Origin of the sequence: Arthrobacter globiformis, from assembly GCF_030817195.1 — a bacterium.
GTDB classification, from domain to species: Bacteria; Actinomycetota; Actinomycetes; order Actinomycetales; family Micrococcaceae; genus Arthrobacter; species Arthrobacter globiformis_D.
The window spans coordinates 2,060,915-2,522,287 of record NZ_JAUSYZ010000001.1; the positions used below are offsets into that span (position 1 = coordinate 2,060,915).

Annotated in this window: 388 protein-coding genes, 8 tRNA genes, 19 pseudogenes and 1 riboswitch (2 of these 416 only partly in view); of the genes and pseudogenes, 221 read left to right on the forward strand and 194 right to left on the reverse strand. The window is 64.3% G+C overall.

The window, feature by feature from the left end; all coding sequences use genetic code 11:
* The 9 genes from QF036_RS09315 to QF036_RS09355 all read left to right on the forward strand — a co-directional run.
* A protein-coding gene (locus QF036_RS09315) for a TlyA family RNA methyltransferase (RefSeq protein ID WP_307101192.1) crosses the window boundary here: on the forward strand, nt 1–751 show its 3' portion. Its footprint begins 62 nt before the window's first position; 751 of the gene's 813 nt are visible here — the last part of the coding sequence; the start codon falls outside the window, past its left edge; it ends in the stop codon at nt 749–751.
* Between the two features lie 13 nt (nt 752–764).
* Nucleotides 765–1,790 (forward strand): NAD kinase, encoded by a 1,026-nt coding sequence (locus QF036_RS09320; RefSeq protein WP_003801861.1) that lies wholly within the window; start codon nt 765–767, stop codon nt 1,788–1,790.
* A 3-nt stretch (nt 1,791–1,793) separates the two neighbouring features.
* A complete protein-coding gene (gene recN / locus QF036_RS09325) occupies nt 1,794–3,533 on the forward strand; it encodes a DNA repair protein RecN (protein ID WP_307101195.1) in 1,740 nt (579 codons plus the stop codon).
* A 96-nt stretch (nt 3,534–3,629) separates the two neighbouring features.
* A complete protein-coding gene (locus QF036_RS09330; RefSeq protein WP_307101197.1) occupies nt 3,630–5,387 on the forward strand; it encodes a CTP synthase in 1,758 nt (585 codons plus the stop codon).
* Nucleotides 5,388–5,419: 32 nt separating this feature from the next.
* Nucleotides 5,420–6,082: an NUDIX domain-containing protein gene (locus QF036_RS09335; RefSeq protein WP_307101199.1), complete on the forward strand. Its 663-nt coding sequence runs from the start codon at nt 5,420–5,422 to the stop codon at nt 6,080–6,082.
* Complete coding sequence (gene xerD / locus QF036_RS09340) at nt 6,082–7,110, forward strand: site-specific tyrosine recombinase XerD (protein ID WP_307101201.1); 1,029 nt, start codon at nt 6,082–6,084, stop codon at nt 7,108–7,110. The genes QF036_RS09335 and xerD overlap by 1 nt, the downstream gene beginning before the upstream one ends.
* Nucleotides 7,111–7,163: 53 nt before the next feature.
* Nucleotides 7,164–7,655 carry an 8-oxo-dGTP diphosphatase gene (locus tag QF036_RS09345; protein WP_307101204.1) on the forward strand — a complete coding sequence of 164 codons (492 nt, stop codon included), beginning with the start codon at nt 7,164–7,166 and terminating at the stop codon, nt 7,653–7,655.
* A 75-nt stretch (nt 7,656–7,730) separates the two neighbouring features.
* A complete protein-coding gene (locus tag QF036_RS09350; protein ID WP_307101206.1) occupies nt 7,731–8,255 on the forward strand; it encodes an RNA polymerase sigma factor in 525 nt (174 codons plus the stop codon).
* A gap of 1 nt (nt 8,256) precedes the next feature.
* Nucleotides 8,257–9,771: a hypothetical protein gene (locus tag QF036_RS09355; RefSeq protein WP_307101208.1), complete on the forward strand. Its 1,515-nt coding sequence runs from the start codon at nt 8,257–8,259 to the stop codon at nt 9,769–9,771.
* Nucleotides 9,772–9,878: 107 nt separating this feature from the next.
* On the opposite strand, the gene QF036_RS09360 is transcribed toward QF036_RS09355, so the two are convergent.
* The 4 genes from QF036_RS09360 to QF036_RS09375 all read right to left on the reverse strand — a co-directional run bounded on the left by QF036_RS09360 (nt 9,879) and on the right by QF036_RS09375 (nt 14,164).
* Nucleotides 9,879–11,018, reverse strand: a complete 1,140-nt coding sequence (locus tag QF036_RS09360; RefSeq protein ID WP_307101210.1) for a bifunctional 2-methylcitrate synthase/citrate synthase — start codon at nt 11,016–11,018, stop codon at nt 9,879–9,881.
* 70 nt (nt 11,019–11,088) lie between these two features.
* Nucleotides 11,089–11,994, reverse strand: coding sequence for a methylisocitrate lyase (prpB, locus tag QF036_RS09365; protein WP_307101212.1), 906 nt, complete (start codon nt 11,992–11,994; stop codon nt 11,089–11,091).
* Nucleotides 11,995–13,515, reverse strand: a complete 1,521-nt coding sequence (locus tag QF036_RS09370; protein WP_307101214.1) for an MmgE/PrpD family protein — start codon at nt 13,513–13,515, stop codon at nt 11,995–11,997.
* Nucleotides 13,508–14,164 (reverse strand): GntR family transcriptional regulator, encoded by a 657-nt coding sequence (locus tag QF036_RS09375; RefSeq protein WP_307101215.1) that lies wholly within the window; start codon nt 14,162–14,164, stop codon nt 13,508–13,510. The genes QF036_RS09370 and QF036_RS09375 overlap by 8 nt, the downstream gene beginning before the upstream one ends.
* Nucleotides 14,165–14,415: 251 nt before the next feature.
* Here QF036_RS09375 and QF036_RS09380 point away from each other — a divergent pair, with 251 nt between their 5' ends.
* Nucleotides 14,416–16,038, forward strand: coding sequence for an HNH endonuclease signature motif containing protein (locus QF036_RS09380; protein ID WP_307101216.1), 1,623 nt, complete (start codon nt 14,416–14,418; stop codon nt 16,036–16,038).
* 148 nt (nt 16,039–16,186) lie between these two features.
* Here QF036_RS09380 and QF036_RS09385 read toward each other — a convergent pair whose 3' ends face one another.
* Nucleotides 16,187–16,900 (reverse strand): response regulator, encoded by a 714-nt coding sequence (locus QF036_RS09385; protein WP_307101218.1) that lies wholly within the window; start codon nt 16,898–16,900, stop codon nt 16,187–16,189.
* The gene (locus QF036_RS09390; protein ID WP_307101220.1) at nt 16,897–18,633 is read right to left on the reverse strand and encodes a sensor histidine kinase; all 1,737 of its coding nucleotides are present in this window, start codon (nt 18,631–18,633) and stop codon (nt 16,897–16,899) included. Before QF036_RS09390 ends, QF036_RS09385 begins: the two co-directional genes overlap by 4 nt.
* A 139-nt stretch (nt 18,634–18,772) precedes the next feature.
* On the opposite strand from QF036_RS09390, the gene QF036_RS09395 reads away from it, so the two are divergent.
* From QF036_RS09395 to QF036_RS09440, 10 genes are all read left to right on the forward strand, one after another.
* Nucleotides 18,773–20,113 carry a cation:dicarboxylate symporter family transporter gene (locus QF036_RS09395; protein WP_307101221.1) on the forward strand — a complete coding sequence of 447 codons (1,341 nt, stop codon included), beginning with the start codon at nt 18,773–18,775 and terminating at the stop codon, nt 20,111–20,113.
* Nucleotides 20,114–20,349: 236 nt separating this feature from the next.
* Nucleotides 20,350–21,249 (forward strand): ParA family protein, encoded by a 900-nt coding sequence (locus tag QF036_RS09400; protein WP_003801831.1) that lies wholly within the window; start codon nt 20,350–20,352, stop codon nt 21,247–21,249.
* A 5-nt stretch (nt 21,250–21,254) separates the two neighbouring features.
* Nucleotides 21,255–22,094, forward strand: a complete 840-nt coding sequence (locus tag QF036_RS09405) for a segregation and condensation protein A (RefSeq protein ID WP_307101224.1) — start codon at nt 21,255–21,257, stop codon at nt 22,092–22,094.
* Entirely contained in the window at nt 22,091–22,720 is a 630-nt protein-coding gene (scpB, locus tag QF036_RS09410) for an SMC-Scp complex subunit ScpB (RefSeq protein WP_307101226.1), read from the forward strand. Before QF036_RS09405 ends, scpB begins: the two co-directional genes overlap by 4 nt.
* Nucleotides 22,721–22,826: 106 nt before the next feature.
* Entirely contained in the window at nt 22,827–24,050 is a 1,224-nt protein-coding gene (locus tag QF036_RS09415; protein WP_307101228.1) for a pseudouridine synthase, read from the forward strand.
* Nucleotides 24,051–24,053: 3 nt separating this feature from the next.
* On the forward strand, nt 24,054–25,163 hold the full coding sequence (locus QF036_RS09420) for a prephenate dehydrogenase (protein WP_307101230.1): 1,110 nt from the start codon (nt 24,054–24,056) through the stop codon (nt 25,161–25,163).
* Nucleotides 25,163–25,876 carry a (d)CMP kinase gene (cmk, locus tag QF036_RS09425; RefSeq protein ID WP_307101232.1) on the forward strand — a complete coding sequence of 238 codons (714 nt, stop codon included), beginning with the start codon at nt 25,163–25,165 and terminating at the stop codon, nt 25,874–25,876. Before QF036_RS09420 ends, cmk begins: the two co-directional genes overlap by 1 nt.
* A gap of 43 nt (nt 25,877–25,919) precedes the next feature.
* Nucleotides 25,920–26,603 (forward strand): lysophospholipid acyltransferase family protein, encoded by a 684-nt coding sequence (locus QF036_RS09430; protein ID WP_307105872.1) that lies wholly within the window; start codon nt 25,920–25,922, stop codon nt 26,601–26,603.
* 10 nt (nt 26,604–26,613) lie between these two features.
* Nucleotides 26,614–28,164, forward strand: a complete 1,551-nt coding sequence (der, locus tag QF036_RS09435; protein ID WP_307101234.1) for a ribosome biogenesis GTPase Der — start codon at nt 26,614–26,616, stop codon at nt 28,162–28,164.
* Between the two features lie 140 nt (nt 28,165–28,304).
* Nucleotides 28,305–28,381 (forward strand) — tRNA-Pro (locus QF036_RS09440).
* Nucleotides 28,382–28,462: 81 nt separating this feature from the next.
* Here the strand turns inward: QF036_RS09440 and QF036_RS09445 are convergent.
* Nucleotides 28,463–29,335 (reverse strand): Fpg/Nei family DNA glycosylase, encoded by an 873-nt coding sequence (locus QF036_RS09445; RefSeq protein WP_307101235.1) that lies wholly within the window; start codon nt 29,333–29,335, stop codon nt 28,463–28,465.
* Nucleotides 29,336–29,489: 154 nt separating this feature from the next.
* On the opposite strand from QF036_RS09445, the gene gcvH reads away from it, so the two are divergent.
* The 5 genes from gcvH (at nt 29,490) to QF036_RS09470 (ending at nt 32,590) form a co-directional block, all read left to right on the forward strand.
* Nucleotides 29,490–29,876 carry a glycine cleavage system protein GcvH gene (gene gcvH / locus QF036_RS09450; protein WP_003801813.1) on the forward strand — a complete coding sequence of 129 codons (387 nt, stop codon included), beginning with the start codon at nt 29,490–29,492 and terminating at the stop codon, nt 29,874–29,876.
* A gap of 146 nt (nt 29,877–30,022) precedes the next feature.
* Nucleotides 30,023–30,499 (forward strand): FHA domain-containing protein, encoded by a 477-nt coding sequence (locus tag QF036_RS09455; RefSeq protein WP_307101238.1) that lies wholly within the window; start codon nt 30,023–30,025, stop codon nt 30,497–30,499.
* A gap of 22 nt (nt 30,500–30,521) precedes the next feature.
* Nucleotides 30,522–31,238 (forward strand): transcriptional regulator FtsR, encoded by a 717-nt coding sequence (ftsR, locus tag QF036_RS09460; RefSeq protein WP_043418625.1) that lies wholly within the window; start codon nt 30,522–30,524, stop codon nt 31,236–31,238.
* Entirely contained in the window at nt 31,238–31,741 is a 504-nt protein-coding gene (locus QF036_RS09465) for a bifunctional nuclease family protein (protein WP_076798054.1), read from the forward strand. Before ftsR ends, QF036_RS09465 begins: the two co-directional genes overlap by 1 nt.
* 252 nt (nt 31,742–31,993) lie before the next feature.
* Entirely contained in the window at nt 31,994–32,590 is a 597-nt protein-coding gene (locus tag QF036_RS09470) for a MerR family transcriptional regulator (protein WP_236807959.1), read from the forward strand.
* Nucleotides 32,591–32,688: 98 nt separating this feature from the next.
* Here the strand turns inward: QF036_RS09470 and QF036_RS09475 are convergent, their stop codons facing one another.
* Complete coding sequence (locus QF036_RS09475; RefSeq protein ID WP_307101241.1) at nt 32,689–33,510, reverse strand: ParA family protein; 822 nt, start codon at nt 33,508–33,510, stop codon at nt 32,689–32,691.
* 304 nt (nt 33,511–33,814) lie between these two features.
* On the opposite strand from QF036_RS09475, the gene QF036_RS09480 reads away from it, so the two are divergent.
* Entirely contained in the window at nt 33,815–37,210 is a 3,396-nt protein-coding gene (locus QF036_RS09480) for a pyruvate carboxylase (protein WP_307101243.1), read from the forward strand.
* 462 nt (nt 37,211–37,672) lie between these two features.
* Nucleotides 37,673–38,869, forward strand: a complete 1,197-nt coding sequence (locus tag QF036_RS09485) for a nucleotide-binding protein (protein ID WP_307101244.1) — start codon at nt 37,673–37,675, stop codon at nt 38,867–38,869.
* A gap of 9 nt (nt 38,870–38,878) precedes the next feature.
* Here QF036_RS09485 and QF036_RS09490 read toward each other — a convergent pair whose 3' ends face one another.
* Entirely contained in the window at nt 38,879–40,699 is a 1,821-nt protein-coding gene (locus QF036_RS09490; RefSeq protein WP_307101246.1) for an AMP-dependent synthetase/ligase, read from the reverse strand.
* A gap of 317 nt (nt 40,700–41,016) precedes the next feature.
* Here QF036_RS09490 and QF036_RS09495 point away from each other — a divergent pair.
* Nucleotides 41,017–42,058 (forward strand): annotated as a pseudogene (locus QF036_RS09495) (ROK family glucokinase).
* 25 nt (nt 42,059–42,083) lie between these two features.
* Here QF036_RS09495 and QF036_RS09500 read toward each other — a convergent pair.
* From QF036_RS09500 to QF036_RS09510, 3 genes are read right to left on the reverse strand one after another with little or no spacing between them, the layout of a single operon-like run.
* Nucleotides 42,084–42,800: a hypothetical protein gene (locus QF036_RS09500; protein WP_307101248.1), complete on the reverse strand. Its 717-nt coding sequence runs from the start codon at nt 42,798–42,800 to the stop codon at nt 42,084–42,086.
* The gene (locus QF036_RS09505) at nt 42,793–43,605 is read right to left on the reverse strand and encodes an alpha/beta hydrolase (RefSeq protein WP_307101250.1); all 813 of its coding nucleotides are present in this window, start codon (nt 43,603–43,605) and stop codon (nt 42,793–42,795) included. The genes QF036_RS09500 and QF036_RS09505 overlap by 8 nt, the downstream gene beginning before the upstream one ends.
* Entirely contained in the window at nt 43,602–44,390 is a 789-nt protein-coding gene (locus QF036_RS09510; RefSeq protein WP_307101252.1) for an alpha/beta hydrolase, read from the reverse strand. Before QF036_RS09510 ends, QF036_RS09505 begins: the two co-directional genes overlap by 4 nt.
* A gap of 110 nt (nt 44,391–44,500) precedes the next feature.
* Between QF036_RS09510 and QF036_RS09515 the strand changes: the two genes are divergently transcribed.
* Both QF036_RS09515 and QF036_RS09520 read left to right on the forward strand, forming a co-directional pair.
* Nucleotides 44,501–45,268 carry a lysophospholipid acyltransferase family protein gene (locus tag QF036_RS09515; RefSeq protein ID WP_307101254.1) on the forward strand — a complete coding sequence of 256 codons (768 nt, stop codon included), beginning with the start codon at nt 44,501–44,503 and terminating at the stop codon, nt 45,266–45,268.
* A 148-nt stretch (nt 45,269–45,416) separates the two neighbouring features.
* Nucleotides 45,417–46,808 carry a class II 3-deoxy-7-phosphoheptulonate synthase gene (locus tag QF036_RS09520; protein ID WP_307101257.1) on the forward strand — a complete coding sequence of 464 codons (1,392 nt, stop codon included), beginning with the start codon at nt 45,417–45,419 and terminating at the stop codon, nt 46,806–46,808.
* Between the two features lie 66 nt (nt 46,809–46,874).
* On the opposite strand, the gene QF036_RS09525 is transcribed toward QF036_RS09520, so the two are convergent.
* Both QF036_RS09525 and QF036_RS09530 read right to left on the reverse strand, forming a co-directional pair.
* A complete protein-coding gene (locus QF036_RS09525; protein ID WP_307101259.1) occupies nt 46,875–49,085 on the reverse strand; it encodes a Stk1 family PASTA domain-containing Ser/Thr kinase in 2,211 nt (736 codons plus the stop codon).
* A gap of 113 nt (nt 49,086–49,198) precedes the next feature.
* Nucleotides 49,199–50,509, reverse strand: coding sequence for a lytic transglycosylase domain-containing protein (locus QF036_RS09530; RefSeq protein ID WP_307101261.1), 1,311 nt, complete (start codon nt 50,507–50,509; stop codon nt 49,199–49,201).
* A gap of 250 nt (nt 50,510–50,759) precedes the next feature.
* Between QF036_RS09530 and QF036_RS09535 the strand changes: the two genes are divergently transcribed.
* Nucleotides 50,760–51,113 (forward strand): Rv2175c family DNA-binding protein, encoded by a 354-nt coding sequence (locus QF036_RS09535; RefSeq protein WP_306922283.1) that lies wholly within the window; start codon nt 50,760–50,762, stop codon nt 51,111–51,113.
* Between the two features lie 90 nt (nt 51,114–51,203).
* On the opposite strand, the gene QF036_RS09540 is transcribed toward QF036_RS09535, so the two are convergent.
* Together QF036_RS09540 and QF036_RS09545 are read right to left on the reverse strand one after the other, a co-directional pair.
* Nucleotides 51,204–52,298: a polyprenyl synthetase family protein gene (locus QF036_RS09540; RefSeq protein WP_373460125.1), complete on the reverse strand. Its 1,095-nt coding sequence runs from the start codon at nt 52,296–52,298 to the stop codon at nt 51,204–51,206.
* Complete coding sequence (locus QF036_RS09545) at nt 52,295–52,840, reverse strand: hypothetical protein (protein ID WP_307101263.1); 546 nt, start codon at nt 52,838–52,840, stop codon at nt 52,295–52,297. Before QF036_RS09545 ends, QF036_RS09540 begins: the two co-directional genes overlap by 4 nt.
* A gap of 141 nt (nt 52,841–52,981) precedes the next feature.
* On the opposite strand from QF036_RS09545, the gene dinB reads away from it, so the two are divergent.
* The 23 genes and pseudogenes from dinB (at nt 52,982) to dnaE (ending at nt 80,127) form a co-directional block, all read left to right on the forward strand.
* Nucleotides 52,982–54,142: a DNA polymerase IV gene (gene dinB, locus QF036_RS09550; protein ID WP_373460281.1), complete on the forward strand. Its 1,161-nt coding sequence runs from the start codon at nt 52,982–52,984 to the stop codon at nt 54,140–54,142.
* Between the two features lie 333 nt (nt 54,143–54,475).
* Nucleotides 54,476–54,847, forward strand: coding sequence for a DUF3040 domain-containing protein (locus QF036_RS09555; RefSeq protein WP_003801771.1), 372 nt, complete (start codon nt 54,476–54,478; stop codon nt 54,845–54,847).
* 399 nt (nt 54,848–55,246) lie between these two features.
* Complete coding sequence (mraZ, locus tag QF036_RS09560) at nt 55,247–55,675, forward strand: division/cell wall cluster transcriptional repressor MraZ (protein ID WP_003801769.1); 429 nt, start codon at nt 55,247–55,249, stop codon at nt 55,673–55,675.
* 153 nt (nt 55,676–55,828) lie between these two features.
* The gene (gene rsmH, locus QF036_RS09565; RefSeq protein WP_307101267.1) at nt 55,829–56,827 is read left to right on the forward strand and encodes a 16S rRNA (cytosine(1402)-N(4))-methyltransferase RsmH; all 999 of its coding nucleotides are present in this window, start codon (nt 55,829–55,831) and stop codon (nt 56,825–56,827) included.
* A complete protein-coding gene (locus QF036_RS09570; protein ID WP_307101269.1) occupies nt 56,824–57,477 on the forward strand; it encodes a hypothetical protein in 654 nt (217 codons plus the stop codon). Before rsmH ends, QF036_RS09570 begins: the two co-directional genes overlap by 4 nt.
* A 44-nt stretch (nt 57,478–57,521) precedes the next feature.
* Nucleotides 57,522–59,330, forward strand: a complete 1,809-nt coding sequence (locus QF036_RS09575) for a peptidoglycan D,D-transpeptidase FtsI family protein (protein WP_307101270.1) — start codon at nt 57,522–57,524, stop codon at nt 59,328–59,330.
* Between the two features lie 117 nt (nt 59,331–59,447).
* Nucleotides 59,448–61,109 (forward strand): UDP-N-acetylmuramoyl-L-alanyl-D-glutamate--2,6-diaminopimelate ligase, encoded by a 1,662-nt coding sequence (locus QF036_RS09580; protein WP_307101272.1) that lies wholly within the window; start codon nt 59,448–59,450, stop codon nt 61,107–61,109.
* 6 nt (nt 61,110–61,115) lie between these two features.
* Complete coding sequence (locus QF036_RS09585) at nt 61,116–62,588, forward strand: UDP-N-acetylmuramoyl-tripeptide--D-alanyl-D-alanine ligase (RefSeq protein ID WP_307101274.1); 1,473 nt, start codon at nt 61,116–61,118, stop codon at nt 62,586–62,588.
* A pseudogene (mraY, locus tag QF036_RS09590) lies at nt 62,585–63,695 on the forward strand (phospho-N-acetylmuramoyl-pentapeptide-transferase). The gene QF036_RS09585 and the pseudogene mraY overlap by 4 nt, the downstream one beginning before the upstream one ends.
* A complete protein-coding gene (gene murD / locus QF036_RS09595) occupies nt 63,677–65,296 on the forward strand; it encodes a UDP-N-acetylmuramoyl-L-alanine--D-glutamate ligase (protein ID WP_307101276.1) in 1,620 nt (539 codons plus the stop codon). Before mraY ends, murD begins: the two are co-directional and overlap by 19 nt.
* A gap of 2 nt (nt 65,297–65,298) precedes the next feature.
* Nucleotides 65,299–66,579: a putative lipid II flippase FtsW gene (gene ftsW, locus QF036_RS09600; RefSeq protein ID WP_003801750.1), complete on the forward strand. Its 1,281-nt coding sequence runs from the start codon at nt 65,299–65,301 to the stop codon at nt 66,577–66,579.
* A 10-nt stretch (nt 66,580–66,589) separates the two neighbouring features.
* On the forward strand, nt 66,590–67,690 hold the full coding sequence (gene murG / locus QF036_RS09605; RefSeq protein WP_307101278.1) for an undecaprenyldiphospho-muramoylpentapeptide beta-N-acetylglucosaminyltransferase: 1,101 nt from the start codon (nt 66,590–66,592) through the stop codon (nt 67,688–67,690).
* A complete protein-coding gene (gene murC, locus QF036_RS09610; protein WP_307101280.1) occupies nt 67,687–69,066 on the forward strand; it encodes a UDP-N-acetylmuramate--L-alanine ligase in 1,380 nt (459 codons plus the stop codon). The genes murG and murC overlap by 4 nt, the downstream gene beginning before the upstream one ends.
* A complete protein-coding gene (locus QF036_RS09615; RefSeq protein ID WP_307101282.1) occupies nt 69,059–70,117 on the forward strand; it encodes a cell division protein FtsQ/DivIB in 1,059 nt (352 codons plus the stop codon). Before murC ends, QF036_RS09615 begins: the two co-directional genes overlap by 8 nt.
* 189 nt (nt 70,118–70,306) lie before the next feature.
* Nucleotides 70,307–71,539 (forward strand): cell division protein FtsZ, encoded by a 1,233-nt coding sequence (gene ftsZ / locus QF036_RS09620; RefSeq protein ID WP_307101284.1) that lies wholly within the window; start codon nt 70,307–70,309, stop codon nt 71,537–71,539.
* Between the two features lie 66 nt (nt 71,540–71,605).
* Complete coding sequence (gene pgeF / locus QF036_RS09625) at nt 71,606–72,307, forward strand: peptidoglycan editing factor PgeF (protein WP_307101285.1); 702 nt, start codon at nt 71,606–71,608, stop codon at nt 72,305–72,307.
* On the forward strand, nt 72,300–73,037 hold the full coding sequence (locus tag QF036_RS09630) for a YggS family pyridoxal phosphate-dependent enzyme (RefSeq protein ID WP_307101288.1): 738 nt from the start codon (nt 72,300–72,302) through the stop codon (nt 73,035–73,037). The genes pgeF and QF036_RS09630 overlap by 8 nt, the downstream gene beginning before the upstream one ends.
* 90 nt (nt 73,038–73,127) lie before the next feature.
* Complete coding sequence (locus tag QF036_RS09635; protein WP_307101290.1) at nt 73,128–73,658, forward strand: cell division protein SepF; 531 nt, start codon at nt 73,128–73,130, stop codon at nt 73,656–73,658.
* A gap of 133 nt (nt 73,659–73,791) precedes the next feature.
* Nucleotides 73,792–74,079, forward strand: coding sequence for a YggT family protein (locus QF036_RS09640; protein ID WP_003801741.1), 288 nt, complete (start codon nt 73,792–73,794; stop codon nt 74,077–74,079).
* Nucleotides 74,080–74,247: 168 nt separating this feature from the next.
* Complete coding sequence (locus tag QF036_RS09645) at nt 74,248–74,943, forward strand: DivIVA domain-containing protein (RefSeq protein WP_307101292.1); 696 nt, start codon at nt 74,248–74,250, stop codon at nt 74,941–74,943.
* An 82-nt stretch (nt 74,944–75,025) separates the two neighbouring features.
* Nucleotides 75,026–75,598 carry a signal peptidase II gene (lspA, locus tag QF036_RS09650; RefSeq protein WP_307101294.1) on the forward strand — a complete coding sequence of 191 codons (573 nt, stop codon included), beginning with the start codon at nt 75,026–75,028 and terminating at the stop codon, nt 75,596–75,598.
* Nucleotides 75,591–76,517, forward strand: a complete 927-nt coding sequence (locus tag QF036_RS09655; protein ID WP_307101296.1) for an RluA family pseudouridine synthase — start codon at nt 75,591–75,593, stop codon at nt 76,515–76,517. Before lspA ends, QF036_RS09655 begins: the two co-directional genes overlap by 8 nt.
* A gap of 52 nt (nt 76,518–76,569) precedes the next feature.
* A complete protein-coding gene (dnaE, locus tag QF036_RS09660; RefSeq protein ID WP_307101298.1) occupies nt 76,570–80,127 on the forward strand; it encodes a DNA polymerase III subunit alpha in 3,558 nt (1,185 codons plus the stop codon).
* A 46-nt stretch (nt 80,128–80,173) separates the two neighbouring features.
* Here dnaE and QF036_RS09665 read toward each other — a convergent pair whose 3' ends face one another.
* Nucleotides 80,174–80,632, reverse strand: a complete 459-nt coding sequence (locus tag QF036_RS09665; RefSeq protein ID WP_175304981.1) for a flavin reductase family protein — start codon at nt 80,630–80,632, stop codon at nt 80,174–80,176.
* 181 nt (nt 80,633–80,813) lie between these two features.
* On the opposite strand from QF036_RS09665, the gene QF036_RS09670 reads away from it, so the two are divergent.
* From QF036_RS09670 to nrdR, 3 genes are all read left to right on the forward strand, one after another.
* On the forward strand, nt 80,814–81,386 hold the full coding sequence (locus QF036_RS09670) for a hypothetical protein (protein WP_307101300.1): 573 nt from the start codon (nt 80,814–80,816) through the stop codon (nt 81,384–81,386).
* 88 nt (nt 81,387–81,474) lie between these two features.
* Nucleotides 81,475–82,851, forward strand: coding sequence for a histidinol dehydrogenase (hisD, locus tag QF036_RS09675; protein ID WP_307105876.1), 1,377 nt, complete (start codon nt 81,475–81,477; stop codon nt 82,849–82,851).
* 121 nt (nt 82,852–82,972) lie between these two features.
* Nucleotides 82,973–83,509 carry a transcriptional regulator NrdR gene (gene nrdR / locus QF036_RS09680; RefSeq protein ID WP_307101302.1) on the forward strand — a complete coding sequence of 179 codons (537 nt, stop codon included), beginning with the start codon at nt 82,973–82,975 and terminating at the stop codon, nt 83,507–83,509.
* Nucleotides 83,510–83,642: 133 nt separating this feature from the next.
* Here the strand turns inward: nrdR and ppgK are convergent, their stop codons facing one another.
* Both ppgK and map read right to left on the reverse strand, forming a co-directional pair.
* Nucleotides 83,643–84,446, reverse strand: a complete 804-nt coding sequence (ppgK, locus tag QF036_RS09685; RefSeq protein WP_307101303.1) for a polyphosphate--glucose phosphotransferase — start codon at nt 84,444–84,446, stop codon at nt 83,643–83,645.
* A gap of 80 nt (nt 84,447–84,526) precedes the next feature.
* A complete protein-coding gene (gene map / locus QF036_RS09690; RefSeq protein ID WP_307101305.1) occupies nt 84,527–85,405 on the reverse strand; it encodes a type I methionyl aminopeptidase in 879 nt (292 codons plus the stop codon).
* Between the two features lie 124 nt (nt 85,406–85,529).
* On the opposite strand from map, the gene QF036_RS09695 reads away from it, so the two are divergent.
* Nucleotides 85,530–85,694 carry an SPOR domain-containing protein gene (locus QF036_RS09695; RefSeq protein WP_003801719.1) on the forward strand — a complete coding sequence of 55 codons (165 nt, stop codon included), beginning with the start codon at nt 85,530–85,532 and terminating at the stop codon, nt 85,692–85,694.
* A gap of 63 nt (nt 85,695–85,757) precedes the next feature.
* Here the strand turns inward: QF036_RS09695 and panB are convergent, their stop codons facing one another.
* Nucleotides 85,758–86,663, reverse strand: a complete 906-nt coding sequence (panB, locus tag QF036_RS09700) for a 3-methyl-2-oxobutanoate hydroxymethyltransferase (protein WP_307101308.1) — start codon at nt 86,661–86,663, stop codon at nt 85,758–85,760.
* Between the two features lie 244 nt (nt 86,664–86,907).
* On the opposite strand from panB, the gene glnA (QF036_RS09705) reads away from it, so the two are divergent.
* The 5 genes and pseudogenes from glnA (QF036_RS09705) (at nt 86,908) to QF036_RS09725 (ending at nt 93,008) form a co-directional block, all read left to right on the forward strand.
* Nucleotides 86,908–88,248: a type I glutamate--ammonia ligase gene (gene glnA, locus QF036_RS09705; RefSeq protein ID WP_307101310.1), complete on the forward strand. Its 1,341-nt coding sequence runs from the start codon at nt 86,908–86,910 to the stop codon at nt 88,246–88,248.
* 9 nt (nt 88,249–88,257) lie between these two features.
* A pseudogene (locus tag QF036_RS09710) lies at nt 88,258–91,270 on the forward strand (bifunctional [glutamine synthetase] adenylyltransferase/[glutamine synthetase]-adenylyl-L-tyrosine phosphorylase).
* A 21-nt stretch (nt 91,271–91,291) separates the two neighbouring features.
* Complete coding sequence (locus QF036_RS09715; RefSeq protein WP_307101312.1) at nt 91,292–91,717, forward strand: VOC family protein; 426 nt, start codon at nt 91,292–91,294, stop codon at nt 91,715–91,717.
* Between the two features lie 6 nt (nt 91,718–91,723).
* Nucleotides 91,724–92,239, forward strand: a complete 516-nt coding sequence (locus QF036_RS09720; protein ID WP_307101314.1) for a GNAT family N-acetyltransferase — start codon at nt 91,724–91,726, stop codon at nt 92,237–92,239.
* A gap of 217 nt (nt 92,240–92,456) precedes the next feature.
* Entirely contained in the window at nt 92,457–93,008 is a 552-nt protein-coding gene (locus QF036_RS09725) for a hypothetical protein (RefSeq protein WP_307101316.1), read from the forward strand.
* A 606-nt stretch (nt 93,009–93,614) separates the two neighbouring features.
* Here QF036_RS09725 and glnA (QF036_RS09730) read toward each other — a convergent pair.
* Nucleotides 93,615–95,039, reverse strand: a complete 1,425-nt coding sequence (glnA, locus tag QF036_RS09730) for a type I glutamate--ammonia ligase (protein WP_307101317.1) — start codon at nt 95,037–95,039, stop codon at nt 93,615–93,617.
* Nucleotides 95,040–95,310: 271 nt separating this feature from the next.
* On the opposite strand from glnA (QF036_RS09730), the gene QF036_RS09735 reads away from it, so the two are divergent.
* On the forward strand, nt 95,311–95,748 hold the full coding sequence (locus QF036_RS09735; RefSeq protein ID WP_307101319.1) for an RDD family protein: 438 nt from the start codon (nt 95,311–95,313) through the stop codon (nt 95,746–95,748).
* A gap of 6 nt (nt 95,749–95,754) precedes the next feature.
* Here QF036_RS09735 and QF036_RS09740 read toward each other — a convergent pair.
* The 4 genes and pseudogenes from QF036_RS09740 to lipB form a co-directional block, all read right to left on the reverse strand.
* A pseudogene (locus QF036_RS09740) lies at nt 95,755–96,066 on the reverse strand (DUF3817 domain-containing protein); the annotation flags it as partial.
* Between the two features lie 112 nt (nt 96,067–96,178).
* Nucleotides 96,179–96,931, reverse strand: a complete 753-nt coding sequence (locus QF036_RS09745) for a DUF4191 domain-containing protein (protein WP_307101321.1) — start codon at nt 96,929–96,931, stop codon at nt 96,179–96,181.
* A gap of 88 nt (nt 96,932–97,019) precedes the next feature.
* Entirely contained in the window at nt 97,020–98,027 is a 1,008-nt protein-coding gene (lipA, locus tag QF036_RS09750; RefSeq protein WP_307101323.1) for a lipoyl synthase, read from the reverse strand.
* The gene (gene lipB / locus QF036_RS09755; protein WP_307101325.1) at nt 98,024–98,692 is read right to left on the reverse strand and encodes a lipoyl(octanoyl) transferase LipB; all 669 of its coding nucleotides are present in this window, start codon (nt 98,690–98,692) and stop codon (nt 98,024–98,026) included. Before lipB ends, lipA (QF036_RS09750) begins: the two co-directional genes overlap by 4 nt.
* 162 nt (nt 98,693–98,854) lie before the next feature.
* On the opposite strand from lipB, the gene QF036_RS09760 reads away from it, so the two are divergent.
* The gene (locus QF036_RS09760; protein ID WP_307101326.1) at nt 98,855–100,699 is read left to right on the forward strand and encodes a protein kinase domain-containing protein; all 1,845 of its coding nucleotides are present in this window, start codon (nt 98,855–98,857) and stop codon (nt 100,697–100,699) included.
* A 23-nt stretch (nt 100,700–100,722) separates the two neighbouring features.
* Here QF036_RS09760 and QF036_RS09765 read toward each other — a convergent pair whose 3' ends face one another.
* A complete protein-coding gene (locus QF036_RS09765; RefSeq protein WP_307101328.1) occupies nt 100,723–101,616 on the reverse strand; it encodes a TIGR01777 family oxidoreductase in 894 nt (297 codons plus the stop codon).
* Between the two features lie 73 nt (nt 101,617–101,689).
* Between QF036_RS09765 and QF036_RS09770 the strand changes: the two genes are divergently transcribed.
* Nucleotides 101,690–105,322 (forward strand): S41 family peptidase, encoded by a 3,633-nt coding sequence (locus QF036_RS09770; RefSeq protein WP_307101330.1) that lies wholly within the window; start codon nt 101,690–101,692, stop codon nt 105,320–105,322.
* A gap of 116 nt (nt 105,323–105,438) precedes the next feature.
* Here the strand turns inward: QF036_RS09770 and QF036_RS09775 are convergent, their stop codons facing one another.
* From QF036_RS09775 to QF036_RS09795, 5 genes are all read right to left on the reverse strand, one after another.
* Nucleotides 105,439–105,870: an OsmC family protein gene (locus QF036_RS09775; RefSeq protein WP_306922358.1), complete on the reverse strand. Its 432-nt coding sequence runs from the start codon at nt 105,868–105,870 to the stop codon at nt 105,439–105,441.
* Between the two features lie 193 nt (nt 105,871–106,063).
* Complete coding sequence (locus QF036_RS09780; RefSeq protein ID WP_307101332.1) at nt 106,064–106,414, reverse strand: hypothetical protein; 351 nt, start codon at nt 106,412–106,414, stop codon at nt 106,064–106,066.
* Nucleotides 106,415–106,562: 148 nt separating this feature from the next.
* Nucleotides 106,563–108,323, reverse strand: a complete 1,761-nt coding sequence (gene sucB, locus QF036_RS09785) for a 2-oxoglutarate dehydrogenase, E2 component, dihydrolipoamide succinyltransferase (protein WP_307101334.1) — start codon at nt 108,321–108,323, stop codon at nt 106,563–106,565.
* Between the two features lie 130 nt (nt 108,324–108,453).
* On the reverse strand, nt 108,454–109,836 hold the full coding sequence (lpdA, locus tag QF036_RS09790) for a dihydrolipoyl dehydrogenase (RefSeq protein ID WP_307101335.1): 1,383 nt from the start codon (nt 109,834–109,836) through the stop codon (nt 108,454–108,456).
* Nucleotides 109,837–110,077: 241 nt separating this feature from the next.
* A complete protein-coding gene (locus QF036_RS09795; RefSeq protein ID WP_307101337.1) occupies nt 110,078–111,595 on the reverse strand; it encodes a leucyl aminopeptidase in 1,518 nt (505 codons plus the stop codon).
* Between the two features lie 261 nt (nt 111,596–111,856).
* Here QF036_RS09795 and QF036_RS09800 point away from each other — a divergent pair, with 261 nt between their 5' ends.
* The 3 genes from QF036_RS09800 (at nt 111,857) to QF036_RS09810 (ending at nt 115,850) form a co-directional block, all read left to right on the forward strand.
* A complete protein-coding gene (locus tag QF036_RS09800; RefSeq protein WP_003801667.1) occupies nt 111,857–112,795 on the forward strand; it encodes a proteasome assembly chaperone family protein in 939 nt (312 codons plus the stop codon).
* Between the two features lie 93 nt (nt 112,796–112,888).
* Nucleotides 112,889–114,229, forward strand: coding sequence for an MFS transporter (locus tag QF036_RS09805; RefSeq protein WP_307101340.1), 1,341 nt, complete (start codon nt 112,889–112,891; stop codon nt 114,227–114,229).
* A gap of 133 nt (nt 114,230–114,362) precedes the next feature.
* Nucleotides 114,363–115,850 (forward strand): DUF4192 family protein, encoded by a 1,488-nt coding sequence (locus QF036_RS09810; RefSeq protein WP_307101342.1) that lies wholly within the window; start codon nt 114,363–114,365, stop codon nt 115,848–115,850.
* On the opposite strand, the gene QF036_RS09815 is transcribed toward QF036_RS09810, so the two are convergent.
* Nucleotides 115,847–116,056 carry a hypothetical protein gene (locus QF036_RS09815; protein WP_307101344.1) on the reverse strand — a complete coding sequence of 70 codons (210 nt, stop codon included), beginning with the start codon at nt 116,054–116,056 and terminating at the stop codon, nt 115,847–115,849. The genes QF036_RS09810 and QF036_RS09815 overlap by 4 nt on opposite strands.
* A gap of 254 nt (nt 116,057–116,310) precedes the next feature.
* Between QF036_RS09815 and QF036_RS09820 the strand changes: the two genes are divergently transcribed.
* A complete protein-coding gene (locus tag QF036_RS09820) occupies nt 116,311–117,585 on the forward strand; it encodes an RNA polymerase sigma factor (RefSeq protein ID WP_307101346.1) in 1,275 nt (424 codons plus the stop codon).
* 245 nt (nt 117,586–117,830) lie between these two features.
* Here QF036_RS09820 and QF036_RS09825 read toward each other — a convergent pair whose 3' ends face one another.
* A complete protein-coding gene (locus QF036_RS09825) occupies nt 117,831–119,576 on the reverse strand; it encodes an HNH endonuclease (RefSeq protein WP_307101349.1) in 1,746 nt (581 codons plus the stop codon).
* Between the two features lie 134 nt (nt 119,577–119,710).
* A complete protein-coding gene (locus QF036_RS09830; RefSeq protein ID WP_102973018.1) occupies nt 119,711–119,932 on the reverse strand; it encodes a DUF7455 domain-containing protein in 222 nt (73 codons plus the stop codon).
* 225 nt (nt 119,933–120,157) lie between these two features.
* Here QF036_RS09830 and QF036_RS09835 point away from each other — a divergent pair, with 225 nt between their 5' ends.
* Nucleotides 120,158–122,263, forward strand: a complete 2,106-nt coding sequence (locus QF036_RS09835) for a DNA gyrase/topoisomerase IV subunit B (RefSeq protein WP_307101352.1) — start codon at nt 120,158–120,160, stop codon at nt 122,261–122,263.
* 19 nt (nt 122,264–122,282) lie between these two features.
* Here QF036_RS09835 and QF036_RS09840 read toward each other — a convergent pair whose 3' ends face one another.
* Both QF036_RS09840 and QF036_RS09845 read right to left on the reverse strand, forming a co-directional pair.
* Nucleotides 122,283–123,269: a M56 family metallopeptidase gene (locus QF036_RS09840; protein WP_307101354.1), complete on the reverse strand. Its 987-nt coding sequence runs from the start codon at nt 123,267–123,269 to the stop codon at nt 122,283–122,285.
* 6 nt (nt 123,270–123,275) lie between these two features.
* A complete protein-coding gene (locus tag QF036_RS09845; RefSeq protein ID WP_190603345.1) occupies nt 123,276–123,662 on the reverse strand; it encodes a BlaI/MecI/CopY family transcriptional regulator in 387 nt (128 codons plus the stop codon).
* Nucleotides 123,663–123,934: 272 nt separating this feature from the next.
* On the opposite strand from QF036_RS09845, the gene QF036_RS09850 reads away from it, so the two are divergent.
* Genes QF036_RS09850 through cydD form a run of 3 tightly spaced genes read left to right on the forward strand, consistent with a single transcriptional unit; the run spans nt 123,935 to nt 130,207 of the window.
* Nucleotides 123,935–125,536, forward strand: coding sequence for a cytochrome ubiquinol oxidase subunit I (locus QF036_RS09850; RefSeq protein WP_307101356.1), 1,602 nt, complete (start codon nt 123,935–123,937; stop codon nt 125,534–125,536).
* 18 nt (nt 125,537–125,554) lie between these two features.
* Nucleotides 125,555–126,604, forward strand: a complete 1,050-nt coding sequence (cydB, locus tag QF036_RS09855; RefSeq protein WP_307101358.1) for a cytochrome d ubiquinol oxidase subunit II — start codon at nt 125,555–125,557, stop codon at nt 126,602–126,604.
* 6 nt (nt 126,605–126,610) lie between these two features.
* A complete protein-coding gene (cydD, locus tag QF036_RS09860; protein ID WP_307101359.1) occupies nt 126,611–130,207 on the forward strand; it encodes a thiol reductant ABC exporter subunit CydD in 3,597 nt (1,198 codons plus the stop codon).
* Here the strand turns inward: cydD and QF036_RS09865 are convergent.
* Nucleotides 130,204–130,434 (reverse strand): zinc-ribbon domain-containing protein, encoded by a 231-nt coding sequence (locus QF036_RS09865; RefSeq protein WP_043418617.1) that lies wholly within the window; start codon nt 130,432–130,434, stop codon nt 130,204–130,206. The two genes, cydD and QF036_RS09865, sit on opposite strands and share 4 nt — an antisense overlap.
* Nucleotides 130,435–130,592: 158 nt before the next feature.
* Between QF036_RS09865 and QF036_RS09870 the strand changes: the two genes are divergently transcribed.
* The gene (locus tag QF036_RS09870) at nt 130,593–131,672 is read left to right on the forward strand and encodes a GNAT family N-acetyltransferase (RefSeq protein WP_307101362.1); all 1,080 of its coding nucleotides are present in this window, start codon (nt 130,593–130,595) and stop codon (nt 131,670–131,672) included.
* A gap of 13 nt (nt 131,673–131,685) precedes the next feature.
* On the opposite strand, the gene QF036_RS09875 is transcribed toward QF036_RS09870, so the two are convergent.
* Entirely contained in the window at nt 131,686–132,204 is a 519-nt protein-coding gene (locus QF036_RS09875) for a DinB family protein (protein ID WP_307101364.1), read from the reverse strand.
* Nucleotides 132,205–132,213: 9 nt separating this feature from the next.
* On the reverse strand, nt 132,214–134,730 hold the full coding sequence (locus QF036_RS09880; RefSeq protein ID WP_307101365.1) for a DNA gyrase/topoisomerase IV subunit A: 2,517 nt from the start codon (nt 134,728–134,730) through the stop codon (nt 132,214–132,216).
* Nucleotides 134,731–134,786: 56 nt separating this feature from the next.
* Here QF036_RS09880 and QF036_RS09885 point away from each other — a divergent pair, with 56 nt between their 5' ends.
* Genes QF036_RS09885 through QF036_RS09900 form a run of 4 tightly spaced genes read left to right on the forward strand, consistent with a single transcriptional unit; the run spans nt 134,787 to nt 140,349 of the window.
* Nucleotides 134,787–137,477, forward strand: a complete 2,691-nt coding sequence (locus tag QF036_RS09885; protein ID WP_307101367.1) for a bifunctional acetate--CoA ligase family protein/GNAT family N-acetyltransferase — start codon at nt 134,787–134,789, stop codon at nt 137,475–137,477.
* Between the two features lie 44 nt (nt 137,478–137,521).
* Nucleotides 137,522–138,262, forward strand: a complete 741-nt coding sequence (locus QF036_RS09890) for a DUF5998 family protein (RefSeq protein ID WP_003801630.1) — start codon at nt 137,522–137,524, stop codon at nt 138,260–138,262.
* A 1-nt stretch (nt 138,263) separates the two neighbouring features.
* Nucleotides 138,264–139,547: an alkaline phosphatase family protein gene (locus QF036_RS09895; RefSeq protein ID WP_307101371.1), complete on the forward strand. Its 1,284-nt coding sequence runs from the start codon at nt 138,264–138,266 to the stop codon at nt 139,545–139,547.
* The gene (locus tag QF036_RS09900) at nt 139,540–140,349 is read left to right on the forward strand and encodes a thymidine kinase (protein ID WP_307101373.1); all 810 of its coding nucleotides are present in this window, start codon (nt 139,540–139,542) and stop codon (nt 140,347–140,349) included. Before QF036_RS09895 ends, QF036_RS09900 begins: the two co-directional genes overlap by 8 nt.
* A 3-nt stretch (nt 140,350–140,352) precedes the next feature.
* Here the strand turns inward: QF036_RS09900 and sepH are convergent, their stop codons facing one another.
* On the reverse strand, nt 140,353–141,876 hold the full coding sequence (gene sepH / locus QF036_RS09905) for a septation protein SepH (RefSeq protein WP_307101375.1): 1,524 nt from the start codon (nt 141,874–141,876) through the stop codon (nt 140,353–140,355).
* A 259-nt stretch (nt 141,877–142,135) separates the two neighbouring features.
* Here sepH and QF036_RS09910 point away from each other — a divergent pair, with 259 nt between their 5' ends.
* Nucleotides 142,136–142,435 carry a DUF4193 domain-containing protein gene (locus tag QF036_RS09910; protein WP_043418614.1) on the forward strand — a complete coding sequence of 100 codons (300 nt, stop codon included), beginning with the start codon at nt 142,136–142,138 and terminating at the stop codon, nt 142,433–142,435.
* A gap of 6 nt (nt 142,436–142,441) precedes the next feature.
* Here QF036_RS09910 and QF036_RS09915 read toward each other — a convergent pair whose 3' ends face one another.
* On the reverse strand, nt 142,442–142,930 hold the full coding sequence (locus QF036_RS09915; protein WP_307101379.1) for a DUF3093 domain-containing protein: 489 nt from the start codon (nt 142,928–142,930) through the stop codon (nt 142,442–142,444).
* Nucleotides 142,931–142,989: 59 nt separating this feature from the next.
* On the opposite strand from QF036_RS09915, the gene dut reads away from it, so the two are divergent.
* The 4 genes from dut (at nt 142,990) to QF036_RS09935 (ending at nt 145,414) form a co-directional block, all read left to right on the forward strand.
* A complete protein-coding gene (gene dut / locus QF036_RS09920; protein WP_307101381.1) occupies nt 142,990–143,553 on the forward strand; it encodes a dUTP diphosphatase in 564 nt (187 codons plus the stop codon).
* 73 nt (nt 143,554–143,626) lie between these two features.
* Complete coding sequence (locus tag QF036_RS09925) at nt 143,627–144,340, forward strand: DUF3710 domain-containing protein (RefSeq protein WP_307101383.1); 714 nt, start codon at nt 143,627–143,629, stop codon at nt 144,338–144,340.
* Nucleotides 144,333–144,662 (forward strand): hypothetical protein, encoded by a 330-nt coding sequence (locus QF036_RS09930; protein ID WP_307101386.1) that lies wholly within the window; start codon nt 144,333–144,335, stop codon nt 144,660–144,662. The genes QF036_RS09925 and QF036_RS09930 overlap by 8 nt, the downstream gene beginning before the upstream one ends.
* A complete protein-coding gene (locus QF036_RS09935; protein ID WP_307101387.1) occupies nt 144,659–145,414 on the forward strand; it encodes a DUF3159 domain-containing protein in 756 nt (251 codons plus the stop codon). Before QF036_RS09930 ends, QF036_RS09935 begins: the two co-directional genes overlap by 4 nt.
* Here QF036_RS09935 and QF036_RS09940 read toward each other — a convergent pair.
* Both QF036_RS09940 and QF036_RS09945 read right to left on the reverse strand, forming a co-directional pair.
* Nucleotides 145,384–146,166 (reverse strand): potassium channel family protein, encoded by a 783-nt coding sequence (locus QF036_RS09940; protein WP_307101388.1) that lies wholly within the window; start codon nt 146,164–146,166, stop codon nt 145,384–145,386. The genes QF036_RS09935 and QF036_RS09940 overlap by 31 nt on opposite strands.
* Entirely contained in the window at nt 146,167–146,835 is a 669-nt protein-coding gene (locus QF036_RS09945) for a potassium channel family protein (protein ID WP_307101390.1), read from the reverse strand.
* A 94-nt stretch (nt 146,836–146,929) separates the two neighbouring features.
* On the opposite strand from QF036_RS09945, the gene QF036_RS09950 reads away from it, so the two are divergent.
* The 12 genes from QF036_RS09950 to QF036_RS10005 all read left to right on the forward strand — a co-directional run bounded on the left by QF036_RS09950 (nt 146,930) and on the right by QF036_RS10005 (nt 162,145).
* On the forward strand, nt 146,930–148,906 hold the full coding sequence (locus QF036_RS09950) for an APC family permease (protein ID WP_307101392.1): 1,977 nt from the start codon (nt 146,930–146,932) through the stop codon (nt 148,904–148,906).
* Nucleotides 148,903–150,264 (forward strand): class I SAM-dependent RNA methyltransferase, encoded by a 1,362-nt coding sequence (locus tag QF036_RS09955; protein WP_307101394.1) that lies wholly within the window; start codon nt 148,903–148,905, stop codon nt 150,262–150,264. Before QF036_RS09950 ends, QF036_RS09955 begins: the two co-directional genes overlap by 4 nt.
* Nucleotides 150,265–150,413: 149 nt before the next feature.
* Entirely contained in the window at nt 150,414–153,239 is a 2,826-nt protein-coding gene (locus QF036_RS09960) for an aconitate hydratase (RefSeq protein WP_307101396.1), read from the forward strand.
* A 139-nt stretch (nt 153,240–153,378) separates the two neighbouring features.
* On the forward strand, nt 153,379–155,352 hold the full coding sequence (gene dxs / locus QF036_RS09965; RefSeq protein WP_307101398.1) for a 1-deoxy-D-xylulose-5-phosphate synthase: 1,974 nt from the start codon (nt 153,379–153,381) through the stop codon (nt 155,350–155,352).
* Complete coding sequence (locus tag QF036_RS09970; RefSeq protein WP_307101401.1) at nt 155,349–155,894, forward strand: DUF402 domain-containing protein; 546 nt, start codon at nt 155,349–155,351, stop codon at nt 155,892–155,894. The genes dxs and QF036_RS09970 overlap by 4 nt, the downstream gene beginning before the upstream one ends.
* Nucleotides 155,891–156,451, forward strand: a complete 561-nt coding sequence (locus QF036_RS09975; RefSeq protein ID WP_307101404.1) for a hypothetical protein — start codon at nt 155,891–155,893, stop codon at nt 156,449–156,451. Before QF036_RS09970 ends, QF036_RS09975 begins: the two co-directional genes overlap by 4 nt.
* Before the next feature lie 40 nt (nt 156,452–156,491).
* Nucleotides 156,492–156,710 (forward strand): hypothetical protein, encoded by a 219-nt coding sequence (locus QF036_RS09980; RefSeq protein ID WP_307101406.1) that lies wholly within the window; start codon nt 156,492–156,494, stop codon nt 156,708–156,710.
* 104 nt (nt 156,711–156,814) lie between these two features.
* Nucleotides 156,815–157,792: an aldo/keto reductase gene (locus QF036_RS09985; protein WP_307101408.1), complete on the forward strand. Its 978-nt coding sequence runs from the start codon at nt 156,815–156,817 to the stop codon at nt 157,790–157,792.
* Complete coding sequence (locus QF036_RS09990; protein ID WP_307101410.1) at nt 157,792–158,823, forward strand: nucleoside hydrolase; 1,032 nt, start codon at nt 157,792–157,794, stop codon at nt 158,821–158,823. The genes QF036_RS09985 and QF036_RS09990 overlap by 1 nt, the downstream gene beginning before the upstream one ends.
* 124 nt (nt 158,824–158,947) lie before the next feature.
* Nucleotides 158,948–159,769, forward strand: coding sequence for an ECF transporter S component (locus tag QF036_RS09995; protein WP_307101412.1), 822 nt, complete (start codon nt 158,948–158,950; stop codon nt 159,767–159,769).
* A 19-nt stretch (nt 159,770–159,788) separates the two neighbouring features.
* A complete protein-coding gene (locus QF036_RS10000) occupies nt 159,789–160,577 on the forward strand; it encodes an energy-coupling factor transporter transmembrane component T family protein (protein WP_307101414.1) in 789 nt (262 codons plus the stop codon).
* Nucleotides 160,574–162,145, forward strand: coding sequence for an ABC transporter ATP-binding protein (locus tag QF036_RS10005; protein ID WP_307101416.1), 1,572 nt, complete (start codon nt 160,574–160,576; stop codon nt 162,143–162,145). The genes QF036_RS10000 and QF036_RS10005 overlap by 4 nt, the downstream gene beginning before the upstream one ends.
* A gap of 58 nt (nt 162,146–162,203) precedes the next feature.
* Here the strand turns inward: QF036_RS10005 and QF036_RS10010 are convergent, their stop codons facing one another.
* The 11 genes and pseudogenes from QF036_RS10010 to QF036_RS10060 form a co-directional block, all read right to left on the reverse strand.
* Entirely contained in the window at nt 162,204–164,357 is a 2,154-nt protein-coding gene (locus tag QF036_RS10010) for a 3-hydroxyacyl-CoA dehydrogenase NAD-binding domain-containing protein (protein ID WP_307101418.1), read from the reverse strand.
* 139 nt (nt 164,358–164,496) lie between these two features.
* On the reverse strand, nt 164,497–165,828 hold the full coding sequence (locus tag QF036_RS10015; protein WP_307101420.1) for an HRDC domain-containing protein: 1,332 nt from the start codon (nt 165,826–165,828) through the stop codon (nt 164,497–164,499).
* 172 nt (nt 165,829–166,000) lie between these two features.
* Complete coding sequence (efeB, locus tag QF036_RS10020; RefSeq protein ID WP_307101422.1) at nt 166,001–167,368, reverse strand: iron uptake transporter deferrochelatase/peroxidase subunit; 1,368 nt, start codon at nt 167,366–167,368, stop codon at nt 166,001–166,003.
* Complete coding sequence (gene efeO, locus QF036_RS10025; RefSeq protein ID WP_307101424.1) at nt 167,365–168,561, reverse strand: iron uptake system protein EfeO; 1,197 nt, start codon at nt 168,559–168,561, stop codon at nt 167,365–167,367. Before efeO ends, efeB begins: the two co-directional genes overlap by 4 nt.
* 81 nt (nt 168,562–168,642) lie before the next feature.
* Nucleotides 168,643–169,494, reverse strand: coding sequence for an iron uptake transporter permease EfeU (gene efeU, locus QF036_RS10030; protein ID WP_307101426.1), 852 nt, complete (start codon nt 169,492–169,494; stop codon nt 168,643–168,645).
* 138 nt (nt 169,495–169,632) lie between these two features.
* Nucleotides 169,633–170,304, reverse strand: coding sequence for a DUF3000 domain-containing protein (locus QF036_RS10035; RefSeq protein ID WP_307105878.1), 672 nt, complete (start codon nt 170,302–170,304; stop codon nt 169,633–169,635).
* 68 nt (nt 170,305–170,372) lie between these two features.
* On the reverse strand, nt 170,373–171,485 hold the full coding sequence (locus QF036_RS10040; RefSeq protein ID WP_307105880.1) for a threonine aldolase family protein: 1,113 nt from the start codon (nt 171,483–171,485) through the stop codon (nt 170,373–170,375).
* A 21-nt stretch (nt 171,486–171,506) separates the two neighbouring features.
* Nucleotides 171,507–172,295 carry an SDR family oxidoreductase gene (locus QF036_RS10045; RefSeq protein ID WP_307101428.1) on the reverse strand — a complete coding sequence of 263 codons (789 nt, stop codon included), beginning with the start codon at nt 172,293–172,295 and terminating at the stop codon, nt 171,507–171,509.
* Nucleotides 172,292–173,695, reverse strand: a complete 1,404-nt coding sequence (locus tag QF036_RS10050) for a DUF6421 family protein (RefSeq protein WP_307101430.1) — start codon at nt 173,693–173,695, stop codon at nt 172,292–172,294. Before QF036_RS10050 ends, QF036_RS10045 begins: the two co-directional genes overlap by 4 nt.
* Nucleotides 173,696–173,840: 145 nt before the next feature.
* Entirely contained in the window at nt 173,841–174,299 is a 459-nt protein-coding gene (msrB, locus tag QF036_RS10055) for a peptide-methionine (R)-S-oxide reductase MsrB (protein ID WP_307101432.1), read from the reverse strand.
* A 14-nt stretch (nt 174,300–174,313) separates the two neighbouring features.
* Nucleotides 174,314–174,806 (reverse strand): annotated as a pseudogene (locus QF036_RS10060) (hypothetical protein).
* A 133-nt stretch (nt 174,807–174,939) separates the two neighbouring features.
* On the opposite strand from QF036_RS10060, the gene QF036_RS10065 reads away from it, so the two are divergent.
* Nucleotides 174,940–176,241 (forward strand): alpha/beta hydrolase family protein, encoded by a 1,302-nt coding sequence (locus tag QF036_RS10065; protein ID WP_307101434.1) that lies wholly within the window; start codon nt 174,940–174,942, stop codon nt 176,239–176,241.
* On the opposite strand, the gene ybaK is transcribed toward QF036_RS10065, so the two are convergent.
* The 3 genes from ybaK to QF036_RS10080 are packed head-to-tail and all read right to left on the reverse strand — an operon-like array spanning nt 176,229 to nt 178,180.
* The gene (ybaK, locus tag QF036_RS10070) at nt 176,229–176,732 is read right to left on the reverse strand and encodes a Cys-tRNA(Pro) deacylase (RefSeq protein ID WP_307101435.1); all 504 of its coding nucleotides are present in this window, start codon (nt 176,730–176,732) and stop codon (nt 176,229–176,231) included. The two genes, QF036_RS10065 and ybaK, sit on opposite strands and share 13 nt — an antisense overlap.
* Before the next feature lie 14 nt (nt 176,733–176,746).
* Nucleotides 176,747–177,205, reverse strand: a complete 459-nt coding sequence (locus tag QF036_RS10075) for a SufE family protein (RefSeq protein WP_307101437.1) — start codon at nt 177,203–177,205, stop codon at nt 176,747–176,749.
* Nucleotides 177,206–177,256: 51 nt separating this feature from the next.
* A complete protein-coding gene (locus tag QF036_RS10080; RefSeq protein ID WP_307101439.1) occupies nt 177,257–178,180 on the reverse strand; it encodes a sulfurtransferase in 924 nt (307 codons plus the stop codon).
* A 218-nt stretch (nt 178,181–178,398) separates the two neighbouring features.
* Between QF036_RS10080 and zapE the strand changes: the two genes are divergently transcribed.
* Nucleotides 178,399–179,436 carry a cell division protein ZapE gene (gene zapE, locus QF036_RS10085; RefSeq protein ID WP_307101441.1) on the forward strand — a complete coding sequence of 346 codons (1,038 nt, stop codon included), beginning with the start codon at nt 178,399–178,401 and terminating at the stop codon, nt 179,434–179,436.
* A gap of 149 nt (nt 179,437–179,585) precedes the next feature.
* Here the strand turns inward: zapE and QF036_RS10090 are convergent, their stop codons facing one another.
* From QF036_RS10090 to QF036_RS10115, 6 genes are all read right to left on the reverse strand, one after another.
* Nucleotides 179,586–179,822, reverse strand: coding sequence for an antitoxin (locus QF036_RS10090; protein WP_307101442.1), 237 nt, complete (start codon nt 179,820–179,822; stop codon nt 179,586–179,588).
* Between the two features lie 148 nt (nt 179,823–179,970).
* Nucleotides 179,971–180,042: transfer RNA gene (locus QF036_RS10095), tRNA-Val, on the reverse strand.
* Between the two features lie 53 nt (nt 180,043–180,095).
* Nucleotides 180,096–180,168, reverse strand: a tRNA-Gly gene (locus tag QF036_RS10100).
* 57 nt (nt 180,169–180,225) lie between these two features.
* Nucleotides 180,226–180,300: transfer RNA gene (locus QF036_RS10105), tRNA-Val, on the reverse strand.
* Between the two features lie 38 nt (nt 180,301–180,338).
* A tRNA-Cys gene (locus tag QF036_RS10110) sits at nt 180,339–180,409 on the reverse strand.
* A 48-nt stretch (nt 180,410–180,457) separates the two neighbouring features.
* Nucleotides 180,458–180,530, reverse strand: a tRNA-Gly gene (locus QF036_RS10115).
* 308 nt (nt 180,531–180,838) lie between these two features.
* Here QF036_RS10115 and QF036_RS10120 point away from each other — a divergent pair.
* From QF036_RS10120 to hisF, 15 genes are all read left to right on the forward strand, one after another.
* Nucleotides 180,839–180,910: transfer RNA gene (locus QF036_RS10120), tRNA-Val, on the forward strand.
* Between the two features lie 96 nt (nt 180,911–181,006).
* A complete protein-coding gene (locus QF036_RS10125) occupies nt 181,007–181,852 on the forward strand; it encodes a hypothetical protein (RefSeq protein ID WP_003801547.1) in 846 nt (281 codons plus the stop codon).
* Nucleotides 181,853–181,970: 118 nt separating this feature from the next.
* A complete protein-coding gene (gene def / locus QF036_RS10130) occupies nt 181,971–182,573 on the forward strand; it encodes a peptide deformylase (RefSeq protein WP_307101445.1) in 603 nt (200 codons plus the stop codon).
* Complete coding sequence (fmt, locus tag QF036_RS10135; RefSeq protein ID WP_307101447.1) at nt 182,570–183,490, forward strand: methionyl-tRNA formyltransferase; 921 nt, start codon at nt 182,570–182,572, stop codon at nt 183,488–183,490. Before def ends, fmt begins: the two co-directional genes overlap by 4 nt.
* On the forward strand, nt 183,487–185,112 hold the full coding sequence (locus QF036_RS10140; RefSeq protein ID WP_307101449.1) for an RsmB/NOP family class I SAM-dependent RNA methyltransferase: 1,626 nt from the start codon (nt 183,487–183,489) through the stop codon (nt 185,110–185,112). Before fmt ends, QF036_RS10140 begins: the two co-directional genes overlap by 4 nt.
* A 69-nt stretch (nt 185,113–185,181) precedes the next feature.
* Entirely contained in the window at nt 185,182–185,844 is a 663-nt protein-coding gene (rpe, locus tag QF036_RS10145) for a ribulose-phosphate 3-epimerase (protein ID WP_003801541.1), read from the forward strand.
* A 114-nt stretch (nt 185,845–185,958) separates the two neighbouring features.
* Nucleotides 185,959–186,107: riboswitch (FMN riboswitch) on the forward strand.
* A gap of 95 nt (nt 186,108–186,202) precedes the next feature.
* The gene (gene pnuC, locus QF036_RS10150) at nt 186,203–186,913 is read left to right on the forward strand and encodes a nicotinamide riboside transporter PnuC (protein WP_307101452.1); all 711 of its coding nucleotides are present in this window, start codon (nt 186,203–186,205) and stop codon (nt 186,911–186,913) included.
* A gap of 47 nt (nt 186,914–186,960) precedes the next feature.
* Nucleotides 186,961–188,118 (forward strand): bifunctional diaminohydroxyphosphoribosylaminopyrimidine deaminase/5-amino-6-(5-phosphoribosylamino)uracil reductase RibD, encoded by a 1,158-nt coding sequence (gene ribD / locus QF036_RS10155; protein WP_307105882.1) that lies wholly within the window; start codon nt 186,961–186,963, stop codon nt 188,116–188,118.
* A complete protein-coding gene (locus QF036_RS10160; RefSeq protein WP_307101454.1) occupies nt 188,118–188,786 on the forward strand; it encodes a riboflavin synthase in 669 nt (222 codons plus the stop codon). Before ribD ends, QF036_RS10160 begins: the two co-directional genes overlap by 1 nt.
* 38 nt (nt 188,787–188,824) lie before the next feature.
* Nucleotides 188,825–189,511, forward strand: coding sequence for a 3,4-dihydroxy-2-butanone-4-phosphate synthase (gene ribB / locus QF036_RS10165; RefSeq protein WP_307105883.1), 687 nt, complete (start codon nt 188,825–188,827; stop codon nt 189,509–189,511).
* Nucleotides 189,508–190,209 carry a GTP cyclohydrolase II gene (gene ribA, locus QF036_RS10170; protein WP_307101456.1) on the forward strand — a complete coding sequence of 234 codons (702 nt, stop codon included), beginning with the start codon at nt 189,508–189,510 and terminating at the stop codon, nt 190,207–190,209. Before ribB ends, ribA begins: the two co-directional genes overlap by 4 nt.
* Before the next feature lie 18 nt (nt 190,210–190,227).
* Nucleotides 190,228–190,710, forward strand: coding sequence for a 6,7-dimethyl-8-ribityllumazine synthase (gene ribH / locus QF036_RS10175; RefSeq protein ID WP_003801528.1), 483 nt, complete (start codon nt 190,228–190,230; stop codon nt 190,708–190,710).
* A 152-nt stretch (nt 190,711–190,862) separates the two neighbouring features.
* Nucleotides 190,863–191,126, forward strand: coding sequence for a phosphoribosyl-ATP diphosphatase (locus QF036_RS10180; protein WP_003801526.1), 264 nt, complete (start codon nt 190,863–190,865; stop codon nt 191,124–191,126).
* Between the two features lie 58 nt (nt 191,127–191,184).
* The gene (hisG, locus tag QF036_RS10185; RefSeq protein WP_003801524.1) at nt 191,185–192,045 is read left to right on the forward strand and encodes an ATP phosphoribosyltransferase; all 861 of its coding nucleotides are present in this window, start codon (nt 191,185–191,187) and stop codon (nt 192,043–192,045) included.
* A 48-nt stretch (nt 192,046–192,093) separates the two neighbouring features.
* Nucleotides 192,094–192,870: an imidazole glycerol phosphate synthase subunit HisF gene (hisF, locus tag QF036_RS10190; protein ID WP_307101458.1), complete on the forward strand. Its 777-nt coding sequence runs from the start codon at nt 192,094–192,096 to the stop codon at nt 192,868–192,870.
* 18 nt (nt 192,871–192,888) lie between these two features.
* Here hisF and QF036_RS10195 read toward each other — a convergent pair whose 3' ends face one another.
* Nucleotides 192,889–193,533, reverse strand: a complete 645-nt coding sequence (locus tag QF036_RS10195; RefSeq protein ID WP_307105885.1) for a TIGR03085 family metal-binding protein — start codon at nt 193,531–193,533, stop codon at nt 192,889–192,891.
* Nucleotides 193,534–193,813: 280 nt separating this feature from the next.
* Here QF036_RS10195 and QF036_RS10200 point away from each other — a divergent pair, with 280 nt between their 5' ends.
* The 12 genes from QF036_RS10200 to pyk all read left to right on the forward strand — a co-directional run bounded on the left by QF036_RS10200 (nt 193,814) and on the right by pyk (nt 210,158).
* Entirely contained in the window at nt 193,814–194,554 is a 741-nt protein-coding gene (locus QF036_RS10200) for a hypothetical protein (RefSeq protein ID WP_307101460.1), read from the forward strand.
* Nucleotides 194,555–194,715: 161 nt separating this feature from the next.
* A complete protein-coding gene (gene hisI, locus QF036_RS10205; RefSeq protein WP_307101462.1) occupies nt 194,716–195,159 on the forward strand; it encodes a phosphoribosyl-AMP cyclohydrolase in 444 nt (147 codons plus the stop codon).
* A 108-nt stretch (nt 195,160–195,267) separates the two neighbouring features.
* Nucleotides 195,268–196,863: an anthranilate synthase component I gene (locus tag QF036_RS10210; RefSeq protein WP_307101464.1), complete on the forward strand. Its 1,596-nt coding sequence runs from the start codon at nt 195,268–195,270 to the stop codon at nt 196,861–196,863.
* Nucleotides 196,863–197,498 (forward strand): Trp biosynthesis-associated membrane protein, encoded by a 636-nt coding sequence (locus QF036_RS10215; protein WP_307101466.1) that lies wholly within the window; start codon nt 196,863–196,865, stop codon nt 197,496–197,498. The genes QF036_RS10210 and QF036_RS10215 overlap by 1 nt, the downstream gene beginning before the upstream one ends.
* 96 nt (nt 197,499–197,594) lie before the next feature.
* Nucleotides 197,595–197,879: an HGxxPAAW family protein gene (locus tag QF036_RS10220; protein ID WP_307101467.1), complete on the forward strand. Its 285-nt coding sequence runs from the start codon at nt 197,595–197,597 to the stop codon at nt 197,877–197,879.
* Nucleotides 197,880–197,881: 2 nt separating this feature from the next.
* A complete protein-coding gene (trpC, locus tag QF036_RS10225) occupies nt 197,882–198,700 on the forward strand; it encodes an indole-3-glycerol phosphate synthase TrpC (RefSeq protein WP_307101469.1) in 819 nt (272 codons plus the stop codon).
* Between the two features lie 93 nt (nt 198,701–198,793).
* Nucleotides 198,794–200,119, forward strand: coding sequence for a tryptophan synthase subunit beta (gene trpB, locus QF036_RS10230; RefSeq protein WP_307101470.1), 1,326 nt, complete (start codon nt 198,794–198,796; stop codon nt 200,117–200,119).
* On the forward strand, nt 200,116–200,934 hold the full coding sequence (gene trpA / locus QF036_RS10235; protein ID WP_307101472.1) for a tryptophan synthase subunit alpha: 819 nt from the start codon (nt 200,116–200,118) through the stop codon (nt 200,932–200,934). The genes trpB and trpA overlap by 4 nt, the downstream gene beginning before the upstream one ends.
* 8 nt (nt 200,935–200,942) lie before the next feature.
* Nucleotides 200,943–202,220, forward strand: a complete 1,278-nt coding sequence (lgt, locus tag QF036_RS10240; protein WP_307101474.1) for a prolipoprotein diacylglyceryl transferase — start codon at nt 200,943–200,945, stop codon at nt 202,218–202,220.
* Nucleotides 202,221–202,486: 266 nt separating this feature from the next.
* The gene (gene gltB, locus QF036_RS10245; RefSeq protein ID WP_307101476.1) at nt 202,487–207,103 is read left to right on the forward strand and encodes a glutamate synthase large subunit; all 4,617 of its coding nucleotides are present in this window, start codon (nt 202,487–202,489) and stop codon (nt 207,101–207,103) included.
* Nucleotides 207,096–208,553 carry a glutamate synthase subunit beta gene (locus QF036_RS10250; RefSeq protein WP_307101477.1) on the forward strand — a complete coding sequence of 486 codons (1,458 nt, stop codon included), beginning with the start codon at nt 207,096–207,098 and terminating at the stop codon, nt 208,551–208,553. The genes gltB and QF036_RS10250 overlap by 8 nt, the downstream gene beginning before the upstream one ends.
* A gap of 84 nt (nt 208,554–208,637) precedes the next feature.
* Nucleotides 208,638–210,158, forward strand: a complete 1,521-nt coding sequence (gene pyk, locus QF036_RS10255) for a pyruvate kinase (RefSeq protein ID WP_307101479.1) — start codon at nt 208,638–208,640, stop codon at nt 210,156–210,158.
* Nucleotides 210,159–210,306: 148 nt separating this feature from the next.
* Here the strand turns inward: pyk and QF036_RS10260 are convergent, their stop codons facing one another.
* The gene (locus QF036_RS10260; RefSeq protein WP_003800911.1) at nt 210,307–210,912 is read right to left on the reverse strand and encodes an ANTAR domain-containing response regulator; all 606 of its coding nucleotides are present in this window, start codon (nt 210,910–210,912) and stop codon (nt 210,307–210,309) included.
* A gap of 205 nt (nt 210,913–211,117) precedes the next feature.
* Between QF036_RS10260 and QF036_RS10265 the strand changes: the two genes are divergently transcribed.
* Nucleotides 211,118–211,199 (forward strand) — tRNA-Leu (locus QF036_RS10265).
* Between the two features lie 882 nt (nt 211,200–212,081).
* On the opposite strand, the gene QF036_RS10270 is transcribed toward QF036_RS10265, so the two are convergent.
* The 6 genes from QF036_RS10270 to QF036_RS10295 all read right to left on the reverse strand — a co-directional run bounded on the left by QF036_RS10270 (nt 212,082) and on the right by QF036_RS10295 (nt 221,018).
* Complete coding sequence (locus tag QF036_RS10270) at nt 212,082–213,155, reverse strand: LacI family DNA-binding transcriptional regulator (protein WP_307101482.1); 1,074 nt, start codon at nt 213,153–213,155, stop codon at nt 212,082–212,084.
* A gap of 301 nt (nt 213,156–213,456) precedes the next feature.
* Nucleotides 213,457–214,635: an NAD(P)/FAD-dependent oxidoreductase gene (locus QF036_RS10275; protein ID WP_307101484.1), complete on the reverse strand. Its 1,179-nt coding sequence runs from the start codon at nt 214,633–214,635 to the stop codon at nt 213,457–213,459.
* Nucleotides 214,636–214,687: 52 nt separating this feature from the next.
* The gene (locus tag QF036_RS10280) at nt 214,688–215,734 is read right to left on the reverse strand and encodes a Gfo/Idh/MocA family protein (protein WP_307101485.1); all 1,047 of its coding nucleotides are present in this window, start codon (nt 215,732–215,734) and stop codon (nt 214,688–214,690) included.
* Nucleotides 215,735–215,915: 181 nt separating this feature from the next.
* Complete coding sequence (locus QF036_RS10285) at nt 215,916–217,256, reverse strand: MFS transporter (RefSeq protein WP_307101487.1); 1,341 nt, start codon at nt 217,254–217,256, stop codon at nt 215,916–215,918.
* Nucleotides 217,257–217,282: 26 nt separating this feature from the next.
* Nucleotides 217,283–218,959 carry a hydantoinase B/oxoprolinase family protein gene (locus tag QF036_RS10290; protein WP_307101490.1) on the reverse strand — a complete coding sequence of 559 codons (1,677 nt, stop codon included), beginning with the start codon at nt 218,957–218,959 and terminating at the stop codon, nt 217,283–217,285.
* Complete coding sequence (locus QF036_RS10295; protein ID WP_307101491.1) at nt 218,952–221,018, reverse strand: hydantoinase/oxoprolinase family protein; 2,067 nt, start codon at nt 221,016–221,018, stop codon at nt 218,952–218,954. Before QF036_RS10295 ends, QF036_RS10290 begins: the two co-directional genes overlap by 8 nt.
* Nucleotides 221,019–222,110: 1,092 nt before the next feature.
* Between QF036_RS10295 and QF036_RS10300 the strand changes: the two genes are divergently transcribed.
* Together QF036_RS10300 and QF036_RS10305 are read left to right on the forward strand one after the other, a co-directional pair.
* Nucleotides 222,111–223,070 (forward strand): hypothetical protein, encoded by a 960-nt coding sequence (locus QF036_RS10300; RefSeq protein WP_307101493.1) that lies wholly within the window; start codon nt 222,111–222,113, stop codon nt 223,068–223,070.
* Between the two features lie 157 nt (nt 223,071–223,227).
* Complete coding sequence (locus QF036_RS10305) at nt 223,228–223,989, forward strand: hypothetical protein (protein WP_307101494.1); 762 nt, start codon at nt 223,228–223,230, stop codon at nt 223,987–223,989.
* 75 nt (nt 223,990–224,064) lie between these two features.
* Here the strand turns inward: QF036_RS10305 and QF036_RS10310 are convergent, their stop codons facing one another.
* From QF036_RS10310 to QF036_RS10320, 3 genes and pseudogenes are all read right to left on the reverse strand, one after another.
* Nucleotides 224,065–225,870: a hypothetical protein gene (locus QF036_RS10310; RefSeq protein ID WP_307101497.1), complete on the reverse strand. Its 1,806-nt coding sequence runs from the start codon at nt 225,868–225,870 to the stop codon at nt 224,065–224,067.
* A gap of 211 nt (nt 225,871–226,081) precedes the next feature.
* Nucleotides 226,082–226,647 (reverse strand): annotated as a pseudogene (locus QF036_RS10315) (recombinase family protein).
* Nucleotides 226,648–226,792: 145 nt separating this feature from the next.
* Nucleotides 226,793–227,356: a WxL domain-containing protein gene (locus tag QF036_RS10320; RefSeq protein ID WP_307101499.1), complete on the reverse strand. Its 564-nt coding sequence runs from the start codon at nt 227,354–227,356 to the stop codon at nt 226,793–226,795.
* 666 nt (nt 227,357–228,022) lie between these two features.
* Here QF036_RS10320 and QF036_RS10325 point away from each other — a divergent pair.
* Together QF036_RS10325 and QF036_RS10330 are read left to right on the forward strand one after the other, a co-directional pair.
* Entirely contained in the window at nt 228,023–228,547 is a 525-nt protein-coding gene (locus QF036_RS10325; RefSeq protein ID WP_307101500.1) for a hypothetical protein, read from the forward strand.
* A 130-nt stretch (nt 228,548–228,677) separates the two neighbouring features.
* Entirely contained in the window at nt 228,678–229,751 is a 1,074-nt protein-coding gene (locus QF036_RS10330) for a hypothetical protein (protein ID WP_307101502.1), read from the forward strand.
* Nucleotides 229,752–230,240: 489 nt separating this feature from the next.
* On the opposite strand, the gene QF036_RS25435 is transcribed toward QF036_RS10330, so the two are convergent.
* The 4 genes from QF036_RS25435 to QF036_RS10345 form a co-directional block, all read right to left on the reverse strand.
* On the reverse strand, nt 230,241–230,546 hold the full coding sequence (locus QF036_RS25435) for a DUF7793 family protein (RefSeq protein ID WP_444875978.1): 306 nt from the start codon (nt 230,544–230,546) through the stop codon (nt 230,241–230,243).
* Nucleotides 230,547–231,548: 1,002 nt separating this feature from the next.
* Nucleotides 231,549–231,671: a hypothetical protein gene (locus tag QF036_RS10335; RefSeq protein ID WP_307101503.1), complete on the reverse strand. Its 123-nt coding sequence runs from the start codon at nt 231,669–231,671 to the stop codon at nt 231,549–231,551.
* Between the two features lie 1,126 nt (nt 231,672–232,797).
* The gene (locus QF036_RS10340) at nt 232,798–233,262 is read right to left on the reverse strand and encodes a sensor histidine kinase (protein ID WP_307101505.1); all 465 of its coding nucleotides are present in this window, start codon (nt 233,260–233,262) and stop codon (nt 232,798–232,800) included.
* A gap of 642 nt (nt 233,263–233,904) precedes the next feature.
* Nucleotides 233,905–234,246 carry an Hpt domain-containing protein gene (locus tag QF036_RS10345; protein WP_307101507.1) on the reverse strand — a complete coding sequence of 114 codons (342 nt, stop codon included), beginning with the start codon at nt 234,244–234,246 and terminating at the stop codon, nt 233,905–233,907.
* 343 nt (nt 234,247–234,589) lie between these two features.
* On the opposite strand from QF036_RS10345, the gene QF036_RS10350 reads away from it, so the two are divergent.
* Entirely contained in the window at nt 234,590–234,964 is a 375-nt protein-coding gene (locus tag QF036_RS10350; protein ID WP_307101509.1) for a response regulator transcription factor, read from the forward strand.
* A 325-nt stretch (nt 234,965–235,289) separates the two neighbouring features.
* Here QF036_RS10350 and QF036_RS10355 read toward each other — a convergent pair whose 3' ends face one another.
* From QF036_RS10355 to QF036_RS10410, 12 genes are all read right to left on the reverse strand, one after another.
* Nucleotides 235,290–235,847 (reverse strand): putative immunity protein, encoded by a 558-nt coding sequence (locus QF036_RS10355; RefSeq protein ID WP_307101511.1) that lies wholly within the window; start codon nt 235,845–235,847, stop codon nt 235,290–235,292.
* Nucleotides 235,848–237,900: 2,053 nt separating this feature from the next.
* Nucleotides 237,901–238,296, reverse strand: a complete 396-nt coding sequence (locus QF036_RS10360) for a GlcG/HbpS family heme-binding protein (protein ID WP_306926192.1) — start codon at nt 238,294–238,296, stop codon at nt 237,901–237,903.
* A complete protein-coding gene (locus QF036_RS10365) occupies nt 238,233–239,357 on the reverse strand; it encodes an aldo/keto reductase (RefSeq protein ID WP_307101513.1) in 1,125 nt (374 codons plus the stop codon). Before QF036_RS10365 ends, QF036_RS10360 begins: the two co-directional genes overlap by 64 nt.
* A gap of 127 nt (nt 239,358–239,484) precedes the next feature.
* Complete coding sequence (locus QF036_RS10370) at nt 239,485–240,255, reverse strand: cysteine hydrolase family protein (RefSeq protein ID WP_307101515.1); 771 nt, start codon at nt 240,253–240,255, stop codon at nt 239,485–239,487.
* An 86-nt stretch (nt 240,256–240,341) separates the two neighbouring features.
* Nucleotides 240,342–241,073, reverse strand: coding sequence for a gluconate 2-dehydrogenase subunit 3 family protein (locus tag QF036_RS10375; protein WP_306926186.1), 732 nt, complete (start codon nt 241,071–241,073; stop codon nt 240,342–240,344).
* A gap of 14 nt (nt 241,074–241,087) precedes the next feature.
* A complete protein-coding gene (locus QF036_RS10380) occupies nt 241,088–242,770 on the reverse strand; it encodes a GMC oxidoreductase (RefSeq protein ID WP_307101517.1) in 1,683 nt (560 codons plus the stop codon).
* 80 nt (nt 242,771–242,850) lie between these two features.
* A complete protein-coding gene (locus tag QF036_RS10385; RefSeq protein WP_306926181.1) occupies nt 242,851–244,023 on the reverse strand; it encodes a sugar ABC transporter substrate-binding protein in 1,173 nt (390 codons plus the stop codon).
* An 84-nt stretch (nt 244,024–244,107) separates the two neighbouring features.
* Entirely contained in the window at nt 244,108–245,139 is a 1,032-nt protein-coding gene (locus QF036_RS10390; RefSeq protein WP_307101519.1) for an ABC transporter permease, read from the reverse strand.
* 2 nt (nt 245,140–245,141) lie between these two features.
* Nucleotides 245,142–246,197: an ABC transporter permease gene (locus tag QF036_RS10395; protein WP_306926179.1), complete on the reverse strand. Its 1,056-nt coding sequence runs from the start codon at nt 246,195–246,197 to the stop codon at nt 245,142–245,144.
* The gene (locus QF036_RS10400; RefSeq protein ID WP_306926177.1) at nt 246,194–247,780 is read right to left on the reverse strand and encodes a sugar ABC transporter ATP-binding protein; all 1,587 of its coding nucleotides are present in this window, start codon (nt 247,778–247,780) and stop codon (nt 246,194–246,196) included. Before QF036_RS10400 ends, QF036_RS10395 begins: the two co-directional genes overlap by 4 nt.
* A 383-nt stretch (nt 247,781–248,163) precedes the next feature.
* Complete coding sequence (locus tag QF036_RS10405; protein WP_307101521.1) at nt 248,164–249,174, reverse strand: aldose epimerase family protein; 1,011 nt, start codon at nt 249,172–249,174, stop codon at nt 248,164–248,166.
* A 19-nt stretch (nt 249,175–249,193) separates the two neighbouring features.
* Nucleotides 249,194–250,390 carry an ROK family protein gene (locus QF036_RS10410; RefSeq protein ID WP_306926173.1) on the reverse strand — a complete coding sequence of 399 codons (1,197 nt, stop codon included), beginning with the start codon at nt 250,388–250,390 and terminating at the stop codon, nt 249,194–249,196.
* A gap of 216 nt (nt 250,391–250,606) precedes the next feature.
* Between QF036_RS10410 and QF036_RS10415 the strand changes: the two genes are divergently transcribed.
* From QF036_RS10415 to QF036_RS10425, 3 genes are all read left to right on the forward strand, one after another.
* Nucleotides 250,607–251,683 carry a Gfo/Idh/MocA family protein gene (locus QF036_RS10415; RefSeq protein ID WP_307101523.1) on the forward strand — a complete coding sequence of 359 codons (1,077 nt, stop codon included), beginning with the start codon at nt 250,607–250,609 and terminating at the stop codon, nt 251,681–251,683.
* Between the two features lie 136 nt (nt 251,684–251,819).
* A complete protein-coding gene (xylA, locus tag QF036_RS10420) occupies nt 251,820–253,007 on the forward strand; it encodes a xylose isomerase (RefSeq protein WP_307101525.1) in 1,188 nt (395 codons plus the stop codon).
* A 73-nt stretch (nt 253,008–253,080) separates the two neighbouring features.
* A complete protein-coding gene (locus QF036_RS10425; protein ID WP_307101527.1) occupies nt 253,081–254,493 on the forward strand; it encodes a xylulokinase in 1,413 nt (470 codons plus the stop codon).
* A 14-nt stretch (nt 254,494–254,507) separates the two neighbouring features.
* On the opposite strand, the pseudogene QF036_RS10430 reads toward QF036_RS10425, so the two are convergent.
* A pseudogene (locus QF036_RS10430) lies at nt 254,508–255,001 on the reverse strand (FBP domain-containing protein); the annotation flags it as partial.
* Nucleotides 255,002–255,270: 269 nt separating this feature from the next.
* Complete coding sequence (locus tag QF036_RS10435) at nt 255,271–256,230, reverse strand: plastocyanin/azurin family copper-binding protein (RefSeq protein WP_307101529.1); 960 nt, start codon at nt 256,228–256,230, stop codon at nt 255,271–255,273.
* 901 nt (nt 256,231–257,131) lie between these two features.
* Between QF036_RS10435 and cspE the strand changes: the two genes are divergently transcribed.
* Nucleotides 257,132–257,335 carry a transcription antiterminator/RNA stability regulator CspE gene (gene cspE, locus QF036_RS10440; RefSeq protein WP_104046164.1) on the forward strand — a complete coding sequence of 68 codons (204 nt, stop codon included), beginning with the start codon at nt 257,132–257,134 and terminating at the stop codon, nt 257,333–257,335.
* Nucleotides 257,336–257,758: 423 nt separating this feature from the next.
* Here cspE and QF036_RS10445 read toward each other — a convergent pair whose 3' ends face one another.
* From QF036_RS10445 to QF036_RS10470, 6 genes are all read right to left on the reverse strand, one after another.
* Nucleotides 257,759–258,106 (reverse strand): DUF202 domain-containing protein, encoded by a 348-nt coding sequence (locus tag QF036_RS10445; RefSeq protein WP_307101530.1) that lies wholly within the window; start codon nt 258,104–258,106, stop codon nt 257,759–257,761.
* Nucleotides 258,107–258,109: 3 nt separating this feature from the next.
* Nucleotides 258,110–258,508, reverse strand: coding sequence for a YidH family protein (locus QF036_RS10450; protein ID WP_307101532.1), 399 nt, complete (start codon nt 258,506–258,508; stop codon nt 258,110–258,112).
* Nucleotides 258,509–258,598: 90 nt separating this feature from the next.
* On the reverse strand, nt 258,599–260,005 hold the full coding sequence (locus tag QF036_RS10455; RefSeq protein ID WP_307101534.1) for an MFS transporter: 1,407 nt from the start codon (nt 260,003–260,005) through the stop codon (nt 258,599–258,601).
* A gap of 54 nt (nt 260,006–260,059) precedes the next feature.
* Nucleotides 260,060–261,388 (reverse strand): MFS transporter, encoded by a 1,329-nt coding sequence (locus tag QF036_RS10460; protein ID WP_307101536.1) that lies wholly within the window; start codon nt 261,386–261,388, stop codon nt 260,060–260,062.
* A 53-nt stretch (nt 261,389–261,441) separates the two neighbouring features.
* Complete coding sequence (locus QF036_RS10465) at nt 261,442–262,368, reverse strand: MBL fold metallo-hydrolase (RefSeq protein ID WP_307101538.1); 927 nt, start codon at nt 262,366–262,368, stop codon at nt 261,442–261,444.
* Between the two features lie 27 nt (nt 262,369–262,395).
* Nucleotides 262,396–263,775 carry an aldehyde dehydrogenase family protein gene (locus QF036_RS10470; protein ID WP_307101540.1) on the reverse strand — a complete coding sequence of 460 codons (1,380 nt, stop codon included), beginning with the start codon at nt 263,773–263,775 and terminating at the stop codon, nt 262,396–262,398.
* Between the two features lie 156 nt (nt 263,776–263,931).
* On the opposite strand from QF036_RS10470, the gene QF036_RS10475 reads away from it, so the two are divergent.
* The 4 genes from QF036_RS10475 to QF036_RS10490 all read left to right on the forward strand — a co-directional run bounded on the left by QF036_RS10475 (nt 263,932) and on the right by QF036_RS10490 (nt 268,102).
* Entirely contained in the window at nt 263,932–264,732 is an 801-nt protein-coding gene (locus QF036_RS10475; protein WP_307101543.1) for an SDR family oxidoreductase, read from the forward strand.
* Between the two features lie 263 nt (nt 264,733–264,995).
* Nucleotides 264,996–265,727, forward strand: coding sequence for an IclR family transcriptional regulator (locus QF036_RS10480; RefSeq protein ID WP_307101544.1), 732 nt, complete (start codon nt 264,996–264,998; stop codon nt 265,725–265,727).
* 164 nt (nt 265,728–265,891) lie between these two features.
* Complete coding sequence (locus tag QF036_RS10485) at nt 265,892–266,857, forward strand: PDR/VanB family oxidoreductase (RefSeq protein WP_307101546.1); 966 nt, start codon at nt 265,892–265,894, stop codon at nt 266,855–266,857.
* A 45-nt stretch (nt 266,858–266,902) separates the two neighbouring features.
* Nucleotides 266,903–268,102: a cytochrome P450 gene (locus QF036_RS10490; protein WP_307101548.1), complete on the forward strand. Its 1,200-nt coding sequence runs from the start codon at nt 266,903–266,905 to the stop codon at nt 268,100–268,102.
* A gap of 1,564 nt (nt 268,103–269,666) precedes the next feature.
* Here QF036_RS10490 and QF036_RS10495 read toward each other — a convergent pair.
* From QF036_RS10495 to QF036_RS10615, 28 genes and pseudogenes are all read right to left on the reverse strand, one after another.
* Nucleotides 269,667–269,882: pseudogene (locus QF036_RS10495) on the reverse strand (cyclase family protein); the annotation flags it as partial.
* Nucleotides 269,879–270,841, reverse strand: a complete 963-nt coding sequence (locus tag QF036_RS10500) for a fumarylacetoacetate hydrolase family protein (RefSeq protein ID WP_307101550.1) — start codon at nt 270,839–270,841, stop codon at nt 269,879–269,881. The pseudogene QF036_RS10495 and the gene QF036_RS10500, both read right to left, overlap by 4 nt.
* Before the next feature lie 37 nt (nt 270,842–270,878).
* Nucleotides 270,879–270,953, reverse strand: a pseudogene (locus QF036_RS25250) (GntR family transcriptional regulator); the annotation flags it as partial.
* Between the two features lie 260 nt (nt 270,954–271,213).
* Nucleotides 271,214–271,863 (reverse strand): annotated as a pseudogene (locus tag QF036_RS10505) (ISL3 family transposase); the annotation flags it as partial.
* Between the two features lie 403 nt (nt 271,864–272,266).
* On the reverse strand, nt 272,267–273,721 hold the full coding sequence (locus QF036_RS10510) for an APC family permease (protein ID WP_307101552.1): 1,455 nt from the start codon (nt 273,719–273,721) through the stop codon (nt 272,267–272,269).
* 80 nt (nt 273,722–273,801) lie between these two features.
* The gene (locus QF036_RS10515; protein ID WP_307101554.1) at nt 273,802–274,593 is read right to left on the reverse strand and encodes an SDR family NAD(P)-dependent oxidoreductase; all 792 of its coding nucleotides are present in this window, start codon (nt 274,591–274,593) and stop codon (nt 273,802–273,804) included.
* 829 nt (nt 274,594–275,422) lie between these two features.
* A complete protein-coding gene (locus tag QF036_RS10520; RefSeq protein ID WP_307101556.1) occupies nt 275,423–277,387 on the reverse strand; it encodes a primary-amine oxidase in 1,965 nt (654 codons plus the stop codon).
* Nucleotides 277,388–277,578: 191 nt separating this feature from the next.
* Nucleotides 277,579–279,120, reverse strand: a complete 1,542-nt coding sequence (locus tag QF036_RS10525; protein WP_307101558.1) for an aldehyde dehydrogenase family protein — start codon at nt 279,118–279,120, stop codon at nt 277,579–277,581.
* A gap of 621 nt (nt 279,121–279,741) precedes the next feature.
* Nucleotides 279,742–280,086 carry a histidine kinase dimerization/phospho-acceptor domain-containing protein gene (locus QF036_RS25255; RefSeq protein WP_373460285.1) on the reverse strand — a complete coding sequence of 115 codons (345 nt, stop codon included), beginning with the start codon at nt 280,084–280,086 and terminating at the stop codon, nt 279,742–279,744.
* A 17-nt stretch (nt 280,087–280,103) separates the two neighbouring features.
* Nucleotides 280,104–280,715: a GAF domain-containing protein gene (locus tag QF036_RS25440; RefSeq protein ID WP_444875979.1), complete on the reverse strand. Its 612-nt coding sequence runs from the start codon at nt 280,713–280,715 to the stop codon at nt 280,104–280,106.
* 706 nt (nt 280,716–281,421) lie between these two features.
* A complete protein-coding gene (locus QF036_RS10535; RefSeq protein WP_307101560.1) occupies nt 281,422–281,829 on the reverse strand; it encodes an MFS transporter in 408 nt (135 codons plus the stop codon).
* 378 nt (nt 281,830–282,207) lie between these two features.
* On the reverse strand, nt 282,208–283,086 hold the full coding sequence (locus QF036_RS10540; RefSeq protein ID WP_307101562.1) for an NAD(P)-dependent oxidoreductase: 879 nt from the start codon (nt 283,084–283,086) through the stop codon (nt 282,208–282,210).
* Nucleotides 283,083–284,093, reverse strand: coding sequence for an alpha-ketoacid dehydrogenase subunit beta (locus QF036_RS10545; RefSeq protein ID WP_307101564.1), 1,011 nt, complete (start codon nt 284,091–284,093; stop codon nt 283,083–283,085). Before QF036_RS10545 ends, QF036_RS10540 begins: the two co-directional genes overlap by 4 nt.
* The gene (locus tag QF036_RS10550) at nt 284,090–285,088 is read right to left on the reverse strand and encodes a thiamine pyrophosphate-dependent dehydrogenase E1 component subunit alpha (RefSeq protein ID WP_307101565.1); all 999 of its coding nucleotides are present in this window, start codon (nt 285,086–285,088) and stop codon (nt 284,090–284,092) included. The genes QF036_RS10545 and QF036_RS10550 overlap by 4 nt, the downstream gene beginning before the upstream one ends.
* Before the next feature lie 5 nt (nt 285,089–285,093).
* Nucleotides 285,094–285,321, reverse strand: a complete 228-nt coding sequence (locus QF036_RS10555; protein ID WP_307101567.1) for a lipoyl domain-containing protein — start codon at nt 285,319–285,321, stop codon at nt 285,094–285,096.
* Nucleotides 285,322–285,446: 125 nt separating this feature from the next.
* Complete coding sequence (locus QF036_RS25265) at nt 285,447–285,821, reverse strand: MFS transporter (protein ID WP_373460127.1); 375 nt, start codon at nt 285,819–285,821, stop codon at nt 285,447–285,449.
* Nucleotides 285,822–285,976: 155 nt separating this feature from the next.
* Nucleotides 285,977–286,660 carry a FadR/GntR family transcriptional regulator gene (locus QF036_RS10560; RefSeq protein WP_307101569.1) on the reverse strand — a complete coding sequence of 228 codons (684 nt, stop codon included), beginning with the start codon at nt 286,658–286,660 and terminating at the stop codon, nt 285,977–285,979.
* Nucleotides 286,661–286,927: 267 nt separating this feature from the next.
* On the reverse strand, nt 286,928–288,355 hold the full coding sequence (locus QF036_RS10565; protein ID WP_307101572.1) for an MFS transporter: 1,428 nt from the start codon (nt 288,353–288,355) through the stop codon (nt 286,928–286,930).
* Nucleotides 288,356–288,740: 385 nt separating this feature from the next.
* The gene (locus QF036_RS10570) at nt 288,741–289,430 is read right to left on the reverse strand and encodes a 2-oxo acid dehydrogenase subunit E2 (RefSeq protein ID WP_307101574.1); all 690 of its coding nucleotides are present in this window, start codon (nt 289,428–289,430) and stop codon (nt 288,741–288,743) included.
* Nucleotides 289,431–289,812: 382 nt separating this feature from the next.
* Nucleotides 289,813–290,184 carry a hypothetical protein gene (locus tag QF036_RS10575; RefSeq protein WP_307101576.1) on the reverse strand — a complete coding sequence of 124 codons (372 nt, stop codon included), beginning with the start codon at nt 290,182–290,184 and terminating at the stop codon, nt 289,813–289,815.
* A gap of 340 nt (nt 290,185–290,524) precedes the next feature.
* Nucleotides 290,525–291,021: pseudogene (locus QF036_RS10580) on the reverse strand (recombinase family protein).
* 282 nt (nt 291,022–291,303) lie between these two features.
* Nucleotides 291,304–291,870 (reverse strand): recombinase family protein, encoded by a 567-nt coding sequence (locus tag QF036_RS10585; protein ID WP_307105886.1) that lies wholly within the window; start codon nt 291,868–291,870, stop codon nt 291,304–291,306.
* A gap of 307 nt (nt 291,871–292,177) precedes the next feature.
* Complete coding sequence (locus QF036_RS10590) at nt 292,178–292,735, reverse strand: hypothetical protein (RefSeq protein ID WP_373460287.1); 558 nt, start codon at nt 292,733–292,735, stop codon at nt 292,178–292,180.
* A gap of 156 nt (nt 292,736–292,891) precedes the next feature.
* Nucleotides 292,892–293,314 carry a RidA family protein gene (locus QF036_RS10595; RefSeq protein ID WP_307101579.1) on the reverse strand — a complete coding sequence of 141 codons (423 nt, stop codon included), beginning with the start codon at nt 293,312–293,314 and terminating at the stop codon, nt 292,892–292,894.
* A gap of 21 nt (nt 293,315–293,335) precedes the next feature.
* Nucleotides 293,336–294,538, reverse strand: a complete 1,203-nt coding sequence (gene solA / locus QF036_RS10600) for an N-methyl-L-tryptophan oxidase (RefSeq protein ID WP_307101581.1) — start codon at nt 294,536–294,538, stop codon at nt 293,336–293,338.
* Nucleotides 294,539–294,548: 10 nt separating this feature from the next.
* Nucleotides 294,549–295,691, reverse strand: a complete 1,143-nt coding sequence (locus QF036_RS10605; RefSeq protein WP_307101583.1) for a tyramine oxidase subunit B — start codon at nt 295,689–295,691, stop codon at nt 294,549–294,551.
* 576 nt (nt 295,692–296,267) lie between these two features.
* Nucleotides 296,268–298,562, reverse strand: a complete 2,295-nt coding sequence (locus tag QF036_RS10610) for a penicillin acylase family protein (protein WP_307101585.1) — start codon at nt 298,560–298,562, stop codon at nt 296,268–296,270.
* A complete protein-coding gene (locus QF036_RS10615) occupies nt 298,559–299,929 on the reverse strand; it encodes an MFS transporter (protein WP_307101587.1) in 1,371 nt (456 codons plus the stop codon). Before QF036_RS10615 ends, QF036_RS10610 begins: the two co-directional genes overlap by 4 nt.
* 103 nt (nt 299,930–300,032) lie before the next feature.
* Between QF036_RS10615 and QF036_RS25270 the strand changes: the two are divergent.
* Both QF036_RS25270 and QF036_RS10620 read left to right on the forward strand, forming a co-directional pair.
* Nucleotides 300,033–300,206 (forward strand): annotated as a pseudogene (locus tag QF036_RS25270) (LysR family transcriptional regulator); the annotation flags it as partial.
* Between the two features lie 138 nt (nt 300,207–300,344).
* Nucleotides 300,345–300,920, forward strand: coding sequence for a hypothetical protein (locus QF036_RS10620; protein WP_307101589.1), 576 nt, complete (start codon nt 300,345–300,347; stop codon nt 300,918–300,920).
* A gap of 69 nt (nt 300,921–300,989) precedes the next feature.
* Here the strand turns inward: QF036_RS10620 and QF036_RS10625 are convergent, their stop codons facing one another.
* Nucleotides 300,990–301,202 (reverse strand): hypothetical protein, encoded by a 213-nt coding sequence (locus QF036_RS10625; protein ID WP_307101591.1) that lies wholly within the window; start codon nt 301,200–301,202, stop codon nt 300,990–300,992.
* A gap of 384 nt (nt 301,203–301,586) precedes the next feature.
* Here QF036_RS10625 and QF036_RS10630 point away from each other — a divergent pair, with 384 nt between their 5' ends.
* The gene (locus QF036_RS10630; protein ID WP_307101593.1) at nt 301,587–301,838 is read left to right on the forward strand and encodes a hypothetical protein; all 252 of its coding nucleotides are present in this window, start codon (nt 301,587–301,589) and stop codon (nt 301,836–301,838) included.
* A 1,111-nt stretch (nt 301,839–302,949) separates the two neighbouring features.
* Here QF036_RS10630 and QF036_RS10635 read toward each other — a convergent pair.
* A complete protein-coding gene (locus tag QF036_RS10635) occupies nt 302,950–303,273 on the reverse strand; it encodes a histone-like nucleoid-structuring protein Lsr2 (RefSeq protein WP_307101594.1) in 324 nt (107 codons plus the stop codon).
* A gap of 322 nt (nt 303,274–303,595) precedes the next feature.
* A complete protein-coding gene (arfB, locus tag QF036_RS10640; RefSeq protein WP_307101596.1) occupies nt 303,596–304,018 on the reverse strand; it encodes an alternative ribosome rescue aminoacyl-tRNA hydrolase ArfB in 423 nt (140 codons plus the stop codon).
* A gap of 581 nt (nt 304,019–304,599) precedes the next feature.
* On the opposite strand from arfB, the pseudogene QF036_RS25275 reads away from it, so the two are divergent.
* Nucleotides 304,600–304,730, forward strand: a pseudogene (locus tag QF036_RS25275) (trehalase-like domain-containing protein); the annotation flags it as partial.
* A 388-nt stretch (nt 304,731–305,118) separates the two neighbouring features.
* Here the strand turns inward: QF036_RS25275 and QF036_RS10650 are convergent.
* The gene (locus QF036_RS10650; protein WP_307101598.1) at nt 305,119–305,532 is read right to left on the reverse strand and encodes a VOC family protein; all 414 of its coding nucleotides are present in this window, start codon (nt 305,530–305,532) and stop codon (nt 305,119–305,121) included.
* Between the two features lie 211 nt (nt 305,533–305,743).
* On the opposite strand from QF036_RS10650, the pseudogene QF036_RS10655 reads away from it, so the two are divergent.
* A pseudogene (locus tag QF036_RS10655) lies at nt 305,744–306,028 on the forward strand (NADPH-dependent FMN reductase); the annotation flags it as partial.
* Nucleotides 306,029–306,290: 262 nt separating this feature from the next.
* On the opposite strand, the gene QF036_RS10660 reads toward QF036_RS10655, so the two are convergent.
* Complete coding sequence (locus tag QF036_RS10660) at nt 306,291–307,328, reverse strand: LLM class flavin-dependent oxidoreductase (protein ID WP_444875980.1); 1,038 nt, start codon at nt 307,326–307,328, stop codon at nt 306,291–306,293.
* 870 nt (nt 307,329–308,198) lie between these two features.
* On the opposite strand from QF036_RS10660, the gene QF036_RS10665 reads away from it, so the two are divergent.
* Nucleotides 308,199–308,711 carry an AMIN-like domain-containing (lipo)protein gene (locus QF036_RS10665; protein WP_307101600.1) on the forward strand — a complete coding sequence of 171 codons (513 nt, stop codon included), beginning with the start codon at nt 308,199–308,201 and terminating at the stop codon, nt 308,709–308,711.
* 1,188 nt (nt 308,712–309,899) lie between these two features.
* Here QF036_RS10665 and QF036_RS10670 read toward each other — a convergent pair.
* The 4 genes from QF036_RS10670 to QF036_RS10685 form a co-directional block, all read right to left on the reverse strand.
* Nucleotides 309,900–310,586, reverse strand: coding sequence for a dihydrolipoamide acetyltransferase family protein (locus QF036_RS10670; protein ID WP_307101605.1), 687 nt, complete (start codon nt 310,584–310,586; stop codon nt 309,900–309,902).
* Nucleotides 310,587–310,611: 25 nt separating this feature from the next.
* Nucleotides 310,612–312,015, reverse strand: a complete 1,404-nt coding sequence (gene lpdA, locus QF036_RS10675; RefSeq protein WP_307101607.1) for a dihydrolipoyl dehydrogenase — start codon at nt 312,013–312,015, stop codon at nt 310,612–310,614.
* Between the two features lie 109 nt (nt 312,016–312,124).
* A complete protein-coding gene (gene lipA / locus QF036_RS10680; RefSeq protein WP_307101609.1) occupies nt 312,125–313,084 on the reverse strand; it encodes a lipoyl synthase in 960 nt (319 codons plus the stop codon).
* A 64-nt stretch (nt 313,085–313,148) separates the two neighbouring features.
* Nucleotides 313,149–314,036, reverse strand: coding sequence for a serine hydrolase domain-containing protein (locus tag QF036_RS10685; RefSeq protein WP_307101611.1), 888 nt, complete (start codon nt 314,034–314,036; stop codon nt 313,149–313,151).
* A 102-nt stretch (nt 314,037–314,138) separates the two neighbouring features.
* Here QF036_RS10685 and QF036_RS10690 point away from each other — a divergent pair, with 102 nt between their 5' ends.
* The 12 genes from QF036_RS10690 (at nt 314,139) to QF036_RS10745 (ending at nt 329,275) form a co-directional block, all read left to right on the forward strand.
* Nucleotides 314,139–315,884: a glycerol-3-phosphate dehydrogenase/oxidase gene (locus tag QF036_RS10690; protein WP_307101612.1), complete on the forward strand. Its 1,746-nt coding sequence runs from the start codon at nt 314,139–314,141 to the stop codon at nt 315,882–315,884.
* A gap of 3 nt (nt 315,885–315,887) precedes the next feature.
* Nucleotides 315,888–316,784 (forward strand): class II fructose-bisphosphate aldolase, encoded by an 897-nt coding sequence (locus QF036_RS10695; protein ID WP_307101614.1) that lies wholly within the window; start codon nt 315,888–315,890, stop codon nt 316,782–316,784.
* Nucleotides 316,784–318,871, forward strand: coding sequence for an alpha-ketoacid dehydrogenase subunit alpha/beta (locus QF036_RS10700; protein ID WP_307101616.1), 2,088 nt, complete (start codon nt 316,784–316,786; stop codon nt 318,869–318,871). Before QF036_RS10695 ends, QF036_RS10700 begins: the two co-directional genes overlap by 1 nt.
* A 4-nt stretch (nt 318,872–318,875) precedes the next feature.
* A complete protein-coding gene (locus QF036_RS10705; protein WP_307101618.1) occupies nt 318,876–319,133 on the forward strand; it encodes a biotin/lipoyl-containing protein in 258 nt (85 codons plus the stop codon).
* Between the two features lie 80 nt (nt 319,134–319,213).
* Nucleotides 319,214–320,677, forward strand: coding sequence for an FGGY family carbohydrate kinase (locus QF036_RS10710; RefSeq protein ID WP_307101620.1), 1,464 nt, complete (start codon nt 319,214–319,216; stop codon nt 320,675–320,677).
* Between the two features lie 85 nt (nt 320,678–320,762).
* Nucleotides 320,763–321,725 carry a sugar-binding transcriptional regulator gene (locus QF036_RS10715; protein WP_307101623.1) on the forward strand — a complete coding sequence of 321 codons (963 nt, stop codon included), beginning with the start codon at nt 320,763–320,765 and terminating at the stop codon, nt 321,723–321,725.
* Between the two features lie 550 nt (nt 321,726–322,275).
* Nucleotides 322,276–323,658, forward strand: coding sequence for a sugar ABC transporter substrate-binding protein (locus tag QF036_RS10720; protein ID WP_307101625.1), 1,383 nt, complete (start codon nt 322,276–322,278; stop codon nt 323,656–323,658).
* Nucleotides 323,659–323,660: 2 nt separating this feature from the next.
* Nucleotides 323,661–325,181 carry a sugar ABC transporter ATP-binding protein gene (locus QF036_RS10725; RefSeq protein WP_307101627.1) on the forward strand — a complete coding sequence of 507 codons (1,521 nt, stop codon included), beginning with the start codon at nt 323,661–323,663 and terminating at the stop codon, nt 325,179–325,181.
* Nucleotides 325,182–325,304: 123 nt separating this feature from the next.
* Nucleotides 325,305–326,240: an ABC transporter permease gene (locus tag QF036_RS10730; protein WP_307101629.1), complete on the forward strand. Its 936-nt coding sequence runs from the start codon at nt 325,305–325,307 to the stop codon at nt 326,238–326,240.
* Between the two features lie 78 nt (nt 326,241–326,318).
* Nucleotides 326,319–327,881: an FGGY-family carbohydrate kinase gene (locus tag QF036_RS10735; protein WP_307101631.1), complete on the forward strand. Its 1,563-nt coding sequence runs from the start codon at nt 326,319–326,321 to the stop codon at nt 327,879–327,881.
* A gap of 117 nt (nt 327,882–327,998) precedes the next feature.
* Entirely contained in the window at nt 327,999–328,766 is a 768-nt protein-coding gene (locus tag QF036_RS10740; RefSeq protein WP_307101632.1) for an SDR family oxidoreductase, read from the forward strand.
* 56 nt (nt 328,767–328,822) lie between these two features.
* Nucleotides 328,823–329,275 (forward strand): 6,7-dimethyl-8-ribityllumazine synthase, encoded by a 453-nt coding sequence (locus QF036_RS10745; RefSeq protein ID WP_307101635.1) that lies wholly within the window; start codon nt 328,823–328,825, stop codon nt 329,273–329,275.
* Between the two features lie 449 nt (nt 329,276–329,724).
* Here the strand turns inward: QF036_RS10745 and QF036_RS10750 are convergent.
* Nucleotides 329,725–329,975 (reverse strand): annotated as a pseudogene (locus QF036_RS10750) (LLM class flavin-dependent oxidoreductase); the annotation flags it as partial.
* A gap of 193 nt (nt 329,976–330,168) precedes the next feature.
* Between QF036_RS10750 and QF036_RS10755 the strand changes: the two are divergent.
* From QF036_RS10755 to QF036_RS25280, 5 genes are all read left to right on the forward strand, one after another.
* Complete coding sequence (locus QF036_RS10755) at nt 330,169–331,494, forward strand: serine hydrolase domain-containing protein (RefSeq protein WP_307101636.1); 1,326 nt, start codon at nt 330,169–330,171, stop codon at nt 331,492–331,494.
* A gap of 434 nt (nt 331,495–331,928) precedes the next feature.
* A complete protein-coding gene (locus tag QF036_RS10760) occupies nt 331,929–332,618 on the forward strand; it encodes a FadR/GntR family transcriptional regulator (RefSeq protein ID WP_307101638.1) in 690 nt (229 codons plus the stop codon).
* A 551-nt stretch (nt 332,619–333,169) separates the two neighbouring features.
* On the forward strand, nt 333,170–333,967 hold the full coding sequence (locus tag QF036_RS10765; protein ID WP_307101640.1) for a gamma-glutamyl-gamma-aminobutyrate hydrolase family protein: 798 nt from the start codon (nt 333,170–333,172) through the stop codon (nt 333,965–333,967).
* A 228-nt stretch (nt 333,968–334,195) separates the two neighbouring features.
* On the forward strand, nt 334,196–335,845 hold the full coding sequence (locus QF036_RS10770; protein ID WP_307101642.1) for an APC family permease: 1,650 nt from the start codon (nt 334,196–334,198) through the stop codon (nt 335,843–335,845).
* A 348-nt stretch (nt 335,846–336,193) separates the two neighbouring features.
* A complete protein-coding gene (locus tag QF036_RS25280) occupies nt 336,194–336,337 on the forward strand; it encodes a hypothetical protein (RefSeq protein ID WP_373460288.1) in 144 nt (47 codons plus the stop codon).
* 446 nt (nt 336,338–336,783) lie between these two features.
* Here QF036_RS25280 and QF036_RS10775 read toward each other — a convergent pair whose 3' ends face one another.
* From QF036_RS10775 to QF036_RS10785, 3 genes are all read right to left on the reverse strand, one after another.
* A complete protein-coding gene (locus QF036_RS10775; protein ID WP_307101644.1) occupies nt 336,784–338,952 on the reverse strand; it encodes an amylo-alpha-1,6-glucosidase in 2,169 nt (722 codons plus the stop codon).
* 572 nt (nt 338,953–339,524) lie between these two features.
* A complete protein-coding gene (locus QF036_RS10780) occupies nt 339,525–339,977 on the reverse strand; it encodes an NAD(P)-binding domain-containing protein (RefSeq protein ID WP_307101646.1) in 453 nt (150 codons plus the stop codon).
* 466 nt (nt 339,978–340,443) lie between these two features.
* On the reverse strand, nt 340,444–341,031 hold the full coding sequence (locus QF036_RS10785) for an N-acyl homoserine lactonase family protein (RefSeq protein ID WP_307101648.1): 588 nt from the start codon (nt 341,029–341,031) through the stop codon (nt 340,444–340,446).
* Between the two features lie 478 nt (nt 341,032–341,509).
* Here QF036_RS10785 and QF036_RS10790 point away from each other — a divergent pair, with 478 nt between their 5' ends.
* From QF036_RS10790 to QF036_RS10800, 3 genes are all read left to right on the forward strand, one after another.
* Nucleotides 341,510–342,769, forward strand: a complete 1,260-nt coding sequence (locus tag QF036_RS10790; RefSeq protein WP_307101651.1) for an ABC transporter substrate-binding protein — start codon at nt 341,510–341,512, stop codon at nt 342,767–342,769.
* A gap of 218 nt (nt 342,770–342,987) precedes the next feature.
* Nucleotides 342,988–344,547: an FAD-binding protein gene (locus QF036_RS10795; protein WP_307101653.1), complete on the forward strand. Its 1,560-nt coding sequence runs from the start codon at nt 342,988–342,990 to the stop codon at nt 344,545–344,547.
* Between the two features lie 151 nt (nt 344,548–344,698).
* Complete coding sequence (locus QF036_RS10800) at nt 344,699–345,838, forward strand: iron-containing alcohol dehydrogenase (protein WP_307101656.1); 1,140 nt, start codon at nt 344,699–344,701, stop codon at nt 345,836–345,838.
* A 267-nt stretch (nt 345,839–346,105) separates the two neighbouring features.
* On the opposite strand, the gene QF036_RS10805 is transcribed toward QF036_RS10800, so the two are convergent.
* From QF036_RS10805 to QF036_RS10820, 4 genes are all read right to left on the reverse strand, one after another.
* Nucleotides 346,106–346,552: a carboxymuconolactone decarboxylase family protein gene (locus QF036_RS10805; protein ID WP_307101658.1), complete on the reverse strand. Its 447-nt coding sequence runs from the start codon at nt 346,550–346,552 to the stop codon at nt 346,106–346,108.
* A gap of 88 nt (nt 346,553–346,640) precedes the next feature.
* A complete protein-coding gene (locus QF036_RS10810) occupies nt 346,641–347,660 on the reverse strand; it encodes an ABC transporter permease (protein WP_307101660.1) in 1,020 nt (339 codons plus the stop codon).
* The gene (locus QF036_RS10815) at nt 347,657–348,649 is read right to left on the reverse strand and encodes an ABC transporter permease (protein ID WP_307101663.1); all 993 of its coding nucleotides are present in this window, start codon (nt 348,647–348,649) and stop codon (nt 347,657–347,659) included. Before QF036_RS10815 ends, QF036_RS10810 begins: the two co-directional genes overlap by 4 nt.
* Nucleotides 348,649–350,172 carry a sugar ABC transporter ATP-binding protein gene (locus QF036_RS10820; protein WP_307101664.1) on the reverse strand — a complete coding sequence of 508 codons (1,524 nt, stop codon included), beginning with the start codon at nt 350,170–350,172 and terminating at the stop codon, nt 348,649–348,651. The genes QF036_RS10815 and QF036_RS10820 overlap by 1 nt, the downstream gene beginning before the upstream one ends.
* Nucleotides 350,173–350,561: 389 nt before the next feature.
* On the opposite strand from QF036_RS10820, the gene QF036_RS10825 reads away from it, so the two are divergent.
* Nucleotides 350,562–351,281: a GntR family transcriptional regulator gene (locus QF036_RS10825; RefSeq protein WP_307101666.1), complete on the forward strand. Its 720-nt coding sequence runs from the start codon at nt 350,562–350,564 to the stop codon at nt 351,279–351,281.
* Between the two features lie 180 nt (nt 351,282–351,461).
* On the opposite strand, the gene QF036_RS10830 is transcribed toward QF036_RS10825, so the two are convergent.
* Nucleotides 351,462–351,806: an ArsR/SmtB family transcription factor gene (locus QF036_RS10830; RefSeq protein WP_307101667.1), complete on the reverse strand. Its 345-nt coding sequence runs from the start codon at nt 351,804–351,806 to the stop codon at nt 351,462–351,464.
* 150 nt (nt 351,807–351,956) lie between these two features.
* Here QF036_RS10830 and QF036_RS10835 point away from each other — a divergent pair, with 150 nt between their 5' ends.
* The 3 genes from QF036_RS10835 (at nt 351,957) to QF036_RS10845 (ending at nt 354,926) form a co-directional block, all read left to right on the forward strand.
* A complete protein-coding gene (locus tag QF036_RS10835) occupies nt 351,957–353,066 on the forward strand; it encodes an NADH:flavin oxidoreductase/NADH oxidase (RefSeq protein WP_307101669.1) in 1,110 nt (369 codons plus the stop codon).
* Nucleotides 353,067–353,075: 9 nt separating this feature from the next.
* Nucleotides 353,076–353,819 carry an SDR family oxidoreductase gene (locus QF036_RS10840; RefSeq protein ID WP_307101671.1) on the forward strand — a complete coding sequence of 248 codons (744 nt, stop codon included), beginning with the start codon at nt 353,076–353,078 and terminating at the stop codon, nt 353,817–353,819.
* A 66-nt stretch (nt 353,820–353,885) separates the two neighbouring features.
* Entirely contained in the window at nt 353,886–354,926 is a 1,041-nt protein-coding gene (locus tag QF036_RS10845; protein ID WP_307101673.1) for an NAD(P)-dependent alcohol dehydrogenase, read from the forward strand.
* A gap of 330 nt (nt 354,927–355,256) precedes the next feature.
* On the opposite strand, the gene QF036_RS10850 is transcribed toward QF036_RS10845, so the two are convergent.
* The gene (locus tag QF036_RS10850) at nt 355,257–355,862 is read right to left on the reverse strand and encodes a TetR/AcrR family transcriptional regulator (protein ID WP_307101675.1); all 606 of its coding nucleotides are present in this window, start codon (nt 355,860–355,862) and stop codon (nt 355,257–355,259) included.
* Between the two features lie 503 nt (nt 355,863–356,365).
* Here QF036_RS10850 and QF036_RS10855 point away from each other — a divergent pair.
* The 3 genes and pseudogenes from QF036_RS10855 to QF036_RS25445 all read left to right on the forward strand — a co-directional run.
* Nucleotides 356,366–357,895, forward strand: a complete 1,530-nt coding sequence (locus QF036_RS10855; protein WP_307101676.1) for an APC family permease — start codon at nt 356,366–356,368, stop codon at nt 357,893–357,895.
* A gap of 836 nt (nt 357,896–358,731) precedes the next feature.
* Complete coding sequence (locus tag QF036_RS10860) at nt 358,732–358,956, forward strand: hypothetical protein (RefSeq protein ID WP_307101679.1); 225 nt, start codon at nt 358,732–358,734, stop codon at nt 358,954–358,956.
* Between the two features lie 101 nt (nt 358,957–359,057).
* Nucleotides 359,058–359,413, forward strand: a pseudogene (locus QF036_RS25445) (transposase); the annotation flags it as partial.
* Between the two features lie 494 nt (nt 359,414–359,907).
* Here the strand turns inward: QF036_RS25445 and QF036_RS10870 are convergent.
* Genes QF036_RS10870 through QF036_RS10900 form a run of 7 tightly spaced genes read right to left on the reverse strand, consistent with a single transcriptional unit; the run spans nt 359,908 to nt 364,507 of the window.
* Entirely contained in the window at nt 359,908–360,144 is a 237-nt protein-coding gene (locus QF036_RS10870) for a hypothetical protein (RefSeq protein WP_307101681.1), read from the reverse strand.
* The gene (locus QF036_RS10875; RefSeq protein WP_307101684.1) at nt 360,141–360,455 is read right to left on the reverse strand and encodes a putative quinol monooxygenase; all 315 of its coding nucleotides are present in this window, start codon (nt 360,453–360,455) and stop codon (nt 360,141–360,143) included. The genes QF036_RS10870 and QF036_RS10875 overlap by 4 nt, the downstream gene beginning before the upstream one ends.
* The gene (locus QF036_RS10880; protein ID WP_307101686.1) at nt 360,452–361,285 is read right to left on the reverse strand and encodes an N-acyl homoserine lactonase family protein; all 834 of its coding nucleotides are present in this window, start codon (nt 361,283–361,285) and stop codon (nt 360,452–360,454) included. Before QF036_RS10880 ends, QF036_RS10875 begins: the two co-directional genes overlap by 4 nt.
* Nucleotides 361,272–361,706 carry a carboxymuconolactone decarboxylase family protein gene (locus tag QF036_RS10885; protein ID WP_307101688.1) on the reverse strand — a complete coding sequence of 145 codons (435 nt, stop codon included), beginning with the start codon at nt 361,704–361,706 and terminating at the stop codon, nt 361,272–361,274. The genes QF036_RS10880 and QF036_RS10885 overlap by 14 nt, the downstream gene beginning before the upstream one ends.
* Before the next feature lie 28 nt (nt 361,707–361,734).
* Complete coding sequence (locus QF036_RS10890) at nt 361,735–362,646, reverse strand: NAD(P)-dependent oxidoreductase (RefSeq protein WP_307101690.1); 912 nt, start codon at nt 362,644–362,646, stop codon at nt 361,735–361,737.
* Nucleotides 362,640–363,392 carry an SDR family oxidoreductase gene (locus QF036_RS10895; RefSeq protein WP_307101692.1) on the reverse strand — a complete coding sequence of 251 codons (753 nt, stop codon included), beginning with the start codon at nt 363,390–363,392 and terminating at the stop codon, nt 362,640–362,642. Before QF036_RS10895 ends, QF036_RS10890 begins: the two co-directional genes overlap by 7 nt.
* Nucleotides 363,389–364,507, reverse strand: coding sequence for an alcohol dehydrogenase catalytic domain-containing protein (locus tag QF036_RS10900; protein ID WP_307101693.1), 1,119 nt, complete (start codon nt 364,505–364,507; stop codon nt 363,389–363,391). The genes QF036_RS10895 and QF036_RS10900 overlap by 4 nt, the downstream gene beginning before the upstream one ends.
* 152 nt (nt 364,508–364,659) lie before the next feature.
* Here QF036_RS10900 and QF036_RS10905 point away from each other — a divergent pair, with 152 nt between their 5' ends.
* From QF036_RS10905 to QF036_RS10930, 6 genes are all read left to right on the forward strand, one after another.
* Nucleotides 364,660–365,337: a GntR family transcriptional regulator gene (locus tag QF036_RS10905; RefSeq protein ID WP_307101696.1), complete on the forward strand. Its 678-nt coding sequence runs from the start codon at nt 364,660–364,662 to the stop codon at nt 365,335–365,337.
* A 209-nt stretch (nt 365,338–365,546) separates the two neighbouring features.
* Entirely contained in the window at nt 365,547–366,872 is a 1,326-nt protein-coding gene (locus QF036_RS10910) for an MFS transporter (protein ID WP_307101697.1), read from the forward strand.
* A gap of 80 nt (nt 366,873–366,952) precedes the next feature.
* Entirely contained in the window at nt 366,953–367,363 is a 411-nt protein-coding gene (locus tag QF036_RS10915; protein ID WP_307101699.1) for a hypothetical protein, read from the forward strand.
* Nucleotides 367,350–368,267: an alpha/beta fold hydrolase gene (locus tag QF036_RS10920; protein ID WP_307101700.1), complete on the forward strand. Its 918-nt coding sequence runs from the start codon at nt 367,350–367,352 to the stop codon at nt 368,265–368,267. The genes QF036_RS10915 and QF036_RS10920 overlap by 14 nt, the downstream gene beginning before the upstream one ends.
* Complete coding sequence (locus tag QF036_RS10925; RefSeq protein WP_307101702.1) at nt 368,260–369,753, forward strand: NAD-dependent succinate-semialdehyde dehydrogenase; 1,494 nt, start codon at nt 368,260–368,262, stop codon at nt 369,751–369,753. Before QF036_RS10920 ends, QF036_RS10925 begins: the two co-directional genes overlap by 8 nt.
* 115 nt (nt 369,754–369,868) lie before the next feature.
* Nucleotides 369,869–371,182 (forward strand): MFS transporter, encoded by a 1,314-nt coding sequence (locus QF036_RS10930; RefSeq protein WP_307101704.1) that lies wholly within the window; start codon nt 369,869–369,871, stop codon nt 371,180–371,182.
* A gap of 83 nt (nt 371,183–371,265) precedes the next feature.
* On the opposite strand, the gene QF036_RS10935 is transcribed toward QF036_RS10930, so the two are convergent.
* Complete coding sequence (locus QF036_RS10935; protein ID WP_307101705.1) at nt 371,266–371,952, reverse strand: response regulator transcription factor; 687 nt, start codon at nt 371,950–371,952, stop codon at nt 371,266–371,268.
* 237 nt (nt 371,953–372,189) lie between these two features.
* Between QF036_RS10935 and QF036_RS10940 the strand changes: the two genes are divergently transcribed.
* The 4 genes from QF036_RS10940 to QF036_RS10955 all read left to right on the forward strand — a co-directional run bounded on the left by QF036_RS10940 (nt 372,190) and on the right by QF036_RS10955 (nt 377,274).
* Nucleotides 372,190–373,185: a sugar ABC transporter substrate-binding protein gene (locus tag QF036_RS10940; RefSeq protein WP_307101707.1), complete on the forward strand. Its 996-nt coding sequence runs from the start codon at nt 372,190–372,192 to the stop codon at nt 373,183–373,185.
* A 5-nt stretch (nt 373,186–373,190) separates the two neighbouring features.
* Nucleotides 373,191–374,735: a sugar ABC transporter ATP-binding protein gene (locus tag QF036_RS10945; RefSeq protein WP_307101709.1), complete on the forward strand. Its 1,545-nt coding sequence runs from the start codon at nt 373,191–373,193 to the stop codon at nt 374,733–374,735.
* Nucleotides 374,732–375,745: an ABC transporter permease gene (locus tag QF036_RS10950; protein ID WP_307101711.1), complete on the forward strand. Its 1,014-nt coding sequence runs from the start codon at nt 374,732–374,734 to the stop codon at nt 375,743–375,745. Before QF036_RS10945 ends, QF036_RS10950 begins: the two co-directional genes overlap by 4 nt.
* 65 nt (nt 375,746–375,810) lie before the next feature.
* Entirely contained in the window at nt 375,811–377,274 is a 1,464-nt protein-coding gene (locus QF036_RS10955) for an amidase (RefSeq protein ID WP_307101713.1), read from the forward strand.
* Nucleotides 377,275–377,467: 193 nt separating this feature from the next.
* Here the strand turns inward: QF036_RS10955 and QF036_RS10960 are convergent, their stop codons facing one another.
* Nucleotides 377,468–377,815, reverse strand: a complete 348-nt coding sequence (locus QF036_RS10960; protein ID WP_307101715.1) for a hypothetical protein — start codon at nt 377,813–377,815, stop codon at nt 377,468–377,470.
* A gap of 1,068 nt (nt 377,816–378,883) precedes the next feature.
* Nucleotides 378,884–379,162: an MFS transporter gene (locus tag QF036_RS10965; RefSeq protein ID WP_307101717.1), complete on the reverse strand. Its 279-nt coding sequence runs from the start codon at nt 379,160–379,162 to the stop codon at nt 378,884–378,886.
* A gap of 178 nt (nt 379,163–379,340) precedes the next feature.
* Between QF036_RS10965 and QF036_RS10970 the strand changes: the two genes are divergently transcribed.
* Nucleotides 379,341–379,520, forward strand: a complete 180-nt coding sequence (locus QF036_RS10970) for a hypothetical protein (RefSeq protein ID WP_307101719.1) — start codon at nt 379,341–379,343, stop codon at nt 379,518–379,520.
* A 284-nt stretch (nt 379,521–379,804) separates the two neighbouring features.
* Here QF036_RS10970 and QF036_RS25285 read toward each other — a convergent pair whose 3' ends face one another.
* From QF036_RS25285 to QF036_RS10985, 4 genes are all read right to left on the reverse strand, one after another.
* Complete coding sequence (locus tag QF036_RS25285) at nt 379,805–380,017, reverse strand: MFS transporter (protein WP_373460129.1); 213 nt, start codon at nt 380,015–380,017, stop codon at nt 379,805–379,807.
* The gene (locus QF036_RS10975; protein WP_307101720.1) at nt 380,018–380,200 is read right to left on the reverse strand and encodes a hypothetical protein; all 183 of its coding nucleotides are present in this window, start codon (nt 380,198–380,200) and stop codon (nt 380,018–380,020) included. It abuts the gene before it with no gap.
* A gap of 111 nt (nt 380,201–380,311) precedes the next feature.
* Nucleotides 380,312–380,698, reverse strand: a complete 387-nt coding sequence (locus QF036_RS10980; RefSeq protein ID WP_307101722.1) for a nuclear transport factor 2 family protein — start codon at nt 380,696–380,698, stop codon at nt 380,312–380,314.
* Nucleotides 380,699–380,766: 68 nt separating this feature from the next.
* On the reverse strand, nt 380,767–382,233 hold the full coding sequence (locus tag QF036_RS10985; RefSeq protein WP_307101724.1) for an aldehyde dehydrogenase family protein: 1,467 nt from the start codon (nt 382,231–382,233) through the stop codon (nt 380,767–380,769).
* A 218-nt stretch (nt 382,234–382,451) separates the two neighbouring features.
* Between QF036_RS10985 and QF036_RS10990 the strand changes: the two genes are divergently transcribed.
* Together QF036_RS10990 and QF036_RS10995 are read left to right on the forward strand one after the other, a co-directional pair.
* The gene (locus QF036_RS10990; RefSeq protein WP_307101726.1) at nt 382,452–382,865 is read left to right on the forward strand and encodes a GFA family protein; all 414 of its coding nucleotides are present in this window, start codon (nt 382,452–382,454) and stop codon (nt 382,863–382,865) included.
* Nucleotides 382,866–382,964: 99 nt separating this feature from the next.
* Nucleotides 382,965–384,257: a glutamate-cysteine ligase family protein gene (locus QF036_RS10995; RefSeq protein ID WP_307101728.1), complete on the forward strand. Its 1,293-nt coding sequence runs from the start codon at nt 382,965–382,967 to the stop codon at nt 384,255–384,257.
* A 666-nt stretch (nt 384,258–384,923) separates the two neighbouring features.
* Here QF036_RS10995 and QF036_RS11000 read toward each other — a convergent pair.
* The 7 genes from QF036_RS11000 to QF036_RS11030 form a co-directional block, all read right to left on the reverse strand.
* Nucleotides 384,924–385,706 (reverse strand): HpcH/HpaI aldolase family protein, encoded by a 783-nt coding sequence (locus QF036_RS11000; protein WP_307101730.1) that lies wholly within the window; start codon nt 385,704–385,706, stop codon nt 384,924–384,926.
* 285 nt (nt 385,707–385,991) lie between these two features.
* Entirely contained in the window at nt 385,992–387,065 is a 1,074-nt protein-coding gene (locus tag QF036_RS11005; RefSeq protein WP_307101733.1) for a homoserine dehydrogenase, read from the reverse strand.
* A 610-nt stretch (nt 387,066–387,675) separates the two neighbouring features.
* Complete coding sequence (locus tag QF036_RS11010) at nt 387,676–387,894, reverse strand: hypothetical protein (protein ID WP_307101735.1); 219 nt, start codon at nt 387,892–387,894, stop codon at nt 387,676–387,678.
* Between the two features lie 107 nt (nt 387,895–388,001).
* On the reverse strand, nt 388,002–389,480 hold the full coding sequence (locus QF036_RS11015) for an NAD-dependent succinate-semialdehyde dehydrogenase (protein ID WP_307101737.1): 1,479 nt from the start codon (nt 389,478–389,480) through the stop codon (nt 388,002–388,004).
* A 67-nt stretch (nt 389,481–389,547) separates the two neighbouring features.
* Complete coding sequence (locus QF036_RS11020; protein WP_307101739.1) at nt 389,548–390,132, reverse strand: thiamine pyrophosphate-dependent enzyme; 585 nt, start codon at nt 390,130–390,132, stop codon at nt 389,548–389,550.
* On the reverse strand, nt 390,129–390,680 hold the full coding sequence (locus tag QF036_RS11025; protein WP_307101740.1) for a thiamine pyrophosphate-binding protein: 552 nt from the start codon (nt 390,678–390,680) through the stop codon (nt 390,129–390,131). The genes QF036_RS11020 and QF036_RS11025 overlap by 4 nt, the downstream gene beginning before the upstream one ends.
* A gap of 3 nt (nt 390,681–390,683) precedes the next feature.
* Entirely contained in the window at nt 390,684–391,898 is a 1,215-nt protein-coding gene (locus QF036_RS11030) for a pyridoxal phosphate-dependent aminotransferase (RefSeq protein ID WP_307101742.1), read from the reverse strand.
* Nucleotides 391,899–392,076: 178 nt separating this feature from the next.
* On the opposite strand from QF036_RS11030, the gene QF036_RS11035 reads away from it, so the two are divergent.
* The 5 genes from QF036_RS11035 (at nt 392,077) to QF036_RS11055 (ending at nt 396,350) form a co-directional block, all read left to right on the forward strand.
* Nucleotides 392,077–392,796: a GntR family transcriptional regulator gene (locus tag QF036_RS11035; RefSeq protein WP_307101744.1), complete on the forward strand. Its 720-nt coding sequence runs from the start codon at nt 392,077–392,079 to the stop codon at nt 392,794–392,796.
* 368 nt (nt 392,797–393,164) lie between these two features.
* Nucleotides 393,165–393,893: an amino acid ABC transporter ATP-binding protein gene (locus QF036_RS11040; RefSeq protein WP_307105892.1), complete on the forward strand. Its 729-nt coding sequence runs from the start codon at nt 393,165–393,167 to the stop codon at nt 393,891–393,893.
* Between the two features lie 33 nt (nt 393,894–393,926).
* The gene (locus QF036_RS11045) at nt 393,927–394,763 is read left to right on the forward strand and encodes a glutamate ABC transporter substrate-binding protein (RefSeq protein ID WP_307101746.1); all 837 of its coding nucleotides are present in this window, start codon (nt 393,927–393,929) and stop codon (nt 394,761–394,763) included.
* A gap of 34 nt (nt 394,764–394,797) precedes the next feature.
* Nucleotides 394,798–395,478, forward strand: a complete 681-nt coding sequence (locus QF036_RS11050) for an amino acid ABC transporter permease (protein ID WP_307101748.1) — start codon at nt 394,798–394,800, stop codon at nt 395,476–395,478.
* Nucleotides 395,475–396,350 (forward strand): amino acid ABC transporter permease, encoded by an 876-nt coding sequence (locus tag QF036_RS11055; protein ID WP_307101750.1) that lies wholly within the window; start codon nt 395,475–395,477, stop codon nt 396,348–396,350. The genes QF036_RS11050 and QF036_RS11055 overlap by 4 nt, the downstream gene beginning before the upstream one ends.
* Nucleotides 396,351–396,425: 75 nt before the next feature.
* Here the strand turns inward: QF036_RS11055 and QF036_RS11060 are convergent, their stop codons facing one another.
* Nucleotides 396,426–396,788, reverse strand: a complete 363-nt coding sequence (locus tag QF036_RS11060) for an ArsR/SmtB family transcription factor (protein WP_307101751.1) — start codon at nt 396,786–396,788, stop codon at nt 396,426–396,428.
* 127 nt (nt 396,789–396,915) lie between these two features.
* On the opposite strand from QF036_RS11060, the gene QF036_RS11065 reads away from it, so the two are divergent.
* Nucleotides 396,916–397,587 carry an SDR family oxidoreductase gene (locus QF036_RS11065; protein ID WP_307101753.1) on the forward strand — a complete coding sequence of 224 codons (672 nt, stop codon included), beginning with the start codon at nt 396,916–396,918 and terminating at the stop codon, nt 397,585–397,587.
* Nucleotides 397,588–399,480: 1,893 nt separating this feature from the next.
* Here the strand turns inward: QF036_RS11065 and QF036_RS11070 are convergent.
* Entirely contained in the window at nt 399,481–399,969 is a 489-nt protein-coding gene (locus QF036_RS11070; protein WP_307101755.1) for a DUF6804 family protein, read from the reverse strand.
* A 31-nt stretch (nt 399,970–400,000) separates the two neighbouring features.
* Nucleotides 400,001–400,144, reverse strand: a complete 144-nt coding sequence (locus QF036_RS11075) for a hypothetical protein (protein ID WP_307101757.1) — start codon at nt 400,142–400,144, stop codon at nt 400,001–400,003.
* A gap of 101 nt (nt 400,145–400,245) precedes the next feature.
* On the opposite strand from QF036_RS11075, the pseudogene QF036_RS11080 reads away from it, so the two are divergent.
* A pseudogene (locus QF036_RS11080) lies at nt 400,246–400,845 on the forward strand (serine hydrolase); the annotation flags it as partial.
* Between the two features lie 676 nt (nt 400,846–401,521).
* A complete protein-coding gene (locus QF036_RS11085; RefSeq protein WP_307101759.1) occupies nt 401,522–404,644 on the forward strand; it encodes a CBM96 family carbohydrate-binding protein in 3,123 nt (1,040 codons plus the stop codon).
* 150 nt (nt 404,645–404,794) lie between these two features.
* On the opposite strand, the gene QF036_RS11090 is transcribed toward QF036_RS11085, so the two are convergent.
* Nucleotides 404,795–404,992 carry a hypothetical protein gene (locus tag QF036_RS11090; RefSeq protein ID WP_307101761.1) on the reverse strand — a complete coding sequence of 66 codons (198 nt, stop codon included), beginning with the start codon at nt 404,990–404,992 and terminating at the stop codon, nt 404,795–404,797.
* 259 nt (nt 404,993–405,251) lie between these two features.
* Nucleotides 405,252–406,070 (reverse strand): helix-turn-helix transcriptional regulator, encoded by an 819-nt coding sequence (locus QF036_RS11095; RefSeq protein ID WP_307101762.1) that lies wholly within the window; start codon nt 406,068–406,070, stop codon nt 405,252–405,254.
* Between the two features lie 646 nt (nt 406,071–406,716).
* On the opposite strand from QF036_RS11095, the pseudogene QF036_RS11100 reads away from it, so the two are divergent.
* Together QF036_RS11100 and QF036_RS11105 are read left to right on the forward strand one after the other, a co-directional pair.
* A pseudogene (locus tag QF036_RS11100) lies at nt 406,717–406,974 on the forward strand (IS21 family transposase); the annotation flags it as partial.
* A gap of 14 nt (nt 406,975–406,988) precedes the next feature.
* Nucleotides 406,989–407,183, forward strand: a complete 195-nt coding sequence (locus tag QF036_RS11105; protein ID WP_307101763.1) for a hypothetical protein — start codon at nt 406,989–406,991, stop codon at nt 407,181–407,183.
* A gap of 174 nt (nt 407,184–407,357) precedes the next feature.
* Here the strand turns inward: QF036_RS11105 and QF036_RS11110 are convergent, their stop codons facing one another.
* From QF036_RS11110 to QF036_RS11120, 3 genes are all read right to left on the reverse strand, one after another.
* A complete protein-coding gene (locus QF036_RS11110; protein WP_307101764.1) occupies nt 407,358–407,501 on the reverse strand; it encodes a hypothetical protein in 144 nt (47 codons plus the stop codon).
* A gap of 1,333 nt (nt 407,502–408,834) precedes the next feature.
* Nucleotides 408,835–410,202 carry a formimidoylglutamate deiminase gene (locus tag QF036_RS11115; RefSeq protein ID WP_307101765.1) on the reverse strand — a complete coding sequence of 456 codons (1,368 nt, stop codon included), beginning with the start codon at nt 410,200–410,202 and terminating at the stop codon, nt 408,835–408,837.
* Entirely contained in the window at nt 410,199–411,398 is a 1,200-nt protein-coding gene (locus tag QF036_RS11120; protein WP_307101767.1) for an allantoate amidohydrolase, read from the reverse strand. The genes QF036_RS11115 and QF036_RS11120 overlap by 4 nt, the downstream gene beginning before the upstream one ends.
* Nucleotides 411,399–411,612: 214 nt before the next feature.
* Here QF036_RS11120 and QF036_RS11125 point away from each other — a divergent pair, with 214 nt between their 5' ends.
* From QF036_RS11125 to QF036_RS11155, 7 genes are all read left to right on the forward strand, one after another.
* Entirely contained in the window at nt 411,613–412,344 is a 732-nt protein-coding gene (locus QF036_RS11125; RefSeq protein ID WP_307101769.1) for an IclR family transcriptional regulator, read from the forward strand.
* Nucleotides 412,341–413,447 carry an ABC transporter ATP-binding protein gene (locus QF036_RS11130; RefSeq protein ID WP_307101771.1) on the forward strand — a complete coding sequence of 369 codons (1,107 nt, stop codon included), beginning with the start codon at nt 412,341–412,343 and terminating at the stop codon, nt 413,445–413,447. Before QF036_RS11125 ends, QF036_RS11130 begins: the two co-directional genes overlap by 4 nt.
* Complete coding sequence (locus QF036_RS11135; protein WP_307101773.1) at nt 413,444–414,094, forward strand: ABC transporter permease; 651 nt, start codon at nt 413,444–413,446, stop codon at nt 414,092–414,094. Before QF036_RS11130 ends, QF036_RS11135 begins: the two co-directional genes overlap by 4 nt.
* On the forward strand, nt 414,091–414,807 hold the full coding sequence (locus tag QF036_RS11140) for an ABC transporter permease (RefSeq protein WP_307101775.1): 717 nt from the start codon (nt 414,091–414,093) through the stop codon (nt 414,805–414,807). Before QF036_RS11135 ends, QF036_RS11140 begins: the two co-directional genes overlap by 4 nt.
* 100 nt (nt 414,808–414,907) lie before the next feature.
* Nucleotides 414,908–415,816 (forward strand): ABC transporter substrate-binding protein, encoded by a 909-nt coding sequence (locus QF036_RS11145; protein WP_307101777.1) that lies wholly within the window; start codon nt 414,908–414,910, stop codon nt 415,814–415,816.
* 27 nt (nt 415,817–415,843) lie between these two features.
* Nucleotides 415,844–417,529 (forward strand): urocanate hydratase, encoded by a 1,686-nt coding sequence (locus tag QF036_RS11150; RefSeq protein WP_307101779.1) that lies wholly within the window; start codon nt 415,844–415,846, stop codon nt 417,527–417,529.
* A gap of 88 nt (nt 417,530–417,617) precedes the next feature.
* Entirely contained in the window at nt 417,618–419,072 is a 1,455-nt protein-coding gene (locus QF036_RS11155) for an aromatic amino acid lyase (protein WP_307101781.1), read from the forward strand.
* A 641-nt stretch (nt 419,073–419,713) separates the two neighbouring features.
* Here QF036_RS11155 and QF036_RS11160 read toward each other — a convergent pair.
* Nucleotides 419,714–420,310, reverse strand: coding sequence for a TetR/AcrR family transcriptional regulator (locus tag QF036_RS11160; RefSeq protein WP_307101783.1), 597 nt, complete (start codon nt 420,308–420,310; stop codon nt 419,714–419,716).
* A 105-nt stretch (nt 420,311–420,415) separates the two neighbouring features.
* Between QF036_RS11160 and QF036_RS11165 the strand changes: the two genes are divergently transcribed.
* On the forward strand, nt 420,416–421,669 hold the full coding sequence (locus tag QF036_RS11165; RefSeq protein ID WP_307101785.1) for an MFS transporter: 1,254 nt from the start codon (nt 420,416–420,418) through the stop codon (nt 421,667–421,669).
* A 447-nt stretch (nt 421,670–422,116) separates the two neighbouring features.
* Here the strand turns inward: QF036_RS11165 and QF036_RS11170 are convergent, their stop codons facing one another.
* The 5 genes from QF036_RS11170 to QF036_RS11190 form a co-directional block, all read right to left on the reverse strand.
* The gene (locus tag QF036_RS11170; RefSeq protein ID WP_307101787.1) at nt 422,117–422,317 is read right to left on the reverse strand and encodes a hypothetical protein; all 201 of its coding nucleotides are present in this window, start codon (nt 422,315–422,317) and stop codon (nt 422,117–422,119) included.
* A 1,199-nt stretch (nt 422,318–423,516) separates the two neighbouring features.
* Nucleotides 423,517–424,032, reverse strand: a complete 516-nt coding sequence (locus QF036_RS11175) for an OsmC family protein (RefSeq protein ID WP_307027465.1) — start codon at nt 424,030–424,032, stop codon at nt 423,517–423,519.
* Between the two features lie 70 nt (nt 424,033–424,102).
* Nucleotides 424,103–424,435 carry a DUF2199 domain-containing protein gene (locus QF036_RS11180; RefSeq protein WP_307101789.1) on the reverse strand — a complete coding sequence of 111 codons (333 nt, stop codon included), beginning with the start codon at nt 424,433–424,435 and terminating at the stop codon, nt 424,103–424,105.
* A gap of 758 nt (nt 424,436–425,193) precedes the next feature.
* Nucleotides 425,194–425,391, reverse strand: coding sequence for a hypothetical protein (locus QF036_RS11185; protein ID WP_307101791.1), 198 nt, complete (start codon nt 425,389–425,391; stop codon nt 425,194–425,196).
* A gap of 636 nt (nt 425,392–426,027) precedes the next feature.
* The gene (locus QF036_RS11190) at nt 426,028–427,053 is read right to left on the reverse strand and encodes a LacI family DNA-binding transcriptional regulator (RefSeq protein WP_307101793.1); all 1,026 of its coding nucleotides are present in this window, start codon (nt 427,051–427,053) and stop codon (nt 426,028–426,030) included.
* 240 nt (nt 427,054–427,293) lie between these two features.
* Here QF036_RS11190 and QF036_RS11195 point away from each other — a divergent pair, with 240 nt between their 5' ends.
* From QF036_RS11195 to QF036_RS11260, 14 genes are all read left to right on the forward strand, one after another.
* A complete protein-coding gene (locus QF036_RS11195) occupies nt 427,294–428,139 on the forward strand; it encodes a sugar phosphate isomerase/epimerase family protein (RefSeq protein WP_307101795.1) in 846 nt (281 codons plus the stop codon).
* Nucleotides 428,136–429,146, forward strand: a complete 1,011-nt coding sequence (locus tag QF036_RS11200; protein ID WP_307101797.1) for a Gfo/Idh/MocA family protein — start codon at nt 428,136–428,138, stop codon at nt 429,144–429,146. Before QF036_RS11195 ends, QF036_RS11200 begins: the two co-directional genes overlap by 4 nt.
* A gap of 211 nt (nt 429,147–429,357) precedes the next feature.
* Complete coding sequence (locus tag QF036_RS11205) at nt 429,358–430,881, forward strand: ABC transporter substrate-binding protein (RefSeq protein WP_307101799.1); 1,524 nt, start codon at nt 429,358–429,360, stop codon at nt 430,879–430,881.
* 6 nt (nt 430,882–430,887) lie between these two features.
* On the forward strand, nt 430,888–431,829 hold the full coding sequence (locus QF036_RS11210) for an ABC transporter permease (RefSeq protein ID WP_307101801.1): 942 nt from the start codon (nt 430,888–430,890) through the stop codon (nt 431,827–431,829).
* Entirely contained in the window at nt 431,826–434,552 is a 2,727-nt protein-coding gene (locus QF036_RS11215; protein ID WP_307101803.1) for an ABC transporter ATP-binding protein/permease, read from the forward strand. The genes QF036_RS11210 and QF036_RS11215 overlap by 4 nt, the downstream gene beginning before the upstream one ends.
* A gap of 68 nt (nt 434,553–434,620) precedes the next feature.
* Nucleotides 434,621–435,481 (forward strand): sugar phosphate isomerase/epimerase family protein, encoded by an 861-nt coding sequence (locus QF036_RS11220; RefSeq protein ID WP_307101805.1) that lies wholly within the window; start codon nt 434,621–434,623, stop codon nt 435,479–435,481.
* 60 nt (nt 435,482–435,541) lie between these two features.
* A complete protein-coding gene (locus QF036_RS11225; protein WP_307101806.1) occupies nt 435,542–436,708 on the forward strand; it encodes a Gfo/Idh/MocA family protein in 1,167 nt (388 codons plus the stop codon).
* A 133-nt stretch (nt 436,709–436,841) separates the two neighbouring features.
* The gene (locus QF036_RS11230) at nt 436,842–437,903 is read left to right on the forward strand and encodes a LacI family DNA-binding transcriptional regulator (RefSeq protein WP_307101808.1); all 1,062 of its coding nucleotides are present in this window, start codon (nt 436,842–436,844) and stop codon (nt 437,901–437,903) included.
* Nucleotides 437,904–437,989: 86 nt separating this feature from the next.
* Nucleotides 437,990–439,396, forward strand: coding sequence for a glucuronate isomerase (gene uxaC, locus QF036_RS11235; protein ID WP_307101810.1), 1,407 nt, complete (start codon nt 437,990–437,992; stop codon nt 439,394–439,396).
* Nucleotides 439,393–440,811, forward strand: a complete 1,419-nt coding sequence (locus QF036_RS11240) for a mannitol dehydrogenase family protein (RefSeq protein WP_307101812.1) — start codon at nt 439,393–439,395, stop codon at nt 440,809–440,811. The genes uxaC and QF036_RS11240 overlap by 4 nt, the downstream gene beginning before the upstream one ends.
* Nucleotides 440,812–441,023: 212 nt before the next feature.
* The gene (gene uidA, locus QF036_RS11245; protein ID WP_307101814.1) at nt 441,024–442,847 is read left to right on the forward strand and encodes a beta-glucuronidase; all 1,824 of its coding nucleotides are present in this window, start codon (nt 441,024–441,026) and stop codon (nt 442,845–442,847) included.
* Nucleotides 442,848–442,906: 59 nt separating this feature from the next.
* Nucleotides 442,907–444,346, forward strand: a complete 1,440-nt coding sequence (gene uidB, locus QF036_RS11250) for a glucuronide transporter (RefSeq protein ID WP_307101816.1) — start codon at nt 442,907–442,909, stop codon at nt 444,344–444,346.
* Between the two features lie 32 nt (nt 444,347–444,378).
* Entirely contained in the window at nt 444,379–445,608 is a 1,230-nt protein-coding gene (gene manD / locus QF036_RS11255) for a D-mannonate dehydratase ManD (protein ID WP_307101817.1), read from the forward strand.
* Complete coding sequence (locus QF036_RS11260) at nt 445,598–446,167, forward strand: gluconokinase (RefSeq protein ID WP_307101819.1); 570 nt, start codon at nt 445,598–445,600, stop codon at nt 446,165–446,167. The genes manD and QF036_RS11260 overlap by 11 nt, the downstream gene beginning before the upstream one ends.
* Nucleotides 446,168–446,396: 229 nt before the next feature.
* Here the strand turns inward: QF036_RS11260 and QF036_RS11265 are convergent, their stop codons facing one another.
* Both QF036_RS11265 and QF036_RS11270 read right to left on the reverse strand, forming a co-directional pair.
* The gene (locus tag QF036_RS11265) at nt 446,397–446,702 is read right to left on the reverse strand and encodes a hypothetical protein (protein ID WP_307101821.1); all 306 of its coding nucleotides are present in this window, start codon (nt 446,700–446,702) and stop codon (nt 446,397–446,399) included.
* Nucleotides 446,703–447,095: 393 nt separating this feature from the next.
* Nucleotides 447,096–447,650, reverse strand: a complete 555-nt coding sequence (locus QF036_RS11270; protein ID WP_307101823.1) for a DUF3090 domain-containing protein — start codon at nt 447,648–447,650, stop codon at nt 447,096–447,098.
* Nucleotides 447,651–448,571: 921 nt separating this feature from the next.
* Between QF036_RS11270 and QF036_RS11275 the strand changes: the two genes are divergently transcribed.
* Nucleotides 448,572–448,889, forward strand: a complete 318-nt coding sequence (locus QF036_RS11275) for a hypothetical protein (protein ID WP_307101825.1) — start codon at nt 448,572–448,574, stop codon at nt 448,887–448,889.
* A 492-nt stretch (nt 448,890–449,381) separates the two neighbouring features.
* Here the strand turns inward: QF036_RS11275 and QF036_RS11280 are convergent, their stop codons facing one another.
* A complete protein-coding gene (locus QF036_RS11280) occupies nt 449,382–450,086 on the reverse strand; it encodes a class F sortase (protein ID WP_307101827.1) in 705 nt (234 codons plus the stop codon).
* 39 nt (nt 450,087–450,125) lie between these two features.
* A complete protein-coding gene (locus tag QF036_RS25295; protein ID WP_373427866.1) occupies nt 450,126–450,539 on the reverse strand; it encodes an excalibur calcium-binding domain-containing protein in 414 nt (137 codons plus the stop codon).
* Between the two features lie 985 nt (nt 450,540–451,524).
* On the opposite strand from QF036_RS25295, the gene QF036_RS11285 reads away from it, so the two are divergent.
* On the forward strand, nt 451,525–451,701 hold the full coding sequence (locus tag QF036_RS11285; protein ID WP_307101830.1) for a hypothetical protein: 177 nt from the start codon (nt 451,525–451,527) through the stop codon (nt 451,699–451,701).
* A gap of 761 nt (nt 451,702–452,462) precedes the next feature.
* Here QF036_RS11285 and QF036_RS11290 read toward each other — a convergent pair.
* From QF036_RS11290 to QF036_RS11320, 8 genes and pseudogenes are all read right to left on the reverse strand, one after another.
* Nucleotides 452,463–453,476 (reverse strand): DUF4236 domain-containing protein, encoded by a 1,014-nt coding sequence (locus QF036_RS11290; protein WP_307101832.1) that lies wholly within the window; start codon nt 453,474–453,476, stop codon nt 452,463–452,465.
* Between the two features lie 451 nt (nt 453,477–453,927).
* The gene (locus QF036_RS11295) at nt 453,928–454,479 is read right to left on the reverse strand and encodes a M15 family metallopeptidase (RefSeq protein ID WP_307101834.1); all 552 of its coding nucleotides are present in this window, start codon (nt 454,477–454,479) and stop codon (nt 453,928–453,930) included.
* Nucleotides 454,480–454,821: 342 nt separating this feature from the next.
* Nucleotides 454,822–454,905 (reverse strand): annotated as a pseudogene (locus QF036_RS25300) (DUF4031 domain-containing protein); the annotation flags it as partial.
* A gap of 112 nt (nt 454,906–455,017) precedes the next feature.
* Nucleotides 455,018–455,641 (reverse strand): hypothetical protein, encoded by a 624-nt coding sequence (locus tag QF036_RS11300; RefSeq protein WP_444875981.1) that lies wholly within the window; start codon nt 455,639–455,641, stop codon nt 455,018–455,020.
* Nucleotides 455,642–455,863: 222 nt separating this feature from the next.
* Entirely contained in the window at nt 455,864–456,340 is a 477-nt protein-coding gene (locus QF036_RS11305; RefSeq protein ID WP_307101836.1) for a hypothetical protein, read from the reverse strand.
* A 9-nt stretch (nt 456,341–456,349) separates the two neighbouring features.
* The gene (locus QF036_RS11310) at nt 456,350–456,898 is read right to left on the reverse strand and encodes a hypothetical protein (protein WP_307101838.1); all 549 of its coding nucleotides are present in this window, start codon (nt 456,896–456,898) and stop codon (nt 456,350–456,352) included.
* A gap of 290 nt (nt 456,899–457,188) precedes the next feature.
* Nucleotides 457,189–457,740 carry an AMIN-like domain-containing (lipo)protein gene (locus QF036_RS11315; protein ID WP_307101841.1) on the reverse strand — a complete coding sequence of 184 codons (552 nt, stop codon included), beginning with the start codon at nt 457,738–457,740 and terminating at the stop codon, nt 457,189–457,191.
* A 516-nt stretch (nt 457,741–458,256) separates the two neighbouring features.
* A complete protein-coding gene (locus QF036_RS11320) occupies nt 458,257–458,823 on the reverse strand; it encodes a hypothetical protein (RefSeq protein ID WP_307101843.1) in 567 nt (188 codons plus the stop codon).
* A 494-nt stretch (nt 458,824–459,317) separates the two neighbouring features.
* Between QF036_RS11320 and QF036_RS11325 the strand changes: the two genes are divergently transcribed.
* Nucleotides 459,318–459,656 (forward strand): hypothetical protein, encoded by a 339-nt coding sequence (locus QF036_RS11325; protein WP_307101844.1) that lies wholly within the window; start codon nt 459,318–459,320, stop codon nt 459,654–459,656.
* Between the two features lie 253 nt (nt 459,657–459,909).
* On the opposite strand, the gene QF036_RS11330 is transcribed toward QF036_RS11325, so the two are convergent.
* Both QF036_RS11330 and QF036_RS11335 read right to left on the reverse strand, forming a co-directional pair.
* Nucleotides 459,910–460,098, reverse strand: a complete 189-nt coding sequence (locus tag QF036_RS11330; RefSeq protein ID WP_306922513.1) for a hypothetical protein — start codon at nt 460,096–460,098, stop codon at nt 459,910–459,912.
* A gap of 104 nt (nt 460,099–460,202) precedes the next feature.
* Nucleotides 460,203–460,628 carry a hypothetical protein gene (locus QF036_RS11335; RefSeq protein WP_307101846.1) on the reverse strand — a complete coding sequence of 142 codons (426 nt, stop codon included), beginning with the start codon at nt 460,626–460,628 and terminating at the stop codon, nt 460,203–460,205.
* A gap of 730 nt (nt 460,629–461,358) precedes the next feature.
* On the opposite strand from QF036_RS11335, the gene QF036_RS11340 reads away from it, so the two are divergent.
* A protein-coding gene (locus tag QF036_RS11340) for an SRPBCC family protein (protein ID WP_307101848.1) crosses the window boundary here: on the forward strand, nt 461,359–461,373 show its 5' portion. The gene runs 417 nt beyond the window's last position; only the first 15 of its 432 coding nucleotides appear in the window; its start codon is at nt 461,359–461,361; its stop codon lies off the right edge, out of view.

The following is a 461,373-nucleotide window of genomic DNA, read 5'->3' on the forward strand; positions in this document are numbered from 1 at the left end:
CCGACTTATCGCCGAAGGCAAGGTGTCCTCGGAGGGCGACGTCCTCGCCAAAGCGTCACTGCAGGTGGGCGACGACCGTGAACTGAGCGTCGCCGAAGACGCGACGGACGCATACGCCAGCAGGGCCGGCCACAAACTGGCCGGCGCGCTGGACGCCTTCCCCGAGGTCGCCGTCGGCGGCAAACGATGCCTTGACGCCGGAGCCTCCACGGGCGGCTTTACCGACGTCCTGCTGCGGCGGGGAGCCGCGCACGTGGTGGCGGTCGACGTCGGGCACGGCCAGCTGGTGCCCCAGCTCCGCAGCGATTCGCGCGTGAGCGTGCATGAAGGGCTGAACGTCCGCTACATGGATCCCGGCCAGATCGGCGGCCCGGCGGAGCTCACGGTTGCCGACCTGTCCTTCATCTCGCTGACGCTGGTGCTGGTCCCGCTGGCGGCCTGCACCGCTCCGGGCGGAGACTTGGTCCTCATGGTCAAGCCGCAGTTCGAGATCGGCAAGGAGCGGCTCGCCCGCACGGGAGTGGTCACCTCGGAGCGCGAACGGCGCCTGGCTGTCGGTAAAGTGGCGGGGGCGGCGCTCGATGCCGGCCTGGAACTGCGGGGGCTGGCTACCAGCCCGTTGCCTGGCCAGGACGGAAATGTCGAATACTTCCTGTGGATAACGCAAAGAATGTCCGAAGACTTGCCTAAGATCGAAGAGCGGGACGCAGCCGTGGCTGCGTTGTTGGGAAAGATCTGGCCGAACCACTAGAGAGCGGAACCCGATGAGCAGGCGTGTACTGGTACTTGCCCATACCGGCCGCGAGGAATCCCTAAAGGCGGCCTGGGAGGCATGCGCCCAGCTCCACGCCTCCGGCATCATCCCCGTCATGCAGAAGTCCGAACTGGGCGACATGGAGGGCTTCTTCGGCGCCATGGACCAGCCGGTCGAAATCCTCCACGACCATATCCAGCTTCCGGACGTCGAACTGGTCATGGTGCTGGGCGGGGACGGGACCATCCTGCGGGCAGCCGAACTGGTCCGCGAAGTGGACGTGCCGCTGCTGGGCGTGAACCTCGGCCATGTCGGCTTCCTCGCCGAGAGCGAGCGTGCGGACCTCGCCCAGACCGTCGAATGGATCGCCAGCCGTGAATACACGGTGGAGGAGCGCATGACCATCGATGTCCAGGTCTGGGTCCGCGGCCAAAAGATCTGGCACACCTGGGCCCTGAACGAGGCCGCCATCGAGAAAGGTGACCGGGAGCGCATGCTCGAACTGGTCACAGAGGTGGACGAGCGCCCGCTGACCTCCTTCGGCTGCGACGGCGTGGTGCTGGCCACGCCCACCGGATCCACCGCCTACGCGTTCTCGGCCGGCGGCCCCGTCGTATGGCCCGAGGTGGAGGCACTTCTCATTGTTCCCATCAGCGCGCATGCCCTTTTCGCCAAGCCGCTGGTGGTTTCGCCCCGGTCCCGGCTGGCCGTCGAAGTGCTCAACCGCACGGACGCACTGGGCGTGCTGTGGTGTGATGGCAGGCGCTCCGTGGACCTGCCTCCCGGCGCCCGCGTGGAGGTCACCAGGTCCACCACCCCCGTCCGCCTGGCCCGCACGCACCAGACGCCGTTTTCGGCGCGGCTGGTCCGCAAGTTCGAACTTCCCATCCATGGCTGGCGCGGCCCCGTGCCCCAGTCCGAGCAGGTCCATACCGGTCCCGTGCCGATCGTGCGCACGCCCCGGACCATGGCGCCTCCCTCGGGCCTCCGGCCGTACGAACCCGGTTCAGAATCCGATCCTCCGACTGAAAAGTGAACCATGCTTGAAGAACTGAGAATCCGCGATCTCGGCGTCATCTCCGACGCCACGCTGCCGCTGGGCCCTGGGCTCAGCGTGGTGACGGGCGAGACCGGTGCCGGCAAGACCATGGTGGTCACCGCCGTCGGGCTGCTGCTGGGAGCCCGGTCGGACGCCGGCGCCGTGCGCAGTGGCGCGAAGAGCGCCTCTGCGGAAGCTGTGGTGCAGTTGCAATCCGGCCACTTCGCCCTGGAACGCGCCAGGGATGCCGGTGCTGAGATCGAGGAGTTCGACGGCGGCGCGGAACTGCTGCTGTCGCGGCGCCTGGGTGCCGACGGACGCAGCCGGGCCTTCCTCGGCGGCCGGGCCGCCCCGGTGGGGGTGCTGGCCGAAATCGGCGAGTCGCTGGTGGTGGTGCACGGGCAGACGGACCAGATCCGGCTCAAGGGCGCCGCCGCACAGCGCGAAGCCCTCGACAAGTTCGCGGGGGACGGGCTGGCCTCGGCGCTCGGCGGATTCCAGGACCTCTACAGCTCCTGGAAGTCCAGCCAAGCCGAGCTGGACTCGCTCCGAAGCGCAGAGCGCGAGCGGCTCCGCGAGGCCGAGTCCCTGGAAGCCGCGCTGGCCGAGATCGACGCCGTGGACCCGCAGCCGGGGGAGGACGAGGCCCTGAAGGCCGAGGCCGTGAAGCTGGCCAACGTCGAGGAACTCCGGATCGCAGCCACCACCGCGCACCAGGCCCTCATCGCCGAGGACTTCGGCGAGGCCGGCGACGCCACGTCGCTCGTGGATGCGGCTAAGCGGACCTTGGAACACGTGGCCGAGCATGACGAGGAACTCGGATCAGCAGCCGCCCGTCTGGCCGAAGTCGGGTTCCTGCTCAACGACATTGCCACCGAGCTGGCCAGTTACCAGGCCGGGCTGGACTCGGAGGGGCCGGAGCGCCTGGCCGAGATCGAAGAACGCCGGGCCTCTCTGGCCAAGCTGGTCCGGAAGTACGCGCCGAGCATCGACGAGGTCCTCGAATGGGCGGAAAACGCCCGCGCGCGCTTTGACGAACTGCAGGGCGACTCCACCCGGATCGAGAACCTGGAAGCCGAGGTGGCCAGGGCCGGTGCGGAGCTGAAAAAGCAGGCTGCGGCCATCAGCAAGGTCCGCGCCAAGGCCGCCAAGGACCTCTCCGCCCGGGTCAGCGCGGAGCTGAAGGCCCTCGCCATGGCCGACGCCACGCTGGTGATCACCATCGAAGCCGCAGCCCAGCTGGGGCCCCACGGCGCGGACGAGATCTCCTTCCTGCTCCGGCCGCATTCCGGCGCCCCCGCCCGGCCGCTGGGCAAGGGCGCGTCCGGCGGTGAGCTCTCCAGGGTCATGCTGGCCATCGAGGTGGTGCTGGCAGCCGTGGACCCCGTGCCCACGTTCGTCTTCGACGAGGTGGACGCCGGCGTGGGCGGCCGCGCCGCAGTGGAGATCGGCCGGCGGCTGGCCATGCTGGCCCGCCATGTCCAGGTCCTGGTGGTCACGCACCTGCCGCAGGTGGCAGCGTTTGCCGACCAGCACATCCGTGTGACCAAAACCTCGGTGCGCGGCGCCGATGGCTCCACCGCCAAGGGCTTCACTTCCAGCGACGTCCAGCTCCTGGACGAGGCCGAACGCGTCAGGGAACTCGCCCGGATGCTGGCAGGGCAGGAGGACTCCGAAACCGCCCAGGCGCACGCCCAGGAGCTTCTGGACGACGCCAAGCTCCTGCCACAGCAAGCCTGATCCGGTGATGGCCCTGGCAGCCCTTGCCGGGAGCGCACGGACAGGGAAAACTGAAGCCTTTGGGGACGCATACCCGATCCGTGGAAGGCTCAATTGATGATAGGCTCGAATTCCGTGGTGCAGCGATCAAATTCCCGTGTAAATTCCCGGTTCCCGGGCTCGTCCAAGACGACCAAACACATCTTCGTCACCGGCGGTGTGGCGTCCTCGCTAGGCAAGGGACTGACGGCCTCCAGCCTCGGCCACCTGCTGCGGGCACGCGGCTTGTCAGTAACTATGCAGAAGCTCGATCCCTATCTGAACGTGGATCCGGGCACGATGAACCCCTTCCAGCACGGCGAGGTATTCGTCACAGACGACGGTGCTGAAACCGACCTCGACATCGGACACTACGAGCGCTTCCTCGACGAAAACCTCGAGGGCTCGGCCAACGTGACCACCGGCCAGGTTTACTCCACCGTCATCGCCAAGGAACGCCGCGGCGAGTATCTCGGTGACACCGTCCAGGTCATCCCGCACATCACCGATGAGATCAAGCGCCGGATGCGGCTTCCCTCCGAGGGCAAGAACGCGCCGGACGTCATCATCACGGAGATCGGCGGCACCGTCGGCGACATCGAGTCGCAGCCCTTCCTCGAATCCGCCCGCCAGGTCCGCCAGGACATCGGCCGGACCAACGTCTTCTTCCTCCACGTTTCGCTGGTCCCGTACATTGGTCCTTCGCAGGAACTGAAGACCAAGCCCACGCAGCACTCCGTGGCTGCCCTCCGCTCCATCGGCATCCAGCCGGAGGCCATCGTGATCCGTTCAGACCGCGAAGTCCCCGACGCCATGCGTGAGAAGATCGGCCGCATGTGCGACGTCGACATCGACGCCGTGGTCAACGCCGCCGACGCTCCGAGCATCTACGACATCCCCAAGACCCTGCACACCCAGGGCCTGGATTCGTACATCGTCCGGGCGCTGGACCTGCCGTTCAAGGACGTGGACTGGACCAGCTGGGACAAGCTCCTCGAAGCTGTGCACAACCCCAAGCATGAGGTCGAGATTGCCCTGGTGGGCAAGTACATCGACCTCCCGGACGCCTACCTCTCCGTCACCGAGGCCCTGCGCGCCGGCGGATTCGCCAACGACGCCAAGGTCAAGATCCGCTGGGTGCCGTCCGACGAATGCGAAAGCCACGAGGGCGCAGTGCGGTCCCTGGAGGGCGTGGACGCCATCTGCGTCCCGGGTGGCTTCGGCATCCGCGGCCTGGAAGGCAAGCTGGGCGCCCTGAAGTTTGCGCGCGAATCGCGGCTGCCCGTGCTGGGCCTGTGCCTGGGCCTGCAGTGCATGGTCATCGAGTATGCCCGCAACGTCGTCGGCCTGGAGGGTGCCTCCTCCAGCGAGTTCGAGCCGGACTCCAAGTACCCGGTCATCGCCACGATGGAGGAGCAGCTGGAATTCGTCGAGGGCCGCGGCGACCTCGGCGGCACCATGCGCCTTGGCCTGTACGAGGCCAAGCTGGACGAGGGCTCGGTTATCGCCGAGACCTACGGCAAGACCACTGTCAGCGAACGCCACCGCCACCGGTACGAGGTGAACAACAAGTACCGCGAGCAGATCGCTGCCGAGGGCCTGGTGTTCTCCGGTACGTCGCCGGACGGCAAGCTGGTGGAATACGTGGAGCTGCCCCGCGAAGTCCACCCCTACTACGTGGCCACCCAGGCGCACCCGGAACTGAGCTCACGGCCCACCCGGCCGCACCCGCTCTTTGCCGGTCTGGTGAAGGCCGCCCTGGACCACCAGAGGGGCAGCGACGGATCCGGTTTCGAGCCCGCCGCGGCCGGCTCCGGCGAAGCCACCGCCGAGTAATTTCACAGCACCCATAGAGTAAGGACGGCGCGATGCCCGGTAAGTCTGAAAACACCCCTGCTGGCCGGCAGGTTTCGGATGCGCCGAGCCCGCGCCGTCTGCTCTCCCGGGAGCGGGTCTACAACGGCCGGATCTGGGACGTTGTCAGCGACAGCTTCAAGCTCACCTCCGAGGGCGACCCCATTGTCCGGGACTACATCGAGCACCCGGGTGCCGTCGCTGTGCTCCCCATGAACGACGACGGCGAGGTGCTGCTGATCAAGCAGTACCGCCACCCGGTGGGCATGGACCTGTGGGAGATTCCCGCAGGCCTGCTCGACATCGAGGGCGAGGACTTCGTGGTGGGCGCCGGGCGGGAGCTCGCCGAGGAAGCGGACCTGATCGCCAGCGACTGGAACGTCCTGGTGGACTTCTTCAATTCACCCGGATCCTCCAGCGAGGCGATCCGCATCTACCTGGCCCGCGGCCTCACCGAGGTCCCGCATCACGAACTGCACGTCCGCACGGACGAAGAAGCGGAAATCGAGCTGCATTGGATCCCGCTGGAGGATGCCGTTGCCGCCGTGCTGGAGGGACACCTGCACAACCCGTCCGCCGTCGTCGGAATTCTTGCTGCCGCCGCCGCGAAAGCGGACGGCTTCAGGGGACTACGGCCGGGCGACGCCCCCTGGCCGGCGCACCCCAGCCAGCGCTGATGTCCGCTAATACGGCGGCACCGGAGGAATCTCCGGACACGGCGGCACCCAAGCCGGTAGATGGCGCGGAACCGGCGCCGCCGGAACGGCCCCGCACCGCGATTGACCGCGGCGTGACCGACTACCTCCAGCACATGGGTGTCGAACGGGGCCTCGCAGCAAACACACTGTCCGCCTACCGCGGCGACCTCGCCCGTTATTCGGCCTACCTCGCCGGGCAGGGCCTCAGCAGCCCGGCTGACATCACCCGCCACCACGTGACGGGCTTTGCCCAGGCACTCTCCGACGGCGCCGACGGCGGCACTCCTCTGGGCGTGCGGTCCGCGGCGCGGACCGTGGTGGCCGTCCGGGGACTGCACCGCTTTTGGGCGCTGGAAGGGACGACGACGGCGGACCCCGCCAGCGATGTCCACCCGCCAATGCCCGGCAAACGGCTGCCCAAGGCGATCACCGTCGAGGAAGTCACCAGGATCCTGGAAGCCGCCGGTACTGACACCGCTACCGGCCTCCGGGACCGGGCGCTGCTCGAATTCCTGTACTCCACCGGTGCCCGGATCAGTGAAGCCGTAGGCCTGGACGTCGACGATCTCTCGGTGCAGGGAGCCGAATCCGGCCCCGCCATTGTTCGGCTGTTTGGAAAGGGCTCCAAGGAACGCCTCGTGCCGCTGGGCTCTTTCGCGGCCCGAGCCCTCGATGCGTACCTGGTGCGGGGCCGCCCCTTGCTCGCGGGGAAGGGCAAGGGCACCCCTGCGCTGTTCCTCAACGCCAGGGGCGGGCGCATCAGCCGGCAGAGCGCCTGGACCATCCTGAAGGCTGCGGCGGACAAGGCGAACATCACCAAGGACGTCTCCCCGCACACGCTGCGGCACTCCTTCGCCACCCACCTGCTCGAAGGCGGAGCGGATGTCCGCGTGGTCCAGGAACTGCTCGGGCATGCCTCGGTGACCACCACGCAGGTGTACACCCTCGTCACCGCCGACACGCTGCGGGAAGTCTACGCCGCCGCGCATCCCCGGGCACTCGGATAATCCCAGCCCGGGACAGACATGCGGACAGCGCCGGCACCGCTAGGCTGGTCTGCATGACTTCCGTGCCCGTCACCCTCTGCTTCCTGCTACGGGAACGCCCGGAGTTCGGGCCTGAGGTGCTCCTGGGCCTGAAGAGGACAGGCTTCGGAACGGGCAAGATCGTCGGACTGGGCGGACATGTGGAGGCCGGCGAAACCGACGCGCAGGCGGCATGCCGGGAGGTGCTGGAGGAGGCCGGCGTCGTCGTCCTGGAGCAGGACCTGTTCGACGCGGGAAAAGTGGAGTTCGTCTTTCCCGCACGCCCTGACTGGAACATGTCCACCCGCCTGTTCACGTCCAGCCGGTGGGTCGGTGAGCCGGTCGAGAGCCCCGAGATCATTCCGGAGTGGTTCCTGATTTCCGCCCTTCCACTGGAACGCATGTGGCAGGATGCGGAGCATTGGCTGCCGCTGGCGCTGGCCGGGAACGTCGTCGATGCCGTCATCACCCTGAACGACGACAACGAGACCGTGGCGTCCGCCGAATATTCCTTCCGGGCCGTGTAACCGCCCGTTCCCTGCCGGAAACTTAACGGTTAGCCTGCCTGGTCAGGGACATTACTTCTTACGTTTGGGGGATACGTGGAGTCGGAACGCGAACTGGCGTTCATCGCCGTTCACAGGGACAGCTATCCGCGGGTTTACAGATACGTGCGCCGGCGGGTGGAATCGCCCGAGCTCGCAGAAGAGCTCGCAGCGGACGTGTTCCGCGTCGTATGGCAAAAATGGCACGACCAGCCGCACGCGGACATCGCCTGGCTGCTGACAGTGGCGCGGAACCTGATCGGAAACGCCTACCGGAGCCGTGACCGGCTCGTGGCCCTGCAGGCAAAACTCCGGGCGTCCGCCGAGCTCCGCTCCGGTGCGGAGTCCGAGGACCTGGTAGTCCACGACGCCATGGCCGCGCTGCGCGACAGTGAGCGAGACATCCTGCAATTGGCCTACTGGGACGAGCTGAGCATGGCGGAGATCGCCGGCGTTCTGCAGTGCAGCGAAGCTGCTGCCAAGGTCCGCCTGCACCGGGCCAGGGCCGCGTTCCGCAAGCAAATGCCGGTGACCCCAGGGGCGAGCGGGCAGAATTCCGTCACACAGAAGATGGGTGCATGAGATGGATCCGATCAAGAACCTGATTTCCGGGTCAGACCCGCTCCGCAACGATCATGCCGAGATGCCCGACGCCGATGCGGCCCTTCGGCGGGTAACCTCCGAGGCCCCGATGTTCACGGACAGCCTGCCGGCGAACGTACTGCGGTTCGAGGACCGGAAACGGCGGCGGGCGCGCGTTGCCGGTGTGCTGACCTTGGCTGCGGCGGCGGTGACCGCCGGTGTGCTGGTGGCAACGAACTTCGGCGCCCTGACATCCGCCCCGGCTCCTGCCGGCCCCGTCGCACCCACCTCATCGGAAACGACGGCGGCAGCACCAGCGAAGCCGGCGGCAACACCAAAGCCGACGGCAACACGGACGGCCGCAGCTACTGCGCCTGCTGCGCCGAAACCGGCGCCAGTTACCTGGACCACCTTCACCGACGCCACCGGTCAGGCAACCTTCGAACACCCCCTGGGCTGGAGGGTGTCGCAGACCCCGCAAACAATCGATGGCGGTGCCTACAACATCGTCGAGGTGAAGAATGCCGCCGGAAGGACCATGGCCACCCTGCGGTTGGTCTACGACGTCACGGGTGGCCCGGTGTGCCCGGCACCGAAGCCGTACCAGACCCTCGACTCCGTGGTTGTCGACATTCCGCAGAAACCCGCCAAGCTTAGGGAACACCCTCAGGGTCCGTCGGCCTTTGTCTTCCGTGTGATCCAGGGAGACAAGGTCTATGGGTCCCTCGCCCTGGCTGATGGAGATTTGGCTCCGCAGCCCACGACGTGCGGTTTATACAACGGGATCCTCGGCCCGGACAATGTCCCGTTCGCGCATTTTGGCGATACCGTTTGGCTCACGTCCGACGGTCAGGGCGCCCCGCTGACGTTTGACTCGGTTGCCGAGGCCAAAACCTACATGGCGACGCAAGAGTACCGGGACGTCAAGCGCATGCTGATCTCCCTGGCACTAAAGCCGGCCAACACGGCCACCAGCCCGCGCTTCGTCAGCCAGGACGGGAAAGCCAGCTTCGTTCTCCCTGAGGGCTGGACCGCGAAGGACGTCCAGGTTGGAACGCCTGAGAACCCGGGCTCGGGAATCACGGTGTCCGACGAAGCGGGTAAGACCGTAGCCAGTTTCCAGCATGTTGCTGCCGGCGGCCTCGGGGGTGCCTGCACTGACGGAAACTACAAGATCACTGAACTCGATAGCGGTGCGTCATCCCTCACTGCCAATTGGGCTGTGGCGCGCGGGGTGCGGTTCTCTTACCGGGTGATGGACAACTCCCCGCTCGGCAAGGGATTCAGCTACCAGTTGGGACTGGTGGACAAGGACAGCGGTTCCGTCAGCGATAGCTGCCTCATGTACACGCTGGTCACCGGAACCCCGCGGGGGATCCTGTCCTTCGCGGACCGGGCTGTGCAGGAGGCCGCCGAGCCGACCTTCACCACCGTGGCAGAGGCCAGGGCCTACATGGAGACTTCGGAGTACAAAAAACTGAAGGCCATGATCCAGAGCCTGGAGGTCACCTCCTGACGGTGCCGTAAACGGACGCGGCATTAAGCAACACCGGGCCGGCCACCCCAAAGGTGACCGGCCCGGCGTCGTGCTTTCCCGGCGTCGTACGCGCTACAGGCGAACCATTACGGCACGTGCCGTTCGTCCGGACCGTTGTAAGCACTCAGCGGGCGGATGAGCGAGTTGGCGTTCAGCTGCTCCATGAAGTGGGCGGTCCAGCCAGTGATCCGGCTGGCGACGAAGAGCGGCGTGAACATGTTCGTGTCGAAGCCCATGAGGTGGTATGTGGGGCCGGCCGGGTAGTCGAGGTTCGGCTTGATGCCCTTGGCCTCGTCCATGGCCGATTCGAGACCGTTGTACAGGCCCAGCAGTTCGGGCCGGCCGTAGTGGGCGATCATCTTGTCGAGGGCCGCCTTCATGGTGGGCACGCGGGAATCGCCGTGCTTGTAGACCCGGTGGCCGAAGCCCATGACCTTCTTCTTCTGGGCCAGGGCATTCTCCATCCAGGCCTTGGCGCGGTCGGCGGCTTCCTCGAGTGACTCCTCGGGCCGGATTCCGATCTCGTCGAAGGTGTGCATGACGGCTTCGTTGGCTCCGCCGTGCAGTGGTCCCTTGAGTGCACCGATGGCGCCGGTCACCGCCGAATGGAGGTCCGAAAGCGTGGACATGATGACGCGCCCGGCGAAGGTGGAGGCGTTGAAGGAGTGCTCCGCGTAGAGAATCATGGAGACGTTGAAGGCCTCCACCACCTCGGCAACGGACTCCTCGCCGAACGTCATCCACAGGAAGTTGGCCGAGTAGCCGAGGTCCTTCCTGGACTCCACGGGGTCCTGCCCGCGCCGGCGCCGCTGGTCGTACGCCACCACCGCCGGCATTGCGGCAAACAGGTCCAGGGCCTTGGCCATGTTGGCCTCACGGGAGGAATCCTCCGCGAGCTCGTGGCGCGCGCCCATCACCGATGCTGCGGTGCGGCAGACATCCATGGGGTGCGCCGTCGTCGGGAGGGCATCAATCACCTGCTTGACCACGGGATCCAGCGGCCGTCCGGCGCGCTCGCGGGCCGTAAAGTCAGCCAGCTCGCCGGAGGACGGCAGCTCGCCGTTCCATAGGAGGTAAGCGACTTCTTCGAAGCTGCGCGTGGCGGCGAGCTCCTGGACGGGGTAGCCGCGGTACAGCAGTGAGTTCGTGTCGGGATTGACCTTTGAGACCGCGGTGTAGTCCACCACCACGCCGTCGAGGCCTTTCTTGATCTCTTCTTCAGCCATGCTGAACTCCTTCGTTCCTTGCGTCCGATTACCGGCCGGACCGGCCGGTGGTCCTGCGGGGGATTGGGCGTCAGTCGGTTCCGGGGATCCGGAAGTTGAAGACGCCGGTGTCAAAGCGGTTGTAGGCCTCGTAATCCACCAGGTCGTACAGCCGCGCGCGCGTCAGCATGCTCCCTACCTGTGCCTCCTGCGTTCCGTCAGCCTTAATTGAGTCCAGCGTACGCTCAGCAGCCCCCATGGCACTACGGAGCAGGGTCACCGGATAGATCACCATGTTCACGCCCACTTCCTGGAGCTGGTCGACGGTGAAGAGGTCGCTCTTGCCGAACTCGGTCATGTTGGCCAGGATCGGCACGTCCACGGCGTCCCGGATGGCCTGGAACTCGCTCAGGTCCTTCATGGCTTCCGGGAAGATGGCGTCGGCGCCGGCTTCGACGAGGGCCTTTGCCCGGTCCTTCGCCGCGTCCAGCCCTTCCACCGCGCGGATGTCGGTGCGGGCCATGATCAGGAAGTTCGGGTCGCGCCGCGCATCCGCTGCGGCGCGGATTCGTTTGGTGGCGGTGTCCAGGTCCACGACGTTTTTGCCGTCCAGGTGGCCGCATCGTTTGGGGTTGAACTGGTCCTCGATGTGGCAGCCGGCGAGCCCGGCGTTTTCCAGTTCCTGGACGGACCGGGCCACGTTCATGGGTTCGCCGAAGCCGGTGTCGGCGTCGACGATGCAGGGGAGGTCGGTCATGCGGGCGATCTGTCCTGCCCGGGTGGCGACCTCGGTGAGCGTGGTGAGGCCGATGTCCGGCAGGCCGAGGTCGTTGGCCAGGACGGCGCCGGAGATGTAGACCCCGGCGAAGCCCTTCTCCTCGATCAGCCGGGCGGAGAGCGGGTTGAACGCTCCGGGGAACTGCTGGATGGTTCCGGAAGCCAGCTGTTCACGGAAGCGGAGCCGCTTCTGCTCCGGGGTTGTTTTGGCGTACAGCATCTAGAACAGCCCCTTGGGCGCGGCGCTGAAATCGATGACGCCGGGCGCCGCTGCGATGTTGAGCTGGTCCAGCTCGCCCGCTGCCAGTTCCGGGAGGCGTTCGACGGCGGATAGGAACCTTTCGATTTCATCCTCCGTCACCAGCCCGGAAGCCAGCGTGCGGAACTTGTTGACGTACTGCTCGCGGGTGAACGGGCGGGCGCCGAGGGGGTGAGCGTCGGCCACCGCGATCTGGTCCCGGATGACGGTGCCGTCGGTGAGCGTGATTTCCACGGAACCGCCGAAGGCCTTCTCGGAGATGTCCAGCGAGTGGTAGCGGCGGGTCCATTCGGGGTCCTCCACCGTGGACACCTTCTGCCACAGCTCCACCGTGTCGGGCCTTGCTGCGCGGTCGGGGGAGTAGGAATCCACGTGGTGCCAGGCCCCGTCCTGCAAGGCGACGGTGAAGATGTAGGGGATGGAGTGGTCCAGGGTTTCCCGGCTGGCGGTGGGGCTGTACTTCTGCGGATCGTTGGCGCCGGAGCCGATCACGTTGTGGGTGTGGTGGCTCGTCTTGATCAGGACGGACTTCACGTTCGCCGGATCGGTGGCCTCGGGGTGTTCCCGGTTCAGCTTGCGGGCGAGGTCGATCCAGGCCTGGGCCTGGTACTCGGCCGAATGTTCCTTGGTGTAGGTGTCCAGGATGGCCCGCTTGGCCTCGCCGGCTTCGGGCAGCGGGACCTGGTAGGAGGCGTCGGGGCCGTCCAGCATCCAGGCGATCACGCCGTCCTCGCCTTCATAGATCGGCACGGGGGATGTCTGGCCGCGCATCGCCCGGTCGGCGGCTTCGACGGCCATCTTCCCGGCGAAGGCGGGGGCGTGCGCCTTCCAGGTGGAGATCTCGCCCTTGCGGGACTGGCGGGTCGCCGTAGTGGTGTGCAGGGCCTGGCCCACGGACTGGAAGATGGTTTCGACGTCGAGCCCCAGCAGGGTTCCGATGCCGGCAGCTGCGGAGGGGCCGAGGTGGGCGACGTGGTCGATCTTGTGCTTGTGCAGGCAGATCGCCTTCACCAGGTTCACCTGGATCTCGTAGCCGGTGGTGATGCCGCGGATCAGATCCTTGCCGCTGGAGCCCACATGCTGGGCGACGGCCAGGATCGGCGGAATGTTGTCGCCCGGATGGGAGTAGTCCGCGGCGAGGAAGGTGTCGTGGTAGTCCAGTTCGCGGACAGCCACGCCGTTGGCCCAGGCAGCCCATTCCGGGGAGACGCGCTCACCGATGCCGAAGACCTTGGCCCCTTTGCCGCCGTTGGAAGGACCGTGAGTGAGGGCCTGGGCGCGGGCTGCAACGATCGGGGCCCGGTTGAGTGAGGCGATGGCCACGGAGGCGTTGTCGATGATCCGGTTGATGACCATGTCCGTGACCTCGTCGGAAACGGCCACCGGGTCTGCTGCCACAACGGCAATCTTGTGGGCGAGCTGTTGTTCGCGCGGGAGGTTTTCCTCGCTCTTGTATACGCGGACGTGGTGTTCCTTAACCATGGGGCTCCTTCTGGGCGGATGCGTGGACGGCTTTGACGTGGGAAAGACTGCGGTGCAGGTGGACGGTGGTGGCTGCCTCGGCTAGCCGGGGGTTGCCGGCCGCTATCGCTTCGGCGATTGCAGCATGTTCTGCCGCGGCCGCCGTGAGCCGGCCCTGGTCGTCAGCGGCCAGCCTGCGGACCCGGACCAGGTGGACGCGCAGGCTCCGCATAGCCTGGGCCAGGTACGAGTTGGAAATGGCAGCATCGATGGCAGCATCCAGGCGGCCGACGAGCTCGTAGTAGTCGTGCCGGGCCGGGTCCGGGGAGTTGAGCAGGGCGGGCGCGCCCAACAGTTCTTCCTGCAGTGCGCGGAAGACGGCCGCATCGCCGCGCTGCGCCGCCAGCGCGGCAGCCCTCCCTTCGAGGGTTTCCCGGAGTTCGAACAGCTCGTCGATGTCGTCCAGCGAAATATCGGTGACGACGACGCCGCGGCCGCCCGCCGTCGTCAGCCCCTCCGCCGTCAGCCGACTCAAGGCCTCGCGCAGCGGCGTCCGGGAGACGCCAAGCCGTTCCGATTGTTCCACTTCGGCAAGAACCGTTCCCGGTAGAAGACGCCACTCGACGATGTCATCGCGGAGTGCCGCGTAGGCCCTGTCGCTCGCCCGCATGCCGCCTCCTTGCCGCTTCACTTTTACTCGAGTGTATACATAAGCGAGCAGTTTGCCTAGCTTTCGTCGGTATTTAGTCACTACTCAGGATCCATATGTATACATATGGCGGGGCAGAAGCTAAATGCGAGTTGCCCAGGCCAGGAAGGCGTCCTTCGCTGACCGGCTGATTTGGATACTGGCTGGAGAAGCGGGAAGGATGCCCCGACCGCTGAGGCGTTTTTGTCACAGGCTGCTGTCATGCTGTGGGTATGCATAACGGTGCGGCTGCTGCTGAGGTGTTGGAGGCTATTAGTGCCTCTGCCTTAGCGCTGGCTGCCGAGCTCCGCAGGACTGCTGACCCGGTCCCGGCGGGCGCTGGATTGCGGCTGGATCAGGCGGACCGGTTGCAGGAGCGGGCGGATACGTTCCTGGACGGCCTGACCAAGGTTTCCGGGATGGAAGCCCGGGTTGCGGCCGTGAAGGTGCACCTCGCGGCCGGGTTCGCTGCCACGGAGGCGGCGATGGCGCCGCCGGAGGCGTCGCCCCAGGAGCGATCTGTCCTGCAGATGTCCGTGACTGCGTCGGTGGCGTGTGCGCTGACCGTGAGCGAAGGGTCGGCTACGCGGTTTCTGGCCGAATCCGGCAAGCTGAGTACCAACTTGCCGTTGACACTGGACGGGATGGGGTCAGGAACGCTGTCCTGGCAGCACGGGCGCATTATGTTCGATGAAACCGATGGGCTGGATCCAGAAGCCGCCGCGGCGTTGGAAGCCCACTTCCTGGACCCCGACGCCCCCAACCCGGCGCGCGGCTGCCCCGCCGGGGAGCTGACTCCGGCAAGGTTCCGGGCCAAGGCCCGCTACTGGCGGGAACGGCACCACCCGGTCAGCATCGAAACCCGCCACCGCAACAGTTCTAAAGACCGGCGGCTGGAGTACACCCCGGACCGGGACGGCATGGCCTGGCTGTCGGCGTATCTGCCCGCGGACCAGGCCGCCGGGATCTGGGACCGGGCCACCGCCACCGCCCGCGCGCTGCAGGGCCCTACCGAGTCACGGACCCTGACCCAGTTGCGCGTCGATGCCGCCGCCACCTGGCTGCTCACCGCAGGCCACCCGGTTTACGCCGCGGTTGACGGCCCGCCCCCGGAAGCCGTGCCCGCAGGTACAGCGCCGGCAGGTTTGGTGCCGGCAGGTTCAGCGCCTCCCGGTGTTGTGCCGTCTCCACGGGCGCAGGTCCTGGTCACGGTTCCGGTGTTTTCGCTGCTTGGACAGACGGAGGAGCCGGCGGTGCTGGACGGGTACGGGCCGATCCCGCCGTCCATGGCCCGCCGCCTGGTTGCCGATGGGGCGACGTCCTTCCTGCGCGTCCTCACCGACCCGCGTGACGGGGCGCCGCTGGAGATCGGACGCACCAGCTACCGGCTCACTAAACCGATGCGCCAATGGCTCCGGCTGCGTGACGCCCGATGCACGTTCCCCAACTGCAACAACCACTCCCTGGACAACGACGCCGACCACATACTGGCCTGGGCCGACGGCGGCGGCACCGGCGTCGCCAATCTTGGCCAGCCATGCCCTAAGCATCACCGCCTGAAACACACCACAGCGTGGAGACCGGTCGGCGCCACCCGCGAGAGCCCGCCGGGCTGGATTTCACCCGCGGGACGGTCCTACCCAGCGGAACAGCAGGACTGGGAACCACCCATCTGGCCGGAACCGCCGCCCGGCCAAGAATGGCAGTGGCTGCCGGACTGGTTTGACCAGGATCCCGAACCTTCGGAACCTCCCGACGCCCTCGACGGTGTTGAGAGCGCGATGGCTTTCGACAGCGTTGAACCACCGCTGCCTTTGGATCCCTGGCCCAACTGGTCTTCACCCGCAGCCGCCTAAGGGTGCGTCTCCCATTCCGGTGCCCGCTCATCGGCATGCCTGAGAGTTTCCCGAGCAGGGGGCCTGGATGATCATGAGCGGTCAGGGGCTGGGTGATCATGCGAGCTCGGGATTTACGGGTTCCCTTTAAATGGATCCCCGGTAGTGATCAGGCGCGGGACCAGCGGTATTCGTTCTCGGGACGGCCCGGAGCCCCGTACCGCGCCGTCCGGGACACCGTTCCGGCGTCGGCGAGGTACTCGAGGTACCGCCGTGCGGTCACCCTTGACATGCCCAGGGCAGTCATGACTTCGGTGGCCGAGACGGCACCGGGCTGTTCCTTGATAAAGTCGCGGACGGCGTCGAGCGTTGACGGGGCCAGACCTTTCGGCAACGGAAGCTCGGATGGCGCCCGCAGGCTGGCGAAGGCCTGGTCCACATCGCTCTGCGACGCCGCTGCCTTCGCCGATCCCGCCTCCGGTCCCGCCAGCTGTTCGCGGAACTGCCGGTAGCTCTCCAGCTTGTCCGCGAACGTTGCGTAGGTGAACGGTTTAATGAGGTACTGCACGACGCCGATGGAGACGGCGCTGCGGACAATCGCCACTTCCCGAACAGCTGTGATGGCAATGATGTCGGCGAAGTGCCCGGCCGAGCGCATCCGCCGGGCGATGTCGAGGCCATGCAGGTCCGGCAGGTTCATGTCCAGCAGAACCAGCTCCACCGGGGTGCTGGCTGCGGAGAACTCGGTGAGCATCCGGAGCGCCGACTGGCCGTCCGGAGCCGTACCTGCCAGCGTGAAGCCGTCCACCCGGCCCACGTAGGCGGCGTGTGCCGCAGCTGCGACGGGCTCGTCCTCGACGACGAGGACTCGGATGTCTGTCACGTGTGGTCCTCCGGGAGGCTCGATGTGGGCGTGCATGACGGCAATGTGCTGGGCGGCGGTGTGCTTGACGGCGATGTGCCGGGCGAAAAGGTGTCTGGGGGCAATGAGCTGGAAGCTGCGCTGGCCGGGAGTGCGATGTGGAAGCGCGCCCCGCCGGTGCTGGAGTTGCTGATGGTCATGGTACCGGCCAGGCGCTGGACGGCCTGTTTCACCAGTGCAAGGCCAAGGCCCCGTCCGAACGGCCCGGCCGTCTTGGTGCTGAAACCGTAGCGGAACACGTCGTCCACGGCTGACGGGTCAATGCCCTTGCCAGAGTCCTGCACCGTTATTTCCAGGCCGCCGCTGGACGTGTCCACCAGCAGCTCCACCCGCCTGGGTGCGGGGGCGTCGGCCGCGGCGTCGATGGCATTGTCCAGCAGATTGCCGAGCACCGTGACGAGGTCCTGTACTGCCAGTTCTCCGCTAAGGGCCGGTCCGGACGCCTCGACCACGAGCTCCACGCCGCGTTCGTGGGCCTCCGCCGCCTTGCCCATGACGAGGGCGCTCAGCACCGGCTCCTGGACCGACCCGATCACGTCGTCCGCCAGCTGCTGGCTCAGCTCCAGGTCCTTCGTGGCAAAGTCCAGGGCCTCGTCCGTCCTGCCCAGCTCCAGCAGGGAGACCATCGTGTGAAGCCGGTTTGCATGCTCGTGGGTCTGGGCACGGAGGGCATCGGACAGTGTCCGCATGCTCTCCAGCTCGGTGCCCAGGGATTCGATCTCCGTGCGGTCGCGGATGGTGGCAACGGTGCCGAACACCGGGCCGCGCTGGCGTTCGGCGGAGGATCCCGGCCCCACTGCAGGGCGCTGGTTAACCACCAGGACGCCGTCATTGGTGAGGTGGATTTCGTCGTGGGCCGTGCGCCCGGATTCAAAAAGCTCCTTCAGGCTGGGCGCCAGGGGCAGGTCGGCGAGCTGCGGCGTGGCCGCGTGGTCGTCCTCCGCTTCCCGCGGTTCCAGGCCCAGCAGTTCGGCCGCCTGGTCGTTGTAGATCACCACCCTTCCGGCCCGGTCAATCAGGACAACACCTTCCCGGACCGAATGGAGCACCGATTCGTAGTAGGCGAAGAGCTGGGCCAGCTGCTCGGGTCCCCACCCCCTGGTCACGCGCCGCAGGTAGCGGCCAAGAAACCATGACGCGAGCGATCCGCCTGCCAGCAGGGACCCGGACACAGCCAGCAACGCCGGCAGCCTGCCGGACACGGCCACGTCCACCGTGTTGACAGTCACGCCGGCCGCCACTAGCGCGCGGACCCCACCGCGGGCGTCCTTCACCGGAGCGATCGTCCGCACCGACGGCCCGAGCGTTCCGGCGGTGATCTCGGTGAACACGCGGCCCTCGAGAGCCTCCTGGATCGAGCCGATGTACGGGCGGCCCAGCTCCTCGTCCAAAGGGTGCGTCCACCGCGTCCGGTCCGGCGACATGATGGTGATGAAGTCGGCCCCGGAGTCGGCCATGACCCTCAGCGCGTAGGGCTGGAGCTGCGCCGACGGGTTCCCGGTACCGGCGGCCTGCAGAATAAGAGGGTTATCGGCGATGGACGTCGCCAAAGCCCCCATCCGGCGGCCGGCCTCCTCGTAGGCATGGTCCCGGGCGTCAACGAAGACGGCCGTCCCGACGATGGCCGTCAGGGCCAGCATGAACAGCAGGTTCGCCACGAACAGCCGCCTCGCAATGCTCCAGCGGTGGATCATCAACACCTCCCATGACCAATATGAACGCAACGGTGAGCCAAGTCACTCCGTGGCGAATGATGGAAATCACAAAGGACCGACGCGCGGAGCCCAGAGATTGTGCCGAAGCGTCTTCCAGATTATCCATAAGGAGAGAAAGATGGCTTCTCAACGAGGAGAGTCGGCAGTGCCGGCCAAAGCCGAGCGCAAGGGACTCGACAAGTCCCACTATCTGTACATGGCGGTTATCGCCGCTGTCATTCTCGGCGCTCTGGTGGGACTGCTGTTCCCCGAGGTCGGAAAATCACTCAAGCCCCTCGGTGACGGCTTCATCAAGCTGATCAAGATGATGATCGCCCCGATCATCTTCTGCACCATCGTGTTGGGCATCGGCTCCATCGCCAAGGCGGCCACCGTCGGCAAGGTCGGCGGACTGGCTCTGGGCTACTTTGTGGTCATGTCCACCTTCGCCCTGGCGATCGGCCTCGTTGTCGGCAACCTCATCCACCCGGGTGAAGGGCTGCAGCTTGCGCCGTACGACCCCAACAAAAAGGCAGCCACGGATAGCACGGTTGACTTCCTGCTGGGCATCATTCCCGGGGACATTCCGGTGCTTCCCACCCTGCTCGCTGCCATCCTCGTCGGCTTCGCACTGCAGAAGATGGGCCCGCAGGGCGCGCCGATCCTGAAGGCCATCGGCCACGGCCAGGCCCTGGTCTTCCGCATCCTGATCATGATCATGTGGCTCGCCCCCGTGGGTGCCTTCGGTGCCATCGCCGCAGTGGTCGGCGCCACCGGCTTCCAGGCCATCGTGAGCATGTTCACCCTGATGATCGCGTTCTACATCACCTGTGCCGTGTTCATCGTCGTCATCCTCGGCGGCCTGCTGCAGGTTGTCACCGGTGTGAACATCTTCAAGCTGATGAAGTACCTGGCCCGCGAGTACCTGCTGATCTTCTCGACGTCGTCCTCTGAGGCCGCCCTGCCGCGCCTCATCGCCAAGATGGAGCACCTGGGCGTCTCCAAGCCGGTGGTCGGCGTAACCGTGCCGACCGGCTACTCCTTCAACCTGGACGGCACGGCCATCTACCTGACCATGGCGTCGCTCTTCGTGGCCAACGCCATGGGAACGCCGCTGGACCTCGGCGCCCAGATCTCCCTGCTGATCTTCATGATCATCGCGTCCAAGGGCGCAGCCGGCGTCACCGGTGCCGGACTGGCCACCCTCGCTGCCGGCCTGCAGGCCCACAAGCCTGAACTCCTGGGCGGCGTCGGCATGATCGTGGGCATCGACCGCTTCATGTCCGAGGCCCGTGCGCTGACGAACTTCACCGGCAACGCCGTTGCCACCCTGCTGATCGGCACCTGGGTCAAGGAGGTCGACGGCGAGCAGGTCAACCGCGTGCTGTCCGGCCAGGAACCGTTCGACGAGCAGACGATGGTGGCGCACCACCACGGTGTGGCGGAAACGCCCGAGCAGGCCGTACCGGCCAAGGCCTAAGGCCCGGCGCCATACAACTACAGCGATACCGCCCGCACAGGCCCAGCCTGTGCGGGCGGTTTCTTTGCTGTCGGCCAGCAACCTTCGACTTCAGGTACAAGGTAAAGGCTCAAACGCCATCAAAAGTCAAGGTCCATGGAATGCCGTGTCGGGCGCTGTAACCTTGGGGTGGAAGTAGCAGGGGCGCTGGCAGACAGCGGCAGAAAATCACCGTCATCGAAAGTGTGGATTGATACGTGAGCAGCGAACAGGGTTCAGCAACTCTGGAAGGCACGGAACTCGACCTGGAAGACGCCGTCATGGGTCCCACGGGCCGCCCCCACCGCGATTTTCCGGAGCCCGCGCCGCTGTCCTCCCATGGACCGGCCCGCGTCATAGCCATGGTCAACCAGAAGGGCGGGGTGGGCAAGACCACCTCCACCATCAACCTTGCCGCGGCGCTGGCCGAATACGGCCGACGCGTGCTCCTGGTGGACTTCGACCCCCAGGGCGCACTGTCCGCCGGGCTCGGCGTCAACCCCCACGAACTGGATCTGACCGTCTACAACGTCCTGATGGACCGCAAGATCGACATCCGCGAAGCCATCCACCAGACCGGCGTGGAGAACGTGGACCTGCTGCCCGCCAACATCGACCTCTCGGCGGCTGAAGTGCAGCTGGTGAACGAGGTGGCACGCGAGCAGGTCCTCGACCGGGCGCTGAAGAAGGTCGAGGACGAGTACGACGTCGTGCTCATCGACTGCCAGCCTTCCCTCGGCCTCCTCACCGTCAACGCCCTGACCGCGGCCCACGGCGTGATCATTCCGCTGATCTGCGAATTCTTTGCCCTGCGCGCGGTGGCCCTGCTTGTCGAAACCATCGACAAGGTCCAGGACCGACTCAACCCGCGGCTGCAGGTGGACGGCGTGCTGGCCACGATGTACGACGCCCGCACGCTGCACAGCCGCGAGGTCATCAGCCGCTTGGTGGAAGCCTTCGGGGACAAGGTCTTCGAAACCGTCATCAAACGCTCCATCAAGTTCGCCGACGCCACCGTGGCCGCCGAGCCCATCACGAGCTACGCCGGAAACCATGTGGGTGCCGATGCCTACCGCCGCCTCGCCAAGGAACTGATTTCGCGCGGCGGCGCGCCCTAGCCCGCATGACCGCAGAGCCGGCAACGCCCCCCGCCGAGGCCAGGCGGTCCGGCTTCGAAGTTCGCCTTGCCAACTTCAGCGGTCCCTTTGACCTCCTGCTGGGGCTGATCTCCAAACATCAGCTGGACATCACCGAGGTGGCGCTGGCCACGGTCACCGACGAGTTCATCCGGTACATCCGGAACCTCCAGGAGCTGGGGGAGGAGTGGGCCCTTGATGAGGCGAGTGAGTTCCTCGTCATCGCGGCCACGCTGCTGGACCTTAAGGCAGCGCGCCTGCTGCCCGCAGGCGAGGTGGAGGACGACGACGACATCGCCCTCCTCGAGGCACGTGACCTGCTCTTTGCCCGGCTGCTGCAGTACAAGGCCTTCAAACAGGTCGCCGCGCTGATGGACGCAACACTGGAACTGGAGTCCCTTCGCTATCCGCGGCAAGTCGCCCTCGAGGAACATTTCGCGGCGATGCTGCCGGAGCTCGTCTGGAAGCACAGCCCCGCACAGTTCGCGGCGCTGGCCGAGGCGGCGCTCAAGCCCAAGGCCCCGGCTCCGACGGAGGTCGGTGTGGCCCACCTGCACGGCGGCACGGTGAGCGTTCGCGAGCAGGCGGAGCTGATCGGCCTGCGGCTGCAGGACGGCCGGCCCCTGACATTCCGGGCCCTGATAGCCGACGCCGAATCCACCCTGGTGGTGGTGGCGCGCTTCCTGGCTCTCCTGGAGCTGTTCAGGGACCAGGTGGTTGCCTTCGACCAGGTGGCGCCGCTTGGCGACCTGACCGTGCGCTGGACGGCGGCCGGCACCGGATGGACCGGGGAGCACCTGAGCGAGGAATATGAGGAGCAGCAATGACGGATCCAGTCGCGGGCCGGGAACGCGCCGCGCTTGAGGCGGTACTGATGGTGCTGGACGAGCCAACCTCCGCCACCGACCTCGCGGCAGGACTCAACCTGACGGTGGCCGCCGTCGAGGCGCTGCTGCTGGACCTGCAGCGTGATTATGACGGCTATACTGTTAAAGCCCCGGATAGGGAAACTGGCAGCAATGGACCTGAGCATGAAGTCGCTTCCAGCCCCCGGGGTTTTGAATTGCGGAGTGTCGCCGGCGGCTGGCGCATCTACTCCCGGGCTGAATTTGCCGACGTCGTCGGTACTTTCGTCCTGGAAGGGCAGACGGCCAGGCTGACCCAGGCGGCGCTCGAGACACTCGCCGTCATCGCTTACAGGCAGCCGGTGTCCAGGGCAAGGGTGTCTGCAATTCGCGGAGTCAACGTTGACTCTGTTGTGCGGACGCTGACCCAGCGCGGGCTGATCGAGGATGCCGGAACAGATCCGGAATCGGGCGCTGTCCTGTACCGCACGACGTCGTATTTCCTTGAGCGCATGGGAATCGGCTCGGTGGCTGAGTTGCCTCAGCTTTCACCGCACCTTCCGGGGCTTGAAGGAATTGAAGAGTTCTACGACGCCGGAAGAATGTAGGCGGCACGCCTGCGAAGCAGTTTTTACCAGGGCAGATTTAATCTGCACGGCTGGCTAGTGTTGTCTTTGGACAACCTTTGCCGGTCAAAATCACAGAGGACGGGTCATGACACAGGCGGGACGCCAGGGTTCACCACGTAACAGCTCCGGACGTAAAGGTCCGGACCGCAACGCGCCACGCGGCGCAGCAGCACAGGGCCGCGGCGCGGGCGCCGGGAAGCGGGACTTCCCCAAGGGCGGCGACCGCCCCTTCGGCGACCGCACCTACAAAGCCAAGCCACGCGAGGAGCGCTTCGTCGATCCGGACGAGGCACCCGCAGGCCGCCGGCCGGCCGGCGACTGGAAGCCGGGCTCCAAGCCCCCCGCGTCCAGGACCGGGGCACCCAGGGCCAGCGCGCGCAAGGCCGCCGCTGCCCGGAAGCCCGGAGCGAACAAGGCCCCCGGCACCCCGGGCGCGCTGAAGCCCAAGTCGGGCGCCCCCAAGGCGGCGGGTTCGCGCGCCTTCGGCAGCGAACGCTTCGGCCAGAGCCTGGGGCCGGTCCGCCGGCCCTCCCGCACGCGCGGTCCCCGCGCCGAGGTGCCGCAGTCGGAAGTCCACGACGCTGACGGCGTCCGCCTGCAGAAGGTCATGGCCTCCGCCGGCGTCGCCTCGCGCCGCGTCTGTGAAGAGATGATCGCCGAGGGCCGCGTGGAGGTCGACGGCAAGGTCGTGACCGAGCTCGGCGTCCGCGTCGACCCCAAGACCGCCGTTATCCACGTGGACGGCCTGCGCATTCAGCTCGATGACACGCTGGTCTACATGGTGTTCAACAAGCCCAAGGGCGTCGTGTCCACCATGGAGGACCCCGAAGGCCGCCCGTGCATCAGCGACTACATCCGCAACAACCAGGGTGAACGGCTCTTCCATGTCGGGCGCCTGGACGTTGCTACCGAAGGCCTGCTGCTGCTGACCAACGACGGCGAGCTGGCCAACCGGCTGACCCACCCGTCGTACGAGGTCCCCAAGACCTACCTCGTGCAGGTCCGCGGGCCGTTCCCGCAGGGCATCGGCGCGCAGCTCAAGGACGGCATCGAACTCGAGGATGGCTTCGCGTCGGTCGACTCCTTCCGGCTGGTCGACTCAACCCCGGGCCACGTGCTGATCGAAGTGGTGCTGCACTCCGGCAAGAATCGCATTGTCCGGCGCCTGTTCGACGCCGTCGGTTTCCCGGTGCTGCGCCTGGTGCGCGTCAAGGTGGGCCCCATCGGTCTGGGCGACCAGCGCCAGGGAAGCATCCGCAACCTGGGCAAGCAGGAAGTCGGCCACCTGCTGGCATCCGTGGGGCTGTAAGGGATGTCGGCTTTCCGTACGCACGGCCGCGGACACCTGAACGGCCCGGTCGTCGTTATTGGCACTGGCCTGCTCGGCACCAGCATCGGCCTCGGCCTGCGCGGCCGTGGCGTTGCGGTCTACCTGTCCGATCCCTCGCCCACCAACCAGGCGGTCGCCGTTGACATCGGCGCCGGCCTCCCGCTGGCCGCCATGGGGGACGAAAGTCCTGAACTCGTGGTTGTCGCATCGCCGCCGGACGTAACCGCCGACGTTGTGGAAGGTGCGCTGGCAGACTACCCGGACGCCACCGTCGTCGACATCGCCAGCGTCAAGGCGGCGATCCTGCATGACCTGCGCACCCGCGGCGCCGACCTCAGCCGTTACGTCGGTACCCATCCCATGGCCGGGCGCGAGAAATCCGGGCCCGTCGCCGCCCGGGGCGAGCTTTTCACCTCCATGCCGTGGGTTGTATGCCCGACCGAGGAATCCTCGGCCGGGGCCGTCCAGGCTGCGCGGGCGCTGGCCACCGATCTCGGTGCTGTCGTTTCGCAGTTCACGGCAGAGGAACATGACGGGGCGGTGGCCCTGGTGTCCCATCTGCCGCAGGTGATGTCCTCGCTGCTGGCGACCCGTCTGCAGGACACCCCGCTGAACGCTCTTTCCCTCGCGGGGAACGGGCTCCGCGACACCACCCGAATCGCAGCCAGCGATCCTACGATGTGGGTCCAGATTCTGGGTGCGAACGCCGGCAAGGTGGTGGAGATCCTTTACGGTGTGCGCGACGACCTTAACCGGCTGATCGGAACTCTGGAAGACCCCGCGGCCGCCGGAGCCCGTCTCGACCTGGCCCAGCTGATGAGCGAAGGCAACGCCGGGCAGGCACGGATTCCGGGTAAGCACGGCGGACCGCCGCAGGCATATTCCTGGCTCACGGTGCTCGTGGACGACCGGCCCGGCCAGATCGCCAGGCTGCTGACCGAGATCGGTGAGATTGGCGTCAACCTCGAAGATCTCCGCCTGGACCACTCCTCAGGGCAGAATGTGGGCATGGTGGAGATCTCCGTGCTGCCGAGCGCGCATGACCTCCTTGTAGAAGCACTAAGCGACCGTGGATGGCGGGTACTGCAGTAATGACACAGGAACTGACCGAAACTCTGCCTGCCCTCCGGCTGGGCCGCCCGCTTGTGGTGGCCATCGACGGGCCGTCCGGCTCCGGAAAGTCCAGCGTCAGCAAGGAAGTGGCCCGCCGCCTCAGCCTTGCCTATCTGGACACGGGCGCCATGTACCGGGCCCTCACCTGGTACTGCCTCGACCGCGGAACAGACCTCACTGATGCCTCCGCCGTCGAGCTGGCTGCCGAAGAACTGCCGCTGGACATCAGCACCAGCCCGCACACCGAGTATGTGCGGGTCGACGGCACCGACGTCACCGACGCCATCAGGGAACCGGCCATCTCCTCGGCCGTCAGTGCCGTCGCCACCACGCTCGGTGCCCGGACGGAACTCATCCGCCGCCAGCGCGCCCTGATCGAAAAGCACAACCGCCGCATGGTGGTGGAGGGCCGGGACATCACCACCGTCGTCGCCCCCGCTGCCCAGGTCCGCATGCTTCTGACCGCCAGCGAGGAGGCGCGGCTCCGCCGCCGCGGCATCCAGCTCGGCGGAACGCAAAGCGCCGAGCAGCTGGCCGCCCAGGTGACCCAGCGGGACGCGAAGGACTCCACGGTGGTGAATTTCACCCAGGCGGCGGACGGTGTGGTGACTCTGGATTCATCGGAGCTGGATTTCGAGGAAACCGTGTCCGCCGCGCTGCGCATCGTCACCAAGGTCATCAACCATGAGTGATTCCGCCAGGTTGCCGGGGTCTGGAGTTCCCGGCAGCTGGACCATGGCCTGGAGCCGGCCCGTCGGCCGGTTCCTGAACAACATCGTCTACCGCACATCCGTGACCGGGCGCTCCAACGTTCCGGCCGCGGGGCCTGTGATCTTCGCAGGAAACCACATCAGCTTCCTCGACGGACCCGTCATGTTCGGTGCCTCGCCCCGGCCCATGCACATCCTCGTTAAAAAGGAGATGTTCAAGGGCTTCCTTGGCCGCGTGCTGAAGGCGTCGGGCCAGCTTCCGGTTGACCGGGCGGGGGACCGCTCGGTCCTGCAGCTGAGCAAGGGCGTGCTCGACGCCGGCCGCTGCGTCGGCATCCTGCCCGAGGGAACCCGGGGGAGCGGCACCGCTGCCGGCATCAGCAACGGGGTGGCGTGGCTCGCCCTGAATTCCGGCGCCGTCGTGGTGCCCGTGGCCATCCTGGGCACGCGGCAGGGCGGCGAACACCTGGACAGCATCCCGAAACCGGGCCGCAGGCTGCACGTCAGCTTTGGCCAGCCCCTCGCGATCGGCCGGAAACCGGAAGAAACCGGGCGTGCTTCAATGGACAGGGCGGCTACGGAAATCCGTAACACTCTGGCCGCGCACATCCGCGACACTGTCCGGCTCAGCGGGCTGTCATTGCCCTCCGCGGATCATCCGCACCAACGTACACCAGCAGTAGCCGGGCCGCCGGCAGACCACCATTAAGGAAAGTGCAATGAGCGATACGACTCAAACTTCCGGCCACTCCGGTGCCGGCGAAGACGAATACACGCCCACCGGCACGGACCAGGTGGCTGAACATCTGGCAGCCCTGGACGACGACGAGGCCGAGCTTCGCGCCGCCTCCCTCCGCGCCGGACTGGACGACTACGAACTCGACGAGGAAGACGCCGCGCTCCTCAGCGGCCTGCACGACGAGGACGAGCTTGAGGGCCCGCTCAAGCTGGACCCCGTGCTCGCCATCATCGGTCGCCCGAACGTTGGCAAGTCCACCCTCGTCAACCGTATCCTCGGCCGCCGCGAGGCAGTCGTGGAGGACACCCCCGGCGTGACGCGCGACCGCGTGATGTACTCGGCGAACTGGAACGGCCGGAACTTCACCCTGGTGGACACCGGCGGCTGGGAGCACGATGCCCGCGGCATCCACGCCCGGGTGGCGGAACAGGCCGAAATGGCAGTGGAGCTGGCTGATGCCGTGCTGTTCGTCGTTGACTCGGCCGTAGGCGCAACCGCCACCGACGAAGCTGTCGTGAAGATGCTCCGGCGGAGCAAGAAGCCGGTCATCCTCGTGGCCAACAAGGTGGACGACTTTGCCCAGGAAGCCGACTCGGCAGTCCTGTGGGGCCTGGGCTTCGGCGAGCCGTACCCCGTCTCCGCGCTGCACGGCCGCGGCGTCGCCGACCTGCTGGACCACGTCATGGACACCCTGCCGGAATTCTCCACCGTCGAGGGCGTTGAACGCTCCGGTGGCCCCCGCCGGATCGCCCTGATCGGACGCCCCAACGTCGGCAAGTCCTCCCTGCTGAACAAGCTGGCCGGCTCCGAGCGTGTGGTGGTGGACAACACCGCCGGCACCACGCGCGACCCGGTTGACGAATTCATCGAGCTCGGCGGCCAGACCTGGCGCTTCGTGGACACCGCCGGCATCCGCCGGCGCCAGCACATGGCACAGGGCGCCGATTTCTATGCCTCCCTCCGGACCCAGAGCGCGCTGGAAAAGGCGGAGGTCGCCGTCGTTCTTCTGGCTGTTGACGAGGTGCTCAGCGAACAGGACGTCCGCATCCTGCAACTGGCCATCGAATCGGGGCGTGCCCTGGTGCTCGCGTTCAACAAGTGGGACCTGCTGGACGACGAGCGCCGCCGGTACCTGGAACGCGAAATCGAGCAGGACCTGGCGCACGTGGAGTGGGCGCCGCGCGTCAACATCTCCGCCAAGACCGGCTGGCACAAGGACCGCCTGGTGCCGGCGCTGGAACTGGCGCTGGAAAACTGGGACAGGCGCATTCCGACCGGACGGCTCAATGCCTTCCTGGGCGAGCTGGTGGCGGCGCACCCGCACCCGGTCCGCGGCGGCAAGCAGCCCCGCATCCTCTTCGGCACGCAGGCCTCGAGCCGGCCCCCGAAGTTCGTCCTGTTCACCACGGGATTCCTGGACCCGGGCTACCGCCGGTTCATCACCCGCCGCCTGCGGGAAACCTTTGGCTTCGAGGGAACGCCCATCGAAGTCAGCATGCGTGTGCGTGAAAAGCGTGGCAAGAAGCGTTAATTAGGACACACCGGGCGGCGAATGCCGGAAAGTGTCACTGGCACCCTCCGGAATCGTGTAAGCTCTTCTAGGTGGTTCGGCCGGACTGCTTAGGTGAAATTCTTCGGAATAATCACCGAAGCGGAGAACGGCGGAACTGACGGGCTGTAGCGCAGCTTGGTAGCGCACTTGACTGGGGGTCAAGGGGTCGCAGGTTCAAATCCTGTCAGCCCGACCACAACAAAACCCCGCCAACCCAACTGGGTTGGCGGGGTTTTTTGTTGTCCGTTTTTTGTTGCCCGCTCGACGGCGGAACGCGCTACTTGAGGAAGCGGGACGTTCTGCGGTCGGCCAGGATCTTGCCGTTGGTCTGACAGGTGGGGCAGTACTGCAGCGCGGTGTCCGCGAAGGACACCTCCCGGACCGTGTCCCCGCATACCGGGCAGGGCTGGCCGGCGCGGCCATGCACATTCATGCCGCTCCGTTTCGCGTCCTTGAGGTCGGCGGGCGCCTTCCCCTGGGCCTGGGCCACTGCGGCTCCCAGGACGGTGTGGATGGCGTCGAACAGGATCCCGACCTTCGCCGGTTCCAGGGAATTGGCCATGGCGAACGGGGAGATTTTCGCTGCGTGCAGGATTTCGTCGCTGTACGCATTACCGATGCCGGCGATGACACTCTGGCTCCGCAGGACACCCTTGATCTGGTGCGGGTGCCCGGCGAGGATCTCGGCGAACATTTCCCGGCTGAAGGCCGGCGCCAGTGGATCCGGGCCGAGCTCGGCGATGCCGGGAACGTCGCCCGGCTTTGACACCACGTAGATTGCCAGGCCCTTCTTGGTGCCGGCCTCGGTCAGGTCGATGCCCATCTTCCCGCCGTCCGCACCGGTAAGGTGCAGGCGTGCCGCGATGGGACCCTTGCCGGGCCTGAGCGGATCGGGCGACGGTTTTTCCGTGTAGCGGACCCAGCCCGCCCTGGCGAGATGGAAGACGAAATGGAGCCCGTCGGCGTTGATGCTGACGAACTTCCCGAACCGCTCCACGCCGCTGATGGTCCGGCCCGTCAGCGCCGTGTAGGGCGGGTCGGCCGTCTTGAGGACGGCCACGGACAGGATCTGCAGCTTTTCCAGCACCGCGCCGCGCAGCCGCGTGTCGAGGAACGTGCTCAGTGCGGCCACCTCGGGTAGTTCCGGCATGGCACCACTTTGCCATACGGGATGCCGGATTGGGCGGTTCCCACGGGGCATGATGGCACATCCGGCGGCCAGGGAGTTGTGCATATACTTTCAACCGGTGGCTGTTCCCTACGCCTCCGTTGACATTGGTGATTGACCCGATGAAAGGCCCCTGATGAGCAACATTCCCTCTGATCTGTCCTACACCGCCGAACACGAATGGGTGACCGCACCGAATGCCGATGGCGTGGTCCGCGTGGGGATCACCGACTTCGCCCAGGACGCCCTCGGGGATGTCGTCTACGCCCAGATGCCTGAAGTTGGTACCACTGTTAAGGCAAACGACGTCGTGGGTGAGGTTGAATCCACCAAGAGCGTCAGCGACATTTACGCGCCTGTCTCCGGCGAGATCGTAGCCCGCAACGAGGCACTCGACAGCGATTCCGCGCTCATCAACTCCGATCCGTACGGCGACGGCTGGCTCATCGAAGTCAAGCTCGCCGAACCTGACGCAGTGGATTCCCTGCTCAGTGCATCGGAGTACGAACAACAGGTAGGCTAAAGCTAACCAGTCCCGCAGCCCGGCCACCGGAGTCCAGCAATGGACTTCAACGGCCGGACGGCGGGCGGCACACCGGAGCTGCCAGGCAGCTCCGGACGGTACGCGTTGATTGCAGGGGGACATCTGCAACGAAGGAGGAGGAATCCATGGTTGGCGGCGAACAGAACCACACCAACGGCGATTACGGCACGGGTGCGGGCGGGGCCTCGGAGACCACCTCGATCAACCTCACTCCGGTTCATGACGAGCCAACGATCGTGCCCAAGCTCTCCCCGGAGGAACGCTCTGCCGTCGAGGCGCTGCCCTCCGGCTCCGCCCTGCTCGTGGCCCACAGCGGGCCGAACTCGGGTGCCCGATTCCTCCTTGACTCCGATGTCACCACGGCCGGGCGGCACCCGGATGCTGACATTTTCCTCGACGACGTGACGGTCTCCCGCCGCCACGTCGAGTTCCGGCGCACACCGCGGAGCTTCGAGGTGGTGGACACCGGAAGCCTGAACGGCACCTATGTCAACCATGACCGCGTGGACAGCGTGGAACTGAGGTCCGGAAACGAAGTCCAGATTGGCAAGTTCCGTCTCACCTTCTACCTGAGCCCTGCCCGCGCAGCAGGACGCGTCTGATTCGGAGCGGCTGCCTGTGGCAATGGCACAACCGGAGCGCCGGGGACCACTGGTCCTGAACATCGGGGAAGTGCTCGCTCAGCTGAGCGATGACTTTCCGAGCATGACGGCGTCGAAAATCAGGTTCCTTGAGGAAAAAGGACTCATCAATCCCCGGCGTACACCCGCGGGCTACCGGCAGTACTCCGACAGCGACGTCGAACGGCTCCGCTTCGTCCTGTCCCTTCAGCGCGACCAGTACCTGCCGCTGAAGGTCATCAAGGACTACCTTGACGCCATCGACAGGGGCGAACGGCCCGAGAACCTTCCGCCCGGGGTTACCGTCTCCCCGCGGATCGTCTCGGACGAGCTGGCCGCGGAACTGCAGAACAAAGCACGCAGGCTCAGCGAGGAACAGCTGCGCGCGGAGTCGGGGGCCAGCGTGCCGCTCCTGCAGTCCCTGCTCAGCTTCGGCCTCATCGGGCACACCGACGGCAAATTTGACGAGCACGCCCTCCAGGTGGCTCGCGCCTGCGTCCAGCTGGAGAGCCACGGCCTGGAGCCACGGCACCTCCGGCCCTTCCAGGCCGCCGCGGAGCGCGAATTCGGACTCGTTGAACGGGCCGTGGCCACCCTGACCTCGCGCAGGGACGCTGCGTCGCAGGCCCGCGCGGCGGAAGCCGCCCGGGAAATCAGCGACCTTTGCCTCACCCTGCACCGGGCCCTTGTGCAGGACCGTATCTCGCGGATGGAAATCTGATGATCGAAGTCGAGATTGTGGGCGTCCGCATCGAACTGCCTTCAAACCAGCCCCTGGTTCTGCTCCGCGAGATGCACGGAGAACGGCACGTTCCCATCTGGATCGGGACACCCGAGGCAAGTGCCATCGCGCTGGCCCAGCAGGGCGTGGTGCCGCCGCGGCCCATGACCCACGACCTCCTGGTTGACGTCGTGGAGACGCTCGGCCATTCCGTGGTCAGCGTGAACATCGTGGCCGTGGAGGACAACATCTTCTACGGCCAGCTCCAGTTCGACAACGGGGCCACGGTGAGCTCAAGGGCATCCGACGCGCTGGCCATCGCGCTGCGCGCCAAGTGCCGGATCTGGTGCGCCGACTCTGTCATGGACGAGGCCGGCGTGCGCATCACCGAGCATGACGAGGGCGAGGACACCGAGCCCGGGCCCACAGTGGAGGAAGAGCGCGAGCTGCGCCGGTTCCGGGAGTTTCTTGACGACGTCGAGCCCGAGGATTTCGACGGCTAAGGTCACGTTAAGGTTAAAGTTAAGGCTGAAACTTTCGACACGCCCCGATAATCATGCGAACGTCTTTGACCTTGGGCCGTGGCAGGCCTAACGTCGAAGATACCAAGTTCCCATTGCATACGACAGCGGCGCAAGTCACACTGGAAAGTGCTACTCCGGCCGAATTACAAGCATGAATTTCTTCCGGACTTCATGGGCGTAGCAGCTGTTGCGGCAACTTCCTCAGGGGAGCTCATGACAAGGAGGATCCACGTGAGTCCGAAAGGCGAAGCAGGCGAGCTGAAGCAACCCTCGACGGCCGGCGTTGCCGTGCCCGCGAGTGGTGCTCAGGGCCTTCTCTTCACTGAGGATCTCCCCGTTCTGGACGAGGACGCCGGCTACCGCGGGCCCACGGCCTGCAAGGCTGCCGGGATCACCTACCGGCAGCTCGACTACTGGGCCCGCACCGGCCTGGTGGAGCCTGCAGTCCGCGGCGCAGCGGGTTCCGGTTCCCAGCGGCTCTACGGTTTCCGCGACATCCTGGTCCTGAAGGTGGTCAAGCGGCTGCTGGATACCGGCGTATCGCTGCAGCAGATCCGCAGCGCCGTGGAGCACCTCCGTGAACGCGGTGTCGAGGACCTGGCCCAGATCACGCTCATGAGCGATGGCGCCAGCGTCTACGAATGTACCTCCGCGGACGAGGTCATCGACCTCGTGCAGGGCGGCCAGGGCGTGTTCGGCATCGCCGTGGGCCGCGTGTGGCGCGAAGTCGAGGGAAGCCTCGCCTCGCTGCCCAGCGAGCACGCCGGCGACCAGACGTTCCCGGACGACGAACTCAGCAAGCGCCGCGCCGCCCGCAAGATCGGCTAGCGGCGCCGGCCACGAGATTTTACGCAGAAGGCCGCCTCCCGTCGGGGAGGCGGCCTTCATGCGTTCAGCGGGACCCTGGCTGGGAACAAAGCGTGCTGCTAGCGTGCGCTCCGGCTACGGCTGGTCTTGTTGGTGGCCATGAGATTTCCCAGCAGCGTGTCGTAGAGCCCGGCCGCGGTCTTGGCGGAGTCACCGGGCCAGTGGTGGACGGAATGCGCCGCGCCCTGGATCTGCTGCCAGTTGGCCTGCTCCGGGATGTGCGGAGCCAGCAGGAGGTCGCCGAACATGGACTGCATCTCGGCAAGCCGGAAAGCGTGCTCGGAGGATCCGGAGCGCACCCGGTTGGCCACAATGCCGGCGGGGGCGAGGTTCGGTGCGAATTCCTGCCGGAACAGCTGGATGGCCCGCATGGTGCGTTCGGTGCCGGCCACGGAGAAGAGCCCGGGCTCGGCCACCAGGGCCACCTTGTTACTGGCGGACCAGGCCATGCGGGTGAGCCCGTTCAGGGACGGCGGGCAGTCCACCAGGATGAGTTCATAGGCATCCGCACCGGCGAGCACCGCGGACAGCCTGCGCAGATCGCGCTTGCCAAGGTCGGGCCGGTCGTAGATCCCGGTGTACGCGGACCCGACGGCGACATCGAGCACCGCTGGGCCGGAACCATTAACGATTACCCGGCTAATCCAGCCGCTGGGCACGACGTTCTCAGCGATCTTGGCCTTGCGCGGATTTTTCAGCATCCTGCCGATGTCCAGCTTGTCGCTGGGCTGCACCCCGAGGGCTGTGCTGGCGTCGGCATGGGGATCGAGGTCAACTACGAGGGTTGGGATGCCTGCGGCCAGTGCCGCAGACGCCAGTCCGGTTGTCACGGATGTCTTGCCGACACCGCCCTTGAGGCTGCTGATGCTGACTACTTGCACTTGATAAACCAATACCTAACGCCGGTTGCCGTGTTGGGGTACGTTCCGTTCCGGTGCTGCCGGATGGTGCTGCAGGAACAGGGGCAGGCTTCCGCCGCCCCATTCATCATATGTTGACCTCGGCCCGAATCCCTTCTTATCGGGATCCGGGCATGCCTCGCAGTAAATACAGGCCCGGCAGTGAATATGGCCCGGACATGACGGATAATTCTGTGATGGTAGACACAATGATTTGTGTTTCGTCCGGCCCGTCTTACACACTGTGACCACTTACCGATACCACCCGCAATGATGCAGGAGAAGTATGTTTTCCAAGATTCTGGTGGCCAACCGCGGAGAAATCGCAATCCGTGCTTTCCGCGCTGGCTACGAACTGGGCGCCAAGACAGTCGCTGTGTTCCCCAATGAGGACCGTAACTCGATCCACCGCCAGAAGGCCGATGAGGCGTATCTGATTGGCGAAGAGGGACACCCCGTCCGCGCCTACCTGGACGTTGACGAGGTGGTTCGCGTTGCCAAGGAGTCCGGCGCGGACGCCATCTACCCCGGTTACGGCTTCCTCTCCGAGAATCCGGACCTTGCGCGTGCCGCGAAGGCCGCAGGCATCACCTTCGTGGGCCCGCCCGCGGAGGTCCTGGAACTCGCCGGCAACAAGGTGGCCGCCCTGGAGGCCGCCCGCAAGGCTGGCGTCCCCGTGCTGAAGTCGAGCGCGCCGTCGAAGGATCTCGACGAACTGATCGCTGCTGCGGATGAGATCGGCTTCCCCATCTTCGCCAAGGCTGTGGCAGGCGGCGGCGGGCGCGGCATGCGCCGCGTCGACACCCGCCAGGCCTTGCCGGAGGCGCTGCAGTCCGCCATGCGCGAGGCCGACGCGGCCTTCGGTGACCCCACCATGTTCCTTGAGCAGGCCGTGCTCCGCCCTCGCCACATCGAGGTGCAGATCCTGGCCGACGCTGAGGGCAACGTCATGCACCTCTTCGAACGCGACTGTTCCATCCAGCGCCGCCACCAGAAGGTCATCGAGATCGCCCCGGCCCCCAACCTGGACGAAGGCATCCGCCAGGCCCTCTACCGGGATGCCGTGAAGTTCGCCAAGGCCCTGAACTACGTCAACGCCGGCACGGTCGAGTTCCTTGTGGACACCGTCGGCGAACGCGCCGGCCAGCACGTCTTCATCGAAATGAACCCCCGCATCCAGGTGGAGCACACCGTCACCGAAGAGGTCACCGACGTCGACCTCGTCCAGGCCCAGATGCGCATCGCCGCCGGCGAGACCCTGGCTGACCTGGGCCTGTCCCAGGAGACCGTCTTCCTCAAGGGCGCCGCGCTGCAGAGCCGCATTACCACCGAGGACCCGGCCAACGGCTTCCGGCCCGACGTCGGAAAGATCACCGGGTACCGATCCGCCGGCGGCGCCGGCGTCAGGCTCGACGGCGGCACCGTCTACTCGGGTGCCGAGATCAGCCCGCACTTCGACTCCATGCTCGTGAAGCTCACCTGCCGCGGCCGGGATTACCCCGCCGCTGTTGCCAGGGCGCGCCGGGCACTGGCGGAGTTCCGCATCCGTGGTGTCTCCACCAACATCTCTTTCCTCCAGGCCGTGCTGGACGATCCGGACTTCATCGCCGGCAACGTGGCCACGTCCTTCATCGACGAACGGCCCGAACTGCTGAAGGCGCGCGTCTCCGCCGACCGCGGCACCAAGCTGCTGACGTGGCTCGCCGAGGTCACTGTGAACAAGCCGAATGGCGAACTTCCGGTCCACAGCGACCCGGCGGACAAGCTCCCCTCGGTCAAGGGCATCGCGGCCCGCCCCGGCTCCCGCCAGCGGCTGCTGGAACTCGGACCGGAGGGCTTCGCCAAGGCGCTGCGCGAGCAGAAGGCGGTCGCCGTCACGGACACCACGTTCCGCGACGCCCACCAGTCCCTGCTGGCCACCCGCGTCCGCACCAGGGACCTGCTGGCCGCCGCACCCGCGGTCTCCACCCTCCTGCCGGATCTGCTGTCCGTTGAGGCCTGGGGCGGCGCTACCTACGACGTCGCCCTGCGCTTCCTCGGCGAGGATCCCTGGGACCGGCTCGCCGCGCTGCGCAAGGCCCTGCCGAACGTCTGCCTGCAGATGCTGCTCCGCGGCCGGAACACCGTGGGCTACACCCCGTACCCAGAGGAAGTGACCGAGGCCTTCGTCAACGAGGCAGCGGCCACGGGCATCGACATCTTCCGCATCTTCGATGCACTGAACGACGTCAGCCAGATGGCACCTGCCATCCGCGCCGTGCGGGCCACCGGCACCGCCGTCGCCGAGGTGGCGCTGTGCTACACGGGCGACATGCTGGACCCGGACGAGAAGCTCTACACGCTGGACTACTACCTGGGCCTGGCGGACAAGATCGTCGAAGCGGGCGCCCACATCCTGGCCATCAAGGACATGGCGGGCCTGCTGCGTCCGGCAGCTGCCGCGAAGCTCGTCTCGGCACTGCGGGAACGCTTTGACCTCCCGGTCCACCTGCACACCCACGACACCGCAGGCGGCCAGCTCGCCACCCTGCTCTCGGCAGTCGAGGCCGGCGTCGACGCTGTGGATGTCGCCTCGGCATCCCTCGCCGGCACCACGAGCCAGCCGTCGGCGTCGGCCCTGGTTGCTGCCCTGGCCCACACGGAACGTGACACCGGGCTCAGCCTGGCAGCGGTCAGCTCGCTCGAGCCGTACTGGGAGGCCGTGCGCAGGGTTTACGCCCCCTTCGAATCGGGCCTGCCGGGTCCGACCGGACGCGTGTACCAGCACGAAATCCCGGGCGGGCAGCTGTCCAACCTTCGCCAGCAGGCCATCGCGCTGGGCCTGGGCGAGCGCTTCGAGGCGATCGAGGACATGTACACGGCCGCCGACCGGATCCTGGGCCACCTGGTCAAGGTCACCCCGTCGTCGAAGGTGGTGGGCGACCTCGCCCTGCACCTTGTGGGCCTGAACGCAGACCCGGCCGACTTCAACGAGAATCCGCAGAACTACGACATCCCGGACTCCGTCATCGGCTTCCTGTCCGGCGAACTGGGCGATCCTCCGGGAGGCTGGCCGGAACCGTTCCGCACCAAGGCCCTCCAGGGCCGGAGCATCAAGGTCCGCGACGCCGAACTGAGCGCCGAGGACAGTGCGGCTCTCCGCGGCGACTCGAAGACCCGCCAGCAGACGCTGAACCGGCTGCTGTTCGCCGGGCCGACCAAGGACTACCTCAAGAGCCGGGAGACGTACGGCGACGTTTCGGTCCTGGACACCCGCGACTACCTTTATGGTCTGCAGCGCGGCGAGGAGCACGTGATCCAGCTCGAAAAGGGTGTGCGCCTCATCGCGTCCCTGGAAGCTGTGTCGGAGCCGGACGAGAAGGGCATGCGCACGGTCATGTGCACGCTGAACGGGCAGTCCCGCCCGGTCTCGGTGCGCGACAAGTCCGTGGTCAGCAATGTGAAGACGGCAGAGAGGGCGGACGCGTCCGTGCCGGGTCACGTCGCAGCTCCCTTCGCAGGCGCAGTGACGGTCACCGTCAAGGCGGGCGACACCGTCAAGGCAGGCGACACCGTTGCCACCATCGAAGCGATGAAGATGGAGGCATCCATCACGACGCCGGTGGGCGGCAAGGTGACGCGGCTGGCCATTTCCGCTGTGGAACAGGTGCAGGGCGGTGACCTGCTGATCGTCGTCGACTAGGCGACTGTTGAGCAGGTGCCCGGCGGGCAGAATGACCGCTGACTAGCCTGCAGGGTGGCCAGCGGCCGCCCTGCAGGTAGGGTGGAAAACAGAAAAAAAGTTGTGGGGACGGCGCCAAGCCGCCCCCACAGCCATTTCCGAACCACACCGGCAGCCCGGAACTCCACCGGCAGCCAGTACAAGACAGAGCGGAAGCCATGACGCAGACCAATACGCCCAAGCCCGGGCCGCGCCCCGACAGGCCCCCCGTCATCGATGTTGCGGGGGAGGCTGGAACCCGTCCCGGCGGCGTAACTCTGGCGGACGCTGCGGACGCGTCGCCGTCCGCCGCCGGCGTGGCCCCGTCCGACGCCACCGGCGTGGCGCCGACAGGGGACATCAGCGTGGTGACTGTTTCCGACGCCCAAGGACCGCACGTCAGCCGGGTCGCTTTCGGCAGTGGGTGGCGTGGTGCAGCAGGGAATGGCGCCGGCAGCCATACCCGTCGTGACGGCGGGTCCAGACAGCGTCAGCACGGCGGGCGTCAGCACGGCGGGCTTCAACGCTGCGGATGTCGCTATTGCGGATGTCAACGCAGTGGATGTCAGCGCCGGGGACCAGGATCAAGCAGTCACAGCCGCAAAGGGCACGGAGCCGGCCGGCGCGGATTCGGCAGCCGATTTCGCCGCCGCCGAACCGGCGCCGGCGGACCAAGCCAGGGAGCTCCCCGGGCGCCGCGAACGCCCCGAGGGACCTGAGCCCGCTGCCGCCCTGACCGCCGACCGTCTCCTCACCAGGTCCGCAGCCGCACCGGTCTCGGGCTGGCGCCGGTGGCTGTACCAGGTCACCCTGGGCTACGTGAACCTGGGCGACTCGGACCAGGTCCGTATCCAGCGGGCCATGGAGCACCGCATCGCCCTGCGGCTGGGGGAGCGGACCCGGTATGTGCCGGTGCTCTCGCGCAAGGGCGGAGTGGGCAAGACCACCGTCACCACGCTCCTCGGCATGGTGCTGGCGGAGCTGCGTGAGGACCGGGTCATCGCGATGGACGCGAATCCGGACCGGGGCACGCTCTCGGACCGTTCCCCGGGCAGGGCTGATTTCACGGCGCGCCAGCTGGTTAAGGACAGGTTCACGGTGAACTCGTTCGCACAGCTGTCCAATTACACCGCGCGCGACGGTTCGCGCCTCGATGTTCTCGCGTCCGACACAGACCCCATGGTGGCGCACGCCTTCGACGACGCCGACTACCGTGCAGTCACCGACATCCTGGGCCGGTACTACTCCATCGTGCTGACTGACTCAGGCACCGGCATGGTGCACTCGGTCATGAAGGGCACGCTGGAAAAGGCCGACGCCGTGGTGCTCGTTTCGGGCGGCAGCGTGGATGAGGCCCGGCTGGCGTCCGAAACGCTGTCCTGGCTTGAAGCCCATGGCCGCCAGGATCTCGTCGCCAAAGCCACCGTGGCCATTAATATGGCCGCCGGTGACCGCACCCTGGTCAACATCGACGAAATCGAGCAGCACTTCCTGTCCCGGGTCAAGAATGTGGTGCGGATTCCGCACGACCGGCACCTGGCGGAAGGTTCGCGGATCCGCCTCGGCCAGCTGAAGCCGGCCACCCGCGCCGCGGCCGTGGAGCTGGCAGCGCTGGTTGTGGACGAACTGCAGCAGGCCTGAGCCCCCCGCCTAGGCGCGGGTGGGCTTCGGCGACGTGTACATTTCGTCGATCACCGCTTCGAAGTCCTTCATGACCTGGGCGCGCTTGACCTTCATGGATGGGGTCAGGTGGCCGGAGGCTTCGGTGAAGTCGCTCGGCACGATCCGGAAGGACTTGATCGCCTCCGCCTGCGACACCGACTGGTTGGCCTGGTTGATAAGCTCCTGCACGGCGGCCTTGACCTCGGCATGGCCAGCGGCGTCGCCCAGGGGCGTGTCCGCCGGCAGGCCGTGGCGCTGCAGCCAGCCCGGGAGGGCTTCCTCATCGAGAGTCACGAGGGCGCCGATGAACGGGCGGTTGTCACCCACCACGAGTACCTGTGACACCAGCGCATCAGCCCGGATCTGGTCCTCAAGCAGTGCGGGAACCACATTCTTGCCGCCGGCGGTGACGATGATTTCCTTCTTCCGGCCGGTAATCAGCAGGTAGCCGTCCTCGTCGAGCTGGCCGATGTCCCCGGTGCGGAACCAGCCATCAGCGAACGACTCCTCCGTCAGGTCGGGGCGCTGGTAATACCCCTGCATGACGCAGATGCCCTTGACCAGGATCTCGCCGTCGTCGGCAATCCGGACGCTGTTGCCGGGAATCGGGGCGCCGACGGTGCCGATCTTGATCCGCTCGGGCGTGTTGACGCTGACAGGTGCCGTGGTTTCGGTGAGGCCGTAGCCCTCCAGGATCTGCAGGCCGATGCCTTGGAAGAAGTGGCCCAGCCGCTCGCCCAGCGGGCCTCCGCCGGACACCGCATGGGCCACCTCGCCGCCCATGGCGGCCCGAAGCTTGCCGTAGACGAGCTTGTCGAAGACCGCGTGCCGGAGCTTCAGGCCCAGGCCGGCGCCGCCTGCCTGCCGTGCACGCGAGTAGGCGATCGCGGTTTCGGCGGCCTTGTGGAAGATCGCACCCTTGCCGCCGTCCTCGGCCTTGGTGAGCGCCGAGTTGTACACCTTTTCGAACACGCGCGGAACGGCGAGGATAAACGTCGGCTTGTAGCTCTGCAGATCGGGCAGCAGATGCTTGATGTCGGGGGTATGTGCCACGGTGACGCCGGCAGCCACGGCCAGGACCGAGATGAAGCGCGCGAAGACATGCGCCAGCGGCAGGAACATGATGGTTCGGGACTGCTCGTTGACAACGCCGCTCAGGGAGGTGGCCAACGCGTTCTCGGACAGCTCCACGAAGTTTCCGTGGGTGAGTTCGCAGCCCTTGGGCCGGCCGGTGGTGCCGGAGGTGTAGATGATGGTGGCGAGGTCGCGGAGCCCGGCGGAGCGCCGTCGGGCGTCGAGCTCGTCATCGCTGACCGCGGCCCCGGCCGCACGAAGGGTGTCGAGGCCGTCCCCCTCCAGTTGCCATACGTGGGTCAGCGCCGTGAGTCCTTCGGTGGCAGCGGCCTGCCGGATGACGTTTTCGTGGTGGTCCGATTCGCCGAACGCGGCGACGGCACCGGAGTCACCCAGGTTCCAGGCGACCTGGGAAGGTGACGACGTTTCGTAGATGGGAACAGAAACGCCACCTGCGAACCAGATGGCGAAGTCGATGAGTGCCCACTCATAACGGGTCCGGGACATGATGCCCACACGGTCGCCCGCGCCCACGCCGCTGGCGATGAGCCCCTTGGCGAGGGCTGACACGTCAGCCAAAAACTCCTTGGCCCGAATGTCCTGCCATTGGCCGGCGGAACCGAGGCGCGAAAACAGGGCAGGATCAGATGCCTTTGCCGCTTGGCGCAGCACAAGGTCCGTGATATTGCTGTCCAGAGGGACGTTCGCCAAGGGCGGAACGCTGAATTCGCGCACGTTAGCTCCTTTGATATCCGTTGGCCGCAGCGGGTAACCCCAACCTTAGTACCTCACGCGGCGATGGCCGGCAGATCTTGGTTACCCGCCGGTAACTTTACGGCGCAGAACTGCGGGGCGCCAGTGTGCCGGACGTGTCGTGGGTGTGTCGTACCTGCGAAGAGGCTCTGCGGCGACACCTAGAATGGGGGACTATGCAGCCCTCCCCGCCCCACGAGCAGCCCTCCCCGCCACTAGACTCCGGCCGGGGCGGCCTGCCAGTGGAATGGGCGTCCGGGCGCGGGGTATCCTCCGGGCGCGGGGTATTACGGCGGCCAATGGCACGGCGCCCGGTATCGGGGTACGGTGGCCAGTTGGCCGGCCACCGCCTGTTCCGGCAGCAGTTGCGGCTGGGCCGGCGGGGACTTGCCATCGGCATTGATATTGGCGGCACCAAGGTTGCCGCCGGCGTGGTGGACGCCGAGGGCCACATCCTGCGCGAGACGCGCCGGTCCACGCCGGGCAGCGATCCGCGTGCGGTGGAGCGCGTCATCGTCGAACTCGTCGAGGAACTGAGCTCCAGTGCCCGGATCAGATCGGTGGGCATTGGAGCCGCCGGGTGGATGGATCTCGACGGCGGTACGGTGCTGTTCAGCCCGCACCTCGCCTGGCGGAACGAACCGCTGCGGGAAAATCTGCAGCACCTGCTGCGGCGCCCCGTCATGCTGGTTAACGACGCCGACGCTGCGGCCTGGGCCGAGTGGCGCTTTGGCGCCGGGCAGGGGCAGGACCGGCTGGTCTGCATCACCCTTGGCACCGGCATCGGCGGAGCCATGGTGATGGACGGGCACGTTGAACGCGGCAGGTTCGGCGTGGCGGGGGAGTTCGGCCACCAGATCATCATGCCCGGCGGGCACCGGTGCGAGTGCGGCAACCGTGGGCTGCTGGGAACAGTACGCATCAGGCAACGCCCTTGGCCGGGAGGCCCGGGAACTGGCCTTGGCCAACTCGCCGGTGGCTCAGGAACTTCTCAAGGCCGTGGACGGAAGGGCCGAGCTCATCACCGGAGCCACGGTGACTGAACTGGCCATCGCCGGCGACGCCGCCTCCCGGGAACTTTTGGAGGACGTCGGGAACTGGCTCGGGCTGGGGCTGGCGAACCTTGCGGCTGCCCTCGATCCCGGGAAGTTCGTCATCGGCGGCGGTCTTTGCGCAGCCGGCGAACTGCTGGTGGCCCCGGCGCGCAAGGCCTTCGCACGCAACCTGACCGGCCGCGGATTCCGTCCGGCCGCAGAAATCGAGCTGGCGGCCCTTGGGCCCAACGCCGGCCTGATCGGCGCCGCCGATCTGTCGCGGGTCAGCAGCCGCACGCACCGCTGACCCCGATCCGCCGCTGACGGGAGCGTCAGACCCGGGCGCCGTCGTCGTTCTCGTCTTTCTCCTGCGGCAGCTTCATGATCAGATACACCACAGACCCGATGAAGACGGCCACCATGCCGAGAATTGCCAGCAGCGGCGCGGAGCGCCAGAACATGGACGACAGGACCAGGGCAACCGGAGCGCCCACGGCGCCCAGCCACGCCAGCATCGTCAGCGGATCCGTCGCCGATAGCTTGGGGGGCTCCTCCGGGACGAACCCGCCGTCGTCGTCCTCGACGCTGTAGTCGCGCGGATCTCCCGCGCCGGCCGGAACGTCGCCCTGTCCGGACCGGGCGGCCTGTCCGGACCGGGCGCCCTCCTGCTGCCCGGGTGCTTTCTCCCGGTCGGCAGCCTGCTGCCGCTCGGCGGCCGACAGTTCGCGTGGCGCCCTGGGGGCCAGGCCCAGGGGATCGAAGTCGGTAAAGTGCTTTGCAGCGCCGTCCGGACCCGAACCGTCCGGTTGTTTTGCCGGTGCAGGGCCTTCTTCCGGCGCAGGGCTGGCGTCATCGCTGGTAGCCGTGCTGTGCCGGGGTCCGCTGTGATGGCGCGGAGACCCGGGGACCGGAGAGTCCCCGTCGCCGGGGGCGATGTCCGCATCGGGAACCGGGGTGTCGCCCTCCTGGAGCCTGGCCACCAGGTCGAGCCAGACGGCGTCGTCCTGGTTGGCACTCGGATCGGACGAATTCGAATCGGGCCTATTCATCTGTCGCGCCCTTCTGGCTGGCTGTCGCGGAGTTGGCGGGTCCCTGGCGGATGTCCGCCACCACGGAGCGGATGAAGTCCACCGAGCCGCTGAAGATCTGGCCGGCGTCGTGGTCCAGCGTGGCCACGTGGTAACTGTTGTCCAGCCGGGTGAGCTGCAGCGGGGCGTGGGTAAGTCCGCGCCGCAGGGCCGTGATGCTGGAATCGGACACAACGTGATCCACGGTGGAGCGGAACACGCGCACGGGTGCTGTGATGCGTGGCAGCAGCCGGACCGTGTCCTTGAACATCTTATTCAGCTCGTGGGCGGCTGCCACGGGGGTCCGGGAATATGCGCCCTCGTCGACGCCCTGCTTCCGGATGTCGTTGGCGATGGCCGGCGTGCTCTTGAGGACCAGCTTGAGGATGCCGGCCAGCGGGGCCCTGCGGTCATCGATGACAAGCCCGGGGTTGACCACGATGGCTCCGGCCACAGGCCTGGTCGCGGCGATGCGCAGTGCCAGGGCGCCGCCCATGGACAGACCTGCGGCGAACACGAGGTCGCACTCGGACTCGAGCTCCAGGTAGGCGGCGTCCATGGCCTCATGCCACTGCATCCAGCGGCTGCGGGAAAGCTCCTGCCAAGTGGTGCCGTGGCCAGGCAACAGGGGCATCCTGACGGCAAAGCCGGCATCGGCAAAGGACTGGGCCCACGTACGCAGGCTATGCGGGCTGCCCGTGAACCCATGGGACAGCGCAATGCCGATGGACGGCCCGTCGCCGGAGAAGGCGCTGCTGAACGGGCTGTGATCGGGAACTGTGGTCATGACTTCTCCGAGGGTATGTGGCTTCGGGAACGCAGCTGGAAAAACCGCGCCGAGGACTCGAAGATTTCCTGGGCGTCCGCGTCCAGCGTAGCCACGTGACCGCTGTTCCTGAGCGGCACCACGTCGAGGGCTGCCGAGGTGAGCCGCTTCCGGATCAGGCTGAGCGAGCTCGGGGGGACTACTGCGTCATTGACCGATTTGAAGACCAGTACCGGGGCGGTGATCCGCGGCAGCCCGCGGGCGGCGGCAGCGAAGAGCCTCTTCAACTGGTGAACCGCAGCCAGCGGCGTTAGGGAGTAGTCGCCGTCGTCGGTGGTGGCCGCCGTCGGATTTTCCTCCGCAATGGGCACGGTGGTTCTTTGGATGTACTTCAGCAGGCCAATGATCCGGACACGCCGGTCGTAGAAACTCAGGCCGGGATTCACGACGGCGACACCCGCCACCCTGTGGCGGGATGCGGTGAGCAGGGCGATCGCACCGCCCATTGAGAGGCCGGCCACGTAGCATTCGTCCGTCCTGGCGGCCAAGTCCAGATATGCCTGTTCAAAGGCGCCGTGCCACTCGCGCCATCCTGTGCCGGCCAGATCCTGCCAGGCGGTGCCGTGCCCGGGGAGCAGCGGAACGGTGACGGCGAAGCCGCACCCGGCCAGGTATTCGGCCCACGGCAGTATGCTCAGCGGGCTGCCGGTGAAGCCGTGGGAAATCGCGATTCCGATCCGCGCATTGGGTCCGTGTCCCGCGTAGCTGAAAGCGGCGGGCCTTGTGCGGTCGCTGCTTTCTGTCATGGATCCATCGTGTCACTGTTCCGGACAATTCTCACTAGAGTAGGGTTGCATTGCAGTGCCGCCGGGCCCTCTGAACGCGCCGGCGGTAGCCTTCCGGAGAGGTAAGACACGTGTTCTATTGGGTCATGAAGCGGATCTTCCTGGGGCCGGTGGTCCGCACTCTTTTCCGGCCGTGGGTCAAAGGACTGGACAACATCCCGTCCGAGGGCGCAGCCATTATTGCCTCCAACCACCTCTCATTTTCGGACTCGATCTTCATGCCGCTGATGGTGCCGCGGCCTGTCGTCTTCCTGGCCAAATCCGAGTACTTCACGGGCACCGGACTCAAGGGCTGGCTGACCGCCATGTTCTTCCGGCTGACCAACCAGCTGCCCATGGACCGTTCCGGCGGGGCGGCCTCGGCGGCCTCACTCGAGGCGGGCATGGACGTGCTGACGCACGGCGGGCTGCTGGGCATCTACCCGGAGGGCACCCGCAGCCCCGACTCGCGGCTTTACCGCGGAAAGGTGGGGGTGGCGCGGCTGGCGCTCCAGGCCGGCGTTCCGGTCATCCCGGTGGCGATGATCGGAACGGACAAGGTCCAGCCCATCGGCAAGCGGCTGCCGAACATCCGCCGGATCGGCATGATCTTCGGAAAGCCACTGGACTTCAGCCGGTATGAAGGCTTGGCTGATGACCGGCTGATCCAGCGGTCCGTCACGGACGAGATCATGTACGAGCTCATGCGGCTCTCCGGGCAGGAATACGTGGACGAGTACGCCTCGGTCGTCAAGCTCAGGCTGGCGGGGAAGTCGGGCCAAGAGTCGGGGAAGTCGGGCGAAGAGCCCGGGAAGGGCGGCGAGGAGCCCGGGGAGGCCGGTTCGTCCCGGTCAGCTTAGCTGGCCATGACCCTTTGACCCTGTAACGCTTTGGCGCCCTGCATCTGTGACGGCCTGCGCATCTGTGACGCCTGCATCTGTGACGCCATGCCCGGGCGCATGACAGTCCGGGTGTCCCGAGCCGGTCCGGCCAACTACTCTTAGTAATGTGACTGAGCTATCTGCAAAACCTGCCTCTTCCCTGACCAGCACTTCACAGAGCGGTGCGGCCAACTATCCGGGGCTCGACAACTGGCGGGACCTTCCCATCTCCCAGCAGCCGAGCTGGCAGGACTCCGAGGTCTTCAACACGTCCGTCAAGGAACTGTCGGTGCTCCCGCCGCTCGTTTTCGCCGGCGAGGTGGACATCCTGCGCGAGCGTCTCGCCGCCGCAGCCCAGGGCAAGGCTTTCCTGCTCCAGGGCGGTGACTGCGCCGAGACCTTTGAAGGTGCCACGGCGGACAAGATCAGCGCACGCGTGAAGACGATCCTGCAGATGGCGGTGGTCCTGACGTATGGTGCGGCGATGCCCGTCATCAAGATGGGGCGCATGGCGGGCCAGTTCGCCAAGCCGCGTTCCTCCAACGACGAGACCCGGGACGGTGTGACGCTGCCGGCATACCGCGGCGACATCGTGAACGGATACGACTTCACCCCCGAGTCGCGGGCCCACGACGCCAGCCGCATGCTGCGTGCCTACCACACCTCCGCTTCCACGCTGAACCTCATCCGCGCCTTCACCCAGGGCGGCTTCGCGGACCTCCGCCTGGTGCACACCTGGAACAAGGGGTTCACCGAGAACCCTGCCCATGCCCGCTACGAGTCGCTCGCGCGCGACATCGACCGCGCCATCAAGTTCATGGCGTCCTGCGGTGCGGACTTCGAAGCCCTCAAGCGGGTTGAATTCTTTGCCAGCCATGAGGCGCTGCTGCTCGACTACGAGCGTGCGCTGACCCGCATCGACTCCCGGACCGGCCTGCCTTACGGCACCTCCGGCCACTTCCTGTGGATCGGTGAGCGTACCCGCGAGCTGGACCACGCCCACGTGGACTTCCTGTCCCGGGTCCGCAACCCGATCGGCGTTAAGCTGGGCCCGTCTACGTCCGGTGACGATGCCCTGCGCCTCATCGACAAGCTGGATCCGGAGCGCGAACCCGGCAGGCTCACGTTCATTACCCGCATGGGTGCCGGCAACATCCGCGAGAAGCTCCCGTCCCTCGTGGAGAAGGTCACTGCCTCCGGTGCCCAGGTCCTGTGGGTCACGGACCCGATGCACGGCAACACCGTCACCTCGCCCAACGGCTACAAGACCCGCAATTTCGACGACGTCATTGACGAGGTGCGCGGGTTCTTCGAAGTGCACCATGCCCTGGGGACGGTTCCGGGCGGCCTGCACGTCGAGATGACCGGGGATGACGTGGCCGAATGCCTCGGCGGTGCCGACCCCATCGACCAGGAAGCGTTCATTGACCGCTATGAGTCGGTCTGCGATCCCCGGCTGAACCACATGCAGTCGCTGGAGATGGCCTTCCTCGTGGCGGGCGCGCTCACCCGCCGCTAACACCGCTGGCGAAGAAAGACCGGCGCCGGGGGGTCCCCGGCGCCGGTCTTTCGTTTGCCGTCCTGGCTACACCACGGTGAGGGTGATGACGGAGCCTTCAGGGACCTCGGTGTCCACGGGATCCTGGTCCCGCACTGTGCCGAAGAACCCGCCAAGGACTTCGTTGACGCGGACTTGGAAACCACGCTTCCTCAGCGCTTCAGTCGCGTCTTCCACCTGTTTGCCGATGTAGTTGGGCACCTTCACAAGCTTGGGCCCCTCGGAAATCGTCAGGGTGACCGTCTGGCCCCTTGTCAGGGTTCCTGAAGCAGGCTCCTGGCTGACCACGGCGCCCTTCGGAACGTTCCGGTCATGCACCGTTTCGTCGGCGAAGACGGCTTTCAGCCCTGCAGATTCGATGGCACGGAACGCCGCGTCCTGGTCCTGTCCGCGCACGTCCGGCACTGGAATGGGCTGCGGGCCCTTCGAAACAGTGAGGCTTACCGGTGTCCCATGCCGCACGGCGGTTCCCGCGGCCGGAGCCTGGCCCAGCACCGTGCCCGCAGGCACCTCCTCATCGAACTTTTCGGTGACCTTGCCCAGCGCCATCTCGGCCCCGTTGAGTGCTTCCTTGGAAGCATCGAGGGTCTTGCCCGTCAGTTGCGGCAGGGGAAACAGCTGCGGACCCTTGGACACGAACAGCGAGACCTGCTGGAATTTGCGGATTTTCGTTCCGGCATCCGGCTCCGATCCCACCACGAGTCCGGCCTTGACGTCGTCGTCGAAGACGTCCTTGGTACTGGATTGGAAACCGGCGTCCCGGAGCAGCTGCTGGGCCTCCGCCACGGTCCTGTTCGCCACGGCCGGCACCGTACCGGGGGAGCCGGGTCCCATGCCGAAGAACCAGCCCGCGCCCGTGGCCAGAAGGGCCAGGATCACCAGGACCACAATCCAGAGCGCGCCCCGGCGCCGGGCATTCCCTTCCCGGAGCGTCCGGACGGGAGTGGCCGCGGCGCGCGACCGTTCCTTTTGTTCGTGGCGGTCCAGCTTCCGCTGTTCCCGCTTGCTCAGGGGGAGCGGGGCAGCCTCCCTGTCGTCGTCGTCGAATCCGTAGGGCGGGAGGACCCGTCGGGGAGTTGAAGAGGCAGGCTTTGAAGAGGCGGGAGTTGAGGAAACGGGGTTTGAAGAGACGGGGGCGGAAAACACGGTGGTCGGGTTGCTGGTGCGGGAAATGACTTCCGTGGGCCGCCCTGGAGGGACATCATCGCCGTGAATGGGGGACAGCAGCTCGGTGTGGTTTCCCTGGGTTCCCTGGGCGGGCGGGCTTTGCGGCATTCGGGACGGCATCCGGGCAGGTGCCGGGGGAGCGCCCATGCCGCGCGGGCCGGCACCGGGGGCCGTGCCCGCCGCCGCGGCCGCTTGGATGGCGGCGGGGGGTTGCAGATCAAGTTCGGAGTCGGTGAGGTTGGTCCGGATATGACGGAGTTCCGCGAGCAGGGCGTTGCCGTCCACCGGCCGCTGCTCGGGGTCGCTGGCCGTACACCACTGCACGAGTTCGTCCACTTCCCCCGCGAGGCCTGGAACCAGGCCTGAGGGGGCACCCACAGCGGAATTCACGTGCTGGTAGGCCACCTGGATGGGGACCTCGCCGTCGAACGGCTGGCGTCCGGTGAGCATCTCGAACAGCATGATGCCCGTGGAATAGATGTCGCTTCGTGCGTCGGCCGGCTTGCCAAGGACCAGTTCCGGCGAGAGGTACGCGACGGTGCCGATCAGGGCACCTGTGCTGGTTGTCGTCGTCACGGCGCGCGCGAGGCCGAAGTCGCCGATCTTGATCCGGCCGTCGTCGGCGATCAGGACGTTCTCCGGCTTGACGTCGCGGTGGATCAGGCCGGCGGCATGCGCAGCCCCGAGGCCTTCCACCACCGGATCGATGAGTGCCAGGGCCAGCCGGGGGGACAAGGCGCCCTTGCTGTGGATGACGTCGCGGAGGGTGTGCCCCTTGATGTACTCCATCACGAGGTAGGCGGTGTCGCCATCGTGCCCCTGGTCGAGGACGCCCACCACGTGCGGGTGTGAGAGCTTGGCGGCTGCCCGTGCTTCGCGGGCCAGGCGGTCCAGGAAATTGGCGTCGTTGACCAGGTGGGGATGCAGGACTTTCAGGGCAACATCACGGTCCAGCCTCTGGTCCGTGGCCACATACACGGTGGACATCCCGCCCCGCGCCAACCGGGACTTCACCTGGTAGCGGTTGTCCACCAGGGACCCAACGAGACTGCCTAAAGCGTTTTCCTGCACTCTTCGATACTAAGTGCTGCACGGAAACGGGTCCGAATCAACATGCGATCCGGACCCGTATCGTTATGCTCCCGGGAGCGGGGGTTTCCCGGCCCCGGGGTCAGTTGAGGGCGTCAGCTGAAGTTCTTGCGGTGTGCCTTGATGGCTGCGACGTAGTGCTTGGTGTCAGTGAACATTCCGTGCTTGTTGACCGAGTACTGCCCCTGGTAGTAGCCGGCGATGGCGTAGTCCAGGTTCTTGCTGGTCCGGATCAGCTGGCGGATGATTGCGATTCCGGCGGTGGCGTTGTCATACGGATCCAGCAGGTTCAGCTTCCGGCCCACAAGGTCGGATGCCCATTCGCCCGAGGAGGGGATGACCTGCATGGTGCCGATGGCGTTGGCCGGAGACACTGCCCGCTGGTTGAACCCGGATTCCTGGTATGCGAAGGCCTGTGCCAGCGCCGGGTCCACGCCCATCCGCCGTGCCGTGTCGGCCACGATGGACTGCATCTGGGCTAGCGACGGAACCGGCGAGGCGTTGAGCAGCGCCTTGTTCTTGTTGGCCGAGCTGACCACGGCTGCCGGGTAGGTGTAGCCGAGGAACGAACTGGGCACGAGCGGCGTGACGCTGGATGCCGGCTGGACGGCGGCGGCCTTCCCGGGAATCGCGAGCTTCTGGCCGGGGTAGATGATGCTGGTGACTTTCAGCCGGTTCGCAGACAGGATGTCCGCGAGCTTGACGCCGTGCCTGGCCGCGATGCCGGACAGCGTGTCCCCGGACTTGATGACGTAGGAGGCTGAGCGGGTGGCGGCCGGTGCTGCCGATCTGGCCGGTGCCGCCGCGACAGCCGTGCCGGCACCGAGGCGGATCTTCTGGCCGGGGTAGATGATCGACGTCACCTTGAGCCCGTTCCAGCTGAGTACCTGGGAGAGCCTGACGCCGTGCCGCCCGGCGATGCCGCCCAGGGTGTCGCCGGACTTGACCGTGTATGTCCTGGCGGCGGTGCTGGCAGGCGCCGCAGCAGTCCGAGCCGCGGCTGCCTTCAGCTTGATCCGCTGCCCCGGGTAGATCACGGAGTTCGACTTGAGGTTGTTGAGCTTTAGCACGGCAGTGGTGCTTAGCCCGTACCGGCCGGCGATGCCGCTGACCGTGTCCCCGCGGGCCACCGTGTGGGCCGACGGGGTGACGCGGGTGGGCTGCAGGGCCGACGGGAGCGCGGCGGACACGGAGGCTGCGGGGATGATGCCTGCTTTGACTGCTGCTGCCTGGGCCTCAATGGCGGCGGCGAGTGTCGCGGGCACGGTTTGGGGCCGGGCGTCGGCATCGGCGGGCTGGGCGACCGCAAGGGAGGAAAGCATGACGGCCGGGAGCGTGGCCGTCGTGGCCGCGATCAGGGGCAGGCCCGGCCGGGGTGACTGCTTGGTGGAGCGGGTCGTCGTCATGGGAAAGATCCTCTTCTCAGCGGCGAATGCTGTCGGTCATGCCAGTTGCTCGTGGTACCAATGTTACTGATGTTAATTGTGTTGCGAATGTTATCTATGTGAATCTCTCACGATTTTTCGTTTAGCACAAGAACGGGCTCTCACGCGGGAAATCTGTCCGGCTGGGAGTGTCGCGCGCGAAAATGGAGCGGCCGCACACGTGAGCTGTTTCGACTAGGCTTGCGGGTGCCCGCCATGGCAACCTTGACCCGTGAGTACTGTAGAAACCCTTGTAGGCGACTGGCTGCCCCTGCCCGACGTCGCCCAGTTGCTGGATGTGTCCATTACCAAAGTCCACGGGCTCCTTGACGAGCGCGCGCTGGCGGCCCTGCGGATTGGGGAACGGCGGATCCGTTCGGTGCCCGCGGCTTTCCTCCAGGACGGCCACGTCGTGGACAGCCTCAAGGGCACGATTGTGGTGCTGTCAGACGCCGGCTTCTCGGACGAAGAGCTTATCGGCTGGCTTTTTACCCCTGACGAGTCGCTGCGCGGGAGGCCCATCGATGCCCTCCGTGAGGGCCGCAAGACGGAAATCCGACGCCGGGCGCAGTCCCTGGCCTGGTAATAAAAACCAGCCTGGTAATAGAAACGCAATCAGGTAACGAACCCAGGCGAGGCAACTGACCCAGCCTGATGGACGGGCCGGGCCAGCCGATCAGGCGGCCCGGCTCACTGTCGCCTCAGCCAGCCGCCGCAGCGCGGTCTTGGGGAGGTCGTCCAGCGGCAGGACCTCCAGTGCCGCGTACGCCGCCGCACCGAATTCCTCGATCAGCACTTCCGTAGCCTGCAGCGCCCCGCAGTCCGCGATGATCCGGCGGATCTCCGCCACGTCTTCCTCGCTCAGTTCGGGGCTGCCAAGCTTTGAGTCGATGAACGCGGACTCCTCGGGGGTGGCCAGGTCCAGGGCGAAGGCCACGAGAACCGTCCGCTTGCCTTCCCGGAGGTCGTCTCCCGCGGGCTTTCCGGTGGTGACGGGGTCCCCGAAAACGCCCAGGACGTCGTCGCGAAGCTGGAAGGCCTCGCCCAAGGGGAGGGCGAAGGCGGAGTAGCCGCGAAGCAGTTCGTCCGAGGCTCCGCCGAGCGCGCCGCCCAGGGCGAGCGGATGTTCCGTCGAGTACTTGGCCGACTTGAAGCGGATGATCGACTGGGCGCGGCTGACGGCCCCGGCGCGGTCCCGGACCGGCCCGGCCACCTCTTCGAGGATGTCCAGGTACTGGCCGGCCATGACCTCCGAACGCATCAGGTTGAAGATCAGCCTTGCCCTGCTTCCGGAGGCTGCCGTTTCGCCGATGTCGGTGAAGGCTTCCTCGCTGAAGGACAGGCAGAGGTCTCCGGCCAGAATGGCCGCGGCGTGGCCGAAGCGTTCGCTGTCGAGGGCCCAGCCCTGGGACTCGTGGAGCTGGCTGAACCGGCGGTGCACGCTGGGTCCGCCGCGGCGGGTGTCCGACCGGTCGATGATGTCGTCGTGGATCAGGGCTGCCGCCTGGAACAGCTCAAGCGCGGCGCCTGCTGTGACGATGTCCTCGGCCGAGGCGGGGCCCCCCGCTCCGCGCCAGCCCCAATAGCACATGAGGGCACGAAGCCGTTTTCCGCCGGTGACCAGGTTGGAAATGGACCCCATGATGGGATCGATGTCCGGCGAGATTGCCGTCATGATCGACTGCCGGGTTGTCAAAAAGTCTGTGAGCTTTCCCGCTACGGCGGCGACGAAGTCCGCCTGTTCCACGCGAAGCTGCTCGGCCACCATCACTTGACGGACTCGGGCGGCACGTTGGCGCCGATGGTGAAGGTGGAAACTCCGCCGGATGCGGGGACGGCGATGTTAACCGTCTCGTTGCCCGCCCGCACGAAGTCCTTGGACGCCACGCTGCCCACCGTGTTGCCGGGAACGGCCTTGAAGCCCTGTGCCTCCAGGGCTTTGGTGTAATAGGCGACGACGGCGGCCGGCTTGGCGGCGGTTGAGCCCACCAGTGCGGCGGTGGCCGGGGATGTTGACTTATCGAAGCTGCTGGCCACCACCTTCGTCCCGGGCATCACGGGAAGAAGCTTTGACGGGAAGCCCGCGACGAGCGCTCCCACGGTGGCCGACGTGCCGGGGGAAGCACTCGGGCTGGCGGTTGCGGTCGCGGACGCCGTGGCAGTCGCCACTGCGGACGAGGATGCCGGTGCCGCTGCCGCGGACGTTGCGGAACCGGGTTCCTGTGGTGTGCACGCTGACGCCGCCGCCACTACGGCCGCTCCAGCGGCGAGCAGCCCAAGGCGGGCAGGCATGAGCGTTCGAATGACCTTCACAGGTGCGGTCCTCCTGGGTGTTGATGCCGGATTCAGCCTCCAGTTTAGTCAGGTGCAGGGCATAGGATTGCAGTTGTGGGGCCGGACGAAGACAGAGAGCAGGCGGAAGCGCGGCTGCGGGACCTTCGGCGGGCGAGCATTATGCACGTCGACATGGATGCGTTTTTTGTCTCGGTTGAACTGCGGGCCCGCCCTGACCTGCGCGGCCGGCCGGTCATCGTGGGCTTTCCTGCGGAGCGCTCCGTGGTGCTGTCTGCCTCGTACGAGGCACGCAGGTTCGGAGTGAAATCGGCCATGCCCATGGCTGTCGCATACCGGCTGTGTCCGCAGGCCACCATCATCGAGCCCAGGCACAAGCTGTACTACGAAGTGTCTGGCCAGCTGATGGCGATATTTGAGTCCATCACGGAGCTCGTTGAGCCACTCAGTGTTGACGAGGCATTCCTGGACGTCGGAGGCGCGATCCGCAGGCTCGGCCCGCCGCTGGAAATCGGGCAGTTGATCCGGCGGAGGGTGGCGGGCGAACTGGGCATCACAGCGTCAGTGGGGATCGCCGCCAGCAAGTTCGTGGCCAAGATCGCCTCAACCCGGTGCAAGCCGGACGGCATCCTGCTCATCCGGCCGGAGCAGACCGTACCGTATCTTCACAGCCTTCCGGTCAATGCCCTGTGGGGTGTCGGGGGCAAGACGGCGGAGGTGCTGGCGCGTATGGGAATCCGTACCGTGGCGGACGTCGCCGCGACGCCGGTCTCCTCGCTCAAGAAGGTGCTGGGCGCCACCGGTGAGCACGTCCACCGGCTCTCCTGGGGTATCGACAGCCGGACGGTCACCCCGGTGCGGGTTGAGAAAAGCATCGGAGCGGAGGAAACGTTCGCTGCGGACACGGCGGACGATGTCCTGCTGCACAGGGAGCTGCTGCGGCTGTCCCACCGCACCGCCGAGCGGCTTCGCGCTTCGGGGCTGGTGGCCCGGACGGTGGCGCTCAAGCTGCGGTACGCCGATTTCTCCACTGTGACCCGAAGCCGCACCGTCCACACGCCACTGGACAGCGCGCAGCTCATCTATGCCGTGGCCATCCAGCTGCTGGAGTCACTGGGCAGCCGGCCCCTGAGGGTCCGGCTGGTGGGCGTCCGTGCGGAGCAGCTGGAAGCGGCCGCCCAGACATCCCTCCAGCTGAGCCTGGATAGGCGCGATGACAACTGGCGGGCCGCCGAACAGGCGCTGGACAAGGTGGCCGAGAAATTCGGCAGCAAGTCCGTGCTTCCGGCCCGGCTGCTTGAGCCGGGAAGTGGCAACTCCTGATGGGGGTTCCGGCTGACGTGATTCCCGCGACATCCGCGGGCGTGGGAAACCGTGTTCATGGGCCGAAGATCCGGGCCAGTTCGGGGCCTCGGGAGTGTTGCCGCCCGTGAACAGCGTCTTTCAGAACAGCGCCCAACAAACTATCCTTATAGATACAAAGATTTCGAACGTCTGGACATGTGTGGATCACCCGACCCGCCGCGTCAGTATGCTTGAATCCCTGGATCTGCCGAGGTTGGCAGGCCGGGAACCTGGATGGCATGCCGGTCGTTGACGGGGCAGGAACAACCGGTTCCGACCTGTCTGGACGTTGGCCTACTTAAGGAGGTCGTGATGCCGCTCTCGGAGCACGAACAGAAGCTGCTCGAGCAACTCGAGAGGCAACTGCATGAGGACGATCCCAAGTTCGCCAATTCCATGGGCTCGGATCCCGGCCGCAGCTGGTCCACCCGGCACATTGTGATTGGCGTACTGGCCACGCTGGCCGGGGTGCTGCTCCTCCTGGTGGGGGTTTCCCTCCAGAACATATTTGTAGGGGTCCTCGGGTTCGTCGTCATGGGTGCCGGAGTTTACTTTGCCACAATGCGCAGCGTTGCGGCCGGCAAAGCAAAGGCCGGCGGGCATGGCCGTAAGTCGAAGAACAAGAGCTCGTTCATGAACAGCCTCGAAGAACGATGGGATGAAAGGCGCCGCGGGGAGTCCTGAGCCGATTCTCCACTTCACACCGGCTCCACTTCCCGCCACCTCCACTTCGTACCACCCTCCACATCGCACCACCGGGGCAATCCCGGGTGGGCGCCCATAGGCCAGGAATGACCCGCTGCGGCGGGTCATTTCGCTTTAAGCAAGCGGATCTGATGCCGTGAGCCGGTGCTCCGGAGCCTGATGTCACCGCGGCTGCCGGCTGCGGACCGGTGCAATTCCCCTCCACTTTCCACCCCCGGCAAAAATCCCCGCCATTCCGCGGAAAATTGTTTGTCCAAACCGGTGAGAAATGTCTGCGCCGCGTTGACTGTGGGGAGAAGTGGAGTAAAGTGGAGCGCGTAAGAGGGTAGTGGCAGCGCGGGGGTTGTTCGGCTTCTGACGGCAGACGGGCGGTGGGACGTGTTCCTTGGGACACACTCGCCGCGTCTTGACGAAAAGGGCAGGATCATTCTTCCCGCCAAGTTCCGTGAGGAGCTTGCCGGCGGACTTGTTCTCACCAGAGGCCAGGAGCGCTGCATCTACGTCTTCAGCGAGCAGGAATTCGCGAGGGTTCACGAGCAGATCCGGGAGGCTCCGATCTCCAACAAGCAGGCTCGTGACTACATCCGGGTTTTTCTCTCTGGAGCCTCGGACGAGGTGCCTGACAAGCAGGGGCGCGTGACCATACCTCCCGCGCTCCGGGAGTATGCAGGGCTCGGCAGGGAGTTGGCCGTTATTGGGGCCGGCACCCGGGCTGAGATCTGGGACGCCCAGGCTTGGAATACGTACCTGGCAGAGAAGGAAACCTCCTTCGCTGAAACCGACAACCCCATCGCCGGCATCCTTTAGGCCGGCCCGAATCCGTTTCTTGGACGAGATCTCCAGCCGCCCATCCTTGACGACTACCTGGCTCACTTCCCCGGAGCCAGGCAGCCACGGGGATAGGCGCGGATGGGGATCTGGCCCAAGAAGCACCCGAGGCGCTCAAGGAAGGACGAAGGCGTGACAGAACCCGACGAGCCGAAGCCTACGTCCGAACGGCATGTGCCGGTCCTGAAGGACCGGTGCATCAATCTTTTGGCGCCCGGATTCGAGGCGGCTCGCCTGCGCGGAGAGACGCCGGTGGCCATCGACGCCACGCTCGGCATGGGCGGGCACTCCGAAGCCATGCTCCAGCGTTTTCCTGACCTGCACCTGGTGGGCATCGACCGTGACGAGGAAGCCCTGGCTCTCGCGGGTGAGCGGCTCAAGCCCTTCGCGGCGCGCACGGACCTGGTCCACGCTGTTTACGACGAAATCGCCGAGGTGCTTGAGGACCTCGGCATTCCCGAAGTCCACGGCATCCTGATGGACCTCGGGGTCTCGTCCCTGCAGCTCGACGAGCGGGAACGTGGTTTCGCCTATTCCTTTGACGCACCCCTGGACATGCGGATGGACACCAGCCGCGGCCAGACGGCGGCGGACGTCGTTAACACTTACAGCGAAGAGGAACTGGTCAGGATCATCCGCAAGTGGGGTGAGGAGAAGTTCGCGGGGCGCATCGCCAACAGGATCGTTAACGCCCGGGTCGCGAAGCCGTTCACCACCACCGGGGAACTCGTCGAACAGATCCGGGCGGTGGTTCCGGCCGCCGCGGCCAAGTCCGGCGGGCACCCGGCCAAACGCACGTTCCAGGCGCTGCGCATCGAAGTCAACGAGGAACTCGAAGTCCTCGAGCGTGCCGTTCCGGCAGCGGTGGATGCCATCGCGCTTGGCGGCCGGATCGTCGTGATGTCCTACCACTCGCTGGAAGACAAGATCGTCAAGGGCGTCTTCCAGACCCGCTCCAAATCGTCAGCTCCGCTCGGATTCCCGGTGGAGCTCGAAGAACACAAGGCCGAACTCAAAACCCTGACCAAAGGCACCGAGGTGCCCACCGCCGTCGAAATCGCAGAGAATTCGCGTGCAGCATCAGCCCGGCTGCGCGCAGTGGAACGTATCAGAGCCAGGAGAGCAACATGAGCGCAGCAGCTGCCAAGAACCTCGCCCTTCCGTCCGGCCCGAGCGTCCAGGATGTAGAGGCCGGCCTTCCGGGTTCGGCCCGCAAGGCGCGCACCCCGCTGTCCCTGGTCCGCTCCGCACCGAGGAAGCGCCGCGCGCCCTTTGTTGTTCTCTGCTTCGGTATGCTGGCGGCGGCGCTGATCGCGGTGCTGGTGCTCAATATCACTGTGTCCACGGCCCAGTACCAGCTGGTCAAGCTCCGTGCCGAACAGACCGCGCTCACCAAGCAGAACCAGGACCTGACACAGCAGGTGCAAAACTTCGAGGCTCCCCAGAATCTGGCTGCCAAGGCCGCAGAATTGGGAATGGTTGCTTCCACTGGCAAGGGACAGATTGATCTTTCCACGCTGACCGTGAGCGGGGATGCCAAGCCGGCGGTCAAGGGAGACTCGGCAGGAGCGGTGATCGCTGCCCCCGCCGTCCCGGGTCAGCTGAATGTGGTTCCGCCCGCCAGTTCGGGCGAGCCGCTGGCAAGCAGGGCCCCGGCTGCCGGTGAAACGGCAGCCGCCCAGCCGGAGACTCCGGCGGCTGCCAAGCCGGCGGAGGCGGCCGCGGCCGCCCTCAACGGGGGCACCATTCCGGCGCCGGAGCAAAGGACGCCGGGGCAGTAGGAAAGGAACAGGCGGCTGGTAGCCCGCACGGCAAGCAGTAGGGGATGAGCGTGGCGCAAGGCAAGAGCAGGGCAAGCAAGAAGAAGGCTGCTAACGCCACGAAGAGGCTCCGCCTCGGACTCAGCATCATGCTTGCGCTGCTGGTGGTTGTCGGCGGAAAGCTGTTCCTGGTGCAGGGACTGGACGTTGGCGGCATGGCTGAAGCTGCCCTTGACAACCGCCTGCGCCCCACTGTGCTGCCGGCCGAACGCGGCAGCATCCTGGACGCGAATGGCACCGTGCTTGCCAACAGTGTTATCCGCTACAACATCACCGTTGACCAGTCTGTAAATACCAAGACCGAATCCTTCAAGCGGCTTGAAAAGGTGAACGGCAAGGACGAGCTGGTCACCGTGTCCCGTGACCAGGGGATCGCTGAACTTGCTGCGGTCCTGGGCATGGATGCCGAGGACGTGCGCAAATCCGTCACCGGGACCAGGACGTACTACATCGTGGCCAAGGACCTCCGGCCAGACGTCGAAAACCGGGTTTCGGAACTGCAGATCCCGGGTATCTTCTCCGAAGGCAACAGCAAGCGCGTCTACCCGAACGGCTCCGTGGCCGGCGGCATTGTGGGCTTCCTGGAGAACGGAACCACCGGCCAGGCCGGCCTCGAACAGACCCAGGACGGGATCCTGCGTGGCACTGCGGGCAAGCGCGTGTTCGAAATCGGCGCCGACGGCCTCCGCATTCCCGTGGGCATCGACGAACTGACGCCCGCGCAGGACGGCAAGGACGTCAAGCTCACCCTGAACTCCGATCTCCAGTACTTCGCCCAGCAGGCCATCCAAACACAGGCGGACAAGCTCAGCGCTGAGTGGGGGGTCATCATCGTTTCGGACGTGAAAACCGGCAACATCATCGCCATGGCCGACACCAACACGCCCGACCCTAACGACCCCGGCAAGGTGGCAGCCAAGGACCGCGGCGTCCGCTCCGTCACCGCGGCGTACGAGCCCGGGTCCGTGGAAAAGATGATCACCGCCGCCGCGGTCATCGAAGAAGGCAAGGCCAAACCGCTGGACACCTTCGTCATCCCGCCGTCCCTGGTGGTGGACGGCCAGCAGTTCGACGATTCCTTTTCCCACGGAACCGAGAAGCGGACCCTGGCGGGCATCCTGGGCTGGTCCATGAACACCGGCACCGTGATGGCGGGCCAGCGCCTCACCAAGGATCAGCGCCACGACTGGCTGCAGAAATTCGGCATCGGCGAGGCGCCGGAGATCGGGTTGCCGGCGGAGGCGAAGGGCATCCTGACCCCGGCCGACCAGTGGGACGGCCGCCAGCAGTACACAGTGCTGTTCGGGCAGGGTGTATCGCAGTCGACACTCCAGACGGTCCGGGCCTACCAGTCCATCGCCAATGACGGCGTGATGCTGCAGCCGCGGCTCATCGACAGCTACATCAGCCCGGACGGGACCGAGGAAAAGGTGGCGGCCAAGCCGTCGCGCAGGGTGGTCTCTGAGGAGACAGCGCAGCAGGTGAGGGACATCCTCGAAAGTGCCGTCACGGAAGGCCAGATCAAGGAGGCCGCCATCGACGGCTACCGGGTCGGGGCCAAGACGGGTACCTCGCAATCGCCCTGCGACGACGGGACCGCAGGCTTCTGCGGCTACACCGCCTCGATGGTGGGGATGGCGCCAATGGACGATCCGCGGTTTATTGTGGAGGTGGTCCTGCAGCGTCCCAAGGGGTCGATTTACGGGATCACCAATGGGCCCGTGTTCCGCTCGGTCATGAGCCAGGCGCTGCGGACGTACAACGTTCCGCCGTCCAAGGGCACGCCCGTCAGGCTGCCGCAGTTCGCCAAATAACCCAGTTCGCCAAATAACGCAGTACACCCAAGTAACGCCCGCCAAGAAAGGCCGCGGTACACCTGAACAAACAGTTCGGTCGTGTCAGCCGGTCCACCAGCACCAACGGAGATTCAGTTGCCACAGCACCATGACCCCGGCACTGCCGACGCCCCGGAGGGGCAGGCATCCAAGAGCGGCTTCCGGCCCACCGCCGTCGCCGCCGTCGAACTGGGTGTCATAGGCCAGTCAGTGGGCGTCACCGTGCCCGGGGCCTCCGAATCGGTTCAGGTCACCGGCATCTCTCTCGACTCCCGGTCCGTGGAGCGCGGGGACCTGTATGTTGCCCTGCCGGGAGCGGCGCGGCACGGCGCGGACTTCGCGAGGACGGCGCTCGAGTCCGGTGCGGTGGCGGTGCTGACGGACGACGCGGGCGGGAAGCTTCTTGCCCTGGGGTCGGACATCGCCGTGCCCGTGCTGGTGGTGGCGGAGCCCCGCAGCGTAGTGGGCCGGCTGTCCAGGCTGATCTACCGGAGCCAGGACGCCGACCTTCCGGGCCCCTCGATGTTCGGCGTGACGGGCACCAACGGAAAAACCACCACCACGTACTTCATCAACGCCCTGCTGCAGGCGATGGGCAAGAAGACCGGACTCATCGGCACCATCGAGATCCTGGCAGGCGGAGACCCGATCCCCAGCCTCCTGACCACCCCGGAATCCACCGATGTCCACGCCCTGCTGGCCCTCATGCGGGAACGCGGGCTCGACGCCGCATCCATGGAGGTCTCCTCGCATGCGGTTTCCTTCCGCCGGGTGGACGGTGTGGTCTTCGACGTCGTCGGTTTCACCAACCTCACCCAGGACCACCTGGACCTGCACGGCACCATGGAGGAGTACTACCGGACCAAAGCGGAGCTGTTCACCGCCGAACGCGCCCGTGCCGCCGTCGTGACGGTCGACGACGAGTGGGGACGGCGGCTTGCCGCCCAGACTGGGCTTCCGGTCACCACGCTGGCAACGCTCCAGCCCGGCAGCGCGCCGGAAGCGGACCCGGCAGGGGCCGACTGGACGGTCACCGACCCGAAGCCCCGCGGCCTTGGTACGGAATTCACCCTCCGCGGCCGGAACGGCACGGAACTCCACGTGCACACCGGGCTGCCCGGGGCCTTCAATGTCTCCAACGCGGCACTGGCCCTGGCCATGGTGCTCGCCGGCGGCGCAGACCCCGCCGACGTGCAGGCAGCACTCGATGCCAAAGATCCGTTCACTGTGGCGGTGCCGGGCCGCATGCAGCTCGTCTCCACCCGGCCGGCAGCCGTCGTCGACTTCGCGCACAACACCGATGCACTGGCACGCGCCCTGGCGGCCGTCCGGTCCCCGGAGCCCGCGTCCAAGGTCATCGTGGTCTTCGGCGCCACGGGCCAGCGCGACCAGGGCAAGCGCCCGTCCATGGGTGCGACCGCGGCCCGGCTTGCCGACGTCGTGATCGTCAGCGATGACGACCCCCACGATGAGGACGCCGCGGCAATCCGCGCCGAGGTGCTGGTAGGTGCCACGGACGCCAAGGAAGCCGAGCAGCTGGACTGCAAAATCATGGAGGTTTTTCCGCGGGACGCTGCCATCCGGGAGGCCGTCAACCTGGCGGCACCGGAGGACACCATCCTCATTGCGGGGCGCGGGCACGAAGTGTGGCAGGAGGTCAAGGGAGTGAACCTTGCCCTCGACGACAGGGTGGAACTACGGAACGCCTTGACGGCACGAGGATTCACCGTTCTCCAAGACGACGGGATAGAGTCCTAGACCGACATGATTGAACTAACTGCGGCGGAAATCGCCGAAATCACCAACGGCCGGCTGCTTGCGGACCCCGACGTCACCCCGGGATCCGTGGTGACCGATTCACGGGAGGCCGTTGCCGGCTCCCTCTATGTCGCCAAACCGGGCGAAAGCGCGGACGGGCACAGCTTCGTGGGGGCGGCCTTTGACCGCGGCGCGGTGCTGGCCCTCACCGAACGCGAAATCAAGGACGACGCCGGCCGGACCTACCCGTCCGTCGTCGTCGGGGACGCGGTGCTGGCCATGGGCGCCCTTGCGGCAGAGGCTGTCCGGCGGATCAGGCACCACCGCGAGGCCGCCGGCGAGGAATTGACCGTCATCGGCATCACCGGTTCGGCCGGTAAGACCACCACCAAGGACCTCCTCGCGGGCATCCTGTCGGCTGAAGCGCCGACCGTTGCACCCCAGGGTTCCTACAACGGCGAGGTCGGCGTGCCCCTCACCGTCTTCCAGGCGGGCTTTGACACCCGGTTCCTGGTCATCGAAATGGGCGCCACAGGCATAGGACACATCCGCTACCTGGCCGACATGGTCCGGCCCGAAATCGGCGTGGTGCTCGGCGTGGGAACAGCCCACGCCGGCGAATTCGGCGGCGTGGAAAACATCGCCGCCGCCAAGGGCGAACTCGCCGAGGCGCTCCCGGCCGAAGGCACCGCCGTGCTGAACCTTGACGATGTGCGCGTTGCTCCCATGGCCGCGCGGACCCAGGCAACTGTTCTGGGTTTCTCCTCCCGTGATGCTGAGCCGGACGCTCCTGCCGTCCGGGCCGCCAACCTGGACACCAACGCCGCGGGCAACCCGGAGTTCGACCTCGAAGTGCCGGGGGAGCCCACGGTGAGGGTCACCAGCAAACTCATCGGCGAACACCATGTTGCGAACCTCCTCGCCGCAGCAGCGGCCGCGCACGCGGCAGGCGTTCCGGCTGACCGGATCAGCGCATCACTGAGTTCCCAGTCCGCGGCCAGCCGCTGGCGCATGGAGCGGACCGAACGGCCCGACGGCGTCACGGTCATCAACGACGCCTACAACGCCAACCCGGAATCCATGCGGGCTGCCCTGCGCACGCTGGCCGACCTGGGCCGGGGCCGCCGCACCTGGGCCGTTCTCGGGGCCATGCTGGAGCTGGGCGACGATTTCATCCGCGAGCACACCGCCGTCGGCACGCAGGTGGTACGGCTGAACATCTCCCGCCTCCTGGTGGTGGGCCGGGAAGCGCGTTCGCTGTACGTTTCCGCCGTGCAGGAAGGGTCCTGGGGCGATGAATGCATCTTCGCCGAGACCGTTGACGAAGCCTACGAACTGCTCCAGGAGCAGCTCGAACCCGGCGACCTGGTGCTCTTCAAGTCCTCCAACAGCGTGGGACTGCGCCATTTGGGCGATCGGATAGCATTACCCCCACGTGCCACCCCCACAACTGCCACCGAAGGGAGCGAGCTGCTGTGATTGCACTCCTGATCGGCGCTGGCCTGGCCCCTGCTGCTGGCACTGGTGGGTACGCCGCTGTTCATCCGGCTGTTGGTCCGCAAGAGCTATGGCCAGTTCATCCGCGATGACGGGCCGACGTCGCACCACACCAAACGTGGCACGCCCACGATGGGCGGCACCGTGGTGGTGGGCGCGGTCCTGCTGAGCTACGGACTGACCCACCTGATCATGTGGCTCATGAACCCGCGGTCGGCCGGGCCGTCCGCGTCGGCGCTGCTCCTGCTGTTCCTGATGGTGGGGATGGGCCTGGTGGGCTTCCTCGACGACTTCATCAAGATTTCCCGGCAGCGCAGCCTCGGCCTGAACGCCAAGGCCAAGCTCATCCTCCAGGCGGCCGTGGGCATCATCTTCGCCGTCATGGCCCTCTACTTCCCGGACGCCGACGGCCTCACCCCGGCGTCCACCAAGATCTCGCTGGTCCGTGACATCCCGTGGCTGGACCTCGCGTTCGGCGGCACCGTGCTTGGTGCGATCCTCTTTGTGCTGTGGTCAAACCTGATCGTCACGGCGGCGACGAACGGCGTCAACCTCACCGACGGCCTGGACGGGCTGGCCGCCGGCGCCGCTGTCATGGTGTTTGGCGCCTACACGCTGATGGGCATCTGGCAGAGCAACCAGGCCTGTGGCTCACCCCGCCAGGCGGGCAGCGGCTGCTATTCCGTCCGGGATCCCCTGGACCTCGCGCTTCTTGCGGCCATCATGAGCGCCGCGCTGGTGGGCTTCCTGTGGTGGAACACCTCACCGGCCAAGATCTTCATGGGTGACACCGGCTCCCTCGCAATCGGCGGCGCCATCGCCGGGTTCGCCATCCTCTCCCGCACCGAACTGCTGCTGGCTTTCATCGGCGGCCTGTTCGTCCTCATCACGCTCTCCGTCATCATCCAGGTGGGGTACTTCAAGGTGACCAAGGGCAAGCGCTTCTTCAAGATGGCACCCCTGCAGCACCACTTCGAACTCAAGGGCTGGGCGGAGGTCACCGTGGTGGTCCGGTTCTGGATCCTCGCCGGCCTGTTCGTCGCCGCGGGTCTTGGCATCTTCTACGCGGAATGGGTGGTCCTGCTGTGAACGGCTCCGAATCCCACAACAAAGCGGCGGGTCCGGCGGTAACTGGTCCGGCGCGGCTCAGCGGCCTGGTCAGCTGGGACTCCGACTGGGCCGGGCTGCGCGTCGTAGTCACCGGGATCGGCGTCTCGGGCTTCGCGGCTGCGGACACGCTGATCGAACTCGGCGCCCGCGTGGTGGTGGTTGACGGCGCCACCACGGAAACAGCCCAGGCCAAGGCGGACACACTGCGGATCGTGGGCGCGGCCGACGTTCTCCTGGGTGAGGAGGCCGTCCGCACGCTGCCCAAGATCGACGGCCTGAAGCCGGACCTCGTGGTCACCTCGCCGGGCTGGCGCCCGGACCAGGCTTTGCTCGCGGCGGCCTCCCGCGCCCACATCCCGGTCTGGGGCGACGTCGAACTCGCCTGGCGCCTGCGCGTCCGCGAAGGCCGGAAAACAGCTGACTGGCTCACCATCACCGGCACGAACGGCAAAACGACGACGGTCGGCCTGACCGAATCCATGCTGCGCGCCGCAGGCCTGAAGGCGATCGCGGTGGGCAACGTCGGCGCCCCCATCCTCGATGCCCTGCGTGACCCGGTGGAGTACGACGTCTTCGCAGTGGAACTCTCCAGCTTCCAGCTGCACTGGTCCGAGTCCGTCTCGGCAGTCGCCAGCGTCTGCCTCAACGTCGCTGAAGACCACGTGGACTGGCACGGCTCCTACGAGTCCTACCTCGCCGACAAGGCCAAGATCTACGAAAACACGCAGAAGGCCTGCATCTACAACGACGAGCAGATCGAAACCGAACGCATGGTGGAGGACGCGGACGTGGTGGAAGGCTGCCGCGCGGTGGCCTTTACCACCCTCACGCCCGCCATCAGCATGCTCGGCGTGGTGGAGGGCCTGCTCGTGGACCGGGCCTTCATCGCCGAACGCAAGGACAGTGCCGTGGAACTGGCGTCCATGTCCGACCTCGGCCCGGTGGCACCCCGCCACATGGTGGCCAACGCCCTGGCCGCCGCAGGCCTGGTGCGGGCCTATGGCGTCAGCCCTGAGCACGTGCGCGAAGGACTGCAGACCTACATCCCCGGAAGCCACCGCATCCAGCCGGTCGCCAAGCAGAACGGCGTTCTCTGGATCAACGACTCCAAAGCCACCAACCCGCACGCAGCCTCCGCCTCCCTGGCCGCCTTCGACCCTGTGGTGTGGATTGCCGGCGGCCTGTCCAAGGGCGTCAGCTACGACGACCTGGTCCGCGACCATGCGCGCCGACTGAAGGCCGTGGTACTGATCGGCAAAGACACGGCATCGCTTGAAGAGTCCCTGCAGCGACACGCACCGGATGTCCCCGTCATCCGGCAGGCGGCAGGCCACACTGAAATTGTGCAGTCAGCCGGAACCGGACATGACGCCGCACCGGAGTCAGCAGAATCCGGGGAGGCAGTGATGGCACGGGCCGTCGCATCGGCGGCACAGCTCGCCGCCTCGGGTGACACTGTGCTGATGGCCCCGGCTGCTGCATCCATGGATCAGTTCTCTTCCTATGCTCACCGTGGCGACGCCTTCATAGCAGCGGTCCGCGGGCTCGTGGAAGGGGAGGCCCGGACCGGCAAGGAGTAAGAATGGTCAGCACACCCACACGTCCCGCGGCCACCCGGCAGCGGGCGGGGGAGAGCGGCCGGCTGCTCCGGTGGTACCGGCGCTTCTGGTCAGCCCTCGAGGGAAACGGCAAGTCGCGCAACGGCTCCACCTACTACCTCATCCTGGGCACCACGCTGGCCCTGACCGCCATCGGCATCATGATGGTGCTCTCCGCGTCCAGCGTGGAGGCCATCGCGGCGGGCGAGTCGCCTTACACGGCGGCCCTCAAGCAGGGGCTGTTCGCCGGAATCGGCACCTTCTGCATGTTCATGCTGTCGCGGATCAACGTCGTATGGCTGAAGCGCCTCGCGTGGCCGGGCATCATCATCGCCTATGCCCTGCTGGGGCTCGTGCTGGTCATCGGCACCAGCGTCAACGGCAACAAGAACTGGATCGACATCGGCGGGTTCTTCACCCTGCAGCCGTCCGAGGCGGCCAAGCTTGCCCTGGCACTGTGGATGGCCACCGTGCTGGCCAAGAAGGCCTCCCTGCTGCACCAGTGGGGACACGCTGTGGTCCCCGTGGTTCCCATCGCCGGCGGGATCATCGGACTGGTGCTGATCGGAAACGACCTCGGCACCGGCATGATCATCATGCTCATCACGGCCGCCGCCCTGTTCTTCGCCGGCGTGCGCCTGTACCTGTTCGGGTTCGCGGCCGTGGGCCTCGGTGCCGTCATAGCGTTCATGGCCATGACCAGCTCCAACCGCGTCTGCCGCATCACCTCGTGGTGGACCGGCCAGAGCTGCGGCGACGGCATCGACGCCAACTACCAGTCCACGAACGGCCTCTACGGACTGGCATCGGGCGGCTGGTTCGGCGTGGGGCTCGGGCAGAGCCGGCAGAAATACAGCTGGATCCCCGAAGCCCACAACGACTTCATTTTCGCCATCATCGGTGAGGAACTCGGGCTGGTGGGGACCGTCGTCGTACTTGTCCTTTTCGCCATCCTGGGTGCCGCCATCTACCGCGTGGTGGTGGCACAGGAGGACCTGTTCCACCGGGTCCTGGCCGGAACCATCATGGTGTGGCTGCTGGGCCAGGGAACGGTCAACATGGCCGTGGTCACCGGCCTGATGCCGGTGATCGGCGTTCCCCTGCCGTTCATCTCCTACGGCGGCTCGGCACTGCTGATGTCGCTCTGCGCGATCGGCGTAGTGTTGTCACTGGCCCGCGAACAGATGGCGCCCAACATCCGGCCCCGCAAACTCCTCGGCCCGTGGCGGTTGCCCGGGCGCAAGAAATCCCGTACGAAAGCGTAACCAGCACCTGATGAAAACCGAGTCATTGTCCGTGGTCCTCGCCGGCGGTGGAACAGCAGGCCATATCAACCCGTTGCTGGCCATCGCCGCCGCCATCCGCGATGCCCGCCCCGACGCCCGGCTGCTCGCCGTCGGAACGGCCGCCGGCATGGAAACCAGGCTGGTCCCGGCCGCCGGGCTGGAACTGGCCACCATCGACCGCGTCCCGTTCCCGCGGAAGCCCTCCGCAGACCTGCTCCGCCTTCCGGGACGGCTCGCCGGCGCCGTGCGGCAGGCAGGACGCATCCTCGACGACGCCGGTGCGGACGTCCTCGTGGGCGTGGGCGGCTACGTCTGCACGCCTATGTACCTCGCAGCCTGGCGGCGGAAGATCCCCATCGTCATCCACGAGGCCAACACCCGCCCGGGCCTGGCCAACCGGGTCGGGGCACGGCTGAGCCGGCACGTGGCCGTGGCCTTCGCCGGCACCCCGCTGCCCCACGCCCGCCACGTGGGCATGCCCATGCGCCGCGAAGTTTCGGCCATGGTCAGGGCAACGGCGCGGAACGGCGCCCTGCGCAGCCTGGACCTGCAGCCCGGGAAGCCGGTGCTCATCGTCACCGGAGGCTCGTCCGGGGCGCAAAGCATCAACCGCACAGTTGCGGCCTCCCTCGAAGCGCTGTCCCGGGCCGGCGTCCAGACCATCCACATCACCGGCCGCGGCAAGTCCGTGGCGGACCAGGACGGCAACGCGCTGAGCGCCGACGGCTACCGGCAGCTTGAGTACGTGGACGGCATGGAGACCGTCTACGCCGCGGCTGACCTGCTGCTCGCCCGGGCCGGCGCGGCCACGGTGAGCGAGGTCGCCGCCGTCGGCGTTCCCGCGGTCTTCGTGCCGCTGCCGATCGGCAACGGCGAGCAGGCGCTGAACGCCCGCGGACTTGTGGATGCGGGTGGCGCCCTCCTGGTGGCGGACCGGGACTTCACCCCCGAATGGGTCCGCGCCAACCTCATCCCGCTGCTGGCTGACCGTTCCCGCCTCGATGCGATGGCGGCTAACGCGGAAAACCTTGGCATCCGAAATGCCGACCAGCTCATGGCCGACCTCGTACTGGAAGCGGTATCCAAATGATCACCAACGCAGCACCCAGCCAGGAAGCACTCGGCCGCGTGCACTTCATCGGGATCGGGGGCGTCGGCATGTCTGCCGTCGCCAGGATCATGGTGGCGCGCGGGGTTCCCGTCAGCGGTTCGGATGCGAAGGACCTGCCGGTCATGACGGAGCTCGGCGCGGCCGGCGCCCGGATCTGCGTGGGTTATGACGCAGCCAACCTCGGCGACGCCCAGACCGTCGTGGCAGGATCGGCCATCCGCGCCGACAATCCCGAACTCGAGGCCGCGCGGGCCGCCGGCCTGCCCGTGCTGCACCGCTCCGAAGCCCTGGCCGCCACCATGGCCGACGACCTCGTGGTGACCGTGGCCGGCACCCACGGGAAGTCCACCACCACCTCCATGATCACCGTGCTGCTGCAGGGCGCCGGCCTGGACCCGTCGTTCGCGATCGGGGCCAATGTTCCGGCGCTCGGCGTCAACGCGGCGAACGGCAGCTCCAAGGTGTTTGTCGCGGAGGCGGATGAGTCCGACGGTTCGTTCCTGAACTACCGGCCGCAGATCGCCGTCGTCACCAACGTGGAGCCGGACCACCTCGATCACTACGGCACCGCCGAAGCTGTGTACGAATCCTTCGACCGGTTCACGGAACTGCTGCCCGCCGACGGCGTGCTGGTGGCCTGTGCGGACGACGCCGGCGCACACGCGCTGGCGCTGCGAACCCGCGAGCGGGGCAATACCCGTGTTGTTCTGTACGGCACCTCCGAGGCTGCAGACCTGCGGCTCGACGACGGCGGCCCGGGCAGGGTGGCCATCACGACGGCGGGCGGCCGGTTCCCGCTGGCACTGCAGGTCCCCGGACGGCACAATGCGCTGAACGCTGCCGCCGCCATGGCGGTGGCACTCGAGCTCGGCGTGGACGCCCAGGCCGCCGCCTCCGCCCTGGCGGGCTTCTCCGGCGCGTCCCGGCGGTTCGAGTACAAGGGGGAGGGCCGGGGCGTGCGGGTCTACGACGACTACGCGCACCACCCCACGGAGGTGCGGGCCGCCCTGGCGGCGGCCCGGTCCGTGGCCGGCGGCCACAAGGTTCACGTCCTCTTCCAGCCACACCTGTTCTCCCGGACCCGGGAGTTTGCCTCCGAGTTCGCCGACGCGCTCAAGGCCGCGGACACTGCCCTCGTGCTCGACATCTACCCGGCCCGCGAGGATCCCATCCCGGGCGTCACCAGCGCGCTCATCACCGAGCACCTCGGTTCCGGCGGCAGCCTGGTCGGAGCCGGGGATGAGGCCGTCGCCGCCCTGGCCGCAGCCGCGCAGCCGGGGGACATCATCCTCACTGCCGGCGCCGGGGACGTCACCGCTTACGGGCCGCTCATCGTGGAGACCCTCGGTGGCTAGCACCCGGCGCCCGACTTACAGGCCGGCCAAGCCCGCCAGCCGGGATGGTGCTGCCGGGGATGCTGGCGCCGGCCGGGACGCTGGCGCTGGCCGGGACACAGGTGCTGCCAGGGGCGCGGGCGCCGCTCGGCCCGACGGCGGCAAGCCGGCCGTGATCACCGCCTCCAAGGGCGTCCCGGAAGTTAACGCGCAGGAGAAGACGCAGGCCAGCATGCCGAAAGGCAGCACGCCAAAGGCCAGCACGCCGAAGGCCAGCACGCCGAAGGGGAAAGCCTGGAAGCCCGGAATGCAGAAGCCGGAGACCACACGTCCGGATAAGCCAGGGCCGGACAATGTGCTGGCGTTTCCCGAACCGCGGGGCCGGCGCATCAGGCGCAACCTCATCGTGGCGGCGTGTGTCACGGCTGCCCTCGTGGCGGGTCTCATCGTCGCTGCCGTCTATTCCCCGGTGCTGGCGGTGCACAGCGTGAGCGTCAGCGGCACGAAGCTCCTCAAACCTGCCCAGGTCCAGGCGGCCCTCAAGCCGCTTCTGGGCACGCCGCTGCCGCAGGTCAGCGACGACGAGGTCACCTCACTGCTCAAGCCGCTTGTCCAGATCAAATCCGTCACCACCCAGGCCCACCCGCCGTCCGTGCTCGTGGTGCAGGTCCAGGAACGCGTGCCCGTTGCCCTCGTGAAGCGCGGCAACGAGTACATGCTTGTGGACGTCGACGGCGTGCGGCTCAGCACCACGGCGGACCCCACCTCCGTGAAGCTGCCGGTGATTGACGGCGGTGCCGGCACGGTCGGCAAGGACCTGTTCCAGGCCACGGCCGAGGTCCTCGGCGCACTGCCAGCCAATGTGCTGGCCAAGCTCTCCAACGCCTCCGCCAAATCCGTGGACGCGGTGGAACTGAAGCTGCTGGACGGCCAGACCGTCATCTGGGGCAATGCGGGGGAGAAGGAGCTCAAGGCCCGGGTACTGGAGGCGCTGCTCAAGGTGCCGGCCGATCCCGCGAACCCGGTCAACACCTACGACGTGAGCGTGCCGCGGCATCCGGTGACGCGGTGAGCCGCTGTATTTCTCGGGGATTAGGACGACACGCGGTGGCGGTTATTGAATGTAGCCAGCAGAGGAAATAGCGTCACAGACGTGAGTTACTTGACATAACTATAACCTTCAACTGGAACGTTAAGGTTCAGGGCTTCAAGCTCGACTCCATCAGTTTTCGCAATAGGACACTAACAAGGGACACGTAACGTGGCAGCTCCGCAGAATTACTTGGCCGTCATCAAGGTCGTCGGCATCGGCGGCGGTGGCGTGAACGCAGTCAACCGCATGATCGAGGTGGGTCTCCGCGGTGTCGAATTCATCGCTATCAACACCGATGCCCAGGCTCTGCTGATGAGTGATGCCGACGTTAAGCTCGACGTCGGACGGGAACTGACCCGCGGGCTGGGTGCCGGGGCCAACCCGGAGGTCGGCAAGCAGGCTGCCGAGGACCACGCCGACGAGATCGAGGAAGTCCTCCGCGGTGCCGACATGGTCTTCGTGACCGCAGGTGAGGGCGGTGGCACCGGAACCGGCGGCGCACCGGTTGTTGCCCGCATTGCGCGCTCCCTTGGCGCCCTGACTATCGGTGTGGTCACTCGTCCGTTCACCTTCGAAGGCCGGCGCCGCGCAGGTTCCGCCGAGGCGGGCATCGACGCCCTCCGCGACGAGGTGGACACGCTGATCGTGATCCCCAACGACCGCCTGCTGTCTATCAGCGACCGCAACGTCTCCGTCCTGGACGCTTTCCGCTCCGCTGATCAGGTCCTGCTGTCCGGTGTCCAGGGCATTACGGACCTCATCACCACGCCGGGCCTGATCAACCTTGACTTCGCCGACGTGAAATCCGTCATGCAGGGCGCGGGCTCGGCCCTGATGGGCATCGGCTCTGCCCGCGGCGAGGACCGCGCGGTCAAGGCAGCCGAGCTTGCCATCGCGTCCCCGCTGCTGGAAGCCAGCATCGACGGCGCCCACGGTGTCCTGCTGTCCATCCAGGGCGGCTCCGACCTCGGCCTGTTCGAGATCAACGAGGCTGCGCGCCTGGTGCAGGAAGTTGCCCACCCGGAGGCCAACATCATCTTCGGCGCGGTCATCGACGACGCCCTGGGCGACGAAGCCCGCGTCACCGTCATCGCGGCAGGCTTCGACGACGTCAAGGCCACCTCGCCGTCCATGGACCAGTCGCAGCCGCAGGCTGCCCCGCAGCGTCCCGCCGTGCCGGCGGCTGCCCCGCAGAGCCAGCCGTCCGCGGGCAGCCAGCAGGTCCACGTCCAGCCCGTGCACGCCGGCGTGGGTGCCGCGGGCCTCAGCAGCTGGGGGCAGCAGCGCCCGTCAGCTGTCCCCGCTGACTCGGGGTTCGACGTCGACCTTCCGTCTGTAGTTGAGCCCGACCTCACCGGCAGCCGGTCTGACGACCTGGACGTTCCCGATTTCCTGAAGTAGGAGGTTGCCGGGCGGATATCCGCCCGGCCGCTGTCCCGTTTCCTCACCTGATAGCCGGAGTTCCGATTGTTTTTGTGGCGAGCTGAAGTGCAGCCTGGCGTGTCCGTGGCGTTCACCGACACGAATGCCGGCAACCTCGCCCTGCACGTGGGCGACGACGCCGCCGCGGTGCTTCACCGCAGGGCGCAGTTGGAGCACGCCGCCGGCGTCGCGCCCCGCAGGTTCCAGTACATGAACCAGGTTCACGGCAACGAAGTGTCCCTTGTCGTTGAATCTGGAGCAGGTGCTCCGCAGGCGCCGACAGCGGATGCGCTGGTGTCCCTCGGCGGGCCACTGGCGGTGATGGTGGCGGACTGCATCCCGCTGGTCCTGGTGGGCGCCGGGGCTTCCGGTCCGGTGCTGGCTGCCGTTCATGCCGGGCGCCCCGGCCTGTTCTCCGGGGTCATCCCAGCTGCGGTGGAACAGATGCGCGCCTCCGGCGCCGAGGACATCCGCGCCTGGCTGGGCCCTTCGGTCTGCGGGAACTGCTACGAGGTGCCCGCAGAACTCCGCAACGAAGTCGCCGCCCTCCTGCCGTCCGCATGGTCAACCACAACATGGGGAACGCCGGCGCTCGACCTGCCCGCCGGTGCCGCCAGCCAGCTCGCCGCCCTCGGCGTTCCCATCGAATACCGGGGGCCCTGCACGCGTGAAAACGAATCCTTGTTTTCCTACCGCCGCGACTCCCGGTCCGGCAGATTCGCCGGACTGGTGTGGACCCATGACTGACAGTCCGGCATCCGGGGACGCCCGGACGGTACAGCTGCGGGAGCGCCTCAACGCCGTCCGACAGCGCATCGACCGCGCCGCCGCGGCGGCCGGCCGCGAAGAAAACCCGCCGCGCCTGATAGTGGTCAGCAAGTTCCATCCGGCCGAGGACGTCCGCCGGCTGGCAGCGCTTGGCGTCAAGGATTTCGGCGAGAACCGGGACCAGGAGGCTTCCGCAAAAGCGGAGCAACTCGAGGGCCTGGACCTCACATGGCACTTCGTGGGCCAGCTCCAGAGCAAGAAGTCCAAGACCGTGGTCCGGTACGCCTCCGCCGTGCACTCGGTGGACCGCTCCCAGCTCGTGGCGGCCCTGGAACGGGCCATGGCCGGCCAGCAGGAGGTGACCGGCCGTGCCGACCTGGACTGCTTCATCCAGGTGAGCCTGGAAGATGACGCCGGTGCACATCGTGGCGGGGCAGCGCCCGAGGAGGTGCCGCAGCTCGCGGAGCAACTCGAAGCCGCGGACGGCCTTCGCCTGGCGGGTGTGATGGCGGTGGCGCCGCTCGGGGCGGATCCTGATCGGGCCTTTGAAAAACTGCTGGGCATTTCAACCGGCCTGCAACGCGATTTCCCCGACGCCACGGGGATTTCCGCCGGTATGAGCCTGGACCTGGAAGCGGCTGTCCGATTCGGTGCGACACACCTCCGAATTGGCTCAGATATTCTCGGTTCGCGCCCGGCTGTGCGGTAGCGTCTGTCGTATTGGAAGTGAATGGCGGGGATTTCCGATGCTGTCTTGATCTTTGGGCGACCCGCTTCCGGACACGATTAGGAGTCGACCATGGCTGGCGCTCTGCGCAAGACAATGATCTATCTTGGGCTCGCCGACGGCGATGAACACTACGAGTCTGAGCTTTCCACCCAGCAAAAGGATGAGGACAACTCAATGGAGCATGACCGTGAAGAGCGCCGCGCGCCGGCGCCGCTCCGAGAGGTCACCCGTGAAGCGCCACCAGTTGCCGAAGAGGAATACCGCGCACCCGTGACACCCATCAAGCGTGCGGCGTCGAGCCGCGAAGAGACCACCGGACTGCGGCAGATCACCACGATCCACCCTCGCTCCTACAACGACGCCAAGCTCATCGGCGAAAGCTTCCGTGACGGTATCCCCGTCATCATGAACGTGACGGACATGGGGGAGGCGGACGCAAAGCGGCTTGTCGACTTTTCCGCCGGCCTCGTCTTCGGTCTGCGCGGAAGCATCGAGCGCGTGACGAACAAGGTTTTCCTGCTGTCGCCGTCGTATGTCGAAGTCATCGGAGACGACAAGAAAGCCAGCGAGGCCACCGCCAGCTTCTTCAACCAAAGCTAAAAAACGGCTCTTCGGATGCCAGGCAGGGACGCACCTGCCTGGCATCCGTGCTGAAATAGGGGAGCAGCACAATCTGGCACGATCCCAGGACATGGAAGTGTCCGCGACGAACATGGAGACAATGGGTTAGCTCATGGGAATACTATTCGGGCTCGTCTACATCGTTCTGCTGTTCATTTTTGTCGCTTTGATTGTCCGCCTCGTCTATGACTGGGTTCAGATGTTCGCCCGGGAGTGGCGTCCCCGAGGGGTAGCATTGGTGGCGGCTCACGCGGTCTACTCGGTAACCGATCCGCCGCTTAAGGTTCTGCGGCGCCTCATCCCGCCGCTGCGGCTGGGCGGCGTCTCGCTGGACCTCGGGTTTCTGGTGCTGTTCATCGGCCTGAGCATTGCCATGGCGATCACCAAGTCATTTGCATAACTTCATATCAGCTTGCCCGTGCCGGGGCCGATCCCCACGGATCCCCGGGCGCAGAAAACCTTTTGTTTGACGCCACAGTGTTGAATTAGAGGAACCAGACCATATTTAGGTACCGTAGTTTTGACGGCCGGAAGGCCTCCTGACGAACTAGACCAACGAGGTGACCAGATGGCTTTGACGCCAGAAGACGTTGTCAACAAGCGCTTTCAGCCGACCAAGTTCCGCGAAGGCTATGACCAGGATGAAGTTGACGACTTCCTGGACGAGATCGTCGTTGAACTGCGGCGCCTGAACCAGGAGAACGAAGAACTTCGCAAGAAGCTGGCCGAAGGCGGCTCCGGATCGCCGGCTGCCACCTCCGCCGTCGCCCCTGTCGTTGAGAAGGTTCCCGCACCGTCCAAGTCCGAGAAGGATGAAGCGCGTGCGAAGGCCGAAGCTGAGGCCAAGGCCGCCGAAGCTGCCAAGAAGAAGGAAGCCGAGCAGGCCGCACCGGTTGCAGCCCCGGCACCCGCCGTCACCAGCAGCAACGTCTCCGAGTCCGCTGCCGGCCTGCTGGCCATGGCACAGCAGATGCACGACCGCCACGTGGCCGAGGGCCAGCAGCAGCGCGACAAGATCATCGCAGAAGCACAGATCGAAGCCAGCAGCCTGGTCAACGACGCGCAGGAGAAGTCCCGCAAGATCCTGGGCGCCCTTGAGCAGCAGCGTTCTGTCCTCGAGCGCAAGGTGGAGCAGCTGCGCGGCTTCGAACGCGACTACCGCTCACGCCTGAAGGCCTACATCGAGGGCCAGCTGCGCGACCTGGACGCCCGTGGTTCCGTTGCCGCCCCTGAGGTTGGCGAAAGCAGCAGCGCCGCCGTTTAGCACGTATTCTGAAGGCCGGTGGCTGAGGATTCCTCGGCCACCGGCTTTTGCCATTAACGACGGTTCCCCGAATGAAAGCACCATGACTGACGACCTTGCCGCTGACGCAGCGCACCCAGCTTCATCATCACCGCGGCCACGGCGCGCCGTCCTGTTGTCCGTGTTCGCCGGACTGGCAGTTTTCGCTTACGTCTTTGACCAGCTCACCAAACTGTGGGTCACCAGCACCATGGTGGAGGGCGAACGGATTCCCGTGCTGCCCCCGCTGCTGCACTGGTACTACATCCGGAACTCCGGCGCGGCGTTCTCCATCGGGGAGAACGTGACCTGGGTGTTCACGATCATCATGGTGGTGGTCGCCGCCGCCATCCTGTTCCAGCTGCGCAAGCTCGGTTCCGCGTGGTGGGCGCTGGCGCTGGGGCTGCTGTTTGGCGGCGCCCTGGGGAACCTGACCGACCGGCTGTTCCGTGACCCGTCCTTCGGAATGGGGCACGTTGTGGACTTCATCCAGCTGCCCAACTTTGCGATCTTCAACATCGCCGACTCCGCCGTCGTGTCATCCGTGGCCATCATCTGCCTGCTGACCCTGCGGGGGATTGCCCTCGACGGATCGCACCACAGCGTCGAAAAGCGGAACGGGACCGGCGATGTCTGAGCGGGTGGTGGTGCCCGAGGAGCTGGACGGGACCCGCGTGGACGCCGGCCTGGCCAAACTGATGGGCATGTCCCGATCGTTCGCCGCAACGCTGATAGCCGAAGGCAACGTCGTCAGCGGCGGCAAACCGGTGGGCAAGTCCGCCAAACTCGCGTCCGGCGCCGTGCTGCACGTGACGGTCCCCGAGCGCCGGGATCCCCTTGAAGTCGTGGAGGAAGTTGTGGAAGGCCTGAAGATCCTGCTGGATGACGACGACTTTGTGGTGGTCGACAAGCCGGTGGGGGTCGCGGCGCACCCGTCCCCGGGCTGGGTTGGACCCACCGTCGTCGGCGGACTCGCCGGGGCCGGCTACCGCATCTCCACCTCCGGCTCCGCCGAGCGCGCCGGCATCGTCCACCGCCTCGACGTCGGGACCTCCGGGGTGATGGTGGTGGCCAAGACAGAACCTGCCTACACCGCCCTCAAGCGGGCGTTCAAGGAACGCACCGTGGACAAGGTCTACCACGCGGTGGTCCAGGGCCTGCCGGACCCCCTGGAGGGCACCATCGACGCCCCGATCGGCCGGCATCCCGGCCACGACTGGCGCTTCGCCGTCATCGAGGACGGCCGGCCATCGGTGACGCACTACGAGGTCCTCGAGGCGTTCGGCAAGGCCACCCTGGTGGAGGTGCACCTGGAGACCGGCCGGACCCACCAGATCAGGGTCCATTTCGCCGCGCTCCGGCATCCCTGTGCCGGAGACCTCACCTACGGGGCCGACCCGCGGCTCGCTGCCACCCTAGGGCTCACCCGCCAGTGGCTGCACGCCCGTGAACTGGGCTTTGACCACCCGCGCACCGGGGAACGCGTCACCGTGACCAGCGAGTACCCCGAGGACCTCGCCTACGCATTGGAAGTCCTGGGCACCGGCAAGGCCTGAGCCTGCGGCACGCCGGCATTAATTGTCAGGGGGTCGGCACTAGAATGGTCCGGTGACTTCCAGCAATGACTCGTTCGTACATCTCCACACCCACACCGAGTACTCGATGCTGGACGGCGCCGCGAGGCTCGGGGAGCTGTTCGATGAAACGGAGCGGCTGGGGATGCCCGCCCTGGCGACCACCGACCACGGCTACCTCTTCGGTGCCTTTGACTTCTGGCGGAAGGCCACCGACAAGGGCATCAAGCCCATCATCGGCGTGGAAGCGTATGTGACTCCCGGGACTGCGCGCGGCGACAAGTCCCGCGTCCGCTGGGGTGACGAGAGCCAGCGAAAGGACGACGTCTCCGGCGGCGGCTCCTACACCCACATGACCCTGCTGAGCTACAACAATGTGGGCATGCGGAACCTGTTCCGCGCCTCCTCGATCGCCTCCCTGGATTCGGTCTTCGGCAAGTGGCCCCGGCTGGACCGGGAGCTGCTGAACACCTACTCCGAAGGGCTCATCGCCACCACCGGCTGCCCCTCGGGCGAGGTCCAGACCCGGCTGCGGCTAGGCCAGTACCGCGAAGCCCTGGAAGCCGCTGCGGAGTTCCGGGACATCTTCGGTGCGGAGAACTACTTCTGCGAACTCATGGACCACGGGCTGGACATTGAACGCCGGGTCACCGGTGACCTCCTGCGGCTGGCCAAGGAGCTGAACCTCCCGCTCGTTGCCACCAACGACCTCCACTACACCCACGAGCATGATGCCAAGGCGCACGAGGCACTGCTGGCCATCCAGTCCGGCTCCACGCTGCTCGAACCCACGTACGACAACGGCGGCTCCCGGTTCGCGTTCTCCGGCAGCGGATACTACCTGAAGTCGCCGCGGGAAATGCGCGAGCTGTTCCGCGACCACCCCGAGGCGTGCGACAACACTCTCCTGATCGCCGAGCGGTGCGAGGTGTCCTTCAACACCGGTGCCAACTACATGCCCCGGTTCCCCTGCCCCGAGGGCGAGGACGAAACGTCCTGGCTGGTCAAGGAGGTCGACAAGGGCCTCCATTACCGCTACCCCCAGGGCATCCCGGACAAGGTCCGCAAGCAGGCCGACTACGAGCTCGAAGTCATCACCTCGATGGGCTTCCCGGGCTATTTCCTCGTGGTGGCGGACTTCATCAACTGGGCCAAGAACAACGGCATCCGGGTGGGTCCCGGACGTGGCTCCGGTGCAGGCTCCATGGTGGCCTACGCCATGCGCATCACCGACCTTGACCCACTGCACCACGGCTTGATCTTCGAGCGGTTCCTGAACCCTGACCGCGTCTCCATGCCTGACTTCGACGTCGACTTCGATGACCGGCGCCGTCCCGAGGTCATCGACTATGTGACCCGGAAATACGGCGACGAGCGCGTAGCCATGATCGTCACGTACGGCACCATCAAGACCAAGCAGGCGCTGAAGGACTCCTCCCGCGTGCTCGGCTACCCCTTCAGCATGGGTGAACAGCTGACCAAGGCACTGCCGCCGGCCGTGATGGCGAAGGATATTCCGCTTGCCGACATTCAGAACAAGGACGCCAAGCGCTACAGCGAGGCGGGGGATTTCCGGCAGCTGATCAGCACGGACCCCGAGGCTGCCAAGGTTTTCGAGACCGCACTGGGCATTGAGGGCCTGAAGCGGCAATGGGGCGTGCACGCGGCCGGCGTGATCATGTCCTCGGACCCCATCATCGACGTCATTCCGATCATGCGCCGCTTCCAGGACGGCCAGGTCATCACCCAGTTCGACTATCCGACGTCCGAAGGCCTCGGCCTGATCAAGATGGACTTCCTTGGGCTGCGAAACCTGACGATCATTTCCGATGCACTGGAAAACATCAAGATGAACCGCGGCGTCGATCTGGACCTCGAAACCCTGGAGTTGGACGACGCGGCGTCCTACGAGTTGCTGGCCCGCGGTGACACGCTGGGCGTTTTCCAGCTCGATGGCGGCCCCATGCGGTCCCTGCTCAAACTCATGAAGCCTGACAACTTCGAAGACATCTCCGCCGTGCTCGCGCTGTACCGCCCGGGACCCATGGGCGCCAACGCACACACCGACTACGCGCTGCGCAAGAACGGGATCCAGGAAGTCATCCCCATCCACCCGGAACTCGAGGAACCCCTCAAGGAGATCCTCGGCGGCACGTTCGGCCTCATCGTGTACCAGGAGCAGGTTATGGCCGTGGCGCAGAAGCTCGCCGGCTATTCCCTCGGCCAGGCAGACATCCTGCGCCGCGCCATGGGTAAGAAGAAGAAGTCCGAGCTGGACAAGCAGTTTGCCGGCTTCTCCCAGGGCATGCAGGACAACGGCTACTCCATGGAGGCCGTCAAGACCCTGTGGGACATCCTGCTGCCCTTCTCCGACTACGCCTTCAACAAGGCCCACTCGGCCGCGTACGGCGTGATCTCGTACTGGACGGCGTACCTGAAGGCGCACTACGCGCCGGAGTACATGGCCGCGCTGCTGACCTCGGTCGGCGACGACAAGGACAAGTCCGCGATCTACCTCAACGAATGCCGGCGCATGGGCATCACGGTGCTGCCGCCGGACGTCAACGAGTCCGCCCTGAACTTCACCCCAGTGGGGGAGGACATCCGCTTCGGCATGGGCGCCATCCGCAACGTCGGCGTCAACGTGGTCGAGGCCATGGTGGCCGCGCGCGAAAAAGAAGGCGCCTACAGTTCCTTCAAGGACTACCTCATGAAGGTCCCGGCAGTGGTGTGCAACAAGCGCACCATCGAATCGCTGATCAAGGCCGGAGCCTTTGACTCGCTGGGCCACCACCGCCGCGCTCTGGCGATGATCCACGAAGAAGCCATCGACTCGGTCATTACCCTCAAGCGCAACGAGGCCATCGGCCAGTTCGATCTCTTTGCCGGCTTCGACGAGGCCGAGTCCGAGTCGTCGCTCAGCATCGAGATCCCCGACCTGCCGGAATGGGAAAAGAAGGACAAGCTCGCATTCGAGCGGGACATGCTGGGCCTGTACGTCTCAGACCACCCGCTGCAGGGCCTGGAAGGCGTCCTGAGCCAGCACGCCGACCAGTCCATCACCTCGATCATCGCGGAGGACGGGCCACAGGACGGCGCCATCGTCACGATCGCGGGCATGATCACCTCACTGAGCCGCCGGATCGCCAAGGCCAGCGGCAACGCCTATGCCCGGGCGGAGATCGAGGACCTCGGCGGTTCCATGGAGGTCATGTTCTTCGGCCAGGTCTACGGGCCGATTGCCTCGGTTCTCGCCGAGGACCTGATCGTAGTGGTGAAGGGCCGGCTGCAGCGGCGTGACGACGGTGCCGTGACCCTGAACTGCATGGAGCTCTCCGTCCCGGACCTGAGCCAGGGCACCAATGGACCGCTGGTGATCACCATGCCCACGCACAAGGCCACCGAGGCCGTGGTCACAGAACTGGGGGACGTGCTGCGCAACCACCGCGGCAACTCCGAGGTCCGGGTGAACCTGCAGGGCGACAGCCGGATCGAGGTCATGGCGCTTCCCGTGCACCTGCGCGTGAATCCGAACCCGTCACTGTTCGGGGACCTGAAGGTGCTGCTGGGCCCGGCCTGCCTGGACGCCTAGACTTTCCTGCGTCCAGGTCCCGCAGCCGTTCGGTTCCCGCAGCCGTTCAGATTTCGTAGTCCAGCGGAACGGGCTGCCCGTAGGTTCCGGAGTGATAGAGCAGCGGTGAGCCGTCCTCGCCAACCTGCCCTTCCACCACTTCGACCACCACTACGGCGTTGTTCTCGAAGGACAGGCGCATCTGGATCTTGCCGATCAGCCAGCCGGAAACGTCCTTGAGTACCGGCACGTCATAGGGTCCATGAGCCCAGTGGTCGCCGGAGAAGCGTTCCTTGGTGCGGGCGAACCGGTCGGCCAGCTCCTGGTTCTCGAGCCCCAGCATGTGCACGCCGATATACGCGGTGTTGGCCACCGCCGGCCACGAGCTGGAACTGCGCGCCATGTTGAAAGTGAATCGCGGCGGTTTGGCGGAAAGGGAGGCAACGGAGGTTGCCGTGAAGCCGTAGGGAACCCCGTCATAGTTCACGGTGATGATGGCCACGCCCGCTGCGTGCCGGCGGAACATCTCTTTGAACGTGCCCTCGAAGGCGTCATCATCTGAGGTCACTGGAATCGATCTCCCTACTGCATCCGTGCCGATTGAGTCTCTAAGTACAAGACTATGGGGCTTCCGGGCGGATAGGACATTCACTTGGCCCGCAGGCACGTGGTGCGGAATGCCCGCCAACATTTGTTAACGTTTCTTCATGACCCAGCCTGCACCCCTCCCTCCGGTCCGCCCCTCTGACGGGGCCCAGGGCGCCCGGCGGCGGCCCGGCAAGGGCTGGGCGTGGGCGGCTGGAATCATCGCTGCCGGCATCCCGGCCGGGCTCCTCTGGTGGCTCCTGGCCCCGGGCGGGCAAAACCTCATTTCGGGAAACTCCGCGCTCTCCTCCGGGACAAACACCGAGGGCTGGTTGCCCCGGGACCTGGTGCTGGCAGGACTGTTTGTCTTTGCGGGCTGCCTGGTGGCTGTGCTGTTGTCCGGCCGCCGGGACGGCGGGACCCGGCGGATGCTGCTGCTCTCCGTCGCGGCAAGCGCAGCGGCGGCGGCCCTGGCATGGCAGACCGGCGTGCTGGCGGGCCTCTGGCTGGGAGGCCCGCAGGACACGTCGGCGAACGCGAGCGTGGCCTTCTCGCTGCGGTCCCTGACCGTCCTTGTCCTGTGGCCGGCGGCTGTTGCCGCCGGCTTCTTCGTCCTGCGCATCATCAGCCTCCTGCGTGCCTCCGTGGACCACGAGCCGGAAGGTAACAGCGGCGACGGCCGCGCGTGGCAGTAGGGTGGCGGTAACAGACGTCGGGGTGTGCGGCCGCGGCGCGTAAAATGTACGGGTGACCACTTCTCCGGACAGCGCTGAGCCCACGAATATCCAGGCGCCCTCGAATTCCCAGGTACGCCCGAGCACCCCCGCCGTCGACTTCCGCACCGTTGACCTGCGGGGCCGCAGTCTCAGCCTGGCCGAACTCCGCGGGGCGGTGCCCCGGGCACAGCAGCAGACAGTTGCCGACGCCGAGCAGAAGGTGGGCGACATCATCACGGCCGTCCGCCAGCGCGGCTTCGCCGCCCTGTCAGACTTCGCCCTGACGTTCGACGGGGTTGAACAGGCGCATCCGCGCGTTCCGGCAGAGGCACTCCGGTCAGCGCTGGACGGCCTGGACCCTGCCGTTCGTTCGGCGCTTGAAGAGTCCATCAGCCGTGCGCGCCGGTTCGCCGACGGGCAGCGCCCGGCCGACGTCGACATCTCCCTGGGCGACGGCGCAGTGGTGAGCCAGAAGTGGGTACCCGTGGCACGCGTGGGCCTGTACGTCCCGGGCGGCCTGGCGGTCTACCCGTCCTCGGTGATCATGAACGTGGTTCCGGCGCTGGCCGCCGGGGTGGAGTCGATCGCACTCGCCTCGCCGCCGCAGAAGGACTTTGGCGGCCTCCCGCACCCCACCATCCTGGCCGCCGCGGCGCTGCTGGGAATTGACGAGGTGTATGCCATCGGCGGAGCCCAGGCCATCGCCGCCTTCGCCTACGGCGTGCCGGGTCAAGCGGGGACTCCCGCACTGGAACCCGTCGACGTGGTGACGGGGCCGGGCAATATCTTCGTGGCCACGGCCAAGCGTCTCGTCAAGGGCGTCGTGGGGATCGACTCCGAGGCGGGCACCACGGAGATTGCCATCCTCGCGGACTCCACGGCCCGCCCGGCGTTCGTTGCCGCCGACCTGATCAGCCAGGCCGAACACGATCCGAAGGCCGCCTCTGTCCTGATCACGGATTCCGTCCAGCTCGCCGCGGACGTCCGTGAGGAACTGGAACTGCAGGCTGCATCCACCAAGCACAGCCAGCGTGTCCGCGAGGCACTGTCCGGCCCGCAGTCCGGCGTCGTGCTCGTTGACGACCTCGACCAGGGCATCGCGGCGTGTGATGCCTACGCCGCCGAACACCTGGAGATCATGACCGCGGACGCCCCTGCTGTGGCAGCGCGGATCCGGAACGCCGGCGCCATTTTCGTCGGCGACTACAGCCCCGTAAGCCTCGGCGACTACTGCGCCGGTTCCAACCACGTGCTTCCCACGAGCGGAACGGCGGCCTTTTCGTCCGGGCTGAACGTGACCACGTTCCTGCGCGCCATCCAGGTGATCAACTACTCAGAGGCGGCGCTGGGGCAGGTCAGCGGCCACATCGTCAGCCTGTCCGGTGCGGAGGACCTCCCGGCGCACGGCGACGCGGTCACGGTCCGGTTCCAAGGCGGCCGCTGACCACTACATGTAGTAGCCACGCACTACATGTAGTAATTACAGGGTTGTTATTCGGCTACATGTAGCCGTAAACTGGAGCCGAAGGAAGCTTCGGCCAAAGTACGGAAGGGTAGGGAAAAACGTGTACTGTCCGTTTTGCCGCAACCCTGATTCACGCGTGGTGGACAGCCGGATGGCCGACGACGGCTCCGCCATCCGCCGCCGCCGGCAGTGCCCCGAGTGCGGCCGCCGCTTCACCACCGTGGAAACCACCAGCCTGTCCGTGATCAAGCGCTCCGGCGTGGGCGAGCCCTTCAGCCGCAGCAAGGTCATCAACGGCGTCCGCAAGGCATGCCAGGGCCGGCCCGTCAGTGAGGACGACCTCGCGATGCTGGCGCAGGAAGTCGAGGAGAACATCCGGGCTTCCGGTGCGGCGGAAATCGACGCCCACGAGGTTGGCCTGATCATCCTGGGGCCGCTGCAGAAGCTGGACAAGGTGGCCTACCTCCGGTTCGCCAGCGTCTACCAGGCCTTTGAATCACTCGAGGATTTCGAATCCGCCATTGCGCTGCTCCGGCACGAGTCCGACGTCGACGCCAAAGAGGCGGCGGCCCCCGGAACCGACGGTAAGGGCTCTGACGGTAAGGGCTCTAAGAACACCGCGAAGAGCACGCTCTAAAGTCTCCGGTGGCGGCAGCGGAGGGGAAGCCGCAGCCGCCACCGGCTCCAGTGCAAAATACCGAAGGCGGCAGACTTTGTGTCTGCCGCCTTCGGCGTTTCTGCGGGCCGCGGTGACCGCGGCCCGCTCGGGTTCACTTGGCCAGTTCGTGCTTGACGGCGATCTCCAGGGCAGCGCCCACGATGCCGGCCTCGTTCTTCAGCTCAGCGGGAACAATTGGGGTGCGCAGCTTCAGGTGCGGCAGGTACTCGTCGGCGCGCTTGGAGATGCCGCCGCCGACGATGAAGAGCTCGGGGGAGAAAAGGAACTCGACGTGGGAGAAGTAACGCTGCAGCAGGACGCTGTACTCCTCCCAGCTGAGGCCGTCCCGTTCGCGGGCCACTGCAGAGGCCTTGCTTTCGGCGTCGAAGCCGTCGATCTCCAGGTGGCCGAGTTCGGCGTTGGGCACCAGGTGGCCGTTGAAGATGAATGCGGACCCGATGCCGGTGCCGAGGGTGATGACCAGGACGGTGCCGCCGATTCCGGCGCCCGCACCGTACCGGGCTTCGGCCAGGCCGGCTGCGTCGGCGTCGTTGATGACCTCCACGGGGCGGCCCAGGCGGGCCGTGAGCAGTGCATCAATGTCGGTGTTGAGCCAGCTCTTGTCCACGTTGGCGGCCGAGTGGACCACGCCGTGCTGGATGATGCCGGGGAACGTCACGCCGATGGGGCTGTCAGCCTCGGGGGCGTCGGGACGTGCCGAGAGTTCCTCCACGACCTTGGCCACCACCTCGATCACCGCTTCCGGTGTGGCCGGCTGCGGGGTTGCCAGGCGGAAGCGGTCGCCGATCAGCTTGCCCTTCTTCAGGTCGACGATGCCGCCCTTGATTCCGGTTCCGCCGATGTCGATGCCGATCAGCGGGGCGTTCTTGCGGGTCTTTTCGTCCTTCTTGGCCAATGGGATTCCGTTCGTGGCAGGGTAGGGGCTCGGGCTGGGCAAGGGTGACTTGCCGGAATGACGCGGGCGGTTGGCTGGCGTCAGGGAAGGGTCAGGATCTCGGCGCCGGATTCGGTGACGAGGAGCGTGTGTTCGAACTGCGCGGTGCGCTTGCGGTCCTTGGTGACCACAGTCCAGTCGTCGGCCCACATGTCCCACTCGATGGCGCCGAGGGTCAGCATGGGCTCGATGGTGAACACCATGCCAGGCTCAATCACGGTGTTGTACGCCGGCGCGGCATCGTAATGCGGGATGATCAGTCCGGTGTGGAAGGCCTCGCCCACGCCGTGTCCGGTGAAGTCGCGGACGACGCCGTAGCCGAAGCGCCTGGCGTAGGACTCGATGGCGCGGCCGATCACGTTGATCTCGCGTCCGGGGGCGACGGCCTTGATGGCACGGTTGAGGGACTCCTGGGTCCGCTCAACCAGCAGCCGTGACTGTTCGTCGACGCTGCCCACCAGGAAGGTGTAATTGGTGTCGCCGTGGACCCCGCCGATGAAGGCGGTGATGTCGATGTTGAGGATGTCGCCGTCCTGCACCACCGTGCTGTCCGGGATGCCGTGGCAGATGACCTCATTCAGCGACGAGCACAGGGACTTGGGGAAGCCGCGGTACCCCAGTGTGGACGGGTAGGCGTTATGGTCCAGCAGGAACTCGTGGCCGATGCGGTCCAGTTCGTCGGTGGTGATGCCCGGCCGGATGTGCTTGCCCACCTCCACGATGGCCTGCGCGGCGATCCTGCTGGCCACGCGGATTTTCTCGATGGTTTCCGGTGACTTGACCTCTGACCCGGTGAATTTGGCCGGACCTGGCTTGCCGACATACTCCGGCCGCTGAATCGACGCGGGAACGGGCCGCTGCGGGCTGATGGTCCCCGGGGTAAGCGTGCCGGTGGGTGCAGTCGAGGCTAAGGAAGGCATAGATTGATCATATAAGGCAGCACAGAACGCCATGTAAATTAATGCGCCCGGCGGCTGCCGTTGCGGGTTACGTTACGTGGATCACGGCGGCTGTGTGCCGTTAACCGGAAAGCGAGGAAGACCGATGCCCGAGTACTGGTACAACGTCAAGACCCACATGGTGGAGGAAGACGCGATGTCGGACTGGACCCAGCTGATCGGTCCCTACAAGACCCGGGAAGAGGCGGAACACGCACTCGAGAAGGTCAAGGCGCGCAACGAAACCTGGGAAAAGGGCGACGACGACTGATCCTCCGTCCCCAAAGGTCATGTAGCGCCTCGGGAAAGAAAGTTCCGGTTTAGAACGAATGGTTTAGAACGAATGCTCCGGACCCGGGAACTGTCCCGACCGGACGTCATCGCCATACGCCTTGGCCGCGTCGCTGAGGGCGGTCCGGAGGTCCGCGTACTGCTTGACGAATTTGGCCATCCTGCCGCCGCGGAGGCCGGCCATGTCCTGCCAGACCAGAACCTGCCCCGTGGTGGCATTCCCTGCACCGATGCCGATGGTGGGCACCGAAACGGCAGCGTCCACGGCCTTTGCCGTCTCCGCGGGAACCATTTCCATGAGCACGCAGAACGCGCCGGCCTCGGCCAGCGCAGCGGCGTCCTCGACAAGCCGAGCGGCGTCCTCGCCCCGGCCCTGCACGCGGTAGCCGCCCAGGGAATGCTCACTCTGGGGCGTGAAGCCGATGTGGCCCATGACCGGAATGCCGGCCTGGACCATCGCCCTTACGGTTTCGGCGTAGAACTTTCCGCCCTCGAGCTTCACTGCGTGCGCCAGGCCCTCCTTGAGGAAGCGGACGCCGGTGGCCACCGCCTGCTGCGGTGAAACCTCGTAGCTGCCGAAGGGGAGGTCCGCCACCACCAGGGCGCGCTTCGCGGAGCGTGTGACCGCCCGGCACAGCGGCAGCAGCTCATCGACGGTGACGGGCAGGCTGGTTTCGTTGCCAAAGACGTTGTTGGATGCGGAGTCGCCCACCAGCAGGACTTCGATGCCTGCCTCGTCGAAGATCTCTGCCGTGTACTGGTCATAGGCCGTCAGCATGGCGAAGTGTTCGCCGCTGGTCTTGGCCTGCTGCAGGTGGTGCGTGCGGATCCGGGGGAGCGGCTTCCGGGCGGATTCCGACGCCGGCGCTGCTGCTGCCGTGGGGCCGTTCCCATAGGGTGCAGGTACTTCAGCGGACGTGCGTGGATCGGGACTGCTGCTTGAGGCCATGGCAAGAGCGTAGTCCGGGACCCGCCGTGCTAGCCACCGGCCGCCAGGGGATGCCGGGTGATTCGCGTCATAGCGGGTTTGCCCCGGCGGGGGCTGCCCGGCCTCCGTTTGAGTGTTAACGCTGTGTTACGCGCCGCAGCCGCGCCAGCAGCACGCGTAAATGCTTAGTAAAGTGATCGGTGAGCTGCCGCTGCTCCGTCGTCGACGGACCGGGGCATGAACGTAGACCGGAGAAGAGGCCTTCATGGACCGCCAGCAAGAGTTTGTCCTGCGCACGATCGAAGAGCGCGACGTACGTTTTGTGCGCCTGTGGTTCACCGACGTCGTGGGCTCACTCAAATCGGTGGCGCTGGCACCCGCGGAAGTCGAAGGCGCCTTCGAAGAGGGCCTCGGCTTCGATGGCTCGGCCATCGAAGGCCTTGCGCGAGTCTTCGAGTCGGACATGCTGGCCCAGCCGGACCCGTCCACCTTCCAGATCCTTCCGTGGCGTGGTGAGACCGAACAGACGTCCCGCATGTTCTGCGACATCCTGACTCCCGACGGCGAGCCCTCGGCAGCGGATCCGCGAAACGTCCTCAAGCGCACCCTGGCCAAGGCCGCCGACATGGGGTTCACGTGCTACACACACCCCGAGATCGAGTTCTACCTGCTCAAGTCGCAGGAGCCCGGACCCGACGGTTCACCCGTTCCGGTGGACGAGGGCGGCTACTTTGACCATGTCCCCGGCGGCGTGGCCCAGGACTTCCGCCGCACCGCCGTGACCATGCTCGAGTCCGTGGGTATCTCCGTGGAGTTCAGCCACCACGAGGCCGGCCCGGGCCAGAACGAAATCGACCTGCGCTACGCGGACGCCCTGCAGACTGCGGACAACATCATGACCTTCCGGACGGTCATCAAGGAGGTGGCGCTGCAGCAGGGCACGTACGCCACCTTCATGCCCAAGCCCTTCACGGCCCACCCGGGTTCGGGCATGCACACGCACTTCTCGCTCTTCGAAGGTGACACCAACGCCTTCTTCGAGGCAGGTGCGGAGTTCCAGCTCTCCAAGACGGCGCGCCAGTTCATTGCCGGTATTCTCAAGCACGCCCCCGAATTCACCGCGGTCACCAACCAGTTCGTCAACTCCTACAAGCGCCTCTGGGGCGGCGGCGAGGCGCCCAGCTACCTGAGCTGGGGGCACAACAACCGCTCCGCCCTTGTCCGCGTCCCGCTGTACAAGCCGGGCAAGGGACAGTCGGCCCGGATCGAGTACCGCGGCATCGACTCGGCCGCCAACCCCTACCTTGCCTACGCCGTGCTCCTGGGCGCCGGGCTGAAGGGCATCGAAGAGGGCTACGAGCTGCCCGCAGCGGCGGAGGACGACATCTGGTCGCTGAGCTCCGCGGAGCGCCGGGCGATGGGCCACGACCCCCTTCCCGCCAGCCTGCACGACGCCATCCGGGCCATGGAGGACTCGGAACTGATGCCGCAGATCCTGGGCGAGCAGGTCTTCGAGCACTTCCTGCGCAACAAGCGGGCGGAGTGGCAGGACTACCGACTGCAGGTGACCCCCTATGAGCTGCAGCGCAACCTCGCCATCCTTTAGGCGGCTGCGGTGAGCTTGGCCCGCCGGCTCATTACCGCCGGCTTCAGCGACCTCGAGAAGGGCGAACGGTTCCTCGCTGCCCCCGAGCTGGAAGGCATTGACCAGGACATCCTGTTTGCCGGCCTGCAGCTGGCCGCGAACCCGGATGCCGCGCTGCAGTCCCTGGTCCGGCTGATCGAGAAGCACCCGGATCTGCGGAAGCTGGCCGCGGCGGACACCGAGGTGAGCGAACCGCTCTACCGGGTCCTGGGCGCCAGCGAGGCACTAGGTGAATTCCTGATCCGGCATCCGGAGCACCTTGACGCCTTTAACGTGACCGCCAGCCCGGAACCGCTCCAGGCCGATCCGGCCGAGCTGCGTGCACAGCTGCTCAGGTCGGTGCGTGCAGACCCCACCGCAGCCCGGCCGGTGGCGGGCATTTCGGGCCCCGAGGCCTACGAGGCGCTCCGCACCGCCTACCGCCGGGGCGTGGTGGACCTCGCCGTCAAGGATCTCTGCGCTGCTGACCCGCTGGACTTCATGCCCGCCGTCGGCGCCGAACTGGCGGACCTGGCCGGGGCGGCCATCGAGGCCGCCCTTGCGGTCTCCCGCGCCGAAGCGGCGGGAAAGTTCGACGCCGGGGAGGTCGCCGACGTCGCACTGTCAGTGATCGGGATGGGCAAGTGCGGAGCCCGCGAACTGAACTACATCTCCGACGTCGATGTCATCTACGTGGTGGAGGCAGGCGAGCTGGACGACGCCCGGGCCAACACCATCGGCACCGCGCTGGCGTCCGGCATCTCCCGTGCCATTTCCTCGCCGGCGCGCGAGCCCGGCCTGTGGGAGGTTGACGCCAACCTTCGTCCGGAGGGAAAGTCCGGCCCGCTGGTCCCGGACGCTGGCTTCGCACCAGAGCTACTACGCCCGGTGGGCGGAAAGCTGGGAGTTCCAGGCGCTCCTGAAGGCGCGCACCATTGCGGGCGACGCCGAGCTGGGCGCGCGCTACGAGGAGGCCGTCTCTCCGCTCGTGTGGACCTCGGCGAACCGCGACGGATTCGTTGAGTCCGTGCAGGCCATGCGCCGCCGGGTGACCGAACACATCCCGCCGGCCGAGGAACAGCGGCAGATCAAGCTGGGCCGGGGCGGGCTGCGCGACGTCGAATTCACCGTCCAGCTCCTCCAGCTCGTGCACGGCAAATCGGACGAATCCCTCCGCCGGCGCGACACGACGTCGGCCATTGCCGCACTGTCCACCGGCGGCTACATCGGCCGGGCAGACGCGGCCGCGTTCGACCAGGCCTACCGGTACCTGCGGCTGCTCGAGCACCGCATCCAGCTTTTCCAAATGCGCCGCACGCACCTCATGCCGGTCAAGGAGGAGCCCCTCCGCACCCTGGCCAAGGCAGTGCTGGGCCCCTTTTCAACGGACCGGCCGCACCCCGACGCCCTCCTGGCCGCGTGGCAGCGGACAAAACGTTCCGTCCGCGAACTCCACGACCGGATCTTCTACCGTCCGCTCCTGAACACGGCCGCCAAGCTGAGCAGCGAGGATGCGCGACTGACTCCGGAAGCCGCGCAGGGCCGGCTCGCGGCACTCGGTTACCGGGATCCGCAGGGCGCACTCCGCCACATCGAGGCGCTGACAGCTGGGGTCAGCCGGCGTGCTGCCCTGCAGCGGCAGCTGCTGCCCATCCTCCTGGGCTGGCTGGCTGAGGGCGTGGACCCCGATGCCGGGCTGCTCGCCTTCCGCAGGATCAGTGAGGCCCTTGGCACCACGCACTGGTACCTCGGCATGCTGCGCGATTCCGCTGCGGCGGCCGAGCGGCTGTGCCACATGCTGTCCAACTCCCGCCTCATCGCCGACCTCCTCGAGGTGTCGCCGGAATCGGTGTCCTGGCTGGGGACGGACAAGGAATTGGCGCCGCTCAGCTTTGAGGCGCAGTGGCAGGAGATCGCCTCCAAGATGTCCCGGCACGCGGACCCGGAAAGCGCCATGCGCCTCATCCGGCTCATCCGCCGCCGTGAAATCCTTCGGATCGCCGTCGCGGACAGCGCCGGCCTGCTTCGGCAGGACCAGGTGGGGGAGGCGCTGGCCGAGACGGACCGCGCCGCCATCCTTGGCGCCCTGCGGGTGGCGGAAAACATTGTCTCCGCCGCCGGCCCGCTGAAGACCTCGGTGCTGGTGGTGGCCATGGGCCGGCAGGGCGGGCTGGAGATCGGCTACGGGTCCGACGCCGATGTCCTGTACGTGCACCGTGCGCTGCCCGGTGCCTCTGACGATGAAGCCCAGCAGCAGGCCGCGAAGATCGTGGGCCATCTGTCAACCCTTCTGACGCAGCCGCTCAAGCCGGCGATCATGGCCGAGCGGGTTCTTGCCGTGGACGCTGACCTTCGCCCGGAAGGCAAGAATGGGGCGATGGTGCGGTCGCTGGAGTCCTACGGCGAGTACTACCGCCGCTGGTCGCTCATCTGGGAGGCGCAGGCATTGCTCCGTGCCCGGCCGATCGCGGGTGACGACGGCCTTGCGGCGGACTTCGTGAAGCTGATCGATCCCATCCGCTACCCGGACGCCGTCTCTGACGCGGACGTCCGGGAGATCCGCCGCATCAAGGCGCGGGTGGAGTCCGAGCGGCTGCCCCGCGGCGCCGACCCTGCCAGGCATCTCAAGCTGGGACGCGGCGGCCTGAGCGATGTGGAATGGCTCGTGCAGCTGCTGCAGCTCCAGCACGCCGGAAGCCACCCGGAACTGCGCACCACGTCCACCCTGAAAGCTCTTCACGCTTCGGCCTCGCTGGGGCTTCTGGAAGACGACGACGCCCGCCTGCTGGCCGACGCCTGGCGGCTCGCCAGCCGGATCCGTTCCGCGAACGTGATCTGGACGGGCCGCGCCTCGGACCTGCTGCCCTCGTCCCGGCGCGACCTGGAGGCCGTGGCCAGATGGTGCGGCTACGAGGAAGGGATGGCCACAGCGTTCGAGGAGGACTATCTGAGGGTGAGCAGACGGGCCCGTGCCGTGTTCGAGAAGATCTTCTACGGCCACTGAACCGGTGCTAGGTTTGGGCGCATGGCTACCCAAATCTTCATGAACCTGCCCGTCAGGGACCTCGACAGATCCGTGCAGTTCTTCACGGCGCTGGGCTTTACGTTCAACCAGGACTACACGGATGAGAATGCCACCTGCATGGTGATCAACGATGACGCCTTCGTGATGCTGCTCGTGGAGAAGTTCTTCAAGACGTTCACCGCCAAGGAGATCGTGGACGCGACTTCGGCCACCGAGGCCATCATGGCTTTTTCTGTGGATAGCCGGGAGGCCGTGGACCAGATGGTGGGCAAGGCCCTGGCCGCCGGCGGAGCCGAATCGCAGCCGGTGCAGGATTACGGCTTCATGTACAGCCACAGCTTCCAGGATCCGGACGGGCACCTGTGGGAAGTCATGTGGATGGATCCGGCGGGTCCGCCTGCCGACGGGCAGGCACCTGCTTCCTGACGGATCATGAGTCCGGACGTATGGCTCATTCCGTTGCGGGACCTGGATGCCGATGCCCGGGCCATCCATTTGGGTGCCGTGGCGGAACTGGAACTCGCACCGGGGCAGCAGGAGTTTGTGGGCGACCCGCTGCGCATGATGCTGGCAGGGCTCGAGGACGGGTCCCGCAGGCCCTATGTCATCGAGGCGGGCGGCAGGGCTGCCGGGGTGCTGACACTGCAGTCGGGGGCGGCCCGGTTGGCCGGCTGGCCCGACGACGACTCCGCCTGGCTGCTCCGCGGGTTCCTGATCGACAGGCGGCGGCAGGGGCAGGGGCTGGGCCAGGCGGCAGCCTCCGCGGCAGTGGCGGCGGCCGCCAAACTGACGGCAAGGCTGGGAGGCGGCCAGGCCGGCGTCGTGCTTTCAGTCAGCGAGCGCAACCCCGCCGGGCAGGGAGCCTACCTGAAGGCGGGTTTTGCGGACAAAGGCCTCTATCTGGGCAGCGAGGCCGGTCCGCAGCGGACCATGTACGCCCCCTTCTGACCGCTCATCCAGTGCGGAAATACCGCCGGACCGTTGCGCCGGCACGGGGGCGTGCCTACGCTGTGTCTTGGCAGTGCACTTCAAACCTTGTTGGGGGGAAGGCTTGAAAAGGTCTTCGTCTCGGAGGCACTCGCCGGAACAGGCTGGCTCCCGGTCTCAGCACGCCTGGAGCCAGCTTTCGGCACCGGAGCCTCCGTATCGCCCGAGGCGGCAGGATTTGGCACGCCGGGACGCTGAGCACGCCCGCGCGCAGGCGAAGGGCGGCCGCGCCAGGAGGCTCAGGAGGGCCGAGCTTCTGCTCATCGGGGCGGGTGTTGCCGCCACGCTCATCGGGGCGGCCTATCAGTACGCCGGGATCAGGAGCACGTTGGAAAGCAGCACCGCTTCCTCCCTGTATGCCCAGCAGCAGGAGATCGACAGGATCTTCGTGGACAACGTCGACCTGCAGCCGTACTTTTGGCAACGCCGGGAACTGCCCGACGCATCGGCGGTCCGGGATCCTGCGGCGAAGCTGAAGGCACAGCAGCTGGCTGCCCGGGCTGAAGCGACGGCTCACCGCATCCTGGATCACTTCGCCCACCTCAAATACCAGATGGGAACGCAGGCGTTCACCTCCGAACGGGCCGACTGGGAGGCCTACATGCGGCGGAGTTTCGTGGACTCCCTCATCCTGTGCCGGGCTTTGCGGGGAGACCAGGAAGCTTTTGGCGGCACCGGTGCAGACTCCCTTTGGGGGCGCTACGCGGAGGAACCCTGCCGGGGCACATAAATCGGGGTCTTCGGGCCGTGTCCTAATCGTGAGAAATTTCCCCGGCGATCCTCCGCCAATGCCCCGCTGGGGCGAGTAGTTTCAGGGCACCACTAAAGGGAAGGTGCGCGGCCATGACTATCACTGAATACATCTCAGGCATTGCGATTATGACCGGATCGTTGGTAGGCGTCTTGGGCCTTTCTTTCGCGATCCTCCGTGCCCGGTCACACCACTAACCCGGTCCCGCCACTAACCCGGCCCCACCGCTAACCCGGTGGGCGGACGTGTGCAATCCCTCGACGGGGGTCTTTCGAAGAACCGGCAGTTGTTCTACCGTTGCGGCTATGAAACTGCATGTGACATACCAAGGTGGAGACAAAGATAGTAAGTCTGAGCTTCGAGAATTGTCGGAGTTCCCGATTGAACTTCCCGGGGGCCGGTACGACTTGACCTTCAGACACGCGAGTCAAGAACCCGACCCAACCGAGGCCGCGGCCAAGTGGGTGTCCCAAGAGCCGTGAACCGCAGACGACGAAAGGCCGGCTCCAGGTGACGAAACCTGGGGCCGGCCTTCGCTGTAACGAGATTCTTACGGGCTAAACCCGGTTTAGCCCGTTGATCTGGCTAGACGCCGTAGTAGAGCTCGAACTCGTAGGGGTTCGGGCGCAGGGACAGCGGGCGGATCTCGTTCTCGTACTTGTACTCGATCCAGGTGTCGATCAGGTCCTGGGTGAACACGCCGCCGGCCTGCAGGAACTCGTTGTCCTCAGCCAGTGCCTGCAGTGCTTCCTCGAGGGTGCCCGGAGCCTTGGGGATGTCCTTGGCTTCCTCGGCGGGGAGCTCGTAGAGGTCCTTGTCGATCGGAGCCGGCGGCTCGATGCGGTTGCGGATGCCGTCGATGCCGGCCATCAGCTGGGCAGCGAAGGCCAGGTACGGGTTGGAGGAGGGGTCCGGAGCGCGGAACTCGATGCGCTTGGCCTTCGGGTTGGAGCCCGTGATCGGGATACGGATACCGGCGGAGCGGTTGCCCTGCGAGTAGACCATGTTGACCGGGGCTTCGAAGCCCTTGACCAGGCGGCGGTAGGAGTTGACCGTCGGGTTGGTGAACGCGAGGACGGCGTCGGCGTGCTTCAGCAGGCCGCCGATGTACCAGCGGGCGGTGTCGGACAGGCCGGCGTAGCCCTTTTCGTCGTAGAACAGCGGCTCGCCGTTGCTCCACAGCGACTGGTGGCAGTGCATGCCCGAGCCGTTGTCACCGAAGACCGGCTTCGGCATGAAGGTGACAGACTTGCCCCAGGCGTCGGCGGTGTTCTTGATGACGTACTTGAACTTCTGCAGGTCATCAGCCGCGTGGGTCAGCGTGGTGAACTTGTAGTTGATCTCGGCCTGGCCGGCGGAGCCAACTTCGTGGTGGCTGCGCTCGACCTCAAGGCCGGCCTCGTCCAGGGCAACACACATGGCGTCGCGCAGGTCGGCCTGCTTGTCGGTCGGGGAGACCGGGAAGTAACCGCCCTTGACGGGGGTCTTGTAGCCGAGGTTTCCGCCCTCTTCTTCACGTCCGGTGTTCCAGTGCGCTTCTTCGGAGTCGATCTTGTAGAAGCTGCCCTGGGGGGAGGACTGGTACTGGACGTTGTCGAACACGAAGAACTCTGCTTCGGGAGCGAAGAACGCGGTGTCGGCGATGCCGGTGGAGGCGAGGTAGGCCTCAGCCTTCTCTGCCACGCCACGGGGGTCGCGGTGGTACGGGTCGCCCGTACGGGGGTTCACGATGGAGAAGTTCAGCGCAAGGGTCTTCTCCATGCGGAACGTGTCCAGGAACGCGGTGGTGACGTCCGGAATGAGCTGCATGTCAGACTCGGCGATGCCCTGGAAGCCGCGGATGGAAGAACCATCGAAAAGCTGGCCGTTGACGAAGAAGTCGGCGTCCACGCTCTTGGCGGGCACGTTGAAGTGCTGCTGAACGCCGGGGAGGTCGGTGAAGCGAATGTCGATAAACCGAATGTCTTCATCTTTGATGAACTTGAGGACTTCGTCCGCAGTCTTGAACATCTATGCTCCTTACGCATATGTAATAACTGGCTCTAAAGCCAAGTGGTCCAGCGCAATCCAATGAGCGGAAACACAAAAGTGCCCCGCTCCAGGCTCGCTAGCAACTGTTACCACCCTAGGGATTGGGGATTTCCCGTCCGTGTCCGCTTTGTTTCCGGCAGGTTACAGAACCTACTGATATGTAAACGCTATACGGTGTCCACAGTGTGGTCCACGCCTATCCAAACTGTGAACGTCCGCGGTGCTGCCAGCGGCTCGGTAAACTTGGTAGGTGGTAGATCGCAAAGACATCGGTTCTTGGCTCAGCGGGCCGGACACTTCCGGCATTTCCAAGTACCCGGGGGAACGCCTGGGCTTTCCCGAATCGGGCACCGGATCCATGGCCCGCGCCGGCCGGCGGATTCTGGCAATCACCATCGACTGGGCCATCGCGCTGCTGATCAGCAACGTGTTCCTCGCCGGCAATTCCATGGCGACGCTTGCAGTCTTTGCCGCCGAGCAGATCCTGCTGATCGGAACCCTGGGCTACAGCATCGGCCACCGGGTGATGGGCATCCACGTGGTGAAGCCGGACGGCTCAGCGGCCGGTCCGCTGGCCGCCCTGGTCCGCACCGTCCTGCTGTGCCTGGTGATCCCGGCGGTCATCTTCGACCCCGACCAGCGCGGGCTCCATGACAAGGCCATGAACACGGTCCTCGTCCGCATGTAGCCGCCCGGCCGAGAGGTACCCCCGGCGGAGCGCCCACCGCTCAAACAGGACGGTGGCAAAGGGGAAAACCGCCGAGAGGCCTGCGAACAGTGCCACCGTGAGCGGCCAGCGCTGCAGCCGCCACAAGACAAGGGCGGCCACCCCGTAGCCGATGAACAGCGTGCCGTGCACCGGTCCGGCAATCTCCACGCCGAGTTCGGTGGTCCCGGCGATCCACTTGAAGTACATGCCAGCCAGGAGCGCGGCCCAGCTGAAAGCTTCGGCCACCGCCAGCAGGCGGAAGGCGCGGACGACGGCGGACGCGGACGGGAAGTTCACAGGAGGCTCCGGCTTCTGTAGGTGCTGGGGTGTGGCTGGTGGTTGTGCCGTTCAAACGAAAACGCCCCGGGGCCGGCGCAGATGCGGCGGCCGCCGGGGCGGATCAGGCGGATTAGCGTCCGCGCTGGGGGCGGGCCTTGTAGGGGTCCACGCCCTTGGGGATCGGGAGGCGGCTGCCCAGCGACGAGATGCGCTTGGACACGGCGCTGACCTCGGTCTTGGTGAGCTCCTTGTTGAGCTTGTTCATCTTTTTCGCCACCTGGCTGATGGGCACCTGGCCCTCGCTGCGCCCGGTTTCGATGACGTGGATGGTGACGTTGGGAAGGATGCGCGCAAGCTTCTTCCGTTCGCCTTCGATCAGCGGGCGCACGCGGTGCGTGGGCCCTTCGGCAACGAGCACGACGCCGGGACGCCCGACAGCGCGGAAAACGGCATCCTGGGTCCGCGGGTTCACAGCCACAGGCTGCTCCTCGGTGATCCAGCCGCGCTTGAGCGTGCTGAGGGCAGCCCCCGACGCTCCCGGCTGGTTTTCGATCTGGGCGAAGGCGGCCCGCTCGGCGCGGCGCGAAAGGATGAACGTTGCCGCAAGGAATCCCAGCGGGATGCCGATGATCAGGCCTGTAATCCAGTTGTTCAGCAACAGGCCAACCACGAGGCTGACGGCCACGACGCCCAGGAACGCCAGGAGCATGAGCCACGGAACCATGGGGTCGTGGCGGCGGGTCATATTGAAGACTTCGCGGATCTGCTTGAGCCGGCTGGGCTTCTTTTCCTTCACGGCTTTGGGTTTGCGCCCAAAGAGACCGCGCTTGGAGGCATCAGCGGCCGCAGGAGTGTTGTTGCTGGAGTCAGGGGATTTCGCCATAGTGCCTTAATTCTACGTGATCCACGACAAAGGGCCGGACGCCGGAAAGTACCAGTGTCCGGCCCTTGGCCGTGGGAAATATCTGGTGTTACTGGTGTGCTGCGAGCAGGGAGCTGGCTTCCTGGCGGGTGGATCCGGAGGATTCGATGTGGGCGAGTTCGGCGGGGATTTCCCAGCCCTTTTTGCGCATCGCGGTGGCCCAGAGCCGGCCGGCGCGGTAGGAGGAACGGACCAGGGGGCCGGACATGACGCCGAGGAAGCCGATCTCCTCGGCCTCGGTGGCGAGGTCCACGAATTCCTGCGGCTTGACCCAGCGGTCCACCGGGAGGTGGCGTTCGGAGGGGCGCAGGTACTGGGTGATGGTGATCAGGTCGCAGCCGGCCTGGTGCAGGTCGCGGAGGGCTTCGGAGATCTCTTCGCGGGTTTCGCCCATGCCCAGGATGAGGTTGGATTTGGTGACCATGCCCAGGTTCCGGCCCTGGGTGATGACGTCCAGGGAGCGTTCGTAGCGGAACGCGGGCCGGATGCGCTTGAAGATCCTTGGCACGGTTTCGACGTTGTGGGCGAACACCTCGGGTTTGGAGTCGCAGATCGCGGCGATGTGCTCGGGTTTGCCGGAGAAGTCCGGGATCAGGAGTTCGACGCCGGTGCCTGGGTTCAGTTCGTGGATTTTGCGGACCGTTTCGGCGTAGAGCCAGACGCCTTCGTCTTCGAGGTCGTCCCGGGCGACGCCGGTGACGGTGGCGTAGCGGAGCTCCATGGACTGCACGGAGCGGGCCACCTTGGTGGGCTCGAACCTGTCCACCGGGGAGGGTTTGCCGGTGTCGATCTGGCAGAAGTCGCAGCGGCGGGTGCATTCGGAGCCGCCGATCAGGAAGGTGGCTTCCTTGTCTTCCCAGCATTCGAAGATGTTGGGGCAGCCGGCCTCTTCGCAGACGGTGTGCAGGCCTTCCTTCTTAACCAGGTTCTTCAGGCCGACGAATTCCGGGCCCATCTGGACCTTGGCCTTGATCCAGTCCGGCTTGCGTTCCACCGGGGTGGCCGCATTGCGCTGCTCGATCCGCAGCATTTTCCGGCCTTCTGGTGCCAGTGTCACAGGAGAGCTCCTTCGGGGGTTGCAACTAGGGCGTCTTCATTGTTGCGCAGTTCCTCGGTGATCCGCGAAACGAGATCGGCCGGAGACACATCGCGGCCAGTTTCCTGGGCGATCGAGGTCACACCCGCATCGGTGATCCCGCAGGCGATGATCTGGCCGTATGGTGCGAGGTCGTTGTTGCAGTTGATGGCGAAGCCGTGCATGGTGACGCCCTGGCTGACCCTGATGCCGATGGCGGCGATCTTGCGGGCGGGGCCCTTGGCGTCCTCCTCGATCCAGACGCCTGCGCGCCCCTTGATCCGGACAGCCGTGATGCCATAGTCCGCGAGCACCGCGATGATCACGGCCTCCAGACGCTCAACGTAGTCCCGGATGCCGGCCTTGTTTTTCAGTTTGATAATCGGGTATCCGATGAGCTGGCCCGGCCCGTGCCAGGTGAGCTTGCCGCCGCGGTCCACGGGAACCACGGGGGTGCCGTCGAAGGGCCGCTCGTGATCCTCGGTCAGCTTTCCGGCCGTGTAGACGGCGGCATGTTCGAGGAGGAGTACCGTGCTGGGGGCCTTGCCGGCCAGGACATTTTCATGGATTTCGCGCTGGATGTCCCAGGCGTGGCTGTAATCGACGAAATCCGGGGCAAGACCGAGCTTTGTGAACTCAAGAGTCATGCGTTCCAGCTTAGACCTCAGCCGGCGTCCTGCCCGATAGTGTGCCCAAGCTCTCACCCTGTTCCCGGTCACATTCCACGCTGTTCCCGACGACGACGGAGGGCCGCGCCCGCCTGTGGATAACTTCTGCAGGAATCGCCGGATTCCGGTACTCCTTAAGCCATGGACCAGCACAGCTTGGAAAACCCCAGCTTCGAGATGCGCAGCGCGGAAGGCAGCCGCAGCGCGAATCCGTACGGTGCAACCGGGGGAGCGCCTGCCATCGCCGGCTACTCGGTGTGCCGCCGGCTGGGCCGGGGCGGCAGTGCGGAAGTGTGGCTGGTTGCGCAGGACTCCACCGGCGTGAAGCTTGCCCTGAAGTGCTTCGGCCGGCCGCGGGGCAGCGGTGAACCAGGCGGTGCTGAACCAGGCAGTGCTGAGCCAGGCAGTGCGGACACGCACCTTGCCGTGGCGCGGGAGGAGGATATTCGCCGTGAACTCCTGGTCATGTCAGTCTTGGACCACGAACACCTGGTCAAGGCTTACGGCGTGGTCCGGACGGATGAACCTGGCAGCACGGTTGAGGCTGGCAGGACGGAGGAGGCTGGTGGGGGCAGGGTTGGTCTCCTCATGGACTACGCGGCCGGGGGTTCGCTCCAGCAGTTGGTGACGGCGAGGGGTGCCCTGAGCGTCGGCGAGACGGTCACTGTCCTGACCCCGATCGCGCAGGTCTTGGGATACCTGCATGGCAAGGGCTTCACCCACTCCGACGTCGCACCCGGCAACGTACTCTTCACCGCCCACGGGAAGCCGCTGCTAGCCGATCTCGGCGTGGCCCGGATGGTGGGGGACGTTTCCGGCATTCCTGACCAGCACACCGACGGCTTCGCCGATCCGGCTCCGGTGGACGCGGTCCGGGCCGGACTCCAGCCGGAACGCGACGTCTATGCTGCTGCCGCCTTGGGCTGGTACTGCCTCACCGGACAACCACCTCCACCGTCAGCGGCGAGGCCACCCCTCTCGCTGCTTGTGCCGGACGTGCCGGCTGAACTGGCAGCGGTGCTGGAAGCAGGGCTCAGCGACGACCGGCGGCAACGTCCCGCCGCCGCCGAGTTTGGCACGGCTGTGTACCGCAGCGCGGCCGCAGTCCCTGTGGATCTCTCCCGCTCCGTCCATGACACGGTCCTGCCCGAGCTGCTGACGCGCAGGCCCGTCCCGCCGTCGGGCGGGCGGGTGAGGAAGCGCCTGCTCGCCTGGGGAAGGCGGCTGAAGAGCGCCGGGTGGGTCAGGCCCTTGGGCCGGCCGTCATCGCATGGAGCGCCGTCGAATCTGGTGCCGTCGGTCCCGCAACCAGATGCCAGGCACGCCGCGGCGAGGCGCGCGGCCAGCCACGCGTCCAGGCACACGCCGGCCAGTCACGCCGCGGTGAGGCACGCCGCAGACAGGCAGCCCGGCCGCAGCCGCCGACTGGCATTGGTTGGCGGCGTGCTCACGGCAGCGGTTATCGCTGGCGCCGGGCTAGTGGGGCTGCCCGGCGCGGCGCAGGAAGCAGGCCCGGCCGCGCAGGAGCCAGCCCTGCCGGCCAGTCCCGCACCCTCGCAAGGGCCTGACCTTCCCGGTGATCTCAGGCGGCGGCTCGCGGCGAAGGATCCGGTGGAGGCGGTCCTCGGACTGGCGCAGCTGCGTTCACTGGCGCTGCGGGAGGGCAGGCTGGACTTGCTCGACGATGTGAATGCCCCCAACACCCCGGCTCAGGCCGCAGACCGGCGGATCCGAGCCAGGCTGGAGAAATCAGGGACAGTGCTGGCCGGGTTCACCACGAGCCTCTCCGCCGTGCGCCGCCTGCCCGGAAACACGCCCGGGAGGGCAGTGGTGGCGGTGACGTCGTCGACCTCGGCTTATGAGGAGCGATCGGCTGGCGGCGCCGTTGTGGCTGCCGGAGCGCGGCAGCAGGACATCAGGCTGCGGCTTGTCCTGGTCCAGGCCGCGGGACGCTGGCGCATCGCGGACATCCTGCCGGCAGGCTGAACACCACCAGAACGGAACAACGACTATTTGTCGCCGGCGACCCAGGCGGCGGCAAGCGCCACCGAAGGGTGCTGCCAGGTGAACCCGCTGTCCCTGAGCAGTGTCGGCTCGATCCGCTGGCTGGGGAGCAGGAGTTCGTCGGCCAGCTTGCCCATGACGAGGCGCAGCGCCGGGGCCGGCGCACGCAGCACGGCGGGGCGGTGAAGGGCCCTGGCCAGCCCGGCCACGAGGGTGTTGACATCGGCGGCTTCCGGCGCCGCCACATTCACGGGGCCTGAATTCCCGGATGTGAGGAGGAATTCAAACGCTGAGGTGAGGTCGGGGAGGGTGATCCACGGCCAGTACTGCCGGCCGTTGCCCAGCGGGCCGCCAATGCCCGACCGCAGCAATGGCAGCAGGCGTCCCATGGCTCCGCCTGACCTGCTCAGCACCACTGCGGTCCGCGGGGTCACAACCCGGACTCCGGCGGGGGCCTCGTGGGCTGCCGATTCCCACTCGACGCAGATGCGCGCCATGATGCCCTTCCCGGCGGGGGACTCCTCCGTCAGCATGGCGTGCCCGGCGTCGCCGTAGTAGCCGGCCCCCGACTGGCTGATGAAGGTCCGGGGCGGGGAGTCGAGGTGGCGCATCGCCGAGGTAAGCGTCCGTGTGGGATCGAGTCGCGACCGGAACAGCTCATCGATCCGGTGCGGTGTCCATGGCCTGGCGCCAATGTTGGCGCCGGAAAGGTTGATGACGGCGTCGGCGGCCTCAAGGTAGCCCGGGTCCAGGGTCCCGCTGGCGGGATCCCAGGGGATTTCCGACGGCGACGACGGCGGCCGCCTCACCAGCCTGACGACGTCGTGCCCGTCGGAGGCGAGGCGGGAGGAGAGTGCGGTTCCGATGAGCCCGGAGGCGCCGGCCATGACGATGCGCATGATCCATCTCACCATGCCCGGCACGGCGGGGCACCTCCCCGACGGCCCATGTGACGTTGACTATGATCGAACGATGACCTCTTCGAGTTACCTCCGGTTCCCTCATGTTCACGGCGATCTGGTCACGTTTGTGGCCGAGGACGACGTCTGGATTGCACCCCTCAGCGGCGGCCGCGCCTGGCGTGTTTCCTCGCTCCAGCTGCCGGCCCGCAACCCGCGCTTTACGCCGGACGGAAAGAAGCTGGTCTGGACGGTCGTGCAGGGGACGGCTCCCGAGGTGGTCATCGCTGATGTCGACGGCGGGGGATACCGCCAGCTGACCTTCTTCGGACACAGCACCACCCGGGTCAAGGGCTTTACCCCTGCCGGGGACATCGTGGTCACCAGCGCGTTCCGCCAGGCCGAGAGCCGCCACACGCACGCCTATAGGCTGTCCACCGACGGCGGCTGGGCCGAGGAGCTCCCGCTGGGACCGGTCGAGTCCGTGGCCTTCGGCCCGGAACTCGGGGACGAAAAGCCAGTGGTGGTGGGCAGTGTGCTGTCCCGCGAACCGGCCTGGTGGAAGCGCTACCGTGGCGGCACCGCCGGAAAGCTCTGGATCGACAGCGACGGAAACGGCGAGTTTGAGCGGCTCCTGCCTGAGCTGGACGGCAACCTCGCCGATCCCATGTGGGTGGACGGGCGCATCGCCTTCCTCTCCGACCACGAAGGCTACGGCAACCTGTACTCTGTTCTGCCCGGCGGCGGGGACCTGCGGCGCCACACCGACCACGAGGACTTCTACGTCCGCCACGCCTCCACCGACGGCAAGCGCGTGATCTTCGAATCGGCCGGTGAGCTCTGGCTCCTGCATGACCTCGGCTCCGAGGCCGTCCGGCTGGAGATTAAGCTCGGATCGGCGTCCCAGGGCCGCCGCCCCTCGCTCCTCAAGGTCGCCAAGCATCTGGGTGACGTCCGGCCGGACACCACAGGGGAAGCAAGCGCCGTGGAGGCCCACGGAACCATCCACTGGCTGCGGCACAAGGACGGACCGTCCCGCGTTGTGGAGGCGACGGCCGGCGTCCGCGCCCGCCTGCCGCGTCCTCTTCCCGACGGCCGCATCGCCTACGTGGCAGATCACGACGGCGACGAAGCCCTGTTCATCAGGGAAATCGCCCCGCAGGTCCCGGCACACGACGGAGCAGTCCGGGCAGTCAAAGCCGCGACCGCGGCCAAGGACAACGGCGCCGCCAGCGCTGCCCCGGATACCGCATCCGTCACGGACCAGCAGGAAGCCGCGGCTCCGGCCGTGCCACTGCCCAGACCTGTTTCCGCCGCCGGGGTAGCGGGACCCCGCGCCACCCACCCGGTGGCCGACGACGCTGCGGCCGACCTCGCCCCTGCGGAGGCGGCAACCGAAACAACGGCTGGCCAGGCAACCGGCACTGCTGCAGCCGAATCAGGCCCGCTCACGGTCCGGTTCCCCAAGCCTTCACGCGCCAGCGCGATTGAAGCCAGCCCCGACGGCCGCTGGGTCGCCATCGGAACCGCCTTTGGCGACGTGTACCTTGCTGACACCCAGGACGGCGCGCTGACGGCGGTAACCAGCATCGGCGAGGGCAGCATTGAGGACCTCGCCTGGTCGCCGGACTCCGCATGGCTCGCCTGGTCTGAGCCGGTGACATCCTTCGGCTCACGCAGCCGCCTGCGGCTGGTCCGCGCCAACGCCCGGGAAACGAACGCCCGGGAAACGAACCCCCGGGAAACGAACCCCAGGGAAGCCAACACCCCGGAGGTCAAGGGCGGAGAGGCCGCCATCGTGGAGGTGACGGATGGGCGCTTCCGGGACGAATCGCCGTCGTTCTCCCCGGACGGCAAGTTCCTTGCCTTCCTTTCCAACCGCAGTTTCGACCCGGTCTACGACGGCCATTCCTTTGACCTGGCCTTCCCCAGCCCGATCAAGCCCTACCTCGTGGCACTGGCGGCGGACACCGCTTCGCCGTTCGGCCCCAGCGTTGCCTTGGCAGACGGATCCGGCGAACAGGATGGCACCACAGCCACGTCCGACGCAGCCGCCGGGGGCGAGACCGCACCGGTCGCCGTCCGGGTGGACGCCGAAGGCCTCGCTCACCGGGTAATCAGTGTCCCGGTTCCGCAGGGCAACTACTCGGACCTGGCCGCCGCCGACGGTGCGCTGCTGTGGCTCGACAGCGCCCTTGCCGGCGTCACCGGGGAGGGCAGGGCAAGCCTGGAGGACAAGAACGCGGCACCGAGCCTGGTCCGCTTCGACCTGGCCAAGCGCAAGAGCACCACCCTCGTGGACGCCCTGCACAGTTACCGTCTGTCCGGCGATGGCAAGAAGGTGGTCCTGGTCCACGATAAGCAGGTCCGCGTGGTGCCCGCCGACGCCAAGGCCGACGAGGATTCCGGCCAGCTGGTCAAGGTGGATCTCACCCGCATCCGCGTCCTGATGGATCCGCTGAGCGTGTGGGGCCAGGCGTTCGACGAGGCGTGGCGGCTGCAGCGCGACTTCTTCTGGACCGAGGACATGGCCGGCCAGGACTGGGACTCCGTCCACGCCCGCTACCGCCCGATCGTGGAGCGGCTCGGATCGCATGACGACCTGGTGGACCTGCTGTGGGAACTGCACGGTGAGCTCGGCACATCGCACGCCTACGTGCGCCCGGCCGCGGCCACGGAAAACGGCTGCAACGGCCAGGGCCGGCTGGGTGCCGACCTCGCCTTCACCGGCGAGGGCTGGGAAATCGAGCGCATCCTGGCCGGCGAATCGTCCGACCCACTGGCCACCTCGCCGCTGACGCGCCCGGGCGCCGACGCCAAGGCCGGGGACGTCCTGCTGGCCATTGACGGCGTGCGCCTGACGGAGTTGCTGACGCCGGCCATGCAGCTGGTGGGCGCGGCCGGCCGGGCGGTGGAACTGACCATCCGCAACGGCGCCGGCCACGGACCGGCAGCCGGGGTCCAGCGCCGGATTGCCGTCGTCCCCATCAGGGATGAGGAACGGCTCCGGTACCAGGACTGGGTGAACGCCAACCGCCGCACTGTACGCGAGGCATCGGGCGGCAAGTTCGGCTACCTGCATATTCCGGACATGCTGGCCAACGGCTGGGCGCAACTCCACCGCGACCTGGACACCGAGACGGCGCTCGATGGCCTGATCGTGGACGTGCGCCGCAACCGCGGTGGCCACACCTCCCAGCTCGTTGCCGAACTGATCGGGCGGAAGGTGACGGGCTGGAGCATGCCCCGCGGTGAAAAGCCGCGGACGTATCCGCACCACGCGCCGCGCGGTCCGGTCATCATCCTGGCCGATGAATTTGCCGGTTCCGACGGCGACATCATCACGCAGGTCTCGAAGCTGCGTGGCATCGGCCCGGTGATCGGCACCCGCACCTGGGGTGGCGTCGTCGGCATCGACAACCGCTTCACACTGGCCGACGGAACAGGCGTCACCCAGCCCCGCTACGCCACCTGGTTCGGCGGCGGCGTGGGCTGGAGCGTCGAAAACCACGGCGTGGCTCCGGACATTGAGGTGACGTTCCCGCCGCACGCCTACGCCGCCCGCCGGGACCCGCAGCTGGAGTCCGGCATCACGGCGCTGAAGGAGATGGTGCAGGAGCTTCCCACGGACCGGCCGCCGGCCCGCGAGGGCTACCGCCGGCTGCGCCCGGAGCCGCTGCCGGCCCGGCAGCCCGCGAAGGGCTGACGCCGCGCGGAGAGGGCCCCGCCGCACAGAAAGGCCCTGTTCCCGACTGGATTTCTCCAGACCGGAACAGGGCCTTTGCCGTTGCCGCACCTGCAACTCAGCAGGCGGGCGGAACATCAGGAAGCGGCGAGCGTGGCGTCCAGGGTGATGTCGATGCTGGCGAGGGCACCAGAGACAGGGCAGCCGACCTTGGCTTCCGCCGCGATCTTCTGGAATTCATCTTCGGTAATGCCCGGGACCTTGGCGTTGAGGGTCAGGTGGCTGCCGGTGATGCCGGTGCCCGGCTGGAACGTGACGTCCGCCTTGGTGTGCACCTCTTCCGGCGTGTGGCCGGCCTGCGCCAGCGCGTGGCTGAAGGCCATGGAGAAGCAGGCGGAGTGGGCTGCGGCGATCAGCTCTTCCGGGCTGGTCTTGCCTTCTGAGGCCTCCGTGCGGGCCTTCCAGGTGACCTCGTAGGTGCCCAGTCCGGAGCTGTCGAGTGTGGTGTTGCCGGCGCCCGTCATCAGGTCGCCGTTCCATACAGTGTGTGCGGTGCGTGTTGCTGCCATTTCCACTCCTTAGCTTGGGATCAATCATGGCCGGGCTGGCGCCCGGACCGTCCCCCACAATCCTATGGATTAGCGGGCGCGGGTGCACGGGTTGTCCGCTGTCAGAGGATTATGACCGGAAGCGCCAAAACCACGACGGCGACGCCCCCTCCCAAGGGGGCGTCGCCGTCGTGGTTGGCATGGCAGAGGGCGGTTACTGCCAGAGCGTGGCGATAGCGACGTTTAGCAACGCAAGCCCGCCGACGCTGTGGGCAAGGCCGGTGGAGATCGGCTCGCCCTTCTTGTACTTGCGGCGGCCGATGAAGGCCAGAACGCCGACGACCAGGGCGACGGCGAACTTGATGCCCAGCTTGGCGTAGTTGGCGTCCATGTCGAGCGCGGGGATCAGGCCCATCATCACGATGCCGGTGAGGAGCTGGAGTGCCGCGCCGTCGAACTGCCGGGGGTGGACGGTCGGCTTCTTCATGTTGCCGATCCAGATGCCGACGATCATGGCGGCGCCGACGATGTGCAGGAAGACCATGATGTTATAGACGATGTTCATGGCATCAGTCTAGCCAGATCCTTCTACGCGCCGTAGTAAGGCGCGGCTGAAGCGCGGGGGACCGTTGGCCCAACAAACGGCGACGGCGGTGCGGCCTTCCGGTGGTAATCCACCGGCGTCCGCACCGCCGTCGTTATTGGCTGTTTGGTTACAGTCCCAGGTCCGCTTCGAACGCGCCTTCTTCGAGGCGGGCCTTCAGCGTCTGCAGGAAGCGTCCGGCATCCGCACCGTCCACCAGACGGTGGTCGTACGTGAGGGACAGGTACATCATGGAGCGGATGGCGATCGAGTCGTCACCGTTCTCGTCCTGGACCACCACGGGGCGCTTGACGATCGCACCGGTGCCGAGGATGCCGACCTGCGGCTGGTTGATGATCGGGGTGTCGAACAGCGCACCGACAGAACCGATGTTGGTGATGCTGAACGTACCGCCGGACAGTTCGTCCGGGCCGATCTTTCCGTCGCGCGTGCGGCCGGCGACGTCGGCGATCTTGCCCGCCAGGCCGGCGAGGTTCAGGTTGCCAGCGTCGGAGATGACCGGAACCAGCAGGCCCTTGTCGGTGTCCACCGCAATCGCCAGGTGCTCAGCGTTGTGGTAGGTGATCTCCTGCTTGTCCTCGTCATAGGCAGCGTTCAGCTTGGGGTGCTGCTTGAGGGCCTCGGCCACGGCCTTGGCAATGAACGGCAGGAACGTCAGCTTGACGCCGTTCTGGGCCTGGAACGAGTTCTTGGCCTTGAGGCGGAGCTTGGCGATCTTGGTCATATCGACCTCGTGCACCTGGGTCAGCTGGGTTGAGACCTCGAGGGATTCGCGCATGCGGCGGGCGATGACCTGGCGGATCCGCGGAGCCTTCTGCACGGTACCGCGCAGCGAGGACGCTGCAGCCGACGGAGCAGCGGAAGCGGCGGCGGGGGCTGCCTGTGCTGCGGCTGCCGGAGCGGCCTTGGATTCAGCAGCTGCCAGGACGTCCTGCTTGCGGATGCGGCCACCAACGCCCGTGCCGGACACGGAAGCGATGTCCACGCCATGCTGGTTGGCGAGCTTGCGGACCAGGGGAGTGACGTAGCCGGACTCGGCGCCTGCGGCGGGTGCAGCCTCGGGAGCCGGTGCAGCCTGGGGAGCCGGTGCGGCCTGCGGAGCGGGCGCTGCCTGGGGAGCGGGCGCTGCCTGGGGAGCGGGCGCGGGGGCTGCTTCCTGGGCGGGGGCGGGCTTCTCGGCTGCCGGTGCGGGCTGTTCCGCAGCGGGGGCGGCGGGCTGCTCGGGAGCAGCAGCAGGAGCAGCGGCGCCGGAGCCAATCACGGCGAGGACAGAGCCAACCTCGGCGGTCTCGTCCTCGTTAACGCGGATTTCCTGAAGCGTGCCGGCCACGGGGGACGGGATTTCGGTGTCCACCTTGTCAGTGGAAACCTCGAGCAGCGGCTCGTCAACTTCCACGGAGTCGCCAACGGCCTTAAGCCAGCGGGTGACGGTCCCTTCGGTGACGCTCTCGCCAAGGGCCGGCAGGGTGACTTCGTGGCCTTCGCCGGAGGCGGCAGGTGCTGCCTCTGCGGCCGGTGCTTCCTGGGCCGGTGCCTTTTCGGCGGGTGCTGCGGGGGCCTCTTCAGCAGGGGCTGCAGCCGGTGCTTCCTCGGCGGGGGCTGCTGCGGGGGCCTCTGCAGCGCCGCCACCCGAGCCGTCACCGATGCGCACCAGGGGCGCGCCAACTTCAGCGGTCTCGTCTTCGGCGACGAGGATTTCCTCGATGACGCCGGCGATAGGAGAGGGGATTTCAGTGTCTACTTTGTCGGTGGAAACCTCGAGCAGCGGTTCGTCCACCTCTACCCGGTCACCTACCTGCTTGAGCCAGCGGGTGACAGTTCCTTCGGTGACGCTCTCACCGAGGGCGGGCAAGTTAACGGATTCAGACATGTCGTCCCCGTTCTCCTTATTGATCTAAAAGTGCGGATGAATTGCTGCATTGTTCAAGCCTGGTGCACCCTGCTGTTCGAGCCGGCGCACCAGGCCCTTGTTGTCTTGCGGAGTGGCCTTGCGGAACGACTTAGCCGTGGAGGGGCTTGCCCGCCAGCGCCAGGTGCGCTTCGCCCAGGGATTCGTTCTGGGTCGGGTGGGCGTGGACCAGCGCGGCCACGTCCTCGGGGTAGGCTTCCCAGTTCACGATCAGCTGGGCTTCGCCGATCTGCTCACCCATGCGGGCGCCGATCATGTGGACGCCAACGACGGGGCCGTCCTTCTGGCGGACCAGCTTGACGATGCCGCTGGTGCCCAGGATGGAGCTCTTGCCGTTTCCGGCGAGGTTGTATTCCTGGGTGTCGACCTGGTCGTCGCCGAACTTGGCCTTGGCGGCCTTCTCGGTGTAGCCGACCGTCGCAATTTCCGGCTCGGAGTAAGTGACCTTGGGGATGTTGACGTCTTCGACGATGACAGGCTTGAGGCCGGCGATTTCCTCGGCGACGAAGATGCCCTGCTGGTAGCCGCGGTGCGCCAGCTGCACGCCGGGGACGATGTCGCCGACCGCGTAGATGTTGCCCACGCCGGTGTGCAGACGCTCGTTGGTGATGACGAAGCCGCGGTCAATGGTGAGGCCAGCCTCTTCGTAGCCGAGGTTGGCGGTGACGGGTCCGCGGCCGACGGCCACGAGGAGGAGGTCGGCTTCGAAGGTCTTGCCGTCGACAAGGGTGACCTTGACGCCGTCGTCGTTCTGCTCGACGCCCTGGAAGAAGACGCCGGTGGAGAACTTGATGCCGCGCTTCTTGAAGGCGCGCTCAAAGTTCTTGACGATCGTCGCGTCCTCGTTCGGGACGAGGGAGGGGAGGCCTTCAACGATCGTGACGTCAACACCGAAGGACTTCCAGACGGAAGCGAACTCGACGCCGATCACGCCGCCGCCCAGGATGATCGCGCTCTTGGGGATGTAGTCCATAGTGAGGGCTTCATCGGAGGTGATGACCTTGCCGCCGATTTCCAGGCCCGGCAGCGTGCGGGAGTAGGACCCGGTCGCAAGCACGATGTTCTTGCCCTTGTAGGCGGTCCCGTTCACGACGACGGTGTCGGTGCCCTGGAGCTTGCCTTCACCCTCGATGACGGTGATGCCCTTGGACTTGATCAGGCCCTGCAGGCCCTTGAACTTGCCGGCAACGATGCCGTCCTTGTAGGCGTTGACAGCGGTGATGTCGATGCTGTCGAGCGTCACGTTCACGCCGTACTTGGCGGAGTCGCGGGCGTGGTCGGCCAGCTCCGCGGAGTGCAGGAGCGCCTTGGTGGGGATGCAGCCGTTGTGCAGGCATGTTCCGCCGAGCTTGCCCTTCTCCACGAGCCCAACGGTGAAGCCAAGCTGAACGGCCCGGAGAGCCGTGGCGTACCCGCCGCTGCCACCACCGAGTACCAGGATGTCGAATTCTTGCGCAGTTGCCTGATCGGCCACTTAGACGCTCCCTCGCGTGAACGATGACACGAGAGTACGCATCATCTGGTCTTGGAAATTGCTCTGCCGTGATTATGCCAGCAGGCCATTTCCCTTTCATTTGTGACTACCGTGGTTCACCTTAGCGAACCACTTATCCATGCTCCACCTTGCCGCTGCTTTTGTGGAGCGCTTGTGTCGAGTGTCACGCGGCTGTGTGGCGAGCGGATCACGCTGCCGCACAGCCGCGCGTCACACAGGCCTAACCCAGGAGATCCTCGACATAGGCAACCAGCGTGCGCACGGTGCAGCCCGTGCCTTGCTTCGGCGTGTAGCCGTAGGGTGCTCCGTTGTTGAAGGACGGGCCGGCGATGTCGATGTGCGCCCACGGGATGGTCTGGCCGCCCTTGTCCTTGCCCACGAACTCGCGCAGGAACACGGCCGCCGTCATCATGCCGCCGTGACGCTCGCCGATATTGGCGATGTCCGCCACCTGGGAGTCGAGGCTGGGCCGCAGTTCTTCCGGCAGGGGCATCGGCCAGACGAGTTCGCCGGCCCGGTCAGCGGCCGCCTTCAGCGGGCCGGTCACGCTGTCCGCGCCCATGATGCCTGCGGTGCGGTTGCCGAGCGCGATCAGCTGGGCGCCGGTCAGTGTGGCAACGTCGATGATGGCGTCCGGGTACTCCTGGCTTGCCGCGACGATGCCATCGGCCATGACCAGCCGGCCTTCGGCGTCGGTGTTCAGCACTTCAACTGTCTTGCCGCCGAACATGGTCAGCACGTCGGCGGGACGCGACGCGGCCCCGGAAGGCATGTTCTCGGCGATGCACAGCCAGGCGGTTGCCTTGACGGGCAGCCCCAGGCCCGCGATGGCCAGCACAGTATTAAGCACGACGGCGGCGCCCGCCATGTCGCTCTTCATGTCGCCCATGCCCAGGGCCGGCTTAATGGAGATGCCGCCGGTGTCGAAGGTGATGCCCTTGCCGACCAGTGCGATTTTCCTCGTGGCCTTGGCGGGGGAGTACTCCACCTTGACGAGGCGCGGCTGCCGGGCCGAGCCCTTGCCAACGCCCATGATGCCGCCGAAGCCTTCCTTTTCCAGGCGCTTTTCGTCCCACACGATGACCTTGACGGGTAGTCCCTTGGACAGTTCCTTGGCGGCGTCTGCGAACGACTCGGGGTAAAGGTGGCTCGGCGGCTGGTTCACGAGCGAGCGGGTGGCGTTGACAGCTTTGCCCAGCAGGCGCGCACGGTCGAGTGCCGGCTGCAGTTCTTTGTCGTTTGCCAGCTCAGTGAAGATCGCGACGTCGGCCACGGGATCCTTGAGGCCGTCCTTGGACGAACGGAATTCCGTGAACGAGTACGCTCCCAGCGCGGCACCCTCGGCGATGGCGGCGACATCGGCGACATTCGCCGTCGGGAAGGCCAGCGTGACGGAAGACAGCCCGGCAAGCTGGCGGATGGCGGAGCCGGCCGCGCGGCGCAGCGCCTCGCCCGAAACCCTGCCCGCGGCGTCGACCTTTCCTACACCGGCCAGCACGAGGATTCCTGAGCCCGTCTCCGGAAGCCCGGGAAGGCGGACCGCTTGGTCCGGGGCGCCGGTGATGCCGAGGACCTTGAGGGAGTCGGTCAGGGCCTCGACGGATTTCGCGGTCAGCGGGTTTTCCAGCAGGAACGGGCCGTCCGTGCCCTGGCCGACGCCGATGACCACTGCGTCACTTGGCGCCTTCTTCAGGTCCCTTGCAATGGCACTAAGGTTGATTTCAGTATTCTTGACCACGAGGATCGGTCCTCAATTCTCTGTGATTGTTCGGGCAGGGAGCGCAGCTAGGCGCCCTCTCGCGGGTGCCGGCCGCCGTCCCCGCAGGGCAGCGGCGCCAGCTTCCAAGGAAGCCAATCCCGATCGTAGTCTCTCGTTCCGCAACTGCGGGGGAGCGCCGGGGAAACGGGCCGGTTGAGAGCCGTGCCACAACGCCCCGAGGAATGACGCCGCTCTTCCGGGCGTTATGACGATTAACCCCGACCACGAAAGGAACTCGCCGTGTTTGAAAGGATTTCCGGCTCGCTGCTGGACCCCGACGCGCTGTATGCCAAGAACATTGGGCTGTTCCATAACCCTGAGCTCCGCGGGCTGAACCTGGTGATGGGCTTTACCGGTTTCGCCGATGCCGGCCACGTGGTCCGGCAGATCACCGGCGAGCTGCTGGACACACTCGATTCCGAACGTGTGGCCGTGTTCGACGCCGACCAGTTGATGGACTATCGGTCCCGGCGCCCGCATGTGACCTTTGTTGAGGATCATCTGCAGGATTACCAGCCGCCCACGCTGGCCCTGTACAGGCTGGTCGACGGGCTGGGCAAGCCATTCCTGTTCCTCGCCGGCTTCGAACCGGACCTGCAGTGGGAACGCTTCGCCCGTGCCGTGGTGCAGATCGTCGAGGCCCTGGACGTGAACCTGGTGACCTGGATCCACTCGATTCCCATGCCCGTGCCCCACACCCGTCCGGTCGGGGTGACTGTGCACGGCAACCGGCCGGAGCTCATTGAAGGCATCTCCTCCTGGAAGCCGACCGTGGAAGTGCCGGCCGCCGTCGGGCATGTCCTGGAACTCCGCCTGACCGACGCCGGCCGCAACGTTGCCGGGTACGTGATCCACGTGCCGCACTACCTCGCAGAGGCGGAGTACCCCACGGCTGCCGTGGCCGGCCTGGAGTACCTGGGGGCCGCCACTTCGCTGATGCTGCCGACCGACCGGCTGCGCGAGTCCGGCCGTGAAGTGGGCCGGCAGATTGCCGAGCAGATCGAGGCGTCGGAGGAAGTCCAGCAGGTGGTGGCCCGGCTCGAGGCCCGCTATGACGAAAAGGCGGAGGGCACGGTGCGCCGGTCCCTGCTTGCCAACGAGAATGATGAACTGCCCGACGGCGACGCGCTGGGCGCCGCTGTGGAGGCTTACCTGGCGCGGGAGAACCCCGCGCCGTAAGCCCCGTCACTGGGCTGCATTAGGCTCATCACTGAAAGGCCAAAACCGGGCAAATTAAATAGTATTTTTGCCTCCGCCGGGGATAATAAAAGGGTGACTGCACCCCGCGCCTGGCTCATTTGGTCCATTGGCATTTTTTCGTACCTCGTGGCTGTGACGCAGCGTACGTCGTTCGGTGTGGTCGGCCTCGAGGCTACCGAGAGGTTCCATGCCAGCGCCTCGGCCATCTCCTTTTTCACGGTGCTGCAGCTGCTGGTGTACGCCGGCCTTCAGATTCCGGTGGGTGTGCTGGTGGACAGGTTCGGTTCCCGGGCCATGATTGCCGGGGGCGCCCTGCTGATGGGCCTGGGCCAGCTGCAGCTTGCATTTGCAGACAGCGTCCCGGCCGGTGTGCTGGGCCGCGTGCTTGTGGGTGCCGGCGACGCCATGACCTTCATCTCCGTCATCCGGCTGATTCCGCTGTGGTTTGCGCCAGCCCGCGTTCCGCTGCTGACCCAGCTGACCGGCATGTCCGGACAGCTCGGCCAGTTGCTGAGCGTGGTGCCGTTCGCCTTCATCCTGCATGCCGCGGGCTGGACCCCGGCGTTCCTTGCGCTGGCGGGATTCTCCGGGGTCGCCGTCGTGCTGGTGGTCCTGATGCTGCAGGACGTGCCGCCCGGCACTCCCCGGCAGGAGGCGGCCAAGGGGCTGCGCGCCACCGGCGTGTCCCTGTCGCGCGCGTGGAAGCAGCCGGGGACGCGGCTGGGGATGTGGAGCCACTTCACCATCCAGTTCAGCGGCACGGTGTTCGCCATGACCTGGGGCTACCCGTTCCTGATTTCTGCGCAGGGCCTCAATGCCGGCACCGTCGCGTCGCTCATGTCCCTGTATGTCGCCGGTGCCATCGGTGCCGGGCCGCTGATCGGCCGCTTTGTTGCCCGGCACCCACTCCGGCGCTCCACCATGGTGCTCCTCCTTGTCGGTGCTACCGCGGCAGCATGGGCGGCGGTGCTGCTGTATCCCGGCCGCTCACCGTTGTGGCTGCTGGCGGTCCTCATCGTGGTGCTGGCCATCGGCGGCCCGGGCTCCATGATCGGCTTCGACTTTGCCCGCACCTTCAACCCGGCCCACCGGATCGGGACCGCCACGGGCATCGTCAACGTGGGCGGCTTCTTCGCAGCGCTCATGGCCATCTACCTCATCGGCGCCGTACTGGACATCCTCAACTCCACCGGCTTTTCCCGCGGGGAGCTCTATGGCCTGGAGCCCTTCCGCATCGCGCTCTGCGTGCACTTCCTGCTCCTCGGGGTTGGGTCCGTCGCCATGCTGGTGGTCCGGCGCAAGGTCCGCCGCCAGATGGCTGCCCAGGGAGTGGTGGTGCCGCCCCTGCTGCAGGCAATGGCCCAGCAGCGGCGCGAGCGGATTGCCCGCCGCAAGACCCCTTCCCGCGACTAGGCCCCATACCCCTGGACGGCGCCGCTCCCGCGGCAGTGCCACTGTTCCTCAACAGACCTGTTCGGGCAGGGCTTGTCCACATAGGTCAGGCTGCCTGTCGCGCCGGCGGTGACCGCCGTCGGAAGCTGTTTCCATGACACCGGAGCATCTCACCATCAGCGGTCCTGAAGACATTCTTGGCTACATTCCGCACAGCCTGGGCTATTGGCCGTCGCAGAGCCTCGTGGCCATGACCATGCAGGGAAAGCGCCTCGGAGCCACTCTTCGGGTCGACCTCCCGGAGCGCGGTGGCCGCCGCAGCCGGGAGGCGTTCGCGAGGACGGTGGCGGAGTACCTTCTGGCGGACAAGGAAGCCGACGGGTCGCTGCTGGTCTTCTTTACCGACGGCGGTAATAACGACGGCGGCAGGGAAGGGGCGGCGGCGTTGTCCTTTCGGCCCCTGCTCGCCGATCTGGAATGCGCGCTCGGACTGGCTGGCATGCCGGTGCGGGATGCCTGGCGCGTCGGCGACGAGTACTGGCGCAACCTGTACTGCACTGATAGCAGTTGCTGCCCGATGCCGGGCCGCTCCGTCGCCGAGATCCGGGACAGCCGGCTCAATGCGGAGATGGTGTATCTGGGCAGCAGCGTCGGTGCGCCGCCAGGGGCTCCTTCACCCGGCAATGCCAGTACTACTGCAGCGGACGATGCCGCTGTCATGGCAGCCGAACGCGAGTGGAGTCTTGCCCTGGCCGGCAAGGGGACTCAGCGGGCACAGTTTGATGCGGTCCTCGATGCCTGGGCAGCTGCGCTGGGGGCCGCTTCGCCTGAAGCCGTTTCCGCTGGGGCCATTCTGCCTGAAGCCGCTCCGCCTGAAGCCGCCCCGGGAAAGGGGCTTGAACCGCAACTCGCGGGGTTCCTGCGCGCGTCCCTGCATGTTCCGGCCTGGCGCGACGCGGTCCTGGTCATGGCCGCCGCGGGACGCGCCACGGCGGCGTCCGGAGCCGAAGCATTCGGGATCTTCTCCGCCGCGACTGGACTCCCCGTGTCCTGCCCGCCGCTGCCGGAGTCGCGGCTGTCCCTGAGCGGATTACCCAGCCCGGCCGCAGACGGCGGGGTGGCGTCCTCGGCGTCCGGAACAGATTCGGTGCCCGGAGCGGAGCAGGCGCCAGGAAAAGGACAGGCGCCCGGAACAGATTCGGTGCCCGGAGCGGAGCAGGCGCCCGGAACAGGACTGAGCGGCGATCGTCCGGACCAAGGGATGGCCACGGGCCGTCCTGACCAGGTGCCTGCTTCCAGCTGTGGCCCGGATGCCCTGCCGGGTTATGGCGAAGTCCTGTTGGGCCTAAGTCCGGCGGTGCCGGACTGGGACACTCTGAGACGCCTGGAGGGCCTGATGGCGGGGTTGTCGTCGTGTGGCGGGGGTGAGGCGCAGGCTGCAGCGCTGACTGCCACCGGCTGGATCGAATGGTGCCGAGGTAGGGGCTCCTTCGCGCACGCATCATTGACCCGGGCCCTGGATGCCAGCCCCGGATACCGGCTGGCCGAGCTGCTGTCCGAGGTGGTTCGGCGCGGAACAATCTGCGGCTGGGCAGGGCGACGCGAGGCGGCTTGGCAGAAATTCGGATCGGACGCCGCTTAGAGATTGATCCCGCCCAGAGATGACCACAACGCCCGGCTGGACCTCACCACCCGGCCGGACCACAACGCCGGGCTGGACCTCGCGCCGGGCTGGACCTCGCGCCGGGCCGGACCGAGGAGCCTGCCGGACCACAGCGCCCGCTGGACCTCACCGCCGAGCTGGACCTCACCGCCGGGCTGGACCGAGAACCCTGTCAAAGCCGGCACGTCCCGTTGGCAGGGCGTATTACGGCCCGTTCGGCCCCTGGCACGCAAAATCATGAGACAATGGAGGCCGAGACCCGGTTGGGTCCGTGAATCAATGCTTGCAATGGTCCCATGCGGGAACATTGCGGCCGCCCCGGCAGTTCTACTTAGTGGCCCTGTCGGTCGGTTGCATCTGATATCGATCACGGACTTGACAGGGTCATAGTGGTGTTGCCCGAAGGTGACTCCACAGACCGCCGCTAGAAAGGTTTTCTGTGACCCCGTCTTCCGCGAAGAAGGAACCCGCCGCCCTGGCCGTTGAAACTGCCGAGGAGAAGCCGGCGGCATCCAGCGCCAAGCGTGCCGCCACCCGTGCCGCTGGGAAGCCCGAGCCCAAGAAGCGCGGACCCAAGCCCGGAGCCAAGGCTGCAGCCGAAGCTGCCGGAAGCCGCTCAACCAGTGACGATGCCGACGTGGAAGTCGAGGAGGACCTCGACGACGCGCAGCCCGACACCGCAGATCTGGTCGATGAACCCGACGAGGCCGGCAAGGAAGCCGCAGCGCCTACCGGTTCGGGCTTCGTTTACTCTGACGCCGACGACGACGACGCACCTGTCCAGCAGGTCATGTCTGCCGGCGCTACCGCCGACCCCGTTAAGGACTACCTGAAGCAGATCGGTAAGGTAGCCCTCCTCAACGCCGAACAGGAAGTTGACCTCGCGCTCCGCATCGAGGCCGGCCTGTTCGCCGAAGAGAAGATCGCCGCCGACGACGGCTCCATGGATCCGAAGTACAAGCGCGAGCTTGAGTTCATCATCCATGACGGCAAGCGCGCCAAGAACCACCTGCTCGAGGCCAACCTCCGCCTCGTGGTGTCGCTGGCCAAGCGTTACACCGGCCGCGGCATGCTGTTCCTGGACCTCATCCAGGAAGGCAACCTCGGCCTCATCCGAGCCGTCGAGAAGTTCGACTACACCAAGGGCTTCAAGTTCTCCACGTACGCCACCTGGTGGATCCGCCAGGCCATCACCCGTGCCATGGCGGACCAGGCCCGCACCATCCGTATCCCGGTGCACATGGTCGAAGTCATCAACAAGCTGGCCCGTGTCCAGCGTCAGATGCTGCAGGACCTGGGCCGCGAACCCACGCCTGAAGAGCTGGCGCTCGAGCTGGACATGACCCCCGAGAAGGTCGTCGAAGTCCAGAAGTACGGTCGCGAGCCCATTTCGCTCCACACGCCGCTCGGCGAGGACGGCGACTCCGAATTCGGTGACCTCATCGAGGACTCCGAAGCTGTCGTTCCGGCCGATGCTGTGAGCTTCACCCTGCTGCAGGAACAGCTGCACTCCGTGCTGGACACCCTGTCCGAGCGCGAAGCCGGCGTCGTTGCCATGCGGTTCGGCCTCACGGATGGCCAGCCGAAGACTTTAGACGAAATCGGCAAGGTCTACGGCGTTACCCGTGAGCGCATCCGCCAGATTGAATCCAAGACCATGTCCAAGCTCCGCCACCCGTCCCGGTCGCAGGTGCTGCGGGACTACCTGGACTAGGAAACGCTGGGCCGGTAACTGCTGGACCGGCAAACGCGAACAAAGGCCAGGCCTTCCGCCCGAAACGGCGGCAGGGCCTGGCCTTTGTCGTACCGCTACAACATCAACCAGGTGCAGGCGCATGTTTGGCCGGAGTCCGCGCCAGCGGCTTAGCTATTGCCTGAATCACCTATCAGCAAGATCCGCTAAGCGGTCCAGTCACCGGCCGGGCGACATGGCCCGGCCGGTTCCCGGAACGGTGGTTTTTAAGGATCGCTGAATCCTGAGTGACTGATTCCACGCCTGCCGCTTCCGGAAAGGGTGGTTTCACTTCTTCCGGTTCCCGCTAGCCGCGTTCCGCGCACTCCGGTTTCCGCTAAACCAGTTCCGGGTAGTGGCGGTGCGGTGGAGTAGTAGGTGTGGCCGGTGGGTGTGGTGAGTTCGATGGTGTGCCGCGGTCCGGGAATGGGTTGGGCTTTCCAGCCGGGGAGTTCTTTGGTGTGGTTGCATGCTTCGCACAGTCCTGCGCCGTTGGCCAGGCTGGTTGGGCCGTCGTTGTGCCAGGGGATGATGTGGTCGTGGTGGCGGATGGGGGCGTCGCAGTAGGGGGTGCGGCAGGTGTCGTCGCGGATCTGGATAAAGCGGCGCAGCGGCGCCGGGAACAGGCGCCGTCGCGAGTCCATGGCGACCAGGTCGCCGGTCCCGGGGGCGGTGTAGAGCCGGCGGATCCACGTTTTGAGTTCTTTCAGCGGGTCCTTCTGGCTGGTGTTTGAGTCGGACGCGTTTGAGCCGCCAGCCCGGGGTTCTTGTCCAGGTTCCTGTCCATGCTCCGGTGATTGTTCCTGGCTGATGAGGTTCCGTGCCCAGTCCGCGGGGACGGTGCCGTAGCCGGGGATCCGGGCGGGTTCGGTGTCGTCTTGGAGGAGGGTGCGGTCGGTCATGAGGAGGTTGATTTCGATGCCGGTGATGCCGTCGGGGGTGCCGGTGGTGCGTTCGACGAGGGTGTCGGCTTTGATTTGGTCGCGGGAGCGTGGGTCGCCGGCGGCGTGGAGGGTGTCGGCGTGCCGGGTGAGGGCCGCGTAGACGGCGACGCCTTGGTGGACGGGGAGCAGTGCGGTCAGGTAGGTCATGGTGTCCGGGGCCGGGCGGAGGCTCACGGTCCGCTCGGACGCGGCGTGGCTGGCCCGTTGGGCGACGGAGCGGGGGTCCTTGCGGGTGGCGGCGGCCCGGGCCGCGGCGATGACGGTGCGGGTCCCAGCGCCGGTGAAGGTTCCGGTGTCGGCGGCGAGTTCCTCGTCGACGGCGGACCGGTCGGCGGGACTCAGGCAGGCGGTTTCTTTCACGATGTGCATGGCGCGTTCTTCGTTGAGCTGTCCGGTGTCCAGGGCGGCCAGGGTGTGGGGCATCTGCACCAGGGCCTTTGCTGTGCTGAACAGCCGGCCGCCGCGGTGCGGGGACTCACCCCGGGCCAGGGCGATCTGCTCGGCCGTGCCCGGGCCCCGGTCATTGCTGCGGTCTTTGCCCAGATCCTCGGCGGTCAGTGTCACCCGGTGGGCGTGCTCCTGGCTGTGCCGGGCCTCGAAGGTCACGGCAAGCCTCGCCTGTTGCCCGGCAAGCATGTTCTTGACGTTCTCGTAGGCGTGCGTCTGGTCGATCAGCCCGGCATTGTCGGCGCTGAGATCGGCCCGCAGAAGGGCGGTTGCCGCCGCGACCCGGTCCGGCAAAGCCGGCCGCGGCGTACGGGGCCCGCGCCCGTCAGTGCCGGTGGCTGCGTTGGTGGCTGCGCCGTCGGCGAACAGAACGTCCGCATAGAGGGCCTCGGGAAATGGGTCCTCCGGGAACTCAGCGTCAGCAATCAGGGCGTCGGGGAAAGGGTCCTCCGGAAGAACGTCGTCGGGGTCCACGAAGTTGGGGTCGTCGTCGTAGGGAAACCCCTCAGGAACCGCGGCAGCATGCAGAACGCCGGCGCGCGGCACTCCTGCTGTCAGCGCTGAATTCCCGAAGCATTCCATGGACACAGTCTGCCAAGGGGGACTGACAATTTAGCGCCGCGGGAAGAGCCGCGGGAAGATCCACGGGGTGCGGAGCTGGAAAAAGAAAAAGCCAGGACCCCCGTGCAGGGGATCCTGGCTTTGAGCTTTGTTGTCTAGTCGACCGGAACCGGTGCCTTTTCGTGCAGCCGGCCCGTCTCATCGTGCCAGTCGGAACTGAGCGGCCTCAGGGTCGCTTCGACGGCGCGAGAATGGTGGGCGCAGAAGAGCAGCTCACCTCCGGAGGACTCGAGTACAACCCGGACGTATGCCTGTGCACCGCAACGGTCACACCGGTCAGCTGCGGTTAGTGTGCGGTCGGCAACTGCTGTTGTCATGTCGGCCTCCTTAGTAGTTCTGTACATCTATATAACCAGCATTCGCTGGTAAACCATGGCAAGGATGGGTCACTTTCGCTGTCCGCGTATCACGGGTGCGTAACGAACGCCGGGAGCGGGGACCCGTGTCGGGAGTGGCAGTCGGGCATTTGGCGGCGGCGGGACTAGGCTAGGGGGAGCCTTTTAACGCCCATCCGGCCTGTTCCTCAAAGGAGTTCACTACCTGTGGCACCGAGTTCTGATTACACCGCCCGCCACCTTTCGGTGCTGGAGGGGCTGGAGGCCGTGCGCAAACGCCCCGGCATGTATATCGGTTCCACGGACTCCCGCGGTCTCATGCACTGCCTCTGGGAAATCATCGACAACTCCGTCGACGAGGCGCTGGCCGGCTTTGGCCACGACATCAAGATCATCCTGCACGCGGACAACTCTGTGGAGATCCACGACGACGGCCGCGGCATTCCCGTCGACGTCGAACCAAAGACTGGCCTCACCGGCGTCGAGGTGGTCTTCACCAAGCTGCATGCGGGCGGCAAGTTTGGCGGCGGCTCCTACACTGCCTCCGGCGGCCTGCACGGCGTCGGCGCCTCCGTCGTCAACGCGCTCTCGGCACGTCTCGACGCCGAAGTGGACCGGGGCGGCAAGACGTACAGGATGTCCTTCCGCCGGGGTGAGCCCGGCCGCTTCAACGACAACGGCCGCCCCAACCCGACAGCCACATTTGCCCCCTTCGTCGAAGACTCTGTCCTGGACGTCGTCGGCAAGGCCAAGCGCGGCGTAACCGGAACGCGCATCCGCTACTGGGCGGACACCCAGATCTTCACCCCGGACGCCCGGTTCTCCTACGAGGAACTCACCGCGCGGGCCCGCCAGACCTCCTTCCTGGTCCCCGGCCTGAAGATCACCGTCCGCGATGAGCGCAAGCTCCCCGGCACGCCCGGTGAACTGGGGGCGCACGAGGAAGTGTTCCACCACGACGGCGGCATCTCCGAGTTCGTGGAATTCCTCGCCGCGGACTCCGGGGTCACGGATGTCTGGCGCCTGCATGGCTCCGGCAAGTTCAAGGAAACTGTCCCCGTGCTGGATGAGAAGGGCCACAGCAAGATCGCGGAAGTGGAACGCGACTGCGAAGTGGACGTCGCAATGCGCTGGGGGATCGGTTACGACACCACGGTCCGCAGCTTCGTGAACATCATCTCCACGCCGAAGGGCGGCACGCACCAGGCCGGCTTCGAGCAGGCTCTCGTGAAAACGTTCCGGAAGGCCGTGGAAGCCAACGCGCGGAAACTCAAGGCCGGCAACGACAAGATCGAGAAGGACGACATTTTCGCCGGGCTCACCGCCGTCCTGACCGTGCGGCTCGCGGAGCCGCAGTTCGAGGGCCAGACGAAGGAGATCCTCGGCACCTCGGCGGTCAAGGCCATCGTGGCCCGGGTGGTGGAGAAGGAGATAGCGGCCAAGCTCAACTCCTCCAACCGCAACGACAAGGCACAGTCCGCGTTGCTGCTGGAAAAAATCGTCAGCGAGATGAAGTCGCGGATCTCTGCGCGTGTCCACAAGGAGACGCAGCGCCGAAAGACCGCGCTCGAGTCGTCGTCGATGCCCACCAAGCTCGCAGACTGCCGCACCGACGACGTCGCCCGCTCCGAACTGTTCATCGTGGAGGGCGACTCGGCCCTCGGCACGGCCAAGCTGGCGCGGTCCTCGGACTTCCAAGCACTGCTGCCGATCCGCGGCAAGATCCTCAACGTCCAGAAGGCCTCCGTGGGCGACATGCTCTCGAACGCCGAGTGCGCGGCCCTCATCCAGGTGGTCGGGGCCGGTTCCGGACGCAGCTTCGCGATCGAAGCCGCCCGCTACGGGAAGGTCATCCTGATGACCGACGCCGATGTCGACGGCGCCCATATCCGCACGCTGCTGCTCACCCTCTTCTTCCGCTACATGCGGCCCATGGTGGAGGAAGGCCGGGTCTTCGCCGCCGTGCCGCCGCTGCACCGTGTGGAAGTCATCAACCCCGGCCAGAAGGCCAACGAGATGATCTACACCTATTCCGAGGCCGAGCTGCACGCCCTGCTGGCGAAGCTCGCAGCCGAAGGCAGGAAGTACAAGGAACCCATCCAGCGCTACAAGGGCCTGGGAGAGATGGACGCCGAGCAGCTGGCGGAGACCACCATGGATCCCCGGCACCGCATGCTCCGCAAGGTGAATATCGAGAATGCCCAGCAGGCGGAAGCCACGTTCGACCTGCTGATGGGATCGGATGTCGCACCCCGCAAGGACTTCATCATCGCCGGTGCCTCCAGCCTGGACCGCGAACGCATCGACGCCTAAAAGCCGGCCCGCCGCCGGCTTAGCCCAGCAGGCCGGGAACGATTAGCAGGGCTGTGGGCATCGCCAGCAGCAGCGTGCACACGGCCAGGACGGTTGCCCGGAGGCCGCCGGCGAGCGGAGGCTGGGGTGAGAGAAGGCGACTGACGCGTGACGCCGTCGTGCTCGGTCCGGCGCCGCCGGCACCATCCGGCAGGCCTTGCAGGCTTGAGCCTGCGAGGCCTGCCGGTTCGACGACGGCGGCCCCCTGGGGTGCCGCCGAGCCGCTGGCGACGATGGCTATCGCCTTGATCAGCGTTACCTTGCTCTCCGTTTTGAGGGCAACATCGTCGGCAAGCATTTCAATAAGGGAGTTCACGGCCTCCTGGGCCAGGCGCGTGGTGGGCAGCCATGGCAGCGCCTGGCGCCAGGCGGCGAAGGCCCACAGCAGCAGGTGGTGGCGCTGGGTGAGGTGCGCGTTTTCGTGAATCAGGACGGCGCGCAGCTCTGCCGGATCGAGGGCGGCCATCAGGCCGTCGGAGAGGACCGTGACGGAGCGGGCGCCGCCGGGCAGGCAGTACGCCACCGGGGAATCGTGGTTGATGACCACGGTGCCCGGCCCGTCGTCGGACGGTGAGGCCAGGAGGGCCAGCAGTTCGCGGTGCCGCCTGCGCTGACGCTCGATTTTGTAATAGGTCAGCAGCAGCGTGAAGACCAGGTGCGCTGTCAGCAGCGCGGCCGCGGAGAGCGCGAAGAGATGCCAGAAACCCAGTGCTGTGGTGGGCGCTGCAAACAGCACCATTCCTGCCAGCGCGCGCAGGCCGGCAATCAGGTTGTCGCCGACGGGTTCGAGGCCGTAGACCAGCATGGCACCGATCATGGACAGCCCGCCGGCGAGTGCGATGGCCTGCCACAGCACCATGGCCGTAAAGGGGTCGCGCGCCGGCCAATGGGCGCGCGAAAGTAGGATAGGTACCGGCCAGGCCAGTGCTATCGCCAGGACCGCCAGGAAATATGAGGTCCAGAACATCAGGTGCTAGCTGTGGCCAAGCAGTTTGCGCAGCGTCTCGGCTTCACTTTCCGTCACGGAACCGATGAACCGGGCCAGCACGGCCTCGCGGTCCGGAGCGGATCCCAGCACTTCGTGCATGAGTTCGGCGGTGTGGTCTTCGCGGCTGGACACAGCCTGGTAGCGGTGCGGCCGGGTGCCGCGTTCGCGCTCCACGAGACCCTTCTTCTCTAGACGCGAAAGGACCGTCAGGACGGTGGTCACCGCCAGGTCCTTGCCCTCATGCCCTGCTGCTCCGCCATGCGCGGCCGTGCTCTGCGCAAGCAGGTCCCGCAGCGTGTTTGCCGTAGCTGCTTCGTGGCCCGCCCAGAGCAGGTCCATGACTGCGCGTTCCAGTTCCCCAAGACTTGCCATCTGTACATCCTTTTGACAACGCACTGCCAGGAGCCGATCGCCCGGCCCGTGCCGTGATTCCAATACTGCAACTTCAAATCTATCGCGTTTCGCCGCGCGTTTCTACATGAGGTAGAACGTTCGGCGCGTCGCGGGTGATTGCGTTCCTCCGATGTGCATGCAACCGTGTTTACAGTGTTCGACCTGTGTTCTACACTCTGTAGAAGTTGAACTTCTACGTTGCGTAGAAAACAACGCTGGAGAGCTAGACCCAACCGTAAGTAGGGACCGCCTTGGACGCCTTGGAAATCGCACGCTGGCAATTCGGAATCACCACCGTCTACCACTTCATGATGGTGCCGCTGACAATCGGCCTGGGCCTGGTTGTCGCAGTGATGCAGACCGTCTGGTACCGCACCGCGAATCCCGCCTATCTGCGGATGACCAAGTTCTGGGGAAAGCTCTTCCTCATCAACTTCATCATGGGCGTGGCGACCGGCATCGTCCAAGAGTTCCAGTTCGGCATGGCCTGGAGCGAATACAGCCGCTTCGTGGGTGACGTCTTTGGCGCTCCGCTCGCCCTCGAGGCACTGCTGGCGTTTTTCGTCGAGTCCACCTTCCTGGGCCTGTGGATCTTCGGCTGGAAGCAGCTCAAGCAGGGCGTGCATCTCGCGTGCCTCTGGATCGCCGTGGTCGGCTCGTTCTTCTCCGCGTACTTCATCATTGTGGCCAACAGCTGGATGCAGCACCCCGTCGGCGTCACCATGATCGACGGGCGCCCGGTCATGACCGACGCCTGGGCCGTGTTCACCAACAACACCGCCCTCGTGGCCGTGCCGCACACCCTCTTCGGTGCCCTTGCCGTGGCCGGCGGGTTCCTGCTGGGCATCGCCTGGTACCACCTCTGGCGCAGGCGCCGCGATGGCATCGACACCATCGGCACGGACGGCAAGGTGGTCGCCGGGGAGTCCGAGATCCCGGGCCGCGACCGCACCGACTACGCAGTCTGGATCAAGTCGCTGCGGATCGGCGCCGTCGTCGCCATGATCTCCTTTGCCGGAACCGCCCTCACCGGTGACCTGCAAGGCAAGCTGATGTTCGAACAGCAGCCCATGAAGATGGCCGCAGCCGAGGCCGCATGCCACGACGGAACGGGCTTCTCCGTCCTGAGCGTGGGCAACGTCGGCTCCCGCAACTGCGACGACATCGTGGCGCTGATCGAGGTCCCGGGCATTCTCTCCTACCTTGCCAAGGGCGACTTCACCACCGAGGTCAAGGGCGTCAACAGCCTGATCGACCAGTACAAGGCGGACTACGGCACGCACGTCCCGGACAACCCCATCTACGGTGACCGCGCCGGCCAGGAGATCCAGTACGTGCCGGTCATGGAGGTCACCTACTGGGGCTTCCGGGCCATGATCGGCTTTGGCGGACTCGCGGCCCTGGCCGCTTTGGTGGCACTCTGGCTGACCCGCAAGGGGACCGTCCCCGAGTCGCGCTGGCTGATGCGGCTGGCCGTGTTCGGCATCCTGGCCCCCTTCGGTGCCAACGCCGCAGGCTGGATCTTCACGGAGATGGGCCGGCAGCCGTTCGTCGTGGCCCCCAACCCGGACCTCAACGGCATCGACCAGGTCTTCATGTTCACCGCCGCGGCCGTATCGCCAGGGGTGTCCGCCGCCGAAATCCTGACCTCCCTCGTTGTCCTCACCCTGATCTACGCAGTGCTCCTCGTGGTGGAAGTGAAGCTCCTCGTGAAATACGTGCTGGGCGGCGTCGTCTCGGCCATGCCCGAACTGGTCCACGTGCCGATCGACGAGAACGAGGACGCCGCGCCCCGCGACGGCGGACCGGACAAGCCCGGAACCTCCGACGACGTCCTGGCCTTCGCCTACTAAGACCCGAGGATACAAAGCATGGAACTGCTGCCAACAATCTGGTTCATTGCCATCGCCGTCCTGTGGACCGGCTACCTCTTCCTGGAGGGATTCGACCTGGGCGTCGGGATGCTGATGAAGATCTTCGCCCGCAACAACACCGAACGCCGCGTGCTCCTCAACACCATCGGGCCGGTCTGGGACGGAAACGAAGTCTGGCTCCTGACCGCCGGCGGCGCCACTTTCGCCGCCTTCCCGTTCTGGTACGCCTCCCTGTTCTCCGCCCTGTACCTGCCGCTGCTGCTGGTCCTGGTGGCGCTGATTTTCCGGGCGGTGGCCTTCGAATACCGAGGGAAGGTGGACACCGACCGCTGGCGGAACACCTGGGACTGGGCGATCGCCGTCGGCTCCTTCCTGGCCGCCTTCGGCGTGGGTGCCGCCTTGGGGCTGACCACCACCGGACTGCCGCTGGATGCCAACGGCGACCGCGACGGCGGGCCGTTCGCCTGGTTCAGCTGGTACGCCGTGCTGGGAGGCCTGGCGGTGGTTTGCTTCGCCCTGCTGCACGCCCTGGCATTCCTGGCACTGAAGACCGACGGCGAGGTCCGGCACCGTGCGCGGCAGTGGTTCGTTCGGCTGCTTCCCGTCCTGGTCCTGCCGATGGCTGGCTGGGCCATCGGCGTTCAGGTCCTCAGCGGTGAAGCCTGGACGCTGGCTGTCCTCACGGTGGCCGTGGTCGCCGCGGGCGTAGCCTGGGCCCAGGCCCGGAAGGGAAATGAAGGCCGGGCGTTCATGGCAACCGGTGTGTTCCTGCTGGGCGGCTCCGCCTCCATTTTCGGCGCGGTCTTCCCGGTGGTGCTGCCGTCCACCATCGACCCCGCCTACAACCTCACCATCGCCAACGCCTCATCCTCCGACTACACCCTCGGCCTGATGAGCATCGTGGCGTGCATCGGACTGCCGCTGGTGATCGCCTACCAGGCGTGGACCTACTGGGTGTTCCGACGCCGCGTCAGCGCCGCCCACATCCCGGAGGCGCACAGCTTCCTGCCCGCGGTCGCCGCGAAAGCACTCATCAGGAAAGACTGACCCGCTTTGAAACCCCAATTCCCGGCCGGACCCTCCACCCGCCGCGCCCTTTACGGACTCGGCCTGCTGGCTGCGCTGAAAGCCCTGTCCCTTGTACTGATGGGACAGGCCGTCGCGTCCGTGCTCGCAGGCCTCATGACCCAGGACGCCGCGTGGGGTGACCAGCTGGGCTGGGGAGCAGCCGGCGTGGTGCTGCGGTCCGTCACGGTCTGGTCGCAGGGCGTCGCCGCGAGGCGCGCCGCCCTGGGCGTCAAGGAGGAGCTGCGGGCGCAACTCCTGGAGACGGCACTGCGCAACGGGGTCCGGGCCGCCGGCCCTTCCGACGGCGGCCTGGCAGTGCTGGCGACGCGCGGCCTTGATGCCCTGGACAGCTACTACACGCAGTACCTCCCCGCCCTGGTGAACTGCGCGGCCATCCCCCTGCTGCTCGGCGCCCGGATCCTTTTCGCCGACTGGGTCAGTGCGGTGGTGATCGTTCTGACGGTGCCCCTGGTCCCCGTGTTCATGGTGCTGATCGGCCGCTACACCGAAGACAAGGTGCGGGACGCGCAGGCTGCCCTGTCCCGGCTGTCCGGGCACATGCTCGAACTCGCCAAGGGACTGCCGGTGCTGGTGGGGCTCGGCCGGGCCGCCGCGCAGCGCCGAGCCCTGGAGGACATTTCCGAGGACTACCGGCAGCGGACCATGGGCACCCTGCGGACGGCGTTCCTCTCCGCGCTCGCCCTGGAACTGATCGCCACCATCTCCGTAGCGGTGGTGGCGGTGTTCATCGGTGTCCGGCTCGTCCACGGCGACATGGCGCTGGAAGCCGGGCTGCTGGCGCTCATCCTCGCCCCGGACTGCTACCTTCCGCTCCGTGAGCTGGGGACCGCCCACCACGCCAGCGACGACGGCCGGGCGGCCCTTGCCGAAACTGCGGCGGTGCTGGAGGCCCCGGAGCCCCGGCGGCTCGTGCCGGGGCCTGCCCCGGCGGATGAGCCTGCCGCTGCGGTGACCGCCGGTGCGGCGACGTCCGGTGCGGATGGGCCGGCCGGCCTGACAGTCCGGGATCTCACGGTTAGTTATCCGGGACGGCAGGGTGCCGCCGTCGGGCCACTCAGTTTTTCGGCGCCCGCCGGACTGGTCACCGCGCTCGACGGTCCCAGCGGCGCGGGCAAGAGCACCGTGCTGGGCGTTCTCGCGGGAACTGTCGGAGCCGGCGGCGGCACAGCAGTGTCCGGAACTATTGAAGGATTCGCGGCCGGCGAGGTGGCCTGGGTGCCGCAGCATCCCGTGATGGTGGCGGACACCGTGCGCGAGGAAGTGCTGCTGTACCTGACGGCGGGCACCGCAGCAGCCGGCACCGCAGCAGCGGGCACGCCAGCAACCGGGTCAGGCGTCTGCGGGGAAACATACGCCGGGGGAGTGCTGCGGTGCCTGGCAGCCGTCGGCGCTGGGCATCTGGCGGACAAGCATCCGGCCGAACTGAGCCCGGGGGAGGTGCGCCGCGTTGCCCTTGCCCGGGGCCTGGCCCGCATCGAGGCAGGCGCCATAGTATTGCTCCTGGACGAGCCCACCGCGCACCTCGACAGGGACTCGGCCAACCGTGTCCATGATGCGATTCGTGCGCTGCGCGGCCGCGCCACGGTCCTTCTGGTAGCCCATGACCGCCAGACGAGGGAACTCGCCGACAGGATCGTGCCGCTGTCCGGCCACGGAGCTGCGCCTACCCTTGAAACGTCGCCCACTCTTCCGGCTGAGGCCACTGCCCAGGTTTCGGCCAGCACCGCCGAGCGCAGTACGTCGGTCGACGGCGGGGGCGCCGCCTCTGCGGTGACCGGCAGTGCGACGGCCGGCGTCTCAGTCACCGAGGCACAAGTCAGTTCCGCCCCCACCGCCGCGATGCTCGCCCGACTGCTCGCACCCGTCCGCGGACGCTTCGCAGCATCCGGGATCGTCGGAGCCCTGGCCGCCCTTTTCGCCGTCGCGCTTTCAGGGCTGTCCGGATGGCTCATCCTGCGTGCCAGTGAGCAGCCGCCCATCATGTACCTCCTGACCGCCATTGTGGGTGTCCGCTTCTTCGGCATCGGCCGGGCCGTTCTGCGCTACTGCGAGCGGCTCCTCCTGCACGAAGCCGTGTTTGCCTCCCTGACGAAGCTGCGCGGCGGCCTCTGGGCGTCCCTCAGCCAGCGGGCACTGTCCCTGCGCCGGCTGCTGCAGGGCGGCAACGTGCTGGGCGCCGTCATCGAGGACGTCGACACCGTCCGGGACCTGCTCCCGCGGGTGGTGCTGCCGCCGATTACCGCCGTGGCGGTGGCAGCAGCCGCCGCCGGTACGGTGGCCTGGCTGCTGCCGGCGGCCCTGCCGGCCGTGCTCGCCGCCGCGCTGATGAGCCTGGTGGCGGCGCCCGCCGCGGCGCTGCTCGCGGACCGGATGTCGGCCAAGGCCGAGCAGCGGCTGCGCTCCGGGGTGCTCCGGAGGGCCGCCGCCGCGCTGGACGCCAGGGCGGAACTGCACGCGAATGGGGCGAAGCAGCCGGTCCTGGACGGCATCCGTGTGCTGGACCGGGACGCCACCTGCGCGGCGCGCCGTTCGGCCTGGGCTGAAGGACTCGGCCAAGCCCTTACCGTGGCCGCGTGCGGCGCGGGCGCCCTCTACAGCGCCGTGCTGGCGGCGCCCCAGGTGCTGGCCGGTTCCCTTCCGGCGACCACGGTCGGCGTCGTGGTCCTCCTGCAGTTGGCGCTCGCAGAACCCTTTGGGGCCATGACGACGGCGGTCCGGCAGCTTCCGGCGCTGCGTGAGGTCTTGCGCCGCATCGGTGAGTCGGGCGTCCTGCAGCCGGGAGAATTCAGTGCGGGCGGCCCGAACGGCCAGGACTACGCGGACGGCCGGAATGGCGCGGACGCCCCGGACAGCCGGCAGCCTGCCCGGCCGGATCCGCGGGAGCATGGGCAGCCGGGTGTGGAACTGGATCGGTTGTCAGCTGCCTGGCCCGGAGGCGGTGCTGTCTTCAGTGGCCTGTCTGCCGTTGCTGAGCCCGGCCGCTGGCTGGCGGTGACCGGCCCGTCCGGCGCCGGCAAGTCCACGCTGCTGGCAGTGATGCTGGGCTTCCTCCCTGCCCGGGCAGGCCGCATCGCGGTGACTGGCAGCGCGGCGTGGTGCCCGCAGGAGGCGCACCTCTTCGACTCCACCGTCCGCGGGAACCTGCTCCTCGGCAGCCCGCGTCAGGAGTCCGGCATGGGGTCTGCGGAGGAGACCGAGCAGGCGATGCGGGAAGCAATGGCGGCGGTTGGCCTGGCGCCCCTGCTGGCGCGCCTGGAAGACGGCCTGGATACCCGCATTGGCCCGGGCGGAGCGTTCCTCAGCGGTGGCGAACGGCAGCGGCTGGCAGTCGCGCGTACCCTCATGACACAGGCCGACGTGATCCTCCTGGACGAGCCCACGGCCCACCTCGACGCCGAATCCGGCCGGGCGCTGATCGCGGACCTGCGTGCCGGACTTGCGTCGCGCACTGTGGTACTGGTGACCCACAACCCTGCCGACATCAGCCCCGACGACGCGCTCCTGGACCTTCGCCCCGAAAACCGGCTCGCCGCCGCCGCGGTGATGGCGGGGCGGGGTTAGCCCACCAACGCTTGTTTCTGTCGGCCGTTGACCACCGAGGTGGCGCCGCAGTTGGAGCAGGTGATCCGGTAGGAGCGTGAGGTCGTGAAAACCGGAATGAAGAACAGCGTGAACTTGGTGGCCCGCTCCTCAAGGTGCTGGTGGGCGAACACGCGGCAGTACTGGCAGGCCGCCGACCGGCCGGGCAGCAGCTTCTGAACAGTCTTGAATCCGAAGAGTAGAAGCATCCTGCGCCTTTCAGAGAAAGCTGACCGCTATTGCCCCAGCCTGGTATTGCCCCAGCCTACGGGTTGCCGCCCCGCAGCGCAGTACCAGTGCAGCGTGAACAGCCAGCGCATAGTCGGCATGATGGCGCGGCCAGTTCCCGGCGGCTAGCCTGTTCCCCATGACGCACAACGACGCCCCCGGCCTGCCAGACTCCGGCTCCGGTGACCTGCCCGTCGTCGACTTCCCGGAACTGCACTGGCGCAGCGCCGGCCCCGCGGATCTGGATGTATGGGCTGCGCTGATCGCCCGGACCGCGGCTGCCGAGCAGCCGGTGTGGTTTGAACGGCGGGCGGACCTCGAACAGATCATGGAGTCCAAAAACAATCAAGTGGGACCAAACACAGTGCTTGGCCTGGACTCCGACGGCGTTCCCAGGGCCTACGCCCGCCTGACCAAAAACAAGGACGGGGCAAAAGCCCACGGATTTTGTGCCGTGGACCCGCAGTGGCAGCGCCGCGGCGTCGGATCAGCCCTCCTGTCCTGGCTGGAGGAGCGGACCCGGCAGCGGTTCGCGGAGGATGCCGGTGCAGGCGACGCCGGCGCCGGTGCAGGCGACGCCGGCGCAGGTTCGGGCGGTGCCGGGCCAGTACCGCGGCTGCGGATTTTCATCGAACAGAAGCAGCAGCACCAGTGCGCGCTCCTGGAGGAGTCCGGGTATGGAGTTGTCCGCTACTACAACGAGATGCACCGCCCGCTCTCGGCTCCGCTGCCCGAAGCACCACTGGACCACGGCCTGGAGCTGGTGCCGATGGAACCAGGGCTGAGCGAAGCCGTGCGACTGGCGCACAACCAGGTCTTCGCCGACCACTGGGGAAGCGAACCACGGGACGAGGAGTCATGGGGCTTCGTGGTCAACGACCCCCTGGCCCGGCCCGATCTCAGCGCCGTCGTGCTGGCGAGCAGCACGGGTGAGGTGGTGGGCTACCAGCTGGCCAGCCACGACCCGGACACCGCCGTGGCACGCGGGTTCACCGAGGGCTACACGGACCTGCTCGGTGTCCGCCGGGAATTCCGCGGGCGCGGCGTCGCGCAGGCACTCCTGGCCGACGCCATGCGGCGGTTCGCCGCCGCCGGCATGGACAAGGCGTCGCTGGATGTGGATTCCGAGAACCCCACTGGCGCCATGGCGCTGTACCGCAAGATGGGCTACGCCCCGGTTAACACAAGCCTGGCCTGGGACAAGGTCCTCCAGCCCTGAACGAAGCGGCCGGTCAGCCGTCCACGTCCGCAAGGTGATGGACGACGTCGTGCAGGAAATACTGCGCGAGCGTCAGGACAGTGAACTCCGAGCCGTTGCTGCGCAGCCCGGTCCGGTCCCACTGCGACTCCTGCACCCTGGCGAAGGAGGCCGCCACCTGCTGGCCCTCCGCGGTGAGCTCGGCGCTCACCACGGCGGGGTCGGCGTTCGCGTAGTCGCTCTCCAGCGCCGTCTGGTCCTGGTCCCAGTTCTCAAACCGGGCGTTGTCCTCGCTGAGCATCAGGTTGAGGCGGCGGTCGAAGAGGTTGAACACGTCCCGGACATGGCAGGCGTACTCCAGCGCGGACCAGGTGCTGTCGTCGGGCCGCTCGGTGGCGTCCGGACGCCGGAGCACGGCCCGCCAGCGCGGCAGCATGTTTTCGACGCTGCCGGGAACCGTGGACGGCGTGACGGTGGACGCGTCGAAGCCGCACTGCGTGCAGGGGCGGGACAGGACCCAGGTCCAGTCCTTTTCATCCGGGACGATAGGCATGCCAGTAGTCTAGGCGGATTCCGGCCAGGCCATGCTCGGGCCGATGACGTCCACAGCCTGTGAGAGCGGAATGCCCGAACCGTCGCGCCGGCCGTGCTCCTGGGGCAGCGAGCGGGCCACCCCTGCCGACGACGACGCCTTTGCCGGGCCGTGGCCGGCCCACGCCAGCAGCAGCGTGTCCTCGCCCTTCAGGAACCGGTGCGCCCGGACGCCGGCGGTGGCGCGGCCCTTGGCCGGGTATTCGGCGAGGGCCGTCACCTTGGCGGCCCCGGGGGCGGTGCCCGGCAGGGCTCCTTCCGTGCCGGAAACGGTGACGACGACGGCGGCCTCGTCGCCGGGGGCGACCGCACCGAAGAACACGACCTGGTCCCCGGCGGCGAGCTTGATGCCGGCCATGCCCCCGGCCGTCCTGCCCTGCGGGCGGACGACGGCGGCGCTGAACCGCAGCAGCTGTGCCTGCCGCGTCAGGAACACCAGGTCGGTGTCGTCGGACCCTGCCGGCGCCACGCCCACCACGGTGTCTTTGTCCTTCAGTGTGATCACTTCCCAGTCCTCGCGGTTCAGGGGGTAATCCGGCTGCACCCGCTTCACGATGCCCTGCGCCGTGCCGAGCGCCAGCACTTCATCGAGCGGGGCGAACGCCACGAGGGACTCACCCTTCAGGAGGGTGATGAAGTCCTTGGCCGGTACGCCGCCGGCCAGGTTCGGCAGGCCGGAGACCGGCGGGAGGACGGGCATGTCCATCACCTGGATCCGGAGCATGCGCCCCTGGGAGGTTATTGCGGCGATTTCGCCTCGGGCCGACGTCTTGACCACCGAGCGGAACACGTCGTGCTTGGAGCGGGGTCCGGTCTCGGCCAGGCTGTCCTGGTTGGCGGTCCGGGCAATCTGGCCGGAGGCTGTGAGGATGGCCCAGCACGGGTCGTCCGCAATCTCGAGGGCCAGGGGAGCGGGTTTGCCCTTGACGCCTGCCTTGCCCTCGACCCCGGCGGCGCTGGCCACCGTGGGGGACACGGCCTCGGATTCCAGGAGCACCGTACGCCGCGGCGTGCCGTATTTTTCCGCGATCTCCCCGAGTTCGCCGGACACCAGTTCCCGCAGCAGCTGATCGGACTCGAGGATGGCCTCCAGTTCGGCGATCTCCTTGCGAAGTTCGTCCTGCTCCTTCTCCAGTTCGATCCTGCTGTACTTGGTCAGCTGGCGGAGCCGGAGTTCAAGGATGTAGTTGGCCTGGATCTCGGAGAGGTCGTAGATGGACATCAGCCGTTCGCGGGCCGCAGAGGCCTCGTCCGAGGACCGGATGATCTGGATGACCTCGTCGATGTCCACGATGGCGATGAGCAGGCCCTCCACCAGGTGGAGGCGGTCCTTCTTCTTGCCAAGCCGGAACACCGTCCGGCGCCGCACCACCGAGATGCGGTGGTCCACGTACACGGTGAGCAGCTGCAGCAGGCCAAGCGTCTGCGGCTGCCCCTCCACGAGCGTGACGTTGTTGATGCCGAAGGAGTCCTCCATCGGCGAGTAGCGGTAGAGCTGCTGGAGAACGGCTTTGGGGTTGAACCCGTTCTTCAGCTCGATAACCAGCCGCAGGCCGTGCTTGCGGTCGGTCAGGTCCACGACGTCGCTGATGCCCGCCAGCTTCTTGCCGTTGACCGCGTCCTTGATCTTCTCGATCACCTTTTCCGGGCCCACCATGTACGGCAGTTCGGTGACCACGAGGCCGGTCCGGCGAGCAGAGAGCTGCTCCACCTCCACCTTGGCGCGGGTCTTGAAGGAGCCGCGGCCCGTGGCGTAAGCGTCCCGGATGCCGTCCAGGCCCACGATGCGCCCGCCCGTGGGCAGGTCGGGGCCGGGGACGAACCGCATGATGTCCTCCAGCGTGGCGTCCGGGTTGGCGATGAGGTGCCGGGCCGCGGAGATGACCTCCACGAGGTTGTGCGGCGCCATGTTCGTGGCCATGCCGACGGCGATGCCGGTGGTGCCGTTGACAAGCAGGTTGGGGAACGCTGCGGGCAGGACCTCAGGCTGGGTGAGCTGGTTGTCGTAGTTGGGGACGAAGTCCACCACGTTTTCGTCGAGGTGGTCCGTCATGGTGAGCGCTGCCGCCGCTAGCCGGGCCTCGGTGTACCGCGGTGCCGCGGGGCCGTCGTCGAGCGAGCCGAAGTTTCCATGGCCGTCAATCAGGGGGAGCCGGAGCGAGAAGTCCTGGGCCATGCGCACCATGGCGTCGTAGATGGCGGTGTCGCCGTGGGGGTGGAGCTTGCCCATGACCTCGCCCACGACGCGGGCGCTCTTGACGTGGCCCCGGTCCGGACGGAGGCCCATGTCGCTCATCATGTAGAGGATGCGCCGCTGGACGGGCTTAAGGCCGTCCCGGGCGTCGGGCAGGGCCCGCGAGTAGATGACCGAGTACGCGTACTCCAGGAAGGAGCCTTCCATCTCGGAAGTCACGTCGATATCAACGATGTTTTCGGTGTAGTCCTGGACTGTTTCCCCTGCGGGGGTGCGTGTTTGGCGGCGTGCCATGGGGCTGGTGGATCCTTTTTGGGGTGCACTTCGGGAGGTTTAGCTAGGCTAAGCCTATGGTGGATCAGCCCGGGGACGGCGAATATCCGGAATATTGGGAGGCCGATGTCGTTCTGAGGGACGGCGGCACAGCGCATTTGCGCCCCATCCACCCCACCGACGCGGACGCCGTGCAGACCTTCCACACGCGGCAGTCGCAGAACTCCATCTACATGCGGTTCTTCTCCTTCAAGGAGCGGCTCTCCAGCCGCGAGCTCAAGCGCTTCACCGAGGTGGATTACCGGGACCGGGTGGCGTTCGTGATCACCATCGGCGGGGACATCATCGGCATCGGCCGGTACGACCGGCTGGACGACCCCACGGAGGCCGAGGTGGCCTTCAACATCGCCGACGCGCACCAGGGCCGGGGCATCGGCTCGATCCTGCTGGAGCACCTCGCGGCGGCGGCCCGCGAAAACGGGATCCGCCGGTTCAGTGCCGAGGTCCTGCCCGAGAACCGCAAGATGCTCATGGTCTTCTCCGACGCCGGGTATGACGTCAAGCGCCATTTCGACGACGGCGTGGTGAGCCTCGAATTCAACATCGACCCCACGGATAAATCGCGCGCCGTCATGGAAGCCCGGGAGCACCGCGCGGAGGCGAGAAGCGTGCAGGACCTGCTGGCGCCGTCGTCGGTAGCGGTGATTGGCGCCAGCCGCAAGTGGGGGACCGTCGGGTACCAGCTCCTGGAACACATCATCGAAGGCGGCTTTACCGGTCCCGTCTACGCCATCAACCCCGAAGCTTTTGAACTGGCCGGCATGCTCTCCTTCGGCAAGCTCTCCGAGGTGCCCGGACCGGTGCAGCTGGCCATTGTGGCCGTGCCCTACGAGGAAGTCCCCAAGGTGGTGGATGAGTGCGCGGCCGCCGGCGTGAAGGGGGTCCTGGTGGCCTCCGCGGGATTCACAGAGGACGGGGAACGGGGCCTCGCCCGGCAGCGGGAACTGGTGCGGCAGGCGCGGGCCAACGGGATGCGGGTCATCGGACCGGCCTCGCTGGGCATCGTGAATACCAACCCAGCGGTGTCGCTGAACGCCTCCATGGCCCCAAGCCTGGCCCGCGGCGGCGGTCTGGGGCTGTTCAGCCAGTCCGCGGCGATCGGGGTGGGGCTGTACGCGGCGTCCAGCCGGCGCCGCGCCGGCATCTCCACCTTCCTGTCGGCCGGAAACCGGGCCGATGTGTCCGGCAACGACATGATGCAGTTCTGGGAGGACGACGCCGACACCACCGCGGTGGGCCTGTATCTGGAGTCGATCGGCAACCCGCGCAAATTCTCCCGCATCGCCCGGCGGCTCGCGCGGACCAAGCCGGTGATCGTGGCCAAGTCCACGTCCATGGGGCTGCAGCTGCCGCCCGGCCATGCGGTGCGCACCACGCAAGCTCCCGCTGATGCGCTGGACTCGATGATGCGCCAGTCCGGCGTGATCCGGGTGGAGACCATCGAACAGCTTATGGACGTGGCACAGATCGTGTCCGCCCAGCCGCTTCCCAAGGGTGCCGGGGTGGCGGTCTTCAGCAACTCCGGGGCGCTGGGGAAAGTGGTGGCGGACAGCGCCGTGTCCCACGGGCTGGGCGTCGAGGAGCTCGTGACGGAGTTGGACCTGGACGCCGGCATGTCCCGTGCACTGCCGGCCCTGCGTGAGCGGCTCCGCGAGGTGCTGGCCAAAGAGGCGGTCCACGCGGGCGTGGTGGCCTTCCTTCCGGCCCGCGGGCTGACCGTGGAGAAGATTGCCGGGGCGCTCGCAGAAGCCTCCGCCGAGGCCGGAAAACCGGTGGTGGCTGCTTTCACCGGCATCCTCGATCCATCGGTGTACGTGGAAGGCATGGTGGGGGAGGACGCCGGCGCAGCACCGGTGCCGTGCTACTCCAACCCCGGGGCGGCCGTGGCCGCCCTCTCCGCCGTCGTGCGCTACGCCGAATGGACGGAACGGGACCAGGGCCTCTTCGTGGATCCTGACGGGTGCGATCCGGACGCCGCGCACGCCGACCTCGAACAGCTGCTGGCCGATGTCCGCGGCGAGCAGCTCAAGCAACTCGAGCCTGCAGAGGCCGCCCGTCTGCTGGCGCATTACGGGATCCGGGTGATGCCCTCGGAAGGCTTCGACACGGAGGATGAAGCCGTGGCGGCGGCGGGCAGGCTCGGCTGGCCCGTGGCACTGAAGACCACCGATCCGACGCTGCGCCACCGCCTCGACCTGGGCGGGGTACGGCTGGATATCCAGGACGCGGACTCCCTCCGGCTGAACATCCGCCAGATGCGCCGTACGCTGGAGCCCTACGGCTCGGCGTCGCTGGAGATCCAGACCATGGCCCCGGTGGGCCAGGCCTGCACCCTGCGCGCCATCGAGGACCCCCTGCTGGGGCCGGTGGTGTCCTTCGGGCTGGCCGGCGACGCCGTCAACCTGCTGGACGACTGGGCACACCGGGCGCCGCCGCTGGCCGGCGCCGACCTCCGCGACCTGATCCGCAGCCCCCGCGCGTCACGGAAGCTGTTCGGCTACCAGGGCCTGCCCGCCGTCGATGTCTCCGCCCTGGAGGAGGTGGCCGCGCGGCTGGCACGGCTCAAGGATGCGCACCCGGAGATAGCCCTGGTGGAGTTCAACCCGGTCCTGGCCACGCCGCAGGGGGCGTTCATCCTGGCTGCCGATGTCCGGATCGGGAACGCGGCGCAGCGCACCGACAGTGCGCGGCGGGCGATGCGGAGCTAGTCCCCTGGTTAGCATGTGCCAGACCGATCTGTGAAAATGGGGAAATGAGCTCCCAGCCTCCCACCTCGAAGCCTCAAGCGCCCGACCACAGCCCGCAGGCTTTCCAGCACAGCTCACACAACCACAGTGTGCAGGGCCAGAGCCTCGACGGCGCCCTCCAGCAGGCCGGCTTTTACCCGCTGCTGGTGGCCGACGTCGTGGATGACGCCCTGGACGGCCGGGACTGCCTCGCGCACCTGGTCCACCTCGAGACCCACTTCGACCGTGCCGAGGTCCGCCGTCACATCACCGTCCTGGTCCTCACCGAGGACATGCTGGTGATCACCCACGTGGACGACCAGCAGCTCGACGAGGCGGGCGAACAGATCGTGGCGCAGATTTCCACGGAATCTGTCCCGGTGTCGCAGATCCGCTCCGTCGTCCTGAGCTACATGTACGCCCAGCCGCAGAACTACAAGCCTTCGGACCCGGTCCGCGAGGTCACCCTGTCCATCGCCTGGTCCGGCGGCCAGCGCCTGGACGTGGGTCCGGCCAGCTGCGGCGACCCGCAGTGCGAAGCTGACCATGGCTACAGCGGCACCATCGCCCAGGAAGATATCGTCCTGCGCATCAGCGCCGAGGCGGACGGCCTGCAGGCGGTCCAGGATGCCAAGCTTTTTGCCCGTGCCCTGCGCGCGGTGAACACCGGATCCCCCACCCCGGTGCGGCATGCCCCGTCCGCAACCCACCCGCGTCCCCGCATGGGAGTTTTTGCCAACCGGCTCAGCCGCGGGCACAAGCGCTGAGATGCGGGAGCAGGAAAACCATGCTTCAGACTCCGCACTACGAACCACGGAATCCGGTCCTGCCGTAAGCGGGTTGCCGGCAGCACCGGCCTATGGCCGCCGCTCCGTGGCCGAGGTGCTGGGCAGCGCAGCAGCCAGCCTGGGTGTGCCGGGCTTCGAGAACGTGCTGGGCCTCCCGCAGGCCAGGCGCGTCTGCGTGGTCCTCGCCGACGGGCTGGGCCGCAGCCTGCTTAAGCAGAAGACCGCCCACACTCCCTTCCTCCGGGGCATCCTGCAGCAGGGGCAGGGGGCGGTCCCCGTATGGCTGGATGCCGCCTTCCCTTCCACCACTGCAGCCTCCCTCGCCAGCCTTGGCACCGGACTCGCGCCCGGCCAGCACGGACTGGTGGGCTATGACGTCCTGGATCCGGCCCAGGACAAAGTGGTCAATATGCTGGGCAACTGGGATGCTGCCGTGGACCCGCAAAAGTGGCAGCCGTTCCCCACGGTCTTCGAACGTGCCTCCGAACACGTGGCAGTCACCACCGTCAGCCTGCCGCAGTTCGGCGGCTCGCCCATGACCCAGGCGGCGCTGCGCGGCGGAGCATTCGTCTCCGGCACCACCCCGCACGCCCGCACTGCGGCGGCAGCCGAGGCGATGGCTGACGCGGAGTCCGCCCTCATGTACTTTTACGTGAACGACCTGGACAAGGCCGGCCACCGGTACGGCGCGCAGTCGCCGCAGTGGGAGCACCAGCTCGAGGAGCTGGACGCCACGGTCAAGCGCCTTGATGCATCACTCCCGCCCGGAACCACCGTGCTGGTGACGGCCGACCACGGGATGCTGGACGTTCCTGAATCACAGCGCCTCGATTACGCCGCCGACGCCGCCCTCGTGGACGGTGTCCGGCACACCGCCGGGGAACCGCGCATGGTCCACCTGTACCTGGAGGACGACGCCGGCGATGCCGCGAAGGAGCGGCTCCTGGCGGCCTGGCGTGCCCGCTTCGGCGAGCGGATCTGGGCATTCACCCGGGAGGAAGCCGTGGCTGCAGGGCTCTTCGGTACGGTGCGGCCCGAAGTCACCGGACGGCTGGGCGATGTGATGGTGGCCGCCCGGGACGCGCTGGCCTTCTACGACACCCGCCGGGTACGTCCGACGGCCATGGAGGTTGTGGGCCAGCATGGTTCCCTGACCAAGGCTGAACGCGAAGTGCCGCTGCTCAGTTTCCAGGCTTCCGGTACGACAGCCTCAGGCAAGGCAGGCCGCGGAAGGACAGCAGGCCGCCAGGGATCCCGTGGCTGAGCTCGTCTTTTTCTCCGGAACCATGGACTCCGGCAAGTCCACCCTCGCCCTGCAGATGGATTACAACCACCGCGCCCGCGGGCGCGGCGGGGTGCGCTTCAGCCGCAACGACCGCGCCGGCGACTCCCGGATCTCCAGCCGCCTGGGGCTGCAGGCCGAGGCCGTGGAAGTCGTCGACACCACGGACTTCTGGGACGAGGTGGTGCTCCGCCGCACCCAGGGGATTCGCGTGGACTACCTCATCTGCGACGAGGCACAGTTCTATTCAGCCGCCCAGGTGGAGCAGCTGGCGCGCGTAGTGGACGAGATCGAGGTGGACGTCTTTGCCTTTGGCATCACCGCGGACTTCCGGACCCGCCTCTTCCCGGGTTCCCAGCGGCTGATTGAACTCGCCGACCGGGTGCAGGTCCTGCAGGTTGAAGCGTTGTGCTGGTGCGGCCGGCGCGCCACCCATAACGCCAGGACGGTCGACGGCGTGATGGTCACCGAAGGCGCCCAGGTGGTGGTCGGCGATGTGGACATGGCCATTGATCCCGCGGCCGGCGATTGCGACGACGGTGCGGGCCACGTGCCGGTGGTGGGCTACGAAACGCTGTGCCGCCGGCATTTCATGCGCCGGGTCACTGCCCACGGCGCCAGCATCATTGCCCAGCAGGACGAGCTGCTCCCGTTCGAGGTGGATGCCTGCCTGTGGCACGGTGCTGGTGGAAAGGCCCCTGCCGGTGGAAAGTCCGGTGCTGATGAAAAGTCCGGTGCTGATGAAAAGTCCAGTGCCCGTGCCAGCGGAAGGGCCTGCAGCTAGTCCTCAGTCGCCGCGGGTGCCGAAGACAATTTCGTCCCAGCTGGGAACGCTTGAGCGCTTCGGCCGGGATGGCTGGCGCTCCGGTTCGTCGCGGTCCTGATCGGCGCGGGACGTTCCCTGGCCGGGCTGTGGCCGGGCCCCCTCGAGACGGCTTCCTTCGAGACGGCTTCCGTCCAGACGGCGGCGGGCATTTCCGCGGCCCAGGAGTTCGTCCAGCCCCGGGTTGGCAGGCCCCGGGCGTCCGGTAACCGGGCCGGGGGACTGCGCCGCCGGTGAGGCGGGCTCCTCAGGCTTGGCCGGACCCGGCTGACCCGGGCGACCCGGGACAATGGTGATTTCGCGCGTGTGGGTGCTGACGCCGTCGTGAAGCTTCAGCGACTCGTCCTCGGTGTCCTCGTGCCTGGGCACCAGGTTGAGGCGGGAAACCATCGAAGGCCTGCCGTCACGGCGCCGGGCCAGCGTGAACTCCGCCGCCGGAGCCTCGGCGGCACCGTCGCCGTCGTTCTCCTGCGCTCCGGTTTCCGGGTCATGTTCCGCATCATCCTGTGCTGCACTGTCGGAATGCGCTGCACTGTCGGAATGGGCTGCAGTATCGGGATGGGCTGAATCACCTGGATGCGCCGGGCCCTCCGCCGGCGGTTCGGACTCTGTGCCCGCAGGCGCCTCCTCCGCCCGGGGGTGGGCGGCCGGGACACCGTTTGCCAGCAGCAGCGCCAGGGCGTCGTCGCTGTCCTCGTCCACGCCAAGCCGCTGGCCGCGCCGCGAACGCAGCATGTCCAGCAGGCCGTCGGGGTCTTTCTGCTGCTCCATGCCAGCGCCAATGCCGGTGCGGGCCGCAGCCGCCGCGTCAGTTTCGAAGTCGAAAGGCCTGTCAGACACCGCGGAAAGCCGGCGGGTCGGCACAGGTCCGTCCAATGGCTCCAGTTCGCTGAGCTGCTGGGCCCAGCGGTTCGCGTTCTGCAGGGATTTGCGGGTGGGGTTGAACGTCCACATCGCGGGAGGTTCCTCCCCAATGCTCGCGTGGCCGCCGGCAGCGGCTTCAAACTTGGCCACCACAGTCCAGGTACCGTCAGGACGGCGCCATGAATCCCATTCCAGCGTGGAGGACTGGATACCGTGGGCGGTAAGCCGGTGGGCCACCATGTCGCCAAGGGTGGCGGGGTTGTCGCCGAACGCCGAACGGTAGACGTCGTGCCCCGGGGCGGGGGAAGCGACCTCCACCTTCTGGGCCTGCTGCGCGATGTATGCGCGCTCGGCCAGGACCGGCCCTTCGTACCGCTCCACCTTTTCCTGCGGCATGCCGGAGGCGGCGGCAACCTCGGCAGCAGTGGAACCGCTGCGGATTTTCGCCTGGATGTCGCGGGGAGACATGGCCACGGGGGTACCCGCGGACGGGCGCGCAGAGGGCCGGCTGGCAGCCAGCCTGAGCGCCTCATTGATCGGGAGCCGGAACATTGCGCCGGCGGTACCGCTTAACAGGAGATGCTCCCCGTCGTCGTGGACGCCTACAAGCCGTAGATCCTGCATACAATCCTCCACCCTGGCATTACTATCATTCGAAACTCTGCCACCCCGCACTGTCTTTTCCCGTTAGGGCAGAGGGCGCGCCGCGAAATTCCGGGAGTTTCGGGCGGTCGGTGGAAGCGCGCGGGAGACGCTGGACCTGGCTATGGCTTTTCCGCCCGGCCTGGAGAAAAATGTGCGCGTACCGGGCACAAACCAGGTTCATCCGGCGTTGTCCCGGATGAATCATTCGAGCGATTCGACGGAGTGTGAGCAGCAGGCCATGGCGACTGATTATGATGCGCCGCGGAAGTCCGAAGAGGACCTCAACGAGGACTCGATTGAGGAGCTGAAGACCCGCCGCGCCGATAAACCAACGGCAGTGGTGGAGGAGGACGAGGCCGACCTCGCCGAAGGCTACGAGTTGCCCGGAGCCGACCTGTCCGGTGAGGAGCTCATGGTCCGTGTCATGCCTGCCCAGGCCGACGAGTTCACCTGCGCCTCGTGCTTCCTGGTCCGGCACCGCTCCCAGATCGCCCGCGAAAAGAACGGGCTGCTGTACTGCCGCGATTGTGAAGGCTGACTGAGGCTACTTTCCGGTCAGCGCCGCGACGAGTTCTTCCGGGCGCCGCGTGGAGGTCAGCCAGTACGGCGTGGGGTCCGAGGGATCGGCGATCTCGATCCTGACCACCGGGTCAATCCACCCCCGGATGCAGAGATAGGCCAGGCCGTTCAGGCGCGTGCCGCGCTCCGCCGTCGCTTCTTTGCCACGGTACGCTGCTGCCGCGCCGATCAGGGTGCGTTCGATGCTGGCCCGGCCCACCTGCAGGGTCCGCGCGGTCACCACCACTGCCGGCGTGGACAGGACCAGCAGCACTGCCTCGATGGCGAACAGCACAGCCGCTGCCGTGAAGCCGGCAGCCAGGCTGATGGGGGCGAAGACCAGGATGCCTGCCGATGCGATGCCCACTGCGACCACCCAGATCCACACGCCGGGCCACAGCTTTTCGGAGAAAATTGCGGTTTCGTCCGGTGAAGACGGGTTGCGGGCGGGGACGGCGGCGCTTGATTCGGGCATGCCCCCAAGCTTAGTGGCCAGTATGAGGAGGAGCCGCGCGGGCGATAGAGTGAGGGACTGTGACTGACGAATCAACGGCCATGACGTCCCTTGCGCAGCAGGCCCCCGCGGCGCAGCAAGCCCCCGCGACTGCCGCTGTGCAGCCGCCCAGGGCGGAGTTCGGAGCACCCACGGTGCAGGTGCAGCTGAAAATGCTCGACGACGGCCTGGAAGCCCCGTCGTACGCCCACCCCGGTGACGCCGGTGCGGACCTGCGGGCCCGCGAGGACGTGGTGCTCGAGCCGGGCGAGCGGCGGCTCGTCCCCACCGGTGTATCCATCGCCCTGCCGGATGGCTTCGTAGCCCTGATCCACCCCCGCTCGGGCCTCGCCACCAAGCACGGGCTCACGGTCGTGAACGCACCGGGAACCGTCGACGCCGGATACCGGGGGGAGATCTCGGTGACCCTGCTCAACACCGACCGCGACCAGGCCATAGAACTGCGGCGCGGCGATAGAATTGCACAGATGGTGATCCAGCGGGTGGAGCACGCGCAGTTCGTCGCCGTGGGGGAGCTGAACGACTCTGTCCGGGGTGCCGGCGGGTTCGGCTCCACGGGCGGATTTGCCGTTCCGGGCACGTAGCGGCTCAACACCTGCTGGGCTGCACACCCGCCTTTCGGGGCGCGCGGCATGATCACGACTAAGGAGACAACGCATGGTTTTTGGGCTGGGTAAGAAACCCAAGAAGCAGGAATCGGCAGAACCGGAGGACGTCCAAGAGGACGCCGCCCCGGATCCGGCCGAGAATGCTGCGGATGACCGCAGGGCCAACGGTCCCTTCGACGTCTCCGAGATCAGCAGCCGCGACGGCTATGTGGACCTCGGCGCCCTGCTCATTGCGCCCCGCGATGGACTCCAGCTCCGGCTTGAAGTCGAGGAAGCAACCCAGCGCGTCGTCGCCGTGACCATGGACCTCGAGGGGTCGAGCCTGCAGCTGCAGGCGTTTGCCGCGCCCCGTTCCGAAGGGCTCTGGGATGAGATCCGGGAGCAGATCGGGCAGTCTGTGGGCGGCCAGGGCGGCCAGGTTGAGGAGATCCCGGGGGACTACGGCGTGGAACTCGTGGCCAAGCTCCCGGCAGGCGCCCCGGACGGCAGCCAAGGTTACCGTGTGGCCCGCTTCGTCGGCGTCGACGGCCCCCGCTGGTTCCTTCGCGGCGTTTTCGGCGGCGCGGCCGCGCTGGACCGTGAAGCTGCCGCCAGCCTCGAGGACCTGTTCCGGAAGATCGTGGTCATCCGGGGCGAGAACCCCATGCCGCCGAGGGACCTGTTGCAGCTGCGCCTGCCCAAGGACACCGCGGCGTCCGTGCCCCCCGCAGCGCCGGACCTCCAGCAGCCCGAGCGCGGGCCGGAGATCACCCAGATTGGTTGACGCGGGCGGCCCGCAGGACCAGGCGGTACCCATCGGCGGGCTGCCGGAGCGCGGGCGCGTCCTCTGCCATGGATTTATCGAGTCGGTGACCTACGCGCCCCCGTCGGAGGTGGCAGCCTTCACGGCCATCGTCTCGGACCACGACACCCCGGTGGCAGAGCGGCGCCGCCGGCTGCGTGTCATCTGGCTGGGCCGCCGCCGCATTCCGGGGATCGACGCCGGGACGGAACTCAGGCTCGACGGCATGCTTACCGTTAAGGAAGGCATGCCCACCATGTTCAACCCCCGCTACGAGATACTGTCTCGCCAGGAGAACCAATGACTTTGCCTGAGAACCCCGATTCGGGACCGGGCCGCGAGGAACCCAAGCCCACGCCCGAGAACCCGGGTCTTGCAGGGCTGGCCGAGGACTATGCGTCCAAGGCAGGGCTGCACCGCACGCACGACGGACGCATCGACGTCCTGAAGAGCGCCGGCGGCTACCAGGGAATCGCCGAGAGCATCCTGCCCGGCCTGGTCTTCCTGATCGCCTTCACCGCCACCACCGCGCTGACGCCGTCGCTCATTGCCGCGCTGGGCATCGCCGCCGTCTTCACCGTGGTCCGGCTCGTGCAGCGCCGCCCGCTGACCCAGGCGCTGGCCGGCGTCGTCGGTGTGGGCATCTCAGCCTGGCTCGCCAACACCACGGGCAAGGCCGAGGACTTCTACCTTCCGGGATTCCTGACCAATACGGCCTACATTGTGGCGATGGTCATCTCCATCGCCGTCCGCTGGCCCATCGCCGGACTGCTGTTCGGGTTCATCCGCAACGAAGGCCTGGACTGGCGCAAGGACCCGGTCCGCGTCCGCGCCTACCGGCTGGGCACGTGGATCATCGTGGGTGTGCTGGTGCTGCGCCTGCTGGTGCAGGTTCCCCTGTACCTGATGGGTCCGGACGGGTTGGCGGCGCTGGCCACCACCAGGCTCATCATGGGTGCACCGCTGTACATCCTCGGCGTGTGGATCGCCTGGCTCATCACGCGGCCGGCGGCCACGCCTGACGGTCAGCCGTCGAAGCCGTCGTCATCCAGCTGATCCGCGGTTGCCGGGGCGGCTTCCTCTGACGAAACGGCCGACGCCGGGACCTCGCCCCGTTCGCGCCCGTCGCCTGGCGCCTGCCCCTCGCTTGAGCCGGGCGACAGCAGTTCGCGCAGCTGGTCCTCGGCCGCGATGGTGGTGACAAAAAACAGTTCGTCGCCGCCGTCGATGACGTCGTCCCGGCTGGGTGTGATCGGTGCCTGGTCCCGCAGGATGGCCACGAGAGTGGAGTCCTCGGGCCAGTCGATGTCGCCCACAGTCAGCCCGATGGCGTGGGAGTCATGCGGCACCGTGAACTCGACGAGGGAAGACACGCCTGTCTGCAGGGTCAGGAGCCGGACCAGGTCGCCGATCTCCACGGCTTCCTCCACCAGCGCCGTCATGAGCTGCGGCGTGTTCACGGCAACGTCCACGCCCCAGGAGTCGTTGAACATCCAGTCGTTCTTCGGGTTGTTCACCCGGCCCACGGTGCGCCCGATGCCGAACTCGGTCTTGGCCAGCAGCGAGACGACGAGATTCACCTTGTCATCGCCTGTCGCCGATACCACCACGTCCGCGTCCTCGAGCTTCGCGTCCTGCAGGGTGCTCAGTTCGCAGGCGTCGCCCACCAGCCAGTGCGCCCCCCGCAGGCCGCTGCGCCCGATCACTTCGGGCTTGAGGTCAATGAGCAGGATCTCGTGCTTGTGGGCCAGCAGCTCACGGGCAATCGAGGAGCCGACGCTTCCGGCCCCGACGATGACGACTTTCACTTAGGACTCCTTGGCGGGTGCTTTTGCGAGGATGTGGGCGACTTCAGAGGAGCGGTCCACCCGCAGCATGGCATGCACCGTATCGCCGTCCTGGTAGGAGGTGCCCGCGGCGGGCAGCATCCCCTCGCCGAACCTGGTCAGGTAGGCAACCCGGACATCGGCCACCTTTTCGATGGAGGAGACCGGATGGCCCACCCATTCCGGGTGGAGGTCGAGTTCTGCCAGCACGAGGCGGCCGGACGGGTCGCGGAAGTCTCCGGCCAACTGTTCGGGAAGGATGCGGCGCAGGACCTGGTCGGCGCTCCAGCGCACCGCGGCCACCGTGGGGATGCCCAGGCGCTGGTAGATTTCGGCTCGGCCGGGATCGTAGATGCGGGCCACCACGTGCGGCACGTGGAACGTCTCGCGCGCCACCCTGGTGGCCAGGATGTTGGAGTTGTCGCCGCTGGACACGGCCGCAAAGGCATAGGCATCAGCGACGCCCGCTTGCTTCAGGGTGTCGCGGTCAAAGCCGACTCCGGTGACTTTCCGGCCTGTGAAGCCCGAGCGGAGGCGGCGGAAGGCGCGGTCGTCCTGGTCGATGATGGCTACGGAATGGCCCGCATCTTCGAGCGTGTGCGCCAGGGTGGCCCCGACGCGTCCGCAACCCATGATCACGAAGTGCGCCACGCGTTCTCTCCTCAACTCTCGCCGACTGCTCCGTAAGACTCTACCGCCGGAAACCTGCCATGACATCGCGTGCGAATCAGACTAACTTTGTGTGGTGCTGACAATTCTGAATGCCGTGAAGCGCGTGCTGGTGGGAAGGCCCTTCCGGAACGACAGGATGGCCCACACCCTCCTGCCGAAGAGGATCGCGCTGCCAATCTTCGCTTCGGATGCATTGTCCTCCGTGGCCTATGCCCCCGATGAGATTCTCCTCACGCTGGCCCTGGCCGGCGTGAGCGCGGTGACCATTTCCCCGCTCGTGGGCCTCGCCGTCATGGTGGTCCTGCTCACGGTGGTGGCGTCATACCGGCAAAACGTCCACGCCTACCCTTCCGGTGGCGGGGACTACGAGATCGCCAATGAAAACCTGGGCAAGTTCGCGGGGCTGACGGTGGCGTCTGCCCTGCTGGTGGACTATGTCCTGACCGTCGCCGTGTCCATGTCCTCCGCAGCCACATACCTCACCACTGCCATCCCTTCGCTCCATGGGCAGCAGGCCATGATCGCCACCATCGGCGTGGTGGTCCTGGCGCTCGTCAACCTGCGCGGGATCAAGGAAGCCGGCAGCGTTTTCGCGGTGCCGACGTACATCTTCATGGCCTCCATCCTGGGCATGACCCTCGTCGGCATTTTCCAGGCCGTGACCGGCCAGCTGGGCCAGGCGCCGTCGGCTGCGTTCACGATTGTCCCCGCACCCGGCTTCGACGAGGGCCTCGTGGGGCTTGCCGGCGCGTTCCTGCTGCTGCGCGCCTTTTCCTCCGGGGCCGCCGCCCTGACCGGTGTGGAAGCGATCAGCAACGGGGTGCCGAACTTCCAGAAGCCCAAGAGCAAGAACGCGGCCACCACGCTGCTGCTGCTCGGGATCATCGCCTCGGCCATGCTGGCAGGGATCATCTACCTGGCCAACGCCACCAAGGTGCATATCGTGCTGGATCCGGCCACCGAGTTCCTGCTTAACGGGCAGCCGCTGCCCGAGGGGTATATCCAGAACCCGGCCATCAGCCAGATCGCGCAGACCATTTTCGGTGCCGGGTCCATTCCGTTCTACATTGTGGTCGCGGCCACGGGCGTCATCCTGGTGTTTGCCTCCAACACGGCCTTCAACGGCTTTCCGGTGCTGGGCTCCATCCTCGCCCAGGACGGTTACCTGCCCCGGCAGCTGCGGACCCGCGGCGACAGGCTCGCCTTCAGCAACGGTGTGCTTGCCCTGGCCGCCGGGGCGCTGGTGCTGATCCTTTCCTTCAACGCTGACGTGACCAAGCTCATCCAGCTGTATATCGTCGGTGTTTTCATCTCCTTCACGGCGAGCCAGCTGGGCATGGTCCGCCACTGGGGCCGCGAGCTGAAGCTGGCCAAGGACAAGGCGGTGCGCCGCCGGATGATCAAGTCGCGCACCATCAACATGATCGGCTTCGGCATGACCGCGCTGGTGCTGGTGATCGTGCTCATCACCAAGTTTGAGCAGGGCGCCTGGATTGCCCTGCTCGCCATGTTCGTGCTGTTCCTCATCATGTGGAGCATCCGGGCCCACTACGACAACGTGGCCAAGGAACTGGCGGTCGACGAGGATTCGTCGCCGCGCGCCCTGCCCACCCGCGTGCACGCCGTGCTGCTGGTGTCCCATGTCCGCAAGCCGGTGCTCCGGGCGCTGGCCTACGCGCGTGCCTCCCGGCCGTCGCGGCTGGACGCCATCACGGTGGACATCAACGCCGAGGAAACAGCGCACACCCTCGCCGACTGGGAGAAACTGGAGATCCCGGTGCCGCTGACCATCCTGGCCAGCCCCTACCGCGAGACGGTCACGCCGATCATGGACTACATCAAGAACATGCGCCGGGACTCACCCCGGGACCTGATCGTGGTGTACATCCCCGAGTACGTGGTGGGTAAATGGTGGGAGCAGCTGGTGCACAACCAGACAGCCCTCCGCATCAAGACCCGGCTCCACTTTGAGCCCGGCGTCATGGTTGCCAGCGTTCCCTGGCAGCTCAAATCATCCGAAGAAGCCAAGAGACTGCAGGACATTCAATGAGCCCGGACACCCAAACCACTTCGACCGGACTCGAACTGGTTGTCGACGTCGGCCCCGTGGCCCACGGCGGACACTGCGTGGCCCGCCACGAGGGCCGCGTGGTCTTCGTCCGCCATGGCATCCCGGGGGAGCGGGTGCGGGTCCGGCTCACGGACGCGGAAGAGAAGGCGAAGTTCTGGCGGGCGGACGTCGTGGAAGTCCTGGATGCTTCGCCGGACCGGGTGCCGCACTTCTGGCGGACCGCCGATTCGGCCAGCTCCTGGGCACACGGGCGTCCGCCGGTGGGCGGCGCCGAACTTGGCCACGTGTCGCTGCAGCGCCAACGGAGCCTCAAATCGGAGGTGCTGGGTGAACAGCTTAGGCGGCTGGCCGCCGTCGAACTCTCCCCCGACGTGGAAGCGGTCGGACCAGCAAACGCCGGAAAAACGGACGACGGCGTGGCCGGCCTTGCGTGGCGCACACGAGCCAGCTTTGGCGTCACCCAGAGCGGCCGGCTCGGCATGCACGCCCACCGCTCCGACCAGGTGATTCCCGTCCAGGAAATGCCGCTGGCCGTCGACGGGATCAACGCGCTGCGGCTGTGGGACGTGGACCTTCAGGGCATCGAGCGGGTGGAGGTGGCCGCGCCCGCCAACGGCTCGCGGCCGCTCGTGTTGCTGGCCCCGGCCCCCGGAACCCGCGCCAAACGGCTGAACTCCATCCTCTCCCAGCTTCCCGCGGACGTGTCCGTGGCCAGTTACGATCCACTCAAGAACGAGACCCTGCAGCTCCGCGGCCGGACCTGGGTGCAGGAATCTGCGGCCGGCCACGACTACCGGGTCACGGGTGCGGGGTTCTGGCAGATCCACCGCGATGCACCGGAAACCCTGGTGGGTGCCGTCACCAAATTCCTGCACGACGGCGGGTTCCTGGAACCTGGCGCCGCTGTGGCGGACCTCTACGCCGGTGCGGGCCTGTTCACCGCCCCGCTGGCTGACGCGGTGGGGGAGACCGGGTCCGTCCTGTCGGTGGAGGGAGCTCCCGGCACCAGCCGTGACGCCCGGAAAAACCTGCACGGTTCACCGCAGGTGGAGATCGTGCAGGGCAAGGTGGAACGGGTGCTGCGGCAGCGGCAGCGCCAGTTCGACGCCCTCATCCTCGACCCGCCGCGCGCCGGTGCGGGCAAGGCCGTGGTCAGCCAGCTGATTGACTCGAAGCCCCGGGCAATCGCCTACGTTTCCTGCGACCCGTCGTCGTTCGCACGCGACATTGGTTACTTCCAGCAGGGCGGCTGGCAGCTGGCCGGGCTGCGGGCCTTCGACCTCTATCCGCACACGCACCATCTTGAAACTGTCGCGCTGCTGACGCCCCGCGGCTGATGCCACTACTATGGGCCGTGTAGCCCCTGTCGCGCCCGTGTTCCCGGCTGACCATGCAGTTTGATGCGACCGGCACTAATTAGGGTGTCCTAACTAGCAAGCGGTCAACCGCGCGACAAAGATGAAACTGTTGCGAGAGGAGTCCTGCGATGAGCACTGTGGACAGCTTCGGTTCAAAAGGCAAACTTGATGTTGCCGGAACCGAATACGAAATTTTCCGGTTGAACTCCGTTGAAGGTTCAGAAACCCTTCCGTTCAGCCTTAAGGTACTGCTTGAAAACCTGCTAAGGACCGAGGACGGCGCGAACATCACCGCCGATCACGTTCGCGCCCTGGCAGGATGGGACCCGAATGCCCAGCCCGACACCGAAATCCAGTTCACGCCCGCCCGCGTGATCATGCAGGACTTCACGGGTGTCCCCTGCGTGGTGGACCTTGCCACCATGCGCGAGGCAGTCAAGGAGCTCGGCGGCGATCCGAAGAGGGTGAACCCGCTTGCTCCGGCCGAGATGGTTATTGACCACTCCGTCCAGATCGACGTTTTCGGTAACTCCGGCGCACTGGAGCGCAACATGGAGATCGAATACCAGCGCAATGGTGAGCGCTACCAGTTCCTGCGCTGGGGCCAGACCGCGTTCGACGACTTCAAGGTCGTCCCGCCGGGAACCGGCATCGTGCACCAGGTCAACATCGAATACCTGGCCCGCACCATCATGACCCGCGAAGTGGACGGCGCCCTGCGCGCATACCCCGACACCTGCGTCGGTACCGACTCGCACACCACCATGGTCAACGGCCTGGGTGTGCTCGGCTGGGGCGTCGGCGGCATCGAAGCCGAGGCGGCCATGCTTGGCCAGCCGGTTTCCATGCTCATCCCGCGCGTGGTCGGCTTCAAGCTCAGCGGCAGCATCCCTGCCGGTGCCACCGCCACCGACGTGGTGCTCACCATCACGGAGATGCTGCGCAAGCACGGCGTTGTGGGCAAGTTCGTGGAGTTCTACGGCGAAGGCGTTGCCGCGGTGCCGCTGGCCAACCGCGCCACCATCGGCAACATGAGCCCGGAGTTCGGCTCCACGGCTGCCATGTTCCCGATCGACGACGTCACCCTCGACTACCTGCGCCTCACCGGCCGCTCCGACGAGAACGTGGCCCTGGTGGAGGCCTACGCCAAGGAGCAGGGCCTCTGGCACGATCCTTCCCGCGAGATCAAGTTCTCCGAGTACCTCGAGCTGGACCTCTCCACCGTGGTTCCGTCGATCGCCGGCCCGAAGCGTCCGCAGGACCGCATCGAGCTGACCGAGGCCAAGGACGAGTTCCGCCACGACCTCAAGAACTACGTCACCCACGACGCCGACGCCGGCTCGCTGGATGAGTCGCTGGAGGAATCCTTCCCGGCTTCCGACCCGCCCTCCTTCACCACCGGCGCCACGCACGTGACCGACAGCGACCGCGTTCCGCCCAAGTACTCCGCCGCGCACGGTGCCGAGGGCCGCCATTCCAGCCCCGTCGCCGTGAAGATGGAGGATGGCCGCGAGTTCGACCTGGACCACGGAGCGGTGACCATCGCGTCAATCACCTCGTGCACCAACACGTCCAACCCGTCGGTCATGCTTGCCGCCGCCGTGCTGGCCCGCAACGCCGTGAACAAGGGCCTCACCGCCAAGCCGTGGGTCAAGACCTCCGTCGCCCCCGGCTCCAAGGTGGTCACCGACTACTACGAGAAGTCCGGCCTCACCCCGTACCTGGAGAAGCTCGGCTTCTACATCGTGGGCTACGGCTGCGCCACCTGCATCGGCAACTCCGGTCCGCTGGAAGCCGAGATCTCCGAAGCCATCCAGGCCAACGACCTCGCCGTCAGCGCCGTGCTCTCGGGCAACCGCAACTTCGAAGGCCGCATCAACCCGGACGTCAAGATGAACTACCTGGCCTCCCCGCCGCTGGTCATCGCCTACGCCCTGGCCGGTTCCATGGACTTCGACTTCGAAACCGACCCCCTGGGCAAGGACGAAGCAGGCAACGACGTCTTCCTGAAAGACATCTGGCCCAACCCGGTCGAGGTACAGGAAGTCATCGACTCCTCCATCGACAAGGAGATGTTCGCCAAGGGCTACGAGGGCGTCTTCGAGGGCGACGACCGCTGGAAGGCGCTCGACACCCCCGCCGGCGACACCTTCGCCTGGGATGAGAAGTCCACGTATGTCCGGAAGCCCCCGTACTTCGAGGGCATGAAGGCCCAGCCGGAGCCCGTGCAGGACATCGCCGGTGCCCGCGTGCTGCTCAAGCTCGGCGACTCTGTCACGACCGACCACATCTCCCCGGCCGGTTCGTTCAAGTCGGACACCCCCGCCGGGCAGTACCTGCTGGCCAACGGCGTGGAGCGCAAGGACTTCAACTCCTACGGCTCGCGCCGTGGCAACCACGAGGTCATGATCCGCGGCACGTTCGCGAACATCCGCATCAAGAACCAGCTCCTGGACGGCGTGGAGGGTGGCTTCACCCGCGACTTCACCCAGGCTGACGGCCCGCAGGCCTACGTCTACGACGCCGCACAGAACTACCAGGCAGCCGGCACCCCGCTGGTGGTCCTGGCCGGCAAGGAGTACGGCTCCGGTTCGTCCCGTGACTGGGCCGCCAAGGGCACGGCACTGCTGGGCGTCAAGGCCGTCATCGCTGAGAGCTACGAGCGCATCCACCGCTCCAACCTCATCGGCATGGGCGTCCTTCCGCTGCAGTTCCCCGCCGGCGAATCCGCTGCCACGCTGGGCCTGACGGGCACGGAAACCTTCGCTGTGGAGGGCGTCACCGCCCTGAACGAAGGCACCACGCCCAAGACCCTCAAGGTCACCGCCACCGCCGAGGACGGTTCCACCAAGTCCTTCGACGCAGTGCTCCGCATTGACACCCCCGGTGAAGCGGACTACTACCGCAACGGCGGCATCCTGCAGTACGTCCTGCGCCAGATCTCCGCTAACTAGCGGGATTTTGCCGGGCCAGCCCCGGCAAGCAGTGCGATGAGGCCCCGGCCGGTCACTTGACCGGCCGGGGTTTCTGCATTGCTGCCAGCGCGGAGGCGCTACAGTTAATAGGCATGTCTACCAGCCGAAGGAGGGGCCGTTGGGAATCTTGGAGACCATCCGGAATCCGCAGGACCTGAGCAAGTTGTCCGCGGCGCAGCTGGACCAGCTGGCCGCCGAGATCAGGGAATTCCTGATCGGCAACGTCTCCCAGACGGGAGGGCACCTGGGTCCCAACCTCGGCGTCGTCGAACTGACCATGGCGGTGCACCGGATCTTCGATTCGCCCCGCGACAGCATCGTTTTCGACACCGGCCACCAGTCGTACGTGCACAAGCTCCTCACCGGACGGCACGATTTCAGCACCCTCCGCCAGCAGGGCGGCCTGTCCGGCTACCCGGACCGCGCGGAATCGGAGCACGACATCGTCGAAAGCTCCCACGCCTCATCCTCACTGTCCTGGGCCGACGGCATTTCCCGCGCCCGCCAGCTGACCGGTGACGGCGACCGGTACGTCGTCGCCGTCGTCGGGGACGGTGCCCTCACCGGCGGCATGGCCTGGGAAGCCATCAACAACATCGCGGCGGACAAGAAACGCCGCGTCGTGATTGTCGTGAACGACAACGGCCGCTCCTACGCACCCACCGTCGGCGGCTTTGCCGACTACCTGGCGTCGCTGCGCCCCACCATCGACTCCCTCCGCGCCGCCCCGGCCTACGAGCGTGCCCTGGACTGGTGGAAGAAAAAACTTCAGAACGGCGGCCCCGCCGGCCAGTTCACCTACAAGAGCCTGCACGCCATGAAGAAGGGCATCAAGGACTGGTGGGCCCCGCAGGGCATGTTCGAGGACCTCGGCATGAAGTACATCGGCCCGGTGGACGGCCACAACCTCCAGGCCATGGAACACGCCCTCTCCACAGCCAGGAACTTCGCCGGCCCGGTCATCGTGCACGCCATGACGGAGAAGGGCCACGGGTACGCCCCTGCCCGCGCGCACGAAGCGGACCAGTTCCACGCCGTCGGGATCATTGACCCCGAAACGGGCGAGCCCGCGGAAGCCGGCGGCGCCAAGTCCTGGACCTCGGTGTTCGCTGATGAAATCGCCGCCATCGCCGATGAGCGCAAGGACATTGTCGGCATCACCGGCGCCATGCTCATCCCCGTCGGGCTGCACAAGTTCGCTGCACGCTACCCGGAGCGCGTGTTCGACGTCGGCATCGCCGAACAGCACGCCCTCACCTCCGCTGCGGGCATGGCTTTCGGCGGGCTGCACCCTGTTGTCGCCGTCTACGCCACCTTCCTCAACCGCGCCTTCGACCAGCTGCTGATGGACGTCGCCCTGCACAAGGCCGGCGTGACAGTTGTCCTGGACCGCGCCGGCGTCACCGGTCCGGACGGTGCCAGCCACCACGGGATGTGGGACATGGCCATGGTCCAGATCGTTCCCGGGCTGCACCTGGCCGCGCCACGTGACGCCACAAGGCTGCGCGAGGAGCTCCGCGAGGCGGTCGCCATTGGGGACGCCCCCACTGTCATCCGCTATTCCAAGGGCACCGTCGGCGCCGAGGTCGAGGCCATCGAGCAGCTGTCCGACGGCGTGGACGTGCTGTCCCGCCGCCCGGCCGGGTCCACCGAGAACGATGTCCTGATCGTCAGCGTGGGCGCCATGTCCGAGCTGGCCCTGAACGTCGCCAACCGGCTGGGCGCCCAGGGCATCAGCACCACCGTCGTGGACCCGCGCTGGGTCCTCCCGGTCAGGAAGTCGATCATCGCCCTGGCCGCCAGGCACCGCCTCGTCATCTGCATCGAGGACGGCGTCCGCGCAGGGGGAGTCGGGTCCAGGATCCGCCAGGAGATGCGCGCCGCCGGCGTGGATACCGCCTTGAACGAGGTGGGCCTGCCGGTCGAATTCCTGGACCACGGCACCCGGAGCCAGGTGCTGGAGCGGGTGGGCCTTACCGCCCAGCAGATCACCCACGACGTCGTCGCCCAGGTTCTCGGGACCAAGGTTCCGTTCGCCCGTCCGCTGCCCGGACAGGAACACCCCACCACCGGAAGCCTGCCCAAACTGTGAGGGAGCCCGCTTCCCTTCAGCCAGGCGAACTGGTGGTGTCCCGGAACCGCAAATGGGACGGCTCGGCACACTGGGTGGTTCCCGGCAGGTACCTCGGCGAGGACCGGCACGGCTGGTGGATTTTCCAGCCGGCCAATGAGTTCTGCTCGCGCCCCGGCGCCGCCTTCTACACGGCATCCGATGCCGTGCTCCTGGTCCCGCGGACCGGGGAGTTCGTGGTCACCTTCTACGACGACACCTACCCGGGCGACTTCCGCGTCTACGTCGACCTGGCCACCGGCCACGAGTGGCGCAGGATCAAGCCGGACGTGACGGAATTCCATGTCATCGACATGGACCTCGACGTGATCCGCTCCGTGCAGCGCGGTGTGTTCGTCGACGACGAGGACGAGTTCGCCGCACACCGGCTCCGCATGGAGTACCCTGAGACGCTGGTGCGCGCCATGCAGGCTGAGTGCGACGCCCTGTTCCTTGCCGTCAAGGGACAGGATGCCCCCTTCGACGGCACCGACACCATTTGGATTACGAGAGGACGGGCATGAGCGGAATTATCCGGGTCTACAAGCGCGACGACGAAGGGACCCTGCTGTTCCGGGAAGCCTGGTATGACGAGGACTACAGCCAGTTCGTCATGAACCACGGCGCCGTGGGGCACCAGAGCAAGACCCAGGAAACGGACGTGCCGGACGCCGAGGCCGCCGAACGCCTGATGGACGCCTTCGAGATGGCCTGCACCGAGGACGGCTACGCCGAGATTCCGGATGAGGAGCAGTACTGGGTGGTGGCCCAGTACGCACTGAAGACCAGGGAAGGCACCAGCCGCGACCGCTACCTGGAGGAAAAGGCGAAGGATGCACTTTCCGGCCACCTGGCCTGGCGCGGCCTGGGCATTGTGGACCGCTCGGAATTCAGCGACGCCAAGCTCAACATCTTCTGCCTCTGCCCGGACGTGAACAAGGCCGTGAACGCGATCAAGGTCTGCATCCGCGGCGAGGACCTGGACTTCACCAAGCTGAGCATTGGAGCCGCCCCTTTCGGCGACCTCTCGGCCCTCAAGCTCAAGCATTCACCCAAGCAGGTGACCAGCTTCACCCTCTAAGGCAGTTCCAGCAGTCACAGCACCAGGAAGGCAGAACGTCATGACGAAGAAGTCAGCCCAGCCGGGACGCACGCCGCTTCCGCGGGGCCTCGCCTCGCCCGACCGCAGAATCCTCGCCCACTCCGGCGTGGAGTCCCTTGAACAGCTGGCACAGTTCGGCCGGCGCCAGCTGGCCGCGCTGCCGGGCATCTGTCCGCGGACCCTGGCCCAGCTCCAGGATGCGCTGGAGGAGCACGGCCTGGACTTCGCCTCCGCCTGAGCCCGCCCTCGAAGCGACGGTTCCGCCAAGCGACGGTTCCCCGAAGAGACGGCCTGAAAGGCCGGCCGCGAAAGCTGCCGCCGGCGCCGTTATAGGGTGATTCCATGACTGAATACCGCCGTCTTGGAAAATCCGGACTGACCGTCTCCGTCGTGGGCCTCGGCTGCAACAACCTGGGCCGGGCAAACACGGTGACCGAATCGCAGGAGGGCACGGACGCCGTCGTGCATGCCGCCCTCGACGCCGGGGTGACGCTCTTCGACGTCGCCGACACCTACGGCCGGGAACCGGGACTCAGCGAAACGATGCTCGGCAAGGCTCTGGGGGCCAGGCGCGGCGACGTTGTGGTGGCCACCAAGTTCGGCATGGATATGCGCGGAGCCAACGGCGAGGACTTCGGCGCCCGCGGTTCGCGGCGTTACATCATCCGCGCCGCGGAGGCCTCGCTGCGGCGGCTCGGAACCGACTACATCGACCTGTACCAGTTCCACACGCCCGACCCCCTGACGCCGATCGAGGAGACCCTCGACGCGCTGAACGACCTCGTCAGCGCTGGCAAGGTGCGCTACATCGGCCACTCGAACCGCGCCGGCTGGCAGATCGCGGAGGCCGAATACGTGGCGCGCGCCCGCGGCGGGGCCCGGTTTGTCTCCGCGCAGAACCACTACAACCTCCTGGACCGCCGCGCCGAGCAGGAGGTCACCCCGGCGGCCGAGGCGTACGGCCTGGGTGTACTGCCTTACTTCCCGCTGGCCAACGGCCTGCTCACCGGCAAGTACGCGCAGGACCAGGCACCGGAAGGATCACGCCTCAGCCACACGCGGACCAACCTGGTGCATGATGCCGACTGGCAGCAGCTGAAGGCGTTCAGCGCCTTCGCCGCCGCCCGCGACCTGACCGAAGTGCAGGTGGCCTTCTCCTGGCTGGCGGCGCAGCCCTCGGTCAGCAGCGTGATTGCCGGCGCCACCCGTCCGGAACAGGTCCGGCAGAACGCCGGGGCGGTGGCCTGGGTGCCGGACCGGGCCGAACTCGACGAACTGGATGCCATCTTCCCGCAGACCCCCAAGGTGGCCTTGTTCTGATGCCCTCCATCCTCATGGATGTTGACACCGGGATCGATGACGCCCTCGCGCTGGTGTACCTGCTGTCCCGGCCGGAAGTCCGGGTCGAGGCCATCACGTGCACGGCGGGCAATGTTGGCGCCCGCCAGGTGGCACTGAACAACCTCGCATTGCTGGAACTCTGCGGCCGGGCCGGGATTGAAGTTGCCGTGGGCGCGGAGGTGCCCCTGCAGATTCCGCTGGTCACCACGGAAGAAACCCACGGCCCGCAGGGGATCGGCTATGCCGAGCTCCCGCTGCCGAAGCAGGAGATTTCACCGCGGCACGCCGTGGACGTCTGGGTCGAAGCGGCCCGGGCACGCCCTGGTGAAATCACCGGGCTCATCACCGGGCCGCTGACGAACTTCGCCCTGGCCCTGCGGGCGGAACCTGACCTTCCCAAACTGCTCAAGGGACTGGTCATCATGGGCGGCTGCTTCAACTACCAGGGCAACACGACGCCGACGGCGGAGTGGAACGTTTCCGTGGACCCGCACGCGGCCGCGGAGGTCTTCGCCGCCTACAGCGGCCTTCCGGAAGAGAACCTTCCGGTGGTGTGCGCGCTCGAGACCACGGAACGCATCGAGCTGCGTCCCGAGCACCTGCAGCGGCTCGCGGAGGCTGCCGGAGCCGAACCCGAACTGGTGCTGCCCGAACAGCCGGAGGGGCAGCGCAGCCGCTCGGGCAACCCGCTGGTGGCGTGCCTTTCGGATGCCATCCGCTTCTACATGGAGTTCCACCGGCTGTACGACCAGGGCTTCATCGCACACATGCATGACGCCTTCGCCGCCGCTGCGGCCATCGGGCGCACGCCCTACGGCACCCGGCCGGCCACCGTGCACGTGGAAACGGAGGCGCCCCGCCTCGTCGGGACCACTGTCGCCGACTTCAGGGGCATCTGGAAGGAGCCGTCCAATGCACGGATCGTCACCTCGAATGACCCCGCGCAGTGCTTCGACGAACTGATCTCCTCGGTGGGCGCCCTGGCCGCCGCCGTGGGGAAACGGCCGTAGCACGCCGTGCCCGCGGGTCGGTAGGATGGTAGCCGCGCCAAGGTGACATAGGCGCCTGCTTCCGCGCACGTGGAAGATCACGCCACGGGTGCGGGACCCGCCGTTTTCAGCCTAAGGATCCACCATGTCACAGCCGTCCCTGACCCTTCCTCCCACGGACCGGAAAGCTGTCCGCCGCCGGAGGCTCCTCGAACTGTTCGGCGCCGCGGCCATCGCCGCCACGTTCGTCTTCCTGGTCCTCACCCAGCCTGCCGACATTGCGGGCGGGCTCGGCAGCGTTTCCTCCCTCGTCGCGCTCGGTGGCTTCCTCCTCGGCGCCCTGCTGCTGATCGTGGGCGTGCTCCCCACCCTGCCCACGTCCACCGTGGTGCTCATCCCCGTGGCCCTGGTCCTGAACATCGTGCTGGGACAGCTCATGGGCACCAGCGGACTGCCGTTCTACCTCGACTCCATCGGCACCGTACTCATCGCCGTGTTGGCTGGACCTGCGGCCGGGGCCGCCACCGGTGCCCTGAGCAGCATCGTGTGGTCGTTCTTCAACCCGACGGTCCTGCCCTTCGCAGCGGGCGCCGCGCTGATCGGCTTCCTGGCCGGCGTGGCGGCACGGTACGGGCTGTTCCGCCGTTTCTACCTGGCCCCGGTTGCCGGCTTCGTCACGGGCATCATCGCCGGCGTCGTGTCCGCACCGATTGCCGCTTTCGTCTTCGGCGGCACCTCAGGGGCGGGCACCGGCGCGATCGTCAGCGCCTTCCGGGCCATGGGCGACACCTTGCTGGCCGCCATCACCAAGCAGGCCCTGATCTCCGATCCCATGGACAAGGCCATCGTCTTCGCCATCGCGGCCATGCTGGTCTACGCCCTGCCGCGGCGCACCACGTTCCAGTTCCCGTTCGTCCGCCGCTTCCGCGTCCTGGCCGGCAGGGAGCCGGCCGCGCGGAATTCCTGACTCCGGGTCCGCCGGCCAGGTGTTCCCGCGCCTCAACCCGCTGACCACGCTGACGGCCGCCGTCACCGTCCTCGTTATTACGACGGCGGCCGCCAGTTGGGCGGTATCCCTCACCGTGGCAATCGGCGCAGTCCTGCTTGCCGTCGCCGCAGGCACCGTGCGGCGTGTCCTCGTGGCCTCGGCCGCCATCATTGTGCCGTTCTGGCTGTCGCTGCTGGTGATCCACGGCCTTTTCTTCCCGGAGGGGCGCAGCGTCCTGGCCAGCTGGGGCCCCGCCCGTGTCACTGCCGAGGGGTTGTCCTTCGCCCTGGAGATGGGTCTCCGCACCGCCGCCTTCGTCCTGGTGCTGATGGTGTTTTCCTTCAGTGTCAGGGTCCCGGAGCTGGTTGCCGCCCTGACTGCCCGCCGTGTCCCGCCGCAGGTCGGATACGTCCTGGCGTCCACGCTGCTGCTTGCCCCGCTGGTCGCCGCGCGGCTGGAGAAGGTCCGCCAGGCGCAGGAGTCGCGCGGGCTTGTGGTGGGCCCGGGGATTGGTAGCCGGGCTGCGGCCATCCGGCTGCAGATGGTCCCGCTGGTGCTGGGCCTGGTTCACGACGCCGGCATCAGGGCACAGGCCCTGGACGCCAGGGGGTTCAGGAGCGCCGGTCCGCGGACCAGCTACACGGAGGTCCGCGATTCAGCCGTGCAAGTTGCCTTCCGCATCGTGGCTATAGTGCTTGCGCTGGCGGCCGTGGGCTGGCGCATCGTCGAGTCGCTTTCGGCCGGGTCACTGGCTGCATTGTCCCTTTCAGGGGGTGGCCCCGGATGATCGCGGACAGGACTGCCGCAACCACGCTGCTGGCCTCCATTGGCTCATTTTCGTACCACGGCGATGCCAGCCCCGCGCTGCTTGGCGTGGAGATGGCGGCCGCGCCAGGCACCCTGACGGCCGTGCTTGGCGGATCCGGCAGCGGAAAATCCACCCTGGGACGGCTCCTGGCTGCCTGGCTCCTTGGCGGTCGGGACGGAACGCTGACCGGGAGCCTGCAGCTGGACGTGGCCGGGGATCCCGTCAGCAGCCGTCCGCTCTCCTTTACCGGAGCGCCGGATGACCCGCGGATCGATCCCGGGGCGTGGGCACGGCACGTCGGCTACGTGCCGCAGGACGCAGCGTCCATGCTGTCGGCGGTTCGCGGAACCGTGGAGGAGGAGCTCGCCTTCAGCCTGGAAAACCGCGGAGTTCCGCGCGCAGAGATGGAGCGCACCGTCGCCGGCATCGCCCGCGGGACGGGACTCGGGGGGCTCCTGCACCGGGATCCCGCAACTCTGTCCGGCGGCGAGCTGCGGCGCCTGGCTGTCGGCTGCGCCGTGGTGGACGGTCCTGGCATCCTGGTCCTCGACGAGCCGCTCGAGTCCCTGGACCAGGCCGGGATCCGGACCGTGATGGAGCTGGTCCATGCCGAGCTGGCCCTGGGTACCGCCATTGTGGTGCTCAGCCAGCACGCCGACGTGCTGACCCGCGCCGCGGAGCGCTGGCTGGTACTGAAGGACGGGGAGGTGACGGCGGCGGGGCCGCCGGGCCGGATCCTGCAGGGTGAGGCGCTGGCCGAGTCCGGCGTCGTCGTCTCGAACCGGGAACCGGAGCCGGACGCGGAGTCCGGGCCGACGCCTGCGCCGCCTGCGGTGTTGTCGTGTCCCGTGGTGGCGGCTGCTGCCGAGACCCCTGCGGCTTTGGAGCTGGCGAATGTCGCCTTCGGGTTCGGGGGACAGCCCGGCAGCGTGCCGTTGGAGGACTACATGCTCCTGGAGGATGTGGACATGCAGGTGATGCCCGGGGAAGTCGTGGCCGTGACCGGGCCCAACGGCGCCGGCAAGTCCACACTGCTCCGGCTCCTCAACGGCCTGTACCGGCCGCTTCGCGGTGATGTCCGGGTGGCCGGCGAGTCCATTGCCGGGGTTCCTACGGGTCTGGTGGCCCGCCGGCTGGGGCTCCTGTTCCAGCACCCTCATGACCAGCTGTTCGAGCGGACTGCGCTGCGGGAGGTGCTGTTTGGGCTGGACCGCCTTTTCGCTGCCGGGGCGCCGGAACGGGCAAGGGCAGCCCTCGCCGCTGTCGGCCTTGAAGCCAGCGAAAACGCCCACCCCCATGAGCTGCCGGCCTCAGGCCAGCGGCTACTGGCCCTTGCCACAGTCCTGGCGCGCGACCCGTCGGCGCTCGCGCTTGATGAACCCACCGTGGCCCTCGACGCCCATGGCCTGGAGCGGCTCACGGCCGCCGTCTCAGCGGCAGCCGGGCGCGGCGCCGCCGTCGTGATGGTGACGCACGACCTTGGGTTCGCGAGGGCCCACGCACACCGGCTGCTCAGGCTCGACGGCGGCCGGCTCCGGCCGCACTAAGCGCGAACGTACACTTGAGGCCCCTGTTGCCGGGGCCCAAGTGTCCGTTCGAGCTGCATTAGGAGCGGGATGCCACGCCCGGGGGCAGGAACCGCCTGCCGTTGACGCGCTCCGAGGCCCCCACCCTGTCGAGGTACGGGGTGATCCCGCCCAGGAACATCGGCCAGCCGGCACCCAGGATCATGCACAGGTCGATGTCCTGGGGCGCTGCCACCACGCCCTCTTCGAGCATCAGCCCGATCTCCTCGGCCAAGGCGTCCTGGGTCCGGCGCAGCACTTCCTCTGCGGTTGACGGTGTGCTGCCAAAGGACATCAGGGCCGCGGTGGCCGCGGGTATCTCCTGCGTACCGTCCGGCGTCGCGGACCACAGGGACCTGACGTTGTTGTCGACCAGTTTCTGCAGGTTCTGCGAGAGCGGGAACCGGTCGCCGAAGACCGCATGCAGGGATTCCTGCACATGCTGGGCCACCGGCAGTCCCACCATGGCGAGGAGTGTGAACGGCGTCATGGGAAGTCCCATGGGGCGCAGCGCGGCATCCGCAACCTTGGCGGGCGTGCCCTCGTCGAAGGCGGCAGTGACTTCGCCCATGAGCCGCAGCAGGATCCGGTTCACCACGAACGCCGGGGCGTCTTTGACCAGCACGGCCGTCTTTTTCAGGCCCCGGGCGAGTTCGAAAGCCGTGGCGAGCACGGCGTCGTCGGTCTTCGGTGCCCGGACGATTTCCAGCAGCGGCATGACGGCTACGGGATTGAAGAAATGGAAGCCCACCAGGCGCCCGGGGTGCTGCAGGCCCGCGGCCATGGCCGTCACGGACAGCGAGGAGGTGTTGGTGGCGAGGATGCACTCCGGCGAGACGACGGCTTCAAGCTCGGCGAACACCTGCTTCTTGACGCTCAGTTCCTCGAACACCGCCTCGATGACGAAGTCGGCGTCTGCGAACGGCTCCTTGGAAACTGACCCTGTTACGAGCGCCTTGGCCTTCGTGGCAACGTCGGTGGCCAGCCGGCCCTTCGCCACCAGCTTGTCCACCTCGTTGTGGACATAGCCGACTCCCTTGTCCACCCGCTCCTGGTCGATGTCGGTCAGGACCACGGGAACCCCGAGCTGGCGCGCGAACAGCAGGGCGAGCTGGCTGGCCATCAGGCCGGCGCCCACCACGCCGATCTTCGTGACGGGCCGGGCGAGCTCGCGGCCGGGGGCGCCGGCGGGCCGCTTGGCCCGTTTCTGCACGAGATCAAGGAAGGCATAGACGGTGGCACGGAACTCGTCGGTCTGCATGAGGCCTGCCAGCGTCTCGCATTCGAGTGCGGCAGACTCGGCCTGGGTCAGGGTGCGGTTCGCTGCCATGATGTTCAGCACCTCGGCCGGCGCGGGGGAGGCATTGGACGTCTTCGTTTCGACGTAGGCACGGCCCGCAGCCACGGCGTCCGCCCAGCGCGCGGCAACGGCCGGGTCGGCAGGATCGACGGCGGCGGGCCGTTCCGGTGCTGCGCCCGAAATAATGCCAGCGGCCCAGGCAACGGACTGCTCAAGGAAATTCTCCGGTGCGAACAGCGCATCCGCGATGCCGAGTTTGAAGGCTTCCGGGCCGGACAGTGTCCGGTTGTTGTTCAGCGGGTTCTCGATCATCACCTTCACCGCATTCTCCGGCCCGATCAGCCGCGGCAGCAGGTAAACGCCGCCCCATCCGGGCACCAGCCCCAGGAAGGCCTCGGGAAGTGCCAGCGCCCCGGCGCCGGTGGACACCGTGCGGTAGGTGGACTGCAGGGCGATCTCCAGTCCGCCGCCAAGGGCCACGCCGTTGATGAAGGCGAAGCTGGGAACGGCCAGGTTGGCTAGCGTGGCGTAGACCTCATGCCCGAGCTGCGCCATCCAGAGGCCGTGCTCCCGCTCCTGCAGGGAGGTGACCGCGGAGAGGTCGGCACCGGCTACAAAGCAGTCCGGCTTGCCCGTCACGCCCACCGCCGCAATCTCGCCTGCGGCCGCCCGCTCGCGCAAGCCTTCGAGGACGGATCCCAGTTCAACAAGGGTATTGGGGCCAAGCGTGGTCGGCTTGGAAGGGCCAAGACCGTTGTCCAAGGTAATCAGGGCAAGGATGCCCGGGCTGGCCTGGCCGTCGGCTGCCGGGAGTTGAATGTCCTGCACGGAGGAATGGGTGACCATCTCATCAGGGAAGAGATCGGCAAGCTTGCGGAAATCTGCGGCGCTCATTCTGTGGCTCCTCATTGAGACGGGCATGCGGTCCGTACCGGGACGGCGGGACCGGCCGGGACCGGGCATCGGCGAACCCCACGTTACTCGTGAGTAACATGTGCTGCAACCGTCGCGGTGCCTGCCTCTGGCGCCAAGCCTACGCGGGGGTTTCCTTTGTCTCCCTGGCTTCCTTGGGCGGAAGCGGCTGGGGGTTGAGGAATGCCGAGGTGATCAGCGGCGCTACCAGCCCTACCTGCCATGGCCGGGCACCCAGCTCGCGCAGTTCGCCGGCGATGGCGGCTTCGCTGACGTCCGCCGGTGGCCGCCACGCGACGCGGCGGAGGTAGTCCGGGGTCAGCAGGTTTTCGAGCGGCAGCTTGAGCTCGTCCGCCTTTTCCTGCAGCAGCGGCCTGGCGGTCTGCAGCCGTTCGGCCGCGGCAAGGTCGCGGTCCGCCCAGACCCGCGGCGGCGGCGGGGCGTTCGTGGGCAAGTGGAGCGGCGGAAGGTCTTCGAGTGTCCGGGCCGCTGCGATGCACCGCAGCCAGCGCGGGGCCTCCCGCTGGGCTGCCCTGCCGTGGAACCCCTTGGTGCCGAGCAGTTGCGGTACGGTCGTGGGCATCGCCTTCGCGGCGGCGACGAGGGCAGAGTCGGGAATGAGCCGGCCGGGGGCGACGTCGCGCTTCTGGGCCAGGGTATCGCGTTCCAGCCACAGCTCCCGCACCGCGGCCAGCTGGCGGCGGTCCCTGATCTGGTGGAGCCCGGACGTCTTGCGCCAGGGGTCCACTCTGGGCGCTGCGAGCCCTGCGGACAGGATCGCTGCGAACTCCTGCTCGGCGTATTCGAGTTTTCCGTCGGCTTCGAGCAGTTCGATGAGCTCCTCGCGCAGTTCCGTCAGAACTTCGACGTCGAGCGCTGCGTACCGGAGCCAGGGTTCCGGCAGGGGGCGGGTGGACCAGTCAGCCGCCGAGTGCTCCTTGGCGAGGCCGAAGCCGAGGAGCTGCTCGATCACGGCTGCAAGGCCGACGCGGGGAAGGCCTGCCAGGCGGGCTGCCAGTTCGGTGTCGAAAAGTTTGTCCGGCCACATGCCCAGTTCCGACAGGCAGGGCAGGTCCTGGCTGGCGGCGTGCAGGATCCATTCGACGCCGCGCAGGGCGTCGTTGATGATCCGCAGGTCCCCGAACGGCTCGGGGTCGATCAGCCAGGTTCCCGAACCTTCCCGACGGATCTGGACGAGGAAGGCGCGCTGCCCGTAGCGGAAGCCCGAGGCGCGCTCCGCGTCAACGCCGGCCGGGCCCGTGCCGGCGGCGATCGCGGCAGCGCAACGTTCCAGCCCGGACTGGGTTTCGATGACCAGAGGCACGCCGTCGCGGGGGGAATCGAGATCGATGACAACGGGGACCCGGCTGTCAAAGCCTTCCACCGTTATGTGGGGTGTGGTTTCATCAGCCGGAGCGCCGGCTGTGGTGTTATCCGGAATTTGAGGGGTCATGATGACCCTAGTTTACCGGCAGCAGGCGCAAGGACGGTCCGGGGACGGCACGCGCCGCCGTCGGAACCGACGGCGGCGCGGTGCTCATGGCACTCTGCATGGACGAAACTGTTTCCGGACAACCACAGCCCGGCAAACACAGTCCAGGCGACACAGCCCGGGCAAACACAGCTCAGGTGAAGAGGCCTTCCCCGATGAAGCCGCCCTGCTTGACGCCCGGCGGCACGGCGAAGAGGCCGGACCCTGTGTGCTTGAGGTACTCCAGGGCGAGGACGTCCTCCTTGGCCATGGTCATCTGCATCGGCACGTAGTGCGTCCGCGGGTCCTTGACGAAGGCAATGAAGAACAGCCCGGCGTCGAGGTGGCCCAGCCCGTCCGAACCATCGGTGTAGTTGTAGCCGCGGCGGAGCATCCGCACGCCGTCGTTCTGGTCCGCGTGGGCCAGCCGCACGTGCGCGTCCATGGCAATGAGCGGCTCGCCGTCGTTGCCCTTGATAGAGAAGTCAGGGGCGGTGAACTCCTTGCCGCCGGACAGCGGTGCGCCTTCTCCCTTGGTCCGGCCTATCAGGCCTTCCTGTTCGCGGAGCGAGGTGCGGTCCCAGATCTCGATGTGCATCCGGATGCGGCGCGACACCAGGTAGCTCCCGCCCTCCATCCAGGCTTCGCCTGCACGGGATCCGGCGCCGGCCCACACGTGCTCGTCGAGCAGGGCGGTGTCCTCGGCCTTGAGGTTGTTGGTCCCGTCCTTGAAGCCGAAGAGGTTGCGTGCGGTCGTCTGCGCGCGCGACGTCGACGACGTGCGGCCGAAGCCCAGCTGGGACCAGCGGACGCGGGCCTTGCCGAAGCCGATGCGGGCCAGGTTTCGGATGGCGTGCACCGCCACCTGGGGATCGTCGGCGCACGCCTGCACCACGATGTCGCCGCCGGTGCGGGCCGGCTCCAGCGCGTCGCCGGGGAAGTGCGGCAGATCGATCAGGGCATCGGGCCGCTTTCCGTCGAGGCCAAAGCGGGCCTTGCCGTCCTTTTCGAACAGGGAGGCACCAAAGCCAAACGTGATGGTGAGCCGGCCGGCCTCGAGGTCCAGCGCCTCGCCGGTGTCCTCCGGCGGGGCGTCGTACGGGCCGTCGACGGCGCCGGTGCTCCCGGTGGTCCGGCCGGCGGTCATGGCCTCTGCGGCGGCGGTCCAGTCCTTAAGGAGTTCGATGAGCGCCGTGCGGTTTTCGGTGGTGACGTCGAAGGCTGCCATGTGGAGGCGGTCCTGAGCAGCGGTGGTGATCCCCGCCTGCCGGTCACCGAAAAAGGGGATGACGGAATCGTTGGCAGCCGGGGGCGCTGCGGCGGCCGCCAGGGCGTCGTGGCCGAGCAGGCCGGCGGCGATTCCCGCCACCGCTCCCGCGCCGCCCACGCCGGCCAGTCCCAGAAGTCCTCGCCGGGACAGCCTGCGGTTAGCGCCGTCGGACGTCTCCGCCGGCGCTGCGGAAGCGTCGGAGTGCGTGCCGGCAGGCGTCTGCTGGTCGCCGCCGAAGGGGCAGCCGCTCACAGAACTACAGCCGCGGTGAGCTTGGACAGCGGCTCACCGAGGGAATCGACCAGGGCGCTGAGCTGCTGGACCTCGTCCTTGCTCAGCTCGTTGTAGTAGGCAAAGCCGTCGCCCTTGGCGTGCTTCTTCAGTTCAGCCTGGAGGGCGCTGAATTTGGCGTCGAGGTCAGTGGCCAGCGCGGCGTCCTTCTGCTGCAGGGCGGGCTTGAGGTTCTCAAACGCAATCCGGGCGCCGTCCACGTTGGCCTGGAAATCCCAGAGATCGGTGTGCGACCAGATTTCCTCCTCGCCGGTGACCTTGCCGCGGGCCACTTCATCCAGGAGTTCCTTGGCGCCGTTGCCCAGCTTGTCCGCGCTGAGCTCTACGGTACGGGTGCGGGTGCTGAGTTCCTCCGTGTCGGCCACCAGCTGCTTGGCGATTGCCGAGCGCTCAGCGGCGGTCAGCGCCTTGTATCCGGCTGGCGGGAAGAGGTCTTTCTCGGCCCGGTGCCAGCCGGTCCACTTCTGTCCCGGTTCAAGGTCCGCCTCACGGGCATCGAGCTTGGGATCGAGATCCCCGAAGGATTCGGCCACGGGCTCGATCCGTTCCCAGTGCATGCGGGTGGCGGCATAGAGGCTCTTGGCCTTGGCTGCGTCACCGGCGGCGTAGGCTGCGGCGAATTCCTTGGTTCCGGCCACCAGCTGTTCGGTTTGGTCCTTGACGTAGGCCGTGTACTGGGTGACGCCGGTGTCCACGAGCTTCTGGAGGTCGGCGTCAACGGTGGCCTGCTTGCCCGAGTCCTTGACGGTGAAGTCCGCGCGGATGCCGTCACCCTTCATCCCCGGCTTGCAGGCAGTGATGTATTTGCCTGCCGGCGCGGTGAGCACCAGGTTGCGGGTGATTCCCGGGCCGATGTTCTCCACTTCGGCGACGATCCGCAGGCCGTCTTCGGCGAGCACGTAGAACTCGGTGACTTCGGTGCCGTCGTTCTTCACGGCAAAGGTCAGGTTCCCGCTCGGGGCCTCCGTGGCGGAGACCTTGCACTCGGCAGCGGTGCTGGTCACCTGGATGGGCCCGTCGGTGGTGCCGGATGCGTTGGCGTTGGCGTTGTCGGTGCAGGATGCGAGTGCCAGCGGGAGGACTGCGGTGGCTGCCACGACGGCGAGGCGGGCACCGGCAGTCCGGCGGATTTTGGGCGAGGTCAGGCCTGGCATGGGGATTCCTTGGGGGTGTTGGGGATGCGGGGTGTTGGGGATGCAGCGGGGTTTGGTTGGGGTGGTGGCAGGCGCTGCCGGTCAGGAGGCGACGGCGACAGCTGCGGCAGGAGCTTCCGCCGGCCGGAGCTTCGGGCGGAAGTTGGCCCGCAGGTAGAAGAACATGACGGGGATTACGTAGAGGACCCAGGCGGCTGCTTCCAGCCACGTCGTGGCGGGGGAGAAGTTCAGGGTCCCCTTCAGCAGGGTGCCGTACCAGGACGACGGCGGGACGGCGGCTGAGACGTCGAAGGCCAGGCTGTGCAGCCCCGGCAGGATGCCGGCCTCCTGCAGGTCGTGGACGCCGTAGGCGAGGACGCCGCCGGCGATGACCACCAGGGCCACGCCCGTCCAGGTGAAGAAGCGGGACAGATTGACCTTCAGGACGCCGCGGTGCAGCAAATACCCGAGCCCGGCTGCCACCGCGAGGCCCAGCAGGGCGCCGAACAGGGGGGTTCCGGATTCGCCGCTTGCCTGGGCTGCGGCCCACAGGAACAGGGCCGTCTCCAGGCCTTCCCGCCCGACGGCCAGAGCCGCGACAAGCACCAGGCCCCAGGCGGCGCCGTCGGCCATGTCATCGACCCGGGAGCGCAGCTCGCTGCCGAGCGTGCGGGCGGTGCGCGCCATCCAAAAGACCATCCAGGTGACCAGTCCAACGGCGACGATGGACAGGCCCCCGCCGATGGCTTCCTGCGCTTCGAAGGTCAGTCCCCGCGGGCCGAAGGTCAGCAGGGCGCCGAATCCGACGGACACGGCAACAGCGATTCCCACGCCCGCCCACAACCGGGGGAGCAGCGCACGGCGGCCGCTCTTGGTCAGGTAGGCCATCAGCAGGACGACGATGAGGGTCGCCTCGAGGCCCTCCCGGAGGCCGATGAGGAAGTTGGCTGTCATGTAAAGCACCTTCTGCCGGGGGAGCCCGTCTTAGGCTCACCTAAGCACGGGACTTTACACGGCCAAGGCGATTAGGCAAAAGAATCATGCCGTAATTACCGGAGAATTATTACTCCACCGGTTTGGGTAGCGCAGTCCCTAGGTGCGGCGTCTGCGGGGGAGCGCGGCGACGCCGTCGGGCAACGGCGGAAGGCCGGCGAAGGTGCACACCATGTCCGACCACGCCTCAAGATGGGCCTGGACGTCGGCGCTGGCCGGAGTCCACGAGGCACGGAGTTCAATGTCGATCGATGCGGGCCGGTCCGCCAGCGTTCCGAAGCTTTCGGACAGCACCCGGGTGGCTGTCCCGCCGGCCGCGCTGTACGGGGCATTGTGGGTTTCGAGTGCCTCCACGAGCCATGTCCAGGCCACCGAGCCGAGCATCTCATCGTTGCCCATTTCGGCGTCGAGCTGTGCCCGGATGTAAGTGACGATCCGGAACTCGCCGCCCCACACGGCCGAGCCGTCGGGGTCATGCAGCAGGATGAAGCGCCCGGTGGCGAGCTCCTCGCCGTCGTCGGCGTCGTCCCCGGCGGAGGCTCCGGCGGCGGCCGACCGGGCCAGCCCCATCGCCGCTGGCCCGTGGACGGGAGACCGGTCCTTGCCGCCGCTGGGAACTATGACCTCGGCGCCGAGGGCGACGGCAAACGGCGCCAGCCGGGCGGGCGCCGGGATCTCGTCGAGGCGCAGTTCGCTGCGGCAGCGTGCTTTCCGGAGCGTCCCCAGCGCATACAGGAAATTCGCGGGAACCTGGGCAAGTGCGTTCACAATGGCAGGGTACGCATTGGAAACCGCCGCATCCGGCAGGCTCGCCGCCTGCTCACGCAATCCTGCGCATGTTACTGCCCTGCCGCCGGTGAGGACCCGTGCCGGGCGAGTTCGGCCCTGATGGCCGCCACGAACGCATCGACGTCCTCCTCGCTCGTGTCGAAGGAGCACATCCAGCGGACCTCCCGGGTGGCCTCGTTCCAGTCGTAAAAGCGGAAGGACTCCCGGAGCCGGTCCGCCACCCCTTCAGGCAGGACCGCAAACACGCCGTTGGATTCGGTCTTCTGCGTGGGTTCCACACCGTCAATGTCCTCCACCGCCGTCCGCAGCCTCGCCGCCATGGCGTTGGCGTGGGCGGCCGAACGAAGCCACAGGTCACCTTCGAGCAGGGCGATGAACTGCGCGGACATGAACCGCATCTTGGAGGCCAGCTGCATGTTCATCTTGCGCAGGAAAAGCAGCCCCTGGGCGGCGTCGGGGTTCAGGGCCACCACCACCTCGCCGAACAGCAGCCCGTTCTTGGTTCCGCCGAAGGACAGGATGTCTACGCCGGCGTCGCGCGTGAAAGCCCGGAGGGGAAGGCCCAGGTGCGCCGCGGCGTTGGCCAGCCGCGCCCCGTCCATGTGCAGCTTCATGCCCCTGGCGTGGACGTGCTCGGCGATCGCCCTGACTTCATCCGCCGTGTAGCAGGTGCCGAGTTCGGTGGTCTGGGTGATGGACACCGCCAGCGGCTGGGCGCGGTGCTCGTCGCCCCAGCCCCATGCTTCGCGGTCGATGAGCTCCGGCGTGAGTTTGCCGTCCGGGGTGTGCACCTGCAGCAGCTTCATGCCGCCCACGCGCTCCGGGGCGCCGTTCTCGTCCATGTTGATGTGTGCCGTCGACGCGCAGACCACCGCACCCCAGCGCGGGAGGAGGGACTGCAGGGACAGTACGTTGGCGCCCGTGCCGTTGAAGACCGGGAAGCACTCGATGCCCGGTCCGAAGTGCGCTTCCATCAGCTCCTGCAGGCGGGCCGTGTAGGCGTCTTCGCCGTAGGAAACCTGGTGCCCCTCGTTGGCGGCGGACAGCGCGGCCAGCACCTCGGGGTGCACCCCCGAGTAGTTGTCCGACGCAAAGCCGCGCACCGACGCGTCGTGCAGCCTGGGCATGGTGCCGCTGCCGGCAGTTTCAACCGTTGTTGTCATCTCGTTGGTCACGCTTTCAGTCTAGGTAGTTGCGGCGCCGGCGGGCGCCGGGGCCAGCAGCAGCCGCTGCCCGTTCAGCTCCGCGGCGGTCTGGCTGAAGAGTCCGACGGCGGCCGCGGCCAGCTCCTCCACGTCCGTGTACCCGGGGAACTTCCGTTCGGGTTGCTTGCTGCGCATGCCTGCGTCCACCAGCGCCTTCACGACGATGACGACGGCGGCGCTGTGCTGGGCGCCGTCGGCTTGGCTGTCGCGGCCGAACCCCTCCGCCACGGCCATGGTCCACGCTTCCGCGGCGGCCTTGGCCGCAGCGTAGCTGGCGACGCCGGCGGCGGGACTGCCCACCGACGTCGAGGACACCATGGCAAGCCGTCCGCAGGGCGAGGCGGCGAGGTCGTCGTAGAAGACCCGGGTCACGTTCCGGAGCGTCGTGACAGCGCTGCGCTCCAGGAAATCCCAGTCCTCGTCGGTCTGGTCCGTGATGCCCTGCGCGCCGCGCCACCCGCCCACCAGGTGGATGACGCCGTCGATCCTTCCGGCAGTGCGCCCGAGCCCTGCGTGCAGTTCGCGGACGGCGGCGAGGTCGCCGAGGTCGCACACGAGCGGTGTGGCGCCGCCCGCGGTTTCCGCGGCGGCCTCGATGCGTGCCCTGTCCGAACCGACGGTGAAGACGGCAAAACCGGCCTGCAGCAGGGCACGGGCGGCCGCGATTCCCGAAGGTCCGCTGCCGCCCGTGACCAGCACGCGCAGTGGACTGCCGTCGGTCAGGCGGGCGCCGGTCGTGCTGGCGCCGGTCTTGCTGCCGTCAGTCATGCTGCGGTCGCCGCCGGGCTGACCGCCGGCAGGGCAGGGTCCGTGGAGCCGGTAATGCCGGCGGTGGATTCGATGACGGGGCGCATCTTCTTTTCCAGGGCTTCGTAGAACATGGACAGCGGGAACTCGTCGTCCAGGACCTGATCGGTAAGGCCCCGCGGCGGCCCGTCGAGGGGGAGGGCGCCCGGCCCCTTAGCCCAGACGGAAGCCGGGTTCGGCGTGACGGTGCCTGAGATCAGCTCATAGGCCGCCAGCCAGTGGGCGGTCTTGGGCCGGTCGATGGAGCGCCAGTAGAGTTCCTCGATCCGGGCACCCAGCTCCACCACGATGCCGGCGACGTGTTCCCAGTCGATGGTCAGCCGGCTGTCGGTCCAGTGGAGGACGCGGTGCTGGTGCAGCCATGCGAAGAGCAGCTGGCCGCCGAGCCCGTCGTAGTTGCGCACCCGGCTGCCGGTGATGGCGAACCGGAAGATGCGATCGAAAATGACGGCGTACTGCACGAGCTTGGCGTGCCGGCGGGCTTCCGGATCCGCTGCCTCGTCCTTTTCGATTTTCACCGATTCCCGGAAGGCCGTCAGGTCGCAGCGCAGCTCCTCGAGGGAGTACAGGAAAAAGGGCATCCGCTGTTTGATCATGAAGGGATCGAACGGCAGGTCCCCCCGCATGTGCGTGCGGTCGTGGATCAGGTCCCACATGACGAAGGTTTTTTCGGTGAGCTCCTGGTCCTCGAGGAGTGCCGCGGCCCCCGCCGGCAGCTCAAGCGAAGTGATGTCGGCCGCGGCCCGCAGGACCCGGCGGAAGCGCGCCGCTTCCCGGTCGGCGAAAATGGCGCCCCAAGTGAACCGGGGTGTGGCGCGCACGCCCACGGTTTCGGGGAAGAGCACGGCGGAGTTGGTGTCATACCCGGGGGTGAAGTCGATGAACCGGATGGGCACGAACAGACGGTTTGAGTAGTCGCCCTGTTCCAGGCCTGCAATGAAGTCGGGCCAGACGACGTCGATGAGGACGGCCTCCACGAGCCGGCTGCTGCTGCCGTTCTGCGTGTACATGGGGAAAACCACGAGGTGCTGCAGGCCGTTCTCGCGGTCCGCCTGCGGCTGGAACGCGAGCAGGGAGTCCAGGAAATCCGGGACGCCGAACCCGGCCCCGGCCCAGCGGCCAAAGTCGCGGCACACCAGATCCAGGTACAGGGAATCGTGGGGGAATGCCGGTGCCAGCGCCTCGATGGCGCTGACAAGGGCTTCGACGTAGCCGTGGGCAGCCACATGGGCGGCCGGGTCGGGGATCGAACCGTCCTGTGCCTGAAGGTCCCGCAGGGCATTGGCCGCGGCCTTGAGGCGCTGCCATTCCGGGTGTTCTGCGGAGATTCGGGCTGGTGCTGTGTGTACGGTTACGGTCATCGCTGGCCTCGCCTTTCGGGTTATCTGAGCTTCTACGGCGAGCGTAGCAAGCAGACAGGCTTCCTAATCGATCATAGGCTTGAGCGTAAGAAACTGTAGTGCTCGGGGCTGTCGGACTAACCACTAGGCGCAGCGCCAGGCAGCCTCAGGCTTGGGCGTCGTCGGCGGCCGGAACCAGCTTCAGTGAGATGGAGTTGATGCAGTAACGCTGGTCGGTCGGCGTTCCGTAGCCCTCACCCTCGAAGACGTGCCCGAGGTGGGAGTCGCAGTTGGCGCACCGCACCTCGATGCGGTCCATGCCCAGAGTGCGGTCGTGGATGTAGCGCACCCGCCCTTCGGCCAGAGGGGCCCAGAATGACGGCCAGCCGCAGTGCGAATCGAACTTCTCCTTGCTGGTGAACAGTTCGGTCCCGCAGGCGCGGCAGTTGTAGACGCCGGCGGTGTGGGTGTCCCAGTATTCGCCGGTGTACGGGCGTTCCGTGCCGGCCTGGCGCAGCACGTGGTACTCCTCCGGCGTCAATTCCTGCCGCCAGTCTTCATCGGATCGGCCGGCGGCAGGGGTTGCGGCGGTATTGGTGAGGTCGGACTTCTCGGGAGTGCTCATAGTCGGACCAACGCTCAGGAGTCCCCGATAAATCCCGAGCCGGCATACAGATGCAGTACAGGGAGCCCAAGCTTGTCCTGCGCCCTGTTGGCCCAATCGGTATGGAAGGTGTCCGACACGGCATGCGGCCTGGTAACGACGACTGCCTGGGCGGCTCCAAGCTCCTTGACCTTGGCCACGAGGCCGTTAACGGCGCCGCCGTCCACCACCTCGCCGGCAACGCCGCCGCCGAGTCCTTCCAGGGCGCTGACCGAGGTGGCCAGCGTGGCGTCCGCCGCTGCCCGTTCCTCCGCAGGGTCCGGCGCGTGGGCGGTCAGCCTCCCGGAAAGCCTTGGCGATGTCCAGCATCGACAGGTTCTCGAGGAAATCCACCAGCAGATGCCGTTCCGTGTTGGCAGGCACCAGCACAACCAGGGGCGCGTCACCTCCGTCCACCAGGCGTTCGATGTTCACGCGGTCGTCCGCACCCAGCGGCTCTTCAGTCAGAATGACGATTGGATCGCTCATGGCATCAGCCTAGTCCCGCCCGCCAACGCCCGCATGTATTTGTGCCTGCAGGTATTCGGTCCGCACGTATGTGGCCTGCAGGCATCTGGCCGCGAATGTGCCGTCAGGGGCTGGATCAGTCAAGATGGGTGGCATGGATTCCGCGCATGCTGCTGTGACAACCCCGTCTGCTACCCAGGGCAATGCGATGACCCTGCGGGCGAAGTGGACACTCGGGGGAATCATTGCCGGCGGCATTGCCGCAGCCCTGCTCGGTGCCGGATCGTCCGCGCTCGCGCTCTACTTTGCCCGCCGCGTCCTCACCCCAGCCCGCGTGCGGCCGGCGGACCAGGAGGTCCTGGCGGTCATCAGGGAGGGCAGGGACCTGCAGGTCATCCTCGCGGCCACGCCGGAGACAACGCACAATGGCGTGTACAGCCTCTTCTTCGAGGCCGGCGCCGGGCACGCCCGGATCGGCAGGATCCTGTCCTATTCCCCGGCGGAACGCACCGTGCTGCGCGAAGTTGAGGCCGTTTACAGCGGCAACCTTGAAACCGCGGGGCGCGGCTGGTGGGGAGGCGCCACGTACCAGCATCCGTCCGACGTCGGGCTGGCATCCGAGGATGTCGGCATTGAGGTTGAGGGCGGAACGGCGCCCGGCTGGCTGATCCCGGGTGACGCCGATGCCGGGACCTGGGCCATCATGGTCCACGGGCGCGGGGCCACCCGGCAGGAGTGCCTGCGTGGAGCGCGGGTGGTCCATGAACTGGGCCTGCCTAACCTCCTGGTTTCCTACCGCAACGACGGCCTGGCGCCGGCAGCATTCGACGGCCGGTACGGGCTGGGTTCGACGGAGTGGCGGGACATCGACGCTGCCATATCCTTTGCCCTGGCCCGCGGCGCCCGTGAAGTTGTCCTCTTCGGCTGGTCGATGGGCGGCGCCATCTGCCTGCAGACCGCGGACCTGTCGGAGCACCGGCACGTCATCCGGGCCATGGTCCTGGACGCACCCGTCATCGACTGGGTGAACGTGCTGGCCCACCACGCGGAGCTGAACCGGATCCCGTCAGCTGTTGGCCGATACGGACAGCTGATGATGGGCCACAAGGTGGGCCGCCGGCTCACCGGACTCGCCGCGCCCGTGGACCTGAAATCAATGGACTGGGTGTCGCGGGCCGTCGAACTCCGGACGCCGACGCTCATCATCCACAGTGTGGACGACGAATATGTTCCCTACCAGCCGTCGGCCCTGCTCGCCGAAAAGAACCCGGAAATGGTCACATTCGAGCCTTTCGAGGGGGCGCGGCATGCCAAGGAGTGGAACGCCGACCCGGTCCGCTGGGAAGGGCTCGTCCGGGCATGGCTGCAGCAGCAACTGGCCCCGCGCAGAAATCCCGGCCAGCCGGACCCCGGCCAGCCTGGCCCTGTTCAGCCTGAGCCTGTTCAGCCCGCCTGAGGGCCTGTTCCGATTGCTGCCGTGACGGCTTTGGTGAGGCGCACGAGGTCGCGGGGATCCAGTTCGATGTCCAGGCCGCGCCTGCCGCCGGACACCAGGATGGTGTCCAGGGTGAGGGCGCTTTCATCGACGACCGTGGGGGAGGGCTGCCGCTGTCCCAGGGGTGAAATTCCGCCCAGCACGTAGCCGGTGCGCCGTTCAGCCGCCGCCGGGTCCGCCATGGCGGCTTTCTTGCTGCCCAGGGCCGCAGCAATCGCTTTCAGGTCCAGGCTTCCGCTGACGGGAACGACGCCGACCGCCAGCTTGCCGTCGATCTCCACCATGAGCGTCTTGAAGACCCTGGCAGGATCGATCCCCAGGACCTCGGCCGCCTCCATGCCGTAACTGGCCGCGGCCGGATCATGGCTGTACGGGTGCAGGTTAAAGGAAACGCCTGCCGCAGCCAGTACGGCTGTGGCAGGCGTTCCCTGCGACGTGTTTTTTCGCGCCATCCGGGGTCCGGCTCCTAGGCGTAGAGCCTGGCCGCGGCGGCCACCTTGCGCTTGATGCGCCCGAGCATCGCGGTCATCCCGCGCATGCGCAGCGGCGTGATGGCGCGGGTCAGGCCGAGCAGTTCCGGCATGTCATCGGGTACAGCCAAGATCTCCTCGGCGGTGAGGCCGTCCAGTCCTTCATGGAGCACTCCGGCGAAACCACGGGTGGTGGGAGCCTCCGGCGGCGCCTTAAAGAACAGCCGGAAGGCGGGGGAGCCGCCGTCGTTCTTTTCCGTCTCAATGGTGAGGAAAAGAGGCGACTGGCATTCCACCACCTGCTCCAGCAGCTCAGGGTGGTCGTTCAGGCGCTCCGGCAGATCCGGCAGTCCGCGGGAGAACTCCAGCAGGAGCTGCAGCCGCTCGGGCTCGCTCAGTGCCTGGAAGTCGTCGACAATCTCCGCCAGGGCGGTGGGAAGTGCTTGAGTACTCATCACTTCCAGCTTACGCAGGTTGTCGCCGTCCGCCGCTTTTTTTACGCCTACTTACCTCACGGCAACTGCCGGTACCGAGCCACGTTCCGCGCCCTTGGCGATCGGCACACGCACTGCGTTGCCCCATTCCGTCCAGGAGCCGTCGTAGTTGCGGACGGTTTCGAAGCCGAGGAGGAACTTGAGCGCGAACCAGGTGTGGCTGGAGCGTTCGCCAATGCGGCAGTAAGCCACGACGTCGTCGCCCTCGGTGAGTCCGGCCTCGCCCAGGTACAGCGCCTCAAGCTCGGCGCGGCTGCGGTAGGTGCCGTCCTCTGCTGCTGCCCGTGCCCACGGGATCGACGCTGCGGTGGGAATGTGTCCGCCGCGCAGTGCGCCTTCCTCGGGGTAGGCAGGCATGTGGGTGCGCTGGCCCGTGTATTCCTCGGGGGAGCGGACGTCGATCAGCGGCTTGCCAAGGTGGGCAAGGACGTCTTCCTTGAAGGCGCGGATAGGGGCGTCGTTGCGCTCCACCACGGGGTAGTCGGCCACGGCCGGGGAAGGGATGTCGGTCGTCAGCGCACGGCCTTCGGCGATCCACTTGTCGCGGCCGCCGTCGAGCAGGCGGACGTCCTCGTGGCCGAAGAGGCTGAAGACCCAGAGGGCGTAGGCGGCCCACCAGTTGGACTTGTCGCCGTAGATGACCACGGTAGCGTCGCGGGAAATGCCCTTTGCGGCGGCCAGGGCGGCGAATGCCTCGCCCTCCACGTAGTCACGGGTGACTTCGTCGTTCAGGTCGGTGTGCCAGTCGATCTTGACCGCGCCGGGAATGTGGCCAGTTTCGTAGAGTAGGACGTCTTCATCGGACTCCACCACAACGAGCTTGCCGTCATTAAGGGCGCCGGCGTCGATGGCCGCAGCCAGCCACTCGGTGGAAACAAGCCGCTCCGGGTGCGCGTAGGCGGCGAACTTTTCGTTCTGTTCAACGGGGTAGGACATGCGTATGGCCTTTCACTGAAACGGTCAGGTCAGACCGCCGGGGGACGGCGGGTCACTGGTCCAACACTAGCCACGGGCCGGTACGAATGCTTCTGTGTGTTAACAGGACGAAATGTGTGCTTGCTCACCGCATTGCGGGTAGCAAGGCGATACCGGCAGGGCGGGCAGCCAATGCCGGTATTCTTGCTGGGGACAAATCACCAGCAGAATGGACCACCTTGGTACAGATCGAAAAGCTCGCCACCCGGACGCCGGCGGTGTCGGTGGATGAGCTCCTCAAAGGTTTCTACCCATCGCCCAGGTTCGGGCAGGTGTCCTTTGCAAGCTACCGGCCCGACCCGAAGCAGCCAAGCCAGGCGGCGGCAGTGAACGCGCTGCAGGCTTTTGCCGGAGGAGTCGGCGCCGGGGACGGCGGGGGACTGTTCAAGAAGCTCTTTGGCAAGAAGGACGCGACCCGCGCCGGTATTTACCTCGACGGCGGATTCGGCGTGGGTAAAACCCACCTGCTGGCATCGCTCTGGCACGCTGCCCCCGGCCCAAAGGCCTTCGGCACCTTCGTGGAATACACCAACCTGGTGGGAGCCCTGTCCTTCCGGAAAACCGTCGACGCGTTGAGCTCCTACAAGCTTGTGTGCATTGACGAGTTTGAACTCGACGATCCAGGCGACACGGTCCTGATGTCCCGCCTTATGCGGGAACTGGCCGACGCCGGCGTCAAGCTCGCGGCAACCTCCAATACTCTGCCCGGATCCCTGGGCGACGGCCGGTTTGCCGCCGTGGATTTCCAGCGCGAAATACAGGTCCTGGCGGACCAGTTCGACGTCATCAGGGTTGACGGCGAGGACTTCCGCCACCGCGGCCTTCCGGCTGCGCCGGCACCGCTGCGGAACAGCGAACTCCACGCCCACATGAAGGCGGAGTTCGACGGCAAGACCGTTGCCGAGGATGACTTCAGCACGCTCATTTCACACCTCGCGGGAGTCCATCCCAGCCGCTACCGGAAAATGCTTGACGGCGTGGACGGCGTCGTCTGGCGCGACGTGGAAACCATCACCGAGCAGGCGGTGGCGCTGAGGTTTGTGGTGCTCGCCGACCGCCTTTACGACAAGGACGTTCCGATCCTTGCCAGCGGCGTTCCGTTCGACAAGCTGTTCACCGAGGAAATGATGAACGGCGGCTACATGAAGAAGTACTTCAGGGCGGTCTCCCGGCTTACAGCACTGGCCCGCGAAGGCCAGAACCACGAGCCGTCGTAGGCGCCGGCTCCTGTAGACACGGGCTTTTGCAGACACGGGCTTTTGCAGACACTCGCGAATTCTTTCGGGAACACGAAAGGTGCCGGCGCCGCCTCTCGGCGGGACCGGCACCTATTTGACGTTTAGGGGCGAAGCCCGGCAAATCCTGGCTACGGAGCCTTCTCAGCCGGCGGCACGTTGTCCGCCGGTCCCTGGGTAGGCCTCTCGTCGGCTTTGTCAACGAGAGTGGAAGCGCCTGACTGGACCTTATCTACCTTGCTGGTGTATTTGCCGCCCGTCTTGGCGTCGACAAAATCACCTGCTTTGGTGATGCCGTCCTTGATGGCCTGCTCGTTGCCGCGGATCAGACCCTGAGCCTTGCCCTTTAGATCGTCAAGTAAACCCACGAGCACCTCCCTTCAATCGCGGAGCCAGTTCGCTCCTCCGCATTCGATCCTAGCCGCGAAGGCGGAGCCTGCCAAGGAGTTCTTGACAAACTTTGTCAAACTGCATGAGGGCAAGAAAAAAGCAGCTCCGGGGAGCTGCTTTGTTTCGTGGGCGATACTGGGATCGAACCAGTGACCTCTTCCGTGTCAGGGAAGCGCGCTACCGCTGCGCCAATCGCCCGGAGCCGGCAGAACCGGCGGTATCCTGGGTTCGGAATCCCTAAGGATCAAGAGAGCGGACGACGAGATTCGAACTCGCGACATCCACCTTGGCAAGGTGGTGCTCTACCAGCTGAGCTACGTCCGCATTTTTGAAGTTCAGCCGTGTGGCCGAACGTTCAACTACAAGCAAGTTTCCTTGCTCTGGTGGGCGATACTGGGATCGAACCAGTGACCTCTTCCGTGTCAGGGAAGCGCGCTACCGCTGCGCCAATCGCCCATCGCTTCCGGTATCACCGGAAACCATGGCTTTCACCGAGGTGGGTACGGGATTCGAACCCGTGTATACGGCTTTGCAGGCCGCTGCCTCGCCTCTCGGCCAACCCACCGTGTAGGCGTTGATTCCGGGGAAATCAGTGCCGTGACAGTGTCCTGCGAGCGGACGACGAGATTCGAACTCGCGACATCCACCTTGGCAAGGTGGTGCTCTACCAGCTGAGCTACGTCCGCATTTCGGAGCCGCGATTCCTTGCCGTATTCGGCAGTTCGTCGCGTTCCAACGAGTAAGAACTCTATAGGAGGTTCCGGGAAACTCCAAATCGAGTGCCGGCGATGTGGCCTGGGAAGCCGTACTTCCTTGAATTCTAGGGAAATTTTCGAATTACAGGCGTGTAGTTCCGGCTGCCCGGAGTGGCTGGCTCCGTTCTTGGTTGTGGCCTTGGGCGTTCCTTGGGCACCTTGCTCCAGTGAGCTTTTCCATGGGTCAATGCGCCGATTTCCGTTAACCCGCGATCGTCCGCTAGCATTCAAATGCATCGGGGCGATTGGCGCAGTGGTAGCGCGCTTCGTTCACACCGAAGAGGTCACTGGTTCGAACCCAGTATCGCCCACCGATGGAAAGTCCGTTCAGCCCAGGAGATAGAACTGGGAGGGGCGGGCTTTTCTGTTTCCGCATCAATGTCTGACCCCCGTGAAAGAGTCTCACCATGACCGCTCCACTCCTCGCCCACGCCACGGAATATGGCCGAATGTACGCCCGCTCCACCACGGAGCAGTTCACGGTTCCCTCCATCACCACCGTCATTGGGCAGCAGGCCCATGGACTGGACGGCTGGTTCGGCTACATGGGAGCAAGCAGCCTGGCCAAGGATCCCTCGCTGCCGGAGATCCTTGGCAGCCCTGCGCGGGTGCGGCAGGCGGTGAACCGTGCGGCCAAGGCGGCCGAAACCTACCGGGACGAGGCTGCGCAGCGCGGGGACCGGGTGCACTACTACTGCGAGCAGGTGGCCCTGCGTGCCCTCGGCCGGCCGCACCAGATGAAGGAAGCCCGTGAAGCGCTGGCCTCCAACGGAGAGGAAGCCTTCGCCGCCCGCTTCGATGAGTGGTGGGAGCTGTTCCGGGTGGAGCCGATCGCCCCGGAGATCACCGTGTGGAACACTGCGGTGGGCTACGCAGGAACACTGGACCTCGTCGCCAAGATCAATGGACGCACCTGCCTCATCGACTACAAGACCAAGGGAACCACACGCGACGGCCAGGTCAAGCCCCTGGACGACAAAGTGGTCATGCAGCTTGTTGCCGGCATGAAGGCGGAGGAAAGCCTGGTGGATCCCGTGGCTGGGGAGTGGGAGCCGTGGCAGCACGGCGATACCCCGGTTCTGCTCGCCGTCGCGATCGGGGAAACCGAGGTCCGGCCCGTCCGCGCTAATCCGGAAGTCCTGAAGCACCACTGGTGGAAGTTCTGTGCCCTGCGCCGGGTGTGGGAAATGTCGGCGGATACTGTCAGCGCCGGACCCGCGCTGCTGCCGTTGGCGCCGCCGGTGTTCTCCTGACCCTTCCCGCGCCCGGGCTGGCCGGACCCGCTCCCGCCGTCATCTCCGCCGGGCAGGCCGCAGCAACTAAACTGGACTGGATCCCGTTTACCCGTTCACCGTGAGGAAATGACTGCACATGGCAATTCTGAATATCCGTATCATCGGCGATCCCGTGCTTCGCACGGTTGCCGACCCTGTCACGGATTTCGGGCCTGAGCTGGCCAGGCTCGTTGCCGACATGACCGAAACAATGGAGGACGTGGAGGGCGCAGGCCTGGCCGCGCCCCAGATCGGAGTCAGCCTCCGGGTCTTCACCTACCGGATCGGCGGCGTTGAAGGCCACGTCATCAACCCGGTGCTGGAAAACAGTGAGGATTTCCAGCCGGATGAGGTGGAGGGGTGCCTCTCCATCCCCGGCCTGGGCTTCCCGGTCCGCCGCTACCGCAGCACCCGGGTGACCGGCGTCGATGTTAACGGCAACCCCGTCTCTGTGGAGGCGGAGGGCATGCTTGCCCGCTGCTTCCAGCATGAGACCGACCATCTGGACGGCATCCTCTTCACTGACCGGCTCGAAGGTGAAGACCGCAAGGCCGCCCTGCGCTCCATCCGCAACGCCAACTACGACTCCATCACCGAACAGACCACCGCCAAGCGCGCCAAGACCGTCGGCTCCAGTTTCGGCGGCGGCAGCTTCGGGGCAGCAACGTCCGGAACCGGCAGCTTCGGCGCTGCCGGATGAGGGTCCTCTTCGCCGGAACGCCATCCGTAGCTGTCCCCTCGCTGGATGCCCTGGTGGCCGCCGGCTTCGAGATCGTCGCGGTGCTGACCCGGCCGGACGCGCCGGTGGGACGCAAGCGGGTGCTCACGCCGTCGCCCGTCGCAGCCCGGGCCGCCGAGCTCGGCATCGACGTCATCCACGCGTCACGGGTGGACGCAGCCGTCACAGAACGGATCGCCGAGACCCGGCCCGATGTAGCCGCGATTGTCGCCTACGGCGGGCTGGTGCCCCGCGCGGCCCTCGATATTCCGCGGCACGGCTGGATCAATCTGCACTTCTCACTGCTGCCGGCCTGGCGCGGCGCGGCCCCCGTGCAGCGGGCCGTTATCGCCGGCGACGACATCACCGGTGCCGTGACCTTCCAGCTCGAGGAGGGACTCGATACGGGCCCTGTCATCGGCACGCTGACCGAAGCCGTCGGCCCGGAGGACACCTCCGGGGCACTGCTTGAACGGCTGTCCCACAGCGGCGCCGTCCTGCTCGCCCAGACGCTGTCCGCCATCGGGTCCGGCGCGGCGTCGCCGCTTCCCCAGCAGGGGGAAGTGAGCCTGGCGCCCAAGCTGACCATCGACGACGGCCGCATCGACTGGTCGGAGCCGGCTCTGTCCGTGGGCCGTCGGGCACGCGGCGTGACACCCGAACCGGGAGCCTGGACCACCCTTGATGGCCAGCGGCTGAAGCTTGAGCCGGTGCGGCTCCGTCCCGACGTCACCGATGTTCAGCCGGGACAGCTAGCGGTGGCCGGCAAGAGCGTGCTGGTGGGTACGGGTTCGCATGCCGTCGAACTCACCAAGGTGCAGCCTGCAGGCAAGAAAATGATGGCCGCCGCCGACTGGGCGCGCGGCCAGGCATCCCTCGAAAGCGTGGTATTCCAATGAGTGACTCCGGCAGAAGCGGGTCCGGGCAGGGCCGATCCAGCCGCGGCGGCCAGCGCGGTTCAGGCACCGGCGGTTCAGGCGGGGGAGGAGCCAGCCGCCGCAATGCGCAGGGCCGGGAGCGCAACCGCGGCCCCCAGCGCAGCTACACCGAGAGCGCACCGTCGCAGCGCACCCGCAGGGCAGACCCTGCCAGGCTGGTGGCGTTTGAAGTTCTGCGCGCGGTCGCGGCCGAGGACGCCTATGCCAACCTCGTGCTGCCGGCGCGCATCCGGCAGCACGGCCTCGACCGGCGCGACGCCGGATTCGCCACCGAACTGAGCTACGGGGCGCTGCGGAGCCAAGGCACGTACGACGCCATCCTCGCCCGCTGCGTGGACCGGCCCCTGGACAAGCTGGATCCGGCTGTCCTGGATGCCCTGCGTATCGGGGTCCACCAATTGCTGGCAATGCGCGTACCCGCACACGCGGCCCTTGACCAGACGGTCGGCCTGGCCCGTGCGGTCATCGGCGCCGGCCCCTCGGCGTTGATCAATGCCGTGCTCCGGAAGGTATCGGCCCGCAGCCTGGACGAGTGGCTGGACGAGCTGGTTGCCGGCGAGCAGGACGAGAACAAAGTTGCGTCCGTCCGGTACGCCCATCCCGAGTGGATTGTCCGCGCCCTGAGGCAGTCCCTGGTGGCACACGGGCGCCCGGTCGGCGAAATCAATGACCTGCTGGAAGCCGACAACGCGGCCCCGGTGGTCAACCTGGTGGCCCTTCCCGGGCTGGGAAGCCTGGACGAGGCCCTGGAGAACGGCGCCGTCCCGGGCGAACTGGTGGAAGGGTCCGCCCTTTCCAGCGGCGGTGACCTCGGCCGGCTGGAGTCGGTCCGGTCCGGCACCACGCGCGTGCAGGACGTCGGCTCCCAGCTGGTGGCCAGGGCCCTGGCGGCTGCAGGCCTCGAGGCAGGGCGCGGCGAAAACGCAGGGCGTGGCGCAAACGCGGCGGATGCGGAAAGCGCCGCAACAGGAGAAAACACCGCCGGGGAGGCCTGGCTCGATCTCTGCGCCGGACCCGGCGGCAAGGCAGCCCTGCTGGGTGCACTGGCGAACGAACGCGGAGCCACGCTCCTCGCCAACGAACCCGCCCCGCACCGGGCCAAACTGGTCAGCCAGGCGCTGTCGGCTGTGCCTTCGGACGTCTGGACCGTCAGGACCGGCGACGGCCGGGAGATTGGGGCGGAACGGCCTGCCGCTTTTGACCGCGTGCTCGTGGACGTGCCCTGCAGCGGGCTCGGAGCCCTGCGCCGCCGGCCCGAATCCCGCTGGCGCCGTACGCCCAAGGACCTTGCCGACCTGGGGCCGCTGCAGCGAGACCTACTGAACTCTGCCTTGGCGGCCGTGCGGCCCGGCGGCGTGGTGGCCTACGTAACCTGCTCGCCGCATCCGGCCGAAACCACAGCGGTGGTCAGCGACGTACTGCGCAAACGGGACGACCTGGAACTCCTGGACGCCGGCAGCGTGCTGGACGCCGTCAGCCTGGGCACTGGCCTGGGCGCCGGTCATGAGAAGACCGCACAGCTGTGGCCACACGTCCACAGCACGGACGCCATGTTCCTCGCCCTTATTCGCCGCAAATCCTGACTGCTCAGGAAGCGCTGACATCCGATTGACCCCACATCTCCGGACTTCCGTCCCGCGAAAGGACCCCGCATGACGCAGTGCTGCATCAACCCCAGCATCCTCTCCGCCGACTTCGTGAACCTCGAAGCCGAGCTGCAGAAAATCAGCAACGCTGATTCCGTGCACGTGGATGTGATGGACAACCACTTTGTCCCCAACCTCACCCTGGGCCTTCCCGTGGTCCAGCGGATCCAGGCGGTCAGCCCGGTTCCGCTGGACGCCCACCTCATGATTTCCGACGCCGACCGCTGGGCTCCCGGTTACGCGGACGCCGGCGTCGCCTCCGTGACGTTCCATGCCGAGGCATCGATTGCGCCGGTGAAGCTGGCCCGGGAACTGCGAGCCCGGGGTTCGAAGGCCGGGATGGCGCTTCGGCCCGCCACGGCGGTGGAGCCGTACCTGGACATGCTTCCGGAGCTGGACATGCTGCTGATCATGACGGTGGAACCCGGCTTTGGCGGCCAGGCGTTCCTTGACCTCACGCTGCCCAAGATCCGCCGCGCCCGCGCCGCGATTGAGGGATCCGGCGTGAACGTTGCCATCCAGGTTGACGGCGGAATTACCGAGGAAACCATCGTCCGTGCCGCAGAAGCCGGAGCGAACGTCTTCGTCGCCGGGTCCGCAGTGTATGGCGCCGCGGATCCGTCCGGAGCGATCGACCGGCTGCGCAAGGCCGGCAGCCTTAAGCCTTAGGCCCTCAGGGGCAAGCGTCATGGGGGCGCAACCGGCCTCCATGACGCCAGAATGACGGACCACAGCGGGAATAGCCTGGGCATGCGCCAAGTTGTGTCAGAATAGCAACACACAATACGTGCTCCGGGGTCGGTGTAAGTCCGAACCGGCGGTGACAGTCCGCGACCCGCGAGCCGGCGTTTCCTTTACGGAAGCCCGGCGGACGGTTGAACTGGTGAAATTCCAGTACCGACAGTTAAAGTCTGGATGAGAGAAGCACGTACAGCTGTACTTGTGGCGTTCCAGAACGCCGCTGCGTTTCGCTGTCGTATACCCCCGGAGCAGTCTCGGCTCTTGAGGGAAGGAACGACACGCACGCATGGACATCCTGCGTTGGCTCTTCGAGGCACAGATTCCCGTGGGCGGATCAGTGCTTATTCTCCGCGAAGTGCTGGGAAACATCTTTGGCCTGGCCAGTGCCCTCGGCGGCATGCGGCGCAAGGTCTGGGCGTGGCCGGCCGGCATCGCGGGCAACCTTCTGCTCCTGACGGTCTTCCTGGGCAACGTCTTCGGCTCCGCCACGCCGGCCACGCTCTGGGGCCAGGCCGGGCGGCAGGTCATGTTCATCATCGTCGCCGCCTACGGCTGGCAGCGCTGGCAGCAAAGCCGCCGGGCGGCAGGATCCTCGACGGCGATCGCGCCCGCCTGGGCCAGTGCCAGGACCCGCGTGGCGCTGGTACTCGCGCTGGTGGCTGGCACCGCCGCCCTCACTCCGCTCTTCGATTCCCTGGGTTCCTACCCGCCGGTGTGGGCGGACTCCTGGACCTTCATGGGCTCGCTCCTGGCCACCTACGGCATGGCCCGCGGCTGGACGGAGTTCTGGCTGATCTGGGTTGCCGTGGACGTGGTGGGCGTTCCGCTGCTCTTCAGCGCCGGATACTTCGCCAGCGCCTTCATGTACCTGTTCTACGGCTTCTTCACCCTGGCCGGCTTCATCGTCTGGTGGCGGGCGTCCCGGACGCAGGCCCAGGCGGACCCCTCCAACGTCAAGGTTGAGACCGCCTTCCCGGACCCGGCGGTGTCCAGGTGACTGCTACCCAGCCGGTATCGGCCTTCACCGCTGCTGAGTCAGCCGCCATGGACCTTGCCCTGGAAGCCGCCCTGCAGGGCCCCCGGGGGGCCAATCCGCTGGTGGGCGCCGTCGTCGTCGGACCTGACGGCCGCCAGCTGGCGACGGGATTCCACCGCGGTGCCGGCACCGCGCACGCAGAAGCCGACGCGATAGCGACGGCGGTCAGCACCGGCGTCGACCTTCACGGGTCCACCATGGTGGTCACCCTGGAACCGTGCAACCATGTGGGCCGTACGGGACCGTGCGCGCAGGCCATCATCGACGCCGGGATAGCGAACGTCGTGTACGCCGTCGACGACCCCCATGACCCTGCCGCCGGCGGGGCCGCCACCCTGCGGGCGGCGGGGGTCAGCGTGCGCAGCGGACTGGCCGCCGAGCGCGCGCTGGAGCTGAACCGGCGCTGGTTCCAGGCTGTGGACGCCAAGCGCCCCTTCGTCACCCTGCACATCGCCCAGACCCTGGACAGCCGGATTGCGGCCGAGGACGGCACCAGCCAGTGGATTTCCAGCCCGGAGTCGCTGGCGGATAACCACGGCATCCGGAACCGGATCGACGCCATCCTGGTTGGAACGCAGACCGTGCTGGTGGACAACCCCCGGCTGACAGCGCGCGACGCCAACGGCGACGCAACCGGAAAACAGCCGCTGCGCGCGGTCATGGGACTTCGCGACGTGCCGGCGGACGCTGCCGTGCGCGGCGACGACGGCAAGGTCCTGCACCTTCCGACCCGGGACCCGCGCGAGGCCCTGTCCATCCTGTTCGCCGCCGGGACCAGGCACGTCATGGTGGAAGGCGGATCGCGGATCCTCAGCGCCTTCCTGGCCGAGGACCTCGTGGACGAACTCATCGTCTACCTGGCGCCCACGCTCCTGGGCTCAGGAACGCCGGCCCTCAACGGACTCGGCATCGGAACGCTGGCGGAGGCGCAGCGCTGGGAATGGGACGCAGCGTCCGGCGGCGCTGTCCAGTTCCTGGGCAGGGACCTTCGCCTGCACCTGCTCCCGGAGGAAGCCGCCGTGCCCCACCGGACCCAGGACCTGCCCGCGGCGGCGCAGCCAGCATCAAAACAGCGAGCTTCAACACAGTCACCATCAACACAACCAACGTCAACCGATTCACTACCTGTCCGCACAGCAGCGGGCACAGCCATGGGAGGCTACTGATGTTCACCGGAATTATCGCCGAACAGGGAAAGGTCCTCTCCGTGGACCGGAACGGGGACACAAGCGCAACGCTGCGCCTGCACGCCCCCGGCACCGCTGACGGGCTGCCGCTGGGCGGCTCCATCGCCGTCAACGGCGTCTGCCTGACCGCCACTGCCATCGACGGCAAGGACTTCAGCGTCGACGTCATGGGCGAGACCCTCATCCGCAGCACCATCGGCGAGCTTGCGGCGGGTGATCCCGTTAACCTGGAACGCTGCGTCCCCGCCGGCGGGCGCCTTGATGGCCACGTGGTCCAGGGCCACGTGGACGGCGTCGGCGAACTGCTTGAACGCGAGCCGCAGGGAAACTGGGAACGGCTCCGGTTCGGTGTGCCCCAGCGGCTTGCGCGCTACATCGCGGAAAAGGGCTCCATTGCCATCGACGGCGTCTCCCTCACCGTTACCGCGGTCAGCCCGGCGGCCGAGACGGCGCCGTGGTTCGAGGTGGGGCTTATTCCCACAACCCTGGCCGACACCGGGCTGGGGGCCAAGCCAGCCGGCGCCAGGGTCAACCTTGAGGTGGACGTGCTGGCCAAGTACACCGAGCGGCTGCTCGCATTCCGCACCGAAGGCACGGAGTTCGGCACTAAGGCTTCGGTAGTTGCTGAAGGCGGGGTCCAGCTGTGAACGGCACGGCAAAGCTTGACGCCGCGGTTTCCGGGGACCTGGCCTCTGTTGCCCTGAGGCTGGATCCGATTGAGGACGCTGTCCGCGCCATGGCAGCCGGCCGGCCGGTGCTGGTGGTGGACAACGAAGACCGGGAAAACGAAGGCGACATCATTTTCGCGGCCCAGCACGCCACCCCGGCGCTCATGGGCTGGACCATCCGGTACAGCTCCGGCGTCGTCTGCGTCCCGCTTGACGGCGCCCGGGCCGATGCGCTGGAACTGCCGCCGATGGTGGAGGTCAACCAGGATTCGAAGGGCACCGCCTACACCGTGTCCTGCGACGCCGCCACTGGCGTCAGCACCGGCATCTCGGCGACCGACCGGGCCCTCACCGCCCGCGTCATCGCCGATCCGGCCAGCGGCCCGGACACGCTGACCCGCCCCGGGCATATTTTTCCGCTGCGGGCCGTTAATGGGGGAGTGCGTGAACGCCCCGGCCACACCGAAGCGGCCGTCGACCTCTGCCGGCTCGCCGGCCTGGAGCCGGTGGGCGTGATCGCCGAAGTTGTGTATGACGACGGGGAGATGATGCGGCTGGACGGACTCCGGGGTTTCGCTGCCGAGCACGGATGCCCCTTGATCTCGATCGAGGACCTGGTTGCCTATCTGGGAGCTGACCACCGTGTATCTTCACAGGAGAGCACTTTGGAAGTCAGTCGGGCCGCAGAAGGGGAAACACGATGACGGCATTTCAAACAGCGGAACCGGGCAGCAACGGCCGGCAGCCGCATCCGGTGAGCAGCGGCCCGGTGGTCCAGCTGCCCACGGCGTTCGGTAATTTCGTGACGCAGGCCTGGACCGATCTGGTGACCGGCGCCGAACACCTTGCGGTCAGCTCCCCGAATGCGCCCAGGGACGGGAAGGCGCCCCTGGTGCGCCTGCACTCGGAATGCCTCACCGGCGATGTCTTTGGCTCCTACCGGTGCGACTGCGGCGAGCAGCTCGCCTACGCCCTGGAGCTGATCGCTGAAAACGGCGGCACGCTGCTGTACCTCCGCGGCCAGGAAGGCCGGGGCATCGGGCTGGCCAACAAGATCAAGGCCTACGCCCTGCAGGAGGCCGGGTTCGACACCGTCGAGGCCAACGAGCAGCTGGGACTGCCCGTTGACGCCCGCTGCTACAAGGCTGCGGCGCAGATCCTGGCCGAGATGGGCCTGCACGAGATCCGGCTGCTGAGCAACAACCCGGACAAACAGAACCGCCTGGCTGTGGCCGGCGTGAAGGTCGTCGAGATGGTGCCCACCGAGGTGCCGTCCCGGGAGCAGAACCTCAGGTACCTGCAGACCAAAAAGGACCGGATGGACCACCTGCTGACCCTCGACACCGAGACCGCGGGCCTGCCCCGCACCGGCACCGACACTTTTGACCACGAACAAGACTGAACGGATCACGAAGACTTTATGAGCGGACACGGCGCACCCCAGATTGACCTCACCACCCTCGACCCCGCGGAAACCTCGCAGCTGAAGCTGGCGATCGTGGCGGCAAGCTGGCACACGCAGATCATGGACGGCCTCCTGGACGGTGCCCTGCGCGCGGCCAAGGACGCCGGCATCAACGAGCCGACGGTGCTGCGCGTCCCGGGCAGCTTCGAGCTTCCCGTTGCCGCCGCGCGGCTGGCTCCGCACTTTGACGCCGTCGTCGCCCTCGGCGTCGTCATCCGCGGCGGAACACCGCACTTTGACTACGTCTGCCAGGCCGCGACGTCGGGACTCACCGACGTGAGCGTCAGCACCGGCGTGCCGGTCGGGTTCGGCGTGCTGACCTGCGACACGGAAGAGCAGGGCCTCGACCGCGCCGGACTGCCCGGTTCCTCCGAGGACAAGGGGCATGAGGCCGTCACGGCCGCACTGTCCACGGCGCTGTTGCTCAAAAACTACTAAGTGCTCATGCAGTACTAGAAAATATTTCCCCAGTTCAGGGGCGCTGCGGGGATGTGGGCGCAAGCATGCAACGTGTGTATTCGCTCACATCCCCGCCGTCATGGAACTGCCCGACAGGCGGGCCCCGGCCCCGAGCAAGTAGGCTGGAGGGCGTGAAGAATTTCGAGACGCTGTTCGCAGAACTGAGCGAGAAGGCAGCGACCCGCCCCGAGGGCTCCCGCACCGTCGCCGAACTGGAGTCGGGAATCCACGGCATCGGCAAGAAAGTCGTGGAGGAAGCGGCTGAAGTCTGGATGGCAGCCGAGTACGAATCCGATGAAGCCGCCGCCGAGGAGATCTCGCAGCTCCTGTACCACCTGCAGGTCCTGATGCTCGCCAAAGGACTCAGCCTGGAAGACGTCTACAAGCATCTTTAGCCGCCTCCGCGTGGCCCCGCTTGCCTGACCCAAACTTCCAAACCAGAAAGACCTCCTAATGCTGCGTGTAGCCGTACCCAATAAGGGATCCCTGTCCGAAGCCGCCTCCGCCATGCTGTCCGAGGCGGGCTACCGCCAGCGCCGGGACAACCGCGAGCTGGTCATGGTGGACCCCGACAACGACATTGAGTTCTTCTTCCTCCGCCCCCGGGACATCGCCGTTTATGTCGGGCAGGGAACGCTCGACGTCGGAATCACCGGCCGCGACCTCCTGCTGGACGCGCAGGTGGAAGCTGAGGAACTGCTTCCGCTCGGCTTTGCCGCCTCAACGTTCCGTTTCGCCGGACCGATCGGGGACTTCAGCGTTGTGGAGGAACTCGAAGGCAAGCGCCTGGCCACCAGCTACGACGGCCTCCTGCGCGACTACCTGGCGGAGCGCGGCATCAAGGCGAAGGTGGTCCGGCTGGACGGCGCGGTGGAATCCTCCGTGCGCCTCGGCGTCGCAGACGCCATCGCCGACGTCGTCGAAACAGGCAACACCCTCAAGGCCGCCGGCATGGAGATCTTCGGCGAGCCGATCCTCAAGTCCGAGGCAGTGCTCATCCGCCGCACCGGCGAGGGCGGCGCGGCCAACGGCACGGCCAAGGAAATCGACGTCCTCATCCGCCGCCTGCAGGGCGTCCTGGTGGCGCGCCAGTACGTGCTCATGGATTACGACATCCGCAAGGAGCTCGTGGAGCAGGCCGCAGGCCTCACGCCCGGCCTGGAATCACCCACCGTCTCGCCGCTGCGCGATTCCGACTGGGTGGCCGTCCGCTCCATGGTGCCCAAGAAGGAAACCAACCGGATCATGGACGAGCTGTACGACCTCGGCGCGCGCGCCATCCTGGTCAGCAGCATCCACGCCTGCCGGATCTGACCCGGTTTTCCTTAAACAGCACACCCCAGCAGTACAACAGGAGAAGTCATGGCTGTAGCCGTCCGCGTTATTCCCTGCCTGGACGTTGATGCCGGCCGCGTGGTCAAGGGCATCAATTTCGAAGGCCTCCGCGACGCCGGGGACCCCGTGGAACTGGCCCACCGCTATGACAACGCCGGCGCCGACGAACTCACCTTCCTCGACGTGACCGCCTCCTCCGGCAACCGGGAAACGACGTTCGACGTCGTCCGCCGCACCGCCGAGGAAGTATTCATCCCGCTGACCGTCGGCGGCGGCGTCCGCGGCGTGGCCGAGGTGGACAAGCTGCTGCGCTTCGGCGCCGACAAGGCATCGATCAACACCGCAGCCGTGGCCCGTCCCGACGTCATCGACGAAATCACCCGGCACTTTGGTTCCCAGGTGCTGGTGCTGTCCGTGGACGCACGGCGCGTCCGCCCCGGATCCCAGACCACGCCGTCGGGCTTTGAAGTGACCACCCACGGCGGCCGCCAGGGCACCGGAATCGACGCCATCGCCTGGGCCAAGGAAGCCGCGGACCGCGGGGTCGGCGAAATCCTGCTGAACTCCATCGACGCCGACGGCACCAAGGACGGCTTCGACCTCGAGCTCATCCGGCTGGTCCGGTCCGCAGTCAAGGTTCCGATCATCGCCTCCGGCGGCGCCGGGGAGCCCGCGCATTTCCCGCCCGCCGTGCAGGCCGGAGCGGACGCCGTCCTCGCCGCCTCCATCTTCCACTGGGGCCCGGACGACATGATGTCGCAGGTCAAGACCGCAATCCGCGACGCCGGCTTCGAGGTCCGCTGACCTCAATCACCGGCGGAGTTAAAGCCCTACTTCGGCTGACTGGAGAAGGGCGACGGCGTCTGGCTGGCCTTCGAAGGTCACCAGCGCGTGGCGCGTGCGGCCGTGAGCGTGCATCAGCAGCTCACCGGGCTCCCCGACGATGGCCACGGACACCGGAGCGCGCTTGGCCACGTGGCGGGGGCCGGAGGGACTGACCAGGACGATGCCTACGTCCACGCCGCGGTACAGGATGGCGGCACGCTTGACCAGCTCATCCCACAGGGCGTCAGAGTATTCCTCGTCGAGGGCGCGGGGTGCCCAGCGGTCAACGGCGCGCCGGACGTCCTCCGTGTGGACGAAGTATTCGATCAGGTTTGAGCTCTCATCCAGCGCCTTGATCTTCATCGGCGAGAGCGGAGGCGGTCCCGCGCGGAAGGAGTTCACGAGCTTGGCGTAATCGTCGGCGGTCCTGAGTTTTCCGGCCAGGCGGGCGGTCGCCTTGTCCGAGGCCTTGGACAGGCTCTTGATGATCAGGCCCAGCCCGACGGCGGCCTTCCGCTCGCGCAGGTAAAGGTGAGCTGCGAGGTCCCTGGTCTTCCAGCCTTTGCAGAGCGTGGCGGAATCAGGACCGGCCGCCAGCAGGGTCTCGGCCAGGACTTCTCGGGACGGATCGACGAAATGCATCACTTGGAAAACTAGCACGTCCGCGGGGGAGTTGCGCAGTCTGTTGATAGCGGGGAATTTGTGCCCCCGTTCACGCTGGTCCTGGGGCCGTCCCCGAATCCGGAGACGCTTCAAGAAACCCCAAGCTTTTTCCAAGCTGGTCCACCAAGTATGGGCAGGGGGGAGTGCACGCAAACTGGCTCCAGCGCATCATCAGACGCTTTAGGTCTGCTTCCGGGGAGTGAGCGGAAAGGCTGCAGTGGAGCGAATAACAAAACTCCATCTGGCGTGAGGAAATGTAATGAGCACTCTCAAGAAAATGGGCACACTGGGCAGCCTCGGACTGCTTGTTTCGGGCAGTCTGATCTTCGGTTCGGCTAACGCCGCCACTGCGGCGACATGCCGGACGGGCTTGGCCGCCCCCACCAGCACAACCTTCACCGGGACACTCGTGACGGCCACCAACTTCGAGGGAAACACCCTGTCGCCGTTCACCAGGAGCGTCTCGGGGACCGGAACGGTGGCGGTGACGAGCCCCAAGGCGCACTCAGGAACGTGTTCGGTCCGTATCCGTGCGACTGACACATCAGGTTCAATAGCGAGAATGTATGTGGGGCTACCCACCGGAACAAAGCGCGCCAGCGCGGACGCCTGGGTGAACATCACCACTGGCGGCCTTGCCGGCAACAATGTGCCGTACGTCCGTTTCTTCTCGGGCTCCACCCGGGTGGCGGACGTCTTCCGCAACAACGCCAACGGTGAGCTGTGGCTGCGGACCGCAAATCCCAACGGTACGGTCTCCTACGCCAGGCTCCAGGCCGCCAGCGTTCCGCTGAACACCTGGCAGCATGTCAGGATGCAGGTACGGGCGGACGGCACCAGGTCCTCCATCCAGGTGTGGTTCGGCACCGTCCAGGTGTTCAACAGGACAGTGAACCTGCCTTCCACGACCGTGAGCAGGGTGCAGTTTGGCGCGGAGCACCCGCGCCAGATGGGTGACAGCTACGTCGACGACGTCGTTATCAAGCGTTCCGCTTCCTGACCGGGTTCCTGACCGAACCAAATACTCCCCCCTTGAATGTGGTTGGCCGCACGGCCCGCAGGTGGCTCGAAGCCCCCTGCGGGCCGTGCGGTATGTCCAGGGGAGCGGGGAGGCCAGGGCGTTTGTGCCAGCGTCCCGGGATGGGCACTAGACTTGACGTGATGTCTGAGCAGCCCACCCCCAGCCCCGCCCCCGCCCCTGCCGCCGGTGCCTCGTCCCCCGACGCCGGCGAAAGCCTTCTGCCGGGGAGCCCGCTTCCGGTCGGGATTGCTTCGGCGCTGAAACGGGACGGGGCCGGACTCGTGGCTGCCATCGTGCAGCAGTTCGACACCAACGAGGTCCTCATGCTGGGCTGGATGGACGACGAGGCCCTCAACCGGACCATGACCACCGGCCGGGTGACGTTCTACTCGCGCTCCCGCCAGGAGTATTGGCGCAAGGGTGACACGTCCGGCCACGTGCAGTGGGTCAAGTCGGTGGCCCTGGACTGCGACGGCGACGCCCTCCTCGTGCGGGTGGACCAGGTGGGGGCAGCATGCCACACCGGTACGCGGACCTGCTTTGACGGCCGGGCCTTCGACGTTGTGGCAGGTCCGGCCAACTAGCGGCCGCCCCTCCCACCCAACAGGCCCCCCACCCAACAGGCCCCCCACACTCAACAGGCCCCACCCCCCAACAGGCACTGGCCAAGAACAGACGGAGAACCAATAGCCATGCAGGACCTCGGAATCATCAGCCCTGGCCTGGAAGAATTCCGGGAACTCGCCGCCCACAGCCGCGTCATCCCTGTCCGGCTCAAGGTGCTGGCGGATGCCGAAACGCCGATCGGGCTGTACCGGAAGCTGGCGCAGGGCCAGCCGGGCACGTTCCTCATGGAGTCGGCGGCTGTCGGCGGTGCCTGGTCCCGCTACTCCTTCATCGGTTCCCGGTCCCGCGCCACGCTGACCACCAAAGACGGGCAGGCGCACTGGCTGGGCGAGCCGCCGGCGGGTGTTCCCGTGGACGGAAACCCCGTTGATGCCATCCGCGACACGATCGAGGCGCTGCGCACCGACCGGTTCGACGGGCTTCCGCCGTTCACCTCCGGCCTCGTGGGATTCCTGGGCTGGGAAACGGTCCGCCACTGGGAGAAGCTCATCAGCCCGCCCGAGGACGACCTGCAGCTGCCCGAACTGGCGCTGAACCTCGTCACGGACATGGCCGTCCACGACAACATGGACGGCACGGTGCTGCTCATCGCCAACGCCATCAACTTTGACAACAGCTCCGAACGCGTCGACGAAGCCTGGCATGACGCCGTCGCCCGCGTGAAGGAGTTGCTGGCACGCATCAGCACCCCGGTGCTCCAGCCGGTGTCTGTACTGGAGCCGGCGGCCCTCGATTTTGCCGCCAGTGTCCAGGAGCGCTGGCACGAACCCGAATACCTTGCCGCCCTCGACCGGGGCAAGGAGGCGATCGTGGACGGCGAAGTATTCCAGGTGGTCATCTCCCGCCGCTTCGAGATGGAGTGCGGGGCGTCGCCGCTGGACGTCTACCGGGTGCTGCGCAACACGAACCCGAGCCCGTACATGTACATCTTCAGCCTCGAGGACGCCGCCGGCCGGCAGTACTCGATCGTCGGCTCATCGCCGGAGGCGCTGGTGACGGTCACCGGCGAGGACGTCATCACGCACCCCATCGCCGGCTCCCGGCCCCGCGGCAAGACCGTGGACGCGGACAAGGCAATGGCCGAGGAACTCCTCGCGGACCAGAAGGAACGGGCGGAACACCTCATGCTGGTGGACCTGTCCCGGAACGATCTGTCGAAGGTCTGCGTGGCGGGTTCCGTGGACGTCACGCAGTTCATGGAGGTGGAGCGTTTCAGCCACATCATGCACCTGGTCTCCACCGTCGTCGGACGCCTGGCCCCGACGGCGAAAGCCTACGACGTCCTGAAGGCCACCTTCCCGGCCGGAACCCTTTCGGGCGCCCCGAAGCCCCGCGCGCTGCGGCTCCTGGATGAACTCGAACCGCACCGGCGCGGCTTCTACGGCGGCGTGGTGGGCTACCTGGACTTCGCCGGCGACATGGACATGGCCATCGCCATCCGTTCCGCACTGCTGCGCGAAGGACGTGCCTACGTTCAGGCGGGCGGCGGCATCGTGGCGGACTCGAGCAACCCGGCCGAGGCACAGGAAACCGTCAACAAGGCGGCGGCCCCGCTGCGGGCTGTCCACACGGCAGGCTCGCTGCACAACATCACGCCGGACTCCGTCAGCGCTCCCGATTCCGTCAGCAGCCCCGGTTCCGTCACGGAGGCAAACTCCTGATGGCGGTTCCCGCAGGATCCGCCGTGCCGGGCAAAACGCGCAGCACGGTCCCGGGCTGGGCGCGGAAGTCCACGGTGGTGCTGCTGATCGCGGTCCTGGCGCTGGCGGTTTTCGGCACCACCACCCAGACCTGGCTGACGGTTCACCTGGATCCCCAGCAGCTGGGCCAGAGCGCAGGCAGTGAAGGCGGTCTCCAGGTCCAGGGCAGCAAAGCCGCCACCACGGTCACGGCGCTGGCCCTCGTCGCGCTGGCGGGCGGGCTCGCGGCCTCCATCGCCGGAAGGATCGCACGCTGGGTCATCACGGCCATCATCGTGCTGGCGGCGGCCGGCATCATCGCCGCGGCCGCCACCGTTCTCGCTGACCCGCTGGCCGCGGCCCAGGGATCCATCGCCGCCGCCACCGGTGTCTCGGGTGGGAGCGCGGACGTAAGCGTCAGTGCCTTCCCGGTGCTCGCCGTCGTCGCCGGTTCCCTGCTGGCCGTTTGCGGCCTGCTGGTGGTTCCGGCGGGGCGGTACTGGAAGTCCCGGACCAAATACGACGCCGCGGCGTCCGGTCCCGCAGGCGAGCAGACCGGCCCGGTGGACGAGATCGACAGCTGGGACAGGCTCTCCCGGGGCGACGACCCCACGTGAGCCGGCGGGTCACGCAGCCACGCACCCCGGCGCGATGCCGAAGGCCGCGGCAAAAAATGGCAGAATGTAAGCAGTATTGATCCTGAGGAGATTCACATGAGCAAAGCCACTGTTTCCGGTACAAAGCCCGCAGCCCCCAAGGAGCACCACGGCATCGACCACAGCATTGACCTGGGCCACGGCAACAGCCCGGCCGCCTGGACCTGCGTGATCGTCATGCTCATCGGCGCCCTCATCGCCTCCATCGCGTTCGTCATTGCCAACACCCCGATCTTCTGGGCCGGCATCGCCGTCATGTTCGTCGGCCTGCTGGCCGGTTACATCATGCGCAAGGCCGGCTACGGCGTGGGCGGCAGCAAGATCAAGAACACCGGCCACTAATCGTGACTGTTCTCGACGACATCAACGCCGGTGTCAGGGAGGACATGGAGGACCGGAAGCGCCTCGTGTCCCTCGCGGAACTGAAGGAGCGCGCCCTGGCGGCGGCTCCTGTCCGGGACGCCTGGGCTGCCCTCGGAGGAACGTCCGCGGACCGGGGCGAGCTGAAGGTCATCGCCGAGATCAAGCGCCGCAGCCCCTCCAAAGGCGACCTCGCCAGCATCGCGGACCCCGCGTCGCTGGCTGTGCAGTACGCCGACGGCGGAGCCGCGGTGATCAGCGTGCTCACCGAGCAGCGCCGTTTCAACGGTTCGCTGGCTGACTTGGACGCGGTCCGCGCCAGGGTGGACGTCCCGCTGCTGCGCAAGGACTTCACGCTGGACGAGTACCAGATCTGGGAAGCCCGCGCCCACGGTGCGGACCTCATCCTCCTGATCGTGGCCGCCCTGTCCGACCAGCAGTTGCGCGAATACAGCGCCCTGAGCCGCGAGCTCGGCATGAACGTGCTGGTGGAAACGCACACGCCGGAGGAAGTCGAGCGCGCCGTGGCCGCCGACGCGCGGATCATCGGCGTCAACGTCCGCAACCTCAAGACGCTCGACGTCGACCGTTCCGTTTTCGCCTCGCTCGCCGGCAGCATTCCCCCCGGCGCCGTGGTGGTGGCGGAGTCCGGCGTTCGGAACGCCGACGACGTCGCGCACTACGCGGCGCACGGCGCCAATGCCATCCTCGTGGGGGAGGCGCTCGTCAGCGACGCCACCCCGCGTGAACGCATCGCGGAGTTCACAGCGGCCGGGGCCGCGGCCATCGCCGCCCGGGCCTGAGCTCCCACCCAACCGTGGCGCCATCCGTCCGCACGCCGTGCGGACGGATGGCGCCTGACATCAATAAGAAAAGTGAACAGGATGGTGAGACTGATGGCCGACGCGCCAACAGCCGGCTCTGACCAGGGCTCGGTGGATGCATTCCTGCAGGGAGGCACCTCGCTGCGCCACGCCCCGGGACCCTACTTCGGCGCCTACGGCGGCCGCTGGATGCCTGAGTCACTGATCGCGGCCCTGGACGAGCTCGAGGACACGTTCGAGAAGGCCAAGGCCGATCCCGAATTCACCGCCCAGATCGCGGACCTGAACAAGAACTACTCCGGCCGGCCCTCACTCCTGACCGAGGCCAAGCGCTTCGCTGAGCACGCCGGCGGTGTCCGGGTCTTCCTCAAGCGTGAAGACCTGAACCACACCGGCTCGCACAAGATCAACAACGTGCTGGGCCAGGCACTCCTTGCCAAGCGGATGGGCAAGACCCGCGTCATCGCCGAAACCGGCGCGGGCCAGCACGGCGTGGCAAGCGCGACGGCAGCTGCCCTGCTGGGCCTCGAATGCGTTGTCTACATGGGTGCCGAGGACTGCCGCCGGCAGGCGCTGAACGTGGCCCGGATGGAACTCCTGGGCGCCACGGTCATCCCCGTCACCAACGGTTCGCAGACCCTCAAGGACGCCATCAACGAAGCCCTCCGGGACTGGGTGGCCAACGTCGGCAACACCCACTACCTGCTGGGCACGGCAGCGGGCGCGCACCCGTTCCCGGCCATGGTCCGCTACTTCCACGAAGTCATCGGCGAGGAGGCCCGCGCCCAGATCCTCGAGCAGGCCGGGCGCCTGCCCGACGCCGTCTGCGCCTGCATCGGCGGCGGCTCCAATGCCATCGGCATTTTCCACGGCTTCCTCGATGACCCGTCAGTGAAGATTTACGGCTTCGAGGCCGGCGGCGACGGCGTCGAAACCGGCCGCCACGCGGCCACCATCACGCTCGGCCGGCCCGGCGTGCTGCATGGTGCCCGGTCCTACCTGATGCAGGATGACGACGGCCAGACCATCGAGTCGCATTCCATCTCGGCCGGCCTGGACTACCCCGGCGTCGGACCCGAACACTCCTACCTCGCCGACATCGGACGCGTCAGCTACGAGCCGATCACGGACAGCGAAGCCATGGAAGCGTTCCGCCTCCTGTGCCGCACCGAGGGCATCATTCCTGCGATCGAGTCCTCCCATGCCCTCGCCGGCGCCATCAAGGTGGGCCAGCGGCTGGCAGCGGAGGGCGGCGCCGCCGGGGCCTCAGACAAGATCGTGATCGTTAATCTCTCCGGCAGGGGAGACAAGGACGTTGCCACCGCAGCAGAGTGGTTCGACCTTCTGGACCAGGACTCGGCCGAAGCAGCCATCGGCAAGGAAGGGGAGCAGCTGTGACCACGGCCCCTAACACCAGCAAATCCGCCACCAGCAAGTCGGCCATTGCCATCGACAAGGCCCACGCGGAAGGCCGCGCGGCCCTGATCGGCTACCTGCCCGCCGGGTACCCCAGCGTCGAGGAGACCATCGCCGCAGGTATTGCCCTGGCGCGCAACGGCGCCGACCTGATCGAGGTCGGCATTCCCTACTCCGACCCGGTCATGGACGGCCCGGTCATCCAGGCAGCCACCACCGAGGCCCTGGCCAAAGGTTTCCACGTCCGGCAGGTCTTTGACGTCGTCGCCGGCATCACCAGCCAGACCGACGCCGCAGTCCTGGTCATGACGTACTGGAACCCCGTGGTCCGCATGGGCGTCGACGAGTTCTCCCGGCGCCTGGCCGAGGCCGGGGGAGCAGGGCTCATTACCCCCGACCTGATCCCGGACGAGGCAGCCGAGTGGATGGACGCGTCGGAGAAGTACGGCCTGGACCGGGTCTTCCTGGTGGCGCCCTCCTCGACGCCCGAGCGCATGCGCCGGACCGTGGAGGCGAGCCGCGGCTTCGTCTACGCGGTCTCCATCATGGGCGTCACCGGTGCCCGCACGGCCGTGAGCGATGCGGCCACCGGCGTCGTGGCTGCGGCCAAGGCTGCCGGCGCGGAACGGGTGTGCGTAGGCCTCGGCGTCTCAACGGCCGAGCAGGTCGCAGAGATCGCGGCCTACGCGGACGGCGTGATCGTCGGCTCGGCGCTCGTGGCGGCCGTGCGCGACGGCGGCGTGGACGCCGTTGCACAGCTCACCAAAGACCTCAGTACCGGACTGGCCAGGAAGTAACCGCACCCATGCAGACGCTCCTCACCGCAGCCGCACTGGTTCCAGCCGGCATGGTGCCCGCAAGCATCCCGAGCCCGGACTGGTCCGGGTTCGATATTCCGCTGCCGTGGGGATCGCTCCGCATCCACGCCTACGCCCTGTGCATCCTGGCAGGGATCGTCGTCGGCCTGTGGCTGACATCCGTCCGCTGGGCCAAGCGCGGGGCACCCGAAGGCAGCGTCTGGGACATCGCCATCTGGGCCATCCCCTTCGGCATCATCGGCGGCCGGCTCTACCACGTGTTCTCTTCGCCGGACGCGTACTTCGGTCCCGGCTTCGACGGCACCGGGGACCTGTCCCTGATTCCGCAGATCCAGCGGGGCGGCCTCGGAATCTGGGGCGCCGTGGTGCTCGGTGCCTTCGGCGCCTGGATCGGCTGCCGCCGTGCAGGGGTCAAGCTCACGGCCTTCATCGATGCCGCGGCGCCTGGCCTTCTGCTGGCGCAGGCCCTCGGCCGGTGGGGAAACTACTTCAACCAGGAGCTCTTCGGCGGTCCCACCACGTTGCCGTGGGGACTCCAAGTGGACGCGGACAACGCCAACTTCCCGGCCGGCTACCCGGCCGACACCCTCTTCCACCCCACGTTCCTGTATGAATCGCTCTGGAACATTCTGGGTGTGCTGATCCTGCTGGCCCTCGACCGGCGGTTCCACTTCCGCCGCGGCCGGCTGTTCTGGCTGTACGCCATGTACTACACGCTGGGCCGGGTATGGATCGAGGCCATGCGGATCGACGACGCCGAGCAGATCAGCCTGTTCGGCATCACCACCCGCCTGAACGTGTGGACCAGCATCTTCGTGTTCATCGCCGCGCTGGCCGTGTTCATCGTGCTGGGCCGGCGCAAGGACGGCAACGCGGACAGTGTTTACCTGCCGGGCCGGGAGCCGGCACCCGCGGCGGCCGCAACGGCCGGCGGCGGGAAGCCGGTCTCCGGGGAGGCCGACGGCGGGAAGCCGGCCGTTGCTGAAACAGCAGGTTCGGGGGCGGAAAAGGATACGCCAAAGGACTCCGGTTCGGCTCCAAATGTGACCGGCAATCCGGTCCGTGATACGGACCGCGTTGTCTCAGATAGTGAATCGCGTGATAATCTCCCTGATAACCAAAACGGTTCCGGGCTAGCTTCTGCCCAAACGGAAGCAGTCCCGGCATCCACCGGCGGAACCCCAACCGCCGCGGAGTCGCGGAACGCCGGAAAGTCCGGTGGCACCGAGACCGGGACCGCGCCGGAGCCCGGCAGCTCACGCTAGCCGCCACCGGTACCCAGGGCAGCAGAGAGTTACCGCTCGGAGCGCCCACCACCACAGCGTCGTGGCAGAGGCCAACTCCGGCCAGCATAGAGCTGCTGGCCGGTCAAGCCCGGGGCGGAAGCCTGCGTAACTGTTAGTCCAGCACGCATGCCTGCCCTACAATTTCCAGTAAGCATTAACACTTTGTTGCGCCCATCACAGTGGCGCTCTGAGTGGGGCCAACGTTGTCCCTTCCATACGCACGATCAGGAGGAAGGACGTCTCCCATGACCCAAACTCTTTCAAGCCCCAGCTGGTCCGAACCGAACCAGCCGGACGCCGCCATGTCGCCGTTCAAGCGGTTCGCGGCGCTCCCCGAGGCATCCGGGCTCTACAACCCGGAGCAGGAGAAGGACGCCTGCGGTCTTGCGATCATCGCCACCCTGCGCGGTGAGCCCGGCTACGACATTGTCGACGCCGCCCTTACGGCCCTGCGCAACCTCGAGCACCGCGGTGCCGTCGGCGCCGATGAGGGAACGGGTGATGGCGCCGGTCTCCTGATGCAGGTGCCGGACGAGTTCTTCCGTGCCGTCACCGAATTCGAACTTCCGGCCCCCGGCCAGTACGTGGTGGGCACCGCCTTCCTGCCCGCTGAGCAGCGCGAGGCTGACGCGGCGAAGGCTGGCATTGAGGGTCTGGCCGCCGACGAAGGACTGACCGTCCTGGGCTGGCGCGAGGTTCCCGTCGTCGCCGACCTGGTCGGTGCGATGGCGCGCGCCTGCATGCCGTACTTCTCGCAGCCGTTCTTCGCCTCGGCAACCGGCGAGCAGCTGGACCGCAACGACCTGGACGGCCGCGCCTGGCGCATCCGCAAGCGCGCCCAGAACAAGTTCGGCGTCTACTTCCCGTCGCTGTCCTCCCGGACCATCGTCTACAAGGGCATGCTGACCACGGCCCAGCTGGAGCCGTTCTACCCGGACCTTTCGGACAAGCGTTTCAAGACCAAGCTGGCGATCGTCCACTCGCGCTTCTCCACCAACACCTTCCCGTCCTGGCCGCTGGCCCAGCCGTTCCGCACCATCGCCCACAACGGTGAAATCAACACCGTCAAGGGCAACCGGAACTGGATGCGCGCCCGCCAGTCCCAGCTCGCCAACCCGCTGCTGGGCGACTCGCCGGAAGAGCTGTTCCCGATCTGCACGCCCGGCGCGTCCGACTCCGCGTCCTTCGACGAAGTGGCCGAACTGCTGTGGCTCTCCGGCCGCCCCATCACGCACGCCATCATGATGATGATCCCCGAGGCCTGGGAAAACCACGCCACAATGGATCCCGCACGCCGTGCTTTCTATGAGTACCACTCCCTCCTGATGGAACCCTGGGACGGCCCTGCCGCCGTCTCGTTCACCGACGGAGCCCTCGTGGGCGCCACCCTGGACCGCAACGGCCTGCGGCCCGGACGGTACTGGATCACCGAAGACGGCCTGGTCGTCTTCGCCTCCGAGGTGGGCGTCATCGACGTCGAACCCTCCAAGGTGGTCAAGAAGGGCCGCGTCTCGCCGGGCAAGATGTTCCTGGTGGACACCGAGGCCGGCCGCATCATCGGCGATGAAGAGGTCAAGGCGGAAGTTGCCGCGGCGAACCCCTGGGCCGAGTGGGTCAAGGACAACCTGATCGACCTCAACGAACTGCCGGAACGCGAGCACGTGGTGCACACCGCTGCGTCCGTGAACATCCGCCAGCGGACCTTCGGCTACACCACCGAAGAGCTGAAGATCCTGCTGGGCCCGATGGCCCGCACAGGTGCCGAACCGCTGGGCGCAATGGGCTCCGACACCCCGGTCGCCGTGCTGTCCAAGCGCCCCCGCCTGCTCTTCGACTACTTCGTGCAGTCCTTTGCCCAGGTCACAAACCCGCCGCTGGACGCCATCCGTGAGGAGCTGGTCACCTCCCTGACCTGCGCCATCGGCCCCAACGGCAACCTCCTGGACACCAAGCAGGTACGCCAGCCACAGGTCTCCCTGCCGTTCCCGGTGATCAACAACGACCAGCTCGCCAAGATCGCCAACATCGAGGACGCCGAAGGCAATCGTGTGGCCATGAAGGTCCGCGGCCTTTACCGCCCCGAGGGCGGCGAGAACGCGCTGCGCGCCCGGCTCACCGAAATTTGCGAGCAGGTGTCCGGCGCCATCAACCGCGGCGTGCAATACGTGGTCCTCTCCGACCGCGACTCGAACGCCCAGTGGGCCCCGATCCCGTCCCTGCTGCTGGTCAGCGCCGTGCACCACCACCTGCTGCGAAGCGCCAACCGCACCAAGACCGCCCTGGTGGTCGAGGCCGGCGACGTCCGCGAAACGCACCATGTGGCTGTCCTCGTGGGCTACGGCGCGTCCGCCGTGAACCCGTACCTAGCCATGGAATCCGTCGAGCAGCTCATCGCTGCCGGCGACGTGGTGGGCGTGACCCCGCAGGACGGCGTCTACAACCTGATCAAGGGCCTCGGCAAGGGTGTCCTAAAGATCATGTCCAAGATGGGCATCTCCACCGTGGCGTCCTACACCGGCGCCCAGACGTTCGAAGCGCTGGGCCTGGGCCAGGAGCTGGTGGATGAATTCTTCGCCGGCACGCATTCCCAGCTGGGTGGTGTGGGCCTGGACGTCATCGCGGCCGAGGTTTCCGCGCGGCACCAGATGGCCTACCCGGAGGGCGGCATCGAACAGCCGCACCGGCCCCTGCTGGGCGGCGGTGAGTACCAGTGGCGCCGCGACGGCGAACCGCACCTCTTCAACCCGGAGACCGTTTTCCGGCTGCAGCACGCCACGCGTGAGCGCCGCTACGACATCTTCAAGGCCTACACCAAGGGCGTGGACGACCAGTCCGAGAACCTGATGACCCTGCGCGGTCTGCTCAAGTTCAAGGACGGCGTACGCCCTGCCGTGCCGCTCGAGGAAGTCGAGCCGGTCTCCAGCATCGTCAAGCGCTTCTCCACGGGTGCCATGAGCTACGGCTCCATCTCCAAGGAGGCCCACGAGACCCTCGCAATCGCCATGAACCGGCTGGGCGGCAAGTCCAATACCGGTGAGGGCGGCGAGGACGTGGACCGCCTGCTGGATCCCGAGCGCCGGTCCGCCGTCAAGCAGATCGCCTCGGGCCGCTTCGGCGTCACGAGCCTGTACCTGACCAACGCGGACGACATCCAGATCAAGATGGCCCAGGGCGCCAAGCCCGGCGAAGGCGGCCAGCTGATGGCGCAGAAGGTGTACCCCTGGGTTGCCCGGACGCGCCACTCGACCCCCGGCGTCGGGCTCATCTCCCCGCCCCCGCACCACGACATCTACTCGATCGAGGACCTCGCGCAGCTCATCTACGATGCCAAGCGCGCGAACCCCTCCGCCCGGGTGCACGTCAAGCTCGTCTCTGAGGTGGGCATCGGCACAGTTGCCGCCGGCGTTACCAAGGCCAAGGCCGACGTCGTGCTTGTTTCCGGGCACGATGGCGGTACCGGCGCCTCGCCGCTGAACTCGCTCAAGCATGCCGGTGTGCCGTGGGAGCTGGGTCTCGCAGAGACCCAGCAGACCCTCATGCTCAACGGCCTGCGCGACCGCGTGGTGGTGCAGGTGGACGGCCAGCTCAAGACCGGCCGCGACGTCGTCATTGCCGCGCTGCTCGGCGGCGAGGAATTCGGCTTCGCCACGGCACCGCTGGTGGTTGAGGGCTGCATCATGATGCGCGTCTGCCACCTGGACACCTGCCCGGTGGGTGTTGCCACGCAGAACCCCGAGCTGCGCGCCCGCTTCAGCGGCAAGCCGGAGTTCGTGGTGAACTTCTTCGAGTTCCTGGCCGAGGAAGTCCGCGAGATCCTCGCGGAGCTCGGTTTCCGAAGCATCGAGGAAGCGATCGGCCACGCCGAAATGCTGGACACCCAGGAGGCCATCAGTCACTGGAAGGCCGAGGGCCTGGACCTGGATCCGATCCTGCACGGCCTCGAGTTCGACGACGACGCCCCGCTGCGGAACCTGACCGGCCAGAACCACGAGCTGGATAAGCACTTCGACCAGCGGCTCATCACCATGGCCGCCGAGGCGCTGACCGACCGTGCCCCGGTGAAGATCACCGTTGACGTCATCAACACCGACCGTTCGGTGGGCACCATGCTGGGCCACGTCGTCACGAAGACGTTCGGCACGGACGTGCTGGCCACGGACACCATCGACATCACGCTGAACGGCACCGCCGGCCAGTCGCTGGGCGCCTTCCTGCCTGCCGGCATCACGCTGCGCCTGTACGGCGACTCCAACGACTACGTCGGCAAGGGCCTCTCCGGTGGCCGGATCATCGTCCGCCCGGACCGCTCCAACGTGTTCCAGGCCGAGCGCAACGTCGTGGCCGGCAACGTGATCGGCTACGGCGCGACGAGCGGCGAGCTGTTCCTGCGCGGGCAGGTGGGCGAACGCTTCCTGGTCCGCAACTCGGGCGCCACCGCGGTTGTTGAAGGCATCGGCGACCACGGCTGTGAGTACATGACCGGTGGCCAGACGCTGATCATCGGCCGCACCGGCCGCAACTTCGGCGCGGGCATGTCCGGCGGTACGGCCTACGTGCTGGACCTGGACACCGCCCGGGTCAACAAGGAAGCCCTGCAGTCCGGCGAACTCCAGCTCCTTGAGCTGGACGCCGAGGACCGCGACATCGTCCACGGCCTGCTGGTCAAGCACGTGGAGGAAACCGAATCCCAGCTGGCCGCGCGTCTGCTCGACAACTTCGACGACACCGCTGCCCGCATTACCAAGGTGCTGCCGCGCGACTATGCCGCAGTGCTGCAAACCCGTCTTGACGCCATCGAAGAGGGCCTTGACCCCGACGGCGAAGAAGTTTGGTCTCGAATCCTGGAGGTGACCGGTGGCTGATCCACGCGGATTTCTGAAAGTACGTCAGCGTGAAACCCAGCCGCGCCGTCCCGTTCCCGTCCGCATCATGGACTGGAAGGAAGTTTACGAGGCTCAGGAAAAGGGTGTCCTGAGGAGCCAGGCCGGCCGCTGCATGGACTGCGGTGTGCCGTTCTGCCACCAGGGCTGCCCGCTGGGGAATCTGATTCCCGAGTGGAACGACCTCATGTGGCGGGACAAGGGCGAGGAAGCGATTGAGCGGCTGCACGCCACCAACAACTTCCCCGAATGGACCGGCCGGCTCTGCCCTGCCCCGTGCGAGGCGTCCTGCGTGCTGGGCATCAACCAGCCCGCCGTGACCATCAAGCAGGTGGAGGTTTCCATCATCGATGAGGCCTTCGAGAACGGCTGGGTCAACCCGCTGCCCCCACACCGCCTCACCGGCAAAACGGTCGCCGTCGTCGGTTCCGGCCCTGCCGGCCTGGCGGCTGCACAGCAGCTGACCCGGGTCGGCCACACCGTGGCCGTCTACGAACGCGACGACAAGATCGGCGGCCTGCTGCGCTACGGCATCCCCGACTTCAAGATGGAAAAAGAGCAGGTGGACCGCCGGCTCGAGCAGATGAAGGCCGAAGGCACGCGCTTCCGCACCGGCGTCGCCGTCGGTACGGACGTCACCTGGGAGCAGCTGCGCCGCCGCTACGACGCCGTGGTCATCGCCACCGGTGCCACCGTGCCGCGTGACCTTCCCATCCCGGGCCGCGACCTCGAAGGCGTGCACTTCGCCATGGATTACCTGGTCCCGTCCAACCGCATGGTGGCAGGGGAGTCCCCGGAGAACCACATCGACGCCCGCGGCAAGCACGTCGTCATCCTCGGCGGCGGCGACACCGGTGCGGACTGCATCGGTACGGCACACCGCCACCAGGCAGCGTCGGTGACCACGCTGGCCATCGGCAAGCAGCCGCCGCTGGAACGCGCCGGCCACCAGCCGTGGCCGACGTTCCCCACCCTCTTCGAGGTGGCCAGCGCCCACGAGGAAGGCGGTGAGCGCACGTACCTCGCCTCCACCGTTGAGTTCGTGGGCGAGGACGGCAAGCTGACCGGCGTCAAGGTTGCAGAGACCGAATTCGTGGACGGCAAGCGCCTCCCCAAGGCCGGCACCGAACGGATCATCCCCGCCGACCTGGTGTTCCTGTCCCTCGGCTTCACCGGAGCCGAGCCGGCCGGCATCACCGAGCAGGTCAACGCCGCGTTCGACGGCCGCGGCAACGTGGCCCGCGACGGCTACTACATGACCAACACGGAGGGTGTCTTCGTGGCAGGCGATGCCGGCCGCGGACAGTCCCTGATCGTGTGGGCCATCGCCGAGGGCCGTGCCGCCGCTGCGGCGGTGGACAAGTTCCTGATGGGAAGCACCATCCTTCCTGCTCCTGTCGCTCCGACGGACCGTGCCATAGCCGTCCTGTAGCGAGTCTTCCTATAGCGCCAAGGCGGAGATGGAATTCATCTCCGCGACAACTTAACCAATGCAAGTGACAAATAGGGTAGGTATATGAGACGCGCAAAGATTGTGGCCACCTTCGGACCGGCCATTGCCAGCTATGAAAACACCCTCGCGGTGCTGGAAGCCGGCGTTGATGTAGCCCGTATGAACATGAGCCACGGTGACTACTCCGTGCATGACAACACCTATGAGAACGTCCGCAAGGCGGCGTCCGACCTGGGCAAGGCCGTCGCCATCATGGCCGACCTGCAGGGACCCAAGATCCGCCTGGGCCGCTTCGTCGACGGCCCGCACCAGCTGGCCGTGGGGGACATCTTCACGATCACCACTGAAGACGTACCCGGCACCAAGGACATCTGCTCCACCACGCTCAAGAGCCTCACCGAGGACGTCAACCCGGGCGACGCCCTGCTGATCGACGACGGCAAGGTGGCGCTGCGCGCCATCGAGGTGGACGACGTCAAGGTTGTCGCCAAGGTGACCGTGGGCGGCTTCGTGTCCAACAACAAGGGCATCAACCTCCCGGGCGTTGCCGTCAACGTCCCTGCACTGAGCGAAAAGGATGAGGACGACCTGCGCTGGGCCATCCGCCGCGGCGTGGACCTCGTCGCACTGTCCTTCGTCCGTGACGCCGGCGACATCAAGCGCGTCCACGAGATCATGGACGAAGAAGGCCGCCGCGTTCCTGTGATCGCCAAGATCGAAAAGCCCCAGGCCGTGGAACAGCTCCACGAGATCATCGACGCGTTCGACGCGATCATGGTGGCCCGTGGCGACCTCGGTGTGGAGCTTCCGCTGGAGGAAGTGCCGATCGTGCAGAAGCGCGCCATTGAACTGGCACGCCGCTGGGCCAAGCCGGTCATCGTGGCCACCCAGGTCCTCGAGTCCATGATCGACAACCCGCGCCCCACCCGTGCGGAGGCCTCCGACTGCGCCAACGCCGTGCTCGACGGCGCCGACGCGGTCATGCTCTCCGGCGAGACCAGCGTGGGCAAGTACCCGATCGAGACGGTCAAGACCATGGCCCGGATCATCGAGTCCACCGAGGAGCACGGCCTGGAGCGCGTCCCCCCGCTGGGCACCAAGCCCAAGACCCGTGGTGGCGCGATCACCCGTGCCGCCGTCGAAATCGCCGACCAGCTGGACGCCAAGTACATCTGTACGTTCACGCAGTCCGGTGACTCGGCACGCCGCCTGTCCCGCCTCCGCCCTATCAAGCCGGTTTTCGCGTTCACTCCGGTTGAGCAGGTGTGGAACCAGCTGGCACTGACCTGGGGAATCCAGCCGCAGCTGGTTGCCATGGTGGGCCACACGGATGAAATGACCGCACAGGTTGACCGCAGCCTGCTGGACATGGGACTGGTGGAAGACGGCGACCTCGTGGTCATCGCTGCCGGTTCCCCTCCCGGGAAGGCCGGCTCGACCAACTCGCTGAAGGTCCACAAGGTGGGCGACCTCGCCGATACGCCCCGCTTGGGCGAGGCCACCGAGAAGAAGGAAAAGCTCGGCCCGTGGCCGGAAAAGAAGAAGAAGAACAAGGACAAGGCTGCAGCAGCTCCTGCTGAGTAGCCGAACCTGAAAGGGAGGATCCCCGCGACCGTTTCACCGGTGGCGGGGGTCCTCCTTTTTGTTGCCCGGTTTCCGCTCCGGTTTCGGGGAAAACAGAAGAACCCCCGGCGTTCGTCCGGGGGTCCTTCTGGTCTTGCAGCTATTTTGGCTAGTTGACCTGGTTGATGATGGTCTCGGCCACTTCGCGCATGCTGAGGCGGCGGTCCATCGAGGTCTTCTGGATCCAGCGGAAGGCCTCCGGCTCCGTCAGGCCCATCTTGGTGGTCAGCAGGCTCTTGGCGCGTTCCACGAGCTTGCGGGTGGCGAACTGCTCCTGCAGATCGGTCACCTCGCTTTCGAGGGCCTTGATCTCCTCGTGGCGGGACAGCGCGATCTCCAGCGCGGGGATCAGGTCGGCGGGCGTGAACGGCTTCACCACGTAGGCCATGGCGCCGGCGTCGCGGGCGCGCTCAACGAGTTCCTTCTGGCTGAAGGCAGTCAGGAGCACCACGGGGGCGATGCGGGCCTTGACGATCTTCTCGGCCGCGGAGATGCCGTCCATGACGGGCATCTTGACGTCCATGAGGACCAGGTCCGGCTTGAGCTCCTCGGCCAGCTGCACGGCCTTCTCGCCGTTGTCGGCCTCGCCGATGACGTCGTAGCCTTCGCCGCGCAGGATTTCGATGATGTCCAGGCGGATGAGGGTTTCGTCTTCGGCCACAACTACGCGGCGCGCCGGCTGGGACGTTTTGTTTGACTCCGTCGGTTCTGACACGGGATCTCCTTGAAAAGGTACGGCGGGACTATGACTATCTTAGTTGGGCCCCGCGCTTGTACTTGGATCGGCATGGCTTGTTGCGACGGCGGTGGCGCGATTCTGGTTTTAGCCTATCTGCATGTAGAGTAAATCCGCGCACTGGTAGTGGCTGCGTTGATCACACTTCGCTGTGAGCCTACGATTGTTACTCCGTGTACTCCGCGCCCGAGTGGCGGAATTGGCAGACGCGCCGCACTCAAAATGCGGTATCGAAAGGTGTGTGGGTTCGAGTCCCACCTCGGGCACAGTATTTCCCCTGTTCAGAGGCTTTTCAGCCTCTGAGTGTGGACAAATTGTGTTGTGAAGGGCCCCTCCGGGGGCCTTTTTCATTGGTGGCCGGTGGTGTGGCGGGCTGGCTCCTTCGTTCCCTGGTTGGCCGTCTTGGTGCTTGTTACTTGTTTCATGGGCGTGACTGGGTGGGGCAACATGACCTGAGAAAAAACGTCTGGTCGGGTTACCTTTCTTGGTTGTTGGGTTTTCACCAGGCTTCTCCTTCTCGGTTCGTGGTGGCTTTGCTGCTTCTTCATGGTCGGTTCGGGGGGAGGGCGCCATGACTTGTGCCGAGTTGTTCGGGAATCGGTTCCGCCAGACTCCCGCAGATGCTCTGGGGGCGCATTGCCGTGACCGACTGAGAGCCGGCATTGCCGTGCATTTGACTCATGAAGCTCACGCCGCCTTTCATGCCTGCATCTCTGGTTTCGCGTCGTTGCCTGTTCATGGTTACCTTCGGCGTCGACTGCATGATGCAGTGGAGGTTTTTTGGGCGCGACGTCCGGAAGTGAGGTATCCGCCTGGCTGGACTTTCATATTCCTTCATGTCCAACCTGCTGGACGAATAGATGACGGAACGGTGATGCACCGACACAATCTCAGCGACCCAAACCCACACCTAGGTCCCGCCGTCGGCCGGCTGCCGGAACAAGCCAGAAAAGTCAGCTTGAAATCTAGGACCTTCGCAAGAGCGCGTCAGCATTAAGGAGTAGCGCGTCAGCATTAAGGAGTAGGGACCGAAAACTGACGGCTTTTGCGTGGCCGCCTGACGTCAGGTTGGGGTGTACTTCAGAGCAGACACCAAAAAAAGAATTGGAATTGCCGTTAGCCTGAGCATTCCGCTCGAAATGTTGGTGTCATGCGAAGCGGCTTCTGGCCGTGGACTCGCGCACCACCAAGCGACCCGTGAGGGTGCGGTGGCGTCGCCTTTCGTTCGGGGTGAGCATGGAAGCACTCAATTCTTTGAATGCCGTCCGACCTAGCTGATAGCTGGGTTGTTCCACGACAGTCAGACGGGGACGCACCAAAGTGGTCCAGTCCTGGTCGTCAAAGCCGACCAAGGATAGGTGCCCGGGACAGTCGATGCCCATATCCTGGAGCGCGGCGAATGCGCCGGCGGTCATTTCTCCGTCCGTGCAGTAGAGGGCGGTGATGCCGGGGTTGGACTGGAGGAGGTAACGCACTGCGTCTCCCGCTGAGTGCCGTGCGTAGGAGCTTGAAGCAACGAATGCCGGATCGTAACGGATTCCCGCGCCACGCAGAGCCATGGCGTAGCCGAGCAGGCGGGCAGTTGACGGCCGTAGCGATGGAGCAGATTCCGGATCGATCTGGTCCCGTAAGAGTGCTGTCGCTTCCGTAACAATGCCAATGTCTCGGTGTCCCAGGTCAAGCAGGTGTTGTACTGCCAGGGAGGAGGCGCCGACGTGATCCAGGGCTACGTAGGACGCGGTTGTGACCTTCGGTGCCGGGCGGTCCAGGAGGGTAACAGCAATTCCTTTGCACTCCAGCTCCTCCAAGTGTGTTGTGTCTTCATTCGAGACCGGGGCGACAATGACGCCGTCCGCCTTCTTCCCCGCAAGCACTGAAACTGCCCTGCGCTCCAAGCCAAGCTCGCCTTCGGTGCTGCTGAGGAGCACGTCGTAACCCGCTTCGCGAGCGGTCGTCGATATGCCTCTCACGGCGTTGGCAAAAAATGGATTGCTGATGTCCGGAATGATGACACCGATCGTTGTGGTTTTGCCGGTGATCATGCTCCTCGCGATGGCGTTCGGCTGATAGCCGAGGGTTTCCGCGGCTGCTTCGACAGCTTGCCGGGCCTTACCGCTGACGGATCCGTTGCCAGCCAGTGCCCTTGCCGCCGTTGATTTCGATACCCCCGCGAGTTGGGCGACTTCTATGATCGTTACTGCTTCTGAGATGGCTGGGGCCATTGCCGCGTTCCTCCTTGATCCCTTTGGGATCGTTACCAGGCTCCCTACCACTCTAGCCAGCCCTTGGTGCTTTGGGCCATCGAGAAGCGGGTAACGGCCTCTTCGCAGCGGAAATATCGGAAATCCAGATGCGGTCTAGGCTTTACTTACTCCACCCTGGCGATCACGGTTCTCGTCGCGTCGGACGCCCGGTAAGTATATTTTTTTCCTTCTTGTCGGCCCTAGTCTGTAGGGATCAGAGAAGCGGTGGACGCCATGCGTCTACCGCTTCTCTGATCCCTGCAGAATTCGTACTTAGCCTCTATTGCTTTACGGGCTCCCAGGCCCCTGTGCCGACGGCTTCAGGGGCGCCGTCAGTGGAACCAAAGCGGTCGGGGCGGAAGGATTTAAGTACGGGGGAGGGAGTCCCGGTGAGGATCTCTTCGGCCAGCAGTTCCCCGAGTATCAGACCTAGAGTAGCCCCGGAGTGGCTAAAGATCGTGTAGAGGCCCGGGATCTGTGGAATGGGTCCGACGACGGGCAGGCCGTCACCGGGGATCGGCTTGAGCCCGGCCCCGACGTGGTGGGCTGTCAGTCGGGGGTTCCCTGCAAGTACCTTTGAGGCCTCGTCCAGCAAGCCCTGCACCGACTCCTGTGGCACTGAGAACGAGCCGTCGTCCTCGATCACCACTGTTTGCTCTGCCCAGTCCGAGTCGAGTACAAGGCGTCCGTCGGGGGTGGGGCGTACGGCCACGCGCGGGGTGTTAAGCACGGTCTTGACTTCTGCGTCGACCGGATCCGTGATGAGCACAAATGCGGCGGGGGTCCTGTCGAGAACCGTGACGCCAAGGGCTGCGAGCTGGGCCGGGACGTCACCGCCGGTGGCGAGCACGACTTCGTCAGCGGAGACCTGTGTCCCGTTGCCAAGGATCACACCGACCGAGGCCCCATCCTGCACGTTGACCCGCACGTCTCCGGCATTTTCGATTACTTCCGCTCCCTTGGCCACGGCCTCGGCGACCAGGGCAGGAATGAAGTCCGGCATGTTCACCCAGCCCTCACCGGGATTGAAGATGGCACCTTCTTCAGCCACGGCCTCGGCGTTCACATCCGGAGCGATCGCTGCCACGTTGGCCCGCTCGACCCAAAGGGATTCGTACCCGCGGGACCGTTCAGCTGCGTAAGTATCCCGGAATGTCTTTCCTGGGGCGGCCCATTTCATGGCGCCGTTGAATCGGATGTAGCCACGACTTTCGGGATGGTGCGCGCTCCAGGTGCGGTAGCGGTCAATGGCCAGTAACCGCAGGTAGTGGTACTCGGCCGAACGGGCACCGGAGGAGTTCAGCCATGCAATTGAACGGCTGGACGCTCCGTTGGCGAGGGTACCGGCGGTCACGAGTGTCACTTTCGCACCGCCACTGGTGAGGTGGAAAGCGGTGGAGGCGCCGAGGATACCGCCGCCGATGACAACTACATGCTTCTGGGGAGACGTGGAGGACATGTTGGTTACTTTCTTCGTCGTGTCGTCTGTTAGCTAGCCCGGCTTGGTACCTCTAGGAGAGGCCATTAAGGGAAGCGTGGATGTTTTCGATGATCCGTAGCACTTCAACGGATTCGCGCGGATCCACGGGAAGCGGGCCAGTGCCGCGGATGGATTTCGCAAGTTTCGCGTAGAACCGCGGATAGGCTCCCCGCTCTGCGGGGACTGGGGTTTTCGTGCTGCCCGTGCCGAGAATGCCCCACGCGTTTTCATTTTCGACGCCGTAGGCAGGATCGGTGGGCAGAACCCCGGCAGCGAGGTCCGGCTCCTGACGGTCCAACCCCCATTTGGTGTAGCCGGCCGAAGAACCGAGCACGTGGAAACGAGGCCCCGGCCTGGCCGCCACCCCATTCATCCAGAGCCTTGAGCGGACTCCCGATTCGTGCAGCAGTGACACGAATGCTTCGCTTTCGCCGCCCTCAGGGTTAGGCCCATGATTAGCGGTTTCGCCGTACGTGTCGACGACCGGGCCAAGCAGCTGGATGGCCTGATCGATCAGGTGGGCGCCCAGATCATGAAGGAGGCCACCGCCCTCATCAGGGGTTGCCTCGTCGCGCCAGTTGCCGAAGCCTTCTGGCCGCCACCATTCGAAACGGGATTCAAAGCTGTAGACCTGCCCCAAATCTCCTCCACGAACGAGCCGTTGAAGGGTGAGAAAATCCGCATCCCACCGACGGTTCTGGAACACGGACAACTGCACCCCTGCGCTGGAAGCCAGGTTGAGAAGGTGCTGGCCTTCCTGCGAGGTCGGCACGAAGGGCTTGTCCACCACCAGGTGCAGCCCATGGGCGATCACTGCCGAGGCGAGGTCCACATGGGTAGAAGGCGGCGTGCAGAGGACCACTAGGTCGAAGTCGTCTGCGGAAGCAAACAATTTGTCCGCAGCGGGGAAAACTTCTGCATGGGGGTAGAGGCGCGCGGCGTCAGCGGCACGTTCCGTATTGGCCGTGACAATGGCGTCCAGGGAGAAGTCCGGGTCCGCGGCGATCAGGGGCGCATGGAAAACCTTGCCCGACACTCCGAATCCAACAACGGCGGTCCGAATGGGTGTTGCAACCATCAGGGCACCTCCTACTGGTGGGTCTGGGCAGGCGTAACCACGGCTGTCCCAGCCGCCTGGCGAACGTTCAATATGATCACTGCGTTTCCAATCATGGATGAGACCTATCGGGGCTCTGGGATTCTGGGACTGCGTTCGGTCTCACTCGCAATGAGTGAGACCGAACGTGTTTAGGGCGGAGCTAACTTACGGCCTCAGCCGGGGAGAGGCTTATTGCCGGCCGGGTGTGCCGGAGTGCCTTCGGCAGGGCAAAGAGTGTCACGAGGATTGAAACGACGCATGCGCCGGTCATGTACCAGCCAAACGACACGTTGGAACCAGTGACGGAGAACAACCATACGGCGACAAGGCCGGCCGTGGCACCGATCAATGACGTTCCGACGTTGAAGTTCAGCGCCGACGCCGTCGACCGCACCTCTGGCGGGAAGCTAAGAACGTAGGCCACGCTGAGCGGTGCCGCCAGAAGGTTGTTGATCAAAGTGAAACCGATAACGCTGACTGTCGCCAGGAGGATCGACTTCTCACCGATCGCGTAAAACGCCGGCACGGTGAGGATGACGAAGAGTCCATAACCGGTTAGCAATACCGATCGGGCACCAAACCTGTCGGCGAGGTATCCGCCCCATATGCTCGTGATTGGACCCACGGCGTAAGTCAGCATCGAGGCGAGCAATGCCTGGGATGCGGGGAACCCTGCGGTGATGAGCGCCGTCACGAAGTACGCCTGAATCGTGTACGAACCGATGCGCTGGCCCGCGCCCAGACCGATGACCTTCAGCATGTCTGCCCAGTGATAGCGGAGGGCGGTACGCAGAGGGGTCTGCTTGACCTTCTCGGTCGCGGCTTCCTTGAGAACCTTTTCGAACTCAGGCGTTTCGGTGACGTGGTTGCGCATGTAGACGCCGATGAATGCGATCGGGATGGAAAGCAGGAACGGGATGCGCCAACCCCAGTCCGCGAACGCGTTGCCGGGCATCATAACGCTCAGGAAGTAGGCCATGCCCGCGGCGAGGAAGGACCCTACCGAAGCGGTCGAGTTCAGCACGCCCGCAATAAAGTTGGGCCGGCGGCCCTGCTCATGCTCGAAAAGGAAGTTGGCTGCGGTTGTGTATTCCACGCTTGCACCCACGCCCTGCAGAAGACGGGAGATCATCAGGATTACAGGTGCTGCCACGCCGATGGCTGCGTAGGTTGGCAAGAACCCGATGCCGGCCGTGCCGATGCTCATCAGAGCGATAGTCAGGATGAGAACGAATTTCCGTCCCTTGATGTCACCGAGGGGGCCGAGGATCAGCCCTCCGATAGGCCGAATGGCGTAAGAGAGGACGACGCCGAGGTACACGGCCAGGAGAGCGGCGGTCGAATCGCCGGAAGGGAAGAACTGGGTTGCGATGATCGCGGCCAGGGTCCCGTACAACGTGAAGTCGTAGTACTCGACGACGTTGCCGAGCATGGTCGAGATGAAAACACGGCGCCGGGTGGCTGAAGGCACGGGGGCCGTACTGCTGGCTGAATTGGCCATGTTATTTCCTAGGTGTGAGGGCGGGGTTAGGAATCGCCGCTGGCGATTTGGCTGAACTGTTCTGGGTAGACCTCCCGGGCGAACGCCTCTGAAATCTTCCCTTCTGCGAGGTCGCGGGCGACCTCGTCCACGGGCCTTAGTTCCGGTGCGCCGTAGCCTCCGGCTCCGGCTGTTTCGATCGAGACGCGATCGCCGGTTTGAAGCACGGTATATCCGTGGTTGATTGGCCGTGCGCCCTCGCTGAGGACAGCCCGGGCTCCTTCGCCGGCCAGTCCACCGTCAAGGCCCCAGGGACGGGACTTTTGCCGGCTTGTGTCAAGCCAGAAGTGAATGTCGGGATCTTCGACCCGAACCGCGCGGCGGATACCGAGGCCGCCGCGGTGTTCCCCGCCGCCGCCGGAGTTTTGAATGAGTTCATATGCGTCGATGACGAGTGGGTACTCGGTTTCGAGGCTTTCGACGGGGAGGTTGGAGGTGTTGGTCATGTGGACCTGGACACCGTCCATCCCGTCTTTGGTGGCACGGGCTCCGCATCCGCCGCCGATGGTCTCCAGGTAGACGAACTCGCGTCCGGTGCGGGAGTTGCGGCCGGAGAAATGGACACCGGTGTTGGCGCCGTTGCTTGCTGCGGTGACCCGCCGCGGGACGGCTGTGGCCAGGGCGCCGTGGATGAGGTCAACGATCCGCTGGCAGGTTTCGCTGCGGCCATTGACAGCGGCTGGCTCCTGGCAGTTGATGATGGAGCCGACAGGCGCTTCGATTTTCACGGGGCGGTAGAGACCCGCGTTGGGGACGATGTCGGCGTCGATCAGACTCTTCAGTGAGTAGTAGACCGAGGCGTACAGGGCAGTCCAGACGACGTTGACGCTTGCGCGGACCTGCGGGGGGTTGCCGTCAAAGTCGAAGGAGATGTTCTCGCCGTCAATCACGATGCGCACCTGAAGGTCGAGTTCGTTGTCCAGTTCGGGGCAGTCGAACTTGTCCTGGAAGAAGTACTCGCCGTCCGGCATGGCCGAAATGGCTGCCCGGGTGCGGCGTTCGGTGTAATCGAGGAGTTCTTCGCTGGCCTGGACCATGACTTCGCGTCCGTAGCGTTCGCAAAGGTCCTTGTATCGCTGGACTGCGAGGCGGTTTGCGGCCTGCTGCGCGCGCAGGTCGGCCTGTCGTTCGTGCGGAACCTGGCAGTTCAGGAGGATCAGATTGAGCATCTCCTCCTGCAGCACCCCTTGGCGGATGAGGCGGACGGGCGGAATGCGCAAGCCCTCCTGGAAGATGTGTGCGTGGCCGCGGTCACCGAAGTCGGCGTGGTGGGCGAGGTTTGCCGCCCAGGCGGTCAGGACGCCGTCGACGAAGACCGGAGTGGCCAGGACGATGTCAGGCAGGTGTGACCCGCCGCCACTGAAGGGATCGTTGCCGATGAAGGTGTCACCGTCTTTGATCTCGTCCAACGGGTAGCGGCTCAGGATGCCATCGACGATGCCCATGAGTGAACCGAGGTGCAGGGGCGAGCCGCCTTCGTCCTGGGCAATGCCCTGTCCCTTGGCGTCGAAGAGGGACGCTGTGCAGTCCCTGCGTTCCTTGATGTTGGTGGAGTAGGCGGCGCGGACAAGGGTTTCGCCCATTTCCTCGACGACAGTGGCAAGGGCGGAGCCGATGACTTCGACCAGAACGCTGTCGAGCTGTGGCGTGGTGTTGTTATTCATTGGGGCTCCTACGGATTTCAATGACAAGGTTGCGTACGTCGTCAACGACGCAGACGTCGGAGGGAAGTAAAAGGGTAGTGGTGTCCATCTGCTCGATGACCGCCGGTCCTACGATGCGGTGACCGACGTCGAGCAGGCGCCTGTCGTAGACCGGGCAGGAGACGTAGTCGCCTTCTTCGGCGAGGTAGACGTTTCGGCTGGCGACGATGGCGTCTTCTGCATTCCGCCCGGAAGGGGCGGTGCGGAGGATCTCTGCCCGTGGGACGTCAGCGATGGCCTGGAGGCGGAAGGTTATTGCCTGCACCTCTTCGTCGTGCGCGCTGTATCCGTACATTCGGTCGTGGGCGTGCTGAAAGCCTTCGATAACGGCCGTGATTGCCGCAGCGTCGATGGGGCCTTGGGGGAGTTCGACAGGAAGTTCGTAGTTCTGTCCTGCATAGCGCATTTCCAGCCGACGGATGATGCTTCGCCGGCCCGTTTCAATCCCTTCCTCTTCGAACCACTCGGCTGCGTGGTCGGAGAGTTCGGTGAATACCTTGGCGATGTCCTCCGCAGTGCCAGAGGACACGCGCGTGATCTGAGTACGCATGAAATCGCTGCGGATATCCGTCATCAGCAGGCCGAGCGCGGACTGGGCACCTGGTGTTTCCGGGACCACAATCCTGTCGACACCCAACTCGATGGCCAGCCGGGAGGCGTGAAGCGGGCCGGCACCACCGAACGGAACAAGAGCGTAATCACGTGGATCGTAGCCCCGCTGTACCGAGATGACGCGAATGGCTCGTGCCATGTTCGCAGTGACAACTCGGATGATGCCCTGGGCAGCTTCCGGAACGCTCATGCCGAGCGGATCGGCAATCGCCTTGACCGCGCGGTGGGAAGCCTGGGCGTCGATCTTCAGCTGGCCGTCGAGCAGGTACTCCGGGTTGAGGACCTGGAGAACCACGTTGGCGTCCGTCACGGTGGCGTCCTGGCCGTTTCCGTAACAGGCCGGGCCGGGGAAGGCGCCGGCGCTTGCCGGGCCGACCTTCAGGTGATTGCCGCTGTCAATCCAGGCAATCGAACCACCGCCTGCACCAACGGTGTGGATATCCAGCATGGGGGAGCGGATCGGCCGGCCGTCCAGCTCCATCCCGGATGTGACCTTGGGTTCGCCGTTCTGAACAAGGGAGACATCAGAAGACGTGCCGCCCATGTCGAAGGTAATGATGTCCGGGCTACCCGCAGCGCTGGTGATAGCAGCTGCGCCGACAACACCGGTGCTTGGGCCGGAAAGAACCAGACGGACCGGCATCTTTTCGGCCGTTGCGAACGGAATGATGCCACCGTTGGACTGAGTCACATGCGGGATACACTTCAGCCCGTTCTCGGCCAGACGCTGCCGCAGCCGGCTCAAATAGTTCGCCACCACGGGGCCGATGTAGGCGTTGGTGACCACGGTGGAAAGACGTTCGTATTCACGGAACTCGGGTAGAACATCACTGGACAGCGAAACAAAAACCTCGGGGAATTCCTCAGCAATGACAGCGGCGATCTGCTGCTCGTGGTCCGGGCGAAGGTAGCTGTAGAGAAGGCAGACCGCAACGGAGTCAACCTGCTGTTCCTTGAGCTCCTTTACCGCGGCGCGGACTTCGTCAAGGTCCAGCGGCGTTTCGATGCGGCCGTCGTGGCGCACCCGCTCGGTCACTTCCAGACGAAGATCACGCGGAACAAAAGGCTCCGGCTTGTCAGCCTGCAGATCATAAAGATGCGGTCGGCGGCCCCGTCCGAGTTCAAGCAGGTCGCGGAAGCCCTTGGTGGTGATCAGCCCAGTGCGCACGCCGCGCCCAGTCAGCAGTGCATTCGTTCCCACTGTCGTGCCATGAGCGAGGTAGGTAACCTCTTCAATCGAGCGGCCGCCCATCTGCTCGAGCAGTTCCCGGATGCCCAGCACAATAGCGCGTCCGGGATCGTCAGGGGTCGACGAGACCTTACGAACATGTACCTGTCCTGTCGCCTCGTCGAACGCACAAAGATCGGTGAAAGTACCACCGGTGTCTACGCCGATTCTGAGAGTCATGATTTTCCTGTCGTCTAATTTGAGTACCGGACCCTTGGCCGGGATAACCCCCGGCAGCTACGAGCGAAACGAGGGGTTCTGGCAGTATTTGGGATCGTTCCCAATTGCGCTGGTTTCGAGTGTAGAGATGTGATGCGGCGCACGTCAATACCCCATGGAAGTCGCGCCTCTCCTGACTGGTGCAAAAAGCCCTAGAAGAGCTGAGTGCACTGTAAGTTCAAGTTTTTACAGGGCAAAACTCTTGACGGGACAGGGAGGCCCTTTTATTGTGGGACCAAATTGGGAACGTTCCCCAACGTTAGAGGTCGATGCAAGGCTCACAGGCCGTTCGCACCCCGACGCAGCTGCCAACGGCAGCTTGCCCGTTCGAAGCCGCAAGGTCTCGGACGTTCAACACCGGACAGTTTTCGCAGAAAGCAACAGACCATGAAAAGACGCCAATCCCTGCAGCCCGCCACGGCGAGGACAGGAGAGCACTGCCCTCAGAGCGGTTGGTGGCGGTCCGAAAGCGTCGACGAGACACCACGCTTCATAAACGAGGGCAGTATGCTGCCGGCGGTTGATGAAACTGCCGGGCTGTGGGTACTCGTCCTGCCGACAGGACAGAGCCATTCCCTTGTCACCTGAGGGCTGACGAGCAATTCTCGCAGATGAGCTGACTGGTTCGAACGCCCCGGTTGAGCTGCAAGGCCAGGACCGAGACAATGCTTCCGACGGTCCTCTTCTCTCGAGTCCCTCGCAGAACGCCGATAATGAAGATTTCGTCAACTTGCAGGGAGACTGCGGCCCTGTGCTCTAGTGTCCCCAGGGGACGTGTCTGGTATCGCCCGGGCTTACTTGGACTGGATGGCAAGCCGTAATAAAAGCCCCTGGCAGGATATTTGACTTGATCTTCTGGTCGCGTGCCAGCAGTGCTGTATATGCTTCCAATCACGGCGAAGGGCCGAGTTAGATATCTTGGTAACGGATAGATCAAATATTGCTGTATCCGGCATTGGGGGCACCGTGGTTGGGCGAATTACTAAGGTTCTGGGCGGGGTCGGCGCGGGGCTTGCCATCGTCGTGGCGGGTGCGACCGGGGCCACTTGGTTGATGACCAAGGATTCAAATGTGGCTGATGGTCAAGTTGCTCAGCAGGATGTGCCTTCTGCGACATCTCAACCTTCTGGTTCAGCTGTGGCATCAGCTGCGGTTCTTCAGTCCTTGGACAGGCTCTCTTTAGACGTGAAGCCGCAAAAATTTCTTCTCGCCACTGAACGGTGGATTATCAGTCCTGCAGCAAGCGTTGAAGATTTTCCGTCAGAAGATCAACCTGTGGCAGCTCTATCCTGCTTCCAGAAGGACTTTGCGACCAGGGAGGCCTACAAGGATTGCCTAAGCTCCACGCCAGGCTGCACAGCAGAGCAACGTGAATGGCTGAGAAATAATGCCACTCTGTCTAAAGATGGTCTGTTTGCCATCGATGGGACTATGGGCTTGGGCTCCGTCACCTTGAAAAATACCGCGGACTCGGCACAGTCGATAGCATTCAAAGACATTCGCTTTGAAGGTGAGTTTACGAAGGTCAACGATGCTGGTTTCAGCGTCACCTGCACTAATTACAACGACTGGTCGGGAGGCGCAGCAGCGGGCTTTGCCACCGAACGCCAAGTTCTTCTGCCCTTCGGTGAGGGAACAGCCGTGTTTGGTCAGCCCCTTCCATATGGCGAGGATCTTACCCGGGCCATCCCTGAGGGGATGCCGGCAGTGGTAAACCTTGCCGGTGGGGAGACCTCCGGCGTTCAGCTGGCGATCGAGACCCCCTACAGTAGTGGCCGCGTTACGGGCCGTGTCGTTGCCAGAGTCGCCGCCAATGACGGTGAGCGCGACATTAGCGTTCCACTGCCGCTTCTGGACGGGGACTCTTCCGTCTACACGTCAATTCTGCAGCCATCTCTTCGGGTTGATGGTGGCGCAATCTGTCCTGTGGACACAACGTCCAACAAAAAGTATTCGACTACACCAAGGATCTGTTCCTTTGCTGAACTGAAGGCCAAGAGCAACCTTGGTTGAGCGACTCCAGAGTGCGTCTCCCGACAGTAACGGGGCGCAGCAGCCGCCTGTGGAAACTCTAAATGAACCGGCTGGCGTGGAGAGGCAGAGCCTGGGGACCATCTACGCGTCTTTGAAGGCAGCGATCCGAAGATTGCGGGTAGGACAAGTCTGGGCGGTGGTCGTAGCAGTGGTAACGGTCATCACCAGCGTAGTGTCCATTTGGCCGATTATCTTCAAGGATGAGTCGAGCCTGCAGTCGCTCAAGATTACGATGAAGCCGTTTCGGGCGGCGGACGTATCTCACTTCGGGCTCCCTGTTTCAGCACCAATTGAGTCTTTCCCCAAGGGCGGGCACCTGTGTTCTCCCGAACAGGAGGAATGGCTCAATCAGCATGGTGTGCGGTTTCAGCGGGACTATCTGGTCGAATTGCGTAACTCGGCCGGAGGCGGTGGTTCGCTCGCCGTCAGCCACTTTCGGGGGGCGGCAAGATCTACTGCGCCCGTAAACGCTGCCTACACCGTTGAGTGCGATAAGACCGGTGATGGGGGAGTAGTAGCGGAGCCTGCACGGCTGCCCCTCGACTCCGGCGAAGGAGCTTTCTTCGATAAGTCCGTCATGGGTCCAGCAGGTACCGGGCAGCCTAATACTCCTCTTGCCTACAACCTCCGTCCCGGTGAGACTGGCCAGATCGTGTTGACGCTGTCGGCACTCTCAAACTTCAATGGTGACGTAACCGTAGACGTTGCGTCGGGAGATGAAAGTTCTGAAGTTAAGGTAGCGCAGGAGCAAGGGGCTCCGATTGAGGTGCCTGGTGTGCTAAGCCCTCGTACCATCTTGATCAAAGTGGAGGATGGGGCGCTTGTTTGCCATGTGACTCCCAATTCCTCAGCGCAAATCAAATCATGCAACACGCAAGACGTGTTCAACGCTAACTAGCTCGGGGTGCATGTCCCGAACTACGCGGGTGACTCTGCCCGGTTCTACGGGGTGTGTTTCCCGATCCGGTGGAGCTCAACGATAAACCGTCTTGACGTTTAGGAGCCGGGCCGGTGCGGTTTCGCTTCCGACCGAGACGGCTGCCTGCAAGTAACCGCCCTCGGAGAGGGCTGGGTACAGCTGGTAGTGCTGCAAATCGTCCTTCCATTGATCTGCCTCTCCGACGCGCCAGATGCCAGCGCTGGGGCCGAAGCAGATGCCGGACCAGTACGGATACCCGGGGACACCTTGAGGACCCGCACCTGTGGCACGGCCGCAGACCGTTCCGTCAGTGAGTTCGATCCTGACGGGGCTGCTGTCGTTCGGGGAGACTCCGGAATTCGATCCTGTAATGCTACTTGTCCCTATATTTTTGATGCGCGTAACGGTCACGGTCCCTGTTGCTCCCACCGTAGAACACAGGAAGTCCGCGGGCGCTTCGGTGCCGCGGAAGCAGGGATCATGGACACCATTGCCGATAAAGCAGCGGAATCCGTCCTTTCGCGGAGCGATCTCAGATCCGGTGCACGAGGATTGACCTGGGGCCTCCAGGGTTTCCGTGACGGCAGAGAGTGAACCGTCATGCCAGGGATCGAGCGTCACGAAGCGGGTGGCAGACGGCTTGGGCCCGGTAGCCGTGATAGTCGCTGTGAAATCTCCCAGACCAGTAAATTCATTGACCACCCCAGTGGCGCTGGCGACAAGAAGCTGTGGCCCGGAGCCCAGGATGGCCATCACAACTTCCTGGGCCAGCGTGAGCTCCAGAACTGAGCCCGCGCACACAAAGAATGATTTCACTACGCCAGCGGTCTGCGACGACGAGAGAGTACCTGTCTGTGAGGTGCCAAAGACATTCTGCAAGCAATCGAGGTCATCTATCTTATCGAGTTGAACAGCTTTGCCTAAGGGCTTCAGGGCGACGTCGAGGGTTTTTGCCAATATTGAGACCAGGAGCATGGCAGGATACTGCCTGAATCGAAGCTTCACGTCGCCGGCAGGAGCGGTGAAGGTGAAGCGAGCGTCGGCCCCAGGCAGCATGAATGCTTGACTGCCCTTCGTGAAACCTAGGTTTCGGCCCAGCGCTACCGTAAAGGCGGTCGACGCCGACACCTCGGTTACGTTGCGGGCCGTAGATGCCGGTGTGCTTGATACTAGGAAGGGCAGAGGCGAGTTGGGGGTGGCGTCTACAGTGAGATTGCCGTCTATCGCCGACACACAGATCCATGCCTGCGCCTGGGAAATGGCCGAGTACGTTGTTCCTGAAACCGTGGCCGTCTTTCCTTCACAGTCCGGCTTGGGATATTCGATACCCAAGCTCTGCAAGACGGCGTCGCGGACCTTATTCATGAGCGCCTTGAGGTCCAACTGCACCGGCCAGACGAAGGACAGATGGGGAACCTGGGCAGTCAAAGTCCCGGCTCCGGGATTCCAAACAGCTCTCACCAGATCCGGTGCTGACGAACCCTCCGACTGAACCATCAATGCCAACGTTGTGGGGGTGTCGTTCGGTCGTTCCGAAACAAGGCGGCTTCTGTCCACTGGCACCGTTATTGTGAGCGGTTTGGACGGTTGAAGGCCATCCCCGAGCTTGATCTTGAACGCCTTAGCCAGTGTTTTGAAGCTGGCATCCGTAGCCCCTGTAGGGTCACGATCCTCAAACGAGGCCTCCACTTTGGTTCCCACCGGGGCAGCCCCGGCCGGCACCTGGATCCGGACACCGTCCACCGTGAGGTCGGCGCCGTTCTCTCCGACGCTGGATGACCCAGCCGCCTGCTTCGTGGGGAAGAGGTCACAAGACGTCAGCAGGAGACACAGCGATAGGAACAGCGCCACCATAGACATGACCGATATCGCCCTACTTGCCCGCATAGCGCCCCCCTGCTCGATCGGTGGCACCAGCATATTCGCTAGGATCGTCGCCTCGGCTGAAAACCCCGGAAATCGCCGTCATTATTTCGGTGCTCCAGCGTCACAGTCATCGCCGATAAGGGAGATTCCGTCAACTTGCGCCTTTTCCAACTATGGCTAGCGGCAAGATCGGCAGAGGAGGGCTTTAAGAAAGTTTGGCCTCGCGAAGGTATTGGTAAACCGTTTCCCGGCTGATGCCGTAGTCGCTGGCGAGGACGGATTTGGGGATTCCATTCGCTGCCCGCTGGACCAGCTCGGTCGCCCGTTCCGGTGTGAGGGTCTTTTTCCGTCCTTTGTAGGCGCCGCGCTGCTTGGCCAGGGCGATGCCTTCCCGCTGCCGCTCCCTGATCAGGGAGCGTTCGAATTCGGCGAAGGCCCCCATGACGGAGAGCATGAGGTTGGCCATGGGGGAGTCCTCGCCGGTGAAGACCAGGCTCTCCTTGACGAACTCCACCCGGACGCCTTTGCGTGTGAGCCCTGGACGAGTGAACGCAGGTCATCGAGGTTGCGGGCGAGCCGGTCCATGCTGTGCACGACGACTGTGTCCCCGTTACGGGCGAACCGCAGCAGCTCAGTCAGGTCCGGCCTGGGCGTGTCCCTGCCCGAGGCTTTGTCCGTGAAGACCCGGTCCAGAACCTGGCCGTCGAGCTGGCGTTTCTCGTTCTGGTCCGGCGTGCTGACGCGCACGTACCCGATCCGCTGACCAGCCACCTGAGCCTCCAAACCCTCAACCTGTCAGATTGAGTTCTATGGCCTTTATTGGAGCAGGTCAAGATACTCGAATTGGCTGATGTCAGAGTGGGATGTACATCAACCTGACACGGTCGAGGTGCCGTCTCCCTGGCTGTCTGTTTGGTTAGGACACGGAGTACGTTAGCGTTGCGGTATAGGTGTCCCTCACGGCGTCGTTCGGCACCGGAAGGGTTAGGTCTGCGTTCCAGGTTGCCGTGTTGTTTCCGGAGACACCTGTGGCGGTCTGAACAATCCTGGGCAGGGTCGGATTGATTGCTGTCGTTGCCGTCACGGTTGCGGTGCCGGAAGTCGTGGCCGCCGTGGGGGCGTATTTGGCGCTGGCGGAGGAAAGAGCCGCTCCGGTCGTATCACCTGTGAAGTCGGTGAGGACAACTGTGGCGCTCCAGCCGAGTGTGCCGGCGCGGTTGTCGGATACTGTGATGCCACGGAGAGGGATGGCGGCGGCGCTGCCTGGATCGACCCGACCGAGAGTGACAGATGCCGGGGCTGAACTGAAGCCAAGCGAGCCTGATGAAACTGCGACGGTGGTCAGGGTGTGCGCGGCGGAAGCCGGTGCTGCCGACCCAGCGGCGAGGGCCGCCGAGCAGGCAAGGGAAAGTGCTGCCTGGATCTTCCTTGTGGCCGTCAGCGACGGTGCCTGCCTGGGTGAACTAACGTGTGCTTCCATTACTGCCCCCAAAAAGCTTGCGTAAACCAAAGCTGGCAGCGCCAGACAGAGTGCTTGACAGATTCTGCGGACTCTGACGGTTAGACCCATGGAGACCCATTGCCTCAGGCTGTCATGCGGGAGTCTGTCGCGACACCAGTGGCCGGTACGCGTTTTTCACCGGCAAACGGCGCGTCAAGGTACTTGGGTTTGGGGCCCTGTACCTAGAGAACGGGGTGTTGATGGTGGCCGAGTGGGCGCCGGCGATGTGCGCTGTCCGGGATGGCCTGGGTCGGCTTCGCCTGCGAGGTTTCCGGTTCCAGTCCCGGTCCTCGCTGCAGTGCGCGTGGGCGTCACTGGTCGTCTTTCAGCAGCTTCCCAGGTGGTCATGTTGCCGCACTCACCTGGCAACGGGACCCCAGGTTTTGACAGTCGTTGGCGTCGGGGCTTCCGCAGTTAGACGCTACTTATCCGCAGGATTAGCTCAAGGCCCGCAGCGTGCCTCAGCCTTCACCCAGCCTTCACTCAGGTTCTGCCCAGATCCCGGCTGAACCGCGAATGCGGCTGTTAACGTCGAAGTACCGGTAGGAAGCCGCTGCGCATGCGTCACTTGCAAATGGGCCGCACGCACAACGGTTCCCTCCACCGGTCAGAACAGTGATCCCACTCCAAGCAAAGGTCTCAACCATGCGCACCATTTCCCGCATCTCCCTCGTCGCAGCCGCTTCCGCAGCCCTCGTCGGCTCGATCGCTCTGCCCGCTTCCGCAGCCGAAACGGCCGACACCACCGCCACCGTCGAGGTTCCGGTCGGCTCTCTGAGCATCTCGGCGCCGGTCGGAGCCGATCTCACGACCATCACCCCCGGAGGAAGCGCCAGCGCAACCCTGGCCGGTATTCAGGTCTCCGATACCCGCGCAGGTCAGGCCAATTGGAGCGCCACGGTAACGCTGAGCGACTTCGTCGGTGAAACCGAGACCAACGTTATCCCGGCAACGGCCGCAACCTACACGCCCGCTGCCGCTGTCGAGACGGGGACCTCCACCGTTTCACCGAGCGCGGCGTCGGGTCTGGCGACGGCCAAGACGGTCCAGACCGCGACCGGCGTCGTTGGCAACAACACTGCCACCTGGAGCGCGAGTCTCGGTGTCGCAGCCCCCTCTGACGCGCTGGCTGACAACTACACGGCCACGCTGACCCACTCAGTCCTCTAAGCGTTCCGGCAGCAGAACCGGATTCGGTTCCGGGGTGCCCGCTGGGGCGGCACCCGGAACCGAACTCGTACTAAACCAACCCGCACCCGTTACACCCAACGACTCCGAGGTACTCGTTTTGCGTTTCCTGATGACAGCGTTCGTGATGATCCTCATCGCGGTAGCCCAGATAGCTCCCGCTACAGCGGCAGGCCTTACACAGATGGCCGAGACCACTCCGCCAGCAGAGCCTGCCGGCATCGGCATCCGGCTGCTGGATATTCCGGCCAGCAGCCAGAATGATCCACGGGCGCGCACCTACATCATTGACCGACTGGCGCCCGGAGGCGAGATTAAACGCCGGATCCAGGTGGAAAACAACACGGCCGAGGCGCAGACCGTCCATGTGTACTCGGGAGCAGCACACATCGAGGCCGGGTCATTCGTCGGCGAGAACACCGGGTCCATAAACGAACTCAGCACCTGGACCAAAGCCGCTCAGCCGCAGATCGAGCTTCCGGCAGGAGGATCCGCTGACGTCCTCGTGACGATCAAGGTCCCGACGGATGCGCCCGAAGGCGAACAGTACGGGGCAGTGTGGGCCGAAGTCCGCAGTGCCGCGGACAAGGGCGGCGTCGTGCAGGCCAACAGGGTGGGAATCCGGGTCTACCTCTCGGTCGGTCCGGGCAACGGCAAGCCGGCCAACTTCAGCGTCACCTCCCTGACCCCTGGCCGCGACCAGAACGGCAATCCCCAGCTCAGCGCCCTGGTCACCAACACCGGCGGACGCGCCCTGGACATCACCGGTACGCTCCGACTGGCGGCCGGACCCGGAGGCCTGTCGGCCGGTCCCTTCGGCATCCAGAAAGCTGCGACCATCGCACCAGGCAAAGCCCAGAACGTCACCTTCACCCTCCCCGCGGAGCTGCCCAACGGCCCCTGGACAGCCTCAGTCAGCCTGAAAAGCGGCCTTCTTGAACGGAAGGCGACCGCCACCCTAACTTTCCCGGACGCCGGACCCGGCGAAGCGGTAACCCCCGTCCAGGAGGAAGAAACCCCATGGTCGGCTCTCATGGCCCTGGCAGCGGCAGCACTAATCACCCTCATCGCCACAGCACTGCTCATGCAGCGCCGGCGCCGGAGGCGCCGGGCAGCAATGCCACGGGAAAACGACGTCCCCGGTACACGGCGAGCCAACCGTCAGAGGACCGGCGCCACGAGGTAGGCGCAACAGAATGCGGACACCCCGCCTGACCGAAGCAGAAACCGCAGCCTGGCACAACAGGCAGGCATACGTGCGATTGTCAACGGCAACATGGTCATGACAGCATTCAAGCTCCGCCGTGGGCCTCACGGCGGAGCTTGAATTTGTGCGCTATCGGCAGCCCTGGCGGCCGCGGCTAACCCTCCCTGCAACATGTGTGTGGCACTGAATGTCTCTCCGAAGACCGGCGGTGCTTTCCGATCAGGGGTGCTTTCTGATCAGCTGGAAATTTGAACCGCCCAGCCTCTGATGTCTTCCGGTGAGAAACGGACCCCAGGGACGGCGGCCCGCAGCCTGGCATTCAGTACCGCTTCGACTTTGAAGAGGGGAAGGCCGGAAAAGTCTGCCTGGTGTCCTGGAGGACTGCCTCCAGATTCCCCAGCAGCCAGGACAAGGCCGCATTGGCATCATCATCTCCGGGACCAGCCTGGCAGGACGAGGGACAATGACTCATTTCGGGTCATCTTGGGCGTCGGCCGCAGCGGTAACTTCGCCAGCGTCGACGGCGCGCCGGAGCCAGCCCATCGCCTCCTGAGCGGAAGTGAACAACCTGCCGGGCCAGCTGGGGGCATGCCTGGCCTGACAGGAGTCCACAATGACCTCGTCCACTGGCGAGGATACGGTCATGGCCACTCGGCTCAGTGGCCAGGCTCCGGCAAGCACGCTCCTGACCCCACGATCCATCCCTTGGCTCCCGCTGATCTCGAGGAGCAGTGGATGATCACGTCCGGCGCGCAGGTCCGTGATTCTCGCCATCGCAGCCCGGGGCACTTTTCTCCGTTATCACCGCTCCGGCCCTCCACCTCAGCAGCACGACGCCCTCGGAAAGCTCAACCCTGCCCTTGGCACAATCAAGCGGATGAATGGGCGGACCTCCGAGGCACTTAACAAGAACTGACAGGAATCGGTTTCTGTCAGTCGACTTAGGACCGGCGCCGCAAACAGTATCCACAGGAAGCAAACGTTGTGCATGAGAACATGGGATCTGGGCAGGCTTGAGTCCGAGAGTTCCGTCCGGACGCCACGGCCCTTTCCCGTGCTCAACTTTCCCGGAGGTGTGTGCGTTCAGTGGGTAGCAGGGCAGAGATCTGGCATACCGACCCGGCCACCCTGCGCGACATCGTCTTGGAACGGACCGCCGTGGAGGACCGACTCGCGGGCTGCCCGCCGTTGGAGCGTGTGTGGCTCCTGTCGCTGCTGGGCCGGGACGAGGAAGCACTGACCGAGGGCCAGACGTTGCTGGCGGGCTCGCAGGACAGGTTCAAACCGCTGCTGGTTCTGGCCCAGGTTTATCAGCGCCAGTACCGGTGGCATGAAGCCGCACAACTGCACGAGGAAGCACTGCGCCGATCGGCCGGCGCCTCTTCGATGAAGCCAGATACCGGGACGCTGCGGCAGAATTCGAATGGGCCTGCGACCTGTACCGGGCCGCTGGACGGGACCACATGGCCAAGATGTCCTGGCAGGCCATGCAGCGTGCCCGCGATCTTCACGATACCCGCTGAACCACAGAGACCCTACACGTGCCGGGAGCAGAGGGACCTCCGAGCGGGGACGAAGGCGGGAGTCGGGAAGATTGAGCTTATCCTGAGGAAACGCTGGCTCAGACTTAACCCTTGTGATGGAAAGTAATCATGCACGGTGCAGCAGCGCCGCGGCGCCATCGCCATCCAACAGGAATGGACAGCCGTGACTACCTTCCAGCACGACACCCCGCCTCAGAGCTGTCCTTTCGCCTGACCCTCGGCGTTTGGGACATCAATGAGCGGGCAGTCGGCCCATGAGGTCATGGATGAGGGTTCCCTGCCGGTACTTGATGCCCACCCGCTTCGGATCCTCGCTGAGCAGGCCCGGACGCAGCGTCGCTGAGAGATTATTCAATGACCATCTGGGCCTGTTGCCAGTACGCACAGCCAGCATCGTCGCCGGCCTCGCCGCAGTGGACCGGGAAGGAACCCTGAATGCGGTAGTGAGCCTGAAGGTCACTTCCGCCATGGCCGGCGCCGTGCAGATGGAAAAAAGCTCCCGGGAACTGGAACGTCAATTGCACGTCGGTCCGTGGTCAAAGGCCACGGCTGTCAGGGCCGAACGTTCCAAAAGCATTCTCCCCGGATCGTCTCCGGGGCGCGGCGCCAAGGACGCTTGGATCCCGAACTGCTGCCGTCGCCGGGCTCGCCGCGGCAAAGGCCGACGGGTCCCGCCGTCCCCGAATCGGCTTCACCGAGAAGAAGGGAGCGCATCTCCGTCCCGTTTCGGTGACGGCGAGCAGTCAGGGCGCGCCTACTGCGGTGACCAACCGGCGATAAGGGCAAAGAATAGGACCACGGCACGAGGACTGCGAGTATGCCAAGGAAGGAGTAAGCCATCCACTTCGGCCGCCTCCGATGCGGATTGATATCGATATAGGGTATGCCTATTCCGCCGGGCCTGGGTTGACCGTCTTCTTGCACCGGTACTGGCGATTGATCGCCCTCCTGAACAGGAGGTGCGCGCACAGCAGAGACATGAGCATGAGGCCCGTTAGAGAGGCGAGGCCGATCAGGTAGCGGGTGAAATCCAAAGCGGGCTTACCTTTCGATAGCAAACCCGCCGATCCTAACTCAAGCGAACGGATATACACAGTCAAGCTCAAAGTCGGCTCAAGAGCGTCCTCTTCCGGCTCTCAAGGGTCGGACCTGCCAACCCTGCAAGCGACCCAGGCCAGGAGCTTTGGCGTGTTTACGCCTACAGTGATGGTGTAGCCCGGTATGTCCCCCAATATCCCGGGCTGCGGCCTTTTAACTCAAACTGAAGGGTGAGCCGTTGGTTCACAGCTTGACTCCCGCTGATCCTGGGGGAACCTGCTGGCTGTCCATGTGCGGCCGATGATCTACATGGTCACGCGCCGGCGACTGACCGTGTGACGACCGAAGCTGTGGGTCCGCCCTAAACTGGTTGATTGCCGGCGTTCGCGGGCTAGCGCTAACCCAAGGTGTTCAATGCCAATTGGTCGGCGGAACCGTCATTACTAGTCCAAGGGAAGCGTGATGGTCACTCCCGTGCCGGTCCCGGGAGCGGTGTCAATGGTGATGGTCCCGCCGGCTTCGTGCACGGCGATGACCATGAGGCGCACACCGAACCCGTGGTGCCCGAGGGACTGGATGTCGAAGCCGGCACCGTTGTCCGTGATGGTAAGCCGGATTCCGTGATACACCGCCGCCAATCGGACGGTCAGCTGTGTGGCGTGGGCGTATTTGAACGCGTTGCTGAGGATTTCCTCTGCCGAGTGGTAGAGCAGCGCGGCAGCGGTTGCAGGTATCTCGATGCCGTGGTGCGGCGTCTCCCACCGGATCGAAGTTCCTCTCTGGCGAAGGGGCGTCGTCAGCCTGTCGATGCAACCGGCGAGTCCTAGTGCGTAGAAGTCCACGCGCTGGTGGTCGGTGTCAATGCGATCCTCGGCGGTGACCTCGTCCAGAGCTGGTGCGTGACCCATGGCGTGCCTGCTTCCTTGCATCTCTTGTGGCTTTTTCGCCGTCTTCGGTGGGCGTTCTGTTGGCTTTAGCCTGCCCTGCCAGCATCAAGGACTCCCACTCTTATGCACAGCCCGAGTGCAATTTTGCGGCAGGATCATCAAGCACGCCCCGCAGTTTTTTGTGCACGCCCCGGGCTGGAGTATCCAGGCCGTCTTGTGTAGCAAACTGGAAGGTCGGCCCGGCTCGCCGCCCCTTCGGCGGCCGGAGCTATGACATTCTCGGTGCCGGGACGCTTCGGAGGGCCGGGCGCGTGCTTCCTTTTCACCTGCCCCCCGGGAGTGTGGTCCGGCGTCCCCCAGTCGGACCACGCAACTTCCGCCCGGCCGCGTCCGCCCGGGCAACCACAGGCCAAAGGGTCTTCCGGGGACTCAACCGGAGAACCCAAGAACCCGTCACCGGCCGGACAAGTGGCCTTGACGGCCGGTCTCATCCAGCCGGATGAGCCCCCTTACCTCCAGACAGACACCGATTACCAGCCCGGTCAGGGTCAGGGTCAGGGCCAGGACCACGACAACTGCACAGGCGACCGTGAGGATACGCGCGTGCGGGGAGCCACGCCTGTGCATAGTCTCGCCCTTCGTGTCGCAGCCCCCATCGTAGAATCAACGCCTTGTGAGGAGTCCTTGGCGTTGGGATTCGGCGAGAATCTGGAGAATGTTTCTGGACAGCAGGCGCTTGGCGGCTGTGGGGGCCGGTGCATTGCCCAGCCGTAATTGACGTTCCAGCGCCCCGGCGCACCCCTCCATCCGCCGGGCACCGACCATTGCGGAAACTACCTTGAGGCTCACCGCGGCGTCCAGGGCACGTTCCCGGTCGTCAGTTTCGATACCGGCAACAATGCTGGCAGTGCGCACCGGCAACAGGCCCAGATAGTCATCGAAAAACTTCGCAGCGACGTTTCGTCCTGCCTGTGCCTCAAACATCCGGAAGACAGTGGTGTCCACAACTTGCAGGGCTTCTCCCGCGGTCAGGTATCCACGCTGGGCCGGGATTAAGGATGACCTGTCGTACGCGGTCGAATGTCGGGTGAGTAATGGCTGGCCTGCGATGGGGTGCACACTGGTTCCGTTCTGTCAGAAGCACCGCGCGTTACTGTTCGATGCTTCTGCCATTCTGGCCCGGCAACCTCAAGGCGGATGCACCAAATCCCCCAGATAGGCTCAATTTCCGGCCAGATCCTGGCAAGTCGGCCCGCCAGCCATCCCTTGCTGAGTTAAGACGGCGCAATCATCAATTTGATAGTCTTTCGTCAGGGTTTGCTGGTGCAGCCCAAGGGGGAGACGTGTGATGTTGGGGATTCGAACAGCTGTTGTCATTGAGGACGACGCGGACATCCGCGGTCTTATCCAGGCAATCCTGGGTGCTTCGGCTATCGATGTCCGGACCGCACCCACCGGCACCACCGGTGTCACCGCCGTGCGCGAACACGACCCGGACATCGTGATTCTCGACTTCGGCCTTCCCGATATCAACGGCCTTGAGGTAATTGAGCGGATCAGAATCTTCAGCGATGTACACATCCTCATGCTTACCGGGCACGAAGAGATGGCAGAGAAGCTCACATTAGCGGGAGCCAACACGGTAATGACCAAGCCATTTCGTCCGGGTGCATTGAAGGCCCGCGTCCACGAAGCATTACAGCTTCCACTCCAAAAACCATAAAGCCGGTCTTCACGCAGTAAAAGGCCCACGTAACCGGACGATGCCGCACGATTTTCCGTCAAAACGGGCCGGCGATAAATCAATGTCGCTTCGATCTGACTCCGGGCTAGTTTGCACGAGCTCCAATTGCTGCCAAGCCCACCAGCCCGACAAAATTCCTGCTATCAGCAGTCTCCGCTGGCGGGGGAGTAGCGCTTCAGGGCGTCGACTGCGACTTCCTGCTACCTCGGACAGGGGGAACGCGATCACGGCCGCTACTCCGCTAGGAATACCAAAACCGGACGTTAGAAAATGCGCGCAGGCGGATCCCTCGGCGCACAGCTGACTAGGTCGGAGGATCGAGTTGATCGGGGCGTTCCAGGGCGGTCTGGATTTCGCGGATGATCGAGGCGAGGAATCCGGACGCGAGAAGCCCCGCACCCAGGGGCCCTGCGGAATTCTCGCCGAGTGCAGGCAAGCGTCCAAGCGCGGACCGTGCTTCGACAGCCATGTGCTCCAGCTGCCAGCGGATCTCGTGGCCAACGCTATCGGGTCGATCAGGGGCCGCGAGCCCAGCCGCCATCGCCGCGTAAGCGGCTGCCCCGAGAGCGTGCGCGCCCATGTGGGGGACCGCAGCGGCTTGGGCAGCAGCGCGTGCGGCCGCCACCGCGGCGGGATTGTTCACGCCCTGCGCTGCACGGCCCGCTATGAAACGTTGCCGAATTTCTCCGACGGTATCGAGCTCACCACGAGCGTAGGCCCGCGCTCGTGCGATGGCGTCGCGTGGGCGTCCATCTGCCGGAACTTCTGCCTCAAACAAGACCAGAACCCGCTCCGCGCAGTCCGCGGCCCACCCCGCGACAACGCGCCGATCGGCCTCGGTTAGCGTTTGAGGAGAAGTCATTCGACTACTTTCGCACACGCCCGATGCCGGTCGAGGAAGGGCGCACCCCTCGAATTGTCGCCCAGGCGAGGGCTGTCCAGTGTAGGCGGCGTTGCCGATGGCCGCACGGCAGAATCGCGTGTCGAGACCCCTGAATCTCTGATTGTGGACTCGCCGTCACTCCTGTCCGCGCTTCTCGTCGCCCTGTTATTCGGACACAACGGCTCGTAGTCTGGAATTGCCAAAACCGGAGTTTAGGGGGTCCCGTGACTATTCCGCCGCTACCAGAACCCGAGCCGTTTCCACCTGACCCCGGTCCGCAGGACCCTGGCTCGCCGGATCCAACATCTCCAGGTCCTGTCCCGGAATCTCCAGACCCGACATCTCCGCAGCCCCCTACGCCGAACCCTGATCCGGCACCGGGTCCCCTGCCGGAGCCCGGGCCGAAACCGCCGGATCCAGATCCGACGCGCAGGTCATAAACCCCACCAGTACCACCGGTTAGGGTCCTTCGGGCAGTCGTGTTCGGCGTGGAAAAGCTGGGGGGACGTGCACGGCAACGGGTAGCCGTAGTCCTCGGCTCCCACCGGTGTGATGTTGGGGACGCAGGGGACCTTAGTGCGATCCCAGTCCCACGTGTGCCAGGCATACCCGCGGTCGGAGTCGAGGTTGAAGTCTGGCACAGAGAACCCCGGAACCCCGTAAGCCGCGTCCGATGCCATCCGGCCAGCGAGGTATACACCGTAATCTACAGGCACATCATTGCTCAATCCATGTCGTGCATCGGATTCCGGTTGACTGCGGCAATATCGTCACAGTGGGGGCAGCCGGCGATGGAGAGGGATTTTCCACGTTCGGAAGGACCATCACACTCGAATGGTTGGGCCCCGAAATGCTCACAAAAGAGGGTGTGGACAGTGTCCACACCCTGGGCTTCGGATTCGGTTGTACCGGCCTCGGACTGGGCCGGACTGGGGATGTTTTCGAAAGAGTGGCGGACTTTCAGGGGGAGCGGCCGGTTCGAGTCCCACCTCGGGCACGTGTTTTCCCTGTTCAGGGGCTTGTTAGCCTCTGAGTGTGCACAAACTGTTCACTTATGGGCCCCTTCGGGGGCCTTTTCTATTGGTGGCCGGTGCTGTGGCCGGTTGCCTCCTTCCTTTCGTGGATCGACGGGTTGTTGTTCGTTACCAGTTCATGGGCGTTTATGGCTCGGCCGACATGACCTGGGAAAAATTTGGTGCGGGTTTCTCTATCGCGTCGCTGGGTGTTCACCAGGTTCCTCCTTAGCGGCTGTAGGTGGCTGATCTGCTTATCCATGGTGGGTGCGGGGGAGGACGACGTGACTTGTGCATAACCAGTGGGAACTTTTGCCTCCGGACGCCCACAACCTGTCCGATAGTGCCCGACGGCGAGACGTTGCGCCTGCGTTGTAGCCCATGATGCTCACCGCCCTTTCTTCCATGGCTCGAGGGTTTACGTCGATAGCTGTTCATGGTTGCCGTCGGAGTCGGCTACATGACGGTGTGGATTCTTACCGCGATGGGCCGAAGCGAGGTGCTGCTGTCTGGCTGGTCTTTCATGGTTGTTCATTGCCGGCCTGTGGGATGACTGCATGACGGAATGATGAGCCGCCGAACCATCCTTAGCGGATAAGAGCCTATACGTCAGGCCCTGGTGCGCCTTGCCTTCTAGTGAACTGTCGCCGCTGGTGTCCGAAAGCCCGCGCGTCGGCATGGCCTCTTTCGGCCCAACTCGTTTCGAGGTCTCTGTGGCGATGCGCTGGGGTGTCCCTGTCATGTTGGCATCCAAGAGTTTCGAGAGCCGCCGTCGGAAACGAAGGAAGCGGGCCTTACCTCGATAGCCCGGCAGCTACCTGCCCAACGTCAGATTTGGGTGTACGCCAACCGGACAACTGGAGGTTGCTGTTCAAAACCGTGATGGCACAGATTACGAGTTCGGAGCGCGTGGCTTGCTCCGGTTTTGCTCTGCCGGAGCTTCGACAGATTAGCTGCCCAGCCCGTTGTGGGTAAGGGCCACACCATCAAAGGTTCAACCCTGGCGTGTGTGCGAAGAGTTAGGTGACGGTCTGCCCAAGCGCACTCTGTAGGATGTCGATGTCCTCTTCCGTAGTTCCTCCCGAAATTCCGACACCGACTTTGCGACCGTCCGAAAGCGTCGTGGGCGCCCCGCCACCGAAGGTGATTAGTTTGCTGCCGGAGTTGACGGCGAGGCCGTACAGGGGCTGGCCGGGCAGTACTTGGTTTGCCAGTTCCTCCGTGGCCACATCGAAGGAGGCTGCTGTGTAGGCTTTGCGGAAGGCCATCTCGAGGGAGTGCAGTGGTGCGCCGTCCATCCTGTGCAGGAGAACCGGGTTGCCATGTGTGTCTACGATGCTGACAACCACGTTCACGCCTGCTTCTGCGGCTGCATTTTCGGCTGCGGCGGCGATTTTTTCCGCTTCTTGAAGCATTTGTTGGGGTCCTTAGTATCCGGAGGATTGTTTAGGCTCGACGGGGAAGGGGTGTGGGCTGGCAGCAGGCCGTTGGTAGTCAGCTCGTTCCAAAGCCCGTCGGGTACTTCCTCTTCGAGCCATGAGTAGTTCTGTTTCTGTTGCTCGACGCTGCCGGCCCCCATGCAGACGTTGCTGATGGCTGGATGCGACGCTGCGAACTGGACCGCGACAGCGCCAAGGGATACGCCGTAGTCGCCGCAGAGATCCTCGATTGGCCGTACCTTCGCGATGAGTTCGGCGCTTGCGGGAGCGTAGTTGAACTGGGCGCCGCGGATTGTTCCTGTGGCCAGGATGCCGGATCCGAACACCCGTCCGTTGATGACTGCTATTCCTCGCGTCTGGCAAAGGGGAAGCAGCTCTTTGGCTGCCTCCTGGTCCAGGAGGTTGTAGGTTCCTGCGATCAGCGTGCAGTCGATGTCGACCATGTTCACCGCGTTGATGCATACGTCCACTTCGTTCACGCCTATCCCTATGGCGCTGACCACTTTTTGCTCACGGAGGGACAGAAGCGCTCTGAACGCACCCTCTATGGCTTCCTGAAATCGTTGACGGTGCCTGTCTCCGTGCGTCCACCGGTCGGTGTCATGGACGAGCAGTACATCGAAGCGGTCCGTCGCCATTCGCTGCATGCTGTCTTCGACTTGCCTCATGACGCCGTCATAGGAATAGTCGTATTCCATGCGCATCGGCGGCGTGTTTTTCCAAGGTCCGGCGTCGAAGGTGCCTGAGGGTGCGGGGTGGAGGGTACGGCCGACCTTTGTGACCAGTGCATACTCGTCGCGGTTCCGGTCCATCAGTTCATCCGCGAGCCGGTATTCGGCCAGTCCGTGCCCGTACATGGGAGCGGTATCAAACAGGCGGACGCCTGATTCCCAGGCATGGTTGACCAGATTGCGGGCTTCGGTGGTGGGCATGACTTTTCCCATGTTGCCCAGGGCTACGGAGCCAAAACCTGCCAACGTGGTTGACCAGCCGGCACGTCCGAAGGTCCGTTGGGCGGCGATGCTGAGTGGGGCCATTGGGTTCTTCTTTCACCTGGTGAACAGGCCGGTTTCCGTGCGCGGATGCACAGGATGAGGAGTGCTTTTGCGCTTGCCGCCCGCGTCCGGGTTGCAGACGCGGGCGGCAGGGGCGGTGCTGTGGCGTTTAGCGTGTTGCGCTTGTCAGCTGTTCGCCGGACTTTGTCTGGGCGGCGGATGAGCGCTCCACCAGGGCAGCGAACTCGTCGCTGGACATCACGTCGGCGTATTGTGCCTGGATGTTGCGCAGCGACTCCCAGTATTGGCCGTAGCCTTCGGGTGTTTCGTGATCGAATTCCGGGTTGCGGCCGTGGGTGTTGATCGGGATGGCAGTCCCCGCGTCGGCGACGACGATGACCTTGTAGCCGCGGTCGAACCCGTCGCGGGCCGTCGTGGGGACGCAATTGGCCGTCGACGACCCGATGATGACCAGATACTCCGCTCGGTCCTGCATCAGGTACTCGTTGAAAGCAGTCCCGTAGAAGCTGCTGTTGCGGTGCTTCTGGAAGACGGGTTCGCCTTTTTGCGGTTCGAATCCGTCGACGAGGGCGCCGTTCCAGGTGCCGTGGTTGAAGGGGGAATCCGGCTCGTTCCATGAAGGGTACTTCAGTCCCCAGATACCAAGGTCTGCGCCCTCGGGGTGCATGCCCCAGAGTGACCAAATGACCTTCATACCCTTTTCGCGGGCGAGTCCCAGGATCCTCTTTGCAGGGCCGAGGGATTCCTGGCCGGAGGGAGCGCCGCCGACGCTTTCGATGTAGTCGGCGCCCTTGGGATCGAGGCAGAGGTTCTGGATGTCCAGTGCGTGCACGACGGTCTTGCTGAGGTCGATGGTGTCGGGGATGAAGCGGTAGGAACGGTCGACGTACTTGTTGAGCTTGTCTTCGAAGGCGGTCATTGTCTTCTTTCCTCTCGATTTATTTCAGATGGTCCTGCGCCGGCTCTGAAGCGCCGGAGACGGGTTACCTTGGTCGTCCAGGACGGTCACTGACCGTTCTGCTGCTGGTTGGAGGTGGGATCCTGGCTGTGTTTGAAACCGGGGACCAGATCTTCCCAGTCGTATTCCTGGATAAAGAACTCGGCGGTGCTGTAAGTGCCGTCCATGGTGTCCTTCAGGCTCTTTGGTCCCACGAAACCGACCGTTTTCCAGCCCATCTGGTCCTTATTTCCCCCGTAGACGGGATCGCCGTAGAAGCCTTGGCGGACGTGGAGGCAGAGCGTGTCGAAAAAACTCTTGCCTTCGTCGGTGTTGCCCTGGAGGCGTGAGTAGTACACCTCTCTGGATGTGAGGGACACAGGGACGGGTTTGGGCGCGCCGCTGATTTGTTCGAGCACTTCGTCCTGAATCTGGTCGGAGGCCTCTTTGAAGGACGGGGCGCGCAGTTCCCGTGCCTTCGTGTCCAGCTCGAGGATGCCTTCCCGGTACAGGCGTTGCATGTTGGCGTTCCGGGCCCGGGCTGCGTGGGCATCTTTATCTGCCAGTTGCAGGAATCCGCTTCCGTCGGCTGCGGCGTAGAGGTAGTCGATGCCGGACAGGTACCTGTCGATGAAGACGATGACGCGTGCCTCGCGGGCCCCCGGATCGTGATCCGTGGGCATGATCCTGGCCGCTGCTGCTTCGATCGTGTCCCACTCGTGGTCGGTGAAGAATAGCTTTTCGGTCGTATCAGGATCGATGTGAATGGGTGCTATTTCCCAGTCAGCTTTTGACACCATTTGTTCTCCTCCTTCTAGGATTTTTTGATTGGGGACAGGTTCAGCCGTTCCGAGCGGCCCTTCATGTAGATGTTGGCGATGTAGTCCGCGCAGCGCCAGGAATGCGCCATGATCGTGAGCGTGGGGTTCACGCCGAGTGCGGTGGGGAAGCCTGCCCCGTCGAGGACGAAGAGGTTTTCGACGGAGTGCGTCTGGCCCCATTCGTTTAGCACGGACTTGGCAGGGTCGGTGCCCATCCGCACGGTGCCCTGCTGGTGGCAGGCGTTTCCGGTGAACTCGTCCCCGAGGTAGACGGGAATCGTCTTCTTCGCGCCGGCCGCTTGGAGGATCTCCTGGTTCTTGTCGATCTGCCACTTGCTCATGGCGATGTCGTTCGCGTGAGGTTTGTTGGTGATGCGCGCGACAGGCATTCCCCAGGCATCTTTGACGGTGGGGTCCAAGTCGACCCTGTTTGTCTCCTGCGGCATGTCCTGGAGGATGAATCCGATTTTCATGGAGTAGTCGAAGTAGTCACGGTCGGCGTCCTTCATGGCCTGTCCCCAGGTGGGTCGTCCGGGCATGATGGCGTTGATGGCCTGTCCGATCTGGGTGGTGGCGATGATCCCTCCGCCGATGTGGCCGCGGCTTTCGTCTGTCTCGTAGAAGTGGGTGGATCCGCCGCTTTGGTAGTTCCCGGTCCACCCGTGCAGCGGGTCTTCCATGTCCCTGTCGAAGAGTCCGACGGCGAAGATGTACTCGTGGAAGGTGGCGTTCTTGCCGACCAGTCCTGAATCGTTGGCCAGGCCGTCGGGGAATTTGTTGGATGAGGACAGGAGCATGAGACGCGCGGATTCGATGGCGCCGAGTGCGAGAATGACCACCCGGGCGTCCTGTTCGATTTCCAGTCCGCTGGGGTCGATATAGATGACTCCTGTGGCTTTCCCGTCTTTTCCAACCTTGACTTCACGGACGAAGCTGTCGGCCCGGACCTCGAAGTTTCCGGTGGCCAGGGCTTCCGGGATGTAGGTCGTGGCGACGCTGGACCGGGTCTGGGTGGGGTCGCCGTACTGGTTCCAGAAGCTGGTCCGGTTGACCGCGGGCCGACCAAGCGCGTTGCCTTCGGTCAGGTGCGACATCGGCAGGGGGAAGGAGTTGATGCCGAGCTTGTTGGAGCCTTCGTAGAATTTCTTGCCGAAGCTGGTGGGGGGCAGCGGGGCACTGGGGTAGGCCTTGCTGCGGAAGCCTTCACCCTTGTCGGCGCCGGCGAGGCCGGAAATGCCGTAGCTCCATTCAACCTTTGTCAGGTAGGGCTCGAGATGCTCGTAGCGGTAGGGCCAGTCGGCCAGGCTTGCTCCCTCAAGTTCGCCGTGGAGGGAGTGGAAGATGAAGTCCGAGACACGCGGCCGCGGCATCCACCCCGCCATGTGACTCGTTCCGCCGCCGACGTTGGACGGCACGGGGGAGAAGTTGAAGATCCGTGCTTCGGATTTGTCATCGCTGCGGACGGTGCGGGGCATGAGGTTCACGTCCGGCCACAGGTAGCTGCGGTTCTGGAACTTCAGCTCGTCTCCCGAATAGTGCTCTTCCGGGCGCAACCAGGGACCTTTATCAAATCCGACGACCTTGTATCCGGCCTCGCTGAGTACTTTTGCTGCCGGCCCGCCGCCGGCTCCCAGCCCTACGATTACGACATCGACCGGGTCCATTTTTCGCTTCATTGCGCGAACCTTTCATGCTTTTCAGAGGAACTTGCTGGGTCCCGGTCCGGTGTCCATACCCGACCGGGACAGGTGGCCGGTCAGTACTTGCCGGGGCCGCTGAGGACGTTCTTGAGGACTCCTTCGTGCCAGTCAACGTTGGACTTGTCCACGACGCCGGTGGGGATGCGGATGAACTGGTTGACTTCCTGGCCGAGGAACTCATGGGCGAAGAGGGTTTCGATCATCCGGCTGCCCATCTCAGAGCTGTTCACGTCCACGGTGGCGGTCAGTTTTCCGGCTTTGATGGCGTCCATGCCCGAGACGAGGCCGTCGGCGCCGATGGTGATGATGCCGGAGGTTCCGTCCCAGTGCTTCAGGCCCCGTGCGTCGATAGCCTGGGCGGCTCCCAGGGCCATGTCCTCGTTCTCGCCGTAGATGGCTTTAACGTCCGGGAACTTCGTCAACAGGTCCTGCGCAGCGGTGAGTCCCTTGTCACGGACGTACCCGCCGTCTGCTTCGCCGACAATCTTCATGTCCGGGTATTCAGCGATGGCCTTCTTGAAGCCGAGCTGACGCAGCTTGGTCCAGTCGGACCCCGAGGGGCCCATGATCTGGATAATGGAGCCTTGCCCCTTTAGCTGCTTGGCAATGTACTGCCCGGCGAGGTACCCGGACTGCCACCGGTCGTCGTAGCCGATGTTGGACACGGTGGACAGGCCGCCGGTGGGGTTCTCGGCCTGGGAAGGGTTGGCGAGCTCTTCGGTGGAGTTGAACTGGTAGAAGTCAATGCCCTTGGCGGACCCTTGCTTGTACAGGGCCTGCATGGTCGAGGCGTTGGCGGCTGAGCAGACGAAGACGGCGTCGAACTTGCGGGCGATGTATCCCTGCACGATGCCCAGGGTCTCAGTGCCGGAGTGGGCGTCGTTCAGGGCTCCCTGGCGTTCCCACTTCCACTTCACCCCAAAGCGGTCCTCGTATTCCTTCATCTTGTTCTGGGCGGCTTTTTCAACCTGGGTGTAAAACTCGGAGAGGATTGGCGGGGCGAATCCGACCTTGATTTCACGGCCGTTGACGATCTTTTTGACTGTCTCGTCAGGGAGGTAGTCCGTGCCTCCGCCGCCGCTGGCTCCTGCGTTGGAGCCTCCGCCGGACGAGTTCACGGTGGTGCAGCCGGTGAGGAGCAGCGCTGCTGCTGTCGCCGTGCAGGCGAGGGCGAGACGGGCCCTGCTGCCGCGGCGGCCTGGCCGTGTATTCACTGTGGTTGAGCTCATCGTTGATGCTTCCTTCACTTGTGGATGGGGCTTTCTTGCCACAACTGCGTGGCTGGTTTGGAGTTGGGTTAGGCAGGGATTCCTTCAAGGACCGAGAGCTCTGCGCTGGCGCACCTTGGCGCTGATGACTGCGCTGAGGCGGTTGGCCAGGACGGCGACGACCAGGATGGCGCCGATGACAATCTTTTGATAGCTGGACGGGACGCCGACGAGGTTGATCAGGTTGACTGTTGCGGCCAGGGTGATTGCCCCGAGGATGGCGCCGAGGATCCGGCCGCGGCCTCCAGTCAGGGCTGCGCCGCCGATGACCGCGGCGGCGATCGCTTGGATCTCGTAACCGTTGCCGAGGTCAGCAGGGACGTTGGTGTTGCGGCCTGCCATGATGATGCCGGCGACTGCCGCTGCCAGGCCGCTGACGATGTAGGCCTGGGCGCGGATGCGGTCTACGCGGACACCTGATTGCATGGCGCCGGTCTTGCTGCTTCCGACGGCGAAAAAGTGCGTTCCGAGGCGGGTGGAGCCGAGGATTCCTCCGAGGACCAGTGCGACGGCAAGGGCGATCAGCATCGGAAGGGTGAGGGGTCCCACCAGCGGGGTCAGGCCGCCGATCGTGTAGAACTCGGGGACCATGTAGCCGATGATCGGAACACCTTTGGTCCAGATGTAGAGGATGCCGCTGGCGAAACCGAGCATGGCGAGCGTGGCGATGAAGTCAGGCAGGCCGAGCCTGGTGATTAGCAGGCCGTTGCCGATTCCGACCAGGGCACCTGTGGCCAGGGCGGCGAGCAGGGCTGCGATGAGCGGCAGTCCGTAGTTCATGGTTGTGGCCGCAACGCCGGCGCAAAGGGCCATGGTCGTGCCGATTGAGAGGTCGATTCCTCCGGAGATCAGGACCACGGTCATTCCCATGGCCAGGATCATGACGATCAGGCTGGTGTTGAGGAGGTTGTAAAGGTTGGATGGGTTCAGGAAGACCGGCAGTGCGAACGCGGAGATCAGGCAGATCAGAAGCAGCAGGGCCAATACACCGAGTGTCGGGTCCACCAGGAGGCGGCCGGCTGCCCGGTCCGTCAGGCTCTTGTTGTCCTTCATTGGGGTGGTGGTTGTGGTGCTCATTGTCAGTCCTGCTTCCCGGTGCTGAGCAAGTGGTTTTCGCGGTCGCTCTTGGTTGTTGGGGGCGGCGTTGACGATGTTCTGCCACCGCGCCTTCTGATGCTGCTGAGCGCGAACTGCTGGATCCGGCGATCAAAGACGACGCCCGCGACGATGCACAGGCCGGTGACGATGCTGAAGTAGACCGGGTCCACGCCGTTGAGCCGCAGCCCTTGCTGCAGGCTGGCGAGCATGAGCCCGCCGGCGACTGCAGCCCAGACTGAGCCCCTGCCGCCGGCGAGGCTGACACCGCCGAGGACTGCGCCGGCGATCGCAACGAATTCGTAGCCATTGCCGAGGAATGCCTGGACGGCTCCGAGACGGGATGCGAGGAGAACCCCGGCGGCGCCTGCGAGCAGGCCCGAAAGGACGAAGGTTTCGAGCCTGACGCGGTTGACGTTCACTCCTGCGACGTTGGCCGCTGATGCGCCGATGCCGATGGCGAAGATGCGCCGGCCGAAGATTGTCTTGATGAGGAAGAACTGCATGAGCACGAAGAGGATCGCAGCGATCCAGAAGGCATTGGGAATGCCGAGCAGGTTCCCGTACACGATCTCGGAGAAGCCGGGAGTCGTGACTCCCTGCAGCGGAACCTGCTCCGTGAGCACAATGAGCAGTCCGCCGGCGATGTTCAATGTGGCCAGGGTGACGATGAAGTCGTTGATGCCGAAACGGGTGATCATGAGCCCGTTGAAGAGGCCGAAGACCAGCCCCGTGCCGACGCCGACGAGAACTGCGATCCATGTGGGGGCGCCCGAGACCAGTGTCCACATGGTTGTGCCGGCGCTGAGCCCGGCCACAGTACCAACAGAGAGATCGATGCCGCCGCCGACGATGACGATGGAAACGCCCACGGTAAGGAGCAGGATGGGGATTGCGTTGTTAATGTAATCGCGCACGCTTCCGGGAGTCAGGAACACTGGCGACATGATCTGGAAGACGATGACAACGATCACAAGGGCGATAGCGATGGGGACGCCGGTAGTGGAAAGGACGCGGGAGGTGGTCCGCTGGAAGTTCATGATTCGGTCCTGCCTGCAGACATCGCGAGGATGCGGTTCTTAACGGCTTCAAACTGCCCCGAGACCAGCGCGTGCTGAACTTGGTCGACCGAGCCCACGAGGCGGCCCTTTTTCATGACCACGACGCGGTGGCTGAGTTCGACGAGTTCGGCGATTTCGGAGGCGATGACGATGGCGGCGCCGCCGTTGGCGACGAATTCACGGATCAGGTTGTGGACCTCGACCTTCGCGGACACGTCGATCCCTTGGGTCGGCTCATCGAAAATCAACAGGTCCGGGTTCGTGTTGAGGCAACGGGCGACAATGGCCTTTTGCTGGTTCCCGCCGCTGAGGTTGCGGATTTTCTCCCTGACGTCCGCCGTCTTGATACCAAGCCGCCGACGATAGTTTTCGGCCTGGGCGACTTCGTCCCTGTTTTTCAGAACGAACCCGAGCTGCGAGACACGGCCGAGGCTTGAGATGGAAATGTTCTCCGCAACCGACAGCTCGGGCAGGATGCCCAGCTGTTTCCGGTCTTCGGGGAGCATCGCCAGACCCTTCCGGTAGGCGGCGCTCGATTCGGAGAACCGGACTGCTTCGCCTCTCAGGTGCACTGTTCCGCTGCTGATCTTGTCGATGCCCATAATGGCCCGGGCAAGCTCGGTGCGGCCCGCGCCCGCCAGGCCGGAAATACCCAGGATTTCTCCCTTGTGGACAGTAAGTGAGATGTCGCGAAGGATGTAGCTGCGGTTGACGTCGGTGAGGCGGAGCACTTCTTCGCGGGACTCTTCTGCCTCCGTCACGGCCGGCGCAGTGGCCATGGAGCCGAACTCCCCTGCTGCGATACCGAACATCATGGCCAGCAGATCGTCAACGCTGGTGTCGGACACGTTCACGGTGCCCACACTCCGGCCGTCCCTGAACACGGTCGCTGTATCGGCGAGCCCGTACAGCTCCTCCAGATGGTGGGTGACCCAGACCAGGGAGACGCCCTTGTCGCGCAGGCGGCGCATATGTTCGAACAGGTTGAGGCGCTCCTCTTCTTCCAACCCCGAGGTCGGCTCGTCCAGGATGAGAAGACGCGTGTCGAATGCCAGGGCCTTGACGATTTCCACGACGCGCTTCTTCAGGGCGCCGAACTCGCCGACCGGAAGCTTCAGATCTTCCCCGGATAGACCGAATTCCGCGGCAAGGTCACGAACGCGTTCCTCCATCCGGCGACGGTCCAGCCTCATGTTCAAGCCGATGAAGCGTGCGTTGACCTCTCTGCCGAGGAAGATGTTGTCCAGGGTAGTCAGCGCGGGGACCAGGGAGAGTTCCTGATGGATGGTGTTGATGCCGCTGCCCAAGGCATCGCTCGGACGGCGAAGCTCAAGCGGAGCGCCTGAGAGGGTGATCGTTCCGGCGTCTGGCGGGGTCAGTCCTGACAGGATATTGATGAGGGTCGATTTGCCGGCGCCGTTGCCGCCGAGCAGCGCATGGATTTCGGCCGGACGAACCTGCAGTCCGACGCTATCCAGGGCAGTAACGCCGGCATAGTGTTTGCTGATTCCATCGGCGTCCAGCAGGAATCCATCAGCAGCCGGGGCTGGGCGTTCAGTCACGCGATCGCTCCTTCTCATCGTTGAAAGTGGCGGTGGTAGAAGATCCCCAGAAGTGACCTGAATCACTAAGTGCCAATATAGTGGTTTCAAACAACAAAAAGCAATAGTCGCTTTCTGGATGCTTATTTTGGGGGACCCTTTTACCGCGCGGACAGGCGGCTCGCCTGCTCACTACCTTGGTTCACGGGAACTTTTGGAGCCTTCGGGGCCGGCCGGTGGCGCGTTCGGCGTCAAACATGCGCTGCTCTGACGCATCTCCTACCGTGCGCTCAGCCGCAGAAGCAGTTGCTTCGTGGAATATGTTTTGACAAACGACGGTCAGCAACTTGCCTGTCAGCAGCTGTTCAAGGCCGCAGGTCCGGGCGGGCACCGGCAGCCGAGAGTTAACGGGTGCGGAATTTGTAACAGATCACGTGCCGGTACTCCTGGGCTGCCGGCACGACGATGGAGGGAAGGCCGGGAAGCGCGGGAGAGTCGGGGACTTTTTGGGGTTCGAGGCACAATGCATGGCCCGCGGCGAAACTCACCCCGTTCCGCCCCTGGAGCGCCGGCAGCCGGTTGGCGCTGTAGACCTGAAGGGCTGGCTCCGTGGTGAACAGTTCAACGCTTCGACCGCTGTCTGGGTCATAGAGAATGGCGGCTCGCCTGAGACTGCCGTCGCTGTCGTCCAACAGGTAAGTGTGGTCCAGTCCCGGCCAAGGTTCACCGCCACCCTCCGGGAGGGCGTCGCCGATGCGTCGTTGCTGCCGGTAGTCCAGCGCCGTCCCCGGCACCGGCACCAGCGAGCCGGTGGGTATCAGATCCGCGCTGGTCGCCAACGTGTTGTGCGCCTGGATCATCAGCTGGTGTCCGGTGATGGGAACGTTGCCGCCCGCCAGATTCCAGTAGGTGTGGTTTGTCAGATTTACGGGAGTGGTCCGGTCGCAGGTCGCTGTCAGGACGACCCGCAGCTCATTGTCCTCCGACAGTGCGTATTCAGCGCGCGCATGCAGAGTACCGGGATAGCCTTCCTCCCCGTGCGGACTGACGTACTCGAAGATTACGCCAGCTCCAAGGCTGGGGTGACTTGCTGCCACAGACCATTCCACGCGGTCGAAGCTTCGGTGCCGGCCGCCGTGCAGGTGGTTGTCTCCCTCGTTGGGATCAAGCTGTAAATCCAGGCCGCCGGAAAGGAAGTGGCCGCCGGCGACGCGTCCGGCCACCCGGCCGATCGTGGAGCCAAGGTACAGGTTCGCATGCTGTTCGTATGGCGCCAGTCCGTCAAATCCGAGGACTACGTTCTCTGCCAGCCCGTTCCTGTCCGGGACGTTGAGTTCAACGAGACGCGCTCCGAAGCTGCTGAGTGTCATGGCGAGTCCATGGCCATTAGATACAGTGATTTCGTCAGGACCCATGGCACGCCTTTCTCAGGTGCTAAAGGGACTTCTCCAGCAGGGGCCGGGGTTCCGCGTTCAGGACTCCCGCCGGGTCGGCCAGGAGCGCCGCGAAGGCCAACTCCGCCGCACCCACCATGAGCAGGTCCGTTCCGAGCTTTGGCCGGCAAATGGTCACATCATTCCAGGCCGCTGGCAAGGCCTCGTGTGTGACGGCGTTGTGGAGGCGGTCCGGGTCGGTGGCGTAAAGGGACCCGAGAAAGCCGCCGAGGATGATCAGCCGGGGGTTGAGGATGTTAATCGCGCTTCCCAGGGCAATGCCGAGGAAATCGAGCTGGCGGTTCACTTCTGAGCGGACAGCCAGGGATTTGGCGGCAAACAGGGCCCGTTCAAGTTCTTCAGTGTCTGCGGACACCAGGCCAAGGACTTCCAACAGTGCTTCCCTGGTCACTTCGGACTCAAGGGTGCCGTGTGCGCCGGCGGTATCGGTCCGGCCATTGCTGCGTACCCGCATGTGTCCCAGTTCTCCCGCGTACCCGCTGGCACCGCCCAGAGCGACGCCGCCTGAGATAACTCCGCCGCCAACACCGCTGGCACCGCCGTTAAGGTAAATCATGTCGTCGATCCCGCGCCCTGCCCCGAAAGTCCTTTCCGCGAGGGCGCCAAGGCTCGCGTCATTCGCAGCTGATGTGGGGAAACCGGTGGCCTCGGTGAGCATCTCGGTCAGCGGTTCATCTTTCCACCCAAGATGCGGGGCCAGCCGGACGCGGCCGCTTTCCTGGGAGACGAGCCCTGGCACTGCGACTCCAACGCCTACAATCCGGTTCTCAGAGTTCATCCCCGCGCTGATCGCTTCAATGATGGCTGAGGTGATATTGACAGCTTCCCTTACCGTGGGCGGCTTCTCTGTTGCATACCGGATGCGGTTCAACACTGTGCCCCCCAGGCCGACCACGCCCACGGTAACGGCGTCAACTTCAGGGTTCACCGCAATCGCCACAGTGCTTGCGGCCGTGCGGACCACGGAGCTCGGGCGACCGACCTGGCTGGTGGCTTCCGGCAGGGCTTCGAAGACGAGCTGAAGATCAATAAGCTCCCCGACCAAGGCAGCAATGGTCGATCTGTTCAGGCCTGTGCGGCGGGTAAGTTCCGCGCGCGGAACACTTCCTGCATGGTGCACAAGGGTAAGAATCGTGGAGAGGTTGTGCTGGCGGACGCTGTCCAGATTGTTGCCCATCCTCGTTGCCCCGCGCGGCGGTTCCTGGCTGGGCGAAGTGCCCTTACTGACCGGCAATGCATTCTCCAACCTCATCGTGCGTCCAACCCCTCAAGAAGGACACCGTCCATCTAAGAGTGAGCGGTGCGGACCGCAAAGTCCACTCCGCATCTGGGATCGCTAATCCTAATATGTGGTGAGCTTGAACAAATTGCCTTTCCAACCTATCCTTCCAGTATGACCTACATCACAGCCGGCCCTTCGAATGGCGGTCCTATCCGCACAGGCGTCGTCGGATACGGGCTTGCAGGTAAAGTCTTTCATTGCCCGTTCATTGAAGCTAGCCCCGAATTCTCGCTGGATTTCATTGCAACAAATGACCCCGAACGCAGACGCCAGGCGAGCCGTGACTACCCTCGTGCCGCCATTGTTGCTGATGCCAACGAACTCCTGAAGCATGCGGCCGACCTGGATCTCGTGGTGTTGGCCAGTCCTCCCGGCGCTCACCTCGAGCAAGGGTCGGCTTTCCTCGACCAAGGTGTGGGAGTGGTCGTGGACAAGCCCTTCGCCGCTTCGGTGGCTGAGGCGGAGGAACTGATCAGTAAAGCGGAGGAAGTGCAACGGCCCCTGGCGGTGTTTCAGAACCGCCGCTGGGACGGCGACTTCCTCACCGTGAAGAAGATCCTCGCCGCAGGTGAGCTGGGTGAGGTGTACCAGTTCGAATCCAGCTTTGAACACTGGGCGCCAAAGACCGAGTCCAGGTGGCAGGACGTCACGCCTGCAGCCCTGGGCGGCGGGGTGGCCTATGACCTGGGAAGCCACCTGATCGATCAGGCCCTGGTCCTTTTCGGGCCGGTGTCCGCCGTACGGGCAGACCTTCGAACCGTCCGGGAAGGCGGCGGAAATGACGATGCCAGCTACATCGAATTAACCCATGAATCCGGGGTGCGCTCCCGCTTGTGGATGAGCAGGGTCGGCGCCCAGCCCGGTCCCCGGTTCCGTGTTCTCGGCACAGCAGGAGCGTACGTTTCCTACGGCTTGGACGGCCAGGAACCCGCTTTGGCCGCCGGCATCCTGCCCACTGATGAACGTTACGGAACGGAGCCCGCAGAGACATGGGGAACGCTGGGTGTCTCCGCCCCCGGATATCCGGCACCCTCAAAGGTTCCCACCGAACGGGGCAATTACCCGGCCTTCTACCGGGGGGTCGCTGCTGCCGTGCAGGGGACAGGGCCCGTACCGGTCGAACCGCATGAGGCCCTCGAAGTCGTCAAGATCCTGGAACGCATCCACAGCGAGCCGCAGCAGCCCTGAAACGCAGCCGCCCACGGCCGCCCGCCTCTGGCGGCGGCGCCAAAGACCGTCACGGTGCCGGGGCCCAGGACCCGTCGCCGACTCTTCGCCCATGCGAAAAACACTCAACACCAACTAGCCCAAAGAGGTGCTAATCATGGCAGTACAACCAACCCCCGAGGACCGTTTCACCTTCGGCCTGTGGACCGTCGGCTGGACGGGGGGAGACCCGTTCGGCGTTCCCACCCGGGCAGCGCTCGACCCGCTGGAAGCCGTGCGCAAACTCGCAGAGATCGGCGCCTACGGCATCACCTTCCATGACAACGACCTCATACCGTTCGAGGCCACCGCCGCGGAACGCGAGCTCATCCTGAAGAACTTCAAAGCAGCCCTCACCGAAACGGGACTCAAGGTCCCCATGGTCACCACGAACTTGTTCAGCCACCCCGTCTTCAAGGACGGGGGATTCACGTCCAACGATCGCTCGGTCCGCCGCTACGCGCTGGCGAAGGTCCTGACGAATATCGACCTGGCCGCCGAATTGGGCGCCGAAACGTTCGTCATGTGGGGCGGCCGCGAAGGCAGCGAATACGACGGATCCAAGGACCTCTCGGCTGCCCTTGACCGGATGAAGGAAGGCGTCGACACGGCAGCTGGTTACATCAAAGAAAAGGGATACGGCCTCAGGATCGCCCTCGAGCCCAAGCCGAACGAACCCCGCGGCGACATCTTCCTTCCCACTGTCGGCCATGGCCTAGCCTTCATCGCCCAGCTCGAACATGGCGACATCGTAGGGCTGAATCCGGAAACTGGGCACGAGCAGATGGCAGGTCTGAACTTCACCCACGGCATCGCCCAGGCGCTGTGGGCTGGAAAGCTCTTCCACATCGACCTCAACGGCCAGCGCGGCATCAAGTACGACCAGGACCTGGTGTTCGGCCACGGTGACCTCACCAGCGCATTCTTCACAGTCGACCTGCTCGAGAACGGCTTCCCTAACGAGGGACCGCGGTACGAAGGTCCGCGGCACTTCGACTACAAGCCCTCACGCACGGACGGATATGACGGAGTTTGGGATTCAGCCAAAGCCAACATGTCCATGTACCTGATGCTGAAGGAGCGCGCCCTGGCATTCAGGGCAGACCCCGAAGTGCAGGAAGCACTCCGAACGTCCGGCGTCTTCGAACTCGGTGAGCCAACGCTCTCAGCAGGGGAAACCCCCGCTGAGCTGCTCGCGGACCGCTCGGCGTTCACAGAGTTTGATGCCGGAAAGGCCGCGGAGCGCTCGTTCGCCTTCATCCGGCTCAACCAGCTGGCCATGGAGCACCTGATGGGTGCGCGATAGCCACGGATCCCCTCGCCGCCGGGCACGGGATCCGTGCCCGGCGGCAAACACCACAAGCAGAGGAGATCAGCCAATGCCCCTGGTAGCCGGTGTGGACAGCTCCACCCAGTCCTGCAAGGTGGTCATCCGCGATGCGCGCAGCGGTGCCCTGGTTCGCCGAGGTTCAGCCCGGCACCCGGAGGGGACCGAGGTCGACCCCGAAGTCTGGTGGTCCGCCCTTCAAAAAGCCATCAGAGCCAGCGGAGGTCTTGATGACGTCGCAGCCGTTTCGGTGGCCGGACAGCAACACGGCATGGTCTGCCTCGACGCCGACGGACAAGTCATCCGGCCTGCGCTCCTATGGAACGACACCCGGTCGGCCAGCGCGGCTCAGGCACTCATAACGGAAGCAGGACCAGATGGGGCCAGCTACTGGGCGACGGACATCGGGACCGTTCCTGTTGCCTCTCTCACCGCGACAAAGCTGCGTTGGCTTGCTGAAAACGAACCGGACAACGCCAGTCGCACCGCAGCTGTCTGCCTGCCCCACGACTGGCTGAGCTGGCGGTTGGCCGGCTACGGGCCAGGCTCTGGCGCTGCCGGCCTCGATGCCCTCCGTACCGACCGTTCCGACGCATCAGGCACAGGCTACTGGTCTCCCTCAGCCGGGAGTTACCTGCCCGAGGTACTGGAACGGACGCTCGGCCACGTGCCCGTCCTCCCCAAGGTACTCGGTCACCTGCAGGCAGAGCACAAAACGCCATCCGGCGCGCTCATCGGCCCCGGGGCCGGGGATAACGCAGGAGCGGCCCTCGGCGTGAATGCCGGAATTGGCGATGTCATTGTCTCAGTAGGCACGTCCGGCACCGTGTTCGCCGTGTCGGCCACTCCGACAGCAGACCCCGCGGGTCTGGTGGCTGGCTTCGCCGACGCCACCGGGAACTTCCTTCCCCTGGTGTGCACGCTGAACGCCTCAAGAATCCTCGATGCAACGACGAGGATCCTTTCCGTTGATTTACCGGAACTGTCTGAACTGGCGCTGGCTGCGCCCGTGGGCGCAGGAGGGCTTGTGCTTGTTCCATATTTCGAGGGTGAACGGACGCCGAACCTCCCGAACGCCACCGGTTCCCTCCACGGAATCACCCTCGCCAATTTCAACCCACCCAGCCTCGCCCGTGCATCCTTTGAAGGCATCGCTTGCTCCCTTGCCGACGGACTCGCCGCCCTTACCGCTATGGGGGTCACAGTGCAGCGCATCATCCTCATCGGTGGCGCTGCGCGCTCTGAAGCGCTGCAACAAGTCACCGCGGGCGTCTTTGGGATGCCCGTCGCAATTCCCGAACCCGGCGAATATGTCGCCGACGGAGCAGCGCGACAAGCCGCCGGAGTACTCCTTGGAAAATTTCCCGACTGGTCACTCGGCGCGGCCAAGAAGATCACCACCGAAGCGACGCCGGAAGTACTCAAACGCTACCGGGCGGCTGCCAACCTTGCCGCCATTGCCTGAGCAACACGACTCACTCATTCTCCGTGCGGGGCCCCTGACCGGCTTCTTGGCTGGTCGCCGCCTAGCCTCTGGACCCGATTGAGAAAGTGACCGGTGCGGTTTTGGAGGCCCATAATCTGGCGGAGGACGACGGCCGCCGGGCCCGGGTTGATCTCATTGGCCGGAGGTTCCTTTCGCACGTTCTCGCAGCACAGAAAGTCGGCGCAGATTAACGTGCCAACGGTGTTTCCGTCACGACCGGACGGGCCAGCGCGCTTGGCCACCCAAAGGAGCACATCCTCCTGGAGAACACATCCCGGCACAACTCACAGAGCACTGAGCGGTTCTTCTTGGCACCGCCCTCGGGCGCGCGGAGCATTATCCCGGTCACGTCTTGGGGCCCGGGCACTACCAAATACCCCCGAAGCGGCATCTTCTCGTCGCGCCAGCCCAGGAGGTCCAGGCTGTCCCATGCCCGGGAATCGAGGTCTTTGGGCAGGGTGAGCCTTGCGGCCGACGAACGGGTTGCCGCCGGCGCGGTTCGGCTCGCAACCTACTGCCGCGACCTGGAAACAGTACGCACGAACGGCCGAAGGCCGGACCCAGTGGCGGTCCGGGCCGAATTGTCCGGGGTGTCCGCCACGTTATCCGGGATGCCTCCCGGCCCGGGCATTTTCCACCCCAACACCAAGGTTCTCAGCCCTGAACCGGCAGCACGCTTCGCGAAGTTCCTGAAGCGGAGCACGATCCAACATGAAGGGGACCACCATAAGGAGCCGGAAGGCCTCGAGGGTTTGCTCAGGAGCGGACTTCCACTTCGCCGATCATGCCCATGTAGTCGTGGAGCGCGCAGATGTAAGCGAACTCGCCGGCCTTGTTGAACGTGACCGTGAACTTGGTGCCCGGTTCCATCAGGCCAGAGCTGAGGTTCCCGCCCGTGAAGTTTTTGGGATTGCCGACGGGGGCGAAGATGTTCGCAGGCTCGTGGCCGAAGGTGACGGTGTGAGGCGCACCCATTCCGGCGTTCCGGAACGTCACGGTGTCACCGACATGGACAACAATCTCGTGATGGACAAACCGCATCAGCATCGCGGTTTCGTTGTCTGTTCCGGCGATCACCTGGTGGTTGCTGGCTTGGTCGCGGGCTGCTTCCCATTGCTCCTCGCCGTCCCGCACAATCTTCCGTTCCTGCTTCCTGGTTTGGTGGTCGTACTGGTCCTGGCTGTACGGGTAGTCAGTACCGGCTGCCCTGACATGCACGGTTCCCTTCATCGCCGTGCCGTGGACCACGCAGTAGTAGGTGAAGGTCCCGGTGTGTGTGAACTTCAGGGCGTAATCCTCCACCGCTTTAAAGCCAGTGTTGGAGACGTTGGCCATGATTCCTGAGTTGTAGTACGAGTGGCCGTCATAGGCGCTGCTGCCCTGCCGACTCAGCTGTTTCGGATTAAACGGGTTGAACGGCTGGAGCTTCTGGCCGCGAGCCAGGAAGGTCACGGTATGGATTTCTGCGGAGTTGGCCTCCCACGTGATCGTGTCCCCGGTGTTGATGTAGATGTTGGACGGGAGGAAGGACATGCCCTGGATGGCCTGGTCCGGTGATTCCGAGCCGACCTGAATGGTCCAGCTCTCGGGCGATGATTCCTCATCGCCGGCCACGGCGAAGCTACTGAGGGACAGCGGCAGGACCAGCGCCGCCACGGACGCAACGAGCCCGCGGACCAGGCGCGTCATTGGATGGGTAGTTAATGGGGAAGTCATGTGACTCATGCCTTCTACTCTGTGCGGGGGACCGCAGGCGGTCGGGACGAATTTCCGGCGTCCGGAGCCCGGATGCCGGAGTGATGCCCGCGCGGCGAGAGTCCGTCGAGACCCTTCTGCTGTCCGCTGTAGCCCAGCCCAGAGAAGGAAGAAGGCGCCGGAACCGGGACCCGCCTCAGACGGGCGACGAAAACACTCTTTCGGTCCTCGGACGAATAAGGGGTGGTTCTGTGAGCCGGCAGAAACCTGATTCATAACCGATGCATTCAGACCAAGGCCCGATCGGTTCGACACTTCAAACGCAGTTCTCATACTGCTCCACGGGCCCAGAATTGTCGAGATCCCGTTGTAACTCACAGAGGCCTCCCATGTGACCGGTACTCAAAGAATCGTTGAGAATGCCCGCCTGGTTGCGCGCCGACATCATGCCGGCGTCAGCACTACCAGCCGCTGCTCCCGCCGGCGACCGCAGAAGCGCGCTAGCGACCTCTGCTCGATTGGTCATCCCCCTGCGGTTAAGCAACAAGAGAAGTCACCAGACAATCCGCGATTCCCGCGTCTACTAACGCACTGGCCGAATGCCGAATGCCGATAACCGGCCTTTCGTCAAGCTATTGTCCGCGGCGGGGGAGGTCACGCCGTCTTTCCCGTAAGGCAGCGGGCCTGAAGGGGCGGGTTTGTGTTGAAGAATCCGAGATCGCGGTTGGACAGGACTGGATCCCAGCGGCTCGCGTGGAGCGGTCGACTACGCCGTGGGCAGTGGGGCAGACCGCTTTATCCAGGTTCCGCTTTTGACCAATCTGTTGCCCGCGCCGGCACTGACACATAGGCTCAACATGTGAGTGGCGGGGACGGCAATCCGACAAGCGGATCCGGCCCGCGAGCCGTGAAGGAAAAAAGCATGGCAACAGGTACGGTCAAGTGGTTCAACGCCGAAAAGGGCTTCGGATTCATTGCCCCCGACGACGGAAGCGCTGACGTGTTCGCACACTTTTCAGCAATCGCATCCAGCGGTTACCGCTCCCTGGACGAGAACCAGAAGGTTCAGTTCGACGTCACCCAGGGCCCTAAGGGTCCGCAGGCGGAGAACATCCAGCCGCTCTAAGTGGTTCTCAGGAAGCTGGCCGGCTGCAAACCGGCCAGCTTCTCTGTTTTCACCCAGCCCCGTTGCCGCACGCATCGCGGCACGACCACAACGGAGGCCCGCCAGCCAAAAGGCAACCGTTCTGAATGTCCAACAATTCCATAACAGCAGCAGCGGGTCTGGCACCCATAGCCGGCGCATCCAGAACCACTGTCGTCCCTACTTCGTGAATTCGGACTCCGTGCCTGCCTCGGCGGAATAGCACAGGACAGCGAAATCCTCTACAAGGTTCAGTAACCGCTTCGAGCCCTTCAACGGCTCACACGTTTCGGCTTCGTGCACGGCCCAGAGCCCCTACCCCTGAGTGATTTTGGAACGCCGATAACCGGCGTTTTCGTCAATACCCAATCGCTCCTCCGGGCGGGGTCTGGCGTAACCTCAAGGTCATTGCTCGAGAGGGATGAGCAGGACGGTGCAGATTCCCAGGGCGGCAAGGATGATGACGCTGGCCGCGACGGCGGCGGTCGAAGCGACGTCCGCTGTAATTGCTTCACCTTTGATGCCGTTGATGGCGCGGTGAAATCTCCGCTTGCGGGTGAGGTTGATAGCCAGGGCCGTAACGATGGCGGCCGCTACGAGCGTTGCCGTGAACCAGCCATGGTCGGGCATCCAGCGAAGGAAGATGGCGGCTGCGACCGTTAGGGACAGGGTGGTGCGTCCCCAGGCCATGTCTGTGCGTTCAGGCTGGAGTCCGGGGTCGCCATGGATTGGTGTATCAGGTGGTGGAGACATGGATCAAACGGGGCGCACGAGGACGAAGACCGTCATGATGGCGGCGACGAGGCCGCCGACGATTGCCAGGACCGGGGCAATCCAAGGCAGTGGAAGCGGGTCCTTGCGGCGCATGGAGCGTTCGACATTCAGCCAGCGGAAGAACGAGCCCCCGCCGATGAGGAGCGCGAGAACGAGGAGCAGAACGGCGACCGTTTTGCGCAGTCCGGGGCCGAATAGATCGGCCATGAAGGCTTCGACGGCGACACCACCGGCGAGCAGTGACAAGGAGGTGCGGATCCACGCCAGGAATGTGCGTTCATTGGCCAAGGTAAAGCGCGGGTCCGGTTCGGTGCCGCCGCCCAGGATCCGGCTGGAGAGTCCGGTTCTTTCACCGCCGCTGCGGGCATCTAAATTCTCCATGGGCGGTTCCTTCCACGTTCATCGTTCGTCAGCGCAGGCGAGTGCGGAGGTCGCGTTGCGACCTCCGCACCGAGTTCCTGGGGTGTTGTTTTAGGCCTTCGTGATTGCCTCTAGTGATGCTGCCTCGGCTCCGGCGGCAGGGGCGGGTGCCTCGGGTGAGAAGCTTGCGGCTACGTCAAGGCCGAGCCGGCGGCGGTCGCGCTGCTGGTTGACGAAGACCAGGGCCAGGACGCCGAACGTCAGCATGAGGCCCCCAGCCAGGGCGAACGCCGCACGGTAGCCGTCTGCCGGGGTGGCTGCACCGCCGATCAGGAATCCGGAGACTGCCGGTGCGAACACGCCACCTGTGGTGAGGACAGCGTTCGCGATGGAGAGGTTAGCGCCGCGCTGTCCGATGGTGGTCAGTTCTGCCACCACCAGGTAGGTGATGGCGAAGAGCGCCGGTGCGGTACCGAAACCGAAGACCATAAGGGTAATGGACAGAACAGGGGACGTGGTCATGGTTGCCCCTACCAGGCAGGCTCCGGCGAAGGCGCCGGCACTGCCGAGTACCCAGCCGCGGGCCTTCCTGGTGGGAACGCCCTTGAGGTGGAGCCGCTGGGTGAGTGCGCTGAGGCCGACGGTGGCAATGGTGCCCCAGGCGGCGGGCAGGGCGATCATGGCACCGGACTGCTGTCCGCTGAAGCCTAGGACGTTTTGGAAGTATGCCGGTCCCCATGACATGGCGAGTGTGAAGGTCCAATAGCCGAAGAAGGACGCCAGGACAGCGAAGATCCAACTGGGGGAGAGGATGGTGCGCCAGTAGCGGATCTTGATTTCGGCCACCACCGGGGTCTCTTCCGGGGCGATGCCGTCAATTTCCTGTTCGGCCTTCCGGCTGGTGTACGGGCCTTCCTTGCCCATGATGAACCAGAAGACAGACCAAACCAGTCCCACGATGGCCAGCACGGCAAAGGCGGTCTGCCACCCAAATTGTCCGATGACCCACGCCAGGACCGGTGCGAACGCCACAATGCCCAACGTCACGCCGGATGATGCCAGCGCGGCGGGGGTGGCGCCCTTCTTCTCGGGGAACCACTTGTAAATGCCATGCATCAGGACCGGCGCCAGCGGGCCCTCGCCGGCGCCGAGCAGCAGGCGGCTTGCCCAGAGCGCGGGCAGTGAGGCGAACAGCAGGATGGGAACCTGGGCCACGGACCACAGCAGGCATAGGACCAGCAGGATCCACTTGCTGGATACCTTGTTGGCGATGGGAGCAGCAACGATCTGGGCCACGCCGAAGGTCAGGAACATGGCACTGCCCACCAGGCCAAACTGCTCGGGTGTGATGCCCAGCTGTTTCATCAGGGGGACGGCCGCGATGCCCAGGACTGCTTTGTCAGCCCAGCTGAGCATCATCAGGAAAAGCAGGCTGAACGTCATGAACCAGCCGTAGCGGTTGCGCTTGGCCCGGGACCAGGTCCGGGGGTCGCGGGAGGTCGCGGAGCCCGGCGTCATATGGGGAGTTTCAGACACGGTTTGCCCAATCGTTGAAGGGGAGTCTTTGCCGGTTCAGCGGCGTTTCCTCGACTCTAGGCTCGTGTGACCGGCCTTAAATTTGAGCTTTCCCGTTGGGCGGAAAGCCACTTTTTGGGAGCGTCGCACACCGCCGATGCTCCCGCCGTCGGCCCGTCCCAGGAACACCAGCAGGGCCATCCCCAGAGTGCTCAATCCACATGTCAGCCACCAGGTGGTGCCCCAGCCGCCGGTGGTGGTGGCGAGAAGGGCAAACAACATGGGTCCCAGAAAGTTTCCCACGTTAAAGATCTGCTGCGTCAGCCCCAGCACGGCGGTGACAGAACCGTCCGCCGGTGCGATGCGCACCGAGTAACTGGTCACCGCGGCAGGGATGAGGCCCCCCACGGCGGAAAACAGGGCGATGAGGACAACCTGGACGAGGATGCCGTTCGGAACGTTTTCCCAGCCGACGGCGAACGTGGCCACGGAAGCGGCGGACATCAAAGGGAAGGTCCAAAAGATAGTTCTGCGCTCTGACAGGCCGCGTTGGATCAGTGGACCGGCGCTGAGGGCCCCGACGGCGTTCACTCCTCCCACCATGGCGCTGAGGATGCCCGGCCACGGACCGTCGAGCCCCGCAGAACGATAAATTGACGGCAGGAAGCCGAGTACCGCCATCCACTGCGCCGTGTAGCAAGCGAAGACCACGCCTATGATCCATGGCCTGCGGGTGGCCACAGTGCGACCCACCCTGCGGAGCGCGGAGCGGAGCCCGGCCTCGGCAGGGGGCACGTCCTTCGGCACCCGGCGCAGCAGCAGCGGCACCGGCAGAAGCGTGAGAACGGCCATGACCAGCCACCATTCGCGCCAGCCGGCGGCCTGCAGGAACACAGCACCCGCGGACAGGCCGAGCAGCGTGGCCGTTCCCTGGAACGTGGCCCAGCTTGCCAGCGCAACGTTCAACCGCTGGGGAGGGGCCACTTTGCGGATGAGGGCAGGGGCGACGACGACGGCCAGCAGGAAGCCGACGCCCTCCAAGGTGCGTGCTGCCATCAGCCATTCGGTGCTGGGTGCGGCAGCACCCAGGGCGGAGGCAGTGCTGAGCAGGACCAGGCCGGAGACCAGGAGACGGCGGAGGCCGGCCATCTCACCGCCCACAGCCGTGGCCAGGCCGCCCACCATGCTGGCCACCTGGATGATGCCCAGCAGCAGCCCGGCCTGGATCAGTGAGGTGCCGAGATCTGCCTGAATGGTGGCCAGGGCGGCAGGAAGTTTCCAGATGTGCATGGCCGCGGTGATGCCGGCAACGAGGACGGCAAGCCAGGCCCCGTCCGTCGTCGCCTTTGCGTCACCGAGTGGTGTGGTGTGCGACGGCAGTGCCAAGAGTGTGGTCCTTGCTGCAGGGTGAGGGCGGTCTTCCTTAAGTCAGGTTCCTGTCAGGCCGGGGCGAGGACGGGACTGCCGATGTGGAATCGCTGGCCGCTGACAGCGACATCCACAGGGCCATCAAAGGTTGAGGCTGCGCGGCTGCCCCACCACTCCGGCTCCGCGCGCCCGGCCAGATGTGAAAGGACAAGGCGCCCCACGCCGGCAGCGGCGGCCACCCGGCCCGCTCCCTCCGGCGTGGTGTGCGCGATCTGCTGGTGGTTCAGAAACTCCGGCGCAAATCCCTTGCCTGCGTAGAAGTCCAGGTTTACCGCTTCATGCACCAGGACGTCCGCGCCGTCGGCGAGCACCACCATGGACTCGCATTCGGCCGTGTCCCCGGAGAACACCACGGTGCCGGCGTCCGTCTCGAAGCGGAACGCCAATGCAGGCCGCACGGGCGGGTGCTCCACCAGGATGCCGGTGACCTTGACCCTGTCATCCTCGTAGACGTCAAAGGGGCGGGCCGCCTCCGGTGACTCATGTGCGGGCGTGGCCAGGTCCACAGAGCGCACCAGGGAGGCCAGGTCCGGGCGCGCCTCATCATGGACCCGGATATCGATGTCGTAGGAGAAGGCCTGCAGGGAGTGGGACACCAGCTCACCTGTGCCGGAAAGCCCGAAGCCCCCGTCGCGGGTGGCATCCTTGCCCGGGCCAACAATGGAAACAGGGCCGGTGAAGCCCTCAACCGGGTTCCCCCAGTTCCAGAGCAGGAAGCCGGGAAGTTCCACCACATGGTCCGAGTGCAGGTGGGTGACAAAGCCCGCCACGAAGTCCTTGCCGCGAAGGCCTGCCTCATGGGCGGCGCGGGAGCAGCCGAGGCCGAAGTCCACCATGTAGAAGGCATCGCCCACCACCAGTGCGCTCGAGATGCCGTTTTCCGGTCCGCGGATGGCCGGGCCGGCGGCGGTGCCAAGAGTGATCAGTTCGACGCTCACAGGAATATCCTTTGCAGATTTGTGGGGTCAGGAGTGGGGGCGGGCATTGATGACGCGGGTTTCCAGGTATTCCTCCAGCCCCCAGCGGCCGCGCTCACGGCCGACGCCGGACGCCTTCCAGCCGCCGAACGGGGCGTCCGGTTCCACCAGGGTGTGCTGGTTGACCCAGACGGTTCCGGCCTCAAGGCGTGAGGCGGTGGCGTAGGCACGCTCCTGGTCCGGGCTCCAGACGGATGCGCCCAGCCCGAATTCTCCGGCGTTCAGCCCCGCGATGGTTTCGTTGAGGTGGTCGTATGCCACGATGGGCAGCGCCGCCCCGAACTGCTCCTGTTCCACCAGGTCCATGCCGGGTTCGGCGTCGATCACCACAGTGGGGGAGAGGAAGTAGCCGGGCAGGTCGCAGCCCGGAGCGCCGCCGGTGATGATGCGGGCGCCGGCGCCCACGGCGGAGTCAACCAGGCCGCGGACCAGCTTGAGCTGGGACTCGTTATGCATCGGGCCCATGGTGGTACCGTCCGCGATGCCGTGGCCCAGCACATGGCGGGCCGCCTCGGCGGCGATGGCTTCAGCCAGTTCAGCGCTGCGGCTGCGCGGGACATAGACGCGCTTGACCGCCATGCAGACCTGGCCGGCATTGCGGAAGGCGCTGCCTACAATGCCGCGGGCCGTGACGGCGATGTCCGCGTCGTCCAGGACGAGGGCAGGATCATTCCCGCCGAGCTCCATGGTGACGCGCTTGACTGTTGAGGCCGCCTGCTGGGCGATGGAGATGCCCACCTCCGTGGAGCCGGTGAACGAGATCTTGCGGATGCCGGGCGAGGTACTCAGGGCAACGTTGACGGTCCGGCGCGAACTGGTGCGGGTTTGCAGCACCCCGGCCGGGAGGGCCTCGTTGAGGAGGTTTACCAGCGCAATGGTGGACAAGGGCGTGGACGGCGAGGGCTTGGCGATCACAGTGCAACCGGCCACCAGGGCGGGGGCGAGTTTCACGCAGAGTAGCGAAATGGGGAAGTTCCACGGCGTGATGGTGCCAACGATGCCCACGGGTCGGTACTGGACCTCCAGGTTGCGGTCGGCGCGCGGGTTAAGCTGCTGGGCTTCGTCCCAATCGAGGTCCGCGTAATATTCGAAAAGGCCTGCGGCAACGGAGAATTCCGCGGCGGCGTCGGCCTTGGGTTTGCCCTGTTCCATGGAGAGCAGGGTGGCCAGCGCGTCCAGGTTACGGCGGATCAGTGCCGCGCCTGCGCGAAGGGCGTTGCGGCGTCCTTCCCGGTCCGTAGCCCAGCCGGCTGACGCTGCACCGGCCGCCGCAACCGCGGCCTCAACGTCCTGCTGGGTGTTTTCTGGAGCGTGTCCAACGAGCTCAAGGGTGGCCGGGTCGTGGACCTCGTACTGGGCTGCCGTCATGGTTTGTCCTTTCGGCCGGGAGGGAATTCTTATCCCAGTGTCATGGCACCGGTCACATTTATGGATGACCTTTCCACTCAACGGAAAGCCTGCGCGATTGCCGGCGCCAGCTTGCCACTATGGAGTGAAGCACGTCACGCAAAACGAGGAGTCTGTATGTCCCAAGAGCAACTGCCCATCGTACTCACCGGGGTCTCCTCCGGCATCGGGGCTCGGACGGCTCGGATCCTCACCAGCCGCGGCGTCCCGCTGATTGGCATCGACCGCAACGCACCCACCGAGTTCAGCGGCACGTTTGTCCAGGCCGACCTCTCGAGCCAGGCCGGCATTGATGCCGCCGCGGCAGCAGTCGGGGCTGCAGCGCCGCACGGCATCGGGGGCCTTGCGAACATTGCCGGGGTCCCCGGGACCGCACCGTGGCGGACCGTGTTGGCCGTCAACGTCTTCGGCGTCCGCGGGCTGGTCCGGGCGCTGGCACCCTTGCTTGGCGAGGGGTCTGCCGTGGTGAACCTTGCCTCCAGCGTCGCCGTGAACTGGCGGGAGGTCAAGGCAAAGTGCTCCGCTTTCGCGCTTGCCGACGATCAGGCCGCCGCCCTGGACTCGGTTGGCGGCGATGACGAGGTGACGGGTGAGTCCTACCTCTTCTCAAAGCAGTGCGTCCGGGTCCTCACTGAGCACCTGGCCGCGGAGCTGCTGCCGCAGCGGATCCGCGTCAACAGCGTCAGCCCGGGACCCGTGGCCACCCCCATCCTCGAGGACTTCAAAAAGGACCACGGCCGCGACAAAGTCGAGGGAGCCGGCGCCCTGCTGGGCCGCTTTGGCGACCCGGACGACATCGCCCCCGTCATCGACTTCCTGCTGCGCCCCGAATCGGGATGGGTGAACGGATCGGATATCCGCGTGGACGGCGGCCTGGGTGCGTATCGCGGGTCCGGCCTGGCTGCGGTGTCCGGCTGAGCACCCTCGCCCACCGAACGACCCTTCAACGAACGACGCCGCTACCTTTGCCTTTTGTGCGCTAGGAGGCACCGCCGTCGGACCTTAAACTGGCACCACACGCACCACGCCGACGGCGGAACCGGGGTCTCTGATGCTCAGAAGGGTGATTTATGGCAAACGCAGCCCCGCGCGGCCGCACCGCCAGCCGTCCGGCCTCGACGGTCCGGTCCAAGCCGCTTTCGTCCGATGGAGGCGGTACTGCCACCCAGCAAGCAGCGAGCGTGACGTCACGCGCTCTGGCTTTGTTGGGCACCTTCGACGCCGAACACTCCGTCCAAAGCCTGAGCGCCATGGCCCGGCGGGCAGGACTGCCGGTTGCCACGGCGCACCGCCTTGCCGGCGAACTGGTGGCGTGGGGCGGCTTGGAGAAGCTGAACGGTGAATACCGGGTCGGGCACCGGATCTGGCGTCTTGGCCTGCTTGCCCCCGCGCAGCAAAACATCGCCGAGGTGGCTGCTCCGTTTATGCAGGACGTCCTCTTCGTCACCCACAACGTGGTGAACCTGTTCATCCTGGATGGGCAGGAGGTCCTTCTGGTGGAGCGGATGTCAGGTACTGGCGCAGGCCAGCCGTTCCGGCGGGTGGGCGCCCGGCTGCCGCTGCATGCAAGTGCCGCGGGCAAGATCATGCTCGCCTACGGGGCCAAGGACCTTTTTTCGGCTGCTGTCCAGCGGTTGGAGCCACATACGCCACGTACTATCACCAGCGAGACGGTGCTGGCAGCCGAGATCGAACGGGTTCGGGCGAACGGTTACGCCACCACTGAGGAAGAGGCAGGGCCGGACAATTACGGGCTGGCCGTCCCGGTGTTCCTGCCCAACAAGCAGGTAGTGGCCGCGCTGGGCATCGTCACCCGGGGCCGTCCTGCACCGGTGGGCAGCGTGGTTCCGGTCCTCAACATCGCCTCGCGGGGAATCGGCCGGCGGTTGGGTGTGGAGCATCTGCCGCAGTAGTTCTGGTTCTGTCCGCCTGCGGCAGGCCAGTCTTTCCGTTGGATGGAAACTTGGCCTCTGTCTGTGTCGTGGAACACCTAACCTCAAGTAAGCCCCTATACAGGCCGGATCTCCGGCCCAAGCCTGCGCGGCAGGCGAGCCGTTTCAAAGGAAGTGAAGACCCCATGACTGCATCTGCAGGAGCCACCATCGACGCCGTCGTCGATCAGGTAGACATTGTGGCGGACCAGGTGGTCTCCCTGGTGCTGCGACGGGCTGACGGCCAGCAGTTCCAGCCCTGGCAGCCGGGCGCGCACATTGATGTCCACGTGGGGGATGGCCTGGTGCGCCAGTATTCCCTCTGTTCCTCACCGGAGGAACTGGACCACCTGCGGATCGGTGTACTGCACGTGCCGGATTCGCGCGGCGGATCAAAAGCGGTCCACGCCCTGCTGGCCGGGACGCCGCTGACCATTTCCGAGCCGCGCAACAACTTCCCCATGCGTGAGTCGCGGCGCTACCTCTTCATCGCGGGCGGCATTGGCATCACTCCGCTGATTCCCATGCTTGAGGCGGCCGAGGCTGCCGGCAAGGAATGGACCCTGATTTATGGTGGCCGAAGCCGGAACACCATGGCCTTCGCGCAGCAGCTGGAGGACCGGTACGGCCCGGACCGCATCCGCATCATCGCCGAGGATGAGATGGGCCGCCTGAACCTTGACCAGATTCTCGCCATGCCCCGGGCGCACATGCTGGTCTACGCGTGCGGTCCCGGCGGACTGCTCGGCGCCGTTGAGGAACGCTGCATGGGTTGGCCACCTGGCGCCCTGCACACCGAGCGTTTCGTTGCCTCCACACTGGGTGCCGCCGCAGCCAACGCGCCGTTTGAGGTGGAGCTGGCCCGGACGGGGACCACCGTGACCGTCCCTAACGACAAGACCATCCTCGAAGCGGTGGAGGAGGTGGGCGTGCGCGTCCTGTCCTCCTGCCGCGGCGGTTTGTGCGGCACCTGCGAAACCCAGATCATTTCGGGTGAGCCCGAGCACCGCGATGCCGTCCTCACCCAGGAGGACCGTGACGCCGGCGAGATCATGCTGGTCTGCGTCTCACGCGCCGCCGCCGGCTGTCCGCGCCTCGTCCTGGATCTTTAGCCACTTCATGTACCCCGCCAAGTTTCGTCCCCAGGAGTGTTCCCCATGACCGTTATCACCCATGACGCCAACGTGTTGGGCGAGGACCCGTTCGACACCGCGAACCTCCTGGACCCGTACCCGTTCCTGGGCCGGCTCCGCGACGCCGGTGCCGTCTCCTACCTGGAGAGCACCGGCAGCTATGCCGTGGCCGGGTACCAGGAGGTCTATGAGGTCCTGACCGACTTCGAAACCTACATCTCCTCCGGCGGGCTGGGCCCGCGGGACATCCGCAAGGATTCGGGCTGGCGTCCGCCGAGCATCCTGGAATCGGATCCGCCCATCCACACCGTGATGCGCCGCGCCCTGACCGGTGTCATCAGCCCCGGCACGGTCCGTGCCCTCCGCGAGCCGTTCACTCCCCCTGCCGTGGAGCTGACGGAGCAGTTGGCGCTCCGTCAGCGGTTCGACGCCATCACAGACCTCGCCGAAAAGTACCCCCTGCGTGTCTTCCCGGACGCGGTAGGGATTCCCGACGTCGGACGTGAACATCTGCTGCCTTACGGCAACATGGTGTTCAACGCCTTCGGCCCGGAGAACTACATCTTCAAGCAGGCTTTCGCCCAGGGTGACGAGCACGCTGCCGCGGTGATGCGGAACTGCCAACGTGAAAACCTGGACGACACCGGCTTCGGGGCCCAGATATGGAAGCGCGTGGAGGACGGGCTGATCAGCGAACAGCAGGCCACACTGCTGGTCCGCGCCCTGCTGTCCGCCGGCGTCGACACCACCATCTTCGGCATCGGCAATACGCTCTCGGTGCTGGCGCGCTACCCGGAGGCCTGGGCCCAGCTTCGGGGGAACCCCAAGATGGCGAAATTTGCCGTGGATGAGGCGCTCCGCCTGGAATCGCCGTTCCAGAAGTTCCACCGGACCGTGGCCTTGGACACCGTCCTTGGCGGAGTTCACCTGCCTGCAGGCGCCAAAGTTTTGGTGTTCCTCGGGGCCGCGAACCGTGACCCGCGCAAGTGGGGCGAGAACGCCGATGACTTCGATCTCAACCGCAATGCGTCGGGCCACGTCGCGTTCGGCATGGGTCTGCACCAGTGCGTAGGCCAGCCCATCGCCCGGCTCGAGATGGAAATCGTGCTGCAGCAGCTGCTCCAGCGCGTGGCCGCCATCGAGCCGGACGGAGCGCCGGTGCCAATCCTGCACAACGTGCTCCGAGGCTTCGAGTCCCTGCCGGTGCGAATCACCGCCGGGTAGATCTCCTAGCCTTCTTTCCAGACTTGTCCTTAAGGATGTGAAACGCTAATTAGGGAAGCAGCCGTCCTGACACGGGCACAAGCGTCGTCAGCCGACCAGGAAGAACCACCACTGAACCGGATCTGTTTTACCCGGATTTGGTGAGCTTCGCGCAAGGATGCTTTCTTTCTCCTACACCCGTGCGGTGTCGACCGCCTCGGACAGCCGGCTCCGCGCGTCAGTCACCGTCATCTCGCTCATGCCAGACCGGCGCTGAAATGTACAAAGCGCGACAAGCGTGAAAACGCCGATAATCGGCGTTTCGTCATGTTGAAAGGTGCTGGGCCTTGCGGCAGTCCGGTGCTCGATAGGCGGGGTTCGGGTTATGCCTTCTTCTGTGGTCTGCGCCCATGAGAGGTTCGAAGGAGGTCGCAACGCTGTGATTTTCGCTCTTGCCCACTCCCCGGCCTGCTCCGCACATCACTGCCAAGCCAATGTCGTGCGCCGGATTTCGGCCCAGCCGGAATCACCGAAGGCCCGAATGAGCGAGGGCGTGGAGAAGAATTGTCCACGCCTCAATGACTGCGCATGCCGCCACATGGTGCATCAAAATGCTCAGAAAAGAGGGTGTGGACACTGTCCACACCCTGGGCTTCGGATTCGGTTGTACCGGCATCGGACCGGGCCGGACTGGGGAGGTTTTCGGAAGGGTGGCGGATTTTCAAGGGTGGGAGGCTGGTTCGAGTCCCACCTCGGGCACAGTGTTTTCGCAGGTCAGGGGCTTTTCAGCCTCTGAGTGTGGACAAATTGTGTTGTGAAGGGCCCCTCCGGGGGCCTTTTTCATGGGTGGCCGCTGCTGTGGCCTGGTGGCTCCTTCGTTGCCCGGTCGGCGGTCTTGGTGCTGGTTACTTGTTCATGGGCGGGACTGGCTGGGGCAACATGACCTGAGAAAAATTCTGGTGGGATTTCTTTTCTTGGTTGTTGGGTGTTCACCAGGTTTCTCCCTATCGGTTCGTGGTTGCTGTTCTGCCTGTTCATGGTGGGTCTGGGGGAGTGCGACATGACTTGTGCCCAGCTGTTCGAGAATCACTTCTGCCGGACTCCCGACTGCTCTGACACCGGTTACCGCGCCCGGCTTGGAGCCGGCATCGCCGTATATGTGGCCCATCAAGGTCGCACCACCTTTCATCCTGCACCCTGTGTTTTGGGGCGTTACCTGTTCATGGCTACGTTCGGCGTCTACTGCATGACGCTGTACGGTCGTTGCGCGCCGTCTTTGAGCCGCTGCTGGCCGGCTGGTCTTTCATATTCGTTCATGCCAACCTCCTGGATGACTACATGACGGAAGGTGAGGCGCCGAAGCGCCCTTGGCCGTAAGAAGGCATGCTGCTGCCCCTGTCGCGCTGTCGTTAGGGAACGCGCCATAGGTGTCAGGCTGTCATCTAGAAATTTCTTGGTCAGTGTCAGAAATGGATGAAGCGAGCCTTGTTCTGACGCTTCTAGGGCCTCTTCCTGCCGTCAGGTTGGGGTGTGCTCTAACTGGATATGGAATAGCTTCCCACTGCGAGAAGGGACAGAAGGCCTAGCCCGTCTTTACGAGGGCCGTAGCTTCAACGCGCTTGGCCGCGTCAATGAAGTTCAGGGTCCCCAGGACGTCGTCCTGGCCCCAGCGTCCCCAGTTGTTGTGGGCTGCGGCCATGGCGCGGATGCTGCCGAGTGGGTCGTCACGCCGGATGACCGGGGAATCGGTTGATTCCCCGGTGCCGGTGGTGCTGGCAGGAGCCGTGTCCTGAGTGGTCACGGCTGGCTGCCCTCAGCTTGGGTTTCGTTCTTGCAACGGATCAGCTGCGTGCCCAGGCCGGTGATGGTGCCCTCCATGACGTCCCCGTCCTGGAGCAGCCGGCCCCAGTGCTGGCCGTTTCCCGCGGGGCTTCCGGTGAGCACCAGGTCGCCGGGGCGCAGCGGCATGATCTGGGAGGCTTCGCTGACCAGCTTGGCCACGCCGAAGATCATGTCTGCGGTCGATTCGTCCTGCATGGGCTTGCCGTTGAGCTTCAGCGTGACCTGCACATCCTGCGGGTCACCGAAGAACTTGGCGGGCACCAGCAGCGGGCCGGTGGGAAGGAATCCGGGGGCATTTTTGGCCCGATACCAGTCCGAGCCGATGGCCGGCATGTCCTTGCGGAAGACATATTCACGAGTGGTGATGTCGTTGACCATCGTGTAGCCAAACACGTAGTCCAGCGCCTCCTCAGGGGTGACCCGGAACGCCGTCCTGCCGATCACTGCCGCCAGCTCCAGCTCCCAGTCGTGGGATTTGGAGTAGGCAGGCAAGGTGAGGTCGTCCGTAGCGGAGGCGACCGCCGTCGGGAGCCCGATGAAGAAGTACGGCGTGCCCTGGCCTGCCCGCTTGTCCATCATCGCGGCCGTCTTGGCGCTCACTTCCTCCTCGTCCTCGCCCGGTTCGCGGTGTGCTGCGGCGAGGTCGATGACGTGCTTGCGGTAGTTCGCGCCGGTCTGCAGGACCTGGGCCGGTTCCACCGGGGCAAGAATTTCGACGGCGGTGCCCGCCAGTCCGGAGTCCTCACCAACCGAGGCGGCAAGGGCGTCAAACTGGCCCTCGGTGGTGTCCCAGTGCTCGATCAGGGAGTTGATGTCCCCGTCCAGCGGCAGGACCCGGTCCTTGACCAGGAGACCGGCCCGCGTTTTGCTGTCGCCGGGCTCCTGGAAACGGACCAGTGCGTAGGTGGTTTCGGCCATGGTGTCTTAGCCCGGCTCTGCTTGGTATAGCCAGAAACAGGCTACGCATGGCCTGCGCGAGGTAGGAGTTGGAGATTGCTACATCAATCGCCTCATCCAACTTGCCGACCAAGGCGGTGTGCCTCTCTGATAACGCCAGGTCTTGGTGGTCTTTGGTGGCCCCTGCTCGTAGCTTGGGTAGGAGAACCTGTCACCCGCCTATCCGGGTATTTTGCGATTGCGCTAGTGTCGCTCAGGGCATTCGCCTTTCAACGAGGGGCGGCGTCAACAGACGTGGCTTCTCCCGACCGTCGCACTTGCGTTGTCCTGACCTGGGGAACAGCCGCGTTGCTGCAGGCCCCGGTCATAGATAAGTACCAGATCGACTGCATGGCGCCCAGCGATCCAGGACTTGAAGACCTGTTTCGAGCGACCCTCGATCATGTCCAACAACCGCGCCGGGCCGGTCCTGTCACGGACGCGGGTGAGGTCGATGATCACGGTGACGTACTTGCCACCCGGCCGGGTGTGCCGCCAGACGTGCTCACCAACGCCGGGCACGGCCACCCCGTGGAACCGGCCCGGGTCCTCGATCAGCACCCGCTTGCCCTCGGCAAGGATCGCGCTGTTCGCGGTATGCCAGGACACGCCCAAGCCTTCCGCGACACGGGCGACGGTGAGGTGCTGGCACACAATGCCCTCCAGCGCACAGCGCAGCCCGCGACGGGAGATCTTCGCCCGGGCGGCGCAGCTTTGGAAATGTCCTGCCGCCACACGCAACCGCACCCGGCGCACTTGTAACGGCGATCCTAACCAGCAGCCTCGTCGGCCGCCAGCCAGCGGTTCGTGCGCGAGAGGCCGCGTGACCGTGCCGCGGGCCATGCCCTGCGAACCACACGAATGGCACCAGTCCTCCGGATCAACGGCACGGCATTCCAACACCGCCCGGCCATGGGCGAGAAGCTGCCCCGCAGCTTCCAGCCCAAGCTCATAGAGCGGCAGAACGTAGTCAGGTCAGGAGGCAGGAAGGTAGCGAGGGTCACGGCGAGGTCTTCCGGATGGGCAGTGTAGGAACTTCCATCATTGGAAGACCTCAACCCCTACGGGCTACCGACGCGCCCCACCCCGGCTACACCCTCAAATGCGATGAAGCCGGATAATGCCACGTGCAGACCTGGTAGCCGCAAGCCACCTCTATGAGCTCTCGCGTATAGACACCGTCGGCGGCAAGCCAGAAACCGGACGCGTCAGCCTCTACCCATCCTTGCGCTCTTTCCGTCCTCGGTTCGACACCTCGGAGCGAGACGATCGTTCTCGTCCGGCCTGCATAGGCCGTTCAGGACGTCGAGGATCCCCTCGTCCTCGATGGTGCGGTTGGCAGGCCGGCGGTTCTTCCTGCTGGTAGCCCCGCCCGCCGGTCCCGGACGCGTGGGCCGATGCTTCATCTCATTTCAGCCGGTCGACAGTGGGGAGCAACTCCTGGCTATTGACCACTACTCGTCCGAAAGTCTTTCGTCCGTGGAGGAATCCCAAGACAGCAATCGGTATGAACGTCCAGGGAAGTACGTTGGCAAGGACAGATTCTCCGGCCAGTATGCCGAAGTTGAACAAGATGAGGCACATAGCCGTTGCTAGCCCGAGGAAGGCCAACGCGGGGGCGATTAGTCTGACCCATAGACTTTCACCGGAATCTTTCAGGAACCAAATGGCTGCCAGACATGTCACCGTCATTAGGAGGATGGCTCCGAGCGTTGCGAAACTGCCCGATAGTCCGGCGAGTGTCGCATATGGGTCGGCTCCAAAAACTGCACAAGTCCCTACGGCGGCCAGCATGAGCAGCATCTGGACGGTGCCGGCGAAATGCGGGGTCAGGTATTTAGGGTGTGTCTGCCCAAGGACATTAGGGAGCAGCCCATCACGTCCGAAGGCGTAAATGTAGCGCGAAGCCATGTTGTGGACGGCTATGGAACAAGCAACGATACTGACCAACAGCAGCCAGTTGAGGACGTGCCCAGACCATGCTCCAAGGCCAAACACTGCCGCGCCGCTAAGGAAGGTCTCCGGGCTTGTCTGCGCGATATTCACGACATCCCCAGACGGGTAGGCTGCGACGGCTGCCCATGTCGTGAGGGCATACAGACCTGCGATGACCCATACGGCGGCGAAGGTGGCACGGGCCACCGTGCGCCTGGGGTCTCGCGATTCCTCGCCGAACACTGCCGTGGCTTCGAATCCGATGAACGACAAGAGCGCGAAGGTAAGCGCCAATCCCACGTTGCCCGAGAGAATCTCCGACGGCGCAAAGGACGTAGTGACTGATCCGAAGCCGGTCTTTGAGAAGACGCCAATGATTGTCAGCACGAGGATCGCAATCTCTGCGACAAGGAAGGTCGCCATCAGAATCGTGTTCACTTCAATGCCTCGGATACCGATGAGCCAAACAAAGAGTAAGACGCCGAAGCTGAAGACCTGCCATGGCACATCCATTCCTAACTCGGCCTGGCAGACGTAACTCCCGAAGTATCCAGCGTACGCAACCGGGACCAGCATCAACACGTTGTAGGTAAAGAGAGCGACCCAACCCGCGGCTGTTCCTGCGGGGCGCCCGAATCCCGCGGAAATATAAGAGTAGAAGGCTCCTGCATTAGTAATACGGCGGCTCATTGCCGCGAAGGGAATGGCGAAAAATGTAAGAATAACCCCGCCCAGGATGAACGCTCCAGGGGAGCCAACTCCATTACCTTGCCCAACGATAAACGGCATATTTCCAGCCGTTGAAGTCAGAGGTGCCTGGAACGCCATGACGAGGAAGACGAGTGCCGGGGCGCCCATGGCACCGGCACGCAGTGCAGTACTCTTGCTGCGGGGTGACTTCGTGTCAGCAGCATCTTTCGGATTCATTATTTCTCCTTGCGTTTAAAAACGCGAAATACATCATTTATTTTAGCTTTATGGGCCCCAAATTCACGCTGCCCGAGGACCTAGATCTGGGGTTGTCTGGAGAGCATGCCGCCATCGACGGTGATGGTTTGGCCGGTCATGTAACTCGCCGCGTCAGATGCGAGGAAGCCGACCACGGAGGCAACCTCTTCGGGCTGCCCAACGCGACTCATCGGAATAAGCCGCGAGAGATCCTCTTGAGTCAGATCGCCGATCCATGGTGCGCTGAGGGGCGTATATATCCAACCCGGCGAAACACAGTTCACTCTCACCCCCAAGGGCGCCCATTCACTGGCCATTGTCTGCGTGAGAGACATCAGGGCGGCCTTGGACGCATTGTAGGCTGCGAAGTTGTCCTCTGAAGCCAAACCATTAATGGATGAAATGTTGATGATAGAGCAGCCGGTGTGAGGTTGCATCCTCTCTACAGCAGCTGCAGAAAGTAGGGAGGGCGCCCTCAAGTTGATGTTGAGCGTCTTGTCCCAGGCTGCGGCCGTCATGTCAATCAGCGGCGTCGGGGTGAATATTCCTGCATTGTTTATTACCGTATCGATTCGGCCAAATAATTCCATACATCGAGAAGTTAGTATTTCGCCTGTTCCTGGGTCGGATAAATCAGCCGTGATCCCGGCGACCTCTGAAACTCTGTTATCGAAAGCCTTGACGACTGAAGCAACCTCATTTTGATTACGAGAGCATATGAGAATCTGGTAGCCGACCCGAATAAGCTCTTCGACACAGGCCAGTCCAATTCCCCTGGTTCCTCCTGTGACGATCGCGGCCTTGCTAGAAGCTGCGTTCGTCATCGGCTGTCGCATGTTCTGCATCGCCATATTCATGAGGATGGGATTTCTGCACCCTCGCGGGTGCTCGTCTCACGGATTGCCGCACCCTCATCCCGATGGGCGCGCAGAACGCCCAGGGAAATCCATACCTGGATCAACGAGAGAAGCATTAGCCCCACCATTCCCAAGTCGATATCCCCGTTTTGGTACAAGACGGTCTGGTGTCCCGAGTGGTGGCCGGTGAATGTTGCGGGCGTCCCGGCAGTGGTCCAACCATTCACCAGAAATGGGATGTGCATTAAAACCATTCCACCGTACATCGCAGCGGTGATGATCCAAGTGCGTTGTTTAGGCCCTGTCCAGAGGTGAGTTATGCAGTAGAGGCAGAGTGCCGACATCAGGATCATGGCCGTCGACATCGGCATGCCATGATGGTCTTGATGAACTAGAGCCAGACTCAGGTGCCCCGCGGCGCTCAGCATCCCAAGCCCCGCTGCCCAGCGCCCGGTCCGCGGGGCCATGAGGACTGGAGGGGGGAAAATCGGCCAGCCCTGATGTCCTTGGTGGCTCAGACTGCGCATGATCACCTTCTTTGAATAAAATAAATGGATCTTGTCGGTGCTGTGCAGGAAACCGCGCAGCTGGACAGCCCCGGTGGAGCCAACCCGTTGGCTAAGTGGGCAGGCTCCACTCTGGGCCGTGCAGATTAGACCGCGCCGGGCTTCAGCTTATTGATTGCACTACGTGGACATCCGTGAATTGCTTCAGGCCTGATGCGCCGGCAACCAGCTGGCCGTCGATGAGTAGTTAAAACTGTTCAGATGCAAGATCGAAAGTTTTGGTTGAGAAAATGTTAGACATTGAAGACCTTCCGGACTTAATGTGAACACTGGTCAGTGTCGAGGCTCACACAATGGGCTGATTCTGGCCGCGGGGTGTCCAACGTGGGGTTTCGATCGAAGAATCCGTGAGGTTCAAGCTTGAACCTCACGTGCTGGACCGGCATGACTGGCCAATCCTCAAGTCGGGGAAGATGGTTGACCCCCAGCGTGAGCCACACAACCAGGTCCTCATTCAGCAGTGAGCGGTCTCCGGCTGTGTATTGAGGAAGACCGCCGTTATCCGGATTTCCGTATGGATAGTCGCCCGCCGCATAGAGTTCACGCTCTTGGAACGGTGTAACCCACAGTTGTTTGCTAATGAACTCACCCCGCGGCGCAATATGTGCGGTGTCGGACCATTTCGGAATTGACGAAGACGGCGACATGATCCGATATGCAACAGGCTCACCCACATGATTGAACTTCGCGGGATTGACAACCTTCCAGAAGCGATCCGTCGAAGAATCATTGAGTCGCTGTGCGGCTAACTCGGTGCCCAATCGGGTCTCCTCGCCGAAGTACGCGTTGCCGTAGGGGTTATCCTCGGGAGCCGCGGGTCGGGCGTTGACCTCATAAATTTCATTGATCTCGCCGTCCACGTCCATATCGAGGCGGAAGCTGAAGAAGTGCTGGTGAACGGGGGCATACAGACCGTCGCTGTTGAGAAGTTGCCCAAACTTTGTGCGCTCACCCGGTTCCACAGCGGCCGTAGTAAGGATTCCGGTCAGCTTGACCTCGTGCTCAATGGTCCCATCGGGATAGAGGTGCCAGTAGAAGCCGTATTCATAGTTGGCGAAGGTAGCGATGAAGGAGATCACCAGCCGTCTGCCTCGACGTACCTCAGCTTTGCCGGTGCCCATATCCGAGTGCTTCCACAGAATGCCGGTGTCTTCCTCATGCATACAGATGGCGTTCTTGATGGTGTATGGCTGGCCGAGCCCATTGGAAAGGTCGGCATCAAAGTACCGGATCTCTCCGAGGCAGTCGCAGCCAAGCTCCAGGGAGTTCGTCAAGTAGCCAATATGGTATTCGCCGATGTCAAAAGCATTCTTGCGGTACTGGGTTGGGCTCGGGTCACCGTAAGGAACGAGCATCGAGGAAAGCGAACCCCGGTACAGAACTGACCGCTCGTCCTCTCCATCGCGGTACTTTACGTTGTGGAGCACAAGTCCTTCACGTTGAGTGAAGCCGATGCGCAAGCTCCAGTTATGCCAGCGAACCTCGTTACCGTCAACGGAGTAGCTGGGTCCCTCGGGCTGGGTGATCTCGATCGGGCGCAAGTCGTTGCGCGTTAGGCCCGTGAGTTCGGGGACGTAGTTGCCGGGCTCTCGTGGAATCGAGACGACTCCTCTGTCCACCACATCGACTGTTCGGTCGGTCAGGTTGACGTGAGCGATCAATCCGTCGATTGGATGGGCATAGGCGTTGTCGTCCGGGCTGTCGATGCGTAGCCACATGAGCGCGTTAATACGGCGCTTATCCCGCTCATCCGCTCCGTAGCTGCCGGCTGACCAGGGATCGATGGTCACCATGGTGACGTCGGTGATTCCGCGTCGTTCCATCGCCTTGAGGAACTCCGGGGACGACTTAACGAGTTCTTCCGTCTCGTTGAATTCCTCGAGAATGATGGCCGGCTGAACGCCCTCGATGTACTCCCATGAAATAACGGATGATCCAGTGATGGACACCACACTTTCGAACGTCTGGTTCTTTTCCCGATCAATGACTACAACGAAGGCTTCGCGGTTCACTGCTTTTCCGGGCTGATACTGCGAGACGACTTCCTTGTCCGGCTCCCGGAGTCCGATTTGGGCGAACCAGTGCTTATCGGTGATGCCTTGGCTGACTCTGAGAATCTGGGCAACAGCCCTGATCTCGTCAGCGGTCAAGGGATCGAGCGGATGGGTCACGCGCTGCGCAACACCTGCATCCTGCGTTGCCGTGCTTTCTGAAACCTGCATTGCTGAAACGCTCCTTGTACATGTTGAGATGAGTTCTTCACCGTCCGGCGGCCCGCTCGTGTTCCAGAGCCGGTGTTGGATTGGTATCTGTCCTGCCAATCCATACGCCTCCCCACGACCACTTGAGTTAGGTCGACAGCGCATCTAGGGTTTGTTACGCGGGGCCCGGTTCTGGACCGATTGCGAGTACCTTACAGGGGAGCCTGGATCCAGTCTGCGCTGTCACGCGGGTTGGGGTCCAAGCTGATGCCGATGTGCTTCACTTGCGTGTAGCCATGGACAGCCTCCAGGCCCTCCTCACGGCCGTTGCCGCTCTGTTTGTGACCACCGTGCGGAACCATGGGAAGCTCGCCGAACCAGTCGTTGATCAGCACGTTACCCGACTGCAGGCGACGAGCGAGAGTCATCGCCTGAGTAATGTCTTGACCCCACACGACGGCGAAGAGGCCGTAATCGCTGGCGTTGCACTGCTCGATCAAGGTGTCCAGATCGTTCCACCGAATTACTGCAGTAACCGGCCCGAAAATCTCTTCTGTTGCGATGCGGGCGTTTGGCGAGACGTTGTCAAAGACAGTGGGCTCAACAAAGTAGCCGCCACCATCCGCTGCCTTGGGGCGGCTTCCACCGATTCGGAGCGTAGCCTCTGACTTCCCGATATCGATGTAGCTGAGGACTCGCTCCATCTGCTTCTTCGAGACCAAGGGACCCATTTCGGTGGAAGGATCGAATCCGTCACCAACCTTGGTGTTGGCGAGGCGAGCCTCCATCCGCACGAGGAAGTCTTCTGCGATGTCTTCGTGCAGGAAGAGTCGGCTGCCGGCCGTGCAGATCTGGCCCGCATGCGAGCAGAAACCCTGAATGGCAGCTTCCACCGCGTCGTCCAGACGGGCGTCGGGCAACACAATAAACGGGGACTTCCCTCCGAGCTCAAGATTCACTTGTGCCACATGCTCGGCTGCAAGCTTGCCGACGAGTCGGCCGGTTTCGGTGGATCCCGTGAAAGTGATCCCCCGCACCTCAGGGTGTGCAGCGAGTGCGGCACCGGCCTCGGCTCCAAGACCGGTTACAACGTTGAACACACCGGCCGGGAAGCCCGCCTCTTCAACCAGTTCGGCAAACTTCAACGCCGACAGGGAGGTGTCCTCAGCAGGCTTAACGACACACGTGTTTCCGAGCGCAAGCGCCGGAGCGATAGAACGAACCATCACAAGTAGCGGGTAGTTCCAAGGAACAATGTGAGCTGTTACGCCAAGCGGTTCAAGCACAGTAAAACTGAATTTATTGCCCGGTACGGTGATTGATCGACCGTTGACCTTGTCCGCCGCGCCGGCCCAGTACTCCAGCCAAAGCGGCATAGCAGCAACCAGGTCCCGTGCCTTGGCGATGTAGTGCCCCGAGTCAAGAGCCTCAATCTGCGCAAGCTCCTCAGTGTGCTCCGTAATCACCGCAGCGAGGCGCCGCAGTAGTCCGGCGCGAGTAATGGCATCGGTAAATTGCCACTCCACCGCGACACGAGCCGCCGCCTCTACTGCTTTGTTGACGTCAGTTGAGTCGCCACGGGGCACTTGGGCGATCTCCGCACCCGTATTTGGGTCCACGGTCGCAAAGGTCTCACCTGACGTCGACGGCAACCATTTGCCGTCAATGTACATCGAGGCCTCACCGACCCGGCGAGTAGTCATGTCCAACTGAAGATTTGATGAAGTCGTGCTCAGATCAAGGTCCTGGGTCAAGGTAATTCAGCTCCTACCTGTATGCGCTCAACGACAATGTTGGACGCCATGAATTGGTATTACCAAGTTCCATATTGGCATGACCTACTTCACACAGTCAACCCCCACTTGCCTTGAAGAATTCAGAACCTCCGCGGTAATTCGGCCGTAGTCAACCTGGAATTGAGCAGCCTGCCCTTCCGCCTTAGCCGACCGTCAGCGTTCTCAATACCTCGTCTTGATAAACCTCTCTCCATCTCGAAGATCTACCGGCTGATGGGAGGGCAATGTCAAAGAGCGGATTGCTACAGTTCCGCTTGCATCGCAGAGCCAGCGGAAAAGCGCTGGGAACAGGTTCAATTGGCTGACTGAAGAACGACCGCCAGTCGTGACGGTACCCGTGGCATGTGGAGATACCGCGGCGGTCAAGGTGTCAATCGAAGGCAGTCGTTGCCTGTCAGACCGAAGAAGGACCCATTCTCCTGGCTGACACCACCGCCGACCCGGCAGCCTTACAAATCGGCGGCCCGCATGACCCTTCGCTACTACGAAGCAATGGTTGAGCCATCACAGCCACTGACCCTCTACAGTTGGGAACTGGCCCAGGATTGAACCAACACCCCCGACCGCCGACCGACGCGCTCAATCATGCTTCAGCCGTTGTCCAACCAAGCCGCTGATCGGGCAAATGGATCCACCGACCCGGGAGTAACTCAGGACGTCTTCGAGCATCGCGAGCATGCGCCTCCCGGATGCGCCGATCATGTCCAGATCTGGGACAGCATTTATCCTGGGATCGTCCTGCAGAATTTCCAGATAGCCCAGCATCGTGGTGAACGGACTGCGCAGGTCATGACTGACACGGCCGGCGAAACCAGCGAGCCAGGCGTTGCTTTCCTTCAGCTCGGCGTAGGCCCTGTCGAGCTGGGCGGTCCGGTGCTGCAGCTCCAACGGCTCCACGACCTGCCTTGCCAGGACCTCCAGCATGTCCACCTGCGTAGGGTTCAGCTCGTGGGCAGTTTCGGAAAAGACACATAGTGTGCCCGGCACGAACCCGGACTCGGTTTCCAGGGGAACCGAGGCGTAGAAAGAACCGTGCCGATCTCACCGGTCACAAAGGGACTGTCCGCAAAACGGGGATCCCGGGAAGCGTCCGAAACGACCGTCTTTTCCCGGGACAAGAAGACCTTGGCGCACATCGAATCCTCGCGGGAGCACACCCTAGGGTCCACTCCCCACGCCCCGATCTGATGCTGGTGCCCGGCGCTGATGATATTAACGACGCCAAACGGTGCACCGCACAGCTGCGTGGCCAACCGGACCAGATTCTGCAGAGCATTCATCACGGCCGAGTTGGGTAGCAGTGGTGTGTCCAGGGACGCGTCGAGTCCGTACTCCAACAGCTCGACGTCACGGCTGATGTCATTACTGAAAACCAACCGTCCTGCTGCACCTGCCATTGAAACCCCCAAATCGTACGACTTTCTCGGGATCATACCCGCACCCGGAGAGCTGGCCTCCAAGATGACACTGCAGTTTCCGGCGGCACCATCGCGCTGGTCGAGAATGGCGACATCATCAGCATCGACATCACGCAGCGCTCGTTGCAGTTGCACGCACTGGTTGACCATTCCTTCGACTTGTTAGTCCGACCCGAGGTCTTACCCGGTTTCAAAGATGGTGTGCATGGCCTGGGGGCGCGATACGCGGCACCGGGCGCCGGTGGCTTGGTCCGGACGGGGAAAGTGCCCGCTCCGACGCCGGCTCCTTTGCGACGACCTCCAACAGGTGCCGACCCGAGTACAGGAAATGGCGCGCCGCTCTGGGATGTCCGCTTGGTTGGGCCGGGCATCGGCCCGCAGCTTGCGCTCCGGCTGCGAAGTGCGGCAGCCTGGCCTTCCCCGCACTAAGTCCGAGGGCGAGCCCCTCAGGGAACAACTGGACATCGACTACTAGTGCGGCCTTCTTCAGTCCTGGGCCCAACCACATCGCCAGCTGTCTGTCGGCGCCTCCCGCGGGGTTTGGTGCACCCGACATCTCGGCGACATCGACGCCGACATAGCGGCTCCCTACGAACTGCGAAGACCAGTAAAGACGCGGTGAACTGGTGAGTCCGTGTCGAGAATTACCATCAGGTTCACAACGCGAACGCCACCGTCCACTCCGGTGGGAGCGGATGGTGGCGTGTTTTTCACCAAGAACTGCTGTACGCGCCGTAGCCGGCCATTTGGTCCCACGTGCGAAACAGACTCATGTAGGCGTTCTGCCATAGTCGCCGTTCGAACGCTGTCCTTGTCATCGTCCTGTTCCTTGAGTTCCTTTTCATGGTGGATGTTGCGCAGAATGAAGAAGACCCGAGGCTACAGAGTGCGGGGATCCCATGTACGCAAGGTTGATCATATTGATCGCGGAATCCGGCTGAACCTCAAGCGAAGCGTCGTAGTTGCCGAGCACCAGGAGCCAGCCAATCGCGGCTGCTCCCACCCCGCTCGAGATCTTCATGCCAAATGACATTGAAGCCATGCTGAGGCCGGTGATATCAAGACCGGACTGGCGCCGAACATGAGTGGCCGTCGCAGCCATCACCCCACCTTGGACTGCCTGCCCCATTCCCGTCGAAAGGCCCCTAATGGCCGCCCCTATCAGAACGAGAAGCCGAACTTCTTGCCCGTAGAACTGTAAAGCACAGCCCCAATAAGCAGGACGATTGCAGATGCACGCAGTGTCCACACAAGCCGTCTGACGAAGAAAGCGCTCATGCGGTGAGGAAGACTACTGTCAGCGCGGTCTGCAACGCCCGCTCCCTGTCTGAGCGCCACTGACTTGTGCTGACGGGCCAGCCGCGGCAAAAGTCTGATCCACCGCATCCACGTTACGAAGGGCCCGTCATCGTGCCTCTATCAGCAATCACCCGGCGCCAAGCCGGTGCCGGTGACAACACCCTCGGGTTACTAAACGACTGGGCAGCAACCATGGCGGCAGCGACAGGCCAAATCGCCCTGATCCTGCCAACGGGACTGGGCACGGAAAAGGTAACGGGCGCGGGCATTTGCCATTTTGACCCCTGGCAAGCTTCACGCGCAATGACAAAGACCTACTTGGCTCGGCCTAGTGACGCCGGTCGATGTCCACTATCGAGGAGTCGTCGTCCGTGCTTAGACCCGCGTCGGCGGCTCGCTTGAACTCTTGCGCCACGGCGCTCAGGATGCGGGCGTCGAATCCCGCCTCTTCGGCGGTCGCCATGACGAGGCTGGTGTCTTTGACGAAGATCGATAGATGCGTTTGGACGGGTCGTTGCTCGGGGGTTTGGATCATGCGGGGCCCGCGGTCTGTGAGCATCCAGGATCCTCCGGCGCCTGTTGCCACGGCGTTGAGCACTTGCTCTGGGTTAAGTCCAAGCGTCCGCGCAAAATCGAGGGCTTCTCCGGCGATCGCGAGATGTGATGCGGCGAGGAGTTGATTGACCATTTTGTAGGCTTGGCCGTCGCCGGTTGTGGTTCCGCACTCCTGGATGGTGCCTATTGCTTCCAGTGAGCCTTTTAGGGCGTATAGATCGCTCGGGCTGCCGGCCGCAAAGATGTTTAGCTTGCCCTCGATGGCGCCGGTCACCCCGCCGGTGACGGGGCAATCTACTACTCCAATCCCTCTGTCGGCCAGTTCGCGTGCGAACTCCCGTACCGCAGCCACCCCTACAGTGCTGAGCACTCCCACAGTCCTGACAGCGCCGGTCCCTGAGAGGAGCTTAGATTCCAAGAGGCTCAGAAGTTGTTCGCCTGTTGCGACGACGACCAGCAAGGCGTCCGCGTCCAAGAGATCATCAGGCACGGTCGAGGCCGGGATACCCAGATCGAGGGCTTTGGAGACTTGGCCTGGGAACACATCCACTGCCCGCAGACGCTGGCCGCTGGACTGGATGCGCTGGGCCATCGGCAGGCCCATGGCTCCGATTCCGAGGAATCCGATGAGGGGCTGGGTTGTAGCGGTCATGCCGGCTGAACCACCTTGGTCCCCAGTGCGGTCCGGACTTCAGAGACGATGTCTTTCGCGGTGGGGATGACAGCCTTTTCAAGTTCTTCGCTGTAGGGGATTGGGGTGCGGGCTGCGCCGAGACGCCGGGGTGCAGCGTCGAGTTCGTTCCAGCATTCCTGTACCGCGTTGCCCATGATCTCCCCGCCCCAGCCATAGTCGCGCACGGCTTCATGAGCAACCAGCAGGTGGCGTGTTTTCCGTACCGAAGCGTAGATAGAGTCCATATCCAGCGGGTAGAGGGTGCGCGGGTCAATGATCTCGACGCTGATCCCTTCCCCGGCCAACTCCTCGGCCGCTTCCAGGGAGCGGCTCACCATGAGCTGTGTGGCGACAATCGTGAGGTCGGTGCCTTCACGGGCGACGCGGGCCTGGCCGAAGGGAATAGGCTCCCGGGTGACCGGTCCCTTGTCGTAGTACATTCCCTTGTGCTCGAGGAAGATGGTGGGGTTGTTGCTCTTGATCGCGGTCCGCAACAGTCCGTAGGCGTCGTTTGCGTTTGAGGGGACAACGACCTCCAGCCCGGGGATGTGGGCGAAGAGGGTCTCCAGGGACTGGGAGTGCTGGGCTGCCTTGCCGATGCCGGATCCGCCATTGCTGCGCAGCACCAGCGGGGTGGCGAATTGGCCGCCGAACATGTACCGCGATTTCGCTGCCTGGTTGATCAGGCCGTCGGCGCCGAGGAGGCTGAAGTCTGAGTACATGATTTCCACGACGGTCCTGGTTCCCGCCATCGCTGCCCCGACGCCGGCTGAAATGAGCGCTTCTTCGCTGATGGGGGTGTCCCGGACACGGTGCTTGCCGAATGTTTCCGCCATTTTCCGGGTCACACCATAGATACCGCCGCCGGTGCCCCAGGTGGTGATGTCCTCGCCCATGATGATCACGGAGGGGTCCTCGGTGAATTCGTCATGAAGCGCTGCGTTCAGGGCGCGCCAGATGGTGAGCTGTTGTGCCGGCTTGTTCATCGGTTGTCCTCACTGACTTGGGTGAAAGCTTCTGCGGTTTCGGGGAAGGGGGAGGCCTTGGCAAAAGCCTCGGCGGCATCCACCTCTGCTATAGCTTCCTGGGCGATGGCGTCGATGTCCTGCTGCGTTAGAACGGCACGCTCGAGGAGCCGTGCGGCGAGCTTGGCGATGGGATCGCGGCCCTTCCACGCCTCGACCTGTTCCCTGGTGCGGTAGATTTCGGTGTCGTCTGCCATGTGACCGAGGTACCGGTAGGTATCGGCGACCAGAAAAGTCGGTCCTTCCCCGCTGCGGGCGCGGACGGCGGCTTCTGAAGCAGCATTTGCCACGGCCTCGACGTCCATTCCGTCAACGTCAAAGGAGGGGACTCCGTAGGCTTCCCCCCGCCGACGGATCTCGGGCTGGGCGACCATCTCTTCCAGTGTTGCTGACTGGGCAAAATGGTTGTTCTCGCAGACGAAGATCACCGGAAGCTTCCAGATGGCTGCCAGGTTGAAGCTCTCTGCCAGCACCCCTTGGTTGCTGGCCCCATCGCCGAAATAGGCAACAGCGACGGCACCGCTTTCCTGCTGCTGGGCTGCCAGGGCTGCGCCGGTGGCCAAACCAATGCCTGCCCCGACAATCCCGTTCGTTCCCAGGATTCCCAGCTCTTTGACACCGATATGCATCGATCCACCCTTACCGCCGCAATACCCGTCGCGGCGCCCGAGAATCTCCGCGAGGGTCCGGCCTGGGTCGGCACCCTTAGCCAGGCAGTGAGCGTGACCGCGGTGATTGCTCGCGATACTGTCAGCGGCGCGGAGCGAGCGGGACACCCCCACTGCGATAGCCTCCATACCCACGGACGGGTGCGTGGAGCCCCGGATCAGCCCTTCCTTCGAGTATCCGGGAAGGCGGGACTCGAACTCCCGGATTGCGGTCATCGCCTTGAGGGCCTCAACCCCATCTGTGGCCAGGTCAAAAACCCCGTGCTCTATTGCCTCAAGAGTGTTCATCGATCTCACGCAATCCTGGCAATGACGGCGCCGGGCTCGATCACGTCACCCTCGGCTGCGACGAGGGTGATAGTGCCGGATGTGGGGGCGACCACCTCGACCTGCACCTTGGAGGTTTCTAGCTCCGCCAGAGCCTGCCCCTCGGTGACCTGGGTTCCATCCTCGATGAGCCACTCGCTCACGTCGGCTTCGGTTTCACTGCCCAGAATGTCCTGTCCGACTACAACGTCCACAAGATCTCCTTTAGTTGGTCGACCTGCCCTTCCCCGGAAGTACCAGCAGGGACTAAGCCGAAATTAAGTTCTTCAGCCCAAATCATATCTTGGTAATACCAAGCTGTCCATGGTTAACCTCGGTCTCATGACCTGGTTAGTGGGCTGCTTGCTTTATGGACGCCAGGCCATTCCGGTCCGCGGTGCAGGGATCTGCGGCAGGAACGCTCGGTGTGGAGCTCTTTGCACTGTCCCACGAGGAACGTGGAGGAACCCATAATGACCAAGGTCAGCATCAAGGTCTGCCGGCGTCCGATCCGGTCACCGAGGGTTCCGAAGATGGCCGCGCCCACGGGCCTGGCCAGGAATCCTGCGGCAAAGGTTGAAAGTGCCAGTAGCGTTCCTGCCACCGGAGAGAATGACGGGAAAAAGACTGTATTGAATACCAGGGCGGCAATGGAGCCGTAAACGATGAAACCGTAAAACTCGAGGGTGTTGCCGATGGTCCCGGCCGACAGCACCCTTCGGGGCGGCGCAGGTCGAGCGCCACCTTTTCTGTCTGTTGATTCTGCGACGAACTACTTGTTCGGTACTACCAAACTGTGCGCTAGCTCATACCACCTGTCAAGAGCAGTACGTTCTGAGTCGTCGCAGACTTCTCATACCTGCCCTTATGTCAGCTTTGAAGGGTTGGCGGTGATGGCGTGGTAAGGACGTCAATGCGGTCGAAATGCCGGTCCACTGCCGTCATTGCTGCTGCTGGATCCCGCTGCTTGATGGCATCAAGGATGCCGCGGTGCAGGGTCCGCATCTCTTCGACGTCCGAGGACAGGGCGCGCATCCTTTCGCGTCGGGCCGTGACGCTGGCGGCCAAGAGGTCACTGACCGCCTCAGCAAAGAAAATAAGTGCCTTGTCTCCGGAGGCTTGAAAGAGGTGGCGGTGGAAGTCCAGGTCTGCTTCGTAGAGTTCTTCGGGTTCTTCTGATCGCTCCATCCGCATGACAGCTTCTTCGGCATAGGCAAGGGGGACCGGGTGAATTTGCTCTGCGGCCTGCTTCGCTGCCTGCCGCTCCAAGGCAACGCGGACGGACTGGAATGCCTCCCCGGACGCCAGCGGGGAGGCTGCGAGCCCGATCCTCAAGGCATCGGCAACGTCCCCGGGGGCCATGGTGCGGGCGAAAGTACCGGCAGACCCGCGCCGCTCAAGGGCGCCAACGGCCTCAAGCATTCGCAGACGGCTCCGCAGCGCCGTGCGGGACGCGTGCAAACGCTCAGATAGCTCCCGTTCGGGCGCGATCCTGCCGCCCGGCCCTACCTCCTCGATCAGCGCCAGGACTTTACTCAGCAGTTCATCCGACATTGGGTTCTTCTTCCTCTCCAGTTTGGGCCGCTTGGGCAGACCATGCTTAAGCGTAGGGCCCGTGAGGATCAAACGCACGAGGACTTTCTACTTCTTGGTACTACCAACCTGCTAAAAAGCGCTTTGGCGCCGGCTGCTGCCCTGCACGGGGCCGCGCATTAGGGTGGGGCAGCAAAGACGACGCCAGCACGCGGCAGGCAAGATTGTCCCGTACGTATCCAACCGGAAGTCGTGGAATCGTTGACTTCCCTTAGACGAGCGTGCGCATCAGTGGCTGATGGTCTCCAGAAGAGGGGCTTTGCGGGCTCGGGAGGGAACAAGGATCGCTGTGACGATTCCTGCCAGGGCGATGACACCACCGGCAGTGAAGGCCGCTTGTGCCCCGACAGCGACCGAGGCGGGATCTGAACCGGTCGATTCAGTCGTGTAAATCCCGACCAGGACTGCCAGTCCGGCCGCGCCCACGAGCTGCTGAACGGTATTGAGCGCGGCGCTTCCCTGGGCATGAAGCTCATCCGGTAGTGCACCAAGCGAGAGAGTGAAAATGGGAGTCCAGCAAAGGGCCTGACCCGCGCAGATCAGAAGGTACGTGAAAAGCATGACCGGCACTGAGGTGGTTTCGTCGAGGGTGCTCATGAACCACCAACCGGCGGCGATGACGAGTGCACCTGAGACCATGAGTTTTCGAGCCCCCGTGCGGTCGTAGAGCCTGCCTGCGATGAGGGACACTACGACAATCGTCAGGCCGCCCGGCGCCATAAACAGTCCGGTCTCGAAGACGCCGAGTCCCAGTTCGTGGAGGGCGAGCGGCAGCAAAACGGTAAGGCTGAAAGCTCCAGCGACGAGGAACCCGAACTGGACGATTGAAATCGTGAAGGCCCGGCGGGTGAAGATCCGCATGTCCATGAGGGGGGTCGAACTGCGCTGCAGGCTCACCTGGCGCAGTGCGAAGCCGCCGACACCCAGCAAGCCAAGGGGAACAGCGATCCAGAAAGATGCCGGGATCCCTTCCCCGGCACCCTCACCCATGGCACTGAGCCCGTATTCCAGGGCGCCAAAGCCGCCGCCGCCAGTCCCAGCGACAGAACGTCGAAAGTGGAACCTGAAGGGGTGGCGTCCAGATTGGGGATTTTGAGCGCCCCGATGACCCAATCCGAGCAACGCAAACGGGAGGACGATGATGAACAGCCAGCGCCAGCTCAGTTGCGCCATGACCACACCAGAGAATGCAGGGGCAACAGCGGGTGCGACAGAAATTACCGCCGTGACCATCGCCATCATCTGGCCCCGTCGCGCAGGTGCAACCATCCCGAAGGTGGTCGCCAGGAGCAGTGGTACGAGCACGCCGGTGCCCAAAGCCTGGACGATGCGGGTAGCGAGCAGGCGTTCGAAGCCCGGCGCAAGTGTGGCGATAAAAGTTCCGAGGCTGAATAACCCCATGCTCACTACGAAGACAGGACGGAGCCGGAATCTTTGCAGGATGTACCCCGTTGTGGGAATGATTACCGCCAGCGTCAGCGCATATCCCGTCGTCAGCCATTGCCCGGTGCTCGCACTGATTCCCAGTTCAGCCATGAAGGTCGGGAGGGCGACTCCTATCACCAGTTCTGACACCAGCGCGATGAACGCGGATGCTGCGAGCACGACGATCGTGATGAGCTGGTTCGACGTACGTTTCTCGGTATTCGTGTTCAAGGTAGCTCCGGGCTGTGTGATGAGCGGTGGGATGTCTCGTCCGGTTATGTCATTGGGATTGGCCAGTCAAATTTCTGCGGCGGTCCGTCCCCCGGGTGCAACCTTGCAATGACGTGGACGAGTAATTCGAGAAAGTTAGCGGAGAGTCTCCGGTTGGCGAGAGGGGAGAAGGCGATTTGAGCGGCGCCAGAGCGAATCGAAGAACCTGGAGTTAGTGCAACCTCACGGTCGCACTAGACGATGCTCATGCTTTACGGCCTCGACTTCTGCCTCGGCCGGCACCTGAATCCAGCACTGATGCCAGCCCCCAGCTTTGGGCACGAATCGCATCAAGAAAGGTCCCACTTTGGCTGGCAGAGCTGATACCGCGAAAATCCTCGGACTTTTATAGTGCGGGGATCGGCGCTTCGAGGAGCTCTTTGAGCTGTTTCAGGAAGAGTGCACCCATGTAGCCGTCAACGGCCCGGTGGTCACAGGTGAGGCTCAGTTCGGCGATCGGCCGCCACTGGCCGGTCCCGGCGTGCATTACGAACCGCTGGCGGGCAGAAGCGACGGCGAGGATCGCGACTTGGGGCACGTTGAGGATCGCATCGAAGCGATCGATTCCAAGCATCCCGAGGTTGGAAATGGTGAAAGTTCCTCCTGTGATGTCGCCCATGCCCAGCTTCTTGGCCCGGGCCCGGTCAACGAGTTCGCGGCGCTTCTGTGCGATGCCCGGCAGGGCGAGGCCGGACGCGCCGTGAATGACCGGTACGGTCAGCCCGGCGTCCGTGGCAACCGCCAGACCGATGTTGATCTCCCCGTAGGAGGTCACGCCATCTTCGGAGTAGTGGGCGTTCAGGCCCGGGTGGTCTTGCAGGGCAATAGCCACAGCAGAGATAAGCAGGTCGGTAACCGTGGACTCGGACGAGACTGTCTTCACCGTCAGGGCATTTGTCATATCAACCTCGATAGTGAGATGGAACGCCGGAGCCTGCCACGCTGCGACCATCTGGCGTGCCGCAGCACGCCTGACGCCCTTCAGTGCCACAGTGGTCCCCTGGGGGACTTGAATTTCATTGGCGCTGCTTGTCATGGCTGCTCCTTTTTCTTAGTACGAAATTCTGTCTTCGCTTGGCTGCCGGCGGCTGCGTCTGCAAGTGCAGCCGCCTGTGGGGAGTTGCGGCGCGGCCCTGGTAGGACGAGCGCGCCAAGGGCCGCTCATGACATAAGGAAAACCCATCGCCTCCCCTTCGTTTGCTGAGACGGCGAATTCGTTGGGTTCAACCCATCGACAACGGGCTGATGGCAGGGGCTGTGCCGCAGGCACTGGTTGATGGTGACCAGAATGTGTCCGGCGTCATGGAAGGCGCCGGCGCTGCATTTGAGTTCCCGTGGCGGCTTGGCGGGAAAGGGAGAAGGGCCGGCATTTGCCGTGCCGGACTTCCTCCTTAGTCATAGCATTTTCGCCTGGCCGATCATGACGGGGCGTCGGATGGTTGGTCACCGGTGGTGGCCAGCACTCCGGGTTGCTTGAGCCCTCCAGCGAGGAGTTCGGATGTCATCCGGAAGGCGCTGTGGCCGTCAAGCTCCCGGGGCGTGACCCATACTTCGTAGCCACGAGCTGCGTCGTACATCTGCCTGGGTAAGTTCCCTTCCGCTGCAATCCAGAGGGCGGATGAGTCTGGCATGACAGCGTCAACCAAGCCAGCCCGGACGGTTTTTCCTCCGTGACGGATCTCCACTGGAGCATGCAGGAGGTGTTTCCAGTCCCCGTGTTTGTACCCTTTCATAGGTATCTCCTTCGGCTCGGCGACCTGCGTGCCATCCTCCATGAGCCAGTTGCTCACGTCAGCTTCCGTTCCAGTTCCGAGAATGTCCTGGTCGAACTACAACGTCCACAGGATGTCCTTTCAACGTGTGGTTCTCGAGCGGACCACGCGAGTCGAAGTCCGCGGGATACACGCAATTACTATGGCCGCTCCAAAGTCTAATTGGTAATACCAAGAAGTCCACCGGGGGTCAGAGCATCGTTTCCAGCAGCCTTATACCCTGTTCGGCGAATGCGATAACCTGCCTTCCGTAAAGCTACGGCCGAGGGGCAAGCCGCAATGACAGCACCGGTAGGGGATCGGGTCACTCCAGCTTGGCGTGGCGCAGGTACTGGTAGACGGTTTCCCTGCTGATGCGTTAGTCACGGGCAAGTAAGGCTTTCGGTACACCGGTGCCGGCGCGCTGGCCAGTTCGGCGGCCCGTTCCGGCGTGAGGATCTTTTTCCTCCCTTTGTAGGCACCACGCTGTATAGCCAGGGCGATGCCTTCCCGCTGGCGTTCCCTTATTAGGGAGCGTTCAAATTCGGCGAAAGCACCCATCACGGAGAGCATGAGGTTGGCCATAGGGGAGTCCTCGCCGGTGAAACCGGGTTCTCCTTGACGAACTCCACCCGCACGCCCTTGCGGGTTAGGCCTTGGACGAGAGCACGTAAGTCGTCGAGGTTGCGGGCGAGCCGGTTCATTCTGTGCACTACGACGGTGTCCCCCATCTCTGGGGAACCGCAGCAGTTCCGTGGGCTGTGGCCTGGCGGTGTCTCTGCCGGAGGCCTTGTCCGTGAAGATCCGGTCCAGGACCTGGCCTTCGAGCTGGCGTTTCTCGTTCTGGTCCAGGATGCTCACCAGCACGTACTCGATACGCTGTCCGGCCGACTGCTGCCTCCAAACCTTGGCCTGTGAGGTTGAGTTCTAGAACCGTCCTATAACGAGGTCAAGCCCCTGACACTCCCTTGTCAGGTTGGGGTGTTCCCTAGTCGGACATGCACTCGTGCACGCGAGCCAGGTTTCCGGGCTTGATGAATCCGGCTGCCTGGTCCTACAGCGATGCTCAGAAGGCTCGAATAGTTTGAAATCGAATATGCACGCGTACCAGTAGTCGCCCCTTCTTTGTGTGAGGCTGAAATCGGCAGGGGAGGACCTTCACTCCAGCTTTATGTGGCGCAGGTACTGGTAGACGGTCTCGCGGCTGATCCCGTAGTCACGGGCAAGGAGGGCCTTCGGGACACCGGTCCCGGCGCGTTGGACCAGCTCGGCGGCCCGTTCCGGTGTGAGGGTCTTTTTCCGCCCCTTGTAGGCACCGCGCTGTTTAGCCAGGGCGATGCCTTCCCGCTGTCGTTCCCTGATGAGGGAGCGTTCGAATTCGGCGAAGGCACCCATGACGGAGAGCATGAGGTTGGCCATGGGGGAGTCCTCGCCGGTGAAAACCTGGCTCTCCTTGACGAACTCCACCTGCACGCCCTTGTGGGTCAGGCCCTGGACGAGAGCACGCAGGTCGTCGAGGTTGCGGGTGAGCCGGTCCATGCTGTGCACAACCAGGGTGTCCCCATCGCGGGCGAACCCAAGAAGCTCAGTCAGCTGTAGCCTGCCGGTGTCCCTGCCGGAGGCCTTATCCGTAAAGACCCGGTCCAGAACCTGGCCTTCGAGCTGACGTCTCTCGTTCTGGTCTACGGTGCTTACCCGCACATACCCGATCCGCTGTCCGGCCACTGCTGCCTCCAAACCTTCGCCTGTGAGGTTGAGCTCTAGAGCCGTCCTACAAGGAAGTCAAGACCCCGCGTTAACTCATGGGAAAGGTCCGCGCAGCAGGATACGTTGCCTCATTGGAAAAGGTCCGGGAAGAGGCGAGGCGCGGACATCCTTGAGGGATGGGACTGACGATGAGCCAGCGCAAGGCCGTCACTGTGATCAAGGCCCGGGCGTATGTCCGCGGGAGCCGGCTGGAGAAGGTGCGGATCCTGGACGAACTGGTGGAGCTGACGGGCTGGAACCGGGACTACGCGCGGCGGGCTTTGCGTCAGGCTTTGGAGCTGAAGCCGGTACGACCCCCGAAGTTGCCGTCGAAGACGTTCTCCGGCTTGACGGCCTCCACGGTCAGTCCCGGGCCCATGGCGATGCCGATGATCGTCGCCAGGAGGATCGCCACCTCGAGCAGGAGGAAGATCCCGAGCACAAGCGTATTCAGCTCGATGCCACGCAGGCCTACGAGCCAGACGAAGAGCAGCACCGCGAAGGTGAACACGGGCCAGGGAACGGTGACGCCGAACTCGGCTTCGAAGATGTAAGAGCCGAAGTAGCCAGCGTATGCGAGCGGGACGAGCAGGACGACGTTGTATGTGCATTGTGCGACCCAGCCGGCGGCGACACCGGCCGGACGGCTGATGCCGGCGGTGACGTACGAATAGAACGCGCCGGCGTTCGTGATGCGGCGGCTCATGGCTGCGAAGGGGACGGCGAAGAGGGTGAGGATGACGCCGGCGATGAGGAACATCGCCGGCGCACCCACGCCGTTGCCGAGACCGACGGCGAGCGGGGCGTTTCCGGCAGCGGACGTTAGCGTGGCCTGGAAGCCCATCACGAGGAAGACGAGCGCGGGGGCGCCGATGGCACCGGCCCGGAGAGCGGTCGTTGGGGCCTTCTACGAAGACGAGGTTGGAGGAGGATGCGTGGCGGTCATGCGCGGGTTTCCTTGCTCGGGGGAGGGGGGTCGGCGAGAGAGATAGCGGGGGATTTAGCCTAGGGTGACGTCGATCTGCTCGACGTGGGCCTCCGCGGTGCCGCGGAACGCGGTCACCTCGATCTCGGCCTTGTATGCGCCGGCGAGTGGGCTGCACGTCGTGGTGAGCGCCGGATCAATGCCGCGGAACGTCTCGCCGAGCACTGCGAGCACCTCGTCGAGGTCGTCCATGTTCGGCACGAACACCTGCGCGCGGACGACGTCGGCGAGCGTCGCGCCGACCGCGCCGAGTGCGCCGGCCACGTTCTTCAGGGCGAAGCGGATCTGCTCGCCAGCGGATTCGGGCATCAGCCGCGTCGAGTAGTCGATGCCCGCGGTGTTGGACACGAAGATCCAGTCGCCGACGACGAACGCGCGCGAATAGCTGACGGATGTTTCGAACTTGCTGCCGGTCTTGACTTTGGTGAAGGCGGTCATGGGATTCCTTTCGGTTTGTGCTCAGTGGCCGATGAGGACGGCGTCGCCGCCCTCGACGGGGAGTCCGTTCGCGCGGGCATGCGCGCGCCGACGGTGATGGTCGAGGGTGAACAGGGGGTGCTGCAGGTCGCTGGACCCGGTCTCGACGAGGTCCGCCAGCAGGCGCCCGTAGGCGGGTGCGAACTTGAACCCGTTGCCGGAGAACCCGCCGCCGATGACGACGCGACCGGATTCGGATACGTCGAGGATCGGGACGTGGTCGGCCGTGATCGATTCAGGGTGCGTGGACCAGCGGACCGGTTCCGGAACGAGGCCTGGGAGCATCGCCGTGGCGATGCGCGTGCACCAGGCGAGCTGGTCGCGGGTGAGCTCGGTGACCTTGTCGGCGGGGTTGTCCATGAGCGGCAGGTCGACGATCGGCGCGATCTTGATCGAGTAGCCGTCGAGTGTCGGGACGCCGAAGGCGTGATCGCCGTCCAGGTCGCGCATCCAGCATGGGAACTTCTCACGGGTGAACTGCGAGATGTCCTCCGGCATGAACCACGTCAGAGGATAGGTGATCGCCTTCACCAGGTCATGCAGTTCCGGCAGGACGACCGCGGTCCAGGCACCGGACGTGACGACGACCTTCCCGGCACGCACCGGACCGGCACTGGTTGATACGAGCACTCCGTCCGAGTCCTCCTTGATTGCCAGGACTTCGGTGCCGTACAGGATCTCTGCGCCCTGTGCGATCGCCCGGCGTTGCGCCGTCGCGACCGACAGTTCGGGACGCAGACCGCCGCCGAGCAGGTCCATCACGCCCATGTCCCCGTCGTCGACACGGAACTGCTGGTATTCGCGGCGCAGCGCTGCCGCATCGAGGATCCGATGCGGCAGGTTCTTCTCCCCGATGGAGCGCAGCGTTGATTCGAGGAACGCGTGCCCGGCGGGCGCGATCGCCAGTACGCCCGTCTTCAGCAGCAGTTCGCGTCCGGACTCGAGTTCGAGCTGCGTCCACAGCTCCCGCGCCCGGAGAGCGGCGTCCGTGTAGACCGCGCCCTCCTTGTTCGCCGCACGGAACAGCCGGGACTCGCCGCTGAACGCGGCGTGGCTGTGGGCGGGGCCGAACTGCTCGATGCCGAGCACGGACACCCCGGCCCGCTTCGACAACTGCCACAGCGTCATAGACCCGATCGATCCTGCGCCGATCACCGCGACGTCCACCGTCTTCGTGTAAGTCATCGTCCGCTCCTTAGGCGAGTGCCGGCTCGGACCACAGGTTGAGGCTCTGGCCAAGGCCGAGCCTCACCGCGTTGCGATACACCTTCGTGCCCCAAGCGACGTCCTCGATCGGCATGCCGCCGACGGACATGATGACGATCTCGTCCTCGGACTGACGGCCCGGCTTCGTGCCGGCGACGACGTCGGCGATGTCGACCAGCTCGTCGCGGTCGAGTGCACCGGCTTGTACGAGGTCCATCCACTTCTGGCCGATGAGCGGGATGTGGTTGTACGACGGTGCGGGAAGGTCGTGGAACCACGCCTCGTACAGGCCGCGCGCATCGACGACCTTCGTGACGTCCTTCTCCAGCAGCGAGTCCTCCACGTTGCACAGCGACGGCATGCCGAAGAACGCGCCGGGCTTGACCCATTCGCGTTTGATCGTCGGATAGTCCTCGGGGCCGGCGGCGCCGGTGCCCGTGGTGCAGAAGGTGACCAGGTCGGAGCCCCGCACAACGTCTTCGAATGTGTCGACGACCTCGATCGTGGTGATCTGCGGCAGCTCCTCCCGCACCCACTCCTGGAACTTCCGCAGGCTCTCGGCGCCGCGTCCCTTGATCTTCAAGGTGTCGATGAGCGGGCACGCGTCGACGAAGGACAACAGCGTCGTTTTCGCCATCACACCGGGGCCAGCAACGCCGACAACCCGCGAGTCCTTGCGGGCGAAGTGGCGGGCGCCGACGCCGGGCACAGCGCCCGTGCGGTACGCAGACAGCAGGTTCGCCGACATGAAAGCGAGCGGGGCGCCCGTGTCGGTGTCGTTCAGCGTGAACATGAGGATCGACCGGGGCAGGCCCTTCTGCCGGTTCTCGATGTTCGATCCGTACCACTTCACGCCCGTCGTCTGGAAGTCACCGCCCAGATACGCGGGCATCGCCATGAAGCGGCGGTCCTCGGTGGGCGTCGGCATGTTCGGGAACGGGGAGTCCTTGGGGAACGTGACCATCGACCCGTGCGAGTCATTGTTCTCGCCGGCCATCCGGTAGTCCCCGACAGCCAACAGCGCGAACATCTGCTCCATCGCGTCGACGCACGCGTGCATGTCCGTCACGCCGGCCCTGATCATGTCCGGCTCGGAGAGGTAGATGAAGTCGATGTGGGGGAGAGTGCTCATAGAGGCGTCCATTCGGTGAATACGGTGGGAGACATGCGGTTGCAGGAACGTTCCTGCAACACGCATGAATGCCGTGCCCAGATGGGAAGCTTTCTGGGCGAGGAGGTTTTTGTTTTTCATGAGAGGTCCTAAGGGGAGTCAGACGACGATTTGTAGGAATGTTAACATTCCCGGTAAATGGCGAACGGGTGTCAAGGATTTACTTGAGCAGCAATGCTCTGGCCCGTTCTACCTTTGCGAAACAGTCCCTTTCCCAATAGGTTCTGACCGCTTCCAATCTGCTTTACACCGCGGGAACCCTTTCAAGGTCACTGAGGCGATGGAAATGGAACTGTCACTCAGCGCGCCCCATGGCGGGCTTGTGCGGCACCTCCTGGACAGCGCCGGTGGCAGGGCGGTTTTCGGCCAGACCGTCTACGTTAGGGAACCGGCCCCAAATGGCCGAGGTCCCGCTCGGCCATGGGGGCAGTGCATTCCTCCACTTGCTCTTTCTTGATCTCGATGTTCCGCCGAGCAAGGGTCCCACCTGTTTACACATAATCAGATCAGGGCCTTCCATGTCGTGAGAGCAAGCTCTCAGTCCCAACGCACTTGATGCAACGTGGCGCGTTCGATCGCGTCGCGGGTGTACAGCAAGGGAACGTACTCACCTTCCTGCCAACCCTTCAACAGGTCTTTGTAGTGTGGGGACGCAGGATCACCAGATTGACCTGGGGCGTTGATGAAAATGCTCCGGTCCCAGTCGCCCACATCAACGATCATCCGGAAGCTGGCGCCGATGGTTACGTTTCCGTTCGCGTCGTATGCCGCCAGGCCGACGGTGTCGGCAGATCCGTCCGCGGGAAGGGCCGATATGGTCTCCCATCCGGCTGTGTCCTCTCCAGCGGCTTGCGCGGCCGCCGGGTGGCTGAAGGCAATCCGGTGGAGCTCACCCCATCGTGGAATCTCGCCGTGCGCGGCTTGAAGCGTGTGCCATGCGACGCCGAGGGTGGTACGCAGAAGGCGCGCCCGATCTTCTCGCCCTTTCCACAGACGCTCATCTCGGAGGAGAAGGAGATCCAGGGGGCGAGCACCCAGGATGTCTTCGGCAGGCAGAATACGATTCAAGACGGAATCAGCCAGTTCGGCAGCAACGTCATCGCGCTTCAGGGCGCGCCGATAAAGGCTGGGGCGGAGGTACCGGCGAAACCACACTTCGAAGAGCGCAGCCTGTCTCGAATCGCTGAGCATGCGACAGTCCCAGCCTGCGAGGAGCGCGCACGCGGCGGCGGCCTCGTCGTCATCGGTTTCGCGCACGGCGAGGTCTTCGCGGAGGAGGCTGATGATGTCCCGCGCGGGGAGGGAAAGTCGATCTGTCTGGAGGTCGCTTGCCCGTGCTACCGTCCAGTTCCGGCTCGTACTGAGCGCTTCGGCTATCCGTTCGTACCGAAACGGAGCGTAGTACTCGCGGCTGATGTCCAGGTCCAGGTGGCTGTCTGGGACATTCGCTTCGTTCGCTGATGCGACCCATCCGCGTTCCGGGTTGCGCTCGTTGGGCAACTCGAGCGGTGTACGGAATCCCGCCCACTCGTAGCGACCATCGCCAGGCACAGGGAGCAGGCCGTCCCAATTCGGCCGAATAGGAACCAGACCCGCCACCTGCCAGCCGATCTGCCCAGCGGTGTCGGTGTAGATGTGGTTACAACCTGGCGTGTTCCACCGGCCGAGTGCGGTCGCATGAGCCCCGACATCACGTGCAGTGAGGTACTCCAAGCTTGCAAGATACGGGGCGGAACCGGGTTCGAGCCATGCGGCCCGAAGTGCATAGGCCTTCGACCTCGCCACGTCAACGAAAGTTACCGGCCCATGCACGGTGAAGAGCAATTGCACAGAAGAGGTCTCGCCGCCAGGAAGCGGGATCAGCTCGTCTTCGCACGTGAATTCTCGCCAGCCGTCCTGGTATCGATATCGCGTGCCGGTTTCGTCGAGATCGTAGACGTAGATGTCCTCTTGATCAATCGGGTGATAGGTCAGACCGAACGCTACGTGACCGTTATGTCCGATGGACACCCCGGGGATCATCGGCTCCCCCGCACCAATGACATCGAACTCGGGACACGTGAGGTGAACGACGTACCGGAGGCTGGGAAGGTTCATCGCGCGATGGGGATCACTGGCCAGGATCGCATGCCCGCTGGAGGTGAGGTGTGGTGCGATGGCCCAGCTGTTACTTCCCTCGACGCCACCGGCCGGCGCGGACACGAGAGGACCGAGTTGGTCGATCGGGGCCTGGGCGGTCCTGTAAGCACTCAGCGCATCCTCGCTCAGCGTCGTGAGGTCCAGCCCATCGGGCACCTTGACGGGACTCGCTGGCTGCCTGGCCTTGCGAAGATCGTCGACGGCAGGTCCAAAATCCCGGATCGTCAATGCACGGGCCAGCTCCTGTTCCGCGTTCGCCCCGTTGCCGTGGGCGCGAATGCGCACGACATCTTCTGGCTGCCAGAGCGCGGGAGCGTATCCGAGACGTACGAAGTCGGCGGACAACCGGTCCGGGTTCGCTAATACCTCACGCACACGGTGGTTTATGCCATCAACGAATCTCGTCACGGCTTGCTGGGCTCCAGCTGAATAGGCCAGCCACTCCGCGCGCATGTCACCGCGATACAAGAAGAGACGAGCTGCACGGTCACGATCCACGTAGGCATCACCCAGAACCTCGCTGAGCAAACCCAGACCCCGCCGACGCCAGAGATCCAGCTGGAAAAGGCGATCCCGTGCAGCGACGTATCCCTGGGCAAAGAACACATCATCGCTGTTCGTCGCGCGGATATGGGACACGCCGAACTCATCCTGATCGATGACGACAGGACCTCGAAGTGATTCATGGGTCATCGACGCCGGTCCTCCTCGGCAGCTGCGGCAACCTCGGAAGTGGCGGCAACCCCGGAAGTGGCGGCAACCCCGGAAGTGGCGGCAGCCTCGGACATGGCGCGCTTGCGATTGACTCGTGCGAGACCGAGGGCGCCGATGATCGACAGCATCACTAGTGTCGCGTAGTACGCTGCAACGGCCCAGGGATTGTTCCCGGACGACGTCAGGATCCACTGGGCAAGCAAAGCGGTCGAACCGCCGATGAGGGAGGAGCAGATCTGATACGCGAGCGACAGGCCGGAGTAACGGAACTGGGCGGGAAACGCGAAGGCGAGAAAAGTGGCCAGTACGGCGAAGTAGGCGGATATGCCCGCGATGACCAGGTAGAGCGACACGGCGATCAGAAGGAGATTGCCGCTCGTGATCGCGACGAAGAACGGGGCCACGGCCAGCAAGGTGAAGCCGAGCGAGACCAAGATGACCCGATCCCGGCCCCACCGCTCCGCAGCGTGTCCGGCAGCCCACTGCACGAAGAACTGGACGAACGCCGCGCCTATGAGCAGATTGAGGATTGCCTGTCGCTCGATCCCGAGCGGTCCCGTTGCCCAAGCGAGAAGGAATGTGTTCGTGAAGTACGCGTTTGCAATCGAGATGACCGAAACGAGGATCCCGAGCAGGAGGACAAGCGGCGCCTTCGTGAAGACGAGCAAGGCAGGAGCTTTCGTGGGCGCGTGATCTTCACGGGAAGCGAGGAACTCATCGGACTCAGGCACACGCAAACGAAGGATCAGACCGACAACGATGAGCACCACCGAGGCGAGGAACGGAACCCGCCAACCCCATGAGAAGAACTGCTCGTCCGGCAACAGACCGACGAGCGCGAAGGACCCGGTAGCGAGCAGTGAGCCCACCGGCGAACCCTGCTGCACCCACGCGCCGGCAAGGGACTTGCGTTTCTCGCCCGCGTTCTCCGTGGCGATGAGTACCGCACCGCCCCACTCGCCGCCAACCGCCAGCCCCTGGAATGCGCGCAGAATCACGAGGAGGGCGGGGGCGAGCAGACCGACTTGGGCGAAGGTCGGCAATGCGCCAATGAGCACCGTTGAAGTACCCATTATCAGCAAGGTAACGATCAGAACGTTCTTCCGACCGAACCGGTCACCGAAGTGTCCGAAGATGAAGCCGCCGAGAGGCCGCGTCAGGAAGCCAACCCAGAGGGTGGCGAAAGCAGCGAGGAGACCGACCGCCGGATCCACCTCGGGGAAAAAAACCCGAGGGAAGACGAGCGCAGCGGCCGTGCCGAAGACGAAGAAATCAAACCACTCCAGAGAGTTGCCAATAAATGCTCCCAGGAGCGCCCTGCGCTCATTCTGCGAACGTTGAGTCATGTCGGTTTCCCTTGTTAGTGACAGTGTTATAAGTCACTAAGATGCGGCACAACGAGCCATTCTGGCAAATGACATTTTGTCGCCCAAGGTATAACCTTTGGGAATGGACCGTCGTAGTTTGGAAGCGCTCAGAGCGGTAGCGGAGGCATCATCCGTTAGCGGTGCTGCACTCGCACTACGTCTGACGCAACCAGCGGTGTCAAAGCAGATCGCCAGGCTTGAGACGGAATGTGGGATGAGACTCTTCCACCGAACACCCTCGGGGATGGTGCCGACTTCCGCTGGGCGGACACTACTGGACCTTGGTGGCGACGTCCTGACCCGGTTCGCACGCCTCGAAAGTGTGATGGCTTCTCGGTTTCGCGGACGGCCCGTCTTTCGTGTCGCCTGCCCTCAATCGACCTCGGAACACCTCGTGACGCCCTTCGTTGCCGAGACAGCCCCGCCGATTTCAGATGTGATAACGGTCCCGGCAGGCGAGATCGACGCGCTCCTCTCCTCGGAGGTCGACTTCGGAGTGAGTTCGATAAAGCCCTCCCCAAACCGTCGCCATCTGCTCATCGCGACGATTCAACTCTCGTTACTGGGAACCCACGAACGCATCTCCGGGCAGCAATCCCCTTCACGGTTCGAGTTCGAGAGTCTGGGCGACGAGGTGGTCATTGCTCCCAGTGGCGGGGTGATGACCTCAGCACGACGCGCACTGGCTGAGCTCAGTTCGCCGCCCCTCCTTCTCGAAGTGGCCACCGGTTCCGTTGCTCAAGCCCTCGCCGCAGCCGGCCACGGGTTTGCCCTCGTGGCCGAACCCGTCCGCTTCGGACTTGCCGCTGCGCGCGCCTTTGTGCACGACAAGCCCCTACTCCACTCGCTCTACGCATCATGGGATTCCGATCACTATGCCGTCGCCGAGCTAGGCAGCCTCGCGATCAGTCTTCGTGAGTGGGTCGTCCAACGTGGCCTTGCCAACACTGCCGAGTTCTCCCACTCGTGACTTCGGGGAGATATGCCCCTCATCCGCGACACGGCTGAGTCCCCCGGTCGCGGAGGTCTGGCAAATCCGTTACGCCTCGGACGGCTCCGTTGCTCCCACGGAGTCGATGACTCCGGAGTACGCGGTGGGGTTGTTCCGCTTGACCGTAAACATGCGAATCAGACCGATGAGCGGCACTACCGCGACGGAACCGAAAAGGATCGTGCTTACCAGACCGAACGCGGGTGTTCCGTTTTCGTCCACGTTGCCGCCCAACAGTGGGAAGTCGACTGCGACCAGCATTACCGCCCCAGTGTGTCCGACGAGTCCAATGAGTGGGACTATCAGCGTGTTTCAGCGACGCTGGGGCCGCGCTACCGACGGAAGTACTCAACCACTGAGAGGCCTGTTGCGTGCACCTCGGGTTGCTCAGTTCCTGCGGTTGTAACGTGGGAAGTTGCCGTGGGGTCCTTCTTCGAAAGATTCCGGGGCAGGTGCTGTTGGACAGCTAATTCCGGAAGTCGCCTGGGGGAGAAGCCATCCGGCCGGGAAGAAGTTGGGGCGCTGTATGTCCCAGAACCGGATTCGCGCATCTTTTAAAGCCGCATCCGTGCTGGGTTCGCCGCATCGGAACTTCGCAGAGCAGTAGAGTGACTGCCGACCCCTAAATCAAGCGGACTAGCGAAAATGAAACATATTTTGCTTTCGTATTGCGAGTATGGGGCATCCATCACGTCCACGGCACACATTCACGCCCGACTCAAAGATGCGGTAACCGATGGGCAACTCCCCAGCGAAACCAATCTTCTTGCCCTCGCCGACGCCCTGAACGCCATTCTTGATGGCATGGCTCTTCGATCCCGCGATGGAATAGGCATTGAACGGTTACGGAAAATGGGCCGGGCCGGGGAGCGTATGCTGCCAACAGAGATGGGCTGAAATTTCAGCGATCTCTCTGCGTCTCAGTGCTCGCCAAAGGAGGCGTGGGCAGCGCCTGCGGAAACGCCCAATTCTCCAAAAGACGGCAGTTCTCGCATCCACTTCTACTCCCGTTGTTCGAACGCCGATAATGGACCTTCCGTCAACCTAGCAAGCAACTCTCGCGAGGCTGGCCAGGTTGGACTTGGAGCATTCAGCGCTGATATGCGTGAACTCTATTTGCCGTCCATCGTTTCAGCCCGTTGCACGGACCAAGGGACTTGTTGAGCCATTCCGGTACGGACTGAACGCCAACTGTAGTCTGTCCCTAGTCACGAAATTTTGATGGGGGAATGATGCGGTTCGAACGTTCAGCAGGGATCTTTAAGGCGGGCGTCCTGATGGCCATTGGTGGTCCAGTCCTTGGTGCACTTGGAGCAGTCATCGCCGCACCAAACATCGCCGTCCTCTATACCGGGAACGTAAACCGAGGAGGATTGGTAATAGGTGCGATCATCGCTGCCGTTGGGTTACTCCTCGCTGTGGCCGGGTACATCATGATTCTTGTCGCGGTGCACCGCGCGTTGGTCAAGATTGATGCTCTTCCTGTCCGTCAGCAGCCTCGGGGAGGGCAGGGATCCGCGCCTTCCACGCCTGGGTACACCTACTGACCAGCGACATATGGCCTCCAGCCAAGCTGGTTGCTTGAAGCTGCGGCGTAAAACCTTGAATCAGGAGGGGGATTCCTTTCGCGACCTTGGCTTGGCGCAGGCAATGAAGCGATAGCTCACTATTGGTTTACTTGACATGATATCTACCATCAGCTCTCGTTCGAGAAGGCTGCCGACGCAAACGATGGCTGAAGAACGCGAGCCGCCCGGCCATCCGCGCTGATAAAGATACCGGTCGCCACCCCCGAGGCAATGGCGTCTTAGTGAGTTCGGTCGGAAAAACTGTAGGGGATGGCATCGGGGGAGTAACGCCCGAGTCGCGCTCAGGGGAGTATCCAAAAGCGACGGGTAATGAACAGGCTACTTTCGCTTATCGCGCGTGGCAGCCTCGGTCAACACGCTGCAAAAAAATCAGGCTCGGATCAATTTAGATTCCGAGCCTGATTTTACGTCTAGGGGGGCTAATGCGCAGCCAGGTATTTCTCGACGATGTCGGCCTGGATTCGGCCTCGCGTATTGACCTGGAGGCCGTGATCTATTGCCCACATCCGAATAGCTTTGGCGTCAGTACCGGCACCACTGGATTTGCGAGCTACCGGCCGGCTGCGGCCGCTAGCAACTTTGCGGGCCGCATTGGTGTAGCGGCTTAGAGCGCTACGGAGTTCGTTAGCGTGGTCGGCGTTAAGGTCAATCTCATATTCCGTGCCGTCGACGGAGAAGTTTAGGGTCTCACTTGCTTCTGAGCCGTCGAGATCATCTTCAAGTACCACTACTGTTTTCCGCATCATATTAGGTTATCAGCTTGCTTATCACCTACAAGAAGGCAGCCCCTTAAAAGCCACCGCTGACCAGCGTGGCCAAAAACAAGACGATGACCAGGTAGTTGTTATTCCGCTGATTCGGTTACAGTCAGCGCGCCTTGCGTACAAGCGAAAATTCGCTGGTGCGGCGATGAGAGCCCGGCGGTTAGTAGCCGCCTGGTGCTCGCATGAGATGGGTCCCTTCCTGCCCTCGGCGCTCAATTGGGCGGTCACTTGCTGGTGACGAGTTGCGGTCCTGCACGGTCCTGCTGCTCGCGGCTGAAAATGCGTTGTCGACTGGACAGTGCTACTCGGCGGACGGTCGTTGTCGTTGTCGTTTCGTGGCTGCACGTTGCTCCTTGGCGGCGAGGCGCCGACGGTTGGAAGCGCGTGTGGGTTTGGTCGCGCGGCGACGGGCAGCTTCGGGTGCAAGTCCCTCTGCCACGAGGTCTGCGAGCTTGGCGAGGGCGATCTCGCGATTGCGAAGCTGAGAGCGCCGCTCGGAGGCCGTTACGGTGATCACCCCGGTGATGATTCGTGGGCCGAGACGCGTGAGCAGCATCAGCCGTTGGCCGTCGGAAAGTGCGACGGAGTCGCTAACGCTCCAGGAGAGCTCGACGCGGCTGTCCGCGGTGTTGACGTGTTGACCGCCTGGTCCGGATGAACGAGAGAACCGCCAGCGCAGTTCCGATGCGGGTATTGTGAGCGCAGGCAACACCTCCAGATCCATACAGACCAGCGTTGCACAATACGGGCGCGATCGAAGCCCCCACCCCTTCGCCGGCCAAAACCAATAGCTAATAAAGTTCGCGCATCTACAAAATGGAAAGCATGACAAGGACTCTGCCGGTTCGCTAACAGTGACGAGGGTAACTAGGGTTCCAGCTATTTGGCAGAACGTATTTCACTTACGACGTCCGATTCCGGGACGGCGAAGTTCAGACCACGTAAATTCGGATGAGGTGCTGGAGGGCAGCCCGTTATCCAGCTGCTTATCATTCAGTCATGCGTGGCGCAGGGGAGCTGGCCGGCGACGGCGTCCCGGGCGAATGGGTGGACTATCCGTATGGCAGGGCGCGGGGTGACTGAATCCAGGGGCGGGTATCGGTAGCCTCGCGTCGACGGGTGGCTACCCAGCATGTCAACGGTCCCAAGCGAAGTACGTACGGCGGCGGACCGGGGCCCGTCGCAATGTGAGGCGCCGGCGCGGATTGCAGGGGCAGATATTGTTCCTCTGCGTCTGATTCTCGCTGGTACAACTTTTCTGCTTGCGGCCTGACGGGGACAAGCCAGTTGTGCTTTAGTAAAGCCATGTCTGCTCCCATTGAGGACTACGCGCGCTGTCGGATCTCCAAACCGGGCCCCTGATCTCCAGGAACGGGAGTATTGACTGGCTTTGCTTCCCGCGGTTTGACTCGCCGTCGGTGTTTAGTTCCCTTGTGTCGCGATAGCAACATACAGCATCCACCCCTTATTCCCCTGGGCGGGCAGAAAGGGGCACGACCGGTGCACGGTGATCATTTTGCGGGACCGCTTCGCCGAGTGACTGGATTCTGACCTGACCGACCAGGGTGACATCCAGCACTTGTTGGACTCCCTCCCGGAGCCAGGCCTGATCCGGCGGTCGGCAGCCCGCGTGTGAACGGCGTCAGGAGCCCGGGCCTGAATTTGATCGAGCCGGGCAAGGGCGGTTAACGAGTAGGTATTGTCGGGCAGCGCGACCGGATCCAGCTTCTATCGGCATTCACCCCCATCTGGACAATTGGGGCTGGGTGGGCACCGAACGCATCCAAACTAATTGGACAACGGCGTCCTCCGGCTCAAGAGGGTTCAGGTGTAGAGGTGGCGGTCGAAGACCGATCGGGGCTTTTCTGAGGGATCGGGGTGGGCGACCATGACGGGAATTCCATCAGGGTCGCGGCCTTCCACCACAGTGATTCCTCCGGTTGTGCGGGTCTCCGTGTATCGCCCCATCTCCTTCAGAGTCTGCTCGAAATATTTCAAGCCTTCGGCGGCGTCTGTCGCCCACATCAGCAGGTGATGTCCGAGGCCGCCCGAGTGGCGCTCCTCCCGCTGGCCACGCTCGATGAGGTAGAGCTGGAAGCTTCCGGGTGCGAGGAGGAGGGCCGCCTCGCCCGAGCGGATGGTCTCCTCACACCTGAACAGGTCCCGGTAGAAGTTCACAGACCTGTCCAGTTCTGACACGAACTGGACAGAGGACGCGACCCTTGCTGAATACCCCATCCAGTCATTGTTGACCTGCCCGCGGGATATGGCCAGTCTTCCGGACTGTACTTCAGCTTCCGCGCACGCCCACTCCGTCACGGCCGTTAGCAGGGGCGGAGCCAAGGGAAGAGTCGCCAGGGGAAGACCGATCTGAGGGAGCAAGGTCGGGCTGATGGAAAGAGGGGACGTGGCATCAACTGGAATTTTCTGCAGCACAGGCCCTGATGTCCCCATCGGCATCATCGGCGCCTCACCCGGCGGCATCGGCACCGCCGTCACGCAGTCCTCCGTGCGCTCCGTCCTGAGCTTCCTGGGCGCCCCGCAACTGAACTCCCCGGAGGCCTGCATCAGTTTCGACCCGGTAGCCTACCGCGAGGACGGCGAGGTCAAAAACGAGGGGATGAGGCAGTTCCTGCGCCACTACATGGACGAATACGCCGCCTTCGTCGCCCGGGTCCTCGACGCCACATCAGCCGGACACATCGGCGATGAACACCCCGACTCGCGCAAGTAAGCCACCAGCCTCCCGAGACCCGGCGCCACGGCCCAGGGCCGCCCCCACGAACTCTCGGGGCGGCGGCCCTGTGCCACAGATTGGCTTCCAGTCCGCCTAACTATTTCCCCTCGCCGTTGTCCTTGGCCGAGGATGCGTTCGGCACCGTACTGCTTGCCGGGGACGCACGGGATGCCCGGCCTGGCCGGAAGGTCCGGTTACAGCGCCTCCACAGCCGAATTTGAACGCGATTGTAGTACTAGGGGAAATCTGTCACGAGGGGTCAGCGCCAGCCGAGCTGCGGCGCCACATACTTCAGGATCGACTCGATGACGTGAGCGTTGTAGTCAACGCCGAGCTGGTTCGGGACCGTGAGCAGCAGTGTGTCTGCCGTGGCGATCGCCTCATCCTCGGCCAGCTTCGCGGCCAGCTCGTCCGGGGCACCCGCGTAGGACCGGCCAAAGACCGCCCGCGTTTTCTCGTCGATGTTGCCCACCTGATCGGAGCTGTGGCGGTCGCGGGCGAAGTATTGCCAGTCGCGCTCGTCCGTCAGCGCGAAGATGCTGCGGCTGACCGAGACGCGCGGCTCCCGCTCGTGCCCGGCCTCCTTCCAGGCCTGCCGGTAGAGCTCGATCTGCTCAGCCTGCTGGACGTGGAACGGCTTACCGCTCTCGTCATCCTTGAGCGTGGAGCTCTGCAGGTTCATCCCGAGCTTCGCGGCCCAGATGGCCGTGGCGTTCGAGCCCGAACCCCACCAGATACGATCACGCAGGCCCTCAGAGTGCGGCTCCACGCGCAACAGCCCCGGCGGGTTCGGGAACATCGGGCGGGGATTAGGCGCCGCGAAGCCCTCACCGGTGAGCACCTCGAGCAGACGCTCGGTGTGCCTGCGGCCCATGTCCGCGTCCGACTCGCCCTCGCCGGGGACGAAGCCGAAGTGACGCCACCCCTCGATGACCTGCTCGGGTGAACCCCTGCTAATGCCCAGCTGCAGCCGGCCACCCGAGATCAGGTCGGCCGCGCCGGCATCCTCCGCCATGTAAAGCGGGTTCTCGTAGCGCATGTCGATCACAGCGGTACCAATCTCAATGCGACTTGTCCGTGCCCCAATCGCTGCAAGCAGCGGGAACGGGGAGGCATACTGCTGGGCGAAGTGGTGGACGCGGAAGTAAGCGCCGTCCGCCCCCAGCTCCTCGGCCGCGACCGCGAGGTCGATCGCCTGCAACAGCGCGTCCGACGCGGTGCGCGTGCCGGACTCCGGGTGGTCGGTCCAATGGCCGAAGGACAGGAATCCGATGTTCTTCACACCGGAAACGAACATGGTGCGGCGGTTCCTATTCCCGCGGAGCTTCAGCCTCGCACCCCCTGGGCCCCAGCACGTTGTTGCCGGCGGCACTGCACTGCACTGCCCCTCATAGAACCCCGAGCCGATTGTGGGCACTCACAACGACTCCCACCACTGACTCCTACCGGCACCAGCCCTCCTGGACATCGCCGCCTAAACCGGGCGCTGGCTGAGCAGTCTGACTTCATGGAGGCCGGGGAAAACGCCACGAATGCTGGCACGAGACAGCCCTTTTTGCAGGCACTCCCCGCCCATTTTAAAAGGCCTATAACCAGCCTTTCGTAAACTTTTGAGGAACTACCGCAGGGCTCTCTGTCCGCCGATGCGCTTATCCGAAGCCGCCTTGTCAGGTGCAGGTGAGAACCAGCCCGTCGGCATGTGGCCGCAGCACTTGCATGCGCTGGGCAGCACTAGGCTTGTGGGGCGGCTTTATGCTGTCGTCGTCTTCCCAGGCGCTGCCGGTGCTGGTGCGCAGGTCGAATTCCCGCAGCGGATGTCGTTCAGGTGGAAGCGTCCGACTGGAACTCTGTGCCACGGATAGGGACCCTAAGTGCCAATAAACGGACCCGGAGTGCCCTACCCTTGGCTACCGGCGCGTATTGGCCGTTACCAGCGGTAACAGCAGTGTGGAGAAAGGGCCGCAAACGTCTTTCGACGGCCCCAAAATGCGCCCCGGAATTACGGTCCCGTGATTCGATTCCCGGCCGCCTAACGGTTGCACGAAGAACCGGAAACACCCCTCGTATCGGGCTGTTGGCGCTCCTACGCTGGAGTCATCCAATCACTCGCACCCAAAAAAGGGGTACCCACAGGAAAAAACTAAGCGCCTGGCTCACTGCCACGATCATGGCTCTCGGGCTGGGCCTGCTGGCTCCGGGGTCCGCCTCGGCAGCCTCTTACTGCGGACTGGTCTGGAGCTCGCTGGCGAAGTCCAACCAGGCCATGAGCGGCGCATCGGTCACCAGCGTGCGCTCGGGCCAGCACTCCTGCTTCGACCGCCTGGTGATCGACACCAAGGGAAAGGCAGCAGGCTACAACGTCCGCTACGTTTCAAAGGTTGTACAGGACGGGTCCGGACTGCCCATCAAGCTGAGGGGCGGTGCATTCCTGCAGGTCACCGCCCACTTGCCCAGCTATGACAGCGCCACGGGCAAGGCCACCTTCGTGCCGGCCAGCCGCTCCGAGGTGACCAACGTTTCGAAGTACAAGACGTTCCGGCAGGTGGCCTGGGCAGGCAGCTTTGAGGGCTACACGACCCTGGGCCTCGGCGTCCGCGCCCGGCTGCCCTTCAAGGTCTACACCCTTGCGGGCCCCGGCAGCGGATCAAAGCTGGTGATCGACGTCGCCCACCAGTGGTGACGCCAGATGTGACGACCGACAATACTGAGTAATCGAGCCAGGTATAGCGAAGCCCCGCTCTCAGGGAGGCGGGGCACCGCTTTGCCCACACCGCGCGGCAAAGCTAGTCGGAAACTACAAAGAGACTCGTCGGGCTTAATGACGCGGGGCACCTGCCGGCAAGGGCCGGCTCCGGGACAGGCACAGATCATCCGGATCCATGCCCAGCGGTCGTTGCCAGGTTCCTAAGAGGCCAGGACCGATGCGATGACGCCATTCAAGCACGTAGCCCTGTGGTTGGTTCCCTCTCGTAGTCAGCAAAACGGTGTCGCGGATCAGCTCACTTCAAGGAAGCCACCGAGCGGCTCCCTGCCTATCTCTCCGACACCCCGGCCATCATCAACGTCACCGTGGACGGCTGGGCGAAGCTAGGGGAGCTTGCCGTCAGCCCAGCAAAGGAGTGACCACGAGCCGGGGGCAAAAGTCGGGTCAGCAAGTCAGCGCCAAGAGAATTCGCCATGACGACCGGTGCGCACTCACCCATGGCCACATAGAACTCAGGTATAGGGGAAGGCTCGTCAGCCGCGGTTTCGTTGAACTCACTATGCCTGACGGCAGCGCGTTATGGCTGCGTCAGGACGGGACTCTCGAACGACGCTACCATGCCTGGTCCGAAGGATATTCGGCATGGATCAGTCCACGGGACCTTCAGCCTGCCGGGCTGGTGCCACAGCGTCAATCTCCGCACGCGCGATGGAAGGTTCCCTTATAGAAGGGGCCAATAAGGGGCCTTTCGTCAACCTGTTAACGGAGGGCAGCCCTGCCATGCGGGCCAGCGTAACGGCTGGCCCGCGTGGCTTTAGTTAGAGGAGCTCAGGGTAGGTCGTGCCGGTAGCGGCTGTGATCTTCGCAGCAATCTCGGCTCCAACGTCCTCGTAAGCGTCCATGGCTGCCTGCCAGCGCCGGCTCGAGCTGGTGTCCCGCCGGCCCGTGGACGAAGACGCTCCGCCGCCCCGGCTGATCGGCGGCGCCCGGCGCGGCCCGCTAGAGGACTCCGGAGGATTCCCGGCTACGAGGAGAGGGCCCAGAAGATGACGCCGCCGGCAACGGCAATGAGCGCCGCCACTACGATGTCGGCCACGCGCCAGTTGTAGCTGGTCTTCCTGATTGCTGCAGTTGTCATAACTGACTTCCGTTGGTGTGGTTGCTTTACGGGGCGGGGATGGGGGCTTCGATGAGTTCTTTGAGTTGTTTAAGGAAGACGGCTCCCATGGAACCGTCCACGGCGCGGTGGTCGCAGGTGAGAGTGAGTTCGGCGATGGGTCGCCATTCGGCTTGGCCGTCCCGCACGACGTACCGCTGGCGTGTGGAGGCGACGGCGAGGATGGCTACCTGAGGGACGTTGAGGATGGCGTCGAACCGGTCGATGCCAAGCATGCCAAGATTTGAGATCGTGAAGGTTCCTGCCGAGATGTCGGCCATTCCAAGCTTCCTGGCGCGGGCTTTTTCGACAACTTCTCGTCGCCTTTGTGCGATGTCGGGCAGGCCGAGGGCCGGCACTCCGTGGATGACCGGGACGGTCAGGCCGGCATCTGTTGCCACCGCAATTCCGATGTTGATGTCCTCGAATGTCGTCACGCCTTCTTCGGAGTAGTGGGCGTTGAGCCCTGGGTTCTCCTGCAGGGCGGTGGCTGCTGCGGAGATGAGCCGGTCGGTGACTGTTGATTGGGGTGACACTGACTTCACCGTCAGGGCCTTGGTCATGTCGACTTCGACGGTGAGATGGAACGCCGGCGCCTGCCATGCTGCGACCATCTGCCGGGCCGCTGCACGCCGAATGCCTTTGAGGGGAAGCGTGTTTCCTTGAAGGGCCGGGATGTCGTTGGTAGTAGTCATGTGATTTTCTTCCTGTCAGTCGTGCTCAGATGTTGATGCTTTGGCCGGCTGCCCCGTGGAGGGCTTCCTTGACTGCTTCACTGAGGGTCGGATGTGCGTGGACATTCCTGGCCAGTTGAGTGACGGTCAGGCCTTCCTGGCGGGCCAGGGTAAGTTCTGGCAGAAGCTCGGTCACGTCCGGCCCTATGAGGTGGGCGCCGAGAAGTTTTCCATCGCGGTTGTCGGTCAGCAGTTTCACGAAGCCGCCTGGTTCACCGACAGCGTGGGCCTTGGCGTTTGCTACGAACGGGAAGACTGTTTTCCTGACTTCACTGCCCGCGGGCGAGGACCCGTTTTCGGTATATCCAAAACTTGCGATCTGCGGGGTGGTGTACGTGGCCCGGGGCATCATGAGGTAGTCCAAGGGATGCGTGGGTTCGCCTGCCAGGGCTTCGGCCGCGACCAGGGCCATCGCTTCGGCGGCATGTGCGAGCATGAGCTTCGCGGTCACATCACCGATGGCATAAATGTGCGGGACGTTGGTCCGCATCTGATCATCGACTTCGATGGCGCCGCGGTCGGTAAGGGCTACACCGGTGTTTTCCAGGCCGTAGCCTGTAACCCTGGGTGTGAAGCCCGTTGCCTGCAGAAGTTTTTCGGCGCGGATGACGTCGGAAGACTCGCCCTTGGTCAGGGTGACGGCGACCTCGCCAGGGTGTTCTTCAACGGCGGTGACCGCGGTGGCGGTACGGATGTCGATGCCGAGTTTCCGGTACCGCTTGGTCAGTTCCTTGGACACGTCCGGGTCTTCGAGCGGAACGATTCGGTCGGCGAATTCGACCAGTGTCACCTTCACGCCATAGCTGCTCATCACGTAGGCAAATTCGACGCCGATGGCGCCGGCGCCGGCTATGACGATGCTTTTGGGCAGGGTGGATGAGAGGATCTGCTCCTTGTACGTCACTACCCTGTCGGACACTGCTGTTCCGGGCAGCAACCGGGTTTCGGCGCCAACGGCGATGATGGCGTGGTCAAAGGTCACGCTTTGCCGCTCACCGCCGGTGAGTTCCAGGTCCATGTCATTGGGGCCGGTGAAGGTTCCGCGGGCGTTGAACTCGGTGATGCCGTTCTTTTTCATGAGGTAGTGGATGCCTTTGACCCGACCGTCGGCGACCGACCTGCTGCGCTGGAAGGCTGCCTGGAAGTCATAGGAAACCTCCCCGTCTACCTGGATGCCGTGTTCCTTGGCGTCATTTCTGAAGGTCTGGACCAGCTGGGCGCTGTAGATCAGCGATTTGGAGGGAACGCATCCGATGTTCAGGCACACGCCGCCCCAGTACTGTTCTTCGACGATCGCGACGCGTTTGCCCAGCTGGGCGGCGCGGATGGCTGCCGTATATCCTCCCGGCCCGGCGCCAACAACTAGGACATCAAACTGCTGCGGATTCATCTAAAACCTCTTCTGTTCTCTTTGTTTCTGCTCTTGCATGCGACGCAGGGCTGTCGGCTCGTCTGCCCAACAGCTCTTGCGTCCTACTAACTGGTCGGTTGGCTGCCTGCTAACCCCTGATGTGGGCCAGCTCGTCGGGCAATTCGCGGCCTTTTTTCCCCATGGCTTCTGCCCATAGCCGCCCTGCCCGGTAGGAGGAGCGCACCAAGGGCCCGCTCATGGCGCCGAGGAATCCCATCTCTTCAGCTTCGGCCTTGAGCTCAACGAATTCCTGGGGCTTGACCCACCGGGAGACGGGGTGATGTTTTTGGCTGGGGCGCAGGTACTGATTGATGGTGACAAGATCGCATCCGGCCCCCCGGAGGTCTTGGAGTGCTTCCGACACTTCGGCCCTCGTTTCACCCATTCCAAGAATGAGGTTTGACTTGGTCACCATCCCGTTTTCGCTGCCCTGCCGGATGACGTCAAGGGAACGCTGATACCGGAACGCCGGACGGATGGCCTTGAAGATCCTTGGCACTGTTTCGACGTTGTGGGCGAATACTTCCGGCCGGGCGTCGATGACCAACTGGATGAGATCCTGGTGGCCAGTGAAGTCCGGAATCAGGATCTCCACGCCGGTTCCTGCGTTGAGGGTGTGGATTTGCCTGATTGTTTCGGCGTACAGCCAGGCGCCTTCATCGGGGAGATCGTCGCGCGCCACGCCGGTGACGGTGGCGTAACGCAGGCCCATGGTCCGCACGGATTCGGCGACCTTGATGGGTTCGGTCGGGTCCAGTGCTTCGGGTTTGCCGGTGTCGATCTGGCAGAAGTCGCACCTTCTGGTGCACTGGGCCCCGCCGATGAGGAAGGTGGCTTCCCTGTCTTCCCAGCATTCGTAGATGTTGGGGCATCCGGCTTCTTCGCAGACTGTGTGGAGGCCTTCTTTTCGTACCAGGTTCTTCAGCCCGATGAATTCGGGCCCGGTTTTTACCTTGCTTCTGATCCACTCCGGTTTCCGTTCCACGGGTGTTTCGGAGTTACGTGCCTCGACGCGCAGCATGCGCCGGCCCTCGGGTGCAATGGTCACGTCCGTGCTCCTGGCATCTCGAATCGAATGGTCGCTGCGGATCGCAGCCGTTCAGCGCCGGACATCATTTATGTGGACGTCCGCAGCGGATATTGGTGTGTTCAGTGGTTTTTGCGTAGGCCCGGAGTACTGCGGTGGAAGTGTCGGGCCAGGCTATGGGGGCCCATTCGCCGAACTCGACGGTCGAAAGCGCCGTACAGGCCAGACCGGCTTCCCGGTCCACCCACAGGAAGCTCCCTGCCATGCCGAAATGGCCGAAGGTTTTTGGGGAGTTCTCCGGGCTGGTCCAGTGTGGTGACTTATGCCCGCGTATTTCGGCTCCGGCCCCCCAGTCGTTGTCGGCGTGATAGCCGAATCCGGGAAGGAAGCCTGCCAGCCCCGGGTATGCCAGCGAAGAGAGCGCATCGATCCTCGCTTGTGGGAACACTGCAGGTTTCAGCAGTTCCCAGGCCAGGCGTGCAGTGTCTGCGATTGTCCCTTCGCCGCCCTTTGACGGAGGGCCGGTCAGTTTCGTTTCATGCATGCCCAGAGGTTCCAGTACCCGGATCCGCATCTCATCGCGGAAGTCCTTTCCGGACCGGTCCGCCAAATGCTCGGCAGCAAGGTCGATGCCGGTGTTGGAGTAGATCCGCCGGACCCCTGCAGGTGCCCGTACCTGCTCATCGGCAAAGGCGACCCCTGATGCGTGCGAGAGCAGATGCAGTAGTGAGGACCCTCCCGGGCCGGCCTCGTCGTCGAGTGAAATCACGCCCTCGTCCGCTGCCGAAAGAACTGTGAGGGCCGTGAGGAGTTTGGTGACCGAAGCCAGCCGGTACACCCGGCCTGAATCCTCACGCCCCAGGACGCCGTCTTCCCCGATAACGGCCAGGGACGGGATTCCGGGCCACTTTTGGAGTTGTAGCGAGACCTCATTGGCTAAGGGGGGGAAGTCTTTGTCGTTTAGCGCCCTCATTGGCAGCCTTCCGAATTCATTGATGACGATTGTGAAAACCAGCCACGGAAGCTGCCGTCTCCTGCGTTGACAGGCCTCCGTGATCTGAGTCATACTCTACCTATGAATCACATATGTGAGCAAGTGCACGAATGTGAGAATGAGGGATCCGAGGCGCTGGCGCCGGTCGACATTCTCGTGATCGGTGGCGGTGTCAACGGCCTGGCTGTCGCCAGGGAAGCATCGTCCCGGGGCTGGCTGGCAGCGGTTGTCGACGCCGAAGATTTCGGGGCCGGTACGTCAGGAGCATCCAGTCGGCTGATCCACGGAGGTATCCGGTATCTGGAGAACCTGGAGTTTCATCTTGTGCGGGAGTCGCTGCGTGAGCGCGAACGGCTGCTTCAAACGGCTCCGCACCTGGTAAAGCCCTTTCCCCTCCTGATTCCGTTTTACCGCCATAACCAGCGCTCGGGCTTCATGGTGCGTGTGGGCATGTTCCTGTACGACGTGTTGTCCTTTGATAAGTCCACTCCGCTGCATAAACCGCTGTCGAAGGCAGAGGTTGAAGTGAAGTACCCGGGGCTGGAACCGGATGACCTGTACGGGGCGGTCCTGTACTACGACGCCCAGGTCGCCAACGCAGAACGGCTCTGCGTCGAACAGGCACTGGACGTCAGCAGTTTCGGCGGCCGGGTCCACAACCACCTGAAGGTAACAGGACTTAACCAGTCCGAGGGGGGCGTGAACGTTCAGCTCACCGACACCCTGACCGGCCGGCAGCTGGTTCAGCCGGCACGGGTAGTGGTGAACGCGTCGGGACCCTGGGTAGATATGGTGCTGAGCCATTCCATGCACGAGAGTGCCCGGCTCATCGGTGGAACCAAGGGCTCCCATATGACCGTCGGCCCCTTTCCGGGTGCCCCCAAAACTGGGGTGCACTACGAAGCTGTTAGTGACGGCCGCGCAATCCTCGTGCTTCCTTTACCGGACGGGAACTACCTCATCGGCTCCACGGACATCTTTTTCGAAGGTGATCCGGCCGAAGCCGTCATGACCGACGAGGAGATCGCTTATCTGCTGAAAGAAGTGAATACCCTGATACCGCAGGCGGGGCTCACGGCCCGGTCCGTCGTGCACACAATCTCCGGCGTCCGCCCGCTGCCGTACTCGCCCAAAGCCAAAACAGCAGCCCAAGTGAGCCGGAACCATCACGTGAGCGTCCACCCCACGATCAAGAGTCTTTTCAGCATCAGCGGGGGGAAATTGACCACACACAGAGCACTGGGGGAGATGGCAATGAATGTGGTCGAAACGCATACAACACCACGTTCCTCACGAGCCCCCTGGCGCAGGATCTTCCCGTCCGGTTCTTCCGGGACGAAGCACCTCAAATTGCCAGGTGCACGCTGCGCCGACTGGGGTCTGTTCCAGAAGGACTTCCTGGAACAGACCAAGCTGTCCCCGAGCGCTGCACGGAGGCTGCTCGGACTCTACGGAGTCCGTGCCGCCAGGATTGAAGAACTGATCTGCGCAGATCCGTCCCTTGGCGCGCCGCTGCCCAGCCATAAGGACACGGTAGGGGCCGAAGTCGTACTCGCGGTCCGTGAGGAATTCGCCCGCACGCTTATCGACATTGTCGCCCGCCGGATGCTGCTGTCCTGGTGTGACGATGCCGGGCTAAAGGCCGTTGAAGCCGTTGCTGAAATCGCCGCCCGGGAATTGCAGTGGGACGAGCAGCGAGTCCACCAGGAAATCGAGGCCTACCGCCAATGGATCCGCCACCGCAGACCGCGTGTCATGGAAGACACCGCCATCATGCTGTCCAACCTAGCCAAATACCCAACATCAATGAAGAAATCGGAGCAATAACTCATGTCACTCGTATCCCTTCCCGAACTGCTGGACCACGCTGGTAAGAACCGCTACGCCGTCGGATACTTCGAGTCCTGGGACATCTACAGCCTTGAAGCCACCATCGCCGCGGCCGAGGCAAGCCAGTCGCCGGTCATCATCGGAATCGGCGGCCTGTCCTCGAACCACGAATGGCTGCAGTCCGGCGGCATCGAACTCTACGGTGCTGCCTCCCGCGCGCTGGCCGACCGTGCGAAGGTTCCGGTCGCCACTTTGTTCAACGAGGCCGACAGCTTCGCCGAGGCTGCAGGCGGACTGGGAGCAGGCTTCAACTCGGTCATGATGCACACCCAGGGCTGGGACCAGAACAAGCTCATCGCAGACACGGCAGCGCTGGTCGCGGCGGCGCACGCCGTCAACGTCGCCGTCGAAGGTGAAATCGGTGCGCTGGCAGAAATCAAGGACGGTGTCCTTGACGCAGCCGGTGCCTCCTACACGACGCCGGAAGCCGCCGAACTCTTCGTCCGTGAAACCAACGTTGACTGCCTCGCGGTGGCGGTAGGAAACGTCCACTTCGTCACCGGGGGCCACGTGCCGACGGTCCAGGTGGACCTCATCAAGGAAATCGGCAACACCGTCGACGTTCCCCTCGTTCTGCACGGCGGATCCGGCACCCCGGACGATCAGACCCGCCAGGCCGTTGAAGCCGGCATCACCAAGGTCAATGTCGGCACCAAGCTCAAGCACGTCTTCGGCCAGGCCCTCCTGGCCGAACTGGGCCGCCCGGTTGAGGACCCGAACCTGGTCTTTGGCTCGCGGTTCGAGGGCGACGCCAACTCCCGCGCCGGAGTGGCTCTGCGCAAGGAAATCCAGCGGCTCATGGACGTCTTCGGTTCCACCGGTCAGGCCGGCCGCTAATGTCCCAGTCCACACATACCCTGCAAAAAGAAGTCCTGGGCACGGACGAGAGCCTGCACCTGCTGGAGGAAATGGTCCTCATCCGGCAGTTCGAGCAGACCGCGTACCTGCGCTACCTCCAGGGAGAGATCCCCGGAACACTGCACCAGTCACAGGGCCAGGAAGCCGTGGCCGTGGGAGTCTGCTCGCTGCTGCGCACCGAAGACTGGATCACCTCGACCCACCGGCCCCACGGTCACGCCCTGGCCAAGGGGCTGGACCCGGCGGCCGGGATGGCCGAAATCTACGGCCGGGAAACCGGCTGCCTGGGCGGGCGCGGCGGATCGATGCACCTTGGCGACCCGGCCCTGGGCATTCTTCCCTCGATCGCCATCGTTGGCGGCGGCATTACCATTGCCCCAGGCCTTGCACACGCGCTGAAGTACAAGGAGACGGACAATGTCGTTGTCTGTTTCTTCGGTGACGGTGCGGTCAACGAAGGTGCTTTCCATGAAGGCGTGAACTACGCGGCGGCGTTCAATCTCCCCGTGATCTTCGTTTGCGAAAACAACATGTACGGCGCTTCGACGCCGTTCCACGAAACTACCCGGAACATCAACGTCGCCTCCAGGGGCGAGGCCTATGGCATTCCGTCCGAACAGGCCGACGGAATGGACGTCAGGGCAGTCCGGGAGGCCACGCAGCGTGCGCTGGAAACCGCCCGCAGCGGCAAAGGCCCCGTCCTGCTCGAATTCCTCACCTACCGGTACGTAGGCCACAGCCGCGGCGACGCCCGGGGTTACCGGACCAAGGACGAAGAAGCCATCTGGGCGGCGAAGGACCCGATCAAGACCTTCGGTGCCGCACTCGTGGAAGAAGGCACCGCCTCCGAGGAACAGGTCAAGGAAGCCACAGCCCGTGCCAAGAAGCGCATCGCAGAAGCGCTCAAGCACGCCCAGCAGGCACCCTGGCCGGACCCGGTCACCGCCCTTGCTCCGAACATCATCTTCGGCAACCCGCCCCAGGAAGTCGAGGGCGCCGGACCGCTTGAAGAAGGTTCAGAGGAGGAACGGTACATCTCCATCGCCGACTCGATCCGGGAGACGCTGCACAGCGAACTCGGCACGGACCCGAACCTGGTTCTGTTGGGCGAGGACGTAGGTGTGCCCGGCGGATTCGGCGGTGCATTCGGCGTCTACCAGGGGCTGGCCGAGGAATACGGCCGGCACCGCGTGATCGATACCCCGATCAGCGAGAAGGCCATCATGGGCGCAGCGATCGGTGCCGCCATCGGCGGTTTGCGCACCGTGCCGGATCTTCAGTACGCGGACTTCGTCTTCGAAGCCATGGACGAACTCGTCAACGAAGCGGCCAAGCAGCGCTACATGTCCAACGGAAAACTGACGATCCCGACGGTGCTGCGCTGCCCCGTGGGCGCATCGCAGCGGGGCGCCCAGCACGCGCAGTGCCCGGAGAGTTTCTTCATGCACGTGCCCGGGATCAAGGTGCTCTGCATCTCGGACCCGTACACGGCCAAGGGCGCCCTTACGGCCGCCATCCGGGACGACGACCCGGTCCTGGTCTTCGAGCACAAGCTGCTTTACGGTGCGAAGAAACGCCAGGAAGCCGGTTCCATCAACACGCGCGCGTACGTTCCGGAAGAGAACTTCGCACTGCCTGTCGGGCAGGCCCGGGTCCGCCGTCGGGGCAAGGACGCGACCATCGTTGCGACCTTCACCGAACTGTACAAAGCCCTGGAACTCGCGGAGAAGCTCTCGGCAGAAGGAATCGAACTCGAAGTCATCGACCCCGTATGGCTCTCCCCGTTCGACTGGACGACCGTCATGGAAAGCGTCAGGCGCACGGGCAGGCTCGTCATTGCCCACGAAGCGCATCTGACGGGTGGATGGGGCGCCGAAGTGAGCGCCAGGATCTCCGATGAGCTGTTCGCTGATCTGAAGGCACCGGTCCGCCGCGTCGCCAGCCGCGACATCCCCATGCCGTTCTCTCCGCCTCTGGAAGCGGCAGTCCTGCCGCTGGCGGAGCACATTGAGGCCGCGGTCCGGGACGTCCTGTCAACGGACCACACCCGATCCGGAAAGGAGTAAGACTGTGGAAGCCATCGTCATGCCTGCCCTTGGGCAGACAAGTGAAGAAGCATACATCCAGGAATGGCTGGTCAAGGAGGGCGACGAAGTCGAAATGGGCCAGCCCCTCCTCAGCGTCGAAACCGACAAGGCACAGCTGGAGGTCGAATGCGTAGCCGACGGCGTTCTGCTGAAGATCGTCTGCCCCGCTGATACCACCGTGAACGCGGGAACCATCATCGCCTACATCGGTGAAGCCGGGGAAACCGTTCCCGCCGAGTAGCACCCTGCAAACGCCGCGGTTCGCATCCCTGCCGATCCGGCAGGGATGCGAACCGCACCCATCCCTCAGGAGACAGCCCATTGGGTCAGCCCCAGGTTTTAGCCATCGACTGCGGAACCCAGTCTGTCCGCTGCCTTCTATTTGACCCCGGGACCGGAACCTACGAGATCGGAGCATCCGAAAAACTTGCACTGAAAGTCCGGGGGCCCCAGCAGATCGAGATTGATCCGCTTGAACTTGTGGCCGCAACCGTTCGGGTGCTGCGCGCGACACTGGCCAAATGTGAACAGACCCCGCTGTGCATCGGGATCACCAACATGCGCGAGTCAGCGATAGCGTGGTCCCGTGAGACGGGCCTTCCCGTCCATGACGGGATCATGTGGATGTCCCAGCAAAGCCAGAACATCGTTTCCCGCTGGGATGACGACGGGCTGGCACCCCTGATCCGGGAACGAACAGGGCTTAGCAACCACACCTTCTTTTTCGGATCAAAAATAGCGTGGCTGTTCAACGAGAGACCCGACCTGGCGGCCATGGCAAAAACCGGCAAAATCGCCGTCGGGACCATCGATTCCTGGCTGCTGTACTCCCTGACGGGTGGAACCGTCCACGCCACCGACGTCTCCAACGCCTCCCGATACCAGCTCCTGAACCTTCACTCACTGCACTGGGACGAGCAGCTGCCGGAAGCGCTGGGTATTCCCCGTGCAGCCTTGCCGGACGTCCGACCGACAGCCTCCCACTTCGGACACACCGACCCGCAGGTCACCGGCTACCGCATACCGATCACAGGCATGATCGGAGACCAGCAGGCATCCCTGCTCGGCCACGGCTGCGACGGACAAGGAGAAGCGAAGGCGACATTTGGCACCTCCTGCGTCGTGAGCGCAAACCTTGGCCAAACCCCATCAACCGCCGAGGGGCTCGTCACGTCGATAGCCTGGTCAGCACCCGATAACGGCGCGGTGTACGAGATGGAAGGATCTGCCTTCCATTGCGGGTACACGATGTCCTGGCTCGCCAAAACGCTCTCCCTGCCTGCCGCAGCCCCCTACGAACCGGAACGAAGCGAGCTGCCAGCCAGCCAGCGGGTCTACGTGGTGCCCTCATTCACTGAACTCGGCGCACCCCGGTGGCCGAAGGGATCAGGGGCGTTCATTAGCGGCCTGCGAATGGACTCCGGTCCATCGGACATCGTGCGGGCTGGAATCGAAAGCATGGCCTTCCAAGCCTTCGACCTTGTCACAGCGATCCCCGACCTGCCGGGCGCAAAGCCGCTGTCCGTCGACGGAGGCGGAGCCGGCAACAACTACCTGTGCCAGCTGCTCGCCGATCTCACAGCAACAACAATTGTCCGGCCGCCCAGCCGTGAACTGACGGCGCTGGGAGCTGCCCGCGTAGCCCTAAGAACCCTCGGGAACAATCTTCCCGCCGGTTCCGCGGTGACAGGACCTCCTGACTATTTCACCCCTTCAGATGGACCCTCTTACGCCGCGGAAGGCTTTCTTCACTGGAAGGAGCTCATCGCCCGGAATCTCAGCTGAGGGCGCTGCGGGCTTGATTGAGGACCGCGGCCGATACAATTGAAAACAGTTTCATCTGAGGCACACCGTGCCGGTAGGGAGCAGCATGGTAAGGCTAAGCGCTGAGAGGCTGGCGCACGCCGCGTTCCTGTACTACGTCCAGGGCCTGTCCCAAATGGAGGTAGCCAAGCAGTTGGGTGTGACGCGCTCGAATGTTTCCCGCATGCTCACCGCCGCCAGGGAACAATACATCGTCAAGTTCGAGATCGCCTACCCGCTGGACCGGGACCCCGCCATGGAGCAACGTCTCCTGACCAGGTTCTCCAATGACGGCATCTCGGAAGTGATCGTCGTGCCAGGACGCGAAACCGGAGTCGGCGCGTCCAGCCATGGGCTGCTGGCAGTCGGCCAGGCCGGAGTTGGCTGGCTTGATAAAAACCTCAACGATGGCCAGACTCTGGGCCTGTGCTGGGGCAGCACCGTCGAGGCCATGGTCGACAGCGCCCATTTCAACCGGCGTGTTGATGTCGAAGTCGTGCAGCTCGCAGGCGAACTCAGCATCGACTCCCGATTCTCCGGCCACGACCTCGTGAGGAATCTGGCAGAAAAACTGGGTGGACGGTACCGCTACTTCAACGCCCCGGCAACAACCCAGGACGAAGCCACGGCGGCGGCCCTCATGAAGACGGAGCAGGTCGCCAACGCCCTCGCCCTGGGACGAACCTCAGACGTGGCCGTTCTGGGCATCGGCCAATACGGCATGGACAGTTCCAATCTCTTCCTCCAGCGGGCCGGCGCATCTGACGAGGAGATCCGCGAAGCGGTCGAACGCGGTGCGGTTGGACAGATCTCCGGGCGCTTTTACGACAGGGAAGGCAAACAGCTCGACCTTGCCATCAACCGACGGATCATTTCGCTGGACCTTGACGATCTTAGAGACATCGATACGGTAGTGGCTGTTGCCAGCGGACCCTTTAAAGCCGAAGCAGTCAGCGCCGCCATCAAGGGAGGCCTTGTGAACGTTCTCATCGTTGACAGCTCCCTCGGGCAGGCCCTGGAAGCAGCCTAAACAGGCCCCGCATCCCCCGCTCACCAGCCACACCTGGCAGCGCCTCCGCCGGTAAGCTGCCGGCCGCCCAGGGTCGCTGGGAAGCCGGGCATCTACCGCAGCCGGTCCCGTGGGTGCAAGCCCCTCCAAGACACTCCAAGTCGGCCGGTCCGAGACGCTGTAAGCCGCCGGATCCATCCCTGCTTCCGCCGTCACTCTCCCTGGACGGCTTTGACGCGTACGCGTATCTGCCGCACCAGCCCGCCACCGTCCATTTCAACGCGGCGCGCACACGTCTCCGACCGGCGTGAGATCGCCGTCCAGTGCGCCATCAGCACGCATCCCTATTGCGGGGAAGCCCGCGAAGTCCCATTAATCACTGCCCGCCGCGGGGACAGGGCAAAGGCTCATTGACATATGTGACTCATGACACTAGCCTAGAACTCACATAAGTGATTCCACTCACGAATGTGATTTTAGTCTTAGCCGAGATGAAACCTCAGCCCGAGGTGGGGCGGCGTTTCACGGCAACTAGCTTTCCGACAAACTTCTTATGAAACGTGAGTATCCAATGACGAATCCACAGCATCTTGAAGACCGTGCAAAGTCCGGACTCGTTGCCCGCTTGAACGAGCGCGGCGACTTCCGCCGCCGCCAGTTCCTGCAGGGCCTCGGTGTCGGCGCGCTGGCTCTGGGCGCGGGGGGCGCCCTGGCCGGATGCAGTGAACCTCTGGGTGCAGGATCGGGTGCCGGCACCACGGGCGCGGGAGGGGCCGGTAAGGTAGCCCTCGCATCCGTTCCCACCCTGACCAACGAATACTTCACCATGTGGAAAGCCGGTGGCACGGAAGCCGCTCAAGCTCTTGGGCTGACCTACCGGATGCAAAGCTACGAGGGCTCGGCGTCGGCGCAGATTGATCAGCTGCGCTCAGCCAAAGCTGCGGGCGCAAGTCAGGTGGTGACATTTCCGATCAATAATGATGCCGTACGCCAAATGGGCGAGATCCTAGCCGGCCAGGACATCCAGCTGGCGACCTCCTTCGCAGCGACCCCGTGGATGGTGCCGTCCGAACCGGGATACCAGGACCATTATTCGACGCTGTTCACGCCGCGGGAGGTCCTGGGGCAGAAGGCCATGAGTGAGGCAGTTTTCAAAGCCATTGGCGGCAAGGGAAACGTCGTCTACATTCAGGGCGCTCCGACGAACCGGACCTCCAACGCCCGCGAGAAGGGCTTCGACATGGCCGTGGCGAACTTCCCGGGGATCAACGTGCTGGCGAAACAGGACGGCAAGGAAACGGGTCAGGACACCCGCCCGGTCGTCCAGACCATGCTTTCCCGCTTCAACAACATCGATGCCATCATCTGCCACAACTCCTCGGAGGCTTTGGGTGCGGTGTCGGTTCTTGAAGAAAAGGGCAACGACCACATCAAGGTGGGCGGGACGGACGAGCAGATCGCGATTCTCGACAAGCTGATCCAGGGTCCGAACGTCGTCGCTGTGCAGTCGATTTTTGGTACCTGGCTGGGGGGTTACATGATTGTCCGCAACTACGACCTGGCCAATGGCGTCAAGCTGGATCCGATCGAGCGCATGATCTTCCAAGACTCCCTGATCATCGATACAAAAGAATCAGCCCAGGAGTACAAGAAGATCGCAACCTCACCCACCACCGGCTTTGACTGGAAAAAGATGTCGCGCCACCTGAACCCTGATACCTGGGACACGCAGGTCGCACTCGCACCGGTTGATCCGGTCAAGTTCTTCACCGAAGACCTCAACACCCCGAAGCCGGCCGGGTTCAAGTTCCCGGAGGCCCTCCAGTCGTCGCTGGATGCAGGCGGAGTTAAAAAGTTTACCGACCTGTATGCCCGGCATGCCCAGACCAACCCGTATGCAACAGCCATCAAGCTCACGACAACGGGAGCCACCGTCTTCGGAACGAAGTTCTAACCATGGGTGCGGACAGCTCGCTGCTGGAGATCAGGGACCTCACCAAGGCTTTCAAGGGGGTCAAAGCTTTGGACGCAGTGTCCTTTGACCTTCGTCTCGGCGAAGTCGTCGGGCTGGCAGGACACAACGGGGCCGGCAAATCCACGCTGCTGAACATCCTTTCCGGAGTTTTCACTGCGGATTCAGGATCGATGACACTCTCGGGCAGGACATACCGGCCAACATCCTATTCGGGGGCAACCGGAGCCGGCGTCTTCCGCATTTATCAGGAGCTCTCGGTCATCGACAATCTCACCGTCGCCGAAAACCTGACGCTGGGAACAGAGAAGCACATCCGGAAGTTTGGCCTGCTCACCCCCAAGCGCACGACGGCGACGGCGGCTGATTTTCTGGAGGACGTCGGCCTCGGCGACCTCGACGCGAAGAAGCGCGTGGAGCAGCTCACGATGGCTGAGCGGCAGCTCGTCGAAATCGCCAAGGCGCTCTACATGGCCCGGCTGGCGAAGATTGAGAAGCCGGTCTTGCTGCTGGATGAACCGACAAGCGGTCTCACTCAGACGCAGGTCGACTTCCTCGAGGGCCACATCAACAAGCTCCGCAGTCAGATGGGCATCATCCTGACCACCCACCGCGGCAGCGAGCTTCTCGAATGGAGCGACAGGGTGGTCGTGCTGCGTGACGGACGGGTGGTCGGCGAACCCGATCCGCGCACGACATCTGCCGAGGAACTCGGCCAGCTCATGGTCGGCGAAGCAGAGGTCACACGGCATGCCCGCCGGGATGTCCGCACGGAGCAGGGCAACCCGGTCCTGGAGCTGCAGGACCTCGTCCTGCCCAGCCTGGAAGAACCGGTGAACCTGGTGCTGCAACCAGGGGAGGTCGTTGCACTCATTGGAGAATCCGAGGAAAAAACGCAGATCGCCAGGTGCATCTCGGGGCTGCTGAAAGCATCGTCCGGAGAAGTCCGGGTCAACGGAGCAAAGGTCCCGCCGACCGTCAAGGGCGCCCTTGACGCCGGAGTGAGGTTTGTTCCCGCTGACCGGGGAGGGGAGGGACTTTCACTCCTTCACTCCGTTCAGGACAATCTGGCCCTGGGTGCAATGGCTGCCGAGCGCCGGCAGGACCTTGCCCGTAAACCAAAGGCCGAGAAGGCGTTCGCCCAGGACCTCGTCTCCAAATACGGGGTGAAAATCGCCAGCCTGGAACAGGCCTCAGGGTCTCTCTCCGGCGGTAACCAGCAGAAGCTCCTTGTGGCCCGTGCCATGTCAGAGGCGGCGCAAGTCATCGTCCTGGACAAACCGACGCGCGGCATCGACGTCCACGCCAAATCCGAGATCTTTCGCCTGATTCTGGAAGCGTCCGACCGGGGAGTTTCAGTTCTCGTCGCCAGCGACGAACCGGAAGAGCTAATGCCGATCTGCGACCGGCTCATCGCTTTCCGCAACGGGAAAGTCAGCGCAGAATTCAATTGCCGGTCCGGAGCGGAACCCACGCTGACCGAACTTGCAGAAGCAACCTCATAGTTTCAAGGGAGAATCACCATGAGTTCCGAACCACTGGCAGCCTCAAAGCCGCCCACCAGCACCGGCAGCCTGCCAAAAGGGCCAGGACTTGGGCAAGTACGCCCGATAAGCAAGACGGGATTTATGAACCGCGACCGACTCCAGACCCTTCTGCTGGTCGCGGCCCTGGTCATCCTGCCCATTGTCTTTGTCTCAATGAACCCGCAGTACCTGTCACCGGGAAACCTCGACAGCATGATGCGCCAGAGTTCCGTGCTGCTCCTGGTGGTTGCCGCAGGAACGGCCCCGATCCTGCTCGGTTCCATCGACCTGTCCGTCGGCGCGATCGTATCGTTGTGCGCGGTCTCGGCCGCGCTGCTTGCCCAGTCCATGGGACAGGCAGCAGTTTTCCTCGTGCTGCCGCTCGGCCTGCTCATCGGCCTGTTCAACGGCGTCATCGTCTCCTACATCAAGCTCCCGTCATTCCTTGTAACGCTGGGAACGTCATTCGCTTTTGGCGGCATCGCCCTCCTTCTGTCCGGCGGCTTTCCCGTCCAGCTGATCAGCGGTCCCTTGAACGCGGCCTTCCAGCGCAGCCTTTTCGGGATCTTCCCCCTTCCCCTGGTGTACGCCGTCATCCTCTGGCTGCTGCTGATCGTCTTTTTGAGGCGCACCGCGACCGGCCGCTTCATCTACGCAATCGGCGGGAACGAACGCGCCGCAAAGGTATGCGGCGTTAATGTCCGCTGGGTGAAGGCTCTGGCCTTCGGCGCCAGCGGCCTGTGCTGCGCCCTTGCCGGAGTGCTGGTGCTCTTCTCGACCACCGCCGCCACCCCGGATATCGGCAACTCTTTCCTCCTGCCCTCCATCGCAGCCATCGTCATGGGCGGCACTCCGCTCTCCGGCGGCCAGGGCGGCGCGGCACGCGGCCTCATCGGCACCCTGATCCTGGTGGAGCTGACCAACGGAATGCTGATCATCGGCCTGCCCCCGGCAGCCCAGCAGATCGTTCAGGGACTCGTGGTCATCCTCGCAGTTCTCCTGACCTTCGACCGCCGCGGCGTGTCAGTAGTTAAATAGCGCCACGGCAGGCCCGATTACACTACAGCGACGGGTTCAATCTACGCCCACGCTGTACCGCAACTAGGAGAAAATTAGATGGCCACTCGGCTACTTGGGATAGATTTCGGCACAGGCGGCGCCAAAGCCTGCATCATTGACGATCAGGGCGAAGTCCTCGCGTACGCGTTCCGTGAATACCCCATCTTCCACCCCCGTCCGGGATGGTCGGAGCACGACCCGGAGACCTACTGGCGGGTGACGTGCGAAATGATCCAGCAGGTGCTGCGGGACACCCAGTGCCTGCCGCAGGAAATCGCGGGAATAGCCGTCTCCAGCGCCTTGCCGTCCATGGTGCTGGTCGATGACCAGGGCCGTCCGGTGGCCCCTGCCATGAATCTCATGGACCGTCGCGCCCTGGACGAAGTCACCGTCATCAGGAACATCGTGGGGGAGTCCGTCATCGAGGACGTGACGGCCAACCGCATCGAGGACCATCCCAACCTGGTCAACCTTTTCTGGTATCAGCGCAACAAACCGCAGATCTATGACAAGGTCTACAAAGCCCTCACCATCGACGGCTTCATCGTGTCCCGGCTCACCGGCGAGTTCACCCTCAACACAAGCTCGGCCGTTTTCTACGGGGTCGCCTTCGACATCCGAAAAGGCGTCTTCCACGACGACATCCTCGAAAAGCTCCACATTGACCCGAACATCCTGCCCCGCCTCTGCGACAGCACCGACGTGGTGGGAAGCATCACGACCGAGGCTGCCGGCGCCACCGGCCTCCACGCCGGCACTCGCGTCGTTGGAGGACAGGTCGACTGCAACGCAGGCTGGATCGCCGGCGGAGCGGTCGAACCCGGGGACATGCAGCTGAACCTCGGGACCAGCGGCGTCCTCGGCGTCGTGCACCAGAACATGGACTACCTCAGCTCCCCGGACGGTCTCCGGATGGTGAACATCCCGTACACCACCTCGCCCCGGGACACGTTCTCAGCCGTGGCGGTCACGACCACCGGCGGGCAGGCCCTGCGGTACCTCCGCGATACCTTCGGCGAGGGCGAGGCCGATGTGGAGCGACTCCTGAAGGTCAGCTCCTATGACCTGATCACCCTCCAGGCCCGCGACGTCCCGCCTGGCAGCGAAGGGTTGCTGGTGCTGCCCTACCTGATGGGTGAGCGTTCTCCTATTTGGGATACGTCAGCCCGCGCCGTCATGTTCGGTCTCTCACTGCATCATCACCGAGGCCACGTTTTCCGGGCTTTCATGGAAGGCGTCGCATACGCGCTCTTTGACTCGTTCTCGGTTCTGCAGCGGACCGGACTGAAGATCAACCACCCTCTCATCTTCAACGAGGGTGGGGCGAAAAGCGAAGTCTGGCGCCGGATCATCACGGACGTTTTCGGCATCCCGACGGCAATGCTCAAGGGCCGCACCGGGGCGCCCCTCGGGGACGCCATCCTGGCCGGCGTGGGCGTGGGAGTGTTCGATGACTTCAGTGTCGCCAAGGAGTGGTGCACCTATAGGGAGTACCTTGAGCCCGACCAGCAGAACCACGACATGTACATGGAGTACTTCCAGCTGTACAAAAACATCTACGCCAACGTGCAGGGCAACTTCCAAGACCTCCAATCAATCGTTCGCCGCCACCAAAACTGACCGGAACCGACACGTCTTCGCCCTGCTGCCAGTGACCAGTCCCTACCGGACCGACAAGGTCCCTCGCAAACACCGTCCCGCCGGGACACATCCGCCCCCTTCAACGAGGAGAACACAGTGAGTGCCCCAAAGTTCACGCTGGAAAACAAGACCGCCGTCGTCACAGGAGCAAGCAGCGGCATCGGCCGGGCCATTGCCGTGGCCATCGCTGAACTGGGAGCCGCAGTAGGCTGCGTCGACCTGCCCGGCAGCGACCTGGAAGGCGTCACCGCCGAGATCAAGAATTCTGGAGGCCGAGCCGCGTACTTCGCGGCCGACGTCACCCAGCCCCAGGACATGATCAATGCCGTAGCCAGCATTGAACAGGAACTGGGAGCAATCTCCCTGGCAGTCAACGCCGCAGGCATCGCTAACGCAGCCCCCGCAGAAGATATGCCGCTTGCACAGTGGCAGAAGGTTCTGGACGTCGACCTGACCGGGGTGTTCCTGTCTTGCCAGGCAGAAGGCAACGCCATGCTCCGCAACGGCGGCGGATCCATCGTTAACATCGCCTCGATGTCCGCCACCATCGCCAATAGAGGACTGCTCCAGGCCCACTACAACACCGCTAAGGCAGGGGTGGTTCACTTGGGCAAGAGCCTGGCCTGGGAATGGGCATCCCGCGGCATCAGGGTCAATAGCGTCAGCCCGGGCTACACCAACACGCCCATGACCAAGCGCCCCGAACAGGCCAGCGCCATGGCCGGCTACGCACAAGACACCCCTCTGGGCAGAAATGCCGAACCTGAAGACATCGCCGGACCCGTGGCATTCCTCCTCAGCGACGCAGCAGCATTTGTGACAGGAGTTGATCTGCTGGTCGATGGCGGATTCGTCATCTGGTGAGTCTTGCGTCGGCTTGAAAGAATCCTCCAACGACCTCCCAAAGAAAGGAACATACCTTGTCACCTCCTGCCACTTCCTCCTTCCGGGTAGCGATCGTTGGTGCCCGATGGCATGCCGACATCGTTGATCGTGCGGTCAACAGCTTCCAGACGCGACTCAAGGAACTCGGCATCGTCAACGTGGATGTCCACCAAGTGCCAGGGGCCTTCGAAATTCCTCTACTCGTCCGACGGCTCGCAGCGTCCGGTCAGTACGACGGTATCGCCACCTCTGCCCTAGTGGTTGACGGAGGTATTTATCGCCACGAGTTTGTCGCACAAAGCGTCGTGGACGCTCTCATGAGAGTCCAGTTGGAAACGGACGTACCAGTATTCTCCGGTGTCCTAACTCCTCACCATTTTCACGAGCACGAAGAGCACCGCAACCAGTTTTCCCAGCATTTCGTGACCAAGGGGAAGGAGCTGGCAGACGCTCTCGCCTCAACTCTCACAACATTGGCGTCCCTGTAGGTCCAACCACACCTGGTGGATGAGCTCGCTGGAGCTCCAGTCCTGCGCGGTGGCATCACTGCAGGCTACGAGATCAACCGTCACCGGCCCCGGCGGCGCCCCGACTCGTCCAGTTAAAGCTCTGCCCTGGTGGGAATGAAGACCGGTTCCGGCAACAGGTTCTGAACTTAGGGCATGCGGCAACTAGTTAAGCGGGACGTTTCTGACTGAATTGTTATGGTCGAAGGCGAGCCTCGCCCCTCTGGCCAGATCGGCCAGAGGGCATCAGGCACTACAGATCTGCCCCTTCTAATCGGAGCTTGAGGTAACGCCGATAATCGGGATTCCGTAACCCTGACCGCTACCAGCGGGTTGGTCAGCCAGCATTGGTCCACTGTGCTCACATCGCCCTTCACGGCAGATGTGCCACCGCTTATGGCCAGGCAAATTGGGTCCAGCCCTCTGGGCCTCGGATTGATTCGTCCCCGGCCAGCAGATCGGCGGTGGTTTTCCCAGCCCAGCGGGGTCCGCAGCCGTTGCCAGCTCGATCCGCGAGCTGCGCTGGCTGGCGGCCATCAGCGCGATGGGGGAGGAGATTTCGAACTGCAGATGGCGGTGGCGCAGCCAGGCACTACCGAATCCAAGCCGCACGCCAAGTTCGGTGATCTGCAAAGTGGAATGGTGACCCCTGGGCGGGATCCTCCGGATCGAACAGCCAAATAGGGAGGAATCAGAGCTTGCGCAAAGGACGTGTGAAGACGGTCGTGGGCTCTACCCAAGGCGTGGTTTTGGGTGCCGAGGGTTAAGTCGTGATCGTCTGTTGCCGCATGGCATTAGATCCGGGAAAGGGGTAGATCTCGGCACGCCGCTGGAGTAGGTTGAGCGCAATTATCAGCGTCGCCGGGGAGTCAACCGTGACCAGTCGCAGGCACCATCACAATTGGCATGGCCCCTCCCGCCTCCTCATCGGGCTCGGCATCGCAACCGCAACTGCGTTGGCGATCTCCGGGTGCACGACCACGCCCACGCAGGCCCCCGCGTCGTCCATTGCACCGCCATCGGTGGCCGCTTCATCTACCGGCACGACGGAGGGAGGAAAGACAGGATCGGCGACTCTGGGCGGACTGGACAAAGCCAGGATCCAGGAGACTTTCCGGACTCTGGCCAAGGAGCTGCTCGTGCCGGGAGCGGCCATGATGCTCCGCACCGCGCAAGGCGACATCAGCCTCACCTACGGCGTGACGAGCGCAGGCGGGTCAACATCTGTCTCACTCGATGACCACATCCGCATCGGCTCCGTCACAAAGACGTGGACTGGGACCGTCATCCTCCAGCTCGTGCAGGAAGGCAAACTCAAGCTTGAGGATCCCGTTTCGAAGTACCGCTCTGACGTACCGAACGGCGACAACATCACCATCGAGCAACTCCTGACCATGCGCAGCGGAATCTACAACTACTCGGAGTCGTACGAGCTCAGCAAGGCCCTCGATACCACGTCGCAACGGGTCTGGACGCCTGAGCAGCTCGTGGCCATCGCCCTGCCGCTGCCCGCTTATTTCGGCCCGGGCGAAGGCTTTCACTATTCGAACACCAACACGGTTCTGCTGGGGCTCATAGCCGAGAAACTGGATGGGAAGGGCTTCGGGCAGATCATGCGCGATCGGATCCTGGGACCACTTGGCCTGAAACAAACATCGTTTCCGGCGTCGGACTCTTCGGGCCTTCCCAAGCCTTTCTCCCGCGGCTACATGTACATGGACAATCTCCTCACCCTGTCCACGCCCAGGCTTCCGGCGGACTTGATCGCCAAGGCACAGGACGGCTCACTGAAACCGAATGACTACACAAACGCCAACCCTTCCTGGACGTGGGCCGCCGGTCAGGGCGTCTCCACGGCGGGCGACCTCATGACCTTGGCCGAGGGCCTCACCGATGGCAAACTGCTCAACCCGGACCTTCAAAAGAAGCGCATGGCCAGCCTTGCGCCGATCGACCCGGACAACCCAGACGCTGCGCGGTATGGCATGGCACTGGCCCAGTTCGGCCCGCTCTACGGACACACCGGCGAACTCCCCGGCTACAACACCTTCATGGGCAGAGATCCGCAGAACGATGTGACCTTGGTGGTGTGGACCAACCTTGCCCCGTCACCGGACGGACGGGACCCGGCGTCGACCATCGCCAAGGCCATCATCGGGGACCTCTACGGCGCAGCGCCGACAGGCCCAGCCACGCGGTGAACCTCAGACACGGCGCCCGGCGGTCCCGAGGGCTTGGCAGCGGAGGCTATCTGTCCAGGGGGAAAACCAGGCAAAGCCCGGCTCAACCTGGCCCTGCCTCCTCTAACGCACAAGTCCCTCAGATCGGGAATCCGGTCAGTCCTTCCACGTGATCAACCAGCTCCTGTTGTAAACATTTACTGGTAAGACTTGGCACGACGTGCCATCGTGTGACATGACGTTGTCGGCAGGGCCGCCCTCATCGAGTGTTCGGAGTCGACGGGGCGGAGACTCCCTCCGACTATCGTTGAGTGAGAGAAATCCCAGGTGCAGGGATCGCCTCAAACTGGTTCCGAAAACATGCTCGCGAGCCTGAAGCCCGACGGGTCTGGCGACTTGAAGATTTTCGGAGTGGAGGATCACGACGTGCCCCTATTGGCCTTAAGATGAGACCTATGACGAATGAGGTCGCGGCGGTTTCCGTCCCGCAAGGCATCGCGGATCACATCAAGGGGCTCATCAGACGTGGGGAGCTGGGGCCGGGCGATAGACTTCCGCCTGAGCGAGAACTGGCCGAATCGCTTGGGGTGGCTCGCGTGAGCCTTCGCGAAGCTCTGAAACACCTTCAAGAGACCGGTTACATCGCATCCCGCCGGGGTAAAACTGGGGGGACTTTCGTCACGGCTCTGAGTCAGCCGCTCGCAGAATGGCGACGCGATGTGCTTGAGCAGGAGGACGAACTTGATGACCTCACCGCTATGCGCGTTGCGCTCGAGTCCCACGCAGCTGATCTTGCTGCCAAGCGCCGCACGCAGGAAGACCTGGACGAAATGGAGGCAGCGATTCGCCAGCAGTCCGATGCCCTGAATCGGGCTGAATTCCGACTTGCGGACACCAAATTTCACGACGCCGTCGGCAGGGCGGCCCGGAGCAGACGGCTTTCGAAAGCCATCTGGCAAGCCCGTAGCGAGTTCTTTACGCCGGCTGACCTCGTGGATCACCCTGACCCTGTCGAAGAGGATCATCGGCAGCATCAGGCCATCTTCGAGGCCATCAGGGACGGTGATGCCCCCCGGGCCTGCGCGGCGATGCGCGACCACATCGAGCACACCCGTCAAGAGCTCCGCCAGATTCTGGGGGAGTAGCTCACTGCGGCATAATCAGGGCCGCGCGATTCAGTGTCTGGCATGACGTGCAGATGCGCCTGCCCTTCCGCGACTGGATTGCATTATGCCTACCAGGTGCTTCCCGGCCAGGGGGGCTAGCCAATGCATCCATACCCACACGGTCACTAATGTGGCTGCGAGGTTTATGACACCGGTGCGCAGACCCGTCCGAGGGCAGTTGCCACGGCAATTGGTGCGCTCCGAAGGGCCCCAGTCGAGCGGCCGTCCCAGCGCGCAGTCAGGAGCTGCAGGCTGTGGCCCCCGGGCGGTGGCTCTGATCCGTTCCGGCATTCCTGCGGCCGCCCTTGCAGCTTCCTATCTCAGTTAATCCACCCTGGGCTTTGCTGCCAGCATTGGGCCCTTGCAACCGTCTTTTGAAGCCCAAGGGGTGCTCGCCCTTGACAGCGGGCGCATGTGTGCTGTGTCATATTCCCTGAAAGGTATTAGGTACATACCAAAAACCAAAGCATCGCCCAAGGTTCAATCCATGAACGCCGGACGATCCACATCAAACCGTGAGGACCACACAAATGACCGTCGCTGAACAGCCCGCTCCCCGTATCGCAATCCCCGTCCGGCTGGGGGATTCCGGGGCAGCAGCGGTTGATCCCCGGGTCGAGGCTGCACGCACGATCTTCAACGCCGTCGTCGGCCTCATTCGCGAATCTGGTGCCGAGCCAGTGCTTATCGAAGCCGGCTCCGATGAGCAGCTCGAACAGGCACTCGCGAGCTGCCACGGGTTCGTGGTCCCGGGTGGCGGAGACGTGGACCCTTCGCTCTACGGCGGACCGGAAGACCACGCCACGCTGTTCGGGGTGGACCGTCAACAGGACCTCCTCGATGCGGGCGTCATCCGTTTCGCCCTGCGGAACCGCCTGCCGTTCCTGGGGATCTGTCGCGGTATGCAGCTGCTCAACGTAGTGCGCGGCGGGACTCTCCATGTTCACCTGGAAGGCGGAAACGTGACCCACTCGGTTCCGCCCGTCAATGGCCTCGAGCTGTCAATCCACCACGTAAGCCTCGTCGAGGGCACCCGTTGCGCCGCAGCCTACGGATCAACCCCTCAGATTGACGTGACGTCCGGACATCACCAGGCTGTGCACGACTTGGGCACCGGCCTGCGCGCCTCTGCCGTCGCCGCGGACGGCCTCGTCGAGGCGATCGAGACGTATGGCGACGACACGTGGGCGCTGGGGATCCAGTGGCACCCCGAGGTGCCTTTCCTGCGCGACGAGGCCCGCCTTCCCGTGTTCCGTGCGCTCAAGGCCGAGGCTGACCTTATTCTCCAGAGCAGGACGGCAGCGGACCTCCTCGTGCGGCAGGTTTGAGGATCAGCGTCGCCACCGACTGCGCCCAGCCCGCGGCCCCGCCCAACAGCGTCCGGTACTTCGGTTGGGCCCACTCGCTTGGTGCCCCTAGTCCTGCGGAATCGACGATTCTAAAAGCCAGTCGCGATCCGATCGTCGCAGCAGTGCGGGAACCCTAAGAAAACGGCATCCTGAAATTACCCACCTACAAGATAGTGAGAAAACAATATGGCGGCAGAAACTTCCTTCGTGCCCCATCGCACGGGTGATGACCGTAACCTCCAACGTCGGCTTGGTTACTGGTCCCTCGTCGCAATCGGAATCGGCAGCGTCATCGGGTCCGGATGGCTGTTCTCGGCTATGTACGCCGCTCAGACCGCCGGCCCGGCGTCGCTCGTCGCATGGGTGATCGGCGGAGCCATCATGCTCGCCCTCGCCCTGGTCAACGCGGAACTCGGCATGACGTGCCCCGAATCCGGTGGGCTCACGCGTTACCCGCTCTACTCCAACGGACGCCTCGCGGCCGCCGTCATCGGCTGGTGCAGCACGGCAGGGGTCATCGGTGTACCCGCCCTGGAGGCCGCGGGCGTCATGCAATATGCGAGTTCCTACCTGCCAGGCCTCTACCACGGCGGAAACCTCACACCGGCAGGCATCGGCAGCGCTGCCGTTCTGCTCGCGGTCTTCACCGTTCTTAACTGCTTCGGGGTCAAGCTCCTGGCGCACAGCAACAACATAGTCACGGCAATCAAGGTCCTTACGCCTGTCCTAACGGTAGGAGCGCTTCTGATCAGTGGTCTGTCCGGTGGCGGCCAGGCCGGAGGAGTATCCAACCTGACTGACGGCGGCGGCTTTGCCCCGTTCGGAGTCCCTGCGAGTCTCGGAATCATCGCGACGGCCGGGATCCTTTTCGCATACAACGGCGCACAAGTCATCGTGACCCTCTCCGGCGAGGCCAAGAACCCCCGCCGCACCGTGCCCGCCGCGATGATCACCACGATCCTCTTCACGATCGTGCTCTACATCGGCCTTCAACTCGCCTTCTTGCTCGCTGCACCGCACGCCAGCGTGGTCCAAGGCTGGGCGACTGTGAAGTTGGATTCGCCTTTCGGTGACCTGGCGATGATCGCTGGCATCCAGTGGCTCTATTGGATCCTCGTGGCGGATGCTGCGGTGTCGCCTTCGGGCGCAGCGATTGTCAGTGTCGCCTCGAATGCGCGAAGCGTCTTCGCTCTGGCCAAGAACCGGTTCCTCCCCGCATGGCTGCAAAAGGTTGACCCCAAGTGGGGTGTGCCCCGTCGTGCCCTGATTGTGAACTACTTAATCGGGCTCGCGTTTCTGCTTCCGATGCCCAGTTGGCACGCGCTCATTGGGATCATCGGGCTCATGGTGGCCTTCACGTTTGGCATTGCCTCGATCTCGGCCGGAGTGTTCCGCCGCGTGGGTGTGACGACTCGAAGTACTCGTATTCGCGGCGTCGGCATCATGGCACCCCTTACGTTCGCCGCAGGTGGGCTTGTTGTCTCGTGGGTACCGTGGGAGCAGGTCGCGCCGACGCTTCCGCTCGTGGCGATCGGCCTCGTCTGGTACGCCGTCAACTACTTCGTCCAGAAGCACGATCCTGCGGAGATCCGCGGCGGGCTCTGGCTGCTGGCCTTCTTCGCCTTCCTTTATCTCATGACCTATCTGGGGAGTTTCGGCGCCCATGTTATTGCTGCCCCTTTGGATTCGATCATTGTCGGCGTCGGAGGACTTCTCTTTTACCAATGGGGCGTTGTAGAAGGCGGCCGCTACATGAACCGCTTCCCCCAAATCGCTGAGGACATCCGCGCCACGGACGACGGTGAGCTGAAACCGGAAAGTGCCCCGGCACTCGCGACAAAAGCGTCAAGCACTTAGCCGGGAAAACGAATGGTTCATCGGACCACGCCTTCAATCGGAACGGAGGGCCCGTTAAAGCAAGCCTGGCCATGAGCCCGCGCAGCTCACTATGCCGAAAAACGTCTTGCGGAACAGGCCCCCGGGTGCTCCGGCACTTGGGGGCCGAACGCGGGTGCGTGCATGTGTCGAAGCCTGACACCCTTCAGGAAGCCAAATGCGGCGCCCGCATCCAGAAAGAGACAGTCGAGCACGAGACCCGAACCTGTAATCCTCATCAACGCCTTCGAAGTCCCATCGGGGCAAGACCAAGCATTCATCGAAGGATGGGAGCGCAGCCGCGCGTTCCTCAGCAAATAGCCCGGCTACCTGTCCACCCGGCTGCACCGAAGCCTGCCACCGGACGCGGAATTCCGCTTCGTCAACATGGCCGGCTGGGAGTCCGTCGACTCGTTCCGGGCGGCCACCACCCAACCAGAATTCCAGGAAGGAACAGGCCCCCATCGAGCCTAGCCCTCCTTCTACACAGTTATCCGCGACGACAGCGCAGAGGGCAGCTCGTGACCATCCTTGGCTTTAGGCGAGGCAACCGAACTATGGGCCCGGTTAGGCGGCAGCCGCCCAGGTCATATGCCTGAATCATTGAGGCCGTTGGGGGGAGAATGTTCTCCCTTGTAGTGGGCAGAGGAATCCCGTATCCGCCGTATTCGCGGATGGCGCCCTGACGCGACGGAGGACGGCCCGCGGGAGGACCGCCTTGCCCTGCGTGCCGGTCTTTAATGGACACTGTCCAGCTGAACTGGGCCAAGTGTCCTGCATGTAGGGCATGATGCAACGTCACGCTGCTGGGGTTTGTCACAGCCACCTAGCTCGATCTGCTCATACCACAAGGACGGACGGCTGGGCTGGAAATGCCCGGTCCGCTGCGGAATCCGGAGAGCTGTCGGCCTGCTGCGCCTCTATCCTTCCTGCCTTGACTTCGGGTGCTGCCTGACCTGCTGCACGAGCTCTGTCATCCACGGCCGATGCCCGCGATGCAAGGTCAAGTCCTTGGGGAGTCCGCGGACCCTCGCGGTCGATCCGAAGACGTCGATGGTGATGGGTCCGCGGCCCGTCGGAGCATTGGTGATGTGCAGGCGGCCAAAGGATTCCGGAAGCATCGGATCCAACCACACACCGCCCCGGGAGGCGTGAACATCGTAGCGCATCAGGCTTGTCACCAGCGTAATGGGCGTGGTTGCTGCCCATGCCTGCGGTGAACAGGCTGTGGGATAGGGCACGGGCTCTGCAAGATGATCCCTGGCAAAGCCGCAGAAAAGTTCCGGAAGCCGGCCACTCGTATATTCGGCCGCCTCCAGCAAGGCCGTTGCAATCCGTTGCGCCTGCTCCACGAAACCGTACCGCATCAGCCCCATGGCAATGATGGCATTGTCGTGGGGCCAGACCGAGCCATTATGGTAGCTCGCTGGATTGTACGCAGCCATGTCGCTGGCCAGGGTCCGGATTCCCCAGCCGCTGAACATCTCCGGAGACATCAGCCTTTCCACCACCAGTGGCGCCTTGTCCTCGTCGACAATGCCAAACCAGAGGCAGTGGCCCATGTTGGATGCGCAAGCATCGACCGGACGTTTCTTGCCATCAAGGGCAACGGCGTAGTAGCCGCGCTCCGGCAACCAAAATTGTTCATTGAAGCGTTTCTTCAGCCTCTCGGCCCGGTCCACCAGCTCGGCACCCAAGGTCTCGTCGCCAGCGTCGTATGCCATCCATGCACGCGACATGTAGGCGCCATAAACGTAGGCCTGCACCTCACACAGGGCGATCGGCCCCTCCGCCAGGGTGCCGTCGGCGAAATTGATGCCGTCCCACGAGTCCTTCCACCCTTGGTTTATAAGGCCCTGGTCGTTGAGACGCGCATATTCGACGAAGCCGTCACCGTCTTTGTCTCCGTAATCCCGGATCCACGCCAGGGCGCGATCTGCGTGGGGGATGAGGGCATCGGTGGTGGCCGGGGCAAACCCCCAGCGGCTGACCGCACCCAGCATCATCACAAACAAAGGCGTCGCGTCAACACTGCCGTAGTAGGCGGACTTTCCACCCAGAGCCAGACCGCTGGAGACGTCGAGCCTCACCTCATGCAGGATCTTGCCCGGTTCCTCCTCGCTCATCCTGTCCACGACCCGGCCTTGGCGGTCGGCCAGCGTCTGCAGTGTGCCCAAAGCCAAGGACGGGTCCACCGGAAGCGCCATCAGAGACGTCCACAACGAGTCCCGCCCAAACAGGGTCATGAACCACGGTGCGCCGGCGGCCACAACGACGCGCTCGGGATGCTCCGGATCCTCGATCCTTAGGGCTCCCAGATCGTCGTAGCTGCGTTGCAGGGTCCGCTCAATGGCGTGGTTGCCCATATGCAGCACCGGGATCCTGGTCACCCATTCCCGCCAGCGCACATCGCGCCGGGACAGTCCACGATCGTCGGGATGTATGAACGGTTTGAAATTGCTGCTGCCTTCGGCAGCCGGCACGACAGTGAGGGTGGTCTCCCAATCACCCGCCGGCTCTACGACGGCCCGGTAAGTCAGTGTCCCGGCCCCGATGTCGGCGCCGGCTGCTGCAACGACGACACCTTTCCGGACGCCCTCCCAGACCGCCCGGATCGTGAGTGAACCACTCTCCGGGCGGTGAACTTCTTTCCACTGCCTCTCGATCCTGGCCTCCTTCACTTCGAACACATCGGCGAAATCCGCCTCGACGCTGAGACGGATCACGCATTCGACCGGACTCAGCGAATAATTTCGGACCGTGATCCGCTCCAGGATGCCGGCGCCTACTTCCCGCAGCCGCTCAACCAGCAGGGGGCTGTCCGCGTAGCCGTCAGTGCGGGGAACCCGACTAACAAAAAGCGCCCGGTACGGTTCTTTCGTCTCTGCAGCCAGTGGCTCCAGGCGTTGTCCGTTGACAGTCAAAGTCCAGCTCGACAGGATGCGGGTGTCCTGAACAAAAACCCCATGCGGGTAGCTTGGCTCGATATCTCCGTTTGGCAAGGAGATACAGAAAGAGGATCCTTCCACCAGCGTGACCGCCCCGGTTCCCAGCGGTCCTGCCGCCGTTTCGGCGTTCCATCCCGCCATGTCCGGTCCCTTCGACGGGGTTGGCAGCCCGCAACTCGAGCACTGCCTGGCCACGTGCTCTTTGGTGTTACAGACGGTACGCTTGTCTGCCTACCACCGCCAGATCCCGCGTTGACTCGTAAATAACCTCCGCGAAGGGGGCGGAGGGCATACGTTGCCTCATTAATAATCCTCCGGCTGGGTCCGCGGTTGCCGGAGTGGGTGGATGGGGCTACGCAGGGCGGATGGGATGGACGATGGCTGAGCGCAAAGCCGCGACGTGGCAGCTGGCGAGGTCCTATCGGGCCGGCGACAGGGTCCGAAGGGAATATTCCTGGACGAGATCGTTGAGCTGACCGGCTGGCACCGGGACCATGCCCGGGCGGTGCTGCGGCATGCCCGCGACCCTCCCATGCCCAAGCCCGTGAGGCCCGGCCGGGCTCTTTTCTCCTGCAAGACGGCCTCGTTTGTGATCAGCAAATGCGTTGCAGACATGAGGTTATTGAGGGCCTTGAGTGCGTCGCCGACTCCGACCGGACCGATGAGGGTCGTGTCCAAGGACTTCAAGCACGGGAAGCACCTGGTCGATGTGTTCACGCTCGCCTCCGGCCATGATGGTGAGGTTGCCCGTTCCGGGCGCCACGCACGCCTCCTGAAACTGGCGCGTCTAGGAGCGGCAGTCCGGATGCCTGCAGCTTGGCGGCCAGCTGTACTGTCTTCCCGGGGATCGACGAGCTCATATCAATCATCACCGTCCCTGGCCTCATGGCGGCCAGGACGTCGTTGTCGAGCACAACCTGCTCCACAACGTCTGAGCTGGGAAGCATCAGAATTACGGCGTCGGCATCGGTGACGGCGGCCGCCCGGTTGTCGCATGCCCTACCGCCCGCCGCCTGGAGCTGCTGCCGTGCCTCAGCGGAGAGATCGAAGCCATGCACTACAAAGCCCCTGGCTGGGAGTCGGGCTGACATCGGGCCACCCGTGTTTCCAAGCCTGATAATGCCGACGTCGACTGGCGTCCTGTTTTCAGACATGGTTCGAATCATCCCTGATGGTGTTCAACGATGTGTATGTGCCAAGGGCCGCCGGTACCCCATTCCAGATGTCATTCGGTCATTCAATTCCGGGGTCTTCCAAGGTCGAAGCCCTGGCAATGGCGGCTTCGACGTCGTCTCCCGCTCTAAGCGGACGGCGCTTGAATATCCCCTCGTGGGGCCAATACTGGCCGACCGTCACCAGCCAGGTCCGGATAGCGCTCTTCGAGGCGCTCCCTCTTTTCGATACTGCGTTGCCAGCCGCGAACGGTTTCGGGATCCCCACCGTTGACCTGTAGCCAAGTATGGGGGCGATCTTCACTGGAAGGGCCGGGATCCGCCCGCCCGCTCAGGCCGATGCGTGCAGGTTTCCGTCTCGCGGAGCAGCGGCAGACAGGGCATCCTGGGTCTTCAGCAAACATGGAGGGCAGGCCGGCTTCGAAGTCATGACCTTCAGTGCAGCGGAAGTCGTAGAGGATCACTGGTAGCGGCCCTCCGGCGCCCAGCGTAGCTGGCTAACCTGCTCAGTTTCGTGTCCAAAAAAGATCTCGGCGTTCGTCCGCTCAGCAATCGTCCTGAGCTTTTCGACGGACTCCAACCAGAGGAGGTTATTCCACACAATCGCGGCGCCTACGGCCGGAGGCCCGAAGGAATCCCGCAAGTAGACCGCATCCGACGTGAAGATCTTTGTTCCGTCCTCCGGGAGGTCGACCTGTAGAGACATGGTTCCCCATGTGTGGCCCGGGGTGTCGATAACAGAGACCCCTGGAACAATTTCCGTGTCTCCCTCGATGGCCCCTATGGGCAGTCCTTCGAAATCCGCCTTAAGGTGGCCCCCTGAGGATTGGCCCATGATCCCACGAACACCATCCAACTCCTTGCGGTTCGCCACGATCCTCGTCTTGCCGTTGTCGAACAGCCGGGCGTTACCCGCGTGGTCGAGGTGAAGGTGGGAAAGGACCAAAAGATCTATGTCCGTCGGCTCAAGGTCCAACTGGGCTAACGAAGAGTCGAGAAACCCAGACCCGCCCACGGGGCCGGTCTTTACGGGAAAGTAATTATTCAACCCGCTCTCTGCCCAGCGGGTGGCCCAGTCGCGCGGAACCCGGTGTCCCACAGTATCCTCCCCTCCGGATGCTCAATCAGCACTGCGTGTGTAGGGATCTCGCCCCATTCACGCTGGCGTTCCTTGTTGTTACGGTCCGCGATAGTCCGTCCGGGTTTGAGTAGGAGCCACGCCATGTCGGCTTCCATTACCCCGGTCTCTAAAACGTGAACCTTCAACTCGTTTGCTCGCATGACGCTCCATCCACTCCGCTGCAGGTTTAGGCCGATGGTCGAATCGCCATAATGTCAGACGATATTTACATCTTCAAGAGCGCCTGGGCATGAAATGGGCTATTGCGCGTGACTCGCCTCACCCATATACTCAAGAAACAGCCCGTTATGATTGTCATACATTCGTCATTCATACAAACGAGCTGGTGGCTCTAGTCGCCGGCTGATCATGAAGGTGGTCATCGGCCAACTCATAAGGAGTTCAAATGGTCAAAGAAGACCACGTTTGCGTTTCCCATCCGGACAGGAGCCGGAGGAAACTGACCACGCATTCCGGGTGGGCGCTCGCCCTATCGTCGGTCTTGGCCCTCACCGCCTGTGGCGGCGGAAGCGACTTCGGTCCGGCTGCGGGTTCCGGCGCGCCGGAGTCATCTGAGTCTGCGTTGTCTTCTCTGCCTTCTGATGCACAGAAGGCCTACAAGGACGCCGATGCGTTGATTGGCAAAACGGCATACGCGGAGGGGTGGAAGCCTAAAGGTCCTCCACCTTGGACTATCGGTTATACAAGCCCGTACGCCGGGAATTCATGGCAGACAACGGCCATGGATCACCTGATGAAAGACATCGTTCCCCGGTACCAGAAGGCGGGCTTGATCAAAGAAGTGGTCGTCGCCCAGTCAGGTGGTGACGACACTGTACAGAACCAACAAATTCGGCAGCTCGTTGACCAAGGCGTAGATATCCTGATCGCGTGTTGCTCTGCCAAGACGGCCCTTAACCAGTCCATCGAATACGCCCACGAAAAGGGCGTTCCGTTCGTGGCCTGGAGTGGGCACGTGGATTCGCCCTACGCCGTCAGCGCAGTGACCAATTATCGTCAGGCCGGAACAGTCTTCGCCAAGTCGGTCTTTGACAAAATAGGGGGCAAGGGCAACGTTCTTGATGTTCAAGGTGTCCCAGGGGCGACGAATGCCATTGATTTTGAGGCCGGGGTTCAGGACGCTTTGAAGGAGTACCCTGGCATTAAACTCGTGGGTTCCGTGAATGGCATGTGGTCGGCTCCGGTGACAAAAACAGAGGTGCAAAAGTTCTTGGCAACCCATCCCGGACAGCTTGACGGTATTGTTGCGCAACCCGCCTCTGCGACCGGAGCCTTGCAGGCTCTCCAACAGTCCGGCCGCCCCGTCGTTCCGATCAACATCGGAGGGGAAACGGGGGCAGCATGTTACTGGGTGAAACATCCGGATTTTGCCGATACGGGCTATAACATCTGGCCACCCAAGGGAGAGACGGAGCTTGGAATCGAGACGGCTGTCCGAATCCTGCAGCAGCAGGAACCGAAAATCCAGTCCATCGTTCTAAGCGTCTCTCCGATCAGTTATGACGAGGCGAAGGAGGCCCTGGGAGCCAGCTGCGACCCGAATGCCGATGGTTGGCTTGAACCCAAGGGTGGATGGCTGACCGGTTCAAAGCTTGATGCATTTTTCAAAAAGCCCAGCGATCCATTCGCCTGGAAAAAGCCCTAGCTGGGATCATCTGGTTCCGCAGTCCCAGGGGGCCTGCGTGGAGGTGGCAGTAGCCCCTCCGAAAACAGGATCACCCCGGAGTCTGCTTGAAGCCCGTACCAACGCGGTGTGCAGGGCCCTCACCGCCGGCAGGCCCGGCGCGAGGGCGCATACTCGCTACCTATACCTGCCAGGATGTCTGGCAGACATCAAAGATGATGGATGGAGAATACAAGAAAATGTCTGAGTACGATCTGGTCGTAATTGGCAGTGGTTTCGCCGGCGCTTCGGCTGCATTGAGCTACTGCGAGAGGGCTGCCGAGGAAGGCAGATCAGGCCGCGTAGCTGTTGTGGAGGTCGGCGCAGAGGATGAACGCTCCGGCGGCTCCCGATGGACCATGGCTTGGCTGCGCGTGTACGAGGATGGGCGACTGGACGCATCTTGGAAGGATCGCGTCCAGGAGACATCGAAAGGCCTGGCTGATCTCGACTACTGCTTGGCGCTCGAACGCGAAGTCCCGGGCACCATCAAGTATCTGGAGGCCCACGGCGTCGAGCTGTATCAGCACTGGGAGAACGATGTCGCTCTTGAATACGAAACGGACAAGAGCATCAAGTGGCCGGTCGGCGGCGGTCTTCAGATCGTGAACAACCTGCTGGCACACTTCAAGAAGTTCGAGAACGCCGAGATCCTCTATGAAACTGAGGCAATCAAGCTGAGCATCTCAGACGAAGGGCGCGTAAACGGTGTCGTGGTTCGCGGAAATGATGGGCTGCTGCGGACACTCAACTCCAAGGCTGTTGTCATCGCCTCGGGCGGTTTCGAAGGCAACCCCGAGATGCTCACCCAGTACTTGGGGAACAATGCTGTGGATATCAAGCCGATCGTTCCGGGCCTCCATCGCAACAAGGGCGCAGGCATCCGGATGGCGATGGACGTGGGAGCCGACACCGCGGGACAGTTCGACATGTTCCACTCCGAGGTCGTGGACTCCCGGACCAGCCGACCTGACGCCGTGATCTGGGGACACAACTACGGCATCTGCGTCAACGAGGATGGGAAGCGCTTTTTCGACGAGGGCGAGGACTACCTCTTTGCGCACTTCGAACTGCTGGCCTACGAAGTCTGGAAGAACCAGAACCAGAAAGCATACTTCATCACCGACAAACCTGTGATGGAGCGAATGCGTCCGGGCTGGGTCTACGAGACAACGGACTTGGAGCCCGAAGAAGGGGCCACCCTGGCCGAGTTGGCCAACAAGCTGGGCCTTGATCCGGATGTCCTGGAAGCAACCGTCCAGGAGTTCAACAATGCCACTCCCGGCGGCCCCTTCCGGCCCGAAATCCTTGATGGCCTCGGCACCCAGGGGATCACGCCGCCGAAATCCAATTGGGCTAATCGGATCGAATCCGGTCCGTACTACGGTTACCCGCTCGAGGCCAGGATTACCTTCACCTACGGCGGACTCAAGACGGACACAGAGGCACGGGTCATCTCCAGCGGCGGAGTGCCGATCCCCGGACTCTACGCAGCGGGCGAGATTACGGGCCTCTTCTACCACGAGTATCCGCCGGCAACCTCCTCAATTCGCTCAATGACATTTGGACGAGTAGCAGGGGCTAACGCCGTGAAGTACCTGAGCACCATTGAGTCCGGAGATCAGGGCGTTACTGGCCCCGCAGTTCCGCCGGCCAGCCGAGCCGCTGAGGAAGCAGACAATTCCGGATCCGCCATCCCCGCGGTGCCGTCGTCGGAGGCTGCCTCGAAGGCTGCTGAGGCAGCCGGCAGCCGCCGGTAATCAGCCCGGTTGAGAAATAAGCCCCACCGGGTGAACTACGAGCGTCCTCAAGTAGGGGACGAAAAATAGAAAACAGGAGTAGGCACGCCCCAGGCACGGGGCGTGCCATTCCCTATTGGAGGTTTGTATGAGTCAGCCACGAGTCTTTGAAATGCCACGCATCGAACGTGTCATCGAGGGAGAAGGTGCAGTCCAACAGATTCCTGCCGAACTCGAGCGGCGCGGGCTGAAGCGCGCGCTCCTGCTCACCGGAAAGTCGATAGGCGCCACCGAACAATTTGGCGACCTCGTTAATGCCTTGGGGGAAAAGGCGGCGGGTGTGTACACCAGGGTGGAAGCGCACAACCCCGTCAAACGGCTGGCAGAGCTGGTCGAGGTCGCTCTGAACGTGGATGCGGATGTAGTCATTGGGATTGGCGGTGGATCGGCAATTGACGCAGCCAAGCTCACCGCCCTTGGAATAGGGGAGGGGATCCATGAAGGTCATGATTTCCTGCGCTACAGCATCTCCCATGGCCTCCCGGAGCTGAAGGGAAATCCACTCCCCGTCATTGCTGTCCCCACCACGCTGTCCGCAGCTGAGTGGAATGGCGTTGCCGCTTTTGTCGATGACACCACCAACACGAAAGAACTGACCAGGTATCTCGTATTGACTCCTAACACGGTCGTGTTGGATCCGGCGCTGTGTGCCTTGACTCCACGCAATCTTTGGACCACCACCGGCGTCAGAGCCATCGATCATGCCATTGAAATTGCTTACGCAACCAACGCACACCCGTTTACGACTGCCCTATGCGTTGCGGCTCTTCGCACCCTTGCAGCGGATTTACCCCGCACCTCGCTGGACCCTAATAACGTCGAGGCTGCCCTGCGCTGTCAACAGGCTGCCTGGATGTCCCTTGTTGGAGTACACAACGTGCCGGTGGGTCTCTCCCACGCCATCGGCCACCAGCTGGGTGCTGCAGGGGTTCCACACGGGGTGACGTCCTGCATCACGCTGCCGCACGTCATGCGCTTTTACGCTGAAGCGACTGAGCCCCAGCAGACTGTTATGGCCGCTGCTCTCGCCGAGGCCAGAGGCTCTGCGGTGCCGCTGTCAGCTCCCGAGGAATTAGAACTCCTTTTCGCAACGCTGGGTGTTCCGCGGCAGATCCGCGAGTTTGGCCTGTCACCGGAAGCGCTGGAGAACGTTGTCCGGGCAACAATGGGGGAGGCAGAAGCTGTCATTCGCCAGGCACCCCGGACCGTGACCGCTGAAGACGTCCGGGAGCTGTTGAAGCAGGCCTACTGACCGTCAGATTGCCCCTTCGCAGCGGTATCGGCGCCCTGGGTTTGCTGACCGGGACGAACATGACGAGGCCCTTGCAACGCGATGTTGCAAGGGCCTCGTCATGTGAATGCTATTAAGGGGCGACAAGCACTTTGGTGTGGCTGTGCCGTCGGGGAAAGAGGCCTCCTTCGGCTCATATCCCCTTCTAGGATTGGTCAAATCGGGCAGTGCAATGCCCGTGTCCACGTTCCTTTGCTGCGGGCGGGCATTGCACCTGCGGGTTGGCTTCTAGGCGGGGGTGACCTCAGTGTCATGGGCCGCGCGGGACTCTTCATCGAGCGTTTTCTGGACGACGCGCATGGCTGCCAGTCCTGCCGGAGCCCCACAGTACGCCGTCGCGTGAATGATGGATTCTACGATCTCTCCTGGAGTGAGTCCGTTCCGGAGTCCTCCGCGGACATGGACGGCCAATTCGTGGTGCTGGTTCAGGGCGACCAGAATTCCGAGATTGAGGAGACTTCGGCTTCGGCGGTCGAGCCCGGGCCGCGTCCATACTGCACCCCAGACCGTTTCCGTGATGTGTGTTTGGAGGGCTTCACTTTCGGTGCCGGCTGTGCGCTGCAATGATTCGGAGACGTAGGAATCTCCCAGCACCTCCCTGCGGAGGCTGATTCCGGCCTGCCATAGTTCACTGTGATTTTCGGCTTCGACTGCTGTGTCGTGATCGGTGGTCAACGTGAGTCCTTCGTGGGATCGGCGTGCCTGGGTGTAGAGCCGTCGCCTGAGCTTCAGGGCGGGCCCCTTCCTTCATGATCAGGGGATTCTAGATCTGCTGTCTAATGTGTGGATTTCGGGCATAGAAGCCGACCAGCGGCACAATAAGCAGACCGAGTACGAATTGCTGGGCGTTGTTATCCAGCCCGTAGCCCACCAGCAGGGAAGTGAGCGCAATCAGTACGAGCACGCCTACCAGTGTGCTGCCGTATCCGCCCCGGCCGCCGAGCAGCGACGTGCCCCCCACTGCAACTGCAGCCACTGTAAGGAAAAGATAGGGATCGCCGACGCGTACGAAGGCTCCGCCGGTAAAGCCAAGCAGAAGGATTCCGGTCGATGCAGAGAAAAGGCCGCTTAAGGCGTACACGGTAACCCAGCGACGCGGTTCGGAGATGAGCATCAGGCGTGCAGCGGTCCGGTTTCCACCCAGGGCGTAGGTGCTGCGCCCGAACCACGTGGAACGCATGATGTACACCAGACCCACGGCGAGAAGGAGCCAAATGAGGATGACGGGGGGAACCGGCAGTCCGAATGTTTCTCCACTGAGCGAGGAGATATTGGCGAGCCATTCAGGAACAACGCCGCTCGTACCACCGGCATTCGAAGCTCCTGCACTCGTCAGGATCTGTGTTGCACCTACAGTTGCGAACCCGACGCCGAGCGTCACGATGAGCGCCTGGTTCTGGAGGTGGAGACTGATCAGCCCGTTAAGAATCCCAACCATGAGCCCGAGAACCAGGGTAACGACGATTGCGAGCCCTGCCGGCACGCCGGAGCTGATCATGAAGAGGGTACCGATGTTGGCGGAACCGATCAGGTATGGAATGGAAAGGTCAAGCCCGCCGAGTAATGCGCAGAGGGTTTGGCCTACCGAGGCAAGACCGAGGAAGGCTCCCAGGAGTAGCATCGAGCGGATATTCGAGCCGGAGAGGAAGCCTTGGACGGTGGCAGCGCCCACTGCCAGGAGTGCCGCCAACATGATGACGCCAAGGATAATGTTTTTTTGGCCCGAGGCTTTGGTCAGGATGGGAACCCGGTCTGCCAGTGGCTGGGATTTGATGGTTGTCATGATGCCTTAACCTCCTGGCGCTTGCGCCAAAGTACGGGAATAATCACGCTGATCAGGAGGGCCAGCACCAGAATTAGGCCGTAGGACAGTTGCACCACGAACGAAGCCAATGACCCTAGTGAGAAGGTTGTGAGGGTGAACGAAATGAGCGTGACGGCGATGGCTCCCGGAATGGAGCCAAGAACGCCGCCGCGGCCCCCCGCAAGGCTGATTCCGCCAAGGACGAGGGCGGTGATGGCGGCCAACGTGTAGGTTCCGCCTTGGGTTGGGTTGCCGGAGGCTATCTGGCCCGTGTAAGCAAGGCCTCCTGCGCCGATGAGCAGACCGGAAATGCCGTGCGCAACAAGCCTGATCATGGTCACAGGGACTCCACTGACGAACGCGGTCCGTTGGTTAGATCCGACAAGCCGCAGGTTGGTGAACAGTTGGGTCCTCGTGAAAGCCCACCAGCCCAGGATGGCTACGATCAAAACGATCGTCATTGGAGCGAGTATTGACCTCCCGGATCCCCATTCCGCGAGCCACCGGGGAGCCTGGCCGCGGGGCTGTGCGAGGATGACGAGATTGATGCCGGACAATGCCAAGAACGCACTGAGGGTAACAATCACGGGTTCGATTCGTGCGACCGTGATGACAATCGCCTGAACGATTTGGATCAGAACGCCGATGGCAAGTGCCCAGGCTATGACTACCGCAGGCGTACCGATCTGCTGATCGAAGAGGACGCGGACAAGTGTGACATTGACAAAGATCATTAACGGACCCACGGAGAGGTCGACGCCGCTGCCTACCAGCGCGGTCACTGTGAGTCCCATGACCACCAGAATGAGAGGTGCCGCCGAGACCAGCAAGCCGGCGATTCCGCTGGCGGTGAAAAGATAGGGGGCCCGGACTGCGCACACCACCATGAGGACGGCCAGCAGCCCCCAGGATGCGAATGCATAGGAAGAGCGGCCTGTCAGCCTGCCGAACTGGCTTTGCTGTTTCATTACTGCTCCACCAGCGCTTTCTCGACGTCGAAATCGGCTTCGAGGTGACCGAACATCCCGGCGAGGATCCGGTCGGAAGTGATGTTTGTGCCGGTCACCCAGCCGAGGAGTGCCCCGTCGCGGAATACGGCCACGCGGTCACAAAGCCCTATGAGTTCATCAATTTCAGTAGAGAGGTAGATGACGCCTGCCCCGTCCTGGGCAAGCCGGTCAAGCTGGGCGTAGAGTTCCCGCTTGGTGCTGATGTCTACTCCCCGGGCAGGATCATTGAGGGCGACAACCTGCGGGTTCTGGGCCAACTCGCGCCCTATGAGTACTTTTTGCTGGTTGCCGCCGCTGAGTGACGTGATGGGATTGGAAGGCGCTCCCGCCCTTAGTTTCAAAGTGCTGGACATTTCTTTAAAGCGGGAGTTGATGGCGCTCCTGTCAATGACTCCAGCGCGCCTGTGGTGCCGATACAAGGGCATTCCAAAGTTTTCGGAGATGCTCAAATTTGGGAAGATTCCTTCCTTGCGCCGGTCACCTGAGATGTAGGAAACTCTGGCGGCGATTGCTTCGGCCAGATTCCCGATCCGATGTTCCCGGCCGTCCGTGCCAAAGGCGGTTACGTCGCCACCGATGGCCTGCCGGACACCCGTCAGGGTTTGAAGGAACTCTCCCTGCCCCTGCCCGTCCAGTCCTGCAAAGCCAATGATTTCTCCGCTGTGCAGGGTGAAGTCCGATGGCCGCGCTCCGGGCGTTGCCACGAGCCCGGCGGCCTGTAGAACGGCGCCCCTGCCGGTGTCTGGCGAGCTACGACGGCGGTGGGCGTCCGCTGCAAGCCCAGCCTGGGATTTCACGCCTGTCATCAGCTCAATTAGCCGGGTCTCCGTGATCTCCGCACCTCGGAGGATTCCAACGTCGACACCGTCACGAAGAACTGTGGCGCTGTCAGCGAAAGTTGTGAGTTCCGCAATGCGGTGGGTAACTATCACGACGCAAACCCCTTCGGAACGGAGCCGTTCCATTTCTGCGTAAAGCCGGGCAGCTCCTGAAAGGTCTAGCGCGGCGGTGGACTCATCAAAAATCACCACCTTGGGGGAACGCATGAGCGCACGGGCGATGGTGACCCACTGCCGGTCGGCCAGACTCAGCGTTTCGACCGGTGCCGAGGCGTCCACGGGATGCCCCATAAGTGACCCCAGCATCTCAGTGGCGCGTTTGAACTGCTCCTTCCGCGGGACGCTGGAGCGCCATACGCCCTGCGATCCAATGAACACATTGTCGGCGATACTGGCACCTTCAGCGACCAGCACCTCCTGGAACACGGTGGCGACCCCTGTCTTGAGCGCCTGGGCAGGGCTGGTCACATGGTGGCCGTTGATGTCAACGGATCCCTCGTCGGGGAGGACAATTCCGGACATGATCTTCGCCAGCGTGCTCTTACCGCTGCCATTTTCGCCGACTATCGCATGGATCTCTCCAGCGTCCGCAGAGAAGGTCGCACCCCGCAAGGCCCGTGTTTCCCCGAAGGCTTTTTTCACTTGGTGAATCCTGATGGCTGTTGTCTGATTCCCTGTTCCGGGCACTGCCGGCGCTGGGTAGACATTCAGGTCGTCTTTGACCATAACTGTGTCCTTTGGGTCGATCTCCGCTCCAGTGTCATCCCTGTGGACGGGGTGGCCTGGAGATCATCGGATCACTGGGTCTTATTGTCGCAATGCACGTTTGTAATACAAAGTCATCCTGCGACGAGTATAGAAGCGGCTGTGATTGAACGCAATAGTTTTCTGGAAGTCATCCCGGCCGAGGTGGGGCTTCCCGGCCAAGCCGAGGCCAAGTGTCCGACAATACGATCGCCCGTCATTATGGCGTCGGGGTTGCGTTCCGTAGTACCTTTATGCCAACGCATATTCGATCTGGGGAGGGTGTTATGGAGTCGCCATTCGGTCTTCGCCTGCAGCGGGACGACATGTCTCTTCGAAAGCGGGCCGAGAACACTCTCCGCGAGGCCATTCTCTATGGCACGTTCCAGCCTGGCGAAAAGCTCATCGAGCGGGACCTGTGCGACAAGCTGGGCGTCAGCCGAACCCTCCTGAGGGAGGCTCTGCAGCAGCTGCAGGCCGAGGGCCTCATAACGAATGTGGTCCACAAGGGCCCGTCTGTCGCTGTCATAACCGAAGAGGATGCGCGTGAGATATACGAAGCGCGACAGCTCATCGAGGGCCATCTGGCCCATAGCTTCACGCTGAGGGCATCCGAGGAGGAGGTTGAAGAGTTGGCCGGCTCGGTGCGTGCACTTCACGATCCTGGCGTCGAGGCCAATCAAGCGAATGTCCTGCAGGCAAAGAATGGCTTCTACGAGGTTCTTTTTGCCGGGTCCGGAAATCATGTGCTCGCGCAGATGCTCCAGCAGCTAAACAACCGCGTGACCATGCTTCGCAGGATGACGCTCTCATCCCCAGGGCGTTTCAAGCTGACGGTGGCCGAGTTGGATGCAATCGTTGAGGCGGTTCGGCGGCGTGACGCCGACGAAGCGAGCAGGCTTTGCCGTGTGCACGTCCAAAATGCCGGGGACATTGCGTTGGCGAGTTTCTCTGCCGCCGACCATTCAGCAAAAACGGAAGATGAGCTTACTGGCCGCCTGGCTTGAGGCCCGCCAAGCCAGCAAACAGGAATCCGGCGACCGTTCGCTCGCCCTCTAGTGGACACTGCCGGTCCATCAATCACGGCGGAGCTTATTCAGCGTGAAGGCGCACACTATCGAAGATCGGTGCCTCCGGGGTTCCCGACTCAACTGAGCCGTCTCCTTACGGGACTAATCTCTCCAGCGTTACGGAGTCAGGTTTGGTGCGTGCAGCACGGCGTCCAGCAGGCCAGGGAAAAGTGAGTCCAGATCGTCCCGGCGCAATTGGCTGACACGGGATGTGCCGTGGTATTGCTGCCGTATAATGCCCGACTCCCGGAGTACGCGGAAGTGGTGCGTCGAGGTCGATTTGCTGACCGGCAGTCCGAATGCCATGCACGCCATATCCTCATGCCCTCTTTCCAGATCCCGCACGATGCGAAGCCTGATGGGGTCGGAGAGGGCGTGAAGCACGTTTTCGATGCGGATCTCTTCGGTCTTCGGGTGAGTCAGCAGGCGTCCCTTTGTCGCTGATTCTGCCATTTGGGGCATGGCCCTGTCCTTCTCTCATCGCTGCCTATCCTCTAATGTACGATAGTTATCGTAGTTTGACAAGTAGCGTACTACGAGGTTTACCGTATTACTGGCGATGCGAACAACGCCGCCGAACTTCCTCCCACACCCAAGACAAGGAGATTTCCTTTGAGTAGTCTTTTCGCGCCATTGAAGCTGAGGGATCTGGAGATTCTGAACCGGGTCTGGATGGCTCCGATGTGCATGTATTCGGCAGCCGCTGAGGGCCCGGACGTAGGCGTTCCCAACGACTTCCACATGGCCCATTTGGCAACCCGTGCAGCCGGTGGCGCCGGGTTGGTCATGGTCGAGGCAACGGGCGTGCGCCCCGATGGGCGTATCAGCCAATGGGACCTGGGCCTGTGGAACGACCGCCAGCAGGAGTCCTTCGTTCGCGTTGCCGCAGCGATCCGTTCTCATGGTGCGGTTCCGGCCATTCAGCTCGCCCACGCGGGGCGGAAAGCCTCCGTGGACAAGCCCTGGATTTCCGACGGCTACTTGGGCGAGGCGGACGGCGGCTGGCCGGCTGTCGGTCCCAGCCCGGAACCGTTCCAGGGACTATCCCCTCCGGCTGAACTCTCCATTGAAGAGATCAACCAGCTGGTCAACGATTTCGCCGAGTCTGCCAAGCGTGCGGCAAAGGCTGGCTTCGACGTCGTGGAGATCCATGGAGCTCACGGATACCTGATTCACTCCTTCCTGTCGCCTGTCTCCAACCACCGAACAGACGGCTACGGCGGGAGTTTCGAAAACCGGATGCGGTTCGCGCTCGAAGTCGTCGACGCCGTAAGGGGGGTATGGCCCGAGGACCTGCCGGTGTTCTTCCGAACGTCAGCCACCGACTGGCTGTCGGAGAACGACGACGATCCGCGCGAGGGCTGGACCGGCGAGGATACGGTCCGGCTGGCCAAGGAGCTGCAGGCCCACGGCGTGGACTTCCTCGACGTCTCCACCGGTGGCATCGTTCGTGACGCGAAGATTCCCGCCGGTCCCAACTACCAGGTGCCGTTCGCCGCCCAAGCCAGGGACCAGGCCGGCATTCCCACCAGCGCTGTCGGCCTCATTACCGACGCGCATCAGGCCCAGGAGATTCTCAGCGGGGGACAGGCAGACGCCATATTCCTCGGTCGTGAACTCCTGCGCAACCCGTACTGGCCGCAGCATGCCGCCCAGGCACTCGGTCTCGATCTCCAATGGCCGGCGCAGTATGGCTACGCCGTACAGCGCCGCAAGCACTAGGAGCACGACATGAACTATTTGGACGGCAAGATCATCGTCATTACCGGTGCGTCATCGGGCATCGGCGCAGCAACAGCCAGGTCCTTGGCAGAACACGGCGCGAAGCTCGTGCTCGCGGCCCGGAACCAGGATCGACTGGACAGGCTTACGGAGCAAATCCAGTCGGCAGGCGGAATCGCCGCCGCTCGCGTCACCGACGTCACTGACGCCGCTGACATGGAACAGTTGGCTGCCTACGCCATCAAAACTTTCGGTGGCTTGGATATCCTGGTCAACAATGCAGGGCTCATGCTGTTTTCTGCATGGAAGGATCTCGCTGTCGATGACTGGGGACGCATGATCGACACGAACATTCGCGGCTACCTCAATGGCATCCAGGCTGTCCTGCCAAGCATGCTAGAACAAAACTCGGGCTACATCCTGAACATGGCTTCAGTTGCCGGTCATCAAATCGGAGAGTCAGCCGGCGTCTACAGTGCAACGAAGTTCTTCGTTCATGCCATCACGGAGAGCATGCGCAAAGAACTCGGGGTCCATCACGGAATCCGGGCAAGCACCATCAGTCCCGGCGTCATCAACACCGGGTGGGCGGACAAGGTGGACGACCCGGCTGGACGCCAGGCAGCCAAGGAACTCAACTCGCTCGCCATTACTCCAGAGGCGGTGGCTGATGCCGTAGTGTACGCCCTCAATCAGCCAGCCAACACCACTGTAAACGACCTGATTATTTCGCCTACCCGCCAAAACTGGTGATCCCCTCGTTCTGGACGAGATCGTCATCCGTGCCGGTCGCTTCTGACCGGCTCCATTAGGAGATTCATGCCTGTAGTCAACGCATACGCCGCCCCATCCGCCACCGGGGACCTCGTTCCCACGAAGATCAAGCGCCGGGACGTCGGCCCACGCGACGTTCTCATCGAGATTCGATACGCCGGGATCTGCCATTCCGACATCCACACGGTCCGTGGTCACTGGGGTCCGCAGCAATATCCGCTCGCTCCTGGCCACGAGATCGCTGGCATCGTCACACAAGTTGGCGCAGAAGTTACCAGACACTCCGTGGGCGACCGCGTCGGTGTCGGCTGCATGGTCAATTCCTGCCGGGAATGCGTCAACTGCCTGAAGGGCGAGGAACAGTACTGCCTCGCCGGTAACACCGGAACGTACGGTGCGGTGGACCGCGATGGCACTATTACCCAGGGCGGTTACTCAACACATGTTGTGGTTAGCGAAGACTTCGTCGTGCGGATCCCGGATGCCCTGGGTCTCGACGTGGCCGCGCCGCTGCTCTGCGCAGGCATCACGACCTATTCGCCGCTGCGTCACTGGGGCGCCGGCCCGGGTAAGAAGGTTGCCGTCGTCGGTCTCGGTGGACTCGGCCACATGGCCGTGAAGATCGCCCACGCCATGGGCGCCGAGGTCACGGTGCTGTCCCAGTCCCTAAAGAAGCAGGAGGACGGCCTGCGCCTGGGCGCTGACCACTACTTCGCCTCGGGCGATCCTTCCACGTTTGAAACTCTGGCCGGCTCTTTTGATCTCATCATCAACACCGTCAGTGCCTCGATCGACATCAGCGCCTACCTGCAGTTGCTGAGTCTCGACGGGGCGTTGGTGAACGTTGGCGCCCCTGCCGAGACGCTGCCTGTGAATGCGTTCGCGCTGATCACCGGCCGCCGTTCCTTCGCGGGCTCCATGATTGGTGGAATCCGCGAAACCCAGGAAATGCTCGATTTCTGTGCCGAGCACGGTCTGGGCTCCGAGATCGAGGTCATTCCGGCCAGCGCCATCAACGAAGCTTACGAGCGTGTCCTGGCTTCTGACGTTCGTTTCCGATTTGTCATTGATGTGGCCACGCTGTAGTCAGAGGGAGTAATGGCCCGCAAAGGATTCCCGGTGGTCATTAGGGCCAGGAGTTAAGCGCCTGTTTAACCCCTGCATCCGGCCCTACGTCAGTCGGTCCGGCGCTCCTTGCGCCTTCCTCTTCACGACACTGCCCGCAGTCGGGCCGTCGCAGCAACGCCGGATTCCAGGAATGACCTGGACACGATCGGTGAACCTGTCCAGGGGCTGCCACAGTCGACGCCGCAGGGAGAACCTGGTTCAGACAGCCAATAATAAAATCACGCAATGCCCGACCGGGCCGTCCCGGCCGGGCATTGCGCGTACGTTGCCCTATCCGGAGTGGATGTCCTACGGGAGGTAGGTGGCCAGATATTCGATGCTCGACCGTTTCATTTCTTCCAGCAGGGCAGCGTTGCCGTGGTCCGGTGATTCGCGGTAGGCCAGGTCGAAACCTTTGTCGAGCATGCCCACGAAGATCTGGGTCACAACGTCCAGCGGAACCTCCGGGGCGTCTGGCCGGACATCCGTGATGCTCCTGGCCAGGTATGCGGCAAGTTCATTGTCGTGCATTCGGTTTGCGCGGATCATTCGGCCTGTGAACTCGCTGGAGAACCAGATGGCGCGGAAGGCCGGAGTTTCGTTAAAGAATTCGATATGGGCATCAACGCCCGCCTCGGCCCTCTCCTTCCACCCTGGACCACCAAGATCAAAATTGACTTTGTCCAGTCGGTTGTCAAGACCTTGGAGGCAGGACACGAGGATCTCTTCCAGAAGCGCCTCGCGACCGTCGAAGAAGTTGTAAAGCCAGCCGACCGAAACTCCGGCGCGCGCGGCAACTGTCGTCGTGGTGACCGCCTCGGGACCGCCTTCGACCAAGAGATCGATCGCGGCGGCCAGAACTTTCTCCATTTTGGATCGACTGCGCTTTTGCACGGCTTCACGGTGGGCGCCCACTGTCGCTGATGCTTCTGTGAGAAGTTCTGACAGAGAGTGGGCTCTGGTGAGACGAGTTGGCGAAGCGTCCCCTTCCGGGGCGGGCCGCCGCCCTTCGTCCTTACGCTCCGCGGCGTGGCTCACTGCGGTCATCTCCAACCTGCTCCCGAATTGGTGGGCCTTTTCGGTCCCCTGCCTCACGCCAGTCTAAGCGGTCCGTTCAACTTTCAGCGTCATTCCGAAGTTGCCTATTGCCTGATGCGCACTCTATAGCTCATACTCACAAATACGAAAGACGAATGTGTTTCAGTCTTTTGGGGTCGCTGAACGCAACGGCTCGCGGTGACCTCACTGCGCACTCAACTTCCAGCACGGACACCCCGGCGCGGAAGGTGGCCTGCATCCCGTCGCGGGCCTATTCCCTTAGCCCGGCCCGTTCACTGACCGGATCGCACCACCATCCCCAATGATCTTCGGTGTGCTGCCCTAAAGTACACCGGTACTCCCCAAAGAAGGATCCCCCCATGGCAACATCTAGTGCTGTACCCACAGCGACTGACCAAAAAGACGTGCACCGGCTCAAATCCGGCTCTCTCGGTTTGGTCGGCATTCTCTTGCTCGCCTTCTCCAGCGCAGCCCCTCTGGTGGGCTGCTTGGGTAACATCCCCCTAGCGGTCGCGTTTGGCAACGGCGTCGGCGCCCCTGCTGGCTTCATCGTCGCAATGATGGTGCTGCTTTGCTTCGCAGTCGGGTATGTAGCAATGACCCGCCGGCTGAGTGCTACAGGCGGCTTCTACAGTTTCATCAGCAACGGCCTGAGCAAGCCCCTCGGACTCGCTTCCGGTCTCTCACTGATGCTGGGATACCTATGCGTACAAGTTGCCGTCCTCGGAGCGATCGGCTACTTCGGTGCCGCCGCGCTGCAGGACGCCTTCGGGATCAGCGTGCCATGGCTCGTTATCGCAGGCGTGGCCCTCGTACTGGCAGCCGTAGCGTCCTACTTCGGGGTTGAACTCTCCGCGAAGGTGCTAGGCGTGCTTTTCGTCTTCGAAATCGCCATCCTCGCCATCGTCAACGCGGCAATATTCATTAACGGCGGACCCGAAGGGGTCAGCCTCGAGCCCGTCAATCCGGTGAATGCCTTCGGCGGCATCGCCCCGGGCATCGGCATCTTTTTCGCCTTCTGGTCGTGGCTGGGGTTCGAAGTAGTCCCTAACTATGCCGAGGAGTCCAAGAACCCAAAGAAGCTCGTGCCACTGGCGACATACCTGGCGGTGATCGGCATCGGCCTTATTCTGTTCATCACCGCTTGGGCAACAATCACCGGATTCGGCACAGGCCATGTTGTCGACGAAACCACTGGACAGTTGGGCCAGTCCTACATCTCCCTTGCCCAAACTTATGTGGGAGCCTGGGCCGCCGACTGCATCAACGTGCTGGTCATCACCGGGTGCTTTGCTTCCGTCCTTGCCTTCCACCAGACAGTGTCGCGCTACATCTATGCCATCGCACGTGAAGGCGTTCTCTTCCCCAACAAGCTCGGCCACACCCACTCCCGCCACGGAAGTCCGCATCACGCGGCTGTTGCCACCTTCTTCGGCGCGGCAATAATCCTAGCCCTGTTCACTGTCTTCTACTTTGCCGCCCCGTCGGCGCAGGAATTCGCAGGGCACGACTTCAACACCGCGGCATACTCCGAAGTGTTCGGCTGGTTTGCCATCGCATGCACGTTCTGGGTGATGCTCAACCAGATCCTATGTTCCATCGCCACCATCCGCTACCATCGGCTACCGGAACACCGTGAACATGGGCACTGGTGGCGCACCCTCGTGGCCCCGGGCGTTGGCGCCGTCGGCCTCGGTGCTGCTCTCTACCTGCTGTGGTCAAACCTCAGCACGCTTGGTGGTGACATCATTTGGGTCAGCCTCATTCCGTGGTTCTGCATCGGCTGGTTCGTGCTCAGTCTCCTCATCGCCTTCTGGTTGCGATCCAACCGGCCCGATGCCTACGAAGGACTCGGCCGTGTGCTCTCTACGACCGCCGAAGACGCGTAAGGAGGCAGCCCGCTGAAGAGAAGAATGCCGCCCCAAATGCCAGGGGCGGCATTGTCCTTCGCCTCACTCCAAAGTGACGATCGACCTTCCGCCACGGCCCCGGTTGCCCAACCTTGAAACGTGCGGCCCCCAATCGTCCACGGGCTGACGTCGACGATGCGCGGATACGCTCGTCGGGAGACGTGCGCTGTCCAGAACCATTGCCGGGTCCAAGGCAAGCGGAGCTGGGACGAAAGCAGTTCCACGCCCATGGTCCGCTCAAGTGACGCGAAATAGACATCCCGCAAGTAAAGGTGGTTGGCGGCCGGTTTTGCAATGCGCTCAGCCCGGCGAGTTTGGGCGGTCTCAGCACACGTCACGCCGGGCTAATGGGCATCCGGCCACGTTTGGCCCCGACTAACTTTGGGCCCTGCGGCGAAGCCGGCTTGCCGCAGGGGCGAACATGCCGCCGTTCTGGGACCCTGCCGCGCCTCACGCGGGGCTATCGGTGCCCCCGAAGCGACCGTGCCGCGGTTATTCGAACGAACAGTGGTGAACCTCGAGCTGTTCAGCAACGGCATCGAAACCCTCACCCGTGAGCCACTGTCCCGGAGCTGGAACGCCGCCGAGCCCCGAATCTCACGCAGACCGCCACGGCCGCGGGTCTGCTGGTCATGGACCTAGACTCTACCTTGGTGGCCTCGCCCTCGGATAAGGAACACGTCGCCGGCACCTCCAAAGTCGGCTTCAGGTTCGGGCATCGCCCGTTGGTGCTAAGTTGCAGCAGCGGGACGGTGGAAATCCTCGCCGGCATTGCACCCGGAAAGCCGGCGCGAACAGCCGCGTGGACCATTTCCGTGTCTTCCGACACTGCTGCGGACCAATTGCGGGAGGCCGTCTACGACAAGAGCGGGGCTATGTCCGAGAAGAAAGTCCTGGTCCACGGCGACAGCGCAGGCGTCCCGGAAGTTTCTCTTGCATCGGCACTGCATGGGCGCGCAGTTCTCCACCATTTCATGCTCCCGCTGGGCAAGGCCTCTATGATCCGCTGGATCAATGACAGCGAAACTGACTGCCCGTGAAAAATCGGGACTAGGGCTAGTGTCCTAAATCCTGGCGTCTCTATCCGTGGTGTGTGAAGGGTGTCGCGAACTTCTGCTGGCAATGGGCCCAAGTTCAGCCAATGCTTCCGTTGTCCGCGGGCCGCCGTGGTTGTCCGTCCTGGGATGATCGACGGTGGTGGAGGGCATCATCTACCGGTATCGGTGCGGGAATGCCTGGCGGGACGTGCCGGCCGACTGCAGCCCGTGGCAGACCAAATAAAAGCGCCACCGTCGCGACAGCTGTGACGGAACCTGGGGCAGCATCCTGGCCGGGCTGCTGATGATCGCGGACGCCCGCGGCGAGGTCGACTGGTCGATCTCCCTTGACGGTGAACCGGGCCCACCAGCACGGGACCACACGGTCGGCCGTTCCCGCGGCGGACTGAGCACCAAGATCTGCGCCCTGGTCGATGGCAAGGGCACGCCTTTGGTACTGCTGGTCGCCCCCCGGGCGGGGTGCAGATGCCGATGTTCACCCATCTAATGGATCAGCTGAAGGTCAACCGTGCCGGTCCGGGCAGGCTTGCACCCGGCCCGGACCGTGCCGCTGCGACAAGGCATACTCATCGCTGGCAATCCGAACCCATCTGCGCGGGCGCGCATCGTGGCGGTCATCCCGCAACCGGCCGATCAGATGAGCCGAAAACGACGTGGATCCACCGGCCGCAGACCTCCGGCCTTCGATAAAGAGGACTACAAAGGTCGCAATGTCGTCGAACGGAACTTCAACATCCTCAAACAGCGGCGAGTATTGGCAACGCGCCACGACAAACTCGCACTGACATACCGCGGCGGAGCTGTTCTCCGGGCCGTCAGCGTCCGGCTTACAGCATCAGGAGACCCACCTAGCGCCCGGATATTCGTTTCTGGGAGTCGAGAACGCTCCGCTGGAACCTCGACTGCCGGTGAATGATGGAGTAAACCACGTGATCACGAGGGTGCGACGATAACACCTTCACGGCAGTCGAAGGCCCTGCGATGGTAGTAGCGCTCGCAGACGACCCAGATCACGCTGCTGTCTTCGGTTATGGCGTCCACAATGGCGGCGTACGCTTCGCCGAGCGGCTCGTGAACGAGTACCGACTGGGCAGGCCGAAGCCCGGACCAGTCCTGGCTGGCCCGGGCTTCAGTGGACGGAGGGGCTGCCTCCATCGGTGCTTCGCTCACGGCGCTTCTACAGGTCCGTCAGCACTTATGAAGGTCGTGACGGCCCGGGATTCGAGCTCAGGGATGATGTGCACCGCGCCAATGGTGAGGAAGTGCTGGCTTTGACGGTGAAGGTCGAAGTCCTCGGGGCTGTGGTAGCTCTCGAGGATGATGATCTTCCTGTTGTCCTCAACCCCGCGGAAGAATTCGTAGGAGATGTTACCGGGCTCATTGCGAGTCTCGGCCGCCATGTTTCCCAGATGTTTGAGGACTTCCTCTGTGGTTCCGGGTTTGGTGCGATACCTGGCCACAACGTTGAATGTGCTGCTCATGATGTTTCCTTTGGGTTTGTTGGCGCAATGCCGATTGCTATGCCCGCGCCGGTCGGGAGTTCTTCGCACGCGCGGAAGCGCGTGAGGACGTCCGCGTCATGTCCCGGAAGGACCGTTAGCCCGCGTTGGCGGACGTCCTCCCTGATGAACGCGAAGGCGTCGTACATTGCTGGCAGGTCACTGACGGCAGTGAAGGGCATGTCGCGTTCCAGCTCTTCGTAGAAGTGAACAGCGTCGGATGCCAGCAGCACTTCGCCGTCGGAGGTGGGTACGTAGACGATGGCTTGGCCGGGGGTGTGACCGCCGACTTCCACGAGACGGAGACCTGGCGCAGGAGCAGTTTCCCCCGAGAACAACTTGAGTCGTCCCTGGGCTTCGGCCAGACGCAGCTGATCAATCTCGGCTTCCTCCGAATAGAACGAGAACTGCACATGACCAGCCGTTGGCGAAGTCCAGAAGAGGTACTCAGACTCGGCCATGTGGATCCGCGCTTGGGGGAACAGGCCAAGGTTTCCGATGTGGTCGTAGTGGCCGTGGGTGACGATGACGTCCTCAACTGTCGCCGGGTCTATGCCCAGACGGCGGAGGGCTTCGGCGGGTTGCAGCAGCAACGTCCGGCCACGCCGGAGTCCCGCCTCCTCGCCGAAGCCCGTGTCGACAACGACGGTTCTTTCGGTTCCTTGGAGAACCCAGAAGTAATAGTCCACCGTCGCCGGGCCGTCGTCTTCTCCGTACAGGCGGTAGTTGAGGTAGACATCGCTCCGCTCAGTCGCACGGGTGCCGACGCGGACGGCGACAAGCCGGTAGCCGTCATTCTCAGTCGGCGCCATTACCGCCCTCGTGAACAGCAACTGTGGGTTCGATTCCGTCAGCTCCAACGACCTCGCGCCAGGCCTCGAAGCCGGCCTGGAAGGCGACGATCCCGGCCTCGGGAAGGGAGATTTCGATGGCTTCCAGGATCTCAGTGGGGGTGACCCCGAGGTCCAACGCAACGCGGATGTGGCTCTGGATGTGGCCCTTGGCCGCACGCATCACGGTCAGGCTGACGATGAAAATGAGCTCCTTCGTCTTCCGGTCAAGCGTGCGCTGGTCCAGGTAGGCGGCAGACACAATGTGGTTTGCCGCCTGCAGCACCGGGAAATCGTGCTTGGCCATGACCTTGTGATAATCGAGGACATAGCCGCGTTTGCTCGCCATGTCGTCGATGTAGTTCTGGGCCGCTGTCGTCTGGTCATTGAGATCAATGGTCATGCTGGGGTCCTTTCAATCCTGCGGCCGGTCAGCGGGCGCGCAGCGATGTGGCGTTGAGCTTTTCGTAGTATCGGACAAATTCGGTGTGGTCCGGCTGGGCGCTTTCAAGCAGTTCCCGGGCCTTCTCGGCTGTTTCCTGGGCCGTGAGAACGATCGGTGCTTCGGCGGACTGCTGGGAAATGAGGTTCCGGGCGATCTTGAGGTCCTTGAGCATCAGGTCCATGGCAAAGCCGGAGTCGAAGGTCCCGGTGAGAATGTGGCGCGGGTACTTGAACTCGGAGGCCTGGCTGCGGCCGGTGGAACCGTTGATAACCTCCAGCATCTTTTCCGGTGCAATACCTGCCGTTGCAGCGACGCTCAGGATCTCGGCCGCCGCGGCCAGGTTCGTGGCGGAAAGAAGGTTGTTCAGTGCCTTTGCCGCATGTCCGGTCCCGGGAGGGCCCACGTGCGTGATGGCCTCTCCAAGATGGCGCAGGTGCCGTTCCGCGCGTTCGACGGCGGCGCTGTCGCCGCCAACCATGATGGCCAACTTGCCGGTCTCGGCCTTGGCAACGCCCCCGGAAACCGGGGCATCGACGTAGTCAATTCCAAGAGCGGCGGCCTCGGCCGCAAGGCTAGCGGTGCTTTCCGGTTCTGAGGAACTCATGTCGATAATGAGCGAGCCCGCGGGCAGTCGCTTCAGCAGACCCGGACTGGTGCGCAGGACAGATTCGATGATTCGGCTGTTGGGGAGCATGAGGATCACGGTCTGAACGTGCGCGGGAATGTTTTCCAGATCCGGCAGCGCCGTACCATTCGTGGCTGCGGCTACTTCGGCTGCGGCCACGGGGTTTGTGTCGTAGACAAACAGTTCGCGCCCGGCTGCATAATTGATTGCCATGGGGCGGCCCATGTTGCCGAGGCCAATGAAGAGGGACGCGTGCCGCTCGGTGGCTACCATGATGATGTTCCTCCATCAATTGTCAGGACTGATCCAGTGGCGAAGCTGGACTCCTTGGCTGCGAGCCAGACGATCGCCTCCGCGATCTCCTCCGGCCGGCCCATGCGATGCATGGGGGAGCGGCCGTTGAGCTCTTCCAGCAACGCTTGGGGATCCTCCGATTCGCTGATCATCTTGTCGAAGTACGGCGAGTTCACCGTGCCAGGCGCGACCGCGTTCACCCTGATGCCTTGGTCGACGTGGTCTAAGGCCATGGCCCGGGTCAGCGCCGAAACGCCTCCCTTCGAGGCGACATAGGCGGCACGGTCGCGAATACCGACGGCTGCAGTATAGGAGGACGTGTTCACGATCCTCCCGTCACCTGATTTGGCCAACTCCGGAATGGTGTACTTGGAGCAGAGGTACACGCCCTTGAGGTTGACGGACATGAGACGGTCCCAATTGTCTTCGTCGATCTCAAGGACGTTGCCGGGAAAGCCAAAACCGGCGTTGTTGCACAGGACGTCGATGCCTCCGAAGTTGTCGACGACGGTTTGCACCATGTCCCGGACACTGGCAGAGTCGCTGACGTCGACGACTACAGCAAGGGCTTTGCCGCCGGCCTCAGCGGCTACTTCTTCTGCGGCTGATTCGTTCTTGTCCGCGACGGCGATGTTTGCACCGAGCTCGGCGAATCGGAGTGCGGCCGCTCTCCCAATCCCGCTTCCAGCGCCGGTGACGATAACGGTCTGATCGGTGAAGTTCACGAGGCCCTTCCCTTGAGGTCAATGATCTGGCGGATAACTTTGCCTTCGCGAAGTTCGTCCATGGCGTGGTTGATATCGTCCAAGGCGATGGTGCCCGAGATGAGCTTCTCCACCGGAAGGACACCGTCCAGGTACATCTGGGCGTACCGGGCAATGTCTTCGGAGGGGATGCCGGAACCCATGTAAGAACCTATGAGCTGCCTGGCTTCGACCACCAGGCTCAGCGGAGAGATCTCCAGGCGTGCATCAGGGCGAGGCAGTCCGACGGTTACTGTCCGGCCTCCGGGCTTGGTTAGGTTGATGGCTCCGGATAGGGCCGCGGGGTTGCCTACGCACTCAATGACGGCGTCGAACTTCAGGCCGGCTGCTGCGGCTTCGTCCGGTGTGTAGGCGGCAGTTGCGCCGATTTCCAGTGACGTTTCCAGCTTGGCGGGGAGCATGTCTATCGCTGTTATCTGGCTGGCGCCCACTGCTTTGGCCACCAGCGCAGCCGCGAGGCCGACGCCACCCATCCCGATGATGGCAACGGATTCGCCCGGCCGGATTTTCGCAGCGTTGATGACGGCGCCGCCGCCTGTCAGGACAGCGCAGCCCAGGAGGGCCCCGACGTCGGCGGGGACTCCGTCGGGCAACGGCACCACCGAGTGCTTGTCGACGACGGCGTACTCGGCGAACGCCGACACCCCACCGTGGTGGTCAAGCGGCTTGCCATTGATGCGGAGCCGTCGCGCGCCGTGCAGGAGGGTGCCTTCGGCATTGGCTTTGGTTCCCTCGAGGCACAAAGCCCAACCGCTGGAGGTGCAGGCGGCGCATTCGCCGCAGCGTGGCATGAAGGTCATCGTGACGCGTTGGCCGACCCTAAGCTCGCCGCAATCCTCGCCCAGTTCCTCGATGATGCCGGATCCCTCGTGCCCCAGAACCATGGGAACTGCGCATTCACGCACTCCACTCACTCTCGAAAGGTCCGAGTGGCAGACGCCGGCTGCTTCCATACGGATGAGCAGTTCGCCGCGCCCCGGTGGGTCGAGAGTCAGATCGGCCACATTGATGGGCGTGGTGCCCTCCCAGGGCGTTGGGGCGCCGATCGTTTCCAGAACCGCTCCTCTGAACTTCATCGTTCTCCTCCAGTTCCCGCCTTCACTGGCGGAATTTTTCTTGTGGGCTGCACAAAGCGTGCATCCAGTATTACAGTAATACCAATGGTCGTGTCCAGTCCCACATAGGGCATTTCGCGTATGATGGTGACCACTCTCAAGAAGGAATGCCAATGTCTATCGATGCCATACGCAGGACCGCAGCACCGCTTCGTACGGAAGTGGTTAACGCCCTTCGCCGCGCCATTGTGGCCCAAGAATTCGCGCCCGGGGAACGCCTCGTTGAAACGGTGATGTGTGAGAAATATTCCGTCAGTAGGACGGTTGTGCGTGAGGCATTGCGTCAGTTGGAATCCGAGGGGCTTGTGACGATGGTCCCGAACCGCGGTCCCGAAGTTGCCACGCTGAGCATCCATGACGCCGAAAGCCTCTACGAGGTGCGTCGAGCCTTGGAATCCCTAGCCGGGAGCCTGTTTGCCCAGCGTGCAACTGACGCACAATGCACGGCGCTGGTCGCCCGGCTCGGTGAAATTAAGGCCGCGGTCGTCTCCGCAGACGCCGAAAAGCGCCTGGCCGCCAAGGACGGATATTACGACGTGCTCTTCGCGGGCACGGGAAACTCCGAGATTGCCCGAATGTTACGGAGCGTGCATGCCCGCACCCAAATGCTCCGGAACCTTTCGCTGGCCGCCCCGGGCAGGGAAGCTATGACAATTGCGGAACTTACCCGCATCACGGCCGCCGCGGCTGTGACTCGTGACCCGCAGGAAGCCAGTGCTGCCTGCGAAGAGCATGTTCGGAATGCCGCCGAAGCAGCGCTGGGGGAGATGCGCAAGCTCAACGCCGGCTAGCTCCCCCTCGTGGCCCCCGAGATATTTCCCTCGAGCCCCGCCCCGCCAGTTCACAACTGACCAGGGCGGGGCTTTTGTAATGCGGGCTCCGGCCGCCATGACGTTGACGTGGGCCGGGTCACCCTCTAAGCTCATAACACCGTAATACGGTCTTATGGTTAATCCGTGCTTAGACGGACCCCCACACTCTGTTTGAAAGGTTGAGCGTAATGGGCGCATCACCCGCGACACTGGCGTCGCCGCCTTCACCGGCGAAAGTCGCCATGGCCAGCTTCATCGGCACCACCATTGAGTGGTACGACTACTACATCTTTGGTGCAGCCACCGTCCTGGTGCTAAACAGCCAATTCTTTCCCACCTTGGATCCATTTGCCGGCACGCTTGCCTCCTTTGCCACATTTGCAGTGGCTTTTATTGCCCGCCCTTTCGGCGGCGCGTTCTTCGGCCATTTCGGCGACCGGATTGGCCGCAAGAAGATGCTCGTCTGGTCGGTACTGTGCATGGGCCTCGGAACGCTGGTGGTAGGCCTCCTTCCGAACTACGCCACGATCGGCATCTGGGCACCCATTCTGTTAGTGGTCTGCCGCTTCCTCCAAGGCTTCGCCGTGGGTGGTGAATGGGGCGGGGCCGTGCTCATGTCCCTTGAGCACGCCCCAGCCAACAAGCGGGCCTTCTTTGCCAGCTTCCCGCAGGCCGGCGTGCCTGCAGGCACAGTACTTTCCAGCGGCACCTTCGCCCTCATCGCCCTGATGCCTCAAGACCAGCTGGTGGCATGGGGCTGGCGCATCCCGTTCATCGCCTCTGTTCTGCTCGTCATCGTCGGTTTGTGGATCCGCCTCAAAGTCACGGAATCCCCGGAATTCCTGGAAATCCAGGAAAAAAACGAGGTTCCCAAGGTTCCGGCTTTCGAGGTGTTCAAGTCCCACAAACGCTCCCTCATGCACGGCATCCTGTGTGGCTTCGCCCCGAACTTCACGTTCTACATCGCTACCGTGTTCCTGGTCAGCTACGGCCCCAAGCAACTCGGCATTCCCTCCGGTACGATCTTCGTCGCACTCATGATCGCGGCATCCCTCCAAGTCTTCACCCTGCCGTTCTTCGCCACTTTCGCCGACAAGCACAGCCAAAAGAAGGTCCTGCTCACAGGCTGCGTCCTGGTAGGCGTCGGAGCATTCCCTGTCTTCGCCCTCTTCAGCACCGGCACCTTCTGGGGCATCCTCGCTGCCCTCGTCATCGCCCTTCCGATTCTCCATGGCGTCTCGTACGGAGTGATCTCCGGGTTTACGGCCGAACTCTTTCCCACCGAGGTGCGTTACACGGGCACCTCCCTTGCCTACCAGCTCGGTGGCATCGTCACCTCCGCCCCCGTGCCGATCATCGCGACCCTGCTCATTCAGCAGTACCAGTCCAGCAGCGCGGTTGCGTGGTACATGGTGATCTCCGCAGTGCTTGGCTTCATAGCCATCGCCACCGCCAGGACCGTCCGGCACAAGAGTGGCAATGCCACCGCCCGTGTGGACGAACTGACGATCTGAGCGATCTCCTATGGCAAACGGGGGCATCCGTTCCCGGCTTGACCACCCTCAGTCCGCTGCCCGAACGCAGAAAGTTGTTCATGACTTCAACTACAAACACGTCCCTCGTCATTTCGGACTTCTGGTTCACCCATCTCGCCAACGCGGTGCAGGCTGATCGCGAGACCCAGATCATCGGCAAGTACAGCGACTTTTGGATAGATGCTGTCTCACCGGGAAACTGGCGCGTGGCACTGAACTTCAGCGAAGCCACTCTTGTGCCCGCCCCCTGGAAGGATTTACCCCGGGACCATATTGTCCTCTCGGCTACGCAGGCCGGCTGGGCGCAGGTGTTCGATCCTCAGCCAAAACCGCAACACCATGACCTGCTCGCCCTCGCAAAAAACAGCCCCGACGTCACTGTGGGCGGTTCCGACGTCGAACTTGTTCGCAACCTGAGGGTCCTCGCACGACTCGTGGACCTCGGAAAGGCCCTTCATGTCCAGCACTGAGACCACCCCAGCGGTCATGATCGAAGAAGTCGTTGGCCGCTATGTGAACCTGCGCTCGTCAGGCCGCGGCCAGCGCATCTACTTCGAAGAAGCCGGCGCTGGGCCGGTGCTGCTGTGCCTGCATACGGCGGGCGCAGATTCGCGGCAGTTTCGGCACCTGCTAAATGATCCGGAGATCACCAGCCGTTTCCGGGTAGTGGCCTTCGATCTTCCCTGGCACGGCAGGTCCCTCCCACCCGAAGGATGGTGGGAAGAAGAATACTTGCTGACCGCTGATGCCTACGTCGCCGTGGTCCGTGATTTCGCGGCGGCATTGAACATCGAGCAGCCCACCGTTATCGGATGCTCCATGGCCGGTTCGCTCGTGCTTGAACTCGCCCGCCGGCACGCTGACGAGATCGGTGCAGTCATTGGTCTGTCGGGGGCGCTCAAAGTTAACGGGCGCTTCCAGGACTGGTCCCTGCGCCCTGATGTTAACGCCCAGCAGTCCGTACCCACCTGGACGTCCAGCCTCATGGCACCGCAGAGCCCTGAGGTCTCACGCCGCGAGGTGTGGTGGATCTACAGCCAGGGTGGCCCCGGAATCTACCGCGGAGACACCTACTTCTACTCCCAGGACCTGGACCTGCGGGGGAGAGGTCACGAGATCGACACCGAGGCCTGCCCCGTCTACCTGCTCACCGGAGAATACGACCACGCCTGCACGCCAGCCGATACCGCAGACGCTCTCGCCGAAATCCCGGGAGCCAAGGGCGGCGCCATGAAGGACATCGGACACTTCCCGATGGCCGAGAACTACCCCTTGTTCAAGACCCACCTGCTGCCCATCCTTGACGAACTCCATCCTGTTGTCGACGGCAGCGAACTCGACTCTTTTGCCCTGGAAGGAACGCGCAATGCCTGAGACGGCCACTGTGACACCCGAACTTGAGCGGCTGCTGCTCTCAACCATTCCCACTGGCCTGCTGATCAACGGCGAGTGGCGCGACGCTAGCGGAGGCGGGACGTTCGCCGTCGAGGACCCCGCAACAGGCAAGACGCTCCTGGAGATCGCGGACGCCACTAGCTCCGATGCTATGGCCGCTTTGGACGCGGCCGACGCCGTCCAGGCATCCTGGGCGCGGACGGCACCGCGGGTGCGGGCGGAGATCCTGCGCCGCGGCTTTGACCTGGTGACCGAGCGCGCTGAGGACTTCGCGCTGCTGATGACCCTGGAAATGGGCAAGCCGCTGGCCGAAGCCCGCGGCGAGGTGACCTACGGTGCGGAATTCCTGCGCTGGTTCTCCGAGGAAACCGTCCGTGACTACGGCCGCTACCTCACCACCCCCGAGGGCAAGAACAAGATTCTCGTCCAGCGCAAGCCTGTAGGTCCCTGCCTGCTGATCACGCCGTGGAACTTCCCGCTCGCGATGGCCACCCGCAAGGTCGCCCCCGCCATAGCCGCCGGGTGCACCTTGGTGCTCAAGCCCGCCAAGTTCACCCCGCTTACGTCGCTCCTGTTCGCGCAAGTCATGCAGGAGGCCGGACTCCCGGCCGGCGTGCTGAACGTCGTCCCGTCCTCTTCCGCGTCTGCGATTTCCGGACCGCTGATGAAGGACTCGCGGCTGCGGAAGGTCTCGTTCACCGGTTCGACGCCCGTGGGTCGCCGCCTGCTCGCGGATGCGTCACAGAACGTGCTAAGGACCTCCATGGAACTCGGCGGCAACGCCCCGTTCATCGTGTTCGACGACGCAGACCTGGACAAAGCCGTGCAGGGCGCCATGGCGGCCAAGATGCGCAACATGGGCGAAGCGTGCACGGCGGCCAACCGATTCCTGGTACACGAAACCGTGACGGAGGAATTCACCGCGAAGTTCGCCGCCGCCATGGGCGCGCTGACCCTGGGCCGCGGCACTGACCCTGGTACCGCCGTCGGGCCCGTCATTGACGGCGGCGCGCGCAAGGACATCCACGCCCTCGTCACCGAAGCAGTGGAACAGGGCGCGACCGTCGCTACCGGCGGCGCACCGCTCGACGGTGTGGGCTACTTCTACGCCCCCACAGTGCTCACCAACGTGCCACACGACGCCACGATCCTGAGGAGCGAGATCTTCGGTCCGGTCGCACCCGTGACAACCTTCCGCACCGAAGACGAAGCCATCCGCTTGGCCAACGCCTCCGAGTACGGGCTGGCGTCGTATCTCTTTACCCGTGACCACGCCCGGATGCTCCGCGTCGCCGAGCAAATCGAGTTCGGCATGGTCGGTTTCAACGCCGGCGTCATCTCCAACGCGGCAGCCCCCTTCGGCGGCGTCAAGCAGTCCGGCCTGGGCAGGGAAGGTGGCGCTGAAGGCCTCGCCGAATACACCACCGCACAGTACATCGGCATTCCCGACCCGTACGCGGAATAACCCTTGGCCGGTTATCCGGTCGCCGGCTTCAGACTTGGCCCCCGCCCTTAGCTCGCAACAGGGGCGGGGGCCATTCCATGCCACAAACCGCCACCAACAGAGAGAGTTCGACTCAATGCAGAGCGCAACAACCCTCACCACCGCCACAGAATTATCGCCGGCAACGCGCCGCAGGACTGCCCTCGCGGTTGGAATCGGCAACTTCATGGAATGGTTCGATTTCGCTGTCTATGGATTCTTTGCCAGCATCATCGGGAAGCTCTTCTTTCCTGAAAGCACGCCCATCCTGTCCCTGCTGAGCGCATTTGCGGTTTTTGCCGTGGGATTCATCATGCGGCCTTTGGGTGCCTTCATCCTGGGCCCAATCGGCGACAAGCACGGCCGAAAGGCGGCCCTGGTTTGGTCCGTTCTCCTTATGGGAGGCGCCACGACCGTCATGGGACTACTTCCCACGTACGCCGTCGCCGGCCTCCTCGCGCCGATCCTGCTGGTCCTGCTCCGCTGCGTGCAGGGCATTGCAGCAGGCGGTGAATGGAGTGGCTCCGCCGCCTACCTCGTGGAGAGTGCACCCAACAACAGGCGCGGCCTTTACGCGAGCCTGATCTCCGGAACGGCCGCCCTGGCGTTCATCGTGGGAAGCTTCGTTGCGCTCGGTCTCAGTTCAGCGCTGTCGCCTGAGGACCTGTCTGGTTGGGGCTGGCGGCTACCCTTCCTGCTTGCCGCGCCCATGTCCTTAGCGGGGTTGTATATCCGCATGAAGCTCGGCGACACCCCGGTATTCGAAGGACTGAAGTCGGAAGAACGCGTGGCGGACTCCCCGCTCGCCAAAGCAGGCACAAAGGGCCTCAAACCGATCATCATCACTTTTGCGTTCTCCAGCGTCTCTGGCCTGGGCATCTACTATCTGGCCACCTACATGAACAACCACCTGACAACATCCCTGGGCCTGGACCGCGCGTCGGCTCTGACACTTAGCGGGGCGGGCTTGTTCATCTACCTGCTGATGTGCCCACTGGCAGGCATCCTGTCTGATCGTTTCGGCCGACGCAGCCTGAACATCATCGGCACTGTCGGCTTCGTTGTGCTGGCCATCCCATCCTTCATACTTATGGGTACCGGAAACGGATTCGCGATTGTTGCCGGCCTAATCCTCTTCGGAGCCTGCCAGGCGCTGTGCAGCGTCACAAACGTGGTTCTGCTGGTGGAGCTGTTCCCGGCCTCAACCCGATCAAGTGGCAGCGCCTTGGGTTACAATCTGGGTCTCGCCCTTGTCGCGGGTCCGGGCCCGCTGATCGCCGCAGCCCTCGCTAGTTCCACCGGGACATCGGCGTCGGCCGCCTGGTACATGGCAGTAATTGCCTTGATCGCTACCCCGATCCTCATTAAGTGGTTGCCCGAGACGTTCAAACGGGACATCCACGCCGGTTAAGATTTTCCAGCCGTCTGCCGGAGCACAGGATCCTCGCGTAATGCGGGAAGTCCGTTGTGCTCCGGCCACTGGCATTTAACCGTCTAGATGAGTCCGAGTTCCATGGCAAGGATGACTGCCCGGGTTCGGGTTGACGCGGTGAGCTTGCCCCGCACGTTCTCCATGTGGGTGGATACGGTCCGGGGGGATAGACACAGCTCAGCTGCAATCTGAGAGTCGGTTAGCCCGTCCTTGACGAGACTCAGGATTTCGAGCTCACGGGGTGTGAGCCCCAGGCTACGGCTTTGCCTCACACGCTCCACCATGTCGGCGAGAACGGGGCGGAGGACAGTCAGCATCTGCGCCGTGGGCTCGCTCCAACTTGGCTTGTCAGTGCTGAGGTTACACGTCCCCACGATCCTTCCCTTTTCGCGCAAAGACATCGTAATCCCGTTCGCGAAGCCCTCCGGTACAAAATGGTCGAGGGCAGGGCCTGATGCCCGGAACCCGGGAAGGTTGTCCCAGGTGTAAATTGTGGACGGATCCAGCAACGCACGGCGGGCGTCAAGGTCGTTGATCAACAGGTCGTGGGTTATGTAGTCGACGACGACGTCCCGGTAGCCCACGCTACCGATGGGAACGTGGGCCTTTGAAACGGGGTCCACGTACGTAAGAAGAATGGCCTCCGCACTGCTCTCGCGTCGCACGAGGTCGAAATAGGCCACCCGCCGACGAATCGCGTCGTCGCTCTGAAGGTCTCGAAGGAGAAGTATCCCGGAGGCGAGGTCCACGCTGGCCTCCAAATTTCGTGGCGTTTACATGTGAATCCGGGTGGTTATTGAGTGCCGACCTGCTGCCCTGGTCTTGGGCTCATTTCCTGCACGAGCTGTGCCAAAACGTGTGCGGGGTGCATCCAAATATACGTGAAATACCCGATACCGGCCAGAGGATCCGCTTCCTAAGCTGGCTCTACGTTCCGAAAGGATCGCTCCCATCTCCGTTTCTTACTTCAGGTTTACAGGAGCAGTATGCAGTTCAAACCAGCCCTCATTGCGTGCGTTGCCACGGCGGCACTTGCGTCCACTGTTGCGCTCTCAGGTTGCAGCGGATCGGCGTCAAGCGCGTCCAATGCAGATTGCGAGCACACCTACACCATCGGCTTCAGCCACCCCATCGGTGAAGCTGAGGTGATCAAAGCCCTCAAGTCGCTTGCCAAAGACCACGCCACGAAGGTTGGCTGTGTCGAGCTGCTCCTCGACAGCACGACAGGCATGAAGCTTGAGAGCCAGCGGGCCACCGTTGAGAGCTGGGTGACGCAGAAGGTTGACGCCATCGTGCTCTGGCCCGTCGACTCTACGGCGTTCGCCGGCCTCCAGCGACAAGCCCAGAGCCAGGGCACCAAGTGGCTGACCTATCTCACCAGCATGGACGGCCAGAACGGCAGCGTGGGGTTTGACAACAAACTCCAAGGGCAGCAAATCGCGGAAGACGTGACTGCCTGGATCAAAAAGAACTATCCCAATGGCGGAGCCACCGCGGCCGTCACCACGCTAACTACCCTGCCCCCGTCGCGGCCGCGGTACGAGCTTCCCATCAAAGCCATCGAGGCGGCCGGTATCAAAGTCGTGTCGGAGCAGAATTGCACCGATCAGGCATGCGGACTGCAAATCGCCGAGGACGCCCTGCGTGAGCACCCCGATCTCCGCATCTTTGTCGGGCTAAGCGACGAATCCGCCATTGGTGCCATGAAAGCGTTCAAGAACGCCGGCGTGGACCCTTCGGCCGTCTACATCGCGGGTCAGGACGGATCCCCCGAAGGACTCGCAGCTGTTAAGCAAGGCGGCATGTACCGGGCTAGTTCTGCGATCCCGATGGACGCTCTCGCGGCTTCGATCGTGGACGCCGCCGTGGCTGCTGTCACAGGCCAGGGCGAGCCCAATCAGGTAACGCCGACCGTTCTGGCCAAGGCAGACGACCCGAAACTCCTAGCCGATCTGATTTCAAACTTTGAGCGCAAAGGCTGAAACCCATGACGCCGGATCATGACCAAGGCCGTCCCGATGTGGCTTACGGTCTACAGCTATCAGGAATTCAAAAATCGTTCGGCACCAACCACGTCCTCCGGGGGATCGAAATGAATGTCCCCGCCGGAACCGTGCACGCTCTCCTTGGAGCGAATGGCGCCGGGAAGTCCACGCTTTTGGGCTGCCTCAGCGGAGCCACCCAGCCTGATGCCGGAGAGATCGTCATCGGCGGCCGCAGCTACCAAGGGCTGACCCCGACACGAGCATTCAAAGCAGGATGCGCGATCATCTACCAGCATTTTCAACTAATCGGTTCACTAACTGTCGCAGACAACATATTTCTGGGGCAGGAGCTCCGGAATGCGATGGGTGGTGTGGATACGCGCGGGCAGGAGAGGGCGGCAGCGAGCATACTCGATTCACTGGACGTGGAGATCAGTCCTCGAACACTGGTGGGGTCACTATCGGTGGGCGAGCAGCAAATCGTCGAGATCGCGCGTGCCCTGCGCAGAAAGCCCGATCTGCTGATTCTGGATGAGCCAACGGCGGCTCTGGGGCCCCACGAGGTCGCTGCCCTAATTCGACTGGTACGACGGCTGGCCGAGACCCGGGGACTCACTGTCATCTATGTAACGCACCTTCTGAATGAAGTGCTCCAGGTTGCCGATGCCGTGACTGTACTCCGCGACGGCCAGGTCCATTGGACCCGTGACCGCCAGGATCTGGGACTGAAAGACCTTGTCGACGGCATTTCCCCTGGGAGCTCGCTGTCCAAGGTGAAAGGCGCCCGCACTCGAGGAGAACCGCTGTTGCGCCTCACGGAATTCCAATGTTCGTTTACGGGGCCATTCACGACAACAGTCCACGCGGGAGAGATCGTTGGTGTGTTTGGTCTGCTCGGATCAGGAAGGACGAACCTTCTGGAGTCTCTCGCCGGCGTGCGACGAGCCACCGGCGGATCGGTCCGCCTGTCAGGCCGCACCCTCGACACCGCCTCCGTTGCCAAGGCTTCGAAAGGGGGCGTGTCATTGGTTGCAGCGGATCGAAAAGTGCAATCACTGTTTGGCAGTATGACCGCAGAGGAGAACGTGCTGCTACCCCACTATGGCCAGCTTTCGAATGGATTCCGCAGCCGGGCTCGGGAACGTGCCGCATTCACCGGAATTGCCAAGAGGATCAAGCTGAGCCCACAAGCTCCGGGAACTGCCGCGGATTCGTTCTCAGGCGGAAACGCCCAAAAGCTAGTTGTTGGACGTTGGACTGCAGATCTGGGAAAGACATCAGTTCTGCTTCTCGACGAACCGACGCAAGGTGTTGATATCGGCTCGCGTCATGAAATCTATGATTTGCTGCGCGACTTTGCATCCCATGCCTCACGCTGCGTGATCTTTGCGTCGAGCGAACCCGAGGAACTGCTCGCCCTCGCCGACCGGGTATTCATTCTGGTGGATGGCGTTCCCACTGAAATTCCCGCACAGGACATCACCGAAAATTACCTACTATCGGCTGCCCATGGCAGTTTCGATGGAGTGGAAGGAAAGTCAAAGTGACAATACTAGAATCCGTGGCAGTAAGCCCCTCAAATGGGAGCCCAACGGCCAAGCGTGCCAGTCGAACGGCCAAGAGATTTGTATTGCACGGCATAAATTGGTTCATGCCAGTTGCGACCATGGGGCTCATGTTGTATTTCACCGTCGCGACGAAATCGTTCCTGACGCCGGGTAATCTCCTCGCCGTTCTAACGCAGAATGGTCCCACCTTCATAGTGGCCGTAGTCGCTGCCGTCCTCCTCATGGCCGGGTTCGTAGACCTCTCCGTCGGGTCGACCCTGGCCTTGGCAGGGGTTTGCTCGGGTCTGACATTCCTGAGCGCCGGCCTTGCGCCAGGCCTCATGGCTGGCCTCGCTGTAGGAACTGCGATCGGAGTCATTAACGGAATCCTGATCGGCTGGCTCAATTTGTCTCCGTTGGTGGTAACGCTCGGGATGCTCGCAGCAACAAGGGGAATCGCTCAGTATCTGGCCCCGGATTCCTTGTACGGATTTCCGGAGGATGTGAACGTGCTGGGCAACGGAGCACTGTTCGGAGTGTCATACCTGGGAGTCGCCGCTCTCCTGGTAATTGGAATTGCCCTGCTGACTATGAACCGGCTTCCGATCGGACGCAAGATCGTCGCGATCGGTGTGAACTCTCGAGCGTCCTACCTGGTTGGCATTCCTGTCAAACGCATAACGGTTCTTCTCTACATAGTGCTAGGGCTGGCGGCCGGACTAGCTGGTGTCTTGCAGGTTGCCCGGCTCGACAGTGCACCCTCCGGCACACTCGGCGTCGGTTTCGAGGTGACGGTTCTGACAGCCGTCCTGCTGGGCGGTATCCCCTTCAACGGTGGCCGCGGGAGCATACTTCGTGTCGTTCTTGGTGTGTGGCTCATTGCTGTCCTCAAGAACGGGCTGACACTGCTCAACCTGGGTCCGGAGATCGCGGGGATAGTGACGGGAAGTGTCCTCGTCCTTGCTGCTGGTCTCGAAGCTGTTCGTTACTGGGTCCATCGGACCAAATGACATCTCATCAAACACCTGATTCCGTGATGATCCTCGGGATAAAAGCCATTAGATAGGAGAGAACCATGACACAGGAGATGGTTGACGACATCCCTTGGATGAGCGCAACCCATATGAGCGAGAAGGTCCGTCAACGAGAATTGTCGCCCGTTGATATTGCCGAATCCATGACCGGACGGATTAAGGATCTGAATCCGCGACTCAATGCCTACGTGGCATTCGATGAAGGGCAGGTCCTCCAGGATGCCCATCGGCTCGAAAAGGAGGCTGAATCGGGAGCCAACCTGGGGCCACTCCACGGGGTGCCTTTTTCCATCAAGGAATTAACAGCGATGAGAGGTCTGCCGGCAACGTATGGTTACCTTCCGCTGAAGAACACCGTGGCTACGCACGATGCTGCGGTCGTCAGGAGGCTCAAGGCTGCCGGCGGGCTGTTTCTTGGAAAGACCAACATGCCAGAAGGTGGCTACTACGGCGGGACCGACAGCCACCTCTATGGAGCCACGCATAACCCCTGGAAGCATGGATATTCAGCCGGGGGATCCAGCGGCGGCGGGGCAGCCGCGGTCGCCGCAGGGCTAGGGCCGATTGCCGAGGGAAGTGACGGAGCAGGATCAGTTCGAATTCCAGCCGCCATGTGCGGCGTCGTCGGCATGAAACCAACGCACGGCCTTATCCCGCAGACAATTCTCGGAGGTCGGTATTACAGCTGGATCTACCATGGTCCCATTGCCCGGACGGTGGCTGACGCGGCGCTCATGCTCAATGTGATGGCAGGTCCTGATGACGAGGACCCGACGAGCCTGCCCCGGATCGACGTGGACTTCACGGAAGAGATCAAGAAGCCGATCGCCGGTTGGCGGGTTGCGTGGTCACCCGACCTTGGCCTCGGTTACGTCGACCCGGAAGTTGCGGCGATCTGCGGGGCTGCCATGGAAGCTTTCGAGGAGCTCGGAGCCATCGTCCAGGAGGCCACTCCCGCATGGGAGGGCGTCCAGGAAACCATGTGGAATGGTGTTTGGCTGCCTGGTTTTGCGAGCCAAACCGATCTGCTCGACTGGCCGCGATTGAAAGGGCAGGTAGACGACAATCTGATCGAGATCATGAGAGAGTGCAAGGGTCTCACGGGAGTCGACAAGGGCCGCGCCGATCTCTCCCGCGGCCAGATGTGGACTACGTTCAGGGAGTTCATGTCAGGTTTTGACCTGTTGGTGTCTCCTACGTTGTCATCTTCGGCGTTCCCCCTTGACCAGTTCACCCCGAAGTGGCTTGAGGGCAAACCCCTTCGAGAACAGATCCTTGGCTGGCTGTTGACGTACCCCTTCAACATGTTGACTACGCCTTCGATTACGGTGCCGGCCGGATTCACCTCTCAAGGTCTTCCCGTTGGTCTGCACATTGCGGGCGGATTCCACTCTGACGCGAACGTATTGCGGGCAGCAGCAGCGTTCGAGAGTGTTCGGCCTTGGGCACAACGGCGTCCAGCCCCTATTCAGGATGAGATGGTTTCCGGAGCGCTTCCAGTCTGACGTGGCCCCCAGACATCCTAGACCAATGGTGTTCCTGGCGCTCCACTTGGAACGCCAGGAACACCGTAGTGAATAGTGTCAGTGGCTCGCGAGGACAGGTTCCGTCAGGCTCTCCTCCAGTGCGGATCCTGGTGGCCATGGTTGTGAATCCAGCCTTGCGAATACTCCTGCTGAGATGGATACGATGCCGAAGCTAATGCGCCGAGAAGGCCGATGATGCCGATGAACGCGTGCCGCTGAGCATTTGAAGCAGGAAGGTCAGTCCAGTCACGTAGTTGACAATGAGTGCCCGGCGGGGGAGCGCCCACTTCGCATCGACCTTTAGAGCCAGCGGCAGGAAGTTATTCTTGGCGAGAGCGTAGACGTTGCGCGTTCGACGCCACTCCGATAGCGGCGGCGCAAGCGGGGGACACTGCCGCGTCAGCAACCAGCATCCAGTACAGCCGTGGCGGCCGGCGATCATCGCAAGATAGGCGAAGGGTGAATCGAACTTTACTGTGGCCCAGCCATTGCGGAGACTGTCATACGGGGCGGCAACCATGTGCCACCTGCAGGCCGACATGCAGAACGACTGAGAATACAACGTGATCCGTACCGACGTCGACTGCCTCATTGTCCGTCCAGGGCTCTTGCGCGATAAGCCAGGAATGGGCGGGTCACGGCCGGGCCGGCGATCGAACCCGGGGACGTTCACCGCGACAATATTGCAGTTTTAGGTGAGCTCCGTGCACGGGGAAACTTGCGCTCTCTTGCCCGAGCGTTCTATCGCGTCGCAGATGGCCGAAATTGGCCCGATGCATGCTCAAGGTCTGGGATGCCCGATTTACGGCGGAATCGAGTGCGGCGACGCTCTTTGAGCGATGGGTTCGAGGACCCGTCAGGAAGTACATACTTTTCGAAGCGCTGGAAGGGGATGTCGAGGACCACAAACTCGCCCCTGCCTTAGCCGGCATTCCCCTGCAAAGAAAGTCATCGGGGACCTGACCGTGGATATGGGATCCGCCGGGCATACTCCGGCCGGATCCTGGCCACGTTCTCCCGGAACCATGCCGGGGACCCGGACCAGCCCACGCGCTCCGCGAACACCGTCGCGGGCATCCGTGGGTTCTCCCTCAGCAGCGCCCGTATGACCGGCCACACGGCTTTGATCCCGGAGTTCCAGTCGCCCGAACATACGTCGGCGGGCTCTCAGCGCTGACCGCTCTGGCAACCGTATTTCTAGAGATGCCCAGCCACGCCGCTATCGACCCACCCTCGGCAAGATGCAACCGCCGAATCAGCGCCCAATTCTCCACTGTGATCACCCACATTCTCCACTGTGATCACCCACCCAATCGTTTGGAACGGGTGGCTCAGTTTTCAACCACCGCTAGACGCCAAGCCGTCAGAATGGCTCAGTTTTCGACCGTCACCGACACACTCTTCGTCCGATCTGGCATTACACAGGTGCCAGCACATAGGCGATATCACCGGTGAAGGGTGCCGCCGTTCGCTGTATTTCCAAAGTCAGTCCCCTCTTCGTTTCCTCCGGTCCATGGCAGGCTTTATGCAGCCCGATGGGGTCCGGCGGTCTGTCGGAACAGCAGCAGTGAAAATCCTGCAAGGAGCACTAGGACGGCGGTGATCCGGAAGTCGAGGTGGAGTCCGCTGACGAAGTCGGTCTGAGGCTGATGACGGCACCGAAGGCGGCGACGCCGATGGCCCCGCCCGTCTGCCGTGCGGTGTTGAGCACGCCGCCTGCGATGCCGGCACGGTCGGCAGGGATGTGCTCCATGATGAGGGCCGTGAGTGGCGGAACCGTGAAGGAGCCACCGACGCCGACGGGGATCATCAGCAGGGCAACCGCGATGATCGGCGCGTCAAGCGGGAGGAAGCTAAGGCCCGCCAAGCCGCCGCCACGCAGGTCTGTCCGCCGACTATAGTCTGCCCTTTGCCGAAGTGTTCCACCGATCGCACCACCACTGGATTGAGGACGACAACAAGCACGCTCATTGGGAGGAAAAGCAGCCCTGTGGCTAGGGAATCCATGCTTCGTTGCTGCTGGAAATACAGGCTTTGAAGGAAAAATGACGCTGCAGAACGCGGCCATATTCACGAACGCAATACTGACGCCGATGGCGACCGTGGACGATCCGAACAGCCGCAGCGGGATCATGGGGGACCGGCCGCGGATCTGCGCAGTGACGAAAACCAAGGTGCCAATGGCGGCCAAAGCAAAGGATGCCAGGACCTGGTCATCGCCGTAGCCGTGGTCCGCCCCTTCAATAAATGCCGAACGTCAATCCACCGAGTGCGATCATGGCAGCGACCTGCCCTGTCCAGTCGAAGAGTCCGGGCCGTCGTCCGGATTTCGGGACACGTGCCAGAAGGGCCGGGCAAGTACTCCCACTGGAATGTTAATGCTGAATATGAGACGCCAATCGACTCCGCATGGGCTCCGCCAACGACTGGGCCGGCGGCAGTGGCGAGCGAACCGCCCAGTGCCCAGCGGACGATGGCTCGCCCGCGCTCAATGACTTCGGGGTATGCCTCACGAATCAATGAAAGTGAGCTCGGGGTAATCATGGCCGCCCCCAGGGCCCTGCAGGATGCGCCCTGCAACGAGAAAAGGCAATGACGGCGCCAGACCGCAGGCGGCTGACGCTCCCATAAACACGCAAACGCCGACTCCGAATGCGCGACGAGCCCCTACACGGTCTGACAGGGTCCCACTGAAGAGCTGGAACGCCGAGAATGTGAGCATCTATCCGGTCAGGACCCATTGGAGGCCCGTGAGCCCGCCGCCCAGGTTCTGGTGGATATCGGGGAGTGCCACGTTCACGATCTGAGCATCAAGTGAGATGAGGAAGAAGCCCAGCATGGCAACGGCGAGAGCGGTTGCCGGCCGTGCTGCTGAGCGAGTAGGGCTCTCGGTCGAGATAGTCACTGGGCCTCCTGCAGGGGTAAATTCCACCGGCATGCTCGACGCGAGCATGCCGGCGGTCACGCGGAGGGGAGGCCCGCAATGTGCGAGCCTCCCCTCCGTCCAAGCCTTGGCCTAGGCTTCGTACTGGTGGTACACCTTGGCGATGATCTTCCACTCGCCGTCCTGCTTCAGCAGGGTGTGGAAGTCGGTGTAGTCGGCACCAATGGCGTCGTTTTCCATGTCGACCTTTACGACGGCGGTAGTCTGCGTGATGCCGATGATGTCCACTCGCGTCTTGACGTCGGGAGCGGTCCCGTTCTCGGCGACGAAGTCGTAGAGGTTCTTGATGGGGCCACCCAGAAGCTGGCCGTTGGTGAAGCCGTACATGGTGGCATCGTCGTGGAAGGCTTCGGCGACACCTTCCGGGCTGCCGACCCGCAGGCCTTCGACGTACTTCTGGACGGTCGCGACGATCTGGTCGTATTCCTCCGTGGGGACGACCTTGAGGTTCTTGGGCATGGTTTCTCCTTTGCTCGTCGGATGTCGGAAGACATCCCTGGGGTTGCTTATGTGTGGAAAAGGTGCCGCTAGCGCTTACGAATAACGACAGTCTTGTTGTTGGTATGGGAGGCGAGCCCTTCGTCGCCGTGTTCGACACTCAGGCCGGACTGCTTGTGGCCGCCGAACGGGGCGTGGTCCGGGTGGCTCTGTCCCTGGTTGATCCAGACGTTGCCGGACTCGAGGCGCTCGGCGACCTCAAGGGCGCGCTCCTGGTCGCGGCCCCAAACGGTGGCGCCGAGGCCGAACACGGTCGCGTTCGCACGCTCGATGACGTCATCAACGTCGTCGTACACGAGGACCGGCACGATCGGGCCGAACGGTTCCTCCTGGACGATACGGCTGTCTTCCGGAGGGTTGTTCACGATCGTGACGGGCACGAAGTTGCCGTCCAGGGACTCGTCGATGGTGCCACCCAGCGGAACGTCGTATCCGTTGCGGCGGGTGTCCTCGAAGAGGTCGCGAAGCTTGTCATACTGCATCCGGTTGTTGATTGGGCCGAGATCGCTGGTGGCATCCATTCCATCGCCGACCTTCTGCGTCTTGGCGTACGCCACAAAAGCCTTGACGAAGTCTTCATGGAAGGAACGGTGGACGTAAATGCGCTTGGCCGCGATGCACCACTGGCCGGAGTTTCCGAAGGCCGCGTTGAACACCTGCGGAACGGCGCTCTGCCAGTCAGCATCCGGAAGGAGGATGGCAGGATCGTTGCCACCGAGCTCCAGGGTCACTCGCTTGATGGTGCCGGCGGCCGAGGCCATGATTTTGGTGCCTGTTGCCGTTGAGCCTGTGAAGGTGATCATTCCAACGTCCGGGCTTTCGGTCAGGATCTGACCCAGTTCGTTGCCGCCAGTCACAATGTTGAACACGCCAGGCGGGAAGATCTGTGCGGCCAATTCGCCAATCCGCAGCGCGCAGAGTGGCGTGTATGGCGAAGGCTTCAGGACGACGGTGTTGCCGGTGATCAGCGCCGGAACGGTCTTCCAGAGGACGTGGAGGTAGGGGTAGTTCCACGGGATGATTGCACCCACGACTCCGAGCGGGGAACGACGAAGTTCCACGCGGCGGTCGTCGTCTTCTTCGAGGACCTTATTCTCTAGCCTGGACTTTGCAGTGTTCGGAATCCAAGGGTTGGCGAGGTTGACTTCAAAAGTGGCCTGGTTGTGGCGAGGCTTCCCCTGCTCGAGTGAGAGCAGGGTGATGAATTCATCCTTCTGAGCTTCCAACGCCTCGAAGAACTCAACGATGATCTCTTCGCGCTCGTCCGGGGACAGCGCTGACCAGGCCGGGAAAGCCCTCTTCGCCGCGCCGATGGCCCGTTCCATATGTTCCCGCGTGCCTTGCGGTGCGCTCGCCAGAACTTTGTTGTTGGCGGGATTGAAGACGTCGAAGCTCTCTTCCGTCGAGACGATTTCGCCGTCAATAAGCAGTCCGTACTGCCCGTTGAAGTCTGCGGGCTTGATCGCGCTCGTACCTTCCTTGATGGATACTCCCATGTACTCTCTCCTGTCGTGCTGCGTGTCTTGTCGGATGTGCGGGTGGAAGAAGTCTGAAACAGATTCATGTTTCACTTTAGAGGCAGCCTGTCGGGAGATCAAGGTCTGTCGCAAGATTATGAAATAAGATAATGTTTCATATTAGGCTGTGATGGACACCACTCACCGGTAGTCCAGTCCACCCCTCTCCCTTTCCACTGAAGAACAAGGAGCACAAGATGAAACTCGACGGACAATGCCTTTGCGGCGAGGTCACCTACAAGATCGGCGGCGAACCGAAGTTCACTGCGGTCTGCCACTGCACAGATTGCCAGCGCCAGACGGGCGGCGCATACTCCCTGGTCGTCGGCGTCGACGACGACAAGCTGACGATTACCGGCGAGTCAGTGAAAACCTTCATAACAGTCGGCGAAGAACACAAAACCAATACCAACCGCACGTTCTGCGGAGAGTGCGGCTCGCCCATCGTCGGCCGGATCGACGCAATGCCTGGTCTGGCCTTCGTTAAGGCGGGAACGCTGAACGACACCTCGTGGCTCAAGCCGACCGTCGAGGTCTGGTGCCGGTCCGCCCAACCATGGGTTGCCCCCTTCCCCGGTGCGGAGCGATACGACGGCGACATTCCTTCCTGAGCAGGCTCGCGTGCTGTTGCGCGCAACCTAGGGGTTGGGTGTGGCCGGCAGATGCGGGCGGCCCACCCAACCTTTTCTTCTTGAAAGGACCCAGTGAACGTGACTTCCACCGACATCCCCCTCAGCACGCACAACTCCATCAGTTTTCCAGAAGGGCCCCTGACGGTAGCCGCTGCCGAGGAATGGATCCAACGCTCTTGCTTCGCGCCCGGCCCCGAAGGACGAATCGGCCTTGAACTCGAACTCCTTGTGGGCCGCGTCGGAGATTCATCCCTTGAGCTTCCCTTTCCGGAGGATAACTACCGGCGTCTGTTCTCGGAACTGCGCCACGTGGACGTGGCAGGAAGTCTGACGCTTGAACCCGGCGGGCAGCTTGAGCTCAGCTCGCGCCCGGAAGCGAACCTCCAGCAAGTCATACGCTCCGTCCACGACAGCCTGGAACTGCTCCGGGAGCGGGCCTCCGTTCTCGGAGCCTCCCTGGTTGGCGCCGGCGTTGCCCCCTACAGGGAACCGAAGCGGATTACCCAGGCCCCCCGCTACGCCGCCATGGAGCAATATTTCGAACCGTGGGCTCCCGCCGGCCCAACCATGATGTGCTCGACCGCGTCGGTGCAGGTCAACGTCGAGGCGGGTGCCAATGATGTCGAAATCCGTGAGCGCTGGCAGCTCCTGTATTCGATGGGCCCCGTGCTCGTCGCGACGTTTGCAAACTCCTCCTGGATCACTGGACGACGGAGCGGCTGGAAGAGCACGCGACTTGCCGCCTGGCTAAGTCTCGACCCGGCCCGAACGGGTATTCCGCATGGCAACGCGGCTCACGATCCCAGCGCTGAGTATGCCCTATGGGCCCTGGACGCACCTTTGATGATGGTTCGCCGGTCGAAGGGTGATTGGCGGGCCCCTGCCGGGCTGACGTTCCGGGAATGGCTATCGATGGGGACTTCCGCAGTTCCCGATCGGCAGCCGGCCACCGTTGAGGACCTGCAGCAGCACCTGAGTACGCTATTTCCCCACGTTCGGCCCAAAGGCTACTTTGAGGTCAGATACCTGGATGCACAGCCCGGTTGCTGGTGGGCGGTGCCTGCCGCCGTGGTCGCTGCGCTCATCTCTGATCCTGCCACCACAGATCAGGCCAAAGGCATCTGCGCCGCGTCCCCTGACTGGGAAGCTGCAGCCCGGTTTGGACTCGAGGATCCTGCCGTGGCCAATCGAGCGACGCAATTGTTGGCGCTGGCCGCCGACAGGTTGAGGCTGGACAAAGCGACTGTAGGCCTTGCCCGCCTCATTGAGGAGTATGCGGAAAAGTGGACGCTCCGTGGTCTCTCACCAGCAGATGACCATCCATCCGCATGGGCAACCCGCGATCAGGGTTGCTGCACTCTTGATGGCTAGATAATAGGGGCCTGAAGCCGGCGCGCAACAAAGCTAGCCGGGTGGTGCAATGACAACGCCTTCGCGGCAGTCGAACGCCCTGCGATGGAACGTGGAACGTGAATTCTGTGATTACCCGGATCACGCCCTTGTCCTCCGTCAACTCAACCAAGTCCGCCTGATAGGGCTCGCCAACTTGCTCCGTCACGTTGACATGCTGACCGGCCGAGAGGGCGGACCAGTTCTGGCTGATGGCGAGTTGTGGGATGGCTGTGGCCGCGTTCATCGCGGTCAGGCGTGCGTTTCCCCGCAATTCCATGGAGGTGTTCCATGACGTTCTCGGCAGCTTGGGAGAGAAGAGTTTTGCCGACCTGTGAATATGTCAACGCTATTTGGCCCCGGTAGGACGGTTATTTCTGGCCCCACTTCGGAGAGATTGACGTCACTGGCGGCGTAGTTTCTCCCGGATGGGCTAGTCATCGGTGGGGCCCATGCGTTCTGCTTGAAAACCCGAAACCTTACCCGAGAGGCCTTGTTTGGCTTGGGACAGGTTCCGTCAGGAGCTGTTGGCTTTGACCGGTCACCTGGCAGGGCTTGAGGCCCCGGCCGTCTACCAGGAAATTCCGTCCACAGGCGAAGAGGACATCTGACCAACTCCGCAGTCACCTGAGCCTTACCTTCGCGGCGTCAGTAGGTCCGCGGCTGTTCTGGCAATGATGATCGCAGGATGGTTTGGATTCCTGCTTGGAGGAGCGCGGTGTCGCTGGCCGGGACGACGCATTCAAACCCGAGCTCGCGGAAGCGTTCGGCGTTTTCCGGGTTGCCGGCATAGACGCCCACCTCGCTTCCTGCCGCGGCCGCGGCGGCAACGATGACCCGGAGCGGGGAGGATGCGTCGGTGTCGTCAAGGAGTTCGGTGACGGTTGTGCCCAGGGACAACGAAAGGTCGTAGGGACCGACGAACAGCATGTCCACACCTGGCACGGAGGCGATGTCAGCGACGTTCTGGAGGGCCAGTGCTGATTCGATCATGACGGCGCAGCGGATGGTGCTGTTGGCCTCTGCTGCGGTAGGTACGGGTTGCCCGGAGAGCGCCGCCATGGGCCCCCAGCTCCGGTTACCCATGGGCGGATAATATGCGGCTTCAACGGTGGCCTCAGCGTCTGCCCGGGATTCAATCTGGGGAACTATGATCCCGGCGGCCCCTGCGTCCAGGGCAAAACCGATCCAGCTCGGGTCAACGCCGGGCACCCGCACGACAAACCCGGCCGCATCACCGCCGGGATAGCCGGTTGCAGCCGCGGTGACCTCGGCCCGGCCAAACGTTCCGTGCTGGGCATCGAGACACACCCAGTCAAAACCGGACCTCGCCAGGAGATGGACCATGTTTGGCGTTGAATCCATGCACCACACACCCGTGCTCCGCGCAGTCAGTGCGGGCAAGGCGGGCAGGGCGCGGGAATCGTTCATCACCACAGTCTTCACGTCGCAGGGCACTCTGTGCAAAGCAGACGGTCTGGCGCCGTAACTGTATTTCGCACCGGTTCCCCTAAGGCTTTTGCCTGATCACGATGATCTTGCCAACGGGACGCGAAGCGCTGACTATTTCAGGCGGCACAGGGCTTGCCTCTCACTGTTGGGGACATCTGAGATGGTTATGTGGTTTGTTGGGCGAGGGTGTGGGCGAGCGTATTGGCTCTTGGTCTCTCCGAAACTCGAGCACCTCCACGTGTGCCGGAATCCCTCAGTCCTGGCTCACCGCTCCTGACAGTCTCGATCCGGAGCCACGGAACTCATGTCCATGGCTAGCCTCGGAACCTGCGAGCCCGGTGAGGAGGACAGGACATGCTCAAGGTCTTTCAGTACCGCCGCCGCTGTGGCCGACGGGCTGGAGGCACCTCCTAACACCGTCAATTCACCCATATCTTCCGTGAGGATCCGAACAGCCTTCATGCTGCCCTGAATGCCCGCAAAGGGGTGCCCGGAGGGATATTGTCGTAGCTCAACGCCAGCGCGGACGGATCCGTTTTGCTGCTCGACGAAGCCAACCAGGCGTGGCGTGACCCCAGAGGTTTTCCAGTTTTCAATATCGCTGCGCGAAATTGAACCCAGACCTTCACGTGGCAGGGAATCCAGCTGGAGGGCCATGCCTAGTGCCGAGTTGGCGATAATGATCAGCTTGCTGGCCGTGTCCCAGCCGTCAACATCGAATGCAGGATCCGGTTCGGCAATGCCATGGTCCTGGGCCAAACGAACGGCTTCTTCGAAGTCGAGACCGTGATGGAGCATCTGATTGAGGATGAAAGTGGCTGTGCCGGTCAGCACAGCTTCGATGGCGAGCACTTTAGTACCTGCCAGGTTGTGTTCAATGAAATCAACAGTGGGGAGGGCAGCCCCTGCTGCTCCGCTGAACCGAAGCGAAACACCATTCTTAGTGGCCAGTTGCCGGAGATTCCTCAGATCGGCTACCAACGCTCCTTTGGAGACCACGATTGTGTGCATGTGCCGATCCAAGGCCGCACGAATGTAGCCCAGTGATGTTCCACCCGTTCGGTAGTCGCTGGGGCCCGCTTCAATGAGTACGTCGGCGGTAACCGTGGACATGAAGCGATCACCGCTGAGCCTTGGCGCAAACGCTGGCCGATCCCTCAAGCGCTCAGGGGACAGCCCCTCGGGATCAATCAAGCCTGCGTTAGCCCCGCAGACGCCGGTAATCCTCACGTCGGCGCCGAAACGTTCACGATATCTGGAGCGGCGCGATTCGAGCATATGCGCGACGCATCGGCCGACGCTGCCGAATCCAGTGATTGCTACGCCGACGCGCCTCATTCGACCTCCTGCTCCGAAACGAGGTCATTCATCCGTCTTCCCTCCGGGTACCTGGGCCTGGCTTCCTATTGACAGCGTGATCCACAGGAGTGCGGTCCCCCCAATCGCCGAGGCAACGCAACTGAATCCCGGGACAGGGCTGTTGAGATCGTAGCCGCCGATGCCAGCAGCAACGAGGCCTGACACAACAGCCCCGGTGGTTCCCGTGGACAAGGCCTCTCCGCTGCTCGTGCGCCGGCGAAGGCCAGGCGCGCACAGGGCGGCTGCCGCAACGCCGACGCCAATAGCCAGAAAAATCAAGATTGTGTTCATGGAATCAGCTTTCGAAAGGAGACCTGCTACCGAGGCTCCAATCACCCATCATTGTGAGTTCGGCAGTGGTCGGTCGAGAACCAAGCTCCAACTGCACGGCCCCTTTTCGCTGCTCGGAAACAACGTTCCTTCCATGAGGTAGCGGCCCATGTCGAGGTCGTTCCTCCAATAGCCCGTGCATGGGCAGTGAGTACCTGTGCGTAGATTCGCGGTGGGCGTGCCTCGGCCGTTTTTGGAAACGGACTCGATCCTTTTCATGTTCGAATTTCCTAGCGATGGGAGGGCCGGGATTGCGTGATTAGACGGGCGTGATGATGATGCCTTCGCGGCGGTCGAAGGCTTTGCGCTGGAGGGTGGGCGTTGTGTGGACCCAGACGACGTTGTGGTCTTCGGTGATCATGTCGATGGTGGCTGGGTAGCGGTGCCCGGTGGGTTCCGCGACGGTGACGTGTTGGCCTGGGGTGAGGCCTGCCCAGTTCTGGCTGATGGTCTCGGTCGGGGTCGAGGCTGGTTGCATTTCGTTGGTCCTGGGCTGGTACTGGTCGTGGTTGGCCGCGGCATCTCGCGGGAGGTGGGTTCCCGGCGCTGATGCGGTGCGCCGGGAGGTGTTCCACTATCGGGTTTTTATAGTTGGATGCCGGTGTATTTGGTTTCCTGGTAGGCCTCGAGGCCTTCGGTGCCACCTTCGCGTCCGAGTCCGGAGGCCTTGGTGCCGCCGAAGGGGGCTGCGGGGTTGGAGACAACGCCGCGGTTGATGCCGGTCATGCCGGCGTCGATGGCGTCGGCGACGCGCAGGGCGCGGCCGAGGTCCTGGGAGAACACGTAGGACGCCAGGCCGTAAGGGGTGTTGTTGGCTTCCTGGATGGCCTGGTCTTCGGTGTCGAAGGTGTAGATTGCTGCGACGGGGCCGAAGATTTCCTCGGTGCGTATGTTGGCGTTGGCAGGGATGTTGGTCAAGACTGTGGCGGGGTAGAAGTATCCGGTTCCTTCCGGAGTGGTGCCGCCGGTGAGGCAGGTGGCGCCTTTGGCGAGAGCGTCCTGGACTAGAGCGGAGACAGCGGTGACTTGTTTGTCGTCAACGAGCGGGCCTAGTTCAACGTCTGGTTCGACGCCGTTCCCAGTGCGGGTGGCACTCATGCGCTCCGTGAACCGGCGGGTAAATTCTGTGGCGATGCCGGATTGGAGGTAGATCCGGTTCGCTCCGACGCAGGACTGGCCGCCGTTACGCAACTTCGCCACGATGGCGCCGTCGACGGCTTGGTCTAGGTCGGCATCGTCGAACACGATCAGGGGTGCGTTCCCGCCGAGTTCCATGGAGGTGTTCATGACGTTTTCCGCTGCCTGGGCCAGCAAGGCCCGGCCGACCTGGGTGGAGCCCGTGAAGGAGATTTTTCGGACGCGAGAGTCGTTCATGATGGCCGCGACTACTTCGCGGGAGTTGTTGGTAGTGACGATGTTGACGACGCCTGCGGGAACGCCTGCTTCCTCGAGGACCCGGGCAAGGAGCATGGACGTTAGCGGGGTCAGTTCGGCTGGTTTGAGGATGGTGGTGCAGCCTGCGGCGAGGGCCGGGGCGATTTTCCGGGCGCCCATTGCGAGCGGGAAGTTCCATGGCGTGATCAGCAGGGACGGGCCGACCGGGCGTTTGGAGACGGCGATCCGGTAGTTCCCGCCGGGCTCGAGGCCAAACTGCCCGTCGAGGTGAAGACGGTTCGCGGATTCGGCGAACCAGCGGAAGAACCCGGCGCCGTAGTCAACTTCGGCTTGGGCTTCGATCCAGGGCTTGCCCATCTCTGCCACAATGAGGGCCGCGAACTCGTCCCGGCGGTCAATAATTCCCTGGTAGGTGCGTGCCAGGATGTCGGCGCGGTCCCGGGCGGGAGTGGCCGCCCAGGCGTCCTGGGCTGCGCAGGCTGCATCGAGGCCGGCTAGCCCGTCCGTGACAGTTCCGGCGGGAACGTCCGCGATCGGCTGTTCGGTGGCGGGATTGATGACTGTGATGGTCTGGCCGCTGCTGGAGGGAATCCAGGAGCCGCCGATCGGCATCAGTTTCGCTGGGAATCCCAGGACCGGGAGAGGAGCAGGGGCGGTGATGTGTGCCATGGGAGATCTCATGCTTTCAGCTGCGGGTTCCTGCCGGGCCGGCGCGGCCCGGCAGGAACCGGGGTGGTTAGGAAGCTTCGGCCAGGTGGGCGGTGAGCCAGGTCTGGAAGCGGCTGCCGTGGACCACGGGATCGATGAGGAGGAGTTTGGTGCCTGGTTCGTTGCCTGGTTCGGTGCGGGTGTGGATGAACCAGGGGCCGTTCTCGGTGAGGGTCTGCTTTAGCGCCAGGGACAGTTCCTCGGTGTTTTCGGCGCGGAGGACTTTCAGGTCAACGGACTCGGCGAAGCGGCCGAGGTCGATGCTGACGGCCTGGGTCGGGATGGAAGCGGTGGAGGCGTAGACGCCGTTGTCGAGCAGGACGATGACGAGGTTTTCCGGGGCGAGGTAGCTGGCGGTGATCGCGGAGCCGGGGTTCATCAGGAGGGATCCGTCGCCTTCGATGACCACGGCACGGGAAACCGCGGTGTCCTTGATGGTCTGGGCGATGCCGGTGCCGACGGAGATCGCCAGTCCCATGGCGTCCAGCAGGTACAGGTGGTTGTCCCGGTCTTCGACCGCGGCCAGTTCGCGGGAGGTCGCGGCGCAGGTGGCGATGACGGGAACGTCTGCGGTGGTTTCAACAATGGCCCGGAGGGCTTCGATGCGTTTCATGCTTTTGCCTTTGCGTCTTTGGGGTCGAAGAATTCCATGAGCACGACGACGGGTCGGAAGGTCATGCGGGCGTGGTTGCCGGCCTCGGCGACGGTCGCGCCCCAGTCCTCGGCGGTGTTGCGCCGGTCTATACGGAAGACGGGGATGTTTGTTGAGGTCAGCAGGGCCGGGACAGGCTCGGAAATGCTGTGGATCATGGAGTTGTACTCGCCGAGTCCGCCACGGGTGTTCGCCACGATCAGCAACGGCAAATGATAGGAAACTGCGAAGGTCGTCAACGCTGTCAGGGCGTTGCCGAAGCCGTTGTCCTGCATGATGATGACGCCGAATTTGCCGGCGAGGGGGTAGGCGCCGACGACGCCGATCGCTTCCTCTTCGCGGGAGACGGGGTAGACCAGGGGCAGGTCGCCGTTTGCCTGGGCGTCCAGGACACCATTGATGATCGGCGCAATACTGGCGCTGGGCACGTAGGCGACACCATCAGGGGCAAGCCCCACAATCGCGTCCACCACCTCCGCGTGGCGGTCCTGGGTAATAGTCGTAGTCATGGGTCAGGCTCCCTTGGGGGTAGTAGTGGTCAGGGACTGCACGATGCGGCGCAGGCCCTCGCTGAGGTCATCAATATGGCAGGCATATGAGATCCGGATGGAGTGGGTTCCGCCATGGGGGTCGAACGCGGTGCCCGGGACGACGGCTACTCGTTGTTCGTCGAGAAGGCGCAGGGCGAGTTGTTCGGCGGGCTCGGCGATGTCGGGGCTGTAGCTCAGATAGAAGTAGAACGCTCCGTCGGGTTGGCTAACCGTGATGCCCGGGATGCCCTGCAGGATGTCAAGGCCGGCTTTGCGTCGTTCTTCGAATGCACGGCGCATCTGCTCGGCGTCGGGTCCGGCTTCCCGGAGGGCGGCGGCGGCGCCCGGCTGAAGGAAGGTCGGTGCGCAGACGGTGGTGTATTGGCGGACGCGCAGAGCGGGGGTGATGAGTTCTGTGGGGCCTGCGAGCCAGCCGAGGCGCCAGCCATCCATGGCGAAGGCTTTGGCGAAACCGCCAATGACCAGGGTGCGTTCGCGCAGGGAGCCGACGGCGGCGGGGGAGAGATGTTCCGTGTTTTCGTAGACCAGATCGGCGTAGATTTCGTCGGACATCAGCAGGGCATCGGTGGGTTCCAGTAGGGCAGCGAGGGCTTCGATTTCATCCCGTGTGGTGACGCCGCCGGTGGGGTTGTTCGGCGTGCAGAGGATGACCATCCGAGTGGCCGGAGTGATAGCTGCGGCGATAGCGTTGATGTCCAGACGGAAGTTGTTGGCTGCGTCCAGGCGGACGGGGACCGGGGTGGCGCCCGTGAGGCGGATGCAAGATTCGTAGTGCGCCCAGGCCGGGACTGGCACGATGACTTCATCGCCCGGCCCGCAGAAAGCCATCAGCGCCAGGAACACAGCCTCGTTCGCTCCGATCGTGACGATTACCTCGGAAGCCGGGTCGTACGTGGTTCCCCTGCGGGCCTGCAGGTATTCCGCGATGGCTTTCCGCAGGTCGGTAGTGCCCGCGTTCGGCCCATAATGCACCTCCCCGCGTTCCAGCGAAGCAGCAGTGGCGTCCTTGGCCACCTGGGGAGTATCAAAATCGGGCCGCCCGATCTCAAAGTGGTAGACCTTCTCCCCGGCGGCTTCCAGCGCCGCAGCCTTATCGAAAATCGCCCGAATCGGAGAGGGCTTGATCTCTGCCAGACGTTCGGCCGGGCGGCCGAACCTGATGGTGGTGGTGCTCATTTGTGGATACTCCAATTTTCGGAGGAATACGGGCCGGCGGGTTCCCCCGTGGCGGCCAGTGCAGAGTGTTGGGAGTCAGCATCCTTGGACAGACTGATTACCGGACCAGTGGTGTACGGCTGGGATATCGTTGAAGGGACGTGACTAACCCGTGCCCAACTGCAAGAATGTTAACATTATGAAATCTGACACTAAATCAAATGTCAAGAGCGAGACCCTTCGTGCACCCCTGAAGCGCCGGGGGATGGCGCAGGATGTCGCAGATCGACTCCGGGATGCCATTTTTGCCGGGGAGATTGCGCCGGGTGCGAGGCTGAACGAAGTGGAAATGGCCTCTTGGCTGTCTGTTAGCCGTGGGCCGGTGCGCGATGCCATAATCCTGCTGCGGCAGGAGGGCCTGCTCCAGGGTGACTGGCACCGGGGCTCGCGGGTGACTGTCTTTACGCATAAGGATCTCGAGGAGATCTATTCTCTGCGCTACTCCATCGAGCTGTTGGCTGTCCGACGTCTCATTCAGCACAGGACGGATAATGACCTCGAGATTTTGCAGGCTCGAGCGGAGGATATAGAGCGGACCGCCGCCCAGGGTAATCGAAGCGAGATGCTTCAATCCGACATAGCGTTCCACGACGCGATCTACGCGTGCGCCGACCATGACAGGTTGGAGCAGGTCTGGTTAGGGTTGCGCTCCCAGATCGCCCTGCTCCTGCTAAACAGGCAGCAGGGCCACGATGATTACAGATCCCGCATTGGGCCCGAGCACTGGGAGATGTTCCGCGTTATCAGGGACCAGGATGCAGGAAAGGCTGAAGAGCTGGTGCGGGATCACATCCAGACTGCCTTTGAGAGAATCAAGAGCGACATGGAGCTCAAGGAGAGGGCCGAAGACGCGAGCTGAGCCCTCGCTCGGAGGCTGGGGACACCCCTGCCTCTATCGCCACTCAAGCTAGACGCCATTTAGCGTTTCGAGCCCAGTTCCTTCGTTATCTTGCTTACCGACTTGCTCTATCCCGTTCCTTGAAGTACAAATGTTAACATTCTGAAGTTCGTAACTTAGATCACAAGGTGGGGCGGGTTTAGTCAGCACCACGGACCCTCAACCGTCAACATTCCATGGACAGAGCCGAGCGCCATAAGGCGCGGCGCGGGCTTGAGCACCAGTGAGCCTCGCCGGCAGTCCTGTCCTCCCTAGAACGAATGGCAACTATGGAACTGCAAAAGGCCGTTGACAGCGCAACGGAAGCAACTGTCAACGAAAACAACGCGATGATTTCAATCAGAGGGGTCAACAAGCATTTCGGTCCCCTGCATGTCCTTCGCGACGTGAACCTTGAAGTCGCCCAAGGCCAGGTTGTGGTCGTACTCGGCCCTTCAGGTTCGGGTAAGTCGACTCTGTGCCGCACCATCAACAGACTGGAAACCATCGGATCCGGGACCATAGCTGTCGATGGAAAGCCCCTGCCCCAGGAAGGCAAGGCGCTCACGCGCTACCGTGCCGACGTCGGAATGGTCTTTCAGTCTTTCAATCTGTTCGCGCATAAAACCATTCTCGAAAATGTCATGCTTGCACCGCTCAAGGTGCGCAGATTATCCAAAACTGAGGCAAGGAAAAGCGCCATGTCGCTGCTGGAGCGGGTTGGCATTGCAAATCAGGCGGACAAACTTCCAGCCCAGCTTTCGGGTGGCCAGCAACAACGCGTTGCCATTGCCCGTGCGTTGGCCATGGAACCCAAGGTGATGCTCTTTGATGAGCCAACCTCCGCACTGGATCCAGAGATGGTGACAGAAGTCCTGGAAGTCATGACATCCCTGGCCAGGGGCGGCATGACGATGCTTGTAGTAACCCATGAGATGGGGTTCGCACGCCGGGCGGCCGACCGGGTGGTGTTCATGGCGGATGGCCAAATCCTTGAGGACACGACACCGGATCAGTTCTTCGCCAGCCCCTCAACCGCCCGCGCCCGGGACTTCCTGGGCAAGATCCTCAGCCACTGACTCTCCCGAAAAGACGTTAGAAAGTAGTTCATTGTGAAGCTCAAGTTCCTTGCCGCCCCCGCGGCCGCATTGCTTCTTGCCGGCTCGGTTGCCGGTTGTTCCGGCGCGAGTGCCAAGTCCAAGACCGTGGAGGCAAGCGCCCAGAATGGTCACCTGACCATCGGCATTTCCTTTGATCGCCCGGGTCTCGGTATCAAGAGTCCGGACGGCACGTTCAAGGGGTTTGACGTCGACGTCGCCAGGTACGTAGCCAGCAAGCTGGGCGTCCAGGAATCCTCCATCACTTGGAAGGAAGCCACCCCCGCGCAGCGGGAAAGTTTGATTCAAAATGGCCAGGTGGATTACGTGGTCAACACCTACAGCATCAATGACGCGCGAAAGGAGAAGGTGGCCTTCGCCGGGCCGTACTTCCTCGCCGGCCAGTCGCTGCTTGTGCGGGCCGACAACACAGACATCACCGGACCCGAATCTTTGAACGGCGGAAAGAAGCTGTGCTCGGTTACAGGGTCGACCCCTGCACAGAACATCAAAAAGAATTACAGCAAGGACGCCCAACTGCAGGAGTACGACACACCTTCAGCGTGCGTCGAAGCACTGAAGAGTGGCGCCGTGGACGCGATGACCACCGACGACATTCAGCTTGCCGGCTACGCAGCGGCCAACCCGGGAAAAGTGAAGCTCGTAGGCAAGACCTTCAGTAAGGAAAACTACGGCATAGGCCTCAAAAAGGATGACACTTCTGGCAGGGCAAAGATCAACGATGCCATCCAGTCGATGATCGATGACGGCTCCTGGGCCAAGGCGTTCCAAAGCAACATCGGTCCTTCCGGATACGCGCTGCCCGCCAAGCCGGTCATTGACCGTTACTAGCCTTGCGGCTGGCAGACAGGACTGGATACAGAATATGGATATCCTCAATGAATACGGCGACCAGCTCTTCGCCGCATTCCTGACTACCCTGCAACTAACGATGCTCTCAGCGTTGGGTTCATTGCTCTTGGGCACGATGCTCACTGCCATGCGCGTTTCCCCTGTGTGGGCGCTGCGGACCCTCGCCACCGGCTATGTGAACATCGTCAGGAACACCCCGCTGACGCTCGTGGTCCTCTTCGCGTCGTTCGGCCTGGCGCAGCAGCTCGGGATCACCTTGGCCGATCCGAAATCACCGACATCGATTACTGACAGCTCCTTCAGGCTGGCGGTTCTGGCCTTCAGCCTTTACACCGCCACCTTCGTGTCCGAAGCGCTGCGGGCGGGCGTTAATACCGTTCCACTCGGCCAGTCGGAAGCGGCTCGTTCTTTGGGTCTCGGGTTCTTGCAGGGCCTGCGTTACATCGTCCTTCCGCAAGCATTCCGAGCTGTCATCGCGCCATTGGGAAGCATCCTCATCGCACTGACCAAGAACACGACGGTTGCCTCCGTTATTGGTGTTGCGGAAGCCGCACTGCTTATGAAGGAGATGATCGAGAATACATCCGCCCTCATTGTTGTTGGATTGATCTTTGGCGCCGGCTTCATGTGCCTGACCATTCCGACAGGCGCAGCGTTCGGACACTTGAGTAAGAAGTTTGAGGTGAAGAGATGAGCGGCTCCGGAACGACAATAAGGACCCTGTACGACGTCCCCGGTCCCAGAGCCAAGGCGCTGAACATTCTCGTCAGCGTCCTGTGTGTCCTGGGCCTGGCGGCCGCAGGATGGTGGGTCTCGTCCGCTCTGGCCGAAAAGGGGCAGCTGGCCGCGGAAAAGTGGGAACCCTTTGTGACGCCGGAGATGTGGCTGACCTACCTTCTGCCCGGAATCTTGGGAACTCTTCAGGCGGCAGCTTTCGCAATCGTCCTGGCAATCATCCTGGGCATCCTCCTAGGCGTAGGACGCCTGTCCGAGAACCGTACTGTGCGCTACAGCTGCGGAGCTGTGGTCGAGTTTTTCCGCGCCATTCCGCTTCTCATCCTGATGATTTTTTGTTTCCAGTTGTTCGCTGATTATGCGTTGTTTCCCTCCACCGAACTCGCCGTGGCCGCCGTGGTCACAGGGCTGGCCCTGAGTAACGGTGCCGTGATCGCCGAAATCGTACGTGCAGGAATCAAGGCCATTCCCAGGGGACAAGGTGAGGCTGCGATAGCCCTGGGCCTGGGCAACGGGCAAACCCTGCGAATGATCCTATTGCCGCAGGCGATCACGGCAATGTTGCCCGCAATCGTCGCGCAGCTTGTCGTGGCACTGAAGGACACTGCGCTCGGCTACCAAATCACATATGTTGAGGCAGTGCGGCAGGGCATCCAGGCGGGCTCGGCCTATTCAAACTACATTCCTGCCCTGGTGGTAATAGCGCTAGTGATGATTGCCATTAACCTTGGGCTGTCCCGACTTGCAACCTACTTCGAGAATCGCCTTCGCAGTGGCCGCAAGCCCGCTCTAAAGCCGGCAGTTGAAGAGGTTGTCGTTCCGCAGACTTAGCTGGCAGAGGTGGTACCGGGGCTTGGGGGCGGCTCGGCCGTCCTCAAGCAACCGGGTTCAATGGCGCAATTTCGGTTAGTGTCCGCTGAAACCAGCCGTGGCAGGCTCAGGGAGGCTTGTCCTTCGGGCCTCTTTGCGCTCGGCATTGATGACGGCGTCGAGTAGTCCCGGAAACAGCTCGTGGAGCACTCCGGATCGAAGCGTGTTGAGGATTGCCGTGCCTTTGTAGTGCTGTTCGATGATGCCCGCTTCACGCAGAACCCTGAAGTGATGGGTGGAGGTGGACTTGCTGACAGGCAGCTCGAACGCAATGCATGCCTGGTCATCATGGCCGTCGGCCAGTTGGGTAACTATCCGGCGACGAATAGGGTCGGCGAGAGCTGACAAAACAGCGTCGATTTGAATCTCGTCGGACGTGGGGTGGGCCAGTGTGCGCATGTTTCGGTAATCCAAGATGTTCTTAAGTTGGACGAAGGGGCTAGTACGGTCTTAATCGTACTACGGTTACTATCGGACCTTTAGTTTTTAAAGGAGTGCGGAAGTGCACGGACGAAAAGGAGACAACATGAAGGTTTTCCAGATTGGTGCTGCGGGCGGTGTTGGTCGCCGACTCGCTCAACTGCTGGCTGATCGTGGCGATGAAGTCACGGGCATGTTTCGGAATCCGGCCCAGACGGAGACTGTTCAGGACACCGGAGCGACGCCCGTCGTCGGCGATCTCATCGCCGATTCCGTCGAAACACTCGCCGACAAACTCAAGGGGCACGACGCTGTCGTGTTCTCCGCTGGTGCGCATGGCACCGGGGTCGACCAGACCACCCTCATTGACGGCAAGGGGCTCGAAAAGGCGGCCGATGCTGCCGGCCTGGCGGGAGTGTCTCGGTTCGTGTTGGTGTCGGCCTTCCCTGATTCGGGACGTGGCGGGGAGGTCAATGACCGCTTCGAACACTATATGCGTACAAAGAAGACCGCCGACGTCTATTTGACGCGAACCAACCTCGACTGGCTCATTGTCCGTCCAGGGCTCTTGCGCGATGAGCCGGGCAATGGTCGGGTTACGGCCGGTCCGGCAATCGAATACGGGGACGTTCACCGCGACAACGTTGCAGCATTCATCGACGCGGCGTTGCATAACCCGGCACTCAACCGGACCATTGTTGAACTGACTGACGGGCCGACACCCGCGGCCGAGGCCGTCAGTCAGCTCGTTGCAACCTTGGCCCCGGCCCACACCTAGCGGCGGGCCCCGACAGAAGCTGGTGTCGCCGAAGTCATGCTGGGAACGTGCTGAGCACCTTGGCTTTCCGATGCCGCCCTCTGTGGGGTGAGGTTCGGGTCATGTTCTCTTCGATTGTCTCGCCTATGAGATGTTCGAAGGAGGCCGCGACCCTATGACGTTCATTGAATCCCATCCTCACGCTTGCTCCGGACAGAAGCGCCCGGCCAAGGTCGTGCGTCGGATTCCAGCCCAGCCAGGGAACGTCGTCGCAGTGGACCGAGCGGGGGCCGGCGGTGGAGAGGGATTCCACACGACCAAAAGGATCGTCACACTCGAATGGTGGTGGCTCAAAATGCTCACAAAAGAGGGTGTGGACAGTGTCCACACCCTGGGCTTCGGATTCGGTTGTACCGGCCTCGGACTGGGCCGGACTGGAGAGGTTTTCGGGGGAGAGGCGGATTTTCAGGGGGAGCGGCTGGTTCGAGTCCCACCTCGGGCACGTGTTTTCCCTATTCAGGGGCTTTTTAGCCTCTGAGTGTGGACAATTTGTGTTGTGAAGGGGCCCCTTCGGGGGCCTTTTTCATTGGTGGCCGGGCGCCTCCTTTCTCTTCTGGATCGACGGTGTGTGCTTCGTTACCTGTTCATGGACGTCCGTGGCCTGGGCAACATGACCTGCGAAAAATCTGGCCCGGACGCCTTGTCCGCGTTCCTGGTCCTTCACTGGGTTCCTCCTATCCGTGTCGTGGTGTCTTCCTGCTGATTCATCGTTAACTCCGGCGGCTACTGCATGACGCTGTGAATTTTTGGCGAGATTTCCTGAAGCGAGGTGCCGGCCGCCCTTTTTGTTCTTCATACCTGTTCATTGCCTCCGCCTTGGACAGCGACATGACGCCGGGGGATTGGAGCGAGGTGTCCCGAACGGTGCTGCCTGCTGCCTGGCTGGTTGTGCATATCCGTTCATAGCCCACACTGTGCTCAACAGCATGACCGAAGTCGACGAGAGCTCATGTGTCTGCGCAGGGGTCCGCTGACGGCCATGGCTGCCGGAGTATCTTCAAGGGCATGGCCAAGCCTTTCGTGTGTGGGTAATCCGCCGTGCCATGACTGCGTTTCGACCGGACGGGGATCTCCTGCATGGACGGACATGTCTGACCCACGACCTGGCGGCCCTTGTGCCCGCCAGTGTAGCCCCTCAGGGCACCCCTAGAGGGCTTTGAATGGGGCAGGGCAAATGGCTATCGAGAGGGCAGTACTCGCGCGGATTTTTCCGGCAGGGGAGTAGCTGTGAGGTGTCGCCCTGGAGGACCGTCATGTTCGACTAAAGCTGTGGCAGTACCCAGTTCAGCGCGCGCCTACGTCTCCTCGGTGAGCTGTGACGGGTTTGGTTGTCCGACCGTCCTCGGGTGCCGGCGGCCGCGCGTGGTGGTCTGCAAGGCGCCAGAACGGCTGAAAGTTTCTTGGGTCGAGGATATGCTCCCACGTCCGTTCCAGGTCTGCCCGAAGGTCTACGGGCGACTCCCCGACTGGTTGGCGCGGCGCCCCGGCAGCCTTCTGGCGGACCTCGAAATCGTCGAAGATGCGCTCCAGCCTCGCGACGTAGTTTGCGTCGCTCTCACCGGCAGGTCGGGCACGGGAGGGGCTGCCGTTCAGGACGGCCTGCCAGCCGGCGAACTGCGAGACGAGCACCCGCTCCCACAGCACCCTGCAGGTGAGAAGAACACTCCCGCGAGAGTCCTTGCACAAGTCGACCAAGTCGCGGCGGAGGATCCGGGCCCAGAACCACAGCGCACCGTCGCCCGTAGTGGCAGTCGTGACGCATCTGCCGGAGCATGCATCCGTAGGCGTCCTCAAAGTGCCTCTCCGCCAAGATGTGTCTGGCGCGAGCCTCCTGCATTTAGGTGACAAAGCCCGCTACCCCACTATTTCGGCGACGGTCTGGACCGACAAACGGCAGCCGAACCACACTGGCACCCTGCTAGGTGGGATGTGCTGGAGGATCACATCGAGAAAACCATCCCTGGGCCGCTGGAGGCTGCGGTTGCTCGGGCGCTCCACTCCGACTGGTGACGAGGGGGCGGAGTCAGCTCTCTGTCTTGACCGGCACTTTGTCGGCCTGCACTCCGGCGACTCAAGAAGCACCCCGGTGGCCACGTTCCAGGGCAACCAGGCAGCCTTCGTCATCAGGTAAACGGGGACGATCGGGTTGAAGAGAACGGCGGCCGGCGCCAGCAGGAGCAGCCACGCGGCCTTTCCGTTCTTTGCGGCCAGCACACCGACCCATATAGCGGCGATGCACACCGCCCATCTCAGCAGCGTGTAGTAGCCAATAGGCTGCGATCCGAGCCCGACGAGGATGAGCCCGGCGGCTGCCGCGCCGATGATCGTTGCTGGTTTTGCCATGCCTGGTTTCCCGTGTCTTGGATCCAATGGGTCAGAAAGAATCAGGGCGGGTGTTCTTTGCCTTTTCGCCTTCTGCCCGACCCTTGTTGTAGAAGTACACAGCTGCGATGACACCGGCAATGATGAGCACATACATCATGGTGGACTGCTGGCCGTTGCGTTCCAGTTCATCCATGCAGGCATTGAAACTCTGGATCCCCCGGCTCTCCTGCGCCAGGCAGTACTCAGCTCGGGACCCTTCCGTGGACCGAATTAAGCGTCGGGTCCTTTGCATATTCGGACACGTATTACCTCGCGCTCGGCCTCCTGATCCAAGCACTGCGGCACAAGCCGTTCATCCAGGTCATGCGCGAGCAGGTCTCCGAGCCGCTTGGTTTGAAGAACACGAGCCTGGACCCCGTCGACCCGCACGAGGCCGGGCTTTTACATGGCTATGTGGCCCTCCGTGGTGAGCGGGTCGACACCACGGGCAACGTCTTCGATGGAGGCTCTCCGACGTCGGGGGCAGTATCGACTGTGGAAGACAAGAACCGCTTCATGGCGGGCCTCTTCCAAGGACGGGCGCTCTCGGCGGCGTCAATGAAGGAGATGAAGACAAGCCCCGGCTTAGCCCCCTACAGGCTGGGCATGTGGGAGCACTCGGACGGATGCTCGATCAATTCCCGGCACCAAGGACGCGGCAACTTCTGGGAGCACCAGACTGTGGCAGCCAGCAGCAGGGACGGGCGCTACCAGGCCGCGATGGCCGTCACCATGCCACCTCTTCCCACTGACTTGGAGGACGAGTCCGGCTACAGGAAGCGCGGGCTCGTGAACGAGCAGATTGAGTCCTCACTCAACGAGACCCTGGACCGGCTCTGCGTGCCAGCCACCTGAGGTTGTCTGCCGACGCGGCGGCCAGTAACTGCCGCTATCCCGGCGGTGGCACCCAGAGACATTATTAGATCACCGGGGCTGGCGGCACTCGGATGGGAGAAGGTCATGATTAGAACCCTAACGTGCAAGCTGAACATTCGTCACGAATGGCACGTCGAACACACCGAAGACGGGAGCCGGTACAGGCGCTGCCGACTCTGCGGTAAGGATGATGACCGTGGCGGTGGTGGGACCGGCGCCCCCGGTGCTTGGGCTGGACCTGCTGGCATGGGGTAATCCGTGCCTCGCCACGCCATCCGGCACGCTCTGGATTCCGACGCAGCTGGAATGCACAGCCCTGCTGGGCTGCTTGCAGCCCCACGGAGGGTCCCCTATTTCAGGGTGGGGCATTCCTCTCCCGGTGCCTCTACTTTCGGGGAAGCAGGAAGATATTGAGGGGGACCTACCTGGCGTAGGACTAGGGCTTTCACAGGTAAAATTCAGACTTCCCCACTGTTTCTCAATGGCATCGGGCTACGTTGTACGGACGCATCAACGGTGATGCGCTCATCGGACAAAGGAGTCCCTGATGCGTTCCAGATCAGACATCGCTGCTTGCCGGGAAAGAATCGGAAGGTCGCGCCATCGGCGCGGAGTTTCAACGGCCAAGTGGTTAGCAGCAACGATCACGACAACTTTGTTTGTCTCCGCTATTTCATTCATTGGCGGGACTGCACAGGCAGCCACCGTCACGATCGGTCCTTCCGCGGACGCGGTGGTCAAAAAGGACACGCCGAATACCAATTACGGCACTGCGATCGGTCTGAAGGCAGATAACTCGCCGGTCGAGATGTCGTTCCTCAAATTTACGGTCGCCGGCACCGGGAGCACTGTCACCGGCGCCAAGCTGCGGCTCTTCATCTCCGATCCGTCCACCCTTGGCGGCCAGTTCCGACGGGTGCAGAACACCACCTGGGCCGAAAACACCATCAACTGGTCCAACGCGCCGGCGGCTGACTCTACCGTGATTGCCTCGGTCGGGTCTGCCTCTATGAACACGTTTGTCGACGTCGATGTCTTCAGCGTCATCAAGGGTGACGGCACCTATTCCTTCCGCATCGACAACACTTCCTCTGACGCTGTCATCTACGCGTCCAGGGAAGTGGCCGACACCACCCACTGGCCGCAGCTGGTCCTAACGACGGACGGAACGACCCCACCGCCGCCTCCGACCCCGCCCACAACACCACCGCCAGGAACAGCCGACTCCTTCGAGTTCGCTGCCGTAGGTGACATGAACCCGTCGGGAAACACATCCACCACCTCCGCATCGGGCAGGAACGCTGCCAGTATCGCCGCTGGCCTCAACGATGGGTCACTGCACAATTTCATCGGTATCGGTGACTTCCAGTACGACAAGGGCACCTGTTCGGCCCTGCCGGCGTGGAACAGCTTATGGGGTGGGGTGAAAGCCAAGACGTTCTGGACGGCCGGGCCGGGCCACGACATACAACCGGGTGTCAACGATGACCTGGACAGGTTCATGAACGGTGAATGTGTGTCCACGACGAAAAGCGCAACCAGCACCACGTTGGGCCGATTCCAGGACGCGCTTGAGTGGTACGCAACTGATCAGGGCAACTGGCACATTGTGTTTGCCCCGACGGCTGCATGGCTGTACAACGCCACAAGGGCACAGGCCATGACCGCCGAGATGGACGCCGATATGAAGGCGGCGACAACGGCCGGGAGGCATCTGGCTGTTGTCTACCACGACCCGTACTTCACATCAGACACATCGGCACATACCCGCTTCACTCAGGCCAAGCCTTGGATCGACATGTTCTGGGCGAACCGGGTCAAGGTGCTCCTTTCCGGTTCACAGCACAATTACGAGCGGACCTGCCCGGTCAACAACGCGGACCAGTGCGTCACGGACGGGATGCAGCAGTTCCAGGTGTCCACCGGCGGCATCGGCTTACGGTCCTTCACCAGCAACCCTGCCTACGTTCAGAGGAAGTTCAGCGACACGTGGGGCCACCTGAGGATGAGCCTCAAACCTGACGGCTCCTACACCTGGGAGTTCCGCCCTGTCCTTGGCGGGATGCAAACAGACAGCGGTTCGAGGGCCTCGGGCACGACCCCGCCGCCGCCTGGCGATACGACGGCTCCGACGGTGACGGGTACGTCTCCGGCTGGCGGTGCGACTGGTGTGGCCGTGGCGGCGAACGTGACAGGGACGTTCTCGGAGGCGATGGATGCGGCCACGATCACGTCGGCCACGTTCACGCTGCAAGCGGGAACGACGGCGGTGCCCGCCGCTGTGACCTACAACAGCACGGATAGGGTTGCGACGTTGAACCCGGATGCGGACCTGGCGGCGGGTGCAACGTATACGGCGACGATCAAGGGTGGCGCCGGCGGGGTGAAGGATGTTGCCGGGAACGCTTTGGTATCGGACAGGACCTGGACCTTCACCACGGCTGCTGCCGGCGGCACATCCGAGACTGTGACGCTGACGCCCACCGCTGACAGCTATGTTTCGAGTGGTTCGGCGGGGACGAACTTTGGCACGGCCAACATCCTGCGCGTCGATGCCAGCCCTGTGGAGGCCACGTACCTGAAGTTCGACCTGTCACCATATGCGGGCAGGACCCTGCAGAGCGCGGTACTGCAGCTGCGCGTTGGCGGGAACCCGTCCACGGGTACGCAGAACGTCAAACTGGTCACCATCGACACCTGGACCGAGGGTGGGATCACTTTCAACAACCGTCCGGCACTGGGCACCGGCATCGGCACATTCGGCCCGACAACGGCCAATACGAACCTCAGCGTTCCGTTGACCGTCAGCGGCCTGACCGCCGAGCTCGGCCAGCTGCTCTCCCTGGGCATGGACACCGCCAGCAGTGACGGCCTGGAACTCAGCTCCAAGGAAGCCGGGACCACAACCGCACCCAAACTGGTGCTCACCCTCAGCCCCGGCGGCGGTGGTGGTGATACGACGGCTCCGACGGTGACGGGTACGTCTCCGGCTGGCGGTGCGACTGGTGTGGCCGTGGCGGCGAACGTGACAGGGACGTTCTCGGAGGCGATGGATGCGGCCACGATCACGTCGGCCACGTTCACGCTGCAAGCGGGAACGACGGCGGTCCCCGCCGCTGTGACCTACAACAGCACGGATAGGGTTGCGACGTTGAACCCGGATGCGGACCTGGCGGCGGGTGCAACGTATACGGCGACGATCAAGGGTGGCGCCGGCGGGGTGAAGGATGTTGCCGGGAACGCTTTGGTATCGGACAGGACCTGGACCTTCACCACGGCTGCTGCCGGCGGCACATCCGAGACTGTGACGCTGACGCCCACCGCTGACAGCTATGTTTCGAGTGGTTCGGCGGGGACGAACTTTGGCACGGCCAACATCCTGCGCGTCGATGCCAGCCCTGTGGAGGCCACGTACCTGAAGTTCGACCTGTCACCATATGCGGGCAGGACCCTGCAGAGCGCGGTACTGCAGCTGCGCGTTGGCGGGAACCCGTCCACGGGTACGCAGAACGTCAAACTGGTCACCATCGACACCTGGACCGAGGGTGGGATCACTTTCAACAACCGTCCGGCACTGGGCACCGGCATCGGCACATTCGGCCCGACAACGGCCAATACGAACCTCAGCGTTCCGTTGACCGTCAGCGGCCTGACCGCCGAGCTCGGCCAGCTGCTCTCCCTGGGCATGGACACCGCCAGCAGTGACGGCCTGGAACTCAGCTCCAAGGAAGCCGGGACCACAACCGCACCCAAACTGGTGCTCACCCTCAGCCAGTAGGTAGAGGCCAAACCCTCCAAATCATCGCAGAGCGGCATGGGAAGCGTCCCCGGCGTGCAGGCCGGGGACGCTTCGTTGCCTCCGGGACGTCATCGGCGGCGGATCAGGATGCGAGCCGGTCGCGCGGCCGATATTCGGTGGGCCTTGGCATCAAGCGGCCTCGAAGTAGAGGTAGTCCCCGGCCGCCTCCCGGAACCCGAAGTCCATCCAGTACCGACGCAGCTTCTCCTTGGCCGCCACGTGCTGCGGCGACCCTTCCATCGGGGCATCGTCATCGAGCATGGGAGCGGCCTCCAGGATGACCAGCGCCGTGTTGCGGCCGATGGTCCCCAGGATGGCCCGGAGCATGGCGTGCCCGGTGCGGTTACCCGGAACCTGGGCTCCACCGTCATGGAGGACAGGACGAGCAAGTCGCCGTCGAGCCGCAGGCTATATTCCAGCAGCTGCGGCTTCTCGTGGGCGAGCATCTCGGCGACGCCCATCATCTCATCTGGCCCTCAGTCCAGGGTCGGCCATCTGCATCAAGGCATCCTTCCGAAGATAGTAAGCTTACTGACTATCTTGCCATGTCCCTGCGTCCGGGTGGGTCAAGCAATCACCACGGGTCTTATCTGAGGCCGCCGGGCGGGTGGCCGGAACGGTTCAGCTGGATGCTGGCGGCCGGTGGCGTCAGTAGGCCCATTTCATACGCCCGTCGTACTGCCATCAGCCGATCACCAACGTCGAGTTTGCGGTAGATGTTTTCCAGATGCTTCTCTGCCGTGCGGGGCGAAATGCTCAGCCGCCTCGCCAGGCTCTGCGCCGTCAGGCCGCTGCTGAGCAGAGTCACGATGGACACTTCCCTAACGGTCAACCTGCAGTCAGAAGCCGGCACGGATGTGTTGTCGGTGATTGACGCCAACGCAAGATGGCGGGCAAGGCCGGCCAGGATGGGTTGCAGCAGGAAGGCCAGGTCCAGTTCCTGGTCGGTGAAGTCACGGTCAGGGCGTGAGATCACGTATGCACTGTGGTCGCTGTCTTCCATCTGTGCCGGTATAGCCAGCGCCATGCTGACGCCCCAAGGCCGGACGATTTCGTCCCATTCCTGCTTTAGCCGGTTACCGGCCACAGCCGCAGGTACCCGTCCCAGGGAACGCGGCTTTGCTTGGTCCGTGAGTGCATACCACCGCAGCAGCGGTTGCGTGGTCGCGTCGACTGTAAAGTCCCCGGGTGGGCCAACAGGAAGGTAATCCCACGGCCAGCACGCGATGACATGGTCCTGCCATTTTTGGCTCACCCAATTGCGCGTGGTGCATGCGCCGTTGAAAGACTCTGTGAGGAGATCGAGCAGCTGCTCCTCGTGCCGCATGGACGCGCCTGCCGGCTGTTGAAGAATGTCTCCAACGAGCTCCAGCCATGTGCGGTACTGCGCGTCGTTATGCTCCACCCGCGCATTTTAGACCCGCGCGGGTCTTGGACGACACAGGAAATTGCTTCTGCAGCAGGCCGGGGTCGCTCCAGGACAGCTTCGGTTGCGTGGTCAACTGTGTGGTCCCATTGCCCTAAGAGCAGCGACCTCGAAACCAACCCCGTGTACGCGTACATACCCATCACGTCCCAAAGCAACTCCGCATGCCCCTCACACGCACGGGGTTGCTGTCGAGCGGAGTGCTCTAGTCGATGTCGATGTGACCCCAAGCTGCGTCTAGCCGCTCTGGGCAGCCGTAAGCGATTGCCACTCGCACCAAACCGGAGCCCTGCGCATTAAACAGCTCTGTGAGGCGAACAAAGTTTTCGCGGGTATCAGTGATTTCCGGGTCGCAGAGCCGTTTCTTTGCCAAATCGAACTGGCCCTTATAGTCAGCCCCTGGAACCATTGTTGGCGGCCATGAAAAACTGCCCGTAGATGGCCACGGAATTGCTCGCCTGATGGCCACCGGGACTGCCCACGTATGGCCATGAGTTCTGCCCAGCTGTGGCCGATTGGTTTGCCCGCATTGTTCGCTTATCCCGCCGTGTCGTAAGACGGCGGGGGCCTCTTCCCGTTTGGATTTCGGTGTCGAATCGAATCCGCTGACAGGAAGAGGCCCTGAATGAAGGATGCCCTAGAAACCGTGAAAATTCTTGCTGCCTATGATCTGACCAAGTCGCTGCGCGCTGCAGCGGAGCTGTCAGGTTGTTCCCACCACACCGTCGACCGGCCCGTGCAGGCCCGCGATGCCGGCCGTGCACCGGGGGCCGTGCCCGACCGGCCCAGGGTCACCGATGCGTGGCTGCCGAAGATCGAGGAATGGGTCGAAAAGTCCAAGGGCCGGATCCGCGCCGATGTCGTTCATGCCAAGGCAACCTCATCGGCCAGATCGAAATGATGATCATCGCAGCCGGGCCCGACAAGGCCAGCGGCCGCATGCGCTTTGACGAACACATCCAGATCGTCGAAGCCATGGAGTCCGGCGTGGAAGACAAGGCTGCCGACGCCCTGCGCGACCACATGAGTGATTTTTGCTCCCGGTATGTCGGGGACCTGGTGCAGGGCGAGCTGCAGGCCGCCGCAGGCTGAAAGGCCGGCTGCCGGCCCGTCCACGGTCGACATATCGCTGCAGCGACACCATCTATGAGTCTCATGAGAGGGTCGCCCTCAGCGTGCGAAACAGCTGCATACCCAACCAGACTGATCATGATGGTCTGAATCGGAGTTCACCTGGCATGGATGAAATTGGACTTGGAGTTCACATCACGACAGGCGGAGGCCAAGCAGGCGCGTGATTCTCCCGTCCAATGACAGCGCACTCAAAACGCCGATAATGGCGATTTCGTCGTGCTGGATGGCCATGGCTTGATGGATGTTCCGTGCTCTATGGAGCGAAGTCCTGGTCATGCTCTCCTCTGTCTGCGCCCATGAGATGGTTGAAGGGAGGTCGCAACGCTATGACGGTCAATGGATTCCAGTCCTCGGCTTGGTCCGCACATCACTGCTCGGCCCATTTCGCGAGTCGGGTTCCGGTTGAGCCCGGGAATGTCGTCTCGTCGCAGTTGGCCTCCGCCGCGGCTGCTGGTGATGGAGGAGAGGGATTCCCAGGGCAGCAAAAGGATCATCACACTCGGATGGTTTGGGGCTCGAAGTGCTCACAAAAGAGGGTGTGGACACTGTCCACACCCTGGGCTTCGGATTCGGTTGTACCGGGATCGGACCGGGCCGGACTGGGAATGTTTTCGGGGGAGGGCGGATTTCAAGGGTTGGAGCCCGGTTCGAGTCCCACCTCGGGCACGTGTTTTCCCTGTTCAGCGGCTTTTGAGCCTCTGAGTGTGGACAAATTGTGTTTTGAAGGGCCCCTTCGGGGGCCTTTTTCATTGGTGGCCGGTGGTGTCGCGGGCTGGCTCCTTCGTTCCCGGGTCGGCGGTCTTGGTGCTTGTTACCTGTTCATGGACGTAACTGGCTGGGGCAACATGACCTGAGAAAATTTCTGCTCGGGCTTCTTTTCCTGGTCTTTGGGTGTTCACCTGGCTTCTCCTTTTCGCTTCGTGGTTGCTGTTGTGCCTGTTCATGGTGGGTCCGGGGGAGTCCGACATGACTTGTATCGAGTTTTTCGGGAATCGGTTCCGCCGGACTCCCGCAGATGCTCTGGGGCGCATCACCGTGGCCGACTGGGAGCCGGTATTGCCGTGGATTTGGCTCATGAAGCTCACGCCACCTTTCTTCCGTGCGTCTCTGGTTTTCGCGTCGTTGCCTGTTCATGGTTACCTTCGGCGTCTACTGCATGATGCGGTGGAGGTTTTTTGGCGCGGCGTCCGGAAATGAGGTTTCCGCCTGGCTGGTCTTTCATATTCCTTCATGGCCAACCTGCTGGATGACTGCATGACGCAAGGGTGATTCACTGACACGGCCTCAGTGACCCAAACCCACACGTGACTCCCGCCGTCGCCGGGTGCCGGGAACAAGCCGGAAGTGTCAGGTTGAAATTCAGGGCCTTCGGAAGGGTGCGTCAGCAATAAGGAACAGGGACGCTAATCTGAGGGCCTTTGAGTGGCAGCCTGACGTCAGGTTGGGGTGTACTTCAAGCTGATCCTGGTCGGAGTGTTGGTCGGTAAGCCGAGAGCTTGCGAGGCATTTCGGTGAGATGCCGCCGGTTACAAGACGGCGCAGTAAGGCGGAGTTGTGCCCGAGAACAAGGGTCCAGCTGACAGTGACCCTTGGGCCCGTGCCCTCGCTCCTAGGAGAACTCCTTCAGCGCGTCCGTGAGAAGCGTGCCCGGTGTGCCAAGTCGCAAGTGGACGCCCTTTGAAGCGACCAATCGGCCCGCAATGACGACGTCGGTGACGTCGCTGGCCGTGGCGCTGAACGCGAACTGCAGAGGCTTGGATCCAGCGGTTCGGGTCGAATCGGGATCCACGGCCATCAGGTCGCAGACCGCGCCGACCGCCAGGGCAGAGGCAGCGATGGGCGTTGCCATGGATCGGACGGCCCCGTTGGTAGCGGCATGCAGCAGTTCCTGCGGGGAGAACCTGCCGCGCTGACCGGAACCGAGCCGCTCACCGTGCTCCAGCATGCGCATTTCCACCCACGGGTCGATAACCGCGTGCTGGTCTGTACCCAGTGCTATGGCGGCGCCGGCGTCGGACAAAGTGCGGGCCGGGCCGATCCCGTCGGCGAGGTCTGCTTCGGTGCTGGGACACATTACTACCGTGGCGCCGGCGTTGCCGAGCATGGCGATATCGCCAGGCGTCAGGTGGGTGGAATGGACGGCCGAGAGCCGCCCTGAAAGTAGGCCGTGCCGCTCCAACAGGCCCGTAGGCGTGACGCCATAGGCCGTCTGGCATGCTTCGTTCTCGGCTGGCTGTTCGCTGAGGTGGATGTGAAGGGGCATATCCTCGGGCAGGTGCGCGGCCACAACCGCCAGGTCCTTGTCGGGGACGCCGCGCACGGAATGCAACGCGGCCCCCACCCCGACCATCTCCGCGGGAAAGCTTTGCGCGATTTCCTTCCGAAGCGAAGCGAGCCTCTCCAGCCAGGACTGGACGTTGGCGTCGCCGAACCGCGCCTGTTCCGGGCTCAGCGGCGAACCAATCCCTCCCGCCAGATAGAGCGTGTCCAGTAGTGTCAGGCGGATCCCCGCCGTCATGGCCGCCCTCGCCAGGGCCAGTTCCATGGCATGGGGTTCCGCGTAGGGAGCCCCGCCCTGCTGGTTGTGGACATAGTGGAACTCGGCCACGCTGCTGAAGCCGGCAACCACCATTTCCGCGAACACGGCACTGGCGAGCTTTTCGTAGGTCTGCGGCGTCAGCTCGGCGGCGCTCCGGTACATCTGCTCCCGCCACACCCAAAAATCGCCGCGTCCGTCATGCGTCCGCCCGCGCAGGATCCTGTGGAAAGCGTGGGAGTGGGCGTTGGCGGCAGCCGGAAAGACGACCCCCTTCAATATGTGGTCGCCGGGCTGCGCTTCCGCACCCGGTGTCAGCGCTGCAATGCGGCCGTCCCGTACATCCAGCCGCACCGATTCGAGTACGGCGGGACCGCCGTCGGCTTCGCCGGGGACACCGTCGCTGCCCACAACGGCCGACTCGCACCAGAACCCGGTCACAGGAGGCCCTCCAGGACATCCGCCAGGGCCTCGACGCCGGTGTTGGCGTCCTCGTCGGCGACATACTCTTCGGGGGAATGCGAGATGCCGCTGGGATTGCGGACGAAGAGCATCGCAGACGGCACATAGGCGGCGAGCACGCCGGCGTCGTGGCCGGCACCGGTCGCCAGCAGCGGAGCGCCGGGCAGGATCCCGCTGATCCGCCGGGTCAGGCCGGGATCGAAATGGACAGTGTCGCTGTAGGACTCCTCGGTGAGGGAAACGGAGCATCCTTCCCCGGCTGCTATCTGCTGGGCGGCGCCGTAGATCGATTCGATCAGCCGGGCGGTCACGGCGTCGTCGGGGTGTCGGGCGTCGAGCCACATGTCCACGCGCGAGGCAATGACGTTGGTTCCGCCGGGCACCGGCAGCAGACGACCAACTGTGGCACGCGCATCCGGCTGAGCTGCGGCGGCGTCACGTACGGCGACGATGATCTGTGCTGCTGCGACCATCGGATCAGCACGATCCGCCATCAGCGTGGTCCCGGCGTGGTTTCCCTGGCCGCCGATGCTCAGCTTCCAGCGGCCGTGACCCAGGATGGAACTTCCGACGGCGATGGCCGGGCCGCCCGTCCCCAGGCCCTTGCCCTGCTCCACGTGCAGTTCGACAAAGTCGCCGATCCGGGCCAGGGCCTGGGGATCCGGACCGACGTGCAGGGGATCCAGGCCGTTCAACCGTGCGACGTCCGCGAAGGTGTTGCCGTCGCCGTCACGCAGGTTCCGGGCCTTATCGACGTCAATGGCTCCGGTGAGAAGGCGCGATCCGAGGCAGGCGACCCCGAAGCGGGAGCCTTCCTCTTCCGGGAACACTGTGACGGCCAGAGACCGGTTCGGCACCTTTCCGCGGGCCAGAAGGATGTCGACGGCGGCGAGTGCCGAAGCGATGCCGAGCGGGCCGTCGAAGGCGCCGCCGCCGGGTACTGAATCGAGATGGCTTCCCGTGACCAGGGCGCCGTCCTGGGGTTTGCCCCACCAGGCCCAGATGATGCCGTTGCGGTCGGTCTCGACGGCGAGCCCGCGCTGGAGCGCCTGTTCGACGAACCACGCCCTTAGATCGAGTTCCGCCGTCGAGTAGACGGCTCGGGAATAGCCTCCGCGCACCGCGTCGCGGCCCACGTCCTTGATCGAGTCAAGGAGCTGATTGACGGTTTCCAATTGAACCTCCGCTTTTCATGTGAACTGCCATCAAGTAAAAACGACCTTTCACTGCATGGCAAGGGATCGCTGCGGGGGCGCCGGACAGTTAACAGGTCCGCCACATGCCCGAAACGGGACCGTTGCACACGGCCTCGATTAACCACGGGCTGATGAAGAACCCGTGAAATATGAAGGCATCTATTGCCATTCGATGAAAGTTGATTTTTACTTGATGGCAAGACAAAGTGATTCCGACCACGTGAAAGTGGGTCAAGTAGTGGCCGCAGATTCTTCAACACGGACGGTTGAGAGGGCGTTGGCGCTGCTCAGTGCAGTGTGTACTGACGGATCCCTCACCCTGAGCGACGCAGCCCGCGTCGTCGACCTGTCAGCAAGCACGGCCCTTCGCCTCCTGCGCACTCTGGAGGGCAGCGGTTTCGTTTCACGGGATCCGGCTGGAAACTTCCGTCCCGGTGCAAGTGTCATCCAGCTTGGCGCCCTGGCGTTGGGCCAAGAGTCACTGGTTTCGCTTTGCACGCCGCATATGAAGCGGCTGGTGGCCAAGACGGGGGAGTCCTGCTATCTCAGCATTCCCGGTCCTGGGGACACCGGAATCTACATAGCAATTGTCGAAGGCACCCGCTCGGTCCGGCATGCCAGCTGGGTGGGCAGGAGCATTCCGCTGGAAGGGTCGGCCGCCGGGCAGGTCCTGACAGGCGGCCAGCCGGACCGCGGCTTCGCGATAGTGCGAAGCGGCGTTGAAGACGACATCACAGCCGTCGCCGCACCGATCGTGATTGGTGGCCGCACCGTGGCCGCCCTGAGCATCGTGGTACCCAGCTACCGGCTGGACGAGGCGAAGGCCGTGACCATTGGCGAGGAGCTCGTGAAGGTGGCCGGCAACATCCTCACCGAGCCCTGCGGAGACCATGAACGGCCCCAGGAAAGCATGGAAGAGAAATGATTAAGTTTGAAAATGTCACCAAGGCCTACCCGGACGGCACGGTTGCCGTCGACGGGTTGAACCTTGAAGCCCCTACCGGGAAGCTGACCATTCTCGTCGGGCCTTCGGGCTGCGGCAAGACCACGTCCCTGCGGATGATCAACCGCCTGATCGAGCCCACCAGCGGCACCATCTACCTGGATGACGAGCCAACTTCCGGCATGGATGCAGCGTTGCTCCGCCGCCGGATCGGGTATGTCATCCAGCACGCCGGACTGTTCCCGCACCGCACCATCGTGGATAACGTCGCAACCATGCCGGTGCTGCTCGGAGAGAGCCGGCAGAAGGCCCGCATGAAGGCCCTTGAGCTCATGGAACGGGTCGGCCTTCCCGCGAACTTCGCCAAACGCTACCCCTGGCAGCTCTCGGGCGGCCAGCAGCAGCGTGTTGGCGTGGCCCGCGCCTTGGCATCGGACCCTGCCTTCATGCTGATGGACGAACCCTTCAGCGCTGTGGACCCCGTGGTCCGTGCGCAGCTCCAGGACGAGTTCCTCCGCTTGCAGCGTGAAATAGGCAAGACCATCATCATGGTTACCCACGACATCGACGAGGCCCTGAAGCTCGGGGACCAGGTGGCAGTGATGCGCGTCGGCGGAAAGCTCGCCCAGATGGCCACGCCGTCGGAGCTGCTGACCTCGCCGGCGGACGAATTCGTGGCCGACTTCGTCGGACGCGACCGGGGCTACCGTTCCCTCGGCTTCTCCAACGTGGCTGGAACCGTTACGGTCAGCGAAGAGGCAGTGGTTCAGCTCGGAGCCTCCGGCGCGGAGGCGCACGCAAAGGCGTCCGGCGCGTGGGTCCTGGTGGTCGACGGCGGACGGAAGCCGCTTGGCTGGGCACAGCCCGAGCTGATCACCGGCGAGCTGAAGCGGGAGCATGTGAACCTCAGCGGCACGTCCGCGACATCGTCCGGGACCATGCGCCAGCTGCTTGACGCCGCGCTGTCCTCACCCAGCCGCCGCGGCGTCGTCGTCAATGACCGCGGCGAGCTCATCGGCACGGTCACTGCCTCCGACATCGTAAAAGCCATCGAGGCCGAACCGCATCTGGAGACGGCCCGATGAACATGGAATGGCTGGGCCGCCAGTTCGACAACATTGTGTTCCTGCTCGGCTGGCATGTGCTGCTGGCCGTCACCCCTCTGGTCCTTGGCCTCTTGATTGCCTTGCCCCTGGGCTGGTGGGCACACCGCAGCCGCCGGATCTACCCCCTCCTGGTGGGCATCGCGGGCCTGCTCTACACCGTGCCCTCGCTGGCACTGTTCGTGCTGCTGCCGCTGGTGCTGGGCACCAAGATCCTGGACCCCCTCAACATCGTGGCCGCGCTGACCATCTATACCGTGGCCCTCCTGGTCCGCGTGGTGGCCGACGCCCTCGATTCCGTGCCCGAGGACACCGTCCAGGCCGCAAAGGCCATGGGCTACCGCGGCTACCAGAGCCTCGTCAAGGTCGAGCTTCCCGTGGGCGTCCCGGTCATCGCTGCCGGCCTACGTGTGGCCGCAGTCTCCAACGTGAGCCTCGTGTCCGTGGCCGCACTGCTGGGCATCCCGCAGCTCGGTTCCCTCTTCACCCAGGGCTTCCAGCTGCGGTTCTTCACCCCGATCATCGCCGGCATCATCCTCTGCGTGGTCCTCGCGATGATCCTTGACGGGCTGATCATTCTCCTCAACCGGTGGCTGACACCGTGGACCCCCAAGGTGGTGGCATCATGAACTACTTGTTCGACCCCGCGCACTGGACCGGCGCCGACGGCATCCCCAACCTGATCGGCGAGCACCTGCTCTACTCCGTCATTGCCCTCGCCATCGCTGCCGCTATCGCCATTCCGGTCGGCATCTACATCGGCGTCACCGGCAAGGGCGTGTTCCTGATCGCCGGCCTCGCCAATGCCCTCCGCGCCCTCCCCAGCGTGGGTCTGCTGATCCTGCTCGTGCTGCTGATCTCGCCGGCCTTCCCGTCCAAGATGGGCTACATTCTGCCGAGCCTCATCGTGCTGGTGCTGCTCGCTGTGCCGCCCATCCTGACCAACACCTATGCCGGCATCCGCGCAGTGGATGCGGCCGCCGTCGACGCCGCCAAGGGCATGGGCTTCCGCACCACGAAGATCCTCACGGATGTTCAGCTTCCCTGCTCACTCCCGCTGGTGCTGTCCGGCGTCCGCAGCGCACTGCTGCAAATCATCTCGACGGCGACCATCGCCGCCTACATTTCGCTCGGCGGCCTCGGCCGCCTGCTGATCGACGGCAAGGCCCAGAACGACTACAGCCAGATGGTTGCCGGCGCCGTGCTGGTGGCCCTGATGGCCTTGTTCTTCGACCAGTTGCTCGCCATCATCACCCGCCGGATCGTCTCACCAGGACTCACCCGGCGCCTCGTCAAGACCGCCGCCGCGGCCGACACCGTGAAAATCCCCGCCACGGTCTGAACCACCGCCCCCAAGCATCCTCCCAACCGCCGTCCGACACCAGACCCACCCAGCCTGGCCGCGGCATGCCCTGAGCCAGCCTCCCCCAGAGAGCATTGACATGAAAAAGTACCTGACCGGCATGACCCTCGCGGCCGCTGCCGCCCTTGCCCTGACCGCCTGCGGCGGGGATCCAATGAGCAGCTCAAACACCCAGACCGCCGCCTCGGGCGACAGTATCATCGTCGGCTCCGCGGACTTCCCGGAAAGCCAGCTGATCGCCAAGATCTACGCCGAAGCCCTCAAAGCCAAGGGCGTCCAGGTGACCGAAAAGCCCAGCATCGGCAGCCGTGAAGTCACCATCCCCGCCCTCAAGGACGGCTCCATCGACCTCATGCCCGAATACGGCGGCGCCCTCCTGCAGTACCTCAATTCCGCCACCAAGGCGGTCACATCCGAGGAGGTAACCAAGGAACTGGCCGCCAAGATCCCCTCCGGACTGACCATGCTGACCGCCTCCGAAGCAGAGGACAAGGACGTCCTGGCCGTCAAGAAGGAAACGGCCGACCAGCATAACCTCAAGTCCGTCAGCGACCTCCAGCCCGTGGCCAAGGAGCTCGTCCTTGGCGGCCCGCCGGAGTGGAAGACCCGCATCAACGGTGTGGCCGGCCTGAAGTCCGTCTACGGTCTTGAATTCAAGGAATTCTCGGCGCTCGACGCCGGCGGCCCCCTAACGCTGAACGCCCTCCTTTCCGGACAGGTACAGGTCGCCGACCTCTTCAGCACCGACCCCGCGCTGGCCGCAAACAACCTGGTTGCCCTCGAAGACGACAAGAACCTCTTCCTGTCCGAGAACATCGTCCCGGTCATCAACGAGAAGAAGTCCACGGCCACCGTCAAGGAGGTCCTGGACAAGGTCTCCGCCGCGCTCACCACGGAAGACCTGATCGAGATGAACGGCCGGGTGGCGAAGTTCGAGGACGTCGGTGAGACCGCCAAGGACTGGCTCAAGTCCAAGAACCTCGCCTAGGTCGCGCAGAATATTAGGAGCAATACATTGAAAGCCGATTTCACCACCGGTGCCCGCCCGGTCAAAGCAGCCCGCGGCACCGAGCTCACCGCCAAGTCCTGGCAGACCGAGGCACCCCTGCGCATGCTCATGAACAACCTTGATCCCGACGTCGCCGAACGCCCCGATGACCTGGTGGTCTATGGCGGAACCGGCCGGGCCGTCCGCAGCTGGGCAGCGTTCGATGCCATCACCCGCACCCTGGAAACCATGGACAAGGACGAGACCCTGCTGGTTCAGTCCGGCAAACCCGTCGGCGTCTTCCGCACCAACGAATGGGCGCCGCGCGTGCTGCTGGCCAACTCCAACCTCGTCGGTGACTGGGCCACGTGGCCGGAATTCCGCCGGCTCGAGGCTGAGGGCCTGATGATGTACGGCCAGATGACGGCCGGCTCCTGGATCTACATCGGCACCCAGGGCATCCTGCAGGGCACCTTCGAGACCTTCGCCGCGATCGCCCGCAAGCTGACCGGGGACGAGAACGGCACGCTCGCCGGGACCCTGACGCTGACCGGCGGCTGCGGCGGCATGGGCGGCGCGCAGCCCCTCGCCGTCACCCTGAACGAGGGCGCCTGCCTGATTGTCGACGTCGACGAGACCCGCCTGCGCCGACGGGCCGGCAAGCGTTACCTGGACGAGGTGGAGACCGATCTCGACGCCGCCATCGCCAAGGTCCTCAAAGCCAAGGAAGAACGCCGCGGCTGGTCCGTGGGCTATGTGGGCAACGCCGCCGAGGTCTTCCCCGAACTGCTGCGCCGCCACAAGGCCGGCGAGCTGACCATCGACATTGTCACGGACCAGACCTCCGCGCATGACCCCCTGAGCTACCTGCCGGAGGGCATCTCCGTGGACGAGTGGCACCGCGAAGCCGAGGCTGATCCGGAGGGCTTCACCAAGAAGGCCCAGGCCTCGATGGCCAAGCACGTCCAGGCCATGGTCGAGTTCCAGGATGCCGGCGCCGAGGTGTTCGACTACGGCAACTCCATCCGCGACGAGGCCCGCAAGGGCGGCTACAGCCGGGCGTTCGAGTTCCCCGGCTTCGTCCCGGCCTACATCCGCCCGCTGTTCTGCGAGGGCCTGGGCCCGTTCCGCTGGGTGGCACTCTCCGGCGACCCCGAGGACATCGCCGTCACGGACCAGGCCATCAAGGAACTCTTCCCGGAGAACAAGCACCTGCACCGCTGGATCGACGCCGCCGGGGAGCGGGTCGAGTTCGAAGGCCTGCCGGCCCGTATTTGCTGGCTCGGCTACGGCGAACGCGCCAAGGCGGGTCTGCTGTTCAACCAGCTGGTCAAGGAAGGCAAGGTCAAGGCGCCCATCGTGATCGGCCGCGACCACCTGGACTCCGGCTCCGTCGCCTCGCCGTATCGCGAGACCGAGGCTATGGCCGACGGCTCCGACGCCATCGCCGACTGGCCGCTGCTCAACGCACTGCTCAACACCGCCTCCGGCGCCACCTGGGTTTCCATCCACCACGGCGGGGGAGTGGGCATCGGCCGCTCCATCCACGCAGGCCAGGTTTCCGTCGCCGACGGTACCGACCTCGCGGCGCAGAAGCTTGAGCGGCTCCTCACCAACGACCCCGGCATGGGCGTGATCCGGCATGTCGACGCCGGCTACGACCGCGCCGTCGACGTCGCCAAGGAACGCGGCGTCCGCATCCCCATGAATTAAAACTAACCAGCCAAATGCGGCGGCCGGGCTTGTCCAAACTTGGATTTGGACAAGCCCGGCCACCGGTTTAGAGGAAAGCCTCGATGCCATGCTAGAAATCAACGGCGTCCACCTGCCGCTCTCCGACATCGCCAGAGTAGCTGCGGGGGGTGTGGAACTGGGCCTGTCCCAGAGTGCGCTGCAGCGGATGGCCCGGTCTCACCAATCAGCTCTCAGCGCCTCGTCGCGCAGGCCCGTCTACGGCCGCTCAACCGGCGTTGGTGCGAACCGCAACGTTGCTCTCCAAACCTCCACGGAACCATCTGCTCACGGGCTGAACCTCCTCAGAAGCCACGCGGTGGACGCCGGTACCAGCCTCAGCCGGGAAACCGTTCGGGCAATGCTGCTGATCAGGCTGTCCCAGCTTGCTGCAGGCGCCTCGGGCATCGATCCGGCGATACCGCTCGCTTTGCTGGCGATGCTCAACGACGACACACTGCCGGACGTCCGCAACTTCGGGGGCATCGGCACAGCCGACCTCCCGGCATTGGCCGGCACTGCGCTGACCCTGCTGGGGGAACGCCCAACACTCGGTGGAGGGAGGGTCAACGAACCCCTCAAGGGCTGGACATCAGGCAATGCCCTTCCCTTCATCAGCTCCAACGCGCTCACCATCGCCCAGACCGTGCTGGCACATCAACGACTGGAACGTATCCTCTACAACGCGGAAACGGTCAGCGCCCTGTCCTTCCTGGCGGTGTCGGGGAATCCGGAAGCGTTCAGCCCCGCCGTCGCTGCAGCGGCCGACACGAGATTCGTCGCGGATGCGGCGGCAACCATGCGATCACTGGTTCTGGGCCACCGGCCACCCGCAAGAATCCAAGACCCCTACAGCCTGCGGACCCTCCCTCAGGTCCACGGCTCCCAGGCCGAGGAACTCAGTCTGCTCAAAAAGCTGCTCGAGCGCCTCGTCACTGCCGGCCATGAAAACCCGATGATTCACGGCGGTTCCGCAGACCAGACAGAAGAGGTTTCCCATCACGGCCTGTTTCAGATGACGAATCTGGCGCGGCGCATCGACTCGATGCACATCGCCCTTGGGACCGGTTCGGCGGTCAACCTGCGCCGCATCGGGCTGCTGTGCGATCCGGCTTACACAGGTCTCAACCGCTTCCTGGCCGCCGACGACTCCGGCCAATCCGGTGTCATGATGCTCGAGTACGTTGCTGCAGCAGCCGTCGGCCGGATTCGCGTCAACTCACAGCCAGCGAGCCTTCAGACCGTTGTGTTGTCCCTCGGCGCCGAAGAAGATGCCAGCTTCGCAACCCTGGCTGCGGCGCAGCTGGAATCAACCGCGGACGCCCTATCAAAGCTGGTAGCAATAGAGCTTATCTGTGCAATCCGTGCGCTACGGCTGCAAGGCACGGAAGCGCAACAGCTCCACTCTGAAAGAATCCGGAAAATCCTCGATGTGGCGCAAGCCCTGCCCGAGTCAATCGAAGACCGCGACCTTCGACACGACCTCGCCCTAGCTGAGAATATCGTGCTCACCGCCCATAAGTGACGGACCGAGTGTGACAACTAGGCCAGATTCAGTTTCCGTCCGACCAGATCCCCTAGACACACCGATCGCTCCTCGGTCTTAAGGCCCCCTTTTACGCCGCTATGGAGTTCCGTCAAGCTGGCGCGGTTCCAGCTACGGCGTCAGCAGCTGTGCCGGCCTCGACATCTACGCCGAAGACCGTTCCTGGATCACGCGCGTGCACAACTCGTGGCGGCATCCCGTGCTGCGGCTTCGGAGGAAAGCTGTCCATCCACCCGGCCCAACTGGCGCCGGTCGCCCCAAGCGTCCACGCCGACAGAGGGCGAGATCAGCTGGGCGGAATCAGTGGTCCGCGCAGGGGGCGCCGCTGCGCAGATCGCAGGACAAATGGCCGACAGGCCCGTCATCCAACGGGCGAAGAAAAATTCTTACACGAGCAGGTCGGGAGCTGGAACGGGACGTCTACCCCTCGCCGGAATCCCGGGTGTTTCACGGGAGCAGGCTGTCACCGCGCCGTTCGCCACACGCCAGCACGCTGACCTGGGCGCAAACCCTCCTCGACCGAACCTGCCACCTCGCTGTTGCCCTCGGCGGCGCATTATTGTCGGGCTATAGACTCTCCGCCGGACGTGTCCGTTAGGTCCGGTTAGATAGAGGCAGGTTCAGGAGGGATTTTCGCCGGTTGCGTGGTCCCGCGGCGAGGTGTCGAGGACCATGAGGGCAAGTTCTTTGGCTAATCGGACCGCGTCCGGATGCCCGTCGAGCTGGGAGTTGGCCACTGCTCCGTCGTAGAGCAGGCGTAGGCGGTCCGCGACGTCATTGGGGTCGGTAAACCCGGCTTCAGTGGTGAGTTCGAGGAACATGTTGGCCAGCCAGCCGCGGAAGGTCCGCAGCGCTTCGGCCTCCACAGTTCCTGGGAGCGCTTCGGCGTTTGCGTTCGCGAACGCGCACCCGTTGTAACCGGGCGTGAGAACCGCTTCGTGCAGCGCATCAAAGACGGCCAGCAGTTTCTCTACAGGATCTTCCAGGCTCTCCTGGTGCCGGGCAATCCGTTCACGGCGTCGCTGGTCCCAAGCTGCGAGGTAAGCAGCTATGAGCTCGTCCTTGCCGGAGAAATTGTAGAAGAGTGAACGCTTGGCGACCCCGGCCTCGCCGATGACCCGGTCGATCCCCACGGTGTGCACACCCTCGGCATAGAAGAGGCGATCGGCAGCATCCAGAAGGCGCTGCCGGGCAGGGGACCGGGGCGAGGAGGTCATACCCCAAAACGATATCAGACAGATCTGTCTAAAAAAACGTTGACTTGTTGAGACAGATCTGTCTAACTGGTTTCTGTTAGACCATTCTGTCTAAAGGAGCCCTTCTTGTCCCGCACCGTCCCACCCACCACCGCCTTCGCCGGCATCGCTGCAGTCTTCGCAGCGTTCTTCTTCGCCGCCGGCGCGCCCACGCCCTTGCTCTCGCTCCGCCAGCAGGAGTGGGGCTTCTCGGCCGGCACCCTCACTGCCGCCTTTTCCGTCTACGCCTTCGGCCTGTTAGTGGCCCTCCTGGTCGCCGGCTCACTCCCTGACCACATAGGCCGGCGCCCGGTCATGCTCATGGCCCTCTACGGTGAACTCGTATCAATGCTCGCCTTCCTGGCCGCGCCGGACATCACCTGGGTCATCGTCGCCCGCATCATCCAGGGCCTCGCCACCGGGCTGGCGACCAGCGCGTTCAGCGCCGCCATCGCCGAGCATGCACCCGCCCATCGGAAGAAGCTCGCCGGGGGGCTGGCCGGAGCCTCCGTGGCAGGCGGCCTGGGGATCGGCGCGCTGCTGACCGGGGCGGCGGTCCAGTTCACCCCTGACGCCAACACCCTCATTTTCAGCATCCTGACAGGGGTCATGGTCCTGGGCATCATATTTGTGCACTTCACTGCCGAGACGGCTGCGAAGCGACCCGGGGCGCTACGCTCGCTTACGCCGCGCCTTGGCTTCCCGGCCCACATCCGTGGTGAATTTCTCGCGGGCGTCCCCGTGCACATCGCAGGGTGGATGTTCCCGGCCCTCTTCCTCGGGCTCTCACCGGCCGTGCTCCGGCTCCACTTCGGCCTGGACGGCGGCCTGATTGCAGGCTTCACAGCCTTCCTGGGCCCGTTCGCCGCCGCGGTCGCGGGCTTCGCCTTCGCCCGGCACCCCGCACGGCGCAGCACCCTCATCGGGGCAAGTCTCATCCTCGCCGGCATGATCCTGGTCCTTCTGGGCGTCACCGAAACCTGGCTGCCGGCAGTCTGGATCGGTGCGGCACTTGGCGGAATCGGCTTCGGCGGCACCTTCGGCGGACAGCTCCGCCTGATCGCCCCGCACGTACAGCCCCACCAACGCGCCGGCGTCTTCTCCGGCATCTACACCGCCGCATACCTCTCCTTCGGCGTCCCCGTCATCATCGCCGGCCAACTCGCGCCCCGGTGGGGACTCGTCCCCACCCTGCAGACCTACGCCGCCGCCGTCATTATCCTCGCCGTCCTGAGCGTCATCATCCAGGCAGTACTCCTACGGCGGGAGGCCACGGCAGAGGCTGCCCCGACACGGTCGGCCGTTCCGGGGGAAGCTCTGAGTGATCTTCAACAGAGGTGAAGTAACACCCGCTATCGGTTCTCACGGGTTCTTGCGGAGCAGCCGCAGGCATAGTAGGCCAGACCTTTCGCGGGCCACGCTGAACGTGGCGCGGGTCCACATCAGCGAGCAGGACATTCACCACTCGTGGACCGGACAGGAGTCAGTGCTCAGGGTCCTCCGGATCGAATTGGCTCAGTGGAGACCCTCCGAGGCCTGCCTAATCGTTCCTGTCCCCGGCCTCCTCGCCTGTGGGCATTTCCAGGCTTCTTTGTCGGGAAGCTGCTCTTCAGTCATTTCTCGCGCCTTTCTTATCACGGGCTGTACAACAAGACATCAAAGCAGGGGAGGCAGGGGCCGGCCCCCAGCCTGACACCAAGACCGGACGCACAAGCTTCAGTCCGCAAGATCCCCAACCGTGCCGTGGGGAGATGTTCCCGGAAGGAGGTGCGCGGCCGGAAGCCCCAGTCATGATCCTGTGTCGTTCCAGCGATAAGAATTGATGCTGGACCTGCCGGCTTTGTGGCTGTTGTACCCCTGCTGCCAGGCGTCCGGGATCGTCGAAACCAGGTCCGACAACAATGGGTAGTACGGGTGGTCAGGCCCGATGTAAATCATCTCTTCCCTCGCCCTGTCAACGATGACGAGGACGTCCTTCTCGCTCCTCATTGCCGCATGGTTGCATGAAAAACCAAGCCCGGCCATAGTCCTCCGAGATTCGCGAGCAGTCCGGCCAGTAATGGGCCGACTCCCACCGCTTTCCGGGGGGCTTATAACGCCTGTGATGGGGATCCTGTCAACCTGCAGCGAGCCTGCGCCTACCGGGCAGTCCCCTCAGTTGTGGCGTATCCACGCGGTGTACATGCCGTCAGCCCATTCCCGGTTCTGGGAATTGTGACTTCCAAGCGTTCCAAGACGGTTTGAATGCCAGCTCTAGTCTGTCTCTAGTCACGAATATCTAATGGGGGAATGATGCGGTTCGAGCGTTCAGCGGGGATCTTTAAGGCAGGAGTTCTGATGGCCATTGGTGGCTCTGTCCTCGGCTCACTGGGGGCAGTTATCGCCGCCCCAAACGTCGCTGCCTTGTATACCGGGAACGTAAATCGCGGGGGACTGGTAATTGGTCTGATCATCGCTGCCGTTGGGTTACTCCTTGCGGTAGCTGGGTACATCATGATTCTCGTCGCCGTGCATCGCGCCCTGGTCAAAATCGATGCTCTTCCCGTCCGTCAGCAGCCGCGAGCAGGGCAGGGATCAACCCCTTCCGCATCTGACTTCACGTACTGAACACGGATGTTCAGCCTTACGTCACACGCACCGCATCAAGCACAGCGTCAGCACAGCGCGAGCGTGCTCTGCATCACCACCCCGCCTGAGGGGGGTGACCCGGTCTCCCGGTGCACCTGCTTGTACCGGGCAGACTTCAGCGTGCTCTGCGGTTATGTGCTCGAAGAGAACCGGTCCGCTGTGGTGCGCCAGGACTAGAAGGACCGCCACGACACGATGGACGTGATGGCCAGCTCAACCTGCAAGACTCCTCAGCCCAGTACGGCACGCTGAGCCGGGAAAAGCGCACCGCCGTCCTACGGGCGGGCGGGAAGGAACCCGGCAGACCGGGGACACCGCCCGCAGGGCTTTCGCTGTGCATCTGCTCGGAGCCTTCCACAAGATCGACCGACGCCTGGTTCGCTAGATCGCACGGGAAGAAGCGCCGCATTTACGAGCAATGCGAAAGGCTGTTGCCAGTCATGGCCTTTAAGGATCGGCTTCGGATAGCCAGAGGGTAGGCAGCGGTCGCTGCGAGGATGCTGCAAACGTCTTACGGTTGAATGCGTCTGGATGCTGCTTCCTAATCAGTCGTTCTCGCCTCAGCCGATCACAACGGTCAGCTCCACTGGGACAGCGCGGCGGACTGCATCGTCAACGGGGGAATGCTCGTCTGCCCATCGAACGATGTCGCGGAGAGCGGCCTCTTCGGTGTCTTTGGCTGCTATGCGGACCACTGTGCGCAGTGCGAGGGGTCCTGCAGGAGTGTCCTTACCGATTCCCAGCAGACCGCGGTCATCAGATTCACTGTCAACATCAACTTCGAGCAGGTTTAGGCTCACTCCCTTTTCGGCGGCACGCATGGCGATGAGCGAGACCAAGCAGGCGGCGCTTGCCGAGCGCAGCATCCATCCAGGAGTAGGCGCCGAACCCTTCCCGCCAACTCCTGGCCCCATGTCCGTCACCAAGGACCAGCCGTGGGGGCCGTCAACACGGACCCGGAGCCCATCTTCCAGCACGGCAGTGGCCGTTGAGTCGCGGGAGCGGGCCTTCTCCGGGCTTTCGTTCAAGTACTGCCGGGACCTGCTGATGGCTTGGGCTACTTCCGATTGCGACATATCTGGCACTCCCTTTCCGCCGCGGACCGAATCGGGCAAGAATACACCTCTACGAGTCAGGGTGGGTGTCTCATGGCAGCGAAGCGAGAATCTCATGGGGCCATACTTTGGTAACAACGTCGTTCATGTCCTCGTGCGGGCTGCTCGCACAATAAGGTGTATGGCCCGGGTTCAGCACGGTGAGATTCACCGGGGCGCCGAGAAGGCCCCAGGGTTGGACCTTGTTGGCCAGATGCCCAGCGAGTTTCAGGTCGCTATACTCGGGCGCGTTCCAGACGCGGTACGCGTGCTGGAGGTCGTCAGGACGGATGGCGATCCAGACCCCAAAGCGGAATTCGTGACCGCCTTTGAGTTTGACTGGCAGCAGGGCGCGGACGAATGGGCTGATGTCAGGAAATTGCATGAGCGTCGCCTTGTTGGGGTCCGGGTCGCTCTACCAGCTGTCTTCGGCACGGTGCTGCTCGGGGGTTTTAAGGACCGGATCCGGGAAGCGGAAGCGCACGTCCCTGTCGTGGGGCCGCCGTCTTCCGTCCACACATTTCGCGCGTGTGCTTTTTCGCAGAGATTATCCGTCTCCCGTTTATTGTCCTCTCCGGCTGAGTCTACGCGGACCGGAACGCCGACAATGGGGATTGTGTCTAGTTGGAACGGGCTGGGCTTTGAGGCCGTCCGATGCCCTCTGCGGGGATTGGTTCGGGTCATACCCTTTCGGCTTGTCTCGCCCATGGGATGTTCGAAGGAGGTCGCAGCGCCATGTCGTTCACTGACCCGCAGCCCTTGGCTTGCTCCGGACAGAAATGCCCGCCTGAGGTCGTGCGCCCGATTCAGGCTGAACCTGGGTATGTGCTGACTCCAGGCGTAACGACGGCGAGGGGTGGAGAAGGATTCCCCACCGCGCCAAGGGGTGCCGCACTCCGCTGGGTGGGCGGAGCAAAACCGTCAAAAAGAGGGTGTGGACAGTGTCCACACCCGGGGCTTTGGATTCGGTTGTACCGGCGTCGGACCGGGCCGGATTGAAGATGTTTTCGGGAAAGTGGCGGATTTTCAGGGGGAGCGGCTGGTTCGAGTCCCATCTCGGGCACGTGTTTTACCTGTTCAGAGGCTTTTGAGCCTCTGAATGTGGACAATTTGTGTTGTGAAGGGCCCCTTCGGGGGCCTTTTTCATTGGTGGCCGGTGCTGTGGATGGTTGCCTCCTTCGTTCTCTGGTTGGCGGTCTTGGTGCTTGTTACCTGTTCATGGGTGTGGCTGGCTGGGGCAACATGACCTGAGAAAATTTCTGGTCGGGTTTCTTTTCTTGGCCGTTGGGTTTTCACCAGGTTTCTCCATCCCGGTTCGTGGCGGATGTTTTGCTTCTTCATGGTCGGTCCTGGGGAGTGCGGCATGACTTGTGCCAAGTTGTTGTTCGGGAATCAATTCCGCCGACTCCCGCAGGTGCTCTACGCGGGTCACCACGGCCGACTGGGAGCCGGCATCGCCCTGCATGTGGCCCATGAAACTCACGCCGCCTTTCTTCCTTGCACTTTGGCTTTTCGGGTCGTTACCTGTTCATAGTTACCTTCGGCGTCTACTGCATGATGCGGTGGAGGTTTTTTGGCGCGACGTCCGGAAGTGAGGTATCGGCTTGGCTGGTCTTTCATAATCCTTCATGGCCAAGCTGCTGGATGACCACATGACGGAACGGTGATGCACCCGACATGGCCTCAGTGAAACAAACCCGACGTCACTGCCGCCGTCGCCTGGCTGCCGGGAACAAGCCATCAGCGCCAGGTTGAGATCTAGGACCTTCGCAAGGGTGCGTCAGCAATAAAGGAATAGGAACCCCCAATCTGACGCTTTTCAGATAGCGGCCTGACGTCAGGTTAGGGTGTACTTGAATCTGGTAATGGTCGAAGAGTCCTCGCACACGCCAGAAGTGCAAGGCATTCCGACTCGGCGTCCTGATAGAAACGGGGCGAAGACCCACGCTTCCTAGGTGAGTGATGCGGACAGAGTCCCTAGTGCATTCCCGGCGCTGGTCCCGTGGAGCCCCGGACCGTGAGGTGGGTGGGCATCACGGAGCGGCTACGTGTAAAGCTGCCGGTCACAGGGCTGAGCTGCGCCAGCAGCATGGACACCGCTACGCGGCCTGCCTGCTCGATGGGTGATGCCATGGTTGAGAGCGGCGGGTTGCAGAAGTCAGCCCCGAAAATGTCGTCGCAGCCCACAATGCTCATGTCCTCCGGCACACGGATGCCGCGTTCGCGCAGGCGCTGGAGCATGCCGATGGCTATGAGGTCGTTGAACACGATGCAGGCGGTCACTCCGCTGTGTACGGCGGCGTCGGCGGCTGCTGCGCCGGACTGTGTCTTGGGTGCGAACGGTCCGAGCGTGCGCACTTGCACCCCGCGCTCCTTGGCTGCCTCCGCCAGGGTAGTCCAGCGGCGGGTGCTGGACTGCGAGGTGAGCGGCCCGGCGATGTAGCCGATGTCGGTGTGGCCCAGCGAGATGAGGTGGTCGAGGGCCTGGGTGGTGGCGGACGGGGTGTCGATGAGGACTGCAGGGACCCCGGGGACGTCGCGGTTGACCGTGACCATCGGCATCTTCGCTGCAGCGGCAAGCAGGGCCTCGTCGCTCAGCCGGGAGGCGGCCACCACGATTCCGTCCGCGCTCTTGCGCAGCTGCTCCATGGTGCTGGCTTCGACTTCGTCGGATTCCTCCGTATCCACCAGCAACTGCGTGTATCCTGCGGCCTTGAGCTGGAGCTGGGTGCCCCGGATGAGGTCGAAGTAGAAAGGGTTGGTGATGTCGGGTACCAGCACTCCCACGGCACCGGTCCGCCCGGAGCTCAGGGCCTTGGCCTGGCTGTTGGGGATGTAGTTCAGTTGCGTTGCGGCCGCCTCGATCCGCTGGCGCGTCCGGATATTGACGCGCTCGGGGGTGGAGAGCGCCCGGGAAACGGTGGAGGCCGCCACGCCGCAGAGCGCGGCGATGTCGTGGATGGTGGGCGGGCGGTCCACTGCTGCTGGTTGCGTCGTAGCCACGGCGCTCCTCTCTGAACGTGGTGGCCGGGCCGTTCCGGCCGGTCGATTCGGCTCTCCGGTGACTGCCGCCACAGAGCTGGTTAGCCAAGAGTGCCATAGCTGACAACGCCTTGGCAACCGGTTGTTATTTTAGGACAGCTCTGGGTAAGCTGGGGTGGACATCGTCTGTGAACTGCCTCACCGCACAGGAGCCGGAATGCGAGCTGCCCGCGCGGCGGCCGAGAAACCCGGGAGATACGCGTGAGCAAAACAACAACAGTCTGGCCGCTGTCAGGCTTCGGCGATGAGATAGATCCGGACCCCACGGTGCAGGCCGCGGTATTGCTGGCGCTGGGCGCACGCCACATCGAGGTGCGCAGCGCCTGGGGCACCAACGTCTCCGAGCTGGAACCGCAGCAGGTTGCCGCGCTCAAGCAAGTCCTCGATGAAAAGGGCCTGAAAGTCTCGGCCGTGGCCAGCCCCATCGGCAAGGTCGACGTGAGCCTGCCGGTGGAACACGAGCTGGACCGGCTCCGCCAGATCATCTCCGTAGCCAAGGGCCTGGACACCGAGTACATCCGCGTCTTCTCTTACTTCCGGGCCGAAGGCCGGAGCTCCGAAGACATCCGCGAGGACGTCATGGTGCGTATGGGCGCCCTTGCGGGGCTCGCGTCGGAGGCCGGCGTCGTGCTTTTGCATGAGAACGAAAAGGGCATCTACGGCGACACCCCCGAGCGTGTCCTGGACATCATGAAGACCGTGGACTCCCCGGCGCTGCGGATCGCCTGGGACAACGCGAACTTCGTCCAGGTGGGCATCAAGCCCTACACCGAGGGTTACGCCATGCTGCGCCCCTACCTTGAGTACTTCCAGGTCAAGGACGCACTCGCCGCCACCGGGGAGGTGGTGCCCGCCGGCGAGGGCGACGGCGAACTTGACGCCACCATCGCCGCCCTGAAAGCGGACGGCTTCACGGGCTTCGCCTCACTGGAGCCCCACCTGGCCAGCGCCCACGAGCTCGGCGGCTTCTCTGGGCCGGCGGCCTTCGGCACCGCAGCCCGCGCCTTCGCAACGCTGGCCGCGAAAAACGGGGTTGAACTCTCTTGACGACGACGGTGGCTGTCATCGGCTGCGGGGATGTTTCCACCGTGCACTTCGAAGCGGTGGCAAAGCTGGACGGCGCCTCGCTCGTTGCGGTCTGCGACACGGACCCGCAGCGGCTGGCCTGCGCGATGGCCAATTGGAGCGTCCCCGGCTACGCCGACTACCTGACCCTCATCGAGGCCGTCAGGCCTGACGTGGTCCACATCTGCACTCCGCATGACCGGCACGCGGCGGTGGCCATCGACTGCCTGGAGCGCGGCGTCAACGTCATCGTGGAGAAGCCGCTAGCCCACACCCTTGCGGCAGGTCAGCGCCTGGTCGAAGCAGCCTCGGCCGGCCGGGCGAAAATCGCGGTGTGCTTCCAGAACCGTTACAACGCAACCTCGCAGGCCATGCACGCCCTGCTGTCCTCGGGTGAACTGGGGGCCGTGACGGGGGCGTCGGCAACAGTGATGTGGCAACGCTCCGCCGAGTACTACCAAAGCCGGCCGTGGCGCGGGACCTGGTCCGGCGGCGGGGGAGGCCTGTTGATGAACCAGGCCATCCACACCGTCGACCTGCTCCAGTGGCTGGTCGGCGACGTCATCGCGGTCACCGGCAACGCGTCCACCCGCTTCCTGGACGACACCATCGAAGTGGAAGACACCGCGGAGTTCGTGGCAGAACACTCCGGCGGCATCCGGAGCGCGTTCTATGCCACCCTCGCCAATCCCTTCAACGCCCCGGTGACACTCGACGTGGTCACCGAGAAGGCCGTCCTGAGCCTGAAGGGCGACCTCACAGTGACACACGAGGACGGACGCGTGGACATCGTTCCGGAGCGCACGAGCGGCTCCGGCGGCCGGTCCTACTGGGGCGTCTCCCACGAACTGCTGATCAGCGACTTCTACGCCCGCCTGGACGACGCCAAGCCGTTTTGGATCAGCCCCGCCGAAGCCGAAAAATCGCTGCGCATCATCAAGGACATCTACCGGCAAAGCTATCCCGAGTCCACCCACACGGTCTCCTGACCCCTTCGTACAGCAACCGGATACCGCTGTGCACTGACCCGGGAGGCCCATCCTGCCTGCCACATCCCGTCAAGCGAAATTGTTGCAACCCTTATGACAATCGGTTGCCAAACGCGGCAACAGTCAGTACTGTGAATGTCACAGGCCGGTGTGGTCCACGCCACACCCGTTCGTCTGCAAGTCTCACGTTCCACAGATTCAGGAGCCAACAATGAAGTTAGGTCCCAAAGCGGCAGCAGCCGCCCTTGTCCTCAGCGCATCCCTCGCTTTGACCGGTTGCGGCGGTGCTGCCAACTCCGGTTCGGCCGCCGGCGCTGCCACGTCACTGAGCCTCGGCACTGTCCAGGACGTACGTTCATGGGACCCGGCCCAGGCGCACGTGGGCCATGTTCTGCAGCCGTACCAGGCGGTGTATGACACGCTGATCCTGCGCGAGCCTGACGGCACACTCAGCCCGATGCTGGCCACGGCGTGGAAGTACAACGCCGGCAACACCAAGCTCACCCTGGACCTGCGCACGGATGTGACCTTCAGTGACGGCGCCAAGTTCGACGCCGAGGCTGCCAAGGCCAACATGGACCACTTCAAAAAGGCCAACGGCCCGCAGATGGCGCAGCTCGCTTCGGTCAGGGACGTGACGGTGGTGGACGCCGACACCATCGACGTCAACCTCACGGCTCCGGACCCGGCGCTGGAATACTTTCTGAGCCAGGCCGCCGGCCTGATGGGCAGCCCCAAAGCGCTGGGCACCGAAGGCATCAAGACCGAACCGGTCGGCTCCGGCCCTTATGTCATGGACAAGGCGGCGTCGGTCAAGGACTCACAGACGGTTTTCAGTGCCCGCAAGGATTACTGGAACAAGGACCTGCAGAAGTACCAGAAACTGACGTTCAAGGTCCTGACCGACCTGACCGCCCGCACCAACGCCCTGGTCTCAGGGCAGGTGGACGCCACCATCCTGGATCCGAAGAACGGCAAGCAGGCCGAGGGCGCCAAAATGAAACTGGCTGCCAACGAGGTTGACTGGCAGGGGCTGCTCCTTTTGGACCGTGAAGGGGCCAAGAACCCGGCGCTGGCCAACGTCAAGGTCCGCCAGGCCATCAACTATGCCTTTGACCGCAAGACTATCCTGGACCAGGTCATGCTGGGGCAGGGCACCCCGACGTCGCAGCCGTTCGGCAAGGCCAGCGGCGCCTGGACCGAAGAGCTGGAAAACTATTACACCTACGATCCGGCCAAGGCCAGGCAGCTTCTGAAGGAAGCAGGCTTTGAAAAGGGCGTCACCCTGGAGATCCCGAGCGTGCCCGGGTTCGAAACCCAGATTTCCGTCATCACGCAGCAGTTGGCAGACGTCGGTATCACCTTGAAGGTCGGCGCGGCGCTGACCAACACGTATACGGCCGATATTGCGGCGCAGAAGTTCACCACCATTTTCTTCTCGCTCTTCCAGGGCCAGCCCACAGTCGCCATCGACCAGATCGTCTCCACCAAGGCGCTCTACAACCCCTTCAAGAACGCGACGCCGGAGCTGGAGGCCAAGATCGCGGCCGTGCGCAACGGCGGCGCCGATGCAGGCAAACTGGCGCAGGAAGTGAACAGGTACGTCGTTGAACAGGCGTGGTTCGCTCCGCTGTTCCGGGTCAACCAGATGTATTACCACAACTCCAAGGTGAACGTGACTCCGCAGATCCAGCAGGCAGTTCCGTCCATCTACAACTACTCCCCGGCCAAGTAGGACACCATGATCAGGTTCATTGCGAAAAGGCTCGGCAGCGGGCTGGTGGTGCTGTTCGTTGTCTCGGCCCTCACGTTCTTCCTGCTGTACGTTTCCAGCGGGAGCATCGCCAGGAACATCCTTGGCGACCAGGCCACTGCCGAACAGGTGGCGCTGAAAGAACACGAGCTGGGGCTGGACCAGCCGCTGGTGGTCCGCTACTTCTCCTGGGTAGCCGATGCGCTGAGCGGAAACCTTGGTGCCTCGTGGTTCACGTCCGAGCCGGTGGCCAACTCGCTGGCCACCCGGATTCCGGTGACCATGACCATGGTCTTCGCCGCAATGATCCTGATCGCAGTCTGTGCCGCACTCATTGGCGTAGTCGCGGCCGTCAAGCGCGGCTGGGTGGACAGGGTGGTCCAGGTTGGTGCCATCATCGGTGACTCCATTCCGGGGTTTGTGATCGGCGTCATCCTGGTCACGCTCCTGGCCATCCAGCTGGGCCTTTTCCCGGCGACCAGCACCATTTCCCCTGAAGCCGGGCCCGAGGCGTGGGTCTATTCCATGTCCCTTCCAGTGATAGCGCTGCTGGTCAACGGCGTCACAGGAGGCGCACAACAGATCCGCAGTGCCGTTATCAAACAGCTCGAGCGGGACTACGTCCGCACCCTGCGCAGCCGCGGCATCGGCGAGCGGGAGATCCTGTTCAGGCATGTGCTGCGCAGTGCTGCCCCGGCCGGCCTGACGGTGCTCAGTCTGCAGCTGATCGGCATGCTTGGCGGTGTGGTCATCATCGAGCAGATCTTTGCTCTGCCGGGCATGGGTCCTTTGGCGGTCGCCGCCACCGGCCAGTCGGATCTCCCGGTGGTGATGGGCGTCGTGATGTACACGGTGGTCGTCGTCATCGTGGTGAACCTGCTGGTGGACATTTTCAATGGCTGGCTCAACCCGAAGGTACGTGTGTCATGAGTGACTCTGTAGAAACCGCGGCAGTTGCCGCACCTGGGCCCTCCCTTCATGCCGGGCAGAGCGGCACCGTGGTCCGCTCCACAGCGATCCGGCGCCTGCTCAGGAACCCTTTGGGCATCATTGCCATGGCCATCTTGCTGGCGATCTCGCTGCTGGCGATCCTGGCTCCGGTCCTGGCACCCTTCCAGGAGAACTATTCCAACATCGCCAAGACGCTGGCCGCCCCGGACTCGGTGAACATTTTGGGAACGGACAGCGCGGGGCGCGATGTCTGGAGCCGCTTGCTGTTCGGCGCGCAGCTGACGCTGCTTTCCGCCTTGCTCTGTGCCGGCGTCGCCATTGCCATCGGGCTGCCGGCAGGCCTGATCGCCGGCTATTACGCCGGCAAGTTTGAGGCAGTTTCCAACTGGATGGTCAGCATCCTCATGAGCCTGCCGGGCTTGATTGTGCTGCTGACGATCCGGGCCGCCTTCGGCCCCTCGGTATGGATTTCCATGATCGCGTTCGGCATTCTCATCAGCCCGTCCTATTTCCGGTTGACCCGCACCGCCGTCCAGTCTGTGCGCAACGAACTGTACGTTGACGCTGCCAGGGTTTCCGGGCTTTCGGATCTGAGCATCATCGCCCGCCACATCTTCTCCGTGGTCCGGGCACCCATCATCATCCAGACGGCGGCCATTGCCGGCGTAGCCATCGCCATCCAGTCCGGGCTGGAATTCCTGGGCCTGGGCGATCCCACCAAGTCAACCTGGGGCGTCATGCTCTCAGAGGGCTTCAAGAACGTCTACCTCAACCCGACCCTGCTCTTCTGGCCGGCACTCGCCATGGCGTTGACCATCGGTGGGCTGGTCCTGCTGGGCAACGCCATCCGCGACGCCCTGGAGGACGGCGAAAAGATCAAGCACCGCAAGATGGTCGCACTGGTGAAAGGCACGACGGCGGCACCCGCCAGGGCGGGCCAGCAGCGCAAGTCCGTGGCCGCCGTCGAGCTTGGCACGGAGCACCACCTCGTGAAAGTGACCAACCTCGGCGTCGGATACCCGCAGGCCGACGGGTCCGTCAAAAAGGTGGTGGACGATGTTTCCTTCCACGTGGACCGCGGCGAGATCCTCGGCATCGTGGGTGAATCCGGTTCAGGCAAGTCCCAGACGGCGTTCTCCATCCTGGGTTTGCTTCCCGATAACGCCCGCATTGTGGCCGGTTCCATCCAGTTTGACGGCACCTACACCGTCGCCCCGGGTGAGGACCGGGTCGACCAGGCACGGCTGTCCAGGCTGCGCGGCAAGAGGATCTCCTACATTCCGCAGGAACCCATGAGCAACCTGGACCCCGCTTTCACCATCGGTTACCAGCTCGTGACGCCGATGGTGCGCGTCCTCGGAATCCCCAAGGAAGAAGCCCGCAAGCGCGCGCTGAAACTCCTGGCCGACGTCGGAATCGCCAACCCCGAACGGACCTTCAGCGCCTACCCCCACGAAGTCTCCGGGGGCATGGCCCAGCGTGTGCTGATCGCCGGTGCCATCAGCTGCGAACCGGACCTGGTGATCGCCGATGAGCCCACCACGGCTCTGGACGTCACCGTGCAGGCCGACGTGCTCGACCTCCTGCGCGAGCTCCAGCAGCGGCTGAACATCGGCGTCATCCTGGTGACCCACAACTTCGGCGTGGTGGCAGACCTCTGCGACCGCGTGGCTGTCATGCAGAACGGCCGCCTGGTCGAGGAAGGATCCGTCCGCGACATCCTCCGCAATCCCAAAGAGCAGTACACCCGGACCCTGCTGGCGTCCCATGCTCGAAGGCAAAACCCCCATGTCCTTGCTTGTATCCAGCCAGAAGGAGCCGGCCGCATGAGCACCACGGCAAGCGTCCCGCTCATGACAGTAGAGAACCTGGTGGTCGAGTACCCCAGCAAGAAGTTCCGGGCCAAGCCGTTCCGGGCACTCACGGACATCAACATCTCCATCGGCCAGGGCGAGACCCTTGGCCTGGTGGGGGAGTCCGGTTCGGGAAAGACGACCCTGGGCCGTGCCGTCTTGGGCCTGGCCCCCGTGACGGCCGGAAGGATCACGTTCGAAGGCCGGGACATCAGCCACGCCACCCGCAAGCAGCGGCGGACCCTGAGCCGGGACCTCCAAGTGGTCTTCCAAGACCCGTACACCTCCCTGAACCCGGCCCTGGAGATCGGCGCCATCCTCGCCGAACCCCTCGGCGTGCAGGGCCTGGGGCAGACAGCGGCCAGGAAGCGCGTCAAGGAACTGCTTGACCAGGTGGGGCTGCCCTCGGACGCCATCCACCGCCTGCCAAGGGAGTTCAGCGGCGGTCAGCGCCAGCGCGTCGCCATTGCCCGGGCACTCGCGCTTTCACCGAAACTGATCGTCTGCGACGAACCCGTCAGCGCTCTGGACCTGTCCACGCAGGCGCGTGTCCTTGACCTGTTCCTGCAGATCCAGAAGGACACCGGCGTTTCCTACCTCTTCGTCTCCCACGACCTGGACGTCGTGCGGCACATCAGCCACCGCGTGGCCGTCATGTACCACGGCGAAATCGTCGAGCAAGGACCGGCCGCGGTAGTAACCCGCGACCCTGAGCACCCCTACACCCAGCGGCTCCTGCTGGCCTCTCCGGTACCCGATCCGGACCGGCAGGAACGGCGCCGGGCCGATCGTCACCGGCTGCTGGAAAGCCAGCGGCATCAGCACGAACAGGCCGGCGCGGTCGCCTAGCAGCACGCGAACCAACCAGACCGGCAAAGCGGCCCTGACCGGGCCCGGAACACAATACGGAGGAAAAAGTGGCCACCATTGGCGTACAAGCGATGATGCTCAAAGAGAGCTTTAACGAACTCGGGGCGTTCGAAACGCTCCGGAAGGTCAGCGCGATCGGCTACAACGCCGTCGAGATCTCCCAGATCCCGATGACAGCGGAGAACGTCGCCGAACTGGACCGGTCCCGCAGTGAGCTGGGCATGGACATTGCGGCGTTGTCGGTCGCTATGGAAACTCCCAGGGGCATGCCCGGCGATTCGCTAAAGGGCCATTTCGACAAGATAGTTGACGACGCGAAACGCCTTGACACCAGGCTCCTGCGGATCGGGATGCTTCCCTTCCCGGCCATGAAGTCAATCGACGCCGTCGTCGACTTCGCCAAAGAAGCCAACGGGTACGCCGAGCGCCTGCAGGAGCACGGCATCGGCCTGTACTACCACAACCACCACATCGAGTTCGCGAAGTTCGACGGCAAATACATGCTGGACATCATCGCGGAGAACTCCCCGGCCATGGGGATGGAAATCGACGTCCACTGGGTGCAGCGTGGCGGACTTGACCCCGTCCGGACCCTGGCGAAGTACGCCGGACGCACCGCCATGGTGCACCTGAAGGACTACCGCATCGGCGAGCTGCCCCAATCGGCCTTCGGCCTCCTGGAATCCGGGGACGTCGCGGGCTTCATGGCCGAGTTCAAGGACGTGGTCCAGTTCGCCGAAGTGGGCGAAGGCAATTTGGACTTCCCGGCCATCATCCCGGCCGCGCAGGCCGCCGGCGCCCAGTACATGCTCGTCGAGCAGGACCAGCTGTACGGCCGCACCGTCTGGGATGCGCTGCAGACCTCGCACGACAACCTGGTGGCCATGGGCCACACCGACCTTTTCTAACTCTGGATCCCGACCATCCGGGTTTCGGCAAGCTCAACCAACGAAAAAGGAAAACAAACTGTGAGTAAGAAAGTACGCCTGGGCATCATCGGCCTGGGCCAGCAGGGCGGCGCCTACGCCAAATTCATCACGGACGGACTGGTTCCCAGCATGGAAATCGGTGCCATCTGCGACACCGACCCCGCCAAGAAGGAACTCGCGACTTCCCAGTACCCTGACGCACCCTTCTACGAGGACTACATCTCGATGCTGGAAAGCGGCGACGTCGACGCCGTAGTCACGTGCGTCCCGCACTTCCTGCACCCCGAGATGGGCATCGAAACGCTCAAGCGCAACATTCACGCGCTCGTCGAGAAACCGGCCGGCGTCTACACCAAGCAGGTCAAGGAACTCAACGAGTTTGCCGCCAGCAAGCCTGAGCTGTCTTTCGCGATCATGTTCAACCAGCGCAACAATCCGCTGTACCAGAAGCTCAAGGAGATCGTCGAGAACGGCGAGATTGGCGCCATCCGCCGCACCAACTGGATCATCACGAACTGGTGGCGGCCGCAGGGCTACTACAACTCCAGCGCATGGCGGGCCACCTGGGGCGGCGAGGGCGGCGGTGTCCTGGTCAACCAGGCACCACACCAGCTGGACCTTTGGCAGTGGATCTGTGGCGTGCCGAAGTCTGTCTACGCGAAGGTGGCCTACGGCTTCCGCCGTGACATCGCCGTCGAAGATGAAGTCACGGCGGTGGTGGACTACGGCGACGGTGCTACCGGCGTTTTCGTCACCGCTACCCACGACCTGACGGGTACGGACCGCTTCGAGATCCTGGGTGACCAGGGCAAGATCGTCGTCGAAGGCTCCAAGACTGCCACCGTGACCCGCCTGGCCAAGCCTGAGCGCGAACTCAGCGACGGCATGGACATGGACGATGTCCGCAAGCTCTTCATGGGCGAGCTGAACCCCGAGGAGTACTACAGCACCGAAGTAGTGGAGTTCGAGTCCGCCTGGGGCGCCCAGCACTCCGGCGTCCTGGAGAACTTCGCCGCCAACATCCTGGACGGCACCCCGCTGCTGGCCCCGGGGTCCGACGGCATCAACGGCGTCCGCCTGGCCAACGCCATCCACCTCTCCAGCTGGACCGGCAGGGAAGTAGGCCTGGACTTCGACGAGGACGAATTCCTCGCCGAGCTCAACAAACGGATCGCCGAGGAAGGCAAGTTCCCCCAGCGCGCTTAGGCTCTGGCAACCGCTGGCCATAGCGGTGGGCAGCGCCAGCCCACCCAACAGAGTGGCAGTTGCTGCCGTTTTGAACCTCCAAAACGGCAGTAACTGCGGCCTGGCCCATGTGTTTCGTCGTTAGGATGGGGCGGTGACTGAACCCAAGAAGCCGGACGCGCCCGCAGCAACGGGCCGGGCCAATAAGCATGCCCGGGACGGGAAATCCAACGCCACCATCTATGACATTGCCAAGGTTGCCGGCGTGAACCCTTCCACCGTGTCACGGGCCCTCAGCAAACCCGGCAGAGTCAGCGCCAGGACGCAGAAGCTCGTTGAGGATGCCGCCGCCGAGCTCAACTACCAGGTCAACCCCTTCGCGCGGGCCCTGCCCACCGGACGGACCAACACCTTCGGGCTGATCGTCGCCGATATCACCAACCCCACCTTCTTCGACATCATCCGCGGGGCAGAGACCACGGCCACGCTCCGGGACTACACACTCGTGCTGGCCGAGTCCGCTGAGTCAGCCAGCACCGAACTGACCGCGGCCCGCCGGCTGATGGCTACCGTGGACGGCCTCATCCTCGCAAGCCCCCGCACGGACGACGACAGCATCCGCGCACTTGCCCGCGACAAACCGGTGGTGGTCATCAACCGCGAGGTCGAGGGCGTGCCCTGCGTGGTCCCGGATGTAAACAAGGGCATCAGCGAGGCCGTGCGCAGCCTCGCCGCCAACGGGCACACCAAGGTTGCCTTTGTTGCCGGGCCGCCGCAGTCCTGGATGTCCGCCCGTCGCTGGGAAGGCGTGCGGGCAGCCTGTGAATGGTCACGGCTGGAGGCCGTGAGGCTGGATTCCAGCAAACCCACGGTTGACGGCGGCAGGCAGGTCGCGCGCGATGTCCGCGCCAGCGGCGTCACGGCCGTGCTGACCTACAACGATCTCCTTGCCATCGGACTCATGCAGGAACTCCAGGCCGCGGGCATCGTGGTGCCGGATCAGATCAGCATCGTGGGCTTCGACGACATCTTCGGGGCGGACTTCACCACACCGCCGCTGACCACCGTGCGCTCCCCGCTGGGGGAGTGCGGCGCAGGCGCTGCCAGGCTGTTGCTTGACCTCCTTCACGGCATGGGCGAGCCTGCCGGCACTTTGCGCGTGGAAACGGAGCTGGTGCTGCGCGGCTCCAGCGGACGGCTGCTGCCCGCAGGCTAGCTCGGGGTGCAGGCCCAAACGGGGCGGTTGTGGCAATAAATGGCAACCGGTTGACAAACATGCTGCAAAAGCACGACCATTGAGCTATGTCACAGTCCATTGCAGCCAACCCAGACCGGCTCCTGCCCGCTGATCCCGGAACGCGCAGCATTGCGCGGGACCTGCTCCAGCGCGTCCAGGACCTCCCCATCATTTCCCCGCATGGGCACGTTGACGCCGCAGTCATCGAACACAACAGCCCCTTCCCGGACGCGGCAGCGCTGCTGGTCAGTCCGGACCACTACGTCACCCGGCTGATCCACGCCAGCGGTGTTCCGTTGGAGCGGGTGCGCGGCTCAAAGGCCTCTGAGCCCGATTCCCGCGCCGTCTGGCACGAGTTCTGCAAGGCGTGGCCGCTGTTCGAAGGCACTGCCTCCGGCTACTGGCTCCGCACCCAGTTCGACAGCGTCTTCGGCCTCCAGCAAGAGATCAGCGCACAGACCGCGGACGCCAGCTACGACGCGATTTCCGCCCGGCTGCGGGAACCCGGCTTCCGGCCCCGCCAGCTCTTCAAGGACTTCAACATCGAGGTGCTGGCCACCACCGACGACCCCCTGGACAGCCTCGCCAGCCACAAGGCGATCGCCCAGGATCCCACATTCCATGGCCGCGTCCTTCCCACGTTCCGCCCGGACCAGTACCTGAACATCGCTCACCCCATGTGGTCCGCGAACGTGGACCGGCTCATCGCGGCAGCGGGCGACGGCGCCACCGGCTATGCCGGCTACATCACGGCCCTGCAAAACCGGCGCCATGTCTTCCTGGAACACGGCGCGGTCTCCGCTGACCACGGCGTCCGCACCCCCGCAACGCTCAAGCTCGACGACCGTGCCGCGGCGAAACTCTTCGACCGGGCCCGCGCCGGGCAGGCCACGGAACAGGACCGCGACGCCTTCGAGGCCCACATGATGTACCAAATGGCCCGGATGTCCGTGGAGGACGGCCTGGTCATGACCATCCACCCCGGCTCGTACCGCAACCACCACGAACCAACGTTCAACGCCTACGGTGCCGACACCGGCCACGACATCCCGTTCGCCATCAACTACACCGAGGCGATCCGCCCGCTACTGCAGGACTTCGGCACCGCCAAGGACTTCCACCTGGTGCTCTTCACGCTGGACGAAACCGTGTTCTCCCGCGAACTCGCACCACTGGCAGGCTTCTACCCATCCGTGTCCCTTGGTGCCCCGTGGTGGTTCCTGGACGCGCCCGACGCCATGCTGCGCTTCCGCTCGGCTGTCACCGAAACCGCCGGCTTCTCCCGCTCCTCCGGCTTCATCGACGACACCCGCGCGTTCTGCTCCATCCCCGCCCGCCACGATGCCTCCCGCCGGATCGAGGCCTCCTTCCTGGCCAGGCTCGTCGCGGAGCACCGCGTCAGCGAGGAACGGGCCCACGAACTGATCGTCGACATCGTCGACGGCTCGCCCCGGAGGGTCTTCAAACTGTGAGCACCGAACTGCAATCCGCGGCCACATCCGCCGTTGACCTTCCCCAACTGAACCGCAGCCTGCGGCCTGCCGCCAAGGCACCGATCCGCATCGTCCACCTCGGGCTGGGCGCCTTCCACCGCTCACACCAGGCCTGGTACACCCACCAGGCCGGCGACGCCGCGGACTGGGGCATCGCCGCCTTCACCGGCCGCCGCCCCGACGCCGCGCGGGCCCTGGCGGAACAGGACGGCCTGTACACCGTGGTGGAACGCGCCGACAGCGGCGACTCCTTCACCGTGGTCAGCAGCATCGTTGAAGCCCTGGACGGCGCCGACATGCAGCGGCTGGCAGACCTGGTTGCGGCCCCCGCCACCGCGGTGGTCACCCTCACCATTACCGAAGCCGCATACCGGCTCGGCGCCGACGGACAGCTCGACCGCACGGCGGCCGACGTCGTAGCGGACCTTGCACTGCTGGAGTCCGGCAGCGGAACTCCGACGACGCCGCTCGGCCGGCTGGTGCTGGCCCTCGCCGCCCGCCGGGCCGCCGCCACCGGACCCCTCGCCGTGGTCTGCTGCGACAACCTCTCCAACAACGGCACCGTGGCGCACAACGCCCTGGTGGGCATGGCCGGGGCCTGGGACCAAGGCCTGGCCGAATGGATCAACGCCACCATCAGCCTCGTCAGCACCTCCGTGGACCGCATCACCCCGCGCACCACGGAGGCGGACATTGCCGCCGTGGAGGCCGGCTGCGGCTACCGCGACAATTCCCCCGTAGTAGCTGAACCCTTCTCCAACTGGGTGCTCAGCGGAGACTTCCCCGCCGGGCGGCCCCGATGGGAAGACGCCGGTGCCGTGTTCGTGGACGACATCGAACCCTACGAGAACCGCAAGCTGTGGCTCCTGAACGGCGCCCACTCGCTGTTGGCCTACGCAGGCCAGCTTCGCGGGCACTCCACCGTGGCCCAGGCCTTGGCCGACCCGCTATGCCTGCAGGCCATTGAAAAGTTCTGGGACGAGGCGGAGGCGAACCTGACGGGAACTGACCTGCAGATCCCGGCCTACCGGGCCGCCCTGCTGGAACGCTTCAGCAACGCCCGGATCGCCCACCACCTTGCGCAGATCGCAATGGACGGCAGCACCAAACTGCGGATGCGCGCTGTTCCGGTGCTGCAGGCCGAGCGCGCCGCAGGCCGGTCCGGTGTAGCCGCGGGACTGATGATTGCCGCATGGATGGACTACAGCGCGGCCGCCGCTGAGGTCCAGGATCCGCTGGCCGCCGGCGTTGCCGCCGCCAACCGCCTGAGCGGCGCGGAACGGATCCAGGCCCTGCTGAAGCTGGTGGACCCGGCCCTGGCTGGCGACAGCGGCGTCGTGAACCTGATTGAAGACCTGTGCGGAACGTTCGGACAGCCGGCCGGCTCCCGGTAGCGACCTTCGCACACGCACCGCTGCCCGGCTCCTCTTGCCATAAGGAGCCGGGCAGCCTTGTTTATGTGGCTTTCAACTAAATTTGGCAACCGCTTGCCATTTGATTGCCAAGTGACTAGGATTACAACACGAGCAGAAACCCGGCGCACCGCCGGTCCTCCCCAGAATTCCCCTCCGGCTCAGCCCGCAAAGACGCGTTAGGAATCCCGCAAATGCTTAAGCCCCAGGCCAGCGAAACCCGCGAGTTGGTCAACCTCGACGGCATCTACCGCTTCAAGGTGGACTTCGAGCGTGCCGGCCACCGCCAGGAATGGTTTAGGAAAGCGCTGGAATCCGACCTCGAAATGGGGGTCCCTGCCAGTTACAACGATGTCTTCCCGGACAAGGCAATCCGTGACCACGTGGGCTACGTCTGGTACCAGCGCGAGGTGCGGGTTCCCCGCGGCTGGGCAGGGGAGCGGATCCACCTCCGGCTCGACTCCGCCACCCACGAGGGCATGGTCTGGGTCAATGATGTGCTCGTCGCCGAGCACACGGGCGGCTACATGCCTTTCAGTGCGGACATCACCGAGCACGTGACCGCCGGCCAGAACTTCCGGCTGACCATCTCCGTGAACAACGAGCTCACCCAGGCCACCATTCCGCCGGGCAGCATCACTGTCACCGAGGACGGACGCCGCCAGCAGAGCTACCTCCACGATTTCTACAACTACGCCGGCCTGCACCGCAGCATCTGGCTTTACAGCACCCCTGCCGTCACCGTGGACGACATCACGGTGGTAACCGGCTTTGAAGGCAGCACCGGCACCATCGACTACACCGTCGCCCCCGCCGGCGGCACCGGAAACGAGACCGTCAGAGTCACCCTGTGCGATGCTGACGGCACCGAGGTCGCCGCAGCAGAAGGCGCCGAGGGCGCCTTGGTGATTGACGGCGTCGTGCTCTGGAAGCCGGGTGCCGCCTACCTGTACAGCCTCACCGCCGAGATCCACGACGGCGGCCGGCTGCTGGACAGCTACACCCTCCCCGTCGGCGTCCGGACAATTCAGGTCAGCGGCAAGGAATTCCTCATCAATGGCGAACCGTTCTACTTCACCGGATTCGGAATGCACGAGGACCACGTGGCCATCGGCAAGGGCCACAGCAACGCCCAGATGGTCAACGACTTCCAACTCCTGGACTGGGTGGGCGCCAACTCCTTCCGCACCTCGCACTACCCCTACGCCGAAGAAGTCATGGAGTTTGCCGACCGGCACGGCATCGTGGTGATCGACGAAACGGCCGCCGTCGGGCTGCACCTCGGCTTCGGGGCCGTGTTCGGCGGTATCGCCAAGCCGACGTACGTCGAGGGCGGAGTAGACGCGAACACCACAGCGAACCACCGCCAGGCCATCAGGGAACTCGTCGCCCGCGACAAGAACCACCCCTCGGTCGTGATCTGGTCCATCGCCAATGAGCCCAACGGCTCAGAGGAAGGCGCCCGGGAATACTTCCAGCCGCTGGCAGAACTCACCCGGCAGCTGGACCCCACCCGCCCCGTGGGCTACGTCAACGTCATGTTCGACACCCCGGACAAGGAACTGTTGGGCGACCTCTTCGACGTCATCATGCTCAACCGCTACTACGGCTGGTACCTGAACAACGGGGACCTGGAGACAGCGGAGCAAGTCCTGGAGAAGGAACTGCGGGAATGGGAAGCCAAATACGGCAAACCCATGATCATGACCGAGTACGGACCGGACACCATGCCCGGCTTCCACTCCATCTATGAACAGCCCTGGAGCGAGGAATACCAGGCCGCGTTCCTGGCCATGTATCACCGGGTCTTCGACCGCGTGGACGCCATGGTGGGCGAGCAAGTCTGGAACTTCGCAGATTTCCAGACCTCCAACGGCATCATGCGCGTGGACGGCAACAAGAAGGGTGTCTTCACCCGCGACCGCCGTCCCAAGCCCGCCGCCTTCGCCCTCCGCCAGCGCTGGACCGCCCTGGCCGGCCTCAAAAACGGCAGCGACAAGACGATCACCAACCCCTAGCACTTTTCACTATTTCTGGCTGCCCCTGGCAGACACTTGGGTAAAGGAGCCCACACCTCATGAAAAAGCTCAGCAAGCTCAGCATCATCGGCTACGGCGCCGGAGATGCCGCCAACAACCTCGCCTTCACCACCGCCACCATGTTCCTGCTGGTGTACTACACCGACGTCGCCGGCATTTCCGCCGCAGCGGCAGGCACACTCCTGCTCGTCGTCAGGATCTTCGACGCGTTCGCCGACGTCTTTGCCGGCCGCCTGGTGGACCGGACCTACAGCAAGCGCTTCGGGAAGTTCCGTCCGTTCATCATGTTCGGCTCCATCCCGCTGCTGCTCCTGAGCGTTGCAACCTTCTCCGTCCCGCAGCTGGGCGAGTCCGGCACCCTGCTCTACGCCTACGTCACCTATGCCGCCCTTGGCCTGGCCTACAGCCTTGTCAACATCCCCTACGGCTCACTCGCCGGCGCCATGACCCAGGACCCCGGGGACCGGGCCAAGCTCGGCTCCGCACGCATGGTGGGCGGTCTGCTAGTAGGCTCGGCCCTCGGCATCTTCGTTGCACCCCTCATCAAGCCTGGCGCTGACCTGCAGGCAACCTTCACCACCATCACCCTGGTGTTCGTCGGCATCGGCGCCGTCCTGTACTTCTTCACCGTCCTCACCGCCAAGGAACGCGTCCACCGCGCCGTACCGAACGTCTCGCTCAAGCAGAGCATGGACACCCTAAAGGGCAACAAGCCCCTCCTGATGCTCTGCATCAGCTCCTTCCTCTTCCTCTCCGGCTACCTGGCACTGACCTCCGTGCAGCTGTACTACCTGCGCGACGTCCTCGGCCGCCTGGACCTGTACCCGGTGCTGTCCATCATCCAGCTTGTCCTGACCTTCGTCCTGGCCGCGTTCATGCCCAAACTGGTCCGCAACATCGGCAAGAAGCACGTCTACATCTACTCCTCCCTAATCACTGTCGCCGGCGGTGTGGTGATCTTCTTCACGCCGGCAAGCCAGACCATGATCGGCTTTGCCGGCCTCGTGCTCAGCCTCGTCGGCGTGCTCGCGATGAGCATCGTGGTCTGGGCCCTCGAAGCAGACACCGTGGAATACGGCGAATGGAAGACCGGCGTCCGCACCGAAGGCATCACCTACGCCCTGTTCTCCTTCACCCGCAAGACCGGCCAGGCCGTGGGCGGCGCCCTCGCCGCATACGCACTCGCACTGGGCGGTTACAAGTCCGGGGGCGCCGCCCAGACCCCCGACGCCGTGTTCGGCATTCAGATCGCAGCGGGTGCACTACCTGCCGTACTGACAATCCTCGCGGTATTGGTCATGACCAAGTACACGCTGACCGATGCCAAGCACGCCGAGATCCTCACAGAGATCCGGGCCCGCCGCGAAAGCGGCGATGCCCCCAAAAAGGCTGACGCCGCCGCCGAGCCCTTCAAGGACGACACAGACGGCACCGAAACGAACACGGCCACGAAGCCGCACGCGGCGCCCACCAACTGACCCCTAAACCAGTCCATCCGAAAGGACCTGTTGTGAAAATCATTGCCGCGGAAGTCTTCGTGACCAGCCCCTCCCGTAACTTCGTGACCCTACGCATCACCACCGAGGACGGCGTCACCGGCATCGGTGACGCCACCCTGAACGGGCGTGAGCTTGCCGTTGCTGCGTACCTGAAGGAGCACGTCGCCCAGCTGCTGATCGGCAAGGACCCACACCGGATCGAAGACACCTGGCAGTTCCTGTACCGGTCCTCGTACTGGCGCCGGGGCCCGGTGACGATGGCCGCGATCGCAGCAGTGGACATGGCCCTGTGGGACATCAAGGGCAAAATGGCCGGCATGCCGGTCTACCAGCTCCTCGGCGGCGCGTCCCGCAACGGCCTGCGCGCCTACGGCCACGCCTCCGGCTCCGACATCCCCTCGCTGTTCGACTCCGTCCGCGAGCACTTGGAGCTCGGCTACAAGTCCGTGCGGATCCAGACCGCCGTCCCCGGCATCAGGGCCGTCTATGGCGTCGCAGCCCAGGCCCAGGCCTCGGGGGAGCGGTACGACTACGAGCCCGCGGGACGCGGCGCGTTCCCGGTGGAGGAGGACTGGGATACCCGGGCCTACCTGCGCCACCTGCCCACCGTGTTCGAAGCTGTCCGGAACGAGTTCGGCCCGGATTTGCCGCTGCTGCACGACGGGCACCACCGCATGACGCCGATCCAGGCCGCCAAGCTGGGCAAGGCGCTGGAACCGTATGACCTGTTCTGGCTGGAGGACTGCACCCCGGCGGAGAACCAGGAGGCCCTGCGCCTGGTGCGTCAGCACACCACCACGCCTTTGGCGATCGGGGAGATCTTCAACACCGTCTACGACTACCAGACCATCATCAAGGAACAGCTCATCGACTACGTCCGGGCCGCGTCCACGCACTTTGGCGGAATCTCACCGCTGAAGAAGGTCATGGACTTCGCCGCGCAGTACCAGATCAAGTCCGGCTTCCACGGCCCCACCGACATCTCCCCTGTCGGGTTCGCCGCGCAGCTGCACGTGGGCCTGGCAATCCACAACTACGGCATCCAGGAATACATGCAGCACTCCGTTGCTACCAACGAGGTCTTCGAGCAGTCCATGACCTTCACGGACGGGTACCTGCACCCGGGCGACAAGCCCGGCATCGGCGTCGAATTCAACGAGGACGCCGCAGCCGCGTACCCGTACCAGCAGGCCTACCTGCCCTACAACCGCCTCGTCGACGGAACCGTTCATGACTGGTGAGCTGAAAACGGCTGCTCCCGCCCCCCGCCACATCGTAGTGATGGGCGTGACCAGCTGTGGCAAGAGCACAGTGGGCGCGGCCATCGCCGAACGCATCGGAGCTAAATTCGTCGACGGCGATTCGCTGCACCCGCAGTCGAACATCGACAAGATGGCATCCGGCATTCCGTTGAACGACGCCGACCGAGCACCGTGGCTGGCCCAAATCGGCAGGCGGTTCGCGGCGTCGGACACTGGACTGGTGATCGCATGCAGCGCACTCAAGCGCGACTACCGCGATATCATCCGCAGCGGCGATCCGTCCGTGGTGTTCGTGCATTTGCACGGCACCCGGGACCTCCTCGCCGGCCGGATGGCCGCACGGCCTGGACACTTCATGCCCCTTTCGTTGCTGGATTCGCAGCTGGAAACCCTTGAAGCACTGCAACCCGACGAAGCCGGGGTAATGATGAACATTGCCACGCCCGTGGGCCAGATCGTCGATGAAGCGGTTGCTGCCGGGGTCCAGGGGACGTTCAACGAAAACGTCGTCGGCGGCTCATTCGACACTCGTCTCTAGGCCCGACGTCTCGCCAGTGCGGAAACAGCTAGGGTTCCGGACCAGTATGGAGGCAACGGACAGGTGCTGCGGGGATCGGGCAGCACCTGTCCGTTTTCGCGTCCTTGGACCGTTTCCACGGCGGGACGGAAATAACCCCAGATGCCGCAACCAAGTCCGAGGGTCCAGCTAACTGTCGGCACTCAAAGAGTTGGACGACCGGCCGTTGCTTCAGAACAAGACACGGTCGTCACTTCGCGGTCTTTCTCGGCAGATTGGCAAACTTGACCATACAGATCGCGAAGGCGTTGAACAGTTTCTGCCCGAGGTTCCAGTTCAAATACGCGATCGATTTGGCTGCAGTGAAGTCGATCCACCGTGTCGGGTTGTGGACACGCAGAGTGCAGATCAGGCGCCGTCCCTCCAGTTGGCCGGAGACCATGTTCCTGTTTCTGGTCCAATCATCCTGGGTCTGGCCGCGTGCCTTTTCAATAGACAGGCCGGACTGGCCGGCGGCGAAGACGACAGCGTCACGGTATTCTTTCCGGAAAGCCAAGTCCTGGAGCGGCGGCGGGAGAGCGTCTGACTGATTCAGTTGATGAGATACGCAGGGTCGAGGTTGACGTAATATCCGCTATCAGCCCTACTGGCACGGGACTGATAGACCCCAGGCTATTGCGGATGAGGATCTTCAATCGCTGAGACCAGGAGCGGCCGTTACGCCCGGCTCCTGGCAGGTTTCATTCGAGTTGAGTGCGCAATTCCCTCGTCCAGCGACAGCCCAAACGGAACGCCGATAACCGGCCTTCCGTCAACCTGGGTGAGCTAGGTGCCGTGGGGAAAATCCCGCAGCGGACTTTCGCCTGCTATCGGCCAATCGACGATCATCACGTCGCCGATGATGCGCGGGTGAGCGTCAGCTCGGCGGTCACAAGGTCCGGCGCTGGCATCAGACCCCGGGAAGGGTGCAGATGTGCCCGTCGGCGTTTATGGGGTAGCCGCAGAGCGAGCAGATCGGACGCCCGGCGCCCACGACCTCACGGGTGCGCTTGGCGAATGCGCGGGCGGTGCCGACCGGCATCCGCACCAGCAGCATTTCGTTCTCGTTAGGGCCGTTCTCATCAAGGGATTCGTCGTTGTCATCAGCATCGACATCGGTGATGGGGTAGGCCTCTATTACGACCTGCGCCGTCGTTGGGTCCCAACCTAAGCTCATGGCGCCGGTCCGAAACTGCTCCTGAACGGCCTCGAGCTGGTCATTATCGACAAGTTCAATGGGAGTACTCGTGGGAACGCTGAAGGGGTTGTTCTCGATGGTGACGAGCTGGTCGAGAATTTCGTCGATCTTCTCGGCGAGCAGAGCCGACTGCTGCTTCTCCAAGGCAATGCTCACGATCTGCGTCCCTGCGCGCACCTGCAGGTAGAACGTGCGCGCCCCCGGAAGGCCAATGGTGCCAACGACGACCCGATCGGGCCAGGCAAACTCGTGAACACGTGTAGGCATGTCAGTATTTTAGGCACGTGAGGTTCATGGTGCCTTTTGCCCTGCACCGCCGCCCACGGGTGGATCGCCACAGTGGACGCGACGCCATTCGACAGCCGCGACATGTCGTCCGTTTCGGTGTTGGTCGCATAGACGCTCGTCGCCTTATACCGCAGGCACGATCGATACGGAGCAGGGGCCCACGGTTAATGCGCTGGAACAGGTGAAGGTGCATGCCGAGCCAGTCGGCGAGGATTGACTTGATGACTCCCCCGGGCATTTTCGAATGCCGATAATCGGTGTTTCGTCATGTTGGAAGGCGCCGGGCCTGGTAGCAGTCCGGCGCTCTATGGAGCGAAGTCCTGATCATGCTCTCTTCTACTGTCTGCGCCCATGAGATGGTCGCAGGGAGGTCGCAACGCTATGACGTTCAATGAATCCCGGTCCTCGGCTTGGTCCGCACATCACTGCTCGGCCCATTTCGTGAGTCGGGTTCCGGCTGAGCCCGGGAACGTCGTCTCGCAGTTGGCCTGGCACGGCGGCTGGTGGTGGAGAGGGATTCTCAGCGCCGCGCAAGGATCGTCACACTCGGATGGGTTAGGGCTCAAAGTGCTCACCAAAGAGGGTGTGGACAGTGTCCACACCCTGGGCTTCGGATTCGGTTGCACCGGCATCGGACTGGGCCGGACTGGGGATGTTTTCGGGGGAGTGGCGGAATTTCAGGGGGAGCGGCTGGTTCGAGTCCCACCTCGGGCACGTGTTTTCCCTGTTCAGGGGCTTTCTAGCCTCTGAGTGTGGACATATTGAGTTGTGAAGGGCCCCTTCGGGGGCCTTTTTCATTGGTGACCGGCTGCCTCCTGGCTTACGTGGATCGACCGTGTATCGTTCGCTACCTGTTCATCGACGTTCATGGCCTGGTCAACATGACTTGAGGAAAACTCTGTGCATTTTTCTTTGCTGCCTGGTTGGGTGTTCACTTGGGTCCTCCTGCTCGGCCTCTGGTGGCTGTTCTGCTTATTCATGGTGCGACTGGGGGAGTGCGGCATGACTTGGGACCAACTGGTAGAGGATTTAGGCCGTGAGACACAAGTACCGGCCGTCGGTTACTCCCTGGTGTTGTGCCAGCATTGCCCCGCGTTGGTGCCCATGGTGCTCACCGCCTTTCGGATCCGGACCCGGGAATCTTTCTGTCTATTGCTGTTCATGGCCATCGTCGGACTCGACTGCATGACGCTGTTGTTTTTCACCGTACTGTCCTGAACTGAGGCACTGCTGCATGGTTCGTCTCTTACGCCTGTTCATTGCCAACCTCTTGGGTAGCTGCATGACCGAACGGTGAGACGCCGTAGCACCCTTAGCGGATAAGAACCTATTCACCAGGCCCTGGTGGGGCTCTGTCCCTTAGAGGGTTTGGGACGGACGTGGCGAGGATTTCGGGGGACAGGGCAAACCATGACCACTATAGGCAACTGGCCAGACCAAAGTTATGTAAGCAAGTGCCGTGTCCTGGGTGGCATACACGTCAAGCTCAGAGAATGTGCAATGACGGGCGGTCCAGCCAATGGCCTAAAACGCCGAGAGCCATTGCAACGCGGACGGCGGCGAACACCCGCGAGGGACAGCGTGGGGGACCAGTGTCAGGATGGCTCTGAGGAAGGATGGAGGGCCAAGACTATGACGGGGCGAGGGGCTGGCAGCGAGATGGGAGGTGCTGTGCTCTGATTCGTTGAAGGTGCTGCGTGTATCGCCCGCTCATGGGACGAGTTTGGCGTAGACCACGTAGTTGTCATCGAACTCGCCGGTTGCGGGGTCATATCCATCGCACGTGATCAGACGAAGTTCCGCCCCTTGGGTGTTTCCGTAAACAGCGTACGTAGGAAAACTGTTCTTGGGGTACCGTTCCCCTCGATCGAACAGAAAAGTAGCGGTCCTGCCGTCTTGGCGACTCACCTCAATGGTGTCCCCCGCTTTCAGCCTTCGTAGCTCAGCGAAGACTCCTGGCCCTCCGCCAGTGGCGTTGACATGACCAAAAAGCACAGCGGGCCCACGGGCACCCGGAGTCGGAGATCCGTTATACCAAGCAGCGGGAGACCCTGGTCCCTCCGGCGGCACTTCCAGGGAACCATCGCCCCGCAGGCCAAGACTGAGCAGCCTTGATTCTGTCCCAAGGGCCGGAATACGCAACGCTACGGGGGTCGAGGCCGGCATGACCGGCAGTTGGGGGGCCTTAGTGGCATTCGGCAGCACCTGTCCCGCCCTGGCACTGGGTCTCGGGTTGGCCGGGCCACTGGCTGTAGGGCTGGCCATCCAACTGGCTGTTGGGCTGGACGGAACTGTTGTTACCGTGCGTAAGGGACTCGCCTCGGTAGCCGTGACGGAACAGCCGGTGAGCATGGAAAGCGCGACTACCGCAGAAGCAATTCTGTTTCTGCGGTAGTCGCGGATTGAATGGTTCATCAGTGAAAGTGGATCACGTAGTCCTTTGTGGTGCAGTGGCTATGCGTTGCTGGCGGTGCGGCGGCGGACCAGGAAGACACCACCAATTGCTGCCAGCACCAGGCCACCTCCAAGAGCGACAACGCCCGTGTTGTCGCTAGTATCCTGCCTGACACCGGTGGGAGCCCCGCCTACCGGCATATTCGGTACCTGGGGAGGCGCCGCTGTTAGTCGGGCCACTAACGAGGCATCATACGCAGGCGTTCCGGGTGCATCGCAACCTACACCGTCGCGGTCCCGGTCCAAATGAGTGCCGTAGCCAGGAGTACCTGCGGGAATGTTGTACACCCCTACAGCTGCTGCTGCATCACAGTTCGGGAATGGGAGCGTTACTGCCGCTGCGGGTGTTGCGGACAAGGCTGAAAGGCCAACCACTGCCGCGAACGAGAGACCTGCTGCGCTTTTTTTCATCATGTTTCCCCCTATGGAACATCTGACGGCCGGCAGATGCGTTCTGCCAGACAAGCCGCGTCTAACGCTTTGTTTCTATCGCATCGGAGGAGCCGGAAGGAAGTCCTTCGTGCCAAGCCGGCGGGCGAAGGGTCCGGCGCCGGCCTTGCTACCAGCTCGCACCGGACGCCTCCCTTGCCCACCCGGTTTTTCACTTCCAGATCGGATCCGCTGGCATGACTTGGAGAATTGGAACCGGCAGCCGGCACACCAACTCCGCTTGGCTCCTAACCTCAGGGCAACCTCGCGACGAGGACAGGCCGCAGCAACCTTTCCGCGGCCTTGGCATCCGGGTCCCAACGAAACGGAACATCTCTCCGTGCCAGTTTTGCCGCGTTCGAGACCGGTCATTGCGTGGCGATGGCTACCGCCGTGGTCACCTAGCGTGTCCTGCCACCTGCCCGTGAAAGATTCCAGACGCTCGTGCCCGGCGACATTGCCGGTGACCGGCATGCCAGCGAGTCTTTCCAGCGGCACCTGCGGCAGCAGCCGAAACCTTGAAGGGTTCCGGGCGACACGACGTCTTGGCGGACGGCTGGGAGGGATGTATCCGTTGGGATCACTTTCAAAGACCACTGGGACAGGCCGATCAGGACAGGAAGAAGTGGCTTGGCTCCTGGACGCCCGATCCTGCCGCACCCCATTATTGCAACCATCCTTGAACAGTCTGGCCGGGACGTCGAGTGCGACCAGCACGGCCGATGGTGCTGTCGCAGGAGGCCCGCGGCTTGATTCGCTCAGCGGCCGGCGGCCCAACCGCACGCCCCCTGGCATGTCGTCTTCAGGGGGATCGCCCTGTACAGCGTCAGGGCTTTTTGGTTCGGCCAGCTTTCAGCGCGCTCCATAAGTTGTCCGACGGCGGGGAGGCCCTAAAAAATTCTCGAACTTGTCCGGCGCCTTTCCCCCCGCCGGCTGTTAGCGTGGAGGCCGAGCCAATGAAGGAGGAGCGATGACGACCAACTCACCTGCCTCACCGCCCGAGGACGAACCCCAAAAGGATGCACAGGGCAAGGACGACGGCGCGATGCCTCAGGGCGGGGACGGCATTGGTATCACTGCCGATGCGGAGCCCAACACATTCGAACCCGAAGAGGACCCTGACGCCACGGAGGAGCCAAGCCGCTGAGGCTCCCTGCCCGTTCAGGGAGTCTGCGATGGCCGTTGCAATTGAATACTGCGGCCTGACCGATTCCGACGATTTGCTGTCCTGTAACCCACAGCGGGCGAAAGGGCCGGGTATGGCTCTAGCCCTGCCATTCAGGTCTTGAGATTCGAGACACCCCAGTCACGCTGAATGTAGCCGGCCACCCGTGCTGCGACATCGGTTGAAGGCAGCCCGTTAACCAGCCACGACATGGCCAAGCGCCTCCGTGTCATATTCGTATTCGGGGTAAGACAACACTGCCGAATCCCAAGCCAGCCAAATCTGCATCAACAAAGACGCGTCGTACGGCCCAGCGCCGATCCTTGTCCCGTTGATTCATATCGAAAGTCTCCTTGGACCACTGGCAGAATCCTGACAATAACCTGTTCCCCGAACCAGTCCCTTCTTGAACTAGGAACTCCCTGAGCCCATCCCCCTTTGAGAACTGATCCCTTCTCGCGATGAGCGCATTCGAAGATACCTCGTTCGGCATCCAGTGTTATGCGCCGCTTTTTGGCCGCACGTAAGGGCATTGTGAGGAAGACCGGCGCGCCAGCAGGTGGCTGACCGCCAGCAGTTCAATGGCTATGGATTGGCAATGTGCGGTGAAGGAAGCCATCCCACTTGGGCTCATACAGACTTCCAGCGGGCATGTCGCCCCGGCCTGGCACCCGGTTCACCGCCTTGGCCGTCGCCAGGGACAGCGGCGGCCGGAGACCCTGCGGCAGGGCAGGCATCAGCCTTTAATCCTGGAAGTTGGCGAGGTGTTCGCGCAGGCCGGGGTAGGCGCTGTTCTCGGCGAGGACCTTCTCGAAGTCTTTCCGGGCCAGGGACCGCTTGCCTTCCTTCAGGTAGGTCAGACCCCGCTCGATGAGTGCCCGCTGGCGCAGTTCGGCCGGGCGGGAGCGGACGCGCAAGGCTTCCTTGAATGATTCCCGGGCCGCGTCCGGGTAGCCCTGCTCGCGGAAGGCGATGCCGCGCTGGATCAGCAGGTACGTGGCCGCCTCGTCATCGTTGGTCAGCCCCTCGGTGAGGTCCACAACGTCCGCCCACCGCTTCTGTTCGATGTAGAGCTCGGCCAGGGACACCGCAGTGATGGTGCTCGGCTCCAGCTGCTCGACGACGTCCACGGCGGCGGGGAGGTTGCCGGCTTCCTGGTGAAGTTCGGCGAGCATGAGTCCGATGAAGTCCCGGTCCGGCGGGAGGACCACGTCGACGCCGTCCGCGATGGACAGGTTGAACCCGGCGGCGGGCAGGTACTTGGTGATGAACTCGTCCTTGGCCGGGTCGTAGCCGGTGCTGAACAGCCAGGACAGCAGGTCAATGGCGCGCTGGACGTCGCCGGAGGGAACAGCGGCCAGCGTCGCCTCAAACAGGGCTGCAAGCGGCCGGGCAGGTTCGTAGTCGTTGCCGATCCGGGCCAGGGCTGCGGGGTCGCGCTGGGCGATGACTGCCTTGTGCAGTTCCTTCTCCCACTTGGGGGCAAACAAGCCGGGCGTCGCCGCCTTGGGCGCCGGTGCCGGCCGCGACGCAGCTGCGGCGCGGGCGGGAGCCGCCGACCGGCCCGATGGTGAGGAGAGGGTCTTGGTGTGGGAGATGCCGGAGCCGGGGATGCTCAGCGTGCGGGTGACCCGGCCGGAAGAGTTGGCGGAGATGCGGGCGCCTTTGACGCCGGCGCTGAGGCTGATGCTTTTCGGGGTGACGGTCATTCTGACCCCGGGCGCGATCTTGAACGACTTGCGTACCCTGAACCCCATGCTGGCCCCCATTTTCAATGCTCTTGCAGCTACCCAGCGCAGCCCGGATTCAGTATAGGTTCAGGCCGGTTCACCGGCCGCCGGCAGTGTGAAAATCGGGTCCCTGGTGGTCTTCAAGTGTTTTCTCCCGAGGCCTTCTTGGCCCGACGGCGGTCTTCCCGGGCGACCCGGCGTGCGACAGGGGCCAGGACGTTCACGGCCGGTACTTCTTCGAGTCCGGCCCGGTGTCGGCGGATTGCTTTACGGTGGGATTCGATACGGATTTCGGCGATCTCTGGGGCGACCGGTTCCAGCTTTGATTCGCCAGGCGTTTCTCGATGGCGGCGATGGCCTGCTCGTGGCGTTCGGTGTCATGATCAGCCCCTCGTAGTGGCGGCGGACGGATTGCCGGTGCCGCTCATGTGTGGGGCAGGCAGGGGAAGTCTCACCGGACAGGACTCCTGTATCGAAGCTATGGGGCCACTTGAAAGTGATGGTAATCCGGGCGTTCCCAGCTTCCGCCCCATTCAAAGCCATGCTCTTCAAACGCAGCCACCATCGGATGGCCGGGGGTGAACATGCCGGGGACCGGCTTGGACCTATCGAGGTGTCGTACACCCTCGGGCGGGGACCACCGCAAGTCGTGCTCCTGGTACGGGTTGAGCACGGGGTTGATGTCCACAGCCCTTCCCAGCGAATGCAGGGATAGTTCGCTGGTGCCTGCTATCGGTCTAAAGTTGAAGCCGGACGAGTTGTTGGCGGACATCGAGGCGTCATCATCGCCAAAGAAGGCGTCTATGGGAACTGCGCTGTGGATGGGGAAGCGGAGCGTGAGCGCGAGGTCCATGATCTCCAAAACGGCCGGGGCCAGCTCGGCGAGGACCACCAGGGAGCCCTCGCCAAGTCTGCCCTGGAAGTCCACGTGGGTGAACTGGACCAGTGCCAGCTCCCTCCAGGACACCGGGCATGCAGGGTTCCAGCTGTAGGGCAGATCATCTGCGGTGACAGCAAGTATTCTCTCCATCAGCGCAGGCTCTTCCAAAACATGTTCGTCCCTCCAATGGATGCAACGGTGTCGTGTCCGTAGCTGTTTGTCAGCATGACCCCTGCGGTGGTCACGCTCAACCCGTCCTACCGGTGGCAGGCGGCGCCATGAGGCTGCCTTCAAGGTCTTGGCTTCCGCGACCGCACGCTGTTGGCGGATGGAGCAGGGCGAGGGTGTGTTCCAAAGCCCGCAGTAGTGAGGGGCCCACCGGCGGCGGTTTGGAGCCGACAACGTCGAGGTGTTCTTTCCAGCTATGTCCGGGTTCTGGATCCAGGATGGCTTGAACCCGAGCTTTTGGGCGAACTCGGGCAGTTCCTCAGTCGTGTGTGCGGTGAGGTGCGACCAGCGGGCCCTGATCCGGCCGAGCGTCGCCGGGGTCCGGAAGTTATCAACATAAACCGCCATGGTCGTTCACCGCGCCCGTCACACCGGGAGGTCCTGCCGCGGAAGTCGCTGGATGAAGAAGGAGCCTGGGTTGCCCCCGGCTCCTTCTTGTCGTCTAGCTTCTATTCGCTTGTTACGAGGCTTCGCCCAGGTACATCTTTACGCTGGAGCGCAAGGTATCCGCGTGCTCGTAGATCTCATCGAGCGCGGTGATCGGAATTCTGGTCTCGATCTTGTTCTCGTCGAACACACCGAGGTACTTCTGGGCGCGGTTGAAGTGCAGCCGCCCGATCGGCTTACGGTTGTTGTCGTCCAGGAGGATGGCGAAGTAGGACTTGGCGTCGCGCTGGACAACCCGTGCCGGCTTCACCTCGCCGCACACAATGGCACGGACGATGTGGTACCCCTCCAGCTCTTCGAGGGTCGTCTCGATGCCGTTCTCGATGAGGTCGTCTTCGGCCGGCTTTTCGCTGGTTACGGTGGCGGCGATCTCTGCGTCGGCAGCCATCGGGAAATTGGGCTGGCCGAGGGCGGCCTTGAGCCGCTCATTGACCTGGTCGTTGAGGAACTGCTTGGTCGCCTTCGTGACAAGGCTCGTGAACTGCTCGCGCACCTTCTGTGTGTAGGCCCCCTCGTAGACCTTGGACGTCAGGAACTTCACCCAGTCGTCCTCGGGCTGCTTGAACTCGGCGGCAAGGGCACGCTTGATGGCGCCGATGTACTTCAGCTCGCCGGCGGCGCTGATGATCGAGTCCAAGGAAACGTAGCTTGTGATGCCAGATGTGCGCCTAGACACCAGCGTCTACCCGGCCGGGGTCACAATAGGGTGAGCCCCCTGGCTCTCAGGAGCATCCCGGCGAACGCAGTGACCGCCGCTGCGACGGGCCCGCCGCGAGGCTGGCCCAGTGGAGCGTGGGAAGCTTGCTAACCACAAAGGGCAGGTTCGAAACGGCGGGGATGTCAGTCAGGATTGTGACGGTCAAGACCCGGTTCGGGGCTCCTGCTGCTCGGTCTTCCACCGTCGGAGCAGGTACAGCAGCCAGATCGTGGACGCGACTGCCAGCAGCGGAAATACGGGCTGGCCACTGATCACGAGGACGGCGAAGAGGACCCAGAGGATGCCGGTGATGACCGCACTGGAGATCAGGGTTTTGCGGGTGACCGGGTAGGAGGGGAGGGTAATTCCTTCAGCGCGCAGCTGTCGGGTCTCCAATACGGCTCCGCGAATCAGCGGTGCGAAGAGGGCAGCCGCTCCTGTCAGGGTCAGCAGTGAGCGCCAGGGCTGGGAAACGCCGGCGACCTCCAGGATGACCCCGACCAGCCAGCCCACGAGGAGGAACCACAGGAGCCCCCAGGCAACGAGTCGCCGGCGCTTCGGCGGCATGCCCTCGAGCGAGTCCGGAGGCCAGGACTGCCACTCGTACTTGTTGCCGTTCGGGCCTTGCCCGGTGACCATGACCCGCCCCTACCTGCTCTGCAATTCGAGTAGCTGCATCCCGGCCTCTCCGGCAGCGATCTCCAGCGGCCCCTGGTCCGTGATCATGGCGAGGATCTTCCATTTCCGCTTCGCGTCCGCGGGGCGCTTTTGGGGCCGCGGCAGCTCGTGCAGCGCCGTAATGCCGGAGAAGGTGCTGATCGGACCGGAGGGTTCTTCGATGTCGCCGTACAGGGCCTGGAACCTGATGGTGCCGTGACGTATTTCCGCGTAGCCGGGCTTCCACCGGTCCTGGAGCGTCCCGGGAGGAGCGTCGGGGCTTCGGATAGCGCATTCGATGAGGCCGCGTTTCCTGTCGCTGTCCAGTCGTACTTTCCGCAGTGGAACGGTCAGCCACACGAAGACCAGTGCTCCGGACAGCACGAGGGCAACGGCAGCCAGGGCTGACGGCCAGAAACCCAGGTTGCTGCCGATGATGCTTGGTATCAGGAAGCCGAAATAGCAGAGCGCGGCGGACAGCTTGCCGTAGACCGTCTCGCGCCGGCTGCGCTGCGCCGGCCTGAGCGTCTCGGCTGCCATGGGCGCATCCTACTCCTGCAGGGGTCGCCGCAGGTGGTGTCCGCCGGGCCCGGGGGTACAGGGGGGTGCATTCCGGACCCGGCGATCTGAAGCTACGGTTCGCGGCTACCTCTGCTCCAGTGACAGGACCAATATGCATCCACCAGGCTGTAAAACCCGTGGTCTACCTGATAGCCGGGGCTCGTTTTCTCCCCCCAGGTGAGGGGTCTGGGAGAATTTCTTGAAGACTTTCCCAAGCTTTACGGACAGGATTCCGTGCCCGTCAGGGGCTTGCGGCCGCGATGCCGCTGTCACCACTGGTGGGCGACGTCGATCACGAGCCGGGATCCGTTGCCGGGACCTGCGAGGGTGAAGACCCTGAAGGGCAGCCGGGCGCGGACGCCGAGGCCCAGGGTGGTGCGGCCCTCGAAGCTGCCCGCCCAGGCAACCTGCCTGAACGTCTTGTACGTCGAGACGTTGACCACCTCGGAGCGGTTGCCCGGCACGAAGGTAGCCTTGCCGGTGGCGCTGTCATAGCTGGGTGCGTGGACGGTGACTTGCAGGAATGCACGGCCTCTCAGCTTGATGGGCAGTCCGGACCCGTCCTGGACAACCTTTGGGACGTAGCGGACGTTGTAGCCGGTTGCCTTCCCCTTGAGGTCGATCACCAGGCGGTCGAAGCAGTAGTACTTCCCCGAGCGCACATTAGTTACTGATGCAGCGCTCATGGTCTGGTTGGTCTTGGCCAGCGAGCCCCATGCCAGTCGGCAGTGGGAAGGGGTTGCGGAAGCAGCCCCCGGAGCCATTAGGCCCAGCCCGAGAGCCATCATGATGACTGCCAGCCAGGCGCTTACTTTTTTCATGCGGGCACCCCTTTCGGGTGTGAGTGATTTGGACGACACCAGAGTAGGAGCGGCAAAAGCCCGAAACGAGGGATGTTTTCGGTTCTTCGTACAACCGTTAAACGGGAGGGAAAACGATCACGGGAGCGTAAATCCGGGGGCCCGTTTCGGCACCCCCGAAAGACGTTCGTGGCCGTTTCTCAACTCTCCTGTTATCGCCGGTAACGGCCGATACGGCGCCGGAAGCAAGGGCAGGCGACTCCGGTCCCTAGCTGGCCACCCGAAAACCATCCGGGCGCACTTCGGCCTCCTAGAGTGCCGACGGTTGATGGATTCAGCGGCGGGGCCGAGCTTCGTGTCACCGCTCTGACGGCCGGTCCGGTGCCCGTCTCGATGATGGTCCTGTTCGGCGCTGACCTGGGCTGCTGGCAGCTGGCTCATTCTTGGCAGCGGCTACACTAGTCGCGCCTCCGAAGCGGCAGCGGCAGCTTCCCGAACGGATGGCTGAGGATCTCAACGGGCAAGGGTAGCGGGCTCCTAGGCCTCACCTGATGCCTTGGTGCTGGCCTTGATGTCCTCCAGAACTGCCAGGTCCTCGGCGTCCGGCTCTGTACGGACAATGGCGAGCGTCTGCACCATGTGACCAAGGTCGACCGACGTGATCGTGTAGGTGTCCGTGCTGACTGTAAGGATGCCGCTGTATTCGGGATCCTCCAGATTCGTTAGCGCAGCGGTCAGCGAGCCGTTGTCCTCCAGGATTGGCCGGCTGGCGTCCAGCTGCCAATCATCATGTTCTCGGCCCAGGAATGTTGAGTACCGCGGCAGCACGAGGGACCACGGTGGATAACGCGGAGGCAGTGTGCCCCTGCCCGGGGCTTCCTCGACACGGCCTGATGCCAGCTCAACCCGCAGGCCCCACGGAGACCTCAGTGACCGGCTGGCGCCGTCGATGCGGACCTCCCAGAAACCGCCCCGAAAGTACCGGAAAAAGCCCGTCTCGTCCTCCGGCCCGGACGCGCTCCTGAAGCGGGTGGCATAGTCCCCGGCGACAAACCCCGGATCAGCGCGGGCCAGAAGTCCGATCAGCTGCTGAATGGGCGTCACCTGACTGAGGGTCGGTAGTCAGGCCAATGGTTCCGGTTGTACCCGGACGAAGCCCCGGGCCGTGCAGGACGCTTCCACCCCCCGGAGACGAACCCCTGTTCCTGGGAAGACGTCTCCTCCGAGGCTGTCCCGTCTGGCTGAATCTGCGCATCACTCATTGGCTCCCCCTGCCTTTGTCCGGCCGCGGATTAGCTGCCGTATCCCGGACGCAGTCTACTTCCGGGGCCAGTATGCGGAGAAGGGGCATGAACCAAGTTTGATCAGCCGTCGCCGCGTGCTTGGCGGACGGAGTCTATCCCGGGTACGTCTGCCTGTGTCGGGAGTGCCATCGCCGAGAAGGGCGCAGAGCTGATGCCCTTGACCGGCCGGACCCAGGGGAGGAAATGCTCGCGGGCTAACCTTGTTGTGACCGAGCAGGGTGCTCAGTGTTCGTGTCCAGAGCTCGAAGAAAGAGTCCGCTCCCAAGACGGGCGGCGGATGGATAAGGTAGCTCGATGGAACATGCGTGGGCGCAGCACATGCTCTTCGTATTCGAACACGCCATTGATGCTTTGGCGACGGGGCCGGAGCGCATCCAACAGCGGCTCGCGGATGCCTACCAGTACAGCGGACTGGCGGAACAAGTCGCCCCCGATTCGGAACTGCCGCCCACGATTTTGGCCCTCCAACTTGACCTGCAGGCAGCGATGGAGACGGTCCATGATGCCGAACGGGGCCAGGCAGTCGCCAGTGCCTTCAGTCTCAGCGATGATCAGTGCATCATCTTCGTCCGCAGAATCCTTGCCGCGGAGCGCGAGCTGCGCGAACTGTGGGCCCAGCACGAGCAGCCCTGACTCGGCGAGAAGCCACGGCCCGGAATTTTCTCTGGCGGCCAGCGCGCCCGGTTCCCGAGCCGAAGAAGTTACACGAGTGGAGGACCCGCCGGGGACCACTCGGCAAAATCTCTGGCATAAATCCGGGACTGGGCCGCTCCTTCCTCCTGGCGTCCCGTCGGGAGCTGTCCTCGCAGGCCAGACCTGAAGCAGACTTACGCCTGACTGGCGGTGATAGTCCTGAGGCAGCGCCAAGCGCGGGTGAGCTTCCGGGTTATCCCGCAGCCCTGCGACGGGCTTCCTGCTGATGCTGCTCCAGCTTTGCCTCCGCTTCCCTTCGTCGCTGGAGGATGCCACGGGCCTGGGTGATCGTGGGGTGGCGGTGCTCGCGTTCCCAGGAGTGGTCGTTGGCTCCGGTGCGGGCAGCGGCTGCTCCACCGTGGGGGCTGTTGTCTTCATTCATGGCGGAATCTCTCTTGATGGGGTGAAAGCGCAGATGCAGAAACGGCGGGCGGGATAATCCTGGCTGCTGCCTGTAATGCGGGTGTGTCGCCTGCAGCGGGTGGGTCATTCCGGCAGTTCCATCTGGAAGCCGCAGTCGCATCTGAGAACACGAGTGGAGAGGTAGACGCCCAAGGCGTCCTTGGCTCCTTCCTCGGTGGAGACCGGCACGGAGAGCTTGCGCAGCTCTGAACCTGCCTGTTCCATGGGCTGTCTGCAGTGCATGTAGTTGCTGCCTAATATGAGCACGTCCGCTGCCTGTTCCGGACGGGCCAGGACCTGGTTCAGGTCGACGGCCTGGGCCGGGTGCTCATCGAAGGTCCCGCATCGGCTGCATGTGTAGGACACGAGGACGACCTCGGGCGGCTGGGCCGGCATATCGGTGACGGATCTGATGATGAGATTTCGGTCTGTACCGCAGTTGCCGCACATCACCGGTGGTACACGGTGCCGCCCGGCGCCGTCACCGCGGAAGTAAAAACCGGAAACCATGATCAACCTGCCTGCGGGTAGCTGGTGAGTGTGTCATTTGCTGCGGCGGGACCCTTCGCAGCGGTCGTGATGCAGGGCGGTGCGGCACATTCGCGTATCGTTCCAGAAGGCCGTTCCGGGCTGGGGTCGGGCCGGCCGCAAGGGATTGCCGTGTCCGGAGCAGATGCGCGGCGTAGGAAAGGAACAGCCGGAAATATGGGGTAGCCATGGCAGGCTCTCTGCTCCGAGTGCGTGATGGGCCACCATGCGGCTACAGCGGCTGTTCCCGAGGGAGTGCACAATCCCTGGACGGGTGGTGCCCGCGGAAGAACTTCGACAGGCAGGCTCCTCCTATTGAAGCTACCCTGCGCTGCCCTGTCTGCATAGGCCTCACTTTTGGCGGGCACGCAGGATGATGAGCCAGCGCTGCGGCCCCCGTGGGGATTCGTGGGTGCTGAGCGCAGCCCGAGCCCCGCCGGGTGCACATTTCTTGTTTATTCCAGTGGGCTTGGCGGCACTGCTCGCTTCCTTTCGGGCTTTCTCGACGGCGCCGGGCGGGTCGACTCTCGGACGGCGGGACCGGATGCCGCACGGTCCTGAGCTTTTGCTCACCACCGGAGACGATTCCCGCCAGGGATCAGAATCGATCCTCCCTGCCCTTTTTCGGTTCAGCTCGCCGGGGACTGGGTACGAGCACTGTGAAAAAGAGTGAAGTACGCGGCGCAGGGGTTAAGGCCCGGAGGAGGAAGACATGCAGACTGTCGAG

What these genes read in the sequence shown, in the direction of transcription:
- QF036_RS10340 (WP_307101505.1), bottom strand. Translation starts at nt 233,262, where the DNA reads ATGGGTCACGCACCAGCTCTGGACGAGGTCACCGCCGAGGATCGCATT.
- QF036_RS09510 (WP_307101252.1), bottom strand. Translation starts at nt 44,390, where the DNA reads ATGACAGAAAGCAGCGACCGCACAAGGCCCGCCGCTTTCAGCTACGCG.
- QF036_RS11295 (WP_307101834.1), bottom strand. Translation starts at nt 454,479, where the DNA reads ATGGAGAGAATACTTGCTGTCACCGCAGATGATCTGCCCTACAGCTGG.
- scpB (WP_307101226.1), top strand. Translation starts at nt 22,091, where the DNA reads ATGACGGATCCAGTCGCGGGCCGGGAACGCGCCGCGCTTGAGGCGGTA.
- QF036_RS09345 (WP_307101204.1), top strand. Translation starts at nt 7,164, where the DNA reads ATGACTTCCGTGCCCGTCACCCTCTGCTTCCTGCTACGGGAACGCCCG.
- sepH (WP_307101375.1), bottom strand. Translation starts at nt 141,876, where the DNA reads ATGCAGGATCTACGGCTTGTAGGCGTCCACGACGACGGGGAGCATCTC.
- QF036_RS10455 (WP_307101534.1), bottom strand. Translation starts at nt 260,005, where the DNA reads ATGACGCCGGGCTCCGCGACCTCCCGCGACCCCCGGACCTGGTCCCGG.
- QF036_RS10840 (WP_307101671.1), top strand. Translation starts at nt 353,076, where the DNA reads ATGAACTATTTGGACGGCAAGATCATCGTCATTACCGGTGCGTCATCG.
- QF036_RS11140 (WP_307101775.1), top strand. Translation starts at nt 414,091, where the DNA reads ATGAACTACTTGTTCGACCCCGCGCACTGGACCGGCGCCGACGGCATC.
- QF036_RS09985 (WP_307101408.1), top strand. Translation starts at nt 156,815, where the DNA reads ATGACTGAATACCGCCGTCTTGGAAAATCCGGACTGACCGTCTCCGTC.
- QF036_RS11040 (WP_307105892.1), top strand. Translation starts at nt 393,165, where the DNA reads ATGATTTCAATCAGAGGGGTCAACAAGCATTTCGGTCCCCTGCATGTC.
- dinB (WP_373460281.1), top strand. Translation starts at nt 52,982, where the DNA reads ATGCACGTCGACATGGATGCGTTTTTTGTCTCGGTTGAACTGCGGGCC.
- QF036_RS10720 (WP_307101625.1), top strand. Translation starts at nt 322,276, where the DNA reads ATGACGAATCCACAGCATCTTGAAGACCGTGCAAAGTCCGGACTCGTT.
- QF036_RS11160 (WP_307101783.1), bottom strand. Translation starts at nt 420,310, where the DNA reads ATGACCTCCTCGCCCCGGTCCCCTGCCCGGCAGCGCCTTCTGGATGCT.
- pyk (WP_307101479.1), top strand. Translation starts at nt 208,638, where the DNA reads ATGAGACGCGCAAAGATTGTGGCCACCTTCGGACCGGCCATTGCCAGC.
- QF036_RS10200 (WP_307101460.1), top strand. Translation starts at nt 193,814, where the DNA reads ATGAGCACTCTCAAGAAAATGGGCACACTGGGCAGCCTCGGACTGCTT.
- QF036_RS10005 (WP_307101416.1), top strand. Translation starts at nt 160,574, where the DNA reads ATGATCGCGGACAGGACTGCCGCAACCACGCTGCTGGCCTCCATTGGC.
- QF036_RS09895 (WP_307101371.1), top strand. Translation starts at nt 138,264, where the DNA reads ATGCGGGAGCAGGAAAACCATGCTTCAGACTCCGCACTACGAACCACG.
- QF036_RS11055 (WP_307101750.1), top strand. Translation starts at nt 395,475, where the DNA reads ATGAGCGGCTCCGGAACGACAATAAGGACCCTGTACGACGTCCCCGGT.
- QF036_RS10330 (WP_307101502.1), top strand. Translation starts at nt 228,678, where the DNA reads ATGACAGCGTTCGTGATGATCCTCATCGCGGTAGCCCAGATAGCTCCC.
- QF036_RS10425 (WP_307101527.1), top strand. Translation starts at nt 253,081, where the DNA reads ATGCCCCTGGTAGCCGGTGTGGACAGCTCCACCCAGTCCTGCAAGGTG.
- QF036_RS09465 (WP_076798054.1), top strand. Translation starts at nt 31,238, where the DNA reads ATGATCGAAGTCGAGATTGTGGGCGTCCGCATCGAACTGCCTTCAAAC.
- QF036_RS10415 (WP_307101523.1), top strand. Translation starts at nt 250,607, where the DNA reads ATGACCTACATCACAGCCGGCCCTTCGAATGGCGGTCCTATCCGCACA.
- QF036_RS25285 (WP_373460129.1), bottom strand. Translation starts at nt 380,017, where the DNA reads ATGCTCACATTCTCGGCGTTCCAGCTCTTCAGTGGGACCCTGTCAGAC.
- QF036_RS10660 (WP_444875980.1), bottom strand. Translation starts at nt 307,328, where the DNA reads ATGTTCGTTTCCGGTGTGAAGAACATCGGATTCCTGTCCTTCGGCCAT.
- gcvH (WP_003801813.1), top strand. Translation starts at nt 29,490, where the DNA reads ATGAGCAACATTCCCTCTGATCTGTCCTACACCGCCGAACACGAATGG.
- QF036_RS10955 (WP_307101713.1), top strand. Translation starts at nt 375,811, where the DNA reads ATGACACAGGAGATGGTTGACGACATCCCTTGGATGAGCGCAACCCAT.
- QF036_RS09840 (WP_307101354.1), bottom strand. Translation starts at nt 123,269, where the DNA reads ATGTTCTGGACCTCATATTTCCTGGCGGTCCTGGCGATAGCACTGGCC.
- QF036_RS10880 (WP_307101686.1), bottom strand. Translation starts at nt 361,285, where the DNA reads ATGGCGCCGACTGAGAATGACGGCTACCGGCTTGTCGCCGTCCGCGTC.
- QF036_RS10220 (WP_307101467.1), top strand. Translation starts at nt 197,595, where the DNA reads ATGAGCAAAGCCACTGTTTCCGGTACAAAGCCCGCAGCCCCCAAGGAG.
- QF036_RS09420 (WP_307101230.1), top strand. Translation starts at nt 24,054, where the DNA reads ATGTCGGCTTTCCGTACGCACGGCCGCGGACACCTGAACGGCCCGGTC.
- QF036_RS09770 (WP_307101330.1), top strand. Translation starts at nt 101,690, where the DNA reads ATGACCTCTTCGAGTTACCTCCGGTTCCCTCATGTTCACGGCGATCTG.
- QF036_RS10790 (WP_307101651.1), top strand. Translation starts at nt 341,510, where the DNA reads ATGGTCAAAGAAGACCACGTTTGCGTTTCCCATCCGGACAGGAGCCGG.
- QF036_RS09870 (WP_307101362.1), top strand. Translation starts at nt 130,593, where the DNA reads ATGACGCACAACGACGCCCCCGGCCTGCCAGACTCCGGCTCCGGTGAC.
- QF036_RS10435 (WP_307101529.1), bottom strand. Translation starts at nt 256,230, where the DNA reads ATGACTTCCCCATTAACTACCCATCCAATGACGCGCCTGGTCCGCGGG.
- QF036_RS10615 (WP_307101587.1), bottom strand. Translation starts at nt 299,929, where the DNA reads ATGACTCAACGTTCGCAGAATGAGCGCAGGGCGCTCCTGGGAGCATTT.
- QF036_RS25435 (WP_444875978.1), bottom strand. Translation starts at nt 230,546, where the DNA reads ATGGCGAGAATCACGGACCTGCGCGCCGGACGTGATCATCCACTGCTC.
- QF036_RS10515 (WP_307101554.1), bottom strand. Translation starts at nt 274,593, where the DNA reads ATGGCGATGCAGAACATGCGACAGCCGATGACGAACGCAGCTTCTAGC.
- gltB (WP_307101476.1), top strand. Translation starts at nt 202,487, where the DNA reads ATGACCCAAACTCTTTCAAGCCCCAGCTGGTCCGAACCGAACCAGCCG.
- QF036_RS09720 (WP_307101314.1), top strand. Translation starts at nt 91,724, where the DNA reads ATGAGTCCGGACGTATGGCTCATTCCGTTGCGGGACCTGGATGCCGAT.
- QF036_RS10540 (WP_307101562.1), bottom strand. Translation starts at nt 283,086, where the DNA reads ATGACCGCTACAACCCAGCCCCTCATCGGATTCCTCGGAATCGGAGCC.
- QF036_RS11270 (WP_307101823.1), bottom strand. Translation starts at nt 447,650, where the DNA reads ATGCCTACACGTGTTCACGAGTTTGCCTGGCCCGATCGGGTCGTCGTT.
- QF036_RS10395 (WP_306926179.1), bottom strand. Translation starts at nt 246,197, where the DNA reads ATGAACTTCCAGCGGACCACCTCCCGCGTCCTTTCCACTACCGGCGTC.
- QF036_RS10450 (WP_307101532.1), bottom strand. Translation starts at nt 258,508, where the DNA reads ATGGAGAATTTAGATGCCCGCAGCGGCGGTGAAAGAACCGGACTCTCC.
- arfB (WP_307101596.1), bottom strand. Translation starts at nt 304,018, where the DNA reads ATGGATCTGGAGGTGTTGCCTGCGCTCACAATACCCGCATCGGAACTG.
- QF036_RS10215 (WP_307101466.1), top strand. Translation starts at nt 196,863, where the DNA reads ATGGCGGTTCCCGCAGGATCCGCCGTGCCGGGCAAAACGCGCAGCACG.
- QF036_RS11130 (WP_307101771.1), top strand. Translation starts at nt 412,341, where the DNA reads ATGATTAAGTTTGAAAATGTCACCAAGGCCTACCCGGACGGCACGGTT.
- ribA (WP_307101456.1), top strand. Translation starts at nt 189,508, where the DNA reads ATGACGGCATTTCAAACAGCGGAACCGGGCAGCAACGGCCGGCAGCCG.
- QF036_RS10970 (WP_307101719.1), top strand. Translation starts at nt 379,341, where the DNA reads ATGACGCTGCAGAACGCGGCCATATTCACGAACGCAATACTGACGCCG.
- QF036_RS09320 (WP_003801861.1), top strand. Translation starts at nt 765, where the DNA reads ATGAGCAGGCGTGTACTGGTACTTGCCCATACCGGCCGCGAGGAATCC.
- QF036_RS09825 (WP_307101349.1), bottom strand. Translation starts at nt 119,576, where the DNA reads ATGGAATGCTTCGGGAATTCAGCGCTGACAGCAGGAGTGCCGCGCGCC.
- QF036_RS09570 (WP_307101269.1), top strand. Translation starts at nt 56,824, where the DNA reads ATGAGCGCAGCAGCTGCCAAGAACCTCGCCCTTCCGTCCGGCCCGAGC.
- QF036_RS10295 (WP_307101491.1), bottom strand. Translation starts at nt 221,018, where the DNA reads ATGACTCTCAGAATCGGCGTAGACACCGGTGGTACTTTCACCGATCTT.
- QF036_RS11185 (WP_307101791.1), bottom strand. Translation starts at nt 425,391, where the DNA reads ATGAAGAAGCAAAACATCCGCCACGAACCGGGATGGAGAAACCTGGTG.
- QF036_RS10280 (WP_307101485.1), bottom strand. Translation starts at nt 215,734, where the DNA reads ATGGTTGCAACACCCATTCGGACCGCCGTTGTTGGATTCGGAGTGTCG.
- QF036_RS11035 (WP_307101744.1), top strand. Translation starts at nt 392,077, where the DNA reads ATGAAATCTGACACTAAATCAAATGTCAAGAGCGAGACCCTTCGTGCA.
- QF036_RS09655 (WP_307101296.1), top strand. Translation starts at nt 75,591, where the DNA reads ATGTCTGAGCGGGTGGTGGTGCCCGAGGAGCTGGACGGGACCCGCGTG.
- uidA (WP_307101814.1), top strand. Translation starts at nt 441,024, where the DNA reads ATGCTTAAGCCCCAGGCCAGCGAAACCCGCGAGTTGGTCAACCTCGAC.
- QF036_RS10800 (WP_307101656.1), top strand. Translation starts at nt 344,699, where the DNA reads ATGCCACGCATCGAACGTGTCATCGAGGGAGAAGGTGCAGTCCAACAG.
- QF036_RS09975 (WP_307101404.1), top strand. Translation starts at nt 155,891, where the DNA reads ATGAGCGGAATTATCCGGGTCTACAAGCGCGACGACGAAGGGACCCTG.
- QF036_RS10040 (WP_307105880.1), bottom strand. Translation starts at nt 171,485, where the DNA reads ATGACAACAACGGTTGAAACTGCCGGCAGCGGCACCATGCCCAGGCTG.
- cmk (WP_307101232.1), top strand. Translation starts at nt 25,163, where the DNA reads ATGACACAGGAACTGACCGAAACTCTGCCTGCCCTCCGGCTGGGCCGC.
- QF036_RS11210 (WP_307101801.1), top strand. Translation starts at nt 430,888, where the DNA reads ATGATCAGGTTCATTGCGAAAAGGCTCGGCAGCGGGCTGGTGGTGCTG.
- QF036_RS11170 (WP_307101787.1), bottom strand. Translation starts at nt 422,317, where the DNA reads ATGAGGAGCGAGAAGGACGTCCTCGTCATCGTTGACAGGGCGAGGGAA.
- QF036_RS10360 (WP_306926192.1), bottom strand. Translation starts at nt 238,296, where the DNA reads ATGCTTCAAGAAGCGGAAAAAATCGCCGCCGCAGCCGAAAATGCAGCC.
- QF036_RS09875 (WP_307101364.1), bottom strand. Translation starts at nt 132,204, where the DNA reads ATGCCTATCGTCCCGGATGAAAAGGACTGGACCTGGGTCCTGTCCCGC.
- QF036_RS11090 (WP_307101761.1), bottom strand. Translation starts at nt 404,992, where the DNA reads ATGCTCCGGGCCATCCTGGGGACCATCGGCCGCAACACGGCGCTGGTC.
- QF036_RS11175 (WP_307027465.1), bottom strand. Translation starts at nt 424,032, where the DNA reads ATGTCGCAATCGGAAGTAGCCCAAGCCATCAGCAGGTCCCGGCAGTAC.
- QF036_RS10365 (WP_307101513.1), bottom strand. Translation starts at nt 239,357, where the DNA reads ATGGCCCCACTCAGCATCGCCGCCCAACGGACCTTCGGACGTGCCGGC.
- QF036_RS11285 (WP_307101830.1), top strand. Translation starts at nt 451,525, where the DNA reads ATGACGACCAACTCACCTGCCTCACCGCCCGAGGACGAACCCCAAAAG.
- QF036_RS10125 (WP_003801547.1), top strand. Translation starts at nt 181,007, where the DNA reads ATGACCGCTCCACTCCTCGCCCACGCCACGGAATATGGCCGAATGTAC.
- QF036_RS09395 (WP_307101221.1), top strand. Translation starts at nt 18,773, where the DNA reads ATGGCTTCTCAACGAGGAGAGTCGGCAGTGCCGGCCAAAGCCGAGCGC.
- QF036_RS09910 (WP_043418614.1), top strand. Translation starts at nt 142,136, where the DNA reads ATGGCGACTGATTATGATGCGCCGCGGAAGTCCGAAGAGGACCTCAAC.
- QF036_RS09360 (WP_307101210.1), bottom strand. Translation starts at nt 11,018, where the DNA reads ATGGCTGAAGAAGAGATCAAGAAAGGCCTCGACGGCGTGGTGGTGGAC.
- QF036_RS09955 (WP_307101394.1), top strand. Translation starts at nt 148,903, where the DNA reads ATGAGCCCGGACACCCAAACCACTTCGACCGGACTCGAACTGGTTGTC.
- QF036_RS09915 (WP_307101379.1), bottom strand. Translation starts at nt 142,930, where the DNA reads ATGCCCGAATCAAGCGCCGCCGTCCCCGCCCGCAACCCGTCTTCACCG.
- QF036_RS09780 (WP_307101332.1), bottom strand. Translation starts at nt 106,414, where the DNA reads ATGAACATCGTCTATAACATCATGGTCTTCCTGCACATCGTCGGCGCC.
- QF036_RS10370 (WP_307101515.1), bottom strand. Translation starts at nt 240,255, where the DNA reads ATGACCGCCTTCGAAGACAAGCTCAACAAGTACGTCGACCGTTCCTAC.
- QF036_RS10665 (WP_307101600.1), top strand. Translation starts at nt 308,199, where the DNA reads ATGGCTCTCGGGCTGGGCCTGCTGGCTCCGGGGTCCGCCTCGGCAGCC.
- hisF (WP_307101458.1), top strand. Translation starts at nt 192,094, where the DNA reads ATGGCTGTAGCCGTCCGCGTTATTCCCTGCCTGGACGTTGATGCCGGC.
- murC (WP_307101280.1), top strand. Translation starts at nt 67,687, where the DNA reads ATGATCACCAACGCAGCACCCAGCCAGGAAGCACTCGGCCGCGTGCAC.
- QF036_RS10695 (WP_307101614.1), top strand. Translation starts at nt 315,888, where the DNA reads ATGTCACTCGTATCCCTTCCCGAACTGCTGGACCACGCTGGTAAGAAC.
- efeO (WP_307101424.1), bottom strand. Translation starts at nt 168,561, where the DNA reads ATGCCAGGCCTGACCTCGCCCAAAATCCGCCGGACTGCCGGTGCCCGC.
- QF036_RS09695 (WP_003801719.1), top strand. Translation starts at nt 85,530, where the DNA reads ATGCCCGAGTACTGGTACAACGTCAAGACCCACATGGTGGAGGAAGAC.
- QF036_RS09355 (WP_307101208.1), top strand. Translation starts at nt 8,257, where the DNA reads ATGGATCCGATCAAGAACCTGATTTCCGGGTCAGACCCGCTCCGCAAC.
- QF036_RS10550 (WP_307101565.1), bottom strand. Translation starts at nt 285,088, where the DNA reads ATGAACACTCTTGAGGCAATAGAGCACGGGGTTTTTGACCTGGCCACA.
- QF036_RS10500 (WP_307101550.1), bottom strand. Translation starts at nt 270,841, where the DNA reads ATGGCCGAAACCACCTACGCACTGGTCCGTTTCCAGGAGCCCGGCGAC.
- QF036_RS10765 (WP_307101640.1), top strand. Translation starts at nt 333,170, where the DNA reads ATGACCGTCGCTGAACAGCCCGCTCCCCGTATCGCAATCCCCGTCCGG.
- QF036_RS10320 (WP_307101499.1), bottom strand. Translation starts at nt 227,356, where the DNA reads ATGGAAGCACACGTTAGTTCACCCAGGCAGGCACCGTCGCTGACGGCC.
- QF036_RS09430 (WP_307105872.1), top strand. Translation starts at nt 25,920, where the DNA reads ATGGCCTGGAGCCGGCCCGTCGGCCGGTTCCTGAACAACATCGTCTAC.
- QF036_RS11315 (WP_307101841.1), bottom strand. Translation starts at nt 457,740, where the DNA reads ATGAAAAAAGTAAGCGCCTGGCTGGCAGTCATCATGATGGCTCTCGGG.
- lipB (WP_307101325.1), bottom strand. Translation starts at nt 98,692, where the DNA reads ATGACTCTTGAGTTCACAAAGCTCGGTCTTGCCCCGGATTTCGTCGAT.
- QF036_RS10610 (WP_307101585.1), bottom strand. Translation starts at nt 298,562, where the DNA reads ATGACCCATGAATCACTTCGAGGTCCTGTCGTCATCGATCAGGATGAG.
- QF036_RS09935 (WP_307101387.1), top strand. Translation starts at nt 144,659, where the DNA reads ATGACTTTGCCTGAGAACCCCGATTCGGGACCGGGCCGCGAGGAACCC.
- QF036_RS10910 (WP_307101697.1), top strand. Translation starts at nt 365,547, where the DNA reads ATGGGCGCATCACCCGCGACACTGGCGTCGCCGCCTTCACCGGCGAAA.
- cydB (WP_307101358.1), top strand. Translation starts at nt 125,555, where the DNA reads ATGGAACTGCTGCCAACAATCTGGTTCATTGCCATCGCCGTCCTGTGG.
- QF036_RS11065 (WP_307101753.1), top strand. Translation starts at nt 396,916, where the DNA reads ATGAAGGTTTTCCAGATTGGTGCTGCGGGCGGTGTTGGTCGCCGACTC.
- map (WP_307101305.1), bottom strand. Translation starts at nt 85,405, where the DNA reads ATGCCTTCCTTAGCCTCGACTGCACCCACCGGCACGCTTACCCCGGGG.
- solA (WP_307101581.1), bottom strand. Translation starts at nt 294,538, where the DNA reads ATGACTTACACGAAGACGGTGGACGTCGCGGTGATCGGCGCAGGATCG.
- QF036_RS10210 (WP_307101464.1), top strand. Translation starts at nt 195,268, where the DNA reads ATGCAGGACCTCGGAATCATCAGCCCTGGCCTGGAAGAATTCCGGGAA.
- QF036_RS10510 (WP_307101552.1), bottom strand. Translation starts at nt 273,721, where the DNA reads ATGAATCCGAAAGATGCTGCTGACACGAAGTCACCCCGCAGCAAGAGT.
- QF036_RS11075 (WP_307101757.1), bottom strand. Translation starts at nt 400,144, where the DNA reads ATGGATGAACTGGAACGCAACGGCCAGCAGTCCACCATGATGTATGTG.
- QF036_RS09885 (WP_307101367.1), top strand. Translation starts at nt 134,787, where the DNA reads ATGGTGGATCAGCCCGGGGACGGCGAATATCCGGAATATTGGGAGGCC.
- QF036_RS11180 (WP_307101789.1), bottom strand. Translation starts at nt 424,435, where the DNA reads ATGCAATTTCCTGACATCAGCCCATTCGTCCGCGCCCTGCTGCCAGTC.
- QF036_RS09760 (WP_307101326.1), top strand. Translation starts at nt 98,855, where the DNA reads ATGGACCAGCACAGCTTGGAAAACCCCAGCTTCGAGATGCGCAGCGCG.
- QF036_RS10080 (WP_307101439.1), bottom strand. Translation starts at nt 178,180, where the DNA reads ATGTCCTACCCCGTTGAACAGAACGAAAAGTTCGCCGCCTACGCGCAC.
- QF036_RS09810 (WP_307101342.1), top strand. Translation starts at nt 114,363, where the DNA reads ATGACACCGGAGCATCTCACCATCAGCGGTCCTGAAGACATTCTTGGC.
- QF036_RS10650 (WP_307101598.1), bottom strand. Translation starts at nt 305,532, where the DNA reads ATGGGGTATTCAGCAAGGGTCGCGTCCTCTGTCCAGTTCGTGTCAGAA.
- QF036_RS10300 (WP_307101493.1), top strand. Translation starts at nt 222,111, where the DNA reads ATGACCAAGGATTCAAATGTGGCTGATGGTCAAGTTGCTCAGCAGGAT.
- QF036_RS09960 (WP_307101396.1), top strand. Translation starts at nt 150,414, where the DNA reads ATGAGCACTGTGGACAGCTTCGGTTCAAAAGGCAAACTTGATGTTGCC.
- QF036_RS10900 (WP_307101693.1), bottom strand. Translation starts at nt 364,507, where the DNA reads ATGAAGTTCAGAGGAGCGGTTCTGGAAACGATCGGCGCCCCAACGCCC.
- QF036_RS11155 (WP_307101781.1), top strand. Translation starts at nt 417,618, where the DNA reads ATGCTAGAAATCAACGGCGTCCACCTGCCGCTCTCCGACATCGCCAGA.
- QF036_RS10985 (WP_307101724.1), bottom strand. Translation starts at nt 382,233, where the DNA reads ATGGGAGTATCCATCAAGGAAGGTACGAGCGCGATCAAGCCCGCAGAC.
- QF036_RS10140 (WP_307101449.1), top strand. Translation starts at nt 183,487, where the DNA reads ATGAGTGACTCCGGCAGAAGCGGGTCCGGGCAGGGCCGATCCAGCCGC.
- rpe (WP_003801541.1), top strand. Translation starts at nt 185,182, where the DNA reads ATGACGCAGTGCTGCATCAACCCCAGCATCCTCTCCGCCGACTTCGTG.
- QF036_RS10885 (WP_307101688.1), bottom strand. Translation starts at nt 361,706, where the DNA reads ATGACCATTGATCTCAATGACCAGACGACAGCGGCCCAGAACTACATC.
- QF036_RS10670 (WP_307101605.1), bottom strand. Translation starts at nt 310,586, where the DNA reads ATGACTACTACCAACGACATCCCGGCCCTTCAAGGAAACACGCTTCCC.
- QF036_RS10980 (WP_307101722.1), bottom strand. Translation starts at nt 380,698, where the DNA reads ATGCCCAAGAACCTCAAGGTCGTCCCCACGGAGGAATACGACCAGATC.
- QF036_RS10625 (WP_307101591.1), bottom strand. Translation starts at nt 301,202, where the DNA reads ATGCTGGTCGCAGTCGACTTCCCACTGTTGGGCGGCAACGTGGACGAA.
- QF036_RS10485 (WP_307101546.1), top strand. Translation starts at nt 265,892, where the DNA reads ATGACTGCATCTGCAGGAGCCACCATCGACGCCGTCGTCGATCAGGTA.
- cspE (WP_104046164.1), top strand. Translation starts at nt 257,132, where the DNA reads ATGGCAACAGGTACGGTCAAGTGGTTCAACGCCGAAAAGGGCTTCGGA.
- QF036_RS10810 (WP_307101660.1), bottom strand. Translation starts at nt 347,660, where the DNA reads ATGACAACCATCAAATCCCAGCCACTGGCAGACCGGGTTCCCATCCTG.
- QF036_RS10855 (WP_307101676.1), top strand. Translation starts at nt 356,366, where the DNA reads ATGGCAACATCTAGTGCTGTACCCACAGCGACTGACCAAAAAGACGTG.
- QF036_RS10570 (WP_307101574.1), bottom strand. Translation starts at nt 289,430, where the DNA reads ATGACAAGCAGCGCCAATGAAATTCAAGTCCCCCAGGGGACCACTGTG.
- QF036_RS09370 (WP_307101214.1), bottom strand. Translation starts at nt 13,515, where the DNA reads ATGGTTAAGGAACACCACGTCCGCGTATACAAGAGCGAGGAAAACCTC.
- ribH (WP_003801528.1), top strand. Translation starts at nt 190,228, where the DNA reads ATGAGCGGACACGGCGCACCCCAGATTGACCTCACCACCCTCGACCCC.
- QF036_RS09530 (WP_307101261.1), bottom strand. Translation starts at nt 50,509, where the DNA reads ATGACGACGACCCGCTCCACCAAGCAGTCACCCCGGCCGGGCCTGCCC.
- QF036_RS10690 (WP_307101612.1), top strand. Translation starts at nt 314,139, where the DNA reads ATGAATCACATATGTGAGCAAGTGCACGAATGTGAGAATGAGGGATCC.
- QF036_RS09415 (WP_307101228.1), top strand. Translation starts at nt 22,827, where the DNA reads ATGACACAGGCGGGACGCCAGGGTTCACCACGTAACAGCTCCGGACGT.
- QF036_RS09715 (WP_307101312.1), top strand. Translation starts at nt 91,292, where the DNA reads ATGGCTACCCAAATCTTCATGAACCTGCCCGTCAGGGACCTCGACAGA.
- QF036_RS09990 (WP_307101410.1), top strand. Translation starts at nt 157,792, where the DNA reads ATGCCCTCCATCCTCATGGATGTTGACACCGGGATCGATGACGCCCTC.
- QF036_RS10780 (WP_307101646.1), bottom strand. Translation starts at nt 339,977, where the DNA reads ATGATTCGAACCATGTCTGAAAACAGGACGCCAGTCGACGTCGGCATT.
- QF036_RS11260 (WP_307101819.1), top strand. Translation starts at nt 445,598, where the DNA reads ATGACTGGTGAGCTGAAAACGGCTGCTCCCGCCCCCCGCCACATCGTA.
- QF036_RS11290 (WP_307101832.1), bottom strand. Translation starts at nt 453,476, where the DNA reads ATGGGGTTCAGGGTACGCAAGTCGTTCAAGATCGCGCCCGGGGTCAGA.
- QF036_RS10590 (WP_373460287.1), bottom strand. Translation starts at nt 292,735, where the DNA reads ATGGGCTTCCAGGCCACGCTAACGTCCGCTGCCGGAAACGCCCCGCTC.
- QF036_RS10815 (WP_307101663.1), bottom strand. Translation starts at nt 348,649, where the DNA reads ATGAAACAGCAAAGCCAGTTCGGCAGGCTGACAGGCCGCTCTTCCTAT.
- QF036_RS11000 (WP_307101730.1), bottom strand. Translation starts at nt 385,706, where the DNA reads ATGAACGATTCCCGCGCCCTGCCCGCCTTGCCCGCACTGACTGCGCGG.
- QF036_RS10355 (WP_307101511.1), bottom strand. Translation starts at nt 235,847, where the DNA reads ATGACTTCTCCTCAAACGCTAACCGAGGCCGATCGGCGCGTTGTCGCG.
- glnA (WP_307101317.1), bottom strand. Translation starts at nt 95,039, where the DNA reads ATGTTCAAGACTGCGGACGAAGTCCTCAAGTTCATCAAAGATGAAGAC.
- QF036_RS11310 (WP_307101838.1), bottom strand. Translation starts at nt 456,898, where the DNA reads ATGGCAGCCGAGACGCTCAGGCCGGCGCAGCGCAGCCGGCGCGAGACG.
- QF036_RS10015 (WP_307101420.1), bottom strand. Translation starts at nt 165,828, where the DNA reads ATGACCCCTCAAATTCCGGATAACACCACAGCCGGCGCTCCGGCTGAT.
- QF036_RS11335 (WP_307101846.1), bottom strand. Translation starts at nt 460,628, where the DNA reads ATGGTTTCCGGTTTTTACTTCCGCGGTGACGGCGCCGGGCGGCACCGT.
- QF036_RS10825 (WP_307101666.1), top strand. Translation starts at nt 350,562, where the DNA reads ATGGAGTCGCCATTCGGTCTTCGCCTGCAGCGGGACGACATGTCTCTT.
- QF036_RS11010 (WP_307101735.1), bottom strand. Translation starts at nt 387,894, where the DNA reads ATGCAACCAGCCTCGACCCCGACCGAGACCATCAGCCAGAACTGGGCA.
- QF036_RS11025 (WP_307101740.1), bottom strand. Translation starts at nt 390,680, where the DNA reads ATGACTACGACTATTACCCAGGACCGCCACGCGGAGGTGGTGGACGCG.
- QF036_RS09845 (WP_190603345.1), bottom strand. Translation starts at nt 123,662, where the DNA reads ATGGCAAGTCTTGGGGAACTGGAACGCGCAGTCATGGACCTGCTCTGG.
- QF036_RS10010 (WP_307101418.1), bottom strand. Translation starts at nt 164,357, where the DNA reads ATGAGCGCCGCAGATTTCCGCAAGCTTGCCGATCTCTTCCCTGATGAG.
- trpB (WP_307101470.1), top strand. Translation starts at nt 198,794, where the DNA reads ATGGCCGACGCGCCAACAGCCGGCTCTGACCAGGGCTCGGTGGATGCA.
- QF036_RS09630 (WP_307101288.1), top strand. Translation starts at nt 72,300, where the DNA reads ATGACTGACAGTCCGGCATCCGGGGACGCCCGGACGGTACAGCTGCGG.
- QF036_RS09480 (WP_307101243.1), top strand. Translation starts at nt 33,815, where the DNA reads ATGTTTTCCAAGATTCTGGTGGCCAACCGCGGAGAAATCGCAATCCGT.
- QF036_RS10350 (WP_307101509.1), top strand. Translation starts at nt 234,590, where the DNA reads ATGTTGGGGATTCGAACAGCTGTTGTCATTGAGGACGACGCGGACATC.
- QF036_RS09485 (WP_307101244.1), top strand. Translation starts at nt 37,673, where the DNA reads ATGGCGCCGGCAGCCATACCCGTCGTGACGGCGGGTCCAGACAGCGTC.
- QF036_RS09745 (WP_307101321.1), bottom strand. Translation starts at nt 96,931, where the DNA reads ATGGCGAAATCCCCTGACTCCAGCAACAACACTCCTGCGGCCGCTGAT.
- QF036_RS10545 (WP_307101564.1), bottom strand. Translation starts at nt 284,093, where the DNA reads ATGAACAAGCCGGCACAACAGCTCACCATCTGGCGCGCCCTGAACGCA.
- lspA (WP_307101294.1), top strand. Translation starts at nt 75,026, where the DNA reads ATGACTGACGACCTTGCCGCTGACGCAGCGCACCCAGCTTCATCATCA.
- QF036_RS09500 (WP_307101248.1), bottom strand. Translation starts at nt 42,800, where the DNA reads ATGAATAGGCCCGATTCGAATTCGTCCGATCCGAGTGCCAACCAGGAC.
- QF036_RS25295 (WP_373427866.1), bottom strand. Translation starts at nt 450,539, where the DNA reads ATGATGAAAAAAAGCGCAGCAGGTCTCTCGTTCGCGGCAGTGGTTGGC.
- QF036_RS10195 (WP_307105885.1), bottom strand. Translation starts at nt 193,533, where the DNA reads ATGCATTTCGTCGATCCGTCCCGAGAAGTCCTGGCCGAGACCCTGCTG.
- QF036_RS09880 (WP_307101365.1), bottom strand. Translation starts at nt 134,730, where the DNA reads ATGGCACGCCGCCAAACACGCACCCCCGCAGGGGAAACAGTCCAGGAC.
- QF036_RS11125 (WP_307101769.1), top strand. Translation starts at nt 411,613, where the DNA reads ATGGCAAGACAAAGTGATTCCGACCACGTGAAAGTGGGTCAAGTAGTG.
- QF036_RS09405 (WP_307101224.1), top strand. Translation starts at nt 21,255, where the DNA reads ATGACCGCAGAGCCGGCAACGCCCCCCGCCGAGGCCAGGCGGTCCGGC.
- QF036_RS10470 (WP_307101540.1), bottom strand. Translation starts at nt 263,775, where the DNA reads ATGACGGCAGCCCAGTACGAGGTCCACGACCCGGCCACCCTTGAGCTC.
- QF036_RS10290 (WP_307101490.1), bottom strand. Translation starts at nt 218,959, where the DNA reads ATGAATAACAACACCACGCCACAGCTCGACAGCGTTCTGGTCGAAGTC.
- QF036_RS10925 (WP_307101702.1), top strand. Translation starts at nt 368,260, where the DNA reads ATGCCTGAGACGGCCACTGTGACACCCGAACTTGAGCGGCTGCTGCTC.
- QF036_RS09555 (WP_003801771.1), top strand. Translation starts at nt 54,476, where the DNA reads ATGCCGCTCTCGGAGCACGAACAGAAGCTGCTCGAGCAACTCGAGAGG.
- QF036_RS11215 (WP_307101803.1), top strand. Translation starts at nt 431,826, where the DNA reads ATGAGTGACTCTGTAGAAACCGCGGCAGTTGCCGCACCTGGGCCCTCC.
- msrB (WP_307101432.1), bottom strand. Translation starts at nt 174,299, where the DNA reads ATGAGCACTCCCGAGAAGTCCGACCTCACCAATACCGCCGCAACCCCT.
- QF036_RS10715 (WP_307101623.1), top strand. Translation starts at nt 320,763, where the DNA reads ATGGTAAGGCTAAGCGCTGAGAGGCTGGCGCACGCCGCGTTCCTGTAC.
- QF036_RS10830 (WP_307101667.1), bottom strand. Translation starts at nt 351,806, where the DNA reads ATGCCCCAAATGGCAGAATCAGCGACAAAGGGACGCCTGCTGACTCAC.
- QF036_RS10940 (WP_307101707.1), top strand. Translation starts at nt 372,190, where the DNA reads ATGCAGTTCAAACCAGCCCTCATTGCGTGCGTTGCCACGGCGGCACTT.
- hisI (WP_307101462.1), top strand. Translation starts at nt 194,716, where the DNA reads ATGTCTGAGCAGCCCACCCCCAGCCCCGCCCCCGCCCCTGCCGCCGGT.
- QF036_RS11110 (WP_307101764.1), bottom strand. Translation starts at nt 407,501, where the DNA reads ATGACCAGGACTTCGCTCCATAGAGCACGGAACATCCATCAAGCCATG.
- QF036_RS10375 (WP_306926186.1), bottom strand. Translation starts at nt 241,073, where the DNA reads ATGGTGTCAAAAGCTGACTGGGAAATAGCACCCATTCACATCGATCCT.
- QF036_RS10560 (WP_307101569.1), bottom strand. Translation starts at nt 286,660, where the DNA reads ATGTCGGATGAACTGCTGAGTAAAGTCCTGGCGCTGATCGAGGAGGTA.
- hisG (WP_003801524.1), top strand. Translation starts at nt 191,185, where the DNA reads ATGCTGCGTGTAGCCGTACCCAATAAGGGATCCCTGTCCGAAGCCGCC.
- ftsW (WP_003801750.1), top strand. Translation starts at nt 65,299, where the DNA reads ATGGTCAGCACACCCACACGTCCCGCGGCCACCCGGCAGCGGGCGGGG.
- QF036_RS09455 (WP_307101238.1), top strand. Translation starts at nt 30,023, where the DNA reads ATGGTTGGCGGCGAACAGAACCACACCAACGGCGATTACGGCACGGGT.
- fmt (WP_307101447.1), top strand. Translation starts at nt 182,570, where the DNA reads ATGAGGGTCCTCTTCGCCGGAACGCCATCCGTAGCTGTCCCCTCGCTG.
- QF036_RS10520 (WP_307101556.1), bottom strand. Translation starts at nt 277,387, where the DNA reads ATGCAGGTTTCAGAAAGCACGGCAACGCAGGATGCAGGTGTTGCGCAG.
- murD (WP_307101276.1), top strand. Translation starts at nt 63,677, where the DNA reads ATGGGTGGTCCTGCTGTGAACGGCTCCGAATCCCACAACAAAGCGGCG.
- QF036_RS10735 (WP_307101631.1), top strand. Translation starts at nt 326,319, where the DNA reads ATGGCCACTCGGCTACTTGGGATAGATTTCGGCACAGGCGGCGCCAAA.
- efeU (WP_307101426.1), bottom strand. Translation starts at nt 169,494, where the DNA reads ATGACAGCCAACTTCCTCATCGGCCTCCGGGAGGGCCTCGAGGCGACC.
- QF036_RS10795 (WP_307101653.1), top strand. Translation starts at nt 342,988, where the DNA reads ATGTCTGAGTACGATCTGGTCGTAATTGGCAGTGGTTTCGCCGGCGCT.
- QF036_RS10325 (WP_307101500.1), top strand. Translation starts at nt 228,023, where the DNA reads ATGCGCACCATTTCCCGCATCTCCCTCGTCGCAGCCGCTTCCGCAGCC.
- QF036_RS10635 (WP_307101594.1), bottom strand. Translation starts at nt 303,273, where the DNA reads ATGCGGAAAACAGTAGTGGTACTTGAAGATGATCTCGACGGCTCAGAA.
- QF036_RS10945 (WP_307101709.1), top strand. Translation starts at nt 373,191, where the DNA reads ATGACGCCGGATCATGACCAAGGCCGTCCCGATGTGGCTTACGGTCTA.
- QF036_RS11005 (WP_307101733.1), bottom strand. Translation starts at nt 387,065, where the DNA reads ATGAGGCGCGTCGGCGTAGCAATCACTGGATTCGGCAGCGTCGGCCGA.
- QF036_RS10275 (WP_307101484.1), bottom strand. Translation starts at nt 214,635, where the DNA reads ATGTCCTCCACGTCTCCCCAGAAGCATGTAGTTGTCATCGGCGGCGGT.
- recN (WP_307101195.1), top strand. Translation starts at nt 1,794, where the DNA reads ATGCTTGAAGAACTGAGAATCCGCGATCTCGGCGTCATCTCCGACGCC.
- QF036_RS09890 (WP_003801630.1), top strand. Translation starts at nt 137,522, where the DNA reads ATGAGCTCCCAGCCTCCCACCTCGAAGCCTCAAGCGCCCGACCACAGC.
- QF036_RS10685 (WP_307101611.1), bottom strand. Translation starts at nt 314,036, where the DNA reads ATGAGGGCGCTAAACGACAAAGACTTCCCCCCCTTAGCCAATGAGGTC.
- QF036_RS09995 (WP_307101412.1), top strand. Translation starts at nt 158,948, where the DNA reads ATGTCACAGCCGTCCCTGACCCTTCCTCCCACGGACCGGAAAGCTGTC.
- QF036_RS10920 (WP_307101700.1), top strand. Translation starts at nt 367,350, where the DNA reads ATGTCCAGCACTGAGACCACCCCAGCGGTCATGATCGAAGAAGTCGTT.
- QF036_RS11070 (WP_307101755.1), bottom strand. Translation starts at nt 399,969, where the DNA reads ATGGCAAAACCAGCAACGATCATCGGCGCGGCAGCCGCCGGGCTCATC.
- QF036_RS09980 (WP_307101406.1), top strand. Translation starts at nt 156,492, where the DNA reads ATGACGAAGAAGTCAGCCCAGCCGGGACGCACGCCGCTTCCGCGGGGC.
- QF036_RS10595 (WP_307101579.1), bottom strand. Translation starts at nt 293,314, where the DNA reads ATGACCGCCTTCACCAAAGTCAAGACCGGCAGCAAGTTCGAAACATCC.
- QF036_RS09645 (WP_307101292.1), top strand. Translation starts at nt 74,248, where the DNA reads ATGGCTTTGACGCCAGAAGACGTTGTCAACAAGCGCTTTCAGCCGACC.
- ftsR (WP_043418625.1), top strand. Translation starts at nt 30,522, where the DNA reads ATGGCACAACCGGAGCGCCGGGGACCACTGGTCCTGAACATCGGGGAA.
- xylA (WP_307101525.1), top strand. Translation starts at nt 251,820, where the DNA reads ATGGCAGTACAACCAACCCCCGAGGACCGTTTCACCTTCGGCCTGTGG.
- QF036_RS10960 (WP_307101715.1), bottom strand. Translation starts at nt 377,815, where the DNA reads ATGGTTGCCGCCCCGTATGACAGTCTCCGCAATGGCTGGGCCACAGTA.
- QF036_RS10890 (WP_307101690.1), bottom strand. Translation starts at nt 362,646, where the DNA reads ATGGTAGCCACCGAGCGGCACGCGTCCCTCTTCATTGGCCTCGGCAAC.
- lpdA (WP_307101607.1), bottom strand. Translation starts at nt 312,015, where the DNA reads ATGAATCCGCAGCAGTTTGATGTCCTAGTTGTTGGCGCCGGGCCGGGA.
- QF036_RS10270 (WP_307101482.1), bottom strand. Translation starts at nt 213,155, where the DNA reads ATGGCCCCAGCCATCTCAGAAGCAGTAACGATCATAGAAGTCGCCCAA.
- QF036_RS10045 (WP_307101428.1), bottom strand. Translation starts at nt 172,295, where the DNA reads ATGACTGACGGCAGCAAGACCGGCGCCAGCACGACCGGCGCCCGCCTG.
- lgt (WP_307101474.1), top strand. Translation starts at nt 200,943, where the DNA reads ATGCAGACGCTCCTCACCGCAGCCGCACTGGTTCCAGCCGGCATGGTG.
- QF036_RS09665 (WP_175304981.1), bottom strand. Translation starts at nt 80,632, where the DNA reads ATGTTCCGCCGGCACGCAGCGGGCGTGGCCATCATCACCGTGAACTAT.
- QF036_RS11305 (WP_307101836.1), bottom strand. Translation starts at nt 456,340, where the DNA reads ATGGTCACCGGGCAAGGCCCGAACGGCAACAAGTACGAGTGGCAGTCC.
- QF036_RS10490 (WP_307101548.1), top strand. Translation starts at nt 266,903, where the DNA reads ATGACCGTTATCACCCATGACGCCAACGTGTTGGGCGAGGACCCGTTC.
- QF036_RS10405 (WP_307101521.1), bottom strand. Translation starts at nt 249,174, where the DNA reads ATGGGTCCTGACGAAATCACTGTATCTAATGGCCATGGACTCGCCATG.
- QF036_RS11330 (WP_306922513.1), bottom strand. Translation starts at nt 460,098, where the DNA reads ATGAATGAAGACAACAGCCCCCACGGTGGAGCAGCCGCTGCCCGCACC.
- QF036_RS10050 (WP_307101430.1), bottom strand. Translation starts at nt 173,695, where the DNA reads ATGACCGTAACCGTACACACAGCACCAGCCCGAATCTCCGCAGAACAC.
- QF036_RS11280 (WP_307101827.1), bottom strand. Translation starts at nt 450,086, where the DNA reads ATGAACCATTCAATCCGCGACTACCGCAGAAACAGAATTGCTTCTGCG.
- QF036_RS10725 (WP_307101627.1), top strand. Translation starts at nt 323,661, where the DNA reads ATGGGTGCGGACAGCTCGCTGCTGGAGATCAGGGACCTCACCAAGGCT.
- QF036_RS09390 (WP_307101220.1), bottom strand. Translation starts at nt 18,633, where the DNA reads ATGATCCACCGCTGGAGCATTGCGAGGCGGCTGTTCGTGGCGAACCTG.
- QF036_RS10630 (WP_307101593.1), top strand. Translation starts at nt 301,587, where the DNA reads ATGAAACATATTTTGCTTTCGTATTGCGAGTATGGGGCATCCATCACG.
- QF036_RS10915 (WP_307101699.1), top strand. Translation starts at nt 366,953, where the DNA reads ATGACTTCAACTACAAACACGTCCCTCGTCATTTCGGACTTCTGGTTC.
- QF036_RS09375 (WP_307101215.1), bottom strand. Translation starts at nt 14,164, where the DNA reads ATGCGGGCGAGCGACAGGGCCTACGCGGCACTCCGCGATGACATCGTC.
- QF036_RS09335 (WP_307101199.1), top strand. Translation starts at nt 5,420, where the DNA reads ATGCCCGGTAAGTCTGAAAACACCCCTGCTGGCCGGCAGGTTTCGGAT.
- QF036_RS09575 (WP_307101270.1), top strand. Translation starts at nt 57,522, where the DNA reads ATGAGCGTGGCGCAAGGCAAGAGCAGGGCAAGCAAGAAGAAGGCTGCT.
- uidB (WP_307101816.1), top strand. Translation starts at nt 442,907, where the DNA reads ATGAAAAAGCTCAGCAAGCTCAGCATCATCGGCTACGGCGCCGGAGAT.
- QF036_RS11105 (WP_307101763.1), top strand. Translation starts at nt 406,989, where the DNA reads ATGATGATCATCGCAGCCGGGCCCGACAAGGCCAGCGGCCGCATGCGC.
- uxaC (WP_307101810.1), top strand. Translation starts at nt 437,990, where the DNA reads ATGTCACAGTCCATTGCAGCCAACCCAGACCGGCTCCTGCCCGCTGAT.
- QF036_RS10845 (WP_307101673.1), top strand. Translation starts at nt 353,886, where the DNA reads ATGCCTGTAGTCAACGCATACGCCGCCCCATCCGCCACCGGGGACCTC.
- sucB (WP_307101334.1), bottom strand. Translation starts at nt 108,323, where the DNA reads ATGTCTGAATCCGTTAACTTGCCCGCCCTCGGTGAGAGCGTCACCGAA.
- glnA (WP_307101310.1), top strand. Translation starts at nt 86,908, where the DNA reads ATGGACCGCCAGCAAGAGTTTGTCCTGCGCACGATCGAAGAGCGCGAC.
- QF036_RS09865 (WP_043418617.1), bottom strand. Translation starts at nt 130,434, where the DNA reads ATGCTTCTACTCTTCGGATTCAAGACTGTTCAGAAGCTGCTGCCCGGC.
- QF036_RS09445 (WP_307101235.1), bottom strand. Translation starts at nt 29,335, where the DNA reads ATGCCGGAACTACCCGAGGTGGCCGCACTGAGCACGTTCCTCGACACG.
- ribD (WP_307105882.1), top strand. Translation starts at nt 186,961, where the DNA reads ATGGACCTTGCCCTGGAAGCCGCCCTGCAGGGCCCCCGGGGGGCCAAT.
- QF036_RS10730 (WP_307101629.1), top strand. Translation starts at nt 325,305, where the DNA reads ATGAACCGCGACCGACTCCAGACCCTTCTGCTGGTCGCGGCCCTGGTC.
- QF036_RS10075 (WP_307101437.1), bottom strand. Translation starts at nt 177,205, where the DNA reads ATGAGTACTCAAGCACTTCCCACCGCCCTGGCGGAGATTGTCGACGAC.
- QF036_RS11050 (WP_307101748.1), top strand. Translation starts at nt 394,798, where the DNA reads ATGGATATCCTCAATGAATACGGCGACCAGCTCTTCGCCGCATTCCTG.
- QF036_RS10385 (WP_306926181.1), bottom strand. Translation starts at nt 244,023, where the DNA reads ATGAGCTCAACCACAGTGAATACACGGCCAGGCCGCCGCGGCAGCAGG.
- QF036_RS11325 (WP_307101844.1), top strand. Translation starts at nt 459,318, where the DNA reads ATGGAACATGCGTGGGCGCAGCACATGCTCTTCGTATTCGAACACGCC.
- QF036_RS09635 (WP_307101290.1), top strand. Translation starts at nt 73,128, where the DNA reads ATGGCTGGCGCTCTGCGCAAGACAATGATCTATCTTGGGCTCGCCGAC.
- QF036_RS10390 (WP_307101519.1), bottom strand. Translation starts at nt 245,139, where the DNA reads ATGAGCACCACAACCACCACCCCAATGAAGGACAACAAGAGCCTGACG.
- prpB (WP_307101212.1), bottom strand. Translation starts at nt 11,994, where the DNA reads ATGCTGTACGCCAAAACAACCCCGGAGCAGAAGCGGCTCCGCTTCCGT.
- QF036_RS11205 (WP_307101799.1), top strand. Translation starts at nt 429,358, where the DNA reads ATGAAGTTAGGTCCCAAAGCGGCAGCAGCCGCCCTTGTCCTCAGCGCA.
- QF036_RS09585 (WP_307101274.1), top strand. Translation starts at nt 61,116, where the DNA reads ATGATTGAACTAACTGCGGCGGAAATCGCCGAAATCACCAACGGCCGG.
- QF036_RS10775 (WP_307101644.1), bottom strand. Translation starts at nt 338,952, where the DNA reads ATGGCGGGATGGAACGCCGAAACGGCGGCAGGACCGCTGGGAACCGGG.
- QF036_RS10310 (WP_307101497.1), bottom strand. Translation starts at nt 225,870, where the DNA reads ATGTCTATGGTGGCGCTGTTCCTATCGCTGTGTCTCCTGCTGACGTCT.
- QF036_RS09765 (WP_307101328.1), bottom strand. Translation starts at nt 101,616, where the DNA reads ATGCGCATCGTCATGGCCGGCGCCTCCGGGCTCATCGGAACCGCACTC.
- QF036_RS10990 (WP_307101726.1), top strand. Translation starts at nt 382,452, where the DNA reads ATGAAACTCGACGGACAATGCCTTTGCGGCGAGGTCACCTACAAGATC.
- QF036_RS09830 (WP_102973018.1), bottom strand. Translation starts at nt 119,932, where the DNA reads ATGACAACAGCAGTTGCCGACCGCACACTAACCGCAGCTGACCGGTGT.
- xerD (WP_307101201.1), top strand. Translation starts at nt 6,082, where the DNA reads ATGTCCGCTAATACGGCGGCACCGGAGGAATCTCCGGACACGGCGGCA.
- panB (WP_307101308.1), bottom strand. Translation starts at nt 86,663, where the DNA reads ATGGCCTCAAGCAGCAGTCCCGATCCACGCACGTCCGCTGAAGTACCT.
- QF036_RS25255 (WP_373460285.1), bottom strand. Translation starts at nt 280,086, where the DNA reads ATGCTGGAGGTCCTGGCAAGGCAGGTCGTGGAGCCGTTGGAGCTGCAG.
- QF036_RS11020 (WP_307101739.1), bottom strand. Translation starts at nt 390,132, where the DNA reads ATGAAACGCATCGAAGCCCTCCGGGCCATTGTTGAAACCACCGCAGAC.
- QF036_RS09505 (WP_307101250.1), bottom strand. Translation starts at nt 43,605, where the DNA reads ATGACCACAGTTCCCGATCACAGCCCGTTCAGCAGCGCCTTCTCCGGC.
- QF036_RS10160 (WP_307101454.1), top strand. Translation starts at nt 188,118, where the DNA reads ATGTTCACCGGAATTATCGCCGAACAGGGAAAGGTCCTCTCCGTGGAC.
- QF036_RS10065 (WP_307101434.1), top strand. Translation starts at nt 174,940, where the DNA reads ATGGATTCCGCGCATGCTGCTGTGACAACCCCGTCTGCTACCCAGGGC.
- QF036_RS10700 (WP_307101616.1), top strand. Translation starts at nt 316,784, where the DNA reads ATGTCCCAGTCCACACATACCCTGCAAAAAGAAGTCCTGGGCACGGAC.
- QF036_RS10930 (WP_307101704.1), top strand. Translation starts at nt 369,869, where the DNA reads ATGCAGAGCGCAACAACCCTCACCACCGCCACAGAATTATCGCCGGCA.
- QF036_RS11135 (WP_307101773.1), top strand. Translation starts at nt 413,444, where the DNA reads ATGAACATGGAATGGCTGGGCCGCCAGTTCGACAACATTGTGTTCCTG.
- QF036_RS11030 (WP_307101742.1), bottom strand. Translation starts at nt 391,898, where the DNA reads ATGAGCACCACCACCATCAGGTTCGGCCGCCCGGCCGAACGTCTGGCA.
- QF036_RS10445 (WP_307101530.1), bottom strand. Translation starts at nt 258,106, where the DNA reads ATGTCTCCACCACCTGATACACCAATCCATGGCGACCCCGGACTCCAG.
- def (WP_307101445.1), top strand. Translation starts at nt 181,971, where the DNA reads ATGGCAATTCTGAATATCCGTATCATCGGCGATCCCGTGCTTCGCACG.
- QF036_RS11060 (WP_307101751.1), bottom strand. Translation starts at nt 396,788, where the DNA reads ATGCGCACACTGGCCCACCCCACGTCCGACGAGATTCAAATCGACGCT.
- QF036_RS10905 (WP_307101696.1), top strand. Translation starts at nt 364,660, where the DNA reads ATGTCTATCGATGCCATACGCAGGACCGCAGCACCGCTTCGTACGGAA.
- QF036_RS10760 (WP_307101638.1), top strand. Translation starts at nt 331,929, where the DNA reads ATGACGAATGAGGTCGCGGCGGTTTCCGTCCCGCAAGGCATCGCGGAT.
- QF036_RS09380 (WP_307101216.1), top strand. Translation starts at nt 14,416, where the DNA reads ATGCATAACGGTGCGGCTGCTGCTGAGGTGTTGGAGGCTATTAGTGCC.
- QF036_RS10285 (WP_307101487.1), bottom strand. Translation starts at nt 217,256, where the DNA reads ATGGCCAATTCAGCCAGCAGTACGGCCCCCGTGCCTTCAGCCACCCGG.
- murG (WP_307101278.1), top strand. Translation starts at nt 66,590, where the DNA reads ATGAAAACCGAGTCATTGTCCGTGGTCCTCGCCGGCGGTGGAACAGCA.
- QF036_RS09670 (WP_307101300.1), top strand. Translation starts at nt 80,814, where the DNA reads ATGACCCAGCCTGCACCCCTCCCTCCGGTCCGCCCCTCTGACGGGGCC.
- QF036_RS09330 (WP_307101197.1), top strand. Translation starts at nt 3,630, where the DNA reads ATGATAGGCTCGAATTCCGTGGTGCAGCGATCAAATTCCCGTGTAAAT.
- QF036_RS10380 (WP_307101517.1), bottom strand. Translation starts at nt 242,770, where the DNA reads ATGAAGCGAAAAATGGACCCGGTCGATGTCGTAATCGTAGGGCTGGGA.
- QF036_RS11015 (WP_307101737.1), bottom strand. Translation starts at nt 389,480, where the DNA reads ATGGCACACATCACCGCCCCTGCTCCTCTCCCGGTCCTGGGATTCCCA.
- QF036_RS11145 (WP_307101777.1), top strand. Translation starts at nt 414,908, where the DNA reads ATGAAAAAGTACCTGACCGGCATGACCCTCGCGGCCGCTGCCGCCCTT.
- QF036_RS09640 (WP_003801741.1), top strand. Translation starts at nt 73,792, where the DNA reads ATGGGAATACTATTCGGGCTCGTCTACATCGTTCTGCTGTTCATTTTT.
- pnuC (WP_307101452.1), top strand. Translation starts at nt 186,203, where the DNA reads ATGGACATCCTGCGTTGGCTCTTCGAGGCACAGATTCCCGTGGGCGGA.
- ybaK (WP_307101435.1), bottom strand. Translation starts at nt 176,732, where the DNA reads ATGGCGCGAAAAAACACGTCGCAGGGAACGCCTGCCACAGCCGTACTG.
- QF036_RS09775 (WP_306922358.1), bottom strand. Translation starts at nt 105,870, where the DNA reads ATGGCAGCAACACGCACCGCACACACTGTATGGAACGGCGACCTGATG.
- QF036_RS10605 (WP_307101583.1), bottom strand. Translation starts at nt 295,691, where the DNA reads ATGAGCACTCTCCCCCACATCGACTTCATCTACCTCTCCGAGCCGGAC.
- QF036_RS10475 (WP_307101543.1), top strand. Translation starts at nt 263,932, where the DNA reads ATGTCCCAAGAGCAACTGCCCATCGTACTCACCGGGGTCTCCTCCGGC.
- QF036_RS09925 (WP_307101383.1), top strand. Translation starts at nt 143,627, where the DNA reads ATGGTTTTTGGGCTGGGTAAGAAACCCAAGAAGCAGGAATCGGCAGAA.
- QF036_RS10410 (WP_306926173.1), bottom strand. Translation starts at nt 250,390, where the DNA reads ATGGGCAACAATCTGGACAGCGTCCGCCAGCACAACCTCTCCACGATT.
- der (WP_307101234.1), top strand. Translation starts at nt 26,614, where the DNA reads ATGAGCGATACGACTCAAACTTCCGGCCACTCCGGTGCCGGCGAAGAC.
- QF036_RS10875 (WP_307101684.1), bottom strand. Translation starts at nt 360,455, where the DNA reads ATGAGCAGCACATTCAACGTTGTGGCCAGGTATCGCACCAAACCCGGA.